This window comes from Bradyrhizobium sp. USDA 4501 (assembly GCF_054062115.1).
The window spans coordinates 2560112-3006807 of the sequence record NZ_JBSSEX010000001.1; the positions used below are offsets into that span (position 1 = coordinate 2560112).

Annotated in this window: 442 protein-coding genes, 2 tRNA genes, 1 other RNA gene, 10 pseudogenes and 2 riboswitches (2 of these 457 running past the window's edge); of the genes and pseudogenes, 163 read left to right on the forward strand and 292 right to left on the reverse strand. The window is 64.3% G+C overall.

What is annotated here, in order from left to right; all coding sequences use genetic code 11:
* Both ACVWZM_RS11515 and ACVWZM_RS11520 read left to right on the forward strand, forming a co-directional pair.
* Window positions 1–395, forward strand: the 3' portion of a protein-coding gene (locus tag ACVWZM_RS11515; protein ID WP_233475490.1) for a hypothetical protein. Its footprint begins 19 nt before the window's first position; 395 of the gene's 414 nt are visible here — the last part of the coding sequence; its start codon lies off the left edge, out of view; the stop codon is at window positions 393–395.
* Between the two features lie 57 nt (window positions 396–452).
* Window positions 453–953: a hypothetical protein gene (locus tag ACVWZM_RS11520; RefSeq protein ID WP_057015466.1), complete on the forward strand. Its 501-nt coding sequence runs from the start codon at window positions 453–455 to the stop codon at window positions 951–953.
* A gap of 309 nt (window positions 954–1262) precedes the next feature.
* Here ACVWZM_RS11520 and ACVWZM_RS11525 read toward each other — a convergent pair whose 3' ends face one another.
* The gene (locus ACVWZM_RS11525) at window positions 1263–1718 is read right to left on the reverse strand and encodes an Lrp/AsnC family transcriptional regulator (RefSeq protein WP_057015467.1); all 456 of its coding nucleotides are present in this window, start codon (window positions 1716–1718) and stop codon (window positions 1263–1265) included.
* Between the two features lie 157 nt (window positions 1719–1875).
* Between ACVWZM_RS11525 and ACVWZM_RS11530 the strand changes: the two genes are divergently transcribed.
* Window positions 1876–5352, forward strand: a complete 3477-nt coding sequence (locus ACVWZM_RS11530; protein ID WP_057015468.1) for an indolepyruvate ferredoxin oxidoreductase family protein — start codon at window positions 1876–1878, stop codon at window positions 5350–5352.
* Here ACVWZM_RS11530 and mctP read toward each other — a convergent pair.
* The 4 genes from mctP to ACVWZM_RS11550 all read right to left on the reverse strand — a co-directional run bounded on the left by mctP (window position 5323) and on the right by ACVWZM_RS11550 (window position 9225).
* Entirely contained in the window at window positions 5323–6813 is a 1491-nt protein-coding gene (mctP, locus tag ACVWZM_RS11535) for a monocarboxylate uptake permease MctP (RefSeq protein ID WP_057015469.1), read from the reverse strand. The genes ACVWZM_RS11530 and mctP overlap by 30 nt on opposite strands.
* A gap of 10 nt (window positions 6814–6823) precedes the next feature.
* On the reverse strand, window positions 6824–7009 hold the full coding sequence (locus ACVWZM_RS11540; protein WP_057015470.1) for a DUF3311 domain-containing protein: 186 nt from the start codon (window positions 7007–7009) through the stop codon (window positions 6824–6826).
* 144 nt (window positions 7010–7153) lie between these two features.
* Complete coding sequence (locus ACVWZM_RS11545) at window positions 7154–8125, reverse strand: tripartite tricarboxylate transporter substrate binding protein (protein WP_076827603.1); 972 nt, start codon at window positions 8123–8125, stop codon at window positions 7154–7156.
* A gap of 188 nt (window positions 8126–8313) precedes the next feature.
* The gene (locus ACVWZM_RS11550; protein ID WP_456853221.1) at window positions 8314–9225 is read right to left on the reverse strand and encodes a LysR substrate-binding domain-containing protein; all 912 of its coding nucleotides are present in this window, start codon (window positions 9223–9225) and stop codon (window positions 8314–8316) included.
* Window positions 9226–9368: 143 nt separating this feature from the next.
* On the opposite strand from ACVWZM_RS11550, the gene ACVWZM_RS11555 reads away from it, so the two are divergent.
* The 3 genes from ACVWZM_RS11555 to ACVWZM_RS11565 all read left to right on the forward strand — a co-directional run bounded on the left by ACVWZM_RS11555 (window position 9369) and on the right by ACVWZM_RS11565 (window position 12971).
* A complete protein-coding gene (locus tag ACVWZM_RS11555; RefSeq protein ID WP_057015485.1) occupies window positions 9369–10517 on the forward strand; it encodes an HlyD family secretion protein in 1149 nt (382 codons plus the stop codon).
* A gap of 351 nt (window positions 10518–10868) precedes the next feature.
* Window positions 10869–12485, forward strand: coding sequence for an MDR family MFS transporter (locus tag ACVWZM_RS11560; RefSeq protein ID WP_456853223.1), 1617 nt, complete (start codon window positions 10869–10871; stop codon window positions 12483–12485).
* A 27-nt stretch (window positions 12486–12512) separates the two neighbouring features.
* Window positions 12513–12971 carry a carboxymuconolactone decarboxylase family protein gene (locus tag ACVWZM_RS11565; RefSeq protein WP_057015474.1) on the forward strand — a complete coding sequence of 153 codons (459 nt, stop codon included), beginning with the start codon at window positions 12513–12515 and terminating at the stop codon, window positions 12969–12971.
* Between the two features lie 242 nt (window positions 12972–13213).
* Here ACVWZM_RS11565 and ACVWZM_RS11570 read toward each other — a convergent pair whose 3' ends face one another.
* The 7 genes from ACVWZM_RS11570 to ACVWZM_RS11600 all read right to left on the reverse strand — a co-directional run bounded on the left by ACVWZM_RS11570 (window position 13214) and on the right by ACVWZM_RS11600 (window position 18966).
* Complete coding sequence (locus ACVWZM_RS11570) at window positions 13214–14074, reverse strand: D-amino-acid transaminase (RefSeq protein WP_057015475.1); 861 nt, start codon at window positions 14072–14074, stop codon at window positions 13214–13216.
* Between the two features lie 166 nt (window positions 14075–14240).
* Window positions 14241–14972 carry an amino acid ABC transporter ATP-binding protein gene (locus ACVWZM_RS11575; protein ID WP_057015476.1) on the reverse strand — a complete coding sequence of 244 codons (732 nt, stop codon included), beginning with the start codon at window positions 14970–14972 and terminating at the stop codon, window positions 14241–14243.
* 191 nt (window positions 14973–15163) lie between these two features.
* Window positions 15164–15856 carry an amino acid ABC transporter permease gene (locus ACVWZM_RS11580; RefSeq protein WP_057015486.1) on the reverse strand — a complete coding sequence of 231 codons (693 nt, stop codon included), beginning with the start codon at window positions 15854–15856 and terminating at the stop codon, window positions 15164–15166.
* A 2-nt stretch (window positions 15857–15858) separates the two neighbouring features.
* Window positions 15859–16590 (reverse strand): amino acid ABC transporter permease, encoded by a 732-nt coding sequence (locus ACVWZM_RS11585; protein ID WP_225162204.1) that lies wholly within the window; start codon window positions 16588–16590, stop codon window positions 15859–15861.
* Window positions 16591–16741: 151 nt separating this feature from the next.
* A complete protein-coding gene (locus tag ACVWZM_RS11590) occupies window positions 16742–17659 on the reverse strand; it encodes an amino acid ABC transporter substrate-binding protein (protein ID WP_057015477.1) in 918 nt (305 codons plus the stop codon).
* A 30-nt stretch (window positions 17660–17689) separates the two neighbouring features.
* Window positions 17690–18553 carry an alpha/beta fold hydrolase gene (locus ACVWZM_RS11595; RefSeq protein WP_456853224.1) on the reverse strand — a complete coding sequence of 288 codons (864 nt, stop codon included), beginning with the start codon at window positions 18551–18553 and terminating at the stop codon, window positions 17690–17692.
* Entirely contained in the window at window positions 18550–18966 is a 417-nt protein-coding gene (locus ACVWZM_RS11600) for a hypothetical protein (RefSeq protein WP_283064697.1), read from the reverse strand. Before ACVWZM_RS11600 ends, ACVWZM_RS11595 begins: the two co-directional genes overlap by 4 nt.
* A 387-nt stretch (window positions 18967–19353) precedes the next feature.
* Between ACVWZM_RS11600 and ACVWZM_RS11605 the strand changes: the two genes are divergently transcribed.
* The 3 genes and pseudogenes from ACVWZM_RS11605 to ACVWZM_RS11615 all read left to right on the forward strand — a co-directional run bounded on the left by ACVWZM_RS11605 (window position 19354) and on the right by ACVWZM_RS11615 (window position 22476).
* Complete coding sequence (locus ACVWZM_RS11605; protein ID WP_038384272.1) at window positions 19354–20319, forward strand: Bug family tripartite tricarboxylate transporter substrate binding protein; 966 nt, start codon at window positions 19354–19356, stop codon at window positions 20317–20319.
* Window positions 20320–20474: 155 nt separating this feature from the next.
* Window positions 20475–20960, forward strand: a complete 486-nt coding sequence (locus ACVWZM_RS11610) for a tripartite tricarboxylate transporter TctB family protein (RefSeq protein ID WP_028332964.1) — start codon at window positions 20475–20477, stop codon at window positions 20958–20960.
* A 6-nt stretch (window positions 20961–20966) separates the two neighbouring features.
* Window positions 20967–22476: pseudogene (locus ACVWZM_RS11615) on the forward strand (tripartite tricarboxylate transporter permease).
* A 157-nt stretch (window positions 22477–22633) separates the two neighbouring features.
* Here the strand turns inward: ACVWZM_RS11615 and ACVWZM_RS11620 are convergent.
* The 3 genes from ACVWZM_RS11620 to ACVWZM_RS11630 form a co-directional block, all read right to left on the reverse strand.
* Window positions 22634–23479, reverse strand: a complete 846-nt coding sequence (locus ACVWZM_RS11620) for an IclR family transcriptional regulator (protein ID WP_057015479.1) — start codon at window positions 23477–23479, stop codon at window positions 22634–22636.
* 249 nt (window positions 23480–23728) lie between these two features.
* A complete protein-coding gene (locus ACVWZM_RS11625) occupies window positions 23729–25015 on the reverse strand; it encodes an MFS transporter (RefSeq protein WP_456853226.1) in 1287 nt (428 codons plus the stop codon).
* 233 nt (window positions 25016–25248) lie between these two features.
* Window positions 25249–26634: a M20 family metallopeptidase gene (locus ACVWZM_RS11630; protein ID WP_316398416.1), complete on the reverse strand. Its 1386-nt coding sequence runs from the start codon at window positions 26632–26634 to the stop codon at window positions 25249–25251.
* A 238-nt stretch (window positions 26635–26872) separates the two neighbouring features.
* Between ACVWZM_RS11630 and ACVWZM_RS11635 the strand changes: the two genes are divergently transcribed.
* Window positions 26873–28258, forward strand: a complete 1386-nt coding sequence (locus ACVWZM_RS11635) for an LLM class flavin-dependent oxidoreductase (RefSeq protein ID WP_456853229.1) — start codon at window positions 26873–26875, stop codon at window positions 28256–28258.
* A 245-nt stretch (window positions 28259–28503) separates the two neighbouring features.
* On the opposite strand, the gene ACVWZM_RS11640 is transcribed toward ACVWZM_RS11635, so the two are convergent.
* From ACVWZM_RS11640 to ACVWZM_RS11650, 3 genes are all read right to left on the reverse strand, one after another.
* On the reverse strand, window positions 28504–30168 hold the full coding sequence (locus ACVWZM_RS11640) for a thiamine pyrophosphate-binding protein (protein WP_057017884.1): 1665 nt from the start codon (window positions 30166–30168) through the stop codon (window positions 28504–28506).
* A 130-nt stretch (window positions 30169–30298) separates the two neighbouring features.
* Window positions 30299–30814 (reverse strand): GFA family protein, encoded by a 516-nt coding sequence (locus ACVWZM_RS11645; RefSeq protein ID WP_456777682.1) that lies wholly within the window; start codon window positions 30812–30814, stop codon window positions 30299–30301.
* A 62-nt stretch (window positions 30815–30876) separates the two neighbouring features.
* The gene (locus ACVWZM_RS11650) at window positions 30877–32004 is read right to left on the reverse strand and encodes an alkene reductase (RefSeq protein ID WP_076827617.1); all 1128 of its coding nucleotides are present in this window, start codon (window positions 32002–32004) and stop codon (window positions 30877–30879) included.
* 161 nt (window positions 32005–32165) lie between these two features.
* Between ACVWZM_RS11650 and ACVWZM_RS11655 the strand changes: the two genes are divergently transcribed.
* Window positions 32166–32549 carry a winged helix-turn-helix domain-containing protein gene (locus tag ACVWZM_RS11655; protein WP_057017887.1) on the forward strand — a complete coding sequence of 128 codons (384 nt, stop codon included), beginning with the start codon at window positions 32166–32168 and terminating at the stop codon, window positions 32547–32549.
* Window positions 32550–32820: 271 nt separating this feature from the next.
* Here ACVWZM_RS11655 and ACVWZM_RS11660 read toward each other — a convergent pair whose 3' ends face one another.
* Window positions 32821–34317: an aldehyde dehydrogenase family protein gene (locus tag ACVWZM_RS11660; protein WP_456853231.1), complete on the reverse strand. Its 1497-nt coding sequence runs from the start codon at window positions 34315–34317 to the stop codon at window positions 32821–32823.
* 192 nt (window positions 34318–34509) lie between these two features.
* On the opposite strand from ACVWZM_RS11660, the gene ACVWZM_RS11665 reads away from it, so the two are divergent.
* On the forward strand, window positions 34510–35361 hold the full coding sequence (locus ACVWZM_RS11665) for an SDR family NAD(P)-dependent oxidoreductase (protein ID WP_456853233.1): 852 nt from the start codon (window positions 34510–34512) through the stop codon (window positions 35359–35361).
* 360 nt (window positions 35362–35721) lie between these two features.
* Here the strand turns inward: ACVWZM_RS11665 and ACVWZM_RS11670 are convergent, their stop codons facing one another.
* From ACVWZM_RS11670 to ACVWZM_RS11680, 3 genes are all read right to left on the reverse strand, one after another.
* Entirely contained in the window at window positions 35722–35928 is a 207-nt protein-coding gene (locus ACVWZM_RS11670; RefSeq protein WP_024581255.1) for a hypothetical protein, read from the reverse strand.
* An 82-nt stretch (window positions 35929–36010) separates the two neighbouring features.
* Window positions 36011–37006: a hypothetical protein gene (locus tag ACVWZM_RS11675; protein WP_456853235.1), complete on the reverse strand. Its 996-nt coding sequence runs from the start codon at window positions 37004–37006 to the stop codon at window positions 36011–36013.
* A complete protein-coding gene (locus tag ACVWZM_RS11680; RefSeq protein WP_456853237.1) occupies window positions 37003–37725 on the reverse strand; it encodes a hypothetical protein in 723 nt (240 codons plus the stop codon). Before ACVWZM_RS11680 ends, ACVWZM_RS11675 begins: the two co-directional genes overlap by 4 nt.
* Between ACVWZM_RS11680 and ACVWZM_RS11685 the strand changes: the two genes are divergently transcribed.
* Window positions 37688–37954 carry a hypothetical protein gene (locus tag ACVWZM_RS11685; RefSeq protein WP_456853239.1) on the forward strand — a complete coding sequence of 89 codons (267 nt, stop codon included), beginning with the start codon at window positions 37688–37690 and terminating at the stop codon, window positions 37952–37954. The two genes, ACVWZM_RS11680 and ACVWZM_RS11685, sit on opposite strands and share 38 nt — an antisense overlap.
* Window positions 37955–38121: 167 nt before the next feature.
* On the opposite strand, the gene ACVWZM_RS11690 is transcribed toward ACVWZM_RS11685, so the two are convergent.
* From ACVWZM_RS11690 to ACVWZM_RS11710, 5 genes are all read right to left on the reverse strand, one after another.
* Window positions 38122–39321 (reverse strand): hypothetical protein, encoded by a 1200-nt coding sequence (locus ACVWZM_RS11690; protein ID WP_456853241.1) that lies wholly within the window; start codon window positions 39319–39321, stop codon window positions 38122–38124.
* Complete coding sequence (locus ACVWZM_RS11695; RefSeq protein ID WP_456793705.1) at window positions 39318–40193, reverse strand: HesA/MoeB/ThiF family protein; 876 nt, start codon at window positions 40191–40193, stop codon at window positions 39318–39320. Before ACVWZM_RS11695 ends, ACVWZM_RS11690 begins: the two co-directional genes overlap by 4 nt.
* Window positions 40190–41257: a hypothetical protein gene (locus ACVWZM_RS11700; RefSeq protein WP_456853243.1), complete on the reverse strand. Its 1068-nt coding sequence runs from the start codon at window positions 41255–41257 to the stop codon at window positions 40190–40192. The genes ACVWZM_RS11695 and ACVWZM_RS11700 overlap by 4 nt, the downstream gene beginning before the upstream one ends.
* A 304-nt stretch (window positions 41258–41561) precedes the next feature.
* On the reverse strand, window positions 41562–41837 hold the full coding sequence (locus ACVWZM_RS11705; RefSeq protein ID WP_038384293.1) for a YiaA/YiaB family inner membrane protein: 276 nt from the start codon (window positions 41835–41837) through the stop codon (window positions 41562–41564).
* A gap of 83 nt (window positions 41838–41920) precedes the next feature.
* Entirely contained in the window at window positions 41921–42616 is a 696-nt protein-coding gene (locus ACVWZM_RS11710) for a PspA/IM30 family protein (RefSeq protein ID WP_057017894.1), read from the reverse strand.
* A gap of 112 nt (window positions 42617–42728) precedes the next feature.
* On the opposite strand from ACVWZM_RS11710, the gene ACVWZM_RS11715 reads away from it, so the two are divergent.
* The 3 genes from ACVWZM_RS11715 (at window position 42729) to ACVWZM_RS11725 (ending at window position 45211) form a co-directional block, all read left to right on the forward strand.
* Entirely contained in the window at window positions 42729–43337 is a 609-nt protein-coding gene (locus tag ACVWZM_RS11715) for a TetR/AcrR family transcriptional regulator (protein WP_050385268.1), read from the forward strand.
* 298 nt (window positions 43338–43635) lie between these two features.
* Complete coding sequence (locus ACVWZM_RS11720; RefSeq protein ID WP_028341292.1) at window positions 43636–43845, forward strand: cold-shock protein; 210 nt, start codon at window positions 43636–43638, stop codon at window positions 43843–43845.
* A gap of 232 nt (window positions 43846–44077) precedes the next feature.
* Window positions 44078–45211 carry an acyl-CoA desaturase gene (locus tag ACVWZM_RS11725; protein ID WP_057017925.1) on the forward strand — a complete coding sequence of 378 codons (1134 nt, stop codon included), beginning with the start codon at window positions 44078–44080 and terminating at the stop codon, window positions 45209–45211.
* A gap of 26 nt (window positions 45212–45237) precedes the next feature.
* On the opposite strand, the gene ACVWZM_RS11730 is transcribed toward ACVWZM_RS11725, so the two are convergent.
* Complete coding sequence (locus tag ACVWZM_RS11730) at window positions 45238–45609, reverse strand: cupin domain-containing protein (RefSeq protein ID WP_456853246.1); 372 nt, start codon at window positions 45607–45609, stop codon at window positions 45238–45240.
* A gap of 187 nt (window positions 45610–45796) precedes the next feature.
* On the opposite strand from ACVWZM_RS11730, the gene ACVWZM_RS11735 reads away from it, so the two are divergent.
* A complete protein-coding gene (locus ACVWZM_RS11735; RefSeq protein WP_456853248.1) occupies window positions 45797–46192 on the forward strand; it encodes a hypothetical protein in 396 nt (131 codons plus the stop codon).
* A gap of 50 nt (window positions 46193–46242) precedes the next feature.
* Here the strand turns inward: ACVWZM_RS11735 and ACVWZM_RS11740 are convergent, their stop codons facing one another.
* Together ACVWZM_RS11740 and ACVWZM_RS11745 are read right to left on the reverse strand one after the other, a co-directional pair.
* Window positions 46243–47067, reverse strand: a complete 825-nt coding sequence (locus ACVWZM_RS11740) for an amino acid kinase family protein (protein WP_225647334.1) — start codon at window positions 47065–47067, stop codon at window positions 46243–46245.
* 14 nt (window positions 47068–47081) lie between these two features.
* Window positions 47082–47892: pseudogene (locus ACVWZM_RS11745) on the reverse strand (amino acid kinase family protein).
* Window positions 47893–48337: 445 nt separating this feature from the next.
* Here ACVWZM_RS11745 and ACVWZM_RS11750 point away from each other — a divergent pair.
* Together ACVWZM_RS11750 and ACVWZM_RS11755 are read left to right on the forward strand one after the other, a co-directional pair.
* Entirely contained in the window at window positions 48338–50071 is a 1734-nt protein-coding gene (locus tag ACVWZM_RS11750) for a hypothetical protein (protein WP_456853250.1), read from the forward strand.
* Complete coding sequence (locus tag ACVWZM_RS11755; protein WP_456853252.1) at window positions 50058–50321, forward strand: hypothetical protein; 264 nt, start codon at window positions 50058–50060, stop codon at window positions 50319–50321. The genes ACVWZM_RS11750 and ACVWZM_RS11755 overlap by 14 nt, the downstream gene beginning before the upstream one ends.
* A 67-nt stretch (window positions 50322–50388) precedes the next feature.
* On the opposite strand, the gene ACVWZM_RS11760 is transcribed toward ACVWZM_RS11755, so the two are convergent.
* A complete protein-coding gene (locus tag ACVWZM_RS11760; protein WP_057017898.1) occupies window positions 50389–51366 on the reverse strand; it encodes a zinc-dependent alcohol dehydrogenase family protein in 978 nt (325 codons plus the stop codon).
* A gap of 118 nt (window positions 51367–51484) precedes the next feature.
* Between ACVWZM_RS11760 and ACVWZM_RS11765 the strand changes: the two genes are divergently transcribed.
* Together ACVWZM_RS11765 and ACVWZM_RS11770 are read left to right on the forward strand one after the other, a co-directional pair.
* Window positions 51485–52066, forward strand: coding sequence for a TetR/AcrR family transcriptional regulator (locus ACVWZM_RS11765; RefSeq protein ID WP_456853254.1), 582 nt, complete (start codon window positions 51485–51487; stop codon window positions 52064–52066).
* 142 nt (window positions 52067–52208) lie between these two features.
* Entirely contained in the window at window positions 52209–52565 is a 357-nt protein-coding gene (locus ACVWZM_RS11770; RefSeq protein ID WP_057017927.1) for a hypothetical protein, read from the forward strand.
* A 32-nt stretch (window positions 52566–52597) separates the two neighbouring features.
* Here the strand turns inward: ACVWZM_RS11770 and ACVWZM_RS11775 are convergent, their stop codons facing one another.
* The 5 genes from ACVWZM_RS11775 to ACVWZM_RS11795 form a co-directional block, all read right to left on the reverse strand.
* Window positions 52598–54673: a 2Fe-2S iron-sulfur cluster-binding protein gene (locus ACVWZM_RS11775; protein ID WP_456853256.1), complete on the reverse strand. Its 2076-nt coding sequence runs from the start codon at window positions 54671–54673 to the stop codon at window positions 52598–52600.
* A gap of 61 nt (window positions 54674–54734) precedes the next feature.
* A complete protein-coding gene (locus tag ACVWZM_RS11780) occupies window positions 54735–55349 on the reverse strand; it encodes a glutathione S-transferase family protein (RefSeq protein ID WP_456853258.1) in 615 nt (204 codons plus the stop codon).
* 197 nt (window positions 55350–55546) lie between these two features.
* On the reverse strand, window positions 55547–55960 hold the full coding sequence (locus ACVWZM_RS11785) for a Rieske (2Fe-2S) protein (RefSeq protein WP_456853260.1): 414 nt from the start codon (window positions 55958–55960) through the stop codon (window positions 55547–55549).
* Window positions 55961–55967: 7 nt separating this feature from the next.
* A complete protein-coding gene (locus tag ACVWZM_RS11790; protein ID WP_456853262.1) occupies window positions 55968–57080 on the reverse strand; it encodes an amidohydrolase family protein in 1113 nt (370 codons plus the stop codon).
* A 73-nt stretch (window positions 57081–57153) separates the two neighbouring features.
* Entirely contained in the window at window positions 57154–58218 is a 1065-nt protein-coding gene (locus ACVWZM_RS11795) for an amidohydrolase family protein (RefSeq protein WP_456853264.1), read from the reverse strand.
* Between the two features lie 237 nt (window positions 58219–58455).
* Between ACVWZM_RS11795 and ACVWZM_RS11800 the strand changes: the two genes are divergently transcribed.
* The gene (locus ACVWZM_RS11800; RefSeq protein ID WP_456853266.1) at window positions 58456–58935 is read left to right on the forward strand and encodes a hypothetical protein; all 480 of its coding nucleotides are present in this window, start codon (window positions 58456–58458) and stop codon (window positions 58933–58935) included.
* Window positions 58936–58941: 6 nt separating this feature from the next.
* Here the strand turns inward: ACVWZM_RS11800 and ACVWZM_RS11805 are convergent, their stop codons facing one another.
* Window positions 58942–59655 (reverse strand): DJ-1/PfpI family protein, encoded by a 714-nt coding sequence (locus ACVWZM_RS11805; protein ID WP_456853268.1) that lies wholly within the window; start codon window positions 59653–59655, stop codon window positions 58942–58944.
* 64 nt (window positions 59656–59719) lie between these two features.
* Here ACVWZM_RS11805 and ACVWZM_RS11810 point away from each other — a divergent pair, with 64 nt between their 5' ends.
* A complete protein-coding gene (locus tag ACVWZM_RS11810) occupies window positions 59720–60715 on the forward strand; it encodes a GlxA family transcriptional regulator (RefSeq protein ID WP_229192419.1) in 996 nt (331 codons plus the stop codon).
* Between the two features lie 56 nt (window positions 60716–60771).
* On the opposite strand, the gene ACVWZM_RS11815 is transcribed toward ACVWZM_RS11810, so the two are convergent.
* Window positions 60772–61320, reverse strand: a complete 549-nt coding sequence (locus tag ACVWZM_RS11815; protein WP_229192420.1) for a carboxymuconolactone decarboxylase family protein — start codon at window positions 61318–61320, stop codon at window positions 60772–60774.
* Between the two features lie 190 nt (window positions 61321–61510).
* Window positions 61511–62428 carry a LysR family transcriptional regulator gene (locus ACVWZM_RS11820; RefSeq protein WP_199805264.1) on the reverse strand — a complete coding sequence of 306 codons (918 nt, stop codon included), beginning with the start codon at window positions 62426–62428 and terminating at the stop codon, window positions 61511–61513.
* A gap of 113 nt (window positions 62429–62541) precedes the next feature.
* Here ACVWZM_RS11820 and ACVWZM_RS11825 point away from each other — a divergent pair, with 113 nt between their 5' ends.
* The 3 genes from ACVWZM_RS11825 to rnk all read left to right on the forward strand — a co-directional run bounded on the left by ACVWZM_RS11825 (window position 62542) and on the right by rnk (window position 64354).
* A complete protein-coding gene (locus ACVWZM_RS11825) occupies window positions 62542–63108 on the forward strand; it encodes a chromate transporter (protein ID WP_456853271.1) in 567 nt (188 codons plus the stop codon).
* The gene (locus ACVWZM_RS11830; protein WP_076827650.1) at window positions 63105–63635 is read left to right on the forward strand and encodes a chromate transporter; all 531 of its coding nucleotides are present in this window, start codon (window positions 63105–63107) and stop codon (window positions 63633–63635) included. The genes ACVWZM_RS11825 and ACVWZM_RS11830 overlap by 4 nt, the downstream gene beginning before the upstream one ends.
* A 299-nt stretch (window positions 63636–63934) precedes the next feature.
* On the forward strand, window positions 63935–64354 hold the full coding sequence (gene rnk, locus ACVWZM_RS11835) for a nucleoside diphosphate kinase regulator (protein ID WP_456853273.1): 420 nt from the start codon (window positions 63935–63937) through the stop codon (window positions 64352–64354).
* Window positions 64355–64359: 5 nt separating this feature from the next.
* Here the strand turns inward: rnk and ACVWZM_RS11840 are convergent, their stop codons facing one another.
* Window positions 64360–64554, reverse strand: coding sequence for a hypothetical protein (locus ACVWZM_RS11840; RefSeq protein WP_076827654.1), 195 nt, complete (start codon window positions 64552–64554; stop codon window positions 64360–64362).
* A gap of 141 nt (window positions 64555–64695) precedes the next feature.
* Window positions 64696–65760 carry a ketopantoate reductase family protein gene (locus ACVWZM_RS11845; protein WP_456853275.1) on the reverse strand — a complete coding sequence of 355 codons (1065 nt, stop codon included), beginning with the start codon at window positions 65758–65760 and terminating at the stop codon, window positions 64696–64698.
* Window positions 65761–66005: 245 nt separating this feature from the next.
* Between ACVWZM_RS11845 and ACVWZM_RS11850 the strand changes: the two genes are divergently transcribed.
* Complete coding sequence (locus tag ACVWZM_RS11850; protein ID WP_076827656.1) at window positions 66006–67232, forward strand: TetR/AcrR family transcriptional regulator; 1227 nt, start codon at window positions 66006–66008, stop codon at window positions 67230–67232.
* 63 nt (window positions 67233–67295) lie between these two features.
* Here the strand turns inward: ACVWZM_RS11850 and ACVWZM_RS11855 are convergent, their stop codons facing one another.
* Window positions 67296–68459 carry an IS4 family transposase gene (locus ACVWZM_RS11855; RefSeq protein ID WP_456853277.1) on the reverse strand — a complete coding sequence of 388 codons (1164 nt, stop codon included), beginning with the start codon at window positions 68457–68459 and terminating at the stop codon, window positions 67296–67298.
* A gap of 455 nt (window positions 68460–68914) precedes the next feature.
* Between ACVWZM_RS11855 and ACVWZM_RS11860 the strand changes: the two genes are divergently transcribed.
* The 5 genes from ACVWZM_RS11860 (at window position 68915) to ACVWZM_RS11880 (ending at window position 73993) form a co-directional block, all read left to right on the forward strand.
* Window positions 68915–70153 carry a branched-chain amino acid ABC transporter substrate-binding protein gene (locus tag ACVWZM_RS11860; RefSeq protein WP_057017914.1) on the forward strand — a complete coding sequence of 413 codons (1239 nt, stop codon included), beginning with the start codon at window positions 68915–68917 and terminating at the stop codon, window positions 70151–70153.
* A 162-nt stretch (window positions 70154–70315) separates the two neighbouring features.
* The gene (locus tag ACVWZM_RS11865; RefSeq protein WP_016847025.1) at window positions 70316–71263 is read left to right on the forward strand and encodes a branched-chain amino acid ABC transporter permease; all 948 of its coding nucleotides are present in this window, start codon (window positions 70316–70318) and stop codon (window positions 71261–71263) included.
* A complete protein-coding gene (locus tag ACVWZM_RS11870; protein ID WP_225162903.1) occupies window positions 71260–72552 on the forward strand; it encodes a branched-chain amino acid ABC transporter permease in 1293 nt (430 codons plus the stop codon). Before ACVWZM_RS11865 ends, ACVWZM_RS11870 begins: the two co-directional genes overlap by 4 nt.
* The gene (locus ACVWZM_RS11875) at window positions 72549–73298 is read left to right on the forward strand and encodes an ABC transporter ATP-binding protein (protein ID WP_028332917.1); all 750 of its coding nucleotides are present in this window, start codon (window positions 72549–72551) and stop codon (window positions 73296–73298) included. Before ACVWZM_RS11870 ends, ACVWZM_RS11875 begins: the two co-directional genes overlap by 4 nt.
* Complete coding sequence (locus ACVWZM_RS11880; RefSeq protein WP_050385202.1) at window positions 73298–73993, forward strand: ABC transporter ATP-binding protein; 696 nt, start codon at window positions 73298–73300, stop codon at window positions 73991–73993. The genes ACVWZM_RS11875 and ACVWZM_RS11880 overlap by 1 nt, the downstream gene beginning before the upstream one ends.
* A gap of 290 nt (window positions 73994–74283) precedes the next feature.
* On the opposite strand, the gene ACVWZM_RS11885 is transcribed toward ACVWZM_RS11880, so the two are convergent.
* The gene (locus ACVWZM_RS11885; protein ID WP_229191778.1) at window positions 74284–75330 is read right to left on the reverse strand and encodes an AraC family transcriptional regulator; all 1047 of its coding nucleotides are present in this window, start codon (window positions 75328–75330) and stop codon (window positions 74284–74286) included.
* Window positions 75331–75646: 316 nt separating this feature from the next.
* Between ACVWZM_RS11885 and ACVWZM_RS11890 the strand changes: the two genes are divergently transcribed.
* Window positions 75647–75937: a hypothetical protein gene (locus ACVWZM_RS11890; RefSeq protein ID WP_057017917.1), complete on the forward strand. Its 291-nt coding sequence runs from the start codon at window positions 75647–75649 to the stop codon at window positions 75935–75937.
* Window positions 75938–75954: 17 nt separating this feature from the next.
* Here ACVWZM_RS11890 and uca read toward each other — a convergent pair whose 3' ends face one another.
* The 7 genes from uca to ACVWZM_RS11925 form a co-directional block, all read right to left on the reverse strand.
* The gene (uca, locus tag ACVWZM_RS11895; RefSeq protein ID WP_456853279.1) at window positions 75955–79497 is read right to left on the reverse strand and encodes an urea carboxylase; all 3543 of its coding nucleotides are present in this window, start codon (window positions 79495–79497) and stop codon (window positions 75955–75957) included.
* Window positions 79498–79500: 3 nt separating this feature from the next.
* The gene (locus ACVWZM_RS11900) at window positions 79501–80139 is read right to left on the reverse strand and encodes an urea amidolyase associated protein UAAP2 (protein ID WP_156436278.1); all 639 of its coding nucleotides are present in this window, start codon (window positions 80137–80139) and stop codon (window positions 79501–79503) included.
* On the reverse strand, window positions 80136–80981 hold the full coding sequence (locus ACVWZM_RS11905) for an urea amidolyase associated protein UAAP1 (RefSeq protein WP_253624940.1): 846 nt from the start codon (window positions 80979–80981) through the stop codon (window positions 80136–80138). The genes ACVWZM_RS11900 and ACVWZM_RS11905 overlap by 4 nt, the downstream gene beginning before the upstream one ends.
* Window positions 80978–81811 (reverse strand): ABC transporter ATP-binding protein, encoded by an 834-nt coding sequence (locus tag ACVWZM_RS11910; RefSeq protein ID WP_168858506.1) that lies wholly within the window; start codon window positions 81809–81811, stop codon window positions 80978–80980. The genes ACVWZM_RS11905 and ACVWZM_RS11910 overlap by 4 nt, the downstream gene beginning before the upstream one ends.
* Window positions 81808–82626 carry an ABC transporter permease gene (locus ACVWZM_RS11915; RefSeq protein ID WP_076827666.1) on the reverse strand — a complete coding sequence of 273 codons (819 nt, stop codon included), beginning with the start codon at window positions 82624–82626 and terminating at the stop codon, window positions 81808–81810. The genes ACVWZM_RS11910 and ACVWZM_RS11915 overlap by 4 nt, the downstream gene beginning before the upstream one ends.
* A gap of 46 nt (window positions 82627–82672) precedes the next feature.
* A complete protein-coding gene (locus ACVWZM_RS11920; protein WP_057017922.1) occupies window positions 82673–83746 on the reverse strand; it encodes a putative urea ABC transporter substrate-binding protein in 1074 nt (357 codons plus the stop codon).
* A 78-nt stretch (window positions 83747–83824) separates the two neighbouring features.
* Window positions 83825–83935: riboswitch (guanidine-I (ykkC/yxkD leader) on the reverse strand.
* A 978-nt stretch (window positions 83936–84913) separates the two neighbouring features.
* Window positions 84914–86701 (reverse strand): peptidoglycan-binding protein, encoded by a 1788-nt coding sequence (locus ACVWZM_RS11925; protein ID WP_456853282.1) that lies wholly within the window; start codon window positions 86699–86701, stop codon window positions 84914–84916.
* A gap of 544 nt (window positions 86702–87245) precedes the next feature.
* Here ACVWZM_RS11925 and ACVWZM_RS11930 point away from each other — a divergent pair.
* Window positions 87246–87677 carry a hypothetical protein gene (locus ACVWZM_RS11930; RefSeq protein ID WP_456853284.1) on the forward strand — a complete coding sequence of 144 codons (432 nt, stop codon included), beginning with the start codon at window positions 87246–87248 and terminating at the stop codon, window positions 87675–87677.
* 237 nt (window positions 87678–87914) lie between these two features.
* On the opposite strand, the gene ACVWZM_RS11935 is transcribed toward ACVWZM_RS11930, so the two are convergent.
* Window positions 87915–88829, reverse strand: coding sequence for a LysR substrate-binding domain-containing protein (locus ACVWZM_RS11935; RefSeq protein ID WP_076827668.1), 915 nt, complete (start codon window positions 88827–88829; stop codon window positions 87915–87917).
* A gap of 116 nt (window positions 88830–88945) precedes the next feature.
* On the opposite strand from ACVWZM_RS11935, the gene ACVWZM_RS11940 reads away from it, so the two are divergent.
* Window positions 88946–89515 (forward strand): GNAT family N-acetyltransferase, encoded by a 570-nt coding sequence (locus tag ACVWZM_RS11940; RefSeq protein WP_456853286.1) that lies wholly within the window; start codon window positions 88946–88948, stop codon window positions 89513–89515.
* Window positions 89516–89619: 104 nt separating this feature from the next.
* Here ACVWZM_RS11940 and ACVWZM_RS11945 read toward each other — a convergent pair whose 3' ends face one another.
* Complete coding sequence (locus tag ACVWZM_RS11945) at window positions 89620–89901, reverse strand: LexA family protein (RefSeq protein WP_076829365.1); 282 nt, start codon at window positions 89899–89901, stop codon at window positions 89620–89622.
* Window positions 89902–89940: 39 nt separating this feature from the next.
* Between ACVWZM_RS11945 and ACVWZM_RS11950 the strand changes: the two genes are divergently transcribed.
* Window positions 89941–91071: an IS630 family transposase gene (locus ACVWZM_RS11950; RefSeq protein ID WP_076829362.1), complete on the forward strand. Its 1131-nt coding sequence runs from the start codon at window positions 89941–89943 to the stop codon at window positions 91069–91071.
* 16 nt (window positions 91072–91087) lie between these two features.
* Here the strand turns inward: ACVWZM_RS11950 and ACVWZM_RS11955 are convergent, their stop codons facing one another.
* The 3 genes from ACVWZM_RS11955 to cpdR all read right to left on the reverse strand — a co-directional run bounded on the left by ACVWZM_RS11955 (window position 91088) and on the right by cpdR (window position 93497).
* Entirely contained in the window at window positions 91088–92365 is a 1278-nt protein-coding gene (locus ACVWZM_RS11955; protein ID WP_456853288.1) for an IS4 family transposase, read from the reverse strand.
* Window positions 92366–92984: 619 nt separating this feature from the next.
* Window positions 92985–93059 (reverse strand) — tRNA-Val (locus tag ACVWZM_RS11960).
* A 78-nt stretch (window positions 93060–93137) separates the two neighbouring features.
* Window positions 93138–93497: a cell cycle two-component system response regulator CpdR gene (gene cpdR / locus ACVWZM_RS11965; RefSeq protein ID WP_016843340.1), complete on the reverse strand. Its 360-nt coding sequence runs from the start codon at window positions 93495–93497 to the stop codon at window positions 93138–93140.
* 305 nt (window positions 93498–93802) lie between these two features.
* On the opposite strand from cpdR, the gene ACVWZM_RS11970 reads away from it, so the two are divergent.
* From ACVWZM_RS11970 to ACVWZM_RS11980, 3 genes are all read left to right on the forward strand, one after another.
* On the forward strand, window positions 93803–94690 hold the full coding sequence (locus ACVWZM_RS11970; protein WP_057016267.1) for an N-formylglutamate amidohydrolase: 888 nt from the start codon (window positions 93803–93805) through the stop codon (window positions 94688–94690).
* Between the two features lie 570 nt (window positions 94691–95260).
* Window positions 95261–96040: a histidinol-phosphatase gene (gene hisN / locus ACVWZM_RS11975; RefSeq protein WP_456853290.1), complete on the forward strand. Its 780-nt coding sequence runs from the start codon at window positions 95261–95263 to the stop codon at window positions 96038–96040.
* Window positions 96041–96122: 82 nt separating this feature from the next.
* The gene (locus ACVWZM_RS11980; protein ID WP_456853292.1) at window positions 96123–97091 is read left to right on the forward strand and encodes a tripartite tricarboxylate transporter substrate binding protein; all 969 of its coding nucleotides are present in this window, start codon (window positions 96123–96125) and stop codon (window positions 97089–97091) included.
* Between the two features lie 8 nt (window positions 97092–97099).
* Here the strand turns inward: ACVWZM_RS11980 and ACVWZM_RS11985 are convergent, their stop codons facing one another.
* A complete protein-coding gene (locus ACVWZM_RS11985) occupies window positions 97100–97993 on the reverse strand; it encodes a LysR family transcriptional regulator (protein ID WP_076827672.1) in 894 nt (297 codons plus the stop codon).
* Between the two features lie 92 nt (window positions 97994–98085).
* Here ACVWZM_RS11985 and ACVWZM_RS11990 point away from each other — a divergent pair, with 92 nt between their 5' ends.
* Window positions 98086–98838: a sulfite exporter TauE/SafE family protein gene (locus ACVWZM_RS11990; RefSeq protein WP_057016255.1), complete on the forward strand. Its 753-nt coding sequence runs from the start codon at window positions 98086–98088 to the stop codon at window positions 98836–98838.
* A 30-nt stretch (window positions 98839–98868) separates the two neighbouring features.
* Here the strand turns inward: ACVWZM_RS11990 and ACVWZM_RS11995 are convergent, their stop codons facing one another.
* Complete coding sequence (locus ACVWZM_RS11995; RefSeq protein ID WP_057016254.1) at window positions 98869–99504, reverse strand: LysE family translocator; 636 nt, start codon at window positions 99502–99504, stop codon at window positions 98869–98871.
* A gap of 238 nt (window positions 99505–99742) precedes the next feature.
* On the opposite strand from ACVWZM_RS11995, the gene ACVWZM_RS12000 reads away from it, so the two are divergent.
* Window positions 99743–101542 (forward strand): adenylate/guanylate cyclase domain-containing protein, encoded by a 1800-nt coding sequence (locus ACVWZM_RS12000; RefSeq protein ID WP_057016253.1) that lies wholly within the window; start codon window positions 99743–99745, stop codon window positions 101540–101542.
* A 60-nt stretch (window positions 101543–101602) separates the two neighbouring features.
* Complete coding sequence (locus ACVWZM_RS12005; protein ID WP_316398657.1) at window positions 101603–102262, forward strand: hypothetical protein; 660 nt, start codon at window positions 101603–101605, stop codon at window positions 102260–102262.
* A 63-nt stretch (window positions 102263–102325) separates the two neighbouring features.
* Here ACVWZM_RS12005 and ACVWZM_RS12010 read toward each other — a convergent pair whose 3' ends face one another.
* Window positions 102326–103273, reverse strand: coding sequence for an alpha/beta fold hydrolase (locus ACVWZM_RS12010; RefSeq protein WP_057016251.1), 948 nt, complete (start codon window positions 103271–103273; stop codon window positions 102326–102328).
* A 221-nt stretch (window positions 103274–103494) separates the two neighbouring features.
* Here ACVWZM_RS12010 and ACVWZM_RS12015 point away from each other — a divergent pair, with 221 nt between their 5' ends.
* On the forward strand, window positions 103495–103971 hold the full coding sequence (locus ACVWZM_RS12015; RefSeq protein ID WP_076827682.1) for an Hsp20 family protein: 477 nt from the start codon (window positions 103495–103497) through the stop codon (window positions 103969–103971).
* Window positions 103972–104053: 82 nt separating this feature from the next.
* Here ACVWZM_RS12015 and ACVWZM_RS12020 read toward each other — a convergent pair whose 3' ends face one another.
* The gene (locus ACVWZM_RS12020) at window positions 104054–104887 is read right to left on the reverse strand and encodes a hypothetical protein (RefSeq protein WP_456853295.1); all 834 of its coding nucleotides are present in this window, start codon (window positions 104885–104887) and stop codon (window positions 104054–104056) included.
* A 470-nt stretch (window positions 104888–105357) separates the two neighbouring features.
* Here ACVWZM_RS12020 and gltB point away from each other — a divergent pair, with 470 nt between their 5' ends.
* Together gltB and ACVWZM_RS12030 are read left to right on the forward strand one after the other, a co-directional pair.
* On the forward strand, window positions 105358–110094 hold the full coding sequence (gene gltB / locus ACVWZM_RS12025) for a glutamate synthase large subunit (protein ID WP_057016248.1): 4737 nt from the start codon (window positions 105358–105360) through the stop codon (window positions 110092–110094).
* A gap of 136 nt (window positions 110095–110230) precedes the next feature.
* Window positions 110231–111688 (forward strand): glutamate synthase subunit beta, encoded by a 1458-nt coding sequence (locus tag ACVWZM_RS12030; protein WP_225163834.1) that lies wholly within the window; start codon window positions 110231–110233, stop codon window positions 111686–111688.
* Between the two features lie 176 nt (window positions 111689–111864).
* Here the strand turns inward: ACVWZM_RS12030 and ACVWZM_RS12035 are convergent, their stop codons facing one another.
* On the reverse strand, window positions 111865–113556 hold the full coding sequence (locus tag ACVWZM_RS12035; protein ID WP_456853297.1) for an outer membrane beta-barrel protein: 1692 nt from the start codon (window positions 113554–113556) through the stop codon (window positions 111865–111867).
* A gap of 260 nt (window positions 113557–113816) precedes the next feature.
* Here ACVWZM_RS12035 and ACVWZM_RS12040 point away from each other — a divergent pair, with 260 nt between their 5' ends.
* Window positions 113817–114824 carry a KpsF/GutQ family sugar-phosphate isomerase gene (locus ACVWZM_RS12040; protein WP_057016246.1) on the forward strand — a complete coding sequence of 336 codons (1008 nt, stop codon included), beginning with the start codon at window positions 113817–113819 and terminating at the stop codon, window positions 114822–114824.
* Between the two features lie 100 nt (window positions 114825–114924).
* Here the strand turns inward: ACVWZM_RS12040 and ACVWZM_RS12045 are convergent, their stop codons facing one another.
* Window positions 114925–115464 (reverse strand): carboxymuconolactone decarboxylase family protein, encoded by a 540-nt coding sequence (locus ACVWZM_RS12045; RefSeq protein WP_316398654.1) that lies wholly within the window; start codon window positions 115462–115464, stop codon window positions 114925–114927.
* A gap of 87 nt (window positions 115465–115551) precedes the next feature.
* On the opposite strand from ACVWZM_RS12045, the gene ACVWZM_RS12050 reads away from it, so the two are divergent.
* Window positions 115552–115887 carry a winged helix-turn-helix transcriptional regulator gene (locus ACVWZM_RS12050; RefSeq protein ID WP_316398653.1) on the forward strand — a complete coding sequence of 112 codons (336 nt, stop codon included), beginning with the start codon at window positions 115552–115554 and terminating at the stop codon, window positions 115885–115887.
* 189 nt (window positions 115888–116076) lie between these two features.
* Here the strand turns inward: ACVWZM_RS12050 and ACVWZM_RS12055 are convergent, their stop codons facing one another.
* From ACVWZM_RS12055 to hemH, 3 genes are all read right to left on the reverse strand, one after another.
* Window positions 116077–116523, reverse strand: coding sequence for an NfeD family protein (locus ACVWZM_RS12055; protein ID WP_057016243.1), 447 nt, complete (start codon window positions 116521–116523; stop codon window positions 116077–116079).
* Window positions 116524–116564: 41 nt separating this feature from the next.
* The gene (locus ACVWZM_RS12060) at window positions 116565–117569 is read right to left on the reverse strand and encodes an SPFH domain-containing protein (RefSeq protein ID WP_076827695.1); all 1005 of its coding nucleotides are present in this window, start codon (window positions 117567–117569) and stop codon (window positions 116565–116567) included.
* 183 nt (window positions 117570–117752) lie between these two features.
* The gene (gene hemH, locus ACVWZM_RS12065; RefSeq protein ID WP_229193505.1) at window positions 117753–118790 is read right to left on the reverse strand and encodes a ferrochelatase; all 1038 of its coding nucleotides are present in this window, start codon (window positions 118788–118790) and stop codon (window positions 117753–117755) included.
* Window positions 118791–118904: 114 nt separating this feature from the next.
* Here hemH and ACVWZM_RS12070 point away from each other — a divergent pair, with 114 nt between their 5' ends.
* Window positions 118905–119303, forward strand: coding sequence for an MAPEG family protein (locus tag ACVWZM_RS12070; RefSeq protein ID WP_016842609.1), 399 nt, complete (start codon window positions 118905–118907; stop codon window positions 119301–119303).
* Window positions 119304–119461: 158 nt separating this feature from the next.
* Here ACVWZM_RS12070 and ACVWZM_RS12075 read toward each other — a convergent pair whose 3' ends face one another.
* The 3 genes from ACVWZM_RS12075 to ACVWZM_RS12085 are packed head-to-tail and all read right to left on the reverse strand — an operon-like array spanning window position 119462 to window position 123313.
* Complete coding sequence (locus ACVWZM_RS12075; RefSeq protein ID WP_456853300.1) at window positions 119462–120577, reverse strand: nickel/cobalt transporter; 1116 nt, start codon at window positions 120575–120577, stop codon at window positions 119462–119464.
* Window positions 120574–121212: a DUF1007 family protein gene (locus ACVWZM_RS12080; RefSeq protein ID WP_168857883.1), complete on the reverse strand. Its 639-nt coding sequence runs from the start codon at window positions 121210–121212 to the stop codon at window positions 120574–120576. Before ACVWZM_RS12080 ends, ACVWZM_RS12075 begins: the two co-directional genes overlap by 4 nt.
* Window positions 121213–121225: 13 nt before the next feature.
* On the reverse strand, window positions 121226–123313 hold the full coding sequence (locus ACVWZM_RS12085) for a M3 family metallopeptidase (protein ID WP_253624952.1): 2088 nt from the start codon (window positions 123311–123313) through the stop codon (window positions 121226–121228).
* Window positions 123314–123443: 130 nt separating this feature from the next.
* Between ACVWZM_RS12085 and ACVWZM_RS12090 the strand changes: the two genes are divergently transcribed.
* The 6 genes from ACVWZM_RS12090 to ACVWZM_RS12115 all read left to right on the forward strand — a co-directional run bounded on the left by ACVWZM_RS12090 (window position 123444) and on the right by ACVWZM_RS12115 (window position 128410).
* On the forward strand, window positions 123444–123704 hold the full coding sequence (locus tag ACVWZM_RS12090; RefSeq protein WP_168857868.1) for a hypothetical protein: 261 nt from the start codon (window positions 123444–123446) through the stop codon (window positions 123702–123704).
* A gap of 671 nt (window positions 123705–124375) precedes the next feature.
* Complete coding sequence (locus ACVWZM_RS12095; protein ID WP_456853303.1) at window positions 124376–125518, forward strand: type III PLP-dependent enzyme; 1143 nt, start codon at window positions 124376–124378, stop codon at window positions 125516–125518.
* Window positions 125519–125648: 130 nt separating this feature from the next.
* The gene (locus tag ACVWZM_RS12100) at window positions 125649–126266 is read left to right on the forward strand and encodes a GNAT family N-acetyltransferase (RefSeq protein WP_456853305.1); all 618 of its coding nucleotides are present in this window, start codon (window positions 125649–125651) and stop codon (window positions 126264–126266) included.
* Between the two features lie 11 nt (window positions 126267–126277).
* Complete coding sequence (locus tag ACVWZM_RS12105; protein WP_456783577.1) at window positions 126278–126445, forward strand: hypothetical protein; 168 nt, start codon at window positions 126278–126280, stop codon at window positions 126443–126445.
* A 92-nt stretch (window positions 126446–126537) separates the two neighbouring features.
* A complete protein-coding gene (locus ACVWZM_RS12110) occupies window positions 126538–126927 on the forward strand; it encodes a RidA family protein (RefSeq protein ID WP_028332860.1) in 390 nt (129 codons plus the stop codon).
* A gap of 40 nt (window positions 126928–126967) precedes the next feature.
* Window positions 126968–128410 (forward strand): homospermidine synthase, encoded by a 1443-nt coding sequence (locus ACVWZM_RS12115; protein WP_028341360.1) that lies wholly within the window; start codon window positions 126968–126970, stop codon window positions 128408–128410.
* Between the two features lie 126 nt (window positions 128411–128536).
* On the opposite strand, the gene ACVWZM_RS12120 is transcribed toward ACVWZM_RS12115, so the two are convergent.
* The 13 genes from ACVWZM_RS12120 to ACVWZM_RS12180 form a co-directional block, all read right to left on the reverse strand.
* On the reverse strand, window positions 128537–129277 hold the full coding sequence (locus tag ACVWZM_RS12120) for an acetoacetate decarboxylase (protein WP_076827705.1): 741 nt from the start codon (window positions 129275–129277) through the stop codon (window positions 128537–128539).
* 119 nt (window positions 129278–129396) lie between these two features.
* Window positions 129397–129729: a hypothetical protein gene (locus ACVWZM_RS12125; RefSeq protein ID WP_168857865.1), complete on the reverse strand. Its 333-nt coding sequence runs from the start codon at window positions 129727–129729 to the stop codon at window positions 129397–129399.
* An 81-nt stretch (window positions 129730–129810) separates the two neighbouring features.
* A complete protein-coding gene (locus ACVWZM_RS12130; RefSeq protein ID WP_038384367.1) occupies window positions 129811–130527 on the reverse strand; it encodes an MgtC/SapB family protein in 717 nt (238 codons plus the stop codon).
* Between the two features lie 98 nt (window positions 130528–130625).
* Window positions 130626–131645 carry a WD40 repeat domain-containing protein gene (locus ACVWZM_RS12135; RefSeq protein ID WP_057016236.1) on the reverse strand — a complete coding sequence of 340 codons (1020 nt, stop codon included), beginning with the start codon at window positions 131643–131645 and terminating at the stop codon, window positions 130626–130628.
* Window positions 131645–132709 (reverse strand): CobW family GTP-binding protein, encoded by a 1065-nt coding sequence (locus ACVWZM_RS12140; RefSeq protein WP_168857864.1) that lies wholly within the window; start codon window positions 132707–132709, stop codon window positions 131645–131647. Before ACVWZM_RS12140 ends, ACVWZM_RS12135 begins: the two co-directional genes overlap by 1 nt.
* 109 nt (window positions 132710–132818) lie before the next feature.
* Window positions 132819–133691: a metal ABC transporter substrate-binding protein gene (locus ACVWZM_RS12145; RefSeq protein WP_456853308.1), complete on the reverse strand. Its 873-nt coding sequence runs from the start codon at window positions 133689–133691 to the stop codon at window positions 132819–132821.
* A gap of 5 nt (window positions 133692–133696) precedes the next feature.
* Window positions 133697–134566, reverse strand: a complete 870-nt coding sequence (locus ACVWZM_RS12150; protein WP_016842589.1) for a metal ABC transporter permease — start codon at window positions 134564–134566, stop codon at window positions 133697–133699.
* A 5-nt stretch (window positions 134567–134571) separates the two neighbouring features.
* Window positions 134572–135327, reverse strand: coding sequence for a metal ABC transporter ATP-binding protein (locus ACVWZM_RS12155; RefSeq protein WP_028332852.1), 756 nt, complete (start codon window positions 135325–135327; stop codon window positions 134572–134574).
* 5 nt (window positions 135328–135332) lie between these two features.
* Window positions 135333–135524: a hypothetical protein gene (locus ACVWZM_RS12160; protein WP_057016232.1), complete on the reverse strand. Its 192-nt coding sequence runs from the start codon at window positions 135522–135524 to the stop codon at window positions 135333–135335.
* A 1214-nt stretch (window positions 135525–136738) separates the two neighbouring features.
* The gene (locus ACVWZM_RS12165; RefSeq protein ID WP_057016231.1) at window positions 136739–137068 is read right to left on the reverse strand and encodes a LysR substrate-binding domain-containing protein; all 330 of its coding nucleotides are present in this window, start codon (window positions 137066–137068) and stop codon (window positions 136739–136741) included.
* Between the two features lie 60 nt (window positions 137069–137128).
* The gene (locus tag ACVWZM_RS12170) at window positions 137129–137869 is read right to left on the reverse strand and encodes a class I SAM-dependent methyltransferase (protein ID WP_057016230.1); all 741 of its coding nucleotides are present in this window, start codon (window positions 137867–137869) and stop codon (window positions 137129–137131) included.
* A gap of 24 nt (window positions 137870–137893) precedes the next feature.
* Window positions 137894–139381 (reverse strand): hypothetical protein, encoded by a 1488-nt coding sequence (locus ACVWZM_RS12175; protein ID WP_456853310.1) that lies wholly within the window; start codon window positions 139379–139381, stop codon window positions 137894–137896.
* A gap of 443 nt (window positions 139382–139824) precedes the next feature.
* Window positions 139825–140742, reverse strand: a complete 918-nt coding sequence (locus ACVWZM_RS12180; RefSeq protein WP_456853312.1) for a LysR family transcriptional regulator — start codon at window positions 140740–140742, stop codon at window positions 139825–139827.
* 252 nt (window positions 140743–140994) lie between these two features.
* Here ACVWZM_RS12180 and ACVWZM_RS12185 point away from each other — a divergent pair, with 252 nt between their 5' ends.
* Window positions 140995–142308, forward strand: coding sequence for an MFS transporter (locus tag ACVWZM_RS12185; RefSeq protein ID WP_456853314.1), 1314 nt, complete (start codon window positions 140995–140997; stop codon window positions 142306–142308).
* A gap of 21 nt (window positions 142309–142329) precedes the next feature.
* Entirely contained in the window at window positions 142330–143403 is a 1074-nt protein-coding gene (locus ACVWZM_RS12190) for a tartrate dehydrogenase (RefSeq protein ID WP_168857859.1), read from the forward strand.
* Window positions 143404–143641: 238 nt separating this feature from the next.
* Here ACVWZM_RS12190 and ACVWZM_RS12195 read toward each other — a convergent pair whose 3' ends face one another.
* From ACVWZM_RS12195 to ACVWZM_RS12230, 8 genes are all read right to left on the reverse strand, one after another.
* On the reverse strand, window positions 143642–144406 hold the full coding sequence (locus tag ACVWZM_RS12195; RefSeq protein ID WP_057016225.1) for a serine O-acetyltransferase: 765 nt from the start codon (window positions 144404–144406) through the stop codon (window positions 143642–143644).
* A gap of 153 nt (window positions 144407–144559) precedes the next feature.
* On the reverse strand, window positions 144560–145051 hold the full coding sequence (locus ACVWZM_RS12200) for a DUF2852 domain-containing protein (protein ID WP_076827785.1): 492 nt from the start codon (window positions 145049–145051) through the stop codon (window positions 144560–144562).
* 130 nt (window positions 145052–145181) lie between these two features.
* Window positions 145182–145895, reverse strand: a complete 714-nt coding sequence (locus ACVWZM_RS12205; protein ID WP_050385230.1) for a TetR/AcrR family transcriptional regulator — start codon at window positions 145893–145895, stop codon at window positions 145182–145184.
* Window positions 145896–146169: 274 nt separating this feature from the next.
* Window positions 146170–146535 carry a YciI family protein gene (locus ACVWZM_RS12210; RefSeq protein WP_057016224.1) on the reverse strand — a complete coding sequence of 122 codons (366 nt, stop codon included), beginning with the start codon at window positions 146533–146535 and terminating at the stop codon, window positions 146170–146172.
* Window positions 146536–146622: 87 nt separating this feature from the next.
* Window positions 146623–147048, reverse strand: coding sequence for a YciI family protein (locus tag ACVWZM_RS12215; RefSeq protein WP_028332843.1), 426 nt, complete (start codon window positions 147046–147048; stop codon window positions 146623–146625).
* A gap of 155 nt (window positions 147049–147203) precedes the next feature.
* Window positions 147204–147620: a YciI family protein gene (locus ACVWZM_RS12220; RefSeq protein ID WP_456853317.1), complete on the reverse strand. Its 417-nt coding sequence runs from the start codon at window positions 147618–147620 to the stop codon at window positions 147204–147206.
* Window positions 147621–147756: 136 nt separating this feature from the next.
* Window positions 147757–148128 carry a nuclear transport factor 2 family protein gene (locus tag ACVWZM_RS12225; RefSeq protein WP_057016222.1) on the reverse strand — a complete coding sequence of 124 codons (372 nt, stop codon included), beginning with the start codon at window positions 148126–148128 and terminating at the stop codon, window positions 147757–147759.
* Between the two features lie 144 nt (window positions 148129–148272).
* Window positions 148273–148938, reverse strand: a complete 666-nt coding sequence (locus tag ACVWZM_RS12230) for a glutathione S-transferase family protein (protein WP_456853319.1) — start codon at window positions 148936–148938, stop codon at window positions 148273–148275.
* A gap of 513 nt (window positions 148939–149451) precedes the next feature.
* On the opposite strand from ACVWZM_RS12230, the gene ACVWZM_RS12235 reads away from it, so the two are divergent.
* Window positions 149452–151122 carry a methyl-accepting chemotaxis protein gene (locus ACVWZM_RS12235; RefSeq protein ID WP_168857855.1) on the forward strand — a complete coding sequence of 557 codons (1671 nt, stop codon included), beginning with the start codon at window positions 149452–149454 and terminating at the stop codon, window positions 151120–151122.
* A gap of 286 nt (window positions 151123–151408) precedes the next feature.
* A complete protein-coding gene (locus tag ACVWZM_RS12240; RefSeq protein ID WP_028341382.1) occupies window positions 151409–152197 on the forward strand; it encodes an SDR family NAD(P)-dependent oxidoreductase in 789 nt (262 codons plus the stop codon).
* A 204-nt stretch (window positions 152198–152401) separates the two neighbouring features.
* Here ACVWZM_RS12240 and ACVWZM_RS12245 read toward each other — a convergent pair whose 3' ends face one another.
* Together ACVWZM_RS12245 and cobS are read right to left on the reverse strand one after the other, a co-directional pair.
* Entirely contained in the window at window positions 152402–152968 is a 567-nt protein-coding gene (locus tag ACVWZM_RS12245; protein ID WP_253624965.1) for a histidine phosphatase family protein, read from the reverse strand.
* 70 nt (window positions 152969–153038) lie between these two features.
* Window positions 153039–153791: an adenosylcobinamide-GDP ribazoletransferase gene (gene cobS / locus ACVWZM_RS12250; protein WP_168857852.1), complete on the reverse strand. Its 753-nt coding sequence runs from the start codon at window positions 153789–153791 to the stop codon at window positions 153039–153041.
* A 178-nt stretch (window positions 153792–153969) separates the two neighbouring features.
* On the opposite strand from cobS, the gene cobT reads away from it, so the two are divergent.
* The 3 genes from cobT (at window position 153970) to ACVWZM_RS12265 (ending at window position 155989) form a co-directional block, all read left to right on the forward strand.
* Window positions 153970–154983 (forward strand): nicotinate-nucleotide--dimethylbenzimidazole phosphoribosyltransferase, encoded by a 1014-nt coding sequence (cobT, locus tag ACVWZM_RS12255; RefSeq protein WP_456853322.1) that lies wholly within the window; start codon window positions 153970–153972, stop codon window positions 154981–154983.
* 178 nt (window positions 154984–155161) lie between these two features.
* On the forward strand, window positions 155162–155488 hold the full coding sequence (locus ACVWZM_RS12260) for a hypothetical protein (protein ID WP_229192765.1): 327 nt from the start codon (window positions 155162–155164) through the stop codon (window positions 155486–155488).
* Window positions 155489–155566: 78 nt separating this feature from the next.
* A complete protein-coding gene (locus ACVWZM_RS12265) occupies window positions 155567–155989 on the forward strand; it encodes a S49 family peptidase domain-containing protein (protein WP_057016263.1) in 423 nt (140 codons plus the stop codon).
* 277 nt (window positions 155990–156266) lie between these two features.
* On the opposite strand, the gene ACVWZM_RS12270 is transcribed toward ACVWZM_RS12265, so the two are convergent.
* From ACVWZM_RS12270 to ACVWZM_RS12290, 5 genes and pseudogenes are all read right to left on the reverse strand, one after another.
* Complete coding sequence (locus ACVWZM_RS12270; RefSeq protein WP_028343957.1) at window positions 156267–156677, reverse strand: VOC family protein; 411 nt, start codon at window positions 156675–156677, stop codon at window positions 156267–156269.
* 118 nt (window positions 156678–156795) lie between these two features.
* Window positions 156796–157332: pseudogene (locus tag ACVWZM_RS12275) on the reverse strand (SRPBCC family protein).
* 33 nt (window positions 157333–157365) lie between these two features.
* Window positions 157366–157776, reverse strand: coding sequence for a DoxX family protein (locus tag ACVWZM_RS12280; RefSeq protein WP_076827733.1), 411 nt, complete (start codon window positions 157774–157776; stop codon window positions 157366–157368).
* Window positions 157777–158266: 490 nt separating this feature from the next.
* Window positions 158267–159544 (reverse strand): RNA polymerase sigma factor, encoded by a 1278-nt coding sequence (locus ACVWZM_RS12285; RefSeq protein WP_253624968.1) that lies wholly within the window; start codon window positions 159542–159544, stop codon window positions 158267–158269.
* Window positions 159541–159909: a YciI family protein gene (locus tag ACVWZM_RS12290; RefSeq protein WP_456853324.1), complete on the reverse strand. Its 369-nt coding sequence runs from the start codon at window positions 159907–159909 to the stop codon at window positions 159541–159543. The genes ACVWZM_RS12285 and ACVWZM_RS12290 overlap by 4 nt, the downstream gene beginning before the upstream one ends.
* Before the next feature lie 531 nt (window positions 159910–160440).
* Here ACVWZM_RS12290 and ACVWZM_RS12295 point away from each other — a divergent pair.
* A complete protein-coding gene (locus ACVWZM_RS12295; protein ID WP_456853326.1) occupies window positions 160441–161406 on the forward strand; it encodes a 2-hydroxyacid dehydrogenase in 966 nt (321 codons plus the stop codon).
* A gap of 228 nt (window positions 161407–161634) precedes the next feature.
* Here ACVWZM_RS12295 and ACVWZM_RS12300 read toward each other — a convergent pair whose 3' ends face one another.
* Complete coding sequence (locus ACVWZM_RS12300) at window positions 161635–162285, reverse strand: dihydrofolate reductase family protein (RefSeq protein WP_456783565.1); 651 nt, start codon at window positions 162283–162285, stop codon at window positions 161635–161637.
* Window positions 162286–162375: 90 nt separating this feature from the next.
* On the reverse strand, window positions 162376–163035 hold the full coding sequence (locus tag ACVWZM_RS12305) for a TetR/AcrR family transcriptional regulator (RefSeq protein WP_229192761.1): 660 nt from the start codon (window positions 163033–163035) through the stop codon (window positions 162376–162378).
* A 93-nt stretch (window positions 163036–163128) separates the two neighbouring features.
* On the opposite strand from ACVWZM_RS12305, the gene ACVWZM_RS12310 reads away from it, so the two are divergent.
* Entirely contained in the window at window positions 163129–163773 is a 645-nt protein-coding gene (locus ACVWZM_RS12310) for a glutathione binding-like protein (protein ID WP_456853329.1), read from the forward strand.
* 875 nt (window positions 163774–164648) lie between these two features.
* Here the strand turns inward: ACVWZM_RS12310 and ACVWZM_RS12315 are convergent.
* The 8 genes and pseudogenes from ACVWZM_RS12315 to ACVWZM_RS12350 all read right to left on the reverse strand — a co-directional run bounded on the left by ACVWZM_RS12315 (window position 164649) and on the right by ACVWZM_RS12350 (window position 171159).
* Window positions 164649–165116, reverse strand: coding sequence for a nuclear transport factor 2 family protein (locus ACVWZM_RS12315; RefSeq protein WP_057016209.1), 468 nt, complete (start codon window positions 165114–165116; stop codon window positions 164649–164651).
* A 181-nt stretch (window positions 165117–165297) separates the two neighbouring features.
* Window positions 165298–165748: pseudogene (gene ybgC, locus ACVWZM_RS12320) on the reverse strand (tol-pal system-associated acyl-CoA thioesterase).
* A 100-nt stretch (window positions 165749–165848) separates the two neighbouring features.
* On the reverse strand, window positions 165849–166466 hold the full coding sequence (locus ACVWZM_RS12325) for a hypothetical protein (protein ID WP_076825032.1): 618 nt from the start codon (window positions 166464–166466) through the stop codon (window positions 165849–165851).
* Between the two features lie 189 nt (window positions 166467–166655).
* Window positions 166656–167573, reverse strand: a complete 918-nt coding sequence (locus ACVWZM_RS12330) for a metallophosphoesterase (RefSeq protein WP_141341961.1) — start codon at window positions 167571–167573, stop codon at window positions 166656–166658.
* 238 nt (window positions 167574–167811) lie between these two features.
* The gene (gene ruvB / locus ACVWZM_RS12335) at window positions 167812–168861 is read right to left on the reverse strand and encodes a Holliday junction branch migration DNA helicase RuvB (RefSeq protein WP_253604533.1); all 1050 of its coding nucleotides are present in this window, start codon (window positions 168859–168861) and stop codon (window positions 167812–167814) included.
* Window positions 168862–169054: 193 nt separating this feature from the next.
* A complete protein-coding gene (gene ruvA / locus ACVWZM_RS12340; protein ID WP_057016205.1) occupies window positions 169055–169672 on the reverse strand; it encodes a Holliday junction branch migration protein RuvA in 618 nt (205 codons plus the stop codon).
* On the reverse strand, window positions 169669–170196 hold the full coding sequence (ruvC, locus tag ACVWZM_RS12345) for a crossover junction endodeoxyribonuclease RuvC (RefSeq protein WP_028343970.1): 528 nt from the start codon (window positions 170194–170196) through the stop codon (window positions 169669–169671). The genes ruvA and ruvC overlap by 4 nt, the downstream gene beginning before the upstream one ends.
* Before the next feature lie 216 nt (window positions 170197–170412).
* A complete protein-coding gene (locus ACVWZM_RS12350; protein ID WP_028332817.1) occupies window positions 170413–171159 on the reverse strand; it encodes a YebC/PmpR family DNA-binding transcriptional regulator in 747 nt (248 codons plus the stop codon).
* Window positions 171160–171371: 212 nt separating this feature from the next.
* Here ACVWZM_RS12350 and ACVWZM_RS12355 point away from each other — a divergent pair, with 212 nt between their 5' ends.
* Both ACVWZM_RS12355 and ACVWZM_RS12360 read left to right on the forward strand, forming a co-directional pair.
* Complete coding sequence (locus ACVWZM_RS12355) at window positions 171372–173138, forward strand: methyl-accepting chemotaxis protein (protein WP_456853331.1); 1767 nt, start codon at window positions 171372–171374, stop codon at window positions 173136–173138.
* A 127-nt stretch (window positions 173139–173265) separates the two neighbouring features.
* Window positions 173266–174690, forward strand: coding sequence for a methyl-accepting chemotaxis protein (locus ACVWZM_RS12360; RefSeq protein ID WP_456853333.1), 1425 nt, complete (start codon window positions 173266–173268; stop codon window positions 174688–174690).
* A gap of 94 nt (window positions 174691–174784) precedes the next feature.
* On the opposite strand, the gene ACVWZM_RS12365 is transcribed toward ACVWZM_RS12360, so the two are convergent.
* The 5 genes from ACVWZM_RS12365 to ACVWZM_RS12385 form a co-directional block, all read right to left on the reverse strand.
* Window positions 174785–175612 carry a TIGR00282 family metallophosphoesterase gene (locus ACVWZM_RS12365; protein ID WP_253624978.1) on the reverse strand — a complete coding sequence of 276 codons (828 nt, stop codon included), beginning with the start codon at window positions 175610–175612 and terminating at the stop codon, window positions 174785–174787.
* Between the two features lie 2 nt (window positions 175613–175614).
* Window positions 175615–176193, reverse strand: coding sequence for a 5-formyltetrahydrofolate cyclo-ligase (locus ACVWZM_RS12370; protein WP_456853335.1), 579 nt, complete (start codon window positions 176191–176193; stop codon window positions 175615–175617).
* Window positions 176194–176364: 171 nt separating this feature from the next.
* Window positions 176365–176525: non-coding RNA, 6S RNA (ssrS, locus tag ACVWZM_RS12375), on the reverse strand.
* Between the two features lie 265 nt (window positions 176526–176790).
* A complete protein-coding gene (locus ACVWZM_RS12380; RefSeq protein WP_028332812.1) occupies window positions 176791–177174 on the reverse strand; it encodes a cell division protein ZapA in 384 nt (127 codons plus the stop codon).
* Complete coding sequence (locus tag ACVWZM_RS12385; protein ID WP_018269681.1) at window positions 177171–177491, reverse strand: DUF4164 domain-containing protein; 321 nt, start codon at window positions 177489–177491, stop codon at window positions 177171–177173. Before ACVWZM_RS12385 ends, ACVWZM_RS12380 begins: the two co-directional genes overlap by 4 nt.
* Window positions 177492–177824: 333 nt before the next feature.
* On the opposite strand from ACVWZM_RS12385, the gene tkt reads away from it, so the two are divergent.
* The 8 genes from tkt (at window position 177825) to ACVWZM_RS12425 (ending at window position 187695) form a co-directional block, all read left to right on the forward strand.
* Window positions 177825–179807, forward strand: coding sequence for a transketolase (gene tkt / locus ACVWZM_RS12390; protein WP_076825019.1), 1983 nt, complete (start codon window positions 177825–177827; stop codon window positions 179805–179807).
* Window positions 179808–179967: 160 nt separating this feature from the next.
* On the forward strand, window positions 179968–180975 hold the full coding sequence (gene gap / locus ACVWZM_RS12395; RefSeq protein WP_253592869.1) for a type I glyceraldehyde-3-phosphate dehydrogenase: 1008 nt from the start codon (window positions 179968–179970) through the stop codon (window positions 180973–180975).
* 179 nt (window positions 180976–181154) lie between these two features.
* Window positions 181155–182351 (forward strand): phosphoglycerate kinase, encoded by a 1197-nt coding sequence (locus ACVWZM_RS12400; protein WP_141341967.1) that lies wholly within the window; start codon window positions 181155–181157, stop codon window positions 182349–182351.
* 131 nt (window positions 182352–182482) lie between these two features.
* Window positions 182483–183550 carry a class II fructose-bisphosphate aldolase gene (gene fba, locus ACVWZM_RS12405; RefSeq protein ID WP_456853337.1) on the forward strand — a complete coding sequence of 356 codons (1068 nt, stop codon included), beginning with the start codon at window positions 182483–182485 and terminating at the stop codon, window positions 183548–183550.
* Between the two features lie 316 nt (window positions 183551–183866).
* Window positions 183867–184892 (forward strand): class I fructose-bisphosphate aldolase, encoded by a 1026-nt coding sequence (locus ACVWZM_RS12410; protein ID WP_076825042.1) that lies wholly within the window; start codon window positions 183867–183869, stop codon window positions 184890–184892.
* Window positions 184893–185582 carry a thiamine phosphate synthase gene (locus ACVWZM_RS12415; RefSeq protein ID WP_456853339.1) on the forward strand — a complete coding sequence of 230 codons (690 nt, stop codon included), beginning with the start codon at window positions 184893–184895 and terminating at the stop codon, window positions 185580–185582.
* A gap of 7 nt (window positions 185583–185589) precedes the next feature.
* A complete protein-coding gene (locus ACVWZM_RS12420) occupies window positions 185590–186672 on the forward strand; it encodes a tetratricopeptide repeat protein (RefSeq protein ID WP_456853341.1) in 1083 nt (360 codons plus the stop codon).
* Between the two features lie 228 nt (window positions 186673–186900).
* The gene (locus ACVWZM_RS12425; RefSeq protein ID WP_253624981.1) at window positions 186901–187695 is read left to right on the forward strand and encodes an inositol monophosphatase family protein; all 795 of its coding nucleotides are present in this window, start codon (window positions 186901–186903) and stop codon (window positions 187693–187695) included.
* Window positions 187696–187709: 14 nt separating this feature from the next.
* Here ACVWZM_RS12425 and ACVWZM_RS12430 read toward each other — a convergent pair whose 3' ends face one another.
* From ACVWZM_RS12430 to ACVWZM_RS12440, 3 genes are all read right to left on the reverse strand, one after another.
* On the reverse strand, window positions 187710–188846 hold the full coding sequence (locus ACVWZM_RS12430) for an AAA family ATPase (RefSeq protein ID WP_168859138.1): 1137 nt from the start codon (window positions 188844–188846) through the stop codon (window positions 187710–187712).
* Between the two features lie 117 nt (window positions 188847–188963).
* Complete coding sequence (locus ACVWZM_RS12435; RefSeq protein WP_057016195.1) at window positions 188964–192119, reverse strand: multidrug efflux RND transporter permease subunit; 3156 nt, start codon at window positions 192117–192119, stop codon at window positions 188964–188966.
* 6 nt (window positions 192120–192125) lie between these two features.
* Window positions 192126–193331, reverse strand: coding sequence for an efflux RND transporter periplasmic adaptor subunit (locus ACVWZM_RS12440; RefSeq protein ID WP_253604559.1), 1206 nt, complete (start codon window positions 193329–193331; stop codon window positions 192126–192128).
* A gap of 540 nt (window positions 193332–193871) precedes the next feature.
* Between ACVWZM_RS12440 and ACVWZM_RS12445 the strand changes: the two genes are divergently transcribed.
* The 3 genes from ACVWZM_RS12445 to ACVWZM_RS12455 all read left to right on the forward strand — a co-directional run bounded on the left by ACVWZM_RS12445 (window position 193872) and on the right by ACVWZM_RS12455 (window position 196673).
* A complete protein-coding gene (locus ACVWZM_RS12445) occupies window positions 193872–194858 on the forward strand; it encodes a hypothetical protein (protein WP_057016194.1) in 987 nt (328 codons plus the stop codon).
* 27 nt (window positions 194859–194885) lie between these two features.
* On the forward strand, window positions 194886–195914 hold the full coding sequence (locus tag ACVWZM_RS12450) for a peptidoglycan -binding protein (protein ID WP_456853343.1): 1029 nt from the start codon (window positions 194886–194888) through the stop codon (window positions 195912–195914).
* 372 nt (window positions 195915–196286) lie between these two features.
* Window positions 196287–196673: a hypothetical protein gene (locus ACVWZM_RS12455; RefSeq protein ID WP_456853345.1), complete on the forward strand. Its 387-nt coding sequence runs from the start codon at window positions 196287–196289 to the stop codon at window positions 196671–196673.
* A 113-nt stretch (window positions 196674–196786) separates the two neighbouring features.
* Here the strand turns inward: ACVWZM_RS12455 and ACVWZM_RS12460 are convergent, their stop codons facing one another.
* Window positions 196787–197107, reverse strand: coding sequence for a PilZ domain-containing protein (locus ACVWZM_RS12460; RefSeq protein ID WP_057016191.1), 321 nt, complete (start codon window positions 197105–197107; stop codon window positions 196787–196789).
* A gap of 321 nt (window positions 197108–197428) precedes the next feature.
* Between ACVWZM_RS12460 and ACVWZM_RS12465 the strand changes: the two genes are divergently transcribed.
* The 3 genes from ACVWZM_RS12465 to ACVWZM_RS12475 all read left to right on the forward strand — a co-directional run bounded on the left by ACVWZM_RS12465 (window position 197429) and on the right by ACVWZM_RS12475 (window position 201165).
* Complete coding sequence (locus ACVWZM_RS12465) at window positions 197429–198943, forward strand: AMP-binding protein (RefSeq protein ID WP_229192663.1); 1515 nt, start codon at window positions 197429–197431, stop codon at window positions 198941–198943.
* A 144-nt stretch (window positions 198944–199087) separates the two neighbouring features.
* Window positions 199088–200059: a S1C family serine protease gene (locus ACVWZM_RS12470; protein ID WP_456853348.1), complete on the forward strand. Its 972-nt coding sequence runs from the start codon at window positions 199088–199090 to the stop codon at window positions 200057–200059.
* Between the two features lie 23 nt (window positions 200060–200082).
* Window positions 200083–201165, forward strand: a complete 1083-nt coding sequence (locus ACVWZM_RS12475; RefSeq protein WP_168859135.1) for a carboxylesterase family protein — start codon at window positions 200083–200085, stop codon at window positions 201163–201165.
* Window positions 201166–201279: 114 nt separating this feature from the next.
* Here the strand turns inward: ACVWZM_RS12475 and ACVWZM_RS12480 are convergent, their stop codons facing one another.
* Both ACVWZM_RS12480 and ACVWZM_RS12485 read right to left on the reverse strand, forming a co-directional pair.
* Window positions 201280–202179 carry an SDR family oxidoreductase gene (locus ACVWZM_RS12480; protein ID WP_456853350.1) on the reverse strand — a complete coding sequence of 300 codons (900 nt, stop codon included), beginning with the start codon at window positions 202177–202179 and terminating at the stop codon, window positions 201280–201282.
* A 56-nt stretch (window positions 202180–202235) separates the two neighbouring features.
* Entirely contained in the window at window positions 202236–202976 is a 741-nt protein-coding gene (locus tag ACVWZM_RS12485; protein ID WP_229192660.1) for an SDR family oxidoreductase, read from the reverse strand.
* A 120-nt stretch (window positions 202977–203096) separates the two neighbouring features.
* Here ACVWZM_RS12485 and ACVWZM_RS12490 point away from each other — a divergent pair, with 120 nt between their 5' ends.
* Window positions 203097–203984, forward strand: a complete 888-nt coding sequence (locus ACVWZM_RS12490) for a LysR family transcriptional regulator (RefSeq protein ID WP_456853352.1) — start codon at window positions 203097–203099, stop codon at window positions 203982–203984.
* 63 nt (window positions 203985–204047) lie between these two features.
* On the forward strand, window positions 204048–204254 hold the full coding sequence (locus ACVWZM_RS12495) for a hypothetical protein (protein ID WP_016841536.1): 207 nt from the start codon (window positions 204048–204050) through the stop codon (window positions 204252–204254).
* Window positions 204255–204327: 73 nt separating this feature from the next.
* On the opposite strand, the gene ACVWZM_RS12500 is transcribed toward ACVWZM_RS12495, so the two are convergent.
* The 4 genes from ACVWZM_RS12500 to ACVWZM_RS12515 all read right to left on the reverse strand — a co-directional run bounded on the left by ACVWZM_RS12500 (window position 204328) and on the right by ACVWZM_RS12515 (window position 207092).
* Window positions 204328–205005, reverse strand: a complete 678-nt coding sequence (locus ACVWZM_RS12500) for a DsbA family protein (RefSeq protein WP_194295311.1) — start codon at window positions 205003–205005, stop codon at window positions 204328–204330.
* A gap of 36 nt (window positions 205006–205041) precedes the next feature.
* Window positions 205042–205779 (reverse strand): sulfite exporter TauE/SafE family protein, encoded by a 738-nt coding sequence (locus ACVWZM_RS12505; RefSeq protein WP_051003131.1) that lies wholly within the window; start codon window positions 205777–205779, stop codon window positions 205042–205044.
* A gap of 216 nt (window positions 205780–205995) precedes the next feature.
* Window positions 205996–206718 carry an LrgB family protein gene (locus tag ACVWZM_RS12510; protein WP_057016186.1) on the reverse strand — a complete coding sequence of 241 codons (723 nt, stop codon included), beginning with the start codon at window positions 206716–206718 and terminating at the stop codon, window positions 205996–205998.
* The gene (locus ACVWZM_RS12515) at window positions 206715–207092 is read right to left on the reverse strand and encodes a CidA/LrgA family protein (protein ID WP_456853354.1); all 378 of its coding nucleotides are present in this window, start codon (window positions 207090–207092) and stop codon (window positions 206715–206717) included. The genes ACVWZM_RS12510 and ACVWZM_RS12515 overlap by 4 nt, the downstream gene beginning before the upstream one ends.
* A 413-nt stretch (window positions 207093–207505) precedes the next feature.
* Here ACVWZM_RS12515 and ACVWZM_RS12520 point away from each other — a divergent pair, with 413 nt between their 5' ends.
* Window positions 207506–208723, forward strand: a complete 1218-nt coding sequence (locus ACVWZM_RS12520) for an IS4 family transposase (RefSeq protein WP_456853106.1) — start codon at window positions 207506–207508, stop codon at window positions 208721–208723.
* A 16-nt stretch (window positions 208724–208739) separates the two neighbouring features.
* Here the strand turns inward: ACVWZM_RS12520 and ACVWZM_RS12525 are convergent, their stop codons facing one another.
* Window positions 208740–209870 carry an IS630 family transposase gene (locus ACVWZM_RS12525; RefSeq protein ID WP_076829362.1) on the reverse strand — a complete coding sequence of 377 codons (1131 nt, stop codon included), beginning with the start codon at window positions 209868–209870 and terminating at the stop codon, window positions 208740–208742.
* Window positions 209871–209909: 39 nt separating this feature from the next.
* Between ACVWZM_RS12525 and ACVWZM_RS12530 the strand changes: the two genes are divergently transcribed.
* Entirely contained in the window at window positions 209910–210191 is a 282-nt protein-coding gene (locus ACVWZM_RS12530; protein WP_076829365.1) for a LexA family protein, read from the forward strand.
* 264 nt (window positions 210192–210455) lie between these two features.
* Here ACVWZM_RS12530 and ACVWZM_RS12535 read toward each other — a convergent pair whose 3' ends face one another.
* Together ACVWZM_RS12535 and ACVWZM_RS12540 are read right to left on the reverse strand one after the other, a co-directional pair.
* Complete coding sequence (locus ACVWZM_RS12535) at window positions 210456–210902, reverse strand: PaaI family thioesterase (RefSeq protein WP_456853356.1); 447 nt, start codon at window positions 210900–210902, stop codon at window positions 210456–210458.
* Window positions 210903–210907: 5 nt separating this feature from the next.
* On the reverse strand, window positions 210908–211342 hold the full coding sequence (locus ACVWZM_RS12540; protein WP_456853358.1) for an acyl-CoA thioesterase: 435 nt from the start codon (window positions 211340–211342) through the stop codon (window positions 210908–210910).
* Window positions 211343–211548: 206 nt separating this feature from the next.
* Here ACVWZM_RS12540 and ACVWZM_RS12545 point away from each other — a divergent pair, with 206 nt between their 5' ends.
* Entirely contained in the window at window positions 211549–212106 is a 558-nt protein-coding gene (locus ACVWZM_RS12545) for a TetR/AcrR family transcriptional regulator (RefSeq protein ID WP_456853360.1), read from the forward strand.
* An 81-nt stretch (window positions 212107–212187) separates the two neighbouring features.
* On the opposite strand, the gene ACVWZM_RS12550 is transcribed toward ACVWZM_RS12545, so the two are convergent.
* On the reverse strand, window positions 212188–212673 hold the full coding sequence (locus ACVWZM_RS12550; RefSeq protein ID WP_310882955.1) for a hypothetical protein: 486 nt from the start codon (window positions 212671–212673) through the stop codon (window positions 212188–212190).
* Window positions 212674–212881: 208 nt separating this feature from the next.
* On the opposite strand from ACVWZM_RS12550, the gene ACVWZM_RS12555 reads away from it, so the two are divergent.
* Both ACVWZM_RS12555 and ACVWZM_RS12560 read left to right on the forward strand, forming a co-directional pair.
* On the forward strand, window positions 212882–213163 hold the full coding sequence (locus tag ACVWZM_RS12555; RefSeq protein WP_076824983.1) for a PsiF family protein: 282 nt from the start codon (window positions 212882–212884) through the stop codon (window positions 213161–213163).
* Window positions 213164–213489: 326 nt separating this feature from the next.
* The gene (locus tag ACVWZM_RS12560; protein ID WP_141343460.1) at window positions 213490–214575 is read left to right on the forward strand and encodes an AbrB family transcriptional regulator; all 1086 of its coding nucleotides are present in this window, start codon (window positions 213490–213492) and stop codon (window positions 214573–214575) included.
* Between the two features lie 206 nt (window positions 214576–214781).
* Here the strand turns inward: ACVWZM_RS12560 and ACVWZM_RS12565 are convergent, their stop codons facing one another.
* A complete protein-coding gene (locus ACVWZM_RS12565; RefSeq protein WP_076824981.1) occupies window positions 214782–215354 on the reverse strand; it encodes a disulfide bond formation protein B in 573 nt (190 codons plus the stop codon).
* 527 nt (window positions 215355–215881) lie between these two features.
* On the opposite strand from ACVWZM_RS12565, the gene ACVWZM_RS12570 reads away from it, so the two are divergent.
* Window positions 215882–215966, forward strand: a tRNA-Leu gene (locus tag ACVWZM_RS12570).
* A gap of 309 nt (window positions 215967–216275) precedes the next feature.
* On the opposite strand, the pseudogene ACVWZM_RS12575 reads toward ACVWZM_RS12570, so the two are convergent.
* The 4 genes and pseudogenes from ACVWZM_RS12575 to ACVWZM_RS12590 form a co-directional block, all read right to left on the reverse strand.
* Window positions 216276–216846: pseudogene (locus ACVWZM_RS12575) on the reverse strand (type 1 glutamine amidotransferase domain-containing protein); the annotation flags it as partial.
* Between the two features lie 64 nt (window positions 216847–216910).
* Window positions 216911–217747, reverse strand: coding sequence for an alpha/beta fold hydrolase (locus tag ACVWZM_RS12580; protein ID WP_057016293.1), 837 nt, complete (start codon window positions 217745–217747; stop codon window positions 216911–216913).
* Between the two features lie 45 nt (window positions 217748–217792).
* Window positions 217793–218701 (reverse strand): acetoacetate decarboxylase family protein, encoded by a 909-nt coding sequence (locus tag ACVWZM_RS12585; protein WP_057016292.1) that lies wholly within the window; start codon window positions 218699–218701, stop codon window positions 217793–217795.
* Window positions 218702–218854: 153 nt separating this feature from the next.
* Complete coding sequence (locus ACVWZM_RS12590; RefSeq protein WP_057016291.1) at window positions 218855–220093, reverse strand: NADH:flavin oxidoreductase/NADH oxidase family protein; 1239 nt, start codon at window positions 220091–220093, stop codon at window positions 218855–218857.
* An 83-nt stretch (window positions 220094–220176) separates the two neighbouring features.
* Here ACVWZM_RS12590 and ACVWZM_RS12595 point away from each other — a divergent pair, with 83 nt between their 5' ends.
* Both ACVWZM_RS12595 and ltrA (ACVWZM_RS12600) read left to right on the forward strand, forming a co-directional pair.
* Window positions 220177–220662: a MerR family transcriptional regulator gene (locus ACVWZM_RS12595; RefSeq protein ID WP_076824976.1), complete on the forward strand. Its 486-nt coding sequence runs from the start codon at window positions 220177–220179 to the stop codon at window positions 220660–220662.
* A gap of 693 nt (window positions 220663–221355) precedes the next feature.
* Window positions 221356–222678: a group II intron reverse transcriptase/maturase gene (gene ltrA, locus ACVWZM_RS12600; protein ID WP_456815501.1), complete on the forward strand. Its 1323-nt coding sequence runs from the start codon at window positions 221356–221358 to the stop codon at window positions 222676–222678.
* 98 nt (window positions 222679–222776) lie between these two features.
* Here ltrA (ACVWZM_RS12600) and ACVWZM_RS12605 read toward each other — a convergent pair whose 3' ends face one another.
* From ACVWZM_RS12605 to ACVWZM_RS12655, 11 genes are all read right to left on the reverse strand, one after another.
* Entirely contained in the window at window positions 222777–224126 is a 1350-nt protein-coding gene (locus ACVWZM_RS12605) for an IS701 family transposase (protein ID WP_076828966.1), read from the reverse strand.
* Window positions 224127–224249: 123 nt separating this feature from the next.
* Window positions 224250–225572, reverse strand: coding sequence for a group II intron reverse transcriptase/maturase (ltrA, locus tag ACVWZM_RS12610; protein WP_456815501.1), 1323 nt, complete (start codon window positions 225570–225572; stop codon window positions 224250–224252).
* 1202 nt (window positions 225573–226774) lie between these two features.
* Entirely contained in the window at window positions 226775–227593 is an 819-nt protein-coding gene (locus tag ACVWZM_RS12615; RefSeq protein ID WP_229189826.1) for a family 1 encapsulin nanocompartment shell protein, read from the reverse strand.
* Entirely contained in the window at window positions 227590–228666 is a 1077-nt protein-coding gene (locus ACVWZM_RS12620; RefSeq protein WP_229189827.1) for a Dyp-type peroxidase, read from the reverse strand. Before ACVWZM_RS12620 ends, ACVWZM_RS12615 begins: the two co-directional genes overlap by 4 nt.
* Window positions 228667–228890: 224 nt before the next feature.
* On the reverse strand, window positions 228891–229145 hold the full coding sequence (locus ACVWZM_RS12625) for a hypothetical protein (protein WP_229189828.1): 255 nt from the start codon (window positions 229143–229145) through the stop codon (window positions 228891–228893).
* Between the two features lie 205 nt (window positions 229146–229350).
* A complete protein-coding gene (locus tag ACVWZM_RS12630) occupies window positions 229351–229611 on the reverse strand; it encodes a DUF2171 domain-containing protein (RefSeq protein ID WP_456853364.1) in 261 nt (86 codons plus the stop codon).
* Window positions 229612–229695: 84 nt separating this feature from the next.
* Window positions 229696–229962, reverse strand: a complete 267-nt coding sequence (locus ACVWZM_RS12635; protein ID WP_456853366.1) for a DUF2171 domain-containing protein — start codon at window positions 229960–229962, stop codon at window positions 229696–229698.
* A gap of 33 nt (window positions 229963–229995) precedes the next feature.
* Window positions 229996–232602 carry an ATP-dependent chaperone ClpB gene (clpB, locus tag ACVWZM_RS12640; protein WP_456853368.1) on the reverse strand — a complete coding sequence of 869 codons (2607 nt, stop codon included), beginning with the start codon at window positions 232600–232602 and terminating at the stop codon, window positions 229996–229998.
* 216 nt (window positions 232603–232818) lie between these two features.
* Window positions 232819–233244 carry a thioesterase family protein gene (locus ACVWZM_RS12645; RefSeq protein ID WP_057016348.1) on the reverse strand — a complete coding sequence of 142 codons (426 nt, stop codon included), beginning with the start codon at window positions 233242–233244 and terminating at the stop codon, window positions 232819–232821.
* A 3-nt stretch (window positions 233245–233247) separates the two neighbouring features.
* Window positions 233248–233844, reverse strand: a complete 597-nt coding sequence (locus ACVWZM_RS12650) for a superoxide dismutase (protein WP_316396434.1) — start codon at window positions 233842–233844, stop codon at window positions 233248–233250.
* A 667-nt stretch (window positions 233845–234511) separates the two neighbouring features.
* On the reverse strand, window positions 234512–234643 hold the full coding sequence (locus tag ACVWZM_RS12655; protein WP_456853370.1) for a hypothetical protein: 132 nt from the start codon (window positions 234641–234643) through the stop codon (window positions 234512–234514).
* 113 nt (window positions 234644–234756) lie between these two features.
* Here ACVWZM_RS12655 and tnpA point away from each other — a divergent pair, with 113 nt between their 5' ends.
* The 3 genes from tnpA to tnpC are packed head-to-tail and all read left to right on the forward strand — an operon-like array spanning window position 234757 to window position 237188.
* On the forward strand, window positions 234757–235230 hold the full coding sequence (gene tnpA / locus ACVWZM_RS12660) for an IS66-like element accessory protein TnpA (protein WP_253610664.1): 474 nt from the start codon (window positions 234757–234759) through the stop codon (window positions 235228–235230).
* Window positions 235211–235564, forward strand: coding sequence for an IS66 family insertion sequence element accessory protein TnpB (gene tnpB / locus ACVWZM_RS12665; protein ID WP_076834308.1), 354 nt, complete (start codon window positions 235211–235213; stop codon window positions 235562–235564). Before tnpA ends, tnpB begins: the two co-directional genes overlap by 20 nt.
* A 52-nt stretch (window positions 235565–235616) precedes the next feature.
* Window positions 235617–237188, forward strand: coding sequence for an IS66 family transposase (tnpC, locus tag ACVWZM_RS12670; protein ID WP_141343446.1), 1572 nt, complete (start codon window positions 235617–235619; stop codon window positions 237186–237188).
* Window positions 237189–237361: 173 nt separating this feature from the next.
* Here tnpC and ACVWZM_RS12675 read toward each other — a convergent pair whose 3' ends face one another.
* From ACVWZM_RS12675 to dnaK, 11 genes are all read right to left on the reverse strand, one after another.
* Window positions 237362–237754: a hypothetical protein gene (locus ACVWZM_RS12675; RefSeq protein ID WP_456853372.1), complete on the reverse strand. Its 393-nt coding sequence runs from the start codon at window positions 237752–237754 to the stop codon at window positions 237362–237364.
* Between the two features lie 74 nt (window positions 237755–237828).
* A complete protein-coding gene (locus tag ACVWZM_RS12680) occupies window positions 237829–238026 on the reverse strand; it encodes a hypothetical protein (RefSeq protein WP_456853374.1) in 198 nt (65 codons plus the stop codon).
* A gap of 189 nt (window positions 238027–238215) precedes the next feature.
* Window positions 238216–240243 carry a sensor histidine kinase gene (locus tag ACVWZM_RS12685; RefSeq protein ID WP_456853376.1) on the reverse strand — a complete coding sequence of 676 codons (2028 nt, stop codon included), beginning with the start codon at window positions 240241–240243 and terminating at the stop codon, window positions 238216–238218.
* Window positions 240222–241610 (reverse strand): sigma-54-dependent transcriptional regulator, encoded by a 1389-nt coding sequence (locus ACVWZM_RS12690; RefSeq protein WP_076825120.1) that lies wholly within the window; start codon window positions 241608–241610, stop codon window positions 240222–240224. Before ACVWZM_RS12690 ends, ACVWZM_RS12685 begins: the two co-directional genes overlap by 22 nt.
* A 301-nt stretch (window positions 241611–241911) precedes the next feature.
* Window positions 241912–242115, reverse strand: coding sequence for a hypothetical protein (locus ACVWZM_RS12695; protein WP_456853377.1), 204 nt, complete (start codon window positions 242113–242115; stop codon window positions 241912–241914).
* 134 nt (window positions 242116–242249) lie between these two features.
* Window positions 242250–242537 carry a chaperone modulator CbpM gene (locus ACVWZM_RS12700; RefSeq protein ID WP_076825123.1) on the reverse strand — a complete coding sequence of 96 codons (288 nt, stop codon included), beginning with the start codon at window positions 242535–242537 and terminating at the stop codon, window positions 242250–242252.
* A complete protein-coding gene (locus ACVWZM_RS12705; protein WP_076825125.1) occupies window positions 242537–243442 on the reverse strand; it encodes a DnaJ C-terminal domain-containing protein in 906 nt (301 codons plus the stop codon). The genes ACVWZM_RS12700 and ACVWZM_RS12705 overlap by 1 nt, the downstream gene beginning before the upstream one ends.
* A gap of 74 nt (window positions 243443–243516) precedes the next feature.
* Window positions 243517–243699 carry a hypothetical protein gene (locus ACVWZM_RS12710; RefSeq protein WP_316396421.1) on the reverse strand — a complete coding sequence of 61 codons (183 nt, stop codon included), beginning with the start codon at window positions 243697–243699 and terminating at the stop codon, window positions 243517–243519.
* 77 nt (window positions 243700–243776) lie between these two features.
* Entirely contained in the window at window positions 243777–245006 is a 1230-nt protein-coding gene (locus ACVWZM_RS12715; protein ID WP_456853380.1) for a hypothetical protein, read from the reverse strand.
* 84 nt (window positions 245007–245090) lie between these two features.
* On the reverse strand, window positions 245091–245579 hold the full coding sequence (locus ACVWZM_RS12720) for a DUF992 domain-containing protein (RefSeq protein ID WP_456853382.1): 489 nt from the start codon (window positions 245577–245579) through the stop codon (window positions 245091–245093).
* Window positions 245580–245749: 170 nt separating this feature from the next.
* A complete protein-coding gene (gene dnaK, locus ACVWZM_RS12725; protein WP_316396418.1) occupies window positions 245750–247648 on the reverse strand; it encodes a molecular chaperone DnaK in 1899 nt (632 codons plus the stop codon).
* Between the two features lie 390 nt (window positions 247649–248038).
* On the opposite strand from dnaK, the gene fdhD reads away from it, so the two are divergent.
* Entirely contained in the window at window positions 248039–248842 is an 804-nt protein-coding gene (gene fdhD, locus ACVWZM_RS12730; RefSeq protein WP_456853384.1) for a formate dehydrogenase accessory sulfurtransferase FdhD, read from the forward strand.
* Window positions 248843–248902: 60 nt separating this feature from the next.
* Here the strand turns inward: fdhD and ACVWZM_RS12735 are convergent, their stop codons facing one another.
* Both ACVWZM_RS12735 and ACVWZM_RS12740 read right to left on the reverse strand, forming a co-directional pair.
* Window positions 248903–249370, reverse strand: coding sequence for a DUF5996 family protein (locus tag ACVWZM_RS12735; RefSeq protein WP_456853386.1), 468 nt, complete (start codon window positions 249368–249370; stop codon window positions 248903–248905).
* Window positions 249274–249822, reverse strand: coding sequence for a DUF5996 family protein (locus ACVWZM_RS12740; protein WP_456853388.1), 549 nt, complete (start codon window positions 249820–249822; stop codon window positions 249274–249276). The genes ACVWZM_RS12735 and ACVWZM_RS12740 overlap by 97 nt, the downstream gene beginning before the upstream one ends.
* Window positions 249823–250433: 611 nt before the next feature.
* Between ACVWZM_RS12740 and ACVWZM_RS12745 the strand changes: the two genes are divergently transcribed.
* Window positions 250434–250700: an Hsp20/alpha crystallin family protein gene (locus ACVWZM_RS12745; RefSeq protein WP_229189839.1), complete on the forward strand. Its 267-nt coding sequence runs from the start codon at window positions 250434–250436 to the stop codon at window positions 250698–250700.
* 69 nt (window positions 250701–250769) lie between these two features.
* On the opposite strand, the gene grpE is transcribed toward ACVWZM_RS12745, so the two are convergent.
* The gene (gene grpE / locus ACVWZM_RS12750; protein WP_456853390.1) at window positions 250770–251315 is read right to left on the reverse strand and encodes a nucleotide exchange factor GrpE; all 546 of its coding nucleotides are present in this window, start codon (window positions 251313–251315) and stop codon (window positions 250770–250772) included.
* Window positions 251316–251503: 188 nt separating this feature from the next.
* Window positions 251504–252031, reverse strand: a complete 528-nt coding sequence (locus tag ACVWZM_RS12755; RefSeq protein WP_199805212.1) for an HdeD family acid-resistance protein — start codon at window positions 252029–252031, stop codon at window positions 251504–251506.
* A gap of 7 nt (window positions 252032–252038) precedes the next feature.
* Here ACVWZM_RS12755 and ACVWZM_RS12760 point away from each other — a divergent pair, with 7 nt between their 5' ends.
* Complete coding sequence (locus ACVWZM_RS12760; protein ID WP_199805210.1) at window positions 252039–252296, forward strand: hypothetical protein; 258 nt, start codon at window positions 252039–252041, stop codon at window positions 252294–252296.
* Window positions 252297–252339: 43 nt separating this feature from the next.
* On the opposite strand, the gene ACVWZM_RS12765 is transcribed toward ACVWZM_RS12760, so the two are convergent.
* From ACVWZM_RS12765 to ACVWZM_RS12815, 11 genes are all read right to left on the reverse strand, one after another.
* Window positions 252340–253449: a mechanosensitive ion channel family protein gene (locus ACVWZM_RS12765; protein ID WP_456853392.1), complete on the reverse strand. Its 1110-nt coding sequence runs from the start codon at window positions 253447–253449 to the stop codon at window positions 252340–252342.
* Between the two features lie 190 nt (window positions 253450–253639).
* A complete protein-coding gene (locus ACVWZM_RS12770) occupies window positions 253640–253753 on the reverse strand; it encodes a DUF2474 family protein (protein WP_076825142.1) in 114 nt (37 codons plus the stop codon).
* A complete protein-coding gene (gene cydB, locus ACVWZM_RS12775) occupies window positions 253753–254757 on the reverse strand; it encodes a cytochrome d ubiquinol oxidase subunit II (RefSeq protein WP_316396406.1) in 1005 nt (334 codons plus the stop codon). Before cydB ends, ACVWZM_RS12770 begins: the two co-directional genes overlap by 1 nt.
* Window positions 254758–254761: 4 nt before the next feature.
* Window positions 254762–256174, reverse strand: a complete 1413-nt coding sequence (locus ACVWZM_RS12780) for a cytochrome ubiquinol oxidase subunit I (RefSeq protein ID WP_456853395.1) — start codon at window positions 256172–256174, stop codon at window positions 254762–254764.
* 58 nt (window positions 256175–256232) lie between these two features.
* Window positions 256233–258500, reverse strand: a complete 2268-nt coding sequence (locus ACVWZM_RS12785; protein ID WP_456853397.1) for an FdhF/YdeP family oxidoreductase — start codon at window positions 258498–258500, stop codon at window positions 256233–256235.
* A 98-nt stretch (window positions 258501–258598) separates the two neighbouring features.
* On the reverse strand, window positions 258599–258808 hold the full coding sequence (locus ACVWZM_RS12790) for a hypothetical protein (RefSeq protein WP_168857351.1): 210 nt from the start codon (window positions 258806–258808) through the stop codon (window positions 258599–258601).
* A 218-nt stretch (window positions 258809–259026) separates the two neighbouring features.
* Window positions 259027–259233 (reverse strand): CsbD family protein, encoded by a 207-nt coding sequence (locus ACVWZM_RS12795; RefSeq protein ID WP_172648750.1) that lies wholly within the window; start codon window positions 259231–259233, stop codon window positions 259027–259029.
* A gap of 745 nt (window positions 259234–259978) precedes the next feature.
* On the reverse strand, window positions 259979–260875 hold the full coding sequence (locus ACVWZM_RS12800) for a bestrophin family protein (protein ID WP_057016369.1): 897 nt from the start codon (window positions 260873–260875) through the stop codon (window positions 259979–259981).
* Between the two features lie 276 nt (window positions 260876–261151).
* Window positions 261152–261478: a DUF1488 family protein gene (locus tag ACVWZM_RS12805; protein ID WP_057016370.1), complete on the reverse strand. Its 327-nt coding sequence runs from the start codon at window positions 261476–261478 to the stop codon at window positions 261152–261154.
* Between the two features lie 224 nt (window positions 261479–261702).
* Window positions 261703–262164 (reverse strand): GNAT family N-acetyltransferase, encoded by a 462-nt coding sequence (locus ACVWZM_RS12810; RefSeq protein ID WP_168857350.1) that lies wholly within the window; start codon window positions 262162–262164, stop codon window positions 261703–261705.
* 476 nt (window positions 262165–262640) lie between these two features.
* Window positions 262641–262829, reverse strand: a complete 189-nt coding sequence (locus tag ACVWZM_RS12815) for a hypothetical protein (RefSeq protein ID WP_156436135.1) — start codon at window positions 262827–262829, stop codon at window positions 262641–262643.
* 4 nt (window positions 262830–262833) lie between these two features.
* Between ACVWZM_RS12815 and ACVWZM_RS12820 the strand changes: the two genes are divergently transcribed.
* A complete protein-coding gene (locus tag ACVWZM_RS12820; protein ID WP_256521237.1) occupies window positions 262834–263754 on the forward strand; it encodes a LysR family transcriptional regulator in 921 nt (306 codons plus the stop codon).
* A 26-nt stretch (window positions 263755–263780) separates the two neighbouring features.
* Here the strand turns inward: ACVWZM_RS12820 and ACVWZM_RS12825 are convergent, their stop codons facing one another.
* From ACVWZM_RS12825 to ACVWZM_RS12885, 13 genes are all read right to left on the reverse strand, one after another.
* Window positions 263781–264557 carry an esterase/lipase family protein gene (locus tag ACVWZM_RS12825; protein WP_456853401.1) on the reverse strand — a complete coding sequence of 259 codons (777 nt, stop codon included), beginning with the start codon at window positions 264555–264557 and terminating at the stop codon, window positions 263781–263783.
* Between the two features lie 68 nt (window positions 264558–264625).
* On the reverse strand, window positions 264626–265423 hold the full coding sequence (locus ACVWZM_RS12830) for an SDR family NAD(P)-dependent oxidoreductase (RefSeq protein WP_456853403.1): 798 nt from the start codon (window positions 265421–265423) through the stop codon (window positions 264626–264628).
* On the reverse strand, window positions 265414–265701 hold the full coding sequence (locus ACVWZM_RS12835) for a hypothetical protein (protein ID WP_253625009.1): 288 nt from the start codon (window positions 265699–265701) through the stop codon (window positions 265414–265416). Before ACVWZM_RS12835 ends, ACVWZM_RS12830 begins: the two co-directional genes overlap by 10 nt.
* A complete protein-coding gene (locus tag ACVWZM_RS12840) occupies window positions 265701–266297 on the reverse strand; it encodes an adenylate kinase (protein ID WP_253625010.1) in 597 nt (198 codons plus the stop codon). The genes ACVWZM_RS12835 and ACVWZM_RS12840 overlap by 1 nt, the downstream gene beginning before the upstream one ends.
* A gap of 94 nt (window positions 266298–266391) precedes the next feature.
* Complete coding sequence (locus ACVWZM_RS12845; protein ID WP_456853405.1) at window positions 266392–267726, reverse strand: MFS transporter; 1335 nt, start codon at window positions 267724–267726, stop codon at window positions 266392–266394.
* Window positions 267727–267824: 98 nt separating this feature from the next.
* A complete protein-coding gene (locus ACVWZM_RS12850; protein WP_083714891.1) occupies window positions 267825–269372 on the reverse strand; it encodes a WS/DGAT/MGAT family O-acyltransferase in 1548 nt (515 codons plus the stop codon).
* A 129-nt stretch (window positions 269373–269501) separates the two neighbouring features.
* Window positions 269502–271211: a long-chain-fatty-acid--CoA ligase gene (locus tag ACVWZM_RS12855; protein ID WP_076825167.1), complete on the reverse strand. Its 1710-nt coding sequence runs from the start codon at window positions 271209–271211 to the stop codon at window positions 269502–269504.
* A 29-nt stretch (window positions 271212–271240) separates the two neighbouring features.
* Window positions 271241–272008: an SDR family oxidoreductase gene (locus ACVWZM_RS12860; protein ID WP_057016377.1), complete on the reverse strand. Its 768-nt coding sequence runs from the start codon at window positions 272006–272008 to the stop codon at window positions 271241–271243.
* A gap of 38 nt (window positions 272009–272046) precedes the next feature.
* On the reverse strand, window positions 272047–272487 hold the full coding sequence (gene phaP, locus ACVWZM_RS12865) for a phasin family protein (RefSeq protein WP_229189854.1): 441 nt from the start codon (window positions 272485–272487) through the stop codon (window positions 272047–272049).
* A 60-nt stretch (window positions 272488–272547) separates the two neighbouring features.
* Entirely contained in the window at window positions 272548–273357 is an 810-nt protein-coding gene (locus tag ACVWZM_RS12870) for an esterase/lipase family protein (RefSeq protein WP_057016379.1), read from the reverse strand.
* A gap of 182 nt (window positions 273358–273539) precedes the next feature.
* Entirely contained in the window at window positions 273540–274622 is a 1083-nt protein-coding gene (locus ACVWZM_RS12875; protein ID WP_456853407.1) for an AraC family transcriptional regulator, read from the reverse strand.
* 307 nt (window positions 274623–274929) lie between these two features.
* Entirely contained in the window at window positions 274930–275085 is a 156-nt protein-coding gene (locus ACVWZM_RS12880; RefSeq protein ID WP_456853409.1) for a helix-turn-helix domain-containing protein, read from the reverse strand.
* Window positions 275039–275953 carry an AraC family transcriptional regulator gene (locus tag ACVWZM_RS12885; RefSeq protein WP_456853411.1) on the reverse strand — a complete coding sequence of 305 codons (915 nt, stop codon included), beginning with the start codon at window positions 275951–275953 and terminating at the stop codon, window positions 275039–275041. Before ACVWZM_RS12885 ends, ACVWZM_RS12880 begins: the two co-directional genes overlap by 47 nt.
* Window positions 275954–276259: 306 nt before the next feature.
* On the opposite strand from ACVWZM_RS12885, the gene ACVWZM_RS12890 reads away from it, so the two are divergent.
* From ACVWZM_RS12890 to ACVWZM_RS12900, 3 genes are all read left to right on the forward strand, one after another.
* Window positions 276260–277018: an acetoacetate decarboxylase gene (locus ACVWZM_RS12890; RefSeq protein WP_050400709.1), complete on the forward strand. Its 759-nt coding sequence runs from the start codon at window positions 276260–276262 to the stop codon at window positions 277016–277018.
* Between the two features lie 21 nt (window positions 277019–277039).
* A complete protein-coding gene (locus ACVWZM_RS12895; RefSeq protein WP_253625016.1) occupies window positions 277040–278014 on the forward strand; it encodes a 3-hydroxyacyl-CoA dehydrogenase NAD-binding domain-containing protein in 975 nt (324 codons plus the stop codon).
* A gap of 119 nt (window positions 278015–278133) precedes the next feature.
* Entirely contained in the window at window positions 278134–279333 is a 1200-nt protein-coding gene (locus ACVWZM_RS12900; protein WP_076825172.1) for a CaiB/BaiF CoA transferase family protein, read from the forward strand.
* Between the two features lie 338 nt (window positions 279334–279671).
* Here the strand turns inward: ACVWZM_RS12900 and ACVWZM_RS12905 are convergent, their stop codons facing one another.
* The 5 genes from ACVWZM_RS12905 to ACVWZM_RS12925 form a co-directional block, all read right to left on the reverse strand.
* Window positions 279672–280745, reverse strand: a complete 1074-nt coding sequence (locus ACVWZM_RS12905) for an AraC family transcriptional regulator (RefSeq protein ID WP_082653722.1) — start codon at window positions 280743–280745, stop codon at window positions 279672–279674.
* Between the two features lie 164 nt (window positions 280746–280909).
* Complete coding sequence (locus tag ACVWZM_RS12910) at window positions 280910–282310, reverse strand: L-serine ammonia-lyase (RefSeq protein WP_057016430.1); 1401 nt, start codon at window positions 282308–282310, stop codon at window positions 280910–280912.
* Window positions 282307–283476, reverse strand: a complete 1170-nt coding sequence (locus ACVWZM_RS12915; RefSeq protein WP_456853414.1) for a M20 aminoacylase family protein — start codon at window positions 283474–283476, stop codon at window positions 282307–282309. The genes ACVWZM_RS12910 and ACVWZM_RS12915 overlap by 4 nt, the downstream gene beginning before the upstream one ends.
* A gap of 23 nt (window positions 283477–283499) precedes the next feature.
* Window positions 283500–284849, reverse strand: a complete 1350-nt coding sequence (locus tag ACVWZM_RS12920; protein ID WP_456853416.1) for a DUF3100 domain-containing protein — start codon at window positions 284847–284849, stop codon at window positions 283500–283502.
* Window positions 284850–285092: 243 nt separating this feature from the next.
* Entirely contained in the window at window positions 285093–285686 is a 594-nt protein-coding gene (locus tag ACVWZM_RS12925) for a GNAT family N-acetyltransferase (RefSeq protein ID WP_168857377.1), read from the reverse strand.
* Window positions 285687–285876: 190 nt separating this feature from the next.
* Here ACVWZM_RS12925 and ACVWZM_RS12930 point away from each other — a divergent pair, with 190 nt between their 5' ends.
* Complete coding sequence (locus ACVWZM_RS12930) at window positions 285877–287493, forward strand: AMP-binding protein (RefSeq protein ID WP_456853418.1); 1617 nt, start codon at window positions 285877–285879, stop codon at window positions 287491–287493.
* A gap of 126 nt (window positions 287494–287619) precedes the next feature.
* On the forward strand, window positions 287620–287859 hold the full coding sequence (locus ACVWZM_RS12935) for a hypothetical protein (protein WP_141340218.1): 240 nt from the start codon (window positions 287620–287622) through the stop codon (window positions 287857–287859).
* 324 nt (window positions 287860–288183) lie between these two features.
* On the opposite strand, the gene ACVWZM_RS12940 is transcribed toward ACVWZM_RS12935, so the two are convergent.
* On the reverse strand, window positions 288184–289560 hold the full coding sequence (locus tag ACVWZM_RS12940) for a SagB/ThcOx family dehydrogenase (protein WP_456856689.1): 1377 nt from the start codon (window positions 289558–289560) through the stop codon (window positions 288184–288186).
* A gap of 92 nt (window positions 289561–289652) precedes the next feature.
* Entirely contained in the window at window positions 289653–291848 is a 2196-nt protein-coding gene (locus ACVWZM_RS12945) for a TOMM precursor leader peptide-binding protein (RefSeq protein ID WP_456856691.1), read from the reverse strand.
* On the opposite strand from ACVWZM_RS12945, the gene ACVWZM_RS12950 reads away from it, so the two are divergent.
* From ACVWZM_RS12950 to ACVWZM_RS12965, 4 genes are all read left to right on the forward strand, one after another.
* Complete coding sequence (locus tag ACVWZM_RS12950) at window positions 291762–292151, forward strand: hypothetical protein (protein WP_229190279.1); 390 nt, start codon at window positions 291762–291764, stop codon at window positions 292149–292151. The two genes, ACVWZM_RS12945 and ACVWZM_RS12950, sit on opposite strands and share 87 nt — an antisense overlap.
* Window positions 292152–292867: 716 nt before the next feature.
* The gene (locus ACVWZM_RS12955; protein WP_310882952.1) at window positions 292868–293737 is read left to right on the forward strand and encodes a VOC family protein; all 870 of its coding nucleotides are present in this window, start codon (window positions 292868–292870) and stop codon (window positions 293735–293737) included.
* 654 nt (window positions 293738–294391) lie between these two features.
* Window positions 294392–294643: a C40 family peptidase gene (locus ACVWZM_RS12960; RefSeq protein WP_057016389.1), complete on the forward strand. Its 252-nt coding sequence runs from the start codon at window positions 294392–294394 to the stop codon at window positions 294641–294643.
* A gap of 164 nt (window positions 294644–294807) precedes the next feature.
* Window positions 294808–295062, forward strand: coding sequence for a hypothetical protein (locus ACVWZM_RS12965; protein ID WP_141340215.1), 255 nt, complete (start codon window positions 294808–294810; stop codon window positions 295060–295062).
* 23 nt (window positions 295063–295085) lie between these two features.
* Here the strand turns inward: ACVWZM_RS12965 and ACVWZM_RS12970 are convergent.
* Window positions 295086–295413, reverse strand: a pseudogene (locus ACVWZM_RS12970) (TetR/AcrR family transcriptional regulator); the annotation flags it as partial.
* On the opposite strand from ACVWZM_RS12970, the gene ACVWZM_RS12975 reads away from it, so the two are divergent.
* On the forward strand, window positions 295407–295637 hold the full coding sequence (locus ACVWZM_RS12975) for a hypothetical protein (RefSeq protein WP_456783405.1): 231 nt from the start codon (window positions 295407–295409) through the stop codon (window positions 295635–295637). The pseudogene ACVWZM_RS12970 and the gene ACVWZM_RS12975 sit on opposite strands and share 7 nt — an antisense overlap.
* A 41-nt stretch (window positions 295638–295678) precedes the next feature.
* Here ACVWZM_RS12975 and ACVWZM_RS12980 read toward each other — a convergent pair whose 3' ends face one another.
* From ACVWZM_RS12980 to ACVWZM_RS12990, 3 genes are all read right to left on the reverse strand, one after another.
* Window positions 295679–296404, reverse strand: a complete 726-nt coding sequence (locus ACVWZM_RS12980; protein ID WP_057016392.1) for a hypothetical protein — start codon at window positions 296402–296404, stop codon at window positions 295679–295681.
* A gap of 108 nt (window positions 296405–296512) precedes the next feature.
* The gene (locus tag ACVWZM_RS12985) at window positions 296513–296755 is read right to left on the reverse strand and encodes a hypothetical protein (RefSeq protein ID WP_076825188.1); all 243 of its coding nucleotides are present in this window, start codon (window positions 296753–296755) and stop codon (window positions 296513–296515) included.
* A gap of 177 nt (window positions 296756–296932) precedes the next feature.
* Complete coding sequence (locus ACVWZM_RS12990; protein ID WP_456853420.1) at window positions 296933–297928, reverse strand: NAD(P)H-dependent flavin oxidoreductase; 996 nt, start codon at window positions 297926–297928, stop codon at window positions 296933–296935.
* 66 nt (window positions 297929–297994) lie between these two features.
* Here ACVWZM_RS12990 and ACVWZM_RS12995 point away from each other — a divergent pair, with 66 nt between their 5' ends.
* Window positions 297995–299557 carry an AMP-binding protein gene (locus ACVWZM_RS12995; protein ID WP_057016394.1) on the forward strand — a complete coding sequence of 521 codons (1563 nt, stop codon included), beginning with the start codon at window positions 297995–297997 and terminating at the stop codon, window positions 299555–299557.
* A gap of 290 nt (window positions 299558–299847) precedes the next feature.
* Here the strand turns inward: ACVWZM_RS12995 and ACVWZM_RS13000 are convergent, their stop codons facing one another.
* The 7 genes from ACVWZM_RS13000 to ACVWZM_RS13030 all read right to left on the reverse strand — a co-directional run bounded on the left by ACVWZM_RS13000 (window position 299848) and on the right by ACVWZM_RS13030 (window position 306619).
* Window positions 299848–301974, reverse strand: coding sequence for an ATP-binding protein (locus ACVWZM_RS13000; RefSeq protein WP_456853422.1), 2127 nt, complete (start codon window positions 301972–301974; stop codon window positions 299848–299850).
* A gap of 371 nt (window positions 301975–302345) precedes the next feature.
* Window positions 302346–303119: a thioesterase family protein gene (locus tag ACVWZM_RS13005; protein WP_076825194.1), complete on the reverse strand. Its 774-nt coding sequence runs from the start codon at window positions 303117–303119 to the stop codon at window positions 302346–302348.
* A gap of 124 nt (window positions 303120–303243) precedes the next feature.
* Window positions 303244–304215, reverse strand: a complete 972-nt coding sequence (locus ACVWZM_RS13010; RefSeq protein ID WP_057016396.1) for an NAD(P)H-dependent flavin oxidoreductase — start codon at window positions 304213–304215, stop codon at window positions 303244–303246.
* A gap of 181 nt (window positions 304216–304396) precedes the next feature.
* Entirely contained in the window at window positions 304397–304936 is a 540-nt protein-coding gene (locus tag ACVWZM_RS13015; RefSeq protein WP_375166527.1) for a hypothetical protein, read from the reverse strand.
* 82 nt (window positions 304937–305018) lie between these two features.
* Window positions 305019–305600, reverse strand: coding sequence for a YqaA family protein (locus ACVWZM_RS13020; protein WP_028334775.1), 582 nt, complete (start codon window positions 305598–305600; stop codon window positions 305019–305021).
* Window positions 305601–305670: 70 nt separating this feature from the next.
* The gene (gene hisE / locus ACVWZM_RS13025; RefSeq protein WP_229190266.1) at window positions 305671–306066 is read right to left on the reverse strand and encodes a phosphoribosyl-ATP diphosphatase; all 396 of its coding nucleotides are present in this window, start codon (window positions 306064–306066) and stop codon (window positions 305671–305673) included.
* A gap of 118 nt (window positions 306067–306184) precedes the next feature.
* The gene (locus ACVWZM_RS13030; protein WP_229190265.1) at window positions 306185–306619 is read right to left on the reverse strand and encodes a hypothetical protein; all 435 of its coding nucleotides are present in this window, start codon (window positions 306617–306619) and stop codon (window positions 306185–306187) included.
* A 265-nt stretch (window positions 306620–306884) separates the two neighbouring features.
* Here ACVWZM_RS13030 and ACVWZM_RS13035 point away from each other — a divergent pair, with 265 nt between their 5' ends.
* From ACVWZM_RS13035 to ACVWZM_RS13060, 6 genes are all read left to right on the forward strand, one after another.
* Window positions 306885–307940: an ABC transporter substrate-binding protein gene (locus ACVWZM_RS13035; RefSeq protein ID WP_057016434.1), complete on the forward strand. Its 1056-nt coding sequence runs from the start codon at window positions 306885–306887 to the stop codon at window positions 307938–307940.
* A 204-nt stretch (window positions 307941–308144) separates the two neighbouring features.
* On the forward strand, window positions 308145–309923 hold the full coding sequence (locus ACVWZM_RS13040) for a glucan ABC transporter ATP-binding protein/ permease (RefSeq protein WP_316395922.1): 1779 nt from the start codon (window positions 308145–308147) through the stop codon (window positions 309921–309923).
* Between the two features lie 203 nt (window positions 309924–310126).
* Entirely contained in the window at window positions 310127–311578 is a 1452-nt protein-coding gene (locus ACVWZM_RS13045) for a D-alanyl-D-alanine carboxypeptidase family protein (RefSeq protein WP_456853425.1), read from the forward strand.
* A gap of 176 nt (window positions 311579–311754) precedes the next feature.
* Entirely contained in the window at window positions 311755–313437 is a 1683-nt protein-coding gene (locus ACVWZM_RS13050) for a long-chain-fatty-acid--CoA ligase (protein WP_456853427.1), read from the forward strand.
* Between the two features lie 22 nt (window positions 313438–313459).
* The gene (locus ACVWZM_RS13055) at window positions 313460–314017 is read left to right on the forward strand and encodes a DUF924 family protein (RefSeq protein WP_456853429.1); all 558 of its coding nucleotides are present in this window, start codon (window positions 313460–313462) and stop codon (window positions 314015–314017) included.
* A 210-nt stretch (window positions 314018–314227) separates the two neighbouring features.
* Entirely contained in the window at window positions 314228–314713 is a 486-nt protein-coding gene (locus ACVWZM_RS13060) for a peroxiredoxin (RefSeq protein WP_018269652.1), read from the forward strand.
* Window positions 314714–314937: 224 nt separating this feature from the next.
* Here ACVWZM_RS13060 and ACVWZM_RS13065 read toward each other — a convergent pair whose 3' ends face one another.
* A complete protein-coding gene (locus tag ACVWZM_RS13065; RefSeq protein ID WP_456853431.1) occupies window positions 314938–316068 on the reverse strand; it encodes a DUF4236 domain-containing protein in 1131 nt (376 codons plus the stop codon).
* A gap of 406 nt (window positions 316069–316474) precedes the next feature.
* Here ACVWZM_RS13065 and ACVWZM_RS13070 point away from each other — a divergent pair, with 406 nt between their 5' ends.
* The 5 genes from ACVWZM_RS13070 (at window position 316475) to ACVWZM_RS13090 (ending at window position 320252) form a co-directional block, all read left to right on the forward strand.
* Window positions 316475–316924, forward strand: a complete 450-nt coding sequence (locus ACVWZM_RS13070; protein ID WP_456853433.1) for a hypothetical protein — start codon at window positions 316475–316477, stop codon at window positions 316922–316924.
* 51 nt (window positions 316925–316975) lie between these two features.
* A complete protein-coding gene (locus ACVWZM_RS13075) occupies window positions 316976–317416 on the forward strand; it encodes a hypothetical protein (RefSeq protein WP_456853435.1) in 441 nt (146 codons plus the stop codon).
* Window positions 317417–317551: 135 nt separating this feature from the next.
* The gene (locus ACVWZM_RS13080) at window positions 317552–318199 is read left to right on the forward strand and encodes a hypothetical protein (protein WP_456853437.1); all 648 of its coding nucleotides are present in this window, start codon (window positions 317552–317554) and stop codon (window positions 318197–318199) included.
* Window positions 318200–318346: 147 nt separating this feature from the next.
* Window positions 318347–319837 (forward strand): AlbA family DNA-binding domain-containing protein, encoded by a 1491-nt coding sequence (locus tag ACVWZM_RS13085; RefSeq protein WP_456853439.1) that lies wholly within the window; start codon window positions 318347–318349, stop codon window positions 319835–319837.
* A gap of 25 nt (window positions 319838–319862) precedes the next feature.
* Window positions 319863–320252, forward strand: a complete 390-nt coding sequence (locus ACVWZM_RS13090; protein ID WP_456853441.1) for a hypothetical protein — start codon at window positions 319863–319865, stop codon at window positions 320250–320252.
* A gap of 67 nt (window positions 320253–320319) precedes the next feature.
* Here ACVWZM_RS13090 and ACVWZM_RS13095 read toward each other — a convergent pair whose 3' ends face one another.
* Together ACVWZM_RS13095 and ACVWZM_RS13100 are read right to left on the reverse strand one after the other, a co-directional pair.
* Window positions 320320–320757 carry a hypothetical protein gene (locus ACVWZM_RS13095; RefSeq protein WP_456853443.1) on the reverse strand — a complete coding sequence of 146 codons (438 nt, stop codon included), beginning with the start codon at window positions 320755–320757 and terminating at the stop codon, window positions 320320–320322.
* A gap of 273 nt (window positions 320758–321030) precedes the next feature.
* Window positions 321031–321354: a hypothetical protein gene (locus tag ACVWZM_RS13100; RefSeq protein WP_456853445.1), complete on the reverse strand. Its 324-nt coding sequence runs from the start codon at window positions 321352–321354 to the stop codon at window positions 321031–321033.
* On the opposite strand from ACVWZM_RS13100, the gene ACVWZM_RS13105 reads away from it, so the two are divergent.
* Window positions 321347–321505, forward strand: a complete 159-nt coding sequence (locus ACVWZM_RS13105; RefSeq protein ID WP_456853447.1) for a hypothetical protein — start codon at window positions 321347–321349, stop codon at window positions 321503–321505. The two genes, ACVWZM_RS13100 and ACVWZM_RS13105, sit on opposite strands and share 8 nt — an antisense overlap.
* A gap of 12 nt (window positions 321506–321517) precedes the next feature.
* The gene (locus ACVWZM_RS13110; RefSeq protein ID WP_456853449.1) at window positions 321518–322183 is read left to right on the forward strand and encodes a hypothetical protein; all 666 of its coding nucleotides are present in this window, start codon (window positions 321518–321520) and stop codon (window positions 322181–322183) included.
* Here the strand turns inward: ACVWZM_RS13110 and ACVWZM_RS13115 are convergent.
* The 14 genes from ACVWZM_RS13115 to ispH form a co-directional block, all read right to left on the reverse strand.
* Window positions 322180–322527 carry a hypothetical protein gene (locus ACVWZM_RS13115; protein ID WP_456853451.1) on the reverse strand — a complete coding sequence of 116 codons (348 nt, stop codon included), beginning with the start codon at window positions 322525–322527 and terminating at the stop codon, window positions 322180–322182. The two genes, ACVWZM_RS13110 and ACVWZM_RS13115, sit on opposite strands and share 4 nt — an antisense overlap.
* Window positions 322528–322542: 15 nt before the next feature.
* A complete protein-coding gene (locus ACVWZM_RS13120) occupies window positions 322543–322842 on the reverse strand; it encodes a hypothetical protein (protein WP_456853453.1) in 300 nt (99 codons plus the stop codon).
* A gap of 15 nt (window positions 322843–322857) precedes the next feature.
* Complete coding sequence (locus ACVWZM_RS13125) at window positions 322858–323256, reverse strand: hypothetical protein (protein WP_456853455.1); 399 nt, start codon at window positions 323254–323256, stop codon at window positions 322858–322860.
* Window positions 323253–323576 (reverse strand): hypothetical protein, encoded by a 324-nt coding sequence (locus ACVWZM_RS13130; RefSeq protein WP_456853457.1) that lies wholly within the window; start codon window positions 323574–323576, stop codon window positions 323253–323255. The genes ACVWZM_RS13125 and ACVWZM_RS13130 overlap by 4 nt, the downstream gene beginning before the upstream one ends.
* Entirely contained in the window at window positions 323573–323737 is a 165-nt protein-coding gene (locus ACVWZM_RS13135; RefSeq protein WP_456853459.1) for a hypothetical protein, read from the reverse strand. Before ACVWZM_RS13135 ends, ACVWZM_RS13130 begins: the two co-directional genes overlap by 4 nt.
* A 69-nt stretch (window positions 323738–323806) precedes the next feature.
* Window positions 323807–324673, reverse strand: a complete 867-nt coding sequence (locus ACVWZM_RS13140; protein WP_456853461.1) for a hypothetical protein — start codon at window positions 324671–324673, stop codon at window positions 323807–323809.
* Window positions 324670–325605: a hypothetical protein gene (locus ACVWZM_RS13145; RefSeq protein WP_456853463.1), complete on the reverse strand. Its 936-nt coding sequence runs from the start codon at window positions 325603–325605 to the stop codon at window positions 324670–324672. Before ACVWZM_RS13145 ends, ACVWZM_RS13140 begins: the two co-directional genes overlap by 4 nt.
* A gap of 343 nt (window positions 325606–325948) precedes the next feature.
* On the reverse strand, window positions 325949–326188 hold the full coding sequence (locus ACVWZM_RS13150; protein WP_456853465.1) for a hypothetical protein: 240 nt from the start codon (window positions 326186–326188) through the stop codon (window positions 325949–325951).
* Between the two features lie 18 nt (window positions 326189–326206).
* Entirely contained in the window at window positions 326207–326467 is a 261-nt protein-coding gene (locus ACVWZM_RS13155) for a hypothetical protein (protein WP_456853467.1), read from the reverse strand.
* A 145-nt stretch (window positions 326468–326612) separates the two neighbouring features.
* A complete protein-coding gene (locus ACVWZM_RS13160) occupies window positions 326613–327239 on the reverse strand; it encodes a hypothetical protein (protein ID WP_456853469.1) in 627 nt (208 codons plus the stop codon).
* Window positions 327240–327305: 66 nt separating this feature from the next.
* The gene (locus ACVWZM_RS13165; RefSeq protein WP_456853471.1) at window positions 327306–328505 is read right to left on the reverse strand and encodes a site-specific integrase; all 1200 of its coding nucleotides are present in this window, start codon (window positions 328503–328505) and stop codon (window positions 327306–327308) included.
* A gap of 404 nt (window positions 328506–328909) precedes the next feature.
* Window positions 328910–329362, reverse strand: coding sequence for a ribonuclease HI (gene rnhA / locus ACVWZM_RS13170; RefSeq protein WP_456853473.1), 453 nt, complete (start codon window positions 329360–329362; stop codon window positions 328910–328912).
* Window positions 329359–330339 carry a homoserine kinase gene (locus tag ACVWZM_RS13175; protein ID WP_057016403.1) on the reverse strand — a complete coding sequence of 327 codons (981 nt, stop codon included), beginning with the start codon at window positions 330337–330339 and terminating at the stop codon, window positions 329359–329361. Before ACVWZM_RS13175 ends, rnhA begins: the two co-directional genes overlap by 4 nt.
* Window positions 330340–330344: 5 nt before the next feature.
* Window positions 330345–331319 carry a 4-hydroxy-3-methylbut-2-enyl diphosphate reductase gene (ispH, locus tag ACVWZM_RS13180; protein WP_057016404.1) on the reverse strand — a complete coding sequence of 325 codons (975 nt, stop codon included), beginning with the start codon at window positions 331317–331319 and terminating at the stop codon, window positions 330345–330347.
* A 229-nt stretch (window positions 331320–331548) separates the two neighbouring features.
* Here ispH and ACVWZM_RS13185 point away from each other — a divergent pair, with 229 nt between their 5' ends.
* Window positions 331549–332247, forward strand: a complete 699-nt coding sequence (locus tag ACVWZM_RS13185; RefSeq protein WP_456853475.1) for a DUF1013 domain-containing protein — start codon at window positions 331549–331551, stop codon at window positions 332245–332247.
* Window positions 332248–332356: 109 nt separating this feature from the next.
* Here the strand turns inward: ACVWZM_RS13185 and ACVWZM_RS13190 are convergent, their stop codons facing one another.
* The 3 genes from ACVWZM_RS13190 to ACVWZM_RS13200 all read right to left on the reverse strand — a co-directional run bounded on the left by ACVWZM_RS13190 (window position 332357) and on the right by ACVWZM_RS13200 (window position 335815).
* Window positions 332357–332629 carry a hypothetical protein gene (locus tag ACVWZM_RS13190; RefSeq protein ID WP_075969207.1) on the reverse strand — a complete coding sequence of 91 codons (273 nt, stop codon included), beginning with the start codon at window positions 332627–332629 and terminating at the stop codon, window positions 332357–332359.
* A 309-nt stretch (window positions 332630–332938) separates the two neighbouring features.
* Window positions 332939–334846, reverse strand: coding sequence for a propionyl-CoA synthetase (locus ACVWZM_RS13195; protein WP_057016406.1), 1908 nt, complete (start codon window positions 334844–334846; stop codon window positions 332939–332941).
* 198 nt (window positions 334847–335044) lie between these two features.
* A complete protein-coding gene (locus ACVWZM_RS13200) occupies window positions 335045–335815 on the reverse strand; it encodes a tetratricopeptide repeat protein (RefSeq protein ID WP_082653725.1) in 771 nt (256 codons plus the stop codon).
* 135 nt (window positions 335816–335950) lie between these two features.
* On the opposite strand from ACVWZM_RS13200, the gene ACVWZM_RS13205 reads away from it, so the two are divergent.
* Window positions 335951–337495 (forward strand): cation:proton antiporter, encoded by a 1545-nt coding sequence (locus tag ACVWZM_RS13205; RefSeq protein ID WP_057016407.1) that lies wholly within the window; start codon window positions 335951–335953, stop codon window positions 337493–337495.
* 210 nt (window positions 337496–337705) lie between these two features.
* On the opposite strand, the gene ACVWZM_RS13210 is transcribed toward ACVWZM_RS13205, so the two are convergent.
* From ACVWZM_RS13210 to ACVWZM_RS13225, 4 genes are all read right to left on the reverse strand, one after another.
* A complete protein-coding gene (locus ACVWZM_RS13210; RefSeq protein ID WP_018269644.1) occupies window positions 337706–338512 on the reverse strand; it encodes an SDR family NAD(P)-dependent oxidoreductase in 807 nt (268 codons plus the stop codon).
* A gap of 100 nt (window positions 338513–338612) precedes the next feature.
* Window positions 338613–339026, reverse strand: coding sequence for a DUF1850 domain-containing protein (locus ACVWZM_RS13215; protein WP_438077374.1), 414 nt, complete (start codon window positions 339024–339026; stop codon window positions 338613–338615).
* Window positions 338987–341095, reverse strand: a complete 2109-nt coding sequence (locus tag ACVWZM_RS13220; RefSeq protein WP_456853478.1) for a TRAP transporter permease — start codon at window positions 341093–341095, stop codon at window positions 338987–338989. The genes ACVWZM_RS13215 and ACVWZM_RS13220 overlap by 40 nt, the downstream gene beginning before the upstream one ends.
* Before the next feature lie 187 nt (window positions 341096–341282).
* Window positions 341283–342230, reverse strand: coding sequence for a TAXI family TRAP transporter solute-binding subunit (locus ACVWZM_RS13225; RefSeq protein WP_018269641.1), 948 nt, complete (start codon window positions 342228–342230; stop codon window positions 341283–341285).
* 311 nt (window positions 342231–342541) lie between these two features.
* Here ACVWZM_RS13225 and ACVWZM_RS13230 point away from each other — a divergent pair, with 311 nt between their 5' ends.
* Both ACVWZM_RS13230 and ACVWZM_RS13235 read left to right on the forward strand, forming a co-directional pair.
* The gene (locus ACVWZM_RS13230) at window positions 342542–342718 is read left to right on the forward strand and encodes a hypothetical protein (protein ID WP_156436140.1); all 177 of its coding nucleotides are present in this window, start codon (window positions 342542–342544) and stop codon (window positions 342716–342718) included.
* 361 nt (window positions 342719–343079) lie between these two features.
* The gene (locus ACVWZM_RS13235; RefSeq protein ID WP_456853480.1) at window positions 343080–344294 is read left to right on the forward strand and encodes an EAL domain-containing response regulator; all 1215 of its coding nucleotides are present in this window, start codon (window positions 343080–343082) and stop codon (window positions 344292–344294) included.
* A 20-nt stretch (window positions 344295–344314) separates the two neighbouring features.
* Here ACVWZM_RS13235 and ACVWZM_RS13240 read toward each other — a convergent pair whose 3' ends face one another.
* Both ACVWZM_RS13240 and ACVWZM_RS13245 read right to left on the reverse strand, forming a co-directional pair.
* A complete protein-coding gene (locus ACVWZM_RS13240) occupies window positions 344315–345211 on the reverse strand; it encodes an HpcH/HpaI aldolase/citrate lyase family protein (protein WP_456853482.1) in 897 nt (298 codons plus the stop codon).
* Between the two features lie 19 nt (window positions 345212–345230).
* Window positions 345231–345710 carry a hypothetical protein gene (locus ACVWZM_RS13245; protein WP_456853484.1) on the reverse strand — a complete coding sequence of 160 codons (480 nt, stop codon included), beginning with the start codon at window positions 345708–345710 and terminating at the stop codon, window positions 345231–345233.
* Between the two features lie 204 nt (window positions 345711–345914).
* Between ACVWZM_RS13245 and ACVWZM_RS13250 the strand changes: the two genes are divergently transcribed.
* Complete coding sequence (locus ACVWZM_RS13250) at window positions 345915–346214, forward strand: hypothetical protein (protein WP_016845604.1); 300 nt, start codon at window positions 345915–345917, stop codon at window positions 346212–346214.
* Window positions 346215–346331: 117 nt separating this feature from the next.
* Here the strand turns inward: ACVWZM_RS13250 and ACVWZM_RS13255 are convergent, their stop codons facing one another.
* Window positions 346332–347528: a hypothetical protein gene (locus tag ACVWZM_RS13255; RefSeq protein ID WP_057016412.1), complete on the reverse strand. Its 1197-nt coding sequence runs from the start codon at window positions 347526–347528 to the stop codon at window positions 346332–346334.
* Window positions 347529–347569: 41 nt separating this feature from the next.
* Here ACVWZM_RS13255 and ACVWZM_RS13260 point away from each other — a divergent pair, with 41 nt between their 5' ends.
* Entirely contained in the window at window positions 347570–347893 is a 324-nt protein-coding gene (locus ACVWZM_RS13260; RefSeq protein WP_456853487.1) for a hypothetical protein, read from the forward strand.
* Window positions 347894–347904: 11 nt separating this feature from the next.
* On the opposite strand, the gene ACVWZM_RS13265 is transcribed toward ACVWZM_RS13260, so the two are convergent.
* Window positions 347905–348534, reverse strand: a complete 630-nt coding sequence (locus tag ACVWZM_RS13265) for an NUDIX hydrolase (RefSeq protein ID WP_456853489.1) — start codon at window positions 348532–348534, stop codon at window positions 347905–347907.
* A gap of 92 nt (window positions 348535–348626) precedes the next feature.
* On the opposite strand from ACVWZM_RS13265, the gene ACVWZM_RS13270 reads away from it, so the two are divergent.
* The 3 genes from ACVWZM_RS13270 to ACVWZM_RS13280 all read left to right on the forward strand — a co-directional run bounded on the left by ACVWZM_RS13270 (window position 348627) and on the right by ACVWZM_RS13280 (window position 350631).
* Window positions 348627–349052 carry a PaaI family thioesterase gene (locus ACVWZM_RS13270; RefSeq protein WP_057016414.1) on the forward strand — a complete coding sequence of 142 codons (426 nt, stop codon included), beginning with the start codon at window positions 348627–348629 and terminating at the stop codon, window positions 349050–349052.
* Between the two features lie 106 nt (window positions 349053–349158).
* Window positions 349159–350178, forward strand: a complete 1020-nt coding sequence (locus ACVWZM_RS13275) for an aldo/keto reductase (protein ID WP_456853491.1) — start codon at window positions 349159–349161, stop codon at window positions 350176–350178.
* A gap of 252 nt (window positions 350179–350430) precedes the next feature.
* The gene (locus ACVWZM_RS13280; RefSeq protein ID WP_057016417.1) at window positions 350431–350631 is read left to right on the forward strand and encodes a hypothetical protein; all 201 of its coding nucleotides are present in this window, start codon (window positions 350431–350433) and stop codon (window positions 350629–350631) included.
* Window positions 350632–350755: 124 nt separating this feature from the next.
* On the opposite strand, the gene ltrA (ACVWZM_RS13285) is transcribed toward ACVWZM_RS13280, so the two are convergent.
* Window positions 350756–352132, reverse strand: coding sequence for a group II intron reverse transcriptase/maturase (gene ltrA / locus ACVWZM_RS13285; RefSeq protein WP_456816111.1), 1377 nt, complete (start codon window positions 352130–352132; stop codon window positions 350756–350758).
* 475 nt (window positions 352133–352607) lie between these two features.
* The gene (gene katG / locus ACVWZM_RS13290; RefSeq protein ID WP_057016418.1) at window positions 352608–354773 is read right to left on the reverse strand and encodes a catalase/peroxidase HPI; all 2166 of its coding nucleotides are present in this window, start codon (window positions 354771–354773) and stop codon (window positions 352608–352610) included.
* Window positions 354774–354891: 118 nt separating this feature from the next.
* Here katG and ACVWZM_RS13295 point away from each other — a divergent pair, with 118 nt between their 5' ends.
* Window positions 354892–355848, forward strand: coding sequence for a hydrogen peroxide-inducible genes activator (locus ACVWZM_RS13295; RefSeq protein ID WP_057016419.1), 957 nt, complete (start codon window positions 354892–354894; stop codon window positions 355846–355848).
* A gap of 359 nt (window positions 355849–356207) precedes the next feature.
* Here ACVWZM_RS13295 and ACVWZM_RS13300 read toward each other — a convergent pair whose 3' ends face one another.
* Together ACVWZM_RS13300 and galU are read right to left on the reverse strand one after the other, a co-directional pair.
* A complete protein-coding gene (locus ACVWZM_RS13300; RefSeq protein ID WP_456851881.1) occupies window positions 356208–357293 on the reverse strand; it encodes an IS4 family transposase in 1086 nt (361 codons plus the stop codon).
* A gap of 164 nt (window positions 357294–357457) precedes the next feature.
* Window positions 357458–358333 carry a UTP--glucose-1-phosphate uridylyltransferase GalU gene (gene galU, locus ACVWZM_RS13305; protein WP_028334743.1) on the reverse strand — a complete coding sequence of 292 codons (876 nt, stop codon included), beginning with the start codon at window positions 358331–358333 and terminating at the stop codon, window positions 357458–357460.
* 224 nt (window positions 358334–358557) lie between these two features.
* Here galU and ACVWZM_RS13310 point away from each other — a divergent pair, with 224 nt between their 5' ends.
* Entirely contained in the window at window positions 358558–359937 is a 1380-nt protein-coding gene (locus ACVWZM_RS13310; RefSeq protein WP_057016421.1) for a lytic murein transglycosylase, read from the forward strand.
* A gap of 322 nt (window positions 359938–360259) precedes the next feature.
* Window positions 360260–361968 (forward strand): annotated as a pseudogene (locus tag ACVWZM_RS13315) (SGNH/GDSL hydrolase family protein).
* Window positions 361969–362171: 203 nt separating this feature from the next.
* Here the strand turns inward: ACVWZM_RS13315 and ACVWZM_RS13320 are convergent.
* Window positions 362172–362549, reverse strand: coding sequence for a CsbD family protein (locus tag ACVWZM_RS13320; RefSeq protein WP_057016161.1), 378 nt, complete (start codon window positions 362547–362549; stop codon window positions 362172–362174).
* Window positions 362550–362608: 59 nt separating this feature from the next.
* Window positions 362609–363343, reverse strand: a complete 735-nt coding sequence (locus tag ACVWZM_RS13325; RefSeq protein ID WP_057016184.1) for an SDR family NAD(P)-dependent oxidoreductase — start codon at window positions 363341–363343, stop codon at window positions 362609–362611.
* 180 nt (window positions 363344–363523) lie between these two features.
* Here ACVWZM_RS13325 and ACVWZM_RS13330 point away from each other — a divergent pair, with 180 nt between their 5' ends.
* Together ACVWZM_RS13330 and ACVWZM_RS13335 are read left to right on the forward strand one after the other, a co-directional pair.
* A complete protein-coding gene (locus tag ACVWZM_RS13330) occupies window positions 363524–364303 on the forward strand; it encodes an SDR family NAD(P)-dependent oxidoreductase (RefSeq protein WP_456853494.1) in 780 nt (259 codons plus the stop codon).
* A gap of 101 nt (window positions 364304–364404) precedes the next feature.
* Entirely contained in the window at window positions 364405–365292 is an 888-nt protein-coding gene (locus tag ACVWZM_RS13335) for a TauD/TfdA dioxygenase family protein (protein WP_057016160.1), read from the forward strand.
* An 81-nt stretch (window positions 365293–365373) separates the two neighbouring features.
* Here the strand turns inward: ACVWZM_RS13335 and ACVWZM_RS13340 are convergent, their stop codons facing one another.
* Window positions 365374–366033 carry a YqgE/AlgH family protein gene (locus ACVWZM_RS13340; protein WP_057016159.1) on the reverse strand — a complete coding sequence of 220 codons (660 nt, stop codon included), beginning with the start codon at window positions 366031–366033 and terminating at the stop codon, window positions 365374–365376.
* 136 nt (window positions 366034–366169) lie between these two features.
* Here ACVWZM_RS13340 and ACVWZM_RS13345 point away from each other — a divergent pair, with 136 nt between their 5' ends.
* Complete coding sequence (locus ACVWZM_RS13345; protein ID WP_057016158.1) at window positions 366170–367009, forward strand: protein-disulfide reductase DsbD domain-containing protein; 840 nt, start codon at window positions 366170–366172, stop codon at window positions 367007–367009.
* Window positions 367010–367189: 180 nt separating this feature from the next.
* Entirely contained in the window at window positions 367190–368581 is a 1392-nt protein-coding gene (locus tag ACVWZM_RS13350) for an oligosaccharide flippase family protein (protein ID WP_253588176.1), read from the forward strand.
* An 82-nt stretch (window positions 368582–368663) separates the two neighbouring features.
* Here the strand turns inward: ACVWZM_RS13350 and ACVWZM_RS13355 are convergent, their stop codons facing one another.
* The 14 genes and pseudogenes from ACVWZM_RS13355 to cysG form a co-directional block, all read right to left on the reverse strand.
* Window positions 368664–369845: an MFS transporter gene (locus tag ACVWZM_RS13355; RefSeq protein ID WP_076824940.1), complete on the reverse strand. Its 1182-nt coding sequence runs from the start codon at window positions 369843–369845 to the stop codon at window positions 368664–368666.
* Window positions 369846–369869: 24 nt separating this feature from the next.
* Window positions 369870–371261: an FAD-binding oxidoreductase gene (locus tag ACVWZM_RS13360; protein ID WP_456853497.1), complete on the reverse strand. Its 1392-nt coding sequence runs from the start codon at window positions 371259–371261 to the stop codon at window positions 369870–369872.
* Window positions 371262–371463: 202 nt separating this feature from the next.
* On the reverse strand, window positions 371464–372252 hold the full coding sequence (locus ACVWZM_RS13365; RefSeq protein WP_057016155.1) for a 3-hydroxybutyrate dehydrogenase: 789 nt from the start codon (window positions 372250–372252) through the stop codon (window positions 371464–371466).
* A 12-nt stretch (window positions 372253–372264) separates the two neighbouring features.
* Entirely contained in the window at window positions 372265–373434 is a 1170-nt protein-coding gene (locus ACVWZM_RS13370; RefSeq protein ID WP_456783385.1) for a DUF3734 domain-containing protein, read from the reverse strand.
* A 106-nt stretch (window positions 373435–373540) separates the two neighbouring features.
* A complete protein-coding gene (locus ACVWZM_RS13375; RefSeq protein WP_028334729.1) occupies window positions 373541–374038 on the reverse strand; it encodes a CAP domain-containing protein in 498 nt (165 codons plus the stop codon).
* Window positions 374039–374237: 199 nt separating this feature from the next.
* Window positions 374238–375288 (reverse strand): annotated as a pseudogene (locus tag ACVWZM_RS13380) (sulfate/molybdate ABC transporter ATP-binding protein).
* Entirely contained in the window at window positions 375278–376240 is a 963-nt protein-coding gene (cysW, locus tag ACVWZM_RS13385; protein WP_456853499.1) for a sulfate ABC transporter permease subunit CysW, read from the reverse strand. Before cysW ends, ACVWZM_RS13380 begins: the two are co-directional and overlap by 11 nt.
* 9 nt (window positions 376241–376249) lie before the next feature.
* Window positions 376250–377056, reverse strand: coding sequence for a sulfate ABC transporter permease subunit CysT (gene cysT, locus ACVWZM_RS13390; protein ID WP_076824967.1), 807 nt, complete (start codon window positions 377054–377056; stop codon window positions 376250–376252).
* Window positions 377057–377106: 50 nt separating this feature from the next.
* Window positions 377107–378096 (reverse strand): sulfate ABC transporter substrate-binding protein, encoded by a 990-nt coding sequence (locus ACVWZM_RS13395; protein ID WP_057016182.1) that lies wholly within the window; start codon window positions 378094–378096, stop codon window positions 377107–377109.
* A 204-nt stretch (window positions 378097–378300) separates the two neighbouring features.
* Entirely contained in the window at window positions 378301–379029 is a 729-nt protein-coding gene (locus tag ACVWZM_RS13400; RefSeq protein WP_057016152.1) for a phosphoadenylyl-sulfate reductase, read from the reverse strand.
* On the reverse strand, window positions 379026–379541 hold the full coding sequence (locus ACVWZM_RS13405; protein ID WP_076824938.1) for a DUF934 domain-containing protein: 516 nt from the start codon (window positions 379539–379541) through the stop codon (window positions 379026–379028). Before ACVWZM_RS13405 ends, ACVWZM_RS13400 begins: the two co-directional genes overlap by 4 nt.
* A complete protein-coding gene (locus tag ACVWZM_RS13410; RefSeq protein WP_057016151.1) occupies window positions 379528–381183 on the reverse strand; it encodes a nitrite/sulfite reductase in 1656 nt (551 codons plus the stop codon). Before ACVWZM_RS13410 ends, ACVWZM_RS13405 begins: the two co-directional genes overlap by 14 nt.
* Window positions 381184–381195: 12 nt before the next feature.
* Complete coding sequence (locus ACVWZM_RS13415; protein ID WP_028334721.1) at window positions 381196–381513, reverse strand: DUF2849 domain-containing protein; 318 nt, start codon at window positions 381511–381513, stop codon at window positions 381196–381198.
* On the reverse strand, window positions 381510–382961 hold the full coding sequence (gene cysG / locus ACVWZM_RS13420) for a siroheme synthase CysG (protein WP_456783380.1): 1452 nt from the start codon (window positions 382959–382961) through the stop codon (window positions 381510–381512). The genes ACVWZM_RS13415 and cysG overlap by 4 nt, the downstream gene beginning before the upstream one ends.
* Before the next feature lie 247 nt (window positions 382962–383208).
* Here cysG and cysD point away from each other — a divergent pair, with 247 nt between their 5' ends.
* Window positions 383209–384003 (forward strand): sulfate adenylyltransferase subunit CysD, encoded by a 795-nt coding sequence (cysD, locus tag ACVWZM_RS13425; RefSeq protein ID WP_057016181.1) that lies wholly within the window; start codon window positions 383209–383211, stop codon window positions 384001–384003.
* A gap of 41 nt (window positions 384004–384044) precedes the next feature.
* Window positions 384045–385964 (forward strand): adenylyl-sulfate kinase, encoded by a 1920-nt coding sequence (gene cysC / locus ACVWZM_RS13430; protein ID WP_456853501.1) that lies wholly within the window; start codon window positions 384045–384047, stop codon window positions 385962–385964.
* A gap of 130 nt (window positions 385965–386094) precedes the next feature.
* On the opposite strand, the gene ACVWZM_RS13435 is transcribed toward cysC, so the two are convergent.
* Window positions 386095–387093 (reverse strand): AraC family transcriptional regulator, encoded by a 999-nt coding sequence (locus ACVWZM_RS13435; RefSeq protein ID WP_057016148.1) that lies wholly within the window; start codon window positions 387091–387093, stop codon window positions 386095–386097.
* Between the two features lie 79 nt (window positions 387094–387172).
* Here ACVWZM_RS13435 and ACVWZM_RS13440 point away from each other — a divergent pair, with 79 nt between their 5' ends.
* Both ACVWZM_RS13440 and ACVWZM_RS13445 read left to right on the forward strand, forming a co-directional pair.
* Complete coding sequence (locus ACVWZM_RS13440) at window positions 387173–388480, forward strand: MFS transporter (RefSeq protein ID WP_456853504.1); 1308 nt, start codon at window positions 387173–387175, stop codon at window positions 388478–388480.
* A 146-nt stretch (window positions 388481–388626) separates the two neighbouring features.
* The gene (locus tag ACVWZM_RS13445; protein ID WP_456853506.1) at window positions 388627–390789 is read left to right on the forward strand and encodes a malate synthase G; all 2163 of its coding nucleotides are present in this window, start codon (window positions 388627–388629) and stop codon (window positions 390787–390789) included.
* Window positions 390790–391185: 396 nt separating this feature from the next.
* On the opposite strand, the gene ACVWZM_RS13450 is transcribed toward ACVWZM_RS13445, so the two are convergent.
* From ACVWZM_RS13450 to ACVWZM_RS13460, 3 genes are all read right to left on the reverse strand, one after another.
* Complete coding sequence (locus tag ACVWZM_RS13450) at window positions 391186–391341, reverse strand: Thivi_2564 family membrane protein (protein ID WP_085970696.1); 156 nt, start codon at window positions 391339–391341, stop codon at window positions 391186–391188.
* 112 nt (window positions 391342–391453) lie between these two features.
* Window positions 391454–392083 carry a DUF2865 domain-containing protein gene (locus ACVWZM_RS13455; protein ID WP_057016146.1) on the reverse strand — a complete coding sequence of 210 codons (630 nt, stop codon included), beginning with the start codon at window positions 392081–392083 and terminating at the stop codon, window positions 391454–391456.
* Window positions 392084–392110: 27 nt separating this feature from the next.
* Complete coding sequence (locus tag ACVWZM_RS13460) at window positions 392111–392944, reverse strand: L,D-transpeptidase (RefSeq protein WP_456853508.1); 834 nt, start codon at window positions 392942–392944, stop codon at window positions 392111–392113.
* Window positions 392945–393171: 227 nt separating this feature from the next.
* On the opposite strand from ACVWZM_RS13460, the gene ACVWZM_RS13465 reads away from it, so the two are divergent.
* Window positions 393172–394284, forward strand: a complete 1113-nt coding sequence (locus tag ACVWZM_RS13465) for an AI-2E family transporter (protein ID WP_456853510.1) — start codon at window positions 393172–393174, stop codon at window positions 394282–394284.
* Window positions 394285–394368: 84 nt separating this feature from the next.
* Here the strand turns inward: ACVWZM_RS13465 and ACVWZM_RS13470 are convergent, their stop codons facing one another.
* Window positions 394369–394569, reverse strand: a complete 201-nt coding sequence (locus tag ACVWZM_RS13470) for a hypothetical protein (protein ID WP_456853512.1) — start codon at window positions 394567–394569, stop codon at window positions 394369–394371.
* Between ACVWZM_RS13470 and ACVWZM_RS13475 the strand changes: the two genes are divergently transcribed.
* Window positions 394559–394930, forward strand: a complete 372-nt coding sequence (locus ACVWZM_RS13475) for a DUF883 family protein (protein ID WP_016842979.1) — start codon at window positions 394559–394561, stop codon at window positions 394928–394930. The two genes, ACVWZM_RS13470 and ACVWZM_RS13475, sit on opposite strands and share 11 nt — an antisense overlap.
* A gap of 166 nt (window positions 394931–395096) precedes the next feature.
* Window positions 395097–395537: a hypothetical protein gene (locus ACVWZM_RS13480; protein WP_456853514.1), complete on the forward strand. Its 441-nt coding sequence runs from the start codon at window positions 395097–395099 to the stop codon at window positions 395535–395537.
* 108 nt (window positions 395538–395645) lie between these two features.
* Here ACVWZM_RS13480 and ACVWZM_RS13485 read toward each other — a convergent pair whose 3' ends face one another.
* The 6 genes from ACVWZM_RS13485 to ACVWZM_RS13510 all read right to left on the reverse strand — a co-directional run bounded on the left by ACVWZM_RS13485 (window position 395646) and on the right by ACVWZM_RS13510 (window position 399096).
* Window positions 395646–396038 carry a hypothetical protein gene (locus tag ACVWZM_RS13485; RefSeq protein ID WP_076824921.1) on the reverse strand — a complete coding sequence of 131 codons (393 nt, stop codon included), beginning with the start codon at window positions 396036–396038 and terminating at the stop codon, window positions 395646–395648.
* Window positions 396039–396389: 351 nt separating this feature from the next.
* The gene (locus ACVWZM_RS13490) at window positions 396390–396563 is read right to left on the reverse strand and encodes a hypothetical protein (RefSeq protein ID WP_168857994.1); all 174 of its coding nucleotides are present in this window, start codon (window positions 396561–396563) and stop codon (window positions 396390–396392) included.
* A gap of 136 nt (window positions 396564–396699) precedes the next feature.
* Window positions 396700–396882 (reverse strand): hypothetical protein, encoded by a 183-nt coding sequence (locus ACVWZM_RS13495; protein WP_057016142.1) that lies wholly within the window; start codon window positions 396880–396882, stop codon window positions 396700–396702.
* An 83-nt stretch (window positions 396883–396965) separates the two neighbouring features.
* A complete protein-coding gene (locus ACVWZM_RS13500) occupies window positions 396966–397892 on the reverse strand; it encodes a DMT family transporter (RefSeq protein WP_456853516.1) in 927 nt (308 codons plus the stop codon).
* 43 nt (window positions 397893–397935) lie between these two features.
* Window positions 397936–398616 (reverse strand): transglutaminase-like domain-containing protein, encoded by a 681-nt coding sequence (locus tag ACVWZM_RS13505; RefSeq protein ID WP_456853518.1) that lies wholly within the window; start codon window positions 398614–398616, stop codon window positions 397936–397938.
* A 258-nt stretch (window positions 398617–398874) separates the two neighbouring features.
* Window positions 398875–399096, reverse strand: a complete 222-nt coding sequence (locus ACVWZM_RS13510) for a hypothetical protein (RefSeq protein WP_229191697.1) — start codon at window positions 399094–399096, stop codon at window positions 398875–398877.
* Between the two features lie 207 nt (window positions 399097–399303).
* On the opposite strand from ACVWZM_RS13510, the gene ACVWZM_RS13515 reads away from it, so the two are divergent.
* The gene (locus ACVWZM_RS13515) at window positions 399304–399558 is read left to right on the forward strand and encodes a hypothetical protein (protein ID WP_456853520.1); all 255 of its coding nucleotides are present in this window, start codon (window positions 399304–399306) and stop codon (window positions 399556–399558) included.
* Here the strand turns inward: ACVWZM_RS13515 and crcB are convergent.
* From crcB to ACVWZM_RS13535, 4 genes are all read right to left on the reverse strand, one after another.
* Window positions 399555–399941 carry a fluoride efflux transporter CrcB gene (crcB, locus tag ACVWZM_RS13520; protein WP_168857997.1) on the reverse strand — a complete coding sequence of 129 codons (387 nt, stop codon included), beginning with the start codon at window positions 399939–399941 and terminating at the stop codon, window positions 399555–399557. The two genes, ACVWZM_RS13515 and crcB, sit on opposite strands and share 4 nt — an antisense overlap.
* Window positions 399938–400111: a hypothetical protein gene (locus ACVWZM_RS13525; protein ID WP_229191695.1), complete on the reverse strand. Its 174-nt coding sequence runs from the start codon at window positions 400109–400111 to the stop codon at window positions 399938–399940. Before ACVWZM_RS13525 ends, crcB begins: the two co-directional genes overlap by 4 nt.
* A gap of 68 nt (window positions 400112–400179) precedes the next feature.
* Window positions 400180–400240: riboswitch (Fluoride riboswitch) on the reverse strand.
* Between the two features lie 62 nt (window positions 400241–400302).
* A complete protein-coding gene (locus tag ACVWZM_RS13530) occupies window positions 400303–400425 on the reverse strand; it encodes a hypothetical protein (RefSeq protein ID WP_256521238.1) in 123 nt (40 codons plus the stop codon).
* A gap of 37 nt (window positions 400426–400462) precedes the next feature.
* Window positions 400463–400639: a hypothetical protein gene (locus ACVWZM_RS13535; protein WP_194295308.1), complete on the reverse strand. Its 177-nt coding sequence runs from the start codon at window positions 400637–400639 to the stop codon at window positions 400463–400465.
* 178 nt (window positions 400640–400817) lie between these two features.
* On the opposite strand from ACVWZM_RS13535, the gene ACVWZM_RS13540 reads away from it, so the two are divergent.
* Window positions 400818–401069, forward strand: a complete 252-nt coding sequence (locus ACVWZM_RS13540) for a hypothetical protein (RefSeq protein ID WP_057016136.1) — start codon at window positions 400818–400820, stop codon at window positions 401067–401069.
* A gap of 26 nt (window positions 401070–401095) precedes the next feature.
* On the opposite strand, the gene ACVWZM_RS13545 is transcribed toward ACVWZM_RS13540, so the two are convergent.
* The 3 genes and pseudogenes from ACVWZM_RS13545 to ACVWZM_RS13555 form a co-directional block, all read right to left on the reverse strand.
* Window positions 401096–401236 carry a hypothetical protein gene (locus ACVWZM_RS13545; protein WP_155258615.1) on the reverse strand — a complete coding sequence of 47 codons (141 nt, stop codon included), beginning with the start codon at window positions 401234–401236 and terminating at the stop codon, window positions 401096–401098.
* Window positions 401237–401293: 57 nt separating this feature from the next.
* A pseudogene (locus ACVWZM_RS13550) lies at window positions 401294–401464 on the reverse strand (EamA family transporter); the annotation flags it as partial.
* Window positions 401465–401604: 140 nt separating this feature from the next.
* The gene (locus ACVWZM_RS13555; protein ID WP_229191703.1) at window positions 401605–402327 is read right to left on the reverse strand and encodes a TetR/AcrR family transcriptional regulator; all 723 of its coding nucleotides are present in this window, start codon (window positions 402325–402327) and stop codon (window positions 401605–401607) included.
* Window positions 402328–402442: 115 nt separating this feature from the next.
* On the opposite strand from ACVWZM_RS13555, the gene ACVWZM_RS13560 reads away from it, so the two are divergent.
* Window positions 402443–403654: a cytochrome P450 gene (locus tag ACVWZM_RS13560; protein WP_456853523.1), complete on the forward strand. Its 1212-nt coding sequence runs from the start codon at window positions 402443–402445 to the stop codon at window positions 403652–403654.
* A gap of 81 nt (window positions 403655–403735) precedes the next feature.
* Here the strand turns inward: ACVWZM_RS13560 and ACVWZM_RS13565 are convergent, their stop codons facing one another.
* Entirely contained in the window at window positions 403736–404548 is an 813-nt protein-coding gene (locus tag ACVWZM_RS13565) for a response regulator (protein WP_057016134.1), read from the reverse strand.
* A 270-nt stretch (window positions 404549–404818) separates the two neighbouring features.
* On the opposite strand from ACVWZM_RS13565, the gene ACVWZM_RS13570 reads away from it, so the two are divergent.
* Both ACVWZM_RS13570 and ACVWZM_RS13575 read left to right on the forward strand, forming a co-directional pair.
* Entirely contained in the window at window positions 404819–405022 is a 204-nt protein-coding gene (locus tag ACVWZM_RS13570) for a NepR family anti-sigma factor (RefSeq protein ID WP_018269610.1), read from the forward strand.
* Window positions 405022–405570: a sigma-70 family RNA polymerase sigma factor gene (locus ACVWZM_RS13575; RefSeq protein WP_016847265.1), complete on the forward strand. Its 549-nt coding sequence runs from the start codon at window positions 405022–405024 to the stop codon at window positions 405568–405570. The genes ACVWZM_RS13570 and ACVWZM_RS13575 overlap by 1 nt, the downstream gene beginning before the upstream one ends.
* 85 nt (window positions 405571–405655) lie before the next feature.
* Here ACVWZM_RS13575 and ACVWZM_RS13580 read toward each other — a convergent pair whose 3' ends face one another.
* Complete coding sequence (locus ACVWZM_RS13580; RefSeq protein WP_141342493.1) at window positions 405656–408562, reverse strand: EAL domain-containing protein; 2907 nt, start codon at window positions 408560–408562, stop codon at window positions 405656–405658.
* Between the two features lie 217 nt (window positions 408563–408779).
* Between ACVWZM_RS13580 and ACVWZM_RS13585 the strand changes: the two genes are divergently transcribed.
* Window positions 408780–409145 (forward strand): methylamine utilization protein, encoded by a 366-nt coding sequence (locus ACVWZM_RS13585; RefSeq protein WP_028334698.1) that lies wholly within the window; start codon window positions 408780–408782, stop codon window positions 409143–409145.
* 20 nt (window positions 409146–409165) lie between these two features.
* Here ACVWZM_RS13585 and ACVWZM_RS13590 read toward each other — a convergent pair whose 3' ends face one another.
* The 19 genes from ACVWZM_RS13590 to urtA all read right to left on the reverse strand — a co-directional run bounded on the left by ACVWZM_RS13590 (window position 409166) and on the right by urtA (window position 426379).
* Entirely contained in the window at window positions 409166–410149 is a 984-nt protein-coding gene (locus ACVWZM_RS13590) for a hypothetical protein (RefSeq protein WP_057016179.1), read from the reverse strand.
* Between the two features lie 504 nt (window positions 410150–410653).
* A complete protein-coding gene (locus ACVWZM_RS13595) occupies window positions 410654–411682 on the reverse strand; it encodes a cytochrome-c peroxidase (RefSeq protein ID WP_057016131.1) in 1029 nt (342 codons plus the stop codon).
* A gap of 179 nt (window positions 411683–411861) precedes the next feature.
* A complete protein-coding gene (locus tag ACVWZM_RS13600) occupies window positions 411862–413523 on the reverse strand; it encodes a CHASE domain-containing protein (protein ID WP_456853525.1) in 1662 nt (553 codons plus the stop codon).
* Window positions 413524–413527: 4 nt separating this feature from the next.
* Window positions 413528–413782, reverse strand: coding sequence for a hypothetical protein (locus ACVWZM_RS13605; protein WP_316395951.1), 255 nt, complete (start codon window positions 413780–413782; stop codon window positions 413528–413530).
* Between the two features lie 168 nt (window positions 413783–413950).
* A complete protein-coding gene (ureG, locus tag ACVWZM_RS13610) occupies window positions 413951–414589 on the reverse strand; it encodes an urease accessory protein UreG (RefSeq protein WP_028334695.1) in 639 nt (212 codons plus the stop codon).
* A gap of 150 nt (window positions 414590–414739) precedes the next feature.
* Window positions 414740–415477, reverse strand: a complete 738-nt coding sequence (locus ACVWZM_RS13615) for an urease accessory protein UreF (RefSeq protein ID WP_057016129.1) — start codon at window positions 415475–415477, stop codon at window positions 414740–414742.
* Window positions 415458–416075 (reverse strand): urease accessory protein UreE, encoded by a 618-nt coding sequence (locus ACVWZM_RS13620; protein ID WP_456853527.1) that lies wholly within the window; start codon window positions 416073–416075, stop codon window positions 415458–415460. Before ACVWZM_RS13620 ends, ACVWZM_RS13615 begins: the two co-directional genes overlap by 20 nt.
* 7 nt (window positions 416076–416082) lie before the next feature.
* Window positions 416083–416382: a putative quinol monooxygenase gene (locus ACVWZM_RS13625; protein ID WP_028342270.1), complete on the reverse strand. Its 300-nt coding sequence runs from the start codon at window positions 416380–416382 to the stop codon at window positions 416083–416085.
* Window positions 416383–416406: 24 nt separating this feature from the next.
* A complete protein-coding gene (locus tag ACVWZM_RS13630) occupies window positions 416407–416706 on the reverse strand; it encodes a putative quinol monooxygenase (RefSeq protein ID WP_024581875.1) in 300 nt (99 codons plus the stop codon).
* A 111-nt stretch (window positions 416707–416817) separates the two neighbouring features.
* Window positions 416818–418533 carry an urease subunit alpha gene (gene ureC, locus ACVWZM_RS13635; protein WP_253604700.1) on the reverse strand — a complete coding sequence of 572 codons (1716 nt, stop codon included), beginning with the start codon at window positions 418531–418533 and terminating at the stop codon, window positions 416818–416820.
* A 1-nt stretch (window position 418534) separates the two neighbouring features.
* Window positions 418535–419089 (reverse strand): HD domain-containing protein, encoded by a 555-nt coding sequence (locus ACVWZM_RS13640; protein ID WP_057016126.1) that lies wholly within the window; start codon window positions 419087–419089, stop codon window positions 418535–418537.
* 4 nt (window positions 419090–419093) lie between these two features.
* A complete protein-coding gene (locus ACVWZM_RS13645; RefSeq protein ID WP_028334688.1) occupies window positions 419094–419399 on the reverse strand; it encodes an urease subunit beta in 306 nt (101 codons plus the stop codon).
* Between the two features lie 108 nt (window positions 419400–419507).
* A complete protein-coding gene (locus ACVWZM_RS13650) occupies window positions 419508–419810 on the reverse strand; it encodes an urease subunit gamma (protein WP_028334687.1) in 303 nt (100 codons plus the stop codon).
* A 27-nt stretch (window positions 419811–419837) separates the two neighbouring features.
* The gene (locus ACVWZM_RS13655) at window positions 419838–420674 is read right to left on the reverse strand and encodes an urease accessory protein UreD (protein WP_456853529.1); all 837 of its coding nucleotides are present in this window, start codon (window positions 420672–420674) and stop codon (window positions 419838–419840) included.
* Between the two features lie 49 nt (window positions 420675–420723).
* Complete coding sequence (gene urtE / locus ACVWZM_RS13660) at window positions 420724–421419, reverse strand: urea ABC transporter ATP-binding subunit UrtE (protein WP_057016124.1); 696 nt, start codon at window positions 421417–421419, stop codon at window positions 420724–420726.
* 4 nt (window positions 421420–421423) lie between these two features.
* On the reverse strand, window positions 421424–422185 hold the full coding sequence (urtD, locus tag ACVWZM_RS13665; protein ID WP_016842654.1) for an urea ABC transporter ATP-binding protein UrtD: 762 nt from the start codon (window positions 422183–422185) through the stop codon (window positions 421424–421426).
* A 4-nt stretch (window positions 422186–422189) separates the two neighbouring features.
* Entirely contained in the window at window positions 422190–423359 is a 1170-nt protein-coding gene (urtC, locus tag ACVWZM_RS13670; RefSeq protein WP_310882011.1) for an urea ABC transporter permease subunit UrtC, read from the reverse strand.
* Complete coding sequence (gene urtB / locus ACVWZM_RS13675) at window positions 423356–424954, reverse strand: urea ABC transporter permease subunit UrtB (RefSeq protein ID WP_371852090.1); 1599 nt, start codon at window positions 424952–424954, stop codon at window positions 423356–423358. The genes urtC and urtB overlap by 4 nt, the downstream gene beginning before the upstream one ends.
* Before the next feature lie 129 nt (window positions 424955–425083).
* On the reverse strand, window positions 425084–426379 hold the full coding sequence (urtA, locus tag ACVWZM_RS13680; RefSeq protein WP_371852088.1) for an urea ABC transporter substrate-binding protein: 1296 nt from the start codon (window positions 426377–426379) through the stop codon (window positions 425084–425086).
* 523 nt (window positions 426380–426902) lie between these two features.
* Between urtA and ACVWZM_RS13685 the strand changes: the two genes are divergently transcribed.
* The 3 genes from ACVWZM_RS13685 (at window position 426903) to ACVWZM_RS13695 (ending at window position 429185) form a co-directional block, all read left to right on the forward strand.
* On the forward strand, window positions 426903–428375 hold the full coding sequence (locus ACVWZM_RS13685; RefSeq protein WP_433994794.1) for a DEAD/DEAH box helicase: 1473 nt from the start codon (window positions 426903–426905) through the stop codon (window positions 428373–428375).
* 24 nt (window positions 428376–428399) lie between these two features.
* Window positions 428400–428693, forward strand: coding sequence for a translation initiation factor IF-1 (gene infA / locus ACVWZM_RS13690; RefSeq protein ID WP_016842649.1), 294 nt, complete (start codon window positions 428400–428402; stop codon window positions 428691–428693).
* 279 nt (window positions 428694–428972) lie between these two features.
* A complete protein-coding gene (locus ACVWZM_RS13695) occupies window positions 428973–429185 on the forward strand; it encodes a cold-shock protein (protein WP_016842648.1) in 213 nt (70 codons plus the stop codon).
* Between the two features lie 119 nt (window positions 429186–429304).
* On the opposite strand, the gene ACVWZM_RS13700 is transcribed toward ACVWZM_RS13695, so the two are convergent.
* The 5 genes and pseudogenes from ACVWZM_RS13700 to ACVWZM_RS13720 form a co-directional block, all read right to left on the reverse strand.
* Window positions 429305–429934, reverse strand: a complete 630-nt coding sequence (locus ACVWZM_RS13700; RefSeq protein WP_168858009.1) for a TadE/TadG family type IV pilus assembly protein — start codon at window positions 429932–429934, stop codon at window positions 429305–429307.
* A gap of 8 nt (window positions 429935–429942) precedes the next feature.
* A pseudogene (locus ACVWZM_RS13705) lies at window positions 429943–430513 on the reverse strand (TadE/TadG family type IV pilus assembly protein).
* 171 nt (window positions 430514–430684) lie between these two features.
* Window positions 430685–431191 (reverse strand): pilus assembly protein N-terminal domain-containing protein, encoded by a 507-nt coding sequence (locus ACVWZM_RS13710; protein ID WP_057016118.1) that lies wholly within the window; start codon window positions 431189–431191, stop codon window positions 430685–430687.
* A gap of 194 nt (window positions 431192–431385) precedes the next feature.
* Entirely contained in the window at window positions 431386–432831 is a 1446-nt protein-coding gene (locus tag ACVWZM_RS13715; protein ID WP_456853531.1) for a hypothetical protein, read from the reverse strand.
* A 15-nt stretch (window positions 432832–432846) separates the two neighbouring features.
* Window positions 432847–433677 (reverse strand): sterol desaturase family protein, encoded by an 831-nt coding sequence (locus ACVWZM_RS13720; protein ID WP_026192176.1) that lies wholly within the window; start codon window positions 433675–433677, stop codon window positions 432847–432849.
* Between the two features lie 280 nt (window positions 433678–433957).
* Here ACVWZM_RS13720 and ACVWZM_RS13725 point away from each other — a divergent pair, with 280 nt between their 5' ends.
* The 9 genes from ACVWZM_RS13725 (at window position 433958) to ACVWZM_RS13765 (ending at window position 442709) form a co-directional block, all read left to right on the forward strand.
* Window positions 433958–434122 (forward strand): Flp family type IVb pilin, encoded by a 165-nt coding sequence (locus ACVWZM_RS13725; RefSeq protein ID WP_016842642.1) that lies wholly within the window; start codon window positions 433958–433960, stop codon window positions 434120–434122.
* Window positions 434123–434294: 172 nt separating this feature from the next.
* Window positions 434295–434819: an A24 family peptidase gene (locus tag ACVWZM_RS13730; RefSeq protein ID WP_028334676.1), complete on the forward strand. Its 525-nt coding sequence runs from the start codon at window positions 434295–434297 to the stop codon at window positions 434817–434819.
* Window positions 434820–434946: 127 nt separating this feature from the next.
* Complete coding sequence (gene cpaB / locus ACVWZM_RS13735) at window positions 434947–435741, forward strand: Flp pilus assembly protein CpaB (protein ID WP_076824885.1); 795 nt, start codon at window positions 434947–434949, stop codon at window positions 435739–435741.
* 2 nt (window positions 435742–435743) lie between these two features.
* The gene (locus tag ACVWZM_RS13740; RefSeq protein WP_141341582.1) at window positions 435744–437222 is read left to right on the forward strand and encodes a type II and III secretion system protein family protein; all 1479 of its coding nucleotides are present in this window, start codon (window positions 435744–435746) and stop codon (window positions 437220–437222) included.
* Between the two features lie 8 nt (window positions 437223–437230).
* On the forward strand, window positions 437231–437983 hold the full coding sequence (locus ACVWZM_RS13745) for a CpaD family pilus assembly protein (protein ID WP_057016115.1): 753 nt from the start codon (window positions 437231–437233) through the stop codon (window positions 437981–437983).
* On the forward strand, window positions 437980–439248 hold the full coding sequence (locus ACVWZM_RS13750; RefSeq protein WP_018269598.1) for an AAA family ATPase: 1269 nt from the start codon (window positions 437980–437982) through the stop codon (window positions 439246–439248). Before ACVWZM_RS13745 ends, ACVWZM_RS13750 begins: the two co-directional genes overlap by 4 nt.
* A 24-nt stretch (window positions 439249–439272) precedes the next feature.
* Window positions 439273–440736, forward strand: a complete 1464-nt coding sequence (locus tag ACVWZM_RS13755; RefSeq protein ID WP_057016114.1) for a CpaF family protein — start codon at window positions 439273–439275, stop codon at window positions 440734–440736.
* An 11-nt stretch (window positions 440737–440747) separates the two neighbouring features.
* Complete coding sequence (locus ACVWZM_RS13760) at window positions 440748–441725, forward strand: type II secretion system F family protein (protein WP_057016113.1); 978 nt, start codon at window positions 440748–440750, stop codon at window positions 441723–441725.
* A gap of 9 nt (window positions 441726–441734) precedes the next feature.
* Window positions 441735–442709 (forward strand): type II secretion system F family protein, encoded by a 975-nt coding sequence (locus ACVWZM_RS13765; protein ID WP_038387579.1) that lies wholly within the window; start codon window positions 441735–441737, stop codon window positions 442707–442709.
* Window positions 442710–442880: 171 nt separating this feature from the next.
* On the opposite strand, the gene ACVWZM_RS13770 is transcribed toward ACVWZM_RS13765, so the two are convergent.
* The gene (locus tag ACVWZM_RS13770; protein WP_456853533.1) at window positions 442881–443678 is read right to left on the reverse strand and encodes a tetratricopeptide repeat protein; all 798 of its coding nucleotides are present in this window, start codon (window positions 443676–443678) and stop codon (window positions 442881–442883) included.
* A gap of 203 nt (window positions 443679–443881) precedes the next feature.
* Between ACVWZM_RS13770 and ACVWZM_RS13775 the strand changes: the two genes are divergently transcribed.
* A complete protein-coding gene (locus ACVWZM_RS13775; protein WP_456853535.1) occupies window positions 443882–445258 on the forward strand; it encodes a leucyl aminopeptidase family protein in 1377 nt (458 codons plus the stop codon).
* Window positions 445251–446093, forward strand: coding sequence for a C40 family peptidase (locus tag ACVWZM_RS13780; protein ID WP_456853537.1), 843 nt, complete (start codon window positions 445251–445253; stop codon window positions 446091–446093). The genes ACVWZM_RS13775 and ACVWZM_RS13780 overlap by 8 nt, the downstream gene beginning before the upstream one ends.
* 179 nt (window positions 446094–446272) lie before the next feature.
* Here ACVWZM_RS13780 and ACVWZM_RS13785 read toward each other — a convergent pair whose 3' ends face one another.
* On the reverse strand, window positions 446273–446696 hold the end of the coding sequence (locus ACVWZM_RS13785) for an ABC transporter ATP-binding protein (protein ID WP_456783360.1). The gene runs 1202 nt beyond the window's last position; only the last 424 of its 1626 coding nucleotides appear in the window; its start codon lies beyond the right edge, outside the window — the gene reads right to left on this strand; the stop codon is at window positions 446273–446275.

Genomic DNA, 446696 nt, shown 5'->3' on the forward strand with positions numbered 1-446696 from the left:
CAATCCTGGCTCTCACCCTCACTCTGACAGGCGCCACCATCATGACCGCTCCCTCCCCTGCTCAAGCCCAAGTACAGGCACAAGCCGCCTCCACCATCACCGCAGGCGTGATGGTCATCCTCACTGCGAAAGCCGGCGTCACCCGCGATCAGGTGATGGCCGTGATGCCGGACGAAATCCGGCAGACCGTGCAGCTCTATCTCAACGGCAAGATTCGCGAATGGTATTCGCGCTCCGACGGGCGCGGCGTGGTCTTTCTGCTCGACGCCAAGGATGTATCCGAGGCGCACGCGATCATGGAAGGGCTGCCGTTGTCCAAGCTCGATCTGATGGATCACGAGTACATCGGGGTCGGCCCGCTGCTGCCGCTCCGCCTGCTCGTCGCCAAGCCCTGAGCGTCAAGGTCCTGAACGCAAGCCAACCGAACCGATCGACAACAAGGGAATCCGCCGATGCCCCCGGGCTTCAATCTTCCATTCGTCCTCAGCGTCGCCGGCGGGTTTCTGACAAGTGCCGTCGTGGCCGTCACCTACGTCTGGCCGGCGCTCCGCGCGATGCCGCGTGACAACGCGCTCCGGCTGCTCGCAGCGTTCCATGCGTTCAGGTTCCTGGGCATGAACTTCATGGTGGCCGGGTTCGTGTCGCCGCAATTGAGCGCGGATTTCGCCAGCGAGGTCGGATGGGGCGATCTCGTCGCCGCCGTTCTCGCGCTGCTTGCGATGGCTGCGCTGTCTTGGCGGTGGGCGATCGCGATTCCGATCGTCTGGGTCTTCAACGTCTGGGGCACGCTGGATCTGCTCAATGCCTATTACAACGGCGTGAAGATCGGCGATCCCGGCCTGTTCGGCGCCGGCATCTATATTCCGGCGCTCTATGTGCCGCTGCTGCTGGTCAGCCATGTCATGGTGTTCATGATTCTGTTGAAGACCAAGTCGACAGAACAGGCAGCATGACCGGTATCCTCGTAGGATGGGTAGAGCGCAGCGAAACCCATCGCTTCCAACCCGCGGCACCATGATGGGTTTCGCTTCGCTCTACCGATCCTACCGACTACTTCGACCGTCATCCCCGCGCAAAGGCTTCGCCTTTGTCGCTGGAGGCGCGAGCCTCGCGGCGCACTTGCGCCGCTGGGCGAGCCTCGAAGGATGCACGGCCCGGCTGGTGGCCGTTCGCCCTTCGAGACGGCCGCTACGCGGCCTCCTCAGGGTGACGGGACAGAAAATTGAGCGCGCGGCCCCATCATCGTCGTCAGACACATCACTTCAAAACGGCAACGCCACGCCGGTCTTGATCTCCTTCAGGATCACGTTGGTACGGACGTGGCGGATGCCTGGGATGCGGAACATGAACTCGTCGAGGAATTTGTTGTAGGCGTCCATGTCGCGCACCACGACGCGCAGGTGATAATCGGCGTCGCCGGTGGTCGCGAAGCATTCCAGCACTTCGCGGCGCTTCATCACCCGCGCGACGAACTCGTCGACGAATTTGACGTCGTGGCGCTCGAGCGAAACGTGCAGGATCGCCGAGGTCGCAAAGCCTGCGCGCTCGCGCGCGACCAGCGCCGAATAGCCCGAGATGACACCGGACTCTTCCAGCGCACGGACCCGGCGCCAGCACGCCGAGGTCGACATCCCGACGGTTTCCGCAAGCTGCTGGTTGGTGGCGCGGCCGTCCTTCTGCAGTTCGGCGAGGATTTTCTCGTCCTGCTCTTCGACCATTGCGAGGCCCTCGATTTGGTAGATCCTACCGAACTACATCGTTCTCAGCAATATCCTGCCGATTTTTCCGCGACAAATGAATGGATAGGTAAGACCTACCACGCCCACAGGCATAGCCTTGTCGGATCAGACATCGCGAATCCCGGAGAGGTAAGTCATGGGCCAGATGCCGTTGCTCGACGCCTATCAGCTGTCCGAGCGCTACAGCCGCGACCGCGGCCGCGTCTTCCTCACCGGCACGCAAGCGATCGTCCGCATCGTGCTCGACCAGGCGCGGCGCGACCGCGCTGCCGGCCTCAACACCGCGGGCTTCATCTCCGGCTATCGCGGCTCGCCGCTCGGCGGCGTCGATCTCGAACTGTGGAAGATCGGCGAGCAGCTCAAGGACAGCCGCATCGAATTCCTGCCCGCGGTGAATGAGGACCTCGCGGCGACCGCCGTACTCGGCTCGCAGCAGGTCGAGACGCAAAGAGATCGCGAGGTCGATGGCGTGTTCGCCCTTTGGTACGGCAAGGGCCCCGGCGTCGACCGTTCCGGCGATGCGCTGAAGCACGGCAATGCCTATGGCTCCTCGCCGCGTGGCGGCGTGCTCGTCGTCGCGGGCGACGACCATGGCTGCGTGTCGTCCTCGATGCCTCATCAGTCCGACGTCGCCTTCATGAGCTGGTTCATGCCGACGCTGCATCCGGCCGATATCGGCGAATATCTCGCATTCGGCGAGTATGGGTACGCGCTGAGCCGGTTCTCCGGCATGTGGGTCGGCTTCAAGGCGATCTCGGAGATCGTGGAGTCCGGCGCCTCGGTCGAGCTGCGGCCGCCGCGCCGTTTCGTGCAACCGGATTTCGTGCCGCCGCCCGGCGGCCTGCATTATCGCTGGCCGGATCTGCCGGGCCCGCAGATCGAGGAACGGCTGGAGGCGAAGAAGCACGCGGTCTACGCCTTCGCGAAAGCCAATCCGATCGATCGCCACATCTACGACATCAAGGATGCGAGCTACGGCATCGTCACCACGGGCAAGGCGCATCTCGATCTGATGGAGGCGCTGCGGCTAGTCGGGCTGGATGAAGCCGCGTGCCGCCGCTTCGGCATCGACATCTACAAGGTCGGCATGGTGTGGCCGCTGGCGCTGCACGATGCGATGGAGTTCGTGAAAGGCAAGCGCGAGATCCTCGTGGTCGAGGAGAAGCGCGGCATCATCGAGAGCCAGTTCAAGGAGTATTTCTACGACTATCCCGGCGCCAAGCCGGACCGGATGGTCGGCAAACATGACGAGAGCGGCGCGCGGCTGATCTCCTGGACCGGCGAATTGTCGCCGCGCATGCTCGCCGACGTGCTGGCGCGCCGGCTCGACCCGATGTTTCCGGAATTGCAACTCGCTCGCCGCGTTGCCGCGCTGGTGCCCGAACAGGACCGCATGATCGCGGTGCCGGGCGCGACCCGTACGCCGTATTTCTGCTCGGGCTGCCCGCATAACACCTCGACGAAAGTGCCCGAGGGCTCCAAGGCGCTGGCCGGCATCGGCTGCCATTTCATGGCAAGCTGGATGGACCGCGAGACCTCGTCGCTGATCCAGATGGGCGGCGAAGGCGTCAACTGGGCGGCGTCATCGAAATTCACCGGCAACAGCCACGTCTTCCAGAATCTCGGCGAAGGCACCTACTATCACTCCGGCTCGATGGCGATCCGGCAGGCGATCTCTGCGAAAGCCAACATCACCTACAAGATCCTGTTCAATGACGCGGTGGCGATGACCGGCGGCCAGCCGGTCGACGGCCCGGTCAGCGTGCAGGCGATCGCGCACTCTGTCCGCGCCGAGGGCGTCGCGCGGATCGCGCTGGTGTCGGACGATCCCGCGCATTTCTCGCCGGCGGATCTGCCCGCCGGCGTCACCATCCATCCGCGCGAGGCGATGGATGCCGTGCAGCGCGAGCTGCGCGCAATTCCCGGCGTCACCGTGCTGATCTATCAGCAGACCTGCGCCACCGAGAAGCGGCGGCGGCGCAAGCGCGGCACGATCGAGGATCCCGCGCGCTTCGCCTACATCAACGACCTCGTCTGCGAGGGCTGCGGCGACTGCTCGGTGGAATCCAACTGCCTCAGCGTCGAGCCGAAGGAAACGCCGTTCGGCCGCAGGCGCCGGATCAACCTCTCAACCTGCAACAAGGACTTTTCCTGTCTCAACGGCTTCTGCCCGAGCTTCGTCACCATCGAGGGCGGCAAGCGGCGGGCGAAGAGCGCGAGCGCGATCGATCCGCTGGCGCGCGCAGCCGCGCTGCCGGTACCGGAGCTTGCGGGACTGGAGCGGCCCTATGATCTCCTTGTCACCGGCGTCGGCGGCACCGGCGTCATTACAGTCGGCGCATTGATCGCGATGGCCGCGCATCTCGAGGGCCGCGGCGTCTCGGTGCTCGACTTCACCGGTTTTGCGCAGAAGTTCGGCCCCGTGCTGAGCTACCTGCGGCTGGCGGTTACGCCCGACGCGCTGCATCAGGTGCGGATCGACCAGGGCGCGGCTGACGCGCTGATCGGTTGCGACCTCGTGGTGAGCTCGTCGGCAAAAGCATCCGGCACCTATCGCAAGGGAATGCGCGCCGCGGTCAATATCGCCGAGATGCCGACCGGCGACGTGGTGCGCTTTCGCGATGCCGACCTCGCCTCGCCGGTTCGCTTGCGCGCGATCGAGCGAGTGATCGGGTCGGGCAACCTCACCATGATCGACGCCAACGCGCTGGCCGAGCGGCTGCTCGGCGACAGCGTCTTTGCCAACATCATGATGCTCGGCTTCGCCTGGCAGCAGGGCCTGGTGCCGGTCTCGCTGGAGGCGCTGACGCGCGCGATCGAATTGAACGGCGTCGCCATCGAGCGCAACAGGCAGGCGCTGGCCTGGGGCCGGATCGCCTTCGCCGATCCGGAGTTCTTGCCGAAGGCCGACGGTGCTGCGGCCGATGACCCGGAGACGCTGGAGCAGGTGATCGCGAGGCGCGCCGATTTCCTCAGGGCGTATCAGGACGAGGCCTATGCCGCGCGCTATCGGGCGACAATCTACCGCGTGCGTCGCGCCGAAGTGGCGCTCAGCAGCGAGACCTTGACCGACGCCGTGGCCCGGTCGCTGTTCAAGCTGATGGCCTACAAGGACGAATACGAAGTGGCGCGGCTGCATATGCAGAGCGGCTTCCTCGACGAGCTCAGCCAGGAATTCGACGGCGACTTCACGGTGCAATATCACCTTGCGCCGCCGTTCCTGCCAGCGCGGCGCGATGCACGGGGACGGCCGAGGAAGCGCGCGTTCGGACAGTGGATCCAGACGCCGCTGCGGTTGCTCGCGAGCCTGAAAGGGCTGCGCGGCACACCCTTCGACCTGTTCGGCTACGCCGCGGAGCGCCGCACCGAGCGCGAGCTGATTACCTGGTATGAGGCGCTGATCGAGACCATGCTCGGCAAGCTCGACGAGGCACGGCTGCCCGATCTCGTCGCGCTGGCAAAGGCGCCGATGGAGATCCGCGGCTATGGGTCGGTGAAAGACGCCGCGATCGAAAAGACCAGGGCGGAGGTTGCGCGGCTCACCGCGCGACTTGCCTCCGCCCCGTCAGACCAAGGCGACGGCTCAGGCCGCCGCGCGGCGCTTGGCGGGTGATATCAGGCCGACCACGACAGTCGCGAGCACCGCCACGACGATGTTGAGCAGCAACGCGCCGAGGCCGACATAGAAGCTGTAGCTGGCATCGCCGAGCGAGATGCTGGCGAGCGGCTTTAGCCCGTTGCTCCACGCCGTATACGTGCCCCAGCCGATGCCGACCGCCCAGCCGAGCAGCAGCCCTTCGGCGCGGAACCAGACGGTGAACAGCCCGAACACCAGCGCCGGCAGCGTCTGCACGATCCAGAGGCCGCCAAGCAGTTGCAGGTCGAGCGCATATTGCGTCGGCAGGAACAAGATGAAGGCGAGCGCACCGACCTTGACCACCAGCGATGTGATCTTCGCCACCGACGCCTCACCGGCGTGCGAGATGTCCGGGTTGACGTAGGACTTCCAGACATTGCGCGTGAACAGGTTGGCGGCGCCGATGCTCATCACCGCCGCCGGCACCAGCGCGCCGATCGCGATCGCCGAGAACGCAAAGCCCGCGAACCATTCCGGGAACAGCGTCTTGAACAGCATCGGCACCACGTCGTTCGGCGAGGTCACCTTGATGCCGGCGGCATAGGCCATGTAGCCGAGCAGCGCGATCAGGCCGAGCAAGAGCGTATAGGCCGGCAGCAGGATCGCATTCTTGCGGATGGTATCCGCCGACTTCGAGGCGAAGATGCCGGTCAGCGTGTGCGGATACATGAAGGCGGCGAGCGCCGAGCCCAGCGCCAGCGTCGCATAGGGCAGATACTGTCCGGGCTTCAACGTCAGGCCGGTGGCGCCGCCCTTGGCCGTGAAGGCGTCGTTGGCGGCCGCGAACACCGCGCCGTAGCCGCCGAGCTTTGCCGGCACCACGACCACGGCGGTCAGCACCACGATGTAGATCATGATGTCCTTGACGAAGGCGATCAGCGCCGGCGCCCGCAGGCCGGAGCTATAGGTATAGAGCGCGAGGATGACGAAGGCGGCGATGATCGGCAGCTCTCCTGATAGCCCCATCGCCTTGATCACGACCTCCATGCCGATCAGCTGCAGCGCGATGTAGGGCATGGTCGCGACGAGGCCGGTCAGCGCCACCGCGAGCTCGAGCGCGCGCGAGCCATAGGCGCCGTGGACGACATCGGCGGCAGTGACGTAGCCGTTCGCATGCGCCTTCTTCCACAGCACCGGCATGACCGCGAATACGAAGGGATAGACGATGATGGTGTAGGGCAGCGCGAAGAAGCCGTAGGCACCGACCGCGTAGGCCAGCGCCGGCACCGCGATCACGGTGTAGGCGGTGTAGAAATCGCCACCGACCAGGAACCAGGTGATCCAGGTGCCGAACTGGCGACCGCCGAGGCCCCATTCGTCGAGATGCTCGCTGACCGGGCCGGATTTCCAGCGCGCCGCGAAGAAGCCCATCACGGTGACGAGCGCGAAAAAGAAGATGAAGACGGAGAGCGCCACCCAGGCGATGTGATCGGTCATGGCTGTCCCCTCACCGCGGCTCGTCGGTATCGGGCCGACGGCTGCGATAGACCAGCCAGATCAAGAGCGAGGAGATCGGCACCCAGGCGAGCTGGTACCAGTAGAAGAAGGGAAAGCCGAACAGGGAAGGCTCGACGAAATTATAGAACGGCACCCACAGCAAGCCGATGAACGGCAGCAGCAACAGAATCCACATGGCCTACTCTTCAACGCAAGACATAGCTCAAGGCGGAGGTTCCGCTGATCATGGCAACGATCCAGGAACCGGTCCGTTGCGTCTAGAATCACGGTTACGGCAATGCGACGCAAAAAGATGTGATCGTCACCTGGCGCATGCCGCCTATTCGGCCTTGATGCCGGCGTCCTTTATCACCTTGCGCCAGCGCGCCTCCTCGCCGGCAAAGTAGCGGTCGAGCTCGGCCGGAGGAGAGGCCACCATCACGAGGCCCTCATTGACGCTGAGCTTCTTGAAGGCCTCCGCCTGCACGGCCTTGGCCGCCGATCTGTTGAGGCGGTCGATGATGTCGGTCGGCGTATTCGCCGGCACGTAGAGGCCGTACCAGGATTCGGCGACATAGCCGGAGGCGCCGGCTTCCGAGACCGTCGGCAATTGCGGGAACGCAGGCGAGCGTTCGGCCGACGTCACTCCGATCGCGCGCAGCTGCCCGGCCTCGACCAGCGAGGCGCAGCTTGCCACCGTGGTGAACATTACCTGGATCTGGCCACCCAAGAGGTCGGTGATGGCAGGCGCCGCGCCCTTGTAGGGAACGGTCGTGAGATTGACCCCGGCCATGTGCTTGAACAGTTCGCCGGCGAGATGCGCCGAGGTGCCGGTGCCATAGGTGCCGTAGGACAGCTTTTCCGGATCGGCCTTCGCGGCCGCGATCAGATCGGCAATCGACTTGATCGGCGAAGCGGGATTGACCACAACGACGTTGAAGGAGCGCGCCACCAGCGCCACGGGCGCAAAATCCTTGTGCGCATCATAAGGCAGCTTGCTGTAGAGGCTCGGATTGACCGCGTTGGCGAAGGTCGCCATCAGCAGCGTGTAGCCGTCGGATGGGCTCGCCGCGACGCTCTGCGTGCCGATGATGGTGCCCGCCCCCGGCTTGTTCTCGATGATGACGGTGACGCCGAGATCCTTCTGCATCTCCTGCGCCAGCGTCCGCGCCACGACATCGGTGCCGCCGCCCGGCGCGAACGGCACCACGATCTTGACGATGTGGTCGGGATAGGCGGCGCGCGCCGGCAGTTGCAGCAGCAGGTTTGCTGCGAGCGCGAACAGGAGTGATGCGAGGAGACGAAACGGCATGACGGACCCCGGCAGGTGAGGCGATCTTCATACACGCAACGGCTATGCAACGGCTGCCGGGTGGTCATGACGCGGAAGGAACGTCGTACTATTAGTCCCGTCATCCCCGCGCAAAGGCTTCGCCTTTGCGCGGGGATGACGGTGGATAAAGGGCGCACGCGTGCCATCATCGCAAGCGCCCGCGCCGCTCACGAATACGGATTGATCAGCTTCTGCTGCTCGGTGGCGTGATGGACCAGCAGGTCGATGAAGGTGCGGACCTTCGCCGAGAGATGATGGCGATGCGGATAGACAGCATTCATGGTGAGCTCGACCGGCCGGTATTCGGGCAGCAGGCGGACCAGTTGTCCCGACTCCAGCTCGTCGCGAACCAGGAAGCCGGCCGCGAGGAAGACGCCGACGCCGGCCAGCGCCGCGAGCTTCAGGATTTCGCCGCTGTTGGAGATCAGATTTCCGGAGACGCGCACTGCGGCCGGCGTGCCCTTGCGGTCGGCGAAGCGCCACTCGTCGCCATAGGGATAGTTGGCGTGGCGCATGCAGTTGCGCGCGGAGAGGTCGGCCAGCAGCGTTGGCTTGCCGTGCTGTTCGATATAGCCGTGCGAGCAGCACAGCACGTGGCGCCAGGTCGCGATGGTGCGTACGATCAGGCTGGAGTCCGGCGGCGGCACCATGCGCACGGCGAGATCGTAGTTCTCGTCGATCAGATCGGCATTGCGCTCGCCGATCGTGAGATCGACCTTGACCTCGGGATAGGTGGCGAGGAACTCGGCCACCGCGGGCGACAGGAACTGGACGAGATGGGTGTTGGTGAAGATGCGCAGGGTGCCGCGCGGCACCGATTGCTGGGCGCCCGCGATGTCGTCGGCCTGCTCGATGTCGGCGAGGATCTGGACGCAGCGGTCGTAATAGGCCTGGCCGACCTCGGTGAGGCTGACCTTGCGCGTGGTGCGGTTGAGCAGCCGGGCGCCGAGCCGGTCCTCCAGCGACTGCACGTGGTTGCTCACCATGGTGGTGGACATGTTGAGCTTGCGGCCGGCCGCGGAAAAGCCGCCGGTGTCCACGACCCGGACGAAGGCGGTCAGGCTGGTCAGGCGATCCATGCGGCAAGGTCCGGATTATCAGCGCTGGCTTGATAATGCTTCCAGTTTTATCGGGATTATCACAGCGGGGAGGACATTGCATCTAAGGGGGCGTACTGGGCGCCCTTTCTGGAAGGACGCGAATGTTCGACCCGGAGGATGCCATGTCGACCACTACTTATGTCCCTGAACAAGCAACAAAAATCGGCCTCCGCCCATCGCGGAAAGCGGTCAAGCGGGTGGCGCTCGGGGTCGCCGCGATCATCGGCGCCGCCGTGGCAGCCGACTTTGGCTACGACTACGTCACCACCGGCCGCTACCTCGAAACCACTGACGACGCCTACGTGAAGGCGGACTCCACGATCATCGCCCCGAAAGTCTCGGGCTACATCGCCAAAGTGCTGGTCACCGACAACCAGCCGGTGAAGGCCGGCCAGTTGCTGGCCGAGATCGACGACCGCGATTACCGCACCGCGCTCGGCCAGGCCAAGGCCGATGTCGACGCCGCCAGCGCCTCGGTGCGCAACCTCGATGCCCAGCTCGAGCTGCAGCAGCCGATCATCGACCAGAGCACGGCCGACGTCACCGCCGCCGAGGCAAACCTGAAATTCGCGCAGGAAGAGCAGACCCGCTACGACGGGCTGATGAAGTCCGGCTCCGGCACCATTCAGCGTGCGCAACAGACCGACGCGGCGCTGCGCGCCAACACCGCGCAATTGCAGCACGCGAAGTCGGCGCTGTCGGCGGCCCAGCGCAAGGTCGACGTGCTGACCACGCAGCGCGCCCAGGCCGCAGCGCAGGTGGACCGCGCTCGCGCGGTCGAGCAGCAGGCCGAGCTCAACCTGTCCTACGCCCGGATCACCGCGCCGGTCGACGGCACGGTCGGCGCCCGCACGCTGCGCGTCGGGCAATATGTGCAGGCCGGCACCCAGCTGATGGCGGTGGTGCCGCTGGACGCGGTCTATGTGATCGCCAATTTCAAGGAGACGCAGCTGACCCATGTGCGCAACGGCCAGCCGGTCGAGCTCACGGTCGACAGTTTTCGCGGCACCACGCTGAAGGGTCATGTCGACAGCCTGTCGCCGGCCAGCGGCCTCGAATTCGCGCTGCTGCCGCCCGACAACGCCACCGGCAATTTCACCAAGATCGTGCAGCGCGTGCCGGTCAAGATCGTGCTCGACGATCAGAGCCTCACCGGCCTCTTGCGCCCGGGCATGTCGGCGATCCCGACCGTCAACACCAAGGCGACGGTGCTGGCCGAGCGCGAGGAGAAGCGGCGGCTGGCATCAGCGACGCGGGCGAACGGCGGATAGGACCAAACGCTTCTTCGGCTGGCTCCGCGCGATCGATCACCCATCGGTGGTCGATCGCGTTTTGCTGTCTACGCCCTCTTCGCCTCTCCCGCTTGCGGGTGGGGGCTCTCTCCGCGAGTCATCTTGTGGAGCCCCCGCAAACGGGAGAGGGAGCTTGAGAGGCGTGCTCACCTCACTAGTCGACGGCACGCAGGCCAAACGCAGCCGCCGTGCCGTGGCCATAACCGCAGTCGCTCTCTCAGCCGCAACCGTTGATTATCAACCTCTACCGGACAATCCTTCCAGTCTTTCCCGGATTATCGAAAGCGGCCGCCTGATACATTTTGCGTGTGTAAGCCAGAGAACACGCCGATGACCGCACTTCAGCCCACAGCCGACGCCCCGAACGCCACTGCGCTCCCCGCCCCCGCAGCGCCGGCGGCGCCGGCGACCCCCACGAAAACCTGGATCGCGGTGATCGGGGCGACGCTCGGCGCGTTCATGGCGGTGCTGAACATCCAGATCGTCAACGCCTCGCTCGCCGACGTGCAGGGCGCGATCGGCGCCGGGATCGACGACGGCGGCTGGATCTCGACCTCCTATCTGATCGCCGAGATCGTGGTGATCCCGCTCTCCGGCTGGCTCGCGCAGGTGTTCTCGGTGCGCATCTATCTGCTCACCAATGCGCTCCTGTTCCTGGTGTTCTCGGCGGCATGCGCGCTGGCGCAGGACCTGCCGCAGATGATCGCGCTGCGCGCGGTGCAAGGCTTCACCGGCGGCGTGCTGATCCCGATGGCGTTCACGCTGATCATCACGCTACTGCCGAAGGCCAAGCAGCCGATCGGGCTCGCGCTGTTCGCGCTGTCGGCGACGTTCGCGCCGGCGATCGGCCCGACCATCGGCGGCTATCTCACCGAGAACTGGGGCTGGCAGTATATCTTCTATGTCAACCTGGTGCCGGGCGCCGTGATGATCGCGATGCTCTACGTCTCGCTCGATCCGAGCCCGATGAAGCTGTCTCTGATCCGCCAGGGCGACTGGCTCGGCATCATCACCATGGCGGTCGGCCTCGCCGCGCTGCAGACCGTGCTGGAGGAAGGCAACAAGGACGACTGGTTCGGCTCGCCCTTCATCGTCCGCCTGTCTGTCATCGCGGCGGTCGCGCTGGTCGCCTTCCTGATCGTCGAATTCACCGTCGAGAAGCCGCTGCTCAATCTGCGCCTGCTCGCCCGCCGCAATTTCGGCTTCGGCATGCTGGCCAACTTCCTGCTTGGCATCGCGCTGTACGGCTCGGTGTTCATCCTGCCGCAGTACCTCGCGCGCATCCAGGGCTACAATGCCGAGCAGATCGGCATGGTGCTGGCCTGGACCGGGCTGCCGCAGCTCGCGCTGATCCCGCTGGTACCGCGGCTGATGCAGCGCTTCGACCCGCGCCTCATCATCGGCGTCGGCTTCGCGCTGTTCGCCGGCTCCAACTTCATGAACATCTTCATGACCAACGACTACGCCACCGACCAGCTGTTCTGGCCCAACATCGTCCGCGCCATCGGCCAGGCGCTGGTGATGGCGCCGCTGTCGGCGGTTGCGACCGCGGGCATCGAGCTGGAGAATGCGGGCTCGGCCTCCGCGCTGTTCAATATGATGCGCAACCTCGGTGGCGCGGTCGGCATCGCCGTGCTGCAGACGCTGCTGACCAAACGCGAGCAATATCACTCCAACGTGCTGATGCAGTCGGTCTCGCTGCTGGAACAGGCCACGCGGAGCCGGATTGAGCAGCTGACGCAGTATTTCATGAACCACGGCGTCGCCGACCAGGCCGCGGCCGCCCACCGCGCAATCGCGGCGATCGGCAAGGTCGTGCAGAAGCAGGCCTACATCCTCGCCTTCAGTGATACCTTCTACCTGCTCGGCGTCGCGCTGATCATCGCACTCGCGGCGACACTATTCCTGAAGAAGCCGGGCCAGCTCGCTGGCGGCGGTGCGCACTAACCCAAGCCACAACCACGGAGAACGACCATGAAGCCCCGCATGAACTTCTACCAGGCCGCACCCGAGACCATCAAAGCGCTGGTCGCGGTCGAAAACCAGATTGCTGCGAGCGGCCTCGAGCAATCGCTGATCGAGCTGGTCAAGACCCGCGCCTCGCAGATCAACGGCTGTGCCTACTGCATCAACATGCACACCGAGGACGCCCGCAAGCATGGCGAGACCGAGCAGCGGCTCTATCTGCTCAACGCCTGGCGCGAATCCCCGCTCTACAGCGAGCGCGAGCGCGCGGCGCTAGCCTGGACCGAAGCGCTGACGCTGGTGTCCGAGACGCATGCGCCCGACGCCGACTATGAAGCCGTGCGCGCCCAGTTCTCGGACAGCGAGCTGGTCAACCTGACCACGCTGATCGGCGCGATCAACGCCTGGAACCGGATCGCCATCGGCTTCCGCGCGGTGCATCCGGTGAAGGCGAAGGCGGCGGCGTAAGCAGCGCGGACGATCCATCCCCGTCATCCTGAGGAGCCTGCGCAGCAGGCGTCTCGAAGGATGCACGGCCACAGTCGGGCCGTCGACCCTTCGAGGGCCGCTGAAGAAGCGGCCACCTCAGGGTGACGGTGCCAAGGCGATGCGCAGACCGTAGGGTGGGTTAGCCGAAGGCGTAACCCACCATTCTCTCCGTGGTGAGCAAAGTTGGAGGGTTACGCTGCGCTAACCCACCCCACCCAGTGTCAGACCGCCGTCGCCTTGGCGAACTCGACATAGATCTCGCGCAGGCGGTCGGTGATCGGACCGACCTTGCCGCCTCCGACCTTCTTGCCGTCGATCGCGACCACCCCCTGCACGAACACGGAAGCGCTGGTGATGAAGGCTTCCTTGGCGGCGAGCGCTTCCTCGATCGTGAAGGCGCGCTCCTCGATGCGCAGCTGGCGTTCCTCGGCGAGCTTGACCACCGCCTTGCGGGTGCAGCCGGGCAGGATCTCGTTGCCGTTCTGCCGGGTCACGATGACATCGTCCTGGGTGACGATGAAGGACGAGGACGAGCCGCCCTCGGTGACCTTGCCGTCCTCGATCATCCAGGCTTCGCCGGCGCCGGCCGCGGCCGCCGCCTGCTTGGCCAGCACCTGCGCCAGCAGCGCCACGCTCTTGATGTCGCGCCGTTCCCAGCGGATGTCGGGCACCGTGATGACGTTGATGCCGGTCTTGGCCGAGGGCGCGTTGATGATGTCCTTTTCCGAGGTGAACATCACGAGCGTCGGCTTGACGTCGGCCTTCGGGAAGGCGAAGTCGCGACCCTTGTCGGCGCCGCGGGTGACCTCGAGATAGACCATGCCGTTGACGAGGTCGTTGCGCGCAACCAGCTCCTTCTGGATCTCCTCGATCCGCTCCAGCGTCTCCGGCAGCGCGAGCTGGATCTCGCCGACCGAACGCTTGAGCCGCGCCAGGTGTGAGGCGTTGTCGATCAGCTTGCCCTCGAGCACCGCCGCCACCTCGTAGATGCCGTCGGCGAACAGGAATCCGCGGTCGAACACCGAGACCTTGGCCTCCGAATGCGGCACGAACGAGCCGTTGACATAAGCGATCTTTTCCACGCGAGTTCTCCTGCGGACGAAGGGGGGTTCAGGCCTTCGTATACGCAAATTGTTAACGGGGGAAAACCCTGTAGCAGCCGTCATTCCGGGGCGATGCGCAGCATCGAACCCTCAGGTGCGCCTCTTCGAGGCGCCCCGGAATGACAGGCGGAGAGGCTCCCTAAGCTCAGTGCTGCAGGATCTTCGACAGGAACTTCTGCGCGCGGTCGCTGCGCGGCGTGCCGAAGAAGTCGGCCTTCTTGGCGTCCTCGACGATCTCGCCGCGGTCCATGAAGATGACGCGGTCGGCGACCTTGTTGGCAAAGCCCATTTCGTGGGTCACGACCATCATGGTCATGCCCTCGCGGGCGAGGTCGACCATCACGTCGAGCACTTCGCTGATCATCTCCGGGTCGAGCGCCGAGGTCGGCTCGTCGAACAGCATCGCGATCGGGTCCATCGCCAGCGCGCGGGCGATCGCGACGCGCTGCTGCTGGCCACCGGACAACTCCGCCGGAAACTTTTTGGCATGATCCTTCAGCCCGACGCGCTCCAGAAGCTTCATGCCCTTGGCGGTGGCGTCCTCAGACTTGCGGCCGAGCACCTTCTCCTGCGCGAGGCGGAGATTGTCGATGATGCGCAGATGCGGAAACAGCTCGAAATGCTGGAACACCATGCCGACGCGCGAACGCAGCTTCGGCAGGTCGGTCTTGGGATCGTTGACCTTGACGCCGTCGAGCGTGATGTCGCCGCCCTGGATCGGCTCCAGCGCATTGACGCATTTGATCAGGGTCGACTTGCCCGAGCCGGACGGGCCGCAGACCACCACCACCTCGCCCTTGGCGACGCTGGTGGTGCAGTCCTTCAGCACCTGGAAGCTCGGCCCGTACCATTTGTTGACGTGGTTGATCTCGATCATGCGTGACTCAGGCGTTGCAGCGAGCGCGCTTCCACCTCTCCCATCGGGAGAGGTCGGCGCGCAGCGCCGGGTGAGGGATTGCGGTCTATCGATGGAGCAAAACCCCTCACCCGGATCGCTGACGCGATCCGACCTCTCCCGATGGGAGAGGTGAAGGGGGCCGTGTCTTGAATGTTCGAAAGCATGACTGGCTACCGGACAATCGCGATGCGCGACTGCAGGCGGCGAACGCCATAGGACGCGACACAGGAAATGACGAAGTAGACCAGCGCGGCGAACAGGTACATTTCGACCAGGCGGCCGTCGCGCTGCGCGACCTTGCTGGCGGCGCCGAGGAAATCCGGGATCGACAGCACGTAGACCAGCGAGGTGTCCTGGAACAGCACGATGGTCTGCGTCAGCAGCACCGGCAGCATGTTGCGAAACGCCTGCGGCAGCACGACGTAGCGCATCGACTGCGCGTAGGTCAGGCCGAGCGCGCTGGCCGCGGCCGGCTGGCCCTTCGAGATCGACTGGATGCCGGCGCGCATGATCTCGGAGAAATACGCCGCCTCGAACGCGATGAAGGTGATCAGCGAGGAGGCGAAGGCGCCGACCGTGATCGGCCGCGACGCGCCGGTCAGCCACTGCCCGATATACGGCACCAGGAAGTAGAACCAGAAGATCACCAGCACCAGCGGCAGCGAGCGGATGAAGTCGACATAGAAGCCCGCGATGCGCCCGAGCACCTTGTAGCTCGACAGCCGCATCAGGGCGATCAGGGTGCCGAACACCAGGCCGCCGAACGCTGCGAGCGCGGTCAAGGTCAGCGTGAAGCGCATGCCCTCCAGGAACAGGTAGGGCAGCGAGCGGCGGATGACGTCGAAATCGAAACTGCCGATCATCGTCATTTACCCGTGATGTAGCCGGGGATCGCGACATAGCGCTCGAGGAAGCGCATCGCGGTCACCACGACGAAATTGAGGAGCAGGTAGAGCACGGTTGCCGCCGTGAACGCCTCGAACACCTGGAACGAGAACTCCTGCATCGAGCGGGCCTGGCCGGTCAGTTCGATCAGGCCGATGGTGATGGCGACCGCGCTGTTCTTGATGGTGTTGAGGAATTCGGAGGTCAGCGGCGGCAGGATGATGCGGAATGCCATCGGCAGCAGCACGTAGCGATAGGTCTGCAGCGTGGTGAGGCCGAGCGCGGTCGAGGCCTGCTTCTGCCCGCGCGGCAGCGAGGTAATGCCGGCCTGCAATTGCACGGCGACGCGCGCCGACATGAAGAAGCCGACGCCGATCGCGGCGGTCCAGAACGGCGCATTCGGCAGTTGCTTCAGCCACAGCCCGGCCGACCGCGGCAACAATTCGGGCAGTACGAAGAACCACAGGAACAACTGCACCAGCAGCGGCATGTTGCGGAAGAACTCGACCCAGCAGAAGCCGATCCACGACGCGGCCCGCGACGGCAGCGTGCGCAGCACGCCGATCACCGAGCCGGACACCAGCGCGATGATCCAGGCCAGCACCGACACCTTGACGGTGACCACCAGCCCCGACAGCAACAGGTCGAGATAGGTGCCGGTCCCCATCGGGTTCGGCTCAAGGAAGATGTGCCAGTTCCAATTGTAGTTCACAGGTCCCCCACGCGGCCGTGCCGGTCACGGCATTACGCCGGCATCGCGCGCGGCGTCTATGCAAATGTCCGGCCATTCTCCTCCAAAAATGGCCGGACATGCTAACTTTCAGGACCCGCTCCCAAAAGGGACGACGGGTCATACACAGCGGTCAGTTGACCAGATAGGCATCCGGATCCGGAGAGTCCGACGGCTTCGCAAACTGCTTCTTCATCTCCGGTCCAGCCGGCGAGTTGAGATTAAGGCCCTTCGGCGGGATCTTTTGGGTGAACCACTTGTCATAGATCTTCTGGCCCTCGCCGCTGGTGTAGAGCGCGGCGGTTGCGGCGTCGACGACCTTCTTGAACGGCGCGTCGTCCTTGCGCAGCATGATGCCGTAGGGCTCGGGCTTGGAGAACGCGTCCTTGGAGATCACGTAGTCATCCGGCGACTTCGAGCCGGCGACGAGGCTCGCGAGCAGGATGTCGTCCATTACGAAGGCGACCGCGCGATCGGTCTCGACCATCAGGAAGGCCTCGGCATGGTCCTTGGCCGGGATGATATTGACGCTCAGCCCGCGCGCGAGGTTGGCCTCGGTCAGCTGCTTGATGTTGGTGGTGCCGGCGGTCGAGACCACCGTCTTGCCCTTCAGATCGTCGATCGAATTGATCTTGCTCGCCTTCTTGGTGACGTAGCGGCTGGCGGTCAGGAAGTGGCTGTTGGTGAAGGAGACCTGCTTCTGGCGCTCGGCATTGTTGGTGGTCGAGCCGCATTCGAGGTCGACGGTGCCGTTGGCCATCAGCGGAATACGCGTCGCCGAGGTCACCGGGTTGAGCTTGACCTCGAGCTTGTCGAGCTTCAGCTCCTTCTTCACGGCATCGACGATCTTGTAGCAGATGTCCATGGCGTAGCCGACCGGCTTCTGGTTGTCGTCGAGATAGGAGAACGGGATCGAGGAGTCGCGGTAGCCGAGCGTGATCGCGCCGGTGTCCTTGATGTTCTTCAGCGTGCCGGTCGGCTCCTGGGCTTGCGCCTGGCTCGCGCCCAGCGCGGCGGCGAGCGCGAAGCCGATCAGATAGTTGCGTGTCATACGTCTACTCCTTGCGTGGAAACGGTCGTTCTAGTGCGTGAGAATATCAGCGAGGACGGGTGCGATATAGCGGCGAAACAGTTCCGGATTCTCGCTCATCGGAAAATGACCGAGCTGCTCCATGATCGTGACGCTGGCGCCCCCTATTGCCGCTGCGGTCCGCCTCGTATCCTCGGGCGTGCAGGAGAAATCATACTCGCCCGTAAGCAGATAGAGGTTGCATACTTTAGTCTCGATTGACGCGACCCGGCCGCGCAGGTCGCCGTCGACACGGTAGAAATACAGGTCGCCCTTGAACACGCCGGGGCCGCCCTGCTTGTAGGCCCACAGCGTTTCCATCCGCGCAGGCTCCGGGCTTTGCGGGGCGATCAGCCCGGACACCAGCGCGGCGCAGACTTCGCCGCCGTGAACGTCCGGCCGGTTCAGCCAGTTGGTGTCATACCACGGCGCCTGAAAATCGGCAGCCTCGAGCCCGATCAGCGCGCGGAACTCGGCGGCATATTCGATCGCAAGGTTAAGCACGATGCGGCCGCCGATCGAGCAGCCCATCACGATAGGCTTCTCCAGCCGCAGCGCACGGCAGAAAGCGCGGATGGTCTCGGTGTAGCGCGCAGTGGTGAGTTGGTATTCATCGCCGGTCCAGCTCATCGGCGGATTCGACTTGCCATGCCAGGGCATATCGAAGGCAATGATGCGGAAATTTTCGGCAAATTGCGTATCCGCGAGCAGATGGCGCCACTGCCGCGCATCCGATCCCGCGGTGTGCAGGCAGACCAGCGGAATGCCCGTGCCGTTCTCCTCGAAATAGATCCGGTGCAGCTCGCCGCCGATCTCGACGTGAACGTAGCGGCCGACCATCGGCTCGATGTGGCCGTCCATGATCTTGCCGCTCATGATACGGCCGCCGCGAAATGCTGCCGCGGCAGCGCCAGCAGGTCCTTGAAGTATTGCAGATGCGCCATGAAGGGATGCAGGTCGCCTTCCAGCACCGCCTCGCCGCGCTTGGTCAGCGCCAGCAGATCGTGCCAGCCGGGCTTCGGCTCGGCCTGCCAATAGGCGGCCCAGGCCTGCGGCGTCGCGCGATAGGAAAAGCGCCAGGAGCGCATCAGGACCGGCGAAGGCGCAAGTTCGACGATGCGCCCGGCCCGGATCGCGGCATGAAACGGCCGCGCCATCGGGCCGATCAGGCAGTCGCAATCGAGCAGCCGCCCGCGCGCAAGCAGCCGAGGGGCCTCGTCGAGCAACGCGGGAAGGCCGGCAAACGCCCTCGTCACAGCGTCGTCGGTGGCGTCAGGCGATGGCGTCATCTGTCGGGCGGCGTTCCTGCAGCGGGCGGCGCCATGATGACGGCAAGCGCGCAATCCCGCAAGGCGCCGATGCCTTTGGGTTCCCTTGATTATTCGCTTGACCAAACCCGGCTTGCCGGTCAGGCGCGCACACCCCGCGCCCTCCCGGCACAGTGCCAGGAACGGCCAATCCGTCCGACCAAAGGCCGATTGAATTCCGCGGCTCGGCAGGTCGCGCCAAATCGCGGCAGACCAATTGTCGCAGCCGGCGCTTCGAGCGCAATTCGCGCTTCCGTTGCCCGCCCCGTTCTGTCCAATGCGCTCGGTCCCAGCATGACAGGGACAATCATTGCCAACACCGAACAAGACGCGGCCGCGATCGAACGCGGTCATAAGGGAGAGATCGAGATGTCGCACCGCAATCGCTTGATGGTCCTGCTCGCCGCCGCCGGCATGCTGGTGTCAACAGCGGCGCTCGCGCAGGACTATCCGACCAAGCCGATCACGCTGATCGTGCCATGGCCGGCGGGCGGCTCGACCGATATCTCGATGCGCGCGATCGCCGAGAGCGCCTCGAAGGTGCTGGGCCAACCGATCGCGGTCGACAACAAGGCGGGCGGCGGCGGCACCGTGGGCCCCGCGACGATGGCCGCCGGCGCCAAGCCCGACGGCTACACCATCGCCCAGATCCCGATCACAGTGTTCCGCCTGCCCTTGATGCAGGAGGTGTCCTGGGATCCGGCGAAGGATTTCTCCTACATCATTCACCTCACCGGCTACACCTTCGGCGTCACCACCAACGCGGAGTCGCAGTTCAAGACCTGGCAGGACGTAGTCGATTTCGCCAAGAAGAACCCGGGCAAGGTGACCTATGCGACGCCCGGCACCGGCACCTCGCTGCATGTCGGCATGGAGCAGATCGCCCTGATGGCCGGGATCAAGCTGACCCAGGTGCCGTTCAAGGGCGGCGCCGAGACCAATGCGGCCGTGCTCGGCCAGCACACCATGCTGCAGGCGGATTCCACCGGCTGGCGGCCGCTGGTCGATGCCGGCAAGCTCCGCCTGTTGATGGTGTGGACCGGCGCGCGCTCGCCGAACTATCCGGACGTACCGACGCTGAAGGAGCTCGGCTACCCCATGGTCTATGACTCGCCGTTTGGCATCGCCGGCCCCAAGGGCATGGATCCCAAGATCGTCGCCAAGCTGCACGATGCCTTCAAGAAGGCGATCGAGGACCCGGCGGTGATCGCAACGCTGGCCAAATACGACATGGTGCCGAACTACAAGAACACCGAGGACTACAAGAAGTTCGTGGGGGAGGTCACCGAGTCCGAGCGCAAGGTGATCGACACGCTGGGGCTGGCGAAGAAGTAAGGACTGGCCGCGAAGTCTCCGTCCGTCATTGCGAGGAGCGAAGCGACGAAGCAATCCATCCCTCCGCACATGCGGTGAAATGGATTGCTTCGCTTCTCTCGCAATGACGGGGATAGGTCGATGCCCCACCTTGCGACTTGACGAGAGCACATCCCATGACAGACCAAACCAACGTCAAATTCCGCCTCAACAACTCCGAGCTCTGGGGCGGGCTGATCGGGCTCGGGCTCGGCGCCTTCGTGATCTGGTCGGGCCTCAAGCTGAAGCTCGGCACCATCAACGATCCCGGCTCCGGCTACGTGCTGTTCTACACCGGCATCCTGATGTGCGTGTTCGCGGCCTCGATCATGATCGCGGCGGTCACCGAGGGCGGCCCGACCTTCGCCTCGCGCTGGGAGAATGCGCGCTGGGGCAAGCCGGTGCTGGTCATCGTCTGCCTCACGGCGTTCGCCTTTGCGCTGGAGCCGCTCGGCTTCCTGCTGTCGGCGATTCCGCTGATGCTGTTGCTGCTCCGCGTGATCGATCCGGTGCGCTGGTCGCTGGCGATCCCGCTGTCCATCCTTGCCCCGCTCGGGATGTGGTGGGTGCTGAAGCACCTGCTCGCGATCCAGCTGCCGAGCGGCATGTTCGAGATCGGTTGAGCGCCCATGGATACTCTCGTCAACGTCGCCCACGGCCTCGGCGTCGCGCTGCTGCCGATCAACCTGCTCTACTGCTTCATCGGCGTGTTCATCGGCACGCTGGTCGGCGTGCTGCCCGGCATCGGCCCGATCTCGGCGATGTCGCTGCTGCTGCCGGTGACGCTGTCCGGCACGCCGGAATCCGGCATCATCATGATGGCCGGCATCTATTACGGCTCGATGTATGGCGGATCGACCACCTCGATCCTGGTCAATATCCCCGGCGAAGCGGCTTCCGTCGTCACCTGCATCGACGGCCACCAGATGGCCAAGCAGGGCCGCGCCGGCCCCGCGCTCGGCATCTCCGCCTTCGGCTCGTTCATCGCCGGCACCTTCGCGCTGATCGCCCTGATGCTGGTGGCGCCGTCGCTCGCCAGCGTCGCGATCGCGTTCGGGCCGGCCGAATATTTCAGCCTGATGGTGCTCGGCCTCGTGGTGCTGACCTTCCTCACCCAGGGCTCGATGGCCAAGGCGCTGTTGATGGCCTGCATCGGCGTCGTGCTCGGCCTGGTCGGGCTCGACAGCATCACGGCGCAGCCGCGGCTGACCTTCGGCCGCCTCGAGCTGATCGACGGCATCGGCCTGGTGCCGGTCGTGATGGGCCTGTTCGGCGTCGCCGAGGTGCTGCTCAACACCGAGCAGGCGATCAAGCGCGACATCATCAAGACCAGGATCAACCAGTTGCTGCCGAGCAAGGAGGACTGGAAGGCCAGCGCCGGACCGGTGGCGCGCGGCACGGTGCTCGGCTTCTTGCTCGGCATCCTGCCCGGCGGCGGCGCCGTGGTGGCATCGTTCGCCTCCTACGCGCTGGAGAAGCGGCTCTCGAAGCATCCGGAGCGCTTCGGCCACGGCGCGATCGAGGGCGTCGCGGGGCCGGAATCGGCCAACAATTCCGCGGCCGGCGGCGCCTTCATTCCGCTGATGACGCTCGGCATCCCACCGAACGTGGTGATGGCGCTGCTGCTCGGCGCCTTCGTGATCCACGGCCTGCAGCCGGGGCCGCTGATGATCTCGCAAAACCCGACGCTGTTCTGGGGCATCGTCGCCAGCATGTATATCGGCAATTTGATGCTCTTGGTGCTCAACCTGCCGATGATCGGCATGTGGGTGCAGCTGCTGCGGCTGCCCTACAACGTGCTGTTCCCGCTGATCATCCTGTTCACGATCATCGGCGTCTACTGCTCCAGCAACAACGTGTTCGACGTCCACGTCATGATCGCGTTCGGCGTGATCGGCTATTTCATGCGCAAGCTCGGCTACGAGCCGGCGCCGCTGGTGCTCGCCTTCGTGCTCGGGCCGATGCTGGAGAACAATCTGCGCAAGTCGCTGATCCTCTCGCAGGGCGACCTCATGACCTTCGTGGAGCGGCCGATCTCGGCGATCTGCCTCGCCTTCGCGCTGGTGCTGCTGGTCGGCCCCGCTGCTGCCCTCGCTGCGCAAGAAGCGCGAGCTGGTGGCGCTGGATGAGGGGGCGTAGGAGAGCGAGCCCGACTTCAGCCGCGCCGGCAGCGCGCCCCCTCGCCCCGTTCTTACGGGGAGAGGGTTGGGGTGAGGGGCTGCCTCCGCAAGCACGGTGATAGCAGTATCCGCGGAGGCCCCCCTCACCCGCACGCGGGGAGAGGCGAAGCGGCAGCTCAACCGACCTTCGCCGCACGCCCGTTCTTCGGCGCTTGGGCCAGCGCGCGGGCCAGCACCTGGGCTTCCTTCTTCAGCATGTCGGCGAGCTCGCCTTCGCGGCGACGGATGCGGTCGGACGCGGCGCCGATCGAGAGCGCGGCGACCACCTCGCCGGCATCGTCGCGCACCGGCACGCCGACGCCGCCCATGCCGGGGAACGCGGCGTCGATCAACACGGTGTGGCCGGCCTTGCGCGCCATGGCGATCCGCTCGCGCAGGAACTTTGGCGTGATGCGCGGCGATTTCGCCAGCCGCGGCACGATCACCTCGATCACAGCCTCGATCTCGGCATCCGGCAGCCAGACCAGCAGCGCCAGCGCGCCGGCGCCGACGCCGAGCGGACGGCGGCTGCCGATCTGCAAATAGTTCGGTTGCAGCGGATGGTTGCCGACCGAGCGCGCCAGATAAAGCGCCTCGACGCCGGATCGCACCGACAGCAGCGCGGTATCGGCCGAGCGCTCCGACAGCCGGAGCAGGCTCGGCTGCGCCAGCTCGGCGATGTCGACCGAACGGCGCGCGCCGACCGCCATCACCCGCGCCTCCTGGCCGAGCTCATAGGTCTTGGCGCCGGCGACGCGGCTGACGAAGCCTTCCTCAATCAGCGAGTTGAGAATGCGCAGCGCCGTCGCCTTGTTCAGCGAGGTGGAGTCGGCGATGTCGGTGAGCCGCAACGGCGAGCGCTGCGCCAGCACGCGCAGGATCGCGCAGACCTTCTGGATCGCGTTGAACTTGTCGGGTTGGCCCGGCTCCGGCAGTGGCCTCTTGCGGCTGGTCCGTGCGGTCGCAGTCGTGGAGGCGTTCATGCCCTGGCCTTCCTTGCCGTCAATTCCAAATCCTGAACCGGGCAGGACGAAGATGCGCGCCCGGCCGACATCATCCTAGGACGGATGACGCACGCCGGACACCGTATACTTTCGTCAGATGAAACTTTGATTTCGACTATCTACGCTGCTGTGCAACAATAAGGATATTTGAATTTCGCATCACGAAATCTGATGCGGTTTGCGCGTGATCTCTTCGAAAAACCGCTTCGCACTTTTTCGGATCATGCGCTACGCCAGCCGCAGCCTGCGGATCGTGAACAGCGCGCAGAGGCTGAGGATGCAGACGGCGGTGAGATAGTAACCCGGCGCGAGCTCGCCGATCGCCGCGAAGCCGCCCAGCCAGGTCATGATCGCCGGTCCCATGCCGCCAAACAAGGTGACGCCGATGTTGTAGCTGAGACCGAGCCCGGTCGCACGCGTCGCCGCCGGAAACAGTTCCGACATCAGCGCGGCCAGCGGCCCGTAGTACAGCGACTTGAGGACGCCGAGCCAGAGCACGCCGATCAGGATGATCATCGGCGTCGGCTTGCCGGTGAGCAGGAGGAAGGCCGGGAAGATCGACACCAGCAACAGCAGCGCGAACAGGATCATGTGGGTGGTGCGTCCGATCTTGTCGGAGACCATGCCTGCGATCGGCGCCAGCAGCGCAACCGCGGTCTGCGCGGCGAACGAGGCGATGAAGCCGACCGATGGCGCGAGGTTAAGCGTCTTCACCACATAGGTCGGCATGTAGACGATCAAATAGTTGACCGCGGTCGACACCGCGAGCGCGCCGATCGCGAGCATCGTGGCGAGCTTCTGCCGCGCGAACACTTCCCTGACCGGCGATTCCTTCTTCGCCGCCGGCGGCGGGCTCGCATCGTCGACATGGTTGCGGATGTAGATGCCGACCGGGCCGATCAGGACGCCGAACAGGAACGGCAGCCGCCAGCCCCAGGACTGCAGATCCTCCGGGCTCATCAGCGAGGTCAGCAGCGCACCGAAGCCCGCGCCCAACAGACCGCTGACGCCCTGGCTCGCGAACTGCCAGCTCGCCACGAAACCGCGCCGCTCCGGCATGTGCTCGACCAGGAACGCAGTCGAGGAGCCGAACTCGCCGCCGGCGGAAAAGCCCTGCACCAGCCGTGCCAGCAGCACCGCGATCGGCGCCAGGATGCCGATGGTCTGATAGGTCGGCATCAGCGCCAGCACCAGCGTGCCCAGCGTCATCAGCACGATCGACAGCATCAGCGAGGCCTTGCGGCCGTGCCGGTCGGCATAGGCGCCGAGCACGACGCCGCCGATCGGGCGGATCAGAAACGACAGGCCGAAGCTGCCGAAGGTCAACAGCAGCGAGGTGGTCGGATCATTGGCCGGGAAGAACGCCTTGGAGAGATACACCGCGAAATAGGCATAGACCGAGATGTCGTACCATTCGAGCGCATTGCCGACCGAGGTCGCGACGATCAGGCGGGTGATGTTTTTCTTGTCGACCGCTGTTGCTCGCTGAGCGTCCGCCGAAGTTGATAGTGTCATTACATTTTCCTTGCCGGTGAAGGCACCAGCTTTTCAACTCGAAATGGCCGGCTTGACCCGGCCATCCACGTCTTCCCCGTCATCCGCGCGCAAAGGCTTCGCCTTTGTCGCTGGAGGTGCGAGCTCTTGCGAGCCTCGAAGGATGCACGGCCCCACTGGTGGCTGTCGATCCTTCGAGGGCCGCTGAAGAAGCGGCCACCTCAGAATGACGGGGAACAAGCGAGCCCAGCTCCTTATCCCTTGTGCTTTGCCTCGCCGAGGTCCCAGAACAGGCCGGCCATGATGGTCAGCGCCTCCTCGGTCACCGGCAGCAGGATGTGCTCGTCGGGGGCGTGCTGCGAGCAGCCCGGATAGGAATGCGGCACCCAGATCGTCGGCAGGCCGAGGCCTTCGGAGAACACGTCGTTCGGCAGCGAGCCGCCGAAGTTCGGCAGCACCGCCGGCGCCTTGCCGGTGGTGGCGCGGATCGAGTTCGCCGCCCAGTCGATCCACGGGCTGTCCATGTCGGTGCGCGAGGCGGCAAAGCGCTGCGTGCCCGAGACCTCGACCATCGGAAAACCGTTGTTGTGCAGATAGTCCCGCACCGCGTCGATCACCTCGAGATGCCGGGTGCCGACGACGAAGCGGAGCTGCAGCACGGCGTTGGCCTTGCCGGGGATCGCGTTGGCGGGCTTTTCGATATTGCCCGACGACATCGCCAGCACCTCCAGCGTGTTCCAGGCATAGAGCCGCTCCGCCGCGGTCAGGCCCTCCTCGCCCCAGTCTTCCGCCAGCGCCGGTTCGTCCGCCGTCGGCTTGACCTCGACGTCGGCGAGCGCGGCGCGGACGCGGTTGGAGATCGGCGGCGGTTTGAGGATATCGAGCTTCATGCGGCCCTTGCCGTCGACCAGGCTCGCGATCGCGCTCGCCAGGATCGTGGCGGGGTTGGCGAGCACGCCGCCCCAATTGCCGGAATGGTTGCCGCCCTCGCGCAGATTGACGTCGAGATGGATGCGGTTGCCGCCGCGGCAGCCGAGGAAGATGGTCGGCCGCTCCGCCGACAGCCGCGGCCCGTCGGAGGCAATGAACAGGTCGGCCTTCAGCTCCTCGCGATGCGCCTCGCAGACCTCGCGCAGATCGGGCGAGCCGATCTCCTCGCCGGTCTCGATGATGAATTTGGCATTGAAGCCGAGCTTGCCGCCGCGCGCCTGCTTCACCGCGCGCAGCGCCGCCATGTTGATCGAATGCTGGCCCTTGTTGTCGGCGGTGCCGCGGCCATAGACGCGCTCGCCCTTGACCGTGGTCTGCCAAGGATTGAGCCCGTCGCGCCATTCGCCGACCATGCCGTCGACGACGTCGCCATGGCCGTAGGTCAGCACGGTCGGCCGCGAAGCGTCTTCCTGGTAGTCGGCAATCAGATAGGGCCCGCGGCCGGTCGGCGACTCGATCAGGTGGGTCTTGAAATCGAGCTCGGCGAAGGCCGGTTGCAGATTCTCCACCAGATAGGCGCGCAGCGCATCGGCCTTGTCGGCATTCAGGCTCTCGGTCTGGTAGCCGACCCTGCGGTCCAGTTCCTTCAAGAACTCTCCCGATTGAAAATGCTCTCGCACCTTTGCGATTGCGTCGGCCCGTGTCGCCATGATTGTTCCTTCGTCCGGTCGCGTCGTGGCATGATCGCACCGGAACGCCATGGCTTGGCGTCCCGATCATGCTTCTGGAGGGGCGCAACCTATCGGGATCGGCTCGCGACCGGAAGGGCGCGAAATGCGAATGGGCCTTGCCAAAACGTGGGAAGTCGCAACAAGTTGAAGCGGGACGCCCGGCATCACCGGGCAGCATTCGAAGCGGCGCGCAAGATTTCGACCAAGGTTTTCTACAATGACAAAACAAATCCGGCTCAACGCCTTTGCCATGAACTGCGTGGCGCATCAGTCGCCGGGTCTGTGGACCCATCCGCGCGACCGCACCAAGGACTACAACAAGCTGTCCTACTGGATCGATCTGGCGAAGACGCTGGAGCGCGGCCGGTTCGACGGCCTGTTCCTCGCCGATGTGCTCGGCGTCTACGACGTCTATGCTGGCAATCCGGATGCGGCGCTGCGCAACGCGGCGCAGACCCCGGCCAACGAACCGTTGATGCTGATCCCGGCGATGGCCGCGGTGACCGAAAATCTCGGCTTCGGCGTCACCAGCAATCTCTCCTTCGAGCCGCCCTACCCGTTCGCGCGGCGGATGTCGACGCTCGATCACCTCACCGGCGGTCGGGTCGGCTGGAACGTGGTGACCGGCTATCTCGATTCCGCCGCGCGCGGCGCCGGCAAGGACAAGCAGACCGCGCATGACGACCGCTACGAGCTCGCCGACGAATATATGGAGCTGGTCTACAAGCTCTGGGAAGGCAGCTGGGAGGACGACGCCGCGATCCGCGACGTCGCGCGCGGCATCTTCACCGATCCGAGCAAGGTGCATCCGGTACGCCATGACGGCAACAACTACCGGCTCAACGCGATCCACCTGTCGGAGCCGTCGCCGCAGCGCACGCCGGTGCTCTACCAGGCCGGCACTTCGCCGCGCGGCCGGCAGTTCGCCGCCGAGCACGCCGAATGCGTGTTCATGTCGGGACCGTCGGCGAAGGTGATCGGTCCGCGGGTGTCGGCGATCCGCGAGCTCGCCGCCGCGAAGGGCCGCAACCCGGCCGAGATCCTGATGTTCTCGATGATGTGCGTCGTGGTGGCGCCGACCGAGGCGGAGGCGAAAGCGAAGTACGCCGAGTATCGCAGCCATATCAGCCATGAAGGCGCACTGGCGCTGATGTCGGGCTGGACCGGAGTCGACTTCTCGACCTATTCGCTCGACCAGGAGGTCCGCCACGTGCAGAACGACGCCGGCCGCTCCGCGATGGACAACGTCACCCGCGCCGATCCCGACCGGGTCTGGACCGTGCGCGAGGTCGCCGAGCATGTCGGCATCGGCGGCGCCGGCCCCGTGGTGGTCGGCTCGCCGGAGCAGGTCGCCGACAAGATCGAGCAATGGTTCGAGGAGACCGACGTCGACGGCCTCAATGTCGCGTTTGCGATCTCACCCGGCGATTTCGAGGACATCGCCGACATGCTGGTGCCGGAGCTCGTCAAGCGCGGCCGCTACAAGCGCGAGTATGCGAAGGGCACCTTGCGGGAGAAGCTGTTCGGCGCAGGGCGTGCGAGGCTGGACGCGACGCATCCGGCGACACGGTATCGGGTGAAGCGGAGTGCTGCGGCGGAATGATCCGCGCCGTCATTGCGAGCGAAGCGAAGCAATCCATCGTTCCGCATATGCGGGATCATGGATTGCTTCGTCGCTTCGTGCCTCGCAATGACGCGGCACACACATCTGCCCATCCCGTCATCCTGAGGAGCGCGCTCTTGCGCGCGTCTCGAAGGATCGACGGCCACCAGGCGGGCCGTACATCCTTCGAGGCTCGCTTCGCTCGCACCTCAGGATGACGGGGAGGCAGCAAGCGCGCGGCTTGCTCAATTCACCGAATTGCTCACCACCACCTCGATCAGCTTCGCGCCCGGACGGCTGAACGCCGACTTCATCACACCCTTCAGCTCCTGCGGATCGGTGACCTTGATCGCCTCGAGCCCAAGCGAGCGCGCGACGCCGGTGAAATCGACCGGCGGGTCGATGAAATCCATGCCGACATAGTTGTCGTCGCCGTGGAAGGCGAGCAGGCGCTGCTTGATGATGCGGTAGCCGCCATTGTTGACGATGACGAAGGTCAGCGGCAGCTTGTGATTGGCGGCGGTCCACAGCGACTGGATCGAATACATCGACGAGCCGTCGCCGGAATAGCACACCACCGGCCGCTCTGGATTGGCGAGGCTGACGCCGACCGCGGCCGGCAGGCCCCAGCCGATGCCGCCGGATGCCAGCGCGTGATAGCCGTAGCGGTCGCGATGCGGCCTCAAGCCAATGATCTGGCGCGACGAGGTCAGGCCCTCGTCAACCAGGATCGCGTTGTCGGGCATCGCCTCCACGACCTGCAACGCCAGCCAGTCCGGATCGATCGGCGAGGTCTGGCTCGCCTTCGAGATCTGCTCGACCAGCGCCTTGCGCTTCGCCGCCCAGTTCTTCGTCGACAAGGCCGCGAGTCCCCGCTTGGCGCGCGTCTCCAGCGCGCCGTCGCCGGCCTCCTTCAACGCCGGCACCAGCGCGCGCAGCGTTTCCTTGACGTCCGCCTTCACCGCGATCTCGGCGCCGTAGTTCCTGGCGAGGTCGCTGTCGACCAGGCCGACCTGCACGATCGAGAGGCCGTCCGGCAACGGATCGACCTCGCTGTAAACGGACATCCGCAGCGGATCGCCGCCGAGCGCGATCAACAGATCATGCGGTGCCAGCACGTCGCGCGCGACCTTCTGCAGCCGCGCGATCGCGCCCATGAAGCTCGGGCTTTCGGAGAGGAAGTGCGAACCATAAGGAGTCGGCGATTGCCAGGCCGGGCAGCCCAGCGTCTCGGCGAGATCGGCCGCCTCGCGCAGCGCATCGCTTTTCACGATCTCGTCGCCGACGACGATCACCGGTCGCTCCGCTTTCAGGATGCGCGCGGCCAGCGCCTTGAGCGAATCCTCCGACGGCCTCACCCGCGTGTCGATCCGGGTGGAGCGGCCGAGCTCGATGCCGGCTTCGGAATTGAGGATGTCGCCGGGCAGCGAGATGAACACCGGCCCGGTCGGCGGCGTGGTCGCGATCTTGGCGGCGCGGCGCACGATGCGCGGCAGGTCTTCGAGCCGCGTCACCTCGACCGCCCATTTCACCAGCGGCGTCGCCATCTGCACCAGCGGACCGTAGAGCACCGGTTCGGTCAGGCCGTGGCCCTGTTCCTGCTGCCCGGCGGTCAGGATCAGCGGCGTGCCGGTGAAGCTGGCATTGTAGAGCGAGCCCATCGCGTTGCCGAGGCCCGGCGCAACATGAACATTGCAGGCGACCAGCTTGCCGGAGGCGCGGCTGAAGCCGTCGGCCATCGCGACCACCAGGCTCTCCTGCATCGCCATCACATAGGTGAGATCGGGATGGTCCTTCAGCGCGTGCATGATCGGCAGTTCGGTGGTGCCGGGATTGCCGAACAGATGGGTGACGCCCTCATCCTTCAGCAGCGCCAGAAATGCCGAGCGGCCGGTAATGCGATTTTTCATGTTCCCTCCAGGCCTGTCGGCGCGTTGGCCGACGGGGATCAAGGGAGATGACCAAACTTGCGCGCGAGGGGCAATCGAGCGAGCGGTCATGGCCGCATTCCGCAGGCGCGCGCCTGAGGTGAAGCACTCGCTAGAACATCCCCTCACGCTCGCTGCGCTTCCTCTTTTTCGAGCGCTGCCAGACCACGCCGGGATAGCCCTTCAGCGGCACCAGCGGCTCGCCGGTGTAGGCCCATTCCTGCAGTTCCTCGATCGCGATGTGATAGAGCGGCTGCCGGCCGGTGCGCCCCGAGAATAGCGCGCGCGGGATGTTGACCATGTGCGGCGACCGCGCGCGTTCGTAGATGATGGGCGTGCCGCAATTGGCGCAGAAGCTGCGCGCGGTCTTGCTTTTCGCGTCCTCGTAACGCGACAGCTCGCTTTCGCCTTGCGTAATGCGGAAGCGCTTCTTCCAGCTGCCGACATAGGTCGCATAAACCGCACCATGGGCGCGGCGGCTGGCGGCGCTGTGATCATGCCAGGCCCAGCGCGCCGGCACGTCGATCTCGAACCGCACCTTGCCGCACAGGCATTGGCCGGCCGCGGGCTTCGCCAGCGCCACCGGCTTTGGCTTCTTGGTCGGCTCGAACTCGTCGTCCGGAAACATCACGGTCTCCCATCAAGGCATCGTAGCCCGGACGAGCGAAGCGATATCCGGGCTACGAAGAGTTACGCCTGCGCCAGTTCGTCGTGCACGGGATAATCCGTGTAGCCCTTCTCCTCGCCGGCATAGAAGGTGGCGCGGTTGTACTTGGTCAAGGGATAGCCGCGCTGCAGACGGCGCGGCAGATCCGGGTTGGAGATGAAGTAGCGGCCGAACGCGATCGCATCGGCATGACCTTCGGCGACCGCGCTCTGCGCGGTTTCGCCGACGAAATTGCCGGCGGTGATCAGCACGCCGCTCCACATCGGGCGGTACAGCACCATCGCCGACGGCACGTTCTGCCAGTCGACCTCGGCACGCCCGGTGCCCGAGGCGCGCGGCTCGATGAAATGCAGATAGGCGAGCCCGAGCTTGTCCAGCGCCTTGATGGCGTGGCTGTAGAGCGGCATCGGGTCGGCCTCGCCGCTGCCATTGGCGATGCCGTAGGGCGAGAGCCGGACGCCGACGCGGCTGGCGCCCCAGACCTCGGTCACCGCCTGCGTCACCTCCATCAGGAAGCGGACGCGGTTCTCGATCGAGCCGCCATACCGGTCGGTGCGCAGGTTGCTGCGCGATTGCAGGAACTGCTCGATCAGATAGCCATTGGCGCCGTGAACCTCGACGCCGTCGAAGCCGGCGGCGAGCGCGTTTTTCGCGCCTTGCCGGTAGGCCTCGACCATCAGGGCGACCTCGTCGGTCTCGAGCGCGCGCGGCGTCTCGTAATCGACCACCTTGCCGTCCGCCGTCATGCACTTGAACTCGGAGGGGATCGCGACCGCCGACGGCGCCACCGGCAGCGCGCCGCCCGGCTGGAACGAGGAATGCGAGACGCGGCCGACGTGCCAGAGCTGCAGGAAGATCAAGCCGCCCTTGGCGTGCACGGCATCCACCACCTCGCGCCAGCCCGCGATCTGGGCCTCGCTATAGATGCCGGGAACACCGGGATTGCCGAAGCCGGTCGCGACCACCGGCGAGGCCTCCGCGATCAGCAAGCCGCCCGGGGTGGCGCGCTGCGCGTAGTATTCCGCGTTGATCGGCCGCGGCGCGAGGCTCGGCCGCGCCGCCCGCATCCGCGTCAGCGGCGCCATCACGACGCGATGTTCGAGCTGGTAGGGACCGATCTTGAGCGGAGAGAACAGCGACGGAGGATTCATGCCTGCCCCAATTAATCTTGTGTCATTTCCCGTTGTAGTCCGGGCATGATCCGCCCGGAAAACCGGTACCCACTTTTCCGGATCATGCCCGTTATCTAACGGGTTCATCTTGTTCATGAAAGCGGGTAGTGGCAATCTGTTGCCACGAGAACAGGTCTCCCATGTCGAAATCGAGCGCCTCATCGCTCCCCTCCCTCAGCGTCCGCATCGACCTCGATGCCGAGGACCGGATCGGGCCGGGCAAGATCCTGCTGCTTGAGCGGATCAAGGAATGCGGCTCGATCTCCGCCGCCGGTCGCGCCATGGACATGAGCTACAAGCGCGCCTGGGACCTGGTCGACGAGATCAACCGCATCTGCCGGCAGGCGGCGGTGGAACGGCAGACGGGCGGCAAGAATGGCGGCGGCGCGGTGCTGACCCCGTTCGGCCTCTCCTTGGTGGCGCGCTACCGCAAGATCGAGCGCGACGCGGCAAGCGCCGTGCGCAGGGATCTCGAGGCGCTGCGCAGCGACATCGGCAAGCCGAAGAAGGCTGCCGGGCGGTGAACGCAGGAACCGGCGGCTGTCGCTGGGGCGCTTACGAAAATATCGAAAACAACCCCATGCAAAGGAGCCGGCGACGGCCGGCGTTCGACAACCCAACTTGACGCGTCGGGCAAATCAGGGGTATTATTCTAATATTCCGAAATCATGCGGGGCGTTGGAGCGGAGAGCTCCCCTCGGCGAACACGCCGAGCGTTGAGTACCCCTCACCCGGATTGCATCTGGCGATGCAATCCGACCTCTCCCCGCAGGCGAGGAGAGGTAAGAAGCGGCCCTAGCCCGTCTTGATCCAGACCGCCTTGACGTTGAGATATTCCTCGACGTGTTGCTTGCCGGACTCGCGGCCATAGCCGCTCATCTTGTAGCCGCCGAACGGCACCGCCGGATCCATCGCCTGGTAGCAATTGACCCAGACCGAGCCGGCGCGCAGCGCCTTGGCGACCTGGTGCGCCTTGCTGACATTGGTGGTCCAGACGCCCGAGCCGAGGCCGAAGGTGGTGGCGTTGGCGCGCTTGATCAGTTCGTCCGGATCCCTAAACGAGATCGCCGAGATCACCGGGCCGAAGATCTCCTCCTGCGCGATACGCATGTTGTCCTGCACGTTGGCGAACACGGTCGGCTGCACGAAATAGCCCTTCGACAGCGCGCCCTCGGTGAGGCGGCCGCCGCCGGCAAGCGCCTTGGCGCCCTCCTTCTGGCCGATGTCGAGATAGCCCGACACCCGGTCCATCTGCTGCTGCGACACCAAGGGACCAATCTGGGTGTTGGGGTCGAGGCCGTTGCCGACCTGCAGCTTCCTGCCGAACTCGGCGACGCGGCCGACGAATTCGTCATAGACCTTCTGCTCGACGAACAGCCGCGTGCCGGCGCTGCAGATCTGGCCGGAATTGGCGAACACCGCCATCGCCGCACCGGGCACCGCGGCGTCGAGATCGGCGTCGGCGAACACGATGTCCGGCGACTTGCCGCCGAGTTCGAGCGAGACGCGCTTGAGGTTGCCGGCCGAGGCGCGGATGATCGACTGGCCCGTGACGTGCGATCCGGTGAAGGCGACCTTGTCGACATCGGGATGCGAGGCAAGCGCGGCGCCCGCGGTCTCGCCATAGCCCGGCACGACGTTGACGACGCCGGGCGGAATGCCGGCCTCCATGCAGAGTTCGCCGATGCGCAGCGAGGTCAGCGGCGATTCCTCGGCCGGCTTCAGCACCACGGTGCAGCCGGTCGCGATCGCCGGGCCGATCTTCCAGATCGAGGCGGTCAGCGGCCCGTTCCAGGGGATGATCGCGCCGACCACGCCGATCGGCTCCTTCAGCGTGTAGGAGAAGATCTCACCGGGCAGCGAGTTCTCGATGGTCTCGCCGTGGATCGCGGTCGCCTGTCCCGCATAGTAGCGCAGCATGCCGAGCGCGCGCAGGCGGTTGCCGCGGGTCCGGCTGATCGGTGCGCCCATGTCGAGCGTGTCGAGCTGGGACAGTTCCTCGAAATTGGCTTCGACGAGCTCGGCCAGCTTGAGCAGCATGTTCTGCCGCTCGAACGGCTTCACCTTGCTCCAGGGCCCTTCGAACGCGCGGCGCGCCGCCACGACCGCACGGTTGATGTCCTCGGCATCGCCCTCGGCGACCGACGCGAGCAATTCACCGGTCGCGGGATTGTGCGTCTCGAACTTCTTGCCGGAGGCGGCGTCGACCCATTTGCCGTCGATCAGCATCTTCTTGTAGGAGCCATCGGCATAAGGATGGCGCGTGATCGGAACAGCCTGCGAAACAGCCATGTTTGCACTCCCTGTAAAATGTCGGCTGAGGTCTTTTTGAAGCGTTATATCCCGAATTCTACAGCGCGAACGCGAAACCGTAAAGCCGAGCCGGCGTTGATCAGGGCGGCGCGCACGAAAACCTCCCATGCGCGTGCGTGCATGGTACGATAGCGACCGCACCTCAGCCACACATGTGTCCGGAGACCGCAGATGCCCCACCCCGTGATATCAGCCAATCATGTTGCCGTGATCACCGGCGGCGCCTCCGGCATCGGACTTGCCGCCGCATTGCGGTTCGCGCAGGCCGGCATGAAGGTCTGCATCGCCGACCTCGACGACGACCGGCTGAAGGATGCTGCGACAAAGCTGTCATCTGCGGCGCCGGGCGGCGCTGATGACATTATGACGGCGGCTGTCGACGTCAGCCGCGCCGACGCGGTCGCAAGCCTGGAGGCCGCGGTCGCGAAAAAGTTCGGCGGCACCGACATCCTGATGAACAATGCCGGCATCCAGCCCGGCAGTGCGATGTTCGGGCCCGCGGACAATTGGCAGCGCATCCTTGGCGTCAATCTGTGGGGCGTGATCAACGGCACCCAGGCGTTCGCGCCCAACATGATCAAGCGCGGCCGGCCGGGATTGATCATCAACACCGGATCCAAGCAGGGCATCACCACGCCGCCGGGCGATCCCGCCTACAACGTTTCCAAGGCCGGGGTGAAGGCATTCACCGAAGCGCTGCAGCACGAGCTGCGCAACACCGACGGCTGCAAGATCACGGCGCATCTCTTGATCCCGGGTTTTGTCTTCACCGGGCTGACCGCCCGCGGCCGCACCGAGAAGCCAGCCGGCGCCTGGACAGCGGAGCAAACCATCGACTTCATGATCGAACGCCTCGATGCCGGCGACTTCTACATCCTCTGCCCCGACAACGACGTGCCGCGTGCACTCGACGAACGCCGCATCCTGTGGGCCGCCGGCGACATCGTCGAAAACCGCCCGCCGCTGTCGCGCTGGCATCCGGATTACGGCGATGCGTTCGCCGCGTTCGTGAAGGGGAAGTAAGGCCACCCGTCATTGCGAGGAGCTCGCGACGAAATTGCAAAGCAATTTTGCGCTGAAGCGACGAAGCAATCCATGGCACCGCATACGCGGAAGGATGGATTGCTTCGCGGAAGCCCGTCATCCGGCGGCGCTTCGCGCCGACCGGGTGGCTCGCAATGACGTGGAAGCGTCGTCGAGAATTGTAGCGAGCGGCCTCCGCACGCCGTCGTCCTGGCGAAAGCCAGGACCCATCACCACCGAATTCGATTGAGAGTGCGACAGTGGCCCCAGCGTCGCACAACAACAAGCGGTTGGGGTAATGGGTCCTGACGACGCTGAATACATTCACATTCTGTCAGGATGACGGGAGCGCGGCCCCGCTCACAGCGTTTCCTGCTTGTGGTCACAGTTCTTGCAGGTGAACTTGACGCGGGACTGGCCCTTTTCCGCCTGCACCCGGTTCGGCGCACCGCATTTGCCGCAAACGGCCTCGATCCGGGTCGTGCCCTGCTTGATGACCAAGTTCCGCTTTTCCATGGTCTCGCGGATGAGGCGTTCGGCCTCCTCGCGCAGCGATTGCTTCGACATCATCTCCACCGGTCGTTGGTTAGCGGGCGGCGTCATAGCACGACCGCGTGAAGTTTTGACAGCGGGGATTGCAGCTTAATTTTCAGACAATGAGCCGGTCAACCGGCAACCGGAAATGCCGCGGTTTGATCGGTTTTGATGGCCGGCCGATACGGAACACGTTGACGAGGCGCAGATCGGCACCGATTTTGCCGAGCTTTCGCAGCCGGTCGTTGAAGTCAGGATGATCTGATAGCGCCGAAATCGGGCACGCCGCGAAACCGGCGCGATCGATCTCCAGCCAGGCGCGGTAGAAATGCCGACCGGTCGTGAGTGGATCCTCACCGACGGGACGGCAAAACAGCACGATCGCCGATGCCGACGCGGTCTTGGCGCCGTCGGCAAGCAACGACGCGGCGAGGCCGAGACGATCGAGCGGCTTGAACAGGCTGCCGAGCACGTAGCGCGCGGCGGTGGCCTCGACCGCATTCATGGCGAGCGCATCACGGTTGAGCCCATCGAGCAGATAGTGCGGATGGCCGGGCGACAGCCGCATCCATGCGAGCAGCTCAGCCCGGTAGTCGTCACCGCGGACAAAGGAGAATTCGGCGCGATCGGCCCAGCCGGCGATATCGGCAATCGCCCGGCGATCGCCAATGCAGATCACATCGTCGCGCGCGGCAGCCAGCTGCGCCAGCGCCGCCGCATCGTCCGGCGATGCCGCGAACTTGCCGCGCCACGACATGCGGCGTGCCACGAGGTCCGCCAGCAGATCGGGCTCGGCTCCTTGCTTGATCGCAAACGAGCAGAGCACGGCTAATTGCGGCGACAGCGGCTGCTCGAGCGTGGTGATGCCCGTGATTGCGAAGCCGCGGCGATTGAGCGCGAGGCTCATGCCCTCCAGCGCCGCGCCGTGCGACACCAGAACGTCATGCCCCGCGGGGTCGGCGACCGGCGCGCGCACGCCGGTCGCATCGACCAGCGCCAGCCGCCCGTCGCCGAGCAGGCGCCAGCGGGTCGGCTGGATGTTGTGGACGCTCGGCGCCAGCCGCGCCTCCGCGACCACCTCGCGCAGCAGATCCGGCGTCAGCGCGCTCATGCTGCGGCCAGCCGCTTGGTGAACAGATGCAGCCGGTGCAGCGGCCTTGCGCCGACCTTCTCGACCTGGCGCAGCGACGGACCGTTGATATCGGCGATCCAGGTGCCGCCCAGCGTGCGGTAGCCCGCCTCCTGCAACGCCAGCGCGGTGCGGTAGAGCATCGCGCCGTTGAGGCCGCGATTGTGCAGGTCGCGGCAGACCGACTGATAGATCAGCACCGCGCGCCTGTTCATCACGCGGTGCTGCACGAATTTGAACGGCGCTGACAGCCCGACCCGGCCGCCGATCGCCTTGATCAGCGGATTGAGGTCGGGGATCGCGATGATCGCGCCGGCGGGCCGGCCGCGGTGATAGACCACGGTCGAAATCCGCTTGTCGATGATCCACATCATGTCGCCGGCCTGGAACAGATATTCGGCGACGGTCGGCGGCACGAACATCGGATTGTCGGCAAAGCCGTCATTGAGGATCAGCCGCGCGTCCTCCAGCCGCACCTTGAAGGCGGAACGCTTGATCGGCTGCCAGACGAAATCCGGGTCAGTGAGCACGGCGCGCTGCTTGTCGCCGAGCAGTTGCTCCGGCTTGCCGTCGTCGAGCGCGATCTCGAACGTCGTCATCGGGAAGGTCGCGGCATAGCCGGCGCGTTCGAGATGCTGTGCAACGTGCGGCGGCGACCACATCATGTCGGTGAACGGCGCATGGTCGAACCCGTCGGTCATCACGCCGAATCTGCTGCATCGCGGTGAGATTGAAGTTGCCGGTGACGCGGCTCATGCCGCGCGCCGACAGCCATTGCTCGGCGGCGCGCAGCAGCGCATCGGCCACTTCGTCATCGTCGATGCAATCGAAGAAGCCGAATGCACCGTGGCGGGTGCCGTGCTTGCGGTTGGACGCGTCGTGGATCGAGGCGGCGATGCGGCCGACCGGCCGTCCATCGCGATGCGCTGAAAATAGCGCATAGCGGCCGTGGCCTTCGGTGACGAACGGATTCTTCGCCGGATCGAACATCCGGTCGAAATCGCTCCACAGCGGCGGCACGTAAAGGCTGTCGGGCCCATAAGCGTTGAGCGCGGCGTCGAATGCCGCCCTGCGGTCACCCTCGCGGATCTCTGATGTCATTTGGCCTCCGGGGTCAACGCCAGCAGCCGGCGCACCAGCGCCAGCGCGGTCTCAGTGGCGGGGTCGGCCGCGGTGACGGGCACCGCGAGCACGATCAGGTCGAGCGGATCGTGTCCGAGCACGATGACATGGGAGGCGTTGTTGGCTGCGATCAGCGACACGATGCGCTCGGCCGCGGGATCGGTCGGCGCCAGTCCCCACGGCGCGTCGGACCGCCGCAGCACACGCCGTGTCGACAGGAAGTCGTGCAGCAGCGGCGGATCGTAGAGCGCAAGCTCGTTCTCGCGGAAGCGCCGCGCGCTTTCGAAGATCGGGTGCCGCGCCAGCTCGGCGATCAACTGCTCGCGGGTCTGTGCCGGCGATGCGGCGACCGAATTGAGCACGCCCGGCTCCTGCGATTCGAACAGCGCCCGCAGCGCGTCCGTCATCAACCCGATGGTCAGCACGCCGGCGATCGCAACCGCGACGAACCGAACCATCTGCGCGGCGTCGACGTCGGGCGCCATGAAGGCAGCGGCGAGGCCCAAGAGGCCCGAAGAGATCAGCCGCAGCGCCATCATCGCAAGGCCGTGCCGGCGTGTCTCGGCGCCGCCGCCGGCGATCAGCATCACCGTCACCGTGAGCAGCGCGCCCAGCGCGCCGAGCCGCACAGGGATATCAGGAAACAGCGTGCGGAAATCGGTCAGGATGAACGGGATCACGACCAGCGCGCCGACCGCCATGCGGCCGATGCTGCGGTTCTCCGCTGCCATGAGCGTGGCGCGATCCCGCGTCGCCAACAGCAGCGCGCAAGTGGCGAAGCCCAAGAGCTGGAACAGCGCCAGCGCGATCGCGTAAGGCATCGCCAGCCGTTGCAGTCCGAACAGGCCACCGAGACCGAGCAGGATGGCGCCCGCGAGCGCCGCGATCTTGACCGCGCGCGGTGCGTGGCGCCGCAGGATGCCTTCGGTGACGATCAGGGCGCCGAGCGGGACCAGCGAGGCCGGGATCACCGAGAGGCGGTCGAGCAGGCGGCTTCCGGTCCACCAGGCAAGACCGCGGTCGAGGAACAGAATCGCGATCACGCCGAGCGCGAGCAGCAGGCGGCGCGTCAACGGGCTCCTCGGATCGCGCCGGTAGAACGTCATCATCGCAACGGCGAGCCCGATGGCGCCGCACAGATTGACGATGGAATCGGCGATCGCCCCGGAGGTCATTTGCCGCCCGTCAGGTCATCGATGGCCCGCCGCACCAGCGGACGCATCAGGGCGGCGACGAGCGCATTGCGCGGCTTCTCGATCGCGGGCCGATGCGGGTTGAGAAACCAGCCGCGGCAATCGGTGCCCGAGGTGCGGCCGAGGATCAGCGCGACCGCCTCATAGGCCATCAGCATGCCGGTCGAGATCACCATCGGCGCAAACGACATCCGGCTGCGGCGGCCGGCGGCGACTTCGCCGGCGATGGCAAGGTCGACATAGTTGCGCGACGAGGAGTGCAGCATCACGTGCTCGATCTCGGCACGCATCGCGGCGCGACGGTCGTCCTCGGTGATATCGGTCCAGTCCTTGCCAAGCGTCGGAAAGCCGAGGCGCTGCTCGGGCCGCGGATCGTGCGGGCGCACCACGATCACGGACGGCAGCGGCGACATATAGGCGTCGATCACGGTTGCATCGGCGCGCTTCGCGGTCCGGTACAGATGCACGCCGGCAGCGATATCGTCCATGCCGTTGACGATCACCGGGCACTGCGCGGCAATCGCGGCGAGCTCGCTGGTCCAGTTCTCGCCAAGCACCTCGATCTCGATGGTCGGATTGATCCGTTTTGCGGCTTCGGCGGCAACTGCCGCCTTCTCGCGCCCGACCTCGTCGGCGAAGGCGAACACCTGGCGGTTGAGGTTGGAGACCTCGAAGCGATCGATGTCGGCGATCACGAATTTGCCGACGCCGGCGCGCGCCAGCGCCATGAAGGCCGCGCCGCCCATGCCGCCGACGCCGCAGACGAACACCCGCGCCTGACGCAGCAGCTGCTGCTCGTGCTCGTCGATGAAGCCGATATTGCGGCCGGTGAAGGAATAGTAGTCGAAATTCATCGCGCGGCCCCGTTATCCTGCTTGCGCGGACGCAGCGTGCCGAAGGCGCGGCTGTCGTCCATCCAGTAGACCACCGGCAGCACCAGCCGCTGCAGCGCCAGCATCGCGGACGCCGCGAGCAGCGACGGCAGCGAGCCCGAGGGCACCTCGCTCATGAGATAGCGGCGTGCGCCGGCAAGATCGACACGGCCGAGTTGCAGCACGTCGTCGCCGCGGCCGTAATCCAGCTCGCGTGCGCAGAACTCGTTGTAGATTGTGTTGCGATGTTTCGGGGCGATCTCGAAGGTCTTCTTCAGCGCGTCCGAGCCGCCGGTATAGGCGTTGGTGATGACCGAGCGCGCCTCGTCGAAGCCGGCCTCGTCGCCGACGCCGAACACCGCGCGATGCCTTGCCATGATGCCGCGCGCCAATTGGAGATGCGCAAAGCTCTGTCGCGCGCCCGGCAGCGGCGACGGGTAGACGTCCGAGAATGTATCACTGACCATGCCGACCACCGCCGGCACCTGGGTGACGTTTGAGATCCATTTCGGCCGCAGCCCGTCGCGGGCGAACAGCACCAGCGCGGTCAGGCCGTAGAGCACCCAGGACAGCCCCTGCCCGCGCACATCGGGATCGACCATGACGAGGCCGAGATGGGTGACCTCGGCCGGCTCGCCGTCGAGCGGCACGTCCATCACCGACAGCGCGTTGAAGGCGATCGGCCGCCCGGTGTCTTCCTCCGAGATCAGCGTGACGACGGCGCGCGACAGCCGCTCGGGTTCACCGGAGAAGATGCCGTAGGTCAGGCTCTCCTCGGGCAGCGTCTTGGCGGCGACGATGCGCAGCTGCTCGACCAGCGCGTCGAGCTCGTCCCTCGGCAGCGACAGACCGGGCGATTCGACGATGCGGGTGCGTTGGCCGGCCTGGGTGCGCAAGCTGAGATCGATGGTCGGCTGCGACAGCGCCTTCAGCCAGAAGCCGCCATGGCTGCGCAGACCGTCAAAGGCGGCGCGCGCCTTGCCGAGACTCTTGGCAAGGCTCTTGCTGCCGCGCGAAGCCGGCGTGGGATTGTCCGTGGACGCCATTTCTCTGTCCCTCGGGCGCGATCTCTGCACTCGCCCCTGTTAAGGAGCCATGAGCGCAACCTGACGCTGTTTGCCGCACGGTAAACAAGGCCTTCCGGAAACGGAACAAGTTGGCCGTAAGCGGTCGGCGGCCTATCCACACCGTCATTGCGAGGAGCGATAGCGACGAAGCAATCCATCGCTCGGCATACGCGGAAGAATGGATTGCTTCGCTGCGCTCGCAATGACGGCGGGGTCGGCCAAGTCCCCGGAACGACGAAAGCGGCGGGCGAGAAACCACCCGCCGCTTCGACTTGACTTCGGCTCACCCGGCCTTGGAGACCTCCATCAGCAGGCGCTCCGCCTTGGCGTCCTCGATGCGGTTCACGAACTTGCTGCTCTCGTAATTGTCGCGCACCGTCTTGGTGAGCGTGACGCAGGTCTGGATCAGCATCACGATGCCCATCGTGAGATAGCCCTTCATCCAGAGGTCGATCGGCAGGAAGAACACGCCGACGGCGACGAGGAAGGCGGAGGCTGCAAAGGACGCGTAGGTGAAGGTAACCCAGCTGCCGCTGTGGGGTTGGATGGTCTGGTTCATGGTCGTCTCCTTGATGATAGATGGTTTGAAATTGGCTTGGTTTCAGACCTGAAGTTCAGGCTTGAGGTTTCAGGCTTGGGATTTCAGGCTGCTGGCGGGCGCTTGGCTTTCAGCCGCGCCAGCACGTCGTCGGCGGTCGATTTCATGCGCGGGCCAAAACCCTGCTCGGCGAGCTTCTCGGCGGTGGCTGATGGTCCCGAGGCGGCGTCGATCTCGACCAACGCCTCGTCGGCGGCCTGGATCTCCATCTGCCGCTCGCGCAGCCGCTTCAGCGTCGCCTCCGCTTCCGGCAGCGTCGATTCGTAGGGGCGTGCAGCCTCGATGCCGCTCCGGCGCAGCGAACGCACCGCTTCCGATGCGCGGGCGAGGCGCCGGCCGCGGTCGAGCTCGGCGATGCGCGCCTCGGCGTTGCCGACATGGCGCTTCAGCCGTGTGATCTCGGAAGCGAACAACGCGCGTGCGGTCATCGCGGCGTCGCGCTCGGCTTCGAGATTGGCGATCGCCTGCGCGGCTTCGCGGGCGAGGTCTTCCCGGCCGCCATCGAGTGCCGCCGACGCGCGCACCTCGAGATCGGCGATCCGGGCGTTGGTGGCGTCGAGCCGCCGGCCCTCCTGCTGGTCGCCGGCGATCGCCAGCGCCAGGGTCCGCTTCGAGCGGTCGACGGCGGCGGCGGCATCGCGCATCTGCTGGTCGAGGATGACCAGCGCGGTGCGATCTTGAAGTTCCTCTTCGGCCACCGCAACGGTGCCGCGGAAAAGAGTGAAAACAGTTTTGAACATTTCATCGCTCCCTGTTATGAGCATCGCTCATGAATCTCTTGTACCACATAATGAGCATTGCTCAAGTCATATTTGAGCAACGCTCAAGACAATGGTTAACGAAGGATCAAAGATGTCCAAGGCATTGGAACGACGTGCAAAACTGCGGGAAGCGCTGATCGAGGCGGCGGAACGGGCGATTGCGGCAAAGGGTCTCGGTGGCCTGAAAACCCGCGAACTGGCCCAGGAAATCGGGGTCGCCAATGGCGGCGTCTACAATCTGGTCGAGGATGTCGACGAGCTGATCCTGCGCGTCGGCTCGCGCACGCTGGCGCGGCTCGATGCGTCGCTGTCGCTGGCCGAGATCGGCGGGGCTGCCGCGCCGCGCGAGATGCTGGTGCGGATCGCGGTCGCCTATTGCGATTTCGCCGCCGACAATCTCGAACTGTGGCGCGCGCTGTTCGAGCATCGCATGCAGCCCGGCAAGCCGGTGCCGGAATGGGCGATCACCGAGCAGATGGAATTGTTCCGCCACATCTACAAGCCGCTCGCCGCGCTGTTTCCGCAGCGTTCGCCGGCGCAACTCGGCGTCACCGCGCGCAGCCTGTTCTCAGCCGTGCATGGCATGGTCGCGCTCGGGCTGGAGCACAAGCTGATCGCGGTGCCGATCGGCGCGCTGCGCAGCGAGATCGCAACGTTGACGCGCGCAATGGTTGACGGGCTGACGGCGAAGAAGGAATAGGCCGCGTGGCCCCAAACCGCACGATGTCCCCGCCATCCGGTCAGGCAAAGTTGCCGCAGAGCACCGTGAATTGCAGCCGTTGCCCCAGGGGGACGCAGCGGTCGAGGTCAGAAAGGGGAGAAAGCCACTTGCGGAATGACCGAACCGTAGCTATCTACCGCTGATCGAATTTCGGCCGAACGACTTGGCCTCGCCGCTGATAGCGTGCCTGACTGACGACCCTCACCCCCTGAACTTCGAATTCGCCCGCTGCACTCGTGAGTGCGGCTCCAAACACGTATCTATAGGACGATTTTCCATGAGCATGGGAACTGTGAAGTGGTTCAACAGCCAGAAGGGTTTCGGCTTCATTCAGCCGGACCAGGGCGGCCAGGACGTTTTCGTTCATATCAGCGCAGTCGAACGCGCCGGCATGAGCACCCTCAACGAGGGACAGAAGGTCTCTTTTGAGATCGTTGCAGACCGCCGGACCGGCAAATCTGCTGCGGACAATCTGCGCGCGGTGTAAGCTGCGACAATCGGCCATGATGCTTTGACCCCGGATGAACTGGCAAAGCCTCTGGTTACGCGACCCCGCGACCGGTCACCCGGCCGCGGGGTTCTCTTTGTCAACACCGCGCGCAATGCCCGCCAGGACCAGGACTTGAACCGTCTGCCGGCGAAACGGCCCGCGCATCGAAGCAGCTGAGGTCGCGAGCGTGTCCACCAATATCGATCCAGCTCGGCAGCACGACGACATCATGTACCCGCAGGTCCTCCCGTTTCTGCTGGTCCACGCAGGGTGTCTGGCGGCGATCTGGACGGGCGTCTCATGGCAAGCGATTGCAATTTGCGTCGCCCTATACTGGCTGCGCATGTTTGCGATCACCGCCGGCTATCATCGGTACTTCTCGCATCGGGCCTACTCAACGAGCAGGGCGTTTCAATTCATCCTCGCATTCCTCGCCCAAAGCAGCGCTCAGAAAAGCGTCCTTTGGTGGGCCGCGAAACATCGACATCACCATCTTCATTCGGATACCGAGCAAGATGTGCATTCGCCGGGGCATAAGGGCTTCGTGCACAGTCATCTCGGGTGGATTTTTTATCGACAGCACGATGCAACTGATCTGACGAAAGTTGCGGATTTTGCCTCGTATCCGGAGTTGATGTGGCTTCACAGATTGGAGGTCTTGCCGGCGATCGTGGTCGCAGGTCTGTGCTTCCTCATCGCCGGATGGCCAGGGCTCGTGGTCGGTTTCTTCTGGAGCACCGTGCTGCTGTATCACGCCACGTTTTGCATCAACTCCCTCGCGCATGTTCACGGGCGCAAGCGGTACGTTACGGGCGATGACTCCCGCAACAATTGGCTGCTGGCTCTGTTTACGATGGGTGAGGGTTGGCACAACAATCATCACGCCTACCAAAGCAGTGCGCGGCAAGGCTTCCGGTGGTGGGAGATTGATGTGACCTATTATGTTTTGGTGACTTTGTCCTTGCTCGGTATTGTCTGGGATCTGAAGGCGCCGCCCACGCTGGTTCTCCGCAACGAGCAGCGCTTGGGATCGCGTGTGATAAAGCGAACGGCTGAACAACTCGCTGGTCGCTTCAATCCCGAGTACATCGCGCAGGCCATCAAATCGTCGGTCCACGAAACCGGATTGTCGGTGCGGGAAGCGCTTGTTCTGTTACAACATCGCGCCGACTTGCATCTGCCCAGCATACCAACGCGCGACCGGTTGTTGGCTGAAGCCCAGGCCATGTTCGCGAAGACAAGTTCGTTGGACGACATTGTCGACCGTGCGCATGAACTCCTGGTGGAGTCGGTTTGCCTCCTGCTCGCGGTTCCACCTCGGATGGCCGGCGCAAGCCCGAAACCTCAGGTGAGCCAACCGTAACATTTTGCCTTGGCCTTTTCCCGACCTCACGGCTCCATCGCGTAGGCGCGCCCGGGCTCGAGCGCGTAGATCGTCAGGAAGCGCAGCGGCCGTTCCGGATCGCAATTGCGAAACAGCGTGTGCGGAACGTCAGGGCGATCCTGCAAGGTCTCGCCCGCCCGATACTGGCGCGGCGCCTCGTCGTCATACGCGGACTCGGCAACGCCTTCGACGATGAAGACCACGCCGCCAACGGGATGCCGATGCAGCGGGGCGACCCCGCCGGGCGGATAGGTCACCTCGGCAACGAAAAGCTCGCGATCATCGCCGGGCAAAGCGAGACGCTCAAGGGTCTTGCGGGTGACGCCGGCGAATCCGGCTTGTTGAGCTTTTGCCTGACCGTCGCTGCCTTCAGCCATTGGAACCCTTTCTTGACGCGTGAGCCTCCGTCCCGAACCGGGCCGCAGTGACTATGGGGGCGCTCCAGCGACGCAACAAGCGCGCAAGCATTTCAACACATGTCGCGCGGGCGAGGCGAAGCCCTTGCCACCCCTGCTCCCACGTTGCAGGATTCCTGCGCAGTAACCTTTCAGCAGTGGGCCTTGCATGAAAACGAGTATCGTCACGACGCGGGCGTTGGGGGTCGCCGCCCTGGCGCTCATCTTTGCATTGAATGTCACGCCGGCGTCTTCGGCGCAGCCCGTGCCGGAATGCTCGATGTCGATGACATTGGCGGACTGGGGCGAGAATTCGAGCGGCGATATCGACGTCGCCTCGGGCCAAAGCTGCCAGATCCCGATCGGGATCCGCGGCACGGTGACGGACTCCGCGATCTCGCAGAAGCCGGCCTACGGCAAGCTGAAGAAGATCAACGCATCGACCTTCGAATACAGGGCGAAGGCCAAGTACAAGGGCAGCGACACCTTTGCCATCAAGGCAACGGGCCAGGGGCCGAAAGCATCCGGCACCTCGGTCATCACCGTGCACGCGACGATCAAGTAGTCCCTCGGTCGCGCGCCGCCTAAACGCGACGCGCGAGCATTACATCGGTATCAGGCCGGCCGCGCGCCGGTGCGGATGATCGACCCGACATGCTGGCCGCGCAGCGCCGCCGTGAGCCGGCCGGGAACGAGGCCGTTCACGACCTGCACGCGTTCGATATGCCGCGCATTGGCCATCACCTCGAGCAGCGCGGGATCGAACGGCAGCGTGCCCTTCAGCTTGGCAAGGTCAGCGAGGCTGGCTTCGCGCAGCAGCTGCGCCTTCTTCCCCTCGGGACCATTCGGATCGTCGGTGTAGACGCCGTCGACATCCTCGACGATCGTCAGCCCGGCGGCACCGAGCGCATCGGCGATCAGGAACGCACCGGTGTCGGCGCGATGCAACGGGATGCGCGAGACCGGGAATTCATGATGGTGATAGGGCGGAAACGCGCTGCCCACCACGGCGCGGGCCGCGGAGAGATGGATCGCAAGCTGGCTCGCGATGGTCGGATGCTCGATATAGGACACGCCCTCCGGCGCGAGCAGGCAGGCCAGGATGTGGCCGTTTTGGCCGGCTTCGCTCGCCGCGAGCGGCGCGAGCGAGCCGACCGGCAGGCCGAGATCGAGGCCGACGCTGTAGAGATGACGGGCGCGGATGCCGGCGCCGGTCAGGATCAGCAGGCGGTGCTCGGGCAGCAGCGAACGCAACTCGGCGACGATCGGCAGGATCGCCTCGTGGCCGCGATCCATGATGGAGCGGCCGCCGATCTTCACCACCTGCACCCAGGGCAGCAGCGGGATCGGGCGACCGCCGGCGACGGGACGGGTGAGATCGCTGTCGAGCAGGGTCTGGCGCGCGAGCGGCGAGGCGACGTGCTTGATGGTGTCGTCCATGGTCGTGTCCCTGCTCAGTTCGCGGTGATGATGGTGCCGACATGCTCGCCCGCAAGCGCACGGGTGAGGTTGCCGGGGACGAGGCCATTGACGACCTGCACCTGGCGGACATGGCGCGCGGTGGCGAGCAGATCGAGCACCGGGAATTCGAGGATCGAATCCTGCAACCCCTTGGCCTTCATCTCGGCGACCGAGATTTTCGGGATGAAGGTCGCGCCCTTCGAAGTCTTGGGGTTCGCGGTGTAGAGGCCGTTCTCGTCCTTCACATAGATCATCGCCTTGCAGCCGAACTGTTCGGCGACCAGGAAGCATCCGGCATCGGTGCGATAGGGCGGGATCACGCCCTCGGCTGCCGGCCGCATCCAGAGGCCGTAGGGCGGCATGCCGCTGAAGATCACGGCGTTCACCTCGGCGAGATAAAGCGGCACGGCCGAAAGCCCGGCGCCGCTGACCGCGGAGATGCCGTGCCTGGCGAGCAGCTGGCCCAGCATCACCGCGTTCTGGTCGGCGACCGAGGCGCCGAGCTGCGACAGCACGCCGGCCGGCAGCCGCAGCCCGGCCGCGATCGAATAGAGGTGCCGGGCGCGGGTGCCCGCGCCGGTCCCGATCAGGATCTTGTGCGCCTTGCGGGCCGCGACGATCTCATCGACCAGCGGGTAGACGGCGGCGCGGCCGCGGTCGATGACGCTTTGCCCGCCGATCTTGATCACGGTGGCATCCGGCAGGATCCGGAAGTCCGATGCCGCCTCTGCCGTCGCCAGAAGCTGGATCGGTCAACGATCGCTGCATCAGGAGCGCTTCAAGCTCCGCCGTCGTGTTCACCATGAGAAACGTCCTTTCTCCAATGCGCCTGGCATTGCTTCCGTCGGCCCGCGATGTTCGATGTCTCCACCGGTGTCTCGCAAAGACCGGTGTTCGAATTGCACTGCTAACGGCAAGCCTGGCGCGTCTCAAGCCGCAACGGCCGGGATAGACCATCGCGAATGGCACCGGCGAGTGCGTGTCGCGACACCCGGTGCGAGGCCGCTCGGAACCGGATACCTATGACGTTTTGCCGCACGCGACCTGACTGATGGGTGTGACACCCATCATAGATGCTGCATTGAAATTCTGCGATCCTGAATTTGATATTAACGATTTCTTCGGAATGCGCTGATCTCAGCCGCACGATACTAATCTCAGCCTGGCCCGCCTCACGGGCCAAAATTGATTGCCTTGCACCTTGGAAATTAGCCGGTCTCGACCGGCGCACCCCACGAGGAAGCAAACCATGGCCAATTCCGCACCGGTCGTCACGATTGGTAACCACAGCCTGTTGTACAATCAGTGGCAAAAAATACAGCCATGGCTCACTTATGCCGACTCGGACGGCAATCCCGCGCAGAAATTTCAGTTCTGGGACGGCGGCACAGCTGCGAACAGCGCCTATTTCTGGACTTCCACCAACGACCATTGGGCCGCCAACACGACGATCGAAGTTTCGGCCTCTGACCTCTCCGACGTGTGGGTGCGTGCCGGCGCGGTCGGCGGCACAGAGACACTGTGGGTACGCGCTTTCGACGGGACCGATTGGGGTAACTGGACGTCTTTCACGCTCATGACGATTCCAAACACTGCGCCGGTCGTCACGGTCCCCGACGTGCAGCTGCACACCAATACATGGACGCAAGCCAAGAATTGGCTGACCTACTCCGATGCCAACGGGGATGCAGCCACCAAATATCAATTCTGGGACAGCGGCACCTCCGCAACAAGCGCCTATTTCTGGACTTCCACCAATGACCATTGGGCTGCCAACACGACGATCGAAGTGGCGGCCGCCGACCTGGCCGATGTCTGGATCAAGGGTGGCTCGACAACCGGTGCCGAGACGTTCTGGGTCAGAGCGTTCGACGGAACAGACTGGAGCAACTGGGACAGCTTCACGCTGACGTCGGCCAATACTCCGCCCGTCGTGACAGCCGGTGATCATTCCATACATATCGATCAATGGGTCACCGTCGACAACTGGTTGACCAAGACCGATGCCAATGGCGATGCGATCACGAAGTACCAGTTCTGGGATAGCGGCACCGCCGCCACCAGCGCCTATTTCTGGACACCCGACAATTCCCACTGGGCTGCCAACACGACGATAGACGTTTCGGCTGCGGACCTCGCCAATGTCTGGATCCATGGCGGCTCGACAACCGGTTCCGAGACGATGTGGGTAAGGGGATTCGACGGAACGGAGTGGAGCTCCTGGGACACATTCACCGTGACGTCGACGCCAAACACGGTCCCCGTCGCGACCATCAACGACCAGTCGCTACACGTCAATCAATGGGTCAAACCGCAAGGCTGGCTCACTGCCAGCGATGCCGAAGGTGACACGATCACCAAATACCAGTTCTGGGACGCCGGCGCGGGCGCGACCAGCGCCTATTTCTGGACACCCGACAATTCCCACTGGGCTGCCAACACGACGATCGACGTTTCAGCATCCGATCTGGCCAATGTGTGGATCAAGGGCGGCTCGACGACCGGTTCCGAGACGATGTGGGTAAGGGCATTCGACGGTACCGCCTGGAGCAATTGGGACAGCTTTAATCTGACGTCGACCAATACTGCTCCGACCGCGACGATCAACGATCAAACGCTGAACGCCGCGCAGTGGGCGCAGCTCGTCAACTGGACGACGGCATCCGACACTGACGGCGATGCAATCACCCAATACCAGTTCTGGGACGGTGGCGGGGCTGCGACCAGCGCCTATTTCACACTGGGCGTCCAGCACGGTCATCGACGTCTCGGCGTCCGACCTCGCCAATGTATGGGTGCGAGGTGGCACCGCGGCCGGTACCGATTCCATGTTTGTGCGCGCTTTCGACGGAACGAGCTGGAGTGCCTGGGACAGCTTCACCGTGACCAGCCTGGCAAACCACGCACCCGATGCCTCGATCAGCAATCAGACCTTGCACGTCAACGAGTGGAGCCAGGTCGGCAACCTGGTGTCCTATGCTGACGCTGACCCGAATCCCGCGGCCGCCTATCAGTTTTGGGATGGCGGCGGCAACGCCAACAGCGGCTATTTCTGGACCTCTGCCAATTCCCATTGGGCAGCCAGCACCGTGATCGACGTCAATGCCGCCGACCTCGATGATATCTGGATGCGTGGCGGCGCCACCACCGGCAGTGAGACGATGTATGTGCGCGCCTATGATGGTATTGACTGGAGTGCGTGGCACGCGTTCACGCTCTCGACCATCGTCTAGCTGCCCCGGCGTGACGTCGTGCGGACATGCGCCGGCGTGCGCGCCGGCGAATATCGGGGGGCACGACCTAACTTGGCGTGAAGATCACCTTGCCCTTGAATGCCGCCGCCTGCGCGATCGCCTGTGAAAAATCCTCCAGGCGATAGGTGCCGACCACCGGCGCGCTGATCGCACCCGATGCGACCATCGGCACCAGATGGTCGTACATTCCGGCCAACGCTTCGTCCGTCGCAGTCTTGCCCCAATGACCGAGCCAGAAGCCGCGCACCGACACCTCGTTGAAGATCACGCTCAAGGCCGAGCCGGAGAACGGCTGTCCGCTCATCGCGCTGTAGATGACGAGCACTCCTTTTGGCGCGAGGCAGTTCATCAGGTTCAAGGCGGATGAGCCGCCGACCATGTCGAGCGCCAGCTGGATCGGCGCCCCACCCGTTTCCCTGGCGACGCGCTTGGCGAGATCCGGCCCGTCGAGCAGCACGATATCGCCGCCGACCGACTTGACCTCGTCCACGACGTCCTCGCGGCGGACGATGTTGACGGTCTTGAGCCCGAGCGACTTGGCGATGGCGATCACCGCGCGCGCCGTCGCCGAATTGGCGCCGTTCTGGATCACCCAGCCGCCGGGCGGCACTTTCACGAAATCGGTCAGCAAGAGATAGGCGGTGGCCGGATTGACCCCGATCATGGACAGTTGCTGGACATCGGCATTGTCAGGCAGCGCACGCTGCCATGATGCGGTGAATTTGACCCGCTCGGTCCAGGTCGGGACCGTGAAGGGAATCAGCGTGCGGTCGCCCTCCTTCAGATTCCTCACCTGCGATCCGGCGGCAACAACCCGCCCGACGCCCTCGATCCCGAGCGTGGCCGGCGGTGACGGCAGATAGCCGTAGCGCCCGGCGATGATCATGAAATCCGAATTGTTGATCGGCGCAGCCTCAACCGCGACCACGATCTCGTCGGGGCCGGGGCTGCCGACGTCCGGCACCTCGTTGAGCTTGACCACGTCCGCTGCACGTCCGAACGCAACGACCTGAACCGCTTTCATGGCGTGATCTCCGATTTCGTTGTGTACTTGTAAGTACATAATATGGATTGCGTCAATAGCCGGACCTGCCTTCACAGCAAGGTGAAGGCTTCACATCCGACGCGGGAGTACATAAAAGATGGATATGGCAAGGCCGCGCAGCTTCGATCCGGACGATGTCCTGGAAATCGCCCGCCAGATGTTCTGGCAGAAGGGCTTTCAGGCGACTTCGCTCGACGACATCACGGCGGCGAGCGGCGTCGCGAAACCCAGCCTCTATGCGGCGTTCGGCGACAAGAACGCGTTGTTCCTGAAGGTGCTGGACCGCTATCACGACGGCATCCTCGGCTGGGCCGAGCGCGTGCTGGCGCAGCCGGGGCCCACGCGGGACGTCATCAGGCAGTGGCTTACCGGCTTCATTCCCTATTGCTCGGGCGAGAAGGGACAGCGCGGCTGCCTGTCGATCAATTCCGCGACCGACGGCTCGCTCGACCAGGTCGAGCTCCGCAAGAGCATCGAGCGCTACAACCGGCGGCTTGAAGAGCTACTGCGCGCGCGGCTGCGCACCGATCGCGCCCAGTTCAGGAAGGACTTTGATCCTGACGTCACCGCCCACACCATCATGGTGGTGCATGCCGGACTGCTGGCGCTCGCGCACCAGAGGCCGGATTCGAAGCAGGTGAAGGCCGTGATCGATCAGGTGATGAGCCTGCTCGCCTGAGTTTGTCGGCACCCGGCCTTCCGGCAGCCCCCGCGCGCTCTCACGATTGTGATTATATGACGATTATCATCTGATTGATGTCCTGATCTCGATGACCATCTCCGGGCTGGCTGTCATGGGCTTTCCGGTTTTTGGGGATCAGATGAACAAACGGTTTTGGCGTGCGGCAATCGTTCTAGTCACCGCCCTGCTGGCGAAGCCGGCGATCGGGCCGGTGCAGGCCCATGATCACGGGCATCCCGAATTGAACGCCTGGTATGAGAGCCTGCGCACCGTCAAGGGCCCCTGCTGCGACGGCAGCGACGCGAAGCGTGTCGATGACGCCGATTGGGACACCAAGGACGGCCACTATCGCGTCCGGCTCGAAGGCGAGTGGGTCGATGTTCCCGACGAGGCCGTCGTCGCCGGACCGAACCGTGCCGGCCGCACCATGGTCTGGCCGTATTATCTGGACGGGCACCCGAGGCCACGCTGCTTCATGCCGGGCAGCATGGGCTGAGTGCCCGCGAAAGCGCTATGCGCCCGGTTCGGTCACAGCGCGAGCTGGATCCGGTCCTCGCCGTCGGCCTCCGGCTTCGCCGGCACGGCGCAGCAGATCAGCACCTCGTCATCGGCCACCTCGGCGGCGGGCTGCTTCACATAGGTCACGGCGCCTGCCAGCAATCGCGCTCGGCAGGTTCCGCAATTGCCCTCCCGGCAGCTGAAGGCGGGGCTAAGGCCACGCGCTTCCGCCAGTTCGAGCAGCGTCCCCGCCTCCGGCGTCCAGCGCGCCTCCTTCAACGAAGTGGTGAAGGCGACCGGGACCGGCGTCGTCGCCGGTGGCCGGCGCGGCGGCGCTGTGGTGATGAGGTCGGGCGTCCGTACCAGCGACGAAGGACCGAAGGCTTCGGCGTGAATCCTGCCGTCGGCAATATTGTAGCCGCGCAGGGCGTCATAGAGCGATTGGGTGAACTGAGGCGGTCCGCACAGATAGAAGTCATAGTCGTTGAACGGCAGGACGCGCGACAACAGCGCCATGTCGATCCGTCCCGCCGCGTCGTAGTCTGTGCCCTGCTCGGCACCGTCGACATCGCCGAGGACGCGGATGATCCGCACCGCGCCGCCGGCGGCATCCACCAGCTGCTGCAATTCGTCGCCGAACGCGCGATCCTGTTTCGCATGCGCAGCCTGAAACAGGAATGTCGGCCGGATGCCGCGGGTGCGCAGCCCCTCATAGACCACGTGGCGCAGCATCGCGAGCAGCGGCGTGATGCCGACACCGCCGGCGAGCAGCACCGCGGGCCGCTTCTCGCGCGCATCGATCGTGAAGCCACCAGCCGGAGCGCGCGCTTCGATGATGTCGCCGACATGGATGGTGTCGTGGAGATGCTGCGATACGACACCGTCGCGCTTCACGCTGATCCGGTACATGCCGTCCGACGGCGCGACCGACAGCGTGTAGGTGCGGATGACTGGCTTGTCGATACCGGGCAACGAGAGACGGATCGGCAAATGCTGTCCCGCCCGGTGCGGAAGCAACCCCGCGCCGTCGTCCGGCTGCAAATGAAACGAGCGGATCGATCGGCTCTCGTCGACGATCCCAGTGACCTTGAACGGCCGCCACTGCGTCGCGCGCTCGGCGGCGCGGATTCGGTCGGCGGTCTGCACCCAGTCGCCGGTCATCAGCGAATTCGGCGACCAGCCTTCGGCCCGGAACGCCCAGCGCAGCGGCAGCGCGCCGCGCCGGCGCACCACGCGGCGGGCACGGAAGCTCCACAGCCGCTCGGCACCCTGAAACGCCGCGATCTCCGGCGAGTCCAGCATCACCTCAGCGTCACCGCTCAGCTGCAGCAGGTCGCCGGTTTCGAAATCGACAAACACCAGCCCGGCCTTGCCGTTGACGAGGATGTTGCCGAGCGTGTTGAAGAACAGATTGCCGGCGAAATCGGGAATCGTCAGCGTGCCGTCGTCGGCGACGCGGACGAAGCCCGCCCGGCCGCCGCGATGCGAGACGTCGACCTGACGACGGTCCTCACGCTCGGCATAGGACGCCACGAAGAACGTGTCGGCTGCCCTGATCATGTCGCGCGCGGCCTGATCGAGCGCCGTGCTTGCCTCGATCTCTCCCGTGAACGGTTCGTCCGGCGCGCGCACGAAGGCGAAATCGCGAAGCTGGATATACTGCGCGCAATTGCCAAAGCTCTGATCGAGCTCGAAGCTGAGCGCCTTGCCTGATGCCGCGCGCAGCAGCCCGTTCGCACGGTTGCGGCGCCGCGTGTGCAGTTCGATTCCGAGCAGTCCGATCGCATCGCCCGCGCGCATGCCTTCGCTGACGGGATCGCTGGCGTCAGGCCGCGCATCGATCTCGAGGCTGCGCGGCGTCGGCGAGGAGATGAAGCCCGGCCGGCCGGCCAGCAGCGAGGCCCAGGCGTCGCCGCTTCGGTCCACGCTGCCGACGACGATGAAGGGAATCTGCGCGAAGAAATCGCGATGCTGGTCGGGCATGAAGTCGCGCACCGCACGCTGGCCGACGGCCTCCATCTTCTCGGCGACACCAACCTGCTGCTGGATCGCCTTTTCGCCGGCATGCCAGGTCGCGAGCTTGCTCTTGGTTCGTCTGTCGCTCATCGTATCGCCCTCCCCTTCGGGGGTTGGACGGGCGCGCCCGACGGCACGCCCGGTCAGCAGGTCACGCGGCCGCCAGACCGACTGGGGTCTTGGCGAAGGCCACGAAGCCCGGCAGCGCCTCGATCCGGCGCAGCCACGCGTTGACGCGCGCATAGGCGGAGAGATCGACATTGCCTTCGGGCGCGCTGGACAGATAGCTGTAGAGCGCAACGTCTGCGATCGTCGGCGCCGCGCCGACCAGCCAGTCGCGCCCGGCGAGATGGGCTTCGAGCCGCTTCAGCAGAACATGCGCCCGCGCGATCACGTCGTCCGGATTGTGCTTCGCGCCGAACACGGTGATGAGCCGCGCCGCAGCGGGCCCAAACGCAAGATCGCCGGCAGCAACCGACAGCCAGCGCTGGACCGCGGCAGCGCCCCTTGCATCCTGCGGCAGCCAATCGGTGCGGCCGAGCTTGGTCGCGAGATAGACCAGGATCGCGTTGGAGTCCGGGATGATTACGCCGTCATCGTCGAGCACCGGCACCTGGCCGAACGGGTTGAGCGCGAGATATTTCGGCCGCTTCTGCGCGGCGGACTTGAGGTCGACGTCGACCAGTTCGTGCGGAATTTCCAGCAGGGACAAAAACAGGCGCGCGCGATGCGCGTGGCCGGAGAGAGCGAAGTGATAGAGCTTCATATGCCGTTCCTGATGTGGTGGACGGGTTCATTCCCGACCGCGACCTCAAGGTGGCCCATTGCAGCGGTCATTATAATTGCCGTCGACGGCACTTCATTATTGCAAAAACTGCAATATCCTTCATGGCCGGGCTTATCCGGGGCATGACGAGGTCCGCGGCGACGCGCACGGTCGCGTGACCTGCGCCAACGCGCCGGCTAGACCTCAACGATCACGTAACTGTCTTCGATGTGCACCGGGAAAGTCTCGGCGACATACGGCCCCTTCTGCAATTCGGCGCGGCTTTCGACCGCGACCGGATAGGAGCGGATCCTGAACCGCTTCGGATCGAACCAGGACTGCCCGTTGCGCATGTCGAATTCCCAGCCGTGCCACGGACAGCGCAGCATCTCGCCGACCCGGTCGCGCTGATAGATGCCGGGCTCCGGCGAGGTCAGGCGCGCGACGCAGGCCGCCTTCTCCAGCGGCGCGCCTTCATGCGGGCAGCGATTGAGCAGCGCGAAGAACTCGCCATTGACATGGAACACGACGATGTCGCGGCCCTCGATGCCGAACACCTTGTTGCCGCCGGCCGGAATCTCACTGGTGCGCGCGACGATGTGACGGGTCATCTGTGTCCTAGAATTTGTAAACCGCGCGGGCGTTGGCATTGAAGATCTTGCGACGCTCGGCGTCCGTCAGCGGCGTCTTGAAGGCGTAGCGCGCGTCGTCATAGTCCCAATGCGGATAGTCCGACGAGAACAACAGCCGGTCGATGCCGACCCATTCGATCAGCTGCCGCAGGTGCCTGGCTTCATCCGGTTCGTCGATCGGCTGGGTCGTGAACCAGAAACGCTCCTTCACATATTCGCTCGGCCGGCGCTTCAGATGCGGCACCTCGCTGCGGAAGCGTTCGAAGTGCTGATCCATCCGCCACATCGTCGCGGGAATCCAGCCGAAGCCACCTTCGATGAACACGATCTTCAGTTTCGGGAAGCGCTCGGGAACACCTTCCAGCACCAGGCTGGTGAGGTTCGAGGCCACCGTGTGCGCGTTCGACTGATGCTCTTCGCAATAATAGGACGGCCAGCCGCCGCCGGTCGGTGCATGGCCGCCATAGCCGCCGACATGGATGCCGAGCGGCAGGTCGAGCTCCTGCGCGCGTTCATAGATCGGCCAGTAGCGGCGGCGGCCGAGCGGCTCATTGGCGCGCGGCGAGACATTGATCTGGATGTATTCGCCTGATTTGGCGCAGCGCTCGATCTCGGCGAGGCCGAGGTCGGAGCCATCCTGCCCGACCAGGATCGAGGCCTTCAGGCGCGGATCGCGATGCGCCCAGAACGCCAGTTGCCAGTCGTTGATGGCGCGCTGGATCGCGGCGCCGAATTCCAAATTCTGCTGCGAGAAGATGAAGAGGTCGAGCACCTGCAGGATGCCGAACTCGACGTCGAAGGGATCGAGGTGCTGCTTGCGCATGAAATCGAGATCGGAGCCGGGCACGCCGCCGGTCGGCGGCCAGGCATCGCGCCGCGCGATCAGCGGCGAAGAGCGCGGATACGGCGTGGTGCCGATATAGGGCGTGCGCAGGTGGCTGCCATATTCCTTCAGATGCTGCTGCCAGCGCTTCGGCAAGAACTCGTTGAGGTCGCTGTGCGCGTGAAGGCTCGGATGGATGTCGCAGTCGATGATCTTCAGCCGCGTCGCCGCGGTCTTCTCCTGGTCGAGCATCGGGCGGTCGATGACGTCACTCATGCGATCCTCCTTCTTGTTTGCGCATGTTCTTGTCGGAAAACCGGTTCCCACTTTTCCGGATCATGCGCGCGAATTACGAATTCAGCTTCAAACGCGGGAACGTTTCAATCGGGTTGTCTTCGCACATCCGCTTGATGATGCTGTCGGGCAGATGCGGCGGGATCGGATCGTCGCCGTCGAACTGCCAGTGCGGATAGTCGGATGCGAACAGGAACATCTTGTCGGAGCCGATCTGATCGATGATGTCGGCGACACCTGTTGCGTCCAGCGGCGCGTCGAACGGCTGCATGGTGACGCGGAAATGGTCGCGGATGATCGCGGCGGGCTCGCGCTCCACCCACGGCACCTCGACGCGCACGCCGCGCCAGGTCTTGTTGGCGCGCCACATGAACGCCGGCAGCCAGCTGACGCCCGACTCCATCAGCACGACGGTCAATCCGGGATACTTCCCGAACACGCCCTCATAGATCAGGCTCAACGTCTGCGCCTGGAACGCCTGCGCCTCGGCGAGATAATATTCGTAGCGGTAGGACGGCCAGCCGATCGAGCTCGGCGCGCCCCGGTAGGCACTGCCGGCGTGGATCGCGATCGGAAGCTTGTATTTCTCCGCGGCCTGATAGATCGGCCAGTAAGGCCGCCGGCCGAGCAGCGTCTCGCCCTGCGAGGGCACCAGCACCGAAACGAAGCGATTGTCGCCGGCCCTGCGCTCGATCTCCTCGACCGCAAGGTCCGGCGCCTGGATCGGCACCACGATCGAGGCGCGCAGCCGCGTGTCCTTGGCAAGCCATTCGGCCGCGATCCAGTCGTTGATCGCCCTGCAGAAGTCCGCGGCCATGTAGGAATCGAACACCGCCTGCGCGCCATAGACGACATTGCAGATCGCGTGGCTGGCGCCGAGCTGGTCGAATGCGCCGCGCTGCACCATGGCAAGATCGCTGCCGGGCTTGCTGCCGTCGGCCGGCCGCCAGTCGGCTCGGCCGGATAGCGGCATCGACGGCGGATAGGAATTGAGGTCGAGCCCGTCGATGGCACGGCTGACGACCTGTTCCTTCCAGTGATCCCTCAGATAGGGCAGCAGCGTGGTGCGCGTTCCCCCCACCGCGGGATGGATGTCGCAGTCGATGCGCGTGGCCGCCATGGCGTTCCCCCGGATTGATCTTCTTGTCGTCGTTGTTGGCGGCATCGCTGCCACGGATCGGACTGTGACGCCGATGGCGCGATCGTGCAAGCGGGTCCACGCGGGGCCGCCCTGCCCTGTGCGCATCCGCGCCTCACGCGAAGTTGCGGGATCGCGTGTGAATGGCGTCACCCCTTGAAGTCACGCGACATGCTAGCGATTCCGCGCCGCGGAAAGCGCGGGCACCGGGAGACGGGAATGAGACTGGGCCGATTGACGATCCTCGCATGTTCAATGTCGCTGGCCTCGTCGGCCACATGGGCTGCGCCTGCGACCAGCTCGGGCTCGGTCGCGCTGGCGCTCGCCGGCGTGGTGGCGCCCTACTCGCCGCTGCCGGCCAAGGAGAAGAAGGCGGTCGCCGCATTCTTCAACGGCGACAGCAATGTCTCCTATGCCAGCAAGATCATCGTCACCGCCGACAAGGTGGTCTGCCGCGCCAGCAATGTCGACATCACCTCGCGTTCCTGCGCGCTGACCTTCGGCGGCAACACCCACACCGTGAAGGGCAGCGAAGCCAACGCGATCTTCGCCACTGTAGCGCTGGCCGGCGTGCCGCCCGACGGCGCCGCCGGCACGATCTACGAGGCATTGTCGAAGCTGTCCTGCACGTTCGATCCAACAGTGATCAAGGACAAGGCCGGCGGCGGCGCCGACTGCAGCTTCGAGCCGGGGAATTAGTCCCGCTCAATCTCCCTGCACGGCGACGCCCAGCCTCGCCGCGACACGGCGCGCAGTCTCTTCCCGCTGCTCCGTGATCGCGCGCACGGCCTGGCGCGACTGCTGCAGGATTTCGGGTGGCGCGGTCTCCGGCGTGCCGCTGTCGAACGGCGGCTCCGGCGCATACACCATATAGAGCTGGATCGCGCGCGCGGCATCGTCGCCGCGCAGTTCAGCCGCGAGCCGCAATGCGCCATCGATGCCTGCCGTGACTCCGGCGGCAAAGACGAAGCTTCCGTCCACCACCACGCGCTGGTTCACAGGCGTAGCGCCGAACAACGGCAGCAGATGAAACGACGCCCAATGCGTCGTCGCCCTGCGTCCCTTCAGCAGGCCGGCCGCTCCGCAGATCAGCGCGCCGGTGCAGACCGAGAAGATGCGGCACGCCCCCGCCGCCTGCCGGTTGATCCAGCCGAGCACCTCCGTGTCCTCCATCAGGGCTTGCTGACCAAAGCCGCCCGGCACATGCAGCACGTCGAGCGGCGGCGCATCGGCCAGCGTCGCATCCGGTGTCAGCCGCAATCCCTTGATGTCGCGGACGGGATCGGCGGTCTTGCCGTAGATGCGGTAGGTCGAATTCGGAATCCGCGACAGCACCTCGAACGGCCCGGTCAAATCGATTTGGTCGACGCCTTCGAACAGCAGCGAACCGATCTGCAGATGAACATCGTGAGCGATCATCGAACTTCCCTCGAACTTTCCTTGCGCTATGGACAAAGCGAATCTAGCGCGGCAGGTTTCGGCGATGACGCCAACCAGCCCACGTTTTTCGCCAAACCGCCGCCGCTCGATCGAAGTGCTGGCCTATCCGGCCGTGCAGTTGCTTGACGTCACCGGGCCATTGCAGGTGTTCGCGTCCGCCAATGCGCTGGCGGCCAAGGCAGGCAACGCCGAGCCATATGAAGTCCGCGTCGTTGCAAAGGATGGCTCACACGTCGAGTCGTCCGCCGGCGTCGGGCTCGCGGTGCATCCGCTGCCCGCGATCGGCAGCCCGGTCGACACGCTGGTGATTCCGGGCGGCGACGGCGTCAACGCCGCGGCGGCCGATGCCGTCCTGGTGGACTGGGTGCGCGAACGCGCCGGGCAGGCGCGCCGCACCGCATCGGTCTGCACCGGCGCGTTCCTGCTCGCCGCATCGGGCGTGCTCGATGGCCGGCGTGCCGCGACCCATTGGGGATTTTGCGCAGAACTCGCCGAGCGTTTTCCCGATGTCCGCGTCGAGCCCGATCCGATCTTCGTGCGCGACGGTTCGTTCTGGACGTCGGCCGGCGTCACCTCCGGCATCGATCTGGCGCTGGCGCTGCTGGAGGAGGATCTCGGCCGCACGGCGGCGCTTGCCGTCGCCCGCTATCTCGTGGTGTTCTTCAAGCGGCCGGGCGGACAGGCGCAATTCAGCGAAATCCTGTCGCTGCAAGCCACCGACGACAGGTTCAGCGCGCTGCACGACTGGATCAGCAACCATCTGGCCGGCGACCTCTCGCTGTCGACGCTGGCGAAACAGGCCGGCATGAGCGAGCGCAGCTTCAGCCGCCATTACGCCGAAGCGACCGGCTTGACGCCGGCACGCGCAATCGAGCGGCTCCGGGTCGAGGGCGCGCGGCATCTGCTCTCGGAAACGCGCCTGCCGATCAAGCGCATCTCACAGCGCTGCGGCTTCGGGTCCGAGGAAACGATGCGGCGCAGCTTCCTGCGCCTGCTGTCGACCACGCCGCAGGACTATCGCGCCAGGTTTGCGCTCTGACGTGCACGGCCGGCCGCGCGGTCGACGTGCAATGATTGACGCTAGGCGAGACCGTCTCAGCCGTTCCAGGCATATCCCTGCAACGCCGCCTCCAGCGGCGGATTGGTGACGCTGCCGGTGTAGTTGGTGATGGTCGAGGCCGCCACGATGGTGATCACCTCAAGCACGAGGTCCTTGTAGAACCCGGCTGCCAGGAATCGTTCGATCTCCTCGTCGTCGAGCCGCCCGCGCTTCTCGATCAGCGACCGCGCCAGCGTCGAGAGCGCGCCGAGCGTCTTGTCGGCAGGCGAGCGGCCGGCACGCAGCGCATCGACATCGGCCGGATCGAGGCCGGCCTGCAAGCCGAGCGCGGAATGCAGCGCGACCGCCCAGGCGCAGCCATTGGTCACCGCGTCGGTGAGCAGCACGGTCTGGATCTGCTGCTCGGTGAAGCTGCCGCCGTGAACCTTGTCGAAGATGCCGATGAAGCTCTGGATCAGCACGGGCGAGGTCGCCATCGCCGCCGCAAGGTTCGGGATCATGCCAAACCGCGCCTCGACCTCGCGCAAAGTAGGCCTCGAGGCTTCGGGGGCAGACTCGAGCGTATGGACAGGAAAACGCGCCATTGGAAATGCCTTTCGCGGTGTTGATTGAACCCGAAGCCTCCGGTCGCAACCAGGCTGTTGCGATCCGTGCGCCGGCAATCGAGTTTGATGGAGCTGTCTAACCGCGCCCGGATATGCGCGTTCGCCAAACTCCCCACATTCCGCGCCACCAGCGGCAGCGGCGACGTTCAGCCTCGTCGCGCAGACTCCACTAGCCGCCGGCACGGTCCTTCACCCGTCGCGTCACGATCCCGAGCAGACGGCCAAGCGTGCCGGCGGCGGGGCCCTTCTTGCGCGCCAGCGCCAGCGGCGCGACGAGGCCGGTGGCGCGGTCGAGGCGGAGATAGGAGACGCCGGCGGTCTCGAGCCGCGCCATCGATTCCGGCACGATCGAAATGCCGAGCCCCGCCGCGACCAGGCTGAGCGTCGACACCATCCGCGTCGCCTCCTGCGCCACTTTCGGGCTGAAGCCCGCGGCACGACAGGCCGCAATGATGCTGTCATAGAGGCCGGGCCCGGTCGGACGGCGGTAGAGGATCAGCGGCTCGTCGGCGAGCGAGGCCAGCGAAATCCGCCGCCGCGTATCCTTGCGGGCGCGCGGATGATGGTCGGGTAACGCGACCACCATCTCCTCGTCGAGCAGATGCGTGATCGTGAGGTTCTCCAGCCGCTCGCTCGGCGCGCGCACGAATGCGGCATCGAGCCGGTCGGCCTCGACGGCTGCGATCAGCTCGCCGGTCGAGGCCTCCTCGAGCGACAGCGTGATCGCCGGCGCGCGCTCGCGCATTTCGCGCATCACGCCGGTGACGAAAGGATGGAAGGCGGCCGAAGAGGTGAAGCCGATCGCAAGCTGGCCCTCCTGGCCGCGGCTCGCGCGGCGCGCGGCCTCCACCGCGAGGTCGGCGTCGCGTAGGATCGCGCGCGCCTTGCCGACGAAGGCACGGCCGGCCGCGGTCAGCTCGACCCCGCGCGGCTGCCGGCGAAACAGCGGCGCGCCGATCGCGGCTTCCAGCGCGCGGATCTGCTGGCTCAGCGGCGGCTGCTGGATGCCGAGCCGCGCGGCGGCGCGGGTGATATGGCCTTCCTCGGCGACCGCGACGGCATAGCGGAGATGGCGCAGTTCGATCATCGGGCGATCCATATGCAACAGATATGCGAATTCCCGTATCCATATATTGGAAATTTGTCACGCGGCCAACTAGAGTCGGCTCAAGAACAAATCGAACCGGAGCCGCCCCGCCGATGGACGCCATCCCCGCCGCGCAAACCACTAAGCATCACGCACCTGACGTCGGCGAGTTGTTCACGGGCTTCTTCATCCTCGGACTGACCGGCTTCGGCGGCGTGCTGCCGCTGGCGCGCCACATGATGGTGGAGAAGCGCGGCTGGCTCACCGGCGCGGAGTTCACCGACCTGCTCGGGCTGTGCCAGTTCCTGCCCGGAGGCAACATCATCAACATGTCGGTCGCGGTCGGGCTGAAGTTTCGCGGCATTCCCGGCGCGTTCGCAGCGATCCTCGGCCTGATAGCGGTGCCGACCGCGGTCGTGATCGGCCTTGGTGTGATCTATGGCCGCTTCGCCGACGACCCGGTCGTCCGTCATCTGTTCGGCGGTCTCGCCGCCGCGGCGGCCGGGCTCCTGATTTCCACGGCGATCAAGATCGCCTGGCCGCTGCGGCGCGATGTGCTCAGCTTCTTCATCGGCGCGCTGTGCGTGCTCGCTATTGCCGTGTTCAGATTGCCGCTGCTGCCGACCCTGTTGACGCTGGCGCCGCTCAGCATTGTCCTCAGGTCGAGGCAGGCATCATGAGCGCAACCCTCGTCACGCTCGCGCTGATCTTCGCCGAGCTCTCGCTGCTCGCCTTCGGCGGCGGCAACACCATCCTGCCGGAGATGCAGCGTCAGGTGGTCGACGTCCATCACTGGATGACGGCGCAGGAATTCGGCGCGCTGTTCGCGCTGGCGCAGGCGGCACCCGGGCCGAACATGATGGTGGTGCCGCTGGTCGGCTGGCATGTCGCGGGCTTCTCCGGCGTGCTGGTGACATCGCTCGCCAAGTTCGGGCCGTCGTCGCTGGTGACAGGCTTCGCGCTGCGGCTCTGGGAACGCTTCAAGGACCGGCCCTGGCGCCGCACCGTGCAGGCGGGGCTGGTTCCGGTCACCGCCGGGCTCGTCACGGCCAGCGCCATCGTCATCACCCACGCATCGGCCTCGAGCTGGGGCACCATCCTGATCGCGACTGGCGTCGCGATCGCCACCACCACGACGCGCATCCATCCGCTTGTCGCGCTCGCCGCCGGCGCGGTGCTCGGCCTGTCCGGCATCGGACAGCCCTGACGCTCTGCTTGCGGCGATGGCGTCTCGTTCCACGCGGCGATGTGCGCGCTTTCGCCGCAATGGATGCGACGTCGCCAGCGGCTATGTTGATCATGCCATGATCGACACGCTCCGCATCGACACCCGTATTGCGCGCCGCGAATTGCGCGCCGGACGTCTGCACGCAGGCAATTAGCCGGCCGGCGATCGCGCGCCGTCCGGATTCCTCTACGTCACCAAATCATTTCAGTCCGTCGCGTCGCGAGATGTCCGCGCGCCGGCGCTCGTGCGCCTCCGATCAACCGCAAAGATCAACCCACATGACCCGAACCATTCAGAACAGCTTTACCGCCCCGGCATTGCCGCCGATCGTGATCACCGCGAGCGAGGCGCATCGCCTCAGTACGCTGGCCGATTCCAGCATGGCGGTGTTTCCCCGCGTCGCCCAGTTCCTCGCACGCGAGACGGACCGCGCCCAGCTGGTCGCCGACGATGCCGATCTGCATGACGTGGTCCGCATGGGCTCGCTTGTGCGCTACCGCGACGACGAGACCGGCGACGTCAGGGAGGTCGTGCTCGTCTATCCGCACGAAGCCGACATCGCGCTGCGGCGCATCTCGGTGCTGACGCCGGTCGGTGCGGCGCTGATCGGATTGTCGGTCGGCCAGACGATCGATTTTCAGACGCCGAGCCAGCAGACGCGTTCGGTGACGATTTTGGCCGTGACGCATGAGGGCTAGCGACTTTACGCCGCCTGATGACACTGTCCCATCTCGATCCCGTGCCGGCGCCCGCGCGCGATGCCTTCGGCGATCGCCTTCACGACGATCTCGGCGTCTTCGGGGGAGAGGTGATCGAGCGGCTGCCAGGCGCGCATGATGTCGCGTGCGCGATCGAGGTCGCCGTAGATTGCAAGGAGAGGAAGCGATTTGCTCGGCATGTCCGTTGCTCCCAACCGCAGCTGGGCGAGTCTACTCCATCTGGACAGGTCGAGCCATGCGTCCGGCAACCGCGATTGCGTGCATTGCAGATCGCCGATGCATGGCGAGGGCGTTCCTGCCCCCGCCGTCAACGCATTCGGTTACTCCGCGCCGGAGCCGCCCTGCACGATCTTCTCGTTCAGCTTCTGATCGACGGTCTCGACCGTGCGGTCGATCTCGGCGCTCGGCGTGCCGAGCTGATGCGAGATCAGCTTCACCAGCAGGTCGACGCGTTCTATGAAGGGCGCGCCGGCGGCGACCGCGCGGGCCGCCGATGACGGCTTGAGCAGGCTTTCCGCGGCCTTGGCGTATTTCGCGAACGGCACCTGATCCGCGGGATCGGCGCCGAGCTTGCGCGCGATGGCGTCGACATGATCATAGATCGCCTGCGAGCGCGTCAGGTCGCCGTGCACGGCATCGCGGATCGATTGCGGCTCCGTCGGCGTGATGCAGCGATAGTTGCCGGTCAGCAGCATCGACCACTTCGCCAGCGGCACGAACAGCGAATCGAACACCTTCAGCTTCACCGGAACGTCTTGGCCGTCGAGCGTCACCGCGTCGATGTCGGCTTCGAGCTCGCGCAGCACCTTGTTGTGCTTGTCGTCGGCGAAGGCGGAGGCCTTGAAGTTGGTCGGCAGGCCGACATGCAGCACATTGGCCTTCTCCTCCGGCGGACGGAAGGCCTGCGGATCGGGCGAGCACAGCGTGACGAGGCCCGGCTCGAAGCGCTCCCACACCTGCGCGTTGGTGTAGGCCTCCTCGAGGTCCATGCCGGCGAGTGCGGGGATCCGCTTCAGATACGGCAACGGCGGCATGTTCATGATCGACAGGCAGGGCAGCTTCGCCGCCGCGATCTTGATCATCAGCACGCGAACCGTGTGGTTGGTGTATTGCGGCTCCTGCATCGCAAGGCCGACCATGTCGTAGCGCGACACGTCGACATCGGCGGGCGTGACGGCATCGAGCTTGCCCGGCAGATCGCGCGAGAAGATCGAGCGGTGCTCCTTCTCGTCGCGCAGCTTGATCCGCACCTCGGTGCCTTCGCGGTTGATCAGGTCGGCGGTGTTCTTCCGGCACACCAGGGAGACGTTGTGACCCGCCATCAGCAGCTTGGTCCCCAGCAGGGAGCCGTAGGAAGCTCCCAAAATCAGAATGTTGCGCGCCATGCTCTCTCCAATAGCCCTTCTCGCGAAAGGCTTGCTCTCCAAAATCCTGTCCGAAGCTGCTGCCGAACCGATGCCCGGTCGATATTGGCCGTCCCGCATCCACGGGCCGACGGTCGCCAAATCACCAGACAATCAAGACCGCTGGTGTATGGTATGCCACCGTCTATCGCAGATCGACAAGCGGCTGCCAAGGGGATTATCTCGCGTGCGGACTTTCGTTCCGCGGTTAAGAAGGGCATTCGAGCTTGCAAGTCGCCGCCGACCCGACGGATCGGGCTGAAGAAATCCTCGTCTCAGCTTCCCGGCTGTTTGCCCGCCACTCCTATGCCAACGTGACGATGGAGCAGGTCGCAGCATCGGTGCAGGCCGTGCCGGGCGCGCTGTATCACTATTTCCGCGACAAGGAAGATCTGATCTTCCACTGCTATCTGCGCGGCCTTGCGATCTATCGCCACGAGATCGAGGCGGCCGCCGAGCCCGGCATCGACGGGCTCGAGATCATCAGGCGCTTCGTGCGCGGCAGGCTGAGGCCCGAAGGCCAGCGCATGATCCTGTTCAGCGATATCGATGCGCTGGCCGCGCCCTACAGCAGCGAGGTCCATGCCAAGCGCTGGCAGAACGCCGCGCTGCTGGCGGACATCCTCGATCGGGGCGTGGCGGACGGCTCGATCGCCTGCGACGAGCCGCTGCTCACGGCGGTGGCGCTGATCTCCATCCTCGACTGGGTTCCGTTCTGGCTGTCCGAACGCGACTACTACACGCGGCAACAGGCGATCGATGCCATCGACGACATCATCACGCATGGCGTCTACCGGCGCGAGATCGCGCTCCCCAAAATGCCCGAGCCGCTCAGCCTCGCCCCTTTTCTCGAGGCTCGCGCAGCGTTGAACAAGCGGGCCGCCAAGTTCGACAGGATGCTGTCGATTGCTTCCGACAGTTTCAACCGAAGGGGCGCCTCGGGCACGTCGCTCGAGAGCATCGCCGTGGATGCGGGCATGACGCGCGCCGGCATCTACTATCACTTCAGTGAAAAAGAGAGCCTGCTGCTGGCCTGCCTGCGACGCGGGCTCGCCGGCGAGGTCAGCATTCGCGAGCATCTGCAAGAGCACAGCCTTGGAGCATTCGATCACATCGTTCAGCGAATTCGCCTGCTGTTGATGCTGCACGACACGCCCTGCGGCCCAAAGGCGACCTACCACAACATCAACTATCTCAACGACGCAGACCGAAAAGCCTATGTCGGAGACGTGCTGGCGACGATCCGACAAGACCAGAACAGCTATCAGCGCTGGGTCGACGAGGGCCGTTTCCGCCGCATCGATACCTATTTCGCGGAGCGCATTCTCACCGGAATGGGCCACTGGTATCCGATCTGGTTCAAGACCAGGCGTGACTGGTCTCCAGCCGAGATCGCCGATCATTTCGCGCGGCTGTTCCTCGCGGGCCTCAAGCCGCGCCGACATCCAGGCTAGATCCGCCACGGTAGCGATCTCGGTTTCCCCTTCCCCCTGAAAGGCAGGGGTGTCCGGGGAAATTCAGGCATAGCGGAGCTCCATCTGGTCAGGTGAGATGGTTGATTTCCGACGGCTGGGGTTGATGGGCGGAGGTTTGTCGATGGCAGCGAGGGATCGACGCGTGAGCAGGAGCTGGCCGACGAGTTCGGCGAACCTGAGCGGGAGCATTTTGATGCAGTTGGAGTGAGCGGCGATGCGCAGCAGCAGGTAGGCAATCATCGCAGCGAGCACCTGAAGGCGGATCGCGTTGTCGTTGGCGCCGAGGAACTTGCGAATATCGAGATGCTGCTTGATCCAGCGGAACAGCAGCTCGATTTGCCATCGGCTCTTGTAGAGGGCGGCGATCTCGACGGCGCTACGGGCAAGGTCGTTGGTCAGGAGTGTGATCTTGCCGCCTTTCTCGCGTCTGATCTTGATGCGGCGGAGCGGGATTGGAAGGCGCGAATCGACCTTGCTGGTGAGCTTCACCTCGTCATCGGCAAGGATTTCGAAGCCATCCCCGTTACGCTTGCGGATGGCGCGATGCCTGAGCGAGCGAAGACGGATGCTCGTCTTCGCCCGGGTAACGAAGAAAGCCTTGCTATCATTGATCTTCTGCCACCAGTCGAAACGGCAATAGCCCTTGTCAAACACATAGGTGGTGGCGGGCTGGATTGGGGTCTGTCGGCCGATCTCGATGTCATTGACGTTCGCGGCCGTCATCTCGACGCAGGTCGGGACATCGCTCCTTGGGTCGTAGACGACATGCAGCTTCATGCCGCGGATGCGGCCGTTCCACGTCGCCCAACTGCAGACCTTGCCGAGCGGGATCGGACTGGCGTCGATCAGACGCACCATCTCCATGCCTTCACTCCGCAGCTGGCGACGCGCCATCGCCGACAGCGCCGCAAAGGTTTGCGCGAAAATGCCGATCGGACGGCGGGCATTGGCATCGGACAACGTCGAGCGCGACAGCTTGCCGGTTCCCAAGTGATAGTGATGCTGCGAATTGGCGTTGAAGCCAGTCACCACCCCGCGCAGACTGCTGTTGCCGCTAAGCTGGGCATAGATCAGCGCCACCAGATGATCCCAGCTCCTGAACGACTTGTCGTAGGCATCCCCGTCCAGACGATCCACAACCGTCTGAAACTGCCGTCGATTGATCGGTTCAAGCAGCCTTCCAAAAATGCTACCGCGATATCGCATGCTCGGCCCTCTGTGTCTCGACAACCAGAAAAGACCGATTTGCCTCGGTCCTGCCGAGCATGCACCGCGACACAGTGAATCATTCCCCGGACACCCCTGCCTGAAAGGGGGAAGGTCGGGATGGGGGTCAGCCGCAGGCGACGCTCCAAGTGGAGACAGCCGATCCCCACCCGCTTCGCTCTAACGAGCGAAGCGACCTCCCCTTTTCAAGGGGAGGTTTTGGAGACGGACGACGCCGGTTCGGAACCGAGAATAAGCGTGAGCCCCATCCAAAAGTTTACCTGTAATTCAAAACTGCGCCCGATTCCGGCGACATATGGCCTATAACATCATAATACCTTCTGCTAAAACTTGACGCAGTATTCAAAGCGAAAGTTGCGAAGGCTCGGCGATTGGGGTTATGAGACGGCCTCGATCGCTAAAGATCAAGAAACACGAGCAAGGGAGAACGCAGGATGCATAGGCTGATCGTTGCCGCCGCGGCAGCGCTGACGGTGTTGGGAGGCGCGGCGTCCGCGCAGGAATCCATCAAGATCGGCTATATCGATCCGCTCTCCGGCGGCGGCGCCAGCGTTGGCGAAGGCGGCCTGAAGACGTTTCAGTATCTCGCCGACGAGTTGAACGCCAAGGGCGGCATCCTCGGCCACAAGGTCGAGATCGTCCCACTCGACAACAAGACCAATCCGCAGGAAAGCTTGGTGCAGGCGCAGAAGGCGGTCGACGCCGGCGTCCACTACATCACCCAGGGCAACGGCTCGTCGGTCGGCGCGGCGCTGGAAGACTTCGTCACCAAGCACAATTCGCGCAACCCTGGCAAGGAAGTGCTCTACTTCAACTACGCCGCGGTCGATCCGGCGATGACCAACGAGAAGTGCAGCTACTGGCACTTCCGCTGGGATGCAAACTCGGACATCAAGATGGAAGCGCTGACCAACTACATGAAGGGCCAGCCGTCCATCAAGAAGGTCTACCTGATCAACATGGACTATTCGTTCGGCCAGTCGGTGCGCACCACGGCGCGCAAGATGCTGGGCGAAAAGCGGCCGGATATCCAGGTCGTCGGCGACGAACTGCACCCGATGCTCAAAGTCACCGACTTCTCGCCCTACATCGCCAAGATCAAGGCGTCCGGCGCCGACACCGTCGTGACCGGCAACTGGGGCCAGGACTTCGCGCTGCTGCTGAAGGCGGCGGCTGACGCCGGCCTCAAGGTCAACTGGTACACCTATTATGCCGGCGGCGCCGGCGGACCGACCGCAGTCAAGCAGGCCGGCCTCGAGGGCCAGGTGTTCCAGATCAGCGAAGGCGTCCCGAACTCCGGCAACAAGGCGGCGATGGATTTCGAGAAGGACTTCCGCGCCAAGACCGGCATTTCCGTCTGGTATCCGCGCGCGGTCAACGAGATGCGGATGTTCAAGGCGGCCGCCGAGAAGGCCAATTCGATCGATCCGGTGAAGGTCGCGGCCGCACTCGAAGGCATGAAGTTCGAAGTGTTCGACGGCGGCGAGGGCTTCATCCGCAAGGACGACCACCAGTTCTTCCAGCCGATCTACATCTCCTCGTTCGGCGCGCTGGCCGACAAGACCAAGGAGCCGTTCGACGAGGAAAACACCGGCTGGGGCTGGCGCATCGTGTCCAAGATCGACACCGCGCAGACGATGCTTCCGACCACCTGCAACATGAAGCGGCCCTGATCGGCCACATCAGTCATTCCGGGATGGTGCGCAAGCACCAGACCCGGAATCTCGAGATTCCGGGTTCGCCCGCTGACGCGCGCGCCCCGGAATGACGGGTAAGTTCCTTTCACTCGACAGGCTTTACTCACGTGAACCGTTCCAGTCTCAAGCGAGTGCGCCGTGGCTGAGCTGATCGTCATCTCGACGCTCAACGGCGTCCTGTTCGGCATGCTGCTGTTCCTGTTGTCCAGCGGGCTCACCGTCATCTTCAGCATGATGGGCGTGCTGAACTTCGCGCATGCCAGCTTCTACATGCTCGGCGCGTTCTTCGGCTTTCAGCTCACCCGCTGGATCGGATTCTGGCCGGCCCTGGTGCTGGCGCCGCTGCTGGTCGGCGCGGTCGGCATGGCGGTCGAGCGCTACGGTCTGCGCAACACCCACAAGCACGGCCATGTCGCCGAACTGCTGCTGACCTTTGGTTTAGCCTTCGCGATCGAAGAGATCGTCTCGATGATCTGGGGCAAGAGCCCGGTCGACTACCGCGTCCCGGCGGCGCTCGACTTCCCGGCCTTCACCGTGTTCTCCACCAATTACCCCGCCTACAAGATCTTCATGCTGGTGATCTCGGTCGTGATCTTCATCGCGCTGCTGGTCACCTTGAAGAAGACGCGCGTCGGCCTGATCGTGCAGGCCGCGCTGACCCATCCGAGCATGGTCGGCCATCTCGGCCACAATGTCGGACGCGTGTTCATGCTGGTGTTCGGCGTCGGCAGTGCCCTTGCGGGTCTCGCCGGCGTCATCGCCGGTCCCTCGCTGGTGACGCAGTCCGACATGGCCGCGCTGCTCGGCCCGATCCTGTTCGTCGTCATCGTGTTCGGCGGCCTCGGCTCGCTGCCCGGCGCCTTCATCGCTTCGCTCCTGATCGGCTTGATCCAGACCTTTGCAGTTGCTTTGAACGGCTCGCTCGCCAGCGTGTTCGGCCCGCTCGATCCGAGCCTCGGCCCCTCGCCGCTCACGGACATCTGGAACGTCACGATCGCGCAGATCGCGCCGATCCTGCCTTATGTGCTGCTGGTGCTGGTCCTGATCTTCCGCCCCATGGGCCTATTGGGGACGCGCGAGTCATGAGCAACGCTTCCACGCCCTCCATCGCTGCGGCCAAGCAGGAGCCCGGCAGCGCCTTGAGCTTCTATGGTGTCTGGCTGCTCGCCGCGGTCGCGCTGGTCGTGCTGCCGCTGGTGTTCGGCACCGGCGGCTCGCTGACCTCCTTCAGCCTGATCGGCATCGCGATCATCTTTGCGCTGTCCTACAACATCCTGCTCGGCCAGACCGGGCTGCTGTCGTTCGGACACGCGGTGCAGTACGGCCTCGGCGGTTTCCTCGCCGTGCATGTCATGAACGCGGTCGCGAGCCACAACTGGCCGATCCCGCTGCCGGTGATCCCGCTGGTCGGCGGCATCGGCGGCATGGCGTTCGCCCTCCTCGTCGGCTGGGTGATGACCAAGCGCGCCGGCACCGTGTTCGCGATGATCTCGCTTGGCATCGGCGAGCTGGTCGCCTCGTCGTCGCTGATCCTGCGTAGCGTGTTCGGCGGCGAATCCGGCATCACCACCGACCGCACCTCGCTGATGCCGATGTTCGGCTGGACCTTCGGGCCGCAGATCCAGGTCTATTACCTGATCGCGTTCTGGGTGATGGTGTCGGCGATCGCGATGTATGCGCTGACCCGCACGCCGCTCGGGCGGATCTGCAACGCGGTGCGCGACAATCCGGAGCGCGTCGAGTTCATCGGCTACGATCCGCATGTGGTGCGCTATCTCGCCTACATGTTCGCCGGCTTCTTCGCCGGCATCGCCGGCGGACTCGCCGCGATCAATTTCGAGATCGCCAACTCGGCCTATCTCGGCGCGACGCAGTCGGGCCTCGTGCTGTTCTCCGCGTTCATCGGCGGCACCGCCTATTTCTTCGGTCCGATCCTCGGCGCCATCCTGGTGACCTATCTGCAGCTCGGGCTGACCAGCGTCACCTCGGTCTGGCAGCTCTATTTCGGCATCATCTTCATCGGCATCGTGATGTTCGCACCCGGCGGCATCGCCGGCATCCTGATGAAGCACCGCCCGCTGATCCGCGCCGGAACCCTCGGCACCGTGATCCCGTCCTATCTGGTCGCGACGATCCCGACGCTGGCGCTGGCGCTCGGCATCATCCTGACCATCGAAACCGTTGCGCGCTTCTCGGGCGGCGATGTGATCAACCTGCTCGGCGTTCCCTTCGTCGCCACGGCGCCGACGACCTGGGCGGCCGCGGCGGTCCTGCTCGTCGGCGGCTTCCTGGTCGCGCGCATCACCTGGCGGCGCGTTGCGGAAGCCTGGGACCGCGCCGCGACGGTGGCCCGTGACCGGGGGTATCTCGCATGACCGCTGCCATCCAAGTCAACGCCGTCGAGAAGAGCTTCGGCAATGTCGCCATCATCCGCGATCTCAACCTGAGCGTCGCCAAGGGCGAACGTCACGCCATCATCGGCCCCAACGGCGCCGGCAAGTCGACGACGTTCAACCTGATCAGCGGCCACATCAAGCCGACCTCCGGCGAGATCCGCCTCAACGGCGAGGTGACCTCGGGCTTGCGGCCCTTCGAGATCAACCGGCGCGGGCTGTCGCGCTCGTTCCAGGTCACCAACGTGTTCGCCCGCATGACGGTGTGGGAGAACGTCCGCTGCGCCGTGCTGTGGGCGACTGGCCACCGCTACGCGTTCTGGAAGAACGTCGACAATCTGCCCGAGGTGAAGCAGCGCACCGCGCAGATCCTCGACGACATCCATCTCAGCCACCGCCGCGACGTGCCGGCGGGCCTCTTGACCTATGCCGAGCAGCGCGAGCTCGAGATCGGCATCACGATCGCGGGCGGCGCCAGCGTCATCATGCTGGACGAACCGACCGCGGGCATGAGCCACGCCGAGACCGAGCGCGCCGTCGCGCTGATCCGCCGCCTCACCGAGGGGCGCACGCTCGTGATCGTCGAGCACGACATGAGCGTGGTGTTCGGCCTCGCCGACCGCATCTCGGTCTTGGTCTACGGCCACATCATCGCCTCCGGCACGCCGGAGGAGATCCGCGGCAACCCGAAGGTCAAGGAAGCCTATCTCGGCGAGGAGGTCGACTGATGCTCGAGGTCAGGAATCTTCACGCCTATTACGGCAAGAGCCACATCCTGCAGGGCGTCGATCTCGACATCGCCGCCGGCGAGGTCGTCAGCCTATTGGGGCGCAACGGCGTCGGCCGCTCCACCACCGTCAAGGCGATCATGGGCGAGGTGCCGCCGCAGGGCACCATCCGCTTCAAGGGCCAGGATATCGCGGGCCTGCCGAGCCACAAGATCGCACGCCTCGGCCTCGGTTATGTGCCGGAGCATCGCGACATCTTCCCGAGCCTGACGGTTCGCCAGAACCTGATCCTCGGCATCAAGGACCCGCGCCGCCCCGGCAAGTGGCGGCTGCAGGAGATGCTCGACATGTTCCCGAACCTCGCCGCGCGCGCCGACACGCCGGCGGGCGTGCTGTCAGGCGGCGAGAAGCAGATGCTGACCACCTGCCGCACGCTGCTCGGCGACCCCGAATTGATGATGATCGACGAGCCGACCGAAGGCCTGGCGCCGCTGATCGTGCAGCAGGTCGGCGAATTGATCGCGCGGATCGCGAAAGCCGGCGTTGCGATTCTCCTCGTCGAGCAGAAGCTGTCGATCGCGATGAAGATCTCGAACCGGGTCTACATCATGGGCCACGGCCGCGTGGTGTTCGAAGGCACCCCCGACCAGCTCAAGAGCAATGCCGCCGTTCGCGAGGAATGGCTCGAGGTGTGAGGCGGGTGACGGCGATCGACGAAGCAATCGAACGTCGACGTAGCAGCGCCATCAGTCAGTTCGCGAACACGACCCAGACCAGCGCGACCAAGAGACTGTGGAAACAAATTATCGAAGCCAGGAATAGCCAGTCGTCCCCGGTCATGGGGCCGAAAACCACGGTCGAAGCGCGGCGACAGCGACACGCGAGCTGGGACAAGAGGTTCGACTGCATCGGACTGCCCTAGCGGAGTACGCTCCGCCAGGTCTTGCTCGTCTGTGCCAGCTAGTTGAGAGCTGGTGTCAGCCCATCACCGATCGCCATTCGAGCTGCGATAGGCCCTCGGCGTGAGGCCGGTCCAGCGGACGAACGCATGCGTGAAGGAAGAGACCTCGCTGTAGCCCAATAGCCATGCGATCTTGGAAATCGGCAGCTCCTCATCTTCGAGGTAATGGCGGGCAAGGGCAATTCGAAACGCCTTGAGAACGTCTGAGAAGTCCACCCCCTCCGACGACAATGCGCGAGCGAGAGTTCTCCGGCTCATGCCAAGACGACGCGCGACCGCCTCGGCATTGGCTTTGCCGTGCGGAAGCAACTGGGCGATGTGTCCTTCGACGCGTGACTGCACGCTGCTTCGTCTCGGTGCCCGGTTAAGAAGCGCTTCGTCGGCATATTGAAGCAACATCCTGTTGAGATGCAAATCGGCCCCCACGACAGGCAATGCGCCGATCCGGGACGGAAACAAAAGCTCGTCGCTGTCCGCTGCAAATTCGATCTCGCATCCAAGAAGAGATCGCACATCCGACGGCGTTTCTCGTCTGGAGTGCTTCAACTTGATTTGCTTTGGGACCAGCCTGCCGTCAGTCAGTGCGCGGCAAATACGGATCAGCGCAACCAGCCAGAATTCCGCATGGTGACGATCCGACGACCGATCGATGTTGACATATTCGAACCCGATGGCGAAGCCGCGATCCAGAGAGCTTCGCAACCGCACACCCTCGTTGTTGATCGCGCAGTAGCGTCCGCCGATTTGCAAGGCGTCAACGAGATGCTCCGATGAAGCCATGACGTAGTACAGAAGCCCGATCTCGCCCAGCTCGAAGCCTTGAGCCAGATGGAGTCCGAAGCAGTCGTCCTGCAATTCCCTTGCGGCGAGTTCGAGCAGCCTGACCTGCGCTCGTGCATCGATGCGGCGCTTGTGGTCCTCGACGTCGTCGATTTCCAGGCCTGCAGCTGACACGATCGGGACCGGATCAACCTGCGCATCGCGCAGCCGGGCACATGCGAGACGCGCGATTCCCCCGGCAGAGCTCGGTATCGACGGCAAGGCGCTAGCAACGCGTGTGGCGGCTTTCATTCGGCACCGAACTGTGTTCGTGGCTCAACGTCGGGAGCTTCCGGGATCGTATTTTGACCTATGTCAAACGAGCTCATGGGTACGAGGCATCCGGTCTGACACCATCTCGCAATTTAACGACCCAGGATCACAAGACGCAACGGGAGCAAATCGTCTAGCCGATTGCTCCGCGGCCACTCCATTTCTGCCTTGAAACGACGGCAGTCAGCTTCCAATGGGCCTGCGCAGGGGCGAACGCGTCATGGGCTTGGTCAAGCATGCAAATTCGCTGGGACAGGCGATTGGTGCCCAAGCGAACAGCCATATGAGCTAGGTCGTGGTTGGACAAACACCTGCCCAGCATAGCGGCATTCATCGTTCAATTCATTACACGATCATTGAAGGCGAGACCGCCGGCACCTGGCGTTACTCGTTCTCCATCGGCGATCGCAACTTCTCGGGAACGGTTCAGGCGGTCCTGGGATTGCTGGCGGCACGCCGCGTGAGGATGAAGATCGATCGGATGTTAAGGCAAAACGCGTCAATTGATCATCAAGGCCGGCAGCGGGTGGAGAAAGAAGTCGAGACGCCCACTCCGCTCGTCCCACCGGCCGATCCCAAGGACTAAGCGCGGCTGTAGCCGCGCTAGCCCGGCCGGAGCAACGCCACCACGTCGCCCGCGCGCAGCGTCTGGCCGGGCTTCACCGGCACCGAGGCGATGCGGCCCGCCGCGGGTGCGTGCACGGAGATCTCCATCTTCATGGACTCGATGATGGCCAGCACGTCGCCGGCCGCGACCTTGGCGCCTTCCTCGACCAGCACCTTCCAGATGTTGCCGGGCACTTCGGAGAACGCGCCAATCTGACCGTCGGGAATCCCCGTCGCGGCGGCTGCCGCATCGATCGTTTCAGCCGGCGCCTCGTCGAGCTTCATCTCGCGCCAGCGCTGGCGCTCGGCGTCGAACGCGGCCTGCTGCGTTGCCTTGAACGCGGCGATTGACGGCTTGGCGTCGGCCAGTGTCCTGGCATAGTCGGCGTAGGAGAACTCGCCCTCTTCGATCCTGATGTCATACTGCCCGTGCGGGAACGCGGCGCGGGCGTCGAGGAGTTCATCGGCGTCGACCGGGAAGAAGCGGATCTTGTCGAAGAACCGCAGCAGCCAGGGATGGCCCGGCTCGAACACCCGCGTGGTGCGCCAGGTGTTCCAGACCTGGATGGTACGGCCGAACAGCTGGTAGCCGCCCGGCCCTTCCATGCCGTAGATGCACATATAGGCGCCGCCGATGCCGACCGCGTTCTCCGGCGTCCAGGTCCGCGCCGGGTTGTACTTCGTGGTCACCAGCCGATGCCGCGGGTCGAGCGGCGTCGCCACCGGCGCGCCGAGATAGACGTCGCCGAGGCCGAGCACGAAATAATCCGCGTCGAACACGATGCGGCGGACATCGTCCTCGCTCGCAAGTCCGTTGATGCGCCGGATGAACTCGACATTCGACGGACACCATGGCGCATCGGCGCGCACCAACTCCTGATATTTGCGCATCGCAAGCTCGGCCTCCGGATCGCGCCACGACAGCGGCAGATGCACGGTGCGGCTCGGCACCCGCATCGCGTCGACCGGCGGCAATTCGCGCTCGATCCGCCTGAGCACGTCGAGCAGCTTCGTTCGCGACAACGCGGTGCCGTCATAATGGATCTGCAGCGAGCGGATGCCGGGCGTCAGATCGATCAGGCCACTGAGCTTCGCCTCTTCCAGCGCCTGCGCCAGCACATGCACGCGCAGCCGCAGCGCGATGTCGAGCTCCATCGGGCCATACTCGACCAGCAGATTGTCGTCGCCGGCGCGGCGATAGACCACCGGAATCGGGCCGTCGTCATTCCGACCGACGATCGCCGATCCGAGCTCAGGCGCGCGCAGCACCGTGGGGCCGGCCACCGGATCGTCGCGTTTGACCGGCACGAAGCGGACGGTGTCGCCCGGCCGGAGCTGGCCGACCTTCCATAGCTCGTCACGAGCGACCACGGCCGGACAGACGAAGCCGCCGAGGCTCGGTCCGTCGGGCCCGAGAATGATCGGCATGTCGCCGGTGAAGTCGATCGAGCCGACCGCATAGGCGTTGTCATGGATGTTCGACGGATGCAGCCCGGCCTCGCCGCCGTCGGCGCGCGCCCAGCGCGGCTTCGGCCCGATCAGCCGCACGCCGGTGCGGGCGCTGTTGAAATGCACCTCGTAGCTCGCCGCGAACAGCGTCTCGATATCCTCGTCGTGGAAGAAATCCGGCGCGCCGTGCGGGCCGTAGACGACGCCGATCTGCCACGCCGATGTGAGTTGCGGCCGCTCGTGTTCCGTGGCGCGCCGCGGCGCCGCAAGGCCCGATGGCTCGGCATCGATATGCAAGACGTCGCCGGCCTTCAGCGATCCCGTCGCATGGCCGCCGAAGGCGCCGAGCGCAAACACAGCACGCGATCCGAGAATTTCGGGCACGTCGATGCCGCCGCGCACGGCGAGGTAGGTGCGCTGCCCAGGGCCCTTGATGCTGCCGATCGCGAGCGTCTGGCCGGCGCGCACGGCGAGCGGCTCATCGTAGGCGACATCAGCGCCGTCGAGCGATGCCTTCATCTGCGCGCCCGACAGCGCGACGATCGCATCGGTGTTGAAGCGCAAGGTCGGCCCGTTGACCGTCAGCTCCAGTGCGGTCGTCGTCTCCGGATTGCCGACCAGACGATTGGCGAGGCGAAACGACCGTTCGTCCATCGGGCCGCTCGGCGGCACGCCGACATGCCAGAGATGCAGCCGGCCGGGCAATTCCTGCACCCCGCTCTGCGCGCCCGGCGCGACAACGTCGATGGTGCCGGGGCGATAGCCGAATTCGCCAAGCACACTCGTCGCCACCTGCCCGCTGCGGAACACGTCGGACGCCGCAATCGCGCGCAAATAGTCGAGATTGGTCTCGATGCCGGCGACGACCGTATCGTCCAGCGCTTTCGAAAGCCGGGCGATCGCGGCCTCGCGCGTCTCGGCTGAAACGATGATCTTGGCCAGCATCGGATCGTAGAACGGCGACACCTCGGTGCCGGTCTCGATCCAGCCGTCGATCCGCGCATCCGGCGAAAAGCTGACCTGCGTCAGGCGGCCCGCGCTCGGGCGAAAGCCCGCGCCCGGATTCTCGGCATAGAGCCGCACCTCGATCGCAGCTCCCTTTGGCGTGAGCGCGCCCGCCTGGCCGAGCACGTCCTCGCCGGCCGCCTGCCGGATCATCCATTCGACGAGGTCGACGCCGGTGACCTGCTCGGTGACGGGATGCTCGACCTGCAGGCGGGTGTTCACCTCGAGGAAATAGAAATCGTCGCGCTCGACGTCGTAGATGAACTCCACCGTGCCGGCAGATTCATAAGACACGGCCTTGCCGAGCGACACCGCGGCCGCATGCAGCCGCCGGCGGATGTCGGCGGACAGCCCCGGCGCGGGCGTCTCCTCAAAGACCTTCTGGTTGCGCCGCTGCAGCGAGCAATCGCGTTCGCCGAGGGCCACCACGCCGCCCTTGCCGTTGCCGAAGATCTGCACCTCGATATGGCGGGCACTGGCGACGAACCGCTCGAGATAGACCCGGGCATCGCCGAAGCTGGCCCGCGCCGTGCGCTGCACTGATTCGAAGCGCTCGCGCAGTGTCGCCATGTCGTGGCACAGCTGCATCCCGATGCCGCCGCCGCCCGCCGTGCTCTTCAGCATCACCGGGAAGCCGATCGTTTCGGCCTGCTGCACCGCCTCGTCGATGGTCTCCAGCAGGCCCGAGCCCGGCAGCAGCGGCACGCCGCTGCGCTCGGCGATCTCCCGCGCCTTGTGCTTGAGACCGAAGGCGTCGAGATGCTCAGGCCGCGGCCCGATGAATTTGATGCCGTGCCCGGCGAGCCGCTCGGAAAAGCGGCGGTTCTCCGACAGGAAGCCGTAGCCGGGATGCACCGCCTGCGCGCCGGTGGCAAGGCACGCCGCCATGATCGCATCGACATTGAGGTAGCTCTCCGCGGCGGGCGCAGGACCGATCCGCACCGCCTCGTCGGCGTCGAGCACCGGCCGGGTGAAACGGTCGGCGTCGGAATAGACCGCGACCGAAGAGATGCCCATGCGACGCAATGTTCTGCCGATCCGCCCGGCGATCTCGCCGCGGTTGGCAATCAGGACCTTGCTGAACATGCCTCACGCCTCCGGCTCGAAGATCGTCACCTGAACCGGCGTCGGAAAGAATCCGTTGCAGGGGTTGTTGATCTGCGGACAGTTCGAGATCAGGCACAGCACGTCCATCTCGGCGACCAGCTCGATGGCGTCGCCCGGCTTGGAGACGCCATCGACCACGGTGAAATTGCCGGCGGGATCGATCGGCACGTTCATGAAGAAGTTGAGATTCGGCACGATGTCGCGCTTCGACATGCCGTATTTCGCGGCCTCGATCACGAAATTCTCGCGGCAGGCGTGCTGGTAGCGGGTCTGGTGCCCGAACCGCACGGTGTTGCTTTCGCACGAGCAGGCGCCCGCCGAGGTGTCGTGCAGGCCGCAGCTGTCGGCCGTCACACGCAGCATCACGCGGCCTTCGTTGGACATGATCCTGGTGCCCAGCCCGACATAGGCCGAGCCCTGCGCGCGCAGGGTATCCTGGCCGCTGTAGCGCTCGCCGAAATCACTGGCGCAATAGAACAGCGTGTCGACCGCCTGCTGGCCATGGCTATCGGTGATCCGCAGCGTCTGCCCCTTGCGGATGATCGCCGACCACGGCTTGCGCGCGGGAATTTCGACATCGAGAACGATGCGGCCGGCGGTGCGAACAGGTTGCATGGTCATCGCACGGCTCCTTCCAGGGCTTCGCCGAGATACAGCGCATTGTTCTCGTAGGCGCGGGCCGCTTCCGCGGTCGCAGTCCGGCACAGATCGTCGGCCGCCGGCGCGGCCGCGCGGTAGCGCACGATCTCCACGCTCGCCTGCGGATAGGCTTTCGCGGGATCGAGCGGATGCGGGCAGTTCGACAGCGCGATCAGAAGCTCCATCTCCGCGCGCAGATCGACGAAATCGCCCTGCTGCCGCCGCTGCTCCGACCAGACAAACTTGCCGTCGGCGTCGATCGCGACCGGTGCGAAGAAGCTGACGCAGGGATGCACGTCGCGGCGATCAAGGCCAAGCTTGGCTGCGGCGAGAATGAAATTGTCGCGCGTGTTGCGGAAATTCCCATCGCCGTATTTGGCCACGTTGGTCGCCGCGGTCGAGCCGCCGACCACGGCATCATGTGCAGCGCTGCTGTCCTCGGTGATCCCGAGCAGCGCGCGCCCCATGTCGGACAACAGCACCCGCCCCTTCTGCAACCGCGCCGCCCACTGCACCTTGATGGTGTCGGCGTGGTTGAGCCGCTCGGTTGTGTCGGCACTGTTCCAGGCGAGCAGGCTGACGGTCGACGTCCCCGACGTGTTGACGATGCGCAGCGTGTCGCCGCGATTCAGCCGCGTGGTCCAGTACCAGCCGGATGGGATCGTCTCGCGGTGAATGACCGTGTCGGCATCGATCGACGCGGCGTCGCGCGCAGTCGGCGCCGGCAGTGCCCGCGGCGCGTGCTCCTGCCCCGCCGCCTTCAGCTCGTTATACCGCCGGGTATGCGCCGCGATCTCGGCCTTTTGTTCCTCTGACAGGATCATGGTTGCTCCTTCAAGACGAGAGCGCCGGGCCGTCCCGGCTGATGCTCCTTGCCTGACCGGGTCGTCCCGGTCGGAGCTGGTTGAACTGACGACCGCAGCTCCGCACTGCGGCGCGGAAAGATCTCGAGGTCGCGCGACACCGTGGCGCCGTAGCGCTCGCGCTCCTCGGGGCGGTTGCGCTGCCGCTCCAGCGCGATCACGCGCGTCGCGAGTCCGAAGGCCTCGCTGAGGTCATGCGTCACCATCACGACCGTCAGATGGGTCTCGTTCCAGAGCCGCTTCATCAGGAGGTGAATGTCGGCGCGGATTCCGGGATCGAGCGCACCGAACGGCTCGTCGAGCAGCAGGATCTTCGGGCCGCGCATGATCGCCTGTGCCAGCGCGAGCCGCTGCTGCATGCCGCCCGACAGCGCCGACGGATATTTGCTCTCCTGGCCGGCGAGCCCGACCTCGGCGAGCAGCTTCATCGCTTCGTCGGCGGCGGCGCGGCGCGCGGCGCCGAACAGCCGGCCGGTGAATTTGGCGTCGCGCAGTTCGCGCCCGAGCATGACGTTCTGCAAAACCGTCAGATGCGGAAACACCGAGTAGCGCTGGAACACCACGCCGCGGTCAGCGTCCGGCTCGCCAGGCAACGGCTTGCCGTCGACCAGGATCTGGCCGCGGGTCGGCTGCTCCTCGCCGAGCAGCATACGCAGCAGCGTGGTCTTGCCGCAGCCGGACGGGCCGACCAGCGCAATGAAGGCGCGCGGCTCGACCTCCATCGTGATGCGCTCGAGCACGATGTGGTCGCCATATTCCTTCCAGACGTCGTCGAAGCGGATCGCGCTCATTCCGCCCTCACCGAGGCAAACCAGGGAAACAGTTTTCGCTGCGTGACGCGTAGGCCGACATCGATCAGGAACGCCAGCAGCGTGATCCAGGCGACGTAGGGAATGATGACGTCCATCGCGAGATAGCGGCGCACCAGGAAGATCCGGTAGCCGAGCCCGGAATCGGAGGCGATCGCCTCCGCCGCGATCAGGAACAGCCACGCCGGCCCGAGCTGCAGGCGCAGCACGTCGATCAGCCGCGGCAGGGTTTGCGGCATCGCGACGCGCAGCGCGATCTGCCAAGTCGAGGCGCCGAGCGTCTGTGCCTTGACGATCTGCTCGCGCGGCAGCTCCTGCACCTTCATGGCGAGATCGCGGATCATGCAAGGCAGCGTCCCGATCACGATCAGCGCAATCTTGGAATTCTCCCCGAGCCCCATCACGATGAACAGGATCGGCAACAGCGCCAGCGGCGGCACCATCGAGGTGACAGACACGAACGGCCCGAGCAGGGCGTTGGCGCCCGGCAACAGCCCGATCACGATCCCGAGCACCAGCGCAGCCGCCGTCGAGATCGCCAGCGCCGAGCCCAGTCGCCCCAGGCTGGCGACGGTGTCGGAGGCCATCAGATAGCCGCCGGTGCGCGGGTCGACCTCGAACGCCATCTGCTTGACGGCCTGCACCATGCTCGGCAGCGCCGGCAGCAGCTTGTCGTTCGGGTTCTGCGCGAGCCGCGCGCTGGAGCCGGCGAAGTAGGCGATTGCGACCAATACGAACGGCAGCGCGAGCAGATAGAATCGCGTCTGCCGTCCCGGCCGTATGTTCACAAGTCGCATGGGCAGCTCCTGCTTGGGGCGACGCGCTGCGCGTCAGAGCTTGGCGTCAGAGCTTGCCCTTGGCGGCCTCGTCCATGTAGGTCGGGTCGAAGCGCAGCTTGACGTTCGACTTGTCGCCCAGCACCGATTTGTCGGCGAGCTCGATGCCGACGGCGTCGGCCGACTTCGCGCCCTTGCCGAGCAGGTCCTTCTCGAACAGGAACTTGCGCACGCGATCCATGGTCGCGCCGACGGTCTGGCTGCGCGTGAAGGCTTCGGCGTCGGTTGCCTTGTCGAACAGTTTTGTGGTCGAGAGCTGGCTGTCGAAGCCGGCGAGGTCGGTGCCGGAGGCCTTGGCCATCGCCTCCTTGGCGGCCTTCGCCGCGGCATCGTTCGCCGTCATCTTGGACAGCGTCTCGTACCAGATGCCGACCAGCGCCTTGGCGAAATCCGGATTGTCCTTGGCGACTGCGGTGTTCACCACCATCAGGTCCATGATCTCGCCGGGGATCTGCGAGGAATCGAACACCTTCTTCGCATCGGGCGAGCCGAGGATTTCGGTTACGATCGGATTCCAGGTCACCACCGCGCTGACGTCAGGCGTCTTGTAGGCGGCCGCGATATCGGCGTCGGAGGTGTTGATGACCTTGACGTCCTTCTCGCTCAGCTTGCTGGTCTCGAGCGCGCGCGCCAGCAGATAATGCGACACCGAGAACTCGACCAGATTGACGGTCTGACCCTTGATCGCGGCGAGATCAGACTTGTTCTTCAGGATCACCGCGTCGTTGCCGTTGGAGAAATCGCCCATCACGACCGCGGTGGTGTCGACGCCGCCGGCTGCCGGAATCGACAGTGCGTCCATGTTGGTGATGGTGACGGCGTCATAGCCGCCGGCGGTGTACTGGTTGATCGATTCGACGTAGTCGTTGAACTGCTTGACCTCGATCGCGATGCCGTATTTGTCGGCCCATTTCTTGACGATGCCGGTGTCGGCCGCATAGCCCCACGGCATCCATCCGACATAGATCGACCAGGCGACCTTGAAGCTTTTCTTCGGCGCGGCGTCGGCCGCAGGCGCAGCCGCCAGCACGACCGCGCAGCCGATGACAACAGAGCGAAGGAAGAAAACGAATTTGTTCATTGCCGATCCCTCTTGCGAAATTTCACAAAAAGGGACTGGCGAAAAGACCATCGCTCCGCCAATCCCTTGGCTGACGAGGTCTCCCGGGCTTTTATCCCGCCGTGCACCTGCGGGGATGTCTCCCCCGCAAGCGGCTGCTCTCGGACCAGCACCTTGCTTCGCAAGATCGGAACCCTAGCGGCCAACTCGACGCCATTGATGCACGAGGCGTGCCAGCGGGCCGGCAATTGAATCTCATGAGATTTTTCCGCGCGCGCGGCGCGGCCACGACAGTGTCTTGCTTAAAGATTGCGCAGATCTGCTCAGAATTGGCTCTGTCCTTTCGCCACCGGCATCAGCAGGATCGCACGATGGCTGATGTCGAGGGAGTTCGATGCGCAAGCTTCTGAGCGTTCTGTGCGCCGGCCTCTGGCGCGGATTGCACGGCCGGTTCGGCCTGGTGCCGAATTCCGAACTAAAAGACTGATCGCAAGATCGATCGGGATAGGGGGAGTCTCGCGACTCTCCCCTCCCACACCACCGTACATACGGGTCCGTATACGGCGGTTCACCGGATTAAGCGCGAACGGTTTGTTTTGCGTCCGCGCCAGAGGCTCAGATAGTGGTCTCCGTCGTGTCGGCTTCGGCCCCTTTGAGCGGCGCCGTCCGGGCTTCACCCTTTCCCGCCGCTCCAAAGGCCAGTGACCTGGATTTCAGCCGCATGGCCGGCTCGAGGCTTCCACATCCAAACGTCTTTCCAGCGTTCGGGCCTTCAGCGAAACTCGTTCCGCCTACTATGCCGTCTGCTGACTTCTCCGTCGCGATCACGGACCTTGCGGCCCGCTCAGTCCGGTCGCCCGGACACGCCGAAGATCTCCCGAGGTAAGTTCGACCGCCTTCCCTGCACGCCCGCCGGATTTACCACCCCAACCCTTGATGACTGTGGACTTTGCGATCATTGGCTCGCTCGTCCGGTTGGGTAGGCCTCGTTATCCGGTTTTTGTCCATCGGGCCGCAGGTTTGCTCCACGCTTCCTTCAGACCCCACCTCGCGATGACGCCCTTGCGCTTCGCTAACCCTTCGCCGCCATCAGGCTGGGTAAAGGACTTCCACCTCCAAGCTGTCGAACATGCTCGGCACACCAAAAAAAGGAGCCCCGCTCTGCAGCGGGGCTCCTGCACAGAGATCCTATTTCCGATCGGAGTTTTGCGCCGGCGTCTGCGGGCTCTGGCCTGAGCCTGACGACGGCGGGTTGTTGTTCTGGTTGGGCTGGCTGGACTGCGTGTCCCGGCCGGCATTTGACTGATTGCCGCTACCCTGACCGACGGTCGACTGGTTCTGCGGTGCAGCCTGGCCCGTCGTATTCTGCTGCGGGGCCTGCTGCTGAGCGGACGGCTGATTTCCGCTCTGGCCGGTTGTCGACTGGTTCTGCGGCGAGTTCGCCTGACCCGTGGTCTGCCCGGTCGTGTTCTGCTGGGCAGGCTGCTGAGTGCCGGTCTGGCCGGTCGACTGGTTCTGCGGCGCGTTGGTCTGACCGGTCGTCTGTCCAGTCGTGTTCTGCTGGGTGCGGCTCTGGCCGACCGTCGACGATGCGCCCGCGCCCTGACCGATCCGATCCGACAGGCCGAGTGCGGTCACCGTGCGCGTGTCGACGCTGCCGCTGGTCGTGATGCCCTCCTGACGCTGGAAGGTGATCAGCGCCTCGCGGGTCCGCGATCCCAATACACCGTCAGCCTCGCCGACCAGCAGGCCGCGGTCGATCAGCACCTGCTGCACCTCGCGGATCTGCTGCGGGTTCAGGTCCATCATCGCAACGCTACCGCCACCACCGCCACCGCCGCGATGGCTGAAGCGCGTCCGCGGTCCGACCGGGACGACGTCGACGACACGGCGCTCGCGATCGAGGAACACGACTTCATCCTCGACGACGAAGAAGCTGTCGTCGCGATAATACGGGAACGCATCGATCAGCGCCGGGAAGGCGGCAACCGACACCGCGTTGAACCTCCGCGGCACCACCACGCCCGGATTGACCGCGAAGTTGATCGTACTGACATTGACACGCGGTGCGTTACGCGCCGACAGCACCGAGCGCTGGATCGTGCTCTGCTGCTGCGCGGTCACGGTGCGCCCGGCCTCGGTCTGGACCGTGGCGTTCGACTGCGCCTGGGTCTGAGCGGTTGTCCCGGCTTGTCCCTGAGCCTGACCGGTGGTCTGTCCGGAGTTCATCCGGTTTTGCGTCGTACCGGACTGCGGAGCGGCCGCGCCCGTGGTCTGGCCGGCTCGCGTATTCGGGGCTGCCGTTGTGCCCTGGCCGGTGGTCGTGTTCGCGCCCTTTGCCTGGCCCGTGGTCGTGCTCTGGCCGGTCGTCATGCCCGGCTTGCCTTGAGTCTTGCCTTGAGCCTTGTCCTGAGCCGTCCCCTGGCCGGTCGTGGTGCCCTGGCCGCGGTTCGCGGTGTTGGCGCGATTCTCCTGCTGCTGCTGGCTTTGCCGCGTCGTGGCGCTGCCGCGTTCGCGGGATTCAGATCGCCCCATCTGCTCGCGCTGGTCTCGGCCCTGGCCGACGGTCTGCTCTTGCTTGCTCTGGCTGCGCTGACCCTGCTCGGCGCGGCCGCTCTCGCGGGCCTGGCCGGTGGTCTGGCTGCGCTCGGCGGCACCGCGGCCCATCTGTCCTTCAGCCCTGCCGGTTTCTCGTGCGCCGCCCTGGCCGCGACCGACCGTCATGCCTTCGCTTCGCGATGCCCCGGGACTGCCATGCATTGCGCCGCCGGAACTGCCGGCCGACGAGCCTGCGGAGCGGCCGTGTTCACCACCGCCGCCACCGCCCGCACCGACGCTTCCGCCGCCGCCCGGGCCGCCACCACCCATGCCGCCCCCGCCACCCTCGCGCATGCCCTGCGCCGATGCGAGGCTGACGCCTGCCAACAGCACGGCCGTCGTCAGCAGAAATTTGCTCTTCATCATCTTGCTCTGCATTACCGATTCCTCCTGCAGTTTGGCGGCTATCCGGATCGCGAAGCTGGCGCCGATGGCTGGCACGCTCCGCGCCGGGGCCGCGTTCCAACAAAGCCGGCGAGCGACGCGACGCAACGGTACGCGCGTCTCGCCGGTGAACTCTGAGAAAACAGCGGCGCCGCCCGCACCGTTCCTAGACACCGCCGCGACGCGACATTTCGCGCCAAGGGAACACCACACGTTCATCTTGAGTTCATCTTGAGCCAGCGGCCTGATGTCTGGTCACGCTTCAGGAACCGATGGCCACGCTTTCCCGTTTTCAATCGAAGTGTGCGTTCGTCGTCATGACGATGCTCAGCGAGCTCACGCGGATCATCGTCCGCTGCGACTGGCGGTGGATCGAAACAGGCTCCGTTCGGCTTTGAACATTTGCTTCGCCGTCAACGGCAGCACCACTGCGCCCACCTCGCCGCCGGGCCCGGATCCCTTGCAGGCGCGCGGCCATTCGCAACCAATGCCACTCTCCTCCGTTGACCGGCTGGGCATCATCATCGAGGAGGATCACATGCGGAAAACAGGGCTTGTTCTTGCAACCGTCGGTACGCTTGGGGTGAGCGCCATCGCGGCCCCGGCGCCCGCCGAAGCACGGTGGGGACACGGAGGGTGGGGGTGGGGTCCGGCGGTCGCGGGCGGATTGATTGCCGGCGCAGTCGTCGGCGGCCTCGCCTCGTCAGCCTACGGCTATCCCGGCTATTCCTATGGTTACGGCTACCCCGGCTACGGCTACGGCTACGGTTATGGCTATTCGCCCGCCTATTACGGCAGCTATGCCTATGACGACGGCTATTACGCTGCGCCGTATCGTTGGGGCGGCGGCTACACGACGACATATTATAGCGGATACCGGCCGGCCTATTACGGCTACCGCTATCGTCACGTGGTGCGGCCGGCATACGCCTATTATCGCGGCGGCTATCCGCGCTGGCGTCATTGGTGAGATCGGCCAGAGCAACCCGGCGCGGCCAGCCGAGCTGACTGGCGCCGGCAAGAGGCCGACAAGGGTCGACCGGGTTGAGCGGCAGCGTTACCCGGCGACCCGCAGCGCGGTCACGGCGACGCAGGCGTTGCCTAACGGAATCAGCACCACCTGCGCGCCGTTCGGCAGCGCCATCGTCGCGAGATCACCGAGCGTGCCGGTCTGTCCGTTGAGCTTGGCGAGTTCGGCGGCCGGTGCTCAAGCCTGCACGCGCGCGGACTTCCTGTACTGCGCGGTTTCGGCGCGCAGCAGATCGCAGAATTGAAGTGCGAGACGGCTTCGCGGCCGCTGCGAAGGAAGCAGCAACATGGTGGCGATCTCCAGCCGTGGCACGAACGGCTTGAGTACAATTTTGGAGCTTGCAAAATCCCGGGCCACGATCGGGTCGACGATGGAGAAACCCAGTCCCTGCGCAACCAGGGCACAACGCTGCATGCTGTACTGGATCTCCGCGACCGTCTTGATCTCGACCTTGGCCTCATCGAGGACGCGCTCAAAGCGGGATCGATGCGGTGCGCTCGGGGAAGCTGCGATCATGGGCTCTCCCCGCAGATCTTGCGCTGCGATGGATCGCTTCGAGCGTAACCGGTGCTGGCGGGGCAGGACGCAGACCGCCTCCGTTGTCATGAGGAGCTCGTCGTCGACCGCGGCAAACCCCGCCTGCGGCCGCGCCAGCCCGACGTCGCATTGTCCCGAGGCCACCAGGCTCCAGACGCGCTCGGGGCTGTGGACGGCCACCGATACGACGATGTCGGGATTCTTCCTCAGGAAGCTGCTGACGATCTGCGGCATCAAGGAATAGGTGAACGCCGGAAGACATGCGATCCTGAGCGTCCCGCTGCCGCGCTCGCGAATGCCGCGCGCGGCGCGCGCCAGATACTCGAGGCCGGCCTGGTTTCTCTCGACCTCGCGCAGGAATATCTCGCCTTCCGGAGTCAGCGTGACGCCGCCTCGCCCGCGTTCGAACAACGCAAAGCCGATCTCGCGCTCGAGACGTGCGATCGCGCGGCTGATGAAAGGCTGTCCCACCCGAAGGCTCAAGGCGGCCTTGGTGATTCCGTTGTGGCGCACGACCTCTCGAAACAGGTCAACATGTCTTGGATTCAAGGGCATGACTAATTTGCATATGAACTGGCTTTCCGGTCATTTGACGGCATGCGCATCGGGTGCGTCAATACGGCATGTACCCGTCGAGCAACCATGCAGGCTTCGCCACCGACCGCATCCTGTTGACCAGGATCACCGGCCCGGAGTCTTCGCGCGCACAGCAGCTTCGCGAGGCAGCGATGCTGCGGCGGCTCGATCGCGGCACATCGGATCGGCCGAATGCCGCACGCCCGGCGGCGGCACGGGACCAGGTCGACACCGCGGCCGCGTTCGCAATCGAGGCCGCGGGATCGGGAGACCTGCTCGGCGTGTCCGGGTTCGGCACGATCGACCGGCACGAGAAGCGGGCTACGTTCGCTCCAATCTGGAGCATCGGACGACTGGACGAGGCCGTGCTCGTCAGTCACGTTGCGCATCTGATGACGCGGTATGCGTTCGAAGTGCTCATGGTCGAGCGGGCCGAGGTGCATCTGGACTGGCGCCTGAGGCACGTGCTTGATCTCTACGCCGACCTCGGTTTCCGCCGCGAAGGCAGGCTTCGCGCATATTTCGCTGCCGATGAAGAGCCGTCCGCCGATGCTGCGGTCCTCAGCGTGGTTCGCTCCGAATGGCCCTCCGTTGTGCGTCGGCAGCGCGGGGTTCTCGCCGGCGAAACGTGGCGCTACCGGCTTCCATCCGACCGCCCTCCATAGCGGCGGCCAAGCTCGGACAAAACGATGTCACGAGAATGCGGGCGTATGACTCAACGGTCGAGCCACCCACTCAGTGTCGTCCCCGCGAAAGCACTAGTGGCTCGTCACAGTGATTTTGACGGTTTGATACCGAGCCAGCTTAGGATCGGCAAGTTCTCTGGCGGCACGAGGATTTCGATGCTTCTGGGGATATCGGCTCGACGGCGAATGAGGCCGTTACGTTCGAGCGTGACGATCATCTGATGGACTGAGGGCGGGCTAACACCGAAGTGACGCTGCATGTCGGCTTCGGCGGGGGGCCGTCCGAACATGTGCGAGTAGGTATAGATGAAAGCCAGATAATGGCCCTGCTTCTCGGTAAAGCGTGCGCCTGATTTTTGACTCATGGATCGATTCGTCCGGAGCCTCCGACAGGGAGGCGAACGATGAATGTACGGTACCGGGTTGAATTGAGCCAAGCCGAGCGAGAGGAACTGACGGCGATGCTGAGCGGCGGCAAGCATGCCGCTCGCAAACTCAAGCGGGCCCAGATTTTGCTGGCGGCCGACATCGGCAGCCGCGACGAGGAGATTGTCCGGACCGTCAGAGTAAGCGCCTCCACCGTCTATCGGACCAAACGCCGCTTGGTGGAAGGCAATCTCGATCGGGCCTTGAGTGAGGAGCCGCGTCCCGGTGCGGAGCGCAAGCTGACCGGCAAGGAGGAAGCCCTGCTGGTGGCGACCGCATGCGCCAAGCCGCCCGCTGGCCGGAGGCGCTGGACGCTGGCGCTGCTGGCCGACGTGATGGTCAAGCTCACCGATCATGACAGCCTGTCGGGCGAGACCGTGCGCCGCCGGCTGGCCGATAATGACCTCAAGCCGTGGCGCAGGGACATGTGGTGCATTCCCCATGTCGATGGCGAATACGTCGCCCGCATGGAAGATGTGCTCGATCTCTACGCTGAAGCGCCTGATCCCGAGCGGCCGCTGGTCTGCTTCGACGAAACCCCCGTCCAGCTCATCGGCGAAGTGCGCCAGCCGATCCCACCCGAGCCGGGAAAGCGCGAGCGTTACGATTACGAGTACCGCCGCAACGGCACCGTCAATCTCTTTGTCGCCCTCGATCCGCATCGGGCCTGGCGTAACGTCAAAGTCACCGAACGGCGCACCGCCGTGGATTATGCTCACTGCATGCGCGAACTCGTCGATGTCCATTACCCCAAGGCCGCCTGCATCCGTGTCGTGCAGGACAATCTGTCGATCCATGCCCCCGGCGCCCTCTACCAGGCCTTTGCCCCCGCCGAGGCCCGCCGCATCCTGCGCCGCCTCGAGTTCCACTACACCCCGAAACACGCCAGTTGGCTCAATATGGTCGAGATCGAGATCGGCGTGCTCCAAGGGCAGTGTCTCGGCCGCCGGATCGACGATCCAAAACGCCTTAGAAACGAGATCGCAGCATGGGAGCGGCAGCGAAACAAAACTCGCGCCCGTATCAACTGGATGTTCACAACGGACAAAGCTCGCACCAAACTGGGGCGCGCCTATCCAGGCATACCCAAAGAGTCAAAATCACTGTGACGAGCTACTAGTGCATCTACACGTTTGTCGGGCCATTTGCGAGGATTTGGAAGCGGGCCATTCCGGTGTGGAAGGTGATTGGTCCAGGTGGACGGTGGGAGGCGTAGCCGGTCCATCCGCCGAGTTTTGCGATGATCCATGCCGCCCAAGCAAGGGTGTTGGGGCGATGGTGGTTTTTCTGAAGCTCGGTGCGACCTTTCATGGTTTTGTTGATGGCCCTGAGCGTCTCGATCTCTTCTGCGGTGAAGACAAATTCAGCCGGCAATTCTTCGCCACTGTTGCGGGCCTGAACGAGTTGAATGACGATACATGCCGCTCTGGTGGCGACCGCCACGAGCTTGATCAGGCCTTCGGCGCTCTCGATCTGACTATCCTCGATGCGCAAACCCTGGCTCTTCAGCGAGCGAAAGAGTTGCTCAATGATCCAGCGCTGGCGGTACCAGGAGACGATCTGCCAGGCGTCTTTAGCGGTGGCGACCGGATGAGTGGTCAGGAGCAGCCAGCGAATGGGCTCCGCACCTCTCGGCGGATGCAACTCGACCACTTCTACGAAGCTGAGTTTGATGCCCTCCGCCAAGTCGGTGACGCCGGGCCTCTGCGGCCGCTTGAGCACGACGGTTCCGAAGCGCATCGAGAGATGGGCCTGCCGGCCGCGCCGATCCATTCGCTGCGGCAGATCGATCACCGCGTTGTCGCAGAAGCGGCTCCGCTCGACCGCCTGATAAAGTGTGTCGCCATCGACCAGCGCATGGTCGTGCATGGCACGCGACAGAAGATGGACATTCTCAGCTGGCGTCAGCGCCCAGTGAGCAAAGAAATCCCCCTCGCGGTCGTTGACGACGGTGATCATGCGGGCATCTGCCAGGACGTCGCGGCCTTGCTCGGCGGCCGTCACCCAGCGCGCCGACTCCTTGTCGGCCAAGGCGCGCCGCTCATGCGGGATTTTTACCTTGCCTTTGCGCGTCCAAACGTTGCCGCCAGTAAGGCCAAGACAGACCCCGCTGTCGGCATCCACCGCCATCATCGCATGCAACAGCACGCCGCGAGCATTGCCCTTGCCGACTTTGCCCAGCCCGCGCCGCCGTCCCGCCTGGGTCTGGAACTTGACCTCGCTCGTATCCTGGATCGCCAGCACATGACGCCCGCTGACCGCAGTCCGCGTCTGCGTGCTCCAGCCCTCAATCAATTTATCGATCGTGACTTGGGGGTTGTTCACAAACCGCCAGAACGCCATATTGGCAGCCCAATCGCCCCGGGCCATCTGGCGCAAGCAGACGCTGCGCGTGCAAAGCATAGCCCGGAGAAGCGTCGCCCCCTTTTGTCGAGACGAACGTCCCCGAACTCACCCAAAGACAAATCCGGCTGCATCGCTGGCGCTCCTTCGAATCAAAGCGCCAGTGAGAGAATCATACAACATGCTGCAGAGACGCCACTTCTTGCTGCACCGAGTCAATCTGTCGCGCCCCAAAACCGTGTAGACACGCTAGCGCGAAAGCAGGGACCCATAACCACGAATGGTCATTGTTGCCCGATGGCTGAACGACGAATCCCTTCAACAGCATCCGCCGCGGAGTATGGGTCCCTGCTTTCGCGGGGACGACGTGTGGAGGGAGCCGCGGTCCCTCGGTTCAAACACTGCTGTCTCTGGAATACTGGGTCACCCGCATGCGACGGGTGATGACACCAACAAGACAGGAAACCAACCACGTCATTGCGAGCGAAGCGAAGCTATCCATCCCACCCGCATATGCCGAGCGATGGATTGCTCGTCGCTTCGCTTTTCGCAATGACGGGTCGAAAGATTTATGGAGGTATCAAGAAACGGCTTGCCGAGCCGCAGCTCGCGGCCAAGGGCCCGCCTCCGCCCATTGGGCTTCGGCGCGGCATCCTTCTCTCGCTGCGCGAGCGAAGGATGGTGGGTGCGACAGGGATCGAACCTGTGACCCCTACCATGTCAAGGTAGTGCTCTCCCGCTGAGCTACGCACCCAAAGCGTATTTGGATCGGGTCCCTATAACGGACGGCGGCGGGGCAGGCAAGGATACAAAGTGAAGGTTTTTTGGCGAATCAGGCCGCCAGCAACTTGTTCACTTCGCTGACCAATTCCCTGAGGTGCACGGGCTTGGCCAGCACTTTGGCGTTTTTCGGCGCCTCCGAATCGGAATTGAGGGCCACCGCGGCAAAGCCGGTGATGAACATGATCTTGATATCGGGATCGAGTTCCGAGGCACGGCGCGCCAGCTCGATGCCGTCCATCTCGGGCATCACGATGTCGGTGAGCAGCATTTCGAACGGCTCCTCGCGCAGCCGCTGGTAGGCCGACATGCCGTTGTCGTGCGGCGAGACCTTGAAACCCGCGTTTTCGAGCGCCTTGACCAGGAAGCGGCGCATATCGGTGTCGTCTTCGGCGAGAAGTATTTTCGGCATGGCAGGAATCGTCGAATCCGGCTTGAGGAGCAGTCCGAACAGTAAGCCCGACAGACGGTAAATTTCGGGTGAAATTTGCGTCAAGCCAGCGGCAAATGCGCGCCATCCATTTGTGGACCGAACCGGACATCGAATCAACCGGGTGCCGCATTTGCTGCTTTTAAGACGCGTTCCAGCTGAAACCACACTCTTTTCACTTGGCAGAATGATCGCGATTACCGACAATGCGTGCCCATAAATCTCCGCTTTTCCGGCAGACTCAGTTGCTGCGGGGCGAGGCGGACGCAAGGGACGGCGCCAAGGGAATGACCGAATTTGCTGGCGAGTTGTCGCCCCCGTTCGAGATCGTTGAGCCGCAGGCCTGGCGCGCGCCGATCATCTTCAATTCCCCGCATTCGGGCTCGGTCTATCCGGCCGAATTCCTCGACGCGTCGCGAATCGATGTGGTGTCGCTGCGGCGCTCCGAAGACTCTTTCATGGACGAGCTGATCGCTGGCCTCAGCGATCGCGGCTTTCCGATCGTGCGGGTCAACTTCCCGCGCTCCTATGTCGACGTGAACCGCGAGCCCTACGAGCTCGACCCGCGCATGTTCACCGGGCGGCTGCCGAGCTTTGCCAATACGCGTTCGATGCGGGTGGCCGGCGGGCTCGGCACCATCCCGCGCGTGGTCGGCGACGGCCAGGAGATCTATCGCGAGCGGCTCGACGTCGACGAGGCGCTGCGCCGGATCGAGGTGCTCTACAAGCCCTATCACCGCGCGCTGCGCCGGCTGATCAACAAGGCGCACCAGGCGTTCGGCGCCGTGATCGTGGTCGACTGCCATTCGATGCCGTCGGTCGGCGTGTCGCGCGACGAGCCGCGCCGGCCCGACGTCGTGATCGGCGACCGCTACGGCACGAGCTGTGCGGCGCTATTGCCCGACCTCGTCGAGGAGATCATGAGCTCGCTCGGCTATTCGATCGGCCGCAACAAGCCCTATGCCGGCGGCTTCATCACCGAGCATTACGGCAATCCGGCGAGCGGCCTGCACACCGTGCAGATCGAGCTCAACCGCGCGGTCTATATGGATGAGCGCCGCCGCGAGCGCGGCCCTCGCTTCGCGCAGGTCGCCGCCGACTTTGCGACCCTGGCGGATGCGCTCGCGAAAATCCCGTTCGGCGATCTCGGCCCGTTCCAGGCGGCAGCGGAGTAATCAATCCTTCGTCGGGCACTGCGATCCCGACGAAGTCATGAACCAGGAATTCAAGTTGGCGGCGCGATAAGCGCCGAACTGGATTCTCAGTTCACTTGCGGAAACGACGGCCCAAGAAAAAAGGGCCGCTTGAATGAACAAGCGGCCCAAGTCTAGGGAGGAAACGCCCAAGGAGGGCAGCGATAGCGCGAGGCGCTACCGCACCGCAACAATATGCGACCGCGCTGCACAAAACGCAAGAACTTTCGAAACATTTCTTGGGTAATGTTGGAAAGTCTGGCGAAACTGCAACAGGCCGGCAGGAGCGGCTTTCCGTATGTAGGATCAATATCTTACAAGGAAAGCCCCCGGGCGGGCAGCGCTCTGCGCATAGCTTGTATACCAGAATTCGCAACTTCGTGATCGAGACCGGGACCCGGGGCGCTTTCGAATCCGAAGCCAAATCGAAAGTCCGGAACCGCGTCATCGGGCTGGATAACACTCCGTTAATCGTGCGCGCCGCGCCGGATTGAGCTAGGCAAGACCGCATCCGATTTCTACCGCGTCGTTTGCGCAGTTCAGGGACATGCCGTGACGGTCATCGACTTTACCGCCTTCATCGGCCGCCTTGCGACCGCATCCGGCGAAACCATCCTGCCCTTCTTCCGCACCTCGCTCTCGGTCGACAACAAGAGCTCGAACGATTTCGATCCGGTCACCGAGGCCGACCGGGCGGCGGAAGCCGTGATGCGGCGGCTGATCAAGTCGAACTTCCCCCAACACGGCATCGTCGGCGAGGAGTTCGGCAATGAGCGCGAGGACGCCGACTATGTCTGGGTGCTCGATCCGATCGACGGCACGAAATCCTTCATCGCCGGCTTTCCGATCTGGGGCACGCTGATCGCGCTGCTGCACAAAGGTACGCCGGTATTCGGCATGATGCACCAGCCCTATATCGGCGAGCGCTTCTCCGGCGACAACGGCTCGGCGCATTACTCCGGCCCGTCGGGCGAACGGCGGCTCTCGGTACGGCGCTGCGCCTCGCTGAAGGAGGCGACCGTCTTCACCACGAGCCCGCTGCTGATGAATCCGGATGACCGCGCCCGCTTCGGCCGCATCGAGAATGCAGCGCGCCTGTCGCGCTATGGCGGCGACTGCTACTCCTATTGCATGCTCGCCGCCGGTCATCTCGACCTCGTGGTCGAGACCGAGCTGAAGCCTTACGACATTGCCGGCCTGATCCCGATCATCACCGGCGCCGGCGGCATCGTCACCACCTGGGACGGCAAGCCGGCGCAAAGCGGCGGCCGAATCATCGCGGCTGGCGACCCGCGCGTGCACGAAGCGGCGATGAAGCTTTTGAACGCTTGAGTTCCCTGCCTGATTCTTGAGTTGCCGGGCGTCTGATCTGCGCCCATCCTGACCGCAACCAGAAAAGTCAGGGATGGGCGACATGACGATGCGCGGCAGGCTGCTGGCAGCCCTTCTCCTGCTTCTCGCGCCCGTCACGGCTTTCGCCCAGGATTTCCCGACCAAGCCGCTCCGGCTGATCGTGCCGTTCCCGCCCGGCGGGCCGAACGACATCATCGCGCGGGTGATCGGGCAGAAGATCTCGGAGCTCGCAAGGCAGCCCGTGATCGTCGACAACCGCGCCGGCCAGGGCGGCGTGCTCGGCACCGACGCGGTCGCGAAGGCGGCGCCCGACGGCTACACGGTGGCGATCGCGAGCGCCGGCGCGCTGGCGATCAGCCCCAGCATGGAGAGGGTTGCCTACGACACGCTGAAGGATCTCGCGCCGGTGACGCTGGTCGCGACCGTGCCGGAGATGCTGGTGGTCGCCGCCAACGTGCCGGCGAGGAACATGAACGAACTGGTCGCGCTCGCCAGGGCGCAGCCGGGTAAGCTCAACTTCGCCTCCTCCGGCCCCGGCAGCCTGCCGCATCTCGCCTGCGAATTGTTCAAGCTGACGGCCAAGATCGACATCGTGCACGTGCCCTATCGCGGCGCCGCGCCGGCGGTGAACGACCTGTTGGGTCAGCAGGTGCAGATGACCTTCCTCGACCTGCCGGTGATCCTGCCGCAGATCAAGGCGGGCGCGCTGCGGCCAATCGCGCTCGGTGGGCGCGAACGCGCGCCGACCGCACCCGACGTGCCGACCACCGCCGAGGCCGGCATGCCCGAACTGGTCATCGAGAACTGGTACGGCATGGTCGCGCCCGCACGCACGCCGCCCGCGATCGTCGCAAGGCTGAACCAGCTCGCCACCGCGGCGATGGCCGATCCGATGGTCAAGCAGAAGCTCGCCGAGCAAGGCCTGACGCTGGCCGGCGACACGCCGGAGCATTTCCGCGACTTCATCGCCGCCGACATCAGGAAATGGGCGAAGGTGATCCAGGACGCCGGCGTGGTGACGACGAAATGAGCCAGCCGTCAGCGCTGCGCTTCTGCGCGCAGATAGTCCACAAGTTGCTTGGCCGCCCGCGGCAGCGCCTTGAAGCTGCGCGCGCAGATCGTCAGCCGGCGGTTGGCCCAGGCGTCGCGGATCCTTATCGTCGTGATCGGCATCGACGCCGCGCAGCGCCGCGCCGCGGTCTCCGGGATCACGGCGATGCCGACATCGGCGGCGACCATCTGGCAGATCGCGTCGAAGCCGCGCAGGCGGGCGCGGAAGCGCAGCCGCGCCCCGAGCTTTGCGGCATGCCGCGAGATATGAACCTGCAGCGCGGATGTTGCCGTGAGGCCGACGAAATCGCGGCCGACCACTTCCTGGAAGTCGATCTGGCGGCGGCCGCCGAGATCGCCGCGCCGCGACGCCACCAGCATCAAGCGGTCCTCGCTGAACAGGAAGCGCTCGACGCTGTCGGGCAGCGCGTGCTCCGCGGCGAAGCCGAGATCGGCGGCGCCGCTGGCGATCGCGGTCGCGATATCGGTGCTCTCGCGCTCCTCGACATCGACGCTGATATCGGGATGCTCGTGCAGGAAGGCCGCGAGCGCGCGCGGCAGATGCTCCGACAGGCCCGAGGTGTTGGCGAGCAGCAGCACGTTGGCGCGCACGCCGCTGGCATAGGCGGCGAGATCGCTTTGCAGCGCCTCGACATTGTGGATCACGATGCGGGCGTGGCCGAGCAAGCTCTCGCCCGCCGCAGTAAGTTCGACGCCGCGGCGGCCGCGCTTGAGCAGCGCGACGCCGAGCGCTTCCTCGAGGCCCTTGATCCGCTCGCTAGCCGAAGCCAGCGCAAGGTTCGCGCGCGCCGCGCCCTGGGTGATGCTGCGCGCATCGGAAACCGCGATGAACAATTGCAAATCGGTCAGGTCGAACCGCATGACGTTTCCCACCCCATACCTTCGGGTCGTCCGAAGGCTAACTCCGTAACCTCCAGATTGTGCCGTTCGCATCGATCGGTCAATGTGCCGCCATGGTCGACCATCTCCTGATCTTCATCGCTTTCGCCTTCCTGCTCGCCGGCTTCGTCAAGGGGACGCTCGGCCTCGGCCTGCCGACGGTCGCGATGGGGCTGCTCGCAACCACGATGGCGCCGGGCCAGGCGATTGCTATCGTGATCGTGCCGGCGATCGTCACCAATATCTGGCAGACCTTCGTCGGCCCCTATCTGCGCGACATCATCAAGCGGCTGTGGCCGTTGATGCTCGGCACCGTGGCGGGCATCTGGATCAATGCCGGGCTGCTGACCGGGCCTTACGCGGCCTACGGCACCGTCGTGCTGGGCGTGCTGCTGGTGATCTACGCGATCGTCGGCCTGAGCAGGTTCAGCTTCAAGATCGCGCAGCGCGACGAGAAATGGATCGGCGGCATCGTCGGCGTCATCACCGGGCTGATCTCGGCGGCGACCGGCGTTCAGGTCATCCCCTCGATGCCTTTCATGCAGGCGATCGGCATGGAGAAGGACGAACTGGTGCAGGCGCTCGGCGTGTTCTTCACCACTGCGACCGTGGCGCTCGCCTTCAACCTCACGGCATCGGGCCTGCTGACGGCAGCCACCGCGCTGCCGGGCGCGGTCGCGATGGCGGCGTCGTTCACCGGCATGTTCATCGGCCAGGCGGTTCGCACACGGATGCACCCCGAGGTGTTCCGCCGCTGGTTCCTGATCGCGATGATCCTGCTCGGCATCTATCTCGCCGGCAGCGCACTGCTCAAGATCCACGGCTAGAGCGGCAAAGCGAGAGCCTCAAGGCGCGAGCTAGCGCGCCTCCAGCGTCGCGACGCGGACGCCGAGATAGATGAAGAGCGCGCCGAGCGAGCGGTTGATCCAGGCGATCACGCCGGCCGATTGCCTGATGTGGCCGGCAGCCCGCGCCGCGAAGGCCGCAAGGCCAAGGCACCACAGCGTGCCGCCGGTGATGAAGATCAGGCCGAGCACCAGGAAGGCGAGCGTCTTGTGCGGCGAATCGGCCGCCACGAATTGCGGCAGGAAAGCCAGGAAGAACAGCGCCACCTTGGGGTTGAGGATATTGGTCAGCGCCCCCTGCCAGAACACACGCGAGATCGAGGTCTCGCCGCCCTGCCCCGTGATGTCAGCGACTGGCCTGGCGCGCGCCAGCAGCATCTGCAGACCGGTCAGCACCAGATAGGCCGCGCCGACCAGCTTGACGACCAGGAACGCGGTCGACGAGGCCATCAGCAGCGCCGACAGCCCGATCGCCGCACCCAGCACATGAACCAGGCAGCCGCAGCTGATTCCCATCGCCGCAGCGGCTCCGCCGCGCCATCCGAGCTGAATCGTGCGCCCGATGATATAGGCGGTATCCGGCCCCGGTGTGACGTTGAGCAGCAGGCCGGACAGGACAAACAGCCAAAGTTCGTGAATTCCCAGCATGGCAGTGAGATTAACCTATGCAAGTAACCGCCCGGAAAGGATGATCAGCCAGCCGGCGCCATCCCAGCGACACACGAATTCAGTAGAGAAACCACTGTACGATCCGTTGGTCGCATGCCAATTCCTGCTACTATGCATTATAGGTGCCTGCAAACCGGGCTTCCGCCGGACCCGGCCTGTCTTGTAAGTATCGGATTCGGTCACCTCGGCTAAGTGGCCATTCCAGGGCACAGGAGACATGGAAAGACGGCTCGCTGCCATTCTTTGCGCTGACATCGCCGGCTATTCCCGCATGATGGGTGCCGACGAGGCGGGGACGCATGCCTCGTTCAAGGCGCACCGCAGCGCGATTTACCCGATCATCCTCAACCATGGCGGCCGAATCGTCAAAAACACCGGCGATGGCTTCCTCTTGGAATTTCCGAGCATCATCGGCGCGATCGAGGCCGCCGTCGCGATGCAGACCCTGATGGCCGAGCGCAACGAACATTTGCCGGCCGACCGCGCCATGCACTTCCGGATGGGCGTCCACATGGGCGACGTGATGGCCGACGAGGACGAGGTGTTCGGCGACGACGTCAACATCGCAGTCCGTCTCGAGACGGTCGCAACGCCCGGCGGCATCGCGGTGTCGGACAAGGCCCGCACCGAAGCGGGACGGCGGCTTGCCGTCACCCTCGTCGACGCCGGCCCGCACCGCTTCAAGAACATCGCCGAGCCGGTCAATGTCTGGACTTGGGCGCCGGCCGGATCCGATGCCCAGGAGCAGGTTCCGGACGACGGCCCGCATCTGCCGGGGCAATACCGGACCGCAATCGTCGGCGTGCTGCCGTTCGACAATCTGAGCGGCGGCGCCGACGAATATTTCTCGGACGGCCTGACCGAGGACCTGATCCACGCGCTGTCGCTGCAATCCTTCTACCGCGTGCTGAGCCGCAACTCGACCTTCGCCTACAAGGGCAAGAACGTCTCGACGCGGCTGATCGCGCGCGAGATCGACGCGACCTATCTGATCCAGGGTTCGGTACGGCGCGCCGGCAACAAGATCCGCGTCTCCGCCGAGCTGATCGCGCCCGAGAAGGGCGAGCAGCTGTGGACCGGCCGCTACGACCGCGACATGGGCGACCTGTTCGCGATGCAGGACGAGATCACCGCGAATCTCTCCGCCGCCGTCGCGCAGGAGATCTATCGCGCCGAAGCATCGGCACCGGCGCGCTCGCCGAACGCCGAACTGACGGCGTGGGATCGCTTCCTGAAGGGGCTGTCGCACTACTACCAGCAGACCAAGGACGATTGCGAAACCGCGATCGCGCTGTTCAAGGAAGCGATCGAGCTCGACCCCGCGCTGTCGATCGCGCGCGCCTATCTGGCGCTGATTCAGATCCAGAGCATCCAGTTCGGCTGGATTCCGAGCACGCGCGAATTGTGGGCCTCGTCGGTCAGCCTGGCCGAGAGCAGCGTGCGGCTCGACCCGCGCTCCTCGTTCGCGTTTTCGCTGCTGGCCTATCTGCACGCGATGCAGGGCCATTACGAAGCCGCGATGGACGCCATCAAGCGGGCGATCGAGCTCAACCCCTACGACATGGGCGCGCGCGGCGTGCTGGGAATCTGCCACATGGTGATCGGCGATCATCGCAAGGCGGTCGATCTGTTCTCGACGGCGGTCCAGCGCGGCAACAGCGACCCGCGCTACCAATGGGCCGCGCTGAACGCATTCAGCCATTATCTGCTCGGGCAATATGACGCGTCGCTGTCGTGGTCGCGCGAGGGGCTGTATCTGAACCCGAACCATCTGCAGTGCCTTGCGGTGCGCACCGCAGCGCTCGCCCAGCTCGGCCGCGCCGACGAGGCCGCGCAGGCAGCCGAGGCCCTGCTCGCCAACCATCCCGAGCTGACGGTCGAGCGTCACTTGCGCAATTTCCACTGGAAGAACCCGGCCGACATCGCGCATTATCGCGACGGCCTCTTGAAAGCCGGGCTGCCGTTCGGCAAACTCGCTCTGGTTGCATCCACCTCGAAATTCGCCGTCGACTCCTGAGCGAATTCATCCACCGGTAATGGATGCTTTTTAAGCTGAAGCTTTTCAGGATGTGGTTTGATGTCCGATACGGCTGCAAGCGCGGCGCCCGCCCCGCAGATTTCTCCTGACAATCCCTGCCCGTTCCTGCGGGCGCTCGCCGCCGGCAACTATGTCGGCGGCCATATCGTGCCGCTGCCTGAACTGACCGGGACCATCGGGCGCGCAACCGGCAAGACCGGGTTCGAGGGATTCACCGCGCGGGCGAAGATCTTCATGGTGGCGCAGATCGCCAACGGCCTCGGTCCTTTCAGCCAGCTGCGCAGCCTGTTCCAGGGCGCCATTCTCGACGCGTTACGCAACGGCCCGCTCGACAAGCACGGCGCCGGCTCGCGCATCCTCGACCAGCACGCGGTGGTCCATGAGGACGAGATCGCGCGGCTCGCGACCTTCGGCAGCGACCACAAGGCACCCGACGGCAGCGTCGAACGCGGGCTGTCGGCCGCCGAGATCAAGACCTTCATGGCGGCGAACTTCCAGCGCGCCAAGGACGAGCATCCGCCGTCCTACGGCATCCTGCACTGCTACTATCCGCTCCTGATGCTAGGCGAGTGGCCGGTGCTGCTCGACATCATGGGCAAGGGCGAAGGCAAGGACCGCTATCTCAGCGTCGCCGAGGTCAGGACGCTGTTCGTGGACAAGCGCTTTCCTGACCGGATCGTCGCGCTGCTACAGCGCTAGATTTTTGTTGGACGCGTTTTCTTCACGCGAACCGGTTTCCCCTTCGCTCGAAAACGCCATGTTTCACTTGAACAGCGGCGTGCCCGGCACGAACGCATCGAACGCCGCCCAGAATTGGCCGCGGTAGCGGTCCTGCTCCTGCAGGATTTCGTGCTTGGAGCCGGCGATCACGAGATGCGAGCCGGCGCGCAAGTGATAGGCGAACTCCTCGATCGCGGCCGTCGACACCACCTCGTCATTGCTCGCCGCCAGCATCAGAATCGGCTGGCGGATTTCGGACGGATACGACGTGCCGCGGAAGGTGCGCATCGCGGTGAACGCGGTGTCGGCCCAAGCGATCGTCGGCGCCGCGATGCCGAGCGTCGGGTCTTCTTCCAGGATCGCGGCGTTGCGGGCATGGCGCACCGGATCGCTGGTGACGGGATTGCCGATGAAGGGCGCGAGGCCGACCAGTTCGTCGCTGCCGCCGGGAACATAGCGGCCGCCCTGCCCGGCCAGCCGCATGATCCGAAGCAGCGCGCTCGGGAAGAACGACACGCGGCGGCGCGGCAGGTCGATCATCGGCGCCGACAGCACCATGCGGTCGAACCAGCGCTTGCCGGCATGCGCGAGGCGCAGCATCACCGCACCGCCCATCGAATGCGCCAGCGCGAAATAGGGCGGCGGGCAATCCGGCAGCACCACCTGCTGCACGAAGGTCTCGACGTCGACCTCGTAGTCGGCGAAGTCGCGCACATAGCCCTTGCGGGGATCGCGCAGCCGGCGCGACGAGTGGCCCTGCCCGCGCCAGTCGATCATCGCCACCGCAAAGCCACGGTCGCGCAGATCGCGCACGGTCTCGAAATATTTTTCGATCATCTCGCCGCGCCCGCCGAACACGCAGACCGTGCCCTTGCGGCCGGGCGGCGGCGCCCAGCGCGCAAAGCGCAGCTCGGCCCCGTCTGGTGTCTTGATGGTACCACTGACAACGTCGTCCGGAACCGGGTTGGCGGGAATCGAGACGAGCGTCATGAAGGGGACCGGAGTGGTGAGACAGGGTGGAGATCAAGGACGCCGGCGCCGAAAAATGCGACGCGGTTTCCGCCTCTTGAACGCGACGTGACCCCTCCCATATCATTTCCGTGCAGGCCGCTACCAGTGCTTCGGAACCGAAACATCAGGCTGCACACATCTAAGCCCGGCCCGATGGCGGGCGGGTAACTGAAACAGTCGCTCAATGGAGGACTATTCCTATGCGTAGCTACGACCTCACTCCGTTCTATCGTTCCACCGTCGGCTTCGACCGCCTCTTCAACCTGCTCGATCAGGTGACCTCGGACGGCAGCCCCGGCTATCCCCCCTACAACATCGAGCGCACCGGCGAGAATGCTTACCGGATCAGCGTTGCGGTCTCCGGCTTCTCGCAGGCCGAGCTTTCGATCGTCGCGAAGGAGAACACGCTGACGATCAAGGGCGAGAAAACCGCCAACGAGAACTCCGGCAACGGCGCCGAAGTGCTCTATCGCGGCATCGCCTCCCGCGCCTTCGAGCGCGTCTTCCAGCTTGCCGACTTCGTGCAGGTGAAAAACGCTTCGCTCGAGAACGGTCTGCTCCACGTCGATCTCGTCCGCGAGATTCCCGAGGCCAAGAAGCCCCGCAGCATTCCGATCGGCGGCGGCGAGAAGGCTCCGCAGGTCGTTGACGGCTCGGCCGGCAAGGTCGCCGCCTAAGCAACAAACCCCGCGTCAGCAGATATTGGCTGATCGCGAAAACGCCCCGGGAAACCGGGGCGTTTTTTGTTGCCGGTAACCGCTACTCCAATCCCTGCACCTTGGGCATTGCCTGGGTCGGCAGGATCGCGGGAGCGGGCGCCGGCGGCGGCGCACCCTGACCGACGGTCGGAGCCTCGGCTTGCTGGACGGCTTGCTGCGCAGCCTGGGCCTCGGCCGGCTTCGGGGCTGCGGCCTGCTCGGCCGTCGCGGGTGCAGCTGCCTGGGCAGGCTGCGGCGTGGCCGCCTGCGGGACGGCGACCTGGGCCGCCGGGGCGGGAGCCTGGGCTGCCGCCGGCGCTTGGGCTGCCGCCGGAGCCTGGGTCGCCGGAACCTGAGCCGCCGGAACCTGGGCTTTGGCCCCCAGTGGGTTCCGCTTCGGCACCGGCACGCGGCTGGCGACATGCGGGATGGGGAGTGGCGGGCGCGGCACCCGGGCCTGGATCGGCCGCGGCATCGGCCCGACGGGACCGTCGGTCGCGCTCATTTCCTCTTCGTAATTGTCGCCGAGCCGGGAGGCCGGCGTGAAGCGGATGATTTGGCCGTCGCGGGCATCGATCACCAGCCTGCCGTCGTCGCCGCCCTGGTCGATCACCGAGATCGTGTAGACGAACCCGCGCTGTCGGGGCGCGCCAAGCGGCAGATAGCCGTTCTCGCGGAGCACGGTATAGACCTCGACCGGCGGCAACAGGCTCGGGACCCGGCCAAAGCGCGGCGGCGGCGGAACCTCGGGCATGGCGGCATAGGGCCCGTCCATGTCGGATACCCTGACCAGAAGCGGGCTGCCGATCCGGGCGGACGTCGCCAGCTGGGCCTCGGCCGAGGCTGCGCTGAGCGCGAGGGCGGCGGCAGCAACCGAACCTGTGAACAACTTCATCGCCGTAACTCCTGTCTGCCCCGCCCTGGAGCGTTTCCGCTCTCTTGCCGGCTTGCCCGGGGCAAAACTTCAGTTTCAAATTCGGCGGTCCTTGGTCCCTCCTTGGGCCAGATCACGGCGTGTTTGCTTCGAATCGGGGGCGCCACATGCCCGTCGAGCCGTTCGATCCGAGCATGCGGGCGAGGACTTCCTCGCGCTTGTGTGATAGACAAAAATTTGGCAAGGTCTAAGTTAGGACAGTAAAGCTGTCTCAATTTCGAGGCCATCCCGGCATAGGGATTGCAACGAGACCTCGGCGCCCCGAGCTCCGAGAATGCTGCAGGCAGGGCCGTTCCTCAGGGGACGTTGAAACGCCCGTCGTCTGAATTTAGGAAAATGCGGCTCGCGGCGGACGAGCGGTGGCCCGGTGGGTGCCGCAACGTCCAAGGTGCGCCAAATACGGTGGGGCCCTTACGAAAGGGAGAGGACACATGAGCGGGTCGGAATTCGAGCGCGAAAACATCGTGGCAGGAACGCTGTCGGCGACCGCGGACTCGAAAGCCGCCGAGCCCGCGCGTGAGTTGCATACTTGGCGCCCCGAAGCCGAGGGCCTGTACGATCCCAGCCTGGAAAAGGACTCCTGCGGCGTCGGCTTCATCGCCAACATCAAGGGCCAGAAGTCGCACCAGATCGTCTCCGACGCGCTAAACATCCTGTGCAACCTCGAGCATCGCGGCGCCGTCGGCGCCGACCCGCGCGCCGGTGACGGCGCCGGCATCCTGGTGCAGATCCCGCACGCCTTCTTCGCGCGCAAGACCGCGGAGCTCGGCTTCAAGCTGCCGCAGCCCGGCGAATACGCCATCGGCGCGCTGTTCATGCCGCGCGATGCCGCGTGGCGGAACGTGATCAAGAGCATCATCGCCGACGAGATCAAGAACGAGGGCTTCAAGCTGCTCGGCTGGCGCGATGTGCCCAGTGACAATTCATCGCTCGGCGTCACCGTGAAGCCGACCGAGCCCTACCACATGCAGGTCTTCATCGGCCGCAATGGTGCGGCCAAGACCGAGGACGATTTCGAGCGCCACCTCTACATCCTGCGTAAGTCGATCTCGCAGGCGATCTATCAGCGCCGCGACCGCGGCATGGCGGGCTACTATCCGTGCTCGCTGTCGTGCCGCACCGTGATCTACAAGGGCATGTTCCTCGCCGACCAGCTCGGCAAGTACTATCCCGACCTGCATGAGGCCGACTTCGACAGCGCGCTGGCGCTGGTGCATCAACGCTTCTCGACCAACACCTTCCCGACCTGGTCGCTGGCGCATCCCTACCGGATGATCGCCCATAACGGCGAAATCAACACGCTGCGCGGCAACGTCAACTGGATGGCGGCGCGACAGGCTTCCGTGCATTCGGAGCTCTACGGCAAGGACATCAGCCGCTTGTGGCCGATCTCCTATGAGGGCCAGAGCGACACCGCCTGCTTCGACAACGCGCTCGAATTCCTGGTGCAGGGCGGCTACTCGCTGCCGCACGCCGTGATGATGATGATTCCGGAAGCGTGGGCCGGCAATCCCCTGATGGATGAGCAGCGCCGCGCGTTCTACGAATATCATGCCGCGCTGATGGAGCCGTGGGACGGCCCGGCCGCGATCGCCTTCACCGACGGCCGCAAGATCGGCGCGACGCTCGATCGCAACGGCCTGCGCCCGGCGCGCTATCTCGTCACCAAGGACGACCGCATCGTGATGGCGTCCGAAATGGGCGTGCTGAAGATTCCGGAGGACCAGATCGTCACCAAGTGGCGGCTGCAGCCCGGCAAGATGCTGCTCGTCGACCTCGAGCAGGGCCGCCTGATTCCCGACGACGAGATCAAGGCCGACCTCGCCAAGAGCCATCCCTACAGCGACTGGCTGCATCGCACCCAGATCCAGCTCGAGGAGCTGCCGGATGCGCCGGCCAAGGGCGTGCGCTCCAACCTGCCGCTGCTCGATCGGCAGCAGGCGTTCGGCTACAGCCAGGAAGACATCGCGATCCTGATGACGCCGATGGCGGCCACCGGCGAGGAAGCCGCCGGCTCGATGGGCAACGACACGCCGATCTCGGCGCTGTCGGACAGGCCGAAGCAGTTGTTCACCTACTTCAAGCAGAACTTCGCGCAGGTGACGAACCCGCCGATCGACCCGATCCGCGAGGAAATCGTCATGAGCCTCGTCTCGATCATCGGGCCGCGGCCGAACCTGTTCGACCTGCAGGGCGTCGCCTCGACCAAGCGCCTCGAGGTGCGGCAGCCGATCCTGACCGACGCCGATCTGGAAAAGATCCGCTCGATCTCCGACGTCGCCGAGACCCACTTCAAGTCGCGCACGCTCGACACCACCTTCCACGCCGGGTTCGGCGCTGCGGGCATGGAGCAGGTGCTCGACGAGCTCTGCGCGCGCGCCGAGGGCGCGGTGCGCGAGGGCATCAACATCATCATCCTGTCGGACCGCATGACCGGCACCGACCGGATTCCGATCCCGTCGCTGCTGGCCTGCGCCGCCGTGCATCATCACCTGATCCGCACCGGCCTGCGCACCTCGGTCGGCCTCGTCGTGGAATCCGGTGAGCCGCGCGAGGTGCATCACTTCGCCTGCCTCGCCGGCTACGGCGCCGAAGCGATCAACCCCTATCTCGCGTTCGAAACCATCCTCGCGATGAAGGACCGGCTGCCCGGCGCGCTCGACGACTACGAGATCGTCAAGCGCTACATCAAGTCGATCGGCAAGGGCCTGCTCAAGGTGATGTCCAAGATGGGCATCTCGACCTACCAGTCCTATTGCGGCGCGCAGATCTTCGACGCGGTCGGCCTGAAGGCCGACTTCGTCGCCAAGTATTTCGCCGGCACCCACACCCGAATCGAGGGCGTCGGCCTCGGCGAAATCGCCGAGGAGACCGTGCGGCGTCATACCGACGCGTTCGGCGACGGCCAGATCTACAAAAGCGCGCTCGATGTCGGCGGCGAATATGCCTACCGCACCCGTGGCGAGGACCACGCCTGGACCGCGGAATCGGTCTCGACGCTGCAGCATGCCGTGCGTGGCAATTCGCAGGAGCGCTACCGGGCGTTCGCCAAGATCCTCAACGAGCAGTCCGAGCGTCTCTTGACGCTGCGCGGCCTGTTCCGGATCAAGAGCGCCGAGGACGACAAGCGCAAGCCGGTCAAGCTCGAGGACGTCGAGCCGGCCAAGGACATCGTCAAGCGGTTCTCGACCGGCGCGATGTCGTTCGGCTCGATCTCGCGCGAGGCGCACACCACGCTCGCGATCGCGATGAACCGGATCGGCGGCAAGTCGAACACCGGCGAAGGCGGCGAGGAGTCCGACCGCTTCAAGCCGATGCCCAACGGCGACTCGATGCGCTCGGCGATCAAGCAGGTCGCCTCGGGCCGGTTCGGCGTGACGACGGAATACCTCGTCAACTCCGACATGATGCAGATCAAGATGGCGCAGGGCGCGAAGCCCGGCGAAGGCGGCCAGTTGCCCGGCCACAAGGTCGACGCGACGATTGCCCGCGTCCGGCATTCGACGCCGGGCGTCGGCTTGATCTCGCCGCCGCCGCATCACGACATCTACTCGATCGAAGACCTCGCCCAGCTGATCTACGACCTCAAGAACGTCAATCCGGACGGCCAGGTCTCGGTCAAGCTGGTGTCGGAAGTCGGCGTCGGCACGGTTGCCGCCGGCGTCGCCAAGGCGCGCGCCGACCATGTGACCATCGCGGGCTTCGAGGGCGGCACCGGTGCCTCGCCGCTGACCTCGATCAAGCATGCCGGCTCGCCGTGGGAGATCGGTCTTGCCGAGACCCATCAGACGCTGGTGCGCCAGCAGCTGCGCAGCCGCATCGCGGTCCAGGTCGATGGCGGCTTCCGCACCGGCCGTGACGTCGTGATCGGCGCGCTGCTCGGGGCCGACGAGTTCGGCTTCGCCACCGCCCCACTGATCGCGGCGGGCTGCATCATGATGCGCAAGTGCCACCTCAACACCTGCCCGGTCGGCGTCGCGACCCAGGATCCGGTGCTGCGCAAGCGCTTCACCGGCCAGCCCGAGCACGTCATCAACTACTTCTTCTTCGTCGCCGAGGAAGTCCGCGAGATCATGGCGCAGCTCGGCTACAAGACGTTCGACGAGATGGTCGGCCAGGTCCAGATGCTGGACCAGACCGCGCTGGTCTCGCATTGGAAGGCCAAGGGCCTCGATTTCTCCAAGCTGTTCGTGCGGCAGAAGGAGGAGAAGGGCCAGACGATCTATCACTCGGAGAGCCAGAACCACCATCTGGAAGCCGTGCTCGACCGCCGGCTGATCGAGAAGGCGCAGGCCGCGCTCGATCGCGGCGCCCCGGTCAAGATCGAGGAAGAGATCAACAACACCGACCGCTCCGCCGGCGCGATGCTGTCGGGCGCGGTGGCCAAGATCTACGGCCATGCCGGCCTGCCGCTCGACACCATCCATGTCGGCCTGAAGGGCACGGCGGGACAGGCGTTCGGCGCCTGGCTCGCCAAGGGCGTCACCTTCGAGCTCGAGGGTGAAGGCAACGACTATGTCGGCAAGGGCCTCTCGGGCGGCTGCATCATCGTCAAGCCGCCGAAGATCTCCGGCATCGTGCCGGAAGAGTCGATCATCGTCGGCAACACCGTGATGTACGGCGCGATCGCTGGCGAGTGCTACTTCCGCGGCATCGCCGGCGAGCGCTTCGCGGTGCGCAACTCCGGCGCGGTCGCGGTCGTCGAGGGCGCCGGCGATCATTGCTGCGAATACATGACCGGCGGCATCGTCGTGGTGCTCGGCAAGACCGGACGCAACTTCGCGGCCGGCATGTCCGGCGGCATCGCCTATGTGCTGGACGAGGCCGGCGACTTCGACAAGCTCTGCAATCTTTCGATGGTCGAGCTCGAGCCGGTGCTGTCCGAGGAGATGATCAACGCCGACACCTACCACCACTCCGGCGATCTCGAGGCGCATGGCCGGGTCGACGTGTTCCAGAACCTGCTCGACTCCGACGTGGAGCGGCTGCACGTCCTGATCACGCGTCACGCCAAGCTGACGGGTTCGAAGAAGGCGGCGGAGATCCTCGCCGACTGGAAGAGCTGGCTGCCGAAATTCCGCAAGGTGATGCCGGTCGAGTACCGCCGCGCGCTGAAGGAAATGAAGGCGAACGCCGACGCCGAGCCGAAGATCGCGATCGGCGCGTAGGGTTCATCACGGGTCATTCCGGGGCGCGCAAGGCGCGAACCCGGAATCTCGCAAGGCAACTTCAAGGTTCCGGATCTGCGCCTTCGGCGCAGCCCGGAATGACGGAACAACTGAGATGCAGGGGCATCGGGTTTCAATGGGTAAGATCACAGGTTTTCTCGAGATCGAGCGGCATGACCGCAAGTACGAGCCGGTCGCCGATCGACTCAAGAACTTCAGGGAATTCGTCATTCCGCTGAGCGAGAAGGACACGCGCGACCAGGCCGCGCGCTGCATGAATTGCGGCATTCCCTATTGCCACGGCACCGGCTCGACCGCGCCGGGCACGCCGGGCTGCCCGGTCAACAACCAGATCCCCGATTTCAACGACCTCGTCTATCAGGGCAACTGGGAAGAGGCCTCGCGCAACCTGCACTCGACCAACAATTTCCCCGAATTCACCGGCCGCATCTGCCCGGCGCCGTGCGAGGCGTCCTGCACGCTCAACATCGACGACAACCCGGTCACCATCAAGACCATCGAATGCGCGATCGTCGACCGCGCCTGGGACAATGGCTGGCTGAAGCCGGAAATCGCCGCGCAGAAGACCGGCAAGAAGGTCGCCGTGATCGGCTCGGGTCCCGCCGGCATGGCGGCCGCGCAGCAGCTCGCGCGCGCCGGCCACGAGGTGCATGTCTACGAGAAGTTCGCCAAGGCCGGCGGCCTGCTGCGCTACGGCATTCCCGACTTCAAGATGGAGAAGGGCATCATCGATCGCCGCGTGGCGCAGATGGAAGCCGAGGGCGTCACCTTCCACTACGGCAAGGCCGTGGGCGGCTCGACGCCCGGTGCGATCGATCCGCAAGAGCTCGCCAAGCAGTATGACGCCGTGGCGCTGACCGGCGGCGCGGAAGCCCCGCGCGACCTGCCGATCCCCGGCCGCGAGCTTTCCGGCATCCACTTCGCGATGGACTTCCTGCCGCAGCAGAACCGCCGCGTCTCCGGCGAGCCGCTGAACGGCGCCGCCGACATCCTCGCCGGCGGCAAGCATGTCGTCGTGATCGGCGGTGGCGACACCGGCTCGGACTGCATCGGCACCTCATTCCGGCAAGGCGCCAAGTCGGTGACCCAGCTCGAGATCATGCCGGCGCCGCCCGAGCACGAGAACAAGGGCGTGACCTGGCCGAACTGGCCGCTGAAGATGCGCACGTCGTCGAGCCAGGCCGAAGGCGCGGTGCGCGAATTCGCCGTGCTGACGACGAAGTTCGAAGGCGTCGACGGCAAGGTGACGAAACTGCATTGCGTCAAGGTCGACGATAAGTTCAAGCCGCTGCCCGGCACCGAGTTCACGCTCGACGCCGAGCTCGTGCTGCTGGCGATGGGCTTCGTCCATCCGGTGCACGAGGGCCTGCTCAAGACGCTGGGCGTCGAGCTCGATCAGCGCGGCAACGTCCGCGCCTCTCTGCACGACTACCAGACCTCGCGCGCGAAGATCTTCTCAGCCGGCGACATGCGCCGCGGCCAGTCGCTCGTGGTCTGGGCGATCCGCGAAGGCCGCCTGTGCGCGCGCTCGATCGACACCTTCCTGATGGGGAAGACCGATCTGCCGGGGTAAGCGCGTCAACCGCCACGCCACTGCACCCACACACTGAACTGTCATCGCCCGCGAAAGCGGGCGATCCAGTATTCCAGAGACGTCAAGGCTTGAACGGACAGGCCGCGGCGTACTGGGTGCCCCGCGTTCGCGGAGCACGACACCTCATTTGAGATGCGACTCGCGCATCCTCACCGCTAATTCTGCACCCGCACGCCGAGCATCACCACCGTCGACGCCGAGCTCTGTCCCGGCTGATTGGAATCCAGCCAGTTCCGGCTCAGCGTGCCCTTGATCCATAGGCTGCGGCTCAGCTTGTAGATCAGGTCGCCCGACAACGCGTAGATCTTGTCGGTGCGGTTATCGCCCTGGTAATCGAGCGTGCCGTAGGTGAACTTGCCGATGCCGGTCAGCCAGCGGCGGAAGTCGTGATCGACCTCGACGGTGTAGGTGCGTGACAGCACGCCCGAGGTGCCGGGCAGCGTGGTCTCGCCGATCTGGGTGTCGGAATAGAACTTTGCCGTGGTCAGCGGCGTCGCGGTCCAGGTCAGCGAGGCCGTGGTGAGCAGGCCTTCGAGTCGGCTAAGCCGCGGGTCGACATAGTCGCGCATGGCATAGCCGATCGAGATCTCACCGAACAACAGCCGGGTGAACTCGAACGACGTACCGACCTTGGCATAACCGCCCGATGAATTGCGCGCGTAACCGTTGCGGTCGAGATAGAGATCGTGGAAGCGACTGTCGCCCTCGACTTCGACAAAGGGCTTCACGGCTGGATTGAGCTCATAGCTGACACGGCCGATGCCGCCGTATTGGGTGAAGTTGCGGTCGTCGTTCGATGAAGAGGTGCCGTCGGTGAGCTTCGACCATTGGTAGTCGGTGCGGTCGATGGTGCCGCCGAGCGAGACCTGCATGCGGTTGAAACGCTGGTCGATGCCGAAGGTGCCGCCGACCGTGGTGTAGATCGGATATCTGGCGAGGCCGGCCTGCACGTTCGGGCTGCCGGGATTATCGGTCGAGACCAGCAGGCGGGCCTGCCCCAGCAGATGCGTGTCCTTGGTGACGTCGACACGGCCGTCGATATGGCCGGTGAAATTCGGACGGTCGATGTCGAGCGGCGCCGACAGCGGCGTGCCGTCGGCGTTCGGCGTCAGCCCGGAGCCATAGCCGTTGAAGGAGCCGCGCAAATCGGCGACGACGGCGTGACGCTCCCAGTCGGAGACCGCGAGGAATTCCGGCGCGACCATGTAGAACGCCCTGCCCTGCGGCGAGTAGAGCCGACCGGGGTTGGTGTCGTAGCCGGCCATCACCTCGACCGCGGTCTTGACCATGAACGAGCCGGCATAATCGCCGACCGCGCCGAACGGATCGTCGTCGATCTTGAGCCGCTTGCGCGGCGGCTGGCCGACGATGGTGCCGGCCATCGCCGGCGGCAGCGGCGTCTTGTTGGCGGTCTCCGAGGGCGGGATCGACAGCCGCAGCTGTCCCGTGGCGTTCAATGGCGGCGACGTCGGCTGCGGCGAGCCCGGTCCGGCCGGCGGCTTCGGTTTGGCCTGGCCCGGGTAGTATTTCGGCTTCTGGCGTTTGCGGTTGAGCGAGTCATAGCCCGACGTCGAGGCGCCGTTCGCCGCGGGGAGCCCGTAGGTCGGGACCTGCCCGATCCGCGTCGTCGTTGGTGTCGATGAAGATGAAGACGAGGAGGAACGGCGATCGCGATCGGCGTCGGGCAGCTTCAGGCCGTTGAGCGGATCCATGGCGTCGGCCATGGTCCGGCGCAGCGGCGAATCCTGTGTGATCACCTGGCTCTGGCGATTGGGACTGAACAGATCGGGCGTCACGGTCTGGGCCGCAGCGAGCCCTGTGGTCACGGTCAGCGCCAGAGCGGTCACGGCCGGACATGGCAAAACCGCGCGGACAAGGCGTCCACGCCGGTCTGGGCCGCTTGCTGGCCGCCGCAACACGATGGAAAAACTCCAACGAATTCACATACTTGTCGGACGCACTCCGCCGGGCGGCGGAAAACGTCGTTAATGGAGTTAAAACAATTATGGTTAATGAGCCGTTGAGGATCGGCCGCCGCGCGTCGCATCGCGGAATCGAACGTGCTAAGGGAGACGCCCGGGTGCAAAACCCTTCCTTGGAATTCTAAATGGCCAAACCGAAACCGCTGATGACCAAATCATCCGGCCCCGATGACGGCGCCGTTCAATCGGCGCTCCGCACCCTCGATGCCGAAGCAAGCGGCGTCGCAGCCCTCTCCGCGGCACTGAAGTCCGACCTCGGCGCGCCGTTCGCGGCCGCGTCCGAGTTGATCGGCAATGCCAAGGGACGGCTGATCGTCACCGGGCTCGGCAAGTCCGGCCATATCGGGCGCAAGATCGCCGCGACCTTTGCCTCGACCGGCACGCCGGCGTTCTTCGTGCACGCAGCGGAAGCGAGCCATGGCGACCTCGGCATGATCACGATCGATGACGTGATCCTGGCGCTGTCATGGTCCGGCGAGCAGCCGGAGATGCGTAACCTGATCGCTTATGCCGCCCGCTTCGGCATTCCGCTGATCGCGATGACGGCCGACAAGGACTCGACGCTGAGCAAGGCGGCCGACGTGCAGCTGACGCTGCCGAAGGCCCGCGAGGCCTGCCCGCACAATCTGGCGCCGACCACGTCCTCGCTGATGATGCTGGCGCTCGGCGATGCGCTGGCGATCGCGCTGCTCGAGGGCCGCGGCTTCACCTCGACCGATTTCAGCGTGCTGCATCCGGGCGGCAAGCTCGGCGCGCTCCTGAAATATGCCCGCGACCTGATGCATGGCGGCGACGCGCTGCCGCTGAAGCCGCTCGGCACCAAGATGTCGGATGCGCTGGTCGAGATGACCTCCAAGGGTTTTGGCTGCGTCGGCATCGTCGACCGCCACGGCCATCTCGTCGGCATCGTCACCGACGGCGATCTGCGCCGGCAGATGCGCCCCGACCTTTTGACGCTGTCGGTCGACGAGGTCATGACCAGGACGCCGAAGACGATCAGCCGCGACACGCTGGCCGGCGAAGTGCTGGAACTGCTCAACGCCTCGAAGATCACGACGCTGATCGTGACCGATGCGAAGAAGCCGGTCGGCATCATCCATCTGCACGATCTGCTGCGGGCGGGCGTGGCGTAGAGCCGCGCTTTCTTCCGTCATTGCGAGCGAAGCGAAGCAATCCATCTCTCCTCGCGCGGAGACATGGGCTGCTTCGTCGCTTTGCTCCTCGCAATGACAACTATGCTGGAAATCTTGCCGCGGTTTCCTCCAGCGGCAGGGCCAGCGCGTTGGCGAGGTAGGAGACCGTGCGGTAGAAGCCGCACAAGAGGATGATCTCCAGGATCTGGTCCTCATCGTAATGCGCCGACAGCGCCGCGAATTCCTCCTCACTCAATGTCGCGCGGGCATGCAGCGCGTCGACTGCCGTGATCATTGCCTGTTCGGCCTGCGACCAGCAGCCGGCATCGGCCGCACCGCGCACGGTGGCGTGGACCTGCTGCTCCGTCAGTTCGGCGGCCGCGCCGAACGCCGTGACGTGGACGCCCCATTCATATTCGCAGGCATTGAGTGCGCAGGTGCGGTCGATCACGATCTCCCGCGCCCGCAAGGGAAGCGGCCCGCGGTCCAACAGGCTGCCACCGCGAAACTTCTCCCAGGCACGCGGATGGCCGGCCAACATGCGGAACAGCACCAGCGGCGGCTTGCCGCGCATGATGCGATCGAAATGCTGTTGAACGTCCGCCGGATAAGGCGGATCGAGCGGCGCGAGGCGTGACATGGCCGGATCCAGTTGCTACATTTAATGTAGCAACACGCTACAATATCTGTAGCGGATCGCAAGAGGGATTCGAAAGGAATTCGCGACATGCCGAAGCAGGGCCCAGTCACAAGACCCGGCGTCCGCGGCTCGCGGTCCGGCCGCCCGATCATGGCGCTGCTCGATCTCTTGGGACGGCGCTGGACCTTGCGCATCATCTGGGAGCTGCGCGAGGGCGCGCTGACCTCGCGCGCGCTGCGCACCGCCTGCGACGAGGCCTCGCCGACGATCCTGCAGACGCGATTGACCGAGCTCCGCGAGGCCGGGTTCGTTGAACTATCGGAGGATGGTTACGGCCTCACCACGCTCGGCCGCGAGTTATTTGCGACATTCACGCCGCTCAACCGCTTCGCCGAGCGCTGGAGCAAGCAGGGCGGCAGCTAGACCTCGGCGGCCGTCAGTGTGTAGCCCGCATGAGCGGAGCGACATGCGGGCCCGGTTTCCCCGGGTATCGCGGAGCCTGTCATCGGGCGCGCATGCGCGCGACCCGTTGGCTCACCCGGGCTACGGATTACTCGCCCGAAGCAGCATCGGACGCTCGGGGCCGAGTCGTCGTCGATGGCTCAGGCCAGACTAAGCGATCGCCACCGTCAGGCTGGCGCCGTCGGCGCGGACCACCTTCACCCGGCTGCCGGCCGGCGCATCGGGGCCGGCGACGCGCCACACCGTATCGTCGATCCGCACCGTGCCTGAACCGTCAACGATCGGCTTCTCCAGCGTGAATTCGCGGCCGACCAGGGCTTCGTTGCGGCGGTTGAGGAAGGGATTGGTCTTGCTTGCCGCCGTCGCGCCCTTCGCGAAATGCCGCCATGCCGGCACCGCCAGGGCGGCGAACACTGCGAACATCAAGAGCTGTATCTGCCAGGACGGCGTGAAGGCGAACGACAGCAGGCCGACCAGCAGTGCCGCGAGCCCGAGCCAGAACAGGAACACCCCGGGCGCCACAAGCTCCAGCGCCATCAGGATGAAGCCGAAGATCAGCCAGTTCCAGGTACCCAATGTCGAAAACATCTCGGCCATGACGTGACCTCTACCATTGCGGGCGCGACGCCGTCACGCCCTTACCGCTGCGGCGGCACCGGAGGCGGCGCCGTCGGGCCGGCCGGCGGCACCGAGCCGCCGCGCCGTGCTGCGGCCGTAGCGGACGCCGCACTCTCGCCGAAGGTAGCGCGGGCGATCTCGCCGATGCCGGCCAGCGAGCCCAGCACACTCGAGGTTTCGATCGGCAGCATCAGGACCTTCTGGTTCGGCGATTCCGCGAGTTGGCCGAACGCCTTGATATACTTGTCGGCGATGAAATAGTTCAGCGCGGCGACGTCGCCCTTGGCGATCGATTCCGACACCATCTGGGTCGCCTTGGCCTCGGCCTCGGCAAGCCGTTCGCGCGCCTCGGCGTCGCGGAAGGCGGCCTCGCGGCGGCCCTCGGCCTGCAGGATCTGACCCTGCTTGGCGCCCTCGGCGCGCAGGATTTCGGATTGCCGCTGGCCCTCGGCCTGCAAAATGTCGGCGCGCTTGACGCGCTCGGCCTTCATCTGCCGGCCCATCGCCTCGACGAGGTCGGCCGGCGGCACGATGTCCTTGATCTCGATGCGGTTGACCTTGACGCCCCAGGGCGACACCGCGGCGTCGACCACGCGCAGCAGCCGCTCGTTGATCTCGTCGCGATGCGACAGCACCTGATCGAGATCCATCGAGCCCATCACCGAGCGGATATTGGTCATGGTCAGGACGGTGATCGCCTGGTTGAGATTGGCGACCTCGTAGCTCGCCTTGGCGGCATCGAACACCTGGTAGAACGCGACACCGTCCACCGTCACGGTGGCGTTGTCCTTGGTGATCACCTCCTGCTCGGGGATGTCGATCACCTGCTCCATCATGTTGATCTTGCGCCCGATGCGATCGAAATAGGGCACGATCAAATTGAGGCCGGGCGACAGCGTGCGGGTGTATTTGCCGAACCGCTCGATGGTCCAGTCAAAACCCTGCGGAACGGTCTTGATCCCGGCGAACAGCGTAACGATGACGAGAAGAACAAACGCGATCGCGAAAACGTCGAAGCCAGTCATAAAGTCCTCCAGGGCCGGCGAGACCGTCGCCAGTCACGGTCGTGCATTGGTCGGCAGGACCGCTCCGCCGGTTCAGCCGGCTGTTGTTCTCCCTAGCACATAGGAAGCTGCTGTCGGATGACCAGATGCCAACGAATGCCCGTGCCCGGTGTCACGGATCGTTAACAATCAAATCCAGCCTTGTTAGATCCAGCCTTGCAGCTCGCGCAGCACGAGCTGGCGGATCACGTCCATGCCGCCGTCGCTGTCGTTGAGGCAGGGGATCGCCGCGAATTGCTCGCCGCCATTGTGCCGGAAGATCTCGGCATTCTCCTGCGCGATCTCCTCCAGCGTCTCCAGGCAATCGGCGGAGAAGCCGGGCGTGACCACGGCAATGCGCCGCACGCCGTCCTTGGCGAGTTTCTCGACCGTCTTGTCGGTATAGGGCTGCAGCCACTCGGCCTTGCCGAAGCGCGACTGGAAGGTGAGGATCAGCCGGTTGGCATCGAGCCCGAGCCGCTTGCGCAGCGCATTGGTCGTGGCGATGCATTGCGCCTGATACGGATCGCCCTTGTCGACATATTCCTTCGGCATGCCGTGGAACGAGGCGACGATGATCTCGGGCTGGAACGGCAATGTCGCAAGGTGCGCGTTGATCGAGACCGCGAGCGCCTCGATGTAGTCGGGATCGTCGTAGTAAGGCGGCGTCACCCGCAGGATCGGCTGCGCGCGCATGCCTGCCAGCACGCGAAACGCCTCGTCGCAGACCGTCGCCGACGTCGCGGCGGAATATTGCGGATAGAGCGGCACCACCAGCAGCCGGCCGCAGCCCTGCGCCGCCAGCGCCTCGATGCGCTGCTTGATCGAGGGGTTGCCGTAGCGCATCGCCCAGTCGACCACGACGTGGTCGTGATCGGCGATCGCCTCCGCCAGCTTGTCGGCCTGCGAGCGCGTGATGGTCTTCAGCGGCGACTCGTTCTTCTCGGTGTTCCAGATCTTCAGATAGTCGCGCGCCTTGCGGGCCGGACGGACCCGCAGGATGATGCCGTTGAGGATCAGCTTCCAGAGCAGGCCCTGATCCTCGATCACCCGCGGATCGGACAGGAATTCCTTGAGGTAGACCCGCACGCCGGCGGCATCCGCCGTATCGGGCGTGCCGAGATTGACCAGCAGCACGCCGACACGTTCCGGCTTCGGCGCCGCGGCAGACTTCGCGCTCTCGAAGGGGATCACCGTGCTCATGATGGCCTTGCGCTTGATATCCTTCGCCTGGGAGCTTTGGGCTTCGCGCGTTGCTCCAACCTTGTCAAGCCGAGTGCGGGTTGGCTACGTTCCCCTGCGGAATAAGGGGGAACCATGACGATCGCCGAATGGTGCGTCTTCGGGACGCTGATGCTCTCGCTGCTGACGATCGTGTCGGTGAAGTGGACCGGCTTCCGCAGCTTCGACAATGCCAGGCCGCGCGATCCCGACTTCTACGACGACCCGATCCGCTCGCGGGCGCTCGGCGCGCACCAGAACGGCATCGAGGCCTTCCCGTTCTTCGCCTTCGCCGTGCTGCTCGCCGAATTCCGCGTCGGCCCGCTGCGGCTGATCGACGAGCTCGCCGTGCTGTTCCTGATCGTGCGGATCGCCTACGTCTTCACCTATATCGGCAACCGCCCGACGCTGCGCTCGATCCTCTGGAGCATCGGTTTCGCGATCAACATCGCGATCTTCCTGCTGCCGGCGATCAGGGGCTATCTGACGAGTTGAGCCTGTTTCTTCTCCCTCTCCCCGTTCTTACGGGGAGAGGGCTGGGGTGAGGGACCGTCTCCGCAAATTCGATGGAAGCAAGCGTGCGGAGACTCCCCCTCACCCGAAATTCGCGCACGCGAATTTCGACCTCTCCCCGCAGGCGGGGCGAGGTGACTTCAAAGGCACGTCGCCCGTTCGGCCGCGACATAGCCGAACAGCAGCCCGAGCCCGAACAGCAGCACAAGGCCCGCGGCGGCGAACTCCAGGCCGCGCATGATGACCATGCCGCCGCCGTCGCGCGCCGCGCTCAGCCGCTCCGCCACGCCGCGCGCCGACACCGCGACCAGCGCGATCGCCGCCACCGTGATGGCGGTGCCGAGCCCCATCACGAAGGTCGCGGCAATGCCGGCCCAGAACAGGCCCTGCGCCAGCGCGAACACCAGCACCAGGATCGCGCCCGAGCAGGGCCGGATCCCGACCGTGAGGATCGCGCCGAGCCCCCGCCGCCAGCCGCCAGGACCGGCGAGTTCGGCCGGCGTCGGCCCGTGCGAATGGCCGCAATGCTCGTCATGGACGTGCTGCGCGTCATGCCCGTGATCGTGACCGTGATCATGATGATGCCCGTGATCGTCATGCGCGTGACGGTGATGGTGATCATGGCGGTGGTCGTGGTGATCGTGATCATGGTGGTCGTGATGATGCGCGCCGGCCATCGCCAGCGCCGGCGGCGGCGCCTGCAGGGCGCGGAAGAAGCTGCCGCCCTTGACCCAGACCAGCCGGGCGCCAAACGCCGCGATCAGCGCGTAGCTTGCGATCTCGATCGCCTTCTCCGCCCCGCACATGGTCTTCGCGGTCGCGTTGAGCAGCCAGGCGCAGATGCCCACGATGAGAACGGCGACCACCGACTGCATCAGCGCCGAGGCGAACGACAGCGCGATGCCGCGCCGCGCGGTCTCGCGATTGGCGACCATGTAGGACGAGATCACCGCCTTGCCGTGGCCGGGGCCGGCGGCATGGAAAATCCCGTAGGCAAAGGAGATCGCAAGCAGGGTCCAGACCGCCGAACCGTCGGATTTCGCGGCGCGGATGGTCTGGGAGATCTCGCGGTAAAACTCCGACTGCTTCGCCAGCAGCCAGCCGACCAGGCCGCCCTGCGACTCCGCCGCGCGCGGCGCACCGAACGGATTCTGTGCCAGCAGCGCATGAACGGCGCCATCGAGCAGCGCGAATGCCGCCAGCACGGCCGCGGCCACGGCGAGGCCGCGCGTCATGCGCGAGACGATCGGCGTCATGGGCACTCCACCGAGACCTTGTTGGCGAACATCATGCCGAAATTGCCGTTGCCGCCGTCGAGAAAGGTCTGCTCGCCGAGCTTCTGCGCGGCGGCGGTGCCGTCGCTATTCGGCCGCTCGAACTGCATCTTGCAGTTCGCCGCGGCGCCGACCAGCTTGACCGGCTCCTTCTCGGCATACTGGAAGTCGATGAAATAGGTCGGGTCGAACACTTCGAGCGAGAGCTGCCTGGCCTTGAACGGCGTCTTCACCGGCAAGGTGAAGTGCAGCGTCAGCGCCGAATCCTTGTATTCGAGGAAATAGTCGACCGGCTCGGTGAACTTCTGCTTCTTGCCGTCGCCCTTGGCGAAGGTGAAGTAGGCGTATTCCTTCAGCGATTCGACATTGGTCTGCGCCAACGGCGCCAGCTCCTCGCGGCTGTAGGCGCCCTTCACCTTGGTCTCGATGCCCTGCAGCGCGTAGGTCGAGAACATGTCGTCAAACGTCCAGGCGTGCCGGACCCCCGTGATGGTGCCGTCGGGCGCGTAGATCAGCTCGCTCCTGGCGACGATCCAGACATGCGGATGAGCCTCGGCGGCCGCCGTGCCGAGCACGACGGACACCGCAACCACGAGCCAGCCGATCAGCCGGTTCAACGACGGCCGCACCTCAGGCCGCCTCAGGCGTCTCGAGCAGGCCGCGACGGCGCAGCAGCGCGTCCGGCTCGGGCTCGCGGCCACGGAAGGCGACATAGGCCTCCTCCGGATCGCGCGAGCCGCCCGACGAATAGATGTCGTCATGCAGCCGCTTGGCGGTCGCGGGATCGAAGATGTCGCCGGCCTCCTCGAAGGCGCCGAAGGCGTCAGCATCCATCACCTCCGACCACATGTAGCTGTAGTAGCCGGAGGCATAGTGGTCGCCGGAGAAGATGTGGCCGAACTGCGTCGGCCGGTGCCGCAGCGAGATTTCGGCGGGCATGCCGATCTTCTCCAGCTCCTTCTGTTCGAAGGCGCGGACATCCCAGCTCGCCGCTGCCGGCTGGGTGTGGAATTCGAGGTCGATCAGCGCAGAGGAGACGAACTCCACGGTGGCAAAGCCCTGGTTGAACTTGCGCGCGGCAAGGAAGCGCTTGAGCAGGTCGTCCGGCAGTGCCTCCCCGGTCTCGTAGTGGCGGGCGAAGCGCTGCAGCACCTCGGGCCGCTCCTGCCAGTGCTCATAGAGCTGCGAGGGCAGCTCGACGAAGTCGGTGAACACGCTGGTTCCGGACAGTGACGGATAGGTCACGTTGGACAGCATGCCGTGCAGGCCATGGCCGAACTCGTGGAACAGGGTCCGCGCGTCGTCGGGCGACAGCAGCGACGGCGCGCCATCGGCGCCCTTGGCGAAGTTGCAGACATTGATGACCAGCGGCGCGACGTCGCCGTCGAGCTTCTGCTGGTCGCGCAGCGAGGTCATCCAGGCGCCGGAGCGCTTCGAGGGTCGCGCGAAGTAGTCGCCGTAGAACAGCGCCTTGTGCTGGCCGTCGCGGCCCCTGACCTCCCAGACCCGGACGTCCGGATGCCAGACCGGGATATCCTTGCGCTCCTCGAAGGTGACGCCGAACAGGCGGGTGGCGCAGTCGAACGCGGCCTCGATCATGTGGTCGAGCACCAGATAGGGCTTGATCGCGGAATCGTCGAAATTGGCGCGGCGCTGGCGCAGCTTCTCAGCGTAATAGCGCCAGTCCCAGGACGCCAGGGTGAAATTGCCGCCCTCCTCCGCGATCAGCGCCTGCAGCGCGTCGCGGTCGGCGAGCGCCCGGGCCCGCGCCGGCTTCCAGACCCGCTCCAGGAGGCCACGCACGGCCTCCGGCGTCTTCGCCATGGAATCCTCGAGGCGGTAGGCGGCGTAGGTCGGGAAGCCCAGGATCTTGGCGGTCTCCTCGCGCAGCCTGAGGATCTCCACGATGGTCGCGTTGTTGTCGTTGGCGTTGCCATTGTCGCCGCGCGCCGTGAAGGCCTTGTAGACCTTCTCGCGCAGGTCGCGCCGCGACGAGCTCTGCAGGAACGGCTCGACCGAGGAGCGCGACAGCGTCACGATCGCCTTGCCCGGCATGCCGCGCTCTTCCGCCGCAGCCTTGGCGGCCGCCACAAATGTGTCGGAAAGGCCGGCGCGGTCGGCCTCGCCGAGCTCCATGAACCACTCCTGCTCGTCGCCGAGCAGATGATGGCTGAATGAGGTGCCGAGATGGGCGAGGCGCTCGTTAATCTCGGCCATGCGGGCCTTTGCCGCATCGTCGAGGCCGGCGCCGGAGCGGCGGAAGCGGGTGTAGGTGCGTTCCAGCAGCCGCATCTGCTCGCCGGTCAGGCCGAGGGAGGCGCGCTTCTCGTGCAGCATGGCGATGCGGCCAAACAGCACAGCGTTCATCATGATCGGATTCCAGTGCCGCGCCATCCGGGGCGACACCTCCTTGTCGATCTCCAGGATCGCCGGGCTCGAATGCGCCGAGACCAGGTCGTAGAACACCGCCGAGACCTTCGACAGCAGCTTGCCGGAGCGCTCCAGCGCGGTGATGGTGTTGTCGAAGTCGGGCAGCGCCGGATCATGGGTGATCGCAGTCACTTCCGCGGAATGATCGGCGAAAGCCTGCTCGAAAGCGGGGAGGAAATGCTCCGGCTTGATCTCGGCGAACGGCGGCGTCTCGAGCGGCGTCCGCCATGCCTTCAGGAGGGGGTTGGCAAGAGCCTGAGCCTTGGCGTCTGCGCTGGTTTCTGACATCGAATGTCCCGTTTTTCGCCTTGAAAATGCTGCCCAATCTATATCACGCGATACGGCATTTTTGGGCCTTTTGCGCTTGATAGATGGGCACTTTTCGGAGAGATTGCGCCCCCTGAACAGGACCTATTTCATGACCATGCAGCCCTCCAACTCAGGCAACCGCACCATCGCCTGGCCAAGCGTCATCACCGTGATCTCGGCGGCGATCCTGATCGGCGCGGAAGTGTTCGGCGCGGCATTCGCCGGCGGCTGGGCGCTCGCGATTCTGCTCGGGCTCGACGACGTCGCCGCGCACATCCTGCAGGCGGTGCTGTTCGGCATCGGCGTGCTGATCATGATCGCCTTCATCCGCGCAGCGCAGCGCGTCGAGCCGTTCACGCGTCGCGCGTGAGCTTGAGCGATTCAAGAAAGCGCTGCGGCACAGGGCTAAAACGCACACACGCTTCGTTAGTGATTCTTAACAGCCGTTCATCTTCAGCGCATCCGACGCGTGCTGCGCGCGACATCGCAAGCACGCGTTAGGGAAATTTGCCGCTATCGCAAAAAAATTCTTGCGCCACGAAGTCAAAAGACTTATTTCCTGCCTTGCCCAATTTCGCACGTGCCTGTGGTCGTGTGTCAGTCGGTAGGTATCCGGACAAGAGGCCGGACAGCCGCCAAGGGGTGGAAGAACCGAGGGTCGCTTACGTCCATCAGGACACGAGGCGGCCAGCATCTCTCTCCAGGGATGCCGTTGAAGGTCTCACCACTCTTTGCAACCGTGACTGGCAGCCGGAGGCGAACCGGCGCACCCCGCTCTCAACGGGGGACGCGACTTAAAGCAACGACGGATCGGGCTTTTTTGGTCTCTACCGGCGGTCCAACGCCGGCCCGGGCTACTGAAAAGGCTTGTCCTTCATTGCCAGGTGATCGGGCGGGAAACTCTCCCAACCAATCCACGGCAGCACAGTCTGGTTTGAGTCTCTTGGCCTCAACGCGCCTCCATCGCGCGATGTGGCCGAAGCGCTCTTACCCGACGTCACGTTGATGCGGATCCCGTCGCTGGGGCCGTTGGAGAGTGCCATGACTGAACGTATCCAGGAATTCCTGCGCCACCGCCGCCAGGATGGACTCGACACCGAGCCGTGCCTCGTCGTCGACCTCGAAGTCGTGCGCGACAACTACCAGACCTTCGCCAAGGCGCTGCCGGACAGCCGCGTGTTCTACGCGGTGAAAGCCAACCCGGCGCCCGAAGTGCTGTCGCTGCTGGCCTCGCTCGGCTCCTGCTTCGACACCGCGACGGTTGCGGAAATCGAGATGGCGCTGGCCGCCGGTGCGACGCCGGACCGCATCTCCTATGGCAACACGATCAAGAAGGAGCGCGACATCGCGCGTGCCTTCGCGCTCGGCATTCGCCTGTTCGCGGTCGATTGCGCCGCCGAGGTCGAGAAGATCGCCCGCGCCGCCCCCGGCGCCAAGGTGTTCTGCCGCATCCTCTATGACTGCGCCGGCGCCGAGTGGCCGCTGTCGCGCAAGTTCGGCTGCGACCCGGAGATGGCGGTCGACGTGCTCAACCTCGCCAAGCGCCTGGGCCTGGAGCCGTGCGGCATCTCGTTCCATGTCGGCTCGCAGCAGCGCAAGGTGAAGGCGTGGGACCGCGCGCTCGCGATGGCGTCGACCGTGTTCCGTGACTGCGCCGAGCGCGGGATCAACCTCACCATGGTCAACATGGGCGGCGGCTTTCCGACCAAGTACCTCAAGGACGTTCCTCCGGTCCTGCAATATGGCCGGTCGATCTTCCGCGCGCTGCGCAAGCATTTCGGCAACCAGATTCCGGAGACGATCATCGAGCCGGGCCGCGGCATGGTCGGCAATGCTGGAATCATCGAGACCGAAGTCGTTCTGATCTCGAAGAAGAGCGACGAGGACGAGGTGCGCTGGGTCTATCTCGACATCGGCAAGTTCGGCGGTCTCGCCGAGACGATGGACGAGTCGATCCGCTACGCCATCCGCACCCCGCATGACGGGGCGGACATGACGCCGTGCGTGCTCGCGGGCCCGACCTGCGACAGCGCCGACGTGCTGTACGAGAAGCTGCCGTATCCGCTCCCGGTGACGCTCGAGATCGGCGACAAGCTGCTGATCGAAGGCACCGGCGCCTATACGTCGACCTACTCGTCGGTGGCGTTCAACGGCATTCCGCCGCTGAAGACCTACCACATCTGACCCGCCTCGTTTTCGAGGCCCGATAAACCGGGAGCCGGCCCCGCCGGCTCCTCCCCGATCATTTTCGATTTTCCTGAACGACGCTTGCCGCGGCGTACGACATGCCGTTGCAAGCGGGGACTGACGTGCCATGACTGCAAAACGGAACACCCCCGTTGCCCTCATCCGAGATGCCGCCCCGTTCGCGATCCGTGCGGAGCGTGGCTCGGACGTCGTCGCACGCGAAGCGCTGCTGGATGCCTGCTTTGGCTGTAATCGCCATATGCGCACCTGCCAGCGCCTGCGCGACGGACGCGCGCCCGCCGAAGGCCTGAGCCTTGCGGCCGTGCGCCAGGACGGCCGGCTGGTTGGAACCGTGCGGTTGTGGCACGTCAGCGCGGGGGGCCGCAGCGCGCTGATGCTGGGGCCGCTGGCAGTCGATGACGACTGCCGCGGCCTCGGCGTCGGCGCCGCGCTGATGCGGCGTGCGCTGGCGGTGGCCAAGGCGCGCGGCCACGGCGCCGTGATCCTGCTTGGCGATGCGCCCTACTACGCCCGCTTCGGCTTCACCGCGGCCAAAACCGGCGAGTTGTCGCTGCCGGGCACATTCGAGCGCGAGCGGCTGCTCGGCGTCGAGCTTGTCGCGGGCGCGCTGGATGGCGCCTGGGGCATGATCACGCCGACCGGCGCGCCGCTGCCCGAGGCCAAGGCATCGCGGACGCGATCCCGGACCCGGAAGGCACCGCTCGCCGTGCCGCACGCGGCGTAAGGCGGGCCGCCATGTCGGAGCACCTTCCCATCACCGATGGCGCGCGCCCGCGTTGGCGCGGCCTCGTCACCACGGTCATGCTGATCCTGATCTCGGTGATGATCGTCAGGGATATCCTGGGCCGGCGCTGGACCGGCACGCCGCCATCGCCGCCGGACGCCACGCAGCAGTCCCGCTAACGCCGCCCGCGCCAGGCCTGAACCAAGGGGTTGCGCGGGCGCCAAAAATGCCCGTAAACCCCGCGCAAAGCCATTTTCAGTCGAGGTCCAATATGTCCCGCCGCCTGATTTCCACCGGCTCGCCCTTTGAGAAGACCGCCGGCTACAGCCGTGCCGTGATCGATGGCGACTTCGCCTTCGTCGCGGGAACCACCGGCTATGACTACGCCACGATGACCATGCCATCAGATGTCACGAGCCAGTCACGGAACTGCTTCAAGACCATCGAGGCCGCCCTCAAGGAGGGAGGCTTTGCGATGGCCGACATCGTCCGCGCGACCTACTACCTCACCGACGCCCGTGACGTGGATGCCCATTTCGCGGTCTGCGGCGAGGTCCTCGGCGACATCCGCCCGGCCGCAACGATGCTGATCGTCGCGGGGCTCTACAAGCCCGAGATGAAGGTCGAGATCGAAGTCACCGCGAAGCGTCGCAACCCCTGATCCACCCTATCCGCCGCTAGGCACTCTCCTGGAGAAAATGATGAGCCCCGCCTCGCAGATCTACGCGAAGATCACAGGTCCCATTGTTATGATCGGCTTCGGCTCGATCGGCAAAGGCACGCTGCCTTTGATCGAGCGGCATCTCGATTACGACAAGTCGCGCGTCACCGTGATCGACCCCAAGGACGAGGGCCGCAAGGCGCATTGCGAGAAGCACAACGTCAAATTCATCCAGAAGGCCGTGACCAAGGACAATTATCGCGACCTGCTGAGCCCGCTGCTCACTGAAGGCGGCGGCCAGGGCTTTTGCGTCAATCTGTCGGTCGATACCGGCTCGACCGACATCATGGAGCTGTGCAACGAACTCGGCGCTCTCTACATCGACACCGTCAACGAGCCCTGGCTCGGCTTCTATTTCGATTCCTCGAAGGGCCCGGAAGCGCGCTCCAACTACGCCCTTCGCGAAGTGACGCTGGCCGCCAAGAAGGCGCGCCCCGCGGGCTCGACGACGGCCGTCTCCTGCTGTGGCGCCAATCCCGGCATGGTCTCATTCTTCGTCAAGCAGGCGCTGCTCAATGTCGCCGCCGATCTGAAGCTCAATGCCCCGAAGCCGAAGACCAAGGCCGAATGGGCGGACTTGATGCGGCAGGCCGGCGTGAAGGGCATCCACATCGCCGAACGCGACACCCAGCGCTCCAAGTCGCCGAAAGAGCCTGACGTCTTCGTCAACACCTGGTCGGTGGAAGGTTTCCTGTCGGAAGGCGTGCAGCCGTCCGAACTCGGCTGGGGCACCCATGAGAAATGGATGCCCGAGAATGCGCATACCCACGAAGCCGGCTGCGGCGCCGCCATCTATCTGATGCAGCCCGGCGCCAACACGCGCGTACGCACCTGGTGCCCGACCCGCGGCGCGCAGTATGGCTTCCTCGTCACCCACAACGAGTCGATCTCGATCGCCGATTACTTCACGGTGCGTGACGCATCGGGCACGGCGATCTATCGGCCGACCTGCCACTATGCCTATCACCCGGCCGACGACGCCGTGCTGTCGCTGCATGAAATGTTCGGCCGCGCAGCGAAGATGCAGGAAAAGCATCACATCCTCGACGAGAACGAGATCGTCGACGGCATCGACGAGCTCGGCGTGCTGCTGTTCGGCCATGACAACAATGCCTACTGGTACGGCTCGCAGCTCTCCATCGAGGAGACCCGCAAGCTCGCGCCCTATCAGAACGCCACCGGCCTGCAAGTGACCTCCGCCGTGCTCGGCGGCATGGTGTGGGCGCTGGAAAACCCGAACGAAGGCATCGTCGAGGCCGACGAGATGGACTTCGATCGTCTGCTGGAAATCCAGCTACCCTATCTCGGCCCCGTGAAGGGTTTCTACACCGACTGGACCCCGCTGACGGATCGTCCGGGACTGTTTCCGGAAGATATCGACACCAGCGATCCCTGGCAGTTCAAGAATATTCTGGTGCGCTGACAGGGTCATCCCGGGATGCGCGCTTAGGCGCGCAGACCCGGGATCTCGAAATCGTGGCGCGAGATTCGCAGGTGCGCGAGTGCGCACCATGGTCCATCGCCGACGCGATGCCCCGGAATGACTTCGTCATCTCGCCATGTAGTCGAACGCGACCGAGCCGAGGCCGAGGGTCAGGTCTGCCTTGAAATGCAGCGCCGAGACCACCTCGCGCACCGGCAGGCGGGCGACATCGCATAGCGCGTGCGGAAACAGGCCGAGCGCGGCGGGGCCGGTCCAGGCCTCCTTCAGCGTGATGTCTTCCAGATGAAACCGCACCAGCTCGCAGATCCGCGGGCTGCCGTCGACATGCGGGATGATCTTCAGAATGAAGTTCGGCGCCGTCATCGACTTCAAGACGGTGTCGTGGTCGACCTTGCGATGCTTGTAGCCCATGGTGGCGGAGGCGCAGAGCACCGAGCCGTAATGCAGCGAGCCGACCAGCACGTCGCTCTCGACCTCGATCCTGGGCTTTGCCAGCTTCTTCGGAAATCCCCACAGCTCGCGGCCGCCGGCGATCGGGCCTTCATCGTCGAGATACATCGCGTGGGTGTAGGCGCCCTCCTCGCCCCTGAAGCGAACCGGGATCACCTGCCCGGTCTCGGTGTAGTCGCCGAAACCGGTCGAGTCCGGCATGCGGATGAACTCGTACTTCACCACCGGCTCGGCGACCTCGAGCGGCTCCGGCACCACGGCGGCGAGCGCTTCCGGGTCGGTCTTGTAGGTGATGATGAAATATTCGCGGTCGAAGAACCGGTAGGGCCCCGGCGGAAACGACGGGTTGGTGAGCGGCATCGAATAGGCGGTGCGCCGGACGTCCTCGATCTTCATGGCAGGCCCCATCTGTCGTTGGCGAGACGACAGATTATGGAGTGTGCCGGTGGCGGAGGCGAGACCGTATAATCGGCAGCGTCCGTCAAATCCGCGTCACAATGCGGGCCGCGGCGCGCTTACTTTTTCTCGATCGGCGGCGCGGTCTTCTCCGCGGGCGCGGGCGGCAGCACCGGCTTGGCGCCGGCCTTCCGTGCCTCATCGTCGGGACGCGCGGGCTGCGGCGCCGGCGTGGTCGGCCGCTCGCCGCCCGGCTTCGACTCGGCCGGCGGCGCCGTCTGCTGCGGCTCGGGCGTCGGCGTCGGTTGCAGCGGCTGGGTCGCCTGCGCGATCTCCTGCGGCGGAGCGGCATAGATCGCGTGCAGCGAAAGCACCGCGATCGCAACGCCCGCTGCCACCAGCGTCGAGGCGATCAGCATGTCGATTCGCAACCTGGTCCGATCCACAGCCATCTCGTTCACCTGCGCCTTGTCCACGGGGTCAACGATCCCGCCACGGCATGGTTCCGAAGCGGTGCCTGCGGGAACCTCGGCTCAATCCGTGGTGCTGACCTCCCAGGTCGCGTGCCGCACGCCGGGCTGATGCTGCAGGTCGACCACCACGGCGTTCAACTCGTTGGGCTCGACCGCGGTCGAGACCAGCGTCGCCACGATCTCGAGGAAGTCGTCGCCGGCCTCGACCACGTCGACATCGGCAACCGGGTAGTTCGCTGCCTCCAGCTTCTCGACCAGGCGGTCGCGCATGTCGGGCAATGCCTCGGGAGTGACCGCGAGCTTGAAGTAGTAGGTCGCCTCCGAGGCCTTCTCGTTCAGCGGGATGCGGTTGATGGCGTTGACCAGCGGACGCAGCAGCGTGTTGCCGGCGATCACGAACACGGTCAGCGCCGCCGCCTGCGCCACGAGGTCGGCACCAGCGCAGGAGCCGACCGCGGCCGAGGCCCACAGCGTGGCCGCGGTGTTGAGGCCGCGCACATCCATGCCCTGCTTCATGATGACGCCGGCGCCGAGGAAGCCGATCCCCGACACCACATAGGCGATCACCCGCACCGCGCCGTCGGCGCCGGCCAGATGCATCGCGAGGTCGACGAAGGCGGCAGCGCCGACCGCGACCAGCACATTGGTGCGCAGACCCGCGGTGCGCTGCCGGTACTGCCGCTCGGCACCGATCAGGGTGCCGAACACAAAGGCCGTGGTCAGGCTGACCAGCGTGTCGATGAAGTCGGCGAGCTGGAACGTGGTGAGAAATCGCATGACGCTGCGGCCCCGGCGCGAGCTTCGTCTTTTGACGCGTTTTCTTCACGCGAACCGGTACCCACTTCGCTCGAAAACGCTTCGTCTGCCGCGATCTCTTACATTTCCACGATGCCCGCGTCACCATCTTCCGTGCCGAAGGCGAGCAGCGTGCCCTTGGCATTCCATCCGAGCGCCGACACCGCAGTGCCGGCGTTCCGGCGCACCAGGATCTCGGCGCCGTCCTCGAGCCGGACCATCAGCACAGTGCCGTCGGCATAGCCGACCGCCATGATGTCGTTCTTCGGATGGCAGGCAACCACGGCGACCCGCGCCGGCATCGGCGCCAGCATCGCCGGCTCCTTGCCCATCGGGCCGTCCTTGCTGGTGAACGGCCAGACGATCACGGTATCGGCGCCCGAGGTCGCGAGCCCCTTGCCGCCGACGCTCCATGACATCGAGCGCACCCGGCCGGGATAGCCGCTCATCCGCATATGCCGGTTGTCGGCGAGCCGCCAGCCATGCATCGCGGGTTCGTGCATCGCGGTGACGAGGAATTTGTTGTCCGGGCTGAACATGACGGCGAGATGCGAGCCGGCCCATTCCAGAAACTCCGGATTGGCCGCCATGTTGGGAAACCACAAGGTCACGCCGTTGTAATGCGCGATCGCAAGCCGCAGGCCCTTCGGCGCAAAAGCAAGCCCGCCGACGGTCGACGGTACCTCGAAGGTTTTCTCCTCGCCCTTGGGATTGCGCACGAACGCGGTCTTGCCCGCCGACCATGCCAGCGTGCCGTCGCTGTGCAGGGCGACGTTGTCGATCCAGCGCCGCTTGGCGTCGGTCGCAATGACAGCGGTCTCGCCCTTGGCGTCGATCGCGACCAGCTTGCCGTCGTCACCGCCGGTGACGAGCCGCTTGCCGTCGGAGGCGGCGCACAGGATGGCGCCGAAATGCGTCTGCGTCCGTGTGATCTCGCCTTCGGCGGTCGCGATCGCAACACCCTCCTCGGCGCCGACGAAGAACGCGCGGTCGCCGAGGAAATGTACCGAGCTCACCGCCGCGCCGAGCGGCAGCGGCTTGACGCGGTCGGTGATCGAAACGATGGAAGAAGGGGCCTCGCCCGGATCGAACTCTTTCATCACGTGGTGATGCACTGCTCGAAGCCGTCGCGGATCACCTGCTCGGGCAGTTCACGACCGATGAACACGACGCGGCTCTCGCGCTTCTCGCCGTCCTTCCATTTCCGCTGATGGTCGCCCTCCAGCATCATGTGGACGCCCTGGAACACGTAGCGGTCGTCATCGCCGGTGAAAGCGAGGATGCCCTTCGAGCGCAGGATCTTCTGGCCCTCGGTGGCGACGAGCTGCTGCAGCCAGGGCATGAACTTGGTCGGGTCGAGCGGCTTCTCGGAACGCAGCGACAGCGATTGCATGTCCTCGTCGTGATAATGCTTCAACCCGCCATGGCCATGGTCGTGATCATGATGGTGGTGGTGATCATGGTCATGGTGATGATGATCGTGATCGTGATCATGGTCGTGATCGTCGCCGGCCTCGAGGAAATCGGGCTCGATCTCCAGGATGCGGTCGAGATCGAACGCGCCGCGCTCCAGCACGTCGGTCAGCCCGACCTGGCAACGCTCGGTGCGGTGCAGCTTGGCATAGGGATTGATGCCGCGGATGCGGGCTTCGACCTCGGCGAGTTCGGGCTTTGAGACCAGGTCGGTCTTGTTCAGCACGATGACGTCGGCGAACGCGATCTGGTTCTTGGCTTCCGGCGCGTCCTTGAGGCGGTCGCTCAGCCATTTGGCATCGGCGACGGTCACGACCGCGTCGAGCCGGGCGTTCTTCTGCACGTCCTCGTCGACGAAGAAGGTCTGCGCGACCGGCGCCGGATCGGCAAGGCCGGTGGTCTCGACGATGATGGCGTCGAACTTGCCCTTGCGCTTCATCAGGCCGTCCATGATGCGGACGAGGTCGCCGCGCACCGTGCAGCACACGCAGCCATTGTTCATCTCGAACACTTCCTCATCGGCGCCGATGATGAGGTCGTTGTCGATGCCGATCTCGCCGAATTCGTTGACGATGACGGCGTATTTCTTGCCGTGGTTTTCCGACAGGATGCGGTTCAACAGCGTGGTCTTGCCGGCGCCGAGATAGCCCGTCAGCACGGTCACAGGAATTTTTTGCGAAGCTTCAGCCATAACAACTCCGAAGGAACTCTTTGTTTGAACATGATCTTATCGGAAAACCGGACCCCACTTTTCCGGATCATGCTGGTCCGCGCTCAACCCCGGCAGGGAGGCCCCTGCCCTACTCGGCGAGCGCGCTGGTCAGGGCCTTTATATTGTGCCTGACCATATCAATGTAAGTGGGTGCATCGCCCTTTTCGGCCGTCAAACCGTCCGAATACAGGGTGCCGCCGACCCGGGCGCCGGTCTCGGCCGCGATCCGCTCGATCAGGCGGGGATCGCTGATATTTTCGAGAAAAACTGCCGGAATTTTCGCAACCTTGATCTGGGCGATGATGGCGGCGATATCGCGCGCGCTGGGCTCGGAATCCGTGGACACGCTGAGCGGCGAGAAGAACGTGACGCCGTAGGCGTCAGCGAAATAGCCGAAGGCGCCATGGGTCGAGATCACCTTGCGCCGCGCCTCCGGCACTTTCGCCACCGCCTCATGCACCTCGCGGTCGAGCGCCTCGAGCTTGGCCAGATAGGCGTCGGCATTGGCCTTGAAGATGCCTGTCTGGTCGGGGGCCGCGGCGATCAGCCCGTCGCGAATATTGACGACGTAGATCTTCGCATTGGCCACGGATTGCCAGGTATGCGGATCGTCATGGCCGCCCATCTTCCGTGGCATGATCCCCTTGGTCGCCACCGCGACCGGTGCCTTGCTGCCCGAGGCCTGCAGCAGCCGCGGCATCCAGCCCTCGAAGCCGAGACCATTAATCACCACGAGCTTGGCGTCGGCGACCTTCTTGGCATCCGCCGGCGTCGGCGCGTAGACATGCGCGTCGCCGTCGGGCCCGACCAGCGCCGTCACGTCGACATTATTGCCGCCGACATTGTGCACCATGTCGGCGAGGATCGAGAAGCTCGCGACGACATTGATGCGTTCGGCGGCGCGCGCCGGTCCACTCGCCAGCAGCAGCGCCAGACCAATCAAACCGAACAATCGCCGCATCGTACTCACGCCTCGAGATGGCGGCCGGGAAACAGCTGCCGCACCAGGCCGCTGACATTGCCGAACAGCAGCGACACAATATAGAGCCCCGCCGCAACCAGGATGATCGCGGGGCCTGAGGGAATCCGGGTCTGGTACGACAGCACGAGTCCGGCATAGCCCGACAGCATCGCGCTCGCCACCGCGATGCAGATCATGGTGGTGATGTCGCGCGACCAGAACCGCGCAATGCCCGCGGGCAGGATCATCAGTCCGACGCCGAGCAGCGTGCCGAGCGCGTGGAAGCCGTTGACGAGGTTGACCACGACCAGCGCGAGGAAGGCGAGATGCGCCGGCGCGCCGGCCCGGCTCACGGTGCGCAAAAACACCGGATCGACGCATTCGATCACCAGCGGGCGATAGATCACCGCGAGCACCAGGAGCGTGAGGGTGGCGTTGAACGCGATCACCAGCAGCGTCTGGTCGTCCATCGCCAGGATGTTGCCGAACAGCACGTGCAGCAGGTCGATATTGGTGCCCTTGATGGACACGATGGTGACGCCGAGCGCGAGCGAGACCAGATAGAAGGTCGCAAGCGAGGCGTCCTCCTTCAATTCGGTGGTGCGGGCGACGAGGCCGGCGAGCAGCGCCACGGCAAAGCCCGCGATCAGGCCGCCGGTCGTCATCGCGAACAGGTTGAGCCCGGACAGCAGGAAGCCGATCGCCGCCCCCGGCAGGATCGCATGCGCCATGGCGTCGCCGACCAGGCTCATCCGCCGCAGCATCAGGAAAACGCCGATCGGCGCACCGCCGAGCGACAGCGCGATCACCGCCGCCAGCGCGCGGCGCATGAATTCGAATTCGGTGAAGGGCGTGACCAGCGCGTCGGATAGCATCGGCGTCAGGCGGCCCGCGAGCGTGGATCGGCGGCGCAGGCCGCGGCGCTATCGTCGAACGCCTCGCACATCCGCATTGCGACCATCAGATTGTCCGCCGTCAGCGCCTCGGCGGTCGGTCCCCATTCGACCGGGCCGCGCGCCAGCAGCAGCGTCTCCGGGAAATTGTTGCGCACCATGTCGAGGTCATGCAGCGCCGCCAGCACGGTGCGCCCCTCGCCGTTCCACCGCTTCACCAGCGCCAGCAGGTCGGCGGTGGTCTTGGCGTCGATGGCGTTGAACGGCTCGTCGAGCACGATCAGCCGGGCATCCTGCAACAGCACGCGCGCGAACAGCATGCGCTGGGTCTGGCCGCCGGACAGCGTGCCGATCGGGCGGTTCTCGAATCCGTTGAGGCCGACGGCGGCGAGCGCCGCCAAGATCTTCTCGCGCGCGGCCTTGCCGATGCCGCCGAAGAAGCCGGTGGAGCGCCACAGCCCGGTGCCGACGAAATCGAACACCGAGATCGGGAAGCTGCGGTCGATGTCGGCAGATTGCGGCAGATAGGCGATGTCGCGATGATCCAGCCCGTCGAGATCGATCACGCCCGAGAGCGGCTTGAGCACGCCGGCGATGCCGCGCAGCAGGGTCGACTTGCCGGCGCCGTTCGGGCCGATCACGGCGAGCAGCGCACCGGCCTCGACGGCGCCATTGAGATGATGCACCGCCGGGTGGCGGTCATAACCGAGCGTGACGTCACGGAAGGTAACAAGAGCAGCCACCGGTCTCACCTCATCGCCAGCCAGACGACAGCCCACAGGCAGGCACTGACCGCGAGCGCCGCGAGCAGTCGGCCCGGCACGGGCATGCGCAGGATCGACCAGTGCGCGGCCTGCGCCGGATGCGCGTGCGGGGCGTGGCTGTGCCCGTGGGGGGCGTGGCCGTGATGGTGGTCCTCGTGGGTGTGCGTATGCGCCATGGAACGACTGTTATATTATAACATAACGCGAGTCTACAAAGGAGGAACTCATGGCGGACCCGCAAAACCGAGGAGATTTGAGCCGCGCCGGCAGAGTGACGTCCCGGTCGACAGCTTTGCCGGAAACCTGCCTGGATGGGAACCGTTGGCTACCTGCGCCGGAGCGAAGGCAGACCCGTGCGCAGTTCTCTCCGCGTCGTCCCGGCGCAGGCCGGGACCCATACGCCGCGGCGGGTGTTGTTGACGGGACCCGTTATTCCAACGGTGCGTAACAATCGGCATTTGTGGTTATGGGTCCCGGCTTTCGCCGGGACGACACTGAGTGTGTGGAGCCGCGAGTAAGACAAACTTCTGCGCTCTCGCGATATGAATTGCCCGAGCTTTGACTTTTCAATCCGCCCTCTCTTGAACTGAGGGCGCGGGAAAGCCGGGTGTTGATCGCACCCATGGGCTCCGTGCGGGGACTTGACACGTTTTGCTGAGTTGTCCGTCGGCAAATCACCGATTGGCGTGGGGAAAATACCGGCGGAACGCCTTCGGCGACGGAGAGGCTGCCCTATGCGAAGAGGCAGCCCTATGCGACCAGCACATAGACCAGCATGGCAGCGGTGATCGCCATCCAGACGAGCGAGAGGCGGAAATACAGCAGGTCCCAATTCATGGGCGCGAGCGTACACGCCCGCGCTGACGTCAACCTTTCACCAAGTTAAGGCATCGCGGATTTAGTAACTAAGCACGCCAGCGGAATGGATTGGTGGTTGGCACGCCGGAAGACACAGCTCCGGCCCTCAATTTATGAACATGGCAATCGCCACGAGGATGACCGGGCTTAGCCCCATCAGTACGACAAACACGCTGTAAAGTAGGTTGCCCATAACGCCGCCCTACGTTGGAAGGGGAAGCTATGCCGGGCGGAACTCGGCAAGCCAGTGCAGTTTGTGCCAGCGGTGTTCGAGCTTTGGGAATTACCCAGTTATCTCCGGGGCCTAGCTGGACATCCCCGTAACACTACGGGGGCGACACAGCTCAGGCAGAGAAAAGGGCGACGAGCGCCACCACCGCCAAAGCGGTAGCGACGCACCCTGCGATCATGACCCAGTCCTGACGCTTCGCCATGCCGGGCACGCTCACCCGGCCAGCGCAGGTCGTGTTGACCTAGGTCAACCGGCCAAAATCATTCATCGGCCGTCGAGGCATCACGCAACGAGGCAGCCTCACGCCTCGCGCGCGTAACTCTTCAACCTTGCCTCAAGCACCGCGATCACCTGGTCGCGGACCGGATCGCGGGAGCCTTTCAGCCAGGCGGCGGCGAGCGGCAGGCGGCCGGCGCTGCTGCCGCGCGTCAGGCGGAGCGGCACAAAGCGGACGCCTGATATCGCCATCCGTGCGGTCCAGCGCGGCACGATGGCGACGCCGAGCCTTGCTGCGACCATGTTGACGATGGTCTGCTTCTCGTCGGCGATCTCCTGGATAAGCGGCGTCAGCCCGGCCTCGAACAGCTTTTTATGCAGCCAAGACGTTATGCCCGGCGCAAGGCCGGGCATAACGCGTTGTGGGGGAAGCGATCGAGCTCGTGTGCTCTCCGGCAAGAGCCGGGCGCGTCGTCACAGTGCGGGGGTCCACCTGTTGCGATGACGGTAGAGCTTTGACAGGCTGAAGTTTCCGACCTCTTGTTCGCCCTTGCGGAAAATGGCTATCGCCTTCTGAACGCTCATTTCCGAAATGATATCGGGCCGGCTTCCACAGAGCATGACGAGCTCGAAGATCAGATTGGTGAGGGCGGGCATATCGGTCCATTGCTGCGTCTGATAGGGCTCCTCCCAATGAGCCCAGGCCCAATCTTCGATCAGATAGAGACCATCGCTCTTGAGATAATGGAAGGACGCCTCGAAGCTTGCTCGCGAGAGCTCGTATTGATGCGAGGCGTCGTCGATAATCATATCTATTCGCTGGCCGGGGAATTCCGTCCTGATGATGGTCTGGACGCGCGCGGTGTCGCCTTGCGACGTATTGTAGTATAATTTGACGCGGTCCGTCAGACCGTGGTCGCGGATCAGGCCAAGCACCGCTGGGCTCGCAGGTCTGATATCGATCCCGACGAACTTGATACGTTCCTCGATCGCGGCAAGAAGCAAAGCCGAACCACCTTCGAAGATGCCGAATTCCAGGATATTGGTAACCCCGTTCTCGCGAATGAGGCTTTTGTAGCGATCAATCATCCCGCGGTTCTTGATGATCGCGATGGAATCCTTCGTCGTCCTGGCATCATTGAAGTTCTGCCTGATCAGGCCAAACTTCATGTTGTTGATCACGAAGGTATTCTCATCACTCCAGACTTCATCCATTGGGAACCCCCTGTCGATATTGACTCAATTAACTGATCGCTGTTGTTTGCCCTGTGGCGTGCAGAGCCTCTCCTGCCAGATAAGCGGTATTTTTTCTCCATCCTCGGACGGTGCTTGGCGCAATTCCTCGCCTGCAATCTGCATGCCTGGCGGACATGGCCACGCAGTTGTCATCGAATCACTGGCCGATTTGCATCCGGCGCCAGCCGTTGTAGTTGAGATCGATGACGAACCGACGGCACACGCCTTCGGATCGATCCGCGTCGGCCACACCAGCTTGAACGGCGGAAGTGTCGGGCGTCGGCCCGCCGCGTTGGCGATCACTTTGAGACGCCGCACGCCTTCAGACAGCGTCGGCTGAATCCAGCCGCCTTCGGAGCTCTCGTTCCAGGCATAGATCACAACGCTCTTGAAGCGATCGTTGCGCGGATTGTTGGCCGCCTGACTGATTGCAGCACGGATTTGCCGTGTCCATTCCTCATCGGTGGCAGGTTGACACCAGTCCGGATTCGGCTTGCGAGTTTTCAGTTCCTGAGGATCGCGCAAAGCCGGTCGATAATCCCAGCCAAGCGTCACGGTTGGTAGGAAGCCTCCAGAACCATTCTGGGCTTCGGCTTGCCAGGCTTTCTGTGCGAGAGCCGCGCAACTGGCGTACGGCAGGGATTTTCCATTCGACCCAAGGGCGGTCGCATATGTACTCGCCGCATCAAATCCTATCCTGTGAGCAACGGGCTCCGTCTCGGACAGGTTGAAGAGCAAGGCAACCAGGTAGAGATCTCGGCCGGTCGCGGCCTTGACCCGATCCCTCATATCCTTCAGGGCCGCCTTTGTACCCTCTTCACCCCCAAGCCCCTTTATCCACGGGGTCATCGTACCAAGCAGGAAGAACACAGGCGCCGAGCCGTCGCTCGCCCGCATGTAATCCGGCCCGGCTACCGCTTTGCTGATTGCATCACTCACCATCGGCACATCACGAGGGGGGAATGACAGGTTGAAATTCAGCGCGTATTTGATGCCGAGCTTGTCTGGAAGCCGAAGAAAATTTCCCAACGCCCGATTGAGCGCCACGGCTCGACTGGGATCGCGTCCCCAGGAAGAACTCTCCAGGTAGTAGCCGAAGATGAAATAATCCAAGCCTGCGGACTTCGCGTAATGCACGTCCGCATTCAGTGCTCGTTCGGTGTTTCCGGGAAAACCGAGATTTCCGTTCGGCAGACGCTCTGTGTAATACGGAGCGCGCGCGCGCAATCCAGGGTCGGCCAGGACCTGCCCATAGGGACTGTCGAGACTCCAATTGTCCCACCGAATGGCACCTAATGAGACCTTGCTCGACGAGGCCGGTGCCGCAGTTGGTACGGCGGGCGCTGCGGGTGCCACGGCGGAAGGACTGCCCTTGCTCACCTGAGCCATGGCTGGGAGTGAGGAGACTGCCGTCGCAAGCACAACAAGCAGACGGATCGAGCAGTGTCGGGCTGTCCACATCATCACTTTCCCTTGGTCCAAAGCCGCCATGATGCGGCTCGGGATTTCGGTTGTTACTCGACATGCATTCAAGAAGTAACAAAGGGCGCTTATGTGGCGGCGCACTGCAATCGTATCCGTTGAAGCGGAACATCGATGCAACAGCGTGACATCAGACTTGCCTTGGTTCTCGCGAGCATTGCGCCGCGATTCACATTAGGTCGAAGCAGAACGGGATCGTTGGAACTTTCTGCGCCATGCGTTTCAGTTGATCGAGGAACTTTCTGCCGCCGAAATGGGCACAGGCACTACCGCGCTCCACGCCTCGCGACGACACGGTTGAAAAATCGAATGATCCTTCCATTGGTTGAAGACAGAGGCTCCGCGTTTTGCAACACAGGTCCCGAATCCATCGATCCGCAAAACGCGTGGTGGAATGGATTCCGAGCTCGCGCTTCGCACGCCCCGGAATGAAGAGAGAGAGAGAGACGTGTTCACGCCTCGCGCGCGTAACTCTTCAACCTTGCCTCAAGCACCGCGATCACCTGGTCGCGGACCGGATCGCGGGAGCCTTTCAGCCAGGCGGCGGCGAGCGGCAGGCGGCCGGCGCTGCTGCCGCGCGTCAGGCGGAGCGGCACAAAGCGGACGCCTGATATCGCCATCCGTGCGGTCCAGCGCGGCACGATGGCGACGCCGAGCCTTGCTGCGACCATGTTGACGATGGTCTGCTTCTCGTCGGCGATCTCCTGGATACGCGGCGTCAGTCCGGCCTCGTCGAACAGTTTTGTCGTCAGATCGTGGCTGTGCGGCCGCGAGCGGCGTTCCGGCACGATCAGGGGCTGATCCGCGATGTCGGGCAGCACGATCTGCTTGCGCCGCGCCAGCGCGTGCTTGTGCGACAGCGCCACCACGGCGGTCTCCTGCAACAGCGGGACAAACTCGATGCGGCGGTCGGGCCGCTCCGGCGGGCGCACGAAGGCGAGGTCGAGCGCGCCAGACAGCAGCTTCGGCAGCAGGCGGATGGTCTTCTCCTCGAGCAGTTGCACGGCAACATCAGGATGGGCGGCGCGGAGGTCGCGCAGCAGCGGCGGCAGCAGGCCGGCCGCCGCGCTGTCGATCGCGCCGATCCGGAAGCGGCGCGCCTGCGGCTTGCGCAGCCGACGGCGAAAGCCGTTCTCGATCGACTCAGCGCGGCCGAGCAGCGCGCGGCCCTCGCGCAGCAGCACAGCGCCGTCCTCGGTCAGCGACACCGCGCGCGTGGTGCGCGCGAACAGCCGCACCCCGAGATCCTCTTCCAGCAGCTTGATGTGGCGGCCCAGCGCCGACGGCATCATCTGCAGGCGCTGCGCCGCGCGGCCGAAATGCAGTTCCTCGGCAGCCGCGACGAAGCAGCGAAGCTGGTGCAGTTCCAAGACGTCGCTTCCTTATGCCCCGCGTTCGTCATGGCCGGGCTTGTCCCGGCCATCCACGTCTTTCTTTGCCGCCAAGACGTGGATGCCCCGCACAAGGCCGGGCACGACGCCAAGTGAGACCGGGTCCGATTATATCATTTTTTTGTATAAACCGGCGTGGGTTGAAGCGGAAGGGCGCGAGCTTCTAGGCTTTCCGATGGCGCGCGACAGGCGCCGTCCCAACAAACAAGACGAACCCGGGGGAAGAAGCCCATGGAAAGCCAGCTTGGCGCGCGCGTATTGCGCAAGATCTCACTGCGCATCGTGCCGTTCATCATGCTGCTGTACTTCGTGGCGTTCATCGACCGCGTCAATATCGGCTTCGCCTCGCTGACCATGAACAAGGACATCGGCCTGTCGCCGACCGTCTATGGCTTCGGCGCCGGTATCTTCTTCTGGGGCTACTTCCTGTTCGAAGTGCCCTCCAACATCATCCTGCACAAGATCGGCGCGCGCATCTGGATCGCGCGGGTGATGATCACCTGGGGCCTGGTCTCGGCGGCGATGGCGCTGGTGCAGGGCGCGACTAGCTTCTCCGTGCTGCGCTTCCTGCTCGGCGCCGCCGAAGCCGGCTTCTTCCCCGGCATCATCCTCTATCTCTCCTACTGGTTCCCGGCGCGGCAGCGCGCCGCCGTCACCGCGCTGTTCATGGCGGCGGCGCCGCTGTCGACCGTGCTCGGCTCGCCGCTCTCCGGTGCGCTGCTGGAGATGGACGGACTGCTCGGCTTCAAGGGCTGGCAATGGCTGTTCGTGCTGGAGGCCGTGCCCGCCGTGCTGCTCGGCTTCGTCGTGCTGGGCTTCCTGACCGACCGGCCGGAGCAGGCCAGATGGCTGGCCGACGACGAGCGCGCCTGGCTGGTCAAGACCATGAAGGCCGAGAACGACGGCAAGGCCACGACCGCAAGCCACAGCATCTGGCGCGGCCTCGCCGACCCGCGGGTGCTGGCGCTGGCTCTGGTCTATTTCGGCACCTCGGCCGGGCTCTACACACTTGGGGTGTGGGCGCCGCAGATCATCAAGGCGTTCGGCCTGTCGTCGATCCAGGTCGGCTTCCTCAACGCCGTACCGGCGACGGTTGCCGTCATCGCAATGGTGCTATGGGCGCGACATTCCGACCGCACCGGCGAGCGCACCTGGCACGTGGTGCTGGCGTGCCTGATGGCCGCGGCGGGACTTGCGCTCGCCGGGCTGTGGACCGGCCTTGCCGCCGTGATCGCGGCGCTGACCCTGGTCAATATCGGCATCTCCTCGTCGAAGCCGCCGCTATGGAGCATGCCGACCATGTTCCTGTCCGGCTCGGCCGCCGCGGCCGGGATCGCCACCATCAACTCGATCGGCAATCTCGGCGGCTTCGTCGGGCCGGCGATGATCGGCTGGATCAAGGAACGCACCGGCAGTTTCGACGGCGGTCTTTATTTCGTCGCCGGCCTCCTGGTGCTCTCGGCCGTGCTCACGCTGCTGCTGTCGCGCGCGCAGAGCGCGCCGGCGCAAACCGAACCGCAACCAAATCCCATGCGAACCCGCTAACCACTCATCCGGAGACAACCCATGCGTACCCATTCCATCGCCGCCATCCCCGCCGACGGCATCGGCCCCGAAGTGATCTCCGCGGGCGTCCGCGTGCTGGAGGCTCTGGCGAAGCGCAGCGGCGACATCAGCTTCAACGTCAAGACCTTCGACTGGGGCTCGGACTATTACAAGAAGCACGGCGTGATGATGCCGGCCGACGGGCTCGCGGAGCTGAAGAAATTCGACGCGATCTATTTCGGCGCGGTCGGCGCACCCGATGTGCCCGACCACATCACGCTGTGGGGCCTGCGGCTGCCGATCTGCCAGGGCTTTGACCAATACGCCAATGTGCGGCCGACCAAGATCCTGCCCGGCGTCGCCTCGCCGCTGCGCAATGTCGGCGTCGGCGATCTCGACTGGGTGATCGTGCGCGAGAATTCCGAAGGCGAATATGCCGGCATGGGCGGCCGCGCACACAAGGGCCTGCCGGAAGAGGTCGGCACCGAAGTCGCTGTCTTCACCCGGGTCGGCGTGACGCGGATCATGCGCTATGCGTTCCAGCTCGCGCAGTCGCGGCCGCGCAAATTCCTCACCGTGGTGACCAAGTCGAACGCGCAGCGCCACGGCATGGTGATGTGGGACGAGATCGCGGCCGAGGTGGCGAAGGACTTCCCCGACGTCACCTGGGACAAGATGCTGGTCGACGCCATGACGGTGCGGATGACGCTCAATCCGAAGAGCCTCGACACCATCGTCGCGACCAATCTGCACGCCGACATCCTCTCCGACCTCGCCGGCGCGCTGGCCGGCAGCCTCGGCGTCGCGCCGACCGGCAACATCGACCCGCAGCGCCGCTATCCCTCGATGTTCGAGCCGATCCACGGCTCGGCCTTCGACATCACCGGCAAGGGCATCGCCAACCCGGTCGCGACGTTCTGGACCGGTGCACAGATGCTGGAGCATCTCGGCGAGAAGGACGCCGCGGCGCGCCTGATGGCCGCGGTCGAGAAGGTGTGCGCGGCCGGCGTACTGACGCCCGATGTCGGCGGCAAGGCGACGACGAAGGAAGTCACCGATGCGGTGATTGACGCGATCCATGGGTCGAATGTGTAAGGCGGCGACGGTCCCGTCGCATCACGCAGTGAGGCGAGCGCGCTAGTCGGACTCCTTTCCCCCTTGTGGGGGAGGGTTGGGGAGAGGGGTACCGCTTGCTCCGCTCTCCATGAGGATTAGCGACGCCCGCTGCGCACGCTGATCAACGATTGCCCTATCTCTCGCCGTCTCGCCCGGGGCCACCCCTCACCCCACCCTCTCCCACAAGGGGAGAGGGTGCCTGAGAGGGGTGCTCACCTCACGAAAGCGTGCCCGCCTCCGCGCAATTGGTCAGCCGCGCGGGCACGCCGATGGCGGTGCAGCCGGCGGGCACATCCGTCGTCACCAGCGCGCCGGCGCCGATCCTGGCGAAATCGCCGATCGAGAGATGTCCGATCACCGTGGCGCCGGCGCTGAGCAGCACGCCGTGGCCGATCTTCGGCGCGCGGCGCGGATCATCCTGATGCCGCGCGATGGTGACGTTCTGCAAAATCGTGACCTCGTCGCCGACCGAGGCCAGCGCGCCGATGATGATGCCGGTGCCGTGATCGAGGAAAACCGCCGTTCCAATCCGGGCCGACGGGTGAATGCTGATCTGCAATTGGTCCGCCGTCGCGCTTTGCATCATGAGCGCAAGGTCGGGGCGGTCCTGGCGCCACAGCCAGTTCGACACCCGCCAGGCCTGCAGCGCGACGAAGCCCTTGAAGTTGAGCAGCGGCGGCAGGAAGCCCGTGATCGCGGGATCACGGCGCACGATGGCCGTGAGATCGGTGGCCGCGGCATCGACCAGCACGGGCTCGGCCGCATAGGCTTCGCGGGCGGTCCGCGCGAACTGTGCGCGATCCTCTTCCGCGCGGCTGATATGCCGGCCGATCAGAAAAGCGAGCGCCCCGCCGAGGTCGCCCTGATCGAGAATGAAGGCGGCCGACGCCTCGAGGAACGGATCGGCAGCGATCGCCGCCTCCGCCTCGCGCCGGATCGCAAGCCAGAGCTCGCCGGCCGTCACTGTCGCTGATCCCGCCATAGTCTTCACCTCATCGTCCGGATCCCAAACGATAGAGTGGGCGTCACCATCCCAAAATGCAAACCGCCCGCTTGCTCATCGCAAACGGGCGGCTCAGGGCCATCAGGTTCTATGGGGGCACATCGCCTGAAGGCTAGCGCTTGCCTCGCGCGATCAGCTCTGCGGCGGCTGGTCGGTCGGCGGGGTCGGACGGGTCTTGTGCTGCGCCATGAAGGCGTCGAACTCTTCCTTGTCCTTGGCGTGGCGCAGGCGATCGAGGAAGTTCTTGAACTCGACCTGCTCCTCCTCGAGACGGCGCAGCGTGTCCTGGCGGTACTCGTCGAAGGCACGGTTGCCGCTGGAGGGCGGACCGAAGCCGCCGAACGGGAAGCCGCGGCGCTCCATGCGGCTCTTCATCCGCTCCATCTTGTCCTGCATCCGCTCCATCTTGTTCTGCCAGCGATCCATGTCGTTGTGACTCCAACAGGCCATCTTTCTGCTCCCGAGTGTGAAAAAGAGAAGGGCGAGGCCGATCGGCCACCAGATCATGAAGCCGAGGATGATCCCGGCGATCTTCAGGGGATGCCACGGCGTCGCGTAGAAGTAGGGACGGTAGGGCTCTTCGACGGGGCCGCGCCAGCGATTGACATCAGCGGTGTAGGCCATTTCCTTCTCCATCACGGCATCACGCCGTTGTGAATGTAAATAACATTTACATAGGTAACCGATCCCTTGGGAAAGTCAAGCAGCGCGGGTGACGCACCCCTCGGATTATTTTTGGCTTGGCCGTTGAACCTTATTTCGGCTTGCCCCAGGGACCAGACCTTTCGCCGGCCGGTTTGTCGTCGGCGGCCGCGGTTCCAGGCCGGCGGTCGGTCGGGAAGCCGAGGCCGCGCAGATAGATCAGCACTTCGGCCTCGAGCAGATCCTCCGGCGACATCGGCAGCTTGCGCCGCGCGGCATCGCCGCGGCCGAACAGCGAGGCGACACCGTGCGACATCGCCCAGATGTGCAGCGCCATCATCATCGCCGGCGGACGCGGCATGCCGGGCGGCGCCAGTGCCGCGAGCCGCTCGGCAGCGGCGCGGATGATCGCGAAGGCGCGCTCGCTTGCGGCCATCAAGGTCGGATTGGAATCGACCGGCAGGCCGGATTCGAACATCGCGGAATAGAACGCGGGCTCCTCGCGGGCAAAGGCGAGATAAGCCTTGCCGACCCGCTCGAACGCCGTGACGGTGTCGGGGCGGCCGTCGTCCCAGGCCTGGGTCAGCAGCGATTCGAACTGCTCGAAGCCGCGCTGCGCAATGCTGGCGATCAGCTCGTCGCGGTCGCGGAAGTGGCGGTACGGCGCGGCCGGGCTGACGCCGGCCATCCGCGCGGCATCGGCGAAGGTGAAGCCGGCCGGCCCCTTCTTCGAGATCAGGTCGAGGGCGGCCTGCAGCAACGCCTCTTTGAGATTGCCGTGATGATAGCCGCGCTCGGCGCGGCCTTGGTCCTTGCGCCAGCTCATGTGAACGGCTTTTACATGAGCCCGCGGTAAAGGTCACTAGCGGGGCGGCGCCGCGTCAATCAAGATTAACGGGTGTGACGCGGTCCTCGCTGCACGCGCTTGACGGCAGTAGCCCGGCTCAAGCATGGCTCGATCTTCTCCTTCCACCTGAAAGGGGAAGGTCGGGATGGGGGTCAGCCGCAATCGACGCTGTATGCGGGGAGAGCAGATCCCACCCGCTTTGCTCTGGCGAGCAAAGCGACCCCCTTTTCAAGGGGAGGTGAATTCTCCCGCCTTAGCGGCCCGGGATCGGTAGCACCGGCATGATCTCCACGGCCTCGCCCGGGAAGATCGAGAAATGCGGGTGGTTCTCGAACAGCTTTGCCGCCGCTTCATGCGAGGGCGCGCGCACCACGGTGAAACCGGTCATCAGATTGGCGATGTCGGTGACGCCGCCCTGCCCGACCTGCTTGGTCTTGCCGAGCGGTCCGCCCATCTCGACGATCACGTCATGATGCTTCTCGACCCAGGCGCCCCAGGCCGCCATGCCCTGCTGCTCCTTGGCACGGCGTTCGGCCTCGGGCAGCGCGTTCCAGGCTGCCATCCGCGAGCCGGTTTTACCGCCGCCGAGATAGACGGCGAGGAAGGTGTTGGTGCTCATGTTGCGTCTCCGTTGTGGTCGTTGTTGGTGGACGATGGTTCGGTGATACGGTGACGCTTTGAAGCGGCATCGCATCTTGTTGAAGGTTCAGCGCAGCGCCTTGCCCCAGCCGCCCTGCGGATGCTCGAAGGTGGCGGCCGCCTGCTGCACCTCTTCGGAGAAATCGGCCATCTCCTGCACCTGGCGGATCTCGATCATCTCGTTCGCGGTGGCCGGGCACTTCCTGGCCCATTCGATTGCCTCGGCGCGCGAGGCGACCTCGATCATCCAGAAGCCGCCGATCACTTCCTTGGCCTCGGTGAACGGGCCGTCGATCACGACCGGCACGCCGGTGTCGAACTTGACGCGCGCGCCGGCGGCCGGCGGATGCAGGCCTTCCAGCGTGATCAGCACGCCGGCGTCCTTCAGCGCCTGATTGTACCGCATCATCGCGGCGACCCGTTCGGGGTCGAGCTCGAGCTTGGCCGGCGCGGACTCGTAGCCGAGCGGGATCATCAGCATCATGAAACGCATTGGTCGGATTTCCTTGCCTGTTGAGTAACTCGCAATCTTCACCCTCGTCATGCCGGGAAGCCCCACGCGGCGCCGGCCCGGAATCCACGACTTGCGACGATGATCATGTATTCCGGGCGCATCGCCGGTGCGATATCGCGGAATGACGTCGGGTGTCATTTCTTGCCCACCTGCGCACGCAGGCGCTCTCCCCGCTCGCGCAGCTCGGGCGTCAGCGCCTCGCCGAAATCCTCCGCGGCAAACACCTGGCGGATTTCGATCTCGGAGCCGCCGTCGAACGGCGCGCGCTTCATCCAGTCGATCGCTTCATCGAGCGACTTGGTCTCGATCAGCCAGAAGCCGGCGACCAGATCGCTGCTCAGGCCGAACGGGCCGCGCGACACCGTGCTCTGCCCGCCGGCATATTTGACGCGGGCACCCTTGCTGGTCGGATGCAGCCCGTCGCCGGCCTGCATCACGCCGGCCTTGACCATCTCCTCGTTGAACTTGCCCATCGCCGCGAGCAGCTCGGTGCTCGGCATCACGCCGGCCTCGGTGTCCCTGTTCGCCTTCACGATCACCATGAACTTCATCGTCCTGCTCCGTTGTCTTGTATTCAGCTGCTTTGCCGGTATCTCCGGTGCTCGTCTCAAGGACGACGCGGGGCTTGCCACGCCGACAGGCCAAGCGAAATTATTTGGGAGGTCATTGCATCGCTCGCCACAGCCCTCAGCGGTCTTGCCTGACAAGTTCGCCGTCCTGGTGCGACGGGCCGAAATAGACGTCGATGCGCGACACCTTGTCGCCGTCGAACACGAAGAACTCGGTGTTGCGAAAGCTCTTGCCGTCGCGGGCGACGCAGCGATAGGTGACGAAGGCCTCGACGCCGTCGACCATGATGCGCTCGATCTCGTGGCGGCCGATCCAGCCGGAGTCGCGCCAGCACTCGGCGAAATAGGTCGGCTTGTCGATGTTCTCGCCATAGGGCGTCGAGAAGCGGAAATCCTCGGCGAACGCCGCCTCGACGCTCGCGCGGTCATTGGCGAGGTAGGCGGCGAAGAGGGAGCGGATGATCTCCGCCCTGTTGCCAGCTGCAGCCATGTCGTCTCCCACACGTATCGCCCGGGGCCCCGGAGCGGCCAGCGCTCCGGAAACCCGGGCCTCAGCGAGATGACGAACGGGGCGGCGCGAAAGCGACATCCCGCCACGATTTATTTTTGGAACCGGGTCGGAGGCCGGCTTGCGTCAGGTTTCCCGCGGGAACATGCCGAAATAGGGCTCGGCCTCCCTCAGCACGCGCGCGAAGGACGACCGCGCCATCAGCCGCTCGAGATAGGCGGCCAGGTGCCGATGGCCATCTCCGAACGGCTCGACCTTGTTGCCATAGAACATCGTCGGCGCGGCCGCGCAATCGGCCAACGAGAAATGCTCGCCCATCATCCAGCCGCCACGCGCGCGTTGCACATCGAGCTGCTGATCCAGGATCGCATAGGAGGTGCGGAGTTGCGCCCGCGCCTCGGCGACGCCATGCGGATCCTTGCTGTCCGCAGGCCGCAGCCGGTCGCCGACGACCTTCTGCATCGGCAGGTGGACATAGAGATCGAGGAAGCGATCGCGCAGCCGGATTTGCAGCGCGAGGTCCGGGTCCTCGGGGATCAGCCTGACGGCACCGGGATAATGCCGGTCGAGATATTCGATGACGATGCTCGATTCCGGCACCGTCTCATCCCGCGTCTCGTCGCGGAGCACGGGAAAGCGGCCGATCGGCGACAGCGCGAGCAGCGCCGCGCGCTCGGCAGGATCGCCGAGATTGACCATGTTCGGCGTGAATGGCGTGCCGTTCTCATAGAGCGCAATCAGCGCCTTCCAGCAGAACGAGGACAGCGGATGGTAATGCAGGGTAAGCGACATCGGAACTCCATCATGGAATGAGTGACCGGAGGACGAGGCCGGGACCGCCCTTCCGACATCTCTTGCCGTGATATTTTTATGGCGATACTTATTGCGGTCGGCGGGCGTGGACCAAGCATCGAACGCGACGCACATTCATCGAGCACGCGAATCACGTCGCTGCATCGATCGGTGAAAAGCGGCCGGCGATATCAGGCTTCGTAATAGACCCATCAGCATCGCTGAAGTAGACGCGCTTCAATCACCCCGCATCAGACGAAAGTCATCATCGATTTTCGTCCGTATGATTACGGTGAACATCGCGTTCTGCCGGTGGATGATAACGTGCGCTCTGAAAAAAAACCTTTGCGAATTGAAGCGGATGCATGCGCGGAACTTGGCGTTATGCAGTTCGTGCCAGGCGCGCGCGAGCAACAGGCTTTACCGATGCTAAACGGCTCGCTGCAACCTTTCCGTGAGTTGCCGCGATCCGCTTTTCCCTATCCCTTTTATTTGGACCTTCACGGAGCCCTGATGTTCAGTTTCAGCAACAAGGCCAAGATCGAGAATGCGCTGGCGCAGACTGCCGCGATCGGCAAGTCGCAGGCGGTGATCGAGTTCAAGCTCGACGGCACCATCGTCGACGCCAACGAGAACTTCCTCAATGCGATGGGCTACACGCTCGACGAGATCGAGGGCAAGCACCACAGCATGTTCGTCGATCCGGCCATTCGCGACAGCCAGGACTATCGCGCGTTCTGGGCAAACCTGAACCGCGGCGAGTTCCAGGCCGCGCAATACAGGCGCATCGGCAAGGGCGGCCGCGAGATCTGGATCCAGGCCTCCTACAACCCGATCCTGGACAAAAGTGGCAAGCCGGTCGGCGTGATCAAGTTCGCCACCGACATCACGGCGCAGAAGATTCACAGCATGGAGGAGGCCGGCAAGATCGCCGCGATCGGCCGGGCGCAGGCGGTGATCGAGTTCAACATGGACGGCACCATCGTCAATGCCAACGAGAATTTTCTAAGCGCGCTCGGCTACTCGCTCGCCGAGATCCAGGGCAAGCACCACAGCATGTTCGTGCCGCCGGCCGACCGCGACAGCGCGGCCTATCGCGACTTCTGGGCACGGCTGAACCGGGGCACGTTCGAGGCCGGCGAATTCAAGCGGCTCGGCAAGGGCGGCAAGGAAATCTGGATCCTCGCCACCTACAACCCGATCCTCGACGATCGCGGCAAGCCGTTCAAGGTCGTCAAGTTCGCCACCGACGTCACCCAGCAGAAGGTGAAAACCGCCGACAATGACGGCCAGATCGATGCGATCGGCAAGTCGCAGGCGGTGATCGAGTTCAACATGGATGGCACGATCCGCACCGCGAACCCGAACTTCCTCGCCGCGATGGGGTATTCGCTTGCCGAGATCCAGGGCAAGCATCACAGCATGTTTGTCGAGCCCACTGAGGCGAGCGCGGCCGGCTACCGCGAGTTCTGGGGGGCGCTGAACCGCGGCGAATTTCAGGCCGCCGAATACAAGCGCATCGCCAAGGGCGGCCGCGAGATCTGGATCCAGGCCTCCTACAACCCGATCCTCGATCTCAACGGCAAGCCCTACAAGGTGGTGAAGTACGCCACCGACATCACCGCGCAGGCGATCGGCCGCAAGAAGGCCGACAGCGCGCGCGGCCTGATCGAGGCGGTCGCCGCCGGCAGCGAGGAGATGAGCGCCTCGATCCGCGAGATCTCGGAAACCATGACCAAGTCGAAGCAGAACGCCGCGGTCGCCACCGGCCGGGTCGAGGCTGCCGACGGACAGGCGCAGAAGCTCAATGCCGCGGCGCAGGCGATGAGCGGCATCGTCGAGATGATCTCGAGCATCACCGGGCAGATCAACCTGCTGGCGCTCAACGCCACGATCGAGTCGGCGCGCGCCGGCGAAGCCGGCCGCGGCTTCGCCGTGGTTGCCTCCGAGGTGAAGAGCCTCGCCAATCAGGCCAAGCAGGCGACCGACACGATCTCCTCGGAAATCGACGCGCTGAACTCGATCGCCGCCGAAGTGGTGAGCTCGCTGTCCGAGATCAAGGCGGCGATCGCCGGCGTCAACGAATACATCACCTCGACCGCCGCCGCGGTCGAGGAGCAGAGCATCGTCACGCAGGACATGTCCACCAACATGCAGCGTGCCTCTGCCGAACTCGCAGCGTAAGCCACGGTGCGATCCTCGAAGGATGGGCGGCCCGGGCTGGGGGCCGTGCATCCTTCGAGACGCGCCGCTTTGCGGGCTCTTCAGGATTGCGGCGAGAGGGTCGGCGTGCCGTAGGAAGCCGATACTCCATACTCCCCGGCTGGTGGCCGTGCACCCTTCGAGGCTCGCTACGCTCGCGCCTCAGGGTGACGGAGCGAGAGCATGCCGCGTGTCGCCGTCGGGTTGACACGTCGGAGTAAAGGTCGCAGACGGTCGGGACTTCCTGCCCGAACCGATGGACCATCCGATGAATTCCGCTTCCCCCAAAGTCGCACTCGTGACCGGCGCCGCGCGTGGCATCGGGCTTGCCGCGGCGAAACGCTTTCTCGCCGACGGCTGGCGCGTCGCGCTGCTCGACATCGAGGGCGAATTGCTGCGCGCGGCGGTCGCGGCGCTGAAGCAGCCCGACGACACGCTGGCGCTCACCTGCGACGTATCAGATGCCGCTGGCGTGGCAGCCGCGATCTCTGCGATCACGGACCGGTTCGGCCGGCTCGACGCGCTGGTCAACAATGCCGGCATTGCCGTGTTCACGCCGGTGCTGGAGACCTCGGACGCCGACTGGAGCCGGATCATGGCGGTCAACCTCACCGGCCCGTTCCTGTGCACCAAGGCGGCCGCGCCGTTAATGCGGGAGCATGGCGGCGGTGCAATCGTCAACATCACCTCGATCTCGGCGGTGCGCGCCTCGACGCTGCGCTCGGCTTACGGCACCAGCAAGGCCGGCCTCGCGCATCTCACCAAGCAGCTCGCGGTCGAACTCGCCTCGCTCGGCATCCGCGTCAACGGCGTCGCGCCCGGGCCGGTCGAGACCGCGATGGCCAAGGCCGTCCACACGCCGGAGATCCGCGCCGACTATCATGACGCCATCCCGCTCAACCGCTATGGGCTGGAGGAGGAGCTGGCGGAAGCGATCTTCTTCCTGTGCTCGGATCGCGCCAGCTACATCACCGGACAGATCCTCGCCGTCGACGGCGGCTTCGACGCCGCCGGCATCGGCCTGCCGACCCTGCGCGGCGCGCGGCGGAATGGGTAACGGTTGATCGAACGAACTAATGTCACACCGCGACGGGACTGCACTCCCTCGCCCCGTTCTTACGGGGAGAGGGTTGGGGTGAGGGGCCCTCTCCGCGCGCGCAGTACCAGTTAGTCTCGCGGAGACTCCCCCTCGCCCGGAACGCATCTGTCGATGCGTTCCGACCCCGCACGCGGGGCGAGGTAAAGCAGAGTCACTGCGCTATCAGCGCTCGTTCACCGCGACCACGCGCCATGCATTCGGCAGCCGGTCGATCCGCGTCAATGACAGCGGATCGATGACGAAGCGCAGCGCGAGCTCCGGGGCAAGCTCGAGCGCGATCGCAAGGATCGCGCGAATGGTGCCGGAATGCACGACCAGTACGACGTCGCCGGACGGCAGACGCGCGAGCCCTGCCCGCGCCCGCGCGATCTGATCGGCAAAGCTTTCGCCGCGCGGCGGCCGGTTGCTGCCCGGCGATTGCCAGAACGCGCGATAGGCCGCGCCGAGCTCGGCTTCGATCTCGCTGTGACGCCGGCCGGTCCAATCGCCAAAATCCTGCTCGCGAAAGGCGTCGTCCTCCGTTGCCGTGAGACCGAGCTTTGCTGCGGTCTCACGGGTGCGCCGCGCCGGACTGCAGACCGCGCGAGCGTGGGCCGGCAGCCTCGCCTGCAACGACGCGAATGCCGCGGCATCGCCGAGGTCGGCGGGCGCATCCGGCGCGTGGATCACGCCGCGCGGACCGTCCACCGGTGCATGACGGATCAGCCAGAAACGCGTTTCGCGATCCATGCTCTGCTTACGCTTTCATTTTGACGCGTTTTCTTCACGCGAACCGGTCTCCACTTCGCTCGAAAACGCTCTAACCTAACCGCGCCGCGAGCAGTACCAGGATCGCGGTTTCCGCGACCTGCTCCGCACCGCCAAGCACATCGCCGGTCTGGCCGCCGATCTGCCGCTTTGCCACGAGCGCCATGACCAGCGCGCACACAGCGGCGGCGATCGCCGCCAGCAGCGCGCTGCTGAACGGCAAGGCGAGGATTGCGATCAGCAGCGCGATGCCGGCCGCGACCACGGCAATGGTCCCATCAGGCCTTCCGGCATTGGCGGCGAGCCCGTCCTTGCGCGCGTAAGGCTGGCTGATCGCAATCCATGGCAGCACGCCGCGGCCCAGCGCGTGCGCCGCGATCAGGCTCTGCACCACGAGACCATTCGGAATTGCCGCGAGAGCCGCGAGCTTGGCGGCAAAGCTCACCACCAGCGCCAGCGCACCGTAAGTGCCAAGCCGGCTGTCACGCATGATCTCGAGCTTGGTCGCGACATCGCGGCCGCCGCCGAACCCGTCGGCGACATCGGCGAGCCCGTCCTCATGCAGCGCGCCGGTGAGCAGCGCACCGCCGCCGAGCGCGAGCGCCGCCGCGGCGAGATCCGGCACACCGATCGCCCGCAGCAGCAGGCAAAACAGGCCGATCGCCGCCCCGATGGCGGCCCCGACCAGGGGAAACAGCCGCTGCGCCCGCGCAAAGCTCTCCGTCCGCGCGCCGTCCGGATGCGGCATCGGCAGGCGGGTCAGGAAGGCGGTCGCGGTCCGGAGATCGTCGAGCCATTGATTCATGGTGAAGGCCTGGAAATTGGGCTAAAGCGCGACGAGATCGGGCTCGATCTGATCGCGCTTTAGCTTCTTGTTAGGGCATGATCTCCGCGCAAATGCTACGCATTTGTCGCGAGGGAAAACCGCTTCACACGTTTCCGGATCATGCATTAGCTTGCGGCCCGCTCGACGAGGGAATCGCATGCAGTTCAGTACTCTAGACGACATCCGCGGCTTTTGTCGCGACCTGCCGCAGGGCGACGAGGCCAGTGCCGCGGCCGCCACGCAGCGCCAGCAGAACCTGACCAAGCCGCCGGGAAGCCTCGGCCGCCTGGAGGAGGTTGCGATATGGCTGGCGCGCTGGCAGCGGCGTGAGATGCCCCGGCTCGACCACGTCACGATCGCCGTGTTCGCCGGCAATCACGGCATCGCCGAGCGCGGCGTTTCAGCCTATCCCTCCGAGGTCACCGCGCAGATGGTGGCGAACTTCGCCGCCGGCGGCGCTGCGATCAACCAGATCGCCAGGCTTGCCGGCGCCGAGCTGCGCGTCGAGCCGCTCGAGCTGGCGCGCCCGACCCGCGATTTCACGACCGGACCGGCGATGGACGCCGCCGATTTCCTCGTCGCGCTCGATACCGGCTGGCGCACGGTGCCCGAGCAATGCGATCTGCTCGTGGTCGGCGAGATGGGCATCGCCAACACCACGGTCGCCGCGACGCTGTGCGCCGCCTTGATGGGCGGGCGCGGAGTGCGCTGGGCCGGCCGCGGCACCGGCGTCGACGATGCCGGGCTGATACGCAAGCGCACCACGATCGATGCGGCGCTCAAGCTGCATCGCGGCGCGATCGACGATCCGCTCGTCACCGCGATGTCGCTCGGCGGACGCGAGCTCGCGGCGATCGCGGGGGCCGTGCTGGCAGCGCGCGCACGCTGCATTCCGGTGCTGCTCGACGGCTTCGTGGCGACAGCGGCGGTGCTGCCGCTGGCGCGGCTTCAACCCGATAGCCTCGCGCATTGCCGCGCCGGACATGTGTCGGCCGAGCTTGGCCATCGCGAATTGCTGCGCGAGCTCGAGCTCGCCCCCTTGCTCGACCTTAACATGCGGCTCGGCGAAGGCTCCGGCGCGGGGGTTGCGATCCTGCTGTTGCGCGCGGCGCTCGCCTGTCATGGCGGCATGGCGACCTTTGCCGAGGCCGGCGTCTCCGGCGCTGACTGAGGCTCCCGGGAGAGCCGGAGGGTTCTCTCAAAAAAGCCGGTGCATAGCGTCGGCGCGGGTTGACAATCTTCGCGTGTGTAGCATGACCTCTGCGCGTTGGAGGCCTAACCTTCGCGGCGGTGGGACGCCGGCTGACGTCTCAGCCGTGCTGAACCAGATACCGGGGAGAAATCACCTCATGTCGGGCGTTCTCATCAATCTGATCATTCAGGTCATCAGCGGAGCCGTCGGCGGCAATGTCGCGGCGGGAGCGGCCAAGAACATCGATCTCGGCACGCTCGGTAACACCATCGCAGGCGCCATCGGCGGCGGTGCGGGCGGACAACTTCTGGGCATGCTGATCCCGCTGCTCGCCAATTCCGGCGCGACGCCTGACATCGGCAGCATCATCGGCCAGGTCGCCGGCGGCGGCGTTGCCGGCGCCGTGCTCACGGCGATCGTGGGGGTCGCTCAAGAACCGCGCGGCCTGAGCCACGTGCTGTCGCGACCGGGACATCGGTCTTGACGATGCCCCATTCCGGCGCGAGCCTTCCAGCTTCAGATGCGGCGGCACCTCGATCGCATCGTGGCAGGGATTGCGCGCATGAAAATACTTGTCGCGGCGGCAGCTCTCTGCGCAACGGTTAGCTGCGCGCAAGCCGATGTTCGTATCCTCGCCAGCCCCGGCGGGCAGGTCGGCCCGTTCATCGAGCTGTTCGACAAGGTGCGCGAGTCGGGCGAGCGCGTCGTGATCGACGGGCCCTGCCTGTCCGCCTGCACCCTGGTACTCTCGATGGTGCCGGGCGACCGCATCTGCGTGACGCGGCGCGCCGTGCTCGGCTTCCACGCCGCGCGCTCGATCGACCAGCGCGGCCGCACCTATGCAGAGCCGGAAGCGTCCGTGGCGGTGCTGCAAGCCTATCCGGCGCCGGTGCGCGGCTGGATCGCCCGCCGCGGCGGCCTGACTTCGCGCCTGCTATTGCTGCGCGGCCGCGAGCTCGCGGCGATCTATCCGCGGTGCAGGTGAGATTTGCAGCCTGTAAAGTGTCGTAGCCCGGATGAAGCGAAGCGCAATCCGGGGGACTGCCGGCGCGGATTGGGTGCCCCGGATTTCGCTGCGCTCCATCCGGGCTACGGCTCCCATCCCGTCATCCTGAGGTGCGTGCCTTGCGGTGCACTTGCACCGCTGGGCGAGCCTCGAAGGATGCACGGCCACAGCCGGGCCGTCGTGCTTCGAGACGGCCGCTACGCGGCCTCCTCAGCATGACGGGTAGGGAATGAGCTCGGCGGAATAAGCCGCCAGCCTACATCCCCTGCGGGCAGTTCACCATCCAGGGGATGCCGAACTGATCGACGCACATGCCGAAGCCGTTGGAGAAGAAGGTCTTGCCGAACGGCATCGTCACCGTGCCGCCCTCGGACAGCGCCTTGAAGCGGCGTTCGGCTTCCGCGGGATCCTCGACCTGCAACGCGACGTGGAAGCCCTGCGGCTTCTGGAAGTGGCCGGGCGGGGCGTCGGAGGCCATGATGATCTCGCCGTCGATCGTGAGGCGGGCGTGCATGATCTTGTCTTTCCAGCCGGGCGGCGTCTGCATCTCCGCACTGCCCTCGCCGTAGGGGAAGGTGTCCTCGATCCGGGCGCCGAGAACCTTCTCGTAGAATTTCAGCGCGGCGCCGCAATTGCCGTCGTAGGAGAGATAGGGGTTGACCTGCATCGCATGCTCCCTTGGGTCATTCGAGCCTCGTCCCGATGGTATCGGAACGAGGGCTCCGGATTGTTATCTTGACGCGTTTTCCTGACACGAACCGGTAACCACCTCGCTCGAAAACGCGCTACTTCTCAGTCAGTTTCTTCAGATTGGCGAGACCGGCCTCGAAATCCCTGCCGATCATGCGATCCAGGTTCATGAACACCTGCATCACCTTCGACATGAAGACGGCCGGACCATACATGGTCCATGTGACGCTGGTCGCATTTCCCTGCGGCAGCATTGTGAACTCGGCGGTGTTGTGGCCTTCGAACGGCTTGATGAAGTCGAGCTTGATGACGATCTTCGACGGCGCGGAGGATTGCAGGATCTCCATGCGGCCGGCGCCGACATTCTTGTTGCCGTCCCAGGCATAGGCCGCACCCTGCCCGCGCCCGGCGCCGCCGTAGATGCGCTTCATGGCCGGATCCCGGTTCTCGTAAGGCGACCAGAGCGTCTACTGATGGAAATCGTCGATCAATGGAAAGATCCGCTCGGCCGGCGCGTTGATGCTGATCGCACGCGTGACGCGGAGCGTGCCCGGCTTGGTCGCCGCGAGGATGAGGATGACGGCGATCGCGACGCCGAGGACAATCGCGATGATGGCAATGATCTCCAACATGACAGTCTCCACAGGGATGAATTGAACAATATCTCACCGGCGAAATGGAAGCATTGCGCGCAGATTGCCGTCGCGCAGATAGAGCCCGCCCCACAGCATCAGGCCGAGATAGAGCCCGAACAGCGTGTGGGTGAACAGCGGGCTGCCGATCCGCACATGCGATGCGATCGCGCCGCCGAGATAGCCGGTGAGCAGGATGGCGCCGAGGATCGAGGTCGGCGGCACCGAGTAGAGCAGCGTGCAGACGATGGTGATGATGCCGAGGCTGCGCGCCAGCGCATCGCTCGCGCCGAAGCCCATCCTGTCCATGGTCTCGGTGACGACCGACAACGGCACCAGCTTGATCGCGCCGTCGAACAGCAGGAACAGGACGACCATGCCGCTCATGACACGGCCGGTGATGCGGGCGGGCTTTGAGACTTCGGTGTCGACGGTCGTCGGCATGACAGGCTCCGTAACGCTTGGTGATGCTCTCTGCCTTCATGACGAACGGCGGAGTACGCGGCCGACAAGGCGGGCGAAGATTTTTTCGGAAGTCAGGCAGAGTCGATTGAGAGCTGCGACAAGCTCCCTCTCCCGAACCAAGACGTGGATGCCCGGCACAAGGCCGGGCATGACGAGTTTGTGGAGCTATCGAGCCCATATGCGATTGCCCTGCACTCGCGGGGGAGGCGCGTTGCCAAAATATCGAAAACAACCCCATGCAAAGTAGCCGGCGGCCGACCGGGCTGCTTGACACGTCGGGCAACTCAGGGATATTTTTCCAATATTCCGAAATCGCGCAGACGCACGCTCGCCCCCCGGGGGCATACGGCATTCGCGCGCTTCTGTACGCGACGTTTCCACGTCGTCATGACCGCCAGCCATATGCGATAGCCCTGCGCACGCTCGCGGGGGAGGTGCAGCGAGTATGCCGGTGCGCTGTTGCTGACCGCTACTTCGCCTTCGCGTTGTGCGGCTGGCTGTCGCGCATCAGGCGGTCGATATGCATGCGGATGTGGGCGGCTTCGGCGGTGGTGTTGGCGAGCGCGATGGCGCGGTCGAAGGCGATGCGGGCGTCCTCGTTGCGGCCGAGCTGCATCAGGAAGGCGCCGCGGACGCCGAAATAATGGAAGTAATTGGCAAGCCGCGGCGCCAAGGGCTCGATCATCTCGAGCGCGGCTTCCGGCCCCTTCACCTTGGAGACCGCGACGGCGCGGTTGAGCGTGATCACCGGCGACGGCTGCATGACCTCGAGCGCGCCGTACAGCAGATCGATCTGGGTCCAGTCGGTATCCTCGGGCTTTTCCGCACGGGCGTGCAGCGCTGCGATCGCCGCCTGCACCTGATACGGCCCGCTGCGGCGGTGGCGCATCGCCTTGTCGATCAGCGCGAGGCCCTCGGCAATCTGCTTCTGATTCCACAGGCTGCGGTCCTGGTCGTCGAGCAGGATCACCTGGCCATCGGCATCGAAGCGCGCCTCGGCGCGGGCATGCTGCAGCAACAACAACGCCGTCAGCCCCATGATCTCCGGCTCGCTCTGGAACAGCCGCAGCAGCAGGCGGGCGAGACGAATCGCCTCCTCGCACAGTGGCGCGCGGATTTCGGCGGTGTCGCCGCTCGCCGAATAGCCCTCGTTGAAGATCAGATAGATCATCGCCGCGACCGAGGCGAGCCGCTCGCTGCGCTCGACCGCGCCAGGCGTCTCGAACGGCACGTCGGCATCGGCGACGCGCGCCTTGGCCCGCGTAATGCGCTGCTCCATCGCGGCTTCCGAGACCAGGAAGGCGCGCGCGATCTGCTTCACCGTAAGACCTGAGACGATGCGCAGCGCGAGCGCGATCTGCTGCGTCGCCGGCAGATCCTTGTGACAGCAGATGAACAGCAGCCGCAAGATGTCGTCGCGGTAATGCGAGCCGTCGAGCCGCTCGGCGATCTCGTCCTCGGCGTCGTCGAGGTCGGAGATCGCCTGGTCGTCGTCGGGCAGCGGCTGCTGCTTCTTGTTGCGGCGGACCTCGTCGATCGCGACGTTGCGGCCGACCATGATCAGCCACGCCGCGGGATCGCGCGGCGGGCCGTTCTGCGGCCAGCTCTTGAGCGCCCGCAGGCAGGCGTTCTGGAACGCCTCCTCGGCGGTGTCGAGATTGCGGAAGTAGCGCAGCAGGGCGCCGACCGCCTGGGGACGCGCGGACGTCAACGCAGCATCGATCCAGGCGGTGTCGGTCACGCTCACGCCTTGGTACCTCCCTGATTGAAGTAGCCGACCGGGCGGATCTCATAGGTGCCGCCGGGATTGGCCTCGCCGAGGTCGCGCGCGATGTCGAGCACCTCGTCGAGGTTCGTGCCCTCGACCAGATAGAAGCCGAGCAGCTGTTCCTTGGTTTCGGCGAACGGGCCGTCCAGCACCAGCGGCGGGTTTTCCTTGCGCAGCGTGGTGGCCGCGGTGGTCGGCAACAGCCGCGCCACCGGGCCGAGCTTGCCCTGCTTGGCGAGCTTGTCCTGCACGATGGACAGTTTCTGCATGACGGAGGCGTCGTGTTCCTTGCTCCAGGAGCCGACCATGTCTTCGTCATGATAGCAGAGGATGGCGTACAGCATCGAAAAGGCATCTCCGTTCATTGCAAGAACGAACGATTATGCCCGCTGCCGACAGGGGGCGCGAAAGAAATTTAGGTTCCGGATGCCAACGGTGGATCTTGATCGCGGCTCCATGGCGCGCTTCGACGGACGGGACGTTTGTCGCGGCGGCGATGAACGTGCGGTTGCCGATAGACGCCGTAGCGGGCGGCGATCCAGCGCGCCTTGGCTTCATCGCTCTCGCGATGGCGGACGTGGCTCCTCGTCATCGGACGGGGACGCCTGCTGCCGCGGAGACGCCACGGGTTGCGCCTGAGCCTGCGATCGGGCCGACCGGGCCTCGCGCTGCGTTGGAGCAACGGTCGGTTGAGCCTCAGCCGGCGTGTCAGCGTTTTACGAGCACGGGCGTGGGCCGTGGCGCCCGGCGGCACGGACGAAAGCCGACGCCCGGATCAGTTTGCGCATGGAAGTTCTCCCCTGTTGATGGCAGGACATATGAGCGGGCCGGACCCGCTCTGTGACATGCATCACATAGACGTTGGAGGTATCGGGATGGGTAAGGGCGCGCTCGCGCTGCTGATCAATGGCGGCTCGGAAAACTGGTCGTCGGGGCGCTGGAAGGCGCGGTTCGACGCGGTCTGCCCGGACCGCCGCGTGGTGCTGCTGCCGGACGGCGCGCTCGATCCCGCCGAGGTGCATTACGCCGCGGTGTGGAAGCCGAAGCCGGGCGAGCTCGCGGCATTCAAGAACCTGCGCGTCATCTTCAATCTCGGCGCCGGGGTCGACGCGCTGATGGCTGATCGCTCGCTGCCCGACGTGCCGCTGGTGCGGGTCGCGGTCTCCGATCTCACCGACCGCATGACCGAATATGTCGTGCTGCACGTTCTGATGCATCACCGCCAGGAGCTCTATTTGCGCGAGTCGCAGCGGGTGAAGCGCTGGGCGCCGGACTATCAGTGGGCGGCGAGCGCGATCACCGTCGGCATCATGGGGCTCGGCACGCTCGGCGCCGCCGCGGCGCAGGCACTGCGCGCGCTCGGCTTCCGCGTCGTCGGCTGGAGCCGCAGCGAGAAGCGGATCGACAGCATCGCCTGCTATCACGGCGCGGACGGGCTCGACGCATTCCTGCGCGAGACCAACATCCTGGTCTGCCTGCTGCCGCTGACGCCGGACACAAGGCACGTGCTCAACCGCGACGCGTTCGCGAAGCTGAACCGCAACAGCCCGCTCGGCGCGCCCGTCATCATCAATGCCGGCCGCGGCGGCCTGCAGAACGAGGCCGACATCCTGCGCGCGCTCGATGAAGGCACGCTGGGCGCCGCCTCGCTCGACGTCTTCGAGACCGAGCCGCTGCCCGAGGCGAGCCCGTTCTGGAGCCATCCGAAGGTGGTGCTGACGCCGCACAACGCCGCCGACACCGACGCCGACGAGATCTCGAAATATGTCGCGCAGCAGATCGCGCGCTTCGAGGCCGGCGGCGCGCTGGAGAACCTCGTCGATCGCAAGCGGGGGTATTAGCACCGGCGCGTAGCCCGGATGCAGCGAAGCGAAATCCGGGGTTCTTTGCGCCGGACAAACCGCTCCCGGATTGCGCTACGCTCCATCCGGGCTACGAAACCGGCGATGCGGAATCACGCCTGAGCGTCATTGCGAGGAGCGAAGCGACGAAGCAATCCATCCTTCCGCATACGCGGGGACATGGATTGCTTCGCTTCGTTCGCAATGACGGACAAGATGCACGGATGACTAAGACGCCTTGCGCGCGAAGGTGACGTGGGTCGCGTGCGGGCTCGCGACATGCGAGACGACGGCGTAGCCGAGGGCAGGCAGATCGAGGCCCGCGAACAAACTCTCACCGGCGCCGAGCACGACCGGCGGCAGCACCAATTGCAGCTCGTCGAGCAGACGCGCCTGCAGGAATTGACGCACCACCGAGACGCCGCCGCCGACGCGGATGTCCTTGTCACCGGCAACCGCGCGCGCCCGCTCCAGCGCCGCGAGCATGCCGTCGGTCACGAAGTGAAACGTCGTGCCGCCTTCCATCTCGATGTCGGGCCGCGCGTGATGGGTCAGCACGAACACCGGCGTGTGGTACGGCGGATTGTCGCCCCACCAGCCTTTCCAGGCATGATCCGGCCACGGCCCGCGGATCGGGCCGAACATGTTGCGGCCCAGGATCCAGGCGCCGATCCCCTCCATCGACTTGCGCGCGATCTCGTCGTCGAGGCCGGTGGTGCCGCCGTCCTGGCCGAATGTCTGGCGGAACGTCCGTGTCTGGAGGAACCAGCCGGGCAACACCATGCCGCCTTCGCCGAATGGATTTTCGAGACTCTGACGCGGCGCCGCGCCGAATCCGTCGATCGATACCGAGAATGCTGAAGTCCTGACTTTTCCCATGATGTTCCGCTTCCGTGAGTGGGGGGACCTTACGGAAGACGGGCGGGAAAGCCAGCGCCCGACATTTGCCCGGCGAGAAAATTTGCGCGGCTATTTCGCGCCGCACAGCACGTCGATGGCGCCCTTCACGATCGCCTCGAGCTCCTTGCGCGGCACGCGGGCGCGGGCGCGGATCGCGATGGTGTGGATGGTGGCGGACGCCAGATGCGCCAGCGACGCCGGATCGGTCTCCTCGGGCAGTTCCCCGCGTTCCCTGGCATGGCGGAAGCAGATGCCGAACGCCTTGTCGAGCTCGGTCAGGCCCTCGACCACCATGGTGCGGATGTCCGGATCCGACACCGCCTCGGACGCCGCCGTCATCACGGTGAAGCAACCGCGCGGGCCGGACTCGCCGGACAGATAGATGTCGAGCGCGATGCGATAGATGCGCTCGAGCCGCTCGCGCAGCGGCGCGTCGGCGCGGAAGATATCGACCATCGCGGCGCGCGCGTCGTCGCGATAGCGCTGGTAGCTCTTGATATAGAGCTCGCGCTTGTCGCCGAACGCGCCATAGAGGCTCGGCCGGTTCATGCCGGTCGCAGCGCTCAGATCATCGAGCGAGGTCGCGGCGAAGCCGTCGCGCCGGAACAGATCGAGCGCCTTGCCGAGCGCGACATCGGGCTCATACGCGCGCGGCCGCCCGCGGCGCTTCGGCGTGACCGGCCCCGCGATTTTGGCAGCAGTTGGCGGCCTCTTATTTTTTTGTACCATTTCGCATCTAATTCCTTGACGCCGCCAATATTATCCAAGACAGTACAAAAATCAACAACGGCCGGACACCCGCGCCAGACACTGGAGGCACCCATGGACCTTTATTTCTCGCCCCTCGCCTGCTCGATGGCGACCCGCGTCGCGCTCTATGAAGCGGGCCAGCCGGCCAACTATCTCGAGGTCGATCCGAAGACCAAGGCGGTGCGCAACGACGGCTCCGACTTCAACAAGGTCAACCCGCTCGGCCTGGTGCCGACGCTGCGCACCGACGACGGCGTCGTGCTGACCGAGAACGCCGCGATCCTGCAATATGTCGCCGACCAGTTTCCGCGCGCCGGCATCGGCACGGCGTCGAACGCCGAGCGTTCAAAGCTGCATCAATGGCTGTGCTTCATCGGCACCGAGCTGCACAAGGGCCTGTTCCTGCCGCTGCTCGACAAGAAGGCGCCGCCGGAGGCCAAGACCTATGCCGTGGAGAAATACGTCTCGCGGCTCGACTATCTCGAGGAGCACCTGAAGGGCCGCGACTACCTGCTCGATCACTTCAGCGTCGCCGACGCCTATCTCGTCACCGTGATCAACTGGACCATGGCAACGCCGCCGGTCGAGCTCGCGAAATGGCCGGCGCTGAAGGCCTATTACGAGCGCCTGCGCGCCCGTCCCTCGGTCGCGAAGGCGATCGCGGAGGAGTTCGAACTCTACAAGGCCGAGATCGCGCGGCATAAGGCGGCGGCGTAGGGCTTCTTACGACGGAGGCACAGTCTTCTCTCCCTCTCCCCGTTCTTACGGGGAGAGGGTTGGGGTGAGGGGCCGCTTCCGCGAGTTGCGAATGCGGTGAGACCTGTACCCCCTCACCCGGATCGCATCTTGCGATGCGATCCGACCTCTCCCCGCAAGCGGGGCGAGGTGAAGGGGTGCCGCGGTCAGCATCCTCGGCAAATCGAAAGCTTGCGGGTGTTGGAGAGCTCATCCCTGGCTCCCCCTTTCGTGTGGCTGGAGGCGGCGCGTCCATGAAGACTGGCTGGAATTTCTTCCACTCATCGTAGTATTCCGCCGGCAACGTGTACGGCTGGCATTCAGTGATCGCTCGCAGCGCACTGTTTTGATAAGCCTGAGCATAGTCTGATGTGGCCGGCTTGCTCCCTGGCAACACCACAGGTTGCCCATCGAGCCTGCCCTCTCGCGTCAGCTCGATTATAAACTCAACCCTTACACCTGCTGCATCGCTTCCGACGCGTGGAGGTCTCCTCCAACACCTCTCGAGCTGATGTCTGAACATCGCCCCCAAGTATCGGCCCCGCGCATTTCATTCCTCGCTGCGCTTGGCTGGATAGCAACGGCTATGAAGACGGTCGCGAGGAGGAAGCCTGCGAGCGCAACGGCGGCAGAACGATTATTTGGCATGTAATGAGATCCGGCAGACGCGGTGAGGTTGCAATCGCCGACCAGCATAAATCAGCCCTCTTCGAGACGCGCAAACGTTTTCGATGAGTCACCACAACGACCCGTAGCCCCGGATGGAGCGCAGCGCGATCCGGGATCGACCGCACAACAGGAGAGATCGTCCCGGATTTCGCTTCGCTCCATCCGGCTACAAGGCTACGGAGAGCCGATCAGAACGGCTCCTGCCCCAGGCCCGGCACGTCGGCCGGACGCGGACCCGGGGCGGGCCAATGGAAGCGGCGGTCCTTCTCCGAGATCGCGATGTCGTTGATCGAGGCCTCGCGGCGGCGCATCAGGCCGTGCTCGTCGAACTCCCACTGCTCGTTGCCGTAGGAGCGAAACCAGTTGCCGCCGGCATCGTGCCATTCGTACTGGAAGCGGACCGCGATGCGGTTGCCGTCGAACGCCCAGAGATCCTTGATCAGGCGATACTCCTGCTCCTTTTCCCATTTGCGGGTCAGGAAGGCCACGATCGCCTCGCGGCCCTGAAACACCTCGGAGCGGTTACGCCAGCGGCTGTCCTCGGTATAGGCGCCGGCAACCCGAACCGGGTCGCGCGAATTCCAGGCGTCCTCCGCCATGCGCGCTTTCTGCGCGGCGGTCTCGCGGGTGAAGGGTGGCAGCGGCGGGCGTGACATTGGCGATCCCTCGTTGTTTACAGCGCAATCTAGCGCTGCGTCCCAAAGAGTCGATGGGGCGTTTCCTATCGCCCGATAGTTGGAGCCTATTCCGTTCCGATTGTATCGGAACGGGGCTCCGGATTCGTGTTTTGACGCGTTTTCTTCACGCGAACCGGTACCCACTTCGCTCGAAAACGCTCTAAGCCAGATCGGCCTTCATCAGCGCGCGAATAGCCTTCGGGATCGGCTGCGCGCGGCCGCCGCTGATGAAAGGCGACGCGGACCTCGGCCTTCACAAGCACGTCATCGCCGCGCCGGACTTCCTGAGCGAGCATGATGGAGGCGCCCTTCACCGCGATCGGCCAGGTCACGACGTCGAGCACGTCGTCCATCCGCGCCGGCTTGAGGAAGTCGAGCGTCATCGAGCGCACGACAAAGGCGAAGCCGCCGGTCTCCTCCTGCGCTTCATCGAACAGCGCCTGCTGCTCGGCGCCCATCAGGCGGAGATGATTGGTGCGGCCGCGCTCCATGAAGCGCAGGTAATTGGCGTGATAGACGATGCCGGAAAAATCGGTGTCTTCGTAATAGACGCGGACCTGCATATGGTGGCGGCCGTCGCGGATCTGGCCGTCGAGAATGGGTGAGGTCATTTGCAGCCCCCGATTGCGCAAGACTTTGGTTCGTATTGCGCAAAATCGCCGGCCGACGCAAGCACGGTCGGGAAATCTTGGGATCGGCTGGCGATCTGGATCAGGCGACCTTCTGGAATACCTTGTTTCTGACGACCTCTTGGTACCGATGATCTGTTCTGACCAGGTCGTCAACGATCATCTTGACTTGAAAAGCGTCGATCTGCTCATCGGTATATTGATCGCCGATTGCCGGAATTTTCGTCGGATCGAGTGACGATCCCCTCAGACGCCATTCATAGTCGTCGAAATCCATGTAACCGCCAACCTTGAGCAGTTTGTCGCACAAGAAGTAGTTCAAAGCGTCGACTGCGACCGTGTGCGCGCCGTCGAGAAAGCAATAATCATAGATCGGAGCGCCCTCATACTGCCTGATCAGCTTCATGAGAGACCAGTTGTAGGAATCGTTGAACTTCTGAGTGTTGCCGAAATATGAGATCTTGTTGGGGTAGGCGCTGAGCTTTGTCTCCGCGCGCTGGACCGCATCGTTGAAATCGAAAAGATGCAGCTCACACTCGGGAAACAGCTGGCAGACGTTTCTTGCGGTATCCGCCATGTAGATTCCAAATTCGGCGTAACGGAACGGCTGCTCCCGGCCGAAAACGGTTTTCATGAACTCGTAGGTGCCTGTCGTCCCCTGAACGCCGACGACGAGCTTCTTGGGATACCAATCCTGCATTTTGCGCAATCCCTCCCGCTACCTTAGGGTGAAGGGTACCGCCCACAGAAATATGCGGCAACTTACCATCCTTCATCGCGGCCATGTCGAAAGGCGCCACTCCGGAACCGGAACGGATACAGCAGTTACTTTCGACGGAACCGCCGTCGGCCCGCATCCGATGCGCAGCTCTCGCCCACGCAAGCGCGCTCAGGACACCACTGGCCCCTTTGCGCCGAGCGTGACCTGCACGATCTCGGGCGGCACGCCGAGGCGGAACGGCATGATGCTGCAGCCGAGGCCGCCGGAGACGACGACGTCGCATTTCAGCTTGATATGGCCATACGCGAGCCGCATGCCGTGCTTCACCGGTACAGCCGGCGACCAGCCGAGCAGCCGGACCTGTCCGCCATGGGTGTGGCCGGACAGCTGCAACGCGACGCGCGAGGGCACCCGGAGCGCGACGTCGGGCTCATGCGCGAGCAGGATCACCGGCGCGTCGTCTGTGACCTTGGCAAGCGTCGCGTTGAGATCGTCGACGCCGATGCGCGTGACCTGGCGATAGGGCCGCGCCGCCATGAAGGCGAGCTGGTCGCCGAGACCGGCGAGCCAGAACGGACGGCCGTCCTTGGCGAGCCGCACCGCGTCGTTCTCGTAGACCGGAATCCCCGCCCCTTCCAGCGCGCGGCGCGAGAGCGGGATGCCGCGCCCCAGGCGCTGTACCGCCTTGTCTTCCCAGTAGTCGTGGTTGCCGAGCACGGCGTGTACGCCGAGCGGCGCCTTCAGGCCCTTCAGCACCGCGGCCCAGTCGGAGGCCGGAATGAAGCGGGTGACGTGGCGCAGCCCGGCGACATAGTCGCCGAGCAGCACGATGATGTCGGGGTTCAGACCGTTCGTCCGCTCGACGATCTCAGCGATGCGATCGAGCGACATCCAGGGATCGCAGGCGTGGATGTCGGCGAGCGCGGCGATCTTGAGCGGAAAATCCGCCGGCCATTGCCGCGGCGACAGATCGTAGCGCGTGAGCGCGAGGCGGACGACCGGCTCGCTCAAGCCATAGGCCGCGGTCGAAGCGGTGGCGGCGGTCAATCCGCCGAACCCGCGCAGAAAATGACGACGTGAAATCATGGACGTCTGATCGGTGATGCCTGGCGCTTGTCGAAAACACTCTGGGCTATCATAGGCCCTTTGATTGGAGCGAAATTGGGCCGTGCTTGTGCAGACGGCCTGCAGAGATGCCGCAATGGTTAGCAGGCAAGGTTACCGGCGGCGCGACGCGCCGCATCAACACGTCTCTTCACGTCTTCGAGAGCGGAGGGCTTTTGTTCGAGCATGAAAACCGCTTCGCGCTCTTCCGGATCATGCGTCAATCCTCGTCGCCATTGCCGCCGAACAGGCCGAACTGCGAGGGGTCGCGGTTCGGCTCGGCGAGGCCGAGATGGCGGAAGGCATGCGAGGTCAGGAGCCGGCCACGCGGAGTACGCTGCAGATAGCCGCACTGGATCAGATAGGGCTCGATGATGTCCTCGATCGCATCGCGCGGCTCCGACAGCGCCGCCGCCATGGTCTCGACGCCGACCGGCCCGCCGCCATAGTTCAACGCGATGGTGGTGAGATAGCGCCGGTCCATCGCGTCTAACCCGACGCTGTCCACCTCGAGCGCGCTCAACGCCCGGTCAGCGATGCCGCGGTCGACGGAATCGGCATCGGCGGCGGAGGCAAAGTCGCGCACCCGGCGCAGCAGGCGGCCGGCGATGCGCGGCGTGCCGCGGGCGCGGCGCGCGATCTCATTTGCGCCATCAGGACTCATGCCGATATTGAGCACGCGGGCACCGCGGGTGACGATCTTCTCGAGCTCTTCCTCGGTGTAGAAATTGAGCCGGATCGGAATGCCGAAGCGGTCGCGCAACGGATTGGTGAGCAGGCCTGCGCGCGTCGTCGCGCCGACCAGCGTGAACTTCGACAATTCGATCTTGACCGAGCGCGCCGCCGGACCCTCGCCGATGATCAGGTCGAGCTGGAAATCCTCCATCGCGGGATAGAGCACTTCCTCGACCGCCGGGCTGAGGCGATGGATCTCGTCGATGAACAGCACGTCGCGTTCTTCGAGATTGGTCAGCAGCGCCGCGAGATCGCCGGCCTTCGCAATGACAGGGCCGGAGGTGGCACGAAAGCCAACGCCGAGCTCACGCGCGACGATCTGCGCCAGCGTGGTCTTGCCGAGGCCGGGGGGACCGACGAACAGCACGTGATCGAGCGCCTCGCCGCGTTTCTTCGCAGCCTCGATGAAGATCGAGAGATTCTTGCGCGCCTGGGCCTGACCGACGAACTCCGTCAGCGACTGCGGCCGCAGCGCGGTGTCACCGACATCGTCGGAGCGGCGTTCAGGCGAGACCATGCGCGAGGGCGTATTCATGATGCGAGACTAACACGAGATTGTTCTCCATCTCCCCGCTCTTGCGGGGAGAGGGTTGGGGTGAGGGGCTCCTTCCGCGAGCGCAATGTGTGTCGAGACCTGTACCCCCTCACCCGGATCGCATCTGCGATGCGATCCGACCTCTCCCCGCAAGCGGGGCGAGGTGAAGAACAGAGGCGCTCCAATCCACTGATCACTTCGACAGTTCCTTCAACCCCAGCCGGATCAGCTGCGCGGTCTCGGCCTTCTCACCGGCGCTGCGCGAGGCGGCGGCGATGGCGGCGGCGGCCTGCGGCTGGCCGTAGCCGAGATTGACCAGCGCCGAGATCGCGTCGGTGACAGGACGCGGCGCGCGGTTGTTGTCGATCGCGCCTGACAGTTGCACCACCGCGGGATCGACATCGGCAAAGCCTGGCGCCTTGTCCTTCAATTCGCTGACGATGCGCTCGGCGACCTTCGGCCCGACTCCCGGCGTCCGCGCCACCGCCGCCTTGTCGCGCAGCGCGATGGCGTTGGCGAGATCGGTCGGCGGCAGCGTGCCGAGCACCGCGAGCGCGACCTTGGCGCCGACCCCCTGCACGGTCTGCAGCAGGCGAAACCATTCGCGCTCATGATCGGTGCGAAATCCGAACAGTTTGATCTGATCCTCGCGGACATAGGTCTCGATCGAGAGCACGGCGGCGCCGCCTGGCGACGGCAACGCCTGCAACGTGCGGCCCGCGCAGTGCACCTGATAGCCGACGCCGCCGACGTCGAGGATCACGTAATCCTCGCCATAGGAATCGATCAGGCCCTTCAGCTTGCCGATCATAGGCTCGCCACCCTGAGCCGCAGCGCGGTGCTCTGGCGGTGATGGGCGTGGGTGATCGCGACCGCGAGCGCGTCCGCGGCGTCGGCGGACGGCGGCTCGGCTTTCGGCAGCAGGATCTTCAGCATCACCTGGATCTGGTTCTTCTCGGCATGTCCGGCGCCGACCACGGTCTTCTTGACCTGGTTCGGCGCGTATTCGGCGACCGAGATACCGAACATTGCGGGCGCCAGCATGGCGACGCCGCGCGCCTGGCCGAGCTTCAGGGTGGCAACGCCGTCCTTGTTGACGAAGGTCTGCTCGACCGCCGCCTCCGCAGGCTTGTAATCGCCGAGCACGGCGGCCAGCCCCTCATGGATTGCAAGCAGCCGGCTCGCCAGCGGCAGATCGTCCGGCGGCTCGACCGAACCGCAGGCGATATAGACGAGACGATTGCCTTCGGTCTCGATCACCCCCCAGCCGGTGCGGCGGAGACCCGGATCGATACCGATGATGCGGACGGGAGAGCGAATCGGCTGGGATGTCATGGGCTAGTGATACCGCCTGCGCCGGGAGAACGAAACACAAACGGAGCCTCATCCCCTGCCGCGGTCGTCGTACTCGACCCACTTGTCATCCCCGCCTAGTGCGCAATTGCGCACGGGAGCGGGGGATCCAGTACGCCGCGGCTTCTCGGATCAAATGCATGTCTCTGGAATGCTGGGTCGCCCGGTCCAGCCGGGCGACGACAGCAGTGCAAGCGACTAGCCGCCCATCTTCGCGATCAGCGCGTCGGACACCTCGAAATTGGCGAACACGTTCTGCACGTCGTCATGCTCGTTGAGCAGGTCCATCAGCTTCAGCAGCTTTTCGCCGGTCTCGTCGTCGACCGAAACGGTGTTCTGCGGCTTCCAGGTCAGCGCCGCCTTGCGCGGCTCGCCGAACTTCGCTTCCAGCGCTTTTGCGACTTCGCGGAAAGTGTCCTGCGAGGCGTAGACCTCGTGGCCGCCTTCGCTGGAGACCACGTCGTCGGCGCCGGCCTCGATCGCGGCGTCCAGCATGGCGTCGTCGGAGGCGACCTTGGCGTCGTATTCGATGATGCCGGTGCGGTCGAACATGAAGGCGACCGAGCCGGTTTCGCCGAGATTGCCGCCCGACTTGGTGAAGAAGGAGCGGATATCGGAAGCGGCGCGGTTGCGGTTGTCGGTCAGCGCCTCGACGATGACGGCGACGCCGCCGGGGCCATAGCCCTCGTAGCGGATCTCGTCATAGTTCTCGCCCTCATTGCCCGCGGCCTTCTTGATGGCACGGTCGATATTGTCCTTGGGCATGTTCTCGGCGCGGGCCGCGACCACGGCGGCGCGCAGCCGCGGATTCATCGCCGGGTCCGGGGTGCCGAGCTTGGCCGCCACGGTGATTTCGCGGGCCAGCTTGCCGAAAAGCTTCGACTTCTGGGCATCCTGCCGGCCCTTGCGGTGCATGATGTTCTTGAATTGGGAATGGCCGGCCATGCGACGTCTCTTCGGAGCTTAGGGTCTGAACAGGGATGGAAAACGCGGCCTTATAGGCCCCTCACGGTCAAAATCAAAGGATCGCCGGGGCCGTCCGGCGGAGGAATACTACCGCAAGCCGGAATATGAGGCACTTGTTAACCATGACTTCATGCCCGGATGCGAGGATCGCCCCGTCCCGCCGCAACTTTCCACAGCCCCAAAGAGCCCACATGGCGTTCGGTTTGTTTCGAAAGCAAGTGCCGGAGCCGGCTGCGCCGGCCGTCGCGCCGCAGGTTCCAACCGCGGCCGCAGCCCCTGAGGTCTCGACCGAGACTGATTCGGCCAAGGATTCCTCCAAGGAGATCCTGGAATTGCTGGAACTCGAGCTTGGCGCGATGATCCGCCAGCTCGAACGCGCCGCGAGCTCGGTCGCCGACGGCGCCGAGGCAACGGCTGCCAAGCTCGCCACGATCCGCGCCCGCACCGATGCGCTGACCGGCCGCAGCAGCGATGCGCAAAGCACCGCGACGACGTTCTCGCAAGCCGCCGACCGCTTCACCCATTCCGCCGAGGGCATCGGGGCGCAGGTGCGCAGCGCGAGCCAGCTCGCCGACGACGCCGCGGCCGCGGCGCGCGAGGCCACCGCCAATGTCGATCGCCTGCGCGAATCCTCGGCCGCGATCGGCAACGTCGTCAATCTGATCGCACAGATCGCGCGGCAGACCACGCTGCTCGCGCTGAACTCGACGATCGAGGCGGCGCGCGCCGGTGCCGCCGGCAAGGGCTTTGCGGTGGTCGCAACCGAGGTCAAGGCGCTGGCGGTGCAGACCCAGAGCGCGACCGAGGAGATCACCCGCAAGATCGAGGCGTTGCAGAAGGACGCCACCGGATCGGCCGACGCGGTGCACCGCATCTCCCAGGCGATCGAAAAGATCCGCCCGGTGTTTGAGAACGTCAACGGCGCGGTTGCCGAGCAGAATGAAATCACCGGCGAGATGGGCCAGAACGCCGCCTCCGCCTCGCACTTCATCGTCTCGGTCGGCACCAGCGCCGGCGAGATCGACAGTGCAACGCGCGAAGCCGCCGCGCATGGCGACAATGTCGCCAGGGCCGGCAAGGCGGTGACCGCCTTCGCCCAGAAGCTGAAAGCGCGCTGCGCGGTGCTGCTGCGCCAGGACGAGCGCGGCGATCCGCGCAAGAACGAGCGCCTGCCCTGCAGCCTCAAGATCGAGATCACGACCGCGCGCGGCATCATCACCGCGCCGGTCTACGAGATCGCGATGGACGGCATCCTGATCGGCGGACCCGATGCCGGGAAGCTGCCGGCGCAGGAGACCCTGAACGCGACCTTGCAGGAGATCGGCGCCTGCCGGATCCGGATCGGCGAGCGCTCCAAGGCAGGCAGCCAGGCCCGCTTCGAGGCGGCAACCGCCGAGCTGCGCGAAAAAATCGAAGACCGGATGTGGGCGATCCACGAGGAGAACGCCGAGCTCGTCACCCGCGCGATCGAAGCCGGCAGCGCGCTGGGCAAGATGTTCGAGAACGGGCTGGCGAGCGGCGCGATTACGATCGCCGACATGTTCGACACCGACTATGTCGAGATTGCAGGCACCAACCCGGTGCAGTACCGCACCAAAATGCTGGACTGGGCTGAGCGCACCCTGCCGGCGTTCCAGGACGCATTCCTCGCCAGGGACAAGCGGATGGCATTCTGCGTGATGATCGACCAGAACGGCTATCTGCCGGTCCACAACAAGCTCTACTCGCAGCCGCAGCGGCCGGGCGACGTGGCTTACAACACCGCCAACAGCCGCAACCGCCGCATCTTCAACGACGCCGCGGGCCTCGCCGCCGGCCGCAACCAGCGCGCCTATCTGATCCAGACCTATGCGCGCGACATGGGAGGCGGCAACACGGTGATGATGCGCGAGATCGACGTACCGATCCGCGTGCGCGGCCGGCACTGGGGCGGGTTCCGCACCGCCTACAAGCTTTGAACGCTTCGTAGCGACAAAAGGCCCGAGTGCGCGCTCAGGCAAGACCGGCAGCGCGAATCACGCTTTAGGGTTGGAATGGGGAATGCTGCGGCGGCCGACGGGCCGCTGTAACGGAGGAAGCGTCGACATGTCGGCCGCGCAGCTTGCAGTTCTGGATACGTCATCGGACCGAACGCTGGCCGAGCGGCTGGTGGACCAGCTCGCCGACCGCATCGGCGGCCTGGGGGTGGAACTCGCCGACATCGCCGGCAACGTCCAGGAGGTCGCGAACCGCGTCAGCAGCCAGTCCGAGCGCTTCCATCATTTGCAGACGACGGCCGAGACGATGGTCGCCGCCAATCACGACATCGCCAACGCATCGCAGGCGGTGCAAACGACCGCATCCGCCGCGGTCGGCCAGATCGCGGAGTCGCGCCATGCGGTCGAGACGGCGGTCAGCCATATCGCGGAGCTCGTCGCGGCGGTCGGACGGATCGAGGCGCGGCTCGCCGCGGTCGGCTCCGCGCTGAGCCAGGTCGCCAAGGTTTCCGGTTCGATCGAGGCAATCGCCAAGCAGACCAATCTGCTGGCGCTCAACGCCACCATCGAGGCGGCGCGCGCCGGCAATGCCGGCCGCGGCTTTGCCGTGGTCGCGAGCGAGGTCAAGAACCTTGCGGAAGCAACCCGCCAGGCGACGCATCAGATTTCCGACACCGTGCGCGATCTCGACGGCCAGATCGGCAGCCTGATCGGCGAGAGCAGCGATGCCTCGTTGCGCGCCAAAAGCGCCGGCGAAGGCGCCCAGCAGATTTCGGGCATCATCATGCGCGTGCAGGAAGGCTTCTCATCCGTCGGCGCCGAGATCGGCAGCGTGGCGCGCGCCGCGACATCCAATCTCGGCCATTGCGACAGCGTGATCGCGGAGCTGAACGAGCTGGCGAAGGGCGTCGATCTCTCCTCGCGCGACCTCAAGCACGCCGACAGCCGCGTCGCGAAACTGCTCGAGCTCTCCGAGAGCCTGATCGTGACCATCGCCGACAGCGGCGTGCAGACCAGCGACACGCCGCTGATCCGCGTCGTGATCGACACCGCAAGGCAGATCTCGGAGCTGTTCGAGAATGCCGTGGCGCGCGGCGAGGTCACGCTCGCGCAATTGATGGACGAGAATTATCGCGAGATCGCCGGCACCAATCCGAAGCAGTACCTGACCGACTACGTCGCCTTCACCGACCGCGTGCTGCCCGCGATCCAGGATCCGATCCAGAAGAGCGATCCGCGCATCGTGTTCTGCGTCGCCTGGGCGCGCAGCGGCTATCTGCCGACCCACAATCCGAACTACCGGCAGCCACAGGGGCCGGACCCGGTCTGGAACAACGCCAATTGCCGCAACCGCCGCCTGTTCAACGACCGCGCGGTGAGCAAGGTCGCAGCCAACAAAAAACCGTTCCTGCTGCAGACCTATCGCCGCGACATGGGCGGCGGCAATTTCGTGCTGATGAAGGACCTGTCATCGCCGATCGTCGTGAACGGCCGCCACTGGGGCGCATTCCGGATGGGTTTTCGGCAGTCGTAGTTCGTAGCCCGGATGCAGCGAAGCGCAATCCGGATCAATGCGACCGCGGAGAGATTCCCGGATTTCGTTTCGCTGCATCCGGGCTACGGCAACCTCACTTCACCCAAAACCCCGGCACCGCAGGCTCGAGCCGCCCGCCGGCGCGCACCGGCGCGACCTTCACCGCGAGCCCGGTCGCATCGTCGGTCTCGACCGCGATGCCGCTCAGTGTTGCCACGCCGCCCGCCGGCTCGAAACGGCCGGAGGGAATGCCGGTGAGGAAGCGCTGCAGCGGCTCCTCCTTCTGCATGCCGATCACCGAGTCATAGTCGCCGGTCATGCCGGCATCGCTCATATAGGCGGTGCCGCCCGGCAGCACCTGATGATCGGCGGTCGGCACGTGGGTATGGGTACCGACCACGAGGCTGACGCGGCCGTCGCAGAAGAAGCCGACGCCCTGCTTCTCGCTGGTCGCCTCGGCATGGAAATCGAGCACGATGGCATCACAGCCCTCGCGCAGCGGGCAGGCCTCGAGCTCGCGCTCGATGGCGCTGAACGGATCGTTCGAGGACGGCTCCATGAAGACGCGGCCGATCGCGTTGAGGACCAGCGCGCGCTTGCCGCTCTTGGTATCGACCAGCGTGGCGCCGCGGCCGGGCGAATGGCGCGGAAAATTCAGCGGGCGGATCAGGCGCGGCGCGCGCTCGATGAAGACCAGCGCCTCCTTCTGATTCCAGGCGTGGTTGCCGAGCGTGATCGCATCGGCGCCGGCGTCGAGCAGCTCCTGATAGATCGCCTCGGTGATGCCGAAGCCGCCGGCGGAATTCTCGCCATTGACGACCACGAGATCGAGCGACCAGTCCCTGATCATGCCGGGAAGGTGGTCGGCGATGGCGGTGCGGCCGGTCCTGCCGACGACGTCACCAACGAAGAGAATTCGCAAGGCTAGCTACTCCGGAAATCGAACGTCTTGCGCTCCGTTAGCACAAAATCAAGCGGGACGTCGTGCGACAGCGCCGGAATCGCCTTGGTTTCCTGTGCAGCAAAGGCAAGTCCGACCCCGATCACATGCTTGGCCTTGCGCAGATGCGCGAAGGTATAGTCGTAATAACCGGCGCCGTAGCCGATGCGGTGACCGAGCTTGTCGAATGCCGCGAGCGGCACCAGCATCACGTCCGGATGCACCTCGGCGGCGGCCGGCGACGGCTCGGGAATGCCGAGCGGCCCAAGCATCAGCCGGTCCTGCGGCGACCAGCTGCGGAAGGTCAGCGACTGGCCGCGCGCATTGATGCAGGGCAGCGCGAGCCGCGCGCCCCTGTCGGCAAGCTTCTTCATCAACGGCGCCGGATCGAGCTCGCTGCGGATCGGCGCATAGCCCGAGACGATCATGCCCAGCGCGATCTCGAACGGCGCGCCGCGCTTGGCGAGCGCTTCGGCAGCCGTCGCGCGCTGCTCGTCGCTCAGCGCATCGCGCTTGGCGAGAGCAAGTGCCCGGAGCTCGGCCTTCGATGGAGATGCGTGCATGATCCATCTTCCGCTGTCGTCGTCCGCGACAACGGACGATCCATCATCCCAGAGACGCTAGCTTTCGTTAAGGCCAGGCCGCGGCGCGCTGGACGCCCCGTATCGCGGGGCACAACACTGCTAGACAATTCAACCGCCGCAGCGCGACGACAAGGCAACAGCAAAAATCAGTGCGAAGCCGCAGAGGCCGTTGGAGCGCTCGATCCCGGAGTTCCCTACGAAAGTAGGTGGGCACCATATGTCCGGGTCCACGGACCCGGCCAGGGACAGTTCCCTAAAGGATCGATAAGGCCCCGGGGATATATGGCTCCTGACGCACGACGCAGCTTCGCGGGGGCTAATCTAGCCATCGTTGCCCCAATCCGCCAGCGGTAAGGAAGACGCAGCCGAGACTCATGCACTTCTCTCCACCCTCCCCTGGAGGGGGAGGGTCGGTACGCATGAAGCGTAGCGGAATGCGAACCGGGGTGGGGTGATCTCTCAACGCGGGCGCTACACGTGTGGAAAGACCGTCACCCCACCTCGCCGCTCATTTCATGAGCGTCGATCCTCCCCCTCCAGGGGAGGATAAGATCACCCGATGCCGGAAAATATAGATCACCCGATCGCGATGCCGCCGCCGATGGTGCGGTTGAGCACCTGCGTGGTGCGCTCGATCCGCTCCGCGGCGGCGTTGAGCGCGTTGGAGACCGCGGTCTGGGTCGCGCGGGCGCGGTCGATGGCGGCAACGCGCGCGTTGCGCAGCTGCTCGACCTCTTCCTCGAGGCTGCGGATGCGTGCGCTGGCGTCAACCAGTTCGTCGCAGGCGGTGAGCGCCGCCATCACCGTCAGCCGCGCATCGCCGATTTCGCCGAACTTGCCGCGCAGCGATTCCACGCGCTGCTGGAGATTTTCCGCGAGCTTCAGGAGCCGCACCTCCTGGCCCTCCTCGCAGGCCATCCGGTATTGCCGGCCATTGATGGTGACGTTGATGTGGCTCATCTGCTGTCTCCGCCGTCGAGCACGGCGCGAATGCTGCCGATTGCCGCGTCGAGTTTTTCCGCGATCTCGCGATTGGCGCGCTCGAGCTTGCGCGTCTTCACCAGCGATCCGTCGAGTTCGTCGGCAAGCCTGGAGCGATCGGCGCCGAGCGCCTGGATGCGGCTCGCCAATTCGTTCTCGTCGCGGTCGGCCTCGCGGCGCCGCTCCACCGAGCTCTCCAGCGCATCAAGCGCAGCCATCAGCCGCTTTGTCGCAGCATCGATATCGGCAAGCGGTGCCTCGGTATTGCCAGACCCGTTGGCGAGACGATCACTCATGACACGCGGCGTGGACCTTTCAAGTCGGTTGGCTTGGTAGCCTGCGGAAGACAGGCCTGCCGCACGGCAAAACAGGCGGTTCGGCAAGCGTTTACGGGACGAAATTTACGTGGCAAGCGAGCCCAGCGCAACGGCGGCGGAGAACTATGCACCGTTGAATGAAATAGGCGATTTCGGGCAACTTTTCCCCGTTTTGAGGCGTTCCATCGCCTTGGACTTGCGGAATTGAGGTGCTAATGCACCCCCCAACCCGTAAGGCCATCCACGCGCGTATCGCGGCTGCCCGCCCGATGCGTCCAGCATCAGCTCCTCATTTTAGGCGGACTTTTCATCATGACGCAGGTCGATCACACCCGTATGGCCAATGCGATCCGTGGCCTTGCCATGGACGCCGTCGAAAAGGCGAATTCCGGCCATCCCGGCCTGCCGATGGGCGCCGCCGACATCGCGACCGTCCTGTTCACAAAATTCCTGAAATTCGATGCGGCCGACACGGCGTGGCCCGATCGCGACCGCTTCGTGCTCTCGGCCGGCCATGGCTCGATGCTGCTCTATTCGTTGCTGTACCTCACCGGCAACAAGGACATGACGCTCGACCAGCTCAAGCATTTCCGCCAGCTCGGATCGCTGACGCCGGGACACCCCGAGAACTTCCACACCAAGGGTATCGAGACCACCACCGGTCCGCTCGGCCAGGGCATCGCGACCGCGGTCGGCATGGCGCTCGCCGAGAAGATGCTGGCCGCCGAGTTCGGCAAGAAGATCGTCAACCACCACACCTATGTGCTCGCCTCCGACGGCGACCTGATGGAGGGCATCTCGCAGGAAGCGATCGCGCTCGCCGGTGTCTGGCGGCTCAACAAGATGATCGTGCTGTACGACGACAACGGCATCTCGATCGACGGCCCGACCTCGATCTCCGATTCCGTCGATCAGGTGAAGCGCTTCAAGTCCGCAGGTTGGGCCGCCGAATTGATCGACGGCCACGATCCGCAGGCGATTGCCGCTGCAATCACCCGCGCGCAGAAATCCAACAAGCCCTCGATGATCGCCTGCAAGACCACGATCGGGTACGGCGCGCCGCACAAGGCCGGCACCGCCAAGGCGCATGGCGAAGCGCTCGGCGCCGACGAGCTCAAGGCGGCCAAGGAGAAGCTCGGCATCTCGCTCGAGCCGTTCTCGGTGCCCGACGATGTGCTGAAGGCCTGGCGCGAGGCAGGCGCCCGCGGCGCCGCCGAGCACAAGGCTTGGGACGAGCAGTTCGCGCAGCTCGGCAGCCGCAAGCGCGCCGAGTTCGAACGCCGCATTCGCCACGAGCGGCCGCAGTCGCTCGCCAAGGGGCTGCGCGCCTTCAAGAAGGGACTCCTGGAAAATCCGCTCAACGTCGCGACCCGCAAATCGTCGGAAGCCGCGATCGAGGTGATTGCGGCTGCGATGCCGATGGAATTCGTCGCCGGCTCCGCCGACCTCACCGGCTCCAACAACAACAAGGCGAAGTCGGCGACGGCGTTCGGCGCCAAGACGCCGAAGGGTCGCTTCATCCATTACGGCGTCCGCGAGCACGGCATGGCGGCGTGCCTCAACGGCATCTTCCTGCATGGCGGCTTCGCGCCGAACGGCGCCACCTTCCTGGTATTCACCGACTACGCGCGCGGCGCGATGCGGCTGTCGGCGCTGATGGGCACCGGCGTCGTCTATGTCATGACCCATGACTCGATCGGCCTCGGCGAGGACGGCCCGACGCACCAGCCGGTCGAGCATCTCTCCGCGCTCCGCGCGATGCCCAACATGCGCGTGTTCCGTCCCTGTGACGCGGTCGAGACCGCCGAGTGCTGGGAACTGGCGCTCAACCGCGTCGACGGACCGACGGTGCTGGCGCTGACTCGCCAGAACCTGCCGCAGCTCCGCACCACGGCGCCGAACGACAACCCGTGCAGCCACGGCGCCTATGAGCTGGTCGCGGCGCAGGGTGACGCAAAAGTGTCATTGTTCGCGTCGGGTTCCGAGGTCCAGATCGCGGTCGAGGCGCAGAAGCAGCTCGCCGGACGCGGCATCGCGACGCGGGTGGTCTCGGTCCCGTCGCTGGAATTGCTGCTGGCACAGCCCGCCGAACGGCAAAATGCCATTATCGGCAACGCCCCAGTCAAGATCGCGATCGAGGCCGCGGTGCGCTGGGGCTGGGATGCCGTGATCGGCCATGACGGCGAATTCATCGGCATGCACGGATTCGGCGCCAGCGCCCCGGCGAAGGACCTTTTCCCGCATTTCGGCATTACTGCTGAAGCCGTCGTTAACGCTGCCACGAAGCGCGTCTGACGCTGGCCTGACACCTGTCGGCCAAGGTTGAGCTTGTCGCAAAAAAGGATTACCTAAGCTCCATCTTTTCCGTACGCGCCCGGCCGAACCGGGCGTTCCGCCGTAAAAACCTCGTGGGAGCGCTCCCGCGGGGCTGACAACAGCATTAGAGGAGACGAGCATGGCAATCCGCGTCGCGATCAACGGGTTTGGGCGTATCGGCCGCAACATTCTGCGCGCCATCGCCGAGTCCGGCCGCAAGGACATCGAGGTGGTCGGCATCAACGACCTCGGCCCGGTCGAGACCAACGCACACCTGCTGCGCTTCGATTCCGTGCACGGCCGCTTCCCCGGCACCGTCACGGTCGACGGCGACACGATCAGCCTCGGCGACAACAAGATCAAGGTTTCGGCCGAGCGCGATCCCTCCAAGCTGCCGTGGAAGGCGCTCGGCGTCGACGTCGCGCTGGAATGCACCGGCATCTTCACCGCGAAGGACAAGGCCTCCGCGCACCTCACAGCCGGCGCCAAGCGCGTGCTGGTCTCGGCGCCCGCCGACGGTGCTGACGCCACCATCGTCTACGGCGTCAACCACGACACGCTGACCAAGGATCACCTGGTGATCTCGAACGGCTCCTGCACCACCAACTGCCTCGCGCCGGTCGCCAAGGTCCTGAACGACACCGTCGGCATCGAGACCGGCTTCATGACCACGATCCATGCCTATACCGGCGACCAGCCGACGCTCGACACCCTGCACAAGGATCTCTATCGCGGCCGCGCTGCGGCGATGTCGATGATCCCGACCTCGACCGGTGCCGCGAAGGCGATCGGCCTCGTGCTGCCGGAGCTGAAGGGCAAGCTCGACGGCGTCTCGGTCCGCGTTCCGACCCCGAACGTTTCCGTGATCGACCTCAAGATCGTCGCCAAGCGCGCAACCGACGCCAAGGAGATCAACGAGGCGATGAAGCGTGCGTCCGAGCAGCAGCTCAAGGGCATCCTCGGCTACACCAACGCGCCGAACGTCTCGATCGACTTCAACCACGATCCGCACTCGTCGACCTTCCACATGGACCAGACCAAGGTGCAGAACGGCAACTTCGTGCGCGTGATGTCTTGGTACGACAATGAGTGGGGCTTCTCGAACCGTATGGCGGACACCGCCGTCGCGATCGGCAAGCTGGTTTAAGTTCGACTGTTCGCGATGCCCGGCTCACCGCCGGGCATCTGCGTGTTTGCCGCTCCGTCATTCCGGGATGGTCCGCAGGACCAGACCCGGAATCTCGAGATTCCCCGATGCGCAATTGCGCATCTGAGGTTCGATGCTCCGCATCGCCCCGGAATGACCCCAGGAGTTCGACACCCCCCATGACAAAATCGTTCCGCACCCTCGACGACGTCAACGTGAAGGGCAAGCGCGTGCTGCTGCGCGTCGACCTCAACGTCCCCATGGAAAATGGCCGCGTCACCGACGCCACCCGGCTCGAGCGCGTGGCCCCCACCATCACCGAAATATCCGACAAGGGCGGCAAGGTGATCCTGCTGGCCCATTTCGGCCGCCCCAAGGGACGCGATCCCAAGGAATCGCTGAAGCCGGTCGCGGAAGCGCTGTCGAAAGTGATCAAGCGCCCGGTGGCCTTCGCCGAGGACTGCATCGGCGAGCCCGCGGCCGCCGCTGTCGGGGCCCTCAAGGACGGCGACATCCTCTGCCTGGAAAACACGCGTTTCCATAAGGAGGAAGAGAAGAACGACGCCGGCTTCGTTGCAGAGCTCGCCAAGCTCGGCGACATCTGGGTCAACGACGCCTTCTCCGCCGCGCATCGCGCCCACGCCTCGACCGAAGGCCTCGGCCACAAGCTGCCGGCCTATGCCGGCCGCACCATGCAGGCCGAGCTCGATGCGCTCGGCAAGGCGCTGGAAGCGCCGACCAAGCCGGTGATCGCGATCATCGGCGGCGCCAAGGTCTCGACCAAGATCGACCTCCTGGAAAATCTCGTGAGCAAGGTCGACGCGCTGGTGATCGGCGGCGGCATGGCCAACACCTTCCTGCACGCGCAGGGCGTCGCCGTCGGCAAGTCGCTCGCCGAAAAGGATCTTGCCCCGACCGCGCTGCGGATCATGGAGAAGGCCAACGCGGCCAACTGCGCCATCATCCTCCCCGTCGACGCTGTCGTCGCCAACCAGTTTGCCGCCAACGCGCCGTCCCATGCCTATGGCCTCGATGCGATCCCGGCCGACGGCATGATCCTCGACGTCGGTCCGCAATCGATCGCGCGCATCCATGCCGCGATTGACGACGCGGCGACGCTGGTCTGGAACGGCCCGCTCGGCGCCTTCGAGCTGACGCCGTTCGACCGCGGCACCGTGGTATCGGCCAAACATGCCGCCGAACGCACCAAGGCCAGGAAGCTGATCTCGGTCGCCGGCGGCGGCGACACCGTCGCGGCGCTGAACCAGGCGGGCGTGGGCGGCGATTTTTCCTACGTCTCGACCGCGGGCGGCGCGTTTCTTGAATGGATGGAAGGCAAGCCGCTGCCGGGCGTCGAAGTTCTGAAAAACCGTTGATCCAGAGCATGATCCGGAAAAGTGTGAAGCGGGTTTCCGAAGAGATCATGCTCAAACAAAGAGCAAAAGCGCGATGAAAATGAGCTCATCGCGCTTCACATCCGCGAACTTGCACTACAGGGAGAAATGGAATGGCTCGCATAACGTTGCGGCAACTGCTCGACCACGCGGCCGAGCATGATTACGGCGTACCTGCCTTCAACATCAACAACATGGAACAGGCGCTGTCGATCATGGCGGCAGCCTCCGAGGTCGACGCGCCCGTCATCATCCAGGCTTCGCGCGGCGCGCGGTCCTACGCCAACGACGTCATGCTCAAGCACATGATGGACGCCGTCACCGAGATCTACCCGCAGATCCCGATCTGCGTGCATCTCGACCACGGCAACGAGCCCGCCACCTGCATGACCGCGATCCAGGCCGGCTTCACCTCGGTCATGATGGACGGCTCGCTGAAGGCCGACGGCAAGACCCCCGGCGACTGGGACTACAATGTCGGCGTCACCAAGACCGTGACCGGCATGGCCCATCTCGGCGGCATCTCGGTGGAAGGCGAGCTCGGCGTGCTCGGCTCGCTCGAGACCGGCATGGGCGACAAGGAAGACGGCCATGGCGCCGAGGGCAAGCTGTCGCACGACCAGCTGCTGACCAACCCGGACGAGGCCGTGAAGTTCGTCAAGGAAACCAAGGTTGACGCGCTGGCGATCGCGATGGGCACCTCGCACGGCGCCTACAAGTTCACCCGCAAGCCCGACGGCAACATCCTCGCCATGAACGTGATCGAGGAAATCCATCGCAAGCTGCCGAACACGCATCTGGTGATGCACGGCTCCTCGTCGGTGCCGCAGGAGCTGCAGGAGATCATCAACGCCAATGGCGGCAAGATGAAGCCGACCTGGGGCGTGCCAGTCGCCGAGATCCAGCGCGGCATCAAGAACGGCGTGCGCAAGATCAACATCGACACCGACAACCGGATGGCGATGACCGGCCAGATCCGCAAGGTGCTGAAGGACAATCCGGAAGAGTTCGATCCGCGTAAATACCTCAAGCCCGCAATGGAGGCGATGACCAAGCTGTGCAAGCAGCGCCTGCAGGAGTTCAACACCGCGGGCCAGGCCAGCAAGATCAAGAAGGTGCTGACCACCGCGGAAATGGCCAAGCGCTACGCCGCGGGCCAGCTCGACCCCAAGGTCGCCTGACGTATCTCTCCCTCTCCCCGCCCTTCGCGGGGAGAGGGTTGGGGTGAGGGGCTGCTTCCACGAGCCGCGAATGCGGCTAGACCTGTACCCCCTCACCCGAATTGCATCTAGCGATGCAACATAGCCGAAGCTCGACTTCGGCGTTCTTTGCCGACGGCCGCCGAAGGTGGCCTGTGCCTCTCCCCGCAAGCGGGGCGAGGTGAACAGAACAAGCCAAATCTACGCGCGATCTCAGCCGCGACGAACGTTTTCTAGGCATTTGCCCGAGAACCGCCTATTTTGGTTTGCAAAGGCAATGGCTCTGGAGGACGCCCCGATGAACCTCTCCGACCTCAACAAAATCGCGCTTGCCATGGTCACCCCGGGCAAGGGCATTCTCGCCGCCGACGAATCCTCCGGCACCATCAAGAAGCGGTTCGACGCCATCAAGGTCGATTCGACCGAGGACAATCGCCGTGACTATCGCGAGATGCTGTTCCGCTCGCAGGAGGCGATGAGCAAGTACATCTCCGGCGTCATCCTTTACGACGAGACGATCTGGCAGAATGCCAAGGACGGCACGCCGCTGGTCAAGCTGATCGAGCAGGCCGGCGCGATCCCCGGCATCAAGGTCGACGAGGGCACGCAGGCGCTGCCGAACTGCCCAGGCGAACTCGTCACCGTCGGCCTCGACAAGCTCGCCGAGCGGCTGAAGAAATATTACGAGCGCGGTGCGCGCTTTGCGAAGTGGCGCGCCGTGATCGATATCGGACCGCGAATCCCGACCCAGACCGCGATCCGTGCCAACGCCCATGCGCTGGCGCGCTACGCCGCGCTGTGCCAGGCCGCGCAGATCGTCCCGATCGTCGAGCCGGAGGTGCTGATGGACGGCGATCATGACATCGACCGCTGCTACGAGGTGACGCAGCGCGTGCTGAACCGCACCTTCCAGGAATTGCGGGTGCAGCGCGTCGCGCTCGAAGGCATGATCCTGAAGCCGAACATGGCGATCTCGGGCAAGAAGTGCCCGAAGCAAGCGCCGGTGCAGGAAGTCGCCGAGAAGACCATCCGCCTGCTCAAGAGCTGCGTGCCGGCCGCGGTGCCCGGCATCGCCTTCCTCTCCGGCGGCCAGAGCGACGAGGAAGCGACCGCGCATCTCGACGCCATGAACAAGATCGGCAATTTGCCCTGGCGGCTGACCTTCTCCTATGGCCGCGCGCTGCAGGCGGCGCCGCAGAAGGCGTGGTCCGGCAAGCCCGACAACGTCCCCGCGGGTCAGCGCGCCTTCTCGCATCGCGCCCGGATGAACGGGCTCGCGAGCACCGGCAATTGGGAAGCCGGCCTCGAGAAACAGGCGGCATAGTTGGCGACCAAGCCCGTTCCGCCGCGGCCGGCGCCGCGCCTCTATCTGGCAACGCCGGCGGTCGATGAGCCCGCTCAGCTTGCGGCCGAGCTCACCGAGCTGCTTGCCGCGGCCGATGTCGCGGCCGTGCTGGTGCGGCTGCGCGAGAGCGATCCGCGCAGCATGATCTCCACCATCAAGGCGCTGGCGCCTGCGATCCAGCACGCCGGCGCGGCGCTGCTGATCGACGGCCATCCCGATATCGTGGCCCGCGCCGGCGCCGACGGCGCGCATCTGACCGGCGTCGCCGCGATGGAAGAGGCGGTGCCGTCGCTGAAACCCGACCGCATTGTCGGCGTCGGCGGGCTCGCGACCCGCCACGATTCCATGGCCGCGGGCGAAGCTGGTGCCGACTATGTGCTGTTCGGCGAGCCCGACGCCAACGGACAGCGGCCCTCGCGCGAGGCCATCGCCGAGCGGCTGGAGTGGTGGGACGAATTGTTCGAGCCGCCCTGCATCGGCTTTGCAACCTCGCGCGAGGAAGCCGAGACGTTCGCGGCGGCCGGCGCGGATTTCGTGCTGGTCGGAAACTTCATCTGGTCCGATCCGCGCGGCGCCAAGGCGGCGCTTGTCGAGATCGGAGAGGCGATTGCGCGGGCGCATGCCGGCACATTCGGCAAGGCCAAGGCCGACGGAAAGGCCGAGGGATGACGCCGGAATGAAATGCCTGCGTCCGATAGCTGTTGCGCTCGGCTGCACGATGCTGGCGAGCGGCGCGATGGCGCAACTCTCGATCACGCCGCCGGCACAGACGCCGCCTGCGAAGAAGGAGGCTGCGAAGCCGAAGGTGCATTCGCCGGTCGCGAAGAAGCCGGCGCCCAAGCCCGCCGCCTCAGCGACGCCGAAGCCTGCCGCATCTCCGACGCCCTCGCCGACCCCGACCCAGGCCGTCGACGATCCCAATGTCGACCTCGTCTACGGCGCCTATCAGCGCGGCATGTACAAGACCGCGTTCGATCTCGCGACCGCGCGCGCGCAGAACAACAACGATGCCAAGGCCATGACGATGCTGGGCGAGCTCTATGCCAATGGGCTCGGCGTCAAGCGCGACTACGTCAAGGCCGACGAGTGGTACAAGCGCGCCTCCGATGCCGGCGACCGCGAGGCGATGTTCGCGCTCGCCATGATGAAGATCGCCGGCCGCGGCGGCGCCGTGGACAAGGATGCCGCGGTCAAGCTGCTGGCGTCGTCGGCCAAGCTCGGCGAGCCGAAGGCGGCCTATAATCTCGCGCTGCTCTATCTCGACGGCCAGACCCTGCCGCAGGACCTCCGCCGCTCCGCCGAGCTGTTGCGCATGGCCGCCGACGCCGGCAGCCCCGAGGCGCAATACGCGCTCGCGACCTTCTACAAGGAAGGCACCGGCGTGCCGAAGGACCTCGAGAAGGCGGCGCGGCTGCTGCAGGCCGCCTCGCTGGCCGACAATGTCGATGCCGAGGTCGAATATGCCATCGCCCTCTACAACGGCTCGGGCACGCCGCGGAACGTGCCGGCGGCGGTGGCGCTGCTGCGCAAGGCGGCCCGGCAGAACAGCGCGATCGCGCAAAACCGCCTCGCCCATGTGCTGGCGACCGGCGCCGGCGCCCCGGTGGACAAGGTCGAGGCGCTGAAATGGCACACGGTCGCCAAGACCGCCGGCAAGGGCGACCCCGATCTCGACGACATCCTCGCCGATATGAGCCCGGAAGACCGCGCCAAGGCCGAGGCAGCCGCGCGAAAATGGATCGGAAACAACGTCAAATGACGCCTTGACGGCGCCACTTCCAGAGGGCACCCAGTCCAAAACCCAGGGCGCCACAGGCCGTTTCCCGTCATCCTGAGGTGCGAGCGGAGCGAGCCTCGAAGGATGCACGGCCCCGGACCGGGCCGTCGATGCTTCGAGACGCGCGTTCCGCGCTCCTCAGGATGACGGGCAGGGTCTTGCTACGCTGCCCGATCGATTTCCAACGCTCGAAAGCCACCAGCTTCCATCATGCTCTATTCCGCTCTCATCAATGTCATGGTCAAGGCCGCGCGCCGCGCCGGCCGCAGCCTCAAGCGCGACCTCGGCGAGATCGAACATCTCCAGGTGTCGCTGAAGGGGCCGGCAAACTTCGTCTCGCTCGCCGACAAGCGCGCCGAGGAGATGCTCTACACCGACCTCGAGAAGGCCCGGCCCGGCTACGGGTTCGTCGGCGAGGAAGGCGGCAAGCGCGAAGGCTCTGACAAGAGCCACACCTGGATCGTCGATCCCCTGGACGGCACCACCAACTTCCTGCACGGCATCCCGCAATTCGCGATCTCGATCGGGCTGAAGCGCGAGGACACCGTGATCGCCGGCGTGATCTACAATCCCGCCAATGACGAGCTCTACATCGCCGAGCGCGGCAAGGGCGCCTTCCTCAACGACCAGCGGCTGCGCGTCGCCGGCCGCCGCCAGCTCAACGAATGCGTGGTCGCCTGCGGCCTGCCGCATATCGGCCGCGGCAGTCACCAGCTGGCGCTGCAGGAGATGGCCGCGCTGCAGACCAAGGTCGCGGGCTTCCGCCGCTTCGGCGCCGCCTCGCTCGACCTCGCCTTTGTCGCTGCCGGCCGGCTCGACGGCTATTGGGAGCGCAATCTGCAGGCCTGGGACGTCGCGGCCGGCCTGCTGATGGTCCGCGAAGCCGGCGGCACCGTCTCCGGCATCCAGGGCAATGACGACCCGCTGCAGACCGGCCACATCGTCTGCGGCAACGAGTTCGTGCACGGCGAGCTGATCAAGATCCTGAAGCCGCTCGGGCAGTAACGCGACGGCGCGATTTAATCGTCGTCATCCTCATCATCGTCGTCCTGCCCGTCACGAAATTCACCGCCCGCGGTCAGGCCCTCGATGGTGGTGGCGCCCTTCGTCTTGATCACCCGGCGCAGCGGCACCGCGCTCTCGCTGCGCAGCGCTTCCATCAGAGGCTCCGAATGGGTGACGATCCAGATGTCGGCACGGCGCGATGCCTTGGCGATCAGCCGCGCCAATGGCGCCAGCAGCGATGGATGCAGGCTGGTCTCGGGCTCGTTCAGCGCGATGAACGGCGGCAGCCGATAGCCCATGAACACGGCGAGCAGGCAGATATATTTCAGCGTGCCGTCGGATAGTTCGTGCGCCTTGAATGGCCGCGGCATGTCCTCCAGTTGCAACTGGAATTCACATAGCCCATTTTTTTCCCAAGCCCGCAGTTCGGCGCCCGGAAATGCGTCCTCGATCGCATCCTGCAGATCGCCGGCATCCTGCCTGATCGTGAACAGGGTTGCCAACACGGCAGCCAGATCGTGGCCATCGGCGCTCAGCGAAGGTGTCGTGATCGCGAGACACGGCTTTCGTATCGGCGACGCCGGATCGGTCCGGAAGTCGTGATAGAATCGCCAACTCAGCATTGCATTTCGGATCAGGTCGATCTCGGGACTTCCCTTACCATCCGAAAATCCGGCCAGTGCGGTTTCCGACGGCAGCACCGCATCCTTGTGCTGGCTCCAGGTGCCGTTCTCATCGCGGACACTGACGAGTGAGTTGGTGCGCTCCAACATCAGTATTGTCTTCTTGCCGTGGGTCGCCTCGATCGTTTCGGACTTGATCATCGGCTCACCGGGAAATGCCGCCACGACCGGGCTCGGGAATCCGAGCTCGATGGAATATCTGACGTGGTCGAGCCTCACGGCCAACCGCAGCCTTGCATCCTCGCCGCGCTTGCGCAGGCCCGACCAGTAGACCGAGTTCAGCCCGCCCTCGTCCGCGATCGTGCGGGTGATCCGGCCGGTGGCCGCGTCGCGCAGCAGCGACAGCGACTTGTAGAGGTTGGATTTGCCGACGCCGTTCTCGCCGACGAAGACGGACAGCGGCTGGATGGGCATGAAGAGCCGCCGGATCGAGCGATAATTCGAGATCGCAATATCGCTCGGCCGCATCGCATGCCCTCAATCCCCGGGTTGGCCCAAACGCTTCCCGTTCAATCCAGAGCTGCAATCTGGATTGGTCAGCTTGCGAAAGCAAGATGCTGATCTGAGCAGCACCGGTCCCTGATGTCAGTGACCGATCCTTGCCGGCGCGGGCGGGCCATATACCTCACCCTGCCCCGGCGCCGTTTCGCGATCGCCGGCCAGCACGCGCTGCACGCTGACGAAGAACACCGGCACCAGGAGCAGCGCGAGGATCACCACCGCGATCATGCCGCCCATCACTGACGTGCCGAGTGCCTGCTGGCTGGCGCCGCCGGCGCCGGTCGCGATCGCCATCGGCAGCACGCCGCAGACGAAGGCCAGACCGGTCATCAGGATCGGGCGGAATCTGAGGCTGCACGCCTCGATTGTCGCCTCGACCAGCGGCTTGCCTTGCGCGCGCAGATCCTTGGCAAACTCGATGATCAGGATCGCGTCCTTGGCGGCAAGACCGATGATGGTGATCAAACCGACGGTGAAATAGACGTCGTTGGAGAGCCCGCGCATCGTCGCCGCCACCACCGCACCGAGAATGCCGAGCGGAATGGTGAGCAGCACCGCGAGCGGAATGGTCCAGCTCTCATAGAGCGCGGCCAGCAAGAGGAACACCACCAGCACCGACAGCGCGAGCAGGAACGGCGCCTGCGAGCCCGACAGCTTCTCCTGCAGCGACTGGCCGGTCCATTCATAGCCGAAGCCGCGCGGCAGCTTGTCGGCGAGCCGCTCCATTTCGGCGATCGCATCGCCCGAGGTGAAGCCCGGCCGCGCCTCGCCGGAGATGCGCACCGCCGGATAGTAGTTGAAGCCCGCGATCTGCGTCGGCCCCTTCGTCCACTCGATGGTGGCGAAGGCCGAGAACGGCACCAGCTGGCCGCGGCTGTTCTTGACGTTGTAGTTGAGGATGTCGTCCGCGTTCATGCGGCTGGTCTTGTCGGCCTGCACGATGACGCGCTGCATGCGCCCGCGGTTCGGGAAGTCGTTGATGTAGTTCGAGCCGAGATTGGTCGAGATCGTGTTGTTGATGTCCTCGAAGGTGAGGCCGAACGCGCCCGCCTTCTCGCGGTCGATCATCAGATTGACCTGCGGCGCGGGCGGCAGGCCTTCGACATAGACCTTCTGCAGGATCGGGCTGGCATTGGCCTCCGCGATCAGGCGATCGGACGCGGCGATCAGCGCCGAATAACCCTTCTGGCCGCGGTCCTGCAGGCGGAACGAGAAGCCCGAGGAATTGCCGAGGTTGTCGATCGGCGGCGGCTGCAACGCCGAGATCCTGGCGTCGCGGATCGACGACAAATCGCGGTTGATGTCGGCAACGATGGCGGCGGCGGAATCCTTCGGGCCGCGCTCCGACCAGTCCTTCAGGGTGATGAAGGCCTGCGCGGTGTTCATGCCCTGGCCGAGGAAGCTGAAGCCGGTGAGGAACGTGACGTTCTCGATGCCGGCGCGGTCCTTGAGGTACTTCTCGACCTGCTCGACCGCGGCTTCGGTCCGGGCATAGGACGATTCCGACGGCGTCTGCACGTCGGTCGTGATGAAGCCCTGGTCGTCGACCGGCAGGAAGCCGCCGGGCAGCCGCACGAAGCCGTAGGCGACGCCAAGGAACAGCACGAGGTAGATCAGCATCAGGCGGCCGGTGCGCTTCAGCGAGCCCTGCACGGTGCGGGTATAGCCCGCGCGGCTGGTGTCGAGCACGCGGTTGAACCAGCCGAACACGCCCTTGCTGGCATGGCCGTGGCCCTTCTTGACCGGCTTGAGCAGCGTCGCGCACAGCGCCGGCGTCAGCGACAGCGCGAGCAGCGCCGAGAACGCGATCGCCGCCACCATGGTGACCGAGAACTGCCGGTAGATGATGCCGACCGAGCCGGGGAAGAACGCCATCGGCACGAACACCGCCATCAGCACCAGCGTGATGCCGATGATGGCGCCGGTGATCTGCGACATCGCTTTCTTGGTGGCTTCCTTCGGCGGCAGGCCCTCCTCCGCCATGATGCGCTCGACGTTCTCGACCACGACGATGGCGTCGTCGACGAGGATGCCGACCGCCAGCACCATGCCGAACATGGTCAGCATGTTGATCGAAAAGCCCGCGATCATCAGCGTAGCGCAGGCGCCGAGCAGCGCCACCGGAACCACGATGGTCGGGATGATGGTGTAGCGGATGTTCTGCAGAAACAGGAACATCACGACGAACACCAGCACCACGGCCTCGACCAGCGTCGTCAACACCTTCTTGATCGAAGCCTCGACCACCGGCGTGATGTTGTAGGGGATTTCGTAGGAGATGTTGGCCGGGAAGAAGCGCGACAGCTCCTTCATCTTGGCTTCGACCGCGCTCGCGGTCGCCAGCGCATTGCCCTTCGGCGACAGCAGCACCGAGAGGCCGGCGGTCGGCTTGCCGTCGAGGCGGGTGTTGAACTGGTAGCTGAGGCCGCCGATCTCGATCCGCGCGACGTCGCGCAGGCGGACCGTCGAGCCGTCGGCGTTGGCGCGCAGGATGATGGCGCCGAACTCGTCGGGAGAGGACAGCTGGCCCTTCACCAGCACCTGCGCGGAAATCTTCTGGGTATCTGTGCTCGGCTCGGCGCCGATGCTGCCGGAGGCGACCTGGGCGTTCTGCGCCGTGATCGCCTTGTTGACGTCGTCGGCGGACAGGCCGTAGCCGACCAGCTTGGCCGGATCGATCCAGATCCGCAAGGACCGCTCGGTCGAATACAGCGTGGCGCGGCCGACGCCGGGGATGCGGCGCACCTCGCCCAGCACGTTGCGGATCATGAAGTCGCCGAGGCCCACTTCATCCAGCGAGCCGTCGGTCGAGTTCAGCGTGATGATCTGCAGCACGGCGGACGAGGCTTCCTCGACCAGGATGCCCTGCTGGATCACGGCGCGCGGCAGCCGCGCCTCGACGCGCTTGAGGCGGTTCTGCACCTCGACCGAAGCCTGGCTGGTGTCGGTGCCCGGCTTGAAGTTGGCGATGATCTCGACCTGGCCAAGCGAGTCGGAGGTCGATTCGAAGTTCAGGATGTTGGCGGCGCCGTTGAGCTCCTCCTCGATCAGCCGCGTCACGCTGTTGTAGAGGTTCTCCGGCGACGCGCCGGGATAGCTGGTCGAGATCGAGATCGAGGGCGGCGCGATGATCGGATATTGCGCGACCGCGAGCAGCGGAATCGAGATCGCGCCGATCAGACAGATGAACAGCGCGACGACCCAGGCGAAGATCGGCCTGTCGATGAAGAAGCTAGGCATATCGGATCACCGCACTGCGTGCGCGGTCTGGTGCGAATCCGTCGGTGCTGCAGCTGCGTCGACCTCGCGCCAGGCTTGCGGCCGGACCTTGTCGCCGGCGGCGAATTTCTGGAACCCCTCGACGACGACCTTGTCGCCGGCCTTCAGGCCATCGGTCACGAACCAGGAACCACCTTGCAGCGAGCCGGTGCGCACCGGCTGCACCGCGACGTGATTGTCGGCCTTGACGACGAACACCTCGCTGCCGCCGCCGCCATTGCGCTGGATCGCCTGCTGCGGCACGGCAATCGCATCGCTGTCGATGCCCTGCTCGATCAGCACGCGCACATACATGCCCGGCAGCAGGATGCGATGCGGGTTCGGGAACTCGCCGCGCAACGTCACCTGCCCGGTATAGGCGTCGACCTTGGCGTCGGAGAACAGCAGCTTGCCCGGCAGCGGGTAGATCGAGCCATCGTCGAGCACGAGGCGCACCTTCATCGCGTCGGGCGCGATGCGGTCGAGATCGCCGCTCTCGAAGGCGCGGCGGAGCTGGTTCATCTCGGTCACCGACTGCTGGAAGTCGGCGTAGATCGGATCGAGCTGCTGGATGGTCGCAAGGCTCGCGGCGTCGTTCTGCACGACGAGCGCGCCCTCGCTGACCAGCGCCGCGCCGATGGTGCCGTCGATCGGCGCGCGGATCGTCGCATAATCCAGATTGAGCTTGGCTCGCGCGACTTCGGCCTCGCGACCCTGCACGTCGGCTTCGGCCTGCTTCAGCGTCGCGATCGCCTTTTCGTTCTCGGCTTCCGGCGCCGCGCGCTGGCTGGTCAAGGTGGCGATACGGCGGGCCTGCAGCGCGGCCTGTTCGAGCACGGCCTTGGCGCGCGCCAGCGCCGCCTCGGTCGACTGCAATTCGACTTCGAACGGGCGCGGATCGATCTGGTACAGGGGATCGCCGACCTTCACCTCGCTGCCCTGATGGAACATGCGGTTGACCACGATGCCCGAGACGCGCGGGCGTACCTCGGAAACACGGGTCGGCGCGATGCGGCCCGGCAGCTCGCGCAGCATCGCGCGCGCCTGTGGCTTCACGGTGACGACACTGACGTCCGGCTCGGGTGCTTGCACGGCGGCGGTTGCGGTGTTCGGCTCGTCGCAGCCTGCAAGCAGTGGCGCCGTCACGGCCAGCATCAGAGCAATGCATGCCGATTGCGCGCGAAGTCCAGACATTGAGATAATCGCCCCTGAAAGGTTTGAACAAACGAACGGCGGTGTCACGGCGACACCGCTCGCGTTGCTGCGATGAAAATAAAATCTGCTTGCTGCGACGCAATGCGTTTTTGGGCGGCTCAATGTCACAGAATGCTATCACTCTGATTTCGCGGCATCTTTTGTCTTGTCACCGCATTGTGAGCGGGTTCCATCGCAGGCTGTGGGAATGCATTAAGGTCTGCGTGAGCGGGAACCCCGCCATTTTGCCTGCGCGGAATGCCGCACCTTGCAACATCGAGACAATCGGACCGAATCACCATCGTCGCGTTCGCCTCACCGAATGACGCGTGCAAGCCGACCTCATTTCGCGATCTGCGGGTGGGGTGCGCAGTTCAGCGGATGGTGATGCGCCGAGCGGTCGGAAAGCCGTGCAAAGCGGCAACGGCCCACGAGATTCCAACTCAAGGTCCTGTTTGCTGCCCCTGGAATCGGCTTTCCTCACTCCGCCGCTGTGCCATATTGCTCGCAGATGCGGCCTTCGCGAACGGATGACCGGCAATGCCTCCTTCCCGCTCCGACATGGAGATCGAATTGAGCAAGCTGTCCTCGCCTCGTATCTTCCTGGTGCGGATGCTGGTGTTCCTGGTGCTCTGCGGCCTGGTCGGGGTCGTGCTGTACAAGCAGATCGTCACCGCCTTCTTTGCCAATCCGGGGCTGAACGCCCTGATCGGGGCGGTGCTGCTGATCGGCATCATCCTGGCGTTCCGCCAGGTGATCCGGCTCTATCCCGAGGTCGCCTGGGTCAACAATTTCCGCATCGCCGATCCCGGCCTTGCGATCGAGCGCCGCCCGACGCTGCTTGCCCCGATGGCCGCGATCCTCGGCGGCGAACGCTCGGGGCGGATGTCGATCTCGCAGCAGACCATGCGACATCTGCTCGATTCGATCGCAACCCGCCTCGATGAAGCCCGCGACATCTCGCGCTACATGACCGGCCTGTTGGTGTTCCTCGGCCTGCTCGGCACCTTCTGGGGCCTGATCGAGACGGTGGGCTCGGTCGGCAAGGTGATCGACGGGCTCAAGGTCGGCGGCGACTCCGGCGCGCTGTTCGATACGCTGAAGGAGGGCCTCGCCGCGCCGCTCGGCGGCATGGGCATCTCGTTCTCGTCCTCGCTGTTCGGCCTCGCCGGCTCGCTGATCCTCGGCTTCCTCGACCTGCAGTCGAGCCAGGCCCAGAACCGCTTCTACACCGACCTCGAGGACTGGCTCGCCGGCACCGTGCGCGGCATTTCCGGCGATGAAGCCGGCGTCTCCGGCGACATGCAGGGCGCGATCGATCGGCTCCGCACCGCGCTCGAGGAAGGCGGCGGCGGCCGCAGCACCACGGCCGCGATGGCCAATCTTGCCGAGGCGATCCAGGGACTGGTTGCGCATATGCGCACCGAGCAGCAGATGATCCGGGAATGGGCCGACGGCCAGGGCGAGCAGAACCGCGAGATCAAGCGGCTGCTCGAACGCCTCGCCCGCCAGCCCGAGAAAAGCTAGCCGGGGAGCAAGCCCAAGGAGACACCCATGGCCCTCGCCCGCTCGCGCCGCAGCGAATCCGGCTTCAACTACTGGCCCGGCTTTGTCGACGCATTGTCGACGCTGGTGCTGTCGATCGTGTTCCTGCTGTCGGTGTTCCTCGTCGTGCAGTTCTTCCTGTCACAGGAGGTCACCGGCAAGGACAAGGCGCTGGAACAGCTCACCGCCAAGATCGCCCAGCTCAACGACCTGCTGTCGCTGGAGAAGCTCTCCAAGCTGACGCTCGACGACCAGGTGGCGCAGCTGCGCGCCGGCCTCGCTTCCGCCGAAGGCGAGCGCGACCGCATGAAGGGGCTCTATGAGGGGCTCGCGAGTTCCGGCAGCGACGCGCAGGGCCGCGCCAACGAGCTCAACAAGGCGCTGGAATCCGAGAAGGCCGTATCGTCGCGCGCACTGGCGCAGATCGAGCTGCTGAACCAGCAGATCAGCGCGCTGCGCCGCCAGCTCGCCGCGCTCGAGGAGGCGCTCGACGCCTCCGAGAGACGCGACAAGGAATCGCAGAACCGCATCGCCGATCTCGGCCAGCGCCTCAATGTCGCGCTGGCGCAGCGGGTGCAGGAACTGTCGAAATACCGCTCGGAATTCTTCGGCCGGCTGCGTGCGATCCTCGGCAACCGTCCCGATATCCGCGTCGTCGGCGACCGCTTCGTGTTCCAGTCGGAAGTGTTCTTCGACACCGGCCAGGCGACGCTGCTGCCCGAGGGCAAGACCGAACTCGAAACTGTCGCGAGCGCGCTGATCGATCTCGACAAGCAGATTCCGCCCGAGATCGCCTGGGTGCTGCGCGTCGACGGCCACACCGACGTGCGGCCGATCAACAGCCCGCTGTTCAAGTCCAACTGGGAGCTGTCCTCGGCGCGCGCGATCTCGGTGGTGCAGTACCTGGTCTCGCTCGGCGTGCCGGCGCAGCGCCTGGTCGCCGCCGGCTTTGCCGAATTCCAGCCGCTCGACACCGCGCAGACCGAAGAGGCCTACAAGCGCAACCGCCGCATCGAGCTGAAGCTGACAGAACGCTAGGACGACGGCGCCTGGCCAACCAGTCGTCATTGCCGTGTTTGCGTGAACCCGTGAGGACGGGCACACGGCGCTATCCGTTCGTTGTCCTGGCGAAAGCCAGGACCTATAACCATCCCACTTGATCCTGGACGGGATCGTGGCCCCAGCGTCGCGCAACAATTGAGATTTGGGGTAATGGGTCCGGCTTTCGCCATGACGACATTGAGTGTGTGGCAAGGTCTGTGAGTCACACGTCCGCATTCTCGCGACATGAATGTCCAAACTTCATGTCGAAAGATCCGCAACACCGGCGAGGCGTCGCCGCGATCGGTGGAGACCGTTCATTACACGGATATTTGCTTCGTCCTGGCGAGGCTTCCGGGAACGCATCAAATGCGGCGGACGTTATGTTGGTATCGCAATCTCGCGGGCTTGGCGGATATCTCGTCTCCGTCGCGGCTGAGCCTGTCGCTCAAGCCTCACCGCGCCATCTCGGACCAGCGCATGTTCAAGACCAAATTTGCCATCGTCGTCGCCGCCGGCCTCAGCCTCGCGCCGGCCCAGCTTCTCGCGCAAAACACCGGCGGCACCCCGCTGCCGCCGAGGCCAGGCGACCGCGCCGCGCCGTCGAACGGCGTCGGCGGCACTGCGCTCCCGACCCAGTCCGGCCAGCGCGTCGCACCGTCTTCGGGCACCGGCGGCGGCAGCGCCGCACCGGCGCTTCCGGGAGGCCCGACGGGCACCACCACCGGCAATGCCGACAATCCGCAGCGGCGATGACGCGAGCGACGCTTGCGCGGGAAGTCCTGCGTGAACAATTGAACGCGCGGCCGATGTGATCGGCGATGGCCTGCGCCGAACGTCCATTCGATCATTGATTGATGAACGCCGCGCTAGGTCGCGCCGGCCGGCTCCGCGGCCGGTTCAACCGGCTCGGCTTCGGCCGTCACGAATTTGAGCCCGTAGGTCTTGCCGCGACGCCAGACCACCTCGCACGGATAGCGCTTGGCGTGATCGGCGAGCAGCGTCAGCGCGAGGCGGTCATTCACCTCGAACTCGACCTCGGTGGTGATCTTGGCGCCGCCCGGCGAGATGTCGACCACGGCGCATTCGCTCTCGGTCGCGCCGTCGTCGACCGTGATCCAGGCCGCACGATTGTTGAGCTGGCGCCGCGGCTCGCGACTGACCTTGATCCGTGCTCCATTGCTCGCCATCGTCGCCGTCCTTGAAGCCATTGGTCATTGAAAGACATTGCACGCCGTGCACGTCGCTCGACGCGCCCGGCACAGAACCGCAACGGCCACAATGCCGGCCCCCCGTAAAGCCCGGCTTAGCGCGATCGCTTGAACTTTACCGGAATCTTGACGCGGCTTTTAGCGAACAGGGATTCTGCAACTCCATCAGCGGGATACCGGCCGCATGGACAGCCGCCGGCTTGACACGGAGACTGCACTGTTGGTGAAGTGGCGGCCGTGGCCTTGGCCACATCCCTGCAACAAGAGCGCTTCAAGCCGCCTTTTCCGACGGAAACGACCATGCTGATCCCCCTCGCCGACGTGCCGCGCTGGTATGCCGAACGCAAGCCCACGGATGCGATCGCCATCAGTCATGGCGCGGATGCGCTGACCTGGCTCGAGCTCGAGCGCCGCGCCAATGCACGGGCGCGCGCCTTCGCCGCCAAGGGCGTCAAGCCCGGCGACTTCGTCGCGATCGGGCTGCCCAACAGCAACGCGTTCTTCGAGACGACCTTCGCGGTGTGGAAGTGCGGCGCGACGCCGACCTCGCTGTCATGGCGGCTGCCGCGCGGCGAGGCCGCTGCCGTGCTCGAGATTCTGAAACCGTCGCTGGTGGTCGGCGGCGAGGCCGACTGGAATGCGCCGAATTCGCTGCCGGTGAATTTCGTGCCGGACGGATTCTCCGAGGAGCCGCTCGATGCGCCGGTCGCGCGCTACTGGAAGGCGATGACGAGCGGCGGCTCGACCGGGCGGCCGAAGGTGATCCTCGATCACAACCCCGCGGTGATCGAGACCACGGCCGAGGCGACGCTTGGCATTGCGCGCGACACCTCGCTGCTCAATCCGGGGCCGCTGTATCACAATGCGCCATTCATCCTCTCGCACTTTGCGCTGTTCGGGGGCGGAAGGGTCACCGGCATGGTGAAGTTCGACGCCGAGGAGACGCTGCGGCTGATCGAGCGCGAGCGCGTGCAATGGGTGAACTTCGTGCCGACCATGATGCACCGGATCTGGGCGCTGCCCGAGGAGGTGCGCAGCCGCTACGACGTCTCCAGCCTGAAAATCGTGTTTCACATGGCAGCGCCGATGCCGCCCTGGCTGAAGGAGAAATGGATCGAATGGCTCGGCCCCGAGCGGATCTGGGAGCTCTATGGCGGCACCGAGCGGCAGGGCGCCTGCGTGATCTCAGGCACCGAATGGATGGCGCACAAGGGCTCGGTCGGCAAGATCGGCGAGACCGCGAAACTGCGCATCATCGGCGAGGACGGCAACGACGTCGCGCCCGGCGAGACCGGCGAAATCTATTTCCTGCCCAATGACGGCGCCGGCTCGACCTATCACTATCTCGGCGCAACGCCGAAGCGGCGGCCGGATGGCTGGGAGTCGCTCGGCGACATCGGCCGACTCGATGAAGAAGGCTATCTCTATCTCGGCGACCGGCTCGCCGACATGGTTCTGCGCGGCGGCGCCAACATCTATCCGGCCGAGGTCGAGGCCGCGGTCAGCGAGCATCCCGAGGTGCGCTCCTGCGTCGTGGTCGGACTGCCCGATCCGGAATTCGGCCAGCGCGTGCATGCAATCCTCGAGCTCGCCGACAGCGCCGATGCGCAAGCGATCGCCGACGGCATGGGCGATTTCCTGAAGGACCGGCTCAGCCGCTACAAGCATCCGGAAAGTTTCGAGCGCGTCGGCACCGCGCCGCGCGACGATTCCGGAAAGGTTCGCCGCACCATGCTGCGCGACGAGCGCGCCGCGTGGATCAAGGACAACCGCGCCTTCCGCATCATGCCGGCGCGTGCGGCAAAAACCGAATAGGTTCAATTATCTTGCGAGGGGCAGATCTGCACGCCACATGAGCTGTGCAGGCGGCCCTGCAAGGTATATCATTCCATCTTCCCTGCCGGCAGAACCTCGGTCTACCTTGAGGTTCCAGCGCCCTGCACGCCAGGAGATTCCTTGATGCCCTCCACGACCGAATGGAAAGTGCCCGCGGCCTTTCAGCCTCGCCCCGAAGATTACCGCTACGATCTCGATCGCGCGCTGATGAGTGTGGTCGGGCTGCACTCGATCATTCCGCCGGATGCTTTCAGCGCCGAGACGCTCGGCACCGAGCGCGCCGGCAATGGCGTCCTGATCGACGACGGGCTGGTGCTGACGATCGGCTATCTGATCACTGAAGCCGCCACGGTGTGGCTGCATCTCGGCGACGGCCGCGCGGTCGAGGGCCACGCGCTCGGCTTCGATTTCGAATCCGGCTTCGGCCTGGTGCAGGCGCTCGGCCGGGTCGATCTCAAGCCGCTGCGGATCGGCTCGTCCGCGGCGACGCAGGTCGGCGACAATGTGGTGCTCGGCGGCGCCGGCGGCCGCACGCGCTCGGTCGCAAGCCAGATCGCGGCGAAGCAGGAATTCGCCGGCTACTGGGAGTATCTGCTGGACGAGGCGATCTTCACTTCTCCGTCGCATCCGAACTGGGGCGGCACCGGGCTGATCAACAATGCCGGCGAGCTGATCGGCATCGGCTCGCTGCAGCTCGAACGCGAGCGCTCGGGCCACGCCGAGCATGTCAACATGATCGTGCCGATCGATCTGCTCAATCCGGTGCTGGACGATTTGCGCAAGTTCGGCCGGGTCGACAAGCCGGCGCGGCCGTGGCTCGGCATGTTCACGACCGAGATCGACAACCGCCTCGTGGTGGTCGGCGTCGCCAGCAAGGGACCGGCGGCGCGCGCCGAACTGAAGACCGGCGACGTGATCCTCGCGGTCGACGGCGACAAGGTGACGAGCCAGGCCGGCTTCTACCGCAAGCTCTGGTCGCTCGGCGCGGCCGGCGTCGACGTGCCGCTGACCATCTATCACGAGGGCGTCACCTTCGACGTCACGCTGACCTCGATCGACCGCATAAAGGTGTTGAAGGCGCCGCGGCTTCATTGAGGCAAAGGGAAGAGGCAGCGGCGATGAGCGAGGCGGTGGTTGACGACATCGTGGCCGTGCTGCCGCCGCTGTTGCAGACGCTGGAATCGCTGTCCTTCGTCGCGCGCAACCTCAATCCGCCGGACTTCGATCGCGTGATGCAGATTGCGGGCGAGCCGGAGGAGGCCTTGCAGGCGGTGCGGCCGCGGCTCGCCGACTGGCCGGAGAAATTCGCGCACATCAAGACCGCGCTGGAAGCCGCGATCGAACCGGCGCTCGCCGGCTACGCAGGGCTGCGCGCTGTGCAGAACGGCGAAGGCGATCTGGTCAACGTATTCCGCGCGCTGCGCTATCTGCCGCGGGCGCAGGAGGCGCTCTATCCCTTGACCGAGTTGCCGCCGGTCAGCGGCTTCTTCATCGCGCCCGATCTGCGCGAGGATACCGAGCTGCAGGCGAAGCTCGCGGCCAAGCCCAACGCCGACACCGGCATCTTCCACGAGCGCAACGAGCCGGGCAGCCGCGGCGGCTTCTCGATGTACGTGCCGGAGTATTACACGCCCGACCGCGCCTGGCCGCTGGTGATGGCGCTGCATGGCGGCAGCGGCAATGGCCGCGGCTTCCTGTGGAGCTGGCTGCGCGATGCGCGCAGCCGCGGCGCCATCCTGGTGGCGCCGACCGCGACCGGCCAGACCTGGGCGCTGATGGGCGAGGACACCGACACGCCGAACCTGAACCGCATCATCGACCAGGTGCGCGCGCACTGGACGATCGACGAGACGCGCACGCTGCTCACCGGCATGAGCGACGGCGGCACCTTCAGCTATGTGAGCGGGCTCGACGGCGCCTCGCGCTTCACGCATCTGGCGCCCGTTGCCGCGACCTTCCATCCGCTGATGGCGGAAATCGCCGACGCGGAGCGGCTGCGCGGCTTGCCGATCTTCATCACCCACGGCCGGCTCGACTGGATGTTCCCGGTGCAGACCGCGCGGCAGACCCAAGGCCTGCTGTCGGCCGCCGGCGCGAGGGTGACCTATCGCGAGATCGACGATCTCAGCCACACCTATCCGCGCGAGATCAATGCGGAGATCATGCAGTGGATGAATGGTGAGCGAGCCGACAGCACCTGAGGGATCGTATCCCGTCATTGCGAGCGAAGCGAAGCAATCCATTGTCACCGAGCACGCAGACAGATGGATTGCTTCGTCGCTGTCGCTCCTCGCAATGACGTTGCGGGGAGAAGATTACCCGTTCACTCGCGGCTTGAGCAGGTCGGAGAAGCCGACCCGGTGCAGCATCTCGTTGCGGACGCGGTCGATCACGCCGAATGCGACTTCGGCGCCATCTTGCGTCGGATCGATGTGGACGCGGAACGGCCGCTTGCCGAACGGCGTATCGACGACCTTGACGATCGCGTCCGCGACCAGCGAGGCGTCGGCATCCTCGGGCACGATCGCCGCGAACGCCTTCATGATCTCCTCGCCGAAGCCGGCATAGGGACCAGCCTCATATTCGGCGACGCGGGCCTCGTCGGCGGGACGGCCGGAATGCGCAAAGTGGTTGGTGCCGCCGGTGAAGGCGCCGGGCACGATGATCGAGGTCTCGATGCCCCAGCGCGTAAGCTCCCGGGCATAGATCACGGCCATCGCATCCATGCCGGCCTTGGCCGCGAAATACGGCGCGAGATAGGGCGGCGTGCCGCCGGCCGAAGAGCTGCTCGACACCCAGACCACGAGTCCCCTGCCCTGTTTGCGCAGTTGCGGCAGCGCCGCGCGATTGACGCGCTGTGTCGACAGCACGTTGACGTCGTAGAGCTCGGCAAGCTGCTCGGGCGTGAACGCCTCCGCCGGGCCGAACACCATGTGGCCGGCATTGTGCATCACGACGTCGAGGCGGCCTTCCTCGGCGACGATCTGCGCAATCGCCGCATCGACCGACGCCTGCGAGCCGACATCGAGCTCGAGCGCGCGCAGGTCGACCTTGTTGTCGCGCGCGAACTCCTCGATATCGGCGACCGCGGAGGCGTTGCGGCCGGTGGTGTGGCGCATCGAGGCGTAGACGGTGTGGCCGGCCTTGGCGAGCGCGTTGGCGGTGAGGCGGCCGAAGCCGCTCGAAGCGCCGGTGATGACGATGACCTGTTTCATGACACGTATCCTTGTGAAGTCGGTTGAATGCGAGTTGGGTTGGAGATGTGCGGGCGTCAGACCAGGCCGCCATTGGCGCGGAGCGCCTGGCCGTTGATCCAGGAGCCGTCGGGGCCGGCGAGGAACGACACGACATTGGCGATGTCATCGGGCGTGCCGAGCCGCTCCAGCGGCACCATCTTGGCGAAGCGGTCGATCAATTCGTCCGACTTGCCGTGCAGGAACAGGTCGGTCGCGGTCGGCCCAGGCGCGACCGCATTCACCGTGATGCCGCGGCCGCGCAACTCCTTGGACAGGATCGCGGTCAACGACTCGATCGCGGCCTTGGTCGCGACATAGATGCCGTAGGTCTCGAGCTTGGTGCCGACGACGCTGGTTGAGAAGTTGACGATGCGTCCGCCGTTGCGCAGGCGGCGCGCCGCCTCGCGCATGGTGTTGAAGCTGCCCTTCAAATTGACCGCGACCTGCTGGTCGAACGCGGCATCGTCGCTGTCGGCGATCTTGCCGAGCTTCATGATGCCGGCATTGTTGACCAGCACGTCGACGCCGCCGAAGGCGGCTTCCGCCGCGTCGAACATGCCGCGCACCGCGTGGGCATCGCTGACATCGGCCTTCGCGGTCAGTGCCCGGCCGCCGGCGGCCTCGATCCTGTCGGCCACCGCCTGGGCGGACTTGGCGTCGCCGGAGTAGTTGATGACGACGGTGAAGCCGTCCTTGGCGAGGCGTTCGGCCACCGCCGCGCCGATCCCGCGCGAGGCACCCGTCACCAGAGCTACCTTGTTGGTTTGGTTGGTCATTTTCAGTCTCCCATCAGGTTGTGCGGCCGCGCCGCGTTCGATGGGAGGACACTATGTCTTGGCACCTGCCGGATAATTGTACATGATCCGACATCACTATTCGTTATTACCGGATAATAGATGGACCGTTTCGACGCGATGCGCGTGTTCACCCGGGTGGTCGAGCGGCGCAGCTTTTCGCTCGCCGCCGAGGATCTGGGGCTGCCGCGCTCGACGGTGACGGACGCGGTGAAGGGGCTGGAGGCGCGGCTCGGCGTGCGGCTGCTCGAGCGCACCACGCGCACGGCCCGCCCGACGCTCGATGGCGAGGCGCACTACCGCCGCTGCCTGTCGCTGATCGCGGACCTCGAAGACGCCGAGGGCGCGTTCGGCGGCGCGCGGCCGAAGGGGCTGCTGCGGCTCGAGGTGCAGGGCACACTGGCGCGGCACTTCCTGCTGCCGAACCTGCCGGGCTTCCTCGCCGAATATCCTGATATCGAGATCAACATGAGCGAGAGCGACCGCTGGGTCGATCTGATCCGCGAAGGCGTCGACTGCGTGCTGCGCTTCGGCAAGCTGCCCGACAGCGACATGATCGCGCGGCAGGTCACGATGCTGGAGCGGCTGACTTGCGCGACGCCGGATTACCTTGCGCGTTTCGGCACACCGGTCGACCCGTTCGCACTCGATGGCCATCGCATGATCGGCATCCGCTCGCTGACGACCGGACGCCTGCGGCCGATCGAGTTCGTGATCGACGGCGCGCTGAAGCAGTTTCCGCTGCCGGCGCCGATGTCGGTGACCGGCCCCGAGAGTTACCTGGCGAGCGCCAAACTCGGCCTCGGCCTCGTGCAGGTGCCGCGCTTCCACGCCGAAGCCGATCTGACAAACGGCACGCTGATCCCGGTGCTGCAGCAATGCCCACCGCCATCGGTGCCGGTAAACCTGCTCTATCCGCGCAACCGCCAGCTCTCGCCGCGCGTGCGCGTGTTCATCGATTACGTGATGCGGGCGTTCGCGCGCAGTTGATCGATCGCCGGAACCACAGCGAGCCCGGCGACGTTATGCTTCCGACACCGGAGGGATTGAGCGATGCGGACCTTTTTCGGCATGATTTTGGGCGCGCTGCTGCTGATATGCGGCGTCTACGTCTACGATTCCATGCGGACATCGAGCGTCGCCAATGGCGAGGTGGCGCAGGACACGCGCACCATCGTCAATTGGGACGTCGCAGCGCATGACTGGAACCTGCTGAAGACGCGCACCCGCGAGCAGTGGGACAAGATCGCGGCGAAGTAACGATTGTTTTCAAGCCGACACAAAAGCAAATGGCCTCTCGCCGGAGAGGCCATTTTCGTTGCAGGAAGCGCGATCAATTCTGCTCGGTCTTGCGACCCATATTGGCCTTGCGGGCGTCGGCGATCACCTGCTCGAACTGATCCATGCTGAGCACGCCTGGTACGCGGTACTTGCCGACGATGAATGACGGCGTGCCGTTGAAGCCGAACGCCAGCGCCTGCTCGTTGTTGCGGGAAAGGATCGCATCGATCGCCTTGGCGTTGGCGTCGTGATCCTTCTTCAGGCGGTCCATGTCGAGGCCGGCGCCCGAGAGCAATTCGGCGATGCGCGGCTCGGTGATGCGCGAATTGACCGAGATCATCGCCTCATGCGCGACGTCGAACTTGTTCTGGTACTTCGCCGCCAGCGCCATCCGCGCCGCGACCTTGGAGACCGGTCCGAGGATCGGCCAATCCTTCAGCACGAGGCGGACCTTGCCGTCGTCCTGCACCACCTGGCGCAGCTCCGGCGCGAGCTTGCGGCAATAGGGGCAGTTGTAGTCGAACCATTCGACGATGGTGATGTCGCCCTTGGGGTTGCCGATGTCAGGAATATCCGGATCGCGCAGCACCTGCTCCTCGGTCAGGACATTGTCGTCCTCGGCGCGTGCGGCGCCCGCGGCCATGAGCGCGATGCCGGCACCGAACAGGCCGAGCGCGCCGCGGCGGGTGGCACCGGCGTTGATCAGGGGCGATTTCGTCATTTGGTTCATGGCTGGCTTTCGCAAGAGCTCTGCGCCCTTCTTCGTTCAGGACACATTGATGTTACGCAGCAGCATATAGATCGCCACCACGATAATCACAGTCGCAAACACGATATTAAGCGCGCCGCGCCGTTCCGACAGGTGGCGGGCGCTGCTTGTGCCGAGCAGGCCGCCCGCGATGCCGCCGGCGACGAATAGCCCCGCCAGGCCCCACGACACCAGCCCGGACCACGCATAGCTCAGGGCCGTGGTCATGCCGAATGCGGTGACGGCCACCAGCGAGGAACTGACCGCGTTCATGATCGGCATCCCGGTCGCCAGCATCAGCGCCGGCACGATCAGGAAGCCGCCGCCGATGCCGAAGAAGCCGGACATGGTTCCGGTGGCAAGTCCGAGGCCGATGATCGCGGGCATGTTGGACATCGAGATCTTGACGTCGGTCAGCCCGACCCGCGCGCGGTTCTTCAGCATCAGGCCCGCGATGACCAGCATCACCAGCGAGAACAGCGCGAGCAGCTTCTGCCCCTCCAGCATCTTGCCGAGGATGGAGCCGCCGAATGCGCCCAGCATGCCCGACAGCGCGAACACCAGCGCGCAGGACCAGATCACGGTGCCGCCGCGGGCGTGGTTGGAGAGATTGACCGCGGCGTTGGCGGCGACCGCGATCGCCGAGGTGCCGATCGCGACATGCGGCTCCGGCACGCCGACCACGTAGACCATCAACGGCACGGCAAGGATCGAGCCGCCGCCGCCGACCAGGCCCAGCGAAAAACCGACCAGCATGCCCGATGCCAGCCCAAGCACGCTTTGAGTTGCGGAGAAGACCAAGGGGAACAGACTCGCGTTTGAGCCGGCGACCCTAGAAGGATTTGCTGCTCAACGCCATACCAATAGCACAAAACTGCCCTGCAGCCGAACTCTCTATATCAGCATAATCTCCACGCAAACGCGTTGCGTTTGTCGCGAGGGAAAACCGGTTCCCACTTTTCCGGATCACGCTCAGCGCAGCAGATATGTCACAGCCAGCGGCACCAGCAGCGAGGTGACCAGCGCATTCAGGCTCATCGCGATCCCGGCGAAGACGCCGGCGACCTCGTCGACCTGGAAGGCGCGCGCGGTGCCGATGCCATGGGCGGCGATGCCCGCCGCAAAGCCACGGGCACGGAAGTCCGTGATGCCGGTGAAGTTCATCAGGGGCGTGACGATGATCGCCCCCATGATGCCGGTGAGGATCACCGACACCGCGGTCAGCGAGGGATCGGCATGCAGGGATTCGCTGATGCCCATCGCGACGCCGGCGGTGACCGATTTCGGCGCCAGCGACAGGATGACGTCGCGCGGCAGCCCGAACGCCTGCGCCAGCAGCACCACCGAGACGATCGCCGTCAGCGAGCCGATCGCGAGCGCAACCAGCATCGGCAGGATCGCCGCCGCGACCCGCCGGCGATTCTCGTAGAGCGGCACCGCGAGCGCCACCGTCGCCGGCCCGAGCAGGAAGTGCACGAACTGCGCACCGGCAAAATAGGTGGTGTAGGAGGTCCCGGTCAGCAGCAGGAATACGCCGATGATCCACACCGAATGCAGCACGGGATTGGCGAGCGGGTGCCGCCTCGTCTTCAGCGACACCGCGTCGGCCGCCGCATAGGTCAACAGCGTCACCGTCAGCCAGAGCAGCGGCGACTGCGAGAGATAGACCCAGAGCGAGAACGAATTGTCGTTCACGGCCTCTCCTCCTCGCTCGAAAGCAGGCTGCTCGCCGCAACGAAGGTCGCAACCGTCGCCAGCAGGGTGACGATGACGGACACCGCGAGGATCACCAGGACCGCGATACCGTGCTCGGCGAGCAGATCGAGCTTCTGCACCACGCCGACGCCGGCCGGAATGAACAGCAGCGAGAGATTGGCAAGCATGCCGCGGCTCGCGCTCTCGACGCCGTCATCGCCGAGCGGCCCGCGCGCCAGCGCCGGAAAGCGGTCGCGCGCCAACAGCAGCAACACGAGGCCAACCACCGGGCCCGGCACCGGTACCGCCAGCGCGCGCACGGCGACCTCGCCGACCAGCTGGCAGAGCAGGATCAGGCTGAGGCTGGCGATCATGGCAGGAAGCTCACGCGAGACATCCGCCTATCAGGTCGGTGTGGCGGGACCTTGTCAATGCGTGGGTCTTGGATGCATGCGCAGATCTTGGGCGCCGCCGCCTTCAAATCCGTCACACTTTCTCAGACCGTCATCCCCGCTTGTCGTCCCTGCGAAAGCACTAGCGTGTCTACACGGTTTTGGGGCGCGACAGATTGACTCGGTGCAGCAAGAAGTGGCGTCTCTGCAGCATGTTGTATGATTCTCTCACTGGCGCTTTGATTCGAAGGAGCGCCAGCGATGCAGCCGGATTTGTCTTTGGGTGAGTTCGGGGACGTTCGTCTCGACAAAAGGGGGCGACGCTTCTCCGGGCTATGCTTTGCACGCGCAGCGTCTGCTTGCGCCAGATGGCCCGGGGCGATTGGGCTGCCAATATGGCGTTCTGGCGGTTTGTGAACAACCCCCAAGTCACGATCGATAAATTGATTGAGGGCTGGAGCACGCAGACGCGGACTGCGGTCAGCGGGCGTCATGTGCTGGCGATCCAGGATACGAGCGAGGTCAAGTTCCAGACCCAGGCGGGACGGCGGCGCGGGCTGGGCAAAGTCGGCAAGGGCAATGCTCGCGGCGTGCTGTTGCATGCGATGATGGCGGTGGATGCCGACAGCGGGGTCTGTCTTGGCCTTACTGGCGGCAACGTTTGGACGCGCAAAGGCAAGGTAAAAATCCCGCATGAGCGGCGCGCCTTGGCCGACAAGGAGTCGGCGCGCTGGGTGACGGCCGCCGAGCAAGGCCGCGACGTCCTGGCAGATGCCCGCATGATCACCGTCGTCAACGACCGCGAGGGGGATTTCTTTGCTCACTGGGCGCTGACGCCAGCTGAGAATGTCCATCTTCTGTCGCGTGCCATGCACGACCATGCGCTGGTCGATGGCGACACACTTTATCAGGCGGTCGAGCGGAGCCGCTTCTGCGACAACGCGGTGATCGATCTGCCGCAGCGAATGGATCGGCGCGGCCGGCAGGCCCATCTCTCGATGCGCTTCGGAACCGTCGTGCTCAAGCGGCCGCAGAGGCCCGGCGTCACCGACTTGGCGGAGGGCATCAAACTCAGCTTCGTAGAAGTGGTCGAGTTGCATCCGCCGAGAGGTGCGGAGCCCATTCGCTGGCTGCTCCTGACCACTCATCCGGTCGCCACCGCTAAAGACGCCTGGCAGATCGTCTCCTGGTACCGCCAGCGCTGGATCATTGAGCAACTCTTTCGCTCGCTGAAGAGCCAGGGTTTGCGCATCGAGGATAGTCAGATCGAGAGCGCCGAAGGCCTGATCAAGCTCGTGGCGGTCGCCACCAGAGCGGCATGTATCGTCATTCAACTCGTTCAGGCCCGCAACAGTGGCGAAGAATTGCCGGCTGAATTTGTCTTCACCGCAGAAGAGATCGAGACGCTCAGGGCCATCAACAAAACCATGAAAGGTCGCACCGAGCTTCAGAAAAACCACCATCGCCCCAACACCCTTGCTTGGGCGGCATGGATCATCGCAAAACTCGGCGGATGGACCGGCTACGCCTCCCACCGTCCACCTGGACCAATCACCTTCCACACCGGAATGGCCCGCTTCCAAATCCTCGCAAATGGCCCGACAAACGTGTAGATGCACTAGTAGCTCGTCACAGTGATTTTGACTCTTTGGGTATGCCTGGATAGGCGCGCCCCAGTTTGGTGCGAGCTTTGTCCGTTGTGAACATCCAGTTGATACGGGCGCGAGTTTTGTTTCGCTGCCGCTCCCATGCTGCGATCTCGTTTCTAAGGCGTTTTGGATCGTCGATCCGGCGGCCGAGACACTGCCCTTGGAGCACGCCGATCTCGATCTCGACCATATTGAGCCAACTGGCGTGTTTCGGGGTGTAGTGGAACTCGAGGCGGCGCAGGATGCGGCGGGCCTCGGCGGGGGCAAAGGCCTGGTAGAGGGCGCCGGGGGCATGGATCGACAGATTGTCCTGCACGACACGGATGCAGGCGGCCTTGGGGTAATGGACATCGACGAGTTCGCGCATGCAGTGAGCATAATCCACGGCGGTGCGCCGTTCGGTGACTTTGACGTTACGCCAGGCCCGATGCGGATCGAGGGCGACAAAGAGATTGACGGTGCCGTTGCGGCGGTACTCGTAATCGTAACGCTCGCGCTTTCCCGGCTCGGGTGGGATCGGCTGGCGCACTTCGCCGATGAGCTGGACGGGGGTTTCGTCGAAGCAGACCAGCGGCCGCTCGGGATCAGGCGCTTCAGCGTAGAGATCGAGCACATCTTCCATGCGGGCGACGTATTCGCCATCGACATGGGGAATGCACCACATGTCCCTGCGCCACGGCTTGAGGTCATTATCGGCCAGCCGGCGGCGCACGGTCTCGCCCGACAGGCTGTCATGATCGGTGAGCTTGACCATCACGTCGGCCAGCAGCGCCAGCGTCCAGCGCCTCCGGCCAGCGGGCGGCTTGGCGCATGCGGTCGCCACCAGCAGGGCTTCCTCCTTGCCGGTCAGCTTGCGCTCCGCACCGGGACGCGGCTCCTCACTCAAGGCCCGATCGAGATTGCCTTCCACCAAGCGGCGTTTGGTCCGATAGACGGTGGAGGCGCTTACTCTGACGGTCCGGACAATCTCCTCGTCGCGGCTGCCGATGTCGGCCGCCAGCAAAATCTGGGCCCGCTTGAGTTTGCGAGCGGCATGCTTGCCGCCGCTCAGCATCGCCGTCAGTTCCTCTCGCTCGGCTTGGCTCAATTCAACCCGGTACCGTACATTCATCGTTCGCCTCCCTGTCGGAGGCTCCGGACGAATCGATCCATGAGTCAAAAATCAGGCGCACGCTTTACCGAGAAGCAGGGCCATTATCTGGCTTTCATCTATACCTACTCGCACATGTTCGGACGGCCCCCCGCCGAAGCCGACATGCAGCGTCACTTCGGTGTTAGCCCGCCCTCAGTCCATCAGATGATCGTCACGCTCGAACGTAACGGCCTCATTCGCCGTCGAGCCGATATCCCCAGAAGCATCGAAATCCTCGTGCCGCCAGAGAACTTGCCGATCCTAAGCTGGCTCGGTATCAAACCGTCAAAATCACTGTGACGAGCCACTAGTGCGAAAGCAGGGACCCATAACCACCGCGCTCGGTGATGACCGGGATCGTGGCCCCAGCCAGCGCAACAATTGAGATTCGGGGTATTGGGTCCTGGCTTTCGCCAGGACGACACGGGGTGTGTGGCGCGGCCTGCATCCACAATCGTCGTCCCTGCGAAAGCAACACGCGCTTCGACCAGCTCCGTCCTCCCGAGGTGTGTGCCTTGCGCCGCAAGGCTCGCACCTCAGGGTGACGGGGAGAGAGTTAGCCTTCTACGACTCCCGCCGTGCCAGCGCCATCAGCGTGCCGCTCATGGTCGCGACCAACGTCTCGGCGCCGTCCTGGATCGCATAGGCGCGGCCGTCGCAGACGGTCAGCGTGCGGCCGGGCTTGACCACGACGCCGCGGAACACGAACCGCTCGCCGCGCGCCGGCGCCAGCAGGTTGGTCTTGAACTCCACGGTGAGGATGTCGGAGCCTTCGGGCATCAACGTGAAGGCGGCGATGCCGCAGGCATTGTCGAGGCCCGCGGTGATGATTCCGGCATGCACGAAGCCGTTCTGCTGGCAGAATTCCGGCGCGTAGGGCATCGCGAGATCGACCTCGCCGGGCTCCATGCGCGCGATCGAGATACCAAGCGTCTGCATCGCCCGCTGGCGTGCGAATGTATCGGTCGCGACGGCGCGATAGTTTGGATTCTTCGGCTCGAAACGCGGCATGGCGGTTACGCGATTGCGGGCTCGGACGGCACAAGATGCGGCATCGCCGCGTAGCGGATCGCCGGCGCGAACGGCATCGATCTGCGCGCGGCACGGTCGATATGCACGGCCGCGATCTCGCAGGTCGCGGCGATCTCGCCGGTCTCCGCATTGCGCATCTCGTGCAGGATACGGATCGACTTGTCGCGGAACTCGACCAGCCGGCTCTTGACCTCGACGAGGTCGCCGGCGAGCAGCTCGCGCTTGTAGGAGATGTTCTGCTGCACGGCGGCCATGCCGCGGCCGGACTCGCGCAGATAGCTCGGCGTCAGGCCGAGCCGCGCGAACATGTTCCAGCTCGCCTCGTCGAACTTGCCGACATACCACATGACGTTCATGTGGCCGATATGGTCGCAGTGCCAGGGGTAGACCGTGCCGCGGTAGGTCGCCTCGCCCTCCATCTGATCCCTCCTTCGATTTTTGATACGGTAGCGTATCAGGGACGAAGCAGGCTAGCAATACGGTACCGTATCAAAGCATGATCCGGAAAAGTGCGAAGCGGTTTTCCCTCGCGACAAACGCAACGCGTTTGCGCGGAGATCATGCACAAACAAGCGATTAATGCGCGATGACGATCCCATCGCGCATTATGATGCGCGGAGATCGCATGACTGAAAGCAAAGGCGACGTCTGGGTCGCGGCCGGCTTCGCCGAAATCGCGCATAGCGGAGTCGACGGCGTGCGGGTCGAGGTGCTGGCGAAGAATCTCGGCGTCACCAAGGGCGGCTTCTACCGCCGCTTCAGGGATCGCGCCGCGCTGCTCGAGGCCATGCTGACGCGCTGGCGCGACGGCCGCATCGCATCGATCGAGAAGCACACCGCGCTCGACGGCGCCAGCGCGCGCGAGCGGCTGAAGGCGATCATCACGCTGTATTCGGAGCGCATGAACACCGAGGCGATGGCGGTCGAGCTCGCGATCCGGCAATGGGCGCGCACCGATGAGGCCGCTGCCGCTGCCGCCGCGAGCGTCGATGCCGCGCGGCTGAAGAATGTCGCCCAGCTCTATCGCGCCACCGGGCTGCCGACTGACGAGGCCGATGCGCAGGCCTTCCTGTTCTACTGCTTCATCTTCGGCCAGAGCCTGCTGTTTCTCGAGCGCGGCCCGCGCAAGCGCGCGCAATTGCTGACGCAGTCGGCGGACAAGCTGCTGACGGAAAACCCGTAGAGAGAGTTGCAGCCAATAGAGCCGGTGCAAACGGAAAGCGGCCGGCTTACGCCGGCCGCTCGCCAAACTCGGTCGGCTCGCTCAGGCGCCCTTCAGGCGCTTGTTGCATTCGCTGTAATAGCCGCCGCCCTTCTGGATCCACTTCAGGCCGCCATTGCCGCCGGTGGCCTTGTTGGCGTTGTACTGGTCGACGCAGGTGTGCATGCGTCCCTTGCCTTCGGACTCCTTGGCGTATTTGGGATCGATGGCGTTCGGAAATACGGCGGGTCCTGCCGGCGCCGCCGGTGCCGCGGCGGGCGCCTGCTTGGCTTCCTTCGGCGCGGCCGGAGCGGGCGCGGCGGCTGCCGGCGGCGGAGCGGCGGGCGCCGCAGCCGGGGTCGCGTCGGCGCCGCACTGCGCCTTGCGGAAATCATTCCACTTCTGGCCGCCGAGGGTGCCGGCCGACTTGGCCGCCTGGTACTTGGCGCTGCATTCCTGCGCGGTCAGGGCCTGCGCCGGCGCGCTCGCCGCAAAGGCTGCAAAGCCCGACACCGCAAGCACGCACAACAATCTGATTTGAATGGTCATCGCTGGTCTCCCGTCATCCCTGGTTTCCCGTTGGTTTCCCGTGGGGAGCATTGGCGTAAGACCATTATCCTAGCGCAACCCCGACTTGCGACAACGCGCCTGCGCGCCTGCGCGTTAAAATATTGTGGCGGCGGGACCGCTGCATGTTCATCCACGGTTCAGCATCGTCGCGCGACGTTTCGGCCCTCTTTCCCTCACGAGGTGCCCCATGAAGACGATTTCCACGCTCGCGTCCGCAACCGCCCTGGCCTCCCTGCTGCTGATGGGCGGAGCTTTCGCGCAAACGGCCGCGCCCGCCGCCAAGGACGCCGCTCCGAAGGCCGAGACCAAGGCGCCGGCCGAGAAGAAGCCGCGCACCGCCCAGTCGCTGGAATGCTCGAAGGAAGCCGACGCCAAGGGGCTGCACGGCAAGGAGCGCAAGAAATTCCGCTCCGAGTGCAAGAAGGAGAAGTCGGACGGCGCCGCCGCTGCGCCCGCGGCGACGAAGTAACGTCCGGACAGGCTTGATGCGATTCGCTCTCCCCATCGGGGAGGGCAGTCGCAACTGCGCTCGATCCCTCGACGAACCCGTGGTGCCCGGCCTTGTGCCGGGCACCTACGTGTTGGATTGCGCGCGGGAAAGGCGTGGATGGCCGGGACACCTGCGCGAAGACGCGCTTCGCGCTTCTGCCCCGTCATGACGAATTTGTGGCGATACTGATCGCAATCCCCGGCCCATTTCGAAGGGTGAAAATCTGTGCGCCGGGCGAGCCGCGGCGCAATGCTGCAATCGCGAGATGCATTTGTCGCGTTCACGCGAATTTGCCATAAGGCGGCGTGACCCTGATCCGCGCTTCGATGGCAACGGCCATTCCCGACCGCAGCAAAGTCCTGAACGGGCTCGAGACCCTCGTCATCGGCACCGTCGGCGGCTTGCTGTTTCTGTGGGCAGAATTGCCGGGCGGCCTGATCTCGGGGGCGATGGTCGCGGTCGGGATCGCCGCATTGGCCGGACGGCCGCTCGCGGTGCCGGCGGTGCTGACGCAATCGGTGCTGCTGTTGCTCGGCATCTCCCTCGGCTCGCTGATGTCGCAGCAATTGCTGCAGCACATGAGCTCCTATCCGCTCACCATCGGCCTGCTGGCCCTGGCGACGTTCTGCTCGACCTTCGGCTCGAGCCTCTATCTGCAGCGCATCCATGGCTGGGACCAGACCTCGGCTTTCCTTGCCGGCAGCCCGGGCGCGCTGTCGCAGATCACGATCCTCGCCGCGGAAAAGGGCGCCGACGTCGCGGCGATCGCGGTGGTGCAGACCATGCGCGTGATCATCTTGACCGCGGCGCTGCCGCTGGTGCTGGCGCTGACCGGGGTGACGCATGCAGCGCCGCCGCCATTGCCAACCTCAGTCGCCTCGCCGTTCGGCCTCGTCGCGCTGGTCGCCTTATCGATCGGCGTCTCGCTGCTGCTGCGCTGGATCAAATTCCCCGCCAGCTGGATGTTCGGCGCGATGCTCGCCTCCAGCCTGCTGCACGGCTCCGGGCTGGTCGATGGCGGCCTGCCGCCCTGGCTCCGCAACGTCGCGCTGGTCGGCATCGGCGCCATCATCGGCACCCGCTTCGCGCGGATGAAGACCTCGACGCTGCTCAGTCACGTCAATGCCGGGCTCGGCTCGTTTGCGATTGCCATCCTGATCTCGGCCGTGTTCGTCGCGGTGATCGGCTTCACCACCCATGTGCGGCTCGCGGACGTCGTGGTCGCCTTCGCGCCGGGCGCGATGGACGCGATGCTGGCGCTGGCGTTGACGCTGCACATCGACCCGATCTTCGTCGGCGCACATCATCTGTCGCGCTTCCTGTTCGTCACCATCTCGACGCCGGGCATCATCCATCTGTTCGGCCGGCCGCAGGACGACGTCGACGATTAGGCCCCCTTTGTCCCGTCATCCTGAGGAGCGCCACCGGGTCCGCGCGAAGCGCGGCCCGATGACAGGCTCCGCGCGTCTCGAAGGATGAACGGCCCGGCTGGTGCCCGTCCATGCTTGGAGAGGGCCGCTTCGCGGCCTCCTCCAGCGGCAAAGGCGAAGCCTTTGCGCGGGCATGACGGATAACGGGAAAACCGTACGGCCCGACCTCAGGCCCTCGCGGCCTTCATCACGCCCCAACCGGCGATCGCGGCCATCACGAGCGAGATCAGCGCGTTGTAGCCGGCGAGCGAAATGCCGAGGAAGCGCCACTGCACCTCGTCGCAGCGCACCACCTTGACCTTGTCGAGCTGGTCCAGCAGCGAGCCGGCCTTGCCGAAATCCACCATCGGGCCGGTGCAATCGGTCGGCCCCGGCCAGAACCCCCATTCGACACCGGCGTGATAGGTGCCGAGCCCGGCATTGGCGAGCGCGGCGAGGCCGAGGATCACAAGGCCCGCGAGCAGCACCGGACGCGGCGCGTCGCGGGCGGCCGCGAGCGCCACCACGGCGCCGAGCGGCACCGCGAGGTAATAGGCATAGCGCTGCTCGAGGCAGAGCGGACAGGGCATGATCTCCAGCACGAGCTGGAAGAACCAGGCGCCGGCCAGGGTCGCCGCCGCGATCACGGCAATCGCCAGCGCCGAGGTCAGCGCCGGATTGCCGGCGGCGGAAGCATGCGACGGATGGGCGGTGGCAATCGTCACGTCGGTCCTCCTGCGAGCATCGTTCGGGAGGGTCATGGGCCCTGCTCCAAGGTCGTCGATTGCGGTCGTATCGCGTGAAAATACCGCTGTCGAGGCGCGGGACAATCACATCCGCGCGGGTTGACCGTGACGGCCGCCGTCCGCCGCGGTCAGATCGCGTTCAGTCGGTGATACGTGGGAACGCGCAGGCCCCACTGGGTCATCGCCGCCTGCAGCTCATCGGAAAAGAAAAAGGCTCGGATTGAGCAGCCTGCGTTCATGTACGTCATCGAGATCGACGAACCGGACAATACCGTTACGCTCGCGCCTCCGTCTCGAAGTAGGTTGCCGCAGCCGCGGCCAGGCTTGGGGACGGTGGCAGCGGCTCCCGCCGCCGGGCAAACTCGTCCGTGACCGCCATACGGACGGCAACAGCCTTGCGTCGTCCTCGGGGTCACACCCACCGGAAATTCCGCTGCCGGGGCGCGGGACATCCCGCCCGCGCGGGTTGACCGTGACGGGCCGCCCGCTATAGTCCGCCGCGCTTCGCGACCCCGGCCTTCCCGGCCCGGACCGTTGCGAATGCCCCTGTGGCGGAACTGGTAGACGCGCTCGACTCAAAATCGAGTTCCGCAAGGAGTGCTGGTTCGATTCCGGCCAGGGGCACCAACTAGGCTGTTCGCCCCCATTCGCAAGCGTCCGCAGCCGTCCGCGCGGCGCTTCAAACCCTTGAAAAATAGGCACTTCTGCATAACTCGGTGATCGTCACCGTTTGTTCTCATCCGATCCCAGCCGTTCGATTTGTTGGTATTTCTGTTGGTATCGGGAGAACAGATGTTCACGGCAACTTCCGTTATTCCTGACTAAAGGAATTGAGCAGATGGCCCGCAAGAGCGACGGCGCGCACGCAAATCCAAAGCAGATCAGGACCGACGTCGACTGCCGAGCTGCCCGCCCGAAATTCGGCGGGGACGCGTGGTAGCGCGCTCCGCGTCGCTTCATCTCGGCCTCAGCATTATAGGGCATGTATTTCGCAACTCCGGCCAGCACTTCTTCGCGCCACGAAAAAACCGGTGATGCGCTTGCCGGCGACCAGCAGCTTGCCATCCGAGAGTTTTGTGTTGAGCAGGCCGCAATAGCCGTGGCAGACGGCGGAGACGATGCCGCCACGCTCCCAGATGACGCGAGTGATCTCTTGCAGCCCTTCGCTGTCCGGAAAATCCCACATGACTGCGTGACCGCCGGTGAAATAGATCACATCGTAATCCGCTGGGTCGATCTCATCAGGCCGCGCCGTCGCCGACAGAAGCGCCATGCGGCTCTTGTTCGCCAGCCACGCCTTTCCCGAGGCGTCCAGGAGCGGCCATTTGAGCGCGCGAGGTTCGAGCGGAGACGATCCGCCCTTCGGGCTCACGATCCTCTGTTCGTAACCTTTTTCCGCGAAGACATCGAAGGCGTGCGTCAGTTCGGACAGCCACAACCCGGTCGGGTGCGACCGATCGTCATAGTAGGCGACGTTGCTGACGACATGGAGAACACGCCTACTCATTGTTGCAATACCTTCGAAAAGCCCGAAGAAAGGAGCGCGCCGGAGATAGTCCGGCGCGCGTCATTCATCCACGGATGAACGCGAGAAGATCGGCGTTGATCACATCTGCGTTGACCGTGAGCATCCCGTGCGAGAAACCGGGATAAATGATCAATTTGCTGTTTTGCAGCAGCTTGTCCTGCATGAGCGCTGCCGCCTTGTAGGGGACCACCTGGTCGTCGTCGCCCTGCATCACGAGAGTCGGGACGGTGATCGCCTTCAAATCCGCGGTCTGGTCGGTTTCCGAGAACGCCTTGATGCCTTCGTAGTGAGCCTTCGCGCTTCCCATCATGCCTTGCCGCCACCAGTTCTCGATGACCCCCTGCGAGGGCTTGGCGCCCGGCCGGTTATATCCGTAGAAGGGACCGGCGGGCACATCGAGGAAGAACTGAGCGCGGTTGGCGGCAAGCGCCGCGCGGAAACCATCGAACACGGCGATTGGCGTCCCCTCGGGATTCGCGTCGGTTTTGACCATCAGGGGTGGCACTGAGCTGACCAGCACCGCCTTGGCGACGCGCCCTTGTGGTTGGCCATGCTGCGCAACATAGCGCGCAACCTGCCCGCCACCTGTCGAGTGGCCGATATGGATGGCGTTTCGAAGATCAAGATGCTCGGCGACCGCCGACGCATCGGCGGCATAGTGGTCCATGTCGTGGCCTTCGCTGACCTGGCTTGACCGTCCATGGCCGCGCCGGTCGTGCGCGACGACGCGAAAACCCTGCTTGAGAAAGAACAGCATCTGGTTGTCCCAGTCGTCGGCGCTGAGCGGCCAGCCGTGGTGGAAATGGATAGGCTGCGCGTCCTTTGGCCCCCAATCCTTGTAAAAGATGTCGGTCCCGTCCTTTGTTTTAACAAATGCCATGACGACTTCTCCTTTGTTGACAGGCCCAATCCGGTGATGTCGCTTTCAAATCGCGGGCAGAGCGTTCAATGAACGCGGCAGGTACAAGACCATCTGCGCGTCTTTGACGACATCGAACCGCAAGATGGTGCCCACGCCTAACCCGTTCAGCAACTGGCTGATCGGACCGCCGGCGCGCGACAGTTTAACATCGCGCGGAAACAGCGTCTGTGCGAGTTCGATAGGGTTGGTAACAAACTGTGTCTGCCGCCACTCGCCATCCACCAGCCCGATCGACGTGTTAGTTGAGAGGCGCGACTGCGATGTTATCCGGCGAAGCGTCGGCAGTGGTGCGGTCAACGTCACGTCCGATTTTCCGTCGGTCGCTGCGATGCTGGCCGTGATGCCGTTCGACGAGACATCAAGCCTTATGTCGGTCAGCCATTTCGGTAGTTGATAGCTATAGACTCCGCGCACGCGGGCGATCTCGGTATCTACCGGCAACGCCAGCACATGCGCGAAGAAGCTCTGCCGCCGTATCGAATCGAGCAGTTCCAGCACGTGTGGTCCACGCGCGCCTGGCCGGCGGATGACGATGGCGACCGATACCTCGTTATAAGGATCGTTGTCACAGACCGCGTAGGAGAAGAAAGTGAGCGCTACGAGTCCGTATCCGGGCAGCGCATGCAGCGGCTCAAGCGGCGACGGCAACATCGAACGCAGCTTCTTGAGCGGCGCGAGCATCAAAGCCTGCACGTTGCTGGTGCGGTAGTAGAAGTTGGGCGCCCACGTCGGGCCGATCCGCGACGGAACCATCACTTTCGGGATGCGCCGGAAGAAATCGATATTGCCGGCGGTTGGATCTTTTGCCACCTCGTCGAGCTCGGGATTGGAGCGAAAGCGGTCATAGTAGCCGCCTTTCGGCACCATGACCTTGTGACCGGCGAACTCGACTTCCGTTAGGTCTTTAGCCATGAACGATGACTTTCGTCGATAAACGAGGCCGGCGGACGGCCCATGGTATGCCGCTCGTCCCGCCAGCGGACGGGATGGTAACGTTGAAGTCCAGTTTAAGCTCAAGCATTAATTGCGGTTCCCTCCGCTGGTTGCGATCCCGGCGATCTGCCATCAAGCCGCCGCCTTTCGTTCCGTCACCCAGCGGCGATATTGGCGCGCGCTGCGCTTTGCCTGCATCTGCGAGGTAAGCAACGCCCAGACCGGCGATACGTTAGGCGCGCTGCGCCGGTTTCGGCTAAGGCGGACTAACTGGTAGCGGACGGCGGCCATATACGCCGAAGACGCGACCGGCTTGTTCTTCCAGGTGATCGGCTTGAGCTTTGGAGCGTCCGATTTGCCGAGCCGCCAGTTGTGCGGCAGGTTCGGCTCGATCGCGAGTGCGGTCGCGATTCCTGCCATGGCCACCCCACTCTTGATCACGTTTTCCGCCACTTCACGGCGCCGGATGCCGCCCGTGACCATCAACGGCATCGTTGCGACCGCGGCGATCTCGCGCGCGAATTCGAGAAAATAGGCTTCGCGCGCCAGTGTGCGTTCGTCGCGCGCCGAGCCCATCATGGCAGGCGCCTCGTAGCTGCCGCCCGATAGCTCCACGAGATCGACGCCGAGCGGCGCAAGCATCGCAACCACGGCCTGAGCATCCTCCGGCGAGAAGCCACCGCGTTGGAAGTCGGCCGAGTTCAACTTGACCGACACCGCAAAGCCAGACGACACCGTCGCCCGCACGCCGCGCACGATATCGAGCAGCAAGCGTGCGCGATTCTCCAGATTGCCGCCCCATTGATCCGTGCGGTGGTTCGCGAGCGGCGACAGGAACTGGCTCAGCAAATAGCCATGCGCCGCGTGGATCTCGACACCGGTGAAGCCCGCGCGTTCCGCGAGGGCTGCGGTGGCCACGAAGCGGCGTTCCACCTCGGCAATGTCGGCCGCTGTCATCGCACGCGGCATCGGGAAGACCTTGGACTGCGCGCCAAGGTCGAGCGGAATCGCGGATGGCGCCAACGTCTCCTGTCCGAGTCCCGCCGGCATCTGGCGGCCGGGATGATTGATCTGCATCCAGACCTGGCCGCCGCCCGAGCGTGCGGTGTTCGCCCACGTCTTGAAGCGATCGAGGAAGCGATCGTCCTCCAGCACGACCCCGGCCGGACCGGTCATCGCGCGCGCATCGACCATCACATTGCCGGTGATGATCAGGCCCGACCCGCCCGCGGCCCAGGCCTGATACAGGCGGATCAGTTCGGCCGATGGCGCATGATCAGCATCGGCCATGTTCTCTTCCATCGCCGCCTTGGCGACGCGGTTCGGGATCACGGCGCCACTAGGCAGCGCCAGTGGGGAAAACAGCGACATTATGGATCTCCAAGCAGAAAGTTGGACAGACCATAACCTTTGAGTTAAGTTGAAGGTCAACCCTTTTTCGAGGATTGTTCGCGATGAATATCGGGGAACTGGCGAAGCGAACCGGGCTGACCAACTCGCGGATCCGCTTCTATGAGCGCGCCGGGCTTTTGAAGACGGTCGAACGGCTGCCGAACGGCTATCGGACCTATCCTCCGGAGGCGGTGCTGATGCTCGAATTGATCACAACTGCGCAGAACGCTGGATTCAGCCTCGACGAAATTCGTTCGCTGCTGCCGTCCGATCTCGAGCAGTGGGATCATCCTGTGCTAATCGACACACTCCGTCGCAAGGTGGCGGATATCGGGAGATTGGAGGCGCGGCTCGCGCAGAGCAAGGAGCAACTGGTTGCGCTTATCAAGGACATCGAAGCGAGGCCTGACGACATCGACTGCGCTGCCAACGCACGGCGGGTGCTGTCGCAATTGCTAGGCAAGGAGATGGAGAGACCAACAGTGACGGTCGGTGACGTGAAGCTTTTCGGCAAAACAAGGCGTCGTCGACGTCCCAGAGCCGGCTAAATGCACTGGAATCATCATCGACCGCGCGGGCGGCGATGTGCGTCTTTTTGAACTGAGCTAACATCGTTGGCTGTTGGCCCATCGCGATATTTGCTGCGGTTGCGCAAAGGAGGTCCGTATTGAAGCCACGCGGACTTCGCCGCCGGTTTATGAGTACACGGCCTAGCACTACTTTGGGTGCGCCGGGAGACCGGCAAGGAGTAGATGGTGAAAGTCCATTGCGATGAAGGTGTAGCGAACCACATCGGCCCCGAGCCGTGCGCAGGCCTCCGCGAGGGGGTCGGCGAAGCGTCGGTAGGGGAGCATGCAGGCCAGCCATTGAGCCGCGAAACAGTGTTATCCCGGGCGTCGACGCTGTCCAAAGAGCGGAAGGCAACATGGGCGAGTGCGCAAACGCGAGCACCCGTCCAGCCCGGCGTGGTCGTAGACCCTGGCATGCATGGAAGCTCCTTGTACGGGAACCGGGATATCTCCGGGTCGGCCACCTTCCTCCTCCGAGGATATGGTCCGCAGCGGGAAGGCGAGGAGCCGTAGCCGCTGATGCACGAAACGGAGAAGTCTGACTCTGGCATAGTAGCTGAGAAGCCGACGAACAAAGCCGGATTACCGGCGGAGGAGTGGGTGGAGCCAAGGCTGGGGACCAAGGGAAACGCGGAACAGCGGCGCATACACCGGACACAGGGCCGGGCTCGCATGACCCAGTCGCTGGACCGCGTACGGGCAGCCGCAAGGCTGAGGAAGAAGGACCGGTTCACCGCGCTCCTTCACCACATCAATGTCGATACACTGCGGGCGGCGTTCTTTGCGCTCAGGCGTAGGGCCGCTCCCGGAGTGGATGGCATGACGTGGCAGGACTACGAGGAAGATCTCGAGCCCCAGCTCGCCGATCTGCACAAACGGGTCCAACGAGGAACATACCGCCCGCAACCGTCTCGCCGGACGTACATACCAAAGGCAGACGGCAAGCAGCGGCCGTTAGCGATCGCGGCTCTCGAGGACAAAATCGTCCAGGGCGCCACCGTCATCGTGCTCAACGCCATCTACGAAGGAGACTTCTGTGGCTTTTCCTACGGGTTTCGGCCCGGCAGAGGGCCACATGATGCGTTGGACGCGCTCTGCACAGCGATCGAGACGCGGCAGGTGAACTGGATCGTTGACGCCGACATCCAAAATTTCTTTGGCGCAGTCAGTCAATCTTGGCTGGTGCGCTTCTTGGAACATAGGATCGGCGACAAGCGCATCATCCGCCTCATCCAGAAATGGCTGAAGGCAGGTATTCTCGAAGACGGCGTCGTAACCGTTGATGACAGGGGAACGGGTCAAGGTTCGGTGATTTCACCGCTCCTCGGCAACATCTACCTACACTACGCTCTCGACCTGTGGGCCAAGCGCTGGCGACAACGCGAGGCCTCCGGCGGCATGATCATCGTGCGTTACGCGGACGATGTAGTGGTCGGCTTTGAGCGCGAGGACGACGCACGTCGTTTCCTCGATGCGATGCGCGCGAGACTGGAGGAGTTCGAGCTGACGCTCCATCCGGCCAAGACCCGCCTGATTGAGTTTGGTCGCCATGCGGCGGCTCAACGTAAGCAGCGCGGACTCGGAAAGCCGGAAACCTTTGCGTTCATGGGGTTCACATTCATCTGCGGCAAATCACGCCAAGGGCGCTTCCAGCTTCAACGGAAGACCCGTAGCGACCGCATGCGAACCAAACTCCGCGAGATCAAGGAGGAGCTGAGGCGCCGAATGCACTGGCCGATCCCTGCACAGGGGAGATGGCTCAGGCAGGTCGTGACCGGCCACTTTGCGTACTTTGCTGTCCCGACGAATGGCCGAGCGCTCAATGCGTTTCGGTTCTATCTGACCGACCTCTGGAGGCGTACGCTTCGGCGGCGCAGTCAGCGGAACTGTCTGACCTGGGATCGCATAACGCAGATCACCGACGACTGGCTCCCCAAGGTTCGCATCCTTCATCCATGGCCGAAGCTGCGCTTCGCCGTCAAACACCCGAGGTAGGAGCCCGGTGCCTTAATTGGGCTCGCCGGGATCTGCGCGGGGGGCGCCCAGTGATGGGGGTCCCTACCGCGAACAGATTGTGTTTTCGCCGCTGTTTTTCACGGATTTGCTTTCGGCAATATGGGCACTGCTGAGACGGCGGCCGAAGGATGAGATCGACGATGGCGTGACGTACGGCTGGCATGGTTGGCTGAGGCGGAGGCCCGTTGATTCTTTTTTTTCCGCCCCGCGTATGCGAGGCGACGATGTTGCAGGAAGGCGTAGGCAATCATTGTCATCAAGGCGTGGCGATGAAGACCTTGCCATGATCGCCCTTCGAAGTGATCAAGTCCAAGTTCCTCCTTCAACTGCTGATGCGCCTGCTCACAAATCCACCGTGCCTTGATGGTGGCGGCCAGCGTGCGCAGATCCGTCGCCGCCGGAAGATTGGCCAGATAGTATTTCTTCTCCCCGGACGCACGTTGCTCGCCAATGAGCCAGGCTTCGTCGCCTGGGAGATGCTGCTGACCTTTATCCCATATCCGCTGCGGAGGGCCGTCGGCGGTCCGGACACGGAGAGCAGCAAATTGGGCTTTCAGCCGACCTTTCGTCCCGCTACGCCAACTCACGGTTTTCCATTTGGCGCTGGCGAGCATTTGTTCTGCGGCAATCGATAAGATATCGGGCACGTGGTGCTTTCGTGGTTTTCCGCGGACCTTGGTAATCGGCCAAATGAGCTTCACATCGACCGGATACACTTTCTGGTGCCGAGGGATGCCGACAGCCCAGGTCAGCCCGCGCTCTGTTAGCCCTTGTCGAAACGGTGCGCTGAGGCCGTATCCTGCATCCGCCAGCACACATCCAAAGCGCACGTTGGCTGCCATCGCGCGGTCAATCTCGGCTAGAGCAATCTCGGGCTTGGACCGTGCCGTTCGATGTTCGACTGGCACGCGAGCGCGCTTCAAACGAGATATGTCGCTTGTCCAACTGTCAGGCAGAAAGAGACGTAACGCGACCATCACGGGCACTTCGCCGCGAGCAAGCGTCAAAGACACCAGCGTTTGGCAATTTGCCGTTTTACCGAGAGCCGACGCGTATTGAGCCGCAACACCGACCGAGCGCTCACCCTTCTTGGGAAGTGAGGTGTCATCAATAACCAGCACCGCATCCCTGCCGCCGACAAGTCGGTCCGCCTGGTTGAGCAGCTCTGTCTCCAGCGGCGTCGCGTCCCAGACACCGTCCGCAATGAAATGGTGCAACTGGTCGTAGTTGCTCGCGGCAAGGCGTTCCGCCATCGGCTGAACGCTCTTGCGATCGCCCGGACCGATCAATCCCGCAACATACAGAGGACACATCCGCTGCCGGGTCTTATGACCCAGCCGGTCCAAGAACGGCATCAGCCAGCGTTCGAGTTCGTCTTCCCATCCGGGCATGGTCAGCCCTCCAAGAGCCGACCACCCATGAATCATTGAAAAATTGATTCGGGAATCCTATAAAACGCGGCAAAATCAACAATCTGTTCGCGGTAGGGACCCCCATCACTGGGCGCCCCCCGCGCAGATCCCGGCGAGCCCAATTAAGGCACCGGGCTCCTACCTCGGGTGTTTGACGGCGAAGCGCAGCTTCGGCCATGGATGAAGGATGCGAACCTTGGGGAGCCAGTCGTCGGTGATCTGCGTTATGCGATCCCAGGTCAGACAGTTCCGCTGACTGCGCCGCCGAAGCGTACGCCTCCAGAGGTCGGTCAGATAGAACCGAAACGCATTGAGCGCTCGGCCATTCGTCGGGACAGCAAAGTACGCAAAGTGGCCGGTCACGACCTGCCTGAGCCATCTCCCCTGTGCAGGGATCGGCCAGTGCATTCGGCGCCTCAGCTCCTCCTTGATCTCGCGGAGTTTGGTTCGCATGCGGTCGCTACGGGTCTTCCGTTGAAGCTGGAAGCGCCCTTGGCGTGATTTGCCGCAGATGAATGTGAACCCCATGAACGCAAAGGTTTCCGGCTTTCCGAGTCCGCGCTGCTTACGTTGAGCCGCCGCATGGCGACCAAACTCAATCAGGCGGGTCTTGGCCGGATGGAGCGTCAGCTCGAACTCCTCCAGTCTCGCGCGCATCGCATCGAGGAAACGACGTGCGTCGTCCTCGCGCTCAAAGCCGACCACTACATCGTCCGCGTAACGCACGATGATCATGCCGCCGGAGGCCTCGCGTTGTCGCCAGCGCTTGGCCCACAGGTCGAGAGCGTAGTGTAGGTAGATGTTGCCGAGGAGCGGTGAAATCACCGAACCTTGACCCGTTCCCCTGTCATCAACGGTTACGACGCCGTCTTCGAGAATACCTGCCTTCAGCCATTTCTGGATGAGGCGGATGATGCGCTTGTCGCCGATCCTATGTTCCAAGAAGCGCACCAGCCAAGATTGACTGACTGCGCCAAAGAAATTTTGGATGTCGGCGTCAACGATCCAGTTCACCTGCCGCGTCTCGATCGCTGTGCAGAGCGCGTCCAACGCATCATGTGGCCCTCTGCCGGGCCGAAACCCGTAGGAAAAGCCACAGAAGTCTCCTTCGTAGATGGCGTTGAGCACGATGACGGTGGCGCCCTGGACGATTTTGTCCTCGAGAGCCGCGATCGCTAACGGCCGCTGCTTGCCGTCTGCCTTTGGTATGTACGTCCGGCGAGACGGTTGCGGGCGGTATGTTCCTCGTTGGACCCGTTTGTGCAGATCGGCGAGCTGGGGCTCGAGATCTTCCTCGTAGTCCTGCCACGTCATGCCATCCACTCCGGGAGCGGCCCTACGCCTGAGCGCAAAGAACGCCGCCCGCAGTGTATCGACATTGATGTGGTGAAGGAGCGCGGTGAACCGGTCCTTCTTCCTCAGCCTTGCGGCTGCCCGTACGCGGTCCAGCGACTGGGTCATGCGAGCCCGGCCCTGTGTCCGGTGTATGCGCCGCTGTTCCGCGTTTCCCTTGGTCCCCAGCCTTGGCTCCACCCACTCCTCCGCCGGTAATCCGGCTTTGTTCGTCGGCTTCTCAGCTACTATGCCAGAGTCAGACTTCTCCGTTTCGTGCATCAGCGGCTACGGCTCCTCGCCTTCCCGCTGCGGACCATATCCTCGGAGGAGGAAGGTGGCCGACCCGGAGATATCCCGGTTCCCGTACAAGGAGCTTCCATGCATGCCAGGGTCTACGACCACGCCGGGCTGGACGGGTGCTCGCGTTTGCGCACTCGCCCATGTTGCCTTCCGCTCTTTGGACAGCGTCGACGCCCGGGATAACACTGTTTCGCGGCTCAATGGCTGGCCTGCATGCTCCCCTACCGACGCTTCGCCGACCCCCTCGCGGAGGCCTGCGCACGGCTCGGGGCCGATGTGGTTCGCTACACCTTCATCGCAATGGACTTTCACCATCTACTCCTTGCCGGTCTCCCGGCGCACCCAAAGTAGTGCTAGTAGGAGGGGCGCGTCCGATCACGAAGTGCCCAGCCACCCCGGTGACGTGCATCTCCCAGATACCCCACTCACCGATGGAAAGGCTAGATTCCGGAGGGCTGGATGCAACTCTGATACTGTCTCTGTTGTCATCGGGTCACGCCATAAGCGGCGCTGGTCGCGGTTTCGCTCATGGAGATACCATGCCGGCCACTCGCCAAGTTGGTATGCCCAGGATTCGGCACGAGCGTAACACCTACTCGCGATGGCCAAGCATTCTGAAGCGGGTGGAACTGCTATTGAGATACGGAAGTTGGGGCCTGGCTGATCTTCGGGTGATATGAGATATGCGTAGTTCTTTGTCTGCTTGACCAGCGTCCATCCCCGCCTGGGAAGAACCACGCTTAGCGTGAGGGAAGCTCCGAACCGAAGGCGTTCGGTCCAAATTTCTTTGGCGCCTTTCCACTCGCACTGAACTCGATCACTTCGATCGGCCAGCCTACAGGGGTGTGAGAGCGTGCCCTGGCGCGCGCGAGGGGCAGCGCCCCTGAGATCTCAACTATGAGGATGGCGGGCAGCTTGAGAGAGAAGAATCACAAGGCAACAGTGAGAAAGATCAAGAAGGCAGCCGCCGGGCCAGGTTGTCCATTGATTGCTAGCTCCTTGTCTACCTGACATGCCAGCAGGACTCGTTATTTCAACATTTGCTTCTCGGCTGCGGCGAGTACCACCGAAGCTTCAGTGGTCAGCACCCGGAAGGTAAAAGCCTCCTGGAAATAGAGATCGACCGTTGTATCGGTGTGGTTGAGGTAGCCGATCGAGAGGTCCTGGCCGATATCCAGTTCGAAATCACCTCCTCGCGTCGTCAGGACAAAGGCGCCGCTGATGGCAGGCGCCCAGACAACGCCGCCGTCGACGATCCGTTCGAGGTGGTGAAAAACGGGGTATCCTTCGTCACTTCCGCCGCTGGCGCCCGTGTACGCCTCTGCCCCAAGGACGAGGGCATATGGCCCATTGCAGCCGGCAAGTCTGAGTTCACTGACCGCTTGCGCGACGGCACTGGGATAGGCTTTCGCATTTGTCGGAAGAATGCATCCTGCATTGCTGCTGGCCTGGCGAATGCCCTCGATCCCTGCAGCCGCATATCCATCGAAAATCGCGCGGTCTTCGGCAAATGCGATTCTGCGGGCAGCATCCTTGACCCGCGTCCAGTCGGCGTCCAGGGCGCCACGCTCAACGTCATCGATCTGCTGACGCGAGAGCTGGAATGGAACGCGCAGTTCGACGAGCGCCCTCGCCTCGCGCTGTTGCGCCATCATTCCCTCGCCTGGAGCCGGAAGTTGTTTGACATGGCCAGTGCCCACCGCCGAGAAGCCACTCCCCTTGGCTTCGGGGACGTCGACCACGCGCCGCCCGGCAAGGTGCCGCTTCAGGGTACGGGAAGCCTCCTCCTCGATTTGAGCCCAGGCCGCGTCGGATATGGGAGCGAGTTGGCGGTGAAGATTATTCATGGTTCGCCTTCTTGTTTTAAAGACCCAATTCCAAGCGACCCGTCGTTGACGGGCGGATATGTGCGAGCTGTATCTGACGAGCCTGCTCCACGCTGCTCAGCGCAAACCGGCGCTTCCCCGCTGGCTGCCGCGGCGTCATTGTCTTCAGGCGAAACGTCGTCAAGAAATGTCGCTGACGGTACGAAGAACAGCGCCCCCGTAACGGCGCGGCTGACATCCAGCAGCCGGTCGTAGTTGCCGGGCGGCCGACCGACAAACATGTTCTCGAGCATCTGCTCGATCCGGTGGGGCGAGCGCGCATAGCCTATGAAGTACGTGCCAAATTCACCCCTGCCGATCTCACCGAAAGGCATGTTGTCGCGCACGATCTCAAGCTGCTCGCCGTCTTCGACGACCGTCGTCAGAACATTATGTGCGTAGGGCGCCTTGGCCGCATCGTCCTGCTCGATGTCCGACAGTTTGTGACGACCGATGATATTTTCCTGCTCCGAGGTTGATATCGCATTCCAGCGCTGCAGATCGTGCAGATACTTCTGGGTGATGACGTAGCTTCCGCCGGCGAATGCAGGGTCCTCCTGTCCGATGGTCGTCGCGTCAACCGCGTCCTGATCGGACGGGTTCTCGGTTCCATCGACAAATCCAAGCAAATCGCGATCGTCAAAGTATTTGAACCCATGAACCTCGTCGATCGTCGTCACGGCTTTGCCCAGCCGGGACATGATCTGTGAGGCAAGCTCGAAGCATAGGTCCATGCGGACAGACCGGATATGAAAAAGGATGTCGCCTGGCGTGGAGACTGCGCGATGCACCCCATGGATTTCCCTGAAAGGATGAAGATCCCTGGGTCGCGGATCACCGAACAGTCGATCCCAGGCATCGGAGCCGAGCGCCATCACACATGATAGCCGCGCTTCCGGATCGCGAAATCCGACGGCTCGCAAGAGTGCCGACAGAAGCGCACATAGACGGCGCACCGCATTCTCGCTGTCCTTTCCGGGATTGATCCGGACGACGAGAAATATCGCGGCACGCGTCAGTCTTGCGACGACGGGCTGTGGGACGACAGCTGACACAATCACTCCTTGGCGGCCTGTTCGGCGCACTTGATGCTCCGGGGCTGGCCCGTCCGGCTGAACACGGCCCGCGCGTTCGGCGCGGCCCGCGGTCGTTGGCATCGACGAGCTTCTCGAACGAGGCGTCGTGCGGAAATCACCGGCAGGGCGATCGGGATAACGAACACACAAGGCCGCTGGCATCCCTTGAGATGTTCACTCCGACTAATCAGGCCGAGGGCCGGTCAATCCATGTCCCGAAAGGCATGGCCATCGGCCTTGACACCTTCGATCACGCTCGGTGGCAAAAGATCCTGAGCGGAGGTGCCGTCAAAAGCCCAATCGCCCTTGTCCGTGAGGTCCGGGAGCTGCGCGCCCTTGCGGACGTAGATCCCGATCGCCGGCTTCTTCACATTGATGTAGAGATCGTATTCTTCCATCGGGTCGATGCTTCCTTGTTTCTCCGGCGGGCCATTCATCGGCCATGGAGCAACCGCCATGCCAGTTTGGGCGCATCGGGATATCAAGAGCTTATGCCAACCTGACGGACCCGATCTGACAAACTGTCCCATCCAGCAAGGACAAATTGTCCAAGCTACGGGCGCAACGGGCTCGCGCAGCGTCGAGCCCGTTGTCGCCTCTGTGAAATCGAAACGTCTTGCCCCAGACAACAGCGGCCGCAGCGGTCCCGCCGCACTGTCCCGGCTATCCAAGATCGACAGGACGTCCTGACGGCTCTTCTTCCAGTGTCACCGCAATGTCTGCGTTGGCGGACAAGCGCACCTTGTTGCCCTCGACGCCGGCGACGAATCCCAGCTCGATATAGTGCTGGTGACCTTTGTGCTGCCCGAAACTGTCGCTCTTCCTGAGCCTGATACGATCACCTTCGACCTGATCGACCGTGCCGACATGCACTCCGTCAGCGCCGATTACTTCCATACCGCCGTTGATCTTGTTCATGGCCATACCTTTCTCCCTGAAATCCATTGCAGCGGTCACGCGAGCCATAATCCATATCGACTGCGTAACCGCGGACCTCGCGCAACCAAATCACTTGACCGGGCGGCCCGACTTTTCTTCCTCAAAGAGTTCGACGATATCGGCGTCAGAGCAGAGCCGCACCTTGTGATCCGTGACGCTGTCGACGAAATCCATGCCGATATAGTGGTGATGTCGTCTGTGCCGGCCGCCGCCAGTTTCGCTTTTCTTCAGCCTGATACGGTCGCCCTCGATGCTATCGACGACACCGATCTGCACACCGTCAAACCCGACGACCTCCATGCCTTCCTTGATCTGATGCTTCTTCAAGAATTGCACCTGCTCGTTCCATGTCTTTCTCAAGCCTGACGCTCAGATCGCTTCGTCCTCATCCGGAGGCTTCACTGTCTTCCCGTTGAATGTCAGACCGTCTTTCCCCGACGAGATCTGCACGGTCGAGCCGTCGCGGACGTCGCCCGCGAGCAGCATTTCGGCCAGCGGATCCTGTACATATCGTTGGATGACCCGCTTTAATGGCCTGGCGCCATAGGCGGGGTCCCAGCCCTTCTCGGCGAGCCAGGCTTGGGCCTTGGCGTCGAGCGACAGTGTAATTTTGCGATCGTCGAGGAGCTTGCGGAGACGCGCGAACTGAATGTCGACGATTCGGCCCATGTCGTTCTTCTGCAGCCGCTGAAACAAGATGATCGCATCGATGCGGTTGAGAAATTCCGGCCGGAAATGCGCGCGGACCATCTCCATCACCTTGTCGCGAACGGCACTCGTCTTTTCGCCTTCCACCTGATTGACGAGGTATTCCGCCCCGAGGTTTGAGGTCATGATGATGAGCGTGTTGCGGAAATCCACTGTCCGCCCTTGGCCGTCGGTCAGGTGTCCGTCGTCCAGCACCTGCAGCAGCACGTTGAACACATCCGGATGCGCCTTCTCGATCTCGTCGAACAAGACGACCTGATAGGGTCGTCGCCGCACGGCTTCCGTGAGCACGCCGCCCTCGTCATAACCGACATAGCCCGGAGGCGCACCGATGAGCCGTGCGACCGAGTGCTTCTCCATGAACTCCGACATGTCGATGCGAAGGATGGCGTGCTCATCGTCGAACAGGAATTCCGCAAGGGCCTTGGCCAGTTCCGTCTTGCCGACGCCAGTCGGGCCAAGGAACATGAACGAGCCCATCGGCCGGTTCGGGTCCTGCAATCCCGCGCGGGCCCGTCGCACGGCCGTTGACACGGCACGAACCGCTTGTGTCTGTCCGACAACGCGTTTGGCGATCATCTCCTCCATCTGGAGGAGTTTCTCCCGCTCGCCCTCGAGCATCTTGTCGACGGGAACGCCGGTCCAGCGCGAAACTACCTGGGCGATATTGTCGGCCGTGACCGTCTCGCTGATCGAACTGCTCTCGCTGGCCTCGACGGCAGCCAGTTTTTTCTCCAGTTCGGGAATCGTGCTGTAAGACAGCTCGCCTGCCCGCTGGTATTCACCTTTTCGCTGCGCGTTCGCCAGTTCCGTACGAAGCTGCTCGAGTTGCGCTTTCATCTTCTGGGCGTCCGAGAGCTTGCTCTTTTCGGCCTGCCATTTCGTCGTCATGTCGGCGGAGCGCTTCTCGAGATCGACCAGATCCCCGTCGAGCGTCTTCAGACGGCTCTTCGACCCGGCATCGCTTTCCTTCTTGAGTGCCTCCTGCTCGATCCTGAGACGCACGATTTCGCGGTCGAGCGAATCCAGTTCCTCCGGCTTGGAGTCGACCTGCATCTTGAGCCGTGCGGCAGCTTCGTCGACGAGATCGATGGCCTTGTCAGGAAGGAAGCGGTCGGTGATGTAGCGGTTGGATAACGTTGCGGCGGCGACCAGCGCGGCGTCCGAAATCCGTACGCCATGATGCTGCTCGTACTTGTCCTTGAGGCCGCGCAGGATCGAGATCGTGTCCTCCACCGTGGGCTGCGACACGAAGACCGGCTGGAAACGGCGGGCAAGCGCGGCGTCCTTCTCGACATGCTTGCGGTACTCGTCGAGCGTGGTCGCACCCACACAGTGCAACTCGCCGCGAGCCAGCGCGGGTTTGAGGAGATTGGAAGCATCCATCGCACCGTCTGTCTTGCCAGCACCGATGAGCGTGTGCATCTCGTCGATAAAGAGGATGATACCACCATCCGCGGATGTCACCTCGGAGAGCACGGCCTTCAATCGTTCCTCGAACTCGCCGCGATACTTGGCACCGGCAATCAGCGCGCCCATGTCGAGCGCGAGCAGCTTTTTGTCTTGCAGGCTCTCGGGAACATCGCCGTTCACGATCCGCAAGGCGAGCCCCTCGACGATGGCGGTCTTTCCGACACCCGGTTCACCGATCAGAACCGGATTGTTCTTGGTGCGGCGCGACAGCACCTGGATTGTGCGACGTATCTCCTCGTCGCGACCGATCACCGGGTCGAGTTTGCCGTCACGCGCGGCCTGCGTCAGATCGCGGGCGTACTTCTTCAGTGCGTCATATGCATTCTCGGCTGACGCGCTGTCTGCGGTGCGGCCCTTCCGGAGCAAATCGATCGCGGTGCCAAGAGCCTGGGCATTGACGCCGCCTTGCGCCAGGATCTTCGCCGCTTCGCTGCTCTTGTCCGTGGACAAGGCCTGCAGCAGGCGTTCGACGGTGACGAAACTGTCGCCCGCCTTTTCCGCTAGCTCCTCCGCAGCGGTGAACAGGCGCGCGGTGTCGGGCGCCATATAAACTTGTCCCGCACCTGAACCGGACACCTTCGGCAGTTTTGCCAAAGCCGCTTCCGTCGCGTGCAGGATCGCCCGCGAGTTTCCACCCGCCCGATCAATCAGACCGGCGGCCAAGCCTTCGTTGTCGTCGAGCAACACCTTGAGCACATGGAGAGGCGTGAACTGTTGGTTACCCTCCCGTGTTGCCAGAGACTGCGCCGACTGGATAAAGCCCCTCGTGCGGTCAGTAAATTTTTCGGGATTCATGAAGCCGCCTTTCAAACGCGCGGTCTGTCGTCAATGGTCAGGAACGGAATTACGATCCGGCAGGCGTCGGCGCAGCGTGTCGCGCGCCTGGAAGCTTCTGCCTGATTCCTTCGGCTTTGCCCTCGGTGGGATGGACGATGAGGTCGAACATGGCTATTGCCCCTGGTTGATGATCAATTCCGGCTCTAGACGACTGCAGTATGAAGCGCCCCGGTCTCAGCGCGGCGTGGCGCGGGTGGCCGCGGATCGCGCGACCTTTTCGTCAAGGCGTTTTCTCAGTTTGGCGAGCTCAACGACCATCCGCTCGTGAGTCCCCTTGCCAATTTCCTCGATTTCATCGGAGGCGCGGACGGAAAATGCGATCCGGCGGCCGTCGACCGCTGTGACTTCGGCCATGGCGGTAACCGTCTGTCCAACCACAGTCGCAGCAAGATGCTGCACGTTGACCATGGTGCCGACCACGCTCTCGCCCGGCTCGAGATAATCACGAACGGCATTGAGGGCAGCATTCTCCATCGCCATGATCATGACCGGTGTCGCCAACACCGGCGGCAGGATGCTGTCCTTGAACCGGTTGGCCAGATGTTCGGGCTTCACGACGAGCGTGAAGCGTCCGGTTGTGCCAGTCGATATGCGCTTCATCGGTCACGCTGCCCTCTTGAAGAGATCCTCGACATACTCCCAGTTCACGAGGTGCTCGAGAAACGCCCTAATGTAATCGGCCCTTCGATTGCGGTAATCGATATAGTAGGAGTGTTCCCAAACGTCACAGCCCAGTATGGGCTTTGCACCATAGACGAGCGGATTCTCGCCGTTGGGCGTTCTCATAACAATTGTCTTGCCGTTCTGCACTGCAAGCCAACACCAGCCAGAGCCAAACTGCCCGACGCCGGCGGCGACGAACTCCTCTTTCATCTTCTCGATCGAACCGAAGTCCGCCTTGATTTGCCGCTCCAGGATTCCCGGCAGCGCGCTTCCGGCGTGCGGCTTCATCCATTTCCAGAAGTAGGTATGGTTCAGGTCCTGGCTCGCATTGTTGAATACAGGAACGTTGCTTCCAAAGGAGCCGATGACGACATCCTCCAGGCTCATTCCCTCCCATTCGGTGCCTTTGATAAGGGCATTGAGCGCATTGACATACGCGGCGTGGTGCTTGTCGTGGTGATACTCCAGCGTTTCCCTGGACATGTAGGGAGCGAGCGCGTCATGCGCGTAGGGCAGATCAGGAAGCGTGAAGGACATGGACATCTCCTCTGGAGAGAACATTCGCGACGGCGCACCGCCTGGTGCTTGCGACAAACGCGCGTCGCCGTGGATCTCGTGGTTCAGATGTCACCGGCTGTTTTCTCTTCGACCTCGGTTCTTCCGAGCAGAACGCAGTCATGCAACGGATGAAACGCCATGGGGTCCTCTCTCGGGGGTGAACGGCGGTGCCAAAGTGCGATCCTTGCCGATATCGGGCCGGAGGCCGGCAGTACGTGACGGATTGTCGTTGCCGCTGCGGCCCCCAATCCTGAGCAACTCATGTGCCACATCGGAAGCTCTACGATATCAATCAGTTGCGTCGTAGGAGGGAAGCGCTATCGGACAACTTGTCGAAAGCAAAACGGACAAAATGTCCTGCGTGTCGCTTTGGGGCACTACTCACCAGACTGAGGGTGAAAGATTGCCTGTCAAAACTACCGTCCGATATGGATCGAAATCGATGAGGGCGATCGGCGATAACCCTCGAGAACGTCTAGCCTTCCAAGAACCGGCACGCCCAGATGAGGCTGCGTCGATCATTCACCTACGTCGGCCATGGCCGGCTATTTCGCTAGATTGGGCTAAGGGACGCAAAGTTCCGGTATGAGCTCTTTAAGCGAGCTCTGGAAGCGTTTCGGAACAACACATCGAGACGACGGCGCGACTAGTCGGCCTCATCGAGTGACGGCCGGGCTGCACGAAATCCGTGCGCGTCCGCAAAACGTAGCGCCTCGACGATCATCGTCTTCACGACCTTGGGCTCATCATCGTGATTGAGCTCGTACTCCAACAGCATTGAGGCAAACGCCTCCTCGTCAACCTTTTCCGTAAGCGCGAATTTCCCCGCACCTTTTGGTTTTGAGTGCTCTGATGCATGAGGTGTCCACTTAAATAGGTGGACACCTCATGATGAGCGACGATGGTCAGAAACTGCGTGTCAGGCTTGTTGGTCGGAACGGTCGCCGGCGCTTTGAGACGACATCGAAGGAGCGTCTTGTGGCGGCCTGCCTTGAGCCTGGCGTTTCGGTCTCGAGACTTGCACTCGAACATGGGGTCAACGCGAACCTGCTTCGGAAGTGGATCAAGAAGGACGCCGCGGCCAGGTCGGCGCCGTCGTCGTCACCCTCGGCGTTCATCCCGGTTCACCTTGAGGGGGCCGCCGAGCGGGGTTTGTCGCGGCAAGGCAGTGTGGAGGCGGTGGATTTGCCGGCGACCTGCGATGAAGTGGGTGGGTCGGAATCCAAGGGGTCTCCAGCTTTTTGTTCTCCGGCCAAAGTGAGCGCGTCGCTGCCGAATGGCGTGAAGCTCGCGCTGGAATGCGGGGATGTGGATGCATTGACGGCGATCATTGGAGCCCTGGGCCATGTTCAGACTGGGCGGTGACCTGCAGGTCTATCTGCACCGTGAGCCGATCGACTTCCGAGCTGGCATCAACAGCCTTGCGGTTCTGGTTCAGGAGACGATGGCGCTCGATCCGTTTGTGCCGGCGGTTTTTGCGTTCTGCAATCGCCGTTGCGACCGGATGAAGTTGCTGTTCTTCGACCGGTCCGGCTTTGTGCTGGTCCTGAAGCGGCTGACCGAGGACAAGTTCCGATGGCCGCGCCGCCAGGAGGCGGTCGTCCGGCTTACGACCGAGCAGTTGCACTGGATCCTCGACGGCATCGATATCGATGCGATGGTCCGTCATCCGGTGCGGCAATATCAGGTTGCCGGCTGAGCTCTTGAGTTGAGCGGTTGACGCGTCGGAACGGTTCAGATTCAAGAATCCGATGAATCGAACCGGCAATCCGAGTGTCGAGGTGCTGTTGGCGCGCATTGCCGCGCTGGAGGCGGAGAATCGTCAGCTCACGGAGCGCGTCGTCAAGCTGGAGGAAGAACTGGCGCTGGCACGCCTGCATCGTTTTGCGCCGCGCAGCGAAAAGCACGTCGACCGTCTCTTCAATGAAGCCGAGCAGGCCGCCGATGAGGATGACGCCGGCAGCGAAACGAACGATACCGCCGAACTTCCGGACACGGGTCTGCCATCGGTCGAAAGCACGACGGGAAAGAAGCGCGGCCGCAGGCCGCTGCCGGCAAACCTGCCGCGCGAGCGCGTCGAGTATGACCTGCCCGACGATCAGAAGGCGTGTCCTTGCTGCCGTGGCCAGATGCATCGCATGGGCGAGGCTGTCACCGAGCAACTTCATATCGAGGTGAAGGCGAAGGTTTTACAGAATGTGCGCTTCAAATATGCCTGCCGCCATTGCGATCGCACCGGGATCAACGCCCCTGTCGTGACCGCGCCGATGCCGACGCAGCCGTTGCCGGGCAGCGTTGCCACGGCCTCGACGCTGGCGTTCGCGCTGGTTCACAAATATGTCGACGGCACGCCGCTCTACCGCTTGGCGCAGGCCTTCGAACGCGCAGGCGTTCCTGTCAGCCGCGGCGCTTTGGGCCACTGGGTGATCGGCTCGAGCGAGAAGCATCTGCATCGCATTTATGACGCCCTGAAGCTGCGGCTCAGATCGCAGCCTCTCATCCATGGCGACGAGACGACGGTTCAGGTCCTCAAGGAGAAGGACAAAGCGGCCACCAGCACATCGTACATGTGGGCGTATCGCAGCGGCAAGGATAGTCACGAGCCGATCGTTCTTCTGGATTATCAGCCGGGCCGCGGCCAAATCCACCCGCAGGTCTTCCTCGGCGATTACCGTGGCATCGTGATGAGTGACGGCTATAGCGCATGGCGCACGCTGGAAGGGGCCACCCACATTGGATGCATGGCCCACTCCCGGCGGCGTTTTGTCGACGCCCTCAAAGCGAGAAAGAAGGGCGGCGGGCCGCCCGAGCAGGCGCTGCGGTTCTTCGAGCAGCTCTACCGGGTTGAAAGGCAGGCGCGGGACGAGAAACCGGACAGAGACGAAACGCCGGATCAATGCATCCGTCGCTTCCGCCAGCAACACAGCATTCCTGTCCTGAACGCCCTCAAGGAATGGCTCGATCAAATCGCCCCGAAGGTCCTGCCGGACAGCAAGCTTGGCGACGCCGTATCTTACACCCGGAACCAATGGGACTATCTGACGCGTTACACCGAAGATGGCAGGATGCCGATCGACAACAATCTTCTGGAGCGCGACATCAGGGTTTTTGCCACCGGCCGAAAAAGCTGGCTGTTCAGCGACACCGTCGACGGAGCCAGGGCCAGCGCCGTCGTCTACAGCCTAATGCTGACCTGCCGCGCCTCACGTGTCGAGCCGTTAACATGGCTGCGCCATGTGCTCACCGAGTTGCCTCAGCGCGTGGACAACGCCGATATCGCTGACCTGTTGCCCTTCAACTTCCCCAAAGCGGCCACTGCCTGAACGGCTCAGCATCGCCCCGATACGAAGGCCATCCGTCAAATCGCGGCCGACAACGTGCGCGGAAAATCGCGCTTACCCTTTTCCAGCGCATCAGCCAGTTCAATCAGCGTCATCAGGCATCTCCTCGTTCGCGATCCTGCCGCTGGTACAGCGGGGCGGGGCGCCCAGCTCGCCTAGTTCCCCTGACCATACATGATCGCGAGGGCGGCAAGGGCAAGCAGGATGTACTCGCCATTGTAGTCGGCGTCATCGTCGGTAGAGAGATCGAATTGCTTCCACACGCCGTCCAGCTTTCCAGCGTCATGCTCAGCAACGACTTTGACGGCGACCTCGCGGATGGCATCGAATTGCGAAAAGTCGAAATGCAGCCCCTGATCGTCCATGAACAGCCCGTGGTTTTGCAAAAAGGCCGCCATCGGCATCGTCGTCTCACTGATATAAAAGAGCAGGTCGTCCGCTTCCAACGGCCGATCCTGTGCCTGCGGCATGAGACCGACCTGATTGATGAGCAGATGCGCCTTGGCCTGCATATCTTTCGATAGCTGCTGGTTGGACACAACGTTCATTTCTGGAGCTCCTCGCTCTTCACACCAGGCTGGGAGGTGTCACCAACGGCCGGAAAACATCGGCCTGCCTGGCATCATTTGATGCGGTGTCCCTGGAAGTAGCCCTCGTTGGTGGTGTTCTCGCGGATGTTTGCTGTATCACCCTGTTCCGCGTAGTTGTCTTCGCGCTTCTTCGACGACGTATCTTTCTTGACTTCGGGGTCACCGCCGGTGCCCTTCGGGCTACGGTTGGCCGGCGGAACAGGGGGCATCTTCCCATGATGACGTGGCATTGCTGCGTCTCCTTGACCTCAGACTCATTGTTGCACGCGGTTGAAGCTCCTGCCGCCCTTGGCGATTCCAGCAACAGCCATGCCAAGCGAGGCTTCACGCGATATCAATCGCTTGATGACCGCGGCCAGGGGCCGATGGACAATTTGTCTTTGCAGCGGGACGAAATGTCACCGGCTCTTCGGTCGCCATCAGTCCTCCGCAGGCAGCCAGACCGTAAATGTCGTACCCTTGCCGGGTTCGCTCTCAACGGAAATCTTACCACCCTGGCGGGTTACAAGCATCTGGCTGATGGACAGCCCCAAGCCGGTTCCCTCCCGCCTCTTGGTGGTGAAGAATGGATCGAAGATCCGCTGCATCACGTCCGGCGTCATACCGCCGCCGGTGTCCGTCACATCGATCATGACGCCACGGCGCCTGCCCTCATCCCGATCAAAGGTTCGAATCGTCAAACGCCCGCCTCCGGACGTCGCGTGAATTGCGTTGACGAGGAGATTGACCAGCACCTGCTGCAATTCAGTGCGATTCATTGAGACCAGGCGTGAGGCGTGATATTCCGTTTCGACGCTGATCGTTGTCTTGTTCAGCAGATGCTGAACGAGTGGCAACGTGTCGGTGACGACGACGGCTGGATCATATTGATCGGTAAAGCCGGCATACTCCTGTGGCTTGGCGAATTGCAGAAGCCTCGTCACAATTTCACTGACGCGATGCATCTGCTCGTCGATGAGCCGAAACTCCGTTTTTGCTTCGTCGGCCCTGGCGCCCATCATATCCCTGATGATCTCCAGGTTGCCCTGCATCACCGCGATGGGATTGTTGATCTCATGGGCTACACCAGCGGTGATTTCGCCAATTGCAGCGAGCTTTTCGGACATGATCAACTGCCTGGTTGTTGCTTCGAGCTGCTGGTTCGCATGCAGGAGCTTGTTTGTGCGCTCCTCGACGCGCTGGTTGAGCTCCTGGTTCCATTGCCGCAGCTGGGCGTCGCGCTCGTGGATCTGATCGAGCAGTCGATCCAGATGAACCGCAACCTGCTCGATCTCGTCGCGCCCATCGACGGGTCCCGTTCGTGCGCCTAGTTCGCCGCTTTCCACTTTCGAAATCGTTGTCGTCATCCGCTCAAGAGGCCGGAAGATACTTGCCGCCCACGTCAAGAACAGCGGAACAGTCAGCGCAACCGCGACGACAAATGCCAGCGCGATTTCCAGAACCGTACCACGCTTCGCTGCGGTGAACGGTTGCCGAAGATAGCCGGCGTAGAGCATTCCGACGCGACGATTATAGCTGTCACGGATCGGCTCATAGGCAGAGATGTACCAGTCGTTGACGACGAATGCGCCATCAAGCCAAGTCTGGCCACGATCGAGAACCGCATCTCGAACTTCCGCAGAGACGCGCGTGCCAATTGCACGCTGCCCCTCGAACATCCTCACATTGGTACTGACACGCACATCATCGAGGAACAGCGTCACGGTCCCGCGACTGCCTTCCGGCAAACCCGCCCCGAAGTAGATCAGATCATTGATCGTGTCGACAAAGGCGAGGTTCTGATTGAGCAGCATTCCACCGACCAACGCGGCCTTTCGTCCGTTCGGCAGCGAAACCGGCGTCGCCGATTGCAGTACCAGCCCCCGGCTCTCCTGCGTCCGCGTGGTCGGCGCGCTTCCGGGTGTCGCGACGATGTCGATCTGAGCGCGCTTCGCAAGATCGGCGGAGATCGCCGCGAGCTCCATGGATTGAAACACATCAATCGCGGTTCGTGCCCGTCCCTCAAGCGCCGAGCTGATGACGGGCCAATTCCATCGTGGCGCGGCCGCCATCTGATATTCACTCGCGATCACCGCGCCATCGTCAGCGATAATGTAGAGAAAATCGAAGCCGCGCGCCTGCGCGATGTCCTTGAGATAATCGCTCAGGGCACCACGCTCATAGCCCGGGGTTTGCACAATCGACTGAAAGAGCGCGGAATTCACCGACGATACCAGATAGTCCTCCGTGTTCTCGAAAATTCGTCCGAGATATTGCCTGGCGATCGTCAGGTCGTCATGGACCTTGGACGTCAATACTGCGTCGAACCTCACGTTCCAGCGATAAATGCTGATCGCAAGAAGCAACGGAAGAATGACGAGCATCGGCAAGAGTGCCATCGCCAGCAGGCGATACCGCACGGAGGCCCTTGGAGAAAAACTCGTTATCAGAGTTGCCAACTTGCGCATTTGCGATCGATCGTTTTGCGCGAGATGCCGAGACGGCGTGCCGCTTCCTCACGGTCGCCTCTCGACTCGCGAAGCACAAAAAGGATGTGTCGCCGCTCCACATCGGCGAGTGTGACATCACTGGTCGATCTTTCGGCTCGTGACTTGAGATAGTCCTCCCGGAATTCACCGAGGATCACCGTCCGCTCAATCAGATTGCGCAGCTCCCGTATGTTGCCTGGCCAATCGTACTGCAAAAGGAAGGTACGCATTCCGACGTCGATTGGAACGCGCGGCATACCAAGCTGATCGGAAATCTCACGCATGAAGATATCGGCGAGCTCGAGCACATCCTGATCGCGCTCCCGAAGGGACGGAAGATCGATCTGCATGACGTTGATGCGAAAATAGAGATCCGCGCGAAAGGTGCCGGCTGCAACCCGCTTCTGCAGATCGGCGTTGGTCGCGAAGACATACCGGGCGTCGATCGGCACCTCTCGCTCCGAGCCGACGGGACGCACCCGACGATCCTCAAGCACACGCAACAGCTTGCTTTGCAGATGGTAGGGGAGCTCGCCAATCTCGTCCAGGAAAAGAGTGCCGCCTTGCGCGAACATAAAAAGACCCTCTCGGGTCTTCCCTGCGCCGGTGAATGCCCCCCTCACATGGCCGAAGAGTTCGCTTTCGATCATTTCTGAAGGGATTGCGCCGCAGTTGACCGGCACGAACAGCTTGTCCGCTCGGTTGGACAGCGAATGGAGCGATCGAGCGGCAACCTCCTTGCCTGTTCCGGACTCGCCAGTAAACAGAACCGGCGTCGGCAACGGCGCCACCCGGGCGATAGTCTCCCGTGCCTTTTGAATTGCTGCGGATGCCCCAAGGAGCTTGTTTCGCAGATACAGCTGCTGCGAGGACGACTTCAGCTCATGGCGCAGTACGAAATTCTCCCGCTGCAGTCTCGCCCGGTCAAGGCAACGCGCAACCGCATTCAGCAATTGATTGGATCGAAATGGCTTGATCACAAAATCGATGACGCCGATGCGCAGTGCGCCAATTGCTGTATCAAGATCAGCATAGGCGGTCATAAGGATGACATCGGTGAAGAACCCGATCGCTCGCTGCTCGGCAAGCCAATCCAGGCCACTCTTTCCAGGCATGACATTGTCAAGGATGACGACGTCGAAATGCTGCCCATCGAGTTTCCGCGACGCATCCCTGGCGTCCGCGGACTCCTCGATCAGCCTGCAGCGAGGTCGCAGGAGCTTGACGAGGAAATTGCGTATGCCGGGTTCGTCGTCAACGACAAGAATCGAGGCTTGCGCAAGCCAAGGTCCAAATTCCGGGTCGACCACCGGTTCGGCAACGTCACGCGGGGTTTCCTCAGACATTCATATCTCTCCCGACACCGCTCTTGACGACCACCATCTCAACGCAGGGCGATGGCCTTCTCCAGCGCCATGAAAAAAGCGAAGGCAAAACAGTATGCCTACCACAGGCCACGCCAGGCCATAAGCCATTCCGCTCCTCGGCTGGATCGCGAACATCGCAGGATGCCCAAGCCAGCGCTTGAAGCCGTTGTCCGCGACCGTCAATTCGGCGATAGAGAAGACGTTGGCATAGTGTTCCCCACCCATCTCTGGGGTTGTTCTCCAAGGCGACGGCGCGCTCGCGTTAACGCTCGCGCGCGGGTTACTTTTCTTCGGTCGGTGTCGAGATGAACGAGGACTTCCCAAAGTGCGGATCGATCGACGCTTTCTTGTCGTCACCAAGGAAGACGGGCGCCAGATCCTCATCGACCATGATCTTCGCTGCCTGCGGCGTTTGCGGGTCCCCGTCAACGTCAAGGCACGTCGCCGCCTCAAGGAGCAAGGCCCACACGTCATCGGACGACAAGACGTTCTCACGAGGAGCGTGCGGACCAGGGCCTCAAGCACCAAGCCAACAATCGGTCCGTTGCCGAGCGTGCGTTCCATCGAATAGCTGCTCCCTAATGCCTGTCCCCCGATCGACCGTGGTCACCCGTTCTGTCAAACCGTTCGTGAATCGTCGTCAAGTGCGGTACGCATCAGCGCGAAAGCCTGTCGAACACCATGCAGCTGATCGATGAGATGGAGGATGACGTGGATCCCCTCATCGTTGACACCTAGATCGCTCTTGAGATCGCGGATCAGGTGCGCGCGGGCGACGTCCGCGTCAGAGAATTGCGCGCCTGAAGCCGCCTCGGTTGGAATCAGCCATCGTTGCTCCAGCCAGAACTCGAGTGTCTGCACCCGCAGTCCCGACGAGATCAGAAATTCCTGTTTGTTGAGGGTCATCACAAGGTGCCTTCGCGCGGATCGAACTCTCTCCCCTTGGCCCAGTTCTCGACGAACGCTTCCAATTCCGGATCCGGCGATTTCGGCAGGACGATCGTCAGCTTCACCAATTCGTCTCCGGCACTTCCCCCTCGGCGCGGGGCGCCCTTTCCTCTGAGGCGCAGTGTCGTGCCTGTGTTCGATCCCTTCGGCACCGCCATCGTAACATCACCGGTCGGTGTCGGCACCCGGATTTGACCGCCCAGAACCGCCTCGGTCAACGAGATCGGCACTTCGAGCAGAATGTTGTCGCCGTCCCGCATGAAGCGCCGATCCGGCATGACCTCGACTTCGATGAGGGCATCGCCTGGTCCGCCTTTGCCGGCACCGGGAGCTCCCTTGCCCTTCAAGCGCAAAACCTGCCCATCTACCAGGCCCGGGGGAATTTTCACTTCCAGCGTCCCGCCATCCGGCAGTGTGATTCGCTTGGTTGCACCGCTGATCGATTCGACGAACTCGATAGGCAGGCGATAATGGAGATCTTCACCGCGCCGGTTTGCGCGTGCGCGCTGCCCGCGCCTTAGCAGCTCGGCAAGCGCATCGTCCGAATTCATGAAGTCGGCAAAGCCGGCCCCGCTCGTGTAAGCATGCGGGTCTCCAGCATCGGCGTAGTCGCGATAGAAGTGATGCTGCGGCCGCTCAGCTCCCGTCGCGTCGATCTCACCATTATCGAAGCGCTTGCGCTTGTCGGCATCGCTAAGCAGGTCATAGGCGCCGGCCGCCTCTTTGAACTTTTCCTCCGCAGCCTTGTCGCCGGGGTTGAGGTCAGGATGCAGCTTCTTCGCAAGCTTGCGATAGGCCTTTTGTATCTCGGCAGCCGAAGCTGAGGAGGACACTCCCAACACATCGTACGGGTTCTTAGCCAATTGCCGCTCCCGACTTGAAGATGGCAGAGATCGGCCTTTCCCGTAGCGGGGAACGGCCGCGAGCCGGGTCCCGATTATTCAACATGACCGGGATCCACGTATTTGGGGTAATTCTTCAGTTGCTGAGGCGTCATTCGTGCGGGATCCGGTGCTCCAGGAACACCGCGCGGACCCAGCTGCGCCCGCACGATGTCGTCGTCCGTTAGACGCGGCTTGCCGTCGTCGAGTTGTCCATTGCCTCCGAGACTCGTTGTCATCGCCTTCCAACCTCTGCACGCCTTTCTTAACGATGTTCCAGGCACCGCTTGCCTGACAAGAATCGTCCGCGTCACGCCTAGCGTTGCTCGGGACGCCGCTCCTCGGGTCTTTCACCGGAACGCTGCTGCTCCGGGGACCCGCGGCGCGGAGGAGCTCCCATTTCCTCCCTCTGCGGTTCTGTTCTCGCAGCGGGTGCGGCAGGTCTGGCTTCGATTTCCGGCCGCGCCGCCGGACGAGCCATGGGTTCGGGGCGAGGCTCCGGCCTCGGTGTGGACTCTGGCCGTGCTTCCGGCACGCGGATGTCCTCACGCTTTCGTTCTTCCGGAGGAAGAGCTCTCCGGGCTGCCTCAGGCGGCGGCGTTCGTTCACGCTCAAGTTCAAGTTCGCGAGGTGCGGCTTTTCCGGCTTCATCCGCTGGCGGCTTGCGCGCCGGCGCGGGCCCCTCCGCTGGACGTCGAGCGTCTTCGAGCCGCTGCCGCGAGGGGTCCTGGGGACGCGCGCCCTTCAGCCCTTCGGGTCGATGTTTTTCCGTATTCGACGGCATGACCTCGGCGGGCGCGTGTGGTCGAACAATGTCCCGCCCGTTCAGGATCGATGGGCGTGGCGTAGCCATCACGGGCGGTGCGCCAGCGTTTGCCCTGTTGAACAGACGGGTGTCGTGGCTCGCGACCTCGACGTGTTTGCGTTGCAACGGCGTGGGTGCGAAATGTTGTTCCTTGGCGACGGCTCTGTCCGCAGCGGTCGGACGAACTTCGATGCCCCCTCGTCCGCCATTGTAGCTGACGTTGTTCACCGTCTCATTGACGACGACGGTTTTCTGATAGACGTTTCTAATCGTCACACTCCGCACGTTGTTGACCGTGCTGTTGTAGAAGAATTGGCCACGATCCCAGCGGCCACCTTCGTAGCCAATGCCCGAATAGCCGAAGCCATAGTTGACGCCGCCATAAAAGCCGACGCGCTCACCCCAATAGCCCGGGTGGAAAATGTAGGCTCCCGCAAGCCACCCCCAGTAGCCCGGGGTCCATAACAGGCCCGGTCGCGGTGGTTGCACCCAGGTTCCCGGCACCCAATAGTAGTCACCGGCATCCTCATCCCACGACCAATATCCCGGAGACCAGAGATAGCCCGGCGCAGGCACAGGGGGCTGTTCGTATCGAGGCAACGGCGGCGGCGTTTCCACCGCCGTGACTTGAGAGCAAGCTGCTTCCTCGGACAACGCGGCCGCCGGCATTACGCATGCGCTTCCAAGCAGCAATACGCCGAGAACTACGGGAGATGTCGTCGTCAACAGTCGCTTCAACATATGAGAACCTTCGCGAGAAAGCGTTGCTATTCGCGTGATGCACGACACCGTTCGCAGCGGCGAACGGTGTCAATTTCGGTACCCCTAGCGACCCGGCTGCAGCGTCATGCTCTCCAATCCTGCTGCGACGATCAGGCCGGTTTCCGCCTGCACGCTCAGGGGTTGCAGCGCGATGCGGTTGTTCGAACCGCCCAGCAGCACATTGCCGCCCACACCGACGATTGCCGCAGCCATCGCGTCGACGCCGACATAAGTCCCGGCGATATCGCCGCGGCCAGGCTGGGCAACGGGCGCGAACACCGACCAGGCAAGCGCCGTGCTCTCGGTAATGCCGATATCGAGACCAACCTTCTGAATCGTGGCGATATAGTAGTCCTCGGGGAGCCCGTTGATCCGCAAGGCGCACGCCAGATTGGTTACCGCGCCGACGATAAAGCCGATGCTCGGCCCACCCTTGCATTCAAGTACGCCGACCTGCACCTTTTGGGCGGGCTGCTGGGCTTGCACGGGTGATACCAGGGCGGTCAGCATTGCTCCGGCAAAGGCAGTGAGGACCGTCGAACGTCGTCGCATAAGAAAGCTCCTACAAAACGAAGGCGGGATGCCTTCAAACTTCTGGTGATGTTGGAGTAAGGAAGCAATCGGGATTGCATTCCAGCACTTGAGAACCGGAGTTTCGTCCCGACGGCGGCGCAAAGCACGACTGGTAGCCGCGAGCTCGCGCCCGCGCTTGCAGGGGCGTGCTATTTCGAATTCTTCTTGTCGTCGTCGATTTCCGTGAATTCGGCGTCGACGACATTGTCGCCGCCTGAACTCGGTGCAGAACCAGGAGCCGCGTGCGAGGAACTCTGCATGGCTTCCGCAAGCTTCATCGAGTGCTGCTGCAAGGCATTCACTTTCGTGTTGATCGTCGTGGCATCGTCGCCCTTCAACGCTTCGCGCAAATCGGACATGGCACTCTCGACTGCGCTGCGATCTGATGCCGCGAGTTTTGAGCCATGCTCGGCAACCGTTTTCTCCGTTGCATGCAGCAGCGCCTCGGCGGCGTTCTTCGCCTCGACTGCTTCCTTTCTCTTCTTGTCCTCCGCGGCATGCGCCTCGGCATCCTTGACCATCTTTTCGATGTCGCTCTCGGACAGGCCGCCGGATGCCTGAATCTGAATGTTCTGTTCCTTGCCGGTGCCCTTGTCCTTGGCCGAAACGTTGACGATGCCGTTGGCATCGATGTCGAACGTCACCTCGATCTGCGGTACGCCGCGCGGCGCCGGAGCAATGCCGACGAGATCGAACTGGCCGAGAAACTTGTTGTCGGAGGCCATCTCGCGCTCGCCCTGGAAGACGCGGATCGTCACCGCGCTCTGGTTGTCCTCGGCGGTGGAGAAGACCTGGCTCTTCTTCGCCGGAACCGTCGTATTCCGCTCGATCAGCCGGGTGAACACGCCCCCCAGCGTCTCGAGGCCGAGTGAAAGCGGCGTCACGTCGAGCAGCAGCACGTCCTTGACGTCGCCCTGCAGGACGCCGGCCTGGATTGCCGCGCCGACGGCGACGACCTCGTCGGGATTGACGCCCTTGTGCGGCTCCTTGCCGAAGATCTTCTGCACGACCTCCTGGATCTTCGGCATACGGGTCTGGCCGCCGACGAGCACGACTTCGTCAATGTCCGTGGCCGTGAGCCCGGCGTCCTTCAGGGCGTTGAGGCACGGCTCGATCGTCCGCTGAACGAGGTCCTCGACCAGGGACTCGAATTTGGCGCGCGTGATCTTGACCTGAAGATGCTTTGGGCCGGAGGCGTCCGCCGTGATGAACGGCAGGTTGACCTCCGTCTGGGTGACGGTGGAAAGCTCGATCTTCGCCTTTTCGGCCGCTTCCTTGAGGCGCTGAAGGGCGAGCTTGTCGTTGCGCAGATCAATGCCTTGTTGCTTCTGGAACTCGTCGGCGAGGTAGTTGACCAGCCGCATGTCGAAGTCTTCGCCACCCAGGAAAGTGTCGCCGTTGGTCGCCTTCACCTCAAACACTCCATCGCCGATATCGAGAACGGAGATATCGAAGGTGCCGCCGCCGAGATCGTAGACGGCGATCTTGGCCTGCTTCTTCTTGTCGAGACCGTAGGCAAGTGCCGCCGCGGTGGGTTCGTTGATAATGCGCAGAACCTCGAGACCGGCGATCTTGCCGGCGTCCTTGGTAGCCTGGCGCTGCGCATCGTTGAAATAGGCGGGAACAGTGATGACGGCCTGCGTGATCTTCTCACCGAGATTGGCCTCGGCTGTTTCCTTCATCTTCTGCAGGATAAAAGCCGATATCTGGGAGGGCGAATACGGCTTGCCCTCAGCCTCGACCCAGGCGTCGCCATTGGACGCCTTGATGATCTTGTAGGGTACGAGCGTCTTGTCTTTCTCGACCGTCGGATCATCGTAGCGGCGGCCGATCAGGCGCTTCACGGCAAAAATGGTGTTGGTCGGGTTGGTCACCGCCTGCCGCCGGGCCGGCTGCCCGACCAGACGTTCGCCATCGGACGTGAACGCCACGACGGAAGGTGTGGTGCGCGCCCCCTCCGCGTTCTCGATGATGCGCGTGTTCTTGCCGTCCATGACCGCGACGCAAGAATTGGTCGTTCCGAGGTCGATTCCGATCACCTTTGCCACGTCGCGCTCCTCTACTTTTTAATTGATCGACAATGTGCGGTTTGCGTCCCTGCGCCAATACCGTTGAGCAACAGATGTGCCACATCACAGCTCGCGTGATTTCAACGACTTACGCCGCGAGATCACGACACGTCGGACATTTTGTCCGGAGCGCCTCGGACAAAGTGTCTATTGGCTTAGGCACGCGTGACGGGCCTCGGTCTGTCCTGCTGTAACCGACGCTATGGAAAGATTGTCGATTATCGCTGGACAAATTGTTCGTCGATCCACCGAAGCCACGTCGTAAGCTACTGACGTCGTTCAGTCGGCCGGGTGGCACGCATGTTGCGACGGGACTTCCGATAACGTTCACCCGAACGGTCCAGATCGTCGGCTAGCGCGAGCAATGACATGACCAACCAAACCCTGAGCATTTCGGCACGACGCCTTGCGTTCAACGATCGCAATGACGGCGATCTCGTTCGTGCTGTTCCCGTTGAAACGCCCGTCGCAATCGAGGTCTGTGGGATAGGCTATGCCGTGATGATGGCAACGCCGTCCGACCTTCGCGACTACGCGGCGGGATTCGCGTTGGCCGAGGGCCTTGTCAAGCATGTCCGGGACCTCAGCGACATCATCGTCCACGAGACGGAAGGCGGCTGGATCATCCGGCTCACCTTGCCTGCAGAAGGCACGGCAATCGCACTGGAGCGCGCTCGCAGGCGCGTTTCGGAGAGCAGCTGCGGGCTGTGCGGATTGGAAAATATCCAGCAGGTGCTCCGCCCGTTGCCGCCAATACGTGGGCGCATCACCACGAGCCGGGAAGCCATCGCTGGCGCGCTAAACGCCCTGCAACACCATCAGACGCTCGGCCGATCCACCGGCGGAACACATGCGGCGGCATTCTGCCGCCCCGACGGATCAATCCTGTGTGTTCGGGAGGACGTCGGTCGACATAATGCGCTCGACAAACTGATCGGCGCGCTGGCGCTGTCCGACATCCCGGCGTCCGGTGGTTTTCTGCTGCTCTCTGCCAGATGCAGCTATGAACTTGTTGAGAAGGCCGTTCGCGCGGGCTGTCCGATGCTCGTCACCATTTCAGCGCCTACGAGCCTTGCGGTCGAACGCGCAGAGCAAGCGGGACTCACGCTCGTCGCACTGGCTCGCCCGGACTCCGCCCTGATCGTTTGCGACGTGCACCGAAACATCTCGTAAGGAAGCCTGTGCACATCCATGGACAATGCATCCGCCTTCGGGCATGCAGCCATCGGAGATCTACTCCGGACGACCGCTGCCCAGCAGGGCGGAATCCCAGCCCGCCGCGGTCGCACCGGCGTTGTAGGTCGATTCCAGGAAGGCAAGCAGATCGCCGGACAGGCGCAGGTCGTCGTAATCGAGGAGAAACTCGCCCAGGCCGGCATCCCATCGCGCAGCGCTTGGCCCGATCTTCGCACTCTCGATACTTTGCGGCTGCGGATAGGTGAAGGAGTAGAATGCGGGTCTGGGACACGAGGGATCACCCGGCCACCACCCCATCTCCATCAACTCCGCATTCATTGCATTGCGCCGGACAAAACCGGCGTTCGGCGCCGGTGAAGCAGGTTTGCCGTTATAGAACGGCAGACGAATGTCGAACGTCCCCCACATCAGACCGATGGGTTGCGTCTTGCCCGTGAACCTTCCCTGAAAGACCTGCATGACGCGTTGCGTATTGAGAAGAATGCGCCACCAGGCGTTGACCATGTCGCGCGTTCGTATGGGCGTTGTTGCCTATCCTCGTCGAACGGGATCGGGTTGGACACTTCCTGCGGCATGAGCGTGATGGCAGCATCTATTCCCGCATGACGTAGCCGGTCGAGGAATGTGTCGACCAGCACTGCGACCGATGTCGGGCCCAGCGGCAGTTGTCCCGATCCGCCCGAACTCGTGAACCACTGCAACTCGTGCGAGACGAAGTCGGCGCGGACCTCGTAGACGCCGCCAGCGCAAGGGATCGGACCTGTGGTCGGGCCTCTCGCGCCGAGCCACAGCGGAACCCCAGCCCATTGCGCCTGGAAAGGTCCGGCCAGCTTGAGCTTGCCAACCGCCTGCAACACCATGTGGAGAAGATGTCGCGTCTGCTCGAAGGCCTGGCAGGACAGAGCCGGCCAAAGATCGCCAGAAGGAGCATTGGAAGATGACTGGCCGGTATTCATGGCATGTCCTCGCACAGTTGTTGGCGGGGGAGAATTCGCGCCTTGGTGTCAAGACAAGATCTGATCATGGCGGGCTCGATCAACCGTTCAACGCATGGAAAGCCGAAAGCCATCATTCGCTATTGCAAGCCACGCCAAGGCTTGACGACCCCCGCTTCGAGAGCTCTTCGACGAACTGAAACCGCTGTGTATAGCTGCGCAATCCTGATCACGTTCGATCGATCAAATACCATTTCTTAGTCTAGATCCTGAACTGCACGCTCGAAGCGCTTCCGTCGCCACGCCTCAACGCGACGCAATCGCTGCACAAGAAGTCGGACGTCAGCGATCTCGGACGCGGCCTGTTCGATCTTGCTCGACACTCAACACCTCCCCAGCCTGCATGAGCAATGCTAGCGCCATTTTTGAGGACGTCCAGAGCGTACAAATGGCGCTCGCACCAGACCCGCATCAGACAACTTGTCCGATCGAACTTGGCAAAGTGTCTGCGGGCTCACTGATCAACGCCTTAAGCCGTTGATATGACTTGCCGCGCGGATGGCACGCGTATTGCTGCCGGTTGATCCGGTCGATGGGCTATGCCGTCGCTTGTACAACCAGGATGGTTCACGATGCTGAATGTTAACGTGAACGAGACAGATGACCAACTCCAAATCGTTGCAGAGCTGCATGGTCTAACGGCAAACGACATAGACGTGTCCGTTGAGCGTGGTGTACTCACCATCATCGCTGAGCGGCAGGTGAACGACGGCCGTGGTGCCGAACGGACAATCAGAGTCTTGAGCTCGATGCTATTACCCAGTTCAGTCGATGCTCATAAGATAAACGCGTATTTCGACGACGGCGTGATGACCGTGACGTTTCCCAAGCACAGGTAGTCGATCCGAGCCGACACTGCTAAAGCCATCGAGGCCATCGCGCGGCACGCCCGGAGGCGAGCGGACATTTCAGCTCGCGACGCCGACTTTCGCGAACCTCAACGAACGCGATCCGATCGCGTAACCGGGCTGCACGACCGTCGTGACGGTGCCGCTTGGCACTGACGGATCTTTGACCTGGAACATGGCCTCGTGAAAGTGAGGATCAAACCGGCTTCCGGCCGGATCGAGCCTCTTGACGCCGTGCGCTTCCAGCGATCGCAACAGCTCCTTTTCGGTAAGCTCCACACCCTCGACAAACGTCTTGAAGGGGCCGGCACTGTCGCGCAGCTCCGCAGGAAGACTGGACATCGCACGTTCCAGATTGTCCGCGACATTGACCATATCGCCCGCGAACTTGGTTACGGCGTATTGCCGCATGTCGTTCAACTCACGCTCGGAGCGCCGGCGTACATTTTCGGCATCCGCGAGCGCCCGAAGCAGCCGGTCTTTGAGATCGACATTCTCCGCCACGAGCCGCGCAATGGCCTCATGCACGTCTTCTGCGGCGCTTGGCGGCGTGTCCGCAGCATCTGGCGATCCGGAGGTTGTTTCCCTTGCAGAGCCCTCAGGCATCACCTTCTCTACACCTTGCTCCGCATGATGAGTCCCTCCTTGAGGGCGGTGTGAGTGAATCTGTCTGCTGTGATGAGGATCGTTGGGCGGGCCGTTATTAGTCATGGCAGCTCTCTTATCTCGCCGTTGATATGACGTTTGAAGGTCGGCCGGACAAGCGGCGTTCTTCGCTCGCCCGAGCCGGCCGTCTACCGCGTACCGCGGAGCTGCAGGCCCAGACCAAGCAGCGTGCAGCCCTGGAAAACCAGGTCGATCGACAACAACAGGCCAAGCAGCCAGAGACTGTTGAGTGGCCAACCTAACAGAAACGCCAATCCTGCGATCGCGGTGAGCAGTCCAGAGGCAAATAGCCAGCCCCAGCCGCGATCTCCCTTTGCTCTAAAGCTGAGCAACAGGCGCATGACGCCGGACGCGGTCGTGCAAACGGCCAATATGAGAGTCAAAACAAGTGAAGCGATTGCTGGATCCAGAACGATTGTCGTACCGGCCGCAGCATAGAAAAAGCCTCCCAGGCCCCAAAGAAAGAACCCACGCCAGTTTTTGACCCTAAACGCATGGACGATCTGAAAGGCGCCCGCGATGATCATCAAGACGCCGATGTAGAAGATCGTTGCGATGGTCGCCAACAGCAGATTGCTGAGAGCTCCGAAGCCCAGCACAATAAAGAGAATGCCCAGGGCGACGAACCAACCCCACTTCCCTCGCGCTTCGGTCATCAATCCCGTGAACGCCCGCCTCGGTTCCGGCATTCCAATTGTTTGCGCCATGATGAATTGCCCAGAGATTGAGTTGTTGGTGACTCGCTGCACATGGGCCGTGCCCCGCGATGCAGACGACGGCATTCTTGCAACTGACGACAACGCAATCGACGTGCCAGACCGCAATCGACGTGATTTCAATCAGTTATGGCAATCGATGTCGCTGAAAGGTCATTTTGTCCGGAATCGTTGGGACAAAATGACCGAAGCGCCGAAAGGCTAACTCGCCGGCACGAGCGTCCACGAAGCAAGAATGTTGCTGGGATTCATGCCACGCCGCCTTTCGGAACGGCCTTGCCCACCACCCCCGTCCCGTTCGTCGGATCACTGCTCGGCGCCGTATTGTGAGGAAAAAGCTCGATCCCTGTCGGGACGGCCTCCACGTAGAGCGACTGACTTGGAAAGGCGAAATCAGATCCCGCCTTTTTCACGATCGCCTTGATGGCATACGCCAGCTCCTCCTTGATCTTCAGCCAGTCACCCCAGACCGTGGTGCGGGTGAAGCAATAGACCATGACATCGATCGACGATTCATTGAACTTGTCGACACGTACGAACGCGACGGCTTCAGGAGGATGAACGAAATCTTGACTGCCGAGGATGTACGCCTCGATTGCATCACGGACATCGCGGAGCTGGCCGATCGTCGTGCTGTAATCGAGGCCGATGATCCAGGAAATGCGGCGAAACCTCATCTGCGAGAAGTTGGTGACGGCGTTGTCCGCCAAATACGAATTCGGAACGAATACGGGTGCTTGATCGAACCGGCGGACTTTCGTTGTCCGCAGACCAATGGTTTCCACCGTTCCCTCGACGATGCCCTCGGCGAGGATCCAATCGCCGTTCCGAAAGCGCTGCTCGCCAATGATGAAGATCCCGGAGATCAGATTCTTGAAGAGATTCTGGGCGCCCAGCGCCACCGCGACGCCGACGAGGCCGAAGCTCGCCAGTACGGGCCCGACGTGAATGCCCCAGACCTCCAGGACGGCGGTCGCACCGAGCGCCACGATGATGGCGCGTCCGACCCTGACCGTCCAGCCGATCATGGCCTGGCTGAAGATCGGCGTCCGGCCATCCAGAACCGCGCATAGGGGCCCGATCACCTCGAACAGTGCCCAGAAGATTGTGAATGCGGTCAACGAACGATCAATCTGGAGGAGCCCATCCTTGAGCCTCTGATTGGTCAGCACGCATTCGCCGATAATAAATACGGCCAGGACGATCGGAATAAACTGAATCGGCGGAGCAAGTGCCTCGACGATCGTGCGGTTGAGGCCGACCTTGCTCGACGACCAGGAGTGGATACGGGAGACGATAAAGCGGCTGAAAAGCCGCCGGATCAGCACTGCGATCGCGAGAATGACGATCGAAACCATGAAGTGTCCGACGGTTAGGTCCAAGACGCTTCGCTGCCAGAACGAAAGCACGATTGTCCCGAGCGCGCTCAGTTCACTATTCGGAGCATGTGTCATGCAGGAACGTGCCAGAGACTGCGGTGCTTTCCGACGGAACATGCGGCTCCGCGACAAACGAGGCGGTCAAATGACCCGGCTGACCGGAACTGATTTAACGTAACCACTGTCTGATCACGCCCGAGACGAGGCCGACCGCCACAACGCTTGCGATCCAGATCGCGGCCATCCACGCGAGCCGTTGCCATAGCGGAAGCCGGGCCTGCATCAGTGATACCCTGCGGTGCCGGCCTTGCCGCGAAACACCCAGTACGCCCAGCCTGTGTATGCGAGGATGAGCGGAATAATCACGCAGGCGCCCACCAGCATGAACAACTGGCTTTCGACCGGTGCCGCGGCATCCCAGATCGTAATCGCGCGTGGAACAGCGTAAGGATAGATGCTGATTCCGAGCCCGATGAAGCTCAGCAGGAAGAGTGCCAGCGCCATGAGGAACGGCAACCGCTCGAACTCTCGCTTCAGACTCCAGAAGAAGGTTACCGCGCAGATCAGCACCAACAGCGGCACCTGGGCCGTCAACAAGACGCCGGGCATTGCGAACCACCGCCGCCAGTAGTCATAATCGAGAAACGGCGTCACCGCGCTGACGGCCCCCAGCGCCAAAAGCGTGCCGGCGCCGAGCCAAAAGGCGGCACGGCGCGCGTGACGTTGGCTCGTCCCCTCCGTCTTCCAGATCAGCCACGTTGCGCCGAGCAGCGCATAGCCGATCACAACCGCGACGCCGGTCAGGATGCTGAATTGGCTTAGCCAGTCGAGCCAGCCGCCGGCATAGGCATCATTGACAACGTGGATACCCTGCAGAATTGCCCCGAGAGTAACACCTTGCGCAAAGGCGGCCACCAGGGAGCCCAACCAGAACGCAATGTCCCATAATGGCCGATGCCCTGGATCGCGCCAGCGGAACTCAAAGGCGACGCCGCGGAAGACGAGCCCAAGCAGCATGGCGATCATCAACGGATAGGTGGCTGGAAGGATGATCGCATAGGCGAGCGGAAACGCCGCCAGCAGACCGCCGCCGCCCATCACCAGCCACGTCTCGTTGCCATCCCAGACCGGCGCGATCGAATTCATGGCCTGGTCGCGCTCGTCGCCGACCGCAAAGCTCGGGAACAGAATTCCGATGCCAAGGTCGAACCCGTCCATGACGACGTAGGCCATCACCGCAAATCCGATGATCGCAGCCCAGAAGGTCGTAAGGTCGATGCTGGACATGGCCTCACTCCGCCGCAGTCAGAGGCACGCCGATACTGCCCGCCGGCGTAATGCCTGCGGCGCGCTGCGGCACCTTGGGCGGCTCCTTCTCGCCCGGCGCGGGCGGCTTCGCCATCAGTCGCAGGAGATAATAGGTGCCGGCGCCGAACGCGGCGAAGTACACCAGCACGAAAGCGACAAGCGAGGCCGCCACAGCCGGCGCAGCCAGCGGCGAATGTGATTCCGCCGTTCGTAACAGTCCATAGACCGTGAAAGGTTGCCGACCGACCTCCGTCGTCACCCATCCAGCGATCACAGCGACAAAGCCGGCCGGTCCGAGAACGACGCACGCGCGATGCAACCAGGCCCAGTCGTAGAGCATTCCCCGGAAACGCGCGAGCAGGCTCCAGATACCGACAGCGAGCATCGCAAATCCAAGGCCGACCATGATCCGGAACGACCAGAACACAATCGGTACCGGCGGCCATTGATCCCGCGGAAAGTCGCTGAGTCCCGGTAAAGGTGCATCCGGATCGTGTTTGAGGATCAGTGACCCCAGGCGAGGCACTTCGAGCTTATGATGGACCTGCGCTGTCTCGTTGCTGGGGAAGCCGAAGAGGATAAGCGACGCGCCATCGGGGCTGGGTTCGTAGTGCCCTTCCATAGCAAGAACCTTGGCGGGCTGGTGTTCCAGCGTGTTGAGGCCATGGGCATCACCCGCGAGAATCTGGATCGGAGTCACGATCGCGGCCATCCACATCGCCATCGAAAACATCTTGCGTGCGCCGGCATTGCTGCGGTCTCGCAGCAGATGCCAGGCGCCCACACCGCCAACCACGAACGCCGTCGTCAGATAGGCCGCGATCACGGTGTGAACGAGGCGATACGGAAAACTGGCGGTGAAGATGATCGGGATCCAGGATCCGGCGGGCACAAACTGGTCCTTCGCATTGATCGCGAAACCCGCCGGCGTCTGCATCCAGCTGTTCACGGCAATGATCCAGGTTGCCGAGATCAGTGTGCCAAGCGCGACCATGCACGTTGCGAAGAAATGAAGGCCTTTCCCGACCTTGCTCATGCCGAACAGCATGACGCCGAGGAAGCCGGCCTCCAGAAAGAAGGCCGTCATCACCTCATACGCCATCAGCGGCCCGATGATCGGCCCGGCTCGCGTGGAGAATACCGACCAATTCGTACCGAATTGATATGAGAGCACCACCCCCGAGACGACGCCCATGCCGAACACAACGGCGAAGATCTTCAGCCAGTAGCGGAACAGGTTGGCATAAACGCCTTGCCCCGTCCTCAGCCACAACGCCTCGAGCACCATCAGATAACTCGCAAGCCCGATCGAGAAAGATGGAAATATGAAATGGAACGAGACGGTGAACGCAAACTGGGCACGTGCCAGAATCACCGCATCGAGATTGTCCAGCAATGTCCCCTCCTTGCCTCAGGATATGCGTCCCGGCACTTCGTCTCCGGCATCCGGCCGATCAAGCGGCAACAACTCGCACCGGAATGGACTTGGCTGCCGGCGTCCCGCTGATCTTGTCGTAGTAGTCGAGAGGCAGCAGCGGATTGAGCTCGGGGTAATATCCCGCAACCGATCCGCGCGGCATCGGATAGTCCAACACCCTCAGTCCGCTCACGCGCCGCTGTATGCCATCATCGCTGATCGTCTCGAGCGCAATGCCCGAGCCGTCCTCGAGCCCTCGCGCCGCGCGGTCCTCGGCGTTCATGAACAGAACCATTCGGTCATTGTAGACACCGCGATAGCGGTCGTTGTTGCTGTAGATCGTCGTGTTGAATTGATCGTGCGAGCGAATGGTTGCCAGTCGCAGCATGTCGGGATCTGAAACGGATGCGTTCACTTCCAGACCCGGCAGAAGCAGAAAGTTCGCCTTGCCGTTCGGCGTCGGCCAGACCAGTTCGCGCGGCGGCACGTCGAGGTGAAAGCCTCTCGGGCTTTCGATCCGCTCGGAGAAGTCGCTGTAGATCTCCGGATAGACCTCCGCGATCTTGTCGCGGATCAAGCAGTAATCCTCGCTGTAGCTTCTCCAGTCGACCTTGCTGTTCGGCAACGTCGCTTGCGCGATCCGGCAGACGATTTCCACCTCGGGCAGGAGATGCGGGCTCGCCGGTTGCAACACGCCGCGAGACGCGGTGACGTTCGACATCGAGTCTTCGATCGTCACGAACTGCTCACCGGCTGCCGTCCGGATGATCTCCGAACGCGCGATGACGGGCAGCATCAAGGCGTCACGACCATGAACCAAATGTCCGCGATTCAGCTTGGTGGTAATGGCGACCGTCAGCGCGAGCTTTCGCATCGCCGCGTACGACCGTTCGGTATCGGGCACGGCACGAACGAAATTGCCGCCGAGGCCGATGAAGACCTTCGCCGTCCCCGCCTGCATCGCGGCGACGGACTCAATGGTATGATGACCATGTTCGCGCGGGGGCTCGAACCCAAAGACGTCGCGAACGCGATCGAGATAGTCCTGGCTCGGCTGTTCGTCGATCCCGACGGTACGGTCTCCCTGCACATTGGAATGACCGCGAATGGGCGATATTCCGGCGCCCGGCTTGCCGAAATTGCCCTTGAGCAGGAGCAGATTGACCAACTGCTGCACCAGCCGCGACCCCTCCTGGTGCTGCGTGATCCCCATCCCGTAGCAAATGATCGTCGCGCGCGAGCGAATGTAGATTTCGGCGCATCGCCGGATCTGCGATTCCTCAAGCCCGGAGGCCCTCTCCAATTCCGGCCATGTCTGCGCCATCGCGTCGTCCCGGATCGCATCGAGGCCGAGGGTATGCTCGCGGATAAACTTCCAGTCGACGATCTTCTCGCCGGATTCCTCGCGTTCGAAAATGACCTTCATGACCCCCTTGAGGAAGGCGAGGTCACCGCCGATGCGGACATGAACGAACTCGCTGGCAATCTTGGTCGAACCGAGCGTTGCCATCTGAATGACATCCTGCGGATCGGCGAAGCGCACCAACGCACGTTCGGGCATCGGATTGACGGCCACGATCGGAACCCCGCGCTTGCTCGCTTCGACTAGATTGCTCATCATCCGCGGCGAATTCGTTCCGGTGTTCTGCCCGATGACGAAAATCGCTTCAGCGTGCCCGAAATCATCGAGGATAACGGTGCCCTTCCCGACACCGATCGAGGGCGGCAAGCCCCGGCTGGTCGGCTCGTGGCACATGTTCGAGCAGTCGGGGAAATTGTTGGTTCCGAACTCCCGGACAAATATCGAGTAGAGAAACGCCGCTTCGTTGGGTGTGCGGCCGGATGTATAGAATTCGGCCTGGTGCGGACTTTCAAGAGCCCGCAAATGCTTGCCGATCAGGGCGAACGCGTCGTCCCAGCTGCAAGGCACGTAGCGATCCGACGATGAATCGTAGCGCATCGGCTCCGTCAAACGTCCTTGCATCTCGAGCCAGTAGTCCGGCCGCTCCATGAGTTCGGACACGGTGTGCCGTTCAAAGAACTCTCGTGTGACCCGAAACTTCGTTGCCTCAAACGCCAACGCCTTGGCGCCGTTCTCGCAGAAATCGAGCGTTTTCTTGCATTCCGCGTCGGGAAACGCGCAACTCGAGCACTTGAATCCGCCGGGCTGGTTCATCGACAGAAGCGCGCGCGATCCCTTCGTCACCACACTCTGCTCGAGAAGAATCTTTGCAGTCGCTGCGGCGGCACCCCAACCGCCGGCGGGATGATGATACGTCTTGAAGCGCGGCTTACCGTCCAACATAAATCAACTCCGCAATTGCCAGATCTTCAGTAGGGTCTTCAGCTGAGTGACCTGAATAAGATCACCCGCAGCACGCTGGGCCGCGTTTCCGGCTCGCTTTATCGATCCTGATCGAGGTTGGCGACGATCACCTTGTCGATCAGACCTTCGTTGTGCCGGATGAAGTCGTCGCGCGTCATGCCGGAAGCACGCCACGCATCCTGAAGGCCCGCGTCTCTGTGAAGCCACTCGTTTCGCGTTTGATGATCGATCTTGTGACGTCGCGCGTCCTGCGATCCGTGCGACGCCTTGTCGTGGTCCTTCGACATTGTATCTCCTCATGTATCCTGTCGTAGCTTGGCACACTCGTCGAGGCGCAGATCTCCGCAGTCCAAGAGAGTGTTGAAGCCGCACTCCGCCGATCAGCGCTGCGCAGCGACCTGTTGTGATGGCGTTCGGCGTCCAATTGCGCGCGAGCTCTACGAACAATCGGGCATCGATACTGCTTCGCAGCAGCCATGGATCCGCCGGGGTCAATCAATCGGGATCAATCCCAATTTGCTTCCTTGGCCCACTTGTCGACCTCTTTGCGGACCTGGTTTTTGTCAATGCCGTAGAGATCTTGCAGCTTGCCCTCCAACCGCTCTCTGTCACCGTTGATGACATCAATGTCGTTGTCGGTCAGCTTCCCCCATGTTGCCTTGAGCGCACCCTTTGCAGCCTTCCAGTTTCCTTCGATGCGATCCCAGTTCACTTTCATCTCCTTCTTTTCCCAACCGTGAAACGTGCATCGAGGAAAGGTTAGCAACAGGCGTGCCAGTCTGAGCGCATCGTCATATCAATGAGTTAGGCCGTCTTGGCTACCGGCAATGGACAATTTGTCACGACAGATTTGGCCAAGTTGTCCGCCGACAACTGCCGCGCCGGCGCGGCGCCGATGCCAACCAGCCTGAACGCGTTACTATTGGGCGTGGGATGGGTTCAGCGCCGACAGACATTTGCCTGACGCAATGAACGACGTGGGCCACGTGATGACAAATGACTTCAACGCCGCTTTCGTTTAACCTCACGTGAGTTGAAACTCGTTGATTGTTCGCGCCAATGAGGAAATCGAGATGAAGCGCGCCTTGAGAGATCGGCGACCAATCCATCATTCTCCCATTTTCTGGATCGGTATCGCCTTATGTCTGGCAGCCATAGCCATCTACGTCTGGTCCAATGATCTTTCCTGGCGACCCGCCGCCACCCCACACTGAATCGTTGGAGTGATTAGAGCGCACTTCGCCCTTTCCGGCGGGAGCCGTTACTTTCGGCACCTTCCGTGCCGTTGAGCATTGAATGACATTCGGTACGCCAGCGCGGAGTAAGCGCGGCCCCGGCCACCCTTAGACTACCCCAGGCCGGGGTCGCGCCCTCCACGCGAGGCATGTCGCGTCCGTCTGCGCGACAAGCCCTGACGCCACCGCGCCGTCAGCATGCGCTATGCCACTTGTCTAGCATTACATCAGCACATTCTGAACAGGTTCCATGGGAGCGGGCAGATCGCGCTCACCGAGCAGAGCGAGCAGCTCGCGCTCGAGGGCTCGTCTCATTGCGTCAAGCGGGAGCGCATTCGGCTCCAACCCGAAGGGTGCCTCAAGCTGATGGCCAAGCGCGTCGAGACCGAAGAAGGTGTAGGCGACGAGCAGGACGGGCAGCAGCGTCCACCAATCGAGCGATCCGGCAAGCGCGAACGGCAACGTCACGCAGAAGATCAGCGCGGTCCGATGCAGCAGCAGCGAATAGGCGAATGGCACCGGGGTGGACGCGATGCGCTCGCAACCGCCCTGGACGTCGGAAAGCGCGGTGAGTTGCCCTTCCAGAACGGCGTAGTGGATCGGCTCGATCCGATCCCGCTTCATCAGCATCAAACAATGCAGCCCGATCTGGTTGAGCACGGCATTGGTGGGGTTGGGACCGCCTGAAGCAGCGTCGATCTCACTCCACGGTTTGATTGCCGCCACTTCGTCTTCACCCCGAAGGCGTGCCGTTAGCCCGCAGCAAAAGCCGCACAGGCCGCGGAGCAGGACGCGCCGGTCGTCGTCTTCGAGGGTGGAGATCTGACGCGCGAACGAGCGGCTGGCGATGATCAGCTTGCCCCAGAGTTCGCGTCCCTCCCACCAGCGGGCGTAACATGTGCTGTTTCGGAAGCTCATGAAGACCGACAGCGCTATGCCGATCAGCGTGAACGGAACCGCACTGATGCGCGCGAAGATGCCCGGATGCTCCATGGCAGCAAAAATCGCCAACACACTGATCAGAGCAATCGCGACCAGATGCGGCGCGATCCGCGGCAAGATCGATCCATTGACGGCAAACGCAACGTCCCAGAAGCCGGGCTTGGAGCGCACGATCATTGCAGCCTCCCCGACATCCGGGGCTGCTTCTCATGCCCGGACTGCAAAGCTGCGCTAGTCCGAGTTTCGCTGCCTCGGGCAGGCCGGAGCAGATACTTTGACCATCGAACAATTGGATTGGCTCGGGAAATGCCCGAGAGCACGCCGAGTGTCCAACAACCGGACCTGATCGCTGTGGACATCGATGCTTTGTATCCGGGAGGACTTCCCTGTGACGGAGCAGGGAACGCGGCCGCTTTGTCGAGTTGTAGCATCATTTATAAAGCTGAGTTTGGCTCAGAAATCCACGTCGAACCGATCGAGCGAAACCACGCGGGTGGCGCTGGACTGACGGTTTTCAAACTTGTCGCTGGCGGCGCGTTCGATTCGCGCTCGACGCATAAGGAAGAATTCCTCCGCGCTTGGAATGGGATGAAACCGAACGCGCATCACGTTGAGAGCTCGGCGCGCGATCATGCACGTGACCTCGGAATTATCCTTGTACATCACGAAAAAGATTCCATGACGGTGAACCTCATACTGACCATCGGGATCTCGCGCGAGCGCCATTTGACAGTCCTCAAACGATGGTCGCGCCCGGATCAACCCGGACCGAGCGGCCATACGATCATTGACCCGATCACTCCCAGAGCAAAGAGCACGCCAAATCCCAAGACGACGCAAATTCAATGAATTAGAGCGCGATGGCCGCCTTTAAGGCAGACATTTTGTCCCTTGCGGCGGACAAGTTGGGACCAGGGGCCTCTCCGAGGCACCTACCGTCGGCGGATTGTCGATGCCTCGAGGAGGGTGGCGCGACTGCCGAACCCAAAGCCCGTGAGGTCGCTTCATAGATCTCGAACCATGAGAGTTGCATCGACGCCCCTCCAATTGGTGCGATCGGCGGTCGACCATCCGAGCCGCGCATAGAAGCCGGTTGCCTCTGACGTATAGAGGTTTAGCCGCGAAAATCCGCGCTGCCGCGCTTGATCCTCAATCGCCCGCACCAAGATGGTGCCCACTCCTTCATTGCGATGTTCGGGGACAACGAACAGACCTGTGAGCCATGGTGCGACATCGTGATTCGGCTCGAACTCGGACTCAACCAAAAGGCAGGCGCCTATCGGCGCACCATCTGCTTTCGCGACGAGCAGCACGCCAAGGCTCCGATCGGCAGCAAATTGTTGCAATGATCTTAGCTCTTCCTCGAAGGAAGTACGAAGCATTGAAAATGAATTGACGCGCCAACGCGCGCAGATAGCCACTTCGATCGCTCCTGGCTCTGCGGTGAGTATTCGAATATCTGTCATCGCAAAACAATCAACTTTGTGACGCGATCGAAAGCGTTCCGAGCAATAGATGGACCATTTCCGGTGTGCAACAATGCCGGCGATCCAGAAGGAGCATCGAACGACAACGGACAATCTGTCTGTGTTGTTATGGACAACTTTTCTATCACCTTTGCGTGGAGCGCCCTGCTCGCCGCACTCAGTGAGTCAAGGCACGATTGCGCGACATGAGATGTTCCGCCAGATTGGAGCAAGCGGCTGATCTGCAGACGAAGTCCGGACAGATACTGCGCCAAGCGACACCTTGCTTATGCAACGGACTTGAAGAGACGATCCTGGTTCGACGAGGGAGGGGCCGCCGCCGGTCACGTCGGAAATCTTGGCGGGACTTCAGGCGACACGTTCGAATCTTCGAGTTTTCGCTGTTCCGAAGGCTGGAAGCGTCTGGGAAAAAATCCAGACGATCCTGTCTCGACGCCATGCCAAACCGCCAAGGCTCAACGGTCCGCCACGGCAGGATCGCCTTGAAGTTCGCCGAAACCTGCGGGCGCGAGCGAGCCGGCCAATCCCGGATCGCGAATACGATTTCCGACGCTGATCCGTTGTCGCGCGCCCACATTCACGCACTTGCATAAATGGCCATGCCATTGAATATTCGTTGCGCGACTTGCAACGATCAGGACCATGCCGATGAATGCGAAGCTGGAGCCGCGCCGACTGCACTATTTCATGGAAGTGCTCAATAGCGGCTCCGTGCGCGGCGCCGCCGGCGCGCTCGGCATGGACGCCTCTGCGGTCAGCCGGGCGCTAGGCCTGCTCGAGAAGGAATGTGGCGCGCGCCTGCTCGAACGACGGGGCCGCGGCGTCGCGCCGACCGACGCCGGCCAACTGCTGGCCGCCTACCTGCAGCGCCAGCAGGGCGAACGACGGGCGCTGCTGGCGCAGATAGACAGCATTCGCAAAGTTGAGTCGGGTCATATCGATCTCGTGACGGGCGAAGGTTATGTCGACTGGCTGGCCAAGAGCAGCCTGTGCCGCTTCATGCAAAGCCACCCGAAGATCACGATCAGCCTCGACATCGGCAGTACCGACGAGATCGTCCAGCAAGTCGTGGGAGAACGCGCGCATATCGGCGTCCTGTTCAATCCGCCTCGCGACGATCGGCTGCGCTCGCATCATTCGCAGCCGCACCCGATCAAGGCTATCGTACCGCGCGGGCACCCGCTGACCCAACTGGGCCGGCCGCTCAGGCTCGCCGACCTCGCGCCTTACCCAGGCGCCGCGATGCATCCGAATTTCGGCCTGCGCCAGCATGTCCAGGCCGCCGAGATCAGCGAAGGCGTTCGCCTCAATTTCGCGTTCACGACCGCCTCGTTCGATGCGCTCGCCCATTACGTGACCGCCGGACTTGGTTATGCGCTGGCGTCGCGCCTTGCGATGACGGAGGCTGATGCCGCCAAGGTGGTGGCGCTCCCGATGAAGAACGCGCTGCTGCATCGTGGCCGCACCCACGTGGTCTCCCGTCAGGGACGCACGCTGCCGCCCGCCGCAATGCAGCTGCTGCGGATGATGGTCGCCGAGATGCGGTCACCGGGAAGCGCTGCGCGGTAGCCTCAGGCAGCTGCGCCCTTTCGATCTCAATCGCGGCGCGTCGCTGTCGGAAACCAGACTCCGACCTGCGGAGGCGCACGAAACGGCTTCCAGCTACCCGCCGGCTGGGCGAGCCGATCGGCAATCACCCACAGCGCCGGCGCGTGAAAGCCAAGCCCCAAATGCGTCGTGTTCACTTCGACGTTCTCGCACTCTCCGCCCTCCTGCTCCAGGCAGGCGCGCCACGCCACCACGCCATCGGTGCGGGTATAGATCGATGTTGACGGCACGGGAATCGGTTGCGCGAGGCGGCTGATCCGTTCGGCCGTCGGCGGCTGGTATTTCTGGCCGGTCAGAAGCCGCCAGATCGCGCGAACATTGCTCGCCCCCGGCGCCGCGAAAGGACTGCCGAGCGTGATGACCATCCGCACCGCCGCGGGGATTTGCCGGGCAACCTCGCGCGCAATGATGCCGCCACGGCTCCAGCCGACCAGGCTGACCTTCGAGCCGCCCTGCTTTTCGAGTTCGAGGACTCGCGCCACCACGGCGGCGAGGTCAGCATCCGGCGCGCGCACATTGCGGCCGCGGCCCCATCCATGAACCTGATAGCCGAGGAACTCGAGGAACGAGCGGATGGCCAAGGTCGACCGGTCATCGGCGCCCAACCCGGGCAGAACCATCACCGGATGGCGTTGCCCCCGCGGCGCGGTCGCCAGAAGCGGCGCCGCCACGGCAATCAGCGCCGGGATGTCGAGAAAGCCGCGCCCTTCCGCGGCAAGCAGCGCGAGCGAGGGTGGTTCGACGGTCTGCTCGTCACGTCCCATGGGTAGCGTCCGTTGTTGATGGTCAAGAATGGCCCGTGCAGCCGTGCATTGCCGGCGAGCACGAGACGTCAGTTCGGCGGTGCGGCCTTTCCGAACACACCGCCGATGGCCCGCGACAGCCAATTCGGCTGATACTTGATCCATTGGACCGCCAGTTCGTTGGCAAGCCCCGCGACATGCACCGGCTTGCCTGCCATGCAGGCGCGGTAGCCCTCCTGTGCGACGGTCTTCGCATCCATGATCATCATGCTCGGCATGTTGCCGAGATTGGTGCCCTGGACCATTCCGGTGTTCGTCACGCCGGGACACAATGTCGTCAGCGTGATCTTGCTGCCACTCAACTCCTGCGACAACGCCTCGCCGAACGACAGCACATAGGCCTTTGACGCGGCATAGACCGCAAGATTCGGCACCGGCATGAAGGCCGCGACCGACGCAACGTTCAGGATCCGTCCACTGTTGCGCTCGAGCATCGGCGCGAGGAAGAGACGGGTCAATGCCGTCATGGCGACGACATTGACCTGCAGCAGCCGCAACTGATCGTCGAGGCCGATTGCGCCGACGCGTCCTTCGAGCAAAAGGCCGGCATTATTGACCAGCAGGTCGACCCGCACGCCGGCTTCCATCAGTGAATCGAACACCGCCTGCGGCGCCGCCGGCTCGCTCAGATCGGCGGCCACGATGGTCACCTTGGCGCCATGACTTGCCTTGAGCTCGCGCGCGAGCTTCTGCAGCTTGTCGCGGCTGCGCGCCAGCAGCACGAGGCTGAGGCCATTGGCCGCGAGCACGCGCGCGAGCTCGAGCCCAATGCCGCCCGATGCTCCGGTCACCAGCGCGCATTGACCTTCATTTCCGCTCACCGACATGAGGCGCCTCCCTTCGTTGCCAGAACGGTTCTGCGCAATCCACGAACGGCGCGTGCGACAAGCCGCCGCCGCGCCAGCTCGGCGGGTGCACCGCCGCAGTTCCGGTCGGCAGCATATCTGCGCGAGAACCGTTCGATCGCCCGCAACAACAGCTGGGCCTGCTCGAACTGGTCGGCCGTCTCCTTCACCTCGCCAAGCGACTTGCGCAATGGCTCCAGCACCTCGATCCGGTCGGGATAGCCGGACAGCCGAGGGTCGCGACTTTGCGTCGCCGGCATCACATCACCGACCGATCCTGGCCGATCGCCTTGACGACGGCGAAGGCGACCGCATCGACCGGCTGCAGTCCGTCGACGGTTCGAAGGATGTTTCGCGATCGGTAGTAGTCGACCAGCGGCGCGGTCTGCTCGTTATAGGCATCGATACGCAGTTTGAGCGTCTCGTGATTGTCGTCGGCGCGCACCGCGCCACCTTGCGCTCTCGCCTCGCGGGCCCGCGTCTCGATCCGGTCCAGCAACACCGTCTCGTCGGCCTTGAGCTCGACGACATGGTCGATCGCAAGACCCTCGGTATCGAGCAGATCGTCGAGGCCGACCGCCTGGGCCATCGTTCGCGGGAAGCCGTCGAGCACAAAGCCATGCTTGGCATCGGCTTGCGAGATGCGTTCGATCACCGCGGCGATCACGAGCTGATCGGGAACGAGCCCACCCCTCACCATGGTATCCTTGACTTTCCGTCCGATACTGGTGTCCGCGTCAACCGCAGCACGCAGCATGTCGCCGGTCGAAAGGTGCGGTATGTCGTACTCCTCGACCAGGCGCTTCGCCTGTGTTCCCTTGCCCGCGCCAGGCGGCCCCAGCAGAACGATCCTCATCGCATGTGTCCCAATATTCGCTCGATCACCGGCAGCATTCCCGCGGAGCGTCGAGCGACCCGGCTCCGTGCGGGCCGGGCCGCTCGTTTCGTCCTCACGCCATCGCCAGGCGCGCACTGGGCGCAGGCCGCATCGACAGCAGCAACAGCAATCCCGACAGCACGTAGAGCGCCATCACGAAGTACATGCTGTAGATGTTGTCGCCGGTACTCCGCACGATCAGGCCGTTGATCGAGGGGCTGATGGCCGGGCCTAGGTTTCCAAGGCTGCTGATCAGTGCAAGCCCGCCGGCGGCGGCACCGGTGGAGAGGTATTCGCTGGTCAGCGCGAAGAACAGCGGCGTCGCCGACGCAATGCCGATCACCGCAAAGGACAGCGCAAGGATCGATCCGACGAGGTTGCCCTGCAGCATCGTCGTGATGAAAAGGCCGAACGCGGCGATCGCGACGCAGGCGGCATAGTGCCAGCGGCGCTCGTGCCACTTGTCGGAGTGACGGCCGATCAGGATCATGCCGATGACGCCGGCGGCATTCGGGATCGCGGCATAAACACCGACAAGGAACAAATCCTTGACGCCCCAGCTCTGGATCAGGGTCGGCATCCAGAACACCATCGTGTAGGTCGCGCCGAGCAGCAGCAGATAGACGAACGACAACACATAGACCTTGGGGTCCTTGAGCATCTGCCCGAACGTTCCCGAGGGTTCGCTCTCGATGTCCTTCTCATCGTGCTGGAAGGTGTCCTCGAGCAGAGCTTTCTCGTCCTTCGAGAGCCACGCGGCCTGCGCGGGCTTGTCCTCGAGCAGGACGTAGACCAGGACGCCGAGTATCAGCGCCGGCAGACCCTGGACGAGGAACAGCCACTGCCAGCCATGAAGGCCGCCGGCACCGTCGAAATACTTCAGGATCGAGCCGCACAAGGGACCGGCGATCACGGACACGATCGTTGTCGCCGACATGAAGGTGGCGATCACCTGCCCGCGCCGCGCCGACGGATACCAATAGGTGAAGTACAGGATTACGCCGGGAAAGAAGCCGGCCTCGAACACGCCGAGCAGGAACCGGACGACATAGAACTGGAACGGCGTCGACACGAACATCATGGCGGATGCCGCGAGTCCCCACAGCACCATGATGCGCAGCAGGGTCTTGCGCGCGCCGATCCTCTCCAGCAGCAGGTTGCTCGGCACCTCGAACAGAAAATATCCGACGAAGAAGATGCCCGCGCCGAGACCGTAGACCGCATCGTCGAACGGTAATGTCTGTTTCATCTGCAGCTGCGCGTAGCCGATATTGATGCGATCGAGATAGGCGATCATGTAGGCGATCAGCAGAAGCGGGATCAGGCGCCAATCGATCTTCGAGAACAGGGATTTATGCGCCGGACTTTCCAGTACCGACAGCGATCCCTTTGCGGCGGGTGGGTGCATCCTAGTTTCCTCCAAATGTTCTTTTGATTCCGGCGCCGGGCGGGAGACCGCGGTGGCGTCCCGGCTCCGGCGATGTGAAGCGTTGAAGGCCTCCGCGCCTAGCTGGCCCGGCTCGCCTTGTCGTTTGCGGCGGCCGGTGGCACCTCGTCGGTCTGGATGACCGTCACCGACGCCGCGGTCGCGGATGGCGCCTTCGCTTGAGCCGCAGGTTGCAGCTCGACGATCTCGGCCTCGACCGACGGCAGAGCCTCGATCTCGCGCAGGGCGGCGCGCAGGTGCTCGATCATCTCGTAGGACTCGTCCTGCGAGAGCACGCGCCGGCATGCGGTCAGACCGAACTCAAGCAGTCCCGCATAGCTGTGCACCGTGATGTTCAGCGCGCTGCCGTGATAGGGGATCGAAACCGGGAAATAATGCACCATCCGTGCGCCGGCCATGTAGAGGTGCTGCCCCGGTCCCGGCACGTTGGAGATCAGCACGTTGCCCGCTGCCGGCATGCGGCTGGCGAGGTTGGAGCGGCCAAGCAGCGAGGCGAGCCCCGTCATCAGCCACGGCGACCCCGTGATCGGCACATCGACGCCGAGTACCGGCTTGAGCTCGCGCACGACTGCCTTGGCCGCCTCGGATGACGCGTGGATTGCCTTGAACCGGGTCGGCAGGTCATCGATATCGGTCGCCAGGTCGACGCGTACCGCCGAGACCTGGTTGTTCATCGCCTTGTCGCCTTCGGCACGCAGGCTGACTGGCACCATCGCGATCAGGGCTTCCTTGGGCAGCAGGCCGCGCTCGGCGAGAAAGCGTTGCAGCGCGATGCTGCACATCGCCATGACGATGGTGTTGACGGTGCCGCCGACACGTTTGCCCAGGACCTTGATGTCGGCAAGCGGCAGCGACATCGTGCTGTAGGAGCGCTGGTTGGTGATGGAATCGTTGAACACCGTCTTCGGAGCCAGTCCAAGGCTGAGCGAGCGCTCCCCCTTCTGTGAGCGCTGGCTGGCCATCACGGTGGCGGCGGTGCCGAGCGCCTTGGCCGCCGTCGGCAGCAGCTCCGCGAGCTTGCGGTATTGCTGGGCCGCATTGTTGGCCGCCGCCTGCAGTAGCTCGGTCACGCCGAGCTGGTATTGCCCGGAGGCGCGCTTGCGCCGTGGCGGCGGCACCTCGCGCATCTTGGGCGAGACATCATAGAGCACCTTGGCGAGCTCCACACCGGCCTTGCCGTCGACGCCGCTGTGATGCGCCTTGGTGTAGAACGCGACCTGGCCGTTCTCGAGGCCATCGATGACATACATCTCCCACAGCGGACGGCTGCGATCGAGCAGCGAGGCATGCAGCCGCGCGACCAGTTGCTCGAGCTGCGCCATGGTGCCTGGACGCCGCAAGGTGACGGTCCGCACGTGGTAATCGAGCTCGATATCATCGTCCTCGGTCCAGACCGGCTCGGCGAGCTGGAACGGCATCTGCGCCAGTTTGCGGTTCAGCAATGCCGAGAGATGGAGACGCTTGCCGAGCATCTCCTTGACATCCTCGTAGTAGTCGCCCTGATAACCCTCGGGGAGATCGAAGATCATCAGGCTGCCGACATGCATCGGCGTCTCCGGCGTTTCGAGATGCAGGAACGATGCATCCATGCTGCTGAGTTGATCCATTCTTCCCTCCCTTGACGTTGTGACGGCGATCGCCGTCTTGATGACGGCGTGCCGATATCTGGCGCGTCGCGGTCATTGCCCAGGCGCGACACCTGTCCGCCGCTGCCGATCCGGTTCGCGCAGGCGATCTCAGGCCTGCGCCCGGGCGGCGCGCTCCTCCTCGTCGTACAGCTCCTTCTTCGATAGCTTTCCGACCGCGGTCTTCGGCAGTTCGGCGCGGATTTCGAGCGCCTGCACCATCTCGTGCTTGCCGAGCTTGTCCTTCAGGAACGCCTGCAGCTCTTCCAGCTTGAACGGCTTGGCATCCGCCTTCAACTTGATGAAGGCCTTCGGCGACTGGCCGCGATACTCGTCGCGGATGCCGATCACGGCGACCTCCTCGACCGCCGGATATTTGTAGATCGCCTCTTCGAGCACGCGCGGATACACGTTGTAGCCGCTGCACAGCAGCATGTCCTTGGTGCGGTCCACGATGAAGATGAAGCCATCCTCATCCATGTAGCCGACGTCGCCCGTGCGCATGTACCCGTCCGCGGTAGTCACCTCGGCCGTCGCGTCCGGCTTGTTCCAGTAGCCCTTCATCACATTCGGGCCCTTGATGCAGATCTCGCCGCGTTCGCCGAGCGGCACATAGCTGCTGCTGTCGTCGACATTGAGGAACTTGATGACGATTCCGGGCATCGGCATGCCGCAGGAGCCGGCCTTGCGCATGGCGCCATGCTGCGCCGGCGTGTAGGTGCCGCTCGGCGAGGTCTCGGTCATGCCCCAGCCTTCGCTCAAATTGCAGCCGGTGATCGAGGCGAATTGCTGCGCCACCTCGAGCGGCAACGGCGCGCCGCCGGATCCGCAATATTTCAGCGCGCGCAAGCTATGCTTCGGCGTCTCCGGATGGTTGATCAGCGCGGTGAACATGGTTGGCACCCCGCAGAAGACACTGACCGACTTGGTCGAGATTTCCTCCAGCGCGGCCTTCGGATCGAAGCGGACATGCTGGATGATTTCCGCGCCCATCAGGACGCCGAACAGCACATTCACAGAAAGCGCATAGATGTGGAACGGCGGCAACACTGCCAGGAAGCGCTCCTGCCCGTCGACCAGCACCGGTGGCGAGCCGGCCGTCGTCGCCCGGTACTGCTGGCACGCGCTGGTCAGATTGGCGTGGGTGAGCATCGCCCCCTTCGGCAGCCCCGTCGTCCCGCCGGTGTATTGCAGCACGGCGATGGTCTCGCGCGGATTATCGATCGGATAGGCCTGGTAGACACCATCATTGTGCGTCAGCTGGCCGAAGCTGATGTGATGATCGTCCCAGGCGACGTCGCTCAGCTGCTTGGCCGCCTTCATCTGGTTGACGACGGTGTCGGGGTCAGCCGTGATCTCGCCGAGCGACCCGACCACCAGCTTCTTCAATCTTGTCTTGCCCAGCATCGCCGCCATCTGCGGATAGAGCGAAACCATGTCGAGCGTGATCAGGATATCGGTCTTGCTGTCCTCGATCTTGTGTTCGAGCACCTTGGCAGCGTCCAGCGGCGAATAGTTCACCGCCGTGCCGCCTGCCTTGAGGATGCCGAAAAACGAGATGATGTAGTGCGGCGTGTTGGGCAGATAGAGGCCGACATGGACGCCCGGCTTGACGCCGAGGAGCTGCAGGCCCTTGGCCACACGATCGGTGAGCCGCCCGAGCTCGGCATAGGTGATCCGCTTGCCCATGAAATCGATCGCGGGACGATCCGGCCATTTGGCAACGGCGTCGCCCAATATCTTCTGCACTGGTCCGGGAGCTATCTCGACGTCCCAACGCACGCCGTCGGGATAGGATCGGATCCAGGGCATATCGTTCATGAGATCTCTCCCTTCTATGGTCTTGCGGATCAGACGGCGGTCACGCCGCCATCGACCGCAATGGTCTGGCCGGTGATGAATGCACAGGCATCGGAGGCGAGCAGCGCGGCGACGCCCTTGAGGTCCTCCGGGCCACCCTCGCGATTCATCGGCGCCATATGCGCGGTCGCGCTCTGGTCGAGCTGTGCGGTCATCTTGGTCGGGAAATAACCTGGCGCGATCGCGTTGACGTTGATGCCGAGCGGCGCCCATTCATTGGCAAGCGTGCGGGTCAGGTTGACGACCGCGCCCTTGCTCGCGTTGTAGGCCAGCGTCGGGGTGCCTTCCGGATAGCAGCCGGTGAGGCCCTGGATCGAGGCGATGTTGATCACTTTTCCGCTCCGCCGCGGTACCATGCAGCGCCGGCCGACCTCCTGGGTGGCGACGAAGATCGCGGTCACATTCAGGTTGATCACCTTGTTCCAGCCGTCGAGCGTATGCTCGATCGTGGCGGCGCCCCAGGACGTACCGGCATTGTTGACGAGGATGTCGATCGGGCCCAGCGCAGCCACGACCTGCTCGATCATCGGCGGGATTGTCTCCAGCCTGCCCATATCGCACACCACCGGAAGCGCCTCGATGCCAAGCCCCTTGAGGTGAGCAGCCGCGGCATCAAGCTCATCCCGCTTTCGCGCGGTGATCGCGACCTTGGCGCCGAGTTCGCCCAGCACCTCGGCGATCTGAAGACCGAGACCCCGCGATCCGCCCGTAACGAGCGCAACGCGCCCCGTCAAGTCCTGCAACTTGGCCAGACTCATGGCTTTCCCCCGATGGTTTACGCCTCACACGCGCAGCGCTATTTCGGCTGCAACAGCTTCTGAAGGTTCGCGAAGTTCTCCTGCATGCGGTCCTGCATGACCTTCCAGGCGTTGTTGCGCGCCTGCGCTTCCAGCTGCGACAGCTCGCGGAAATCCGCGACCGCCTTCTCGACCTGCTGCTTGGCAGTCTCGGTCTGCTTCGTCATAGCTTCACCGCTTGCGAAGCCCTGCATCGCCGCCTGCCACTGCGCGAGCGTCTCTTGCAGGATCTCGTTGCGCCGGCTGACCAGCGCCTGGACGCCTTCGTAGGCCTGTCTGTTGGCCTCAACCAACGCCTCCATGTCCTTGCGCTGCCACTCGACCAGGGCAGCAATATCGAACCCGGGCAGCGTGAACTTTTCGGCCATTTTCTTCAGGTCCCCGAGCCACGGCATCGCTCCCGTGCCGGCTGTGTCGGATTGCCTGTCATCGGTCCCCATCGACGTCCTCCTTGCGGTACTTGGCTGGCGGCGGCGAAACGCCGTCCCGTGGACTGCGCGTCAGGCGGCCGCCCAGCGCGGCCGGAACAGGGCGGCGCTGTCATCGGCTCGATCCGGATCCGGGTACACCATGCCGCGAAGACCGCTGCGGTCGAATGGCGACCATTCATCCTCCCCGAGCGCGAGGCGGTCCGCGATCGCATAGAGCACGGCCGGATTGTGCCCGAGCCCGCAATGACTGCCTTCGACCTCGATGTTCTGTGTCCGCTCGGCATGCTGCTCGCGGCACCCCCACCACGAGACGATGCCGTCGGTGCGTGAGTAGATCGCCGTGCTCGGTACCGGCGGCGGCAACTTCATGATGTCCCTGTCGGGCCAGTCGTCGACCTGGCGCTCGCTCAGGATCTCGTAGAGACGCCAGGCATTGCTTGCCTTCGGCTCATTGGCGAACGGGCTGCCGAGCGTGATCACCTGGCGGACCAGATCGGGCGCGCGCCGTGCAATCTCGCGCGCAAACACACCGCCGAGGCTCCAGCCGATCAGGCTGACCTTGCGACCGTATCGCTCGGCGAGCTCGGCCAGCCTTGCGTCCATGGCAGCCTCGACGCCGGGACGCGGTCCGCGATTGGGTCCGAGCTTCCAGCCGTGGACCGCATAGCCTTGCGCCTTCAGGTAGGCGCGCAACGGTCGCGTCGAGATATCGCTGGCGGAGAGCCCCGGCAAGACGAGGACCGGATGTCCGTCCCCGCGCGGCGCGCGGCGAAGCAGCGGATAGCTTGCGAAGAACGCCTGCAGCTCCCAGATCCCGCGCACCTCGAGCGCGAGCAGCAATTGCGACGGCGGCGCAGAGCGGTCGACGACCATATTCATGTCAGAATGTCCCCTCCCGGATCACGCGGTGTGTCCCGCACGACCCGACATTTTATGATTACTGCCCGGCGCCGCGAGCGGCGCCATGCAGACCCCGATCGCGCAACCGCGCATCTTCTTGGTCTCAAAACGCTATCGAGCAGGTCAGACCCGTAAAAGGTGCAATTGGCCCGCTTGACCGGTTAGTTTGGGACATCCGCCAATGAATCTTGCGCGCCTGCTGCGATGCCTGGCGGCCGGCCGTCGCGGAAGTCCGACGGGCTTTTGCAGGTCCAGCGGACAAAGGCGTGGCGAAAGTTCGCCGCGTCGCTGTAGTCAAGCCGCGCGGCGATCTCGTCATTGGTCATTTGCGTGTTGCGCAGATAACCGACCGCGAGCTGCATGCGGACCTCGGAGACGATCTGCCGGTAGGTTTTCCGCTGCAGCTGCAGCCTGCGGCGGAACGTCCGTGGATGGATTGCAAGCTCCGCCGCCATCGCCTCGATACTCGGGAAGCGGCCGGGATGCTCGACGAGCCGTCGCCGGATGTCGGCAGCAAGACCGTCGTCCCGCGCGACAGGATCGAGAAGCTGATCATAGATTCGGCCGGCCATCGCCCTGGTCATCTCGTCGGGGCAGACCGCCGGACGGTCGATCCAGGCAGTGTCGAATTCCAGCGCGTTCCTGCGCTGGCCGAACTCGACCGGACACTGGAAGATGCGGTCGTAGGTGCCGGCGTGCGGCGGCGACGCATAGGCGGCGCTCAGCTTCGAGAAGCGGAACGAGTTGCCATAGACGTCGCGGCTCAGCGTCTGATAGGTCGCAAAGGCGAACTCGAGCGCGAACCGATAGACGTCATCGGCCGGATCGCGCGAAAGCAACGGCTCGAGCAGACAGCTCACCGTATCGCCCTTGCGGGTGAAGTCGATGTCGGCGACCGTTCCGAGGATCCGACCATACTTGGCCGCAAAGTCAATGACTCCGGCCCGCGTCGGGCTGCTCAGCATGGCATAGCCGTACATGCCGTAAGCCATGACATGCATTCGTTCTCCGGCGCGAAACGCGATCGCCGGATTCCGTGACAGCCGCATCGCATTGCGAAATACCGTCTCGACCTGCCGGTAGGAGACACGTACCGACGAATCCCTGAGGTCAGCACGCCTCAAATTGGTCGCGCCGAGCGCGCGCGACGCTGAGATCCCCTCCTCGGCCAGGACGTGCACCACCGCCGCGATCCGTTGCGGCGAATAGAGACACTGCAGGAGATTTGGTGACGGGTGATACACGAGCGTCCTCGTCCGCCTTCCGCGCCTGCTTCGGGTCCCGCAATCCGGTGCCCGCAAGCTGAAGTGAGGCTAGTCAGCCGGACCGGGCAGCAGAAGGTTCGATTGGTCGCGTTTGCAGGTGAGTTCCGGACAAGACCGGCCAAAAGAAAGACCGCCGAGGGAGGGCGGTCCAGGTTGGGAGAACGCGATCGCGAGCGCAACCACGGTGCCGAGCTTACGCGCGCTTCGGTCGCACAAAAGGTTCGATTGAACCAATTTGGCGGTGAACTCCGGACATAGCTGGCGAAGCCCCCCAGATATCTCGGGGTCAAAGACCCTCCTCGCCGCGGAATTCGGATGGATTCCTGCCGGTCCAGCGCGAGAAGGCGTGGCGGAAGTTAGCCGCGTCGCTGTAGCCGAGGCGGCTTGCGATCTCCTCATTGGTCATGCGCGTCTTGCGCAGATACTCGATCGCGAGCCGCATGCGCACCTCGGAAAGCAGGCTGCGATATGAGGTTCCCTCCGCCTCGAGCCCTGCGCCGCAGCGCGCGGGGATAGATATCGAGCTGTTCGGCGATCGCCTCGATGCTTGGGTAACGACCCGGCTGCTCGATCAGTATCCGGCGGATATCGGCAGCAACGCCACCGGCGCGATTCACCTCGCCGAGGATCTCCTCGCACATCTCCCGCGCCATGGCGTGGGTTCGCGGATTCGCCAGCGCCCGTGGGCCGTCATTGCGTATGTATTCGTATCCACAATGGTGCTGATTGAACAAAACCGGGCACCCGAAGAGATCACGATACGCCGCGGCGGACGGCGGCGGCGTATAGTCGAGCAGCACGCGCGAGAAGCCGAAGCCCTGGCCCGAGCGGTCGCGAATCGTCGTCAGATGCGCGGCCAGTGCGAACTCGACCGCGAAGCGATGCACACTCTCGGTCGGATTCGGCCAGTGCATGGGCTGGAACGTCGCCACCACCGTCTCTCGATCGTATGAGAGGTCGAAATCGCAGAACGGCCCCACCACACGGATGTATCGCGCAGCGAAGTCGCGCGCCTCCGCGTGCGTTGCACTGCTCAGCAGCGCGTACCCGTACATGCCATAGGCGGTGACATGCATTCGCGCTCCCGAGCGCAGCGCGATAGCCGGGTCGCCTGCCAGCCGCAGCGCGTTGCGGATCACCGTGTCGAGCTGCCGATACGATATGCGCGTCGTATGGGATTCGAGCTGGCCGATCGCGAGCCCGGTGCCCTCCAGAACCTCAGATGGATCAATGCCCTGCTCACGAAGCTCGGCCGCGATGGCTGCGATCGAATGCGGCGGGAATATTCGCTGCGCGAAGCCGGGGAGCATTCGACCCGGCGATTGGCGTAGGTGCGACTCTTGCCTAGTCATTGCAACCGCATGTCCCTGGCATTCCGCGCATTCCTGCTCCACGATTGACGATCGGTCGAACGTAAGCCCGATCCCGTACGCGACGCAATAATCGCGTATCCACGCGCGCGCGCCGCAACCCGCGTCCGGAAGTCACCCGGTCGGCGGTCCAATCGCACCTTTCTCCGTTTGCCGAGATCGCTAGGCTCGCGACGCCTTGCTCGACAACCGGCACGCAGCCGGAGGCGGTACGGACCACGGCAAGCGCCAACAAGGGAGGAGCGGATGCGACGGGAAGACGTTCTCAAGCAGCTGACGACACCGATCGGTGCCCCGGCATTTCCCCGCGGACCGTTCCGCTTCAACAACCGCGAATACCTCAACATCCTGTATCGCACCGACATCGAGGCGTTGCGCGCAGTCGTTCCCGAGCCGCTGGAGATTGACGATCCACTGGTTCGCTGGGAGATCATGCGGATGCCCGACACCTCCGGTCTCGGCGACTACACCGAATGCGGCCAGGCCGTCCAGGTGCGCTATGGCGACGAGAAGGGCGAGTACCTTCACGCGATGTACCTCGACAACCTGCCGGCGCTGGCATCGGGGCGCGAGATCAGCGGTTATCCCAAGGTGATCGGCAAGCCGAAGCTCTATGTCGATTCCGACACCCTGGTCGGCACCATGGACTACGGCAGCTTGCGCGTGGCCACCGCGACGATGGGTTACAAGCACCGCGCGCTGGACCTCGAAAAGGCAAAGGCCGAGATCTGCGTACCGACCTTCATGCTGAAGATCCTGTGGACCTATGACAGTCCGAAGCCGGCGGGCGAGCCGCGCATCTGCGAACTGCTGCGCTCCGAGATCACCGACATCACCGTCAAGGGCGCCTGGACCGGCCCGGCCCGGCTGGAGCTGTTCGCCCACGCATTGGCCCCGATGGCCGATTTTCCGGTGCGCGAGATCGTCGCGTGCAGCCACATCATGACCGACTTGACGCTGTCCCGCGCCAAGCGCTGCCACAACTATCTCGATCAGCCGCGATAAGCGGGCACGTCGGAGGAAGCCATGCCATCATCCGCAGATCGCGCCGCGGCGCTCAACCGCTATCGCAATGTGTGCGTCATCGGGGCCGGCGTCATCGGCTCCTCCTGGGCGGCGCTGTTTCTCGCACACGGGCTCAATGTCGTGATCAACGATCCGCAGCCCGGCATCGAGGCCACGGTCAAGGACGCCCTGATCAAGATCGGGCCGACATTGCTGAAGCTCGGCCTGCCGCATGAGGGATTGGAGCGCAACCTGCGCTTCGAGCCGGACCTCGCGCGCGCCGTCGCCGGCGCCGACCTGGTGCAGGAGAACGGGCCGGAGAAGCCCGAGTGGAAGCAGCAGCTCTGGGCACGAATCGAGGCAACGGTGCCGAAACATGCATTGCTGCTGTCGTCGAGCTCGGCGCGGCCAGCCACCGAACAGGCGAAAGAGATGAAGGATGCAAGCCGGCTGCTGGTCGGCCATCCTTTCAACCCGCCGCATCTGATCCCGCTCGTCGAAATCGTTCCCGGCGAGCGCACCGATCCAGAGGCCACCGCCGACGCCGTGGCGTTCTACGAGGCGCTCGGCAAGGTGCCGCGCGTGCTCAAGAAGGAAATCCAGGGCTTCGTCGCCAACCGGCTGCAGCGCGCGATCATGCGCGAGGCCTGCTATCTCGTGCAGGAAGGCGTCGTCACGGTCGACGAGCTGGACGACGTCGTCACCAGCTCGATCGGGTTGCGCTGGGCGGTGAACGGGCCGTTCAGCTCGTTCCACATGGGTGGTGGACCGAACGGGCTGGAATCGTTCTTCCAGCACCTCGGCAAGAACATGGCCGCGTCGTTCAAGGTGATTCCGCAGGTCGATCTCGACGAGGCGCTGCAGCGCAAGATCATCGACCAGGCCGCGGCATCTTTCGGCAAGACGCCGATCCCGCGGATGGAGCGCGAACGCGACGACACGCAGGTGGCGCTGCTGCACGTGCTGGCGGCACGCAACGGCAGGAACGGGACATGACCGACTCACCCGCAGGCCTGCGCGCATTCGCAGACAGAGGCGGCCGCCACGTTTCGGAATCGGCCAACCTGGCCGACGGACAACAGCTGATCCCGGGCATCAAGCGGAGACGAACTCACATGAGCATCTTCGAAGGTTTGAAGGTCATCGACTGCGGCAGCTTCATCGCCGCGCCAACCGCCGCGACGCTGCTCGGCGACTTCGGCGCCGACGTGATCAAGATCGAACCGCCCGGTGCAGGCGACGCGTTCCGTCAGGTGCCGAAGCTGCCGGGCATGCCGAGATCCGACCAGCCCTATGGCTGGCTGCTCGACAATCGCAACAAGCGCGGCCTTGCGCTCGACCTGTCGAAGCCCGAGGGCCAGGCGGTGCTGCATCGCCTCGCCTCCACCGCCGACGCCTTCATCACCAACTATCCGCTCGCGGTCCGCAGGAAGCTCGCGATCAGCTACGAGCGGCTTGCCGCGGCGAACGACCGGCTGATCTACGCCTCCTTCACCGGCTATGGCGAGACCGGCGACGAGGCGGGCAAGCCCGGCTTCGATGTCACGGCCTACTGGGCGCGCTCAGGCCTGATGGACATGGTGCGGAGCGACGCCAGCACGCCGCCGGCGCGGGCGCTGGCCGGCATGGGCGATCACCCGTCGGGCGTTTCGCTGTTCGCGGCCGTCGCGGTGGCGCTGTATCAGCGCGAGCGCACGGGACGCGGCACCCAGGTCGGCTCCTCGCTGCTCGCCAACGGCGTCTGGTCGAACGGCATCATGGCGCAGGCGGCGTTGTGCGGGGCGACGTTCACGCCGCGGCCGCCGCGCGAGAATCTGTTCAATGCGCTCGGCTGCTACTACCGCTGCCGCGACGGCCGCTGGCTGCTGCTCGCGATCGTCAACGAGCAGCGCGACTTTCCGACCGTGGCGAAATGCCTCGGCCTCAACGACCTGCTCACTGATCCGCGCTTTGCCAAGCAGGCCGATCGCTTCGCCCGTTCCTCCGAATTGATCGCCCTGTTCGACGCGGCATTCGCGACGCGTGACCGGGACGAATGGCGAGCCCGCCTCGATGAAGCAGGCATCGTCTTCGAATGCGTTGCCGAGATGGGCGACCTGTCCGCCGACCGGCAAATGCTGTCGGCCGGCGTGCTGGTGCCGTTCGAGAACGACGAGATGCTGACCATCGACAGCCCGTTCTTTGTCGACGGTGCAACCAAGGTGAAGCCGCGCAAGGCGCCCGCGGTCGGTGAGCACAGCACGCAGATCCTGCGCGAGGCCGGCTACGATGACGCGGCCATCGCCGGGATGCGCGAAAGCAAGGTCCTGGCGTGATGCGCTGACCGCAAGGCGGCGCCTACCGCCCTCACCGCACGCACGAGAAAAGGCCGCGCCCTCGAATGAGAGGCGCGGCCAGTCTCGAGGCGCCCGAACCGGGGGGCACCACAGCGGCGGTGTGGCGCAGCTGAGGTTCGGAGGACGCCCCCGAGCAGAAGCGATCAGCGCCCGACACGCTTCCAACTCCCTGACGAGCCATCGCATTTGCCGTCGATGGCCAATCTATGCATCGAGTTCGACCACGAGGAGGTTCGACGAGGCCGGTTCGGAGGTGACTTATGGACAGCGTGGAGTAACGAGCGGTCACATACAGCGCTGCGCCGCCCGCACGGCCTTCACACCGGCGAAGAGACCCGGAAATCGGACGGGCTCTTGCCGGTCCAGCGGATGAAGGCATGCCGGAAGTTGGCGGCGTCGCTATAGCCCAGCCGGCTCGCGATCTCCTCGTTGGTCATCGCGGTCTTGCGCAGATATTCCATCGCTAGCCGCGTCCGCACCTCGGCGAGCAGCTCACGATACGATGTATCTTCCGCTTCGAGCCTCCGCCGCAGGGCACGCGGATGCATCGACAGCCGCTCGGCGATCGCTTCGATGTTCGGATACCTGCCGGGCTGCTCGATCAGGACCCGCCGGACATCGGCGGCGATGCCGCCTGCATGATTGACCTCGGACAGCACCTGCTCGCACATCTCGCGCGCCATTCCGTGGGTGCGGGAATCCGCCAGCGCCACCGGACCGTCGGCCTGAGACAGCTGATATCTGTACTCGTTGCCGCGCTGGCGAAACTGGACCGGGCAGTCGAAGAACATCTGGTAGGCGTCGGCATGCGCCGGTTCACCATAGGCAAGGGAAATCCGCGAGAAGCAGAACGACTCGCCCGCCAGGTCCTTCATCGTCGTCAAATGCGACGACAGGGCGAACTCGGCCGCGAAGCGATGCACGTCTTGCGTCGGATTCGGCCAATGCAACGGCTCGAACGCACAGACGACCGCCGCGCCGTCATACGAGTATTTCGCATCGCACAGCGGGCCGACGACCCGAAGGTATCGATTGGCGAAGGCGCGCGCATCGTCATAGGTCGCGCTGCTCAGCAAAGCATATCCGTACATTCCGTGCGCGGTCACGCGCATGCGCTGTCCGGCGCGGAGCGCAACCGTCGGTTCGTTCGACAGCCGCAGTGCATTGCGAACCACGATGTCGATCTGCCGGTACGAGATACGCGTCGTATGAGCTTCGAGCTGATCCTCGGTCAAGCCGGTGCCCGCCAGCGCCACGGACGATCGAACCTGTTGCCTGCCGAGCTCGGCGATGATGGCGGCAATCAACTGCGCCGAATATACATGCTGGTCGAAATCCGGCGGCAATTGGCATTCCGGCACAGCGTCTCGCAGGCGCCTTCCAGCGCTCATGGTCGTCTACCTCCTTGGACCTAAAGTCTTGCTCAAATCGAAATCATTCGCAATGCCGGCAGCAACTGGCCGGCTTCCCCTATCCCCAACCTTGGGACAGCGCGCGGATCGTATCCAATCATGCCGAGTTCGCTATCGAGGTAATTCGCCGGCACCGCCGTGCTTCAGCATTCCACGACGTTCACCGCGAGCCCGCCCAGCGATGTCTCCTTGTATTTGGACTTCATATCCTCGCCGGTCTGCAGCATCGTCTTGATGACGGCATCAAGCGATACATAGTGCTTGCCGTCACCACGCAGCGCCATTCGGGCGGCGTTGATGGCCTTGACGGCGCCCATCGCGTTGCGCTCGATGCAAGGGATCTGCACCAGGCCCCCGACGGGATCGCAAGTGAGTCCGAGATTGTGCTCCATCCCGATCTCGGCGGCGTTCTCGACCTGGGCCGGCGCACCGCCGAGCACGGCCGTCAGGCCGCCTGCGGCCATCGAACAGGCGACGCCGACCTCGCCCTGACAGCCAACTTCCGCGCCGGAAATCGAGGCATTCGCCTTGTAGAGCATTCCGATCGCGGCCGCGGTGAGCAGGAACGTCACGACGCCGTCGTCGGTCGCGCCCGGACAGAACTTGACGTAGTAGTGCAGTACGGCCGGGATCACGCCAGCGGCGCCGTTGGTCGGCGCAGTCACGATCCGTCCGCGTGCTGCATTCTCCTCATTCACCGCCATCGCGAAGGCGTTGACCCAGTCCATCGCCGCCAGCGGATCGACGCTCTCGGTGTCGCTATTGCGGGCCGACAGTTCGCGGTAGAGCGCCGGTGCGCGACGGCGAATGCCCAGCGGCCCGGGCAACGGTTCGGCCGCGCCGGCATTGTCGATTCCGAAGCCGCGGTCGACGCATTGCTTCATCGTCTCCCAGATCTTCAGGAGGCCGGCGCGGACGTCCGCGTCGGTGCGATGTACGCACTCGTTGGCGAGCACCATGTCGGCGATCGAGCGACCACTCGACTGCGCACGTGCAACCAGCTCGGCGCCAGTGCCGAACGGATACGGCCAGACCGGGAGCTCGGCGCCTGCGCCGCCAGCGGCGTCGCCAAGGCCACGCTCGATCACGAATCCGCCGCCGATCGAGAAGTAGTAGCGTTCCGCCAGCAGACTGCCGTCGGCCGCGAACGCCACAAGGCGGATTCCATTGGGATGTTCCGGGAGTGCGCTGTCGGGCTTGAACACGATATCGTGCCCGCGCCGAAACGGGACCGGATGAACGTTGAGCAGCCGCAGCTCGCCGGAGCGCCGGATGTCCGCAAGCTGCGGAGCCACCTCGGCCGGATCAACCGTATCGGGCTTTTCGCCGAGCAGGCCGAGGATCACGCCGAGATCGGTCGCATGCCCTCGCCCGGTCGCGCCCAGCGAGCCATAGAAATCGGCGCGGACCCGTACCGTTCTGGAAAGCAGGCCATCGCGCTCGAGCGCGCGGACGAATTGGCCGGCCGCGCGCATCGGCCCCACCGTGTGCGAACTCGAGGGGCCGATGCCGATCTTGAATATGTCGAAGACCGAAAGCATCAGGCAGCAGGCAGTTGTTGCTTGACGAGCTCGACCCAATACGCGGCGCCCATCGGCAGGATGGCGTCATTGAAATCATAGTACGGGTTGTGCAACGGCGGATCATTGGCGGTCTCGCCCGCGCCGATACAGATGTAAGCGCCTGGGCACTCCTGCAGCATGAACGCAAAGTCCTCCGATCCCATCGCCGGCTTGATGTCGGTTTGCACCTGTTCGACGCCGACGAGGTTTGCGGCGGCCGACGCCGCGGCATTCGCTTCGGCGGGCGTGTTGATCACTCCCGGATAACCTCGCATGTAGCTCAGATCGATCTTTCCGCCATGGGTTTGCGCCACGCCGGCGCAGACCTGCTTCATGGCAGCCTCGACCTGATCCTGTATCTCGGCGTCCAGCGTTCTGACCGTACCGCGCAATGTGACGGTTTCGGGCACCACGTTCCAGGTGTCGCCGCCATGGATCTGTGTGACGCTCACGACGGCGGCGTCCATGGCACCGATGCGGCGGCTCACGATGCCTTGTAGCGCGGAGACGAGATCGGCCGACACCAGGATCGGGTCGATGCCCTTCTCCGGCGTCGCGGCATGACAACCGCTCCCGGTCACGACGATCTCGAACGTATCGAGGAAGGCTGTCGCAATGCCGGTCCGGATCGCGAATTTTCCTCGCGGGATATTCGGAATGTTGTGCATCCCGTAGACCGCGTCGGCGGGAAACAGCTTGAACAGCCCCTCCTCGACCATCCTCTTGCCGCCGCCTTCATTCTCCTCGGCGGGCTGGAACACGAAGTGAACAGTGCCGCGGAACGGCCGGCGGCGGGCGAGCTGCACGGCAGCGCCAAGTAGCATTGTGGTGTGGCCATCATGGCCACAGCCGTGCATCTTGCCGGCGCGCGTTGACTTGTGGACGCGGTCCCCGAGCTCCTGGAGATCAAGCGCATCCATGTCGGCGCGCAGCGCGATCGTCGGGCCTTCGCCGTTCTTCAGCGTTCCGACCACGCCGGTTCCGCCGAGGCCGCGATGGACCGGAATCTGCATCTCCATCAGCGCATCGGCCACGAGCTGGGCGGTGCGGTGCTCTTGGAACGCGGTTTCCGGGTTGGCATGGATGTCATGGCGCCAATCCAGCATGCGGGCACAGATATCGTCGGCGATTCCAAACTTCTCTGACATGCGTTGGTCCATCTGTTCGTGGGTTAGCGATGGAAGAATTCGGCGATCAATGTCGCACCGAAAACCGTGCCCGCCGCAGCCGTCAGCGAGACCACCACGATACGCCAGCTCAGCTTCCTGAAGATCGGAAGATCCTTAGCGACCGAGAAGCCGGCGAGCGTCAGCACAGGGGTCGTGAAAGCCAGGAAGTTCAGCTTGTCGACCGAGCCGATCATCGCGTTGGAAAACGGCAGCAGGCCGGGAATGCCGAGCACAGTCGTGACCACGACCAGGACAAGGATGTGCGGCACTTTCGGCAACAGACGGGCAACGACGTCGACCAGCAGGACGACCGCGAGCACCACCAGGAGACCTGCGCACGATTCCAGCAGGGGAACCTTGTAGGTGAGCGAGTTGCCGATCAGGACGCCGCCCGCAACAGTAATCCACGCGAGCAGCGAGTCGGAGAAGCCGAACGTGCCGTGCTTTGTCTCGCTGGCGCTGGCGATCGAGGGCCCGAGATCTCCCGACGTGAAGTTCGAGAACCGGCCAAGCACTGGTTCCAGCCTGTCATACAGCCACGAGCAAACCGGCAGCGAGAAGAACAGGGCGAAATAGAAGCCGAGGACGGCGGTCATCAGGTTCGCCGCCGAGGCGATCGCGATCAGTTCTTTCGCTATCTCGGGAGGATTGTGGCCGTTGATGGTGCCGATCGCGGCCGCCATCATGCTGCCCGAGCCGACGCCAGCGCCCATCGCGAGCGACCGCGGATCGAAGATGTGCAGGCTGGCGACAAAGCCGGCCAACAGCGCGATGAACAACGCACCGAGCACGGTGCCCGTGATGTACTCGGCCAGCACGCCGCGCCCCTCGGCGGAGTTCATGCCGTATTTCTCGCCGATGATCACCATGTTGCCTTCACGGCCGATCGAAAACGTCGCGCCGACCGCTTCGCGCTTGACGCCGAGCAGGAGCGCAATCGGCAGGCCGAGGACGAGCGTGCCGAAGGTGTGCCCGAGCTCCTGGAAGATCAACGCCCAGCCTGCCTTCTGCACCTCCGGCAGCGCGCCGCCGACCGTGAATGCCATCTTGATCACGAACAGCAACAGGCCCGCGTTGAGCAGTTGTCCCGCATAGGTCTGCAGGCTCGGCCCGATCCGCGCGGCGGTAGGTAGATAACGCGCTGAGAGGCTCCATGCGGCCGCAATCAGCAGCGCCCACACCATCGGTTGAAGCAGCACCTTGCCCGGTCCGATCTGGAACTGGACGATCCCGACCGTCTCAGCGACGGCAACGATGATCAGAACGGCAACGAACAGCGTGAGCTTGCCGGTGCTTGCGGGATTGACCGCCGGGGCGGCCAGGTCTGCGGAAGGCGAAGAGGTCGATGTCATGATGCTGGACACCTCCGGAAAATGATTGCGAGGCAATGCGGTGAACGGTGAACAACCTGCCCGCGCAGCATCAGGGAGAAAGCAGCTTGCATCAATGATCGTGTCATCCTATTTCCGTTGCATTTTTTGCAACGTTGGCAGAACGCAGATCCGACCGGCGAAAGCCGGCATGACCGCGACCGTTGCCGTCATGGATGCAAACGGTACGAGGACGGCGAAGCGATTCCTCGGCCAGTCCTCGTGCTACTCGATCGCACCGGGCGCACCGCCCGGTTCGAGCTTCTGCACGTCCGCCACATTGACGCCAAGCACGACGATGTCGTGCGTCTTGCCCTGAAGGTCCTTCACCTGATCACGCAACAGCGCCTCGGCTCGGAAGCCGAGTGCCTCGAAGATCGTGATCGCGCGGGTCTGGTCCGACGTCATCTGCACGGTCAGGCGTTCCAGGCCCATCGACAACGCGAGGTCAAAGGCCTCATTGGAAAGTGCCCGTCCGATGCCGGTGCCACGTACATGCGAGGAGATCACGGTCCTGATCTCGCCGACATGGGCCGACCACGACATGGGGTCCCGCACGATTGTGCCGCACCCCACCACGATGTCGTCCTTTACCACCAGCAGGCTGACGATCGAGCCGCGCTCGATCTCCTTGATCCATGCCGACAGCACCTTCGGCTCACGGATATTCCGCGGCAGGAAAAGCATGTCGTGCACGGCAAGCGCATTGGCAAATTTCCGGACGGCGGCCTCGTCGGCAGGCCCCATCAACCGAAACTCGACGTCCCCGCTCTCGAAGTTGACGCGACGCGGATAGGATCGCATCTTGATGGTCCTCATGCAGATCACTCGCTCAATCGAAATCCAGACTTCGCCGCAACCAATTTGCGAGCTCTGCGCCGTTTCTTCCTGCAGTCCTGCACGCGAGAGCCAGATCAAGCAAGCCGAGCGCACCGATGTCCGAATATAACCCCTGAGACGGCCTGTTTGCACCTTTCCGAACGACGATGAGCACAAGAGCTTGTTGCCAATGACCAATACAAACCCTTCCAGGGACGTCGACGAACGTCCGCTTCACGAGATGCTCCGCAGCCATGCCCGCGAGCGGCCGGAAAAGCCGGCCTGCATCTGGTATGGCCGTGCCATCACGTTCCTCGAGCTCGATCGCGCGAGTGATGCATTCGCGGCGCGCCTGCAGCAGCTCGGCGTCGCCAAGGGCGAGCCGGTCGCGCTGTTCATGAACAACTGTCCGCAATACCTGATGGCGCAATACGGCATCCAGAAGATCGGCGCCATTGCCTCGCCCTGCGGGGCGCTGAACAAGGAGCACGAGCTCGCCTACCAGCTCGACGATCTCGGCGCGCGCGTGATCGTCGCGGCCGAACCGCTCTTGCCGATCGTGGCTCAGGTCCGTGACAAGACCAGGCTCGAGCATGTCTTCGTGGTCCGCTACCCTGACCTGCTGCCCGAGCGGCCGCCGATCGGCGCTCCCGACGAGCTGTTCGCATCCGGCTCCAGGCCGGCCGGTACGGCCGGCGAGATCGAGGACTTCCTCGCCGTCACCGCAAGCGGCGCGTCGCCCCGCGATGTCGCGATCGACATGAACGATACGGCGCTGATGATCTACACGTCTGGCAGCACGGGTCGGCCCAAGGGGGCGATGCTGTCCTATCGCAACGTCATCTTCAAGACGGCCGCGACCGTGACGTGCAACGGGATCGGCGCCGAGGACGTGCTGCTCTCGATCGCGCCGCTTTATCACATCGCCGGCATGGTGATGGGCGTCAATGCACCGGTCTATGCCGGCGCGACGTCCGTGCTGCTGTACCGGTTCGATCCGCTCGTAACGGCCCAGGCGATCGACCGCTATCAGGTGAGCTGGTGGTACAGCGTCGCGCCGATGAACGTCGCGGTCACGCAGCTCCCGAACATTTCCGACTTCAGGCTGAAAAGCCTCCGCGTCAATCCCGTGACCAGTTTCGGCATCGACTGGACCGAAGCGCTTGCGGGGCAATGGCAGGCCGTCGCGTCGAACTGCGAGAGCTTCGAGGCGGCGTACGGGCTGACCGAGACCCACACGGTCGACACTTTCATGCCGCGCAACGCAATCCGCTGGGGCACGCATGGCAGGCCGGTGCCCGGCAACGAGATCCGGATCGTCGATCCCGACTCCGGCACGGACATGCCGGCCGGCGTCCCCGGCGAAATCGTGATCCACGGCCCGGGCGTATTCAAGGGTTACCGCAATCGTCCCGACGCGACCGCGGAAGCGCTGCGCAATGGCTGGCTACACACCGGCGACATGGGCCGCCTCGATGCCGACGGCTATCTGACCTTCATGGGGCGCTTCAAGGAGATGATTAAGGTCTCCGGCTACAGCGTCTTCCCGGAAGAGGTCGAGTCGATCCTGAACAAGCACCCCGACGTGGCGGCGTCGGCCGTGATCGGCGTGCCCGACGCAACCAAGGGCGAAGTGGTCAAGGCCTTCATCGTCCTGGCGCCGCGCGCCGAGCTGGACACCGCCCAGCTCGCGGCATGGGCGCGCCAGAACATGGCGCCTTACAAGGTGCCGCGCGATGTCAGCTTCGTGACCGAGTTGCCGCGCTCACCGGCCGGCAAGCTGTTGCGGCGGCTGCTCAAGGACTGACGCAAAGCTGCCCGACCGGCCGATGGCGCGCGCTGGAAATCCCGATCAGCTCATGTCCTAAAATCACTCCCAACCTGGTCCGACGGCACCTTTTCGGGGCTCGATACCCATGTTTGGCATGCCTCTTTGACCCGACGATTCATCGGCAAAGACCAAATTGCAGCCTGCGACATGTTCAGTCACGACGACGAAAGCTCGAGCATCAAGTACCGGCGACGTATGAAACGGATGATCGAAGCGCTCAGCAGAGAACTGACGCTGCAAGGCATTATCGGTCAGGGGACGACCACGGATCTGCGGGTGGACATTATCAGCCTGGCCGAAACCGCACTCATGGTGTGTGACTTCGATAAGGTCGCGGACTGACGCGTCTCCTGGACAGAATGAAAGACTTTCGTGCGCCGAGCGACCTTGCCGGCCGCCAAAGAACCGGCACACAGACCCTCGGCAGATAGGCACTTCGAAGACTGAAAGCTGTCATCTTGTTGGTATTGCTGTTGGTATCCGCAGCAATCGGCGGCTAAAACTATTGCAAATTCAATTCGTTATGCCATTAGGCGATTATCGGCCAGGGGCACCATTCATCCGCACGAAGGCTCGTCCCGGCGTAGCCCGAAGGGCGAAGCCGAATCCCGCCGCTGGGCGCCATTCGCGTGCGATCCAGGCCGTAAACATTCGAAAGACCTCCCCTTAGCTAGAGGGGGCCGGTTTCCTGCCGCGCCCGAGCGCGAATTGACCGACCGGGCCCTCCACGTGGAATTCAAGCCCCGTCATTTTTGCAAACAGATCGATGTTGCAGGTGCCGATTGCGCAGCCACCAAGGCCCATGTCGGTCGCCGTCAGATAGAACGTCTGGATCAGGTTGCCGACGTCCTTCAGGATCAACGAATATGCGATTGAGCTGTATTTCCAGGAGATCCGCCCAAAGCGCGCGGCGATCGTGATCAAGACCTGCGGTGGACCGGATGCGTCCATGGCAAACTCGGCCGCCGTAGAAAGCGCTTGGAGTTGTTGGGCGGAGGTGTCGATCGCGACAAGCGCGTGGCTGCCCGCGTCATAGTGGTAAAGTCCACGTGCAAGCTCCCCGCAGTTCAAGACCGCCAAGTATAGTTCCAGCTCATACGCGCCGCCTGCCGACGGATAGGGTCTTGCGCTGTAGGTGACCTCGGGACCGCCGTCAAAATCTGCGCCGATCTTCCATTCCGACAGCACGCGGGCTGTCGTGTCGAGAAACTGCGCGAGCTCGGCGAGCGTGACCGGATGCTGGTCGTCGAAATCTCGTATTGAATGGCGTTCGCGCAACAGCTTCGCGAAGTGCGAGACCGACCCCGACGTGGAGAATTTGCCGAGGTCGATCTTCTTGCCGGGCCAAGGCGGGCGCACCGCGGGTAGCGGTGGAACGACGCCCGCATGGGTGAACGCGCCGCCAACTGGATTGGTGTGCCGGCCCTCCGTGCTCCTCGTATGAAACACGAGATCGTGGAAGTCCCAGAGAACGAGATTGCCGTCGCCTTCATTCACCCGAAGGCCGTCGCCGTCTTTCGCATTGAGCCTAATCAGCATCTTGCTGTCGAGCAGCAATCCGAGCAGATCGAGGTTCGCGGAGGCCGCATGGCGGCGAAGCTCGCTGATCTTCTGAGGCCGCGACAGGGCAGCGAGGGTGGCAGCGATGGCGGGATCGAAAATCCGAAACAGCGCGCCGGCGCGCGGTGATTCCAGCACCATCTCGCTGTCGCGCCGGCGCAGATAGGCGAAGCGCGACAACACAATGGTATCACCGCTCCCCAGCTTTGCGCGTTGTGGCCAGTATTCGGCGACCTGCGGCTCGATGACCACGAGGTCTTGCTCGTCACGCGGAGAGCATAAGCGGTATTCGAGAAGTCCATGCCCTGCCAGTCGCCGCACGAGGGCATGAACCTGCCTCGCGAGGACGCCTTTGCCCGCAAAGGAGGCGAGCGGCAGGCCGCTGGTGAGATGTCCCGCATGGTCGACCGCTGCCGCGCTGAATTGTCCCAGATTGATCGAGTAGCCGCCCAAACCTGCAGCGATGCTTCCGTCCGCCTGCATGTGAAGGGAGCAACGACCGTTCAATCGGGCGACGATGACGGGTGCGATCTTCCTGAGCTTCGTTTTCCGGAAGTTGCGCAACGAGCCAGCCTTCAGGTGTGTGGAAGGAATGGCGTGAGCTCGCTTTCCAGTCGCGGACGATTCAGCAATCCGAGCTTCATCGGAACATCGTAAAGTCGGCCGGGTGCGAAGCGGCGATAGAAATGTCGCAACCCCGGAACGAGCACTCTGACGACGGGCACCTGGACATCGGGCCGCGTCTGGTCGAGCACGAGGAAATCAAATCCCGCGCCGGTGGCAATCTCGATGCAGGCATTGACCTGGTCGCGCGCGTTGTCGTGAACCTTGAGGCTCGGCGCCGACGGCACGATCGGATTGTCGCTGGGGATCAGGAACGGATAATCGTCCAGTCGCAGCGGCGTGACACCGTCCAGCGTCGGCTTCTCGCCACTTCCGCCGCCCATCATGCCAATCGACATGAACTGGGTCAGTTCGGTGAGGGAACGCAGCAGGGCTATGCGGCGATCGAAATGCGAGCCGGAACCGAATTCGATATTTTCGTGTCCGTTCTGCATCCAATGAATGATCGCCACGTAAGAGGGAATGCCGAGATCGCTGGTGATGTCGAGCACCCAAAGCCTGCGCCCCGCATCGGCAAGCTGGGCTTGCAGATCCCGCACATAGGGATCTTCGAATTGCGCGAGGTCGACTTCTGCACGTTGTAGCCGGTTGTACCACCAGATCGCGTAGGCGTCGCGCTCGACCAGTTCGAGGAAGCCTTGAACGATGGCTTCCTCCCGGGTGTTGCCGGCCGCGCATCCGTTGGAATCGGTGTGGAAGCCGCCATAGAAGAAGTACAAGAGGCCCGTTGGAAGATGTTTGAAACGCTTGTCGCGTAACGACCAGACCGGCGACCACTCCGTCTTGGTCGAGGGATCGAGCGGCTCAGGCACCAGATGTGAATCGTCCGGCTGCGAGGTATGTCTGTTTTGAAACTGCGCGTCGCTGAAAAGCTGTACTTCGTTGGGAAGAAGAGCGTCGCCGGGAGCGAAATCGACAAAGCGGCGCTTCGTCCTGATCTCGTCCCCCTGGAAAATACCCGAATAGCGCTCGATCGCCTCCATCAACGCGCTTGCCTCGCCCTGCTCGGCTGTGGAGCCCTTGCCGAAGCTGCCGCCGCTCAATCCGGATCTGAGCTGGTCGACGTTCCAGGCCGGCGCCGAGAAATTGTGGTAGGCGAAAAAGTTCGTGTTCATCGGCAGATCGGCCTCGATCCGCTCGAGCCGCGAGACGACGCCGGTCAGCGGACTGACGTGCTTGCGGAACCGTGCTACGGTGGCTCGCGACGTCACGGCGCGGTAACCGCCGCTGGTCATGACGAGCTTTCCGCCCTCCGCGATCTCGATCGGCGCTGCCGCCCGGCGCGGACTCTGCAGCTTCCTGCTACCGCAGGTACGACACTGCGGGCGTCGCGCGACGTAATGCTTGGCAATGACGGCACCGGTCAGGTCGAAGCTTGCGATGTGATCGCGCAGATCGGTACGAAATCCCGAGGCAATCGCTTTTGCGATTTCAACAGCAGCGAATTGGATGCCGATTTGTCCGACGGCGTCGCCGACCAGGGGCGATACGGCGACCACCTGCGCCGCTCTGCGATCGAGAAATCCCTTGATCTCCCGATTGCGTATCATGCGATCGAACAGGCAAGTCCAGCAGGCGCTCTCGCCCGCCTTGAACACGGGTCCCACCAGCGGAAACACGCCGGACGGCTGCGCCAGCAGCCAGGGCGTCCCATCGCCAAAGCGCTTTCCGTTCAATTCGACGAGCCGCCGGTCAAGATAGTCGTTCACCAGTGTGATCGTGAGCTTGGGCGACCGCTTGGTGATCCGAACACCGAGATTGCTCAAGGCCGCGGCAAGTTCGTTGGCGCCTTTGACATCGATCGCTTCGACCCGCACTGGGCAATCGCGGAGATTCTGTTCTGCGACCTCGGGGGGGAGGCCGAGACTCGCCCAATATCCATCGACGGCGCCTGCGAACGCGTGCGGCGCTCCGCTTACGACATATCGGCGCTCCAGCAGCCGCCTGATCGCTTCCTCGATCTTGTCGGCGGGAAAATTCTTTGAGAGCTGCCGAACGATCTCTGGTGCAGCCTTACCATTTTTGCCGATCGCCGCGGCCACCGCACAATAGAGATCACCATGCAGGAAGAATTTGCGGTTCTCGGAGTAGAGGCAGACCACATCGGGAGGAATCACATAAGCGGTAAAGTTCGGCGCGAATCGCAAAATGCCCTTGCGGCTCTGCCTCGCGGTGCGGCTCTTGCCATTGACTGTCATCGGGGCGGCACGCTGATCCTGTTGCTGTCACTTCCGATCGCCGGCGCGCGGCGAACCATTGGCATTGCGCGACTTGTGCGCCGCGTTCGGCCACCGGCATTCTGCGAGCAATTTGGATCACACTCGCCCACCGTCGGCAAGCTGATCAGCCAGGCGCGGCGAATGTATAACGAAAGCAAAAAATTGGCCGGGTCGTTCGGGCGCCCGGCCAATGAAATCGCGACGTGTCGACGCCCAGTCAGTGAGCGCTAGCACCAGCGGCAGCGGCCCCAGGATGCACAGCAGCCTGCGCATGTGACCAATGGCACGCCTACGCCGATCCAACCAACGCCGCAGCCGCCACATCCACCGCAACCGACACCGCAGCGGCAGCCTCTGCAGGCCCTGCATCCTCCGCAACCCCTGCAGCCTCCGCAACCTCTGGCGCCTCCGCAGCCACGGCAACCACCGCATCCCCGCGCGAGCAGCACGCGGCCTCCGACGCTTTCATCGTCGATGAGATTGAGGTGGAAGGTGGCGAGACTGACGTCGGCGAGTTCTTCCTCACTGAGCGTCGTCATATGGCCCGGCGCGAAGTTCGGCTTGTGTTGAACGTCGTCGGAGGGCACGGCGGAGGCATATGCGCTGCCCGCGAGCGAAAAAGTCAGACCGGCTAATCCCAGCGCCGGTACCGCGGCGTTGGCCGTTCGCTTCTTTCTCGAAGCTTGCTTCGCCCGCTGCATGGCCGCATCCTCCCAGTTTGGAAGAAAGGACTTCCGAAGCACGATCTTACGCCGAGCGAACGAGGCAGACAAGAATTACGGTATACACAAAATGTAATAGAGCTCGTTCTGATTGCATTCATCTTCATGAACGATATCGCGCAATTTGGTCGATTAAATCGACAATCCGCGCCCGTGGAGCGGATTGCAACGGGTGCAATTTGATGCAGTGCGCAATCGTCGGCCCGCTTGAACGGGGAAATTAGCTTGGTCGATCAACTCGGACGCTTCGCCTGGTATGAGTTGCTGACGACGGACATGCCGGCAGCAGCTGATTTTTATGGCAAGGTCATCGGCTGGGCGGTGGAAGATGCGTCGACTCCGGAATTCGCCTATACGCTGCTTACTGCAGGCGACGCCCCGGCAGTTGGACTCATGCATCTCCCGGAAGAGGGGCTGCGATTGGGAGCGAGGCCGAGATGGGTCGGCTACATCGCCGTCGATGACGTGGATGCGAAAGCCGTGCAGATCCGCCGTCGTGGGGGCGCCATTCTGGTAACGCCGACCGCCAGCAATATTGGCCGAATTTCGGTGGTCGCCGATCCGCAAGGAGCGACGTTTGCACTGGTTTCCGGGCTGACATATGGCCAACGGCAACCCAGCGGATTGGACGAGCCTGGACGCGTGGGCTGGCACGAGTTGCTGGCTGAAGACCGGAACAAGATCTTCCCGTTTTACGGCGAGCTTCTTGGCTGGCAGAAGGCTCACGCTGAAACCGGGCCGGCCGACCTGTACGAATTGTTTTCGGCGGCCGGCCAGACGATCGGCGGAATGCTCACCAAACTTCCGAGCGTATCGCAACCCTGCTGGCTCTATTACTTCAATGTCGATGACATCGGTGCGGCTGCCAAGCGCGTTGATGCTGGCGGGGGCCGGGTCCTCCAAGGTCCAATCGAGTTGCCCGACGGTTGCTGGATCTTGCGATGTGCCGATCCCCAAGGGGCTCTATTTGCGCTACAGGGAGCTTGGGATCAGAAAGGCACTGAGCGACCCTCCGCCTCGGAACTCAATTGGTCCGCCAGGTGGGGTGATGTCGCTTCGCAGGGCAAATTGGTCCTTCACAAGACCAAGCGATAGGTCGGAAACGTGTCGACCTTGTCCGCAGCAGAATTATACAGGTATTTAAATTAGGTAGATTGCGCATTTGTATTCTGAATGGTGCACCACGCTTCGCCTTTGCAGGCTTCGCGTGGCGCGGCCGCGAAGCCTGCAAAGGCGAAGCGTGTCCGGCGAAGCTCGAGCAACGCGAAAGCGAAGACGGACTGTTTACAATCACCACACCGCACTGACTCAAGATCGGCAGCCGATCCTAGGCTGGCCGGCTCGACAACGCGTCGCTGTCCGAGAGCACAACCGCGGTGATCAAATTAGCAGCCATTGCGCGGACCAAGCCTGACGTCTTCGGCAGTGTCGCGGCCGCCTGACGGGACGTACCGGCCATATTTTGGCCATAGCCCGTTTCTTAAACGCCTGCGCGGGCCATGCCCCGCCTTCGTTATGCGTCGCCTGACCGATGCGGTCGCTTCGCAAGCCAATCGCAGATCATCGCTGCGCTTCCCCCCACAACATGGATGGTCTGCCAACAGCAAGAAGGACTTTGTAATGCGTAAACTTCTCGCCGCTGTGGCGGTTCTTTTGGCGTTCGCTTCAACTGCCGAAGCCCGCGGCCGTCACCATCACCATCGGCACTCTGCACATTCCGGTCGCCCAGCTGCGTGGTGCGGCTGGTTCATGCGCACCCAGGTCGGCAGCGATCCCGGTCCGCAATTCAATCTGGCCCGATCCTGGGCAAGCTACGGCACCAATGCCGGCGGCCCCTCGGTCGGCACCATCGTGGTTTGGCGTCACCACGTCGGCAAGATCGTGGGTCAGGAGAACGGCCAGTGGATCGTGCAGAGCGGCAACGACGGGCATGCCGTGCGCACGCGGCCGCGCTCGCTGGCTGGCGCCATCGCATTTCGAAATGCCTACGCTTCGTTCTAAAGCGCGATGAGATTGGGTCGAATCGTCATCGCGCTTTGGCCTCTTGTTTGAGCATGATCTTTTTCGGAAGACCGCTGCGCACTTTTCCGGATGATGCTTTAGGGAACCTCGACGCTTCAGCTGACATGCGAGCTTGCGACAGCCGGGCGGTATACGAACCGTTCATGATCGCACCTTACGCTGCAGCAGGGTTTCGCCCTGAAGCCCTCAGACGGGCGCCGTCATCTGTGTTGACCAGATGGCGGCGCCTTTTTCAGGAGCCAATTGGCTTGCCCCAGAAGTCGAAAAAAGTTGCGACGGCCGCTCAGACTGTTTCTTACTGGTCGGCCGCTTACGTCAGTCTCTGCAATGGCGTGACGGTTTTCGCTGTGACCGGCGGCGTGCTCGGGTTTCTGCTGGTCGCCAAGCACTATCTGTGAACTTCAGCGCTTTCCGAGACTCCTCAGATCGCGCAGAACATGTCGACCATGGCGTCGGCATAGGTCGCGATCTCGGCGGGCGTTCGCGGGCTCTCGGAAAAATCCTTGCCCACCGTACTTAGCGTCGTCGTGATCAGATCGCCCGCCGTCGCGCACCGCGCCGGACGCTTTCGGCAACGCCTCGCGCATGAACGCTTCGACGATGCGCTCGCCGGATGCCCGCGCCTCGCGCGCCTCGGGGGCATCGCGATAGAGCGGCGCGGCATCGCTCAGCGCGACGCGTACCGCGGCTTCCTCGCATTCGGAGCGGATGAAGGCGTGCACCAGCGAACGCAGCCGATCCAATGGCGGCCAAGTCGGCGATCAACATTTCCGACGATGCGCTGCTGAAGGAGATGTTCAAGGATTGGGGGACGTTTCAGACCCGGCTGGCGCAAGCCATCGAGAAGAAGTCGCCAAGCGACGTCAGGCAGACGCTCGAGCCCTGGCTGAAGCGCAACAAGGACTTCATGAAACAGCTGCTCGTCGAAACCCAGGGTAAGGTGGAGAAGCTGCGGCCGCCGGAGGCCCGCTAGAGCACAAGGAGCGCAGATCCGCTTCGGCCGGACCCTGCCGCTCAGATCATCGCAGCGACACGTTCGAGGCCAATCAGGCGCGCCAGCGAACGGACCTCGTTCTTCTGATCCTCGCGGAGCTGGAACAGCAGCGGCATCGCCGCCGACTTCAGCTGCTGGACCTCCTCGGAGTCCGGATCGATCGGCATGCTGCCGGATGCGGGATCGCCCTGGCGCTTGGCGTGGATCTTGCGGGCGACGGCGCGCAATGCGGTCTCGACCGCCGGCCAGTAATATTCCTGCGACGACGACAGCTTCAGCCGGTCCTTGATGCCGGCGATCTGGGCGTCGCTCAGCAGCGCGTAGCTCTTCTGCGGCGCCGGCTTGGCCGCAGCCTTGGGCTTCGGCGGCGCCGGGGCGACCGGCGCGGGTTCGGCGATCTTCGGCTGAGCCGCATCGACGGGGTCGGTGATCTTCGGCAGGCCGACATCGGTCGGCTCGACGGAGGCATAGGCCTGGCGCACCGTGTCAGTCGCGCCCGGAATCGCGGCTTGGGCCCGTAACAAGAGCGGAGACGGATTGGCGGGAGGCTCAATCGGCTGGGGCGCCTCAAACGCGGCCGCGGCAAGCGTCGAGACGGCGAGCTTGTCCTGCTTGCTGGCACGATTGGCGACCGGTCCAATGTCGGCCTGCGCCGCCGGCAGGCTGTCACGGCCCAAAATGGCTGTTACCGCGGCGCCTGCGAGGAGGAAGCATGTCAGCGCGGCGAGGGTGATGGCTCTGGTCAAAAACTACTCCATTGCCGGCCGGTGTCACCGCAAACTGCGCGCGAAATGCGGCGGTAGCGTGCCGTGACGGCGCCAAATAGGTGAAATTGTCCCGAAACGGCCGGAAAATCAGGCCGCGACGTCAAGCTCATAGGCTTCCTGGATGTCGGCGACGATCTCATGCGCCGTCCAGAGCGCGCCGGGCTGGACCGTGTGCATGCTGACCGTCCAGTTGGTGCGGCGGGTGCGCGGCGTGCTGACAATGTCGAATTCGACCTGACGGCACAGCGGATGCCGCTGCAGGGCGTAAAACACCCGGGTCCGGAGCTCGTCGAGCGATGCCGGGGTCTTGGAGAGCGCCTCAAAGGCCATGTCGCATTCCCACAAACTGCCGGGCGACCAGCCGTGGCGGCCCGTGACGCTATTGTTGGGACTGGCATGGTTAATGCCGCGTTAAGCGGATGGGCGGGATTTGAGTGCTGCTATTTCGCGAACCAGCGGGCCTTCGGGCACCAGTTGGCGCGAAGGGAACGCGTCAAAGCAGCGACTCTAGAGCCGCACCCGCGCGCTCGCCGCGTCATACTCCGCGATCGTCTGCGCCACGAGTTCGTCGACGCCGAGCACCCCGGTCACCCCTGAGGTGGAATGACCGCCGCTCCAGATATCGCGCCAGCGTTTGGGGCGGCTTTCGCGGGCGCCGATGTCGATGTCCTTGCCGATGTCGATCGCGCCGCGCGCCGGCAGATCGTCGGGATCGAGACCGGCGGCCTCGATCGAGGGCCGCAGCATGTTGGTCTGCAGGCCGGTGAACGCCCTCGTGAGCAGGATGTCGTCGGCGGTGGAAGAGACCAGCATCTGCTTGTACCTGCCGTCCGCCATGCTCTCGCGCGTCGCGATGAACTTGGTGCCCATATAGGCGAGGTCGCAGCCGAGCGCCTCTGCGGCGCGGAGCGCGTGGCCGTCGCTGATGCCGCCGGCAAGCACGATCGGTCCATCGAAGAAGCCGCGCACAGCGCGGACGAACACGAACGGATTGAGCCAGCCGGTCTGGCCGCCTGCACCCGCAGTGAGCAGCACGAGCCCGTCGGCGCCGGCTGCTGCCGCGCGCTCGGCATGGCGGATCGAGGCGACATCGGCGAACACCAGCGCGCCGGCATCGTGCAGAGGGCCAAGCACCGGCGCGGGCGAGCCGACCGAGGTGATCACAAGCTCGGGCTTGTGCCGCAGCAGCACGGCGAGATCCTGGGCCAGCCGCGTATTGGAGCGATGCACGATCAGGTTCGGGCAAATCGGCGCGGCTGCTTGGCCGCTGGCATCGGCATGTGCCTGCAGGCGGCGCGCGATGTCGTCGAGCCAGGCATCGAGCTGTTCCGTCTCACGGCAATTCACCGTCGGAAACGAACCGATCACGCCGTTGCGGCAGGCGGCTACCACCAGCTCGACACCGGAGACCAGGAACATCGGTGCCGCAATCAGCGGCAGCCGGAGGCGATCGCGAAAACGCGCGAGAAGATCGGCGGACAAGTTGTTCCTTCCCATCATCATTGTGTTAGCGTTGCCGCCAACATTGGCACGACAAAAGCCAAAGACAAAGGCGGGAGGGACAACCAGATGAGCAATCCGCTCTATGCATTTCCGGCGGTGTGCGAACAGACCCTGCGGGCGCTGGCGCGCTATCCATCGCGCACCGCCTTCGCATGGCCGGGCGGCTCGCTCACCTATCAGGGCGCGACCGATCTGATCGGACGAATGCAAAGCGTGTTCATGCGGCTCGGCTTTGCGCCCGGCACCCGCGTCGCGCTGCTTACCGCCAACCGCGCCGACAGCTGGTGCGCCGGCGTCGCCGCGCAATTGTCGCGGCTCGCGATTACCTGGCTGCATCCGCTGGGCTCGCTCGACGACCAGCTGTTCCAGATCGAGGATTCCGAAGCGCAGATGCTGATCGTCGACGGCATCACGTTTCGCGATCGCGGCGGCGAGCTCACGGCGAAGGCGCAGGGCCTGAAGACCGTGTTCACGCTCGGCCCGGCGGATTACGGCGCCGACCTGTTGCAGGTGGCCGGGGACGCCGGCAGCGCAAGCGCGAAGAATTTCGCCCGCGCCGACGACATCTCGACCTTGAACTACACCGGCGGCACGACCGGCAAATCCAAGGGCGCGCTGCGCTATCACCGCGAATATGGCGGCTTCGCCGCGGCGATCCTCGCCGATTTCGAGATTCCGGAGACGCCGCGCTACCTCACCGTGGCCCCGATCAGCCATGTCGCGGGCACCAAAGTGCTGCCGACGCTGATGCGCGGCGGCACCGTGCACATGCTGAAAGGGTTCGATCCGGAGGCCGTGTTCACGACCATCGCGCGCGAGAAGATCAACTTCACGCTGTTCGTGCCGACCATGATCTATGTGATGCTGGATCATCCCGCGCTCGACAGGTCCGACCTCTCCTCGCTCGAGCTCCTGCTCTACGGTGCGTCCGCGATGTCGCCGAGCCGGCTGGTCGAGGGTATCGAGCGGATCGGACCGGTGTTCTCCCAGCTTTACGGCCAGACCGAATGCTATCCGGTCTCGGTGCTGCGCAAGGCGGATCATGACCCGAAAACGCCGGACCTGTTCCTGTCCTGCGGCTTCCCGATCGCCGCCTGCCAGGTCAAGATCCTCGATCAGGACGACGAGGAGGTCGCGACCGGCGAGGCCGGCGAGATCTGCGTGCGCGCCACGCATGTGATGGCCGAATACTGGAAGCGGCCCGACATCACGGCGGAGACGCTGAAGAGCGGCTGGCTGCACACCGGCGACATCGCGCGCATGGACGAGCGCGGCTACATGTTCATCCTCGACCGCAAGAAGGACATGATCGTCTCCGGCGGCTTCAATATCTTCCCGCGCGAAGTCGAGGATGTCTTGTCGCAACACGCCGACGTCGCGATGGTCGCCGTGGTCGGCGTGCCCGACGACAAATGGGGCGAGGCCGTCACCGCCGTCGTGGTCGCGCGCGAGGGCGCTGTGCCCGACGCCGACGAGCTGATCGGACTGGTGAAGGCGAAGAAGGGCTCGGCGCACGCGCCGAAGCAGATCCAGTTCGTCAAGGAACTGCCGATGACCGGCGTCGGCAAGGTCGACAAAAAGGTGCTGAAGGCGCGCTTCTGGACCGGCCGCGACCGCATGGTGGGGTAGGATGCTCGCACGACGATTGCTGGTCCCGTCATCCTGAGAGGTTGTGACGCTTTTGCTCCGCCGTCATTGCGAGGAGCGAAGCGACGAAGCAATCCATCTCTCCGACCTGCCGGGCTATGGATTGCTTCGCTTCGCTCGCAATGACGCGGATGGAGCTGTGCGCACCGTCACCCTGAGGCGCGAGCGGAGCGAGCCTCGAAGGATGCACGGCCCCGATGTTTCAGCTTGCGCTATCTCCGCTTGCGGCAGCAGCCGGGCCGGCGCCCTTCGAGACGCCGCTTCGCGGCTCCTCAGGGTGACGGGGACAGAGTGGAAGGCGTGGCGAGACTGTCGGCGCTGGCGGCAGCAGCTTGCTGACCGGTGCCCTGCCCGAGCAACTGATCGAGTCGGTCGCGCAGCTGATCCTGGTGGTAGGGCTTGGCCAGCCGCGGCAGGTCGACCTGGGTGCCGTCGGGCAGTTCGGCATAGCCGGTGGCGAGCAGCACCAGAAGCTGCGGCCGCACCTTGCGCGCAGCGGCGGCGAGTTCGATGCCGGTCATGCCGGGCATCACGTGATCGGTCATCATCAGGTCGATCTCCTGGTCGCTCCTGAGGATTTCGAGCGCCTGCGGTCCGGAATTGACGCCGATCACGCGGTGACCAAGGTCCTCCAGCATTTCCATGGTGGACATCGCGATCAACGGATCATCGTCAACCAGCAGGATCACCGCCGAGCGCTTGACCGTTTGCGCTGCAGGCGCCGGGCTCTCGACTTCAGGCACCGCCGTTGCAACCGGCAGCACCAGTGCAGCCGTGGTGCCCTTGCCGACCGCGCTCGACAGCTCCAGCTCGCCGCCGAGCTGCACGGCGAGCCCATGCACCATCGACAGGCCGAGCCCGGTGCCCTTGCCCACCGGCTTCGACGAGAAGAACGGCTCGATCGCGCGCTTCAGCACGTCCGGCGACATGCCGGTGCCGCTGTCGATCACCGAGAGCTTTAAATAGTCGCCAGGCTGCAGCGCCGGATCATTCTTCGCCTGCCAGGTCGCGAGGCGGATCTCGATCACGCCGCCATCCGGCATCGCGTCGCGCGCATTGATCGCAAGGTTGAGGACCGCAAGCTCAAGCTGGTTGCTGTCGACGCAGGCGAGCGGCAGCCCCTCGGGAATGTCGAGCCGCAACATGATGCGCGGTCCGAGCGAGCGCTCGAGCAGATTGCTCATATCGCGCACCAGCGCGCCGAGATCGACCGGCACCGCGCGCAGATCCTGCTGCCGCGCGAATGCCAGCAGCCGCTGCGTCAACGACGCGCCGCGCTCGGCGCCCTGCAATGCGCCGTCGACCAGCCGACGCAGGCGTGGGTCCTCCGGCAAGCGCTTGCGCAGCAGATCGAGATTGCCCATCACCGCCATCAGCAGATTGTTGAAGTCGTGCGCGACGCCGCCGGTGAGCTGGCCGATCGCCTCCATCTTCTGGGCATGGCGGAGCTGTTCCTGCGCCCGCTCGCGCGCCGCGACCTCCTTCATCAGGTCGGCGGTGCGCTGCTCGACCCGCTGCTCGAGCGTCGCGGTGAGTTCGGCGAGTGCGGTGCGCTCGGCGGCAAGCTGCGCCAGCAATGCCTCGCGCTCGATCTCCGCGGTCTTGCGTGCGCTGATGTCGGAGCAAACGCCGACCAGCGAGCGGATGCCGCCGTCGGGCCGACGCACCGCACGCGCGCGCACGTCAACCCAGTGCTCGGTGCCGTCGGGCCAGATGTTGCGGTATTCGATCTGATAATCCGAGCCGGTGCGCAACGTTTGTTCGACGATCTCGCTCCGGCGCGCGCGGTCGTCGGGATGCACCGCGTCCAGGAGATCCTGATAGGTGAAGGGATCGCCCGGCCTGCGCCCGAAATAGGTCTTGCAGGTCGGCGACGCCTCGAGCTCGAAATCCGGCAGATGAAGCTCGAGCGCGCCGAGATGACCGGCATTGAGCGCGGTCTGCAGCAGACCTTCGCTCTCGGTCAGATCCTCGAGGATCTGACGGGTCTGGTATTGGCGGCGGCGGCCGCGCACCGTCGCGGCGACCAGGCTTACCAGCGTGGTCGGATGAAACGGCCGCTCGATGAAGGTGACATTGCCGAGCGCCCGGCCGAGCCGCGCTGCTTCGGGATTGCGCTCGGGTCCCCCCTTCTCGCTGATCAGCACGATAGGAAAGTCCGACCATGACGGCTGCTCGTTCAGCCAGTGCGTCAGGCCGGCGAGATCGGCGGCCCTGATCACCTCGTCGGCAATGATGGCAAGGCCCGCCCCGCTTGCGATCTGGCGTTCGAGCTCGGCGAGATCACCGCAGATGTTGGCGTAATAGCCGGCTTCCTTGATCAGGTGAGCAGTCTTGACGGCGTCCCGCTCGCTCGCGGCGAGGATGACCGCGCGTTCCGAGGACGGACCAGGCTTCATCGCGTCTGTCCCCGCGGCGGCCGGGCGTCGACACCGTCCGGCACGTCACACAACCGCCGGACGGCCATGGCCACGATGCCGGCGGCGGGATCAATACGCATCATGGGACCCCCTAACGGGAGCGAAACTCGCACGTGCGCCCAACCGTTCCCGGGAAGCCGAGTTATTTTTGCCGCAGGGGCAGCCGGTTGGCGCGGCTCCCGCACCGCGAATCGGTGAAACAACCCCATGCACAGTACGTGATCGGTCTTCGCCAGCCCCTGAAACGGGGGAAGGTCGGGATTGGGGTCAGCTGATCCCCACCCGCTTTGCTCTGGCGAGCAAAGCCACCTCCCCTTTTTCGAGGGGAGATGGAAGAAGCGCAGCGCGTCCTAGCGCCGCTCGATGACCAGGCTCTGGACCGCCTGGCCGAAATAGCCGCGCTGATCGGCGAGCCGCGACATTGCAAGCCCGGCGCCGTCGGGCCCGATCCAGGACTGGCCGTCGAGCAGGATCCAGTCGCCGACCGGCTCGCGCGCCAGGCTCACCGAGAGATCAGCGTTGATGAAGGTCCATTGGCTGAAATCGAGCGCCGGCGAGGTGCCGTTGGAGAAGTCCGAGGCAACCACTGCCCGCATCGCCTGCGAGACGGCGGCGCCCGCAATCAGCGGGCGGTCGACGCGGAACCATATCGCGCCAGGTCCCGTCACGCCGAAGCGGCCGCGCGCGGCCCGCATCGAGATGCATTTCACGAACGGACTGTTCGCAAGATTGCCCGGCTCGATCATACTTTCGTCGGGGCCCGGCAGATCGACGGCAAGCGCTGTGATGTCAGGCGGCAATTCGGCCGTCTGTTGCTTGATCTTGAGCACGGTGGCCGAAACCACGAGAACGCCGTCGGCAAGCAGCCTGACGCCACAGAGCTGGATCTTGCGGCCGTCGCGCAGGATCTCGCTCGAGACCGTCAGCGGCGCCACCGGCACCGGGCGCATCAGGTCGATGGTGACGCGCGCGATCCGCATCGGCACCGGCGTCGGAAGGGCTTCGGCCGCCCACACCACCAGCGCTGCCGGTGCGGAGCCATGCTGCATCCGCGGATCCCACGGACCCGCGGCGTCGGGACTGGTGACGACGCGGTCGCCGTCGACGCGAAAGATCGGTTCCATCACAGCATGATCCGGAAAAGTGGGACGCAGTTTTCCCCGCGACAAACGCGAAGCGTTTGCGCGTGGATCATGCTGAAATGAAGAGCTGAAGCGCGATGATGATTCATCATGATCTCATCGCGCTTCAGGCAAGCGCCGGATCGACGGCTTCGTCGTACTCCTTCTTGAACCGGCCAATCAGCTCGGCCGCGGGCACCACCTTGGAGATGCTGCCGACGCCCTGGCCGGAGCCCCAGATCTCTTTCCACGCCTTCGGCTTGGCGCGCTCGCCGGATGCATCGGTGCCGAAGCTCATCTTGGAGGGATCGGAGATCGGCAGGTTTTCCGGATCCATGCCGGCCGCGACGATCGACGGCTTCAAATAATTGCCGTGCACGCCGGTGAACAGGTTGGAGTAGACGATGTCCTCGGCGGACGAATTGGTGATCATGTCCTTATAGCCCTCGACCGCGTTTGCCTCCTTGGTCGCGATGAAGGCGGAGCCGATATAGGCGAAGTCGGCGCCGATGATGCGCGCGGCGCGGATGGCGCGGCCGTTGGAAATGGTGCCCGACAGCGCGATCGGCCCGTCGAACCATTGCCGCGTCTCCGCTACGAACGGGAACGGCGACAGCGTGCCGGCATGACCGCCGGCGCCGGCCGCGACCAGGATCAGGCCGTCGGCGCCCTTCTCGATCGCCTTGTGCGCGAACTTCTGGTTGATCACGTCGTGGAAGACGATGCCGCCCCAGCCGTGGACGGCCTGGTTGAGCTCCTCGCGCGCGCCGAGCGAGGAGATGATCATCGGCACCTTGTGCTTCTCGCAAAGCGCCATGTCGTGATCGAGCCGGTTGTTCGACTTGTGCACGATCTGGTTCACCGCGAACGGCGCCGACGGCCGTTCCGGATGCGCCTTGTCATAGGCGGCGAGCTCTTCCTTGATCCGGTACAGCCATTCGTCGAGCAACTCCGGCGGCCGCGCGTTCAACGCCGGAAACGAGCCGACCACGCCGGCCTTGCACTGCGCGATAACGAGGTCGGGCACGGAGATGATGAACAGCGGCGCCCCGATCACGGGAAGAGACAGGCGGCCCTTGAACAGAGCAGGCATGGACATTTGAAGCGGATCCTCAAGCGTTGGTCGTTGATTGGTCTCGAATGCTGACCGTCATACCAACAAGGCAATCTTTCCAGTGTCAAGTATTGCGTTTTGGCGCTGCAAAAAAGATGACAAATCCTCATCCTGAAACCGTGTTTTCGCGGGCGCCTGGCATCCCAGACGCAAAGCCTGGCCGCCGCTATTGGCAGACCGCCCGTGTCACGAAATTTTCCGTCCTGCAGTCGTTCGGGCCGCGCTTGTGGCCCGGCAGATAGACCAGCGGCGAGCATTTCTCGGAGGCGTCGGTATCGATGCCCTTACCTTCCCGAAACCCCTTGCTCTGGCACAGCCGGTCGGCGCCGATCTTGCAGTCCGGCGCACCGTTCGAGGCCACCACGCAGGCCGCGCGTCCGGTCACCACCGTCGAGGGGCGCGCGATGTTCGACAAATCGTTGATGGTCTCGCCGGGGCTCTTCAGCGGCGGCAGCGCCGATTTCGACTTCTCGAACAGCTTTCCGATTTCGTTGATCAGCCCGGGATTCTCGCGCTCGACCGGCGCCGGCGGCAGCTCGATCTGTTGCTGCTGGGATTCAACGGGCTGCGGCGACGGCGACTGCACGCCGAGCGCGGGCGGCGCGGATTGCGCCCATCCTCCGTCGACCGCAGGCAGCGCCATCGACAGTGCAAGGCCCGCCATCGCAACGCGCGCCCTGGCGGGATTGAGTCTCGCAGGATTCACCGGTCGTCGATTCCATCGGCCATCGCAGCGAGCGTAGTCCGAAGCCGTCCGTGGACAAAGACGCGAACGACTAGAACTTTGGTCAGATCAGCTTGAATGCGACGACAAAGCCCAGCACCAGCACGATCGCGCCGATCGCGACCCACAGGCCGAGCCGCTTCTCGAGTTCGGCGCGGATGAAATCGCCATAGCGGTTGAGCAGCACCGCGACGAAGAAGAAGCGGCCGCCGCGCGCGACGATCGAGCACAGGATGAACAGCCAGATGTTGTAGCCGGCAAAGCCCGAGGTGATCGTCACGAGCTTGTAGGGGATCGGCGTCAGTCCCTTCAGCAGGATGATCACGGCGCCCCATTCGGCGTAGGAGGCGCGGAACGCGTCGACCTTGTCGGAGAGACCGTAGAGATGGATGAGCCACTGCCCGAGCGAGTCGTAGAGCAGTGCGCCGATCGCGTAACCGAGCACGCCGCCGGCAACCGACGCCACCGTGCAGACCGCGGCGAACCACCACGCGCGCTTCGGCCGCGCCAGCGACATCGGCAGCAGCATGATGTCGGGAGGGATCGGGAAGAAGGAGCTCTCGGCGAAGGCGACGGCCGCGAGAATCCACAGCGCATAGGGCTTGTCGGCCGCCTCGACGCACCAGTCGTAAGTCCGTTTCAACATGGGCGCGATGAACCATCATGGAGCGGATTTGTCCATGCCGGGATTGAGCTGAAATTTGGTTGATTTACGGCTACCGTTTGCGCAGCCGGTTCTCCAGCGCGACAATTCGGCGCCGAACCACCGGGACCGGCCCCGGTTTGGGCAGCTTGACCGGCGACTTCGGCAGCTTCTCGGCGATCCCGAGCAGCCGTTCGCGCCGCTCCATCTCGCGCCAGACATCCTCCGGCTTCACGCCGGCCGACGCCCAGAGAACGGCGAGGTTGTAGAACAGGTCGGCGCTTTCGCGAATGACGGCATCCGACTTGCCGCTGACGGCGTCGATCACCACTTCGATCGCTTCCTCGGCGAGCTTCTTGGCCATCTTGGCCGGCCCGCGCTGGAACAGCCGTGCCGTGCGCGACGTAGCCGGATCAAGCTCCTTGGCCGCGATCACCGCTTGGTAAAGCCGCTCGATCGAATCACTCATGCTTCGAGCCTAATCGAAACGCGTCGCCAGCGTGTTAACGGCGACGACGAAAAAATCCACCGGGCCGCGGCCGGTGGATTGGATGCTTTGTGACAGTTCTGAGAACCGCCGACGGCCGTCAGTACGGCTGATACGGCAGTTGCGACCGCCGCCCGTAATAGCCGCGGTAACCATAGTACGGTCCGCCGCCGTAATAGACCGGGCCGCCACCATAGTAGACGGGACCACCGTAGTAGCCCGGGCCACCATAGTAGCCGTAGGAGTCGTAATAGTCGCGACGGCTCTGGGCTGCGGCGATCGCGAGGCCCGTGCCGACGATCCCGGCGAACGCAGCCGCAGCCGCTGCGCCACCGCCGCCATAGTAGCGACGGCGGGCACTGATGTCGGTCGCGCCGCTCGTGCCTTGTGACGTCGTCACAGCGGTCGCCTTGCCTGCCGAAGCGGAGCCTGCGAACGCCATCGTCGGCTCGACGGCCGTCAACGTCACTGCAGCAACCGTTGCCAATGTGGCTGCGCGGCCAATGGACGAAAAAACACCTTTTCGCGCAAACATTGCAGTCATCCTTTGTGGAAGCTGGCCCGACGGGCCTTGGTTAGCTAACCCACTGCCTCCAGATTAGGTTCCCCAAACCGAATGCAAGCTGAACGACCTGAGGTGAAAACATGGCAAGCCGAAGCCTGGCAGTCATCGACCGTTCACCTTGCCTGGGGCAAAATGCCTGCAAATAACGCTTGAAATTGACGCTTGCTCTGGCGCATTCGATGTCATGAAGCAGGCGCGCCGGCGCGGCACTTTGTCTCGCCTCCCGGATGTCATGATGCAGGTAAGTCGGACCACCGTTCTCCGCTGGATGCTGGCCGGCATGATCGGCCTCGCAGGAGGCGTGTGGCCGGCGCTGACGCCGCTGCGCGCCAGCGATCCGCCGCCGCCGCTCACCATCCAGTTCACGCTCGACCGTCCGCTTGATGCCGCCGCAGCGCCATTTGTGATGGCGTTATCCGGCGGCCTGTTCAGCGCCGAGGGCCTCAGCGTCGGCACCAACGTCGCGACCAGCTCGGCGGATGCCATCGCGCGCGTCGCCGACGGCTCGAGCGATTTCGCCCTCGTCGACATCAACTCGCTGATCCGCTTTCGCGACGAGCCCGGTGCTGCGCCGGTCAAGGCGGTGTTCGTGCTGTTCAACCAGGCGCCTTATGCGATCATCGCGCGCAAGAGCCGCGGCATCAGGACGCTGACCGACATGCAGGGCAAGAGCCTCGGCGTCGCCGAGGGCGACCTCTCGATCCGGCTATGGCCCGCGGTCGCGAAGCAGAACGGCATCAAGCTGTCGAGCGTGAAGCAGAGCACGATCAGCGCCGCGGTGCGCGAGCCGATGCTCTCCGCCGGCCAGGTCGATGCCGTCACCGGCTTCTCCTATCTCTCGGCGATCAATTTGCGCGATCGCGGCGTGCCCGCCGACGATCTCGCGGTGCTGCGCTTCGCCGACTATGGCTGCGAGGCCTACGGCTTTGCCGTGATCGTCAGCCCGCGCCTTGCCGCCGCGAAGCCGGATGCGGTGAAAGGATTCGTGCGCGCGGCAATCCGCGGCACCAACCTCGCGATCAAGGATCCGGCCCGCGCCGCCGGCGAGGTCGCGAGCCGCATGGATGGCGGCTCGCGCGATCTGGAGCTGGAGCGGCTGAACGCCATCATCCGCGACAACATCCTGACCAGCGAGGTGAAGCGCGACGGCATCGGCGGCATCGAAGCGGAGCGCTTCGAGCGCTCGGTCGACCAGCTCGCGGAGGACTTCAAATTCCAGAAGCGGCCGCACGCCGCCGACATCTTCGACGAGGCTTTCCTGCCGCCGATCGACGGCCGGCTGGTGAATTGACGGCTCCGCTCTGCTCGTCATGCCCGGGCTTGACCCGGGCATCCACGTCTTCGATGACCGCCTGCAAGAAAGGCATGGATGGCCGGGTCAAGCCCGGCCATGACGGAGTGCGATGCACCGCCGGCCGCTGGCCCTGCATCGCGAACACTGATTAAATTGCATTCTCGCCTGATCGGGCGCCCACCGCTGACGAGTGCCGCCGGCATGTCCATGCTTCGCCTCTATACCCGCGTCCTCGAACTGCTCGGCAAGGAGGCGCGGCTCGGCTGGATCCTGGCCATCGCCAACGTGCTACTCGCCGGCGCGCAATTCGCCGAGCCGGTGCTGTTCGGCAAGATCGTCGACGTGCTGTCGGGCCGGCCGGTCACCGGGCTGTTCGCGACCTCCTCGGCATGGCCGCTGCTCGTCGCCTGGGCGGTGTTCGGCCTGTTCACGATCGGCTGCAGCGCGATCGTGGCGCTGCAGGCCGACCGGCTGGCGCACCGCCAGCGCCAGGCGGTGCTGACCGATTATTTCGAGCACATCCTGCAGCTGCCGCTGACCTTCCATTCCGGCACCCATTCCGGGCGGCTGATGAAGGTGATGCTGAACGGCACCGACGCGCTGTGGCGGCTCTGGCTCGGCTTCTTCCGCGAGCATTTCGCCGCGATCATGTCGCTGATCGTGCTGCTACCGCTTTCGCTCTACATCAACTGGCGGCTGGCGATCCTGCTGTTCGGGCTCTGCGTCGTGTTCACCGTGCTGACCACGCTGGTGGTGCGCAAGACCTACGGAATGCAGAGCGAGGTCGAGGCCTATTACAGCGACCTCTCGGCACGCGCCTCGGACGCGCTCGGCAATGTCGCGCTGGTGCAGAGCTTCGTGCGGATCGATTCCGAGGTGCAGGGCCTGCGCTACGTCGCCGACAAGCTGCTCGCGGTGCAGATGCCGGTGCTGTCATGGTGGGCGCTGGTCACCGTGATCACACGCGCCTCGACCACGATCACGGTGCTCGCGATCTTCACCGTCGGCATCGCGCTGCATAACCAGGACCTCACCACGGTCGGCGAGATCGTGATGTTCGTCTCGTTCGCCACCATGCTGATCCAGAAGCTCGAGCAGGTGGTCAGCTTCATCAACAACGTGTTCATGGAAGCGCCGCGCCTGCAGGAGTTCTTCGACGTGCTCGACGCGGTGCCGGCGGTGCGCGACCGGCCCGGCGCGGTCGATCCCGGACGGCTGTCCGGCCTCGTCGAGTTCGACGACGTCTCGTTCTCCTATGACGGCAAGCGGCCGGCGATCGAGGATCTCAGCTTCACCGCCCTGCCGGGCCAGACCATCGCGCTGGTCGGCTCGACCGGCGCCGGCAAGTCCACCGCGATCGCGCTGCTGCATCGCGCGTTCGATCCGCAATCGGGCATCATCAGGATCGACGGTATGGACATACGCGCACTGAAGCTGACGGCGCTGCGGCGAAACATCGGCGTGGTGTTCCAGGAGGCGCTGCTGTTCAACCGCTCGCTCGCCGACAATCTGCGCGTCGGCAAGCCCGACGCCACCGATGAGGAGCTGCGCACCGCCGCGGCGCGCGCGCAGGCGCTGGATTTCATCGAGCGCAGCGAAAAGAAGTTCGATACCCATGCCGGCGAACGCGGCCGCATGCTGTCCGGCGGCGAACGCCAGCGGCTGTCGATCGCGCGTGCGCTGCTGAAGGATCCGCCGATCCTGATCCTCGACGAGGCCACCAGCGCCCTCGACGCCGTCACCGAGGCCAAGGTGAATGCCGCTCTCGACGAAGTGATGAAGGGCCGTACCACCTTCGTGATCGCGCACCGCCTGTCCACCATCCGCCACGCCACCCGCATCCTGCTGTTCGACCAGGGGCGGGTGATCGAAAGCGGAACTTTCGATGAACTGGTGGCGAAAGGCGGGCGTTTTGCCGAGCTGGCGCGGGCCCAGTTCATGGTCCAGGAACAGGCGCGCGCCGGCATCGAGACACCATAATTCCCGCCTTTCCAATTGAGGCGGCTGCCGAAATTCAGCCGATTTCGTCCACGATATAATTCCCCAGCCTCTGTTCTCTGCTGGCAAGCCGGTATAGGGTTTGCATCGCCGCAATGCGGCGCCGGACACGCTTGAAACCCGTACGTCACAATCGCAAGACCTCCTTTTTTCAAGGCGGGTCTCAAAGGACCGGAACCGGATTCGTGCACCTTCCTCGCCCGTCATTGAAATGGATTCTGGCCGTCGCGATGCTCGCCATCGCCTCGCCGCAAATGGCGCAAGCCGAGGCACTGCTGGTTGTCGAGGCCGATTCCGGCAAGGTGCTGCAGGCCGACAATGCGACGATGCCGTGGTACCCGGCTTCGCTCAGCAAGATGATGACGGCCTATGTGACGCTGAAGGCGGTCAAGGACGGCCGCGTCTCGCTCGACACGCTGCTCACGGTGTCGCCGACCGCGTCGTCGCAGTCGCCCTCGAAGATGGGCTTCCGGCCCGGCACCCAGGTCACCGTCGACAACGCGCTGAAGATGATGCTGGTGAAGTCGGCCAACGACATGGCCGTGGTGCTGGCCGAGGGCATCGGCGGTTCGATCGACGGCTTTGCCGGGATGATGAACCAGACCGCGCAAAGGCTCGGCATGACGCAAACGAGCTACGTCAATCCGAACGGCCTGCCCGCCGACGGCCAGATCACCTCGGCGCGCGACATGGCGATCCTCGCCCGCGCCATCATCCGCGACCTGCCGGAATACGAGTATTTCGTCCACATCCCGTCGATCCGCTTCGGCCGCCGCATCACCCAGAACTTCAACAAGCTGATCGGCCGCTATCCCGGCGCCGACGGCTTCAAGACCGGCTTCATCTGCGCCTCCGGCTATAATCTCGTGGCGTCGGCGACGCGTGACGGCAAGCGGCTGATCGCCGTGGTGCTCGGCGCCTCCTCGGGCCGCATGCGCGCGATCCGCGCCGCGCAGCTCCTGGACCGCGGCTTTGCCAACAATGGGATGGCGTGGCTGCGGCCCTCGCTCGGCACCGTCGACAATCTGGTGCCGATCGATTCCACGCCGCCGAACCTGCGCGAGGAGATGTGCGGTCCCAAGCACAAGCGGCCCGCCAGCGACGAGGACGCAGAAGACACCGTCGCCAGCGCCGGAAGCTCCAGCACCGATGGCGACGGCGGCGTCAGCTTCTTCGCCTCGGGCCTGCAGGCTGCGATGCCGACCAAGCCGGCTGACATGCTGGCGCAGCCGGCCGCGGCCTCCGAGCCGGTCGTGGTTTATACGGGGCCGACCAAGACCGGTGCTGCGTTGATCGCCGCGGTCGAGGCCGACACCGAGAAGATGCAGCCGGTCAAGCGCGCCAAGGGCAAGCACAGCCGCGTCGCGGGCAAGAAGCCCGATGCGGCCGATGACGCGAAGGCAGACACCAAGGGTGCCTCCAAGTCGGACAGCAAGCCGGCGGCGGCCAAGCCCGCGCGTCACGCCAACGCCAAGCCGGATGCCGCAGCTGCGAAGACGGCCGCGGCGGACAAGCCCGCCGCCGCAAAGCCGGCCGGCAAGCCGGCGGCGGCAAAGCCGGCCGCCAAGCCCAAGACTGCGGCCGACAAACCCAAGGCTGCCGACAAGCCGAAAGCCGACGCCAAGCCGGCCGGCTAGCACAGCGCCCGCCCGTCATTTCCGACCGTCATTTTCTCCAATGCGTCGATAACGCGCAGCGGCTTGCCATTGGCCGCGGCATCGCTCAATACTGACTGAAATAACGCGGCCAAAGGTCGGAAAACCCGGAAGCAATCCGGGACATCAGCCAAATTTGAGAGAGGGGATTGACCATCATGGAGCGCATCTGGCTCAAGCATTATCCGGCCGGCGTGCCCGCGGATATCGACGTCACGCAATATTCGTCGCTGGTCGAATTGCTGGAAGAAAGCTTCAAGAAATTCGCCGATCGCAAGGCGTTCATCTGCATGGACAAGGCGATCACCTATCGCGAGCTCGACGAGATGTCGACGGCGCTCGGCGCCTACCTGCAGAGCAAGGGCCTGCAGAAGGGCGCGCGGGTCGCGCTGATGATGCCGAACGTGCTGCAATATCCGATCGCGACCGCCGCCGTGCTCCGCGCCGGCTTTGCCGTGGTCAACGTCAATCCGCTCTACACCCCGCGCGAACTCGAGCACCAGCTCAAGGATTCCGGCGCCGAGGCGATCATCGTGCTGGAGAACTTTGCCACCACCGTGCAGAAGGTGCTTCCCAATACCGCGGTCAAGCACGTGATCGTCGGCAGCATGGGCGACCTGCTCGGCCTCAAGGGCGTGATCGTCAATCTGGTGGTGCGCCGGGTGAAGAAGATGGTGCCGGCCTGGTCGATCCCCGGCGCCGTCGGCTTCAACGAGGCGCTGTCAGCCGGCCGCGCCGCCAAGCTCAACAAACCGACGCTGACGCTCGATGACGTCGCCTTCCTGCAATATACCGGCGGCACCACCGGCGTCTCCAAGGGCGCGACCCTGCTCCACCGCAACATCCTGGCCAACGTGTTGCAGAACGACGCCTGGCTGCAGCCGGCGCTGGCGAAGCCGCCGATCGTCGAACAGATGGTCATCGTCTGCGCGCTGCCGCTCTATCACGTCTTCGCGCTCACCGCCTGCTATCTGCTGGGCATGCGGGCCGGCGGCACCAATCTGCTGATTCCGAATCCGCGCGACATGGCGGGCTTCGTCAAGGAGCTGTCGAAGTACCAGGTCAGCTTCTTCCCGGCGGTCAACACCCTCTACAATGGCCTGCTGAACACGCCCGGATTCGACAAGCTCGACTTCTCCAAGCTGAAGATCGCCAACGGCGGCGGCATGGCGACGCAAAGGCCGGTCGCCGAGAAATGGTTGAAGGTCACGGGCATCTCGTTGTCGGAAGGCTATGGCCTGTCGGAGACGTCGCCGACCCTGACGTGCAATCCTGCCACGATCGAGGAGTTCTCCGGGACGATCGGCCTTCCCGTCCCCTCGACCTGGCTCTCGATCCGCGACGATGACGGCAATGAGTTGCCGATCGGCGAGGCCGGCGAAATCTGCGCCAAGGGCCCGCAGGTGATGGCGGGCTACTGGAACAGGCCGGACGAGACCGCGCGCGTGATGACGGCGGACGGTTATTTCCGCACCGGCGACATCGGCGTGATGGACGAGAAGGGCTACACTAAGATCGTCGATCGCAAGAAGGACATGATCCTGGTCTCCGGCTTCAACGTCTATCCGAACGAGATCGAGGAAGTGATCGCAAGCCACCCGGGCGTGCTCGAATGCGCCGTGATCGGCGTGCCCGACGCGAAGTCCGGCGAAGCGGTGAAGGCCTTCGTGGTCAAGAAGGACCCGAACATCACCGCCGAGGACATCATCAAGTTCAGCGCCACCCAGCTCACCGCCTACAAGGTGCCGAAGCAGATCGAGTTCAGGACCGACCTGCCGAAGACCAATGTCGGCAAGATCCTGCGCCGCGAGTTGCGCGACGAGAAGAAGGCCGCGGCCTAAGGCCTGAGTGGACTGACGTTCGATGTCTGATGCAAGCCTCGCGACGCCGGCTGACGTGCTTGGCTTCTGGCGGAATGCCGGCCGCGACCGCTGGTACAAGCACGACGACGCCTTCGATGCCGAGATCCGCGGCCGCTTCCTTGCCACCTGGCAGAAGGCGGCTGCCGGCGAATTGTCGTCATGGGAGGCGAGCGATGAGGGCGCGCTGGCGCTGACCATCGTGCTCGACCAGTTTCCGCGAAACCTGTTTCGAGGCGACGCCAGGACCTTTTCAAGCGATGCGCTGGCGCGTGAAGTGGCAAGGCGCGCCATCGACCGCGGCGTCGATGCGCGGACCGCCCCCGTGCTGCGCGAATTCCTCTATCTGCCGTTCGAGCATTCGGAGGACCTCGACGACCAGCAGCGCTGCGTGACGCTGTTCCGGCGATATGACTGCCATCCCGACAACCTGAAATACGCCGAGGACCACGCCGACATCATCCGCCGGTTCGGCCGCTTCCCGCACCGCAATCGCATGCTGGGCCGGCAGACCACGGCCGAGGAGCAGGCCTTTCTCGACGCCGGCGGGTTTTCCGGCTGATGACGGAACGGTGACCAGAGCCTTTTCCGTTCCGATTGCATCGGAACGGGGCTCTAGATTCTTGTTTTGACGCGTTTTCTTCACGCGAACCGGTATCCACTTCGCTCGAAAACGCTTTGGCCTCCGGCATTGCCGTTCTTCGGCGAGCCCGTATTGTGCCGTGCTGTAGCCGGGTTTAAGACAGTTCCGCTTCACCGAGGGAGAACAACGATGACGATCAATGTTGGCGACAAGCTGCCGGAGGCCAAGTTTCGCGTGATGACCGCCGAGGGTCCGCAGGTCAAAACCACCGACGACATTTTCAAGGGCAAGAAGGTCGCCCTGTTCGCGGTGCCCGGCGCCTATACCGGCACCTGCCACAAGATGCATCTGCCGAGCATCTTCCTCAACGCCTATGCCATGAAGAACAAGGGCGTCGACACCATCGCGATCGTTTCGGTCAACGACGCCTTCGTGATGAACGCCTGGAAGCGCGACACCGACCAGCGCGACGAAGCCGTCTTCCTCGCCGACGGCAATGCCGACTTCGCCAAGGCGATCGGCATGGAGCTCGACGCCTCAGGCAACGGCCTCGGCATCCGCTCCAAGCGCTACTCGATGCTGGTCGAGGACGGCGTGGTGAAGAAGCTCAACCTCGAGCCCGCCCCGGGCAAGGTCGAGGTTTCCGGCGGCGACACGCTGCTCGGTCAGCTCTAAGCCGACGCTTCTTCCCTTCTCCCCTTGTGGGACTATGCGGTTCTCCACAAGTAATTGAAAGAGCAAGGAAACCCGCACCGGGTGTCTCAATAGTGTCCCCTTCGCAGGGTTCCCTGCGCGTGGGACACGCAGGGACGCGCGCTGGCGGGTTCACGGGGCGGGGCATGTTCTGATGCGCGACGGGGCGAACACGCACCACGGGGCGTCTCTGCGAGGGTTTGGCGTCACTCGCCCTTGTCGAAGATCGCGGTCTCGACGGTCGCTGACATCGCGGCGACCGACGACACGAACTGCTCGGCTACATCGACGCGCGAGCATTGAATGCGCTCGTTCAATCCACTCGCTGATCGAAGATCGATCTCGCCATAGAGACAAATGGGCAACTGCTTGTTGTTGTTAAAGCGCCGGTCGGGGCCTCCTTGGCGGTTCACGTAACGCCATGTTTGGTCCACAACGGTTGCATCTGCGGGCGGCGCTTCCTCCTCGATAAAGCGAGCAGGTCGGAAAGTAGCCTCAACATCGCCGTAGCCAAATCCAGCGACCGCATTGCCGACTGTGACCAGAATGGCATCGGGCGTCAGGTATACCGTTTCTCTACCAACCGGCAGCTTGAGAAAATCCATGTTGGTGGTGACGAGCGGTGGATTGCCGGTCCCAAGGTGGATTTGCTTACGTTCAACTAATTTCGAAGCGCCTGCGTTTCGCTTCCAATCGGCTTCTTGCTTCTCTAGCGGAACATTCCAAACGCGACCGCAACGCGCCAACTCGCCGAACGAGCGGGTTAAAGCCTTAAACCGCTCAGATTGATCCGCCGACAGCTCATAATCGAGGACGACAGTGCTCGACTGGCGTCCATGAACAATGAGCGATCCAAGAATGAGGATCGCTCCTGCAGCAATTATGAATGCGGCTAGGGGTGGAATATCCGTCCCCGAACGGGCGATCGTGACAACAGCGGCCACAAATAGGACCGCGAGAATGCCAATCAGTGTTTTGTACGTTCGCCATCGTGATGCGCAAGCTGCCAATGTCCGCGCGATGTCAGTCGTCGAATTTGCAACCAACTGATCGATAGGTGCGCTGTCGATGACGACAGCACCGTGATCATCCAGAGGCGGTGGCTGTTGGCTATTGGTGACATCTGGTAGCGGAGGCGGCGATCCGGCTGACGAGTAAGGCTGATACGTCGTCCACGAAACTCCCGATCCCGGCACACCAACCGTTGTCCTCGTACCATGTCGTCCAATGGTGTAATGGAGCCCGCGCGGGCCGAGCGACACGCTTGCGCCGCTGCCGCTCAAATTCAGGCGGACGCCGGGAACGATCTTGAAGCTGCGGCGAAATCGAAGGCCCATCGGTCGTTTTGTAAACTCAAGTGAAAGTAGTGGAGTGTCACTTTATCGTGCATAATTTGAACTGCCTCAAGGCTCGGCCGCTACGCGGCCCCAATCAGAAAGCGTGAGGCACAAGCTGCATATGTCACCTTGTCCGACGACCGTCTCGCGCCACGCACCAAAGGCTTGCGATCTGAAGACAAGTTCATCGCCGTCGTCAGCAGCGGTCATGCCCGCGCTCAAGCAGCGATGGCGCGCTTGCCCTGGAGACACTCGCCGATGTCAGCGCTGGGGTCCTCTGAGAGACGTAGGAAACGGGGGGTACGCGCGACCCCGATACGCCTAGATATTTGACCCGGAGAAAATCCAGATTGCGTTGCGGAGGCATCCTCCGCTTTATTGCGCGGGGGCAAATTGGAGGACCGACATGGCGGATCGGGAGAACTTACCGGCCTATGCGGCGCTGCCGGCGAGCGCGCGGCGGGTCTTGGCGGCGATCGAGCGGGCCATCGGCGACGGCGACAGCGCGAGCGTGAGCTACGAGGGCTTCCGGCTCGATCACGGCATCGCGCGCCCGCTGATCTCCAAATCGCTGAAACTGCTCGACCGTCTCGGGCTGATCGAGATTTCGCCAGGACCGCGCCTCCTCAACGTGTTCCGGCTCTCCAACCGCTGGCGCGGGATTGACGCGGCGGAAGCGGCGCGGCTGTTGGAGCTGGCGCGGGTGGTGCGGTCGCATCGCAGGTTCGAGCGGCAGCGCCAGCCGAAGCCGGTGACGCCACCGCCGCAGCGGCCCATAACGGTCGAGCGACCGCGCCTGATGCAGCGGCGGATGCCGTCGTTGCCGGTGATGCCGTGGCAGGATGACGGACGGTAGCGCGCCCCACGCAACTCTGTGTACAATCCCCTCATCGTGGGGGCACCGATCGTGAACTTTAGACGCGGTTTTGTTCGGTTGTGGCTGGCACTGTCGGTTCTGTGGGTGCTGGGCACGTTCGCGTTCTTTGCACTCGCGAACAGCGCGCTGATCCTACCCGAGGCATACGTCATGAAGGACGCTACGTCGGGTTTCTTCAAGCTCGATAACTTCTTCGATCAGTTCGACGCTTCCTTCAAAGCAGCGCACCAGACGATAGAATTTCCAAACAATGTCACACTGTTCGTCGTCAACGGTGTTCCCGACGCCGTCGTGAAGGCCAAGGCCAACGAGTTCTACAAGACCTACTCGGAGCCTCGATCTGGCGAGCTTTGGTCGGCGCGTTTTGACTATTGGATGAAGGTCGCGCTCGCCGCATTCGGCCCGCCTTTTGTCGTGCTGGCGCTTGGTTCCTTGATCGGCTGGATACTCGCGGGCTTCGCGCGAGACTGATCGTTGCGCCGCAATGGAGCGGGACGCCGCGGCCCATCGCCTTGCCCGCCTGATCTCCGTAGTGCCCCGCGCGCCATCCACCCGCAATCTGTAGGGCTTGCCTGCCTCGCGCGGCCCGGCGATCCTCTCTCTCGCATGGGCACCAAAAAATCACGCGCGACCATTCTGCGGCGGGTCAGTCCGGGCGGCGGACGCGAAGATGCAATGACGGAGGCACCGGCTGTCCCCGCAGCAAAGACCGCTGCCGCCTATCATGAAGCCGGACACGCGGTTGCGAGCATGGTTGCTTTCCGTACCGCCAAATTGCCCATGCGCCCGCCGAAACGCATCATCAAGTTTATTGAGATCACCGCCGCAGGCGGGACCGCGTGGGGCGGCTTGTGCTTCGGCCCCGACATCTACGCTATCGAATGGCCAGAAGCGCGCATCGACCCGATCTATCGCGAGGCGATGGAGTGGCAGGTCGTGATCGATCTCGCCGGAGGCATCTCCGAAGCGATCTCCCGTGGGGAGCGCCGCAAGAAAGAGGTCTTCTACTTCGCCACCTTCAACTGCGCTTGCGGCGACGATCTGAAGAGCGCCGCTGCGGTCCTCGCTGATCTGCGCAAGCTCACCGGGCGTCAATACGGCGAGCGACGCTTTGCCGAACGCGCACGCGCCCTCTTGCTGGCGAATTGGGCGGCCGTTGATGCGCTGGTCTCCGCGCTGATCGATGCCGAGCGGATCGAAGGCGATCAGGTCGAGAAAATCGTCCGACCGTTGCTTGTGCATGATGGCGCATGAGAACCGCGCCGAATGGGGTGGGTCGCCGCCGGTTGCCAAATGCCCGCCTCCCTGGGGATAGGTCGCTAAAGTAGTGTGGGAATTCCCTTTCTTGCATTGAGTGCTGACGGGCCCCTGATGTAGACCCGTGTCGGCTGGGAAAAGAAAATGTCCAAAAAGAGGAACATGACCGACGCTGAGGTCGGTCTCGCACGCGCTATGCTCGCGAAGGGCATGAAGAACGATCAGGTTCATTTCTATTTCAATCGCGCTGATCGTTTGATCAGCTCTGGCCGCATCGCGCAGATCAAGGATGGTAGCTACGCCAAGGACGTTCCCGCTGCGAGCGATGACGAGCTTGCGGCGTTCATCGCCAAGTGGGACGCAGATCACGCTGCGATCTATCCCAAGGGGCCGCAGTCGCCGACCGACATCGATTACATCGAAGCACTGTTTGAGAAGCGGAAGGGTGGCTGGTACGTGCGAGCCGGCGAAACGGAGGTAGTCGAGTGTAAGCTGAACTATGCGGTCAGTGGCAAGATCATCAGAGCCATCGCGGGTTTGGCAAACAATAAGGGCGGTCACATCCTGTTCGGTATCAAAGATGGAGCAAATATCGTTGACGGGATGTCGGACGATAAGTTTGAAACGCTCGATCCCGCGATTTTGACCTCGCACTTGGTTAGCTTTCTTGATCCCGTTCCTACGGTTGCCCGCGTTTCGCACACAATCGGAGGCAAGAAAATCGGCGTTCTCCATGTCGAGAAGCACGAGAGAGCCCCGGTCATTGTATTGAAAGGGATGGGGGGCGATCTCCGAGAAGGCTCGATCTATTTCCGATACGCGGGCGAGACACGACAGATCAAGCCAGGAGAACTCAGGGCCATTATTGAGGCGCGTGAAGCTCGCGCGGTCGCCGATTTCAGCAGGAGAATGACCCGCGTTGCTTCCGGCGCTGGCGCGACAATCGATCTCGATACTGGAGAAGTGCTAGGGAGAACCGGTAGCTTCGTCATAGATAAGACGTTGCTTCCTTCAATCCAATTCATTCGTGAGGGCGATTTCTCGCAGGCGAAGGGTGCGCCGACGCTTCGGCTCGTCGGTGACGTGCAGCCGATTTCGGCTGCGGATAGGGAGACCGTCCGCGTCGTGAGAGATGCCATTACGCCTCACGCGATTGTAGAGAATTTCCTTCTTAACAATCGTGTTAGCGATCCGCTGGCCTATCTACACGCGCAAGCCTATTACCCGAGAAAATGGATGCCGATTTGGCACTATGTTCATCAGCTCTCCATGAGCGTCGATGATCTGGTCGAGGACTTGCGTAGCTTGGGCGCTTGCCTGCCCACTAGCCGTGATGCAATTGTTAAGCGGCTGCGAGGGACCCAATCCGCTTTCGCCACTTATACGGGCAAGCCGAAAGCTATGTTGGTCGCATTTCGACCTGGAAAGATCAGCGTTCCCAAAGATGATGCTGATCTTAGCGCATTCGCCTTTGCTCTTCACGGGCTGCCGGATGACTTTGAAAAGATCGCAGAGGTTCCGCCCCTACTGCTTGAATGCCTAAAGCGGGACAAGAAGGAAAAGCTCCGAACCCAGATATATCGAGCAACCTGTCGAGTGGACGAGATCATGCACATTCAAAGGAAGACGAAATAGCGCCCTCAGCATGGGCGAGCGCGCGATGACGACGGCGCTGCTGTCACCGGACCCCGAGAAAGGTGGGCGGGGCAAGAAGGCGGCAAACCCTTTAGAAACTAAAGGGTTTAGCGCGATGCGCCTTTCCCAAGCCCGCACCGTGTTGCACTTCAACCGCGACATCGCGCTGATGGTCCGTGACGGCATCAAGACCCTCGATGCAGCCTTGAAGCAGGTGAAGGTGGCGCAGCAGATCGTCCAGAGCGAGGAACAGTGGCGACTGTGTCACGAGCGACGCGCGATCGGCCGCCGCACAAACAGTCTGGCAACCCGCCATCGCGCATTGCCCGGCGAGAACTCGCCGCTGGCATCATCGCGGATCAACAAATGCCGCCAGCTCGGCTTGTCGCCGACATCGCGCCGGAAATTCACGTAGCACCGCCAGCGCCTGCAGATCGGGCCGCGCCGCTGGATCGCAATCCATGCGGAGAACGTGGGCGACATCAGGTCTCTCCCGCTCCAAGGCTGGCTGCCACGGCGATCCGGCGCTCGCCCGGCTCTCCAGTACTGGCCGCCTCGCCCGACGCATGGGCGGCCGACCCTTGCAGGCGCAAACGGGCGTTGGCGTCGAACGGTTGGTGAGGCACGAAGTGAGGACCTTCGGTGTTCGTTTCCCTGACCGTCCACTTCGCCAGCTCACCGATCTTTCCGCTCATCGCGTTGATGCTGGAACCCCTGTGCCGCATCACGAGGCGCTGCTCGGGATCGCATCCGCGCGCCAGCAGAACTCTCGCCGCGTCGAGCGGCGGCTGACGGCTCGACGGCAAGATCACCGAACCATCGACCAGCGTGGCGACAAACCGGCCATGCCGAGGCTTCTTCTCCTCAACAATGATGGTGATGGCGTCGGCAGCGTCGATCTCGGCAATCTCAATGCGCATGTTCACTCGCGACCTGCGTTCATTGTCACTCACCCGCAAGCCTTGGTGATGTCGGCGAGAGCGAGGGGCGCGCGAACAATGCAGATGTTAGCGGCCCACCAAGGGTTGTGTCCCGCCGCAATTCTCGGCGGTCTCGCGAAGCTGCCGAAGGTTCAAAACGGACACTCCCGCGCGACCACCGAACGAGACCGAAGCGATGCACAGGCAGATGCATCGCTTCCAGTCTCGCTTTCGCCGACTGCCGCACGAAGCCGTCCTGCGAAACCTTGTTGATCATGCCGCCATCGTCCGAAGCTCCACCCCGAGAACGCTCTGGGGCGATGCATCTGGCCGGTGCTCGGCACTGTCACCTGCCGCCTGCGCGCTCCAAATGAGCGCCGCCTCCTGCCGTTCGATCATGAGCCGATCGCGCTCGATCTCGGCGAGCTTCAATTCGCGTTCACGAGCCGACAATGCCTGACCGTCGTCGGCTTCGGCATCGATCATCGCATCGAGCCTCTTGATCACGGCCTCCTTGTGCAGCCAGATCGTGAACGCCAAAGCATGCGTCACCTCGCCCTGAGCACCGCCGATGATAGGTGATCCGTCCTTGGCCATCGCAACCACGCGGGATGTTCACCACGTGCTGCGGCCATGCGAGATCGCCAAAATGCTCGATCAGTCCATCGACGGACGGCGCGCCGCCTGCCGCAATGGCTTCGATCGTTTCGACCATGCGCTGTTTACAAGCGCTCGATGGGAAGCTTGACGAGCGGATGCGATGCGCATCGGCATCGAGTTCGCGCAGCCGGTGCCTCAGCCGCTCGATCGCGTCATGCGGCCGCTCGCTCTTGCGCAAGATTTCGGTTGGCTCGATCGGCGCAACCTCGACCAGTTGCCCGCGCCGTGGCCTGAGAAAATCCTCGCACGCGCGCACGAGCATGGAGGTCTCGCGCGACCGCGCGCCGCGATCCTCCTCCAAAACGCGCAACCGCTCGATCTCGGCATCGAGCTTGTCGATCCTCCGTTGTGCCTCGACAACCTGCGGGTCATTTCCGCTAAGCTCGTGACCGCCGTACATGCGATGCTGTGTCAACTGTCCCATACGCGCCTGCGCTCGCTGCTTCTCAAGCCTCGCTTCCCTGACTTCGTCGCTACACGGCAGAAAGAGCGCTCGCGCGTCCTGCGCGCGCTGACGCAGCGCAACGAGCCGCGCCTTCGTCGCCTCGCTTGGCAGCACATCCAGCGGGTCGCCGATCTCGTGGACCATGAAGCTGGCGGGCGGCGACGAGTTCAATTCAGCAAACGCGGCCTCTGCTTCGGCTTCGCTAACTTTCTTGAACCCGCCGGTGGGTTGGTCAAACATTTGCGGTCGGAGTGCCATGATGTCCTCGCGTTGCGGCTTGTCACCGTGGCAAGTCTGGACGCCCCCGTGGGCCATTTCTAGCTGGTCGGCTTTCTGGCGAGATCGAGCACGCGCCTCAACTGCCGTTCGCCTACGACACGGTCACGGCAACGCAGGATTTGCCAGCACGCCCCGTCGAGCCGTCCGACGCGCTGCGCAGGCATCGCTTGGCTCGTGCGTTCACGCCGCCACGGGCCACAAGCGTAGCGGATTAATGCCTGATGCAGCACGCGCGCCGCAGCGCGCGATGATAGCCCGGCACAATGCCGCGCTGCCGCCTCAATCAACATCTGGTCGCGGATTGCGATGGCATGATGCTCGCGAGGCTCGACCGCCGCGTCAGCGCGCGCCGCGATCGGTTGAGCCAAGTTCCGGATCGTCTCCATCGCCTCACCGCCTGTTCACACCGCGTCGTCGAGGAGGAGGCGGATCGCCCAGCCCTGATCTTCGCCGTCCCAACGGGCGCGGACATGCCCGGTCTCGATCAATTCGCGCATGCCGACCTTCACGCCGCCGATCGTGAGGCCGCCGCACCGCGCCGCGATCTCGACCGCCGTCATCCTGACGCCGTCTCTCGGCACGGCGCGGGCGATGGCATGCGCGACCACGTGACCCTGCGCCCGGACCTCGCGATCGGCGCGGACCTGCCGCAGCCAGGTCGCAGCGCGCTTGATCGTCTCATGACCGATGGTCGCATGCATTTGTTTCCCCATGACTTAGCGTTGCAGCCGTGGCGCGATCAGTGGTTCGAGCTTTCCGTTCGGGACCACGCATCGCAAGGTCCGTTCAACCGCGCGATCTAACGCATCGAGGGGCAGATCAGCCTGCCAACATTCCAGGCATACTGCGGCGGTGCCAACGCTCGTCGGCCGGACAACATCCGGCGTGGACATCAACAAGGCCCCGATGCTCTGCCGGCTCGGGAGCCACTGGGAGCAAATGATGCAGGTGCGCGCTCGTCGCGAGAGATTATCGAGCCAATCGGCAGCGGCGGCTCTCAGCAACGGCGCGCTGGCGAGCCTGCGGTCGCCCGGCTCGACCAAATAGGTCCGCACCGAGTGAGACGCCTTGCGCTTGAAGTCGGCCAGATCGGCCCTGCGCTGGTGACGGCTCATGACGATACCTCGTCCTTGTCGCGAAGGGGCGAGATGTTCGTCACCTCGGCGGCGACACCATGCCTGGGCGCTCCCTTCCACTCGACAACGCACCCGGCCTTCATCATCCCGAACATGCATTCAGCGAGCACCAGAGGGTCGTCGTACTCGATGTAGGTCTCGCCGTATGGCCAGATCGTCCACGCACGGAAGATCGTCTTGCCGGTGCGGCGCTGGCGGCGCGTCTCAACGATAACCCGGTGCTGCCACTTGATCTCAGGGTAGTGGATGCGCGAAGTCGTCATGGTGTCCTTGCTCCGGTTGGTGGTGGTCGCTGTCACGAGAGCTTTCCCGCAACGCGCGTGGCCGCGTCGTACATTCTCTCCAGCGCAACGCGCTCGTAGCGCGGCAATGTCTTGCCAAACCGCACCGAGTAATCGCGCATCAAGGTCGAGCCAAGCCGAAAAATGGCATCGAACATCTCAGGTTCTTGCGCAGTCATGGCTGTGCCTCCTGCTTCTTGATCGTCGTCATCATGGTTCGCTCCTCTCGCGGTGGATCGCATCCATCGTCAAAACGGGATTTCTTGGGCCAGATCGGCCTCAACGGCTTTGAGCGCCGTGGCAAGCGTTGGCCCGCCCGCGCCACGGCGCAGCACCTCGCCAAGCGTGCGGATCACATCGTCAGGACGCTCGCCGCCGATGACCATGCCGCACAGCTTCCGCTGCACCTCCTCCTCGTCGCCGATGGGGATGTCCGGCTGGGCGGCCAAGATTTTCGACAGCAATGCCGCCGCCTCATCGCGCACCGCGCCGTTCGCGGCAGTCCCCATTGGCGGCGCGGGAGGTGGTGGTTGTCGCGCTGATGGTGGCGCGGAAGGTGGTTGTTGGTCTGCGACGGGGTCGATCAGCGCGCCGTCATCCGGCGCGCGCTGGTTCGGTGGCGCGTCGTTGCCGTTGGTAGCGCTCTCTCTCTCATCACGGGAGGTGCGCGCGGCGGGGACCGCCGCGCTCTTCTTGGAGCCCTTCTTGGAGATCTTCTTAAGAAGGGGCGACACCAGTGTCGCCTTTTGACGACTGTAATGTCGCCTTGGCGCGACACCAGTGTCGCCTTGGCCCGGCTGAATAGGCGACATGGATGTCGTGTTGGCGTCGCCGATCCAATAGGTGCTTGCCTTGTCCGGCCCATGCCCCGGCGCGACGTTCAAGCCCAGCGGCTTCAGAACGTCGATCATGCGTTGAACTGATCGGACGGTGACGCCACCAAGATCGCTCGCCAGCGTCTTTTGCGTGACGAAGGTGCTGCGGCGTTTGATGTCCATGCGTTTGAAGGCGATCACCCAGCAGAGCTTCGATGCCAGCGGCGGAACTTCCGGCGCGTTAGCCCGCCGCGAGAACTGAGCGCGCAGCCGGTTGAAGTCCTTCGCGTCGCCGCTCATGGCGCATCCCGGTGAGCAGCGGCGGCGCGCTTGGCCCGGTGCTCGGCCGCCACTGAGGCTCCAACGCCATCGAGAAGGCGCGCTGCAGTATCGCGCATGACTGAAAGAAACTGGAAGCGTCGATCTCCGGACAGGCGTTCGGCCTCCTCCTCGATCATCATCGCGAAGTCACTGCAGCGCTCGATGAAGGCGTCGTCGGGTTCAAGCCTTTCCTGCTGCTCCGAAGGCGAGAGTGTGCACTGCTGCCCCGATGGCTCGCCTCGGCGCAGGAACTCGGGGATGTCGGGCATGCTGGCCGGCGCGCTCGCGGTCGTCGCCCTCGACCTGGCCTCGGCGCGATCCGCCGCCGCAGTCACGGCCGGGTCTTTCGGCTTGGTGCGCGTCGGTGGCTTCCGCGACTTGCCGTCCTTGCCGACCGTCTTGGTCAACTGGTCAATCTGTCCAGTTGATTGCAACTCGGCACGCACGATGCCGACCGTCACGTGGCTGGCCTTCACCACCTCGGCGATCTGCCGGTTGGACTTCTCCGGGGTCGCCTTCACCAGCTTGGCGATCAACTCACGCTTCTGGTCGGCGGTCAGGTGGCGGCGGTGGATGTTGGCGCTGATGACGTGCTCGCAGGGGTCAAGCAGCGAGTGATCGTCCACTGCGTACTCTTGGTTGCCGATCTTGACGGTGACTTCCCCGTCCTTCTTGACGAACTTCACCGACAGGCCGACAAGCTCAGCAGCGTCCAGCCGGTTGCGGCCATCGAGCAAGAACCAGGGACGACCGCTGTCAGCCTGCCAGACCGCGACGTTCGTCTTGAGCCAGTGCTGCTTGATGTCCTCGCCGAGCATCTTCAACTCGTCGGGTGTCATCATCGGGAACAGTTCGGCGGCGGGATGTATCTTGATCTGGTCGCGCCAGCTTGTCGGTTGTTTTGCGTTCATGGTTGCCTCTCCCTCTCAGGGTTTGAGGCCGGGCATTGCGGGGCGAAGTTGCTTCGGCTATTTGCAGGGCGCTATTCAGACGCCTTTCTTGGGCCGGTGCTTGCGTTTGCCCCGCAAGTTCCCGGCCCTTTTACGTTGTGACTTCTCCGACTTCGCTCGCGGCGTCGCGTTCCGCCGCCTTGTGTTGAGGCATTGGCGCATAGGCCGGTGAGGTCGTCTTGTGTGGAATACGAACAAGCAGCATCGCCATGGTCCCTTTGGCGTTTCGGCGTTTTTTGCTGCTTGCTCGGAGGCCGACGCGGGGCAGCCTCGCACAGTCGTAATCAGGAAAGGCCGCGACGGCTCAGTCGCGCGTGGAGACACCGCCAAGCAAGGCGATGCGGTCGATCTTCTGATTGCCGTTCTCCATCAGCAGCTCAATGCGCGACAACACCTCGCCCAACGGCAGGCGGGCGACCTCATCAGCCGGAAGGTAGCGGTAGCCGAGGGCCTTGGCGCGCGCGATGGCCGCGACCATCAATTGGCTGGCCTTCTGCGCTTCGCCTTCAGTGTGGGACAACGGCGCGGGTGCTGGATCGGTCATTGATCACTCCGATGGCTTTCACGTTGCGCTGGTCTCGGCCTTGGCGACAGCGGACGCGGCCTCGCGCTCGGCGCGCCAGCGGTCGGCGGCTTCCTTGGTGATGATTACGCGCCGCAGAATGCGCGTCTCACGCGGCGCGAGACCCAGTCCGCGAAGCTTTCGATACAGACCTTCAGAGATGTCGTTCGCGGCGCAAAACTCGGGGACCGAATAGGCGGTGCGCTCGACCGCAGCCGCCGCTGCGGCTGCGGCGTTCTCGGCTTTGGTTTTGTTGGCCATGGGGCTCCTCGTCGGATGAGATGACGAGGAGAAGCATGCCGACGCGCCGCGAAAATTCCAGTGCCGCGATCGATTTGACCCGTCCGAAAAACTAGACAAACGAGACGAAAATTCGGGGCTTGTTTGTCGCGTCTCGGAACCGGCGCTACCGGGTTGCCCGACGTTCGAGCCACCGCACGATCGACTTGTGGGCGGGGATTGCGCGGCCGATCACCGGCTGGCTCGCGACCCACAGGAATTTCGCCGCTGGCACCCCGCGCGGTTTGCCGTCAAGATCGGCCCAGATTGAGAGGAGTTCGCCCCAGTAATCATCGCGCGCGGCCTTGCGTGCGTTGTCTCCGCGAACCGTGACCATCGTGGCCTTCCAAATCTGGCGGTCGAGGTTGGAAAGCAGCTTCGTGAAGTAGTCGCGGGTTGCGTTCTCCATGTCGCTATCGACGCCCTGTCGCAGCATCAGGTGTGCGCGGCGGTCGCCGTATTTGAACTGTACGGCGAGCGCATCCATGATGCGCGCCCTCCAGCGTTCGGTGTCCTTGCGAAGGGCGACAAGCTCTGCACGGCGCGGCCCTTGATGGGTGCTGGCTCTCTCGTGAAGATACCGGTTCGCTGCCAGCTCGATGCGGACCCGGAACAGCATGCCGACATCGAGGCCAAGGTCAACACGCACGGCGGTCTTGATCCGCTCCAACTGCTGATCGGTGTAGGCGAAGACCTCTAATTCGATCGTCGCCGCAGCCCGCGCGGGTGTATCATCGCCCTTAGCCTTGCCCACGTGCTGATCCCACTGGGTTGGTCAGTCCGGGCCGGAGGCGCTCTCAACGCCCCGGCCCGGTCGCATTTATCGCGCCAGCTTCACCACGTTGTCCAGCTTCGGCGGCTCGGCATCGGCGAGCAGTCCCCGGCGGGTCAGATCGTCCGCCGCGTTGCCCAAATAGCGGCCGTAGGTGCGCTCGATCTCCTGCACGCTGGTGTCGTGGTTGAAGGCGATGACCCTCACCGGCACGCTGGCGAGGATTTGGCGGATGATCGAGCTGTGCCGCAACGTGTACGGCGTGAGCGACAGGTCTAGGTCGAGCCGCGTGAGCACGACGCGGAAGCGGAGCGACAAATTCCAGATGCGATCAAACAGTGGACGCTTCGCGCCCCGCGTCTCCGCGCGCTGCCGCAGCATCTTCGCCAGCTTGGGCGTGATCGGCACCGAACGCTGCTCGGGGTCGCGATCCTTGCCCTTGTTGGAGCACCAGATCATCAGGCGCGGCGCTTCCGGGTCGTCGTCGCGCAGATCGTGGGGCCACACCCTGAACGCTTGGCTTTCCCGCGTGCCGGTCACGGCAAGCACGTCGATCAGTGCGCCGAACTCGGCATCCTCGACGTAGCATTCGGCTACGATGTCGCGGATGTCGGCGTCCGACAAGTGGTAGTTGTCGCGCGGCGGGGCGTTGCTACCCTTCGCCTTCAACGGCCGCAGACCGTTCTTCCATGCGGCGGTGTTGGTGATCCGCTTGTCGCGTTTGGCGGCGAGCGCCAGCGCGGCCTTGAAGCTCTTGCCGATCCGGTTGGCAGACGAGAGCTTGAGGCTCTCGGAAACGAGCCCGTTGCGCCAGTTCAACAGCTCGGTCTCGGTGAGCAAGGCAACCACTTTCGCCAGCATCGCCGGGGCGCAATGATTGCGCACACTGGTCGCGTTGTAGACCGCGCCGGCGCGTATCTTGAGGTCGGCCTCGTAGGCGGTGAGCGCTTCATCGACCGTCGCGGGCTTGCCGTTGTCGCCTTCGCTGCCCCGGACCATCTTCAGCGCGTGCTGCGACGCCTGATAGAACGACATGACGCTGACGCCGTTGGCGTCCTCGTGATCGTCGGCGACGGCGAAACGCTTCAGCCATCCGGCGTGAACGGACCACGTGCCGGGGCCTTCGTTGCGGCGGTAGCAAAGGAAGATGCCCGGTGCGACCTGGGCGCGATACGGCTTCTTTCGGGTCGGGAGCTTGAGCCGGTTGGTTCTGTTCTTCAGTTTGTCGGAATAGATGCTGCGTGCCATGATCCCCTCGGTGTCCCTCAAAATGTCCCCAAACTGTGGGTATCACTCAATAAAGCTCAGTGATGCTCAGTGAGGTATTTATTAGGTATTTCAATTAGTTACGTCAGGAGGGGACTATAAAATGAGGCTCAATGAGGGTCAATTATTCCCCTTGTGGGAGAAGGTGGCGCGGATGCAATCCGCGCCGAATGAGGGGTCTCTATCCGCGGAGACAGACCCCTCACCCGTCCGCGATGCTGCGCATCGCGTCCACCCTCTCCCACAAGGTGAGAGGGCAAGATCGCCGAAATTTAGGGAACGTAGGATGGGTAGAGCGCAGCGAAACCCATTGCCTTCGTGCCGTGCATTGAGATGATGGGTTTCGCTGCGCTCTAGCCATCCTACGCACCCGACACGCTGCGGGCCTAACTCTTCAACTTCGCCATCGCCACGCCTTCGCGCGCCAGCTCGTCGGCGCGTTCGTTCTCGGCGTGGCCGGCGTGGCCCTTGATCCAGTGCCAGCGCACCTCATGCGGCTTCAGCGCGGCGTCCAGACGCTGCCACAGCTCGACATTCTTGACCGGCTTCTTGTCGGCGGTGCGCCAGCCGTTGCGCTTCCAGCCATGGATCCAGCCGGTGATGCCCTGGCGGACATACTGGCTGTCGGTGGTGAGATCGACCACACAGGGCTTCTTCAAGGCTTCGAGCGCCGAGATCGCCGCCATCAGCTCCATGCGATTATTGGTCGTGTGCGCCTCGCCGCCCTTCAATTCCTTCTCGACCTCGCCGAATCTGAGGATCGCGCCCCAGCCGCCCGGCCCCGGATTTCCGGAGCAGGCACCATCGGTGAAAACAGTCACATGCGGCTTTTCGCTCACGCCGCGCACCCGGCCGGCGTGACGCCATAGTCGTTGATAGCAGCGACGCTCTGCTGGAAGCGCAGCTTGCGGACATATTCCAGCGGGTCCTTCGGCTGCACCAGCGCGCCTTCGGGCACGTTGAGGAAATCGACCAGGCGCGTCAGCAGGAAGCGCATCGCGGCACCGCGCGCGAGCAGCGGCAGCGCGGCCTCTTCCGCCGCCGACAGCGGGCGCTCGCGGCCGTAGGCGTTGAGCAATGCGCGCGCCTTGGTGACGTTGAAGGAATGATCCGGCTCGAAGCACCAGGCGTTGAGGCAGATCGCGACGTCGTAGGCCAGGATGTCGTTGCAGGCGAACGGGAAGTCGATCAGGCCCGAGAGCCTGTCGCCCAGAAAAAACACGTTGTCGGGAAACAGGTCGGCATGGATGACGCCGACCGGCAGATCGGTCGGCCAGGCGGCTTCGAGATGATCGAGCTCGCGCGCGATGAAGTCGTGCAAGCCCGGCTGCACGCTGTCGGCCCGCGCGGCGGCGAGATCGAACAGCGGCCGCCAGCCGGAGACCGACAGCGGATTGTTGCGGACCAGCGGAAAATCCCGGCCGGCAACGTGCATTTTGGCCAGCGCCTCGCCGACGCCGGAGCAATGCGCCACGTTCGGCCGCCGCGGCCACACGCCCTCGAGGAAGTTGATGATCGCGGCGGGCCGGCCGGCGAGCCGGCTAGTGACCTCGCCCTTGCGGTTGCGCGCCGGCTGCGGGCACGACACGCCGCGCTCGGCGAGATGGGCCATCAGCGACAGGAAATACGGCAGGTCGTCCTCCGCCACGCGCTTCTCATAGAGCGTGAGGATGTAGGCGCCCTGGCTGGTGTGCAGCAGGAAGTTCGAATTCTCGACGCCCTCGGCGATGCCCTTGTAGGAGAGCAGTTCGCCGATGTCGTAGCTTTTGAGGAATTCCGCGAGGTCTTCGGCGGCAACGTCGGTGTAGACCGCCATATGGTCTATTCCGCCGCGGCAGCGTCAGGCCGCAGCGAACGCGGCAGCGGGAAGAACTCGTTCTCCTCCGCGGCCGAGACCGTCTCCACGTGCAGTTCATAGCGCTCGGCGAAGGCGCCCATGATCTCCTCGACGATCACTTCCGGCGCAGAGGCGCCCGCGGTGATGCCGAGGCTCGTGATGCCTTCGAACCTGCTCCAGTCGATGTCGCTGGCGCGCTGGGCGAGCACGGCGATCGGACAGCCCTCGCGCTCGGCGACCTCGCGCAGGCGCTGCGAGTTCGACGAGTTCGGCGCGCCGACCACGATCAGGGCGTCGACCACCGGCGCCACCTTCTTGACCGCGAGCTGACGGTTGGTGGTCGCGTAGCAGATGTCTTCCTTGTGCGGACCATTGACGTTCGGGAAGCGCTGCTTGAGCAGCGTCACGATCTCCGCGGTGTCGTCGATCGACAGCGTGGTCTGGGTCACGAAGGCGAGGTTGTTGGGGTCCTTCGGAACAAAGGTCTTGGCGTCCTCGGCGGTCTCGATCAGGGTCACGGCGCCCGCCGGCAGCTGCCCCAGCGTGCCGACCACCTCGGGGTGGTGGGAATGGCCGATCAGCAGGATCTCGCGGCCGCGCTTGAAATGGATCGCCGCCTCGCGGTGGACCTTGGTCACCAGCGGGCAGGTCGCGTCCAGCGAGAAGAAATTGCGGGATTTGGCCTCGGCGGGAACCGATTTCGGAACGCCGTGGGCCGAAAACACCACCGGCGCGTTGGTATCGTCGGGAATTTCGGCCAATTCCTCGACGAAAATGGCGCCTTTGGTCTTCAGGCTGTCGACCACATACTTGTTATGGACGATTTCGTGCCGGACATAGACCGGCGCACCATAAATGGTGAGGGCACGTTCGACCGTGTCGATGGCACGGACCACCCCGGCACAAAAGCCGCGGGGGGAACAAAGCACGATTCTAAGGTCGGGTTTTTTGGCTGACATCGGGCTGTCTCGGGGCAATCTCGGGACCGAATCACCCCTCGCCGGCGGGCGGGGAACGGCCAATTTGAGTAAGGACTTGGGACTGCTTTCGGGCGCTGTCAAGGCGATTTTGCTGGCCCATTGCGCCATTCCCCCCGGAGGGCTTATATAGGCCCTATAATTCCCGTCATCGCCGATGACTACCAGCTTCGCCTCGACAGAGGTGGGCGAAGCACAAAGGAGATTTGCCATGAGCAACGCACCGCTGATGCCGAAGGCGACTGCCGTGTGGTTGGTCGACAATACCGCCCTGACCTTCGATCAGGTGGCCGATTTTACCAAAATGCACCCCCTCGAGGTCCGCGCCATCGCCGACGGCGACGCCGCCCAGGGCATCAAGGGCATGGACCCGATTTCCAACGGCCAGCTGACCCGCGAGGAGATCGAGCGCGGCGAGCGCGACCAGAACTACCGCCTCAGGCTCCAGGAGAGCAAGGTGGTGCTGCCCTCCGCCGCCAAGAAGAAGGGCCCGCGCTACACCCCGGTGTCGCGCCGCCATGAGCGTCCGAGCGCGATCCTCTGGCTGGTCCGCAACCATCCCGAGCTGAAGGACGCCCAGATCATGCGTCTGGTCGGCACCACCAAGACCACGATCGCCAGCGTACGCGACCGCACCCACTGGAACGCCTCGACCCTGACCCCGATGGACCCGGTGACGCTCGGCCTGTGCTCGCAGATCGAGCTCGATTTCGAGGTGCAGCGCGCCGCCAAGGAGAAGCCGACCACCACGGTCTACGGCGGCGCCACGCTGCTGCCGGCCTCCGAGACCACGCGCCAGGACGAGCTGGACGATCAGCCGATCGAGCGCCACGACGATCTCAACGTCGATGCCGTGTTCGCCAAGCTGAAGACGATCGGCGGCAAGAAGCCCGCCGACGACGAAGAGTAAGCGCGGATCGCGCAACTCGAAGCGCAGAATACGAAACGCGGCAGGGCAACCTGCCGCGTTTTTGCTTGGAAGCGCATGCGATGGGCGTGACGACGGCCGTCGGCGCGGCTCAATGCCGGTCGGGATTGTTCATCATGTATTCGCCGAGATCGCGCTGCCGCCGATCGGTGCGGGCTTCGGCGTTCTGGCGCTGCACGTCGCGGTTCTTGCGGCAGGCGACATAATCAGGCGAGCCGACCGCCACCTTGCCGCCGGCCTGGCAGTACTGATCGTCGTCGCCCATGCTCTCCGCGATCGGCGATCGGCCGCGTTCGAGGCAGCCTGCAAGCAGCGGCAGCGCGAGCAGCAAGGCGAGAGGCGCGCGAGCGGAAATGGATCGCATCCGTGGGTCCGTATCTCATGGCATATGACAGGGAGGCCGGGATGACCCGGCAATCCATCAAAATCAAGGCCGTTTTGCTTCCGAATGCGGAAGTCTTGTTCCACAGGTGCCGACCTCAGGCGCGGGAGGTGCCAGCACTCCCTCGCCCCGCTCTTGCGGGGTCGAGACGAGCGCTGCTCGCTCTTAGAGGGTTGGGGTGAGGGGCCGCCTCCGCAGAATGAATGCAGCGAGCGCGCGGAGCCCCCCTCACCCGGATCGCATTGCCATGCGACCCGGCCTCTCCCCGCAAGCGGGGCAAGGCAACAAGAGCTACGCCTTCCCCTTCAGCGCCTCGCCGATTTCGTCGAGCACCTTCGGGTCCTCGATCGTCGCCGGCATGGTCCAGGGCTCGCCGTCGGCGATCTTCTTGATGGTACCGCGCAGGATCTTGCCGGAACGGGTCTTCGGCAGCCGCGCCACCGTGATCGCGAGCTTGAACGCGGCGACCGGCCCGAGCTTGTCGCGCACCAGCGCCACGACGTCCTTCTCGACCTCGGCGGGCTGCTTGGTCACGCCGGCCTTCAGTACCAGGAAGCCGCACGGCACCTCGCCCTTGATCGCGTCCTTGACGCCGAGCACGGCGCATTCGGCGACATCGGGATGCGAGGCGAGGATCTCCTCCATGCCGCCGGTGGAGAGCCGGTGGCCGGCGACATTGATGATGTCGTCGGTGCGGCCCATCACCCAGACATAGCCGTCCGCATCCTTGTAGCCGGCATCCGAGGTCTTGTAGTAGCCGGGGAATTCCGAGAGATAGGCGTCCCCGAAGCGATCGTCCTGCTGCCACAGCGTCGGCAGGCAGCCCGGCGGCATCGGCAGCTTGATGACGATCGAGCCCATCGTGCCAGCCGCCACCGGCTTTGCCGCCTCGTCGACGATGTCGACCTGATAGCCCGGCATCGGCACCGTGGGCGAGCCGTGCTTGACCGGCAGCTGGCCGAGCCCGACCGGATTGCCGGCGATGCACCAGCCGGTCTCGGTCTGCCACCAGTGGTCGATGACCGGCACCTTCAGCTGCTGCTCGGCCCACTCCACGGTCGGCGGATCGGCGCGCTCGCCGGCGAGGAACAGGGTGCGGAAGCTCGAGAGATCGTAATTCCGGATGAACTTGCCTTCGGGGTCTTCCTTCTTGATCGCGCGGAACGCGGTCGGCGCGGTGAAGAAGGCGACCGCCTTGTGCTCGCTGATCACGCGCCAGAACGCGCCGGCATCCGGCGTGCCGATCGGCTTGCCCTCGTACATGATGGTGGTCGCGCCGTGGATCAGCGGGCCATAGACGATGTAGGAATGGCCGACCACCCAGCCGATATCGGAGCCGCACCACCAGATCTCGCCGGGCTTCACGCCGTAGAGATTGTGCATCGACCATTTCAGCGCAACGAGATGCCCGCCATTGTCGCGCACCACGCCTTTCGGGATTCCGGTCGTGCCTGACGTGTAGAGGATGTAGAGCGGATCGGTGGCGGCTACCGGCACGCACGGCGCGGCCTTGCCGGCATCGAACGCGGCCTGGCGAAGCGTCGCCCAATCATGATCGCGGCCCGCGGTGAGCTCGCAAGCCTGCTGCGGCCGCTGAAGGATGATGCAGGTCTCGGGCTTGCTGCCGGCGAGGCGGATCGCCTCGTCGAGCAGCGGCTTGTATTGCACGATGCGCCCGGGCTCGATGCCGCAGCTCGCCGAGAAGATCAGCTTCGGCTTGGCGTCATCGATGCGGGTCGCAAGCTCCTTGGCCGCGAAGCCGCCGAACACCACGCTGTGCACCGCGCCGATCCGCGCGCAGGCGAGCATCGCGACGACGGCCTCCGGCACCATCGGCATATAGAGGATGACGCGATCGCCCTTCGCCACGCCGAAATCCTGCATCACCGCAGCCAGCGTCTGCACTTCCTCCAACAATTCGGAATAGGTGAACTTGGTGATCGTGTTGGTGAGCGGCGAATCGTGGATCAGCGCGACCTGGCCGGCGCGGCCGCCGGCGACATGGCGATCCAGCGCGTTGTAGCAGGTGTTGACCACGGCGCCCGCGAACCAGCGCCCATAGGCGCCCATGGAGGGATCGAAGATCTTCTTGGCCGGCTCGATCCAGTCGATCTCGCGCGCCGCTTCCGCCCAAAAGCCCTCGGGGTCCCGGAGCGAGCGGGCATACACCTCATGATACCGGCTCTGCTGGATATTCATCGCGTTTCTCCCTCGCGCGGTCGCGCGTCATTTGCCGACCATTGTCACGGGAAGTGGCGCCGTTTCAAGCCGAAATGACCGCGACCTTCGGCCGGGTCGGAGCAAAGCGTTTTGGAGCGAAGTGGGTCCCGGTTCGCGTGAAGAAAACGCGTCAAAACAAGAATCTAGAGCTCATTCCGCTTCGATTGGAACGGAGCACTAGTAGCCGTCGACGCCGTTGATCCGCTGCAGCCGCTCGCGCATCGCCTTTTCCAGATCGTAGCCCGGCTTGCCGAAGTCGGCATTGCGGCGGGCGATGAACTGATCCTGCGCGCGCTGCAGCTCGCGCGCCTGGCGCGGATTCTGCGTCTCGCGCACCGTGCGGAAGGTGGATGCGACGATCTCGCGATCGAGATCGGCAAGCGTGGGATTGGCGCAGATTGCCTTCTCCACCGGCCGGCGCGCCTTGCGGCAATCGAAGCTCGGCTTGCCGGCGACCGCCATCATGGCGCCGATCCGCTCCAGCTCCAGCGACAGCGATTTGTAGTTGGCCCTGGCGGCGGCGTGATTGGGGTCGAGCTTGACGGCAGCACCAAAATCCAGGATCGCCTTCGGCCGGTCGCCCTTGCGGCGCCACAGCTCGCCGCGCGCATTATGCGCATCGGCAAGCGATGGATCGAGCTTGAGCGCGGTGTCATAGTCTGCGATCGCGCGATCGATCATCTGCTTGCGGTCATAGGCGCCCGCCCGCGCCATCAGCGCCTTAACGCGATCGGGCCTCGTCGCCTTCTCATTGTCGATCAGCGCGCCGCAGACATCGATGATCTTGTCGTCATCGGCGGCCGCTGCCGCCGCGATGCAGGGGCCGGCGTTGGCCTGCACATCCTCGCCCGGTTCGCTGCCGGTGGCGCGCGCAACGCCCGTCATCAGCGCGCCCGACAGGCCGACACAGACCAGCATCGCGGCCAGATTTGCAGGTTTGCGTCGCATCCTGATCGCCGACAAATCGTCCCTCTTCCGCGCCCGAACCGCCGGCCTCCGATGCCCGGCGGCGCGCCATTTGCCGCAAAACCACACGCTGGATTATACGTCAATTGCGACGATCGGCTGCATCGGGGGTTCGGCTTGCTCACATTCGAATGGATCATCGGGCTGTTGCTCGCGGCGGTGGCGCTATCGGCGCTGGCGCGGCGGATCAAGGTGCCCTACCCGACCTTCCTGGCGCTCGGCGGCGTGCTGCTGACGCTGCTGCCGTGGGCCCCGACCTGGGCGCTGGAACCGAAACTGGCGCTGGCGCTGTTCGTCGCGCCGGTGCTGCTCGACGCCGCGTTCGACACTTCGCTGCGCGATCTCCGTAACAACTGGCTGCCGGTCTCGACGCTGGTGGTGGTCGCGGTCGGCGTCACCACAGCGGCGGTCGCGGTGGTCGCGCATTGGCTGCGCCCGGACATGCCATGGGCGGTTGCGATCGCACTCGGCGCCATCGTGGCACCGCCGGACGCGGCCGCAGCCACCGCGATCCTGCGCCAGGTCAACCTGCCCTACCGGATCCAGAAGATCCTCGAAGGAGAAAGCCTGCTCAACGATGCCAGCGCGCTGCTCATCTATCGCGTCGCGGTCGGCCTCGTCGCCGCCGAGCACATGAAGATCCGCGAGTTCGTGCCGTCCATCACGATTGCGCTGGTCGGCAGCCTCGCCGCCGGCTTCCTGTTCGCGCAAGTCTGGATGATGATCACGCGTCGCATCACCGAGGCACCGAGCGCGATCATCACGCAGTTCGGCGGCACTTTCATGGTGTGGATCATTGCCGAGCATCTCGGGCTGTCCGGCATCCTCACCATCATCGCCTATGCGATCACCATCTCGCGCACCGCGCCGGCCCGCACATCGGCGCGGCTGCGCGTGTCGTCCTACGCGGTGTGGGAAACCGTCGTGTTCGTGCTCAACGTGCTCGCCTTCATGCTGATCGGCCTGCAGTTGCGCCCGATCTGGTCCGGGCTCGACGACGAGGTGCGGTGGAAGTATTGCAGCTTTGCCGCCGCGATCCTCGCCGTCGTGATCCTCGCCCGCATCCTCTGGGTAATGCCCTACGGCGCGCTGCTGCGCACACTGAAGACGCGCAACCTGCTGCCCGCCCACGTGGTGGACGCCGTGCCGACCTTGAAGCGCGGCTTCATCGTGTCCTGGTGCGGCATGCGCGGCATCGTCACGCTGGCGGCGGCGTTTGCGCTGCCTGAATGGTTTCCGTATCGCGATCTGATCCTGCTGACGGCGTTTGCCGTGGTGCTCGGTTCGCTCGTGATCCAGGGGTTGACGCTGCGGCCATTGATCCTGGCGTTGAATTTCGCTGACGACGATCCGGTCGGACGCGAGGCGGCCCATGCCCGCGGCGTGGTGTTTCGCGCCGCGCTCGACGAGATCGACGCCGACCCGTCGGAAGAGGCCGAGATCCTGCGGCTCGAATATCGCGCCGTGCTGCTGCGCGCGGAGAATGATCCCGACGGCGGCCTGACCTCACGCGAGCTGCCGTCGGATCCGCTGCGCCGCCGCGCCATCGCCGCGGCGCGTCAGGCATTGCTCAATCTGCGCCGCACCGAAGCGATCGGCGACGACGCATTCCATCTGGTCGAGGAAGAGCTCGACCGCGCCGAGCTCAGCGTGGAGGCCTAAAGCGCCATGAGGTTCGGATGAATAGCCGCCGCGACAGCACTGCGCTCCCTCTCCCCGTTCTTTACGGGGAGAGGGGCTGTCTCCGCGTAACCGGCGATAGCTGCATTTGCGGAGAATCCCCCTCACCCGGAATGCATCTAGCGATGCATTCCGACCTCTCCCCGCGCGCGGGGCGAGGTGAAGCGAAGTTCGCTGCTCAGGCGCCCGACTTCAAGCACCCGACTTGGAGGTGATGCCGCCGTCGACCACGAGCTCGATGCCGGTGACATACTTCGATTCGTCCGACGCCAGGAACAGCGCGGCATTGGCGACGTCCCAAGCGTCGCCCATGTGCCCCATCGGCACCTGTGCGTCGCGGGCCCGCCACATCGCCTCGACATCACCCTTGGCGTAGCTCTGCGCCAGCCCGGCCGAATGCGCGACCATCGGCGTCTTCATCAGTCCGGGCAGGATCGCGTTGACGCGCACATGCTTCGAGGCGAACTCGACGGCTGTCGACCGCGTCATCTGGTTCATCGCGGCCTTGCTCGCGTTGTAGCTGACATAGGAAATGCCGACATGGCGGATCGAGGCGATCGAGGAGATGTTGATGATCGAGCCGCCGCCCTGCTTGATCATGACGGGAATGACGTGCTTCATCGACAGATAGGCGCTCTTGAGGTTGACCGCGAAGACACGGTCCCACTCCGCTTCCCCAACTTCCACCACGCTGCCGACCTCGGCGATGCCGACATTGTTGTCGAGCACGTCGATGCGGCCATAGGCCTTGAGGCAGGCCGCGACCATCGCCTCCACCTCGCCGGCACGCGAGACATCGGCGGTGAATGCGACAGCCTTGCCGCCCTCGCCGGTGATGATGCCGACGGTCTCCTCCGCCGCGGCGCCGTTGCGATCGACGCAGAAGACGCTGGCGCCCTCGCGCGCAAAGGTGACGGCGGTCGCCTTGCCATTGCCCCAGCCGGGCCCGATCGAGCCCGCACCGACCACCATCGCAACCTTGCCCTTGAGCCGATCCATCGGTCTTTCTCCCTTGTTGTTCTTGCAGCCGGACCGTAGCCCGGATGAGCGAAGCGATATCCGGGGGCGCTATCCCCGCATATCGCTGCGCTCATGCGGGCTACGGATTCTTGCACACCCTGATCGTCGTGACATTAGCACCGATCGGATGCCCGATAATCTCCGATAAGGTCTGGCAGCGCCCCTCCTGGCACAGGTGCCATTCACCCGCGGCGCCGGAATTGCCGAGCACGACCTCCGCCCTTGGCATCGGCGGGGGCGACCATTGAAACCAGCCATCGACAAGGCGCGCCTCCGGCGGCGGCTCCATGCCGGCGCCGGTGCCCTTGACGCGCGCCTGTTGCAGCGTCAGCCCGGCCGGCGTGACCAGCCAGTCCTCCTGCCACGCGCTCTTCTCGATCGAATGCGTCCAGGCGAGCGTGAACGCCGCAATCGACAGCGCCTTCACGACTCCCGCGGAAGCGAGGCAGAGGCTCAAGCCGCCGCCTCCGCATTGCGCGGACGCTGCCGCCATTGCCATAGCACGACAGCAGCAGCGAGCGTGAAGCCCGCTGTATCCGAGAACGGGAAATCGCCGAGCAGGCAGAGCGCGGCGCCGAACGCGACCAGGATCTCGATGAAAGTCAGCCGCGTGAACAGGAAGCCGATCGCGACGATGCCGAACAATCCGATCGCCACCAGCGCCTTGAAGGTCGCCAGCGCCACCGCTCCGTAGAAGCCGAGTTGCGCCTGCATCGGATCCCCGGTCTGCAGCATCAGCGCCGGCGAATAGACGAAGATGAACGGAATGACGTAGCCGGCAAGCGCGATCCGCATCGCCTCCCAGCCGATCTTGTCCGGGTTCTCCTTGGCGATCGGCGCCGCCGCCAGGGCCGCGAGCGCAACCGGCGGCGAGAGGTCGGCCATGATGCCGTAGTAGAACGCAAACATGTGGCTTGCGATCAGCGGCACGCCGAGCTTGGCGAGCGCAGGCGCGGCCAGCGCCGCGGTGATGATGTAGGTCGGGATCGTCGGGATGCCGGTGCCGAGCAGGATCGACAGCAGCATGGTCATGATCAGCGCCAGGAACAGGCTCTTGGCGCCGAGCCCGATGATCCAGCTGCCGAAGATGGTGCCGACGCCGGTCTGCGTCATCATGCCGATGATGGTGCCGACGATGGCGCAGGCCATGCCGACCGTCAGCGCCGATTTGGCGCTGTCGGCGAGCGAGTCGCGGCAGGCTTTCAGGGTGGCGCGGCCGCCGCGGGTGATCGCCGCGATCACGATGAGACCGGCGACGACGCTGGCGACCGGAACGATCTCGATGCCGTGGCGCGACACCGCGGCAACCACCAGCGCAAGGCCGATCCAGAAGATGTAGCGCACGACGGTGTTGGAGAAGCCGAGCGTGATGCTGGCGCCGAGGATCAGCGCGACCGTGAGCGCAAGTCCCATGCTACCGGCGTAGAGCGGCGTGAAGCCCTCGAACAGCATGTAGACCAGCGCCGCGAGCGGCAGCACGAGATACCAGCGTGCCACCAGCGCCTTCCAGGCGCTCGGGATCTCCGAGCGCTTCATGCCGACGAGGCCGTGCTTGCCAGCCTCCAGATGCACCATCCAGAACGCCGAGGCGAAATAGAGGATCGCCGGGATCACCGCGGCCTTGACGATCTCCGAATAGGGCACGCCGAGCGTCTCGGCCATGATGAAGGCGACCGCTCCCATGACGGGCGGCATGATCTGGCCGCCCATCGAAGCGGTGGCCTCGACGCCGGCGGCGAAGGCGCGGCGATAGCCGAACTTGATCATCAAGGGGATCGTGAACTGGCCGACGGTAACGACGTTGGCGACGCCCGAACCCGAGATCGTGCCCATCATGCCCGAAGCGAACACCGCGACCTTGGCGGGGCCGCCGCGGGTGCGGCCGAACAGGCCGAGCGAGACGTCGGTGAACAGCTGGATCATGCCGGCGCGTTCCAGGAACGAGCCGAACAGGATAAACAGGAAGATGTAGGTTGCCGAGACGTAGATCGGCACGCCGTAGAAGCCCTCGGTGCCGAACGAGAGATGGGTGACGATCTGGTCGAAGTCATAGCCGCGGTGATTGAACGGCGACGGCAGATATTGGCCGAAGAACCAGTAGAGCAGACAGGCGCCGCACATCAGCGGCAGCGCCGCCCCCATCAGCCGCCGCGTGCCCTCGAAGATCAGGACCGCGAGCAGCGTGCCGACCGCAAGGTCCATGTTGGTCGGATCGCCGTCGCGGGCGATCAGGTCGGCATAGAAGATCCACTGGTAGAGCCCGCAGAGGAACCCGGCGGCGCCGACGATCCAACTCACCGCGCGGCCGAAATCGGTCTTGGCGGTGAAATTGCCGATCAGGCCGAAGGTCAGGAGGATCAGGAAGCCGACATGGACGCCGCGCACCACCTGGCTCGGCAGGTAGTTGAAGGCCGCGACATAGAGCTGGAACACCGCAAAGGCGAGACCGATGGCATAGGCCAGATGCCCCCAGGCACCCGGGCCGAAGCCTTCCGGAAAGCCATGCTCGAAATTGTCGAATTCAACCTTGATGGGCTGCTCGCCCTCAAGCTGCTGCTGCATATGATCAGCCCCCCGCCGTGCCAACGGCGCTTATATCCACTGAGTCCGCCCACCGAAAGCCGGGACAGGAAAAACGCGCCACGTCATTGCGAGCGAAGCGAAGCAATCCATCGCGCCACAAGGAGAGAGATGGATTGCTTCGTCGCTTCGCTCCTCGCAATGACGGCAAGGAGCAGACGTTCCGGCCCTACTTGATCAGGCCCTTCTCCTTGTAATACCGGATCGCGCCGGGATGCAGCGGAACCGGGCTGCCGGTCGCGGCGGCCTCGAGCTTGATCTCCTTACCCGCGGCGTGGGCATTGGCGAGTTCCGGCAGCGATTCGTAGACCAGCTTGGTCATCTGATAGGCGAGATCGTCCGACACCGCGCTCGAGGTCACGAGGTAGTTCACGACCGCGGCGGTCGGCACGTCCTTGTCCTGGCCGGTATAGGTATTAGCCGGGATGATCACGGAGACAAACGGCGGGCCGATCTTGTCGACGGTCTCCTTCGGCACGGCGACCACGGTGATCTCGCTCGAGGTCGAGAGGTCCTTCAGCGAGGCGACGCCGAGGCCGGCGGACTGCAGCGTGGCGTTGAGCTGGCGGTTCTTCATCAGATCCACCGATTCGGCGAACGGCAGGTACTCGACCTTGCCGAGATCCTTGTAGCTCATGCCGGCGGCCGCGAGGATCGCGCGCGAGTTGAGCTCGGTGCCCGACTTCGGCGCGCCGACCGACAGGCTCTTGCCCTTGAGATCGGCGAGCGTCTTGATGCCGCTCTCGGCGGTCGCGACGATCTGGATGTAGTTCGGATAGATCGCGCCGATGGTGCGCAGCTTGTCGAGCTTGTTCTTGAAGCCGGCCTCGGCGTCGCCTTCCCAGGCGGCTTTGAGCGAATCGCCGAGCGTGAAGGCGATCTCGCCGCGGCCCTGCTGCAGCAGCACCAGGTTCTCGACCGAGGCCTTGGTCGCCTGCACCTGGGTCTTCACGCCGGGGATCTTGTCGCCGTAGATCTTCCCCATCGCGACGCCGAGCGGATAGTAGACGCCGGAAGTGCCGCCGGTGAGCACGTTAATGAACTGCTCGGCCTGTGCGACAGGCGCGGACAAAACGCTGGCTGCCACGATCGCGGCAGCCATCAACTTGGAATTCATGAGTATTATTCTCCCCTTAAGCCGGCCGGAAATTGGCCGGACACCCCCGCCGGGTCAACCCATCCAAATGACGCATGCGCGGCGGAAATCCCCGATAGCAACACCACTTTACCTGCCGCGGGAACTCGCCGCGCGACCGGGCGACCGCTTCGAGCTGGTCGCCGCGACCCAGCCGCTGGCGGCCGCTAGCGGCCCGGTGTTCGCGCCGGCGATCGCCGCGGGACACTTGGCATTGTCGGACCCAGGGCGTTCGCGGCGCGGACCGGCCGCAACGAAGCAGCGAAGATCGGCTTGCGGCCCCGGATGTCGGCTTGAGCACCGCTATCGCCGGATTCATTGTCGTCCATGCCGGTTGCAGCGCTGCATTCCTGTTGCTTGCAGCCGTCGCTTGTGCCGCGCTGATCGGCTACTGCGCGTTGATGCGGGAGACGTTGCGAACAGCAGCGACGACGTCACGCACATCTGCATTGGCATCACAAAACGGGTGATCTGATTCGCCGTCGGCGCTCCGCGCAGCACTCTGCATGATGCGATCTCATGTCCGACAATGACGCAGTTCCGCGTCGGCGTCGACGCGACAACACAGTCATTAACGCCGTCTCTCGATGACACACGCGCACGATGTTTCTGCCGATGTGCAAAGTCGGACGCGATCGCGCTCATGAATGTCAGATGACGCATTTGTTGCAGGTGTAACAGCGGTGAGACGCCGCGATTCCAGCGCCATTTGAATCGAATTGAATCCTTTAAGGTTAGCGGGGCAATCAATGTATGATCCAGAAATTTCCATGATTGCCGCCGCTCTAGGATGTACGAGTCAAGCCGGGGTAACTACGGACAAGGCGGGGCATGAATCACATCAGTCACATCGAACGCACGCGAGCCGGCTGGTTCGGACATCGCAAGCTGACCCCACGCGCATGCATTGCGGACAGCAAAAAACACCTTCGGACCTTCCTCGCCGAGGCGCTGGAAGACCTCGGCTTCATCACCAGTGAATGCAGCCAGGCTTTGGAACTCGACACCGTTCTGGACGCGGAACGGCCCGATCTCCTGGTGCTCGGCGTGTCCGTGGACGGCATCGAAGTCAGTAAAATTCTCGAGACTTTGGTGAGAAAGGACTATGGCGGCAAGGTCCTCGTCATCGGGCAGCCGGACTCGATCATAGTCAAGGCGGTCCGGCAAATTGGCGACGAGTACGGCATCGCCATGCTGCCGGCGCTGTCGACGCCGTTCAGCGCCGGGACCCTTCGCGACAGTCTTGCGTCGTTGATGCCGCTTGAACCCGCGCCGAGCCCGGCGGTGGACGTGCCCGAAGCGCTGAAGGCCGGCTGGCTCGAGCTGTGGTATCAGCAGAAAATTCATCTCCGGACGCTGGTGCCGAGCGGCGCCGAGGCGCTGATCCGGATGCGCCATCCGGCCTGGGGCGTCGTGCCGCCAGCCTACTTCATCCCGGACGAAAGCGATCCGCATTTTCATGCGCTGTCCGAGTTCGTGATCGAGCGCGCAATCGAGGACTGGCGCTATCTCCTCGAGCAGACCGGGCCGGTCAATCTCTCGGTCAACCTGCCGATCTCCTTCCTTGCCGACGATCGTGCCGTGCGCGAGCTCTGTTACCGGATGCCGGATCATGCGGCCTTCGCGGGCCTCTTGATCGAGATCGACAGCACCGACGTGGTCGATCATCTGGATCTGGCGATCGATGTCGCCCGGCGCGTTCGACTGCACAATATCGGCATCTCGATCGACAATGTCGGCGCGAACTGGCCGTCTTTGCTGGGACTGCCGAACTTTCCGTTCGTCCAGCTCAAGGTCGACCATCAATTCGTCACCGGCTGCGCGGATCAGCGCCTGAAGCAGACGGTGTGCCGGCGTGTCGTGGAGCTGGCCCACGACAACGACGCGCAGGTCGTGGCCCAGGGAGTCGAGACGCGTGCGGACTTTCTCGCCGCGCACGAAATGGATTTCGATCAGGTCCAGGGCTACCTGTTCGGCAAGCCGATGGGCGTCAAGAAGTTCGCCCGCTCACGCATGCATTTCTCTGAGAAAGAGCCAGCCTCCTGAGGCATCGCCTCTGGTCAGGCTCATGTGTCGCGATCGATCGCGCGCAGCGCTTCGCCGCGCGCGATCAGGCGTTTTGCATTGGAATAGGTCGGCACCTCGAGCAGCGAGCCGTCAAGTTCGACGCGCCCAAAGCCCTTTGTCCGCGCCGCTTCGAACGCCGCGACGATCCTGCCCGCCCGGCGCATCTCCTCCTCGCCCGGCGTCAGGACCCCGTTGACGATCGAGGCATGCGCGGGATCGACCAGGCTCTTTGCGGCGTAACCCAGCCGCCGCGCCCAGATCGTGTCGCGTTCGACGCCTTCAGCGTCGCTCCAGGTGTAGGGACAATCGACCGCGACGACATCAGCGGCACGACATTCGACGATGAAGCGCTGCCGCGCGTAAGCGAGCTCCAGGCCATCGCTGCCGCGCTCAGCACCAAGATCGGCGGCGAGATCTTCGGAGGCCATCAGGCAACCGATGACGCGCCGGCTCGCCATGGCGATCGCACCGGTCTGCACCAGACCGCGCGCGAACTCGATATTCGGCAGCAGCGATGTCGATCCCTCGGCGATACTGCAGTCGCGCTCGAACCGCGTCACCGCCTCGTCAAGCCTGACGACATGGTGCGGCTCGGCGACCTTCGGCAGCGCGACGATATCCGGACGTCCGCGCATCACGGCGGCGAGATCGTCCATGCCGTCCTGGTCCAGCGGATTGACGCGGACCGCGACCATCACGCCCTGGTCGCGCCAGGCGGCGTAGAGCTCGGCCGCCAAGGCCCGCGCCTTCGGGCGCAGCGGCGGCGGGGTAAAATCCTCGAGCTCGTGGATCAGCACGTCGGCGCCGCTGGCGGCCGCGTGCTGCAGCACGTCCTCGTTGGCGCCTTCGAGAAACAGCCAGGAGCGGCACAGCGGGGCCGGGCGCAGCTTGCGCATCACGCGGCCCGCGCCGACGTCACTGGAACGTCATGTCGAGGCATTTCGAGATGTCGGAGCCGAGGCCGGACGAGATGGTGATGCAGCCGCGAATCTTCTGGGTGTTGACGTCGTTCGCCCAGATCGCATAGCCGCCGGAACCGAAGAACGAGTTGGTGTTCGGCGGCTCGGTCTCGGTGGCGTCGAAGGTGTAATTGCCGTCGGTCTCGAAGATGCGCGGCTTCTTGGTGCAGCCGCCGTCGGCCTGCACGTTGATGACCTCCTTGTTGTCCCGCGTCAGCGCCAGCGAGACCTGGCAGCGGAAGTATTCCGAGGTCTTGGCGTTGAACAGATAGGCGTAGGACTTGCAGGTCGCGGTGTTGAGCTTGCCGGCGGACAGGCCGCGGCTGCAGGAGATCCGCTGGTTGTTGGAGAGCCTGAACTCGTCCGCCTGCGCGACTGACGCCAGCGTCATGAACGACAGAGCGACACCGATTCCGATCTTCATGACGTGGTTCATCCTGATCATCCCAAGGTCGTGTTTCCGGCAATCAAAGCGTTTGTAAACGGTAACGCGAAAATAGTCGCCAAGCTTGATGCGGGAATTCACAAAGTCGCCGATCCCGCGAGCGGTCGCGCCGATTGTCGTATTGACGCGCGAACATCGTTCGTGATTTGTTCAAAAACGTGGGGACGACGCCGTTTTCTCGGCCGGAGGTGGATCATGACGCATTTTTTGACCAAGACTTTTATCGCGACTGCGGCGTTTGCCGCGCTGACGACTTGCGCATTCGCGCAGGAGGCTGCGCCCTGGGAGCTGAAGCCCGACATGGGCTACGCCTATGACAAGGACGGCAAGACCTGGTCCTACAAGATGGGCACCAACAACGCCGGCACGCTGCTGAAGGGCGCCAAGAAGGTGCCGAAGGGGACGCTGTTCTTCATCGGCCAGAACGGCCAGCTCTACATGCGCTCCGGGCCCTATCTCGAGGGCGACGGCAAGTTCAAGTTCGGCTCGAATTAGAGCGTTTTCGAGCGAAGTGGACGCCGGTTCGCGTAAAGAAAACGCGTCAAGAAGAGTCCAGGGCTTCGGTTCTGATTCAATCAGAACCGAAAATGCCCTAGCGGTTTTCGGCAGGCGTCAGAACGTCGCGGCCAATTCCTTCGCGCCCGGCTTGTTGCTGTTGAAATCCATCCGCTCATTGGTGACGGCAAGCAGCCTGGCCACCGTGTTGTGGCGGATGGCGACCGGGTTGCGCTCGTAGCCGGAGCGCTGGAAGAAGTTCGCGGTCGGCACCTGCTCGCGCATCGCCTGCGGCATGGTCACCATGTCGAGCCCGGTGCCGTCGCCGGTCAGGTTCATCATCTCGAGCTCGGCCGCGGTCAGCGGCCGGCTGTAGCCCTTGTTGCGGGCGAAGATCACCGAGGTCAGCAGCTTGTGGGTCTGCAGCATCGGGCCGACATCGATGTCGAGCACCATGGCATGGCACGCCCAGCCCTGCGGCGTATCGGCGAGGCGCGCATGCGCCGACCAGTCGTCGGGCACGGTGCGGGTGAACGCGACCATCTTCTTCAGCACCGCGAGCTTGTGCTCCATCGCCTTGCGCGCGGGCCCCTGCGTCCTCGCAACCCGCTCGGTCAGATCCCGCACGAATTCATGGCCCTGCTCGGCCAATAGCTCGACGGTGTTGGTGGTGAGCAGCTGGTTGTAGCCCATCGCGGTGGAGATGGCGCGCTTGCCGCCGTGCTCGATGCCCGCCTGTACGTCGTAAGTGCCGGTGCCGCCGGTCTCGAACGAATAGACCCGCACCGCCTGCTCCGGCGTCAGCCCCGCGGCGCGCGCGTAGCGGGCATAGGCGCGCTTGAACTCGACCTCGCTGGCCGGCCGCTGCGGCGTGAACTGGAATTGCTCGGCCGCCGCCCTGACCAGATCGGAGGCCACCGGAAGCGTCTTGGGCGGACGCGGCGGCTTGCCTTCCTCCTCTTCCGGAGCCGGATTGACCGGCCGCTTCGGACCCTCATAGACCGGCGGCTGCTGCAGGACGTAATCGTCCAGCGAGATCTGCACGCGGTCGCGCCGCTTGGCATTGCGGCCGCGCCTCTTCTCGGCGATCGCGTTCCAATAGGCGCTCGCGTCCTGCTCGAAGGCGGCGCGCGCCTCCTGATATTCCTGCAGCTTGCGGCGATACTCCATGATCGCCTGCGGCGATGCCTGCGCCATCGCATTGGCGACGGAAGGCGGCAGCGCGTCGGCCTCGCCGGCAAAAACGGACGGCGCGCCGGCGGCGAGCGCGAGCGCGACAAATCCAGGGCACAGGCGAATCAATTGCGGGCGCATGGCCTCGTTGTAGCAAGCACGGCCGCGAAGTCAGCCCGGAATTGTCCGGATCGCAGCGGCCGGATGCCGCGATCGATGCAGAATATTCGCCACAATGCGGTGTTCTCCGAACGAAAGCCTTGGAGAAAGCCCTGGAGATTGCGATGAGAATGGCACTCTGGCTCGTCGCCGCCTGCGCGTTGACGCTCGCCGCATCGGCGCGCGCCGAGCGTCCGGATTGCGGAACGTTTCCGGATACGCGTTCACGCTTCACCTGTTACGAGAATGTGTCGCGGGCGCCTCAGGAACCCGAGGCCGCGGCGCATTCGTCTGGTGCGCAGGGGAAATCAATAAAGATGAACGCCCGCAAGCGGCGTCACAAATAGCATCATCGTCGCTACTTCCACGCGAACACAGGCTGCTCCAGTTCGGCGACGCGGGTGTTGCGGCCGGCCAGCACCTCGCGAAATTGATAGATCAGCGCGGCGGTCGGCGCATGGATCTGCTGGCCACCGAGGCGGAAGCGGATCACGCGGCGCGAGCTTTCAGGGATCGTGGCGAAGCTGAACGCGTCCTCCAGCTCGATCGCATCGAGGCCGATGCGATGGACGGAGGCGACCTCGTCCGAGTTCGGCGTGATCGCCGCATGCGCACCGGCCCAGACCACGACCGGCGTGATCAGATAGCCGGATCGCGTCGGATAATCGTCGAGCATGCCGAGCACGTCGCTCGGGCCAAGCGCGAGCCCGAGCTCCTCATGCAATTCGCGCAGCGCGGCCTCGGCCTGCGTCTCGCCGGCATCGCAGCGCCCGCCCGGCAGCGCCCATTGCGCGCTATGGGCGCGCAGGCGCGCGCTGCGGCGGGTCAACAGGAACGCCGTACCGCTGCCGTCGTCGCCTTCGGTCAGCGCGATCGCGACCGCCGCGCGCTTCAACGTCGGCGCGGCGTCCGCCGGCGCCAGGCGTGCGAATGCGGCACAGAGCTCTGCGATATTCCGCCGGGTGGCATCGTCAAATGTGCGGGCCATCGACCTTGACTACAACACAACAGCGTTTGATGAAATGACTGCGACCACATGCCTCCTGCGATCAATCATCAGCAAGCAACGGACCCCACCTCATGACGGCCAAGGCCGCGGACAAACTCAAATCCGACGGCTGGAAGATCGCCGAAACCACGGGATTCCTGACCCTGATCGGCCCGTTGTGGGAACGGTTGAAGGACGGCGCGCTTGAACTCGCGCTGATCACCGAAGACAAGCACCACAATCGCCGCGGCCTCGTGCAGGGCGGCGTGATCATGACCTTCGCCGACCGCGCCTGCGGCATGGCCGCACGCTACGTCTCGGGCAAGCCGACGCTTGCAACCGTGCAGCTCGACACCCATTTCGTCGAGGCCGGCAAGATCGGCGAGATCCTGACGACGCGGCCGCGCGTGGTACGCTCGACCCGCAGCCTGATCTTCATCACGGCCGAGGTAACCGTCGACAAGCGCTGTATCGCGATGGCCAACGGCGTGTTCAAGATTTTGAAGAACGAGAGTTGATCCTTTGTCATTCCGGGATGGTCCGAAGGACCAGACCCGGAATCTCGAGATTCCGGGCTCGATGCTTGCGCATCGCCCCGGAATGACCGCAGGAAAGGAAAGTCCGATGCAATATCGCCAGCTCGGCCGCAGCGGCCTGAAGGTCTCGCCGATTTGCCTCGGCACCATGATGTTCGGCGGACCGACCGACGAGGCGACCTCGGCGCGGATCGTGGCGAAGGCGCGCGAGGCCGGCATCAACTTCATCGACAGCGCCGACGCCTATAATGGCGGCAAGTCCGAGGAGGTCGTCGGACGCGCGATCTCGAACAGCCGGTCGAACTGGGTGCTCGCGACAAAACTCGCCAATCCAATCGGCGACGATCCTAACCACGGCGGGCTGTCGCGTCGCTGGCTGTTCCAGGCCGCCGACGAGAGCCTGAAGCGGCTCGGCACCGACTACATCGACGTCTACTATCTGCACAAGGAAGACCACGCGACGCCGCTCGACGAGACGGTGCGCGCGATGGGCGACCTGATCCGCGCCGGCAAGGTGCGCTATTTCGGCGTCTCCAACTACCGCGCCTGGCGCATCGCCGAGATCTGCAACATCTGCGACCGGCTCGGCATCGACCGTCCGGTCGCGAGCCAGCCCTATTACAATGCGATGAACCGGATGCCGGAGGTCGAGCATTTCCCGGCCTGCGCCTATTACGGGCTCGGCATCGTGCCCTATAGCCCGCTGGCGCGCGGCGTGCTTACCGGCAAATACGCGCCCGACGCGGCGCCACCCGCGGACACGCGTGCGGGGCGCAACGACAAGCGCATGATGCAGACCGAGTGGCGGCCGGAATCGCTCGAGCTCGCGCAGGAAATCAAGCGCCACGCCGAGAGCAAAGGCATCACCGCCGGGCAGTTCGCGGTGTCCTGGGTACTGAACTCGTCGTTCGTCAGCGCCGTGATCGCGGGGCCGCGCACCGAAGCGCAATGGGACGACTACATCCGCGCGCTCGACTATCGCTTCACCGCCGAGGACGAAGCTCTGATCGACCGCCTCGTCGTCACCGGCCATCCCTCGACGCCGGGCTTCAACGACCCCGCCTATCCGATCGAGGGGCGCCGCGCGCGGAGCGGATCGTCGCTGTAGCGGCAGCGTCACAATTTTAGTTTTGCGCTCCGCCCGCCGTCATTGCGAGCGGAGCGAAGCAATCCATCGTGCCGCAAGCGGAGAAATGGATTGCGTCGTCGCTGACGCTCCTCGCAATGACGGTGTGTTGCACTCGCTCGGTACGGATAACCCGCTCGGCAACGCCGAAGTTACGTTTCGTAGCTTCCGAATTGCGCGAAGCCCGAGTCGGCTGCAGCATCAGGGCATGGAAATGCTGATGCTGGTGCTGCAATGACGGCATCCAATGTACTGGACTGGATCGTGGCCCTCCTCGTCTGCTGGGCGAGCCTGACCGCAATCTTTGAACCTTCGCGCGGTGCCTCGCAGTGCGACGTATCCACCGCGACGAGCAGCGCGCCGCAGGCCTCGCTGGCGACCCCGACGCAGGCGGAGTTCGAGGAGATGATCCGCGACATGAAGCTGCATGATTGAACGGGATCGGCAAACCGCGAAAATCCTTCCGCATCGTCCCCCAAATCGGGATAGGGGGAAGCCTCGCGGCTTCTCCCCTCCCACACCACCGGACATACGGGTCCGTATCCGGCGGTTCGGTGGATTATGCGGGCTGCTGTGCCGCGACGGAAGCCAAGCCGAGTGCCCTGAAGAACGCGATTGGCATGGCGATGGTGAGCGCGGGGCTGTTCGCGAGCCGCCAAGGGCCATGCGGGCTGCCGGCGGTTTGTGCCGCCAGATCCCGGCCGACGCCGCAGCGTCGCAGCTCGGCAAAGCGAGTGTCACCGCGCTTCCATTGTTTCCAGGCGATGGCGCGCAACCGCCGCCTGAGCCATTCGTCAAGTGTGCGCAACACCGACGGGGTTTGGCAGATGCCGAAGTAGCCGCGCCATCCGATCAGATAGCGCGATAGTTCCTTGGCAATCTGCGCGAGGCTTCGGCCGCAGGTGCGTCGTGTCAGTCCTCGGACCTTCGCCTTGAAGCGGGCAAGTGCCTGCGGCGCGATGCGCCGACGCGGTTCTTTCCCACCGATAAAGCTGAAGCCCAAGAACTTGCGAACGCTCGGTTTGGCGACCGCGCTCTTGGCTTTGTTGACCTTGAGCTTGAGGCGCTTTTCGAGGAACCGTTCGATGCCCGCCAGCACCCGCTCGCCCGCCTTCCGACTGCGCACATAGATGTTGCAGTCATCGGCGTAGCGCACGAAGCGATGGCCGCGTCTTTCCAGTTCCCTGTCCAGCACATCCAGCATCAGGTTCGACAATAGCGGCGAGAGCGGACCGCCCTGCGGCGTACCCTCTTCCGTCGGACTGACCAGCCCTCTCTCCAGCACACCCGCATTCAGGAATCCGCGGATCAGCTTCAGGAGGCGCTTGTCAGTCACCCGCTTGGCAACGAGCCTCATCAGGATGTCGTGGTTGACCCGGTCGAAGAACTTCTCCAGGTCGATGTCCACCACGAAGCTGTGGCCGGCCGCAATGTACGTCTGCGCCCGTTCCACCGCCTGATGCGCCGAGCGCCCCGGCCGGAAGCCGAAGCTGGTCTCGGAGAACGTCCCGTCCCAATCCGCCTGCAGCACCTGCATCACCGCCTGCTGGATCAAGCGGTCGAGCACCGTCGGGATGCCGAGCGGCCGCAGGCCGCCCGACGTCTTCGGTATCTCCACCCGCCGCACCGGCTGCGGCTTGTAGGTGCCCTCAAGTAACTGGGCTCGGATCGCTAGCCAGTGCTCCTTCAGGTGGGCCGGCAACTCATCGACGGTCATCCCATCGACGCCCGCCGCGCCCTTGTTGCGCGTCACTTGCGCCAACGCCGTCTTCAGGTTCTCACGCTCGATTACCGCTTCCATCGACGGCCCTGCGGCCGCCGGGCGTTCGAGGGCGGTGGCCGCCGCGCGCGCTTCGGACTCTTGGGCGGCGGCGTTCGGGGCTTCACCCTTCGCTCCGGTGCCCAAGTTCAGCTCGACCTGATTCTTCTGCCGCATGGCTCGCGCGAGATCACCGTTCTACTGGCCACTTCCACCGTTTGGGCCTTCGACGGCACGCCACCGCCTACTATGCCCGCTGCTGACTTCTGCGCTGCGGTCAAGTCGCCTTACGACGACCTCAGTCCCGTTACCGGGACACAGCACAGACCTCCCGAGGTAAGACCGACCGCCTTCACCGCACGCTCGCCGGATTTACCACCCCGACCCTTGATGACTATGGACTTCGCGATCACATGCTCGCTCGTCCGGCCGGGTAGGCCTCGTTATCCGGTAATTGTCCATCGAGCCGCGGCTTTGCTCCACGCTGTCTTCAGACCCCACCTCGCGATGACGCCCTTGCGCTTCGCTAATCCTTCGCCGTCATCAGGCTGGATAGAGGACTTCCACCTCCAAGCTGTCGTTCATACTCGGCACACATGAAACAGGGCGGCGCCGAAGCGCCGCCCTGCCCTGATTGCCGTTTGCTCGCCGCTTACTTCACGAGGTCGAAGCGGTCGGCGTTCATCACCTTGGTCCAGGCCGCGACGAAGTCCTTCACGAACTGCTCCTTGGAGTCGGACTGGCCGTAGACCTCGGCGAACGCCCGCAGCTGCGAGTGCGAGCCGAAGATCAGATCGACGCGGGTGCCGGTCCACTTCACCGCCTTGGTCTTGCGGTCGCGGCCCTCATAGACGCCCTGGCCGGCATCGCTCCACACCGTGCCCATGTCGAGCAAGTTGAGGAAGAAGTCGTTGGTGAGCGTCCCCGGCTTGCCGGTGAAGACGCCGTGCTTCGACTTCTTGGCATTGGCGCCGAGCACGCGCAGGCCGCCGACGAGGACCGTCAGTTCCGGTCCGGTCAGCCGCAGGAGTTGCGCACGGTCGACCAACGCCTCCTCGGGCTGCAGGAACTGATGCTTGCCGCCGATATAGTTGCGGAAGCCGTCAGCCCGCGGCTCGAGCGGAGCGAAGGACTCGACGTCGGTCTGGTCCTGCGTCGCATCGGTGCGGCCCGGCGTGAAGGGCACCTTCACATTGGTGCCGCCGTCCTTGGCCGCCTTCTCGATCGCAGCGGCGCCGCCGAGCACGATCAAATCGGCCAGCGAGACCTTCTTGCCGAACTCCTTCTGGATGGCTTCGAGCTTGCTCAGAACACCCTTGAGCTGCGCCGGCTCGTTGACATCCCAGTCCTTCTGCGGCGCAAGGCGGATGCGTGCACCATTGGCACCGCCGCGCTTGTCGGAGCCGCGGAACGTCGAGGCCGAGGCCCAGGCGGTCGACACCAGTTCGGACACCGACAGACCCGAGGCGAGGATCTTCGCCTTGAGCACCTCGATATCCTTGTCGTCGATCACGGCGTGATCGAGCGCCGGCACCGGGTCCTGCCAGATCAGCGTTTCCTTCGGCACCAGCGGGCCGAGGTAGCGCTGGATCGGACCCATGTCGCGGTGCGTGAGCTTGAACCAGGCGCGGGCGAAGGCGTCCGCGAACTGATCCGGATGCTCATAGAACCGGCGCGAGATCTTCTCATAGGCCGGATCGAAGCGCAGCGACAGGTCGGTGGTCAGCATGGTCGGGACATGCTTCTTCGACGGATCGAACGCGTCCGGAATGACGGCGTCCGCGCCCTTTGCCTTCCACTGCTTCGCACCCGCCGGGCTCTTCGTCAGCTCCCATTCGTACTTGAACAGGTTCTCGAAGAAGTGGTTGCTCCACTTGGTCGGGGTCTGGGTCCAGGTGACCTCGGGACCGCCGGTGATCGCGTCAGCGCCGACGCCGGTGCCGAACTTGCTCTTCCAGCCGAGACCCTGATCCTCGATCGCGCCACCTTCCGGCTCCGGACCGATCAACGATGGATCGCCCGCACCGTGGGTCTTGCCGAAGGTGTGGCCACCAGCAATCAGCGCGACGGTCTCCTCGTCGTTCATCGCCATGCGGAAGAACGTCTCGCGGATGTCCTTCGCGGCGGCGACCGGGTCCGGATTGCCATTCGGACCTTCCGGGTTGACGTAGATCAGGCCCATCTGCACCGCGCCGAGCGGCTCGGAGAGCTGGCGCTCGCCGCTATAGCGCTCGTCACCGAGCCAGGTGCCTTCCGGACCCCAGTACAGCTCTTCCGGCTCCCACACGTCGGCGCGCCCACCCGCAAAACCAAACGTCTTGAAGCCCATCGATTCCAGCGCGACGTTGCCGGCGAGAACCATCAGGTCGGCCCACGAGATCTTGCGGCCGTACTTCTGCTTGATCGGCCACAGCAGCCGGCGCGCCTTGTCGAGGTTGGCGTTGTCAGGCCAGCTGTTGAGCGGGGCGAAACGCTGCTGACCGGCACCGGCGCCGCCGCGGCCGTCGGTGATGCGATAGGTGCCCGCCGAGTGCCAGGCCATGCGGATCATCAGGCCGCCGTAATGGCCGAAGTCGGCCGGCCACCATTCTTGCGACGTCGTCATCAGGGCCGTGAGGTCCTTGATCACGGCGTTGAGATCGAGGCTCTTGAATTCCTTGGCGTAGTCGAAGCCCTTGCCCATCGGATCGGACAGGCTGGAGTTGCGATGCAGCACCTGAACGTCGAGCGTCTCCGGCCACCAGTCACGATTCGAGTGCCCGCGAGGCCCGCCTGTGAATGGGCATTTGCCCGCGCCTTCGTCGGTTTTTGCGTCCATGTTTCTTCTCCGAGGTGATGGATTCTGGAATGCGCTGGAGCTCTTCCAAGAATGATTCTACGCAACCCAATCCATCAGAGGAAATTGACTTTAGTGATCGCGTCGATAAGATTATCTGATGATAAATGTCACACTCCGGCAACTCAGGTATTTTGATGCTCTGGCCCACCACCGCCATTTCGGGCGCGCCGCGGATGCCTGCGCGGTGTCGCAGCCGGCGCTGTCGATGCAGATCCGCGAAATGGAACAGGCGGTCGGCGGCGTGCTGATCGAACGCAATGCGCGGCAGGTGACGCTGACGACCTTCGGCGAGGACCTGCTGCGCCGCGTGCGCGACATCCTGCGCTCGGTCGACGAGCTCGGCGACTTCGCGCGCGCCTCGCGCGACAAGCTCGCCGGGCGGCTGCGGGTCGGCATGATCCCGACGATTGCACCATATCTGCTGCCGAAGGTGATCGAGAACCTGGCGCGGCTGCATCCCGAGCTCGACATCCATGTCCGCGAGACGCTGACGCCGAAGCTGATCAAGGAGGTCGCCGAGGGCCGGCTCGACACCGCGATCGTGGCGTTGCCGGTATCGGAACCGTCGCTGACCGAGGTCGCGCTGTTCTCGGAAAACTTCCTGCTGGTGCGGCCGGGCGAGGACGCCAAGACGCCGGTGCCGAGCGCCGAGATGCTGCGCGAGATGCGGCTCTTGCTGCTCGAGGAGGGCCACTGCTTCCGCGACCAGGCATTGTCGTTCTGCAACATGCAGTCCTCGCCGCCGCGCGAGGTGCTGGACGCGAGTTCGCTGTCGACGCTGGTGCAGATGGTCGGCGCCGGTATCGGCGTCACCTTGATCCCCGAGATGGCGGTGACGGTGGAGACGCGCTCGGCGCCGGTCACGGTCTCGCGCTTCAAGCATCCGCAGCCGTCGCGCACCATCGGCATGGTCTGGCGCAAGACCTCTCCGCTCGCCGCGCAGCTCCAGCAGATCTCCGAGGTCGTCAGCCTCGCCGCCCGCGCCCTGCGTGCGCCGAAACAGGACGGCGCCAAGGAGCCGGCGAAGCGCGCGGGGCGAAGGAAGATGGCGTGATTACCGAGACGCTGCGGCGAAGATGTAGTTCTCGTTTGACGCACACGTCTCGCCACCCCCACAACCGTCGTCCTGGCGAAGCCAGGACCCATAACCACCGCGTTTGATTGTGAACGGGATCGTGGCTCCAGCTTCGCTCAACAACTGATGGTCGGGGTAATGGGTCCTGGCTTTCGCCCATAGGCGCTAAGATAGTTTGATCATAGTCTGATAGTGGCGCTTATGTCTGGGTGGCTCGCGTAGATGTCGCCGGAGAGCGTGACTGGCTCTGCAGAGTAGAGCGATTGCGGGCTGTGGAATGATCGCTTGCCGTAGCGAAGCGACGAGCTGGCGCAGCAGACGCCACGTCACTGGGTGGGTCAGGCGGCGTCGGGCAAGCGGGGAGAGTCTTCGAGTTCGTCGACGAGCGGCTCGAGCAATAGAATGATCAGCAGATGAGCGAGGATATGGGGTCTGGCGGACCGCTCGTCGGTTCCGGGAGGTCCCTTCAGGCCAATCAGGCTTTTCAGCCGCTTGAAGCCGAGCTCAATGCGCCATCGCAGCCGATAGAGGGCGAGGATATCTGCAGTCGTGAAGTCCTCTGGCCTGAGTGAGGTCACCAGGATCACCCAATCTGCGGCGTCAAGTGTTTGCCTGGAGAGCTGATGACCTCCCTTTTGTGCAGTCCGGCGCGCCTTGCGTCGCGCAGCCGCAGCAGCTTGCGCCGGCTTCTTCGCGGCAACCAGACGCACTGCGAGCGGCGGCGCACCTGACTTGCGCTTTATCCAAATCGGCCGATCGATCAGGCCACGCGCCGAGGCGTTGCGCAGTTCGGCAGTGAGGTCAACAAGATTACCTTCGGCATCGAGCCAGCGCGCGCTCTTCCAGCCGGCCCGGATCACGAAGTCTGCATCGGCATCGACGAGATGCGCCATGCGCTCCGGTTGCAGATAGGCGCGATCGGCAAGACGGATCTCACCGGCAACCGCCGGTATCCGATCCAGCGTCTCGCCCGCTCGCTGATCGGTCAGCTCGAAGTGACCAAAGCGCTCCTGCGGAAGATCGAACGCGCTATGGATACGCCACACTGCGTTCTTGTTCCTGCCGCTCGTCCCAGCCTTGGGGACCGTCGTGGCGTCAACAATACGGATCAGACGACCGCGGCTCGCCTTCGGCGCCGCGTCGGCAAGCGCCTGCTCGACCAAGATTGCCAGCCAATCTCCGCACTGACGTAAGCGATACAACAGAGCCACGTTGGAGATATCGACAAGCCCAACCGACGTGGCCCATGCCGCCGTCAACCGCAGCCCTTTCTCACCAAGGCAATAAGCCAAGATCAGGCGCAGCAAGTCGACCGCATTGCTGATCTCCCGCGGACGGACAAACGCCTTCGTCTTGCGCGCGCTAATGTTCAGAGCCTCGGCTCCGCCAAGTCGGGCGACAACGCGCGCCCAATCTTTGTTCACAAGCGATTCGTGTGCCATTCCATCTTGGAATCACAAACGAATCCAAGGCGCAAATCCTATTTTAGCGCCTATGGGCTTTCGCCAGGACGACATCGAATATGTTGCGCGGTCCGGGAATCATACGTCCGCATTCTCGCGGCGAATGACGAGATGAGGCGGCGCCCCTACTTCTCCAGATACTTCTTCATCTCGGCGATCAGGCCGTCGCGCAGTTCGGGGCGCTTGAGGCCGAAGGCGATGTTGGCGCGGAGGAAGCCGGGCTTGGAGCCGCAATCGTGGCGCTCACCCTCGAACTCCACGCCGTAGAACTTCTGCGTCTTCGCAAGACCGATCATCGCATCGGTGAGCTGGATCTCGCCGCCGGCGCCGCGCTCCTGCGTGGCCAGGATGTTGAAGATCTCGGGCTGCAGGATGTAGCGGCCGGTGATCGACAGGTTGGACGGCGCGGTGCCCTGCGGCGGCTTCTCGACCATGCGGTCGACCTCGAAGATGTTGCCGGTGCGTTTGCCGACGCTGCAGATGCCGTATTGATGGGTGAGTTCGTCGGGCACCGCCTCGACCGCGATCAGGTTCGACTTGTCGCCAAGCCTGCTAGCGGCGTCGATCATCTGCTTGAGGCAGCCCGGCGTGTTCAGCACCAGCTCGTCCGGCAGCACCACCGCGAACGGCTCGTTGCCGATGATATCGCGCGCGCACCACACCGCGTGGCCGAGCCCGAGCGGAGCCTGCTGCCGGGTGAAGCTCATCGCGCCGGCTTCCGGCTGGTTCTGCGCCAGGATATCCTGCTCGGTCTTCTTGCCGCGCTGCGCCAGCGTGGTGTCGAGCTCGAACATGCGGTCGAAGTGATCCTCGATGACACCCTTGTTGCGGCCGGTGACGAACACGAAATGCTCGATGCCGGCTTCCCGGGCCTCGTCGACCACGTACTGGATCAGGGGCTTGTCGACGATCGTCAGCATCTCCTTCGGCATCGCCTTGGTGGCGGGCAGCACGCGGGTACCGAGACCGGCGACGGGGAATACGGCTTTGCGGATCTTCATGGGATTATCGGAAGCCTTGAAATGGGTGGGACGGCGGCACGAAATGAATCATGCCTTTGGTACCCCGTTTTGCAGCCGCCAACAAAGGCGGATGTGTGGTGCGGCTTAATTCCGCCGTTCCCGTCAGCCAAATGCGGGCCGCAACAAAATCTCGCCCTTGTTAAGTTATTGGAAACCGTGCCGGGGCCTTCTGGAACAGCACGATTTTGACAGGCACACGACAAATGCGCGCGATGGGAACATCAAGGACCAAGCTTTTCGGCGCGAGCCTGATCGCGCTGGCCCTGCTGCTGCCCGGCAGCACGCAAGCCCAGTCGGCGGGCAACGGCCTGACCAACCTGATCGACAGCATCTTTTCCGGACCGAACGCGACGCCGCCACAGGCCGCAACCGGACAGGACGGCGCGGCACCGCCGTGGAGCGGTGAAGACGGCGCCTCCGGCCATCCGCTGATGACCGCAGCGGCGATCCGCCAGGCCGCGTCGGACTTCCCGAACTGCGTCGCAGCGATGTGGCCAGATGCCGCACGGCGCAACATCACCCAAGAGAATTTCGAGCGCTTCACCGCCGGCCTGACGCCCGATCTGCGCATCATGGATCTGATGGATTCGCAGCCGGAGTTCACCAAGGCGATCTGGGATTATCTCGACATCCTGGTCAGCGACACCAGGCTAGCCAAGGGCCGCGAGATCCTTGCGAAATACAAGCCGCAGTTCGATGCCACCGAGAAGGCCTATGGCGTCGACCGCTACATCATTGCGGCGATCTGGGGCATCGAGTCGAACTACTCGACCCAGATGGGCGATCGCAACGTGGTGCAGTCGACCGCGACGCTCGCCTGCATCGGCCGCCGTCAGGCCTATTTCAAGGACGAGTTCCTGTCGGCGCTGGAAATCCTCAACCGCGGCGACCTCAGGCCCGAGCAGATGCGCGGCTCCTGGGCCGGCGCCTTCGGCCCGACCCAGTTCATGCCGACCGCGTTCAAGCGCTATGCCGTCGATGGCGACGGCGACGGCCGCCGCGACGTCGTCGACAATCCGAGCGACCTGATCGCCTCGACCGCCAACAATCTGAAGAAGGACGGCTGGCAGACCGGCGCGAGCTGGGGCTACGAGGTCGTGCTGCCGCAAGGCCTCAATTACATGCTGGCCGACCGCGCCAAGGCCATGCCGCTGTCGCAATGGGAGCATCTCGGCCTCAAGCGGCCGAACGGCCAGCCGTTCCCGCGGCCGTCCGACAAGGCCTATCTGCTGGCGCCGGCCGGCGCCGAGGGGCCGGGCTTCCTGATGCTGCAGAATTTCCGGGTGATCATGAAGTACAACCCGGCCGAGGCCTATGCGCTCGCCATCGGCCATTTCGCCGACCGCCTGCGCGGCGGCCAGCCCTTCGCGCAGCCCTGGCCGCGCCAGGAGCGGGTGCTGTCGCGCGCCGAGCGGCTGGAACTACAGCAGCTGCTGGCCCAGCGCGGCTTCTACAAGGGTACGCCCGACGGCCAGTTCGGCGGCCAGACCCGCGAGGCGCTGCGCGGCTTCCAGGTGTCGATCGGGGCACCGGCCGACGGTTTTGCCACCGCCGAGGTGCTGGAGCGGCTCAGGGGGCGGTAGGGCTGAAACCGGAGGCTGCCCCGTAGCCCGGATGCAGCGCAGCGAAATCCGGGGTTCTCGCCGTGCGACTGGTCTGGTCCCGGATTGCGCTTCGCTCCATCCGGGCTACGGCTCTTGCCCCTCCCGCAAGCGGGAGAGGAGGCACGGTTCCGTCGCCGCGACGGCTGGGCCCTCCACCCCGAAAGTAACCGTGAAATCCGATATTTGCCGCCTGCCTTGACGGCGGCCGGCGGCACCCGATTTATGGTGGAAAAGCTGCCCGCTTGCGGCCCGATTCCGCTAGTATGCTCACGTACTTCCAGATCATTTGCGACCGAACGCGATGCGAGAGCCAAAGTCCTTTTTGCGCATATTCACCGAAGCCGGTCCGCTGGTCGCGCTGACGGTGGCGCTCGCGCTATTGATCGGCATCGCCCAGCCCGCCTCAGCGCAATTCTTCGGCTTCCCCGGCTTTGGTGGCGGACCGCCGCAACCACAGCGCCGCGCTCCGCCGCAGCACGGCGGCGGCGGCTGGTTCGGCGGCGATTTCTTCGCGCCGTTCCAGCAGCAGCAACCGCAATCATCGCAGCCGCAGCGGCCGCGCGAGGATTTCTCGCGCGCTCCGGCACCGGCCAAGCGCGAGGCGGCCGCCGAGCGCAACGTGCTCGTCATCGGCGACGCCATGGCCGACTGGCTCGGCTATGGCCTGGAAGATGCCTATTCCGACCAGCCCGACATGGGCGTGATCCGCAAGCACAAGACGGTCTCCGGCCTGATCCGCTATCAGCCCAAGGGCGATCCGGCGGATTGGGCCGCGGCCGCGAAGGGCATTCTCGCCACCGAGAACCCCGACGCCATCGTCGTGATGCTCGGCCTCAACGACCGCACCGCGATCCGAGAATCTGTCGTGGAGAAGAAGGTCGACAAGAAGGACGAGAAAAAGGACGCGCGCGCGGCAAGCCCGAAGCCAAGCCGGGCGACAAGCCCGATGCCGCCGCCAAAACTGATGGCAAGCCGGTCGAGGCCGAGCCGCCGGCCGACGACGCCGACAATGACTCGCAGGCCGCGCCGGAAAAGACTGCGCGTTCGCCGAACGGCCTCTATGAATTCCGCGACGACCGCTGGGTCGAGCTCTACGGCAAGAAGATCGAGGAGTTGATCAACGTGCTGAAGAGCAAGGGCGTGCCGGTGCTGTGGGTCGGCCTGCCCGCGATCCGCGGCCAGAAGGGCACGTCGGACATGCTGTTCCTCGACGCGCTCTATCGCGACGGCGCCGGCAAGGCCGGCATCACCTATGTTGACGTCTGGGACGGCTTTGTCGACGAGGCCGGCCGCTTCATGCAGAAGGGCCCGGACTTCGAAGGCCAGCCCCGCAAGCTGCGTACCGATGACGGCGTGTTCTTCACCAAGGCCGGCGCGCGCAAGCTCGCGCATTATGTCGAGCGCGAGGTGACGCGCCTGCTCGCGGTGCGCTCCGGGCCGATCGCGCTGCCGAGCGAACCCGCGACGCCGGATACCAGCGCGGAGCCCGGCAAGCCCGCGCCGCGGCCGCTGGCGGGCCCGGTGCTGCCGCTGGTCGCCTCCACCGTCGGCACCGATCAATTGCTCGGCGGACCGGGCTCGCGGCCCGCCGCCGTCGATGCGCTCGCCGCGCGCACGCTGGTGAAGGGGGAGGCGCTGGCGCCGCCCGCCGGCCGCGCCGATGATTTCGTCTGGCCGCGCCGCGAGATGGGCCGCGAGCAAGCCAAGGGCGATGTGCCGGTTGCCGCGACCACGCCCGCCGCGCCGGCGGGCGGACCGGCCAATCCGCCGCCCTCGACCACGGCGATCGCGCCCGACGGCTCGATCATCACCGCACCGAAGCCGCCAAGGCGCGTGTTCCGTCCGGCCCAGACCCAGGCCCAGCCGCAACAGCAGCCGCAGACACAGCCTTGGCTGCGCGATCTGTTCGGGTTCGGCGCGCCGCAGCAGCGCCCGTTGGTCGCTCCGCCGCCGCGCCCGCCGCGCGGTGTCGGACAGCGGGTCGCAGTGCCGGGGAGTCCGTGGCAGTAGGCCGCGCGTCTTCCGATAGAATTGACGCTACATCCACGTCATTGCGAGCCAACGGGTCGCGCGAACGCGCGCCCGATGACAGGCTCCGCAAAGCAATCCATCGATCCGCACGCGCGGACGGCTGGATTGCTTCGTCGCTTCAGCGCAAAATTGCTTTGCAATTTTGTCGCGAGCTCCTCGCAATGACGGTGGGCGAGATGGTATCAACCGTAGTAGCGCCAGCGCGACGGCGGCGGGCGACGCGGCTGGCGCGTCATCAGGAGCGCGAGCGCAAAGCCGATGCCGCCGGCGATCAGCAGCGATCCCAGCGGGTTCTCCTGCACCGCATGCGCCACCGCCTTTTGTCCGCTGCGAACGGTCTCGCCGCGATGCTCATAGGCGTCCTTGGCGTAGTTGACCGCGGTGTCGGCGGCGTCGCGCGCGGCGTCCTTGGCCTGGCCGTAGAGATCCTGCACGGAGCCCGCGGCTTCGCGCGCGCGGCCCGAGGCCTGGGTCTGCGCATCTCCGGTCGCGTCGCCCACCGCGCCTTCGGCCTTGCCCGCGAACTCCTTCGCCGTTCCGAAAATCCGATCCTTGTCCATCGTCACGCTCCCTGATCTGTCCGGAAGCTAACCGGGAAACGGCGCGCAGGTTCCTGCGGTTACAGGATCAGCCCGCCGTCGACGACGATGGTCTGGCCGACGATGTAGGAGGCAAGCGGCGAGGCCAGGAACAGCGCGGCGCCGGCCATGTCGGCGGGCGTGCCGAGACGCTTCAGCGGAATGCGATCGAGCGCGCCTTCGAGACGCTTCGGATTGGCCGTCGTCGCCTTGGTCATCTTGGTGTCGACGAGGCCGGGCGCGATGCCGTTGACCCGGATGCCGTTCTCCGCCCAGGCCTCGCCGAGCGTGCGCGTCAGCCCGACGGCACCGGTCTTCGAGGCGTTGTAGGCCGGATTGCCCATGGTCGAATGATAGGCCGCGGTCGAGCTCACGATGATCAGCGAGCCCTTAGCTGCGCTCAGCATCGCCTGGAATTTGGTCGCGCAGGCCATCAGGCTCATCAGGTTGACCTCGAGCACCTTGCGAAAACCCTCCATCTCGAATTCCCCGCGGCGGTAAATCACCGCGCCCTGCGCCAGCACCAGCACGTCGAGCCGGTCGAACGACGGCCTGAAGGCCTCGATCGCCTGCGGGTTGCTGACATCGAGCTGCGCGTAGGCGAGGCCCTCGAGATGCGAGCCTTCCTCGGCGGAATAGTCGCTCGCCTGCGCGCGGGTGCCGCAGATCGCGACGCGCGCGCCCTTGGCGCGGAACGCCTGCGCGATGCCGTTGCCGATGCCGCTGGAGCCGCCGACCACCAATACTTGCTTGCCGCCGAAATCGAGCTCGTTCATCGCGCGTTCCTCTCTCGTGCTGTTGTCTTGATTGAGCATGATCCTTCTCGGAAAGCCAACCGGGAAACTTGCGTTAACGCGCTGCGCGCATGCCGATATGGGATCAGTGGTTTGACGTATCTTGCGATCGGTGCCAGCGTTGCCGTCTCTCACAACGCAGAAAATCAACGGGGGTCCGTCATGTCCGAATACAAGCAGCTCAGCCGTTCGGTGAAGGGCCTCACCGTTCTCGTCACCGGCGCCGCCAGCGGCATGGGCCGCGCCACCGCGCGGGTGTTTGCCGATGAAGGCGCCAATGTCGCGGTCACCGACCTGACCGAAGAAGGCACGCAGGCGGTGACGAAGGAGATTTCGGCAAGCGGCGGCTCGGCGAAGGCCTGGACGCTCGACGTCGGCGATCGCGACGCCATCACCAAAGTCGTCAACGACGTCGCCGCGCATTTCGGCGGGCTCGACATCATCGTCAACAATGCCGGCATCTCGGTGCGGGTGCCGATCGACGATCCCGCGTACGAGGACGCTTGGGCCAAGGGCATCGCGGTGATGCTGACGGCGCATCCGCGCATCATCCGCGCGGCACTGCCATACCTGCGCAAGTCGCGCTCGCCGCGCATCGTCAACATCGCCTCGACCGAGGCGCTCGGCGCGACCACGCTGCACAGCCCCTACTCCGCGGCCAAGGGCGGCGTCACCAGCCTGACCCGCTCGCTCGCGGTGGAACTAGGACGCGAGGGCATCACCGTGAACTGCATCTGCCCGGGCCCGATCCGCACCGCCATCACCGACCGCATCTCCGAGGAGCACAAGACGCTCTACGCCAAGCGCCGCACCGCGCTCGCCCGTTACGGCGATCCGGAAGAGGTCGCGCACATGACGCTGAGCCTGTGCCTGCCCGCCGCATCGTTCCTGACCGGCGCCGTGATTCCGGTCGACGGCGGGTTGATGGCGCGGAATGCCTGACCCGCGCACGGCCCGCGAGCGTTGACAGCGCGCGCGCGTCGAGTAGCCTTCCCGTCAAATGAAGCGGGAAAACCGCCCGCGATAGACGGGGAGATACGCCAATGACGGTCCTGATCCGGCAGCTTCACAAGCATTTCGTCGGCGAGGTTTCCGGCGTCGATCTGCGCAAGCCGCTGACGAAGCAGGAAGCGATCGACATTGAGGCCGGCATGGACAAATACGCCGTGCTTGTATTCCACGGCCAGGACATCTCCGACGAGCAGCAGATGGCATTCGCGCTGAATTTCGGCGAGCGCGAAGATGCGCGCGGCGGCACGGTGACGAAGAAGCAGGACTACCGCCTCGCCTCCGGGCTGAACGACGTCAGCAATCTCGGCAAGGACGGCAAGCCGCTGCCGAAGGACCACCGCACCCATCTGTTCAACCTCGGCAACTGCCTGTGGCATTCCGACAGCTCGTTCCGGCCGATCCCGGCGAAATTCTCGCTGCTGTCGGCGCGCGTGGTGAACCCGAAGGGCGGCAACACCGAATTCGCCGACATGCGCGCCGCCTATGACGCGCTCGACGCCGAGACCAAGGCCGAGATCGAGGACATGATCTGCGAGCACTCGCTGATGTATTCGCGCGGCTCGCTCGGCTTCCTCGACTACACCGACGAGGAGAAGCAGATGTTCAAGCCGGTGCTGCAGCGCCTGGTGCGCACGCATCCGGTGCACGGCCGCAAGTCGCTGTATCTGTCCTCTCACGCCGGCGCCATCAGGGGCATGAGCATGCCGGAGGCGCGGCTGCTGCTGCGCGATCTGACCGAGCACGCGACGCAGCCCGAATTCGTCTATGTGCACAAATGGACGGTGCATGACCTCGTGATGTGGGACAACCGCCAGACCGTGCACCGCGTCCGCCGCTACGACCAGTCGCAGCCCCGCGACATGCGCCGCGCCACGGTGGCCGGCACCCAGCCGACGGTCGCGCAGGAAGCGGCGGAGTAGGCAGAACTACTGGTGTCGTCCCGGCGAAAGCCGGGACGACACTGAGAATGCGTTGGGATCGTCGACGACCTCAGCGACAGCCTACGCGTGGCCCGCGTCGTTCGACAGCATGCCGGCCTCGATGCCGATCTTGCGCAAGGCGCGCGCGTATTTCTCGTCGACGTCGGTACCGAAGATCAGCTCCGGATCGGCGTCGCAATGCAGCCAGCCATTGTGCTGGATCTCGTTCTCGAGTTGCCCCGGCGCCCAGCCGGCATAGCCGAGCGCGAGGATCGCATGCTTCGGCCCGGCGCCCTTGGCGATCGCTTTCAGGATATCGACGGTCGCGGTGAGCGAGATGCCGTCGTCGATGTTCAGCGTCGCATCCTGAATGTAGAAGTCGCTGGAATGCAGCACGAAGCCGCGGCCGGTATCGACCGGGCCGCCCTTCATCACCTTCATCATCTCGGCATTCTCGGGCAGCTGGATCTGGTCCGACTTCTCGATGATGTCGAGCTGCACCAGTAGCCCGGGGAAATCGATGCTGCCGGCGGGACGGTTGACGATGATGCCCATCGCGCCCTCGGAGGAATGCGCGCACATGTAGATCACGGAGCGTTCGAAGCGGGGGTCGTTCATGACAGGCATCGCGATCAGCATCTGGCCGTCGAGATAGCCACCTTCGGCGGCATGGACACCGACGGCCGGGCTTCTGCCGGCGGCGGTTTTGCGAGTCTTGCCTGTTTTGCCTTCAGGGCGCATCCGCAAAGGCCTTTCCTGCTGATTTGGCATCCTGATATCGGGTGGCGGTTCTGTCAATCAACCATCGACCGCCGTGCGGCGATGCATCACAAGCAATTCAATGGTTTGCACCGAAAGTTGCGGGTAAAGACGTCTCATGATCGTCATAGTTCCCTTGCGTGCCGCATTTGGCGTTGCCGCCCTGTTTTCCTTCGCATGTATGGCAACGGAGGTCCGCGCCGACGACGCCTCGCCGTGGCAACAGGACACGCATTCGGCGGTGCGGCTGCTCGCCGGATCGCGCAGCGGCGCGGTGCTGCTTGGCGGCATTGCGTTCCAATTGCAGGACGGCTGGAAGACCTATTGGCGGACGCCCGGCGATTCCGGCGTGCCGCCGCGGTTCGATTTCTCCAGGTCGGATAACGTCGAGGCGGTCACCGTGATGTGGCCGGCGCCGCGGCAATTCGACGACGGCGCCGGCGGCACCTCGCTCGGCTACAAGCACCAGGTGGTGCTGCCGCTGCGCATCGTGGCGAAGAATCCCGACAAGCCGCTGGTGCTGCGCGCCGACATCAACTACGCGGTGTGCGAGAAGCTGTGCGTACCGGTGGAGGCGAAGGCCGAGCTGGCGTTCGCGAGCGTCGCCTCGACCGAGGACGCCGCGCTTTCGGAAGCGCTCAACGCGGTGCCGAAGCCCGCCAATATCGGCGACCCGATCCCGTTTTCGATCCGCGACGTCAAGCGCGACGGCAAGAACAACGTGCTGGTCGATGTCAGCGCGCCCGAGAGCCGCGACCTCAGCCTGTTCGTCGAGGGGCCGACGCCCGACTGGGCGCTGCCGGTGCCCAAGCTCGTTGCGCAGGCGCCGCCGGGCGTGAAGCGTTTCTCTTTCGAGCTCGACGGCCTGCCGCCCGGCGCCAAGGCCGACGGCGCCGCGCTGAAGCTGACGCTGGTCGGCGGCGACAAAAGCTACGAATTCAATATCAATTTGAATTGAGCCGTAGGGTCATTCCGGGGTGAAGCAGCGCATCGAACCCGGAATCTCGAGCTCCCGGTTTCAGTGCTTCGCACTGCCCCGGGACGCCCCCGAAGAGGTGCGTCACCGAACCCAATCTTAACGTTTCGTTGATAGATCGGAGGCCATTGCCGCCACGCGGCGCTTTAGGAATTTTCCGCCTTGGCTGTGATGGAGACACAATCGGCAACCTCCGCGCCATTGGGCCGGGCCGCACGCCTGCGCGGCCTCGCAGCGCGCGCGCTCGGCGGCACCAACGAGGCGTCAGTCACCAAGCGCCTCGCCGGCATGATCTTCGCCATCCGCGTCATCAGCGCCGGCATCGCCTATCTCGCGCAGATCCTGCTGGCGCGCTGGATGAGCGGCTCGGATTACGGCATCTACGTCTATGTCTGGACCTGGGTGCTGCTGCTCGGCAGCACCATGGATTTCGGCATCGCGCCCTCCGCGCAGAAGATCATTCCGGAATACCGCGCGCGCGGCGACCTTGCGGCGCTGCGCGGCTTCCTCTCCGGCGGCCGCTGGGTGGTGCTTGCGACGTCCAGCATCGTCGCGCTACTGCTCGCCGGCGTGATCCACCTCGCCTCGCCCTGGATCGATCCCAACGCGGTGCTGCCGCTCTATATCGGCTGCCTGACCTTGCCGCCCTTCGTCGTCGCCAACACCCAGGACGGCATCTCCCGCGCGCATGACTGGATGCAGCTCGGCCTGATGCCGCAGTTCATCGTGCGGCAGGGGCTGATCATCGCGCTGACCGCCGGCGCGCTGGCGCTCGGCCTCAATCTCGGCGCCACCGCGGCGATGATCGCGAGCGCCGCCGCGGTATACATCGCGGCGATCGGCCAGATGGTCGTGCTCAACCGCCGCCTCACCGCCCATCTCGGGGTGGGCGAGAAGAGCTACGACGTCAAGGGCTGGTTCGCGATCTCGCTGCCGATCATGCTGGTCGAGAGCTTCTATCTGCTGCTCGGCTACACCGACGTGCTGATGCTGCAGCAGTTCCGCTCGTCCGAGGAGGTCGGCATCTATTTCGCCGTGGTGAAGACGCTGGCGCTGGTGTCGTTCGTGCACTACGCGATGGCGGCGACCACGGCGCACCGCTTCGCCGAATACAACGCGCTCGGCGACAAGGAGCGGCTGTCGGCCTATGTCGCGCACGCCATCAGCTGGACGTTCTGGCCCTCGCTGCTCGCGACCGTCGCCCTGCTGGTGTTCGGCAAGCCGCTGCTGTGGCTGTTCGGCCCGAAATTCGTCGACGGCTACAGCATCATGTTCGTCGCCGCGATCGGCCTCGTGGTCCGCTCGGCGATCGGGCCGGTGGAGCGGCTGTTGAACATGCTCGGCCACCAGAGCATCTGCGCGACCGCCTATGCGGTGTCGTTCCTGATGAATGTCGGGCTCTGCATCGCCCTCGTCCCCCGCTACGGCGGGATGGGCGCCGCCGCCTCGACCTCGCTGTCGCTGACCTTCGAGACGATCCTCTTGTTCTATGTCGTGCGCTCGCGCCTCGGGCTGCACGTGCTGGCGTTCGGCAAGCGGCGGACGGCGCCGTAGCATTCGGCCGGCGCGGCATCATGCGATGCATGAGCGCCGCCGGACTGGAAAACCCGCCTAACGGCGTTCAGCCTTGCGCCGGTCAGGCGCGCCTGATGTCCGCCTGCTTCCAAGAGTGGCCGGCAACCATGCGTCGGAAGAACCACAGAACGGCCGGGCAAGCCAGCAGCACGGCGGCGCCGAAGTCGAGCGCCGCGCTCGCGGAGCCGACCGCGGTGGAGAGCTTTCCTCCGATCGCAGGTCCAGCCAGCATGCCGGCGTAAAAGACGGTGTAGAATATTCCCATTCCGATCGGCCGCGTCCTCTGCTCGAGCACGCGCGCAGGCAGGCTCATGATCGGACCGGCAGGCAGGCCGCAGAGGATTCCAAGAGCAATGACGACGGGAAGCACCGTGCCGCTGCGCGACAAGAGCAGTGTCAGAAGCGCGAAGGCGATGCAGCCCGTGATCAGGATGACCTCGCCGCGCCTGGTCCGATCGGCGAGGAAGCCGCCCAACGGCACCGAAAGGGCGGCGAGCCAGAGCACGATACTGATGGTTGATCCGGCTGCGGCGCCGGACCAGCCTTGCTCGACCAGCATCGATGGACCGAAACTGAAGATCATCGCAAAACCGATGTTGTAGAGACACCAGATCAGCCCAGCGGCAATCACGGCGCAGATCGTGTCGGCGGTCAGGCTGCTAGGCTCGCCTTCAACCGCGACGGCCGCATCCGGCGCGCGATAAACCAGAGCTATGAGGCCGAGACCGATCAGGATCACCCCGGCGACGGCAAGATTGACGGCATGGAGTCCGAGCGTGGCTCCGATTGCCGGCAACAGCATGAGAGCGACTGCGATGCCGGCCGGCCATGAGTTGATGAAAATGGCCATCGCGGTGGCGATTTCCCGGCCGGCAAACCAGTCCGCGACCATCTTGGTCATCAGGACGTTCAGGAGGACGCCGCCGATGCCGGCAGTCAGCCGGCCTGCGATCTGCACGCTCCACGACGTCGACGTGGTCATCAGCAGTTCGCCTGCCAGCATCATCAGGAGACCGGCAAGGACCACCACCTTGTCGCCATAGCGGCGGCCGATCGCGCCGCCAGGCAAGGCAAGCAAGGCGCCCGGCGCAAAGTAGAGCCCGATCAGAACGCCGATATCGGCCAGGCTCGCGCCCAGACCCTGGCTGAGCTGTGGCGCGATGGCCGCGACGCTCTGAAACTGAAAGGCGATGGTGGCACGAGCGACGAACAGAGCAGCAAGAATGGTCCAGCGGCTTCGCATTTGGATTTTCTCCGATGCCCAGAACTATGTCGTCGGCTTGATGTTCTGGTTCAGGCGGAAGAAATTCGTCGGATCGTATTTGTTCTTGAGCGCGACAAGACGTGCGTAATTTTCACCATAGGCATCGCGCACGCGGTCTTCGCCCTCATCCCCCAGGTTGTTGGCATAGACGCCGCCGGTCGAATAGGGCCTGACGGCACTCCACAGCTCGCGCGCCCAACGCATGTTCGCTTCGTCACCGGCCGGATCGTCCCAGATCGCGACCGGAAAGCAGTCGAACGCCGCATCGCGGTTTGCGTAAGGCGAGCTCGATACCGGAACCCGTGCAATTGCGCCGCCGACATGCTGGAGAACCAGCAAGGACGAGGTGTTGGGGGCTCTCGCATAGGCGTCGAGCAGCGCGTCGATCGCGCCGGCACCGATCTCGCGCAGGAATTGCGCCTTCCAGTAATAGCGACGTCCCCGCGGAAACAGGACATCGCCGCCTGACTGAATCTCGAGATAGGGAACGGTTGCGAGGCGCGTCTCGACGGGCGAGCCGAACTTGACGATCGGCGAAAGGGCGCGCTCACCGTCATGATGCGAGCCGACATAACAACCGGAGATGTTGAAGAACCGCTCGCCCGACGGCAGCGTCACAAGGGCCGCATCGACGTTGACCTCATCGGCAGCGTTGCGGGCGAATTCATCGTAGAACTGCATGGCCTCGCGCGCCTGATCGTAAGGATAAAGCGTTGACGCGACGGGCAACGACGTGCCGATCGCATGCAACTGGTATTCGAACGCAGTCACGATGCCGAAATTGCCGCCGCCTCCTCTCAAGCCCCAGAGCAGGTCGGGGTGTTCGGTCGCGCTGGCCCTTAAAACCCGTCCCTCGGCTGTCACCACTTCGGCGGCAATCAGGTTGTCGCAGGTCAACCCGTATTTTCGCCCGAGCTTGCCGAAGCCGCCGCCAAGCGTGAGCCCGGCGATGCCGGTGTCGCTATTGACCCCCATGGTGGTCGCCAGGCCGTGCGCCTGCGTGGCACGATCGAATTCGCCGAGATCGAGGCCGGCTTCCGCGCGCGCGGTGCGCCGGACCGGATCGACATCGATGCGCTTCATCCGGGACAGGTCGATGACCATGCCGCCGTCACAGACCGAGAGGCCAGCGACATTGTGGCCTCCGCTGCGAACGGCCACCGGGAACGTGCGGGACCTCGCGAATGTCACAGCCTCGACCACATCCCGGGTATCCGCGCAGTAGGCGATCATGGCCGGCCGCCTGTCGACGGCGCCGTTCCAGACCTTGCGCGCCTCGTCGTAACCGGCGCTCCCGTCGAGGACCACTTGGCCCTTGAGCCGTAGCTGGGAGCTGGGCCGAAGCTCGGAATGCGGCTCGCCCATCACCTCGTTATTTGCCTGCCGCTGCTCCATCCGATTTGCTCCTCGTCAGGAATGCCCATGCCATCATCCCACGGCGTGCCAAATCGTCCTGAATCCGATCGGAAAAAGTTGCAAAATTTCGCCAAAAGCGATGGCTCCAGGCGATGGCGACGCTTGCAGCCCCAAAACAAAAGCCGGCCCTGATCCAATCAGGGCCGGCTTGTTCTGAGGCCGCCAAATCCCGCCGGAAAAATTACTCCGCGGTCCAGCCGCCGTCGATCGAGTAGTTGGAGCCGGTGATCTGCGCGGCATCGTCGCTGCACAGGAACAGCGCAAGCGCCGCAACCTGATCGGAGGTCACGAACTCCTTGGTCGGCTGCGCGGCGAGCAGCACGTCCTTGATGACCTGCTCCTTGGTCATGTTGCGCGCCTTCATGGTCTCCGGGATCTGGTGCTCGACCAGCGGGGTCCAGACATAGCCCGGGCTGATGCAGTTGCAGGTAATCTTGTGCTGCGCGAGCTCCAGCGCCACCGTCTTGGTGAGGCCGGCGATGCCGTGCTTGGCCGAGACATAGGCCGACTTGAACGGCGAAGCGACCAGCGAGTGCGCCGAGGCGGTGTTGATGATGCGGCCCCAGCCGCGCTTCTTCATGCCGGGCACCGCGGCGCGGATGCCGTAGAACGCGGACGACAGATTGATCGCGATGATCGCTTCCCACTTCTCCGGCGGGAATTCCTCGATCGGCGCAACGAACTGAATGCCGGCATTGTTGACCAGGATATCGACCGAACCGAAGGTCTTCTCGCCGAGCGCAACCATCTCGGCGATCTCGGCCGGCTTGGTCATGTCGGCCGGCGAATGCACGGCCTTGACCTTGAAGTCGGTCTCGATGCCGGAACGCTCCTTCTCGATATCGGCCGGAACGCCCATGCCGTTGAGAACGATATTGGCGCCGGCACCGGCGAAGGCGCGCGCGATCGCCAATCCGATGCCGCTGGTCGAGCCGGTCACAACGGCGGTCTTGCCTGTCAACGTACCCATTGTCGGTCGCTCCTATTTGCTTGCGGGGGGTGTGGGTTCATCCCCCGTGAGGTCGTAAGTCACCATGGTCTCCCCGGACTGCGGCCGTTCTAGCCATTCTTTGTGACGCATCGACAAATGCACGTCGCGGACGCCCGCGCCCCAGTGCTCGACCATCGCAACATGGGAGAAGTCGTAGTCCTTCGAGGAGCTCTCGTAGTTCTTGCTCTTGTAGATCAGGTGAACCACCGTGACGGTGTTCTCCTTGGACGCCTTGCGCAGCAGCTCGACCGACGGATCGTTCTTCAGGTAATCGGGCAGCTTGCCGATCAGGTCGCGTACCGCCATGCGGGCGTTGTGGATCTGCCGGTTCTTGTCGGTGTTCATCCGCGTCCGGCTGGAATAGCGGATGTCCTTCTCGCGCTCGGCGGCCTCCAGCAGCGTCTCCGGCAACGGCCCGCGCGCGCTGAACAGATCGACCTGGAAGATCAGGAGATCGCGGCTGGTCTCCTCGTCGAGCACGAAGTCGAGCGGGGTGTTGGAAGCGATGCCGCCGTCCCAATAATGCTCGCCCTCGATGACGACGGACGGAAAGCCCGGCGGCAGCGCGCCCGAGGCCATGATGTGCTCGGGGCCTATCTTCTTGCCGAGCTTCCTGAACTCGTAATTGTCGAAATAGCGGAAATTGCCCGAGGTGACGCTCACCGCGCCAACCGACAGGCGCGTCTTCAGATCGTTGATGCGGTCGAAATCAACGAGGCGCTCCAACGTCTTCTTCAAGGGCCCGGTGTCGTAATAGCTCAGCGATTGCGAGCTGCCAGGCGGCCACAGCGGCGCCGGCGGAATCCGCGGCGTGAAGAAGCCGGGCACGCCGAAGGTCGCGATGATGGCGGCACTGGTCTCGTTGAACAGCGAGCGGGCGCGCTCATGGTTGGAGACCGGATTCCACGGCACCGGCGCCGACACCATCTCCCAGAATTCCTTCAGCCGCGGCACACGCTCGGCCGGCTCGTTGCCGGCGATGATCGCGGCGTTGATGGCGCCGATCGAGATGCCGGCGATCCATTCCGGCTCGAAGCCTGCGTGGCAGAGCGCCTGAAAGGCGCCGGCCTGATAGGAGCCGAGCGCGCCGCCGCCCTGAAGAACCAGCACGCGCTGCGCTTGCGCCGGCGTCGAGGCAGGCGCGGTGTCGGAAGTATCCATTCGTAACCGTTCGCTCAAAAACGACTTGGGCCGCAACCGTGGCGACAGTTCGCCGCGGCGTCAATCAGCGAGATTATGGGGTTAGATCACGCGGAATTTATCGAGATCAGGTTGCCGCCAAAATGAGCGTCCAGAACACCTTGTACTTGGTGTTGGGAGCATAGACCGCCGCGATGCCCATTTTTGTGACACCGCTCTTCAGCATATTGGCCTTGTGCGGCGGTGAATCACGCCAGCCCGAAAAGGCTTCTGCCAGCGTGTGATAGCCGGCCGAGATGTTCTCGACCGCGACGGTGGCGGGATAGCCTCCGGCCTGCAGCCGCTTGCCGAGCGGGGCCTTTACGTCATGGTCCATCTTGTTGCGGGCGGCCATCGCCTGCGACTGCTGCTCAGCGAGCTTGGTCAGGTCCGGATCGACCACCACGGTGCCAAGACCATTGTTCTGGCGATACTGCGAAAACATGATCGCGGCCGCCTGGCTATCCAGGACAGCGCCGGGTTGGGCCATGTTGAGATACATGGTCGGTTCTTCCGGGATTTTGGTGTCCGTGCCGCAGCCGGCAAGCAGCAGAAGCCCGAACAGGGCGACCGTCGTCCGTTTCACTGTAAGAAAACCCCCAAAGATTGGCCCGCCGTTGTTGCATACCAACCGTGGCTGAATGGTGAACAGGGGCTAACTTTTGGCTGCGAAATGCCGTCATTCCGGGGCGCGAAGCGAGCCCGGAATCTCGAGATTCCGGGCTCGGTCCTACGGACCGCCCCGGAATGACGGTGAATGTGGTCAGGAACCGTCGCCCGGATGCCTACTCCTGGGCGGCAAAGATCCGGTAGCGGCGGGGCTGCAGCGAGACGATTTCGCCGGCCTGGAGCTCGCGGTCGCGGGGGGCGTCGATCTCGATCACGGTCTTGCCCTCGCTCCCCGACAGGGCCACCTCGGCGCGCTGGATCGGACCGAACGAGCGGACGTGCCGGATGGCGCCTTCCAGGGCGCCGGTTCCAGGCCGGGCCGACCGCCATGTCGTGGCGGCGGACGAACAGTTTTGCCGCGCCCGACGCCGCGCCCAAAGCCGGAATGTTCAGGGGACGGCCGTCCAGCCGCACCGCATCGCCGGCGACGTCGACCGGCAGCACGATGGATTCGCCGATGAAGCCATGCACGAAGGCGGTCGCCGGATTGTCATAGACCTCGCCGGGCGAGCCGATCTGCTCGATCTTGCCCTTGTCCATCACCACGACGCGGTTGGCGACTTCGAGCGCTTCTTCCTGGTCATGGGTGACGAAGATCGAGGTGACGTGGATCTCGTTGTGCAGCGAGCGCAGCCATTGCCTGAGCTCCTTGCGCACCTTGGCATCGAGCGCGCCGAACGGCTCGTCGAGCAACAGGATCCGCGGCTCGATCGCGAGCGCGCGCGCCAGCGCGATGCGCTGGCGCTGGCCGCCGGACAATTGGCTGGGATAGCGATTGGCCAGCCAATCGAGCTGCACCAGGTCGAGCAACTCCTTGACGCGGGCACGGATCGTCGCCTCGTCCTTGCGGATCGCGCGCGGCTGCACGCGCAGGCCGAAGGCGACGTTCTCGAACACCGTCATGTGGCGGAACAGCGCGTAGTGCTGGAACACGAAGCCGACCTGGCGCTCGCTGGCGCCGCGCGAGAGCGCATTCTCGCCGTCGATCGCGACCTCGCCCGAGTCGGGCCAGTCCAGGCCCGCGATGATGCGCAGCAGCGTCGTCTTGCCGGAACCGGACGGACCGAGCAGCGCCAGCAACTCGCCGTCGGCGACCTTGAGGTCGACATTATCGAGCGCGGCAAAGCTGCCGAACGTCTTTACGATATTCTTGACTTCAATCGCCATCGGGCACCTCTGCCTCGTCGAGCCGCCGTTCGAGAACGGTTTTCGCCACCAGGGTGATCAGCGCCAGCATCGCGAGCAGCGATGCGATCGCGAACGAGGCGACGAACTGGTACTCGTTGTAAAGAATTTCGACCAGCAGCGGCATCGTGTTGGTCTCGCCGCGGATGTGGCCGGAGACGACCGACACCGCGCCGAACTCGCCCATCGCGCGCGCGTTGCAGAGCAGTACGCCGTACAGCAGGCCCCATTTGATGTTGGGCAGCGTGACGCGGAAGAAGGTCTGCAGGCCGGAGGCGCCGAGCGAGATCGCCGCCTCCTCTTCCTGGGTGCCCTGCTCCTGCATCAGCGGGATCAGCGCGCGCGCCACGAAGGGGAAAGTGACGAAGATCGTCGCCAGCGCGATGCCCGGCACCGCGAACAGGATGTGGACGTTATGCGCCTGCAGCCACGGCCCGAAATAGCCCTGCGCGCCAAACAGCAGCACGTAGACCAGGCCCGAAATCACTGGCGAGACCGAGAACGGCAGGTCGATCAGCGTGATAAGGAAGGTCTTGCCGGTGAAGTCGAACTTCGAGATCGCCCAGGCCGCGATCACCCCGAACACGAGGTTGAGCGTGACCGAGATCGCGGCGATCAAGAGCGTCAGCTTGATGGCGGCGAGTGCCTCAGGCTCCGCCAGCGCCGCGAGATACGCGCCGACACCTTTCGAGAACGCCGACGCAAACACCACGACCAGCGGCAGCACGACGAAGACGCTGAGGAAGGTGATCGCGAGTGCGATGATGATGAAGCGGATCGGCCCGGGCTCGGTGCGCAGATTGTGCTGCGCCGTCCCCGGCTCCGCGCGCGCGATCTCGAGCCGCGGCGCCGGCGCCGCGACGCTGACATCGGTCGCGGGTGCGTAGGTCCGCAGTTGCGTGGTCGAGGTCACCAATCCCGTCTGCATCGACATCGCAAGACCTCAATGCACGGGGATGCGGGCTTGCGCCCAGCGCTGCAGCCGGTTGATCAGGAAGATGATCAGGAACGAGGCCACCAGCATCACGACCGCGATCGCGGTGGCATCGGCGTAGCGGAATTCGGACAGCCGGATCACGATCAACAGCGGCGCGATCTCGGAGACATTGGGCAGATTGCCGGCGATGAAGATCACCGAGCCGTATTCACCGATGGCGCGGGCAAAGGCCAGCGCAAAGCCGGTGAGCAGCGCCGGGATCAAACTCGGCAGGATGACGCGAAACACCGTGTGCCAGCGATTGGCGCCCAGGCTCGCCGCCGCCTCCTCGATCTCGGGATCGAGATCGATCAGCACCGGCTGCACCGTGCGCACCACGAACGGAATGCCGATGAAGATCATCGCGATGAAGATGCCGATCGGCGTGAACGCGACCTTGATGCCGAGCTCGGCGAGCGGCGCGCCGAGCCAGCCCTTCTGGGCGAACAGCTGCGTCAGCGCGACGCCGGCGACCGCCGTCGGCAAGGCAAACGGAACATCGACGATGGCGTCGAACAGCCGCCGGCCCGGAAAGCGATAACGCACCAGCGCCCAGACGATGACGGTGCCCATCACCAGGTTGACGCATGCGGCCGCAAACGAAAGCCCAAACGAAATCTTCAGGGCGTTCAGGGTGCGGCGGCTGGTGAGGATGCCCCAGAACTGGTCGAGGCTTAGCTCGAACGTCTTGAGGAACAGCGCGGCCAGCGGAATCAGGATGATAACGGACAGCCATGTCAGGGTCAGTCCCATGGTGAGACCGAACCCCGGCAGGGTACTGCGCCGTGCAACCGCTGTGCTCACATATCCCCCTGATAATCCGATCAGTTCTTGTAGATCTGATCGAAGATGCCGCCCTCGGCGAAGTGCTCCTTCTGGGCCTTGGTCCAACCACCAAAAACGTCGTCGATGGTGAAAAGTTCAACCTTGGCGAAGGATTTTTCGTACTCCTTGGCGATCTCGGGATCGCGCGGTCGGTACGAGTTGCGCGCGGCGATCTCCTGGCCTTCCTTGGTGTACCAGTACTTCAGATAGGCCTCGGCGACGGCGCGGGTGCCCTTCTTGTCGGCGACCTTGTCGACCACGGCGACCGGCGGCTCGGCCAGGATCGACTGCGCCGGGGCCACGATCTCGAACTTGTCCGCGCCGAATTCGCGAAGCGCCAGAAAGGCTTCGTTCTCCCACGCCAGCAGCACGTCGCCGACGCCGCGCTCGACGAAAGTCACGGTCGAGCCGCGCGCGCCGGTGTCGAGCACCGGCACGTTCTGATAGAGATCGGCGACGAACTTCTTCGCCTTGTCCGCGGAGCCGAACTTCTTCTGCGCATAGCCCCAGGCGGCGAGATAGTTCCAGCGCGCGCCGCCCGAGGTCTTCGGGTTCGGCGTGATGACGCTGACGCCGGGTTTAATCAAATCGTCCCAATCCTTGATGCCTTTGGGATTGCCCTTGCGCACCAGGAACACGATGGTCGAGGTGTAGGGCGAGGCGTTGAGCGGCAGCCGCTTCTGCCAGTCGGCCGCGATCAGGCCCTTGCCCGCGATCGCATCGATGTCATAGGCGAGCGCCAGCGTGACGACATCGGCCTGCAATCCGTCGATCACCGAGCGCGCCTGCGAGCCGGAGCCGCCATGCGACTGCTTGATCTCGACGCTCTTGCTGGTTTCCTTCTGATAGGCCGCGGCGAACGCCTTGTTGAAATCGACATAGAGCTCGCGGGTCGGATCATACGACACGTTCAGCAGCGAATAGTCGGCCGCAAAGGCCGAGCTCGCCCACAACAGTCCCGCGACCAGCGGCAGGATACGACGGATCATTTCGCTCTCCATTCAACCTGAGAAATGTCAGGGAACACGCAAGACATAACTCACGGCGAAGTGGTCTTAAGTCAACGAAACCGGTTTTCTTTGTTTTCGGCGGCGCAGCGCGCTTGTGCTACGAAGTTGCCGCACTGCGAAGGCTTTGTCGCGTCGCCAAATCGCGACGAAGGCTCATCGCGATCGAGCGCCCTGCTCCATACCCTATGACATCTTCATCGTATGGATGCCGCATTCCGTCTTGGCCCGGCCGCGCCAGCGGCCGTCGCGCGCATCCTCGCCGGCAGCGGACCGGCTGCTGCAAGGCATACACCCGACCGACTGATATCCCGATGCGACAAGTGGATGCGGCGGCAGCTTGCCGAGCGTGTAGATCGCCTCGATCTCCTCGCGCGAGACGTTGGCGAACGGATTGAATTTCAGCCTGACGCCGTCATCCTCGACAACCGGGATGTCGGCGCGGGCACCGCCCTGGAAACGCTTGCGGCCGTTGATCCAGCCGGCGAACGGCTTCAGCGCACGCGCCAGCGGCTCGACCTTGCGGATGCGGCAGCATGCGTCGGGATCGGTGAACCACAATTCGCGGTCCGGATCCTGGCGCGACAGCGCCTCCTCATCGGGCTTGATCGAACGCACGTCGGTGAGGCCGAGCGTTTCGACCAGCGTGTCACGATAAGCCAGCGTCTCCTCGAACAGCCAGCCGGTATCGAGAAACACCACCGGGATCGCCGGATCGACGTCCGCCATCACCTTGAGCAGCGCGGCGGACTCGGTGCCGAACGACGACACCAGCGCCACCTTCTCGCGGCCGAGCGTCTTGACCGCGGCTGCGATCACCTCGGCGGGTGATGCCGTGCGCAGCGCGCGATCGAGCGCATCGGCCGCTGGCAATGCGGCCGGCGCCACTGCGAGCTCTGGTGCGAGCGTGCTCACTGGCCGGCGCTCTCCGAGTGACGCAGCTGCATGCGGCGGTTGAGTGCGGTGACGCGGCCGTCGCCGGTCGGCTGGTAGAACACCGAATAGCGCTTCATAGTCGCGGCGAACGCGTCGGCGTCGGCGTCCTTCTTCACCTCGAAGGCGTCGAAGCCGGCGCGCGTCATGAACACGAACTGGTCGCGCAGGATCTGGCCGGTGGCGCGCAGTTCGCCGTCATAGCCGTAACGCTCGCGCAGCAGGCGCGCCTGGCTGTAGGCGCGGCCGTCGCGGAAGGTCGGAAACACCAGCGCGACCGAGGCCAGCCGATCGAGATGCGGCACGAGATCGTCGAGGTTACGGTTGTTCGGCCAGATCACCCCTAGCTTGCCGGGACGGCGCAGCAGCGCCTCCGGATCGGCGAGAAAACGCTCGGCGCTCACCAGCACCGCGCCGTCGCCCGGCAGCTCGGCGCCGTCGGCGAGATGCACGAACAGATCGGTGGTGATTCTTCCCTGCTTAACGAGTGGCATAGACCCGCTCCCTGATAGGCTCGACGCCCAAACGCTTCACCGTATCGACGAACAATTCCTCGGGACGGTCGCGCAGCGCGAGATAGGCTTCGACAATGTCTTCGATCACGTCGGCGACTTCCGCATAGGGAACGGCCGGGCCGATCAGCGTGCCCAACTGCGCGTTCTCGTCCGCGCGGCCGCCGATCGTGATCTGGTAGAATTCCTCGCCGTTCTTCTCGACGCCGAGAATGCCGATGTGGCCGACATGGTGATGGCCGCAGGCATTGATGCAGCCGGAGATGTTGATGTGCAGCCGGCCGATCAGGTCGGCGGTGTCGTGGTTGGCGAAACGGCGCGTCAGCTCCTGCGCGATCGGGATCGAGCGCGCGTTGGCCAGCGAGCAGTAATCCAGCCCGGGGCAAGCGATGATGTCGGTGACGAGGTTGACGTTCGGCGTCGCGAGGCCGAGGCGGTCGAGCGCCTTGAACAGCTGCGGCAGGTCGCGCTTGGCGACGTGCGGCAGCGCCAGATTCTGCTCGTGGCCGACACGGATCTCGCCGAACGAATATTTGTCGGCGAGGTCGGCGACTGCGTCCATCTGCTCCGCGGTGGCGTCGCCCGGAGGGCCACCGACCGGCTTCAGCGACAGCGTCACGATCGAATAGCCCTGCACCTTGTGCGGCGCCACCGAGTTCTTGCGCCAGCGCTCGAACAGCGGATCATGCGCGGCCTGCTTCAGCTCGTCCGGCATGTGCGGCAGCTTCTCGTAAGGCGGATAGGAGAAGCGCGAGCGGACCTCCTCGATGGCGGCGTGATCGAGCGTCAGCCCGACATCGCCCATCGCCTTCCACTCCTCCTCGACTTCCTTGGCGAACTTCTCGATGCCGAGCTCGTGCACCAGGATCTTGATGCGCGCCTTGTAGATGTTGTCGCGGCGGCCGTACTGGTTGTAGACGCGCAGGATCGCCTCGACATAGCTCAGGATGTCGCGGCCGTGCACGAACGGCTTGATGGTCTTGGCGATGAACGGCGTGCGGCCGAGGCCGCCGCCGACCAGCACCTCGAAACCGGTCTCGCCGTCGGCGTTCTTGTGCAGCCGCAAGCCGATGTCGTGGATCTTGATCGCGGCGCGGTCGTGCTCGGAGGCGGTGATCGCGATCTTGAACTTGCGCGGCAGGAACGAGAATTCCGGATGCAGCGTGGTGTGCTGGCGCAGGATCTCCGACCAGATCCGCGGATCCTCGATCTCGCCGGGCGCCACCCCTGCCCACTGGTCCGAGGTGACGTTGCGCATGTTGTTGCCGGAGGTCTGCATCGCGTGGATGCCGACTTCGGCGAGATCGGCGAGCGCATCGGGCAGCTCGGCGAGCTTGATCCAGTTGAACTGGATGTTCTGCCGCGTGGTGAAGTGGCCGTAGCCGCGATCGTAGCGGCGCGCGACATGGGCGAGCCGGCGCAACTGCTTCGACGACAGCGTGCCGTAGGGGATCGCGACGCGGAACATGTAGGCGTGCAGCTGCAGGTACACGCCGTTCTGCAAGCGCAGGATCTTGAATTCGTCCTCGGTGAGTTCGCCGGAAAGGCGGCGCTTCACCTGGTCGCGGAATTCCGAAACACGCTCGTTGATCAGCGTGCGGTCGAGTTCGTCATATGCATACATGATGGATGAGCCTTACGCCGGCACCTGAAGATCGATCGTGACGCCCTTGGCGCGGATGTGTTCGCGAAGATTGCCCGGCTTGAGCTTGCCGCCGTCCTTGAGCTCGACCGGCGCGATGTAGGGGCCGACCGCGCCGACATCGTCAGCGGTGGCTTCGGCCAAGAGAGCGCGCGCGTCGTCGGAGGTGCTGACGACGGCGGAATCGGACAGTTCGGTGGACCAGCCTTGCTTGGCGGTCCGGTACACCACGGCACCATCCCAGGTGCGGTTGGCGGTCACCACCGAGGGGCCCGTGATCCTGATTTTCTTCTGTTCAAGCGGAGAGGTCATTCGGCAGCTTTCAGCAGTTCGGAGAACATCTGGTTGGAGAAGAGTTGGGTGACGTTGGACCGGCTCCACGGCGCGGAATGCGCGACCACGTCGCCGATGATGAGAATGGCCGGACCGCCGTCGACCTGTTTGACCAGTTCGGGCAGCCGCGCCAGCGTGCCGACCGCGGCCTTGGCATCCGGCCGCGTCACGCGCGCGAACACGCCGACCGGCGTCTCCGGCGAGCGGCCCGCGGCAAGCATGCCTTCGCGGATCGAAGGCGCCGCGGTCATGCCCATATAGACGACGACGGTCATCTTCTTGTCTGTCAGCACCGACCAGTCGACAACCTCGGCATCGCGCGCCTTGTGCGCAGTGAGGAAAGTGATGCGCAGCGCCTCGTGCCTGAAGGTCAGCGGCACTTCGAATTGCGCGGCCGCGCCCAGACCGGCGGAGACGCCCGGAATGATGGAGTAAGCGACGCCGGCGTCGCGCAGCGCCTCGATTTCCTCGCCGCCGCGGCCAAAGATAAAGGGATCGCCGCCCTTCAGCCGCACCGCGCGCTGGCCCGACTGCGCGGCCTCGATCATCAGCGCATTGATGGCGTCCTGGCCGATGCCGGGCTTGCCGACACGGCGGCCGACCGGGATCCGCGTGGCATCGCGCCGGATGCGGTCGAGAACTTCGGATGACACCAATTCGTCATAGAACACGACGTCGGCATCCTGCAGCGCGCGCAACGCCTTCACCGTGAGCAGATCCGGATCGCCGGGACCGGCGCCGACCAGCGTCACGTGACCGATGGCCTTGCCTTCCGCGCTCGCGCCGGCGAATGCGGCGGGATCGGCGATCGCGTTCAGCGCCTGCTCGGCCTCGTCCTTGCGGCCGGCCAGCACCAGCGCGCCAATCGGGCCGTCGACAATGCGCTCCCAGAAGCGGCGACGCAGCGGAAACTCCTCGATGCGGGCGTGGATCGATTTGCGGACGCCGCCGATGAAGCCGGCGAGATCGCCGATCCGCGCCGGCAGCACCGCCTCGATCTTCTCGCGGATGCGGCGCGCGACCACCGGCGACGTGCCGCCGGTGCCGACCGCGACCACGACATCGCCGCGATCGACGATCGCCGGCATGATGAAGGTGGAATGCACGAGGTCGTCCATCACGTTGACCGGCAGGCCGATCGCCTTGGCGCGCACCGACATCGCAACACCGATCTCGCCTGCGCCGGCACAGAGGACGGCGATGACATCGGAGAGGTCGGCGGTGAGCGGATCGCCTTCGGCGCGCTCGATCCGCGCGGCGTCCTCCGCCGCGAGACCGGCAATGTCATGATCGCTGTCGGTCGCGTACCAGCGCACCGCGGCGCCGGCGGCTGCGAGCAGCCGCAACTTGGCGCGCGCGAGGTCGCCCGCTCCAACGAGCAGCACCTTGCCGCTTTGCAGATCCAGAAACACCGGCAGATATCGCATCAGACACTCGCTTCCCCAACTTGGGGGTTGACTGAAATTATTTTCTATTTATCTCTCGATCAAGGCCAGCAAAGAGAAAATTATTTCTTCTCTATTGCAGCGCAACTTTAGAATTTTCAACTCCACAGGCCAAGGCCAAGAGATGCATCTTCTCGACAACGAATCCGTCGCCGCCAGGACGCGGTCCGCAGCGCTTAGCAATGCATCTTCCGTGCCGGGGATTCCCGCCAATCAGGCGCCTCCGTCGATGGATCATCTCGACGAGCTGGAGGCGCAGAGCATCTACATTCTGCGCGAAGCGTTCGCCCGGCTGAAGAAGCTCGCGTTGCTGTGGTCGCTCGGCAAGGATTCCAACGTGATGATCTGGCTGGCGCGCAAGGCGTTCTTCGGCCGCGTCCCGTTCCCGGCATTGCACGTCGACACCGGCAAGAAATTTCCGGAGATGTACGCGTTCCGCGACCGCTTCGGAAAGGAATGGGATCTCGACCTGCGCGTCGAGCCCTGCCCGCCGATCGACAGCGTCGACCCGACCCTGCCGCCGGCCGCGCGTTCTGCCGCGCGCAAGACCGAGGGGTTGAAGCTCGCGCTCAACAAGTTCGGCTTTGACGGATTGATCGCCGGCATCCGCCGCGACGAAGAGGCCACCCGCGCCAAGGAGCGCGTGTTCTCGCCGCGCGGCCTCGAGGGCGAATGGGACGTCCGCGACCAGCCGCCGGAGTTCTGGGACCAGTTCAACGCCTCGCCGCCGCAAGGCGCGCACTTGCGCATCCATCCGATCCTGCATTGGACCGAGGCCGACATCTGGGCCTACACCAAGCGCGAGAATATTCCGATCATCCCGCTCTATCTCGCCAAGGACGGCAAGCGCTACCGCTCGCTGGGTGATGCCGACATCACCTTCCCGGTCGCCTCCACCGCCTCCAACATCGACGAGATCCTCACCGAGCTCGACGGCACCAAGGTCCCGGAGCGCGCCGGCCGCGCGCTCGACCACGAGACCGAGGATGCGTTCGAGCGGCTGCGCGTCGCCGGCTATCTCTGATCAACACTTCAAGCAACACCAAGCTTCGTGCGAGCGTTCCGATGAACATGATCCTTCCCACTGCCTCGATCTCGGCAACGCCCAACGGCACGACGCGGCCGCAGGTGCGCATCGTCATCGTCGGCCATGTCGATCACGGCAAGTCGACGCTGGTCGGGCGCCTGCTGCATGAGACCGGCAGCCTGCCCGACGGCAAGCTGGAAATGCTGAAGGCGGTGAGCGCGCGGCGCGGCATGCCGTTCGAGTGGTCGTTCCTGCTCGATGCGCTGCAGACCGAGCGCGACCAGGGCATCACCATCGACACCACCCAGATCCGCTTCCGCACCCGCTCGCGCGACGTCGTGCTGATCGACGCGCCCGGCCACGCAGAGTTCTTGCGCAACATGATCACCGGCGCCTCGCAGGCCGACGGCGCGGTGCTGATCATCGATGCGCTGGAAGGCGTGCGCGACCAGACCAGGCGGCACGGCTATCTCCTGCATCTGCTCGGCGTGAAGCAGGTCGCGGTCGTGGTCAACAAGATGGACCGCGTCGAGTTCAGCGCCGACCGCTTCAAGGAGATCAGCGACGAGATTTCCGCGCATCTGATCGGCCTCGGCGTGACCCCCACAGCCGTGATCCCGATCTCGGCGCGCGACGGCGACGGCGTTGCCGAACGCACGCCGCGGATCGACTGGTACAAGGGCGCGACCGTGGTCGAGGCGCTCGATGCGCTCGAGCCGGCACGCCCGCTGGCCGAGCTGCCGCTGCGGCTGCCGGTGCAGGCGATCTACAAGTTCGACGACCGCCGCATCGTGGCGGGCCGCATCGAGTCCGGCAGCCTGAAGGCCGGCGACGAGATCGTGATCATGCCGACCGGCAAGATCGCGCGGATCAAGACCGTTGAGAGCTGGCCGGTGACGCCGGTGAACGCCCCACAGGGCGCCGGACGCTCGGTCGGCATCACGCTCGACCGCGAGCTATTCCTCGAGCGCGGCGACATCATCGGACATTCCGGGCAGAGCCCGCGCGACACCCGCCGCATCCGCGCCCGGATCTTCTGGCTGCATGACAAGCCGCTGACCAAGGGCGAGCAGATCCTGATCCGGCTCGGCACCAAGGAAAGCCGCGCCACCGTGGTCGCGATCGAGAAGGCGGTCGATCCCGGCGCGCTGTCCAACGAAGAGAACACCGCGATCGCGCGCAACCATGTCGGCGAGATCGACATCTCGCTGGCGCAGCCGGTTGCAACCGATCCCTACACCGACAATCCGCGCACCGGCCGCCTCGTGATCGAGGTCAACGGCCGTATCGCCGGCGGCGGTCTCGTGCTGTCGGTCGACGCCGGCCGGCCGGCGGTGCCGGTCGATATCGTGCCGGTGGAGTCCGCGCTGCGGCCGGACGAGCGCTCGGCGCGCTACCACCACAACGGCGCAGTGATCTGGCTGACCGGCCTGCCCGGCTCGGGCAAGTCGACCCTGGCGCGGGCGCTGGAACGGCGCCTGTTCGGCAATGGCGGCTCGCCGATCCTGCTCGATGGCGACACGCTGCGTGCCGGGCTGAACGGCGATCTCGGCTTCTCGCCGCAGGACCGCGCCGAAAACATCCGCCGCCTCGCCGAAGTCGCGACCCATCTGGCGCGCAATGGCCATATCGCCATCGTCGCCGCGGTGTCGCCATCGACAGCCGACCGTGCGGCAGCTCGCCGCATCGCCGACAGCGCGTTCCGCGAGATCTATGTCGCAACGCCTGCCGAGGTCTGCGAGACCCGCGATCCGAAGGGCCATTACGCCAAGGCGCGCTCCGGCGGATTGCCGTCTTTCACCGGCATCACCAATGACTACCAGCCGCCGACCGGCAACGAACTGACCATCGACACCTCGAACCGCTCGGTCAGCGATGCCACCGACGAGATCGAGCGGATGCTGGCCACGACTGGCATCCTGTTCGACGAACTGACCGACCTCGCGGCGAATATTTAGCTTCTCTTGCTGTCATCGCGCGGCTTGTTGTCCAGGCGATCCAGTATTCCAGAGACAGCAATTATCGAGCCGATAGGCCGCGGCATACCGGATGCCCCGCTTGCAGCGGGGCAGACGGCGGTGTTGAGGCCTATTCGGCCGCGCGGCTTGCGGCCCCGTGCCGTACCATCCCCGGCGATTGCCCGGTGACACGCTTGAACGCGCGGCTGAACGCCGCCTGTGACGCATAGCCAAGCCGCTGCGCGATCACATCGATCGGCTGGCGTTCATGCTTGATCCATTGTGTCGCGAGACGCATGCGCAGCTCGGCAAGATAGCGCAGCGGCGATTGCCCGGTCATGGCCTGGAAGCGCTCGGCGAACAGCGAACGCGAGCAACCCGCCTCCGCCGCCAATTCAGCAACAGTCCAGTTGCGGCCGGGCGCGCGGTGCAGCGCGCCGATCGCGCGGCCGAGACGCGGATCACGCAAGGCCTCGAACCAGCCCATGGCGTTGTCGCCGCCGCATTCGACCCAGCCACGCACGATCGACGCGGCGAGCACATCGGCGAGCCGCGCCATCACGCCGACGGAGCCGGCCCGCGGCGTGCAGGTCTCCCGCTCCATGGCCTTCAGCATCGGTTCGATTTCCGGCTGGCGCGCAAGCAACGTGTCGGCCCGCATCACCTCCGGCATCAGCGCGATCAGCGGGCGCATGCCGCCAAGATCGAAATTCATGCAGGCGCTGAAGACCAGGACCGACTCGTCCTGCGGGCATCCTTCAGGGCAGGCCGATGTCACATCGACATTGCCGCACAGCGTCTCGGTCTCGAAACGCTCGACGTCGCAACTCGGCTCATCCGGGGCCGAGACAAGATCATGCGCGCCGCCGCGCGGCAGGAAAATCGCGTCACCGCATCCAAGGGGAAGCAGCGTCGCATCAGCGTAGCGCAGAAGTGCCGTGCCGTGTGCAACGAAGTGGAATTGCGCGCGTCCGTACGGCGTTTCGAACCGAAACCCGAAGGGCGCCCGCGTCTCGATCCGACGGTAGTGAACGCCCTCAAGCCGCATGCCGAGCAGCAACTCGCTCACCAGATCGACGGCGGCGTTGATCGTATCGGCGGCGGACGATCTGGACGAACGATCAAACATTAGAGTGTTTATGGCATAGATCGTCCAAAACCTCCAGCCTATGTCTGCGGCGGTGCAACATAGATGGAAGGTTCGGCCAATGGATCAAGAAGTGGACCCCGCTCTGGCGCACGCCGATGCCGTTGCGCTGATGCCGGGCGACGCCGCGCTCAAGGTTGGTGACAAGCCGGCCTCACCGGAAAGGCCCGCCTGGGGCGCCGTCGCGGCCATGATGCTGGGCGTCACCGCACTTCTGACGGCCGAGTTCCTGCCGTCCGGTCTGTTGACGCCGATGGCGCGCGATCTCGGTGTGAGTCCGGGCCTCGCCGGTCAGGCCGTGACCGCGACCTCGCTGGCCGGGCTGGTCGGAGCATTGTTCACGCCGACACTGACGCGCAGGTTCAATCGAAAGCCGGTGCTGCTCAGCTTTTCGATTCTCCTGGTGATCTCCAATCTGCTGGTGGCGCTGGCGCCGAGCATCACGTTCCTGCTGGCGGCGCGGATCGTGCTCGGCCTTGCCATCGGCGGGTTTTGGGCGATGGCGGCAGCGACGACGATCAGGCTGGTACCGCCGTCGCTGGTTGCCCGGGCCTTGTCGATCGTGATGAGCGGCATTCCCGCCGCGATGATCATTGCCGTTCCGCTCGGCAGCTATCTCGGCGAGGTGGCGAGCTGGCGCTCCGTGTTCCTGCTCGCGACGGCATTGGGCGCAGCGGTATTCGTCATCCAGGCACTCGCTCTGCCGCGTTTGGCCCCAAGGGGAGAAGCCGGGCTCGACACCCTGATCGACATCCTGACACGGCCGGGGATCGGCGCCGGCATCTTGGCGGCAACGTTGGTCTTCACCGGACACTTCGGCTATTTCGGCTATATCCGTCCATTCCTCGAGAGCGTGACCGGGCTGGGCGCCGCCGGAGTTGCGGCGACCTTGCTTGCCTTCGGCGTCGCCAATTACCTCGGCTCGTTCGCGAGCGGGCTGATGGCCGAGCGCAAACTCAAGCTCACGCTGATCGCGATGCCGCTGGCGATCGGCGTGATCGGTCTGTTGCTCTCGGTCTTTGGCAAGGACGTCATTCCGGCTCTGGTGCTGGTCGCACTCTGGGGCTTCGCCTTCAGCGGCGTACCGGTCGCGACCACGACATGGATCACCCGCATGGTGCCCGACGAGACCGAGAGCGGGACCGGACTGACCGTGGCGTCGATCTTCCTCGGCATCACCATGGGCGCGGCCGGCGGCGGGCTGGTGCTTGATCTGATGGGCGCAGCCGCTGTGTTCGTAGCGGGCGCAATTCCACCTGGTGCTCGCTGCATTGCTGATCGCCAGCAAGGTACGCACCGGGGCGCCCTGACGGGCCTTTCCGGGCGCGGACCCTGTCGTTTGGAAAATTCGGGGTCGCCGCCCGGGTGACGGTGTAGCGTGGGGCCGGAAAGGGGCCTTCTCAGAACCGGGACTTTAGGGCTAAAAGGGCCGTGAACGCGGCCCTTTGGCGCGTTTTTTGCTGATTTCTTCTGAAAACAGCCCCTAAACGCCCCATTTCTTTGAGAAAGCCCATCATGACTCGTGTCGATGCCCATGGATTGAAGATCGCCCCTGTCTTGTTCGATTTCATCGCCAAGGAGGCGACGCCGAAAACCGGGATCGCCCCGGATGCGTTCTGGGCCGGACTTGCCGCCATCATCCAGAAGCTCGGACCGAAGAACCGCGAGTTGCTCGCGGTCCGCGACACGCTGCAGGCCAAGATCGACGACTGGCATCGCGCCAACAGGGGCAAGGCGTTCGACATCAACGCCTACACCGCGTTCCTCAAGGACATCGGCTACCTGCTGCCCGAGCCCGCGACCCACAAGGTCGAGACATCAAATGTCGATGAGGAAATCGGCAAGATCTGCGGCCCGCAGCTGGTGGTGCCGCTCACCAACGCCCGCTACGCGCTGAACGCCGCCAACGCGCGCTGGGGTTCGCTGTACGACGCGTTCTACGGCACCGACGCGATCCCGCACGATCCGAGCGAGGCTGGCCGTGGCTACAACAAGGCCCGCGGCGACAAGGTGATCGCGAAGGCGAAGGCGTTCCTCGACGCCGCCGTGCCGCTTGCGACCGGAAGCCACACCGACGTCACCTCCTACGCCGTGATCGCGGGCAAGCTCTCGGTCAAGCTGAAGAGCGGCAACTCGACCGCGCTGAAGAACGCCGCCCAGTTCGCCGGCTATCAGGGCGACGCCGCTCAGCCTTCCGCGATCCTGCTCGTCAACAACGGCATGCATGTCGAGGTCAAGATCGACCGCAACAACGTGATCGGCAAGGATGACCCGGCCGGCGTCGCCGACATGATCCTGGAATCGGCGGTCTCCACCATTCTCGACATGGAGGACTCGGTCGCTGCCGTCGACGCCGAGGACAAGGTGCTGGTCTATCGCAACACGCTCGGCCTGATGAACGGCACGCTGTCGGCCGATTTCGAGAAGGGCGGCAAGACGCTGACCCGCTCGCTCAATGCCGACCGCGTCTACAAGAAGCCCGACGGCAGCGAGCTGAAGCTGCACGGCCGCAGCCTGCTGTTGATGCGCAATGTTGGCCACCACATGTTCACCGACGCCGTGCTCGACGCCAAGGGCGAGGAAATCCCGGAAGGCATCCTGGATGCCGCGGTCGCCGGCCTGCTCGCGATCCACGACCTCAAGGGCAATTCCAAGGTCAGGAACAGCCGCACCGGCTCGGCCTATATCGTCAAGCCGAAGATGCACGGGCCCGACGAGGTGACGCTGACCTGCGACCTGTTCGCCGAGGTGGAAAAGATGCTCGGCCTGCCGGAGAACACGCTGAAGGTCGGCATCATGGACGAGGAGCGCCGCACCACGGTCAACCTCAAGGCCTGCATCCAGCGCGCCTCCAAGCGCATCATGTTCATCAACACCGGCTTCCTCGACCGTACCGGCGACGAGATCCACACCTCGATGGAGGCGGGTCCGATGATCCGCAAGAACGACATGAAGGCCCAGCCGTGGATCAGGGCCTATGAGGATTGGAACGTCGACAACGGCCTGATCGACGGCCTGCCCGGCCATGCCCAGATCGGCAAGGGCATGTGGGCCGCCCCCGACAAGATGGCCGACATGCTGGTGCAGAAGATCGGCCATCCGCAGGCCGGTGCCACCACCGCCTGGGTGCCGTCGCCGACCGCGGCCACGCTGCACGCGCTGCACTATCACCAGGTCAATGTGATCGCCCGCCAGCAGGAGCTCGCCAAGGGTGGGCCGCGTGCCAAGCTCTCCGACATCCTCACCATTCCGGTGTCGCAGTCGAACTGGGCGCCCGACGATGTGAAGCAGGAGATCGACAACAACTGCCAGGGCATCCTGGGCTACGTCGTGCGCTGGATCGACCAGGGCGTCGGCTGCTCCAAGGTGCCCGACATCCACGATGTCGGGCTGATGGAAGACCGCGCCACGCTGCGCATCTCGAGCCAGCACCTCGCGAACTGGCTGCATCAGGGCGTCATCACCAGGGACCAGGTGATGGAGTCGCTGAAGCGCATGGCTGTCGTCGTCGACAAGCAGAACGCCGGCGATTCGCTCTACAAACCGATGGCGCCCGCGTTCGATGGCACCGCCTTCAAGGCCGCCTGCGACCTGATCTTTGAGGGCCGCACGCAGCCGAACGGCTATACCGAATACATCCTCACCGCGCGCCGCCGCGAGGCCAAGGCCGCGGGCTGATCTGCAAGCGATCGCAACGACAAGCAAAAGCCCCGGCGATAAGCCGGGGCTTTTTTGTTGGCGCCGCAAGTGACGCCGGAATAGCCGGATGCGATCGCCTGCCGTCGCAGGGGCGCACTGCCAAATTATCGAAAACAACCCCATGCAAAGGTGCCGGCGGATACGGCGACTTGACTCGTCGGGCAAATCAGCTCTACATTTCCATTATCCCGAAATCGTGCAGACGCCCTCGCCGTGTCACCCCCCGCTCATGCATGCGCGGGTGACGACACCGAGAAGCTGTTTGACAACTTGAATCACGACCGCCGCCATCGTCGTCCTTGCCTAGTGCGCAATTGCGCACCAGGCAGGGACGACGATGAGGATGGTTGCGCTTCGCTCCTCGCAATGACGGATCTAGAACACCGCCAGATACTTCAGCAGCGAGATGATGCCGATGATGATGACGACGGCGCGCGCGATCTGCTTGGCGCGGCCGTCGAGCGGCAGCATGTTGATGAGATAAAGAACGAGAATAACGACAAGGAAGGTGACGAGTACGCCGACGAGCATGCGGAGCCCCCTGATGGCATCGGTGAATGTGCTGTTCGCCCTTTGCTAACGTGCAGGAGGCAGGCCGGTTCCGCGCCAGGAACCGAAGGCGGCCGCCCGCGTGTGATCGACGCTACTCGCGCGCCACCACCGCCGGCCGGCCATATTTGGCGCGGATGCGATCCGGCGCCGGCGTGAAGTTGAGCTGCGCGCCGCGCCGGTCCGGACGGCTCACCGACATCAGCCCGTCCTTGCCGGCGACGATGTCGCCCTTGCGCAAGGTCGGATCGTCCTCGATTTTCACCGCGGCGAGGCCGACAGAGTCCTTGCCGTTGCAGGTGCAGCCCGAGACCAGCTCGTCGCGATAGCGGAACGCGTTCGGCAGCTCGGAATACGGCTTGCCGTCTTCCGTCGCGGCGTTGTCGATATTGCCGCCATAGACCACTTCGGTCGCGCTCGCCGGACAGAAGCTGTTGCAGCTTTCCGCCTTGCTCTGGTTGCCGGTCGACGCAAGCGGGAAATAGCGGCCGTCGCAGGTCCGCACGCAATAGGCCTGGCCGACGTCATAGCGTGGACGGCGCTCGACCCGCGGCATCATAGGCGGCCCATCGTCGAACGGCATCCGAATCATCGGCGGGCGGCCATGCATGAAGCCGCCGAACAGTTGCGAGAAGAAATCCTGGGCTTGCGCCGCAGGCGCAAGGGACAGGCCAAGCACTGCCGCGGTCCCGAACGCCCACCGCCTGGAGTATCGCGTCACCATCACCGGCCCTCAGTACAACATCGATCGTCAGTACAACGAGGAAGCCGTCGGGATGTTCATCGCCTGACGCCCGGACGGCAGCGTCGCCGCCGCGGGGCGCGGCCGCGCCGCGGCCGGCCGGACCGAGATCTGCGTCGTGGTCGGGCCGATCTCGCGCGCGGCGAGGTGCGGCGCGTTCTTCGGCAGCACCACGACCCTGGTGCCGACATCGACCCGGCTGAACAGGTCGGAAACGTCTTCATTGGTCAGGCGGATGCAGCCGGACGAGACGAACTTGCCGATCGTCGAGGGATCGTTGGTGCCGTGGATGCGGTATTCGCTGGAGCCGAGATACATCGCGCGCGCACCGAGCGGGTTGCCCGGGCCGCCGGCCATGAAGCGCGGCAGATAGGGCTGGCGCCTGATCATCTCGGCCGGCGGATGCCAGTCCGGCCATTCGGCCTTGCGGCTGATGGTCTGTGTGCCGGCCCAGGTGAAGCCCTCGCGGCCGACGCCGACGCCGTAGCGGATCGCTCGGCCGCCGCCGAGCACGTAATAGAGTGCGGTGTTGCCGGTTTCGATGATGATGGTGCCGGGCGCCTCAGTCGTATTGAGCGCGACGGTGGTCCGGCGCAGCCGCCGCTCCGGCAGCGCGCCGTCCTCGCCGGCCCCACTCGAGGGGTCGTTCATCACCTCGTCGGCGGGAAATGCGCCCGGCTGCGTCGGCGCATAGCCGAGCGCGGAAGAACGGACCTGGGCGCTGGCCGACGTGGCGACAACAAACGGCGTCGCAAACAGGACGCTGGCGAAGGCAAGGGTGCGGGCAAGGGTGCGCGCGGCGCGCGACGCAAGCCGGCGGCTGGAAACAGACTGCTGTGTCATGTGCTGCCCCTGGACGGGATGCGCATCGTGGTGATGCGATGCCGGACCAACGCGCATGGCCGCGAGTCGGTTCCGCCGCGAATCGTCCCGAAGCTGCGACTGTCAACCCGTCACGTCTCACGAACGCGCGACGGAACTTTCCGAGGAGCGGCCCGTTGTCATCGCGCCATTCGACGCGCGGGGCGACCACGCGACGGGTTTGTTCGTCCTCACGCGGGAGGAGTTCGGTGCGCGCCTTTCCAAGTGAAGACCTGCTTGGCAAAGCGCCCGAAGGCACGCCAGTCCCCGACAGCAAGATCGAACTGCCGCCGGTTGTCAGCCGCGCCGAGGCCGTCGCTTTCGCATTGATGGCCCTGCTGGTTATCGTCATTGTCGCGGTGCTCTATTTCGCACGCGCCTTCTTCCTCCCGATCACCATGGCCTTCATCGTCGGCACCATGCTGTCGCCGGCGGCGAGCATGCTCGAACGCTATCGGATTCCGCGCGCGCTCGGCGCGGTCGTCATCGTGATCGCGGTCGGCGCCGCCGTCAGCTTCATGGTCGGGCTTATTGCCTCGCCGGTGATGGAGTGGAGCTCGCGGCTGCCCGAGCTCGGCGCGATCCTGAAGGAGAAGCTGCACGTGTTCGACCGGCCGCTCGCGCTGTGGCAGGAATTGCAGACCATGGTCGGCGGCTCCGATACGCTGGCCACGCTCCAACTGCCGAAATTCGAATGGGTGCAGCCGACGCTGGAATTCCTGTCGCCGACCTTCGCCGAATTCCTGCTGTTCATCGCGACCCTGATCCTGTTCATCGCAAGCTGGAAGGATCTGCGCCGCGCACTGGTGATGGCATTCAGCGAACGCACGGCGCGGCTGCGTACGCTGCGCATCCTCAACGAGGTCGAGACCCATCTCGGCAATTATCTTCTGATGGTGACCATGATCAATGTCGGCGTGGGCATCGTCACCGGCGCGATCTGCGCAGCAACGGGCATGCCAAATCCGGCTGGGCTCGGTGCGCTCGCCGCCACGCTGAACTTCGTTCCGATCATCGGGCCGATCGCGATGTTTGTCGTGCTGGTCGCGGTCGGCATCATCGCCTCGCCGACCATCGGCGCCGGGCTGATCGCGCCGGCCTGCTTTGCCGTCGTGACCTTCATGGAAGGACATTTCGTCACGCCGACGATCGTCGGCCGCAGACTGTCGCTGAACGCGCTCGCAGTCTTCCTGGCGCTGGCGTTCTGGACCTGGCTATGGGGCCCGATGGGCGCCTTCCTGTCGTCGCCGCTCCTGATCGTGGCACTGATCGTCAAGGAGCATTTGATGCCGGTCAATTCGCCGCAGCTGCCGGAGGAGTAGTGTCCCGAATCCGAAGTTCGCATCATTTGCCGTACCTTCGGCGCGAACTTCGGATTCGATAAGGACACTAGCAAACTTATGATTCTAGTGTGCTTTATGAATGCGAAGTTCGTGAAAGTGGCTGGCGCGAAATCGCACGACCTTCGCATTCAGCACACTAGCAAGGCGTTCTCGAGCGAAGCCGGCACCGTTTGAAAGCCCGGTTTCACGGCTGGAACCATGCACCGCGCGGCGCGTTTTTGCTCCAGCACGCAAGTTCTCCGGGAGCTTTTCGATGTCGAGCACGGACAGCGCATTTGGGATCAAGAACATGACGGACAAAGCGACCTACGAACGCCTTGAAAAGGATGTCACCGCCGTGAAGAACGATATCGCCGCCCTCACCGAACAGATCACCGACGCGCTGAACTCGTTTGCCAACAACGCGGGCAAGCAGGCCCGCCGCCGCTACAAGGATGCGCGCGCCAGTGCGGAAGATACACTCGACGACATGTCGGAGCGCGGCAGCGCGATGATGGGCGCGGCGCAGGATGCCGCATCCTCGATCGAGGAATCGCTGGAAGATATGATCACGCAGCGGCCGCTGGCGACGGTCGGCCTTGCGCTCGGTCTCGGCTTCCTGATCGGCGTCACCTGGCGTCGCTAGGCAATCTGCGGTCTCCGGGGGATGAGCCCCATGGTGGCGATCACGCGGAAACCACCCCTCTGGATGCGATGGCGGCGCTGGCGCGCCGCCGCCGCGTTTGTCGACGCGCTCTTCAGGGCAAGGTTCGAGGCAAGATTCAGGGCAAGATTCAGGGCAGGGCCGGTCGATGCTTCAGCGGCTGATCAATGACGTCAAGGATTCCACCGGCAACGCGCTGCGGCTGACGTCGCTGGCCGCAGCCGCCGCGATCGCGCTGTTCATCACCATCGGCTTTCTGTGCGCCGCCGCCTTCGTCTACGTGCTGCAGCACTACGGGCCGGTGGAAGCGTGCCTCGCCGGCGCCGCGCTGTTCCTTGTCGTCACGCTGATCACCGCCAGCGTCTACATCGTGCGCAAGCGCGAGATGCGCCGCCGCGCCGAGAAGGCGGCAAAGGCCGCCGCGGCCAATGTGTTTGCCGATCCGGTGGTGGTCGCCACTGGCCTGCAGATCGTGCGGGCCATCGGGGCGAAGCGGCTCATCCCGATCCTGGCGATCGGCGGCCTCGCACTTGGCCTGATGGCAGGCCGCAGCGCTGCCAGCGGCGGCGAGGCGGACGAGGAGGAATAGCCTGCGTTGCCCGGTAAGGTGCAAACCGCAACCGACGATGTCATCGCCCCGGGCTGAACATCAAGCCGGGCGATGACGCCGTCGATATTAGACGACTGTGCGCCCTTTTCAGGTCACGCAGCGGCCGGGCTGCAGCAGCTTGGCCACTTCGGTCAGCACGCTGACCACGGGCTCGCAGGCCACCTTGCGGGTGTCGCCGGGCCGTGCCCGAGCCGGCACCGCGGGGCGATGGCGCGCCTCTTCCTTGGCCACGGGGACGCGGACCAGCACCGACGTATCGGGAAGCCGCTCGACCTTCAGCGCAACGGTCCGGCTCGGCAGGCCGATGACCGGAACCGTGGAACGGTCGGTCTTGGCGGCGCGATTGACGGCGCTCTCCGGCGCCAGTGCGGTGGTGACCTGCTGGCGGCCGATGAGATCGTGGCCAGATGCCAGCTGGACGGCGCCAAGCGTCAGCCCAGCCGCCAGCGCAGCGAAAATTCCCATCTGAATCTTTGACATGGTGATGTCCCTCGCCCCATGGAAATTCGCTCGACGATCCCTTGGCGATCCCGGACACAACGCGAACGAAACCCGCGGGGTTCTCGCGTCCGGCCATCACTTAACCGTGTACGAAAATATTTTCGCTTGTGCGGAACGACTCAGGGGGTCTGCGAGTCTTTGGAAGAGCCGGTTATTCCCCCTGCCCCATTGACCGGCGACGTAGGGCGCGACCGTGGTGATGCCGGTCGCGCCCTGCTCTTTTCTGGTGTGCCGCAAACGATGCGTCAGCCGGCCTGTCGCTCACCGGTCGCAATCGAAAAATCTGAAACCAATGGCCCGGTCCTCCCACTCGCGAGAGGACCGTCCGCGTCAGGCATTGTCGTTCGATGGCATGTCCTGGGATCGAACAACCGTCACTTCACGGCAGGACGGGCAACGACCGACGTGAAACTTGATTCCGGTTGTCTGGTCGTCGACGAGCATCAATTCGCTCAAGGGCTCACCGCATTTGCAGGTGACCGTTTTCTGATCGGCAAAGTACATCTGACGTCCTCCATAAGCCTGGAGATTTCTCGTCTTCGGGGCGAGCTTGTTTGCGCCGTGCTCGCCCCCTCGCTTCCGCTCCTTCTCGGTCGATCAGATCCGGGCCATCCGGATTGGTGGGTGTGACTCCAAGCGCTTATTTCGAAGCGGATTTCGTCTTCCGTAACTCCGCAGCTTCGCGCGCCTGCCGTTCGGCCTTGAGGCGCTGGAAGTTGTCGTAGAACGCCTTCTCGTTGGCGCGATGCTCCTTCATCGCCTGCGATGCATCTTGCTGACGCTGCGCATCACGGTCCTTGCGCTGCTGGGGAGTAAGATTCATGCGACCTCCGACTAAGCTCTTGAATCAACGCTGGATTCAACGCACGAGGCCGGAAAAGGTTGCACCTTGGCAAGCAACTGGATCTATTTGCGCAGGCTCGCCCAGACGCCGCCGAGGATCAAAAGGCCGCCAACCAGATGGATCAGCTTCGGCGGCTCGCCAAGGATGATCCAGGACAGCAGCGCGCTCGCGATCGGTGCGACGTAGAGCACCAGCGAGCTCCGCACCGAGCCGAATCTCGCGCCGAGCCAGGCGAAGCCGGCATAGGCGATCAGGCCGGGCACGAGGCCGGCGAAGACATAGGCCTCGAACGCCCGGGTGTTGAACACCTCCGCCGGCATGGCCCACATCTCCCGGAGCGCCTGCGGCAGCGAGCACAGCGCGCCGGCCGCCGAGAACAGGCTGACCCGAGCCAGCAGCGAGGCGCGCGGCGCGACGCGCGACTGCAGCAGCGTGTAGCCGGACCAGCCGAGCATCGCGCACACCACCAGGAGATCGCCCCAGGCCGCGCTCGATTGCGTCAGCGTTTCCAGATGACCGCCCGAGACGATCAGGAGCGCGCCGCCGAGCGCCAGCGCCGTGCCGAGCCATTGCAGCGGACCAATATGCTCGATGCCGAGCGCCGCCGAGATCAGCAGCACCATGATCGGCGACAGCGCGAAGATCAGCGCGATGTGGATCGTCGTGGTCGTGATGCCGGCGATGTAGACCGGGCCGCCGCACAGGAACATGCCGAGGAAGCCGGCGGCGAAGATCGGCCAGAGGTTCTGCGCCAGCGGGATCTTGCCGTCGCGGATCGCTGCGATCGCAAACGGCGCGAGGCCGATGGCGATGATGCTCCAGCGGAAGAAGGCCAGCGAAAACGGCGGCACCGAGCCGGCAAGCCCGCGCGCCAGAACCTGGTTGGAGGCCTGCCCGACCGCGACCAGTATGAAGCCGGTCAGCGCGACCGCGTCCTCCCAGCCCTTGGTAGGGCGGCTGACCTGCGCCTTCGGCGGCTCCGCATCCATGACACCGCCCCCTCAGCCGGCGCGCGATCGGCTCACACGTCCGCTACTGCTCGGCCGCCTCGCGCTCCATGTCGCGGCCGGCGAGATCCTCGCCCTGCATGTTGGCGTATTCGCGCGCCATCTCGCGCATCAGGAATTTGGCAGGGACGTCATGATAGCTGCCGTGGTCGTTGACATACTGCATGTAGGCGCGCCCTTCGCCGTCGAATGGATGCAGCAGCGCGTCGGCATGGCCGTCGAAATCGAGCGGTTTGACGCCGAGCTTCGCGCACAGCGTGTCGTTGAAGGTCGGGGTCGCCTTGCGCCAGGCGTCATCGACGAACACTTCGGTGAAGCCGTGCCAGGTGAACAGGTCCGAGCCCATGCTCTGGCGCAGCTTCTCGGTGGTGAGATGGTTGCGCACATCGGCGAAGCCGACACGCGCCGGGATGCCGTGGACCCGGCAGGCCGCGGCATAGAGCGCAGCCTTGCCGACGCAGTAGCCGTTGCCGGCGGCGAGCACGCTGGAGGCCCGGTAGCTCTCGGGCGAGCGCATGCTGACATAGGGGTTGTAGCGGATGCTGTCGCGCACCGCGGTGTAGAGCCGGCGCGCCTTGTCGCGCGCGCTGGCGTCGGACGGAACGGCGGCGCGGGCGAACGCCTCGACGGCGGGATGGTCGCTGTCGACATATTCGCCGGGGTCGGTGTAGAGGCGGCTGATCGTATCGGGGAGATGCTCGGTCATGGCGCGAGCTTAGCAAGCCATGTGCGCAGTTCAATGCAGCACGTGCAGCCCGTCCCGCAGCCCTGCCCCGCTCCGATTGAATCGAAACGGGGCTCTGGATTTTAGTTTTGACGCGTTTTCTTCAGGCGAACCGGTGCCCACGTCGCTCGAAAACGCGCTAAAGCGCGATGAGATTAGGTTGAATAATCATCGCGTTTTAGCTCCTTGTTTGAGCATGATCTTCTCGGAAAACCGCTTCGCACTTTTCCGGATCATGCTTTAGTTCTTGAAGTGTTCGTCCAACTGCGGCGGCGGGTAGCTGCGCCGCCTCGCCTTGAAATATTCACGTGCGAAATGGATGCCGATCCCGATCAGGAACGGCGGCGCAAGCGCGGCGGCGATCATCAGCGCGGTGATCGACTTCGGCGTCAGGATGTCCAGCACCATCGACGCCAGCAGCCACAGCGTGGCAGCAATCACTGCGACGTCGATATGCTTCATTCCCCGGTCTTTCCCTTGGTTCCTGGCTGCCATCCGGGTTCCATCCTACCGGCTGGTCCCGGACGCGCCAAGGATTCCGGGCGGCGGACGGTACCTCCCGCCCTTCACTTTCATGTTTGGAACGGCGCTTGCGCCGGCCACGTTGGTGCAGAAGTCCTGGATCCAGGATCAAATCTTGATCCGGATCCGCCGAGCACGGAGGCCGCGATGGGCAACTCCCGTGACATCCACAGCGGCGTCGACCATCCCGCCAGCCGGAACGGCGTCAACGATCCCGTCGACGGCGTCGACGTGAAGCGAACCTTCAACGACAACCAGACGCCGCACGAACGTGCGCAATGGGCCGCCGATGTGCGCGCCGACGCCACGCCGAAGCGCGGCGAGCCGTTCCTGCCCGAAGCGCTGCGACGGCCGCCGACCGCACCGCTCAATCCACGCACCGGCCGCCGCGCCACTGACTAGGCTGTGAACGCCCGCACCAGCAGCAGGCCGCCGAACAGCGCGAAAATCGAGAGCGCGACGGAGGCCGCGATGTAGGTGCCGGCCGACCATAGCTCGCCGCGCTGCATCAGCACGATCGCATCGAGCGAGAAGGTCGAGAAGGTGGTGAAGCCGCCGCAAATGCCGACGGTGAGAAACACCCGCATCGCCTGGCTGGCATTCCAGCTCAGCGCGAACGCCTCCGCGAAGGCGCCGATCAGGAATGAACCCACGATGTTGATCACCAGCGTGCCCCAGGGAAATTCCGTACCGACAAGGCGCCCCGCGCCGATCGCCACCAGATAGCGCGCGACCGATCCCAGCGAACCGCCGATCGCGACCGCCGCCAACAACTGAACGTTCAATGCTCCACCTTTCCGGCTCGCCATTCGACGAAGCCCGCCACCAACCCAAGCACGAAGGTCGGCGCGACCAGCTCGCCCGGCGCGCCGACCAGCAGGGCGACGACACCGACGAGCCAGATCGACCCGACCAGCGACAATGCGATTGAGAGTGAACCAGGAAGACCCGCCATGCGCTGTCCCTTCTCATTCGCGGGACACGGCGGGTCGGCGGTGGCGCATGCTCCTACCGACGCTGTCGCGCCCGGTAGGAGTCATCAGCCTTGCGGCGGTTATCGGGGAACTCCATCCCCATCAACATGGGAATGGTAGGCGGGCGGAGCGGCGGGAGCAAGTGGGCCGTTCCGCCGTTTCGCTTCTCGGCTCAGCCGGCCGTCGACAGCATCGCGTTCAATTCGACGGCTGTCCGCAGTTGCTCGATGCGCGCGACGATCTGCTCGCGTTCGGCACCGCGCGGCAATTGCGCGAGCCGGCTTTCAAGTCGCACGCGGTGTTCCTCGAGGCGCTGCTCGAATGTGTGGGGTTCAGATCGCTTCCGCTTTTGAATCGTCCTCTGCATTATCGACCTTTGGCGGTTGAAGACCGGGGCTGTTGGCCCAGCGGTCCAGTTGCTCGATGACTTTCGCGTGGCTCGGACGCCGCGGTTTCGGGGCTTCCGGCTCCTCGGATAGCTTGCGGGGAAGCTTGACGTGGTTGGTCATGGCATCTCTCCAGCAGCATAACGAGATGGGTGGTCGGACCGTTCCTTTATTTTTATCCAAGCTATTGATTTCATTTGGAAAATTTACTCAATCAACGTTCTTAACTCAACCGATGGAACCCCACGCGAGTTTGGCGGTTTAGCAAATCACTCAACAAGCTAAGTCTGGGTGTTTTGCGATGAATGAGCTTCGCGCCGAACGGCTTCAGGTCATGCTGTCGCCAGAGGAGTTGGCAGCCCTCGACGATTTCCGCTTCAAGCACCGTATGCCGACCCGCGCCGCGGCGGTCCGCGAGTTGCTCAAGCTCGGTCTGGCCGGCGGTGGCACCGATGGGGCGGCAGGAGTGAAATCGAGCGATTACGGGGTATTCAACCGGGGGCCGGATGGACATATCCAGAGCGATGCCCCGCTAGAGGCGGAAGAGGATTGACGGCGCGTTGGCGCAGACGTGGCGGTTCAGCCTGCGGCGAACAGGTCGACAATCGCCTTCAGGATGCACACCACGAGGGCCGACGTGAACATCGCCGTACCGAGATCTGCGAGATAAAGCAGTTGCGCCCTCTGCTCCGCATCAAGCCGCGCGATCGCCTTGCGCATGGCCAAGCTCCCTTTTCGGGAGAACGCGATGCACCGATGTCCGTTCCCTCCTTTGCGTCAGGCCTGCTGCAGCGCCAGCGTCACGCCGCCGAGCGTCAGTGCCATGGCGCCGATCTCGCGCAGCCCCAGCGGCTCACCGAGAATGATCGCGGCCGACACCACGCCGATGACCGGCACCAGCAGCATGCCCGTTGACGCCGATGTCGGCGGCAGGCGGCGCAGCGTCTCAGCCGAACCGCCGTCACACCACTAGGCAGAGAAAGCCCACCGTTCGATCGCGCTGCGTCGTATCCATGGGCGGCGCTTAGCAGGCGAACGCACGGGATTCCACATCGCTTCGCGTATGAGGGGACGCGCGGCACGCTCCGTCAGGCGAAGGTGCCGATCGTGATCCGCGGCCAGCCGTCGTTTTTCCGAGCGGCGGCAAGCCTGGCCGTCCAGGCATCGATCAGGCTTGCGATGAGCAGGCGGCCGGTGCCGCGCATGTCGGGCAGTTTCATGGTCGGGGTGCCGAGCGTGAGCGCGACCACGCCGTGGGTCGCCGCCAGCAGCGCGGTCGCGAGCCGCTGCGGCAGGCCAGGCGCCGGCTCGGCGCCATGTGCCGCCAGAAATTCCCGCACCGAGATCACGAACAATTCGTAGCTGCGGCGCGCGATCTCGGTCTCGCCGAAATAGACGCCGTCGGGAAAACGGCGGTCCTCGGTCGTACCGGACATCGAGAACAGTGAGCGGAAGTGATCGGGATTGTCGGCCCAGTAATCGAGATAGGTTTCCATCACGCGCCGCAGCCGCAGATCGCTGTCGGCCGTCTCCGCGCGGACCCGCTCGAGGCGTTCGGCGACCGCCTCGAGATTCTGCTGCTTCACCGCGAGCAGCAGCAGCAGCTTGGTCGGGTAATATTTGAGAACGGTGCCCTTCGAGTAGCCGATCGCGTCGGCGATCTTCTGGATCGATACGGTCTCGAGCGTGCCGGCGGCGAACTCCTTGCGCGCGGTCTTAAGGATCAGCGCCTTCAGCGCCTCCTTGTCGGCCTCCTGGCGCGCCCTGCGCTGAAAGCGCCGTGCGTCTTTGGCTCGCTCCACGATCGACATCCCCATCTGCCTCGCGCCTCCATGCCGCGCACCCGCCCCGATGGCAACCCCGCCCTTGCAATATGCAAGTTAATTGACTATGGTCAATTAACTCATGACAAGACGGGAGGATCCGATGAGCAGCCAAGCGAGCTCCCTTGCAGGCGAAATGGCCCGCAGCGATTTCGATCCGTTCAGCGCGGCGACGCGGGCCGATCCCTACGGCACCTATGCGGAGCTGCGTGCCGCGGCGCCGGTCATCCGCCTGACCAGATATGACATCTGGGCGGTGCCGCGCTTTGCCGAGGTCAAGACGATCTTCGGAGACCATGTCAATTTCAGCAACGCCGGCGGCGCGGGACTTGCGAACCACTTCACGGAAAAGCCGTGGCGGCCGCCAAGCATCGTGCTGGAAGCCGATCCGCCGCTGCACACCCGAACCCGTGCGGTGCTGGCGCGGATCCTCTCACCCGGCGCGATGCGGCGGCTTGCAGATGATTTCAAGTCAACGGCGACGCGGCTGATCGACGGGCTGGTCGAGCGCGGATCGTTTGACGCCATCAAGGACATCGCGGAGGTGTTTCCGGTCAGCGTGTTTCCCGACGCGCTCGGCATCGACCAGGAGGGCCGCGAGAACTTCCTGACCTATGGCGCAATGGTGTTCGCCGGCTTCGGGCCCGAGAACGACTATTTCCGCGATCTGATGCAGCAGGCGCCCCGCGTGCTGCCCTGGGTCGCGGCGCGCTGCCAGCGCGAGGCGCTGCGCCCGGGCAGCTTTGGCGCGCAGGTCTATGAAGCGGCCGACGCCGGCGAGATCAGCGCGGAGGAAGCTCCGCTGCTGGTGCGTTCGCTGCTCTCGGCCGGGCTCGACACCACGATCAGCGCGATCGGCATGGCGCTGTACACGCTTGCGCGCCATCCCGAGCAATGGTCGCTGCTTGCAGCCGATCCGTCATTGTCGCGCGCGGCATTCGACGAGACGCTGCGCTTCGATTCACCGGCGCCGTTCGTGTTCCGCACCACGCCGCATGACACCGAGATCGCCGGCGTCAGGATCGGCAAGCACGAGAAGGTGCTGCTGCTGCTCGCCTCCGCCAACCGCGACGAGACGCGCTGGGAGCATGCCGACCAATTCGACGTCAGACGGCGGCTCTCCGGACACATGGGCTTCGGCATCGGCATCCACGGCTGCGTCGGGCAGATGGTGGCGCGGCTGGAAGCCGAGGCCGTGATCACAGCGCTCGCCAGCCGCGTCAAACGGCTCGAGATCGCAGGCCCCACAGCCTTCCGCGACAGCTCGGGCCTGCGGGCACTCAGCACGATGCCGGTCCGCGTGACGCCGAAGTAACGTCGCTATCGAAGGCTTGAAAAAGACCGGCGTACCTTTCGGCACGCCGGTCTGGATTTTGCTCCCTTGCGTAAATTCAGATCATGCCGACGCCGCGCGCGGCGTGCGGTTGCGCGAGTTGCGCTGGAAGAACAGCGCCTGGCTCGCCACCGCCGACACCATCGCCGGCTGGAACGGCTTTGAGATCAGGAATGCCGGCTCCGGCCGCTCGCCGGTCAGGAAGCGCTCGGGATAGGCGGTGATGAACACCACCGGCACCTCGAAGGTCCGCAGCAACTCGTTCACGGCATCGAGGCCCGACGAGCCGTCGGCGAGCTGGATATCGGCGAGGATCAGGCCGGGCTTCTTGTTCTTGGCGAGCGCCACCGCGTCGGAATGCGTGCGGGCAACGCCGATGACGTTGTGACCGAGATTCTTCACCAGGCTCTCGAGGTCCATGGCGATGAAGGTCTCGTCCTCAATGATCAGGACGTCGGTCGCGATCTCGGCGGCCATCTCGCGGCCGGCGGCATCGGTGAGCTTGCGCGTCTCGGCGATATCGGTGCCGAGAATGTAGCCGACCTCCTCCTCCGAGAAGCCCTCGAGCGACAGCAGCAGGAAGGCCTGGCGAGGCAGCGGCGTGATGTTGGACAGCCGACGCTCCGGCGGCAGCGACAGCGTCGCCACGTCGGCATTTTCGTTGTTGTTCACCGACACCGAATTCCAGATCTGGGTGAACAGCCGAAACAGGCCGGCGCGCGGCCCGTGGGTCTGATCCAGCAACGATCCATCCTGCAACAGGGCCTCGAGCATGGCCCCGACATAGGCGTCCCCCGACGCCTGATTTCCGGTCAGTGCGCGAGCGTAACGGCGCAACAGCGGAAGGTGTTCGGCAACGATCTGCGATCGGGACATTCCCACTCCATCCTTGTTCGTGAGGCCTGGCGGCCTGAAACCCGTTGTCTGGGGGCGGCAGAATCCAGTTCTGGGACGACCCCGGTTCCCCTGCATCGCCGACTACGCGCGAAAGCCGAAAAAGTTCCACGAAATAGTTCCAGCATTCCGGAACTTTCTGCGCAACTTTGCATTAGCTCCTAACCGACGAGGCAACGCGGCCAGCCTCTTTTTTCGAGGAAACGACTTGGAAATCAGAGACTTAACTCCCGGGGAAGCGTGGATCACATCATGAAGGAAGTAAAGAAGCAGGGCGGTCTCAACGCCGAGATTCAATCGAGAATCGGCCACCAGCTTCGCGCCATGTACGATGACGTGGTGCGACAGGGCGTACCCGACCGCTTTGCGGAGCTGATCCGCAAACTCGACGGGCCGGAGGCTGCGGCGGCGGCCGTCGCCGGGGGCGATACCGACAAGAACAATGGAGGGGACTAATGCCTCTCACGAATGAACTTCGCGACGATATCCTTGCGTCGGTCCCGAGCCTGCGCGCGTTCGCGATCTCGCTGTCCGGTAATGGTGACCGCGCCGACGATCTGGTGCAGGAGACCCTGCTGCGCGCGATCGCCAACATCGACTCGTTCCAGCCCGGCTCGAACCTCCCCGCGTGGCTGTTCACCATCCTGCGCAACCTGTTTCGCTCCGACTACCGGAAGCGGCGCCGCGAGGTCGAGGATGCCGAGGGCAATTATGCCAAGACGCTGAAGAGCCAGCCTTCGCAGGCGGCGCATCTGGAATTCGAGGAATTCCGCGCCGCGCTTGAAAAGCTGCCGCAGGACCAGCGCGAGGCGCTGATTTTGGTCGGCGCGTCCGGCTTCTCCTACGAGGATGCCGCGGCAATCTGCGGCTGCGCGGTCGGCACCATCAAGAGCCGCGTCAACCGCGCGCGATCGAAGCTCTCCGCGCTGCTCTATGTCGACAGCGCCGAGGATTTCGGCCCCGACAACACCGTGCGTGCCGTGATCGGCGGCAATGGCGGCTAAGCGCGACCACGGCGATAAATGAGAAAAGGCGGCCCGCGGGCCGCCTTTTTTCATGTTGGCCTGCAAGGCCACGCTCAGCGCGCCGTCAGCTGGCCATCGCCTTGACGGACGCCGGCTTGAAGCCGTTTCTCAATTCGAGGATCTTGGCTGCGATTTCGGTCACCGGGACCGGGTGACTGAATAGGAAGCCCTGCGCCTCGTTGCAGCCTTCGGCCCGCATATGATCCAGCTGCTCGACGGTCTCGATGCCCTCCGCGATCGTGGTCATGCCCAGGCTTCTGCCGAGGCTGATGACGGCGCGGACGATCGACTTCGATCCATGCGTCGCGGTCGCATCGCGCACGAAGGATTTGTCGATCTTGAGCTTGTCGAACGGGAAGCTGCGCAGATAGCTCAGCGACGAATAGCCGGTGCCGAAATCATCCAGCGCGATGCGCACTCCCTGCGCCTTCAGCTTGTGCAGCGTTGCGAGCGTCTCGTTGCTGTTCGCTAGGAACACGGACTCGGTGATTTCGAGCTCCAGCCGGCGCGGCGACAATTTTGACGTCGCGAGCGCGCCGACGACGACGTCGGTGAAGTCGGCATCGCGAAACTGGACCGCGGATACGTTGACCGCGAGCTTCATCTCGCTGGGCCAGGTCGTCGCCTGTTCGCAGGCGCGATTGAGCACCCATTCTCCCAGCGGGCCGATCAGGCCGATCTCTTCCGCGATCGGGATGAACTGGTCCGGCGGCACCAGCCCGCGCTTGGGGTGATGCCAGCGCAGCAGCGCCTCGAAGCCGCAGATGCGGTCGAGATGGAGATCGTAGAGCGGCTGGTAGAACAACGAGAACTCGTCCTTGACCATCGCCTCGCGAAGGTCGAGCTCGATCGCCCGACGCCGCTGCAGGCTGGCGTCCATCGCAGGCTCGAAGAAGCGCCAGGTGCCGCGGCCTTCCATCTTGGCGCGGTACAAGGCGACGTCGGCGTTCTTCAGCAGCTTCTCGCCGGTGGTGCCGTCGCCCGGCGACATCGAGATGCCGACGCTGCATCCGACGACGACGCGATGCCCGTTCAGCTCGTACGGCGCACCCACGCATTCCACGATGCGGCGCGCGAGGCGTTCGGCCTCGTCGCCGCCCTGGACGCCACACTGGATGACCGCGAACTCGTCGCCGCCCAAACGCGCGACGGTGTCGACCTCGCGGACGCAGGCGTTGAGCCGGTCCGCGACCGCGCACAGCAGTTCGTCGCCGACCGGATGCCCGAGCGTGTCGTTGACCTGCTTGAAATTATCGAGATCGAGGCAGAACACCGCGAAGCCGAGCCCGCGGCCGACCTGCGCAACCGCCAGCTCGATCCGCTCGGCCAACAACGTCCGGTTCGGCAGCTTGGTCAGGGCATCGTGCCGGGCCATGAACGCGATCTGCGATTCCGCCCGTTGCTGTTCGGTGACGTCCTCGCAGGTGACGAGCCAGCCGCCATCGGATGTCGGCCGTTGCGCGATCGCAATGATCCGTCCATCGCTGAGATGCTGCAGATAATTGCCGTCGTGCAGGGCCATCGAGCGCTCGCGCTCCGCCAGCAGGTCGGTGACGGTCCGCTCGCCGTGATTGCCCGCGGCGATGCTCAGGTCGAGCACCTCCTCCATGGTCATTCCGGGAACGACAAGCTCCGGCGAGATATCGAAGATCTCGCAGAACCGGCGGTTGGCGACTTGCAGCCGCGCCTCGCTGTTATAGAGGCACAATCCTTGCGACATGTGCGTGAGCGCCGCGTCGAGCCGCAGATTGGTTTCATGCAGCTCGGCCTTCTGCTGCTTCAGCGCGGAGATGTCGCTGTAGACGAGGACGACGCCGCCCTCCTGCGTCTCGCTGCGGCTGACGCGCAGCCAGCGTCCATCCGCAAGCTGCGCCTCGCTCGCAAAGCCATCGATGTCACCGTCGGCAGGCGCCAGCCTGGCGGCATCGAGCGGATTCGACTGCAGGAGCTGCGGCGAGAGACGGATGAATTCACTCGCGCGCGAGTTGGCCAGCGCGACCTGGCCATCCGCGTCGAGCAGCACGACGCCCTCACGCGACGTTTCGAGCGCATCGGAAAGCCGTGCCTGCGCCGAGCGGCGTTGCGATACTTCTTGATTGACCATCCGCCGAATGTTGTCGCGCATCGTTTCCATTGCGGTCAGAAGCGTGCCAAGCTCGTCGGTCCCGCCCTTGGGGATGGTCGCGTCGAGGTCGCCGCCGGCGATGCTTCGCGCGGCCCGCGATGCGATCGCGACCGGCCCGATAATGCGGCGCGCCAGCAGCCACGAAAACAGCGCCGACAGAAACAGCGCGACGGTCAGCCCGGCCACGTTGAGCTGCAGGTCCCGCTTGATCGTCGAGAGCGCCTTTTGCCTGAACAGGAAGCCATCGCCGGCCGTATAATTGACGAGCAGCTCGACCTGCTGACTGACAATCTTGGAGTAGCGATCGACATCGCCGACCGTCGCACCCGGTGCGCGCGGATCAGCCGCCGCGCTGCCCTCCGTGGACGATCCGATCGCGCGCCGGTGCAGCGCCATCCAGGCGTCGGCGGCTTCCTGAACCTTAGCGGCGGCTTGCGCAGCGCGCGAGGATTGCGACCGATCGGCAGCAATCGCCAGGTCTTCCGAGAGCGTCTTCGCGAGCTTTTCAATTTGGCCATCGAGATTGGCGCGAATCTCCGGATCCGTGGTCAGCAGGCGTTGCGACGAGGCGACCCGCATCGCGGCGAAATCCGCACCGGCCGCGCGTGCATAGTTGATCGACATCAGGGATTCGTCGAACGTCTTGGCCACCAGATCGCCGGCATGGCGGATGCCGAGGATGGAGTACCCGCCGAGGGCGACCGCAACGGCGCTCATCGCAAGGCAAAAAATCAGAATCTGGCTGCGGATCGAACCCTTGGTCAGGGCAAGACGCGAAAGGCGGACGGTTGCGAACCGAAAGGCCGCACCGCTCTTTACCTTGAGGTTGCCAAATAGGCTGTCCATGCCCGCGTTTCGCCGTAGTGCTCGATACTCAAGCTACGCAGAAACGCGCAGCACTGCGGAAAATAACTGTCTGCTCAAAATTGCTTTAGTAGTGACTGGAACTCATGCTGAAATCGTTAAGATCAGCTGGCGATAATCACCCTTACAGGTGATCCGGGAGCCACATTTGCAGCCCGGGATAGCCGATATTTGGTGTTCGAGGTTCAGCGGGGGTCTCATGCAGTCAGGCTTGTTGCGCGCCTTGCGCTTGGGCCAGTTCGGCCGCGTGCCGTTTGCGGCGGCGATCGTCACTGGAGCGCTTATTGGAGCAGCTTTGGGCGCAGCCCCTTATGTCATTTCGCAGAAGGATCGTGAATTCAAACCCGCGCAGATCTCGATCAAGCGGGGTGAGGTTTTACGGTTCGTTAACGATGACGGCGAACTGCTGCATCACGCTTATTTGAGCACTGATACGTTCAGTTTCGACTCGGGTGACCAGCAGCCGGGCAGCAAGTTCGACGTCACTTTCTCGGTGCCCGGCGACTACACCGTGCTGTGCGGCATTCACCCGAAGATGAAGCTTGCCGTCCACGTCGCCAAATAGCCGCCCCAGGCGGCGGCGATCTACAGGACCGACGTCTTGAAGATCGCAGCGTGGCCGAAATAATAGACAAACAAGGTCACCGACAGCGCGGCACAGAGCGCGACGGGGGCGAGCCACGGCGCACGACGGTCGCGCGACAACACCTTGTTGTCGGCGACAATCGCTAGCAGGACAGCGATGATTGCCGAGTGTCCGATCGTGTCGATCTTGCCGAATTCGAAGCACGCGCTGATGAACATCCCCGTCAGCACGGTTGCGGCGCAGCGCCGGATCAGCGGCGTCCAGATCAAGGCAAAGGCAAGCGTGAATTCTACCATGCCGGCGGCGCGCATGTAGAACTCGTTGTCGAAGCCCAGCGTCATCGCGGAATGCTCGATCAGCAGCGGGAAGCTCCACTCCGGATAGGCCCATTTTTCAACCGAGGCCCACATCAACGTCACCGCGGCGGCGTAGCGCATCACGTCGATCGGCCGGATTCCGAACAGATCCTTGTTCAGCCCAACCAGCGCAAAATAGGCGGCAACACCGAGAAAGATCGGGTAATCGGCGAGGTGAAAGACACCGTAGTCGCGCACACCGATCCCGAACAGGACCACCATCCCCGCCGCCGACAGCGGCAGCGTGCGTCGTGACAGCATCCCGGCAGCGATCGCAAGCTGCAGCGCGCCGACATACGGCGACGTCGTCTTCAACTCGGGCGTCAACAGGATGCCGCCCACGGCCCAGATCGAGATGAAGAAGAACCCGCACACGGCGCGCATCATCAATTCGGTGCGCAGCCGCAGCCCCTCGGTGACGCGGTCCATCACCCGGATCGTGGCGTCACCCAGCGAGGTGGGCTCGATCAGGCAACCCGCAAACAGCCAGAAGATGGCGACACCGAGCAGCAGTTCGAAATCCAGGCAAAGGACATTCTCGAGTCCGCGGGGCTGGCCGGCGACATCGTAGGCACAAAACCATTTGACATGTGCCTCGGCACTGCGCGCGGCGACGACACAAAACAGAACCGCTGCAAGGCACGTGGCGAAAAAGGAGCGCACCGCCGAGACGGTATCTCGCGCCCATCCACTAAACATTGAACCAACCGCCCACACACTTAAGGACTTGTTTAACTTATATCAAATTTTAAGCTTTGCGCCTGCCGGGACATCCCGTGGTTGCATTGTGGTTAATCGTGGCGGGCGAGCCCCCGGCCTGTCCCTTAGTGCAGTCTTTACAGCCGGTTGCCTCAAATTTTAGCTAATTCCGGCACGGGAGCTCAATTCAACTGTCGTAGTGAAATCCGGACAAATCGGATCGGGAGGCCGGTACAGTGTTCGGAGCGTTGAGCGTCGTAAGTATCGGGGTGGGGTCGGCCCTCGCCTATGTGACAAGATCGTCCGCTGCGCGCACAGCGACCCTCGAGACCTGCGCGGGCGCATTCGTGATCGTGGGGCTCGGCCTCCTGGGCGCGGCGCTGCCGCACCTGTCCTGAAACGAACCTCGTTCTGAACCGCGTTGAGCCGAGGTCAGCGCGGCAGTTTGGGGACGCCTGCCACCGGCGGGGCCGTCGCGGTCAGGGTTTGCAGGAAGGCGATGAGGTCGTTCTTCTCGTCTGCCGTCAGGGACAGCGGCTTGATGTCGGGCGATCGGCTCGGCCGATCGATCCCACCCTTGTTGTAAAGCTCGATGACATCTTCCAGCGTGGCCACCGATCCGTCGTGCATATAGGGCGCGCGGCGCGCGACGTCGCGCAATGTCGGCGTCTTGAACGCATATTTCAGCTTCGCCGAGGTCGGAAAGAAACGGCCGCGCCCGATGTCATGGCCCTTGGCGGTGCCGATATCCTGGAAGGATCCGTCGGAAAACGACGGGCCGCTGTGGCAAGCCGAGCAACGTGCCTTGCCGTTGAAAAGCTCAAAGCCGTGCTGGGCTGATTTGCTGATGGCGGTGTCGTCGCCCTTGATCCAACGGTCGAACGGAGCCTCGCCTGCGACGATGGAGCGCTCGAAGGTCGCCAATGACGCCTCGATCCTCGGCCGCGTGATCGCGCCGTCTCCGAATGCGTGGGCGAAGGCATCGACATAGCCGGGGATCGCCGAAAGTCGCGCAATCAATTCCGGCTCGGTCATGTTCAGGTTCGCCGGACTGAGGATCGGCCCGAACGCAACGGATTCCAGATCCCTGAACTTGCCGTCCCATCCCAGCGGCTCGAAGAAGGCCACATCGATCAATGTCGGCGAGCGGATCGGCAGGCCCTTGGGATCCTCACCGATGGCGCGCGGAAGGCCATCGGCCCATGAAAGGGATGGCCTGTGGCAACTCGCGCAGGAGTGTGTCTTTGACCTCGACAGCAGCGGATCGAAGAACAGCAGTTGCCCAAGCGCGGATTTCGCCTCCGAATAGGGATTGCTGCTCGGGAACGGAACGACGTCCGGCCTCCGATAGCTGGCACGGATAGTCGCAGGGTCGCCGGGCGGCGCTGCCGGAGTCAAGGCAAGCGACAGCCCTACCGGCAAAACTGCCGCGAGCAAGGTCAGGCTGACCCAAAGCCTCATCGGGGTCCTCAGACGGTATCCTGCTCGGTATATGCCCAAGCATGTTCAACGAAGTTTTAACAATCGGTTGCGGTCTATTACTGATAGTGGGCATTGGTCACGATGACGCCGGCGCATGCTTGCGCGCGTGATTTCGATCAATCCGCGCGTCGATCCGATCACACAACCTGAGGCAGCCGCTACTTCTTCACCGGGCGCAGCGGCGCGGAGAACTGCTCGGTGCGGTCGCGCTCGGTCATGTCGACGACGGTGTCCATCGGCGCGGTCAGTTCATAGACATAGGAGACGTCGGTGAAATAGCGCTTCGCGGTGCCGCCGAGCGCCTCGGGCGCGACGCGGTCGAGCAGGATCAGGCCGAAATCACTGTCGGCTCGCCGCGTCGCCTGGCTGGTGTTGAACTCTTCCCAGCGGAAATGAAAGACCGAGTCCGCATCCTCGCCGACGACCTCCCAATTGGCGACGATGTGCGGGTGCTTGCCGACCAGCGACAGCCCTTCGTCGGAATGCGAGGCGAGCTCGAAGAACAGCAGCGACAGCGATTGGGCGGCGCGGGCGCTGACCGTGATGTCGGGACCGTTCACCGCGATCCGGTCGGCACGCGGGATCGCGCGCGATTCGAACAGGCCCTTCAGCTTGACGCCCTGCCACTGGCTCTCGCTGAGCAGCGTGACGACGTTCGACATCGCGTGGATGCGCCCGATCAAGAGCTCGCGCGCGACATCGATATCGGCGCCGTGCCGCAGCGTGCGGGTCACGATCGACTGGATCACCGCGAGGATGTTCTTGACGCGATGGTTGAGCTCGTCGATCACGGCGGTCAACCGGCGCTCGAATCCGATGCGGACCTCGATCTCGCGGCTGAGGCGCAAATTGTTATAGGCGACATAGCCGAACAGGCCGCAGACGATGCCGGTCAGCGCGAGGCCGATCGCCGCGACGATGGTCGCGGTCTGCTGCGCACGCACCGTGGCGTTGCTCTTGGCGTAATAGTCGAGCGACCAGTCACGGCCGCCGAACGTCACCGTGCGCACCATCGACGGCAGCGGGCCGTCCTGGCGCACCGCGCGCGAGGTGACGATGCCCTGCTCGTTGGCGGTGAACTCGTCGTTGGAGTCGCGCGGATCCTTCAACGCCACCGCGAACAGCGAGCTGTCATCGTTGGTCAGCATCAGCGACGACAGCTCATAGGAGAAGGTGATGAAGCCGGCCGGCTCGGACGCGCCCTCCTGGAACACCGGCGCGGCGAGCACGACCCCGACCGGGCCGTTCTGCCGCAACAGCGGCACCGGGTCGGAGGCCACCGGCTTGGCGTTGGCCATCGCCCGCGCCAGCATCGGGCCCACCACCGAGTGGCGGTCGAAGGCGCGGCCCGGAATGCTCAAGGTCTCCGGATTGCGCGGCTCGACGTCCATCAGCACGTTGATCGGCTTGTCGAGCGCCTTGAGGTCGAGCGCCTGGTCGTCGAAATCCCGGATCGTCGGATTGGTGAAGCCATTGGCCTTCAGCTCGGCCTCCGCCGCGGCGAGCTCGTCCGGCTTGAGCCGCGCGATCCAGGCGGCGACGACGAAATCGGTCTTGAAGGCGTAGATCGCCGAGCGCAGCGGCTGCAGCATGTTGGCCTTCACCATCGACGGCGCCCGGAACAGCCCGGAGGCGACCCGCGCCAGCAGCTCGCGCTCGGTCAGGCGGTCCTGCACCAGGCTGGCATGGACGTCGATCGCCCGCGCCAGCGCGATGCCGTCGATCGCGAGCTCCTGATCGTGCACCCGATAGGCGGCAAGACCGGAGAGCAGAACTCCGATCAGCGCAATCAAGGCAACGATGAAGCCCAGTCGAACCACACGCTTACTCGGCAATCAGGGGGTGGCGAAAGGGGACGGAAGTCATCTGGCTTCTGCAAGGGCGGCGACAAATCAGGATGCGATGAAGGCCCGCCGCAAAGGAATATGGAATAGCAATCATCGGTCCGCAACAGGAGCCGGTCGGCAGCATTAACGACGACGCCACCCGGCGGTCTTTGGCGGCGCCAAAGGTTGCTAATCGGCAAAGTTGGAAATTGTTCCGGCGATTGCGCAGCTTTTTTGCGGCGGCCAGCGACATCCAGCCAAGTGCCTCACCGTCATCCTGCAGCGCGTCTCGAAGGATGAACGGCCCACCGGTGGCCGTTCATCCTTCGAGGCTCGCTCTGCTCGCGCCTCCAGCGATAAAGGCGAAGCCTTTGCGCGGGGATGACGGGATAAGGGTTCGCACCGCCACAATGATTAACGCCTAACCCGCCTTGACCTTGCCCTGCGACCGAAGGCCGCCCTTGGTCTCGATGAAGCTGATGATGCGATCGAGGCCGTCGCTCTTCTTCAGGTTGGTCATCACGAAGGGCCGCTCGCCGCGCATCCGCCTGGCGTCGGTGTCCATCTTCTCGAGTGACGCACCGACATGGGGTGCGAGATCGATCTTGTTGATCACCAGGAGGTCGGATCGCGTGATGCCGGGGCCGCCCTTGGAGGGGATCTTGTCGCCGGCGGCAACGTCGATGACGTAGATCGTCAGATCGGCCAATTCCGGCGAGAAGGTCGCCGCCAGATTGTCGCCGCCGGATTCGATCAGCACCAGATCGAGGTCGGGGAATTTTGCCCGCATGTCGGCAACCGCGGCGAGATTCATCGAAGCGTCCTCGCGGATCGCAGTATGCGGACAGCCGCCGGTCTCGACACCGGCGATGCGGTCCGGCGTCAGCGAACCGGAGCGCACCAGAAACTCGGCATCCCATTTGGTGTAGATGTCGTTGGTGATCGCGGCGATGTCGTAGCGCTCGCGCATCGACTTGCAGAGCAGGTCCATCAGCGCGGTCTTGCCGGAGCCGACCGGGCCGCCGACGCCGACACGAAGTGGGCCGTGGGAAGTGGGCATATCAACAAGTCCCTCTATTGTCGTCCCGGCGAAAGCCGGGACCCATACCGCGTGATCCCTCAACCGGGTCCAGTGGCCGACACCATCCGCAACAACCACCCCCTGTGGTTATGGGTCCCTGCTTTCGCAGGGACGACAGCGGAAGATGCATCATGACCGGAACAGCCTCGTGTATTGCGTCTCGTGACGCAGGCTTGCGAGATCGGCGCGAAAGGTCGCGCCGCCGAGATCGTCGAGCGAGGCCGCATTGGCCCGCGCCGCGGTCGCAGCAACGACCAGCTCGAGACCGGCCAACACGCGCTGACTGTCGGTCTGCCCGAGCGGGATCAGCCGGCTGCCCGCGGAAATCCAGTTCGAGGTCACTGCATGCAGGAAGGCGTGCAGCGCCGGCGCAAGCCGAATGCCGTGTGCAGCGCTGACGATGCCGACCGCGACGGGGTAGACGACAGGGCCGTTGCAAGCCGCAATCATCGCGTCGAGGCCGGGCGAATTCCACGCGGCACGGGCGATCTCGATGAAGGCGCGCCCCTGCGTCGTGGTCTCGAGCTGCCGCTCGCGCGACGGCACGAAGGCCGCGGCAAGCTCGGCGACCTGCTCCAGCCCGGCATGATTGGGCTGCAACGCCGCACGAAAACTCTGCGCGAGAAACACAGCGTCGCAAAATCCGCTGCCGTCGGAAAGCATCGCGGCGAGCCAGCCGCGCAGCGACGCGGCATCCGTGATGTCGCCGGCCTCGACCGCCCATTCGATGCCGCTGGAATAGGCGAACGCCCCCACCGGAAAGGACGGCGACAGCCATGTCATCAGCCGGTACAGCGCGGCCGCCTCGTCCTCCGCCATCCCGCCGCGCAGCGCGGCGGGATCAGGCTCATTTGTGGTCATGAGCATGGGAGTGATCGTGGTGATGATGAGCATGCTCGCAATGCTCATCATGATGATGGTCGTGGTCATGGGCAGGCCCATGATCATGGCCATGGTGGTGGCCGTGATCATGGGCATGGCTGTGGGCATGATCGTGCCCGGTGTGACCATGCGCGTGCTCGTCGGCATGCGCATGCTCGGTATAGGCGCCGCCCTCGGGATCGAACGGCGCCTCAATCTCGATCACACGGGCCCCTAACCCCTTCACCATCGCCTCGATCACGTGATCCCTGCGGATGCGCAATCCCTTCGGCATGATCTGCGTCGGCAGATGACGGTTGCCGAGATGCCAGGCGACCCGGATCAGATGATGCGGATCGCTGCCCCGGATTTCCGCCAGCGGCTCGGGAGCTGCGACCACCTCGACGAGGCGGCCGTCCTCCAGCACCAGCGCATCGCCGCCGCGCAGCGCGACGGCGTTTTCGAGATCAAGCAGGAATTCGAGCCCGCGCGTCCCTGACATCACCATCCGCCGCCGGTGCCGGTCGTCGAAATCTAGCACGACGGTATCGGCTGGCGGTTCCTTCCAGCGGTGCTGTCCCAGGACTTTGGTGGCGCGGATCATCGATGCCTCAGAGCTTCTCGACCTTGGCGTCGCTGATGATCTCGATCACCGTCGGCCCGGTCTTCATGTTAGCGGAATATTCGCGCCATACCTTCATGTGCGGCGCCCTGGCATGGCCGTTGAGATCCTCGCGGCTCTCCCAGCGCTCGACCACCACATAGAGGTTGGGATCGTTGACGCTGACATTGCCGTCATAGGAGATGCAACCCTTCTCCTTGCGGGTCTCGACCGTGCAGGCCTTGTGCCCCTTGATGAAGTCGTCCTTGTTCTCCGGCTTCATCGGCGTGGTGGCGATGACATAGATCATGGATTATCTCCCTTCTTTTTCTCGTTAGCGGACGTCGACCTTCTCGGGCGTGATCACCTCGATCTTCGGCGGCGCGGCCATGCATTTCACCGCGACCCGGCCGAACGTCTTCATGTGCTCGGCGGTGCGATGCGGCACCAGCGCCTCCGCGTTCTCCCACTGCTCGACGAACACCATCTTGCTGTGGTCGGTGACGCTCTCATGCAGATCGTAAGCGATGTTGCCGGGCTCCTTGCGGGTTTCTTTGATGCAGGCCGTCGCCGCAGCAATGAATTCGGCGCGGGTCTCGGGCTTGATGGTCAGCGTAGCAACGACGTAAATCACGGAAGTTCCTCCCGGTTTTCTGTTTTGGCTTGAGTCTTGTTTTGACGCGTTTTCTTTCCGCGAACCGGAAATCCACTTCGCTCGAAAACGCTCTGGTTACCGGGACGGGTTTTAGAACATAAAATAGCGCTGTGCCATGGGCAGCACCTCGGCCGGCGCGCAGGTCAGCAGCTCGCCGTCTGCGCGTACCTCATAGGTCTCGGGATCGACCTCGATCTCGGGCGTCGCGTCGTTGTGGATCATGCTCTTCTTGGAGATCTTGCCGCGGGTGTTCTGCACCGCATAGAGCTTCTTGGCTGTGCCGAGCTTGCGGGCGAGACCGCCGCTCGCCGCGGCCTTCGAGGTGAACACCACCGAGGATGCGGTGAGCGATTTGCCGAAGGCGGCGAACATCGGCTGGTAATGCACCGGCTGCGGCGTCGGGATCGAGGCGTTGGGATCGCCCATCGGCGCCGCCACGATCGAGCCGCCCTTGATGATGCAATCCGGCTTGACGCCGAAGAACGCCGGCGACCACAGCACGAGGTCGGCCATCTTGCCCTTCTCGACGGAGCCGATCAGCTTCGACACGCCGTGCGCAATCGCGGGGTTGATGGTGTATTTGGCGATGTAGCGCTTGACGCGGAAATTGTCGTTGTCGTTGCCCTTGTCCTGCGGCAGCGACCCGCGCTGCTTCTTCATCTTGTCGGCGGTCTGCCAGGTGCGAATGATGACCTCGCCGAGCCGGCCCATCGCCTGCGAGTCCGACGACATCATCGAGAGCGCGCCGAGATCGTGCAGGATGTCCTCGGCGGCGATGGTCTCCTTGCGGATCCGGCTCTCGGCGAAGGCGAGGTCTTCGGCGATCGACGGATCGAGGTGATGGCACACCATCAGCATGTCGAGATGCTCGTCGATGGTGTTGCGGGTGAACGGCCGGGTCGGATTGGTCGAGGACGGCAGCACGTTCTTCAGCCCGGCAATCTTGATGATATCCGGCGCATGGCCGCCGCCGGCGCCCTCGGTGTGGAAGGCATGGATGGTGCGGCCCTTGAACGCCTTCACCGTATCCTCGACGAAGCCGGATTCGTTCAGCGTGTCCGAATGCAGCATCACCTGGACGTCGTAGTCGTCGGCAACCGAGAGACAGGTGTCGATCGCCGACGGCGTGGTACCCCAGTCCTCATGCAGCTTCAGCGCGCAGGCGCCGCCCTTGATCATCTCGACCAGCGCCGCCGGACGCGAGGCGTTGCCCTTGCCGGAGATGCCGAGGTTGACCGGGAAGGCGTCGAACGACTGGATCATCCGCCCCATGTGCCAAGGGCCAGGCGTGCAGGTGGTGGCGAAGGTGCCGTGCGACGGACCGGTGCCGCCGCCGAGCATCGAGGTGACGCCAGACATCAGCGCGTGCTCGATCTGCTGCGGGCAGATGAAATGGATGTGGCTGTCGAAACCGCCGGCGGTGAGGATCTTGCCCTCGCCCGCGATCACGTCGGTACCGGGACCGATCACGATGGTGACGTTGGGCTGGATGTCGGGATTGCCGGCCTTGCCGATCGCCGCGATCATGCCCTCCTTGATCGCGACGTCGGCCTTCACGATTCCCCAGTGATCGACGATCAGCGCGTTGGTGATGACAGTATCCGCGGCGCCTTGCGCGTTGGTCACCTGCGACTGCCCCATGCCGTCGCGGATCACCTTGCCGCCGCCGAACTTCACCTCCTCGCCATAGGTGGTGAGATCCTTCTCGACCTCGATGATCAGATCGGTGTCGGCAAGCCTAACCCTGTCGCCGGTGGTCGGGCCGAACATGTCGGCATAGACGGAACGCTTGATCTTCACGGACATGTCAGCCCCCAGTTTCAGTCAGCGCGGCCTTGGCACGCGCAATCGTGTCGTCGAAAATGCGGTCGAGCCGCGGATTGATGCCCCGGCAACCGGCAACGACCTTGTCGGCCCAGGCCGCATAGTCGGCGAGATCATCGCGCTCGTCCTTGCTCGGATGCGGCACGATCCGCGCGCCGATATTGCTGATCTTGTCGGCGATCTTGATCAGCTTTGCACCGGGAGATTTGTGCGGAGCATCCTCGATCTGCTTTTGCCGGCGGGCAGGCTTTGGCAGGCTCATGTCATCGGTGCACTCGACAACGAGATCGGCAACGCGCGCGCTGAACTTCTGCGCGAGCTCCTCGCGCGTGGTCTCGGTGTCCTCGATGGTGTCGTGCAGCCAGCCGGCAGCCACCAGTTCGGCATCGGTGCCGTTAGTGACCTGCGCGAGCAGATTCGCGACCTCGGCGAGATGGTTGATGTAAGGCTCACTCCCCCGCCCCTTGCGCGCCATCCCGTTATGACGGTGCGCGGCAAGCTCGGCAGCTTCGGAGACCATGCGGACAGCGGGAAGCATGGCGCTACAGCTTCCCCTTCACCTCGGCGCGAAAGCCGTAGATCACGCGCTTGCCGGCGAGTGCGACGAGCTGGACGTCGCGGGTCTGGCCGGGTTCGAAGCGGACGGCGGTGCCGGCGGCGATGTCGAGGCGCATGCCGCGGGCTTTCTTGCGGTCGAATTTCAGCGCCGGGTTGGTCTCGAAGAAGTGGTAATGCGAGCCGACCTGGATCGGACGATCGCCGGTGTTGGCGACCGAGAGCGTCACGGTCTTGCGGCCGGCATTGAGCTCGATCTCGCCGTCCTTGATGAAGAGTTCGCCGGGGATCATTCGTCTCTCCTGTCATTCCGGGGCACGCGAAGCGTGAATCCGGAATCTCGATCAACAATCTCTGGATTCCGGGTTCTGCCTTCGGCCGCCCCGGAATGACGCTCGTGGCTATCGGATCGGCTCGTGCACGGTGACGAGCTTGGTGCCGTCGGGGAATGTCGCCTCGACCTGGATGTCGTGGATCATCTCCGGGATGCCATCCATCACCTGCGCGCGGGTCAGGACCTTGGCGCCGGCCTGCATCAGCTCGGCGACGGTGCGGCCGTCGCGCGCGCCCTCGACGATGAAGTCGGTGATCAACGCGACGGCTTCGGGATGGTTCAGCTTGACGCCGCGCTCGAGCCGGCGCCGCGCCACCATGGCCGCCATCGAAACCAGGAGCTTGTCCTTTTCGCGGGGAGACAAATTCATGCGAGCACTCTGAAAGCGTTGAAAGGATTAGTTGAGCCAAAGCCGCGGCAGCGGGACAGTGGAGGCGCGGCCGAGCACCGTCATCATGTCAGCGCGCAGCCGGGCCGCATCTTGGGCACAGAAGCGGGCCATTGCAAAGCCATTCCAGGCGGAGATGCCGACCTCGCCGCCGAAGCTTTCCGACGCCTCGCGGATGCGCTCGACCAAGGCTTCGTCACCCGGCACGATCAGCGCCGTGCCGATCGCGCAGCCGCCGCCCGCGATCGCGGGTCGCGCGAGCTTCTCGCCGATCTCGCCGTCGAGCCTGACGGTCTCGGCGAACACCAGCTTGCCGCCACGGCGCATCCGCCAGCGGTCGACGAACTCGCCGTGGCGCATGGTCTCGCCCATCGCGGCGCGGCCGAACACCACGATCTCGCAGAGCAGGAGCGAGGCACCCTCGGCAAGGTCGATGTCGAAGCCGCGGTGAATGCGGGCACGGTCGAACAGGATGGTTTCCTGCGGCAGCCAGGCGAGATGCGCGCCTGCGGCAACGGTCAGCGCGATGTCGAGCCGTGCCGCCGCTGCCGGTGCACGGTAGACTTTCTCAGCCGCCGCGGTGGTCAGCGTCAAACGCGCGCCCTCGCCGGCCGCGACCGCGATCTCGAAGCGATCCCCGCCGGCAACGCCGCCGGCGGTGTTGACGAACATGGCCGAGAGACCGTCGTCCTCCGGCGATGGGAAGCGGACGCGCAGCGAGCCGGACTCATGCAGGTCGCCGCGGCGGGTGGCGCCGTCTTTCAGATGCACGCCGAACCGGACCGCACCCTGGGCGCGGTTTGCCGCAAACGTCGCCGCTGCCGCGCCTGCGATCCCGGTCCGCATTCCCCCGACGCTCCCTTCGCGCGCCACGACAGGCGGCGTCACATCCTGTTCACAGCGCCATCTGGCGGCTGATCTCGGCGGGATCGAGGCTTGCGCGGTCGCAGGCATATTTCACCGCACCCCGGTCCATCACGGCAAAACTGTCGCCGAGTTCGCAGGCAAAGTCGAGATATTGTTCGACCAGCACGATGGCGATGTTGCCGAGATTGCGCAGATAGGAGATGGCGCGGCCGATATCCTTGATGATCGAGGGCTGGATGCCCTCGGTCGGCTCGTCGAGCAGCAGGAGCTTTGGCCGCATCACCAGCGCGCGGCCGATCGCAAGCTGCTGCTGCTGGCCGCCGGAAAGGTCGCCGCCGCGGCGGCCCAGCATGGTCTCCAACACCGGAAACAGCGAGAACACGTCGTTGGGAATGTTGCGGTCTTCGCGCTTCAGCGGACCGAATCCGGTCTTGAGGTTTTCCTCCACCGTCAGCAGCGGAAAGATCTCGCGGCCCTGTGGCACGAAGCCGATGCCGCGCCGCGCCCGCTCATAGGGCTTTAGCGCGGTGATGTCCTTGCCGTCGAAATTGATCGTGCCGGAAGCGATCGGATACTGGCCGACCATGGCGCGCAGCAGCGAAGTCTTGCCGACGCCGTTGCGGCCGAGCACACAGGTGACCTTGCCCGGTTCGGCGGTCAGCGACACGCCGCGCAGCGCCTGCGCCGCACCGTAATAGAGATTGATGTTGTCGATCTTCAGCATCGCCCTAGCGCCCCAGATACACTTCGACCACCCGCTCGTTCGACGACACCTGGTCAATCGAACCTTCGGCGAGCACCGAGCCCTCATGCAGGCAGGTCACCTTGACGCCAAGCTCGCGCACGAAGGTCATGTCGTGCTCGACCACCATGATGGTGTGGTTCCTGTTGATCTCCTTGAGGAGCTCGGCCGTGAGATGGGTCTCGACATCGGTCATGCCGGCGACCGGCTCGTCGACCAGCAGCACCTTCGGGTCCTGCGCCAGCAGCATGCCGATCTCGAGCCACTGCTTCTGGCCGTGCGACAGGCTGCCGGCGAGGCGGTTGCGCGCATCGGTCAGGCGGATGGTCTCGAGCACCTTGTCGATGCGCTCGGACTCGGCCTTGCTGCCGCGCCAGAACAGCGTGCCGCGCACGGAATGATCGACATTGAGCGCGAGCAGGAGATTGTCCTGCACGGTCTGGCTCTCGAACACCGTCGGCTTCTGGAATTTGCGGCCGATGCCGAGCTCGGCGATACGGGTCTCGTCGAGGCGGGTCAGGTCGACGGTGCCGTCGAACAGCACGGTGCCCTCGTCCGGCTTGGTCTTGCCGGTGATGATGTCCATCATCGTGGTCTTGCCGGCGCCGTTCGGGCCGATGATGGCCCGCATCTCGCCGGGTTCGAGCGCCAGCGACAGATTGTTGATGGCGTGGAAGCCGTCGAACGAGACATGCACGCCGTCGAGGTAGAGCATGGCCGAGGTGGCGCGGGTGTCCATGACGTTCATCTGCCTACTCCGCCGGGTTCGGTGCGCCGATGCCGTCTTCGCGCGCGGCACTCTCGGCGTCGGGTGAGTTGCGCCGCGCTTTCAGCGGCTCCCACCAGGCGTTGAAGGTACCGACGATGCCCTTGGGCAACAGCAGCGTGACCAGGATGAACAGCGCGCCCAGCATGAACAGCCAGTACGGTGCAAGCGGCCCCGAGGTGAAGAACGTCTTGGCATAGTTGACGACGACGGCGCCGAGCGCCGCGCCGATCAGCGTGCCGCGGCCGCCGACCGCGACCCAGATCACCGCCTCGATCGAGTTGGCGGGCGCGAACTCGCTGGGATTGATGATGCCGACCTGCGGCACGTACAGCGCACCGGCGACGCCGGCCATGCAGGCCGACAGCGTGAACACGAACAGCTTGTAGGATTCGACACGATAGCCAAGGAAACGGGTCCGGCTTTCGGCGTCACGTACTGCGATCAGGACCTTGCCGAGCTTCGAGGTCACGATCGCGCGGCAGATCAGGAACGCGATGATCAGCGCAAGGCAGCTCAGCAGGAACAGCGCCGCGCGGGTGCCTTCGGCCTGCACGTTGAAGCCGATGATGTCCTTGAAGTCGGTCAGCCCGTTATTGCCGCCGAAGCCGAAATCGTTGCGGAAGAACGCCAGCAGCAGCGCATAGGTCATCGCCTGCGTGATGATCGACAGATACACGCCGGTGACGCGCGAGCGGAAGGCGAGCCAGCCGAAGCAGAAGGCGAGCAGACCCGGCACCAGCAGCACCATCAGTGCGGCGAACCAGAACTGGTCGAAGCCGTACCAGTACCAGGGCAGCTTGCTCCAGTTCAGGAACACCATGAAGTCGGGCAGGATCGGATTGCCGTAGACGCCGCGGCTGCCGATCTGGCGCATCAGGTACATCCCCATCGCGTAGCCGCCCAGCGCGAAGAACGCACCGTGGCCGAGCGAGAGGATGCCGCAATAGCCCCAGATCAGATCGATCGAGAGCGCGAGGATGGCGTAGCAGACATATTTGCCCCACAGCGCGACCAGATAGGTCGGCACCTGGAACATCGAGCCCTGCGGCAGCAGCAGGTTCGATAGCGGGATCAGCACGCCGATCGCGGCGACGATCAGGACGAACGCGGTCGCCGCGCGGTCGAGCGAACGGGTGAGGATGTGCGGCGTCATGCTTCCACCGCCCGACCCTTGAGCGCGAACAGGCCGCGCGGCCGCTTCTGGATGAACAGGATGATCAGCACCAGGATCGCGATCTTGCCGAGCACCGCGCCCGCGACAGGCTCGAGGAACTTGTTGGCGATGCCGAGCGTGAAGGCGCCGACCAAGGTGCCCCAGAGATTGCCGACGCCACCGAACACCACGACCATGAAGCTGTCGATGATGTAGCTCTGGCCGAGATTCGGGCTGACATTGTCGATCTGCGACAGCGCCACGCCGGCAATGCCGGCGATCCCCGAGCCGAGGCCGAAGGTCAGCGCGTCGACGCGCGAGGTGGCGATCCCCATCGAGGCCGCCATGCGGCGGTTCTGGGTCACCGCGCGCATCTCCAGGCCAAGCGCGGTGTAGCGCAGCATCGCCAGCAGGATGGCAAACACCGCGAGCGTGAAGCAGAGGATCCACAGCCGGTTATAGGTGATGGTGATCTGGCCGAGCTCAAAGGCACCGCTCATCCAGGAGGGGTTGCCGACCTCGCGGTTGGTCGGGCCGAACGCGGTGCGCACCGCCTGCTGCAACACCAGCGACAGGCCCCAGGTCGCGAGCAGCGTCTCCAGCGGACGGCCGTAGAGGAAGCGGATGATGGTGCGTTCGATCACGACACCGATCAAGCCGGCGACCAGGAAGGCGAGCGGCACCGCGATCAGCAGCGAATAGTCGAACAGCGCAGGATAGCGGCTGCGGATCACCTCCTGCACCACGAAGGTGGTGTAGGCCCCGAGCATCACCATCTCGCCATGCGCCATGTTGATGACGCCCATCACGCCGAAGGTGATGGCAAGCCCGATCGCGGCGAGCAGCAGCACCGAGCCGAGCGACAGGCCGTACCAGGCATTCTGCACCATCGACCACATCGCCAGATTGCTCTGGATCGAGGACACCGCACTCGCGGCCGCGTTGGCGACCAGCGGTGGCTGGTCGGCGCCGAGGCCGGTGAGCAGCGCCAGCGCCTCCTGATCGCCGCGCGCCTTGACCACGGCGACGGCGTCGAGCTTGTCGCTGTCGGATGCGTCCGACTTGAACAGGATGATGGCGGCGCGCGCCTCGGCGAAGGCCTGCTTGACCGACTTGACGTTCTCCTTGGCGAGCGCAGCCTCCACCGTCGGCAGCAAATTCTCCTCGTGGCTCTTGAACACCGACTGCGCGGCGGCGAGGCGTTTGGCCGGATCCGGCGACAGCAGCGTCAGGCCGCCGAGCGCAGCCTCCACGGTGCGGCGCAGGCGGTTGTTGAGGCGGACGGCGGCGGCGTTGTCGGGCAGCTTGTCGACCGCAGCACCGGTGGTGGCGTCGACAATCTTGCCGTCGGTCCGCGTGATGAAGACCTTCTTGCTGTCGGGATCGGCCGAGAGCCGGCCGTCCTGCAGCGCGCTGATGATGGGCGAGGCCAGCACATTGCCCGACGCGGCGACCTCGCCGATCGCCGCCTCGGTGTCGGAGAACTCGTCATTGGCGAATTTGGCGACTGAATCCTCGAACGGACCAGCCAGCGCCGGCACTGTGAGGCAGCTCAGCAGCAGGATCGAGAGAAACAGCGCACGAAAACGATCAATACAATTGGCGAACACGTCAGTACCCCGGCAGGAGTGTGAGGAGAAGGCGGCGAGCTGTGCCGCCTTCTCCAGGTTCTTGGATGGTTGCGTTGTGTCGTTGTTCAGGTCAGGAGCTCAGGAGCCCTGTTGTCAGGAACCCTGGCCGCCGCACTTGTTGGTCTTGGTGTTGAAGTTGCCGCACTTCTTGCCGACCCAATCGCCGATCAGGTCCTTGGAGCCCTCGAGCTCCTTCGACCAGGCGTCGCCGGCCACCAGGCCCGGGGTCTTCCAGACCACGTCGAACTGGCCGTTGCCCTTGATCTCGCCGATGAACACCGGCTTGGTGATGTGGTGGTTCGGCAGCATCTGCGACACGCCGCCGGTCAGGTTCGGCGCCTCGATGCCGGGAAGCGCATCGATCACCTTGTCCGGATCGGTCGACTTCACCTTCTCGACCGCCTTCACCCACATGTTGAAGCCGATGTAGTGCGCTTCCATCGGATCGTTGGTCACGCGCTTCGGGTTCTTGGTGTAGGCCTGCCACTCCTTGATGAACTTCTCGTTCGCCGGGGTCTTGATCGACTCGAAGTAGTTCCAGGCGGCGAGATGGCCGAGCAGCGGCTTGGTGTCGATGCCGGCGAGCTCTTCCTCGCCGACCGAGAACGCGACCACCGGGATCTCGGTCGCCTTGATACCCTGGTTGCCGAGTTCCTTGTAGAACGGAACGTTGGCGTCGCCGTTGATGGTGGAGACCACCGCGGTCTTCTTGCCGGCCGAGCCGAACTTCTTGATGTCGGCCACGATCGTCTGCCAGTCGGAGTGACCGAACGGCGTGTAGTTGATCATGATGTCGTCCTGGGCGACGCCCTTCGACTTCAGATAGGCTTCCAGGATCTTGTTGGTGGTGCGCGGATAGACGTAGTCGGTGCCGGCCAGCACCCAGCGCTTCACCTTCTCTTCCTTCATCAGATAGTCGACCGCCGGGATCGCCTGCTGGTTCGGCGCCGCGCCGGTGTAGAACACGTTGCGCTCGGACTCCTCGCCCTCATACTGTACCGGGTAGAACAGGATGTTGTTCAGCTCCTTGAACACCGGGAGCACGGATTTGCGCGACACCGAGGTCCAGCAGCCGAACACGACCGCGACCTTGTCCTTGGTGATCAGCTCGCGGGCCTTTTCGGCGAACAGCGGCCAGTTCGAAGCGGGGTCGACCACGACGGGCTCGAGCTTCTTGCCGAGCACGCCGCCCTTCTTGTTCTGCTCGTCGATCAGGAAAAGGATCGTGTCCTTCAGCGTGGTTTCGCTGATGGCCATGGTGCCCGACAGCGAGTGAAGGATGCCAACCTTGATGGTGTCGTCGGCCGCTTGCGCGGGCGCGAGGGACGAGGACGCAGCCAGACCCAAAACCAGGCCGGCCGTCGCCGCGAGCGCGCGGCGGCGGGTCATCGTCGTTATTTTGTGAGAAAGCTGAGTAAGCATGAAATGTCGTCTCCCTGACGCAGGCGTGGAACGCTGCGAACGGCCGCTTGGCCGCCTGCGGTTAAGGGAATCGCAAGAACTGTGCCACGGTGCGCAGCCCCTGTAAGCCGATGAACCGGTTAGATAATTTCATCGGTTCCGGGCAAATACGGAAGCCGACTGCTCAATCATTGAGCCGCCAACTTGACTGCCGAAAGAGCAATCAGATTATTCTGTAGGCAAAATCGCCGCGTTGGCTAAATTTCCGGCATCGATTTGTGACAGTTTGCGCGATGGTTCAGCGAACTCCGGGCACCAAAGACGGCAATCTCATCTTGAAACCGCCCAGTTCCTGGTCCATATCCTCGCCATGCCCGCGAGAGTCGCGGTGCCTTCGCGAGCTGCGTGTTCAAGCTGCCCCAAGCGGCTTCTGGCTCGCCTTTCAGCTAACCCAGCTTGACGCCCCAGACACGCGGGTGTCCCCGAATGCCTTCACACGCTTCCGGCCGATATGGGCCGGGACGACGACGGCTTTTATGGAAAGAACCACCTTTTGACCTCCTTTCAGGATTTCGGCCTCGCCGATCCCATCGCCCGCGCGCTCCGAGAAGAAAATTATCTCACGCCGACCCCCATCCAGGCCCAGACCATCCCGCTAGCCCTTGCCGGCCGCGACGTCGTCGGCATCGCCCAGACCGGTACCGGCAAGACCGCCTCCTTCGCGCTGCCGATCCTGCACCGGCTGCTCGAGAACCGCGTCCGCCCGCAGCCCAAGAGCTGCCGCGTGCTGGTGCTCTCGCCGACCCGCGAACTGTCCGGGCAGATCCTCGACAGTTTCAACACCTATGGCCGCCACATCCGGCTGTCCTCGGCGCTCGCCATCGGCGGCGTGCCGATGGGCCGCCAGGTCCGCTCCCTGATGCAGGGCGTCGAGGTGCTGGTCGCCACCCCCGGCCGCCTGCTCGATCTCGTGCAGAGCAACGGGCTGAAGCTCAACCAGGTCGAGTTCCTGGTGCTCGATGAAGCCGACCGCATGCTCGACATGGGGTTCATCAACGACATCCGGAAAATCATCGCCAAGCTGCCGATCCGGCGCCAGACGCTGTTCTTCTCGGCCACCATGCCCAAGGACATCGCCGAGCTCGCCGAGGCGATGCTGCGCGACCCGGCCCGCGTGGCGGTGACGCCGGTGGCCTCGACGGTGGATCGCATCGCCCAGCGCGCGATCCAGGTCGATTTCGCGGCCAAGCCGACGGTTCTCGCCCAGTTGCTGAAGCAGGAGCCGGTCAACCGCGCCCTGGTCTTCACCCGCACCAAGCACGGCGCCGACAAGGTGGTGAAAAGCCTTGCCAAGGCCGGCATCGAGGCCAATGCGATCCACGGCAACAAGTCGCAGAACCACCGCGAGCGCACGCTGGCGGCGTTCCGTTCCGGCGAGATCCGCACGCTGGTGGCGACCGATATCGCCGCCCGCGGCATCGACGTCGACGGCGTCAGCCACGTGGTGAATTTCGACCTGCCCAATATCCCGGAGACCTACGTCCACCGCATCGGCCGCACGGCGCGCGCCGGCGCCGACGGCGTCGCGATCTCGCTGATCGCCGGTGCCGAGGAGATGGGCTATCTGCGCGATATCGAGCGGCTGATCCGGATTACCGTGCCGCGGGAAGACCGCCGCACGCAAGGCAGCTCCTCTGGCGGCCGCGAGGCCGCCGGGCCGGCGCAGGCCACCCACCCGCACCGGGGCGGCCGCTCTGCGCCCCGTGCGCACAATGTCCGTGGGAATGAGGCCGCTCCGGGCGCAAAAGGCCCTCGCCGCCGCCGCCGTCGAGGTGGTAATAATGGCGCGCCGCAGACGAGCCGGGGCGAGTCGCCGCGTCCGTCGCAGGCCGGCAACAGCGAAGGCATTCAGGGCGTCGCCTTCTTGCATCGCGAGAGCCGGCCGAATCCGCAATCCAACCGCAACAACCGACCGAAGCACTAGCCGTCGCTCGATCTGGAGAAACATATGGCTAAGGAAGAGCTGATCCAGTTCGAAGGACTGGTGACCGAAATCCTCCCCGACGCTCGTTACCGGGTGCAACTCGATGCCGGGCACGAGATCGTCGCCTACACCGCCGGCAAGATGAAGAAAAACCGCATCAAGACGCTGGCCGGCGACCGCGTTACGATCGAAATGTCGCCCTACGATCTCGAAAAGGGGCGCCTGATCTTCCGGCACAAGGACGAACGTCCGAGCGGCGCGCCCGGCGGCCCGCCGCGGGGCGGAGCCCAGCGCGGCGGCCAGTTCCGCCGCCGATAAGCGGGGTATTGCAACCGCTGCGGGCATGACGTCCTGATGTCCTGCGCACAATTGGCCGGCGGCTGCGCCGGCCAAAAAATCGCGCACGTCAGGATTGTTTTCAGGATTGTTTTGAAGCCTTCTATCGAATAATATCCTACCCATCGATTTTCGGCCGGACGACATTAGCCAATACCGGTACAGCCGGTTCAGACGCTGACGACCCTTCCAAAAATTCGATCTCACCACCCCGCCGATCAGCGGGTCTTGAACTTGTATATCTGAGAAGGGACTACCCACGTGAGCATGGGAACCGTGAAGTGGTTTAACGCGACCAAGGGCTACGGCTTCATCCAGCCGGATGAAGGCGGGAACGACGTGTTCGTGCACATCAGTGCAGTCGAGCGCGCCGGCCTTGGCACTCTGCGTGAAGGCCAGAAGATCTCCTACGAGATCGTGGCTGACCGCCGTTCCGGCAAATCCTCGGCCGACAATCTGCGCGCCGCCGGATAAGCCGATCTCCCGGGAGCGCGAAGCTCCAGGAAATTGTCGCTAAAGCATCAAGGGCCGCACCTTCGGGTGCGGCCCTTTTTGTCTGGATTGCCAACCGGCGTCCGCGTCGTTCGAAAGCTCTAATAGGTCGAGCAGGTCGTCGGCATGGTGGCGGACGTCGGGGCGTAGAACACGCAAACCGACTGCCGCGGCCTTGTGAAGGCGACATCGGTGAGATTGATGCCGCTCTTGGCCATCACATAGCCGACCGTCGGAACGTATTTGTAGCTGACTTCGCTGAAGATCAGATAGGTGCCCGCAACCAGCAGCGCCGCCGGAACGACGCTGGTCACGACATCACCCTGGCTGCGGCTCGAGGCCGTCAATGTGGCCTGCGTGGCGCCCGTGGCCATCACCCCCGCCTTGCTCCACTGGATCCGCGCGACCTTCGAGGCATCGACGTAGATCTCCGACAAGGTGACCTTGGTCGGCGTCGGATCGTACGGCGTCATGATGCCCACGCTGGCACTGAAGAAGTTCTGCAGGTCGGCATCCACCACCTGCGTCGACTGCGAGGTCAGGTCCGACGCGGCGCGCGCCATAAGCGTGACCTTGCGGTCGACCGCGACACCGGATGAAAACTCGACGGTGCCGAAGAACAGCACCAGCATCAGCGGCAGGACGAAAGCGAACTCGACGGCGGCAAGGCCCCGGCGGTCATTGCACAGGGCCGCGACGGAGCGCAGCAAGGCCGCTGCCTGGGTTTTCATGACGTTGCTCATGAGCATGTCGCCCCGGCAGTCCCGGATGGCTCATTCTTGAATGTCGCGGTCGCGGTCAGCAGCCGCTTGCCATTGGCGAGGTTGGCGACATTGAAGCCAAGCTTGGTGACGAACAGCGGCCACTGATAGAACAGCCGGACCACCACGACGTCGCCGTCCTTGCCGGGACACCATTTCATGGCCGGAATGAATGCGTTGTTGGAATCGATTGGAGGCGCGATGTTGACGCTGCTGAAGCCCGTCGCCGCGGGGTAGCTGCGCACGTCGACCGATATGCCATTGGCGCAATCGAACAGCGGGTTGACCTGGCCGCAGACGTAGTTCTTGAACTGCTGCTGGGTATAGCTTGCGCCCTGCGCCTGACCGGTCATGATCATGCGCGCAGAATCCTGCGTCACCGTCTCCAGCACCTGGCTCGCGAAAGAAGATCATCGCCACTTCGATGATCGCAAACAGCAGTCCGAAAAACAGCGGCGCGACCATCGCGAATTCGACCGCGGTCGCGCCACGGCGGTTTCTGCGAAAGCGATGGAGGAGGCGCGTGAAAAAATGAGCGGGTAGCGGCATCAACGACCCCGGATCAACATGGCGGCAACAACTACCCAAGACTCATTGTCGAAGTATTTCGCCGGATCGAGACAGGGCCACCCGATCCGTCAGGCCTTTCTTAACCATGTCGGATGAACCGCCTGCGGCAGGCGGCTGCCCCGGCGTGCGAAGCGCCGGCGCGGACACGCGCTAGTTCTGCGGCTTCGCGGCCGCGCCCGAGCCGGAGGCCTGGCTGTTGAGCGAGCCGGCCTGGTCCATGGTCGACTTGAAGTAGGTCTCGCCGTCGCCGAGGGTGATGCGACGCTGGCAGACCGGCATGCAGCTGTAGGTCTCGCGATCGACGCCGCGATAGACGGTGACAAGCTGGTCGGTCGGACCTTCGACCTGGATCTGGCGATCCACCAGCACCTGGCCGGTGCGGTCGAGTGCGATGAAGTTGGTCGCGCCGTAGCCCTTGCCGGTCACGACGACAACGCCGCCATTCTGCAGGGTGACGTCGGCGATCAGCGGGTTGCCGACCACGATGGTGGAAATGCCGCCGGGCAGCTTGACGAGCTTGGCCTGATCGACATTGACCGCAATCCGGTCCGGATCCGGCGCGGCCGTTGCGAATGCGGGCCACAGCAGAACGGCTGCGGCCAGCGAGATGAATCCAATGCGCGCGACGGCGCCAATACGCTGGAATTGAAACGACATACCTTACCCCGGGACGTTAACAAGCCGGCAAAAGCGATACGCAGCGGACCGGCGCCCGACGCAGGCAAATCTGACGGCAATTCATTTAAGAAGAGCAAAAATCGACCGCTGAATTGCGCGGATGTCACGACTTCTGGAACGGATCGACCAACGGCCCGGTGATCCCGCGGAAAAATGCCCCCGCGGACCGCCGCCTAGCCGGCACCACGCACATGCACCACCACGCGATCGTCGGCGTAGAGGCGCTGCCATCCATCGATGTGATCGAGAAACTTGGAGGCGGGCGTTGCCGGATCGAGCATCACCGCATCGATTCTGTAGGTCTTGAGCAGGTCGAGGAAGCCGTTGACGTCCGTGAGCTGGAGCGCACGGTAATACGCCATCTCGAATTTCTCGCCGTAAAGCTCGGCACGGCCGTCGACGAACACCGGCACCTGGCGCCAGATCAGATAGCCGCCGAACTGCAGATCATTGAGCACGCGCTGCACGTTGTGCGCCTTCAGCGCGTCGACGGCGGCAGCGGGCGAATGGATCGACGGCGGCGACATGTCCCGACGCGCCGCGATGAACCAGGTCGCGGCGCAGAGCACGGCGATCAGCATCACGGCCGGCGTGGCCTTCAGCCGGACCACGCTTGCGGCACGCAGGCCGAACTGGGTTGCCACCGGCGTCAGCACAGCCAGCGGCAACAGCAGGGCGAAGAGCTCGAGATTCCTGACATGGGATAGCGCCATGTGCAGCAGGCCCAGCGCCAGGGCGATCCGCGGCAGCGGCAGCTTCACCCCGCAATAGAGCGCCCCGCCGATCAGGCCGAGAATGGCCAGCTCGAACGCATCGACGTGGCTGAAACTCGCCGGCATCCACTCCGTGATGAGATGCAGCAGTTCACCGAGGCTGAGAATCCTGAGCGAGGCGAGGATCGTCCCCCAGCCATAGGGCGTCACGCTGCACGCGGCCACCGCGCCGAGGCCGAATGCGGCCCAGCGCAGCGCCAGCGGCAATCTTTGCGCCGGCGCGGCGTTCCACAGCGCATCGAGCGCGAAGGCGCCGGCCAGCACCAGGCCAAACAGAAAGCCGCCATGCAGATTGGCCCAGAGCGCGATCAGCGGCAGCAGCCAGAACGAGGGGGCCTCGCGGCGTTCGCTGGCGAACATCAGGCCGTTCGCCCAGACTATCATGATCGGCAGCGCAAGCACATGCGGACGGGCCAGCAGATGCCCGCATGTCAGCACCAGCGCCGCCAGCGCAATCAGGCTCGCATGGATTGCCGGCAGCGCGCGGCCGAGGATGGCGGTGAGCAGCACGAAGGTGGCGGCACCGCAGGCCGCGGCCAGCACCGCAGGCCCGGTCCACCCGGCAAGGTCGTAGGCCTTCGCGAACAGGACCTGCGCCAGCCACGACGACGACACCCAAGGCTCACCCGCTTTGGTGAAGGAATAGATATCGACCGACGGCAATGCGCGGTGGTCGAGGATCCACCGACCGACGGTAATCTGCCAGTAGGTGTCGGAATCGGCGAGCAGCCTGTCGCCGACGACCAGCAGCAACGCATAGACGCCGCACGCCATCCAGAACCAGGCCGGGACTTCGGCGAACACCGAGGCCCGCGCCTGTGGGATGGTTGCGGTCTCAGCACTCATGCGCGCGCAGTCCGGTCAATGACGGAACGGATAGGCCAGCTGTCCGCCGATTTCGGCCGGCACGCCCTGCTCTGCGTCGACGCCGTAATCATCCGGAAGCTTGCCTTCGGGCATGCGGAATGTCCCGAAGAGAATGTCCCAGAGCGGAAACGTGCCGGCGAAATTGGTGTCGCCACCCTCCTCGAGCGCGGTGTGATGCCAGCGATGGAACACCGGCGTGGCGATCACATATTTGAACGGGCCGAGCGTCCAGTTCAGGTTGGCGTGCACGAAGGCGGAATGGAATGTGGTGAAGGGACCGACCCACAGCATGATGTTCGGCGAGATGCCGGCCATCAGCAGGATCACGTCGACCGAGATCGTGCCGATCAGCAGATTGACGGGATGGAAGCGCGCCGCCGAGATCCATTCGAGATCCTCGGAGGAATGATGAATGGCGTGGTACTTCCAGAAGCCGCCGCCGTGAAACATCCGGTGCAGCCAGTACAGCATGAAGTCGGAAGCGACCAGGAAGATGATCGATTGCAGCCAGAGCGGCAGCTGCGCCAGCGGGCCGTGTCCGTTCTCGTAGAACGAGATCAGCTCGTCGGCACCGTGCACATCGAACACCGCGGCCGCGCCCACCACCAGCAGCCCGATCCGCAGCACGCGGGCGAATACCGGCACGAAGAACCAGTAGCAGATGTCCGTGACCAGCTCGCGCTTCTGCCACCACGGCTTGCCGGGATTGCAGGCCCAGAAGTGGGTCAGCACCGTGAAGAACAGCGCGAGGCCGATCGTGATCGGCACCACCCTCATCATCGTCTGGCCGAGCATCTCGATGACTTCGATCGGGAGGGTGGACATGGCAGCCTCATACTACGGAAGCCCCATGGGTATAGATGTGCGCTTAAGGAGCCGTGAATAGGCGCCGGATGTCTGGTCGCAGCAACAATCCGCAATTTTAGCGGACCGTTTAATGCCAAATTTACTGTGCGCAACATCAGCGGGTTCCCGCAGAGTTTATGCGATCAAATTAACTGCGCCGAAATCGTCCAACACTAGGGTGCCGCAATGGTCACGGTGCTGAGAACGCCGGCGAGACCAAATCTAGTTCGACCAGCCACGTGTACACAGGAGTGATTTTATGAAGAACCTCGTTTCGCGCTTCGTGAAGGACGAATCGGGCGCGACCGCCATCGAGTACGGCCTGATCGCCACCGGTATCGCCATCGCGATCATCGCTGCAGTCAACGGCGTCGGCACGAAGCTCTCGGGTACCTTCAACTCGATCTCGGGCTCGCTGAAGTAAGCCGGCTTCGACGAATTCGCATCAAAGGTCCCGGCAATCCCGGGACCTTTGCTATTTGTCGGGGGCCGATCGGCAGCCTCTGTTGAAGGTGCCGGTAATCCTTTTCCGATTGTTCACCATTGGCCGCTAGCGTCGGGTCTCGACCGCAGCTCCAGCTTGACGGCATGAATTCATGATCCTCGACATCGCACGCTTGATGCTGTTTCCGGCCCTGATGGCCTTTGCGGCGGCGAGCGATCTCCTGACCATGACGATCCCGAACCGGATTTCGCTGGCGCTGGTGGCGGGCTTCTTTGTCCTGGCGCCGCTGACCGGGATGGGCGTCCACGAGATCCTCACCCATGCCGGCGCAGGCGCGCTGGTTCTGGTGGTGGCGTTCGGCATGTTCGCGATGGGCTGGGTCGGCGGCGGAGACGCCAAGGTCGCGGCCGCGGCCAGCCTGTGGTTCGGGTTCGAGCACCTGCTGCCCTATCTGGTCTTTGCCTCGCTGTTCGGCGGTGCGCTGACCGTGCTCTTGCTGCAGCTGCGGCAATGGCCATTGCCCTACCCGCTCGCGTCCCAGGCCTGGCTCAGCCGCCTGCACGACAAGCAGACCGGAATTCCCTACGGCATCGCACTCGCTCTCGGCGCCCTCCTGATTTATCCCGAGACGGACTGGATCAAGACGATCGATCTCGCGCACTTCGCCATGCGCTGAGAAAGCAGCGGTAACCGCCCGTTAAGGCGATTTAGATACGCCTCATTAACCATGCTTTGACGAATAGCTGGTCAACTCCCATCACGGCGGCGGCAGCGTCGCGGCGTCATGTGGAAAGTGAAGCGTAATGGATAAGGCCCGCATTCTGGTCCTGGCAATTGCAGGCTGCGCCGGCCTTGCGGCGCTTTATTTGGCGAGCGGAAGCGACGACAAGCCGGCGGCTCCTCCGCCAGTTGCGCAGCTGCCGACCGTCGACATCCTGGTCGCGCGCTCCGACATCGGCCTCGGCCAGGCAGTGAAGGCCGAAGACCTGCAGTGGCAGACCTGGCCGGCGGCGACCGCCAGCGCCAGCTTCATGCGCAAGGACAGCCACGCCGACGCCATCAAGGACGTCACCGGCTCGATCGCGCGCGCCCCGTTCATCCAGGGCGAGCCGATCCGCGAGCAGAAGCTCGTCAAGGCCGACGGAAGCGGCTTCATGGCCGCGATCCTGCCGACGGGCATGCGGGCGGTATCGACCGAAATCTCTCCCGAGACCGGTGCCGGCGGCTTCATCCTGCCGAACGACCGGGTCGACGTCCTGCTGTCGAAGCGGGACAAGAATCCCGACCGCAACGGCGCCGACATCGTCAATTCCGAGGTCATCCTGACCAATATCCGCGTCCTTGCGATCGACCAGGCGCCGAAGGAGAAGGACGGCACCAACGCACTGATCGGCAAGACAGTGACGCTGGAGCTGAAGCCTGACCAGACCGAGACGCTGGCGCGGGCGCGCCAGAGCGGCGTCCTGTCGCTGGCGCTGCGCAGCATCGCCGATAACAACGGGACCGACGTCAGGATCGAGGACAACCACCAGAGACGCGGTGAGACGATCAACGTCATCCGCTTTGGCGTTGCCAACCAGGCAACGATGCAGAAGTGACCATGAGGACACAGGTGATGAAGGGCGGGGCAACTCAACGGACGATGCGGGCCTTCATGGTCCGCGCATTGTCGTTCTCGGCCGTCGCGGCGCTCACGCTCAACCCGGCACTGACGCCGGTGGTGGCGGGCGACTACCGCGCCGCTCCCGCCGCGGCCGACGGCCAGATGAATGCCCGCTTCCTCTCACTCGGCGTCGGCAAATCGGTGGTGATCGATCTGCCGAGGGACATCAAGGACGTGCTGGTCGCCGATCCCAAGATCGCCAATGCCGTGGTCCGCTCGGCGCAACGCGCCTACATCATCGGCGCGACGGTCGGCCAGACCAACATCGTGTTCTTCGACGCCGCCGGCCAGCAGATCGCGGCCTATGACATCGCGGTCAAGCGCGACCTCAACGGCGTGCGCGCGGCCCTGCGTGCAGCGCTGCCGAACGCCGATATCCAGATCGAGGGTGTCGGCGAGGGCGTCATGCTGACCGGAAGCGCGGCGAGCCCGATCGAAGCGCAGCAGGCCGGCGAGATCGCCACGCGGCTGGTCGGCAGCGCCGACAAGGTTGTGAACTCCATCACGGTTCGCGGCCGCGACCAGGTGATGCTGAAGGTGACGGTCGCCGAAGTCTCGCGCAGCCTGATCAAGCAGCTCGGCATCGACCTCACCGCGAACCTCAACTACGGCACCACCGTGGTGAAGTTCACCAACAACAACCCGTTCACGGCGAACAACGCACCGCTGGTGCCCGGCAACGCCCTCACCACTTCGTTCGGCGCGGCCCCATCGGTGTCGGCGACGCTCCGCGCCATGGAAAGCGCAGGCGTGGTGCGGACACTCGCCGAGCCGAACCTGACCGCGATCTCCGGCGAATCGGCGACCTTCATCTCGGGCGGCGAGTTTCCAATTCCGACCGGCGTGACCTGTCAGACGACGACGGGAGGCGCGATCGGGAATTGCGTTCAGACCGTCAGCTTCAAGAAGTTCGGCATTTCGCTCAACTTCACGCCCGTGGTGCTGACCGAGGGACGGATCAGCCTGCGCGTGATGACGGAAGTGTCGGAAGTCTCGACCGAGAATTCGCTGACCGGCGGCGCCGGCGGAACGACGATCCCCTCGATCAAGACCCGGCGCGCCGAGACCACGCTGGAAATTCCTTCGGGCGGCTCGATGGCGATGGCCGGCCTGATCCAGGACCAGACCAAGCAGGCGATCAACGGCCTTCCCGGGCTGGCGTCGCTGCCGGTGCTCGGAACGCTGTTCCGCAGCCGGGACTTCGTCAACAACCAGACCGAAATGATGGTGCTGGTGACGCCCTATGTCGTTCGCGCGGTGGCGCAGAAGGACCTGTCGCGTCCGGATGACGGCTTCGCCAACGCGTCCGACCCGCAGGCCGACCTGCTCGGCAGCATCAATCGCGTCTACGGCGTGCCCGGCCGCACCGAGCCGGCGCGGAATTACCGCGGCACTTACGGCTTCATTACGGACTGAGGCGGACGATGACACAGACCACATCCAGGACATCCGCCGGTTACCAGCGCGGCATCGCTCTCGCCGGAGCGCTCGTCAGCCTCGCGATGACGCTCGGCGCCTGCCAGCACGCCGCCGACAACAGTTTCGCGATGGTGAACGCACCGGCCGACTATCGCCAGCGCCATCCGATCGCGGTCACCGAGGCTGATCGCTCGATCGTGGTCTTCGTCGGCCGCAGCCGCGGCGGCCTGACTGCGGAGCAGCGCGCCGAGGTGATGGGGATGGCGCAGGACTGGATGCGCGAGGGGACCGGCGCCGTCACCATCGACGTTCCCGCCGACACGCCGAACGCACGGACCGCCCAGGAATCGCTGCGCGAGATCCAGGCCACGTTCGCCGCCGCCGGCGTGCCGCCGCGCGGGATCCTCGTTCGCAAATACCATCCCGAGGATCCGCGCCAGATGCCCGCGATCCGCGTGAACTATCCAAAGATGAAAGCGGTCGCCGGGCCGTGCGGTCTCTGGCCGGAAGATCTCGGCCCGTCGATCCACAACGGGTCCTACATCGAGAACAAGCAGTACTACAATTTCGGCTGCGCCAATCAGCGCAACCTTGCAGCCATGGTCGAAGACCCGACCGACCTCGTGCAGCCGCGCGCGGAGACCCCTGCCTATACGTCGCGTCGTAACATCGCCTTCGACAAGTATCGCAAGGGCACCACCACCGCCACGAGTTATCCCGAGTCCGACAGGGCCAAGCTAAGCGACACAGGAAAATGATCACCTACGCGCAGCAAAACTCCGAAGAGCAGACGGACGCCCCGCCGCAGGCCGTGGACGACCATATTGCTCCGGCGCCACGGGTTTCGGTCCAGGCGTTCTGCGAAACGGTCGAGACCGCTGCCGCCGTGCAGTCGGCGGGCGAGGATCGCCGGCTGGCCAAGGCTCACCTCAAGATCCAGATGGGCGGCATGGCGGCCGCCATCGAGGCCTATCGCTCGGCGCCGACGCCCAACGTCATCATCCTCGAGACCGAGGGCCGCGGCGACATCCTGGCCGGCCTCGATCAGCTCGCAACGGTGTGCGACGCCGGCACCCGCGTGGTCGTGATCGGCCGCGTCAACGACGTCACCCTGTATCGCGAGCTGGTGCGCCGCGGCGTCAGCGATTACGTGATCGCGCCGGCCCATGCGATCGACGTGGTGCGCGCGGTCTGTAACCTGTTCTCGGCACCGGAAGCCAAGGCGGTCGGCCGCATCGTCGCCGTTGTCGGTGCCAAGGGCGGTGTCGGCGCCTCGACCATCGCCCACAATGTCGCCTGGGCGATTGCCCGCGACCTGGCGCTTGATTCCGTGGTCGCCGACCTCGACCTCGCCTTCGGCACCGCCGGCCTCAACTACAACCAGGATCCCGCTCAGGGCATCGCCGATGCCGTGTTCTCGCCGGACCGCGTCGATACCGCCTTCGTCGACCGCCTGCTGTCGAAATGCACCGACCATCTGAGCCTGCTGGCGGCGCCGGCGACACTGGACAAGGTCTACGATTTCGGCGCCGAGGCGTTCGATGCGATCTTCGATACGCTGCGGACCACGATGCCCTGCATCGTGCTCGACGTGCCGCATCAATGGTCCGGCTGGACCAAGCGCGCATTGATCGCGGCCGACGACATCCTGATCGTGGCGGCGCCCGACCTCGCCAATCTGCGCAATGCCAAGAACATGTTCGACCTGCTGAAGGCCTCGCGGCCCAACGACCGCGCGCCGCTGTACTGCCTGAACCAGGTCGGCGTGCCGAAGCGTCCCGAGATCGCGGCCGGCGAGTTCGCCAAGGCGATCGAAAGCCAGCCGATCGCTGCCATCCCGTTCGATCCGCAGATCTTCGGTTCGGCGGCCAACAACGGCCAGATGATCGCCGAGATTTCCGCCAACCACCGCGCGGTCGAGATGTTTCTGCAGATGGCGCAGCGGCTGACAGGCCGCGGCGAGACCAAGAAGCCGAGGGGGTCCTTCCTGTCGCCCCTGCTCGAAAAGCTGCGGTCCAAATAGTGGTCCGCGTGGAGTCAAGACGTCGTGTTTGGTAAGCGTAGCGGAAACGATGGGGACGTGCGGGCACCCAAGCCCGCGTTTCAGGCGCCGGAGCCAGCCGGCGCGCCGGCGATGTCGCGCGAGTCCGTCGCACCGGCGATCTCGTCGCCGCCGCTGGCACCCAGCAAGCCACCGCCTGCCCCCGCCGTCGAAGCCCGCCGCTCCGACAACTACTACCAAGTCAAGGCGACGATCTTCGGCGCCCTGATCGAGGCGATCGACCTTGCCCAGCTCGCCAAGCTGGACAGCGAATCGGCGCGCGAGGAAATCCGCGACATCGTCAACGAGATCATCGCGATCAAGAACATCGTGATGTCGATCGCCGAGCAGGAGGAGTTGCTCGACGACATCTGCAACGACGTGCTCGGCTACGGCCCGCTGGAGCCGCTGCTGTCGCGCGACGACATCGCCGACATCATGGTCAACGGCGCAGGCACCGTGTTCATCGAAGTCGCCGGCAAGATCCAGCGCACCGGCATCCGCTTTCGCGACAACCAGCAGCTGCTCAACATCTGCCAGCGCATCGTCAGCCAGGTCGGCCGGCGCGTCGACGAATCCTCGCCGATCTGCGACGCCCGCCTCGCCGACGGTTCGCGCGTCAACGCCATCGTGCCGCCGCTGGCGATCGACGGGCCCGCGCTCACCATCCGCAAATTCAAGAAGGACAAGCTGACGCTGGAGCAGCTCGTCAAGTTCGGCGCGATCACCCCCGAAGGGGCGACCATCCTGCAGATCATCGGCCGCGTCCGCTGCAACGTGATCATTTCCGGCGGCACCGGCTCGGGCAAGACCACGCTGCTGAACTGCCTGACCAACTATATCGAGCACGACGAACGCATCATCACCTGCGAAGACGCCGCCGAGCTTCAGCTGCAGCAGCCGCATGTGGTGCGGCTGGAAACCCGGCCGCCGAACATCGAGGGCGAGGGCCAGGTGACGATGCGCGAACTGGTCCGCAACTGCCTGCGTATGCGCCCGGAGCGCATCATCGTCGGCGAAGTCCGCGGACCCGAAGCGTTCGATCTGTTGCAGGCCATGAACACCGGCCACGACGGCTCGATGGGCACGCTGCACGCCAACAATCCGCGCGAAGCACTGTCGCGCTGCGAATCCATGATCACCATGGGCGGCTTCTCGCTTCCGTCACGCACCATTCGCGAGATGATCTGCGCCTCGGTCGACATCATCGTGCAAGCGGCGCGCCTGCGCGACGGTTCGCGCCGCATCACGCACATCACCGAGGTGATGGGCATGGAAGGCGACACCATCATCACCCAGGACATCTTCCTCTACGACGTGGTCGGGGAAGACGCCAACGGCAAGATCATCGGCAAGCACCGCTCGACCGGCATCGGCCGGCCGCGCTTCTGGGAGCGTGCGCGCTACTACAATGAAGAGAAGCGGCTTGCGGCGGCGCTGGACGCTTCCGACGCCCCGGCGCCGGTCTAGGGGAACGCAGGATGCAGGCGCAAACTCTGGCTCTCGCCTTCCTCGCCGCCACGACGGTCGGCGGCATCGCTTGGGTCTTCCTGTACCCCTACCTTTCGGGGGAGAAGAAGGCCGAGTCGCGGCGCGCGTCGGTGGCGCGCAGCGAACCCACGACGACACGAAACGCCGACCGCACGCAACGCTCCCGCCGCGAGCAGGTAGAGGGATCGCTGAAGGAGCTCGAGGCGCGTCGGCAGAAGGACAAGAAAGTCCCGCTCGGCGTGCGCATCTCGCAGGCCGGACTGGAGTGGTCGGAGCAGAAATTCTGGATGATCTCCGGCGCCCTTGGCCTGTTCGGGTTCGGCGTGGCCTTCATGGTTGGCGGAGGCCTGCTCGGCGCGGCCGGCATCGGCTTTGCCATGGGTCTCGGCCTGCCGCGCTGGGTGCTCGGCTTCCTGAAGAAGCGGCGGGAAAAGGCGTTCCTGAAGTCGCTGCCTGACGCCGTCGACGTCATCGTGCGCGGCATCAAGGCCGGCCTGCCGCTGTTCGAATCGCTCAAGGCGGTCGTCAACGACGCGCCGGAGCCGCTGCGCAGCGAATTTCTCGCCATCATCGAGACCCAGGCGATCGGCATGCCGCTCGGCGAAGCCTGTGCCCGGCTCTACGAGCGGATGCCGCTGCCGGAGGCCAACTTCTTCGGCATCGTGATCGCGATCCAGCAGAAGTCCGGCGGCAATTTGTCGGAAGCGCTCGGCAACCTGTCGCGGGTGCTGCGCGACCGCAAGAAGATGGCCGAGAAGATCCAGGCGATGTCGATGGAAGCGAAGGCCTCCGCCGCCATCATCGGCTCGCTGCCGCCGATCGTGATGATCCTCGTGTTCCTGACGACGCCGGACTACATCGCCCTGCTGTGGACCAATTCGATGGGCCAGCTCATGCTGGTGGCCTGCGCGATCTGGATGTCGATGGGCGTGCTGGTGATGAAGAAGATGATCAACTTCGATTTCTGACGGTGCAGCATGATTGATATTCTGGTCGCCAAGCTCCACGACGTCAGGTTCATGACCATGCTGCTTGCCTTCTTCGCGGCAAGCGCGACGGTCTACACGCTGGTGATGCCGCTGCTCGCCGGCGGCGATCTCAACAAGCGCATGAAGGCGGTCGCCAGCGAGCGCGAGCGCCTGCGGCAGCGCGAGCGCGACCGTCTCTCCAAGTCGGAAAAGGTGACGCTGCGCCAGACGCCGAAGCAGGCCGTCTCCAAGATGGTGGATGACCTGAACCTCACCAAATGGCTGGCCCAGGAAGCGGCGATCGAGAAGCTGGTGATGGCGGGCTATCGCGGCCACGCTCCGTATGTCTATTTCCTGGCAGCGCGGGCGGTCACGCCGATCCTGATGCTGATCGGCGCGATCATCTATACGTTCTTCATTGCCGGCGCGAACTGGTCGCTCACGCTCAAGATCGGCATTTGCGTCGGCGCGGCCTATGCCGGCCTGCAGGCGCCGATGCTGTTCCTGAAGAACGCGATCTCCAAGCGCCAGCTCCAGATCAAGCGCGCGTTCCCGGATTCGCTCGACCTGCTGCTGATCTGCATCGAGTCGGGCATGTCGGTCGAGGTCGCGTTCCGGAAAGTGGCCAACGAGATCGCCGGGCAATCGGTCGCGCTGTCGGAGGAGTTTGCGCTGACGACCGCGGAACTGTCCTATTTGCAGGATCGCAAGACCGCCTACGAGAACCTGGCGCGCCGCACCGGCCTCGAAGGCGTGAAGTCGGTGTGCATGGCCTTGCAGCAGTCCGAACGCTACGGCACGCCGCTCGGCCAGAGCCTCCGCGTGATGGCGCAGGAAAACCGCGACATGCGGATGAACGAGGCCGAGAAGAAGGCCGCGGCACTGCCGCCCAAGCTGACGGTACCGATGATCCTGTTCTTCCTGCCCTGCCTGTTCATCGTGATCCTCGGCCCGTCCTACATCAAGATCGCCACGATGCATTGAGTTGCCTCGCCTGCGCCGGCTGCCTCTCTCCTTCCCTCTGAAAGGGGGAAGGCCGGGATGGGAGTCAGCCGCAGACACCGCTCCTCGTGGAGAGATGATCCCCACCCGCTTTGCTCTCACGAGCAAAGCGACCTCCCTTTTTCAAGGGGCGGTGGAGCTGCCGCGTTTGGTTTAGTCGTCCTTGGCGACGACCGGCGCCGCACGCGACGCGGTCCGCGGGCCGTCCTTGCGGTTCAGCATGTCGCGGAGATAAGCGACGTTGGCCGCGGCCTCATCCGACGGCAGGTCGGCCTTGACGATCGTTTCCGCCTCCGCGAAGCGGCCCTGCAGGCCGACGACCAGCGCAAGGTTCTGCCGGATCCGGGTGTCGGCGCGAGCGCTGGCGTAGGCCTGGCGCAGCGTCTCTTCCGCTTTCGGCAAATCCTTGGTCAGCATGTAGGACAAGCCGAGATTGGACAGCACCGACGGCTCGTCCGGAGCCAGCCTGAGCGCACTGGCGTAATAGCGCCGCGCCTCCTCGTGCCGGTTCATCGTGTCGAGCGTGGTGCCCTGCACGGACAGGATCCGCCAGTCCGGATTGTCCGGGCTGTGCGCGCGGCTCAGCACGTCGAATGCAGCCTGCGAATTGCCGTTGTCGGCCAGCGCGCGGCCATAGGCGGCGAGCAGCGCCTTGTTGCCGGGGTTGGCGATCGTGGCCTGCTCGAGCACGGCGCAGGCCTGCGAGCGCTGGCCGGTCATGCGCAGGGCCTGGCCGTAGGCGACCGCGGCAGCGACATCCTTGGGATTCTTGCGATAGCGCTCGCCATAGGCCTCGACGGCCCGGCGCGGATCATCGGGCGTGGGATCGGACCGCGACGTGATCGATCCCGCCACGTCGGACATGGTCTGGCAACCGCCAAGCCCTGCGGCCAGGACCGCCAGAAGGGCTGCGGAAGCAAGATGCCGGGTCAGATTGGACTGTCGACACATGGCACTGTGACTCACGAAATCGGGCGAACGGTTCCAGCCGAGCGTGCCAGCAATAGACTGTTAACCCTAACGTCTGGTTAACTGGCGGCGCCGGCAGCCGACGCTCCGGTTCCGGCCTGCACGGCGCGTGAACCGTTGGCGCGCTACCATCCGTGGCGAAAGGCGTGTAGTAGCCCACCAACGACGCCAGAACCGAGAGCCGCATGCCATCCGTGTTCGAGACCGCCACGACCGCCGCCACGCCGATCACCTTCGTCACCAAGGCGACATGGGATGCGATTCAGGGCGAGCTGCCGGCGCCGGCGCGCCAGTTCGCGGCGGCCAATGGCTTCGTGGCCAAGGCGGGAAAATTGCTCGTCCTGCCGACGGCAGACGGCGGCATCGCGCAGGTGCTGTTCGGTCTCGAGGACGCCGACCACAAGGCGCGCGATCCGTTCCGGCCCGGCGCCCTGCCCGGCCTGCTGCCGCCCGGCGTCTACCGCTTCGCCAATGCGCCGCACGACACCAGACTTGCCGCGCTCGCCTTCGCGCTCGGCTGCTACCGCTTCGGCCGGTATCGCACCAACAAGGCTCCCGAAGTCCGGCTGGTGCCGCCCGACGGCGTCGACACGGCGGAGATCACCCGGATGGCGGATGCCGCGGCGCTGGCGCGCGATCTCATCAACACGCCGTCCAACGACATGGGACCGGCCGAGCTCGCCGAGGTGGCGCGCGACCTCGCGACGCGGTTCGGCGCTGCCTTCAATTGCATCGACGGCGACGAGCTCGCCCAGAACTTCCCGCTGATCCACGCCGTCGGCATAGCGTCGACGCGGTCACCGCGATTGATCGAGCTGAGCTGGGGCGACCCCGCCCATCCGAAGGTGACGCTGGTCGGCAAGGGTGTCTGCTTCGACACCGGCGGGCTCGATCTCAAGCCTTCGAGCGGCATGCTCATCATGAAGAAGGACATGGGCGGCGCCGCCAACGTGCTGGCGCTGGCCCAGATGGTGATGGACGCGAAGCTCAAGCTGCGGCTGCGCGTGCTGATCCCGGCGGTCGAGAACGCGGTTGCCGGCAACGCGTTCCGCCCGCTCGACATCTTCAAGTCGCGCAAGGGCATCACCGTCGAGATCGGCAACACCGACGCCGAAGGGCGGCTGGTGCTCGCCGACGCGCTGGCGCTCGCCGACGAGGAGACGCCCGATCTTTTGGTCGATCTGGGCACGCTGACCGGCGCCGCGCGGGTGGCGCTGGGCCCCGATCTGCCGCCGTTCTACACCAATGACGAGGCGCTCGCCGGCGACGTCGCATCCTGTGCGAAGAGCGAGAACGACCCGCTCTGGCGGATGCCGCTGTGGCCGGCCTACGACGCCTGGCTCGACTCCAAGACCGCCGACATCACCAACGCACCGTCAGGCGGTTTCGCGGGCTCGATCACCTGCGCGCTGTTCCTGCAGCGCTTCGTCGAGCACGCGAGGAGCTGGCTGCACGTCGACATCTACGGCTGGACGCCGTCGGCAAAGCCCGGCCGTCCCGAAGGCGGCGAGTGCCAGGCGGCGCGCGCGATCTACAAATTGCTGAGCCAGCGCTATGCATGACCCCCGTCTGACACCGGCCCGCGACGACCTCGCGGCGAAATATCTCGAGGGCAAGGTCCAGGCGTTGCGCTTCGTCGAAGGCGAAGTGCTCGAGGTCGGCGACGCCATCGCGCCGCTACGCCAGGCGCCGGCGAGCGATGCCGAACAGATGACGCAGGCGCTCCGGGGCGAGCGCGTCACGGTGTACGATCGCAACGGCGAAGGCTGGGCCTGGGGCCAGCTCGCCGATGACGGCTATGTCGGCTGGATTCCCGAGGCCGCGCTGGCCAAGCCCGGCGCCGCCCCGACGCACAAGGTCACAGCGCTGCGCACGCTGGCGTATCCGGGCCCGTCGATCAAGCTGCCGCCGGTCGAGGCACTGGCGATGGGGACAAAGCTCGCCATCGTCCGCGAGGACGGTGCGTTCGCGGTGACCCGCGAGGGCTGGCATCTGCCACGCCAGCATCTCGCGCCGCTCGACACGATGGCAGGTGATTTCGTTGCGATCGCCAAGCAATTCGTCGGCTCACCCTATCTGTGGGGCGGCAAGTCGAGCCTCGGGATCGATTGCTCTGGCCTGGTGCAGATCGCGCTGACCGCCGCCGGCACCGGCTGCCCGCGCGACAGCGACATGCAGCAGGAAGGCCTCGGCCGCGAATTGACGGTCGCGGAATCCAAGCAGCTGCAGCGCGGCGACCTGATGTTCTGGAAGGGCCATGTCGCCATCGTGCGCGACGCGACAACGATCGTGCACGCCAACGCGCATCACATGGCAACGGTGGTGGAGAACACGCAGGCTGCGATCGCGCGGATCAAGACCGCCGGCAGCGAAGTCCTGGCGATCAAGCGGCTTTGAGCAATATACATTCCCGTCATCCTGAGGAGCGCGAAGCGCGTCTCGAAGGATGGACGGCCCCAGTCCGGCCACGCCACCCTTCGAGGCTCGCCCAGCGGCGCAATTGCGCCGCAAGGCTCGCACCTCCAGCGACAACGGCAAAGCCGTTGCGCGGGGATGACGTGGAACGACGAAGATGCCTACGTCGCCACTGCACCGTCGCCGGCCGCTTCGATGCGGAATGCGGCGGCGAACAGCGCTCGGGTGTAGTCGCTCTTCGGATTCTTGAACAGCTCGGAGGCCGGTCCCTCCTCCTCCACCTTGCCCGATTTCATCACGATCAGATGGCTCGCCAGCGAGGCGACCACGCGCAGATCGTGCGAGATGAACATGTAGGTGAGATCGCGCTTGCGCTGCAGGTCGCGCAACAGGTCGACCATCTGAGCCTGCAGCAGCATGTCGAGCGCGCTGGTCGGCTCGTCCAGCACGACGAAGTTCGGCTCCAGCACGACCGCGCGCGCGATCGAGATGCGCTGGCGCTGGCCGCCGGAGAATTCGTGCGGATAGCGGAAGCGCCAGTCCGGATCGAGCCCGACATCCTTCATTGCCTTGATCACCCGCGCC

Bases quoted from the DNA above. Each gene is read 5' to 3' on its own strand.
- ACVWZM_RS11520 (WP_057015466.1), top strand. From the start codon at position 453: ATGCCCCCGGGCTTCAATCTTCCATTCGTCCTCAGCGTCGCCGGCGGG.
- ACVWZM_RS11525 (WP_057015467.1), bottom strand. From the start codon at position 1,718: ATGGTCGAAGAGCAGGACGAGAAAATCCTCGCCGAACTGCAGAAGGAC.
- ACVWZM_RS11530 (WP_057015468.1), top strand. From the start codon at position 1,876: ATGGGCCAGATGCCGTTGCTCGACGCCTATCAGCTGTCCGAGCGCTAC.
- mctP (WP_057015469.1), bottom strand. From the start codon at position 6,813: ATGACCGATCACATCGCCTGGGTGGCGCTCTCCGTCTTCATCTTCTTT.
- ACVWZM_RS11540 (WP_057015470.1), bottom strand. From the start codon at position 7,009: ATGTGGATTCTGTTGCTGCTGCCGTTCATCGGCTTGCTGTGGGTGCCG.
- ACVWZM_RS11545 (WP_076827603.1), bottom strand. From the start codon at position 8,125: ATGCCGTTTCGTCTCCTCGCATCACTCCTGTTCGCGCTCGCAGCAAAC.
- ACVWZM_RS11550 (WP_456853221.1), bottom strand. From the start codon at position 9,225: ATGGATCGCCTGACCAGCCTGACCGCCTTCGTCCGGGTCGTGGACACC.
- ACVWZM_RS11555 (WP_057015485.1), top strand. From the start codon at position 9,369: ATGTCGACCACTACTTATGTCCCTGAACAAGCAACAAAAATCGGCCTC.
- ACVWZM_RS11560 (WP_456853223.1), top strand. From the start codon at position 10,869: ATGACCGCACTTCAGCCCACAGCCGACGCCCCGAACGCCACTGCGCTC.
- ACVWZM_RS11565 (WP_057015474.1), top strand. From the start codon at position 12,513: ATGAAGCCCCGCATGAACTTCTACCAGGCCGCACCCGAGACCATCAAA.
- ACVWZM_RS11575 (WP_057015476.1), bottom strand. From the start codon at position 14,972: ATGATCGAGATCAACCACGTCAACAAATGGTACGGGCCGAGCTTCCAG.
- ACVWZM_RS11580 (WP_057015486.1), bottom strand. From the start codon at position 15,856: ATGATCGGCAGTTTCGATTTCGACGTCATCCGCCGCTCGCTGCCCTAC.
- ACVWZM_RS11590 (WP_057015477.1), bottom strand. From the start codon at position 17,659: ATGACACGCAACTATCTGATCGGCTTCGCGCTCGCCGCCGCGCTGGGC.
- ACVWZM_RS11595 (WP_456853224.1), bottom strand. From the start codon at position 18,553: ATGAGCGGCAAGATCATGGACGGCCACATCGAGCCGATGGTCGGCCGC.
- ACVWZM_RS11600 (WP_283064697.1), bottom strand. From the start codon at position 18,966: ATGACGCCATCGCCTGACGCCACCGACGACGCTGTGACGAGGGCGTTT.
- ACVWZM_RS11605 (WP_038384272.1), top strand. From the start codon at position 19,354: ATGTCGCACCGCAATCGCTTGATGGTCCTGCTCGCCGCCGCCGGCATG.
- ACVWZM_RS11610 (WP_028332964.1), top strand. From the start codon at position 20,475: ATGACAGACCAAACCAACGTCAAATTCCGCCTCAACAACTCCGAGCTC.
- ACVWZM_RS11620 (WP_057015479.1), bottom strand. From the start codon at position 23,479: ATGAACGCCTCCACGACTGCGACCGCACGGACCAGCCGCAAGAGGCCA.
- ACVWZM_RS11625 (WP_456853226.1), bottom strand. From the start codon at position 25,015: ATGACACTATCAACTTCGGCGGACGCTCAGCGAGCAACAGCGGTCGAC.
- ACVWZM_RS11630 (WP_316398416.1), bottom strand. From the start codon at position 26,634: ATGGCGACACGGGCCGACGCAATCGCAAAGGTGCGAGAGCATTTTCAA.
- ACVWZM_RS11635 (WP_456853229.1), top strand. From the start codon at position 26,873: ATGACAAAACAAATCCGGCTCAACGCCTTTGCCATGAACTGCGTGGCG.
- ACVWZM_RS11640 (WP_057017884.1), bottom strand. From the start codon at position 30,168: ATGAAAAATCGCATTACCGGCCGCTCGGCATTTCTGGCGCTGCTGAAG.
- ACVWZM_RS11645 (WP_456777682.1), bottom strand. From the start codon at position 30,814: ATGTTTCCGGACGACGAGTTCGAGCCGACCAAGAAGCCAAAGCCGGTG.
- ACVWZM_RS11650 (WP_076827617.1), bottom strand. From the start codon at position 32,004: ATGAATCCTCCGTCGCTGTTCTCTCCGCTCAAGATCGGTCCCTACCAG.
- ACVWZM_RS11655 (WP_057017887.1), top strand. From the start codon at position 32,166: ATGTCGAAATCGAGCGCCTCATCGCTCCCCTCCCTCAGCGTCCGCATC.
- ACVWZM_RS11660 (WP_456853231.1), bottom strand. From the start codon at position 34,317: ATGGCTGTTTCGCAGGCTGTTCCGATCACGCGCCATCCTTATGCCGAT.
- ACVWZM_RS11665 (WP_456853233.1), top strand. From the start codon at position 34,510: ATGCCCCACCCCGTGATATCAGCCAATCATGTTGCCGTGATCACCGGC.
- ACVWZM_RS11670 (WP_024581255.1), bottom strand. From the start codon at position 35,928: ATGTCGAAGCAATCGCTGCGCGAGGAGGCCGAACGCCTCATCCGCGAG.
- ACVWZM_RS11675 (WP_456853235.1), bottom strand. From the start codon at position 37,006: ATGAGCGCGCTGACGCCGGATCTGCTGCGCGAGGTGGTCGCGGAGGCG.
- ACVWZM_RS11685 (WP_456853239.1), top strand. From the start codon at position 37,688: ATGTCGGTGAACGGCGCATGGTCGAACCCGTCGGTCATCACGCCGAAT.
- ACVWZM_RS11680 (WP_456853237.1), bottom strand. From the start codon at position 37,725: ATGACCGACGGGTTCGACCATGCGCCGTTCACCGACATGATGTGGTCG.
- ACVWZM_RS11690 (WP_456853241.1), bottom strand. From the start codon at position 39,321: ATGACCTCCGGGGCGATCGCCGATTCCATCGTCAATCTGTGCGGCGCC.
- ACVWZM_RS11695 (WP_456793705.1), bottom strand. From the start codon at position 40,193: ATGAATTTCGACTACTATTCCTTCACCGGCCGCAATATCGGCTTCATC.
- ACVWZM_RS11700 (WP_456853243.1), bottom strand. From the start codon at position 41,257: ATGGCGTCCACGGACAATCCCACGCCGGCTTCGCGCGGCAGCAAGAGC.
- ACVWZM_RS11705 (WP_038384293.1), bottom strand. From the start codon at position 41,837: ATGAACCAGACCATCCAACCCCACAGCGGCAGCTGGGTTACCTTCACC.
- ACVWZM_RS11710 (WP_057017894.1), bottom strand. From the start codon at position 42,616: ATGTTCAAAACTGTTTTCACTCTTTTCCGCGGCACCGTTGCGGTGGCC.
- ACVWZM_RS11715 (WP_050385268.1), top strand. From the start codon at position 42,729: ATGTCCAAGGCATTGGAACGACGTGCAAAACTGCGGGAAGCGCTGATC.
- ACVWZM_RS11720 (WP_028341292.1), top strand. From the start codon at position 43,636: ATGAGCATGGGAACTGTGAAGTGGTTCAACAGCCAGAAGGGTTTCGGC.
- ACVWZM_RS11725 (WP_057017925.1), top strand. From the start codon at position 44,078: ATGTACCCGCAGGTCCTCCCGTTTCTGCTGGTCCACGCAGGGTGTCTG.
- ACVWZM_RS11730 (WP_456853246.1), bottom strand. From the start codon at position 45,609: ATGGCTGAAGGCAGCGACGGTCAGGCAAAAGCTCAACAAGCCGGATTC.
- ACVWZM_RS11735 (WP_456853248.1), top strand. From the start codon at position 45,797: ATGAAAACGAGTATCGTCACGACGCGGGCGTTGGGGGTCGCCGCCCTG.
- ACVWZM_RS11740 (WP_225647334.1), bottom strand. From the start codon at position 47,067: ATGGACGACACCATCAAGCACGTCGCCTCGCCGCTCGCGCGCCAGACC.
- ACVWZM_RS11750 (WP_456853250.1), top strand. From the start codon at position 48,338: ATGGCCAATTCCGCACCGGTCGTCACGATTGGTAACCACAGCCTGTTG.
- ACVWZM_RS11760 (WP_057017898.1), bottom strand. From the start codon at position 51,366: ATGAAAGCGGTTCAGGTCGTTGCGTTCGGACGTGCAGCGGACGTGGTC.
- ACVWZM_RS11765 (WP_456853254.1), top strand. From the start codon at position 51,485: ATGGATATGGCAAGGCCGCGCAGCTTCGATCCGGACGATGTCCTGGAA.
- ACVWZM_RS11770 (WP_057017927.1), top strand. From the start codon at position 52,209: ATGAACAAACGGTTTTGGCGTGCGGCAATCGTTCTAGTCACCGCCCTG.
- ACVWZM_RS11775 (WP_456853256.1), bottom strand. From the start codon at position 54,673: ATGAGCGACAGACGAACCAAGAGCAAGCTCGCGACCTGGCATGCCGGC.
- ACVWZM_RS11780 (WP_456853258.1), bottom strand. From the start codon at position 55,349: ATGAAGCTCTATCACTTCGCTCTCTCCGGCCACGCGCATCGCGCGCGC.
- ACVWZM_RS11785 (WP_456853260.1), bottom strand. From the start codon at position 55,960: ATGACCCGTCACATCGTCGCGCGCACCAGTGAGATTCCGGCCGGCGGC.
- ACVWZM_RS11790 (WP_456853262.1), bottom strand. From the start codon at position 57,080: ATGAGTGACGTCATCGACCGCCCGATGCTCGACCAGGAGAAGACCGCG.
- ACVWZM_RS11795 (WP_456853264.1), bottom strand. From the start codon at position 58,218: ATGGCGGCCACGCGCATCGACTGCGACATCCATCCCGCGGTGGGGGGA.
- ACVWZM_RS11800 (WP_456853266.1), top strand. From the start codon at position 58,456: ATGAGACTGGGCCGATTGACGATCCTCGCATGTTCAATGTCGCTGGCC.
- ACVWZM_RS11805 (WP_456853268.1), bottom strand. From the start codon at position 59,655: ATGATCGCTCACGATGTTCATCTGCAGATCGGTTCGCTGCTGTTCGAA.
- ACVWZM_RS11810 (WP_229192419.1), top strand. From the start codon at position 59,720: ATGACGCCAACCAGCCCACGTTTTTCGCCAAACCGCCGCCGCTCGATC.
- ACVWZM_RS11815 (WP_229192420.1), bottom strand. From the start codon at position 61,320: ATGGCGCGTTTTCCTGTCCATACGCTCGAGTCTGCCCCCGAAGCCTCG.
- ACVWZM_RS11820 (WP_199805264.1), bottom strand. From the start codon at position 62,428: ATGATCGAACTGCGCCATCTCCGCTATGCCGTCGCGGTCGCCGAGGAA.
- ACVWZM_RS11825 (WP_456853271.1), top strand. From the start codon at position 62,542: ATGGACGCCATCCCCGCCGCGCAAACCACTAAGCATCACGCACCTGAC.
- ACVWZM_RS11830 (WP_076827650.1), top strand. From the start codon at position 63,105: ATGAGCGCAACCCTCGTCACGCTCGCGCTGATCTTCGCCGAGCTCTCG.
- rnk (WP_456853273.1), top strand. From the start codon at position 63,935: ATGACCCGAACCATTCAGAACAGCTTTACCGCCCCGGCATTGCCGCCG.
- ACVWZM_RS11840 (WP_076827654.1), bottom strand. From the start codon at position 64,554: ATGCCGAGCAAATCGCTTCCTCTCCTTGCAATCTACGGCGACCTCGAT.
- ACVWZM_RS11845 (WP_456853275.1), bottom strand. From the start codon at position 65,760: ATGGCGCGCAACATTCTGATTTTGGGAGCTTCCTACGGCTCCCTGCTG.
- ACVWZM_RS11855 (WP_456853277.1), bottom strand. From the start codon at position 68,459: ATGCGATATCGCGGTAGCATTTTTGGAAGGCTGCTTGAACCGATCAAT.
- ACVWZM_RS11860 (WP_057017914.1), top strand. From the start codon at position 68,915: ATGCATAGGCTGATCGTTGCCGCCGCGGCAGCGCTGACGGTGTTGGGA.
- ACVWZM_RS11870 (WP_225162903.1), top strand. From the start codon at position 71,260: ATGAGCAACGCTTCCACGCCCTCCATCGCTGCGGCCAAGCAGGAGCCC.
- ACVWZM_RS11875 (WP_028332917.1), top strand. From the start codon at position 72,549: ATGACCGCTGCCATCCAAGTCAACGCCGTCGAGAAGAGCTTCGGCAAT.
- ACVWZM_RS11880 (WP_050385202.1), top strand. From the start codon at position 73,298: ATGCTCGAGGTCAGGAATCTTCACGCCTATTACGGCAAGAGCCACATC.
- ACVWZM_RS11885 (WP_229191778.1), bottom strand. From the start codon at position 75,330: ATGAAAGCCGCCACACGCGTTGCTAGCGCCTTGCCGTCGATACCGAGC.
- uca (WP_456853279.1), bottom strand. From the start codon at position 79,497: ATGTTCAGCAAGGTCCTGATTGCCAACCGCGGCGAGATCGCCGGGCGG.
- ACVWZM_RS11900 (WP_156436278.1), bottom strand. From the start codon at position 80,139: ATGACCATGCAACCTGTTCGCACCGCCGGCCGCATCGTTCTCGATGTC.
- ACVWZM_RS11905 (WP_253624940.1), bottom strand. From the start codon at position 80,981: ATGATCCTGTCAGAGGAACAAAAGGCCGAGATCGCGGCGCATACCCGG.
- ACVWZM_RS11910 (WP_168858506.1), bottom strand. From the start codon at position 81,811: ATGAGCGCGATCCGCTTCGACGACGTCTGGAAGGAATATGGCGACCAC.
- ACVWZM_RS11915 (WP_076827666.1), bottom strand. From the start codon at position 82,626: ATGCGACTTGTGAACATACGGCCGGGACGGCAGACGCGATTCTATCTG.
- ACVWZM_RS11920 (WP_057017922.1), bottom strand. From the start codon at position 83,746: ATGAACAAATTCGTTTTCTTCCTTCGCTCTGTTGTCATCGGCTGCGCG.
- ACVWZM_RS11925 (WP_456853282.1), bottom strand. From the start codon at position 86,701: ATGCAGAGCAAGATGATGAAGAGCAAATTTCTGCTGACGACGGCCGTG.
- ACVWZM_RS11930 (WP_456853284.1), top strand. From the start codon at position 87,246: ATGCGGAAAACAGGGCTTGTTCTTGCAACCGTCGGTACGCTTGGGGTG.
- ACVWZM_RS11935 (WP_076827668.1), bottom strand. From the start codon at position 88,829: ATGCCCTTGAATCCAAGACATGTTGACCTGTTTCGAGAGGTCGTGCGC.
- ACVWZM_RS11945 (WP_076829365.1), bottom strand. From the start codon at position 89,901: ATGAGTCAAAAATCAGGCGCACGCTTTACCGAGAAGCAGGGCCATTAT.
- ACVWZM_RS11950 (WP_076829362.1), top strand. From the start codon at position 89,941: ATGAATGTACGGTACCGGGTTGAATTGAGCCAAGCCGAGCGAGAGGAA.
- ACVWZM_RS11955 (WP_456853288.1), bottom strand. From the start codon at position 92,365: ATGCTTTGCACGCGCAGCGTCTGCTTGCGCCAGATGGCCCGGGGCGAT.
- cpdR (WP_016843340.1), bottom strand. From the start codon at position 93,497: ATGCCGAAAATACTTCTCGCCGAAGACGACACCGATATGCGCCGCTTC.
- ACVWZM_RS11970 (WP_057016267.1), top strand. From the start codon at position 93,803: ATGACCGAATTTGCTGGCGAGTTGTCGCCCCCGTTCGAGATCGTTGAG.
- ACVWZM_RS11980 (WP_456853292.1), top strand. From the start codon at position 96,123: ATGACGATGCGCGGCAGGCTGCTGGCAGCCCTTCTCCTGCTTCTCGCG.
- ACVWZM_RS11985 (WP_076827672.1), bottom strand. From the start codon at position 97,993: ATGCGGTTCGACCTGACCGATTTGCAATTGTTCATCGCGGTTTCCGAT.
- ACVWZM_RS11990 (WP_057016255.1), top strand. From the start codon at position 98,086: ATGGTCGACCATCTCCTGATCTTCATCGCTTTCGCCTTCCTGCTCGCC.
- ACVWZM_RS11995 (WP_057016254.1), bottom strand. From the start codon at position 99,504: ATGCTGGGAATTCACGAACTTTGGCTGTTTGTCCTGTCCGGCCTGCTG.
- ACVWZM_RS12000 (WP_057016253.1), top strand. From the start codon at position 99,743: ATGGAAAGACGGCTCGCTGCCATTCTTTGCGCTGACATCGCCGGCTAT.
- ACVWZM_RS12005 (WP_316398657.1), top strand. From the start codon at position 101,603: ATGTCCGATACGGCTGCAAGCGCGGCGCCCGCCCCGCAGATTTCTCCT.
- ACVWZM_RS12010 (WP_057016251.1), bottom strand. From the start codon at position 103,273: ATGACGCTCGTCTCGATTCCCGCCAACCCGGTTCCGGACGACGTTGTC.
- ACVWZM_RS12015 (WP_076827682.1), top strand. From the start codon at position 103,495: ATGCGTAGCTACGACCTCACTCCGTTCTATCGTTCCACCGTCGGCTTC.
- ACVWZM_RS12020 (WP_456853295.1), bottom strand. From the start codon at position 104,887: ATGAAGTTGTTCACAGGTTCGGTTGCTGCCGCCGCCCTCGCGCTCAGC.
- gltB (WP_057016248.1), top strand. From the start codon at position 105,358: ATGAGCGGGTCGGAATTCGAGCGCGAAAACATCGTGGCAGGAACGCTG.
- ACVWZM_RS12030 (WP_225163834.1), top strand. From the start codon at position 110,231: ATGGGTAAGATCACAGGTTTTCTCGAGATCGAGCGGCATGACCGCAAG.
- ACVWZM_RS12040 (WP_057016246.1), top strand. From the start codon at position 113,817: ATGGCCAAACCGAAACCGCTGATGACCAAATCATCCGGCCCCGATGAC.
- ACVWZM_RS12045 (WP_316398654.1), bottom strand. From the start codon at position 115,464: ATGTCACGCCTCGCGCCGCTCGATCCGCCTTATCCGGCGGACGTTCAA.
- ACVWZM_RS12050 (WP_316398653.1), top strand. From the start codon at position 115,552: ATGCCGAAGCAGGGCCCAGTCACAAGACCCGGCGTCCGCGGCTCGCGG.
- ACVWZM_RS12055 (WP_057016243.1), bottom strand. From the start codon at position 116,523: ATGGCCGAGATGTTTTCGACATTGGGTACCTGGAACTGGCTGATCTTC.
- ACVWZM_RS12060 (WP_076827695.1), bottom strand. From the start codon at position 117,569: ATGACTGGCTTCGACGTTTTCGCGATCGCGTTTGTTCTTCTCGTCATC.
- hemH (WP_229193505.1), bottom strand. From the start codon at position 118,790: ATGAGCACGGTGATCCCCTTCGAGAGCGCGAAGTCTGCCGCGGCGCCG.
- ACVWZM_RS12070 (WP_016842609.1), top strand. From the start codon at position 118,905: ATGACGATCGCCGAATGGTGCGTCTTCGGGACGCTGATGCTCTCGCTG.
- ACVWZM_RS12075 (WP_456853300.1), bottom strand. From the start codon at position 120,577: ATGACGCCGATCGTCTCGCGCATGACGCGCGGCCTCGCCGTGGCCGCG.
- ACVWZM_RS12085 (WP_253624952.1), bottom strand. From the start codon at position 123,313: ATGTCAGAAACCAGCGCAGACGCCAAGGCTCAGGCTCTTGCCAACCCC.
- ACVWZM_RS12090 (WP_168857868.1), top strand. From the start codon at position 123,444: ATGACCATGCAGCCCTCCAACTCAGGCAACCGCACCATCGCCTGGCCA.
- ACVWZM_RS12095 (WP_456853303.1), top strand. From the start codon at position 124,376: ATGACTGAACGTATCCAGGAATTCCTGCGCCACCGCCGCCAGGATGGA.
- ACVWZM_RS12100 (WP_456853305.1), top strand. From the start codon at position 125,649: ATGACTGCAAAACGGAACACCCCCGTTGCCCTCATCCGAGATGCCGCC.
- ACVWZM_RS12105 (WP_456783577.1), top strand. From the start codon at position 126,278: ATGTCGGAGCACCTTCCCATCACCGATGGCGCGCGCCCGCGTTGGCGC.
- ACVWZM_RS12110 (WP_028332860.1), top strand. From the start codon at position 126,538: ATGTCCCGCCGCCTGATTTCCACCGGCTCGCCCTTTGAGAAGACCGCC.
- ACVWZM_RS12115 (WP_028341360.1), top strand. From the start codon at position 126,968: ATGAGCCCCGCCTCGCAGATCTACGCGAAGATCACAGGTCCCATTGTT.
- ACVWZM_RS12120 (WP_076827705.1), bottom strand. From the start codon at position 129,277: ATGAAGATCGAGGACGTCCGGCGCACCGCCTATTCGATGCCGCTCACC.
- ACVWZM_RS12125 (WP_168857865.1), bottom strand. From the start codon at position 129,729: ATGGCTGTGGATCGGACCAGGTTGCGAATCGACATGCTGATCGCCTCG.
- ACVWZM_RS12130 (WP_038384367.1), bottom strand. From the start codon at position 130,527: ATGCGATTTCTCACCACGTTCCAGCTCGCCGACTTCATCGACACGCTG.
- ACVWZM_RS12135 (WP_057016236.1), bottom strand. From the start codon at position 131,645: ATGAAAGAGTTCGATCCGGGCGAGGCCCCTTCTTCCATCGTTTCGATC.
- ACVWZM_RS12140 (WP_168857864.1), bottom strand. From the start codon at position 132,709: ATGGCTGAAGCTTCGCAAAAAATTCCTGTGACCGTGCTGACGGGCTAT.
- ACVWZM_RS12145 (WP_456853308.1), bottom strand. From the start codon at position 133,691: ATGCGGCGATTGTTCGGTTTGATTGGTCTGGCGCTGCTGCTGGCGAGT.
- ACVWZM_RS12150 (WP_016842589.1), bottom strand. From the start codon at position 134,566: ATGCTATCCGACGCGCTGGTCACGCCCTTCACCGAATTCGAATTCATG.
- ACVWZM_RS12160 (WP_057016232.1), bottom strand. From the start codon at position 135,524: ATGGCGCATACGCACACCCACGAGGACCACCATCACGGCCACGCCCCC.
- ACVWZM_RS12165 (WP_057016231.1), bottom strand. From the start codon at position 137,068: ATGCCCGGCCTTGCGCCGGGCATAACGTCTTGGCTGCATAAAAAGCTG.
- ACVWZM_RS12170 (WP_057016230.1), bottom strand. From the start codon at position 137,869: ATGGATGAAGTCTGGAGTGATGAGAATACCTTCGTGATCAACAACATG.
- ACVWZM_RS12175 (WP_456853310.1), bottom strand. From the start codon at position 139,381: ATGGCGGCTTTGGACCAAGGGAAAGTGATGATGTGGACAGCCCGACAC.
- ACVWZM_RS12185 (WP_456853314.1), top strand. From the start codon at position 140,995: ATGGAAAGCCAGCTTGGCGCGCGCGTATTGCGCAAGATCTCACTGCGC.
- ACVWZM_RS12190 (WP_168857859.1), top strand. From the start codon at position 142,330: ATGCGTACCCATTCCATCGCCGCCATCCCCGCCGACGGCATCGGCCCC.
- ACVWZM_RS12195 (WP_057016225.1), bottom strand. From the start codon at position 144,406: ATGGCGGGATCAGCGACAGTGACGGCCGGCGAGCTCTGGCTTGCGATC.
- ACVWZM_RS12200 (WP_076827785.1), bottom strand. From the start codon at position 145,051: ATGGCCTACACCGCTGATGTCAATCGCTGGCGCGGCCCCGTCGAAGAG.
- ACVWZM_RS12205 (WP_050385230.1), bottom strand. From the start codon at position 145,895: ATGAGCTGGCGCAAGGACCAAGGCCGCGCCGAGCGCGGCTATCATCAC.
- ACVWZM_RS12210 (WP_057016224.1), bottom strand. From the start codon at position 146,535: ATGAGCACCAACACCTTCCTCGCCGTCTATCTCGGCGGCGGTAAAACC.
- ACVWZM_RS12215 (WP_028332843.1), bottom strand. From the start codon at position 147,048: ATGCGTTTCATGATGCTGATGATCCCGCTCGGCTACGAGTCCGCGCCG.
- ACVWZM_RS12220 (WP_456853317.1), bottom strand. From the start codon at position 147,620: ATGAAGTTCATGGTGATCGTGAAGGCGAACAGGGACACCGAGGCCGGC.
- ACVWZM_RS12225 (WP_057016222.1), bottom strand. From the start codon at position 148,128: ATGGCTGCAGCTGGCAACAGGGCGGAGATCATCCGCTCCCTCTTCGCC.
- ACVWZM_RS12230 (WP_456853319.1), bottom strand. From the start codon at position 148,938: ATGTCGCTTACCCTGCATTACCATCCGCTGTCCTCGTTCTGCTGGAAG.
- ACVWZM_RS12235 (WP_168857855.1), top strand. From the start codon at position 149,452: ATGTTCAGTTTCAGCAACAAGGCCAAGATCGAGAATGCGCTGGCGCAG.
- ACVWZM_RS12240 (WP_028341382.1), top strand. From the start codon at position 151,409: ATGAATTCCGCTTCCCCCAAAGTCGCACTCGTGACCGGCGCCGCGCGT.
- ACVWZM_RS12245 (WP_253624965.1), bottom strand. From the start codon at position 152,968: ATGGATCGCGAAACGCGTTTCTGGCTGATCCGTCATGCACCGGTGGAC.
- cobS (WP_168857852.1), bottom strand. From the start codon at position 153,791: ATGAATCAATGGCTCGACGATCTCCGGACCGCGACCGCCTTCCTGACC.
- cobT (WP_456853322.1), top strand. From the start codon at position 153,970: ATGCAGTTCAGTACTCTAGACGACATCCGCGGCTTTTGTCGCGACCTG.
- ACVWZM_RS12260 (WP_229192765.1), top strand. From the start codon at position 155,162: ATGTCGGGCGTTCTCATCAATCTGATCATTCAGGTCATCAGCGGAGCC.
- ACVWZM_RS12265 (WP_057016263.1), top strand. From the start codon at position 155,567: ATGAAAATACTTGTCGCGGCGGCAGCTCTCTGCGCAACGGTTAGCTGC.
- ACVWZM_RS12270 (WP_028343957.1), bottom strand. From the start codon at position 156,677: ATGCAGGTCAACCCCTATCTCTCCTACGACGGCAATTGCGGCGCCGCG.
- ACVWZM_RS12280 (WP_076827733.1), bottom strand. From the start codon at position 157,776: ATGCCGACGACCGTCGACACCGAAGTCTCAAAGCCCGCCCGCATCACC.
- ACVWZM_RS12290 (WP_456853324.1), bottom strand. From the start codon at position 159,909: ATGCTGTACGCCATCCTCTGCTATCATGACGAAGACATGGTCGGCTCC.
- ACVWZM_RS12295 (WP_456853326.1), top strand. From the start codon at position 160,441: ATGGGTAAGGGCGCGCTCGCGCTGCTGATCAATGGCGGCTCGGAAAAC.
- ACVWZM_RS12300 (WP_456783565.1), bottom strand. From the start codon at position 162,285: ATGGGAAAAGTCAGGACTTCAGCATTCTCGGTATCGATCGACGGATTC.
- ACVWZM_RS12305 (WP_229192761.1), bottom strand. From the start codon at position 163,035: ATGGTACAAAAAAATAAGAGGCCGCCAACTGCTGCCAAAATCGCGGGG.
- ACVWZM_RS12310 (WP_456853329.1), top strand. From the start codon at position 163,129: ATGGACCTTTATTTCTCGCCCCTCGCCTGCTCGATGGCGACCCGCGTC.
- ACVWZM_RS12315 (WP_057016209.1), bottom strand. From the start codon at position 165,116: ATGTCACGCCCGCCGCTGCCACCCTTCACCCGCGAGACCGCCGCGCAG.
- ACVWZM_RS12325 (WP_076825032.1), bottom strand. From the start codon at position 166,466: ATGCAGGATTGGTATCCCAAGAAGCTCGTCGTCGGCGTTCAGGGGACG.
- ACVWZM_RS12330 (WP_141341961.1), bottom strand. From the start codon at position 167,573: ATGATTTCACGTCGTCATTTTCTGCGCGGGTTCGGCGGATTGACCGCC.
- ruvB (WP_253604533.1), bottom strand. From the start codon at position 168,861: ATGAATACGCCCTCGCGCATGGTCTCGCCTGAACGCCGCTCCGACGAT.
- ruvA (WP_057016205.1), bottom strand. From the start codon at position 169,672: ATGATCGGCAAGCTGAAGGGCCTGATCGATTCCTATGGCGAGGATTAC.
- ruvC (WP_028343970.1), bottom strand. From the start codon at position 170,196: ATGACATCCCAGCCGATTCGCTCTCCCGTCCGCATCATCGGTATCGAT.
- ACVWZM_RS12350 (WP_028332817.1), bottom strand. From the start codon at position 171,159: ATGGCCGGCCATTCCCAATTCAAGAACATCATGCACCGCAAGGGCCGG.
- ACVWZM_RS12355 (WP_456853331.1), top strand. From the start codon at position 171,372: ATGGCGTTCGGTTTGTTTCGAAAGCAAGTGCCGGAGCCGGCTGCGCCG.
- ACVWZM_RS12360 (WP_456853333.1), top strand. From the start codon at position 173,266: ATGTCGGCCGCGCAGCTTGCAGTTCTGGATACGTCATCGGACCGAACG.
- ACVWZM_RS12370 (WP_456853335.1), bottom strand. From the start codon at position 176,193: ATGCACGCATCTCCATCGAAGGCCGAGCTCCGGGCACTTGCTCTCGCC.
- ACVWZM_RS12380 (WP_028332812.1), bottom strand. From the start codon at position 177,174: ATGAGCCACATCAACGTCACCATCAATGGCCGGCAATACCGGATGGCC.
- ACVWZM_RS12385 (WP_018269681.1), bottom strand. From the start codon at position 177,491: ATGAGTGATCGTCTCGCCAACGGGTCTGGCAATACCGAGGCACCGCTT.
- tkt (WP_076825019.1), top strand. From the start codon at position 177,825: ATGACGCAGGTCGATCACACCCGTATGGCCAATGCGATCCGTGGCCTT.
- gap (WP_253592869.1), top strand. From the start codon at position 179,968: ATGGCAATCCGCGTCGCGATCAACGGGTTTGGGCGTATCGGCCGCAAC.
- ACVWZM_RS12400 (WP_141341967.1), top strand. From the start codon at position 181,155: ATGACAAAATCGTTCCGCACCCTCGACGACGTCAACGTGAAGGGCAAG.
- fba (WP_456853337.1), top strand. From the start codon at position 182,483: ATGGCTCGCATAACGTTGCGGCAACTGCTCGACCACGCGGCCGAGCAT.
- ACVWZM_RS12410 (WP_076825042.1), top strand. From the start codon at position 183,867: ATGAACCTCTCCGACCTCAACAAAATCGCGCTTGCCATGGTCACCCCG.
- ACVWZM_RS12420 (WP_456853341.1), top strand. From the start codon at position 185,590: ATGAAATGCCTGCGTCCGATAGCTGTTGCGCTCGGCTGCACGATGCTG.
- ACVWZM_RS12425 (WP_253624981.1), top strand. From the start codon at position 186,901: ATGCTCTATTCCGCTCTCATCAATGTCATGGTCAAGGCCGCGCGCCGC.
- ACVWZM_RS12430 (WP_168859138.1), bottom strand. From the start codon at position 188,846: ATGCGGCCGAGCGATATTGCGATCTCGAATTATCGCTCGATCCGGCGG.
- ACVWZM_RS12435 (WP_057016195.1), bottom strand. From the start codon at position 192,119: ATGCCTAGCTTCTTCATCGACAGGCCGATCTTCGCCTGGGTCGTCGCG.
- ACVWZM_RS12440 (WP_253604559.1), bottom strand. From the start codon at position 193,331: ATGTCTGGACTTCGCGCGCAATCGGCATGCATTGCTCTGATGCTGGCC.
- ACVWZM_RS12445 (WP_057016194.1), top strand. From the start codon at position 193,872: ATGCCTCCTTCCCGCTCCGACATGGAGATCGAATTGAGCAAGCTGTCC.
- ACVWZM_RS12450 (WP_456853343.1), top strand. From the start codon at position 194,886: ATGGCCCTCGCCCGCTCGCGCCGCAGCGAATCCGGCTTCAACTACTGG.
- ACVWZM_RS12455 (WP_456853345.1), top strand. From the start codon at position 196,287: ATGCGGCGGACGTTATGTTGGTATCGCAATCTCGCGGGCTTGGCGGAT.
- ACVWZM_RS12460 (WP_057016191.1), bottom strand. From the start codon at position 197,107: ATGGCGAGCAATGGAGCACGGATCAAGGTCAGTCGCGAGCCGCGGCGC.
- ACVWZM_RS12465 (WP_229192663.1), top strand. From the start codon at position 197,429: ATGCTGATCCCCCTCGCCGACGTGCCGCGCTGGTATGCCGAACGCAAG.
- ACVWZM_RS12470 (WP_456853348.1), top strand. From the start codon at position 199,088: ATGCCCTCCACGACCGAATGGAAAGTGCCCGCGGCCTTTCAGCCTCGC.
- ACVWZM_RS12475 (WP_168859135.1), top strand. From the start codon at position 200,083: ATGAGCGAGGCGGTGGTTGACGACATCGTGGCCGTGCTGCCGCCGCTG.
- ACVWZM_RS12480 (WP_456853350.1), bottom strand. From the start codon at position 202,179: ATGAAACAGGTCATCGTCATCACCGGCGCTTCGAGCGGCTTCGGCCGC.
- ACVWZM_RS12485 (WP_229192660.1), bottom strand. From the start codon at position 202,976: ATGACCAACCAAACCAACAAGGTAGCTCTGGTGACGGGTGCCTCGCGC.
- ACVWZM_RS12490 (WP_456853352.1), top strand. From the start codon at position 203,097: ATGGACCGTTTCGACGCGATGCGCGTGTTCACCCGGGTGGTCGAGCGG.
- ACVWZM_RS12495 (WP_016841536.1), top strand. From the start codon at position 204,048: ATGCGGACCTTTTTCGGCATGATTTTGGGCGCGCTGCTGCTGATATGC.
- ACVWZM_RS12500 (WP_194295311.1), bottom strand. From the start codon at position 205,005: ATGAACCAAATGACGAAATCGCCCCTGATCAACGCCGGTGCCACCCGC.
- ACVWZM_RS12505 (WP_051003131.1), bottom strand. From the start codon at position 205,779: ATGCTGGTCGGTTTTTCGCTGGGCCTGGTCGGCGGCGGCGGCTCGATC.
- ACVWZM_RS12515 (WP_456853354.1), bottom strand. From the start codon at position 207,092: ATGATCGCCAGCCTCAGCCTGATCCTGCTCTGCCAGCTGGTCGGCGAG.
- ACVWZM_RS12520 (WP_456853106.1), top strand. From the start codon at position 207,506: ATGGCGTTCTGGCGGTTTGTGAACAACCCCCAAGTCACGATCGATAAA.
- ACVWZM_RS12525 (WP_076829362.1), bottom strand. From the start codon at position 209,870: ATGAATGTACGGTACCGGGTTGAATTGAGCCAAGCCGAGCGAGAGGAA.
- ACVWZM_RS12530 (WP_076829365.1), top strand. From the start codon at position 209,910: ATGAGTCAAAAATCAGGCGCACGCTTTACCGAGAAGCAGGGCCATTAT.
- ACVWZM_RS12535 (WP_456853356.1), bottom strand. From the start codon at position 210,902: ATGCCGCGTTTCGAGCCGAAGAATCCAAACTATCGCGCCGTCGCGACC.
- ACVWZM_RS12540 (WP_456853358.1), bottom strand. From the start codon at position 211,342: ATGGAGGGCGAGGCGACCTACCGCGGCACGGTCTACCCCTGGCACTGC.
- ACVWZM_RS12545 (WP_456853360.1), top strand. From the start codon at position 211,549: ATGACTGAAAGCAAAGGCGACGTCTGGGTCGCGGCCGGCTTCGCCGAA.
- ACVWZM_RS12550 (WP_310882955.1), bottom strand. From the start codon at position 212,673: ATGACCATTCAAATCAGATTGTTGTGCGTGCTTGCGGTGTCGGGCTTT.
- ACVWZM_RS12555 (WP_076824983.1), top strand. From the start codon at position 212,882: ATGAAGACGATTTCCACGCTCGCGTCCGCAACCGCCCTGGCCTCCCTG.
- ACVWZM_RS12565 (WP_076824981.1), bottom strand. From the start codon at position 215,354: ATGACCCTCCCGAACGATGCTCGCAGGAGGACCGACGTGACGATTGCC.
- ACVWZM_RS12580 (WP_057016293.1), bottom strand. From the start codon at position 217,747: ATGGCATTTGTTAAAACAAAGGACGGGACCGACATCTTTTACAAGGAT.
- ACVWZM_RS12585 (WP_057016292.1), bottom strand. From the start codon at position 218,701: ATGGCTAAAGACCTAACGGAAGTCGAGTTCGCCGGTCACAAGGTCATG.
- ACVWZM_RS12590 (WP_057016291.1), bottom strand. From the start codon at position 220,093: ATGTCGCTGTTTTCCCCACTGGCGCTGCCTAGTGGCGCCGTGATCCCG.
- ACVWZM_RS12595 (WP_076824976.1), top strand. From the start codon at position 220,177: ATGAATATCGGGGAACTGGCGAAGCGAACCGGGCTGACCAACTCGCGG.
- ltrA (WP_456815501.1), top strand. From the start codon at position 221,356: ATGACCCAGTCGCTGGACCGCGTACGGGCAGCCGCAAGGCTGAGGAAG.
- ACVWZM_RS12605 (WP_076828966.1), bottom strand. From the start codon at position 224,126: ATGATTCATGGGTGGTCGGCTCTTGGAGGGCTGACCATGCCCGGATGG.
- ltrA (WP_456815501.1), bottom strand. From the start codon at position 225,572: ATGACCCAGTCGCTGGACCGCGTACGGGCAGCCGCAAGGCTGAGGAAG.
- ACVWZM_RS12615 (WP_229189826.1), bottom strand. From the start codon at position 227,593: ATGAATAATCTTCACCGCCAACTCGCTCCCATATCCGACGCGGCCTGG.
- ACVWZM_RS12625 (WP_229189828.1), bottom strand. From the start codon at position 229,145: ATGGCGGTTGCTCCATGGCCGATGAATGGCCCGCCGGAGAAACAAGGA.
- ACVWZM_RS12630 (WP_456853364.1), bottom strand. From the start codon at position 229,611: ATGGCCATGAACAAGATCAACGGCGGTATGGAAGTAATCGGCGCTGAC.
- clpB (WP_456853368.1), bottom strand. From the start codon at position 232,602: ATGAATCCCGAAAAATTTACTGACCGCACGAGGGGCTTTATCCAGTCG.
- ACVWZM_RS12645 (WP_057016348.1), bottom strand. From the start codon at position 233,244: ATGAAGCGCATATCGACTGGCACAACCGGACGCTTCACGCTCGTCGTG.
- ACVWZM_RS12650 (WP_316396434.1), bottom strand. From the start codon at position 233,844: ATGTCCTTCACGCTTCCTGATCTGCCCTACGCGCATGACGCGCTCGCT.
- ACVWZM_RS12655 (WP_456853370.1), bottom strand. From the start codon at position 234,643: ATGCTGTTGGAGTACGAGCTCAATCACGATGATGAGCCCAAGGTCGTG.
- tnpA (WP_253610664.1), top strand. From the start codon at position 234,757: ATGAGCGACGATGGTCAGAAACTGCGTGTCAGGCTTGTTGGTCGGAAC.
- tnpB (WP_076834308.1), top strand. From the start codon at position 235,211: ATGTTCAGACTGGGCGGTGACCTGCAGGTCTATCTGCACCGTGAGCCG.
- tnpC (WP_141343446.1), top strand. From the start codon at position 235,617: ATGAATCGAACCGGCAATCCGAGTGTCGAGGTGCTGTTGGCGCGCATT.
- ACVWZM_RS12675 (WP_456853372.1), bottom strand. From the start codon at position 237,754: ATGAACGTTGTGTCCAACCAGCAGCTATCGAAAGATATGCAGGCCAAG.
- ACVWZM_RS12680 (WP_456853374.1), bottom strand. From the start codon at position 238,026: ATGCCACGTCATCATGGGAAGATGCCCCCTGTTCCGCCGGCCAACCGT.
- ACVWZM_RS12685 (WP_456853376.1), bottom strand. From the start codon at position 240,243: ATGCGCAAGTTGGCAACTCTGATAACGAGTTTTTCTCCAAGGGCCTCC.
- ACVWZM_RS12690 (WP_076825120.1), bottom strand. From the start codon at position 241,610: ATGTCTGAGGAAACCCCGCGTGACGTTGCCGAACCGGTGGTCGACCCG.
- ACVWZM_RS12700 (WP_076825123.1), bottom strand. From the start codon at position 242,537: ATGACCCTCAACAAACAGGAATTTCTGATCTCGTCGGGACTGCGGGTG.
- ACVWZM_RS12710 (WP_316396421.1), bottom strand. From the start codon at position 243,699: ATGACAACGAGTCTCGGAGGCAATGGACAACTCGACGACGGCAAGCCG.
- ACVWZM_RS12715 (WP_456853380.1), bottom strand. From the start codon at position 245,006: ATGTTGAAGCGACTGTTGACGACGACATCTCCCGTAGTTCTCGGCGTA.
- ACVWZM_RS12720 (WP_456853382.1), bottom strand. From the start codon at position 245,579: ATGCGACGACGTTCGACGGTCCTCACTGCCTTTGCCGGAGCAATGCTG.
- fdhD (WP_456853384.1), top strand. From the start codon at position 248,039: ATGACCAACCAAACCCTGAGCATTTCGGCACGACGCCTTGCGTTCAAC.
- ACVWZM_RS12735 (WP_456853386.1), bottom strand. From the start codon at position 249,370: ATGGTCAACGCCTGGTGGCGCATTCTTCTCAATACGCAACGCGTCATG.
- ACVWZM_RS12740 (WP_456853388.1), bottom strand. From the start codon at position 249,822: ATGAATACCGGCCAGTCATCTTCCAATGCTCCTTCTGGCGATCTTTGG.
- ACVWZM_RS12745 (WP_229189839.1), top strand. From the start codon at position 250,434: ATGCTGAATGTTAACGTGAACGAGACAGATGACCAACTCCAAATCGTT.
- grpE (WP_456853390.1), bottom strand. From the start codon at position 251,315: ATGCCTGAGGGCTCTGCAAGGGAAACAACCTCCGGATCGCCAGATGCT.
- ACVWZM_RS12755 (WP_199805212.1), bottom strand. From the start codon at position 252,031: ATGACCGAAGCGCGAGGGAAGTGGGGTTGGTTCGTCGCCCTGGGCATT.
- ACVWZM_RS12765 (WP_456853392.1), bottom strand. From the start codon at position 253,449: ATGGTTTCGATCGTCATTCTCGCGATCGCAGTGCTGATCCGGCGGCTT.
- ACVWZM_RS12770 (WP_076825142.1), bottom strand. From the start codon at position 253,753: ATGCAGGCCCGGCTTCCGCTATGGCAACGGCTCGCGTGGATGGCCGCG.
- cydB (WP_316396406.1), bottom strand. From the start codon at position 254,757: ATGTCCAGCATCGACCTTACGACCTTCTGGGCTGCGATCATCGGATTT.
- ACVWZM_RS12785 (WP_456853397.1), bottom strand. From the start codon at position 258,500: ATGTTGGACGGTAAGCCGCGCTTCAAGACGTATCATCATCCCGCCGGC.
- ACVWZM_RS12790 (WP_168857351.1), bottom strand. From the start codon at position 258,808: ATGTCGAAGGACCACGACAAGGCGTCGCACGGATCGCAGGACGCGCGA.
- ACVWZM_RS12800 (WP_057016369.1), bottom strand. From the start codon at position 260,875: ATGATCGTGCGCTCCAAGCCCGGCTTCTGGGACGTTGCGTTTGCCGTC.
- ACVWZM_RS12805 (WP_057016370.1), bottom strand. From the start codon at position 261,478: ATGGCCGCTCGGTCCGGGTTGATCCGGGCGCGACCATCGTTTGAGGAC.
- ACVWZM_RS12810 (WP_168857350.1), bottom strand. From the start codon at position 262,164: ATGACAGATATTCGAATACTCACCGCAGAGCCAGGAGCGATCGAAGTG.
- ACVWZM_RS12815 (WP_156436135.1), bottom strand. From the start codon at position 262,829: ATGGTCCTGATCGTTGCAAGTCGCGCAACGAATATTCAATGGCATGGC.
- ACVWZM_RS12820 (WP_256521237.1), top strand. From the start codon at position 262,834: ATGAATGCGAAGCTGGAGCCGCGCCGACTGCACTATTTCATGGAAGTG.
- ACVWZM_RS12825 (WP_456853401.1), bottom strand. From the start codon at position 264,557: ATGGGACGTGACGAGCAGACCGTCGAACCACCCTCGCTCGCGCTGCTT.
- ACVWZM_RS12830 (WP_456853403.1), bottom strand. From the start codon at position 265,423: ATGTCGGTGAGCGGAAATGAAGGTCAATGCGCGCTGGTGACCGGAGCA.
- ACVWZM_RS12835 (WP_253625009.1), bottom strand. From the start codon at position 265,701: ATGCCGGCGACGCAAAGTCGCGACCCTCGGCTGTCCGGCTATCCCGAC.
- ACVWZM_RS12840 (WP_253625010.1), bottom strand. From the start codon at position 266,297: ATGAGGATCGTTCTGCTGGGGCCGCCTGGCGCGGGCAAGGGAACACAG.
- ACVWZM_RS12845 (WP_456853405.1), bottom strand. From the start codon at position 267,726: ATGCACCCACCCGCCGCAAAGGGATCGCTGTCGGTACTGGAAAGTCCG.
- ACVWZM_RS12850 (WP_083714891.1), bottom strand. From the start codon at position 269,372: ATGGATCAACTCAGCAGCATGGATGCATCGTTCCTGCATCTCGAAACG.
- ACVWZM_RS12855 (WP_076825167.1), bottom strand. From the start codon at position 271,211: ATGAACGATATGCCCTGGATCCGATCCTATCCCGACGGCGTGCGTTGG.
- ACVWZM_RS12860 (WP_057016377.1), bottom strand. From the start codon at position 272,008: ATGAGTCTGGCCAAGTTGCAGGACTTGACGGGGCGCGTTGCGCTCGTT.
- phaP (WP_229189854.1), bottom strand. From the start codon at position 272,487: ATGGGGACCGATGACAGGCAATCCGACACAGCCGGCACGGGAGCGATG.
- ACVWZM_RS12870 (WP_057016379.1), bottom strand. From the start codon at position 273,357: ATGAATATGGTCGTCGACCGCTCTGCGCCGCCGTCGCAATTGCTGCTC.
- ACVWZM_RS12880 (WP_456853409.1), bottom strand. From the start codon at position 275,085: ATGCGGCTCGCGATCGAGTATCTGCGCAAGACGCGCATGACCAATGAG.
- ACVWZM_RS12885 (WP_456853411.1), bottom strand. From the start codon at position 275,953: ATGCTCCCCGGCTTCGCGCAGCGAATATTCCCGCCGCATTCGATCGCA.
- ACVWZM_RS12890 (WP_050400709.1), top strand. From the start codon at position 276,260: ATGCGACGGGAAGACGTTCTCAAGCAGCTGACGACACCGATCGGTGCC.
- ACVWZM_RS12895 (WP_253625016.1), top strand. From the start codon at position 277,040: ATGCCATCATCCGCAGATCGCGCCGCGGCGCTCAACCGCTATCGCAAT.
- ACVWZM_RS12900 (WP_076825172.1), top strand. From the start codon at position 278,134: ATGAGCATCTTCGAAGGTTTGAAGGTCATCGACTGCGGCAGCTTCATC.
- ACVWZM_RS12905 (WP_082653722.1), bottom strand. From the start codon at position 280,745: ATGAGCGCTGGAAGGCGCCTGCGAGACGCTGTGCCGGAATGCCAATTG.
- ACVWZM_RS12915 (WP_456853414.1), bottom strand. From the start codon at position 283,476: ATGTCAGAGAAGTTTGGAATCGCCGACGATATCTGTGCCCGCATGCTG.
- ACVWZM_RS12920 (WP_456853416.1), bottom strand. From the start codon at position 284,849: ATGACATCGACCTCTTCGCCTTCCGCAGACCTGGCCGCCCCGGCGGTC.
- ACVWZM_RS12925 (WP_168857377.1), bottom strand. From the start codon at position 285,686: ATGAGGACCATCAAGATGCGATCCTATCCGCGTCGCGTCAACTTCGAG.
- ACVWZM_RS12930 (WP_456853418.1), top strand. From the start codon at position 285,877: ATGACCAATACAAACCCTTCCAGGGACGTCGACGAACGTCCGCTTCAC.
- ACVWZM_RS12940 (WP_456856689.1), bottom strand. From the start codon at position 289,560: ATGCAGGCGGACGGAAGCATCGCTGCAGGTTTGGGCGGCTACTCGATC.
- ACVWZM_RS12950 (WP_229190279.1), top strand. From the start codon at position 291,762: ATGCAGGAAGAATTTGCGGTTCTCGGAGTAGAGGCAGACCACATCGGG.
- ACVWZM_RS12960 (WP_057016389.1), top strand. From the start codon at position 294,392: ATGCGCACCCAGGTCGGCAGCGATCCCGGTCCGCAATTCAATCTGGCC.
- ACVWZM_RS12965 (WP_141340215.1), top strand. From the start codon at position 294,808: ATGATCGCACCTTACGCTGCAGCAGGGTTTCGCCCTGAAGCCCTCAGA.
- ACVWZM_RS12975 (WP_456783405.1), top strand. From the start codon at position 295,407: ATGGCGGCCAAGTCGGCGATCAACATTTCCGACGATGCGCTGCTGAAG.
- ACVWZM_RS12985 (WP_076825188.1), bottom strand. From the start codon at position 296,755: ATGGCCTTTGAGGCGCTCTCCAAGACCCCGGCATCGCTCGACGAGCTC.
- ACVWZM_RS12990 (WP_456853420.1), bottom strand. From the start codon at position 297,928: ATGATGATGGGAAGGAACAACTTGTCCGCCGATCTTCTCGCGCGTTTT.
- ACVWZM_RS12995 (WP_057016394.1), top strand. From the start codon at position 297,995: ATGAGCAATCCGCTCTATGCATTTCCGGCGGTGTGCGAACAGACCCTG.
- ACVWZM_RS13000 (WP_456853422.1), bottom strand. From the start codon at position 301,974: ATGAAGCCTGGTCCGTCCTCGGAACGCGCGGTCATCCTCGCCGCGAGC.
- ACVWZM_RS13005 (WP_076825194.1), bottom strand. From the start codon at position 303,119: ATGGAACCGATCTTTCGCGTCGACGGCGACCGCGTCGTCACCAGTCCC.
- ACVWZM_RS13010 (WP_057016396.1), bottom strand. From the start codon at position 304,215: ATGTCCATGCCTGCTCTGTTCAAGGGCCGCCTGTCTCTTCCCGTGATC.
- ACVWZM_RS13020 (WP_028334775.1), bottom strand. From the start codon at position 305,600: ATGTTGAAACGGACTTACGACTGGTGCGTCGAGGCGGCCGACAAGCCC.
- hisE (WP_229190266.1), bottom strand. From the start codon at position 306,066: ATGAGTGATTCGATCGAGCGGCTTTACCAAGCGGTGATCGCGGCCAAG.
- ACVWZM_RS13030 (WP_229190265.1), bottom strand. From the start codon at position 306,619: ATGTTTGCGCGAAAAGGTGTTTTTTCGTCCATTGGCCGCGCAGCCACA.
- ACVWZM_RS13035 (WP_057016434.1), top strand. From the start codon at position 306,885: ATGCAGGTAAGTCGGACCACCGTTCTCCGCTGGATGCTGGCCGGCATG.
- ACVWZM_RS13040 (WP_316395922.1), top strand. From the start codon at position 308,145: ATGTCCATGCTTCGCCTCTATACCCGCGTCCTCGAACTGCTCGGCAAG.
- ACVWZM_RS13050 (WP_456853427.1), top strand. From the start codon at position 311,755: ATGGAGCGCATCTGGCTCAAGCATTATCCGGCCGGCGTGCCCGCGGAT.
- ACVWZM_RS13055 (WP_456853429.1), top strand. From the start codon at position 313,460: ATGTCTGATGCAAGCCTCGCGACGCCGGCTGACGTGCTTGGCTTCTGG.
- ACVWZM_RS13060 (WP_018269652.1), top strand. From the start codon at position 314,228: ATGACGATCAATGTTGGCGACAAGCTGCCGGAGGCCAAGTTTCGCGTG.
- ACVWZM_RS13065 (WP_456853431.1), bottom strand. From the start codon at position 316,068: ATGGGCCTTCGATTTCGCCGCAGCTTCAAGATCGTTCCCGGCGTCCGC.
- ACVWZM_RS13070 (WP_456853433.1), top strand. From the start codon at position 316,475: ATGGCGGATCGGGAGAACTTACCGGCCTATGCGGCGCTGCCGGCGAGC.
- ACVWZM_RS13080 (WP_456853437.1), top strand. From the start codon at position 317,552: ATGGGCACCAAAAAATCACGCGCGACCATTCTGCGGCGGGTCAGTCCG.
- ACVWZM_RS13085 (WP_456853439.1), top strand. From the start codon at position 318,347: ATGTCCAAAAAGAGGAACATGACCGACGCTGAGGTCGGTCTCGCACGC.
- ACVWZM_RS13090 (WP_456853441.1), top strand. From the start codon at position 319,863: ATGACGACGGCGCTGCTGTCACCGGACCCCGAGAAAGGTGGGCGGGGC.
- ACVWZM_RS13095 (WP_456853443.1), bottom strand. From the start codon at position 320,757: ATGCGCATTGAGATTGCCGAGATCGACGCTGCCGACGCCATCACCATC.
- ACVWZM_RS13100 (WP_456853445.1), bottom strand. From the start codon at position 321,354: ATGGCCAAGGACGGATCACCTATCATCGGCGGTGCTCAGGGCGAGGTG.
- ACVWZM_RS13110 (WP_456853449.1), top strand. From the start codon at position 321,518: ATGCGCATCGGCATCGAGTTCGCGCAGCCGGTGCCTCAGCCGCTCGAT.
- ACVWZM_RS13115 (WP_456853451.1), bottom strand. From the start codon at position 322,527: ATGGAGACGATCCGGAACTTGGCTCAACCGATCGCGGCGCGCGCTGAC.
- ACVWZM_RS13120 (WP_456853453.1), bottom strand. From the start codon at position 322,842: ATGCATGCGACCATCGGTCATGAGACGATCAAGCGCGCTGCGACCTGG.
- ACVWZM_RS13125 (WP_456853455.1), bottom strand. From the start codon at position 323,256: ATGAGCCGTCACCAGCGCAGGGCCGATCTGGCCGACTTCAAGCGCAAG.
- ACVWZM_RS13135 (WP_456853459.1), bottom strand. From the start codon at position 323,737: ATGACTGCGCAAGAACCTGAGATGTTCGATGCCATTTTTCGGCTTGGC.
- ACVWZM_RS13140 (WP_456853461.1), bottom strand. From the start codon at position 324,673: ATGAGCGGCGACGCGAAGGACTTCAACCGGCTGCGCGCTCAGTTCTCG.
- ACVWZM_RS13145 (WP_456853463.1), bottom strand. From the start codon at position 325,605: ATGAACGCAAAACAACCGACAAGCTGGCGCGACCAGATCAAGATACAT.
- ACVWZM_RS13150 (WP_456853465.1), bottom strand. From the start codon at position 326,188: ATGACCGATCCAGCACCCGCGCCGTTGTCCCACACTGAAGGCGAAGCG.
- ACVWZM_RS13155 (WP_456853467.1), bottom strand. From the start codon at position 326,467: ATGGCCAACAAAACCAAAGCCGAGAACGCCGCAGCCGCAGCGGCGGCT.
- ACVWZM_RS13165 (WP_456853471.1), bottom strand. From the start codon at position 328,505: ATGGCACGCAGCATCTATTCCGACAAACTGAAGAACAGAACCAACCGG.
- ACVWZM_RS13175 (WP_057016403.1), bottom strand. From the start codon at position 330,339: ATGGCGGTCTACACCGACGTTGCCGCCGAAGACCTCGCGGAATTCCTC.
- ispH (WP_057016404.1), bottom strand. From the start codon at position 331,319: ATGTCAGCCAAAAAACCCGACCTTAGAATCGTGCTTTGTTCCCCCCGC.
- ACVWZM_RS13185 (WP_456853475.1), top strand. From the start codon at position 331,549: ATGAGCAACGCACCGCTGATGCCGAAGGCGACTGCCGTGTGGTTGGTC.
- ACVWZM_RS13190 (WP_075969207.1), bottom strand. From the start codon at position 332,629: ATGCGATCCATTTCCGCTCGCGCGCCTCTCGCCTTGCTGCTCGCGCTG.
- ACVWZM_RS13195 (WP_057016406.1), bottom strand. From the start codon at position 334,846: ATGAATATCCAGCAGAGCCGGTATCATGAGGTGTATGCCCGCTCGCTC.
- ACVWZM_RS13200 (WP_082653725.1), bottom strand. From the start codon at position 335,815: ATGCGACGCAAACCTGCAAATCTGGCCGCGATGCTGGTCTGTGTCGGC.
- ACVWZM_RS13210 (WP_018269644.1), bottom strand. From the start codon at position 338,512: ATGGATCGGCTCAAGGGCAAGGTTGCGATGGTGGTCGGTGCGGGCTCG.
- ACVWZM_RS13215 (WP_438077374.1), bottom strand. From the start codon at position 339,026: ATGGCGGCAGCGTCCGCGCAATGCGGAGGCGGCGGCTTGAGCCTCTGC.
- ACVWZM_RS13220 (WP_456853478.1), bottom strand. From the start codon at position 341,095: ATGCAGCAGCAGCTTGAGGGCGAGCAGCCCATCAAGGTTGAATTCGAC.
- ACVWZM_RS13225 (WP_018269641.1), bottom strand. From the start codon at position 342,230: ATGAATTCCAAGTTGATGGCTGCCGCGATCGTGGCAGCCAGCGTTTTG.
- ACVWZM_RS13235 (WP_456853480.1), top strand. From the start codon at position 343,080: ATGAATCACATCAGTCACATCGAACGCACGCGAGCCGGCTGGTTCGGA.
- ACVWZM_RS13240 (WP_456853482.1), bottom strand. From the start codon at position 345,211: ATGCGCAAGCTGCGCCCGGCCCCGCTGTGCCGCTCCTGGCTGTTTCTC.
- ACVWZM_RS13245 (WP_456853484.1), bottom strand. From the start codon at position 345,710: ATGAACCACGTCATGAAGATCGGAATCGGTGTCGCTCTGTCGTTCATG.
- ACVWZM_RS13250 (WP_016845604.1), top strand. From the start codon at position 345,915: ATGACGCATTTTTTGACCAAGACTTTTATCGCGACTGCGGCGTTTGCC.
- ACVWZM_RS13255 (WP_057016412.1), bottom strand. From the start codon at position 347,528: ATGCGCCCGCAATTGATTCGCCTGTGCCCTGGATTTGTCGCGCTCGCG.
- ACVWZM_RS13265 (WP_456853489.1), bottom strand. From the start codon at position 348,534: ATGGCCCGCACATTTGACGATGCCACCCGGCGGAATATCGCAGAGCTC.
- ACVWZM_RS13270 (WP_057016414.1), top strand. From the start codon at position 348,627: ATGACGGCCAAGGCCGCGGACAAACTCAAATCCGACGGCTGGAAGATC.
- ACVWZM_RS13275 (WP_456853491.1), top strand. From the start codon at position 349,159: ATGCAATATCGCCAGCTCGGCCGCAGCGGCCTGAAGGTCTCGCCGATT.
- ACVWZM_RS13280 (WP_057016417.1), top strand. From the start codon at position 350,431: ATGACGGCATCCAATGTACTGGACTGGATCGTGGCCCTCCTCGTCTGC.
- ltrA (WP_456816111.1), bottom strand. From the start codon at position 352,132: ATGCGGCAGAAGAATCAGGTCGAGCTGAACTTGGGCACCGGAGCGAAG.
- katG (WP_057016418.1), bottom strand. From the start codon at position 354,773: ATGGACGCAAAAACCGACGAAGGCGCGGGCAAATGCCCATTCACAGGC.
- ACVWZM_RS13295 (WP_057016419.1), top strand. From the start codon at position 354,892: ATGATAAATGTCACACTCCGGCAACTCAGGTATTTTGATGCTCTGGCC.
- galU (WP_028334743.1), bottom strand. From the start codon at position 358,333: ATGAAGATCCGCAAAGCCGTATTCCCCGTCGCCGGTCTCGGTACCCGC.
- ACVWZM_RS13310 (WP_057016421.1), top strand. From the start codon at position 358,558: ATGCGCGCGATGGGAACATCAAGGACCAAGCTTTTCGGCGCGAGCCTG.
- ACVWZM_RS13320 (WP_057016161.1), bottom strand. From the start codon at position 362,549: ATGGACAAGGATCGGATTTTCGGAACGGCGAAGGAGTTCGCGGGCAAG.
- ACVWZM_RS13325 (WP_057016184.1), bottom strand. From the start codon at position 363,343: ATGAACGAGCTCGATTTCGGCGGCAAGCAAGTATTGGTGGTCGGCGGC.
- ACVWZM_RS13330 (WP_456853494.1), top strand. From the start codon at position 363,524: ATGTCCGAATACAAGCAGCTCAGCCGTTCGGTGAAGGGCCTCACCGTT.
- ACVWZM_RS13335 (WP_057016160.1), top strand. From the start codon at position 364,405: ATGACGGTCCTGATCCGGCAGCTTCACAAGCATTTCGTCGGCGAGGTT.
- ACVWZM_RS13340 (WP_057016159.1), bottom strand. From the start codon at position 366,033: ATGCGCCCTGAAGGCAAAACAGGCAAGACTCGCAAAACCGCCGCCGGC.
- ACVWZM_RS13345 (WP_057016158.1), top strand. From the start codon at position 366,170: ATGATCGTCATAGTTCCCTTGCGTGCCGCATTTGGCGTTGCCGCCCTG.
- ACVWZM_RS13355 (WP_076824940.1), bottom strand. From the start codon at position 369,845: ATGCGAAGCCGCTGGACCATTCTTGCTGCTCTGTTCGTCGCTCGTGCC.
- ACVWZM_RS13360 (WP_456853497.1), bottom strand. From the start codon at position 371,261: ATGGAGCAGCGGCAGGCAAATAACGAGGTGATGGGCGAGCCGCATTCC.
- ACVWZM_RS13365 (WP_057016155.1), bottom strand. From the start codon at position 372,252: ATGGGTACGTTGACAGGCAAGACCGCCGTTGTGACCGGCTCGACCAGC.
- ACVWZM_RS13370 (WP_456783385.1), bottom strand. From the start codon at position 373,434: ATGGATACTTCCGACACCGCGCCTGCCTCGACGCCGGCGCAAGCGCAG.
- cysW (WP_456853499.1), bottom strand. From the start codon at position 376,240: ATGTCGATGCAGACGGGATTGGTGACCTCGACCACGCAACTGCGGACC.
- ACVWZM_RS13395 (WP_057016182.1), bottom strand. From the start codon at position 378,096: ATGATCCGTCGTATCCTGCCGCTGGTCGCGGGACTGTTGTGGGCGAGC.
- ACVWZM_RS13405 (WP_076824938.1), bottom strand. From the start codon at position 379,541: ATGCCACTCGTTAAGCAGGGAAGAATCACCACCGATCTGTTCGTGCAT.
- ACVWZM_RS13410 (WP_057016151.1), bottom strand. From the start codon at position 381,183: ATGTATGCATATGACGAACTCGACCGCACGCTGATCAACGAGCGTGTT.
- ACVWZM_RS13415 (WP_028334721.1), bottom strand. From the start codon at position 381,513: ATGACCTCTCCGCTTGAACAGAAGAAAATCAGGATCACGGGCCCCTCG.
- cysG (WP_456783380.1), bottom strand. From the start codon at position 382,961: ATGCGATATCTGCCGGTGTTTCTGGATCTGCAAAGCGGCAAGGTGCTG.
- cysD (WP_057016181.1), top strand. From the start codon at position 383,209: ATGGATCATCTCGACGAGCTGGAGGCGCAGAGCATCTACATTCTGCGC.
- cysC (WP_456853501.1), top strand. From the start codon at position 384,045: ATGAACATGATCCTTCCCACTGCCTCGATCTCGGCAACGCCCAACGGC.
- ACVWZM_RS13435 (WP_057016148.1), bottom strand. From the start codon at position 387,093: ATGTTTGATCGTTCGTCCAGATCGTCCGCCGCCGATACGATCAACGCC.
- ACVWZM_RS13440 (WP_456853504.1), top strand. From the start codon at position 387,173: ATGGATCAAGAAGTGGACCCCGCTCTGGCGCACGCCGATGCCGTTGCG.
- ACVWZM_RS13445 (WP_456853506.1), top strand. From the start codon at position 388,627: ATGACTCGTGTCGATGCCCATGGATTGAAGATCGCCCCTGTCTTGTTC.
- ACVWZM_RS13450 (WP_085970696.1), bottom strand. From the start codon at position 391,341: ATGCTCGTCGGCGTACTCGTCACCTTCCTTGTCGTTATTCTCGTTCTT.
- ACVWZM_RS13455 (WP_057016146.1), bottom strand. From the start codon at position 392,083: ATGGTGACGCGATACTCCAGGCGGTGGGCGTTCGGGACCGCGGCAGTG.
- ACVWZM_RS13460 (WP_456853508.1), bottom strand. From the start codon at position 392,944: ATGACACAGCAGTCTGTTTCCAGCCGCCGGCTTGCGTCGCGCGCCGCG.
- ACVWZM_RS13475 (WP_016842979.1), top strand. From the start codon at position 394,559: ATGTCGAGCACGGACAGCGCATTTGGGATCAAGAACATGACGGACAAA.
- ACVWZM_RS13480 (WP_456853514.1), top strand. From the start codon at position 395,097: ATGCTTCAGCGGCTGATCAATGACGTCAAGGATTCCACCGGCAACGCG.
- ACVWZM_RS13485 (WP_076824921.1), bottom strand. From the start codon at position 396,038: ATGTCAAAGATTCAGATGGGAATTTTCGCTGCGCTGGCGGCTGGGCTG.
- ACVWZM_RS13490 (WP_168857994.1), bottom strand. From the start codon at position 396,563: ATGTACTTTGCCGATCAGAAAACGGTCACCTGCAAATGCGGTGAGCCC.
- ACVWZM_RS13495 (WP_057016142.1), bottom strand. From the start codon at position 396,882: ATGAATCTTACTCCCCAGCAGCGCAAGGACCGTGATGCGCAGCGTCAG.
- ACVWZM_RS13500 (WP_456853516.1), bottom strand. From the start codon at position 397,892: ATGGATGCGGAGCCGCCGAAGGCGCAGGTCAGCCGCCCTACCAAGGGC.
- ACVWZM_RS13505 (WP_456853518.1), bottom strand. From the start codon at position 398,616: ATGACCGAGCATCTCCCCGATACGATCAGCCGCCTCTACACCGACCCC.
- ACVWZM_RS13510 (WP_229191697.1), bottom strand. From the start codon at position 399,096: ATGAAGCATATCGACGTCGCAGTGATTGCTGCCACGCTGTGGCTGCTG.
- ACVWZM_RS13515 (WP_456853520.1), top strand. From the start codon at position 399,304: ATGGGCAACTCCCGTGACATCCACAGCGGCGTCGACCATCCCGCCAGC.
- ACVWZM_RS13525 (WP_229191695.1), bottom strand. From the start codon at position 400,111: ATGGCGGGTCTTCCTGGTTCACTCTCAATCGCATTGTCGCTGGTCGGG.
- ACVWZM_RS13535 (WP_194295308.1), bottom strand. From the start codon at position 400,639: ATGACCAACCACGTCAAGCTTCCCCGCAAGCTATCCGAGGAGCCGGAA.
- ACVWZM_RS13540 (WP_057016136.1), top strand. From the start codon at position 400,818: ATGAATGAGCTTCGCGCCGAACGGCTTCAGGTCATGCTGTCGCCAGAG.
- ACVWZM_RS13545 (WP_155258615.1), bottom strand. From the start codon at position 401,236: ATGCGCAAGGCGATCGCGCGGCTTGATGCGGAGCAGAGGGCGCAACTG.
- ACVWZM_RS13555 (WP_229191703.1), bottom strand. From the start codon at position 402,327: ATGTCGATCGTGGAGCGAGCCAAAGACGCACGGCGCTTTCAGCGCAGG.
- ACVWZM_RS13560 (WP_456853523.1), top strand. From the start codon at position 402,443: ATGAGCAGCCAAGCGAGCTCCCTTGCAGGCGAAATGGCCCGCAGCGAT.
- ACVWZM_RS13565 (WP_057016134.1), bottom strand. From the start codon at position 404,548: ATGTCCCGATCGCAGATCGTTGCCGAACACCTTCCGCTGTTGCGCCGT.
- ACVWZM_RS13570 (WP_018269610.1), top strand. From the start codon at position 404,819: ATGAAGGAAGTAAAGAAGCAGGGCGGTCTCAACGCCGAGATTCAATCG.
- ACVWZM_RS13575 (WP_016847265.1), top strand. From the start codon at position 405,022: ATGCCTCTCACGAATGAACTTCGCGACGATATCCTTGCGTCGGTCCCG.
- ACVWZM_RS13580 (WP_141342493.1), bottom strand. From the start codon at position 408,562: ATGGACAGCCTATTTGGCAACCTCAAGGTAAAGAGCGGTGCGGCCTTT.
- ACVWZM_RS13585 (WP_028334698.1), top strand. From the start codon at position 408,780: ATGCAGTCAGGCTTGTTGCGCGCCTTGCGCTTGGGCCAGTTCGGCCGC.
- ACVWZM_RS13595 (WP_057016131.1), bottom strand. From the start codon at position 411,682: ATGAGGCTTTGGGTCAGCCTGACCTTGCTCGCGGCAGTTTTGCCGGTA.
- ACVWZM_RS13605 (WP_316395951.1), bottom strand. From the start codon at position 413,782: ATGTCGCTGGCCGCCGCAAAAAAGCTGCGCAATCGCCGGAACAATTTC.
- ureG (WP_028334695.1), bottom strand. From the start codon at position 414,589: ATGCCCACTTCCCACGGCCCACTTCGTGTCGGCGTCGGCGGCCCGGTC.
- ACVWZM_RS13615 (WP_057016129.1), bottom strand. From the start codon at position 415,477: ATGCTCATGACCACAAATGAGCCTGATCCCGCCGCGCTGCGCGGCGGG.
- ACVWZM_RS13620 (WP_456853527.1), bottom strand. From the start codon at position 416,075: ATGATCCGCGCCACCAAAGTCCTGGGACAGCACCGCTGGAAGGAACCG.
- ACVWZM_RS13625 (WP_028342270.1), bottom strand. From the start codon at position 416,382: ATGATCTATGTCATCGCCACCACGCCGATGAAGCCGGAGAACAAGGAC.
- ureC (WP_253604700.1), bottom strand. From the start codon at position 418,533: ATGTCCGTGAAGATCAAGCGTTCCGTCTATGCCGACATGTTCGGCCCG.
- ACVWZM_RS13640 (WP_057016126.1), bottom strand. From the start codon at position 419,089: ATGCTTCCCGCTGTCCGCATGGTCTCCGAAGCTGCCGAGCTTGCCGCG.
- ACVWZM_RS13645 (WP_028334688.1), bottom strand. From the start codon at position 419,399: ATGATCCCCGGCGAACTCTTCATCAAGGACGGCGAGATCGAGCTCAAT.
- ACVWZM_RS13650 (WP_028334687.1), bottom strand. From the start codon at position 419,810: ATGAATTTGTCTCCCCGCGAAAAGGACAAGCTCCTGGTTTCGATGGCG.
- ACVWZM_RS13655 (WP_456853529.1), bottom strand. From the start codon at position 420,674: ATGCGGACCGGGATCGCAGGCGCGGCAGCGGCGACGTTTGCGGCAAAC.
- urtE (WP_057016124.1), bottom strand. From the start codon at position 421,419: ATGCTGAAGATCGACAACATCAATCTCTATTACGGTGCGGCGCAGGCG.
- urtD (WP_016842654.1), bottom strand. From the start codon at position 422,185: ATGAACGTCATGGACACCCGCGCCACCTCGGCCATGCTCTACCTCGAC.
- urtC (WP_310882011.1), bottom strand. From the start codon at position 423,359: ATGACGCCGCACATCCTCACCCGTTCGCTCGACCGCGCGGCGACCGCG.
- urtA (WP_371852088.1), bottom strand. From the start codon at position 426,379: ATGACCCGCCGCCGCGCGCTCGCGGCGACGGCCGGCCTGGTTTTGGGT.
- ACVWZM_RS13685 (WP_433994794.1), top strand. From the start codon at position 426,903: ATGGGCCGGGACGACGACGGCTTTTATGGAAAGAACCACCTTTTGACC.
- infA (WP_016842649.1), top strand. From the start codon at position 428,400: ATGGCTAAGGAAGAGCTGATCCAGTTCGAAGGACTGGTGACCGAAATC.
- ACVWZM_RS13700 (WP_168858009.1), bottom strand. From the start codon at position 429,934: ATGAAAACCCAGGCAGCGGCCTTGCTGCGCTCCGTCGCGGCCCTGTGC.
- ACVWZM_RS13710 (WP_057016118.1), bottom strand. From the start codon at position 431,191: ATGTCGTTTCAATTCCAGCGTATTGGCGCCGTCGCGCGCATTGGATTC.
- ACVWZM_RS13715 (WP_456853531.1), bottom strand. From the start codon at position 432,831: ATGAGTGCTGAGACCGCAACCATCCCACAGGCGCGGGCCTCGGTGTTC.
- ACVWZM_RS13720 (WP_026192176.1), bottom strand. From the start codon at position 433,677: ATGTCCACCCTCCCGATCGAAGTCATCGAGATGCTCGGCCAGACGATG.
- ACVWZM_RS13725 (WP_016842642.1), top strand. From the start codon at position 433,958: ATGAAGAACCTCGTTTCGCGCTTCGTGAAGGACGAATCGGGCGCGACC.
- ACVWZM_RS13730 (WP_028334676.1), top strand. From the start codon at position 434,295: ATGATCCTCGACATCGCACGCTTGATGCTGTTTCCGGCCCTGATGGCC.
- cpaB (WP_076824885.1), top strand. From the start codon at position 434,947: ATGGATAAGGCCCGCATTCTGGTCCTGGCAATTGCAGGCTGCGCCGGC.
- ACVWZM_RS13740 (WP_141341582.1), top strand. From the start codon at position 435,744: ATGAGGACACAGGTGATGAAGGGCGGGGCAACTCAACGGACGATGCGG.
- ACVWZM_RS13745 (WP_057016115.1), top strand. From the start codon at position 437,231: ATGACACAGACCACATCCAGGACATCCGCCGGTTACCAGCGCGGCATC.
- ACVWZM_RS13750 (WP_018269598.1), top strand. From the start codon at position 437,980: ATGATCACCTACGCGCAGCAAAACTCCGAAGAGCAGACGGACGCCCCG.
- ACVWZM_RS13760 (WP_057016113.1), top strand. From the start codon at position 440,748: ATGCAGGCGCAAACTCTGGCTCTCGCCTTCCTCGCCGCCACGACGGTC.
- ACVWZM_RS13765 (WP_038387579.1), top strand. From the start codon at position 441,735: ATGATTGATATTCTGGTCGCCAAGCTCCACGACGTCAGGTTCATGACC.
- ACVWZM_RS13770 (WP_456853533.1), bottom strand. From the start codon at position 443,678: ATGTGTCGACAGTCCAATCTGACCCGGCATCTTGCTTCCGCAGCCCTT.
- ACVWZM_RS13775 (WP_456853535.1), top strand. From the start codon at position 443,882: ATGCCATCCGTGTTCGAGACCGCCACGACCGCCGCCACGCCGATCACC.
- ACVWZM_RS13780 (WP_456853537.1), top strand. From the start codon at position 445,251: ATGCATGACCCCCGTCTGACACCGGCCCGCGACGACCTCGCGGCGAAA.